General features: G+C 70.8%; 407 protein-coding genes, 3 tRNA genes, 9 pseudogenes and 1 riboswitch (1 of these 420 cut by a window edge). Of the genes and pseudogenes, 162 read left to right on the forward strand and 257 right to left on the reverse strand.

Annotation, left to right across the window (positions count from 1 at the left end):
• From ACGF5O_RS10810 to glgB, 4 genes and pseudogenes are all read left to right on the forward strand, one after another.
• Positions 1-531, forward strand: a pseudogene (locus ACGF5O_RS10810) (alpha-1,4-glucan--maltose-1-phosphate maltosyltransferase); the annotation flags it as partial.
• Positions 528-2,228, forward strand: coding sequence for a maltose alpha-D-glucosyltransferase (treS, locus tag ACGF5O_RS10815; RefSeq protein ID WP_393809583.1), 1,701 nt, complete (start codon positions 528-530; stop codon positions 2,226-2,228). The pseudogene ACGF5O_RS10810 and the gene treS, both read left to right, overlap by 4 nt.
• A gap of 186 nt (positions 2,229-2,414) precedes the next feature.
• The gene (locus tag ACGF5O_RS10820; protein ID WP_393809584.1) at positions 2,415-3,785 is read left to right on the forward strand and encodes a phosphotransferase; all 1,371 of its coding nucleotides are present in this window, start codon (positions 2,415-2,417) and stop codon (positions 3,783-3,785) included.
• A gap of 21 nt (positions 3,786-3,806) precedes the next feature.
• Positions 3,807-5,996, forward strand: a complete 2,190-nt coding sequence (gene glgB, locus ACGF5O_RS10825) for a 1,4-alpha-glucan branching enzyme (protein ID WP_393809585.1) — start codon at positions 3,807-3,809, stop codon at positions 5,994-5,996.
• Here the strand turns inward: glgB and ACGF5O_RS10830 are convergent.
• From ACGF5O_RS10830 to ACGF5O_RS10850, 5 genes are all read right to left on the reverse strand, one after another.
• Positions 5,971-8,229 (reverse strand): HelD family protein, encoded by a 2,259-nt coding sequence (locus ACGF5O_RS10830; protein ID WP_393809586.1) that lies wholly within the window; start codon positions 8,227-8,229, stop codon positions 5,971-5,973. The two genes, glgB and ACGF5O_RS10830, sit on opposite strands and share 26 nt — an antisense overlap.
• Positions 8,230-8,388: 159 nt before the next feature.
• Positions 8,389-8,736 carry a thioredoxin family protein gene (locus ACGF5O_RS10835; RefSeq protein ID WP_393809587.1) on the reverse strand — a complete coding sequence of 116 codons (348 nt, stop codon included), beginning with the start codon at positions 8,734-8,736 and terminating at the stop codon, positions 8,389-8,391.
• Positions 8,733-9,161, reverse strand: a complete 429-nt coding sequence (locus ACGF5O_RS10840; RefSeq protein ID WP_393809588.1) for a MerR family transcriptional regulator — start codon at positions 9,159-9,161, stop codon at positions 8,733-8,735. Before ACGF5O_RS10840 ends, ACGF5O_RS10835 begins: the two co-directional genes overlap by 4 nt.
• Before the next feature lie 29 nt (positions 9,162-9,190).
• Complete coding sequence (locus ACGF5O_RS10845; RefSeq protein WP_393809589.1) at positions 9,191-9,964, reverse strand: DUF2127 domain-containing protein; 774 nt, start codon at positions 9,962-9,964, stop codon at positions 9,191-9,193.
• Between the two features lie 277 nt (positions 9,965-10,241).
• Complete coding sequence (locus tag ACGF5O_RS10850; RefSeq protein WP_393809590.1) at positions 10,242-11,624, reverse strand: cation:dicarboxylate symporter family transporter; 1,383 nt, start codon at positions 11,622-11,624, stop codon at positions 10,242-10,244.
• A 151-nt stretch (positions 11,625-11,775) separates the two neighbouring features.
• On the opposite strand from ACGF5O_RS10850, the gene ACGF5O_RS10855 reads away from it, so the two are divergent.
• Complete coding sequence (locus tag ACGF5O_RS10855) at positions 11,776-13,398, forward strand: ATP-binding protein (RefSeq protein ID WP_393809591.1); 1,623 nt, start codon at positions 11,776-11,778, stop codon at positions 13,396-13,398.
• Positions 13,398-14,078, forward strand: a complete 681-nt coding sequence (locus ACGF5O_RS10860) for a response regulator (RefSeq protein WP_393809592.1) — start codon at positions 13,398-13,400, stop codon at positions 14,076-14,078. The genes ACGF5O_RS10855 and ACGF5O_RS10860 overlap by 1 nt, the downstream gene beginning before the upstream one ends.
• 118 nt (positions 14,079-14,196) lie before the next feature.
• On the opposite strand, the gene ACGF5O_RS10865 is transcribed toward ACGF5O_RS10860, so the two are convergent.
• Together ACGF5O_RS10865 and ACGF5O_RS10870 are read right to left on the reverse strand one after the other, a co-directional pair.
• A complete protein-coding gene (locus tag ACGF5O_RS10865) occupies positions 14,197-14,757 on the reverse strand; it encodes a hypothetical protein (protein ID WP_393809593.1) in 561 nt (186 codons plus the stop codon).
• Between the two features lie 110 nt (positions 14,758-14,867).
• Positions 14,868-15,748: pseudogene (locus ACGF5O_RS10870) on the reverse strand (alpha/beta fold hydrolase).
• A 226-nt stretch (positions 15,749-15,974) separates the two neighbouring features.
• Between ACGF5O_RS10870 and ACGF5O_RS10875 the strand changes: the two are divergent.
• The 4 genes from ACGF5O_RS10875 to ACGF5O_RS10890 all read left to right on the forward strand — a co-directional run bounded on the left by ACGF5O_RS10875 (position 15,975) and on the right by ACGF5O_RS10890 (position 19,854).
• Positions 15,975-17,342, forward strand: coding sequence for an extracellular solute-binding protein (locus tag ACGF5O_RS10875; protein ID WP_393809594.1), 1,368 nt, complete (start codon positions 15,975-15,977; stop codon positions 17,340-17,342).
• On the forward strand, positions 17,339-18,199 hold the full coding sequence (locus ACGF5O_RS10880) for a carbohydrate ABC transporter permease (RefSeq protein WP_393809595.1): 861 nt from the start codon (positions 17,339-17,341) through the stop codon (positions 18,197-18,199). Before ACGF5O_RS10875 ends, ACGF5O_RS10880 begins: the two co-directional genes overlap by 4 nt.
• Positions 18,200-18,206: 7 nt before the next feature.
• Positions 18,207-19,037, forward strand: a complete 831-nt coding sequence (locus ACGF5O_RS10885) for a carbohydrate ABC transporter permease (RefSeq protein ID WP_393809596.1) — start codon at positions 18,207-18,209, stop codon at positions 19,035-19,037.
• A gap of 100 nt (positions 19,038-19,137) precedes the next feature.
• Positions 19,138-19,854, forward strand: a complete 717-nt coding sequence (locus tag ACGF5O_RS10890; protein WP_393809597.1) for an XRE family transcriptional regulator — start codon at positions 19,138-19,140, stop codon at positions 19,852-19,854.
• Between the two features lie 115 nt (positions 19,855-19,969).
• On the opposite strand, the gene ACGF5O_RS10895 is transcribed toward ACGF5O_RS10890, so the two are convergent.
• Positions 19,970-20,995, reverse strand: a complete 1,026-nt coding sequence (locus ACGF5O_RS10895; protein ID WP_393809598.1) for an ATP-dependent 6-phosphofructokinase — start codon at positions 20,993-20,995, stop codon at positions 19,970-19,972.
• 215 nt (positions 20,996-21,210) lie between these two features.
• Between ACGF5O_RS10895 and pta the strand changes: the two genes are divergently transcribed.
• The 3 genes from pta to pyk all read left to right on the forward strand — a co-directional run bounded on the left by pta (position 21,211) and on the right by pyk (position 26,084).
• Positions 21,211-23,340, forward strand: a complete 2,130-nt coding sequence (gene pta / locus ACGF5O_RS10900) for a phosphate acetyltransferase (RefSeq protein ID WP_393809599.1) — start codon at positions 21,211-21,213, stop codon at positions 23,338-23,340.
• Positions 23,337-24,575, forward strand: a complete 1,239-nt coding sequence (locus ACGF5O_RS10905; RefSeq protein ID WP_393809600.1) for an acetate kinase — start codon at positions 23,337-23,339, stop codon at positions 24,573-24,575. The genes pta and ACGF5O_RS10905 overlap by 4 nt, the downstream gene beginning before the upstream one ends.
• A gap of 81 nt (positions 24,576-24,656) precedes the next feature.
• Positions 24,657-26,084 (forward strand): pyruvate kinase, encoded by a 1,428-nt coding sequence (pyk, locus tag ACGF5O_RS10910; RefSeq protein WP_393809601.1) that lies wholly within the window; start codon positions 24,657-24,659, stop codon positions 26,082-26,084.
• A 109-nt stretch (positions 26,085-26,193) separates the two neighbouring features.
• On the opposite strand, the gene ACGF5O_RS10915 is transcribed toward pyk, so the two are convergent.
• The 6 genes from ACGF5O_RS10915 to ACGF5O_RS10940 all read right to left on the reverse strand — a co-directional run bounded on the left by ACGF5O_RS10915 (position 26,194) and on the right by ACGF5O_RS10940 (position 35,490).
• The gene (locus tag ACGF5O_RS10915) at positions 26,194-26,658 is read right to left on the reverse strand and encodes a hypothetical protein (protein ID WP_393809602.1); all 465 of its coding nucleotides are present in this window, start codon (positions 26,656-26,658) and stop codon (positions 26,194-26,196) included.
• Positions 26,659-26,674: 16 nt separating this feature from the next.
• A complete protein-coding gene (locus ACGF5O_RS10920) occupies positions 26,675-30,856 on the reverse strand; it encodes a Hint domain-containing protein (protein WP_393809603.1) in 4,182 nt (1,393 codons plus the stop codon).
• A gap of 292 nt (positions 30,857-31,148) precedes the next feature.
• A complete protein-coding gene (locus ACGF5O_RS10925) occupies positions 31,149-32,507 on the reverse strand; it encodes a hypothetical protein (RefSeq protein WP_393809604.1) in 1,359 nt (452 codons plus the stop codon).
• Positions 32,497-33,084, reverse strand: a complete 588-nt coding sequence (locus tag ACGF5O_RS10930; protein WP_393809605.1) for a DUF6114 domain-containing protein — start codon at positions 33,082-33,084, stop codon at positions 32,497-32,499. Before ACGF5O_RS10930 ends, ACGF5O_RS10925 begins: the two co-directional genes overlap by 11 nt.
• A gap of 143 nt (positions 33,085-33,227) precedes the next feature.
• Positions 33,228-33,872 carry a DUF6230 family protein gene (locus ACGF5O_RS10935; protein WP_393809606.1) on the reverse strand — a complete coding sequence of 215 codons (645 nt, stop codon included), beginning with the start codon at positions 33,870-33,872 and terminating at the stop codon, positions 33,228-33,230.
• A 643-nt stretch (positions 33,873-34,515) separates the two neighbouring features.
• Positions 34,516-35,490, reverse strand: coding sequence for a tetratricopeptide repeat protein (locus ACGF5O_RS10940; protein WP_393809607.1), 975 nt, complete (start codon positions 35,488-35,490; stop codon positions 34,516-34,518).
• 232 nt (positions 35,491-35,722) lie between these two features.
• Here ACGF5O_RS10940 and ACGF5O_RS10945 point away from each other — a divergent pair, with 232 nt between their 5' ends.
• Complete coding sequence (locus tag ACGF5O_RS10945; RefSeq protein ID WP_393809608.1) at positions 35,723-36,352, forward strand: TetR/AcrR family transcriptional regulator; 630 nt, start codon at positions 35,723-35,725, stop codon at positions 36,350-36,352.
• 97 nt (positions 36,353-36,449) lie between these two features.
• On the opposite strand, the gene ACGF5O_RS10950 is transcribed toward ACGF5O_RS10945, so the two are convergent.
• The 4 genes from ACGF5O_RS10950 to ACGF5O_RS10965 all read right to left on the reverse strand — a co-directional run bounded on the left by ACGF5O_RS10950 (position 36,450) and on the right by ACGF5O_RS10965 (position 40,601).
• Positions 36,450-38,150, reverse strand: a complete 1,701-nt coding sequence (locus ACGF5O_RS10950) for a methylmalonyl-CoA mutase (protein ID WP_393809609.1) — start codon at positions 38,148-38,150, stop codon at positions 36,450-36,452.
• A gap of 100 nt (positions 38,151-38,250) precedes the next feature.
• Entirely contained in the window at positions 38,251-38,595 is a 345-nt protein-coding gene (locus ACGF5O_RS10955) for a DUF3817 domain-containing protein (protein WP_362601853.1), read from the reverse strand.
• A 66-nt stretch (positions 38,596-38,661) separates the two neighbouring features.
• Entirely contained in the window at positions 38,662-39,171 is a 510-nt protein-coding gene (locus tag ACGF5O_RS10960) for a MarR family winged helix-turn-helix transcriptional regulator (protein WP_393809610.1), read from the reverse strand.
• 218 nt (positions 39,172-39,389) lie between these two features.
• Positions 39,390-40,601 (reverse strand): MFS transporter, encoded by a 1,212-nt coding sequence (locus ACGF5O_RS10965; RefSeq protein WP_393809611.1) that lies wholly within the window; start codon positions 40,599-40,601, stop codon positions 39,390-39,392.
• Positions 40,602-40,677: 76 nt separating this feature from the next.
• Between ACGF5O_RS10965 and ACGF5O_RS10970 the strand changes: the two genes are divergently transcribed.
• Positions 40,678-41,682, forward strand: coding sequence for a DUF5937 family protein (locus tag ACGF5O_RS10970; protein WP_393809612.1), 1,005 nt, complete (start codon positions 40,678-40,680; stop codon positions 41,680-41,682).
• A gap of 5 nt (positions 41,683-41,687) precedes the next feature.
• Entirely contained in the window at positions 41,688-42,032 is a 345-nt protein-coding gene (locus ACGF5O_RS10975) for a DUF6193 family natural product biosynthesis protein (protein WP_393809613.1), read from the forward strand.
• A 28-nt stretch (positions 42,033-42,060) separates the two neighbouring features.
• Here the strand turns inward: ACGF5O_RS10975 and ACGF5O_RS10980 are convergent, their stop codons facing one another.
• From ACGF5O_RS10980 to ACGF5O_RS11000, 5 genes are all read right to left on the reverse strand, one after another.
• Positions 42,061-42,711, reverse strand: coding sequence for a TetR/AcrR family transcriptional regulator (locus ACGF5O_RS10980; protein WP_393809614.1), 651 nt, complete (start codon positions 42,709-42,711; stop codon positions 42,061-42,063).
• A complete protein-coding gene (locus ACGF5O_RS10985; protein ID WP_393809615.1) occupies positions 42,708-43,388 on the reverse strand; it encodes a DUF4166 domain-containing protein in 681 nt (226 codons plus the stop codon). The genes ACGF5O_RS10980 and ACGF5O_RS10985 overlap by 4 nt, the downstream gene beginning before the upstream one ends.
• Positions 43,385-44,128: a hypothetical protein gene (locus ACGF5O_RS10990; RefSeq protein ID WP_393809616.1), complete on the reverse strand. Its 744-nt coding sequence runs from the start codon at positions 44,126-44,128 to the stop codon at positions 43,385-43,387. The genes ACGF5O_RS10985 and ACGF5O_RS10990 overlap by 4 nt, the downstream gene beginning before the upstream one ends.
• Before the next feature lie 174 nt (positions 44,129-44,302).
• On the reverse strand, positions 44,303-44,596 hold the full coding sequence (locus ACGF5O_RS10995; RefSeq protein ID WP_393809617.1) for an MTH1187 family thiamine-binding protein: 294 nt from the start codon (positions 44,594-44,596) through the stop codon (positions 44,303-44,305).
• Positions 44,593-44,937 (reverse strand): DUF3817 domain-containing protein, encoded by a 345-nt coding sequence (locus ACGF5O_RS11000; protein ID WP_351962298.1) that lies wholly within the window; start codon positions 44,935-44,937, stop codon positions 44,593-44,595. The genes ACGF5O_RS10995 and ACGF5O_RS11000 overlap by 4 nt, the downstream gene beginning before the upstream one ends.
• Positions 44,938-45,069: 132 nt before the next feature.
• Here ACGF5O_RS11000 and ACGF5O_RS11005 point away from each other — a divergent pair, with 132 nt between their 5' ends.
• The 5 genes from ACGF5O_RS11005 (at position 45,070) to ACGF5O_RS11025 (ending at position 48,156) form a co-directional block, all read left to right on the forward strand.
• On the forward strand, positions 45,070-45,393 hold the full coding sequence (locus tag ACGF5O_RS11005) for a DUF6191 domain-containing protein (protein WP_393809618.1): 324 nt from the start codon (positions 45,070-45,072) through the stop codon (positions 45,391-45,393).
• A gap of 106 nt (positions 45,394-45,499) precedes the next feature.
• The gene (locus ACGF5O_RS11010; RefSeq protein WP_393810113.1) at positions 45,500-46,132 is read left to right on the forward strand and encodes an AIM24 family protein; all 633 of its coding nucleotides are present in this window, start codon (positions 45,500-45,502) and stop codon (positions 46,130-46,132) included.
• Position 46,133: 1 nt separating this feature from the next.
• The gene (locus ACGF5O_RS11015; protein WP_393809619.1) at positions 46,134-46,784 is read left to right on the forward strand and encodes an AIM24 family protein; all 651 of its coding nucleotides are present in this window, start codon (positions 46,134-46,136) and stop codon (positions 46,782-46,784) included.
• Positions 46,781-47,587, forward strand: a complete 807-nt coding sequence (locus ACGF5O_RS11020) for an AIM24 family protein (RefSeq protein WP_393809620.1) — start codon at positions 46,781-46,783, stop codon at positions 47,585-47,587. The genes ACGF5O_RS11015 and ACGF5O_RS11020 overlap by 4 nt, the downstream gene beginning before the upstream one ends.
• Before the next feature lie 92 nt (positions 47,588-47,679).
• Positions 47,680-48,156 (forward strand): MarR family winged helix-turn-helix transcriptional regulator, encoded by a 477-nt coding sequence (locus ACGF5O_RS11025; RefSeq protein ID WP_393809621.1) that lies wholly within the window; start codon positions 47,680-47,682, stop codon positions 48,154-48,156.
• Positions 48,157-48,243: 87 nt separating this feature from the next.
• Here the strand turns inward: ACGF5O_RS11025 and ACGF5O_RS11030 are convergent, their stop codons facing one another.
• From ACGF5O_RS11030 to ACGF5O_RS11045, 4 genes are all read right to left on the reverse strand, one after another.
• Positions 48,244-48,738 carry a cupin domain-containing protein gene (locus ACGF5O_RS11030; protein ID WP_393809622.1) on the reverse strand — a complete coding sequence of 165 codons (495 nt, stop codon included), beginning with the start codon at positions 48,736-48,738 and terminating at the stop codon, positions 48,244-48,246.
• Between the two features lie 126 nt (positions 48,739-48,864).
• Positions 48,865-50,073 carry an MFS transporter gene (locus tag ACGF5O_RS11035; RefSeq protein ID WP_393809623.1) on the reverse strand — a complete coding sequence of 403 codons (1,209 nt, stop codon included), beginning with the start codon at positions 50,071-50,073 and terminating at the stop codon, positions 48,865-48,867.
• A 343-nt stretch (positions 50,074-50,416) separates the two neighbouring features.
• On the reverse strand, positions 50,417-51,373 hold the full coding sequence (meaB, locus tag ACGF5O_RS11040) for a methylmalonyl Co-A mutase-associated GTPase MeaB (RefSeq protein ID WP_393809624.1): 957 nt from the start codon (positions 51,371-51,373) through the stop codon (positions 50,417-50,419).
• A gap of 39 nt (positions 51,374-51,412) precedes the next feature.
• A complete protein-coding gene (locus ACGF5O_RS11045) occupies positions 51,413-52,618 on the reverse strand; it encodes an acetyl-CoA C-acetyltransferase (protein WP_362658758.1) in 1,206 nt (401 codons plus the stop codon).
• 149 nt (positions 52,619-52,767) lie between these two features.
• Between ACGF5O_RS11045 and mce the strand changes: the two genes are divergently transcribed.
• The 7 genes from mce to ACGF5O_RS11080 all read left to right on the forward strand — a co-directional run bounded on the left by mce (position 52,768) and on the right by ACGF5O_RS11080 (position 62,540).
• Positions 52,768-53,208 (forward strand): methylmalonyl-CoA epimerase, encoded by a 441-nt coding sequence (gene mce / locus ACGF5O_RS11050; RefSeq protein WP_393809625.1) that lies wholly within the window; start codon positions 52,768-52,770, stop codon positions 53,206-53,208.
• A 222-nt stretch (positions 53,209-53,430) separates the two neighbouring features.
• Entirely contained in the window at positions 53,431-57,279 is a 3,849-nt protein-coding gene (gene scy / locus ACGF5O_RS11055; protein ID WP_393809626.1) for a polarized growth protein Scy, read from the forward strand.
• A gap of 195 nt (positions 57,280-57,474) precedes the next feature.
• A complete protein-coding gene (locus ACGF5O_RS11060) occupies positions 57,475-58,410 on the forward strand; it encodes a cellulose-binding protein (protein ID WP_393809627.1) in 936 nt (311 codons plus the stop codon).
• A 210-nt stretch (positions 58,411-58,620) separates the two neighbouring features.
• Complete coding sequence (locus ACGF5O_RS11065; protein ID WP_393809628.1) at positions 58,621-59,577, forward strand: ATP-binding cassette domain-containing protein; 957 nt, start codon at positions 58,621-58,623, stop codon at positions 59,575-59,577.
• Position 59,578: 1 nt separating this feature from the next.
• Positions 59,579-60,355, forward strand: a complete 777-nt coding sequence (locus ACGF5O_RS11070) for an ABC transporter permease (RefSeq protein WP_393809629.1) — start codon at positions 59,579-59,581, stop codon at positions 60,353-60,355.
• A 122-nt stretch (positions 60,356-60,477) separates the two neighbouring features.
• Entirely contained in the window at positions 60,478-61,662 is a 1,185-nt protein-coding gene (locus ACGF5O_RS11075) for an ABC transporter ATP-binding protein (protein ID WP_393809630.1), read from the forward strand.
• The gene (locus ACGF5O_RS11080; RefSeq protein ID WP_393809631.1) at positions 61,659-62,540 is read left to right on the forward strand and encodes an ABC transporter permease; all 882 of its coding nucleotides are present in this window, start codon (positions 61,659-61,661) and stop codon (positions 62,538-62,540) included. Before ACGF5O_RS11075 ends, ACGF5O_RS11080 begins: the two co-directional genes overlap by 4 nt.
• A gap of 20 nt (positions 62,541-62,560) precedes the next feature.
• Here ACGF5O_RS11080 and ACGF5O_RS11085 read toward each other — a convergent pair whose 3' ends face one another.
• Positions 62,561-62,902, reverse strand: coding sequence for an ATP/GTP-binding protein (locus tag ACGF5O_RS11085; RefSeq protein ID WP_393809632.1), 342 nt, complete (start codon positions 62,900-62,902; stop codon positions 62,561-62,563).
• A 223-nt stretch (positions 62,903-63,125) separates the two neighbouring features.
• Between ACGF5O_RS11085 and ACGF5O_RS11090 the strand changes: the two genes are divergently transcribed.
• A complete protein-coding gene (locus tag ACGF5O_RS11090; protein ID WP_362655950.1) occupies positions 63,126-64,154 on the forward strand; it encodes an LLM class flavin-dependent oxidoreductase in 1,029 nt (342 codons plus the stop codon).
• A 103-nt stretch (positions 64,155-64,257) separates the two neighbouring features.
• On the opposite strand, the gene ACGF5O_RS11095 is transcribed toward ACGF5O_RS11090, so the two are convergent.
• A complete protein-coding gene (locus ACGF5O_RS11095; RefSeq protein WP_093499046.1) occupies positions 64,258-64,650 on the reverse strand; it encodes an SCO5389 family protein in 393 nt (130 codons plus the stop codon).
• A 338-nt stretch (positions 64,651-64,988) separates the two neighbouring features.
• Between ACGF5O_RS11095 and nucS the strand changes: the two genes are divergently transcribed.
• The gene (gene nucS / locus ACGF5O_RS11100; RefSeq protein ID WP_393809633.1) at positions 64,989-65,660 is read left to right on the forward strand and encodes an endonuclease NucS; all 672 of its coding nucleotides are present in this window, start codon (positions 64,989-64,991) and stop codon (positions 65,658-65,660) included.
• Positions 65,661-66,234: 574 nt separating this feature from the next.
• Here nucS and ACGF5O_RS11105 read toward each other — a convergent pair.
• The 3 genes from ACGF5O_RS11105 to ACGF5O_RS11115 form a co-directional block, all read right to left on the reverse strand.
• Positions 66,235-68,769: an ATP-binding protein gene (locus ACGF5O_RS11105; protein WP_393809634.1), complete on the reverse strand. Its 2,535-nt coding sequence runs from the start codon at positions 68,767-68,769 to the stop codon at positions 66,235-66,237.
• A 341-nt stretch (positions 68,770-69,110) separates the two neighbouring features.
• Positions 69,111-69,434, reverse strand: coding sequence for an STAS domain-containing protein (locus ACGF5O_RS11110; protein ID WP_186284954.1), 324 nt, complete (start codon positions 69,432-69,434; stop codon positions 69,111-69,113).
• Positions 69,435-69,619: 185 nt separating this feature from the next.
• A complete protein-coding gene (locus tag ACGF5O_RS11115) occupies positions 69,620-70,468 on the reverse strand; it encodes a 3-hydroxyacyl-CoA dehydrogenase family protein (protein WP_393809635.1) in 849 nt (282 codons plus the stop codon).
• Between the two features lie 209 nt (positions 70,469-70,677).
• On the opposite strand from ACGF5O_RS11115, the gene ACGF5O_RS11120 reads away from it, so the two are divergent.
• Positions 70,678-71,250 carry a cob(I)yrinic acid a,c-diamide adenosyltransferase gene (locus ACGF5O_RS11120; RefSeq protein ID WP_393809636.1) on the forward strand — a complete coding sequence of 191 codons (573 nt, stop codon included), beginning with the start codon at positions 70,678-70,680 and terminating at the stop codon, positions 71,248-71,250.
• On the opposite strand, the gene ACGF5O_RS11125 is transcribed toward ACGF5O_RS11120, so the two are convergent.
• The gene (locus ACGF5O_RS11125) at positions 71,247-71,900 is read right to left on the reverse strand and encodes a hypothetical protein (RefSeq protein WP_393809637.1); all 654 of its coding nucleotides are present in this window, start codon (positions 71,898-71,900) and stop codon (positions 71,247-71,249) included. The genes ACGF5O_RS11120 and ACGF5O_RS11125 overlap by 4 nt on opposite strands.
• 169 nt (positions 71,901-72,069) lie before the next feature.
• Here ACGF5O_RS11125 and ACGF5O_RS11130 point away from each other — a divergent pair, with 169 nt between their 5' ends.
• The 3 genes from ACGF5O_RS11130 (at position 72,070) to ACGF5O_RS11140 (ending at position 75,832) form a co-directional block, all read left to right on the forward strand.
• Entirely contained in the window at positions 72,070-73,242 is a 1,173-nt protein-coding gene (locus ACGF5O_RS11130; RefSeq protein WP_393809638.1) for a sensor histidine kinase, read from the forward strand.
• Positions 73,239-73,880, forward strand: coding sequence for a response regulator (locus tag ACGF5O_RS11135; RefSeq protein ID WP_393809639.1), 642 nt, complete (start codon positions 73,239-73,241; stop codon positions 73,878-73,880). The genes ACGF5O_RS11130 and ACGF5O_RS11135 overlap by 4 nt, the downstream gene beginning before the upstream one ends.
• A gap of 125 nt (positions 73,881-74,005) precedes the next feature.
• The gene (locus ACGF5O_RS11140) at positions 74,006-75,832 is read left to right on the forward strand and encodes a glycosyl hydrolase family 18 protein (protein WP_393809640.1); all 1,827 of its coding nucleotides are present in this window, start codon (positions 74,006-74,008) and stop codon (positions 75,830-75,832) included.
• 21 nt (positions 75,833-75,853) lie between these two features.
• On the opposite strand, the gene ACGF5O_RS11145 is transcribed toward ACGF5O_RS11140, so the two are convergent.
• The 26 genes from ACGF5O_RS11145 to ACGF5O_RS11270 form a co-directional block, all read right to left on the reverse strand.
• Positions 75,854-76,300 carry a DUF2550 domain-containing protein gene (locus tag ACGF5O_RS11145; RefSeq protein ID WP_093499053.1) on the reverse strand — a complete coding sequence of 149 codons (447 nt, stop codon included), beginning with the start codon at positions 76,298-76,300 and terminating at the stop codon, positions 75,854-75,856.
• A 130-nt stretch (positions 76,301-76,430) separates the two neighbouring features.
• Positions 76,431-76,805 (reverse strand): F0F1 ATP synthase subunit epsilon, encoded by a 375-nt coding sequence (locus tag ACGF5O_RS11150; protein ID WP_189268499.1) that lies wholly within the window; start codon positions 76,803-76,805, stop codon positions 76,431-76,433.
• 134 nt (positions 76,806-76,939) lie between these two features.
• Positions 76,940-78,376, reverse strand: coding sequence for a F0F1 ATP synthase subunit beta (atpD, locus tag ACGF5O_RS11155; protein ID WP_189268500.1), 1,437 nt, complete (start codon positions 78,374-78,376; stop codon positions 76,940-76,942).
• A complete protein-coding gene (locus tag ACGF5O_RS11160; protein ID WP_189268501.1) occupies positions 78,376-79,296 on the reverse strand; it encodes a F0F1 ATP synthase subunit gamma in 921 nt (306 codons plus the stop codon). The genes atpD and ACGF5O_RS11160 overlap by 1 nt, the downstream gene beginning before the upstream one ends.
• A 21-nt stretch (positions 79,297-79,317) precedes the next feature.
• On the reverse strand, positions 79,318-80,907 hold the full coding sequence (gene atpA, locus ACGF5O_RS11165; RefSeq protein ID WP_189268502.1) for a F0F1 ATP synthase subunit alpha: 1,590 nt from the start codon (positions 80,905-80,907) through the stop codon (positions 79,318-79,320).
• 131 nt (positions 80,908-81,038) lie between these two features.
• Complete coding sequence (locus tag ACGF5O_RS11170; protein WP_393809641.1) at positions 81,039-81,854, reverse strand: F0F1 ATP synthase subunit delta; 816 nt, start codon at positions 81,852-81,854, stop codon at positions 81,039-81,041.
• Positions 81,851-82,396, reverse strand: a complete 546-nt coding sequence (locus ACGF5O_RS11175; protein ID WP_362596812.1) for a F0F1 ATP synthase subunit B — start codon at positions 82,394-82,396, stop codon at positions 81,851-81,853. Before ACGF5O_RS11175 ends, ACGF5O_RS11170 begins: the two co-directional genes overlap by 4 nt.
• Positions 82,397-82,433: 37 nt before the next feature.
• Complete coding sequence (locus ACGF5O_RS11180; protein WP_067003022.1) at positions 82,434-82,682, reverse strand: F0F1 ATP synthase subunit C; 249 nt, start codon at positions 82,680-82,682, stop codon at positions 82,434-82,436.
• A 76-nt stretch (positions 82,683-82,758) separates the two neighbouring features.
• A complete protein-coding gene (gene atpB, locus ACGF5O_RS11185; RefSeq protein WP_393809642.1) occupies positions 82,759-83,595 on the reverse strand; it encodes a F0F1 ATP synthase subunit A in 837 nt (278 codons plus the stop codon).
• 210 nt (positions 83,596-83,805) lie between these two features.
• Complete coding sequence (locus tag ACGF5O_RS11190) at positions 83,806-84,237, reverse strand: hypothetical protein (RefSeq protein ID WP_393809643.1); 432 nt, start codon at positions 84,235-84,237, stop codon at positions 83,806-83,808.
• Positions 84,238-84,539: 302 nt separating this feature from the next.
• Positions 84,540-85,913, reverse strand: a complete 1,374-nt coding sequence (locus ACGF5O_RS11195; RefSeq protein ID WP_393809644.1) for an MraY family glycosyltransferase — start codon at positions 85,911-85,913, stop codon at positions 84,540-84,542.
• A 150-nt stretch (positions 85,914-86,063) separates the two neighbouring features.
• Positions 86,064-87,308 carry a serine hydroxymethyltransferase gene (gene glyA / locus ACGF5O_RS11200; RefSeq protein WP_393809645.1) on the reverse strand — a complete coding sequence of 415 codons (1,245 nt, stop codon included), beginning with the start codon at positions 87,306-87,308 and terminating at the stop codon, positions 86,064-86,066.
• Positions 87,309-87,635: 327 nt separating this feature from the next.
• On the reverse strand, positions 87,636-88,319 hold the full coding sequence (locus ACGF5O_RS11205) for a protein-tyrosine-phosphatase (protein WP_393809646.1): 684 nt from the start codon (positions 88,317-88,319) through the stop codon (positions 87,636-87,638).
• Positions 88,316-88,963 carry an L-threonylcarbamoyladenylate synthase gene (locus ACGF5O_RS11210; RefSeq protein WP_189268510.1) on the reverse strand — a complete coding sequence of 216 codons (648 nt, stop codon included), beginning with the start codon at positions 88,961-88,963 and terminating at the stop codon, positions 88,316-88,318. The genes ACGF5O_RS11205 and ACGF5O_RS11210 overlap by 4 nt, the downstream gene beginning before the upstream one ends.
• 61 nt (positions 88,964-89,024) lie before the next feature.
• On the reverse strand, positions 89,025-89,870 hold the full coding sequence (prmC, locus tag ACGF5O_RS11215) for a peptide chain release factor N(5)-glutamine methyltransferase (RefSeq protein ID WP_393809647.1): 846 nt from the start codon (positions 89,868-89,870) through the stop codon (positions 89,025-89,027).
• Positions 89,871-89,909: 39 nt separating this feature from the next.
• Positions 89,910-90,986: a peptide chain release factor 1 gene (gene prfA / locus ACGF5O_RS11220; RefSeq protein WP_393809648.1), complete on the reverse strand. Its 1,077-nt coding sequence runs from the start codon at positions 90,984-90,986 to the stop codon at positions 89,910-89,912.
• 112 nt (positions 90,987-91,098) lie between these two features.
• Complete coding sequence (gene rpmE / locus ACGF5O_RS11225) at positions 91,099-91,323, reverse strand: 50S ribosomal protein L31 (RefSeq protein WP_062155333.1); 225 nt, start codon at positions 91,321-91,323, stop codon at positions 91,099-91,101.
• Positions 91,324-91,571: 248 nt separating this feature from the next.
• Positions 91,572-92,687, reverse strand: a complete 1,116-nt coding sequence (locus ACGF5O_RS11230) for an LCP family protein (protein ID WP_393809649.1) — start codon at positions 92,685-92,687, stop codon at positions 91,572-91,574.
• Between the two features lie 229 nt (positions 92,688-92,916).
• Positions 92,917-94,737, reverse strand: a complete 1,821-nt coding sequence (locus tag ACGF5O_RS11235) for a trypsin-like serine protease (protein WP_393809650.1) — start codon at positions 94,735-94,737, stop codon at positions 92,917-92,919.
• Positions 94,738-94,938: 201 nt separating this feature from the next.
• Positions 94,939-97,002, reverse strand: coding sequence for a transcription termination factor Rho (gene rho / locus ACGF5O_RS11240; protein WP_393809651.1), 2,064 nt, complete (start codon positions 97,000-97,002; stop codon positions 94,939-94,941).
• Between the two features lie 407 nt (positions 97,003-97,409).
• Positions 97,410-98,339 (reverse strand): homoserine kinase, encoded by a 930-nt coding sequence (gene thrB / locus ACGF5O_RS11245; protein ID WP_393809652.1) that lies wholly within the window; start codon positions 98,337-98,339, stop codon positions 97,410-97,412.
• A 287-nt stretch (positions 98,340-98,626) separates the two neighbouring features.
• Positions 98,627-99,685: a threonine synthase gene (thrC, locus tag ACGF5O_RS11250; RefSeq protein WP_393809653.1), complete on the reverse strand. Its 1,059-nt coding sequence runs from the start codon at positions 99,683-99,685 to the stop codon at positions 98,627-98,629.
• A gap of 6 nt (positions 99,686-99,691) precedes the next feature.
• On the reverse strand, positions 99,692-100,984 hold the full coding sequence (locus ACGF5O_RS11255; RefSeq protein WP_362596773.1) for a homoserine dehydrogenase: 1,293 nt from the start codon (positions 100,982-100,984) through the stop codon (positions 99,692-99,694).
• A 183-nt stretch (positions 100,985-101,167) separates the two neighbouring features.
• A complete protein-coding gene (gene lysA, locus ACGF5O_RS11260) occupies positions 101,168-102,559 on the reverse strand; it encodes a diaminopimelate decarboxylase (RefSeq protein WP_393809654.1) in 1,392 nt (463 codons plus the stop codon).
• A 16-nt stretch (positions 102,560-102,575) separates the two neighbouring features.
• The gene (gene nrtL / locus ACGF5O_RS11265) at positions 102,576-103,553 is read right to left on the reverse strand and encodes an ArgS-related anticodon-binding protein NrtL (RefSeq protein ID WP_393809655.1); all 978 of its coding nucleotides are present in this window, start codon (positions 103,551-103,553) and stop codon (positions 102,576-102,578) included.
• A 127-nt stretch (positions 103,554-103,680) separates the two neighbouring features.
• Positions 103,681-104,232, reverse strand: a complete 552-nt coding sequence (locus tag ACGF5O_RS11270) for a response regulator (protein ID WP_393810114.1) — start codon at positions 104,230-104,232, stop codon at positions 103,681-103,683.
• Positions 104,233-104,292: 60 nt separating this feature from the next.
• On the opposite strand from ACGF5O_RS11270, the gene ACGF5O_RS11275 reads away from it, so the two are divergent.
• Positions 104,293-104,364, forward strand: a tRNA-Arg gene (locus ACGF5O_RS11275).
• A 237-nt stretch (positions 104,365-104,601) separates the two neighbouring features.
• Positions 104,602-105,897, forward strand: a complete 1,296-nt coding sequence (locus ACGF5O_RS11280; RefSeq protein ID WP_393809656.1) for a serine/threonine-protein kinase — start codon at positions 104,602-104,604, stop codon at positions 105,895-105,897.
• Between the two features lie 48 nt (positions 105,898-105,945).
• Here the strand turns inward: ACGF5O_RS11280 and ACGF5O_RS11285 are convergent, their stop codons facing one another.
• From ACGF5O_RS11285 to ACGF5O_RS11375, 19 genes are all read right to left on the reverse strand, one after another.
• On the reverse strand, positions 105,946-107,415 hold the full coding sequence (locus ACGF5O_RS11285) for a tyrosine-type recombinase/integrase (protein ID WP_393809657.1): 1,470 nt from the start codon (positions 107,413-107,415) through the stop codon (positions 105,946-105,948).
• Positions 107,412-107,582: a helix-turn-helix transcriptional regulator gene (locus ACGF5O_RS11290; protein WP_393810115.1), complete on the reverse strand. Its 171-nt coding sequence runs from the start codon at positions 107,580-107,582 to the stop codon at positions 107,412-107,414. The genes ACGF5O_RS11285 and ACGF5O_RS11290 overlap by 4 nt, the downstream gene beginning before the upstream one ends.
• Before the next feature lie 4 nt (positions 107,583-107,586).
• Entirely contained in the window at positions 107,587-108,804 is a 1,218-nt protein-coding gene (locus ACGF5O_RS11295; protein ID WP_393809658.1) for an AAA family ATPase, read from the reverse strand.
• Entirely contained in the window at positions 108,801-109,700 is a 900-nt protein-coding gene (locus ACGF5O_RS11300) for a bifunctional DNA primase/polymerase (RefSeq protein ID WP_393809659.1), read from the reverse strand. Before ACGF5O_RS11300 ends, ACGF5O_RS11295 begins: the two co-directional genes overlap by 4 nt.
• Positions 109,701-109,788: 88 nt before the next feature.
• A complete protein-coding gene (locus ACGF5O_RS11305) occupies positions 109,789-110,265 on the reverse strand; it encodes a single-stranded DNA-binding protein (protein ID WP_393809660.1) in 477 nt (158 codons plus the stop codon).
• Positions 110,266-110,270: 5 nt separating this feature from the next.
• Positions 110,271-110,456: a hypothetical protein gene (locus tag ACGF5O_RS11310; protein WP_393809661.1), complete on the reverse strand. Its 186-nt coding sequence runs from the start codon at positions 110,454-110,456 to the stop codon at positions 110,271-110,273.
• A gap of 3 nt (positions 110,457-110,459) precedes the next feature.
• The gene (locus ACGF5O_RS11315) at positions 110,460-110,606 is read right to left on the reverse strand and encodes a hypothetical protein (RefSeq protein WP_393809662.1); all 147 of its coding nucleotides are present in this window, start codon (positions 110,604-110,606) and stop codon (positions 110,460-110,462) included.
• A gap of 1 nt (position 110,607) precedes the next feature.
• Positions 110,608-111,216 carry a hypothetical protein gene (locus ACGF5O_RS11320; RefSeq protein ID WP_393809663.1) on the reverse strand — a complete coding sequence of 203 codons (609 nt, stop codon included), beginning with the start codon at positions 111,214-111,216 and terminating at the stop codon, positions 110,608-110,610.
• 11 nt (positions 111,217-111,227) lie between these two features.
• Positions 111,228-111,416 carry a hypothetical protein gene (locus ACGF5O_RS11325; RefSeq protein WP_393809664.1) on the reverse strand — a complete coding sequence of 63 codons (189 nt, stop codon included), beginning with the start codon at positions 111,414-111,416 and terminating at the stop codon, positions 111,228-111,230.
• Between the two features lie 34 nt (positions 111,417-111,450).
• The gene (locus ACGF5O_RS11330) at positions 111,451-111,702 is read right to left on the reverse strand and encodes a hypothetical protein (RefSeq protein ID WP_393809665.1); all 252 of its coding nucleotides are present in this window, start codon (positions 111,700-111,702) and stop codon (positions 111,451-111,453) included.
• A 141-nt stretch (positions 111,703-111,843) separates the two neighbouring features.
• Positions 111,844-114,099 carry a cell division protein FtsK gene (locus tag ACGF5O_RS11335; RefSeq protein ID WP_393809666.1) on the reverse strand — a complete coding sequence of 752 codons (2,256 nt, stop codon included), beginning with the start codon at positions 114,097-114,099 and terminating at the stop codon, positions 111,844-111,846.
• Between the two features lie 85 nt (positions 114,100-114,184).
• Positions 114,185-115,006, reverse strand: coding sequence for a phosphoadenosine phosphosulfate reductase (locus ACGF5O_RS11340; protein ID WP_393809667.1), 822 nt, complete (start codon positions 115,004-115,006; stop codon positions 114,185-114,187).
• Positions 115,003-115,359 carry a hypothetical protein gene (locus tag ACGF5O_RS11345; protein ID WP_393809668.1) on the reverse strand — a complete coding sequence of 119 codons (357 nt, stop codon included), beginning with the start codon at positions 115,357-115,359 and terminating at the stop codon, positions 115,003-115,005. The genes ACGF5O_RS11340 and ACGF5O_RS11345 overlap by 4 nt, the downstream gene beginning before the upstream one ends.
• Positions 115,356-116,006: a GGDEF domain-containing protein gene (locus tag ACGF5O_RS11350; RefSeq protein ID WP_393809669.1), complete on the reverse strand. Its 651-nt coding sequence runs from the start codon at positions 116,004-116,006 to the stop codon at positions 115,356-115,358. Before ACGF5O_RS11350 ends, ACGF5O_RS11345 begins: the two co-directional genes overlap by 4 nt.
• Positions 116,003-116,995: a DUF2637 domain-containing protein gene (locus ACGF5O_RS11355; RefSeq protein ID WP_393809670.1), complete on the reverse strand. Its 993-nt coding sequence runs from the start codon at positions 116,993-116,995 to the stop codon at positions 116,003-116,005. The genes ACGF5O_RS11350 and ACGF5O_RS11355 overlap by 4 nt, the downstream gene beginning before the upstream one ends.
• Positions 116,992-117,315, reverse strand: coding sequence for a hypothetical protein (locus ACGF5O_RS11360; protein ID WP_393809671.1), 324 nt, complete (start codon positions 117,313-117,315; stop codon positions 116,992-116,994). Before ACGF5O_RS11360 ends, ACGF5O_RS11355 begins: the two co-directional genes overlap by 4 nt.
• Positions 117,312-117,608 carry a hypothetical protein gene (locus tag ACGF5O_RS11365; RefSeq protein ID WP_393809672.1) on the reverse strand — a complete coding sequence of 99 codons (297 nt, stop codon included), beginning with the start codon at positions 117,606-117,608 and terminating at the stop codon, positions 117,312-117,314. Before ACGF5O_RS11365 ends, ACGF5O_RS11360 begins: the two co-directional genes overlap by 4 nt.
• A gap of 168 nt (positions 117,609-117,776) precedes the next feature.
• Positions 117,777-118,226 (reverse strand): transcriptional regulator, encoded by a 450-nt coding sequence (locus ACGF5O_RS11370; RefSeq protein WP_393809673.1) that lies wholly within the window; start codon positions 118,224-118,226, stop codon positions 117,777-117,779.
• A 388-nt stretch (positions 118,227-118,614) separates the two neighbouring features.
• Positions 118,615-118,794: a hypothetical protein gene (locus tag ACGF5O_RS11375; protein ID WP_393809674.1), complete on the reverse strand. Its 180-nt coding sequence runs from the start codon at positions 118,792-118,794 to the stop codon at positions 118,615-118,617.
• 483 nt (positions 118,795-119,277) lie between these two features.
• On the opposite strand from ACGF5O_RS11375, the gene ACGF5O_RS11380 reads away from it, so the two are divergent.
• Positions 119,278-120,045 (forward strand): helix-turn-helix domain-containing protein, encoded by a 768-nt coding sequence (locus ACGF5O_RS11380; RefSeq protein WP_393809675.1) that lies wholly within the window; start codon positions 119,278-119,280, stop codon positions 120,043-120,045.
• On the forward strand, positions 120,045-120,518 hold the full coding sequence (locus ACGF5O_RS11385) for an NUDIX domain-containing protein (protein WP_393809676.1): 474 nt from the start codon (positions 120,045-120,047) through the stop codon (positions 120,516-120,518). Before ACGF5O_RS11380 ends, ACGF5O_RS11385 begins: the two co-directional genes overlap by 1 nt.
• On the opposite strand, the gene ACGF5O_RS11390 is transcribed toward ACGF5O_RS11385, so the two are convergent.
• On the reverse strand, positions 120,506-121,075 hold the full coding sequence (locus tag ACGF5O_RS11390) for an HD domain-containing protein (protein WP_393809677.1): 570 nt from the start codon (positions 121,073-121,075) through the stop codon (positions 120,506-120,508). The genes ACGF5O_RS11385 and ACGF5O_RS11390 overlap by 13 nt on opposite strands.
• Before the next feature lie 11 nt (positions 121,076-121,086).
• Entirely contained in the window at positions 121,087-121,533 is a 447-nt protein-coding gene (locus ACGF5O_RS11395) for a winged helix-turn-helix domain-containing protein (RefSeq protein ID WP_393809678.1), read from the reverse strand.
• 390 nt (positions 121,534-121,923) lie between these two features.
• Between ACGF5O_RS11395 and ACGF5O_RS11400 the strand changes: the two genes are divergently transcribed.
• Entirely contained in the window at positions 121,924-123,621 is a 1,698-nt protein-coding gene (locus tag ACGF5O_RS11400) for a DUF6119 family protein (RefSeq protein ID WP_393809679.1), read from the forward strand.
• Positions 123,622-124,025: 404 nt separating this feature from the next.
• Here ACGF5O_RS11400 and ACGF5O_RS11405 read toward each other — a convergent pair whose 3' ends face one another.
• A complete protein-coding gene (locus ACGF5O_RS11405) occupies positions 124,026-124,742 on the reverse strand; it encodes a TIGR02391 family protein (RefSeq protein ID WP_393809680.1) in 717 nt (238 codons plus the stop codon).
• A 439-nt stretch (positions 124,743-125,181) separates the two neighbouring features.
• Between ACGF5O_RS11405 and ACGF5O_RS11410 the strand changes: the two genes are divergently transcribed.
• The 3 genes and pseudogenes from ACGF5O_RS11410 to ACGF5O_RS11420 all read left to right on the forward strand — a co-directional run.
• A complete protein-coding gene (locus ACGF5O_RS11410) occupies positions 125,182-125,640 on the forward strand; it encodes a hypothetical protein (RefSeq protein ID WP_393809681.1) in 459 nt (152 codons plus the stop codon).
• Positions 125,641-125,669: 29 nt separating this feature from the next.
• Positions 125,670-126,314: a hypothetical protein gene (locus tag ACGF5O_RS11415; RefSeq protein ID WP_393809682.1), complete on the forward strand. Its 645-nt coding sequence runs from the start codon at positions 125,670-125,672 to the stop codon at positions 126,312-126,314.
• A 186-nt stretch (positions 126,315-126,500) separates the two neighbouring features.
• Positions 126,501-126,902 (forward strand): annotated as a pseudogene (locus ACGF5O_RS11420) (transposase family protein); the annotation flags it as partial.
• Between the two features lie 83 nt (positions 126,903-126,985).
• Here the strand turns inward: ACGF5O_RS11420 and ACGF5O_RS11425 are convergent.
• The 3 genes from ACGF5O_RS11425 to ACGF5O_RS11435 all read right to left on the reverse strand — a co-directional run bounded on the left by ACGF5O_RS11425 (position 126,986) and on the right by ACGF5O_RS11435 (position 129,114).
• Positions 126,986-127,645 (reverse strand): DUF6928 family protein, encoded by a 660-nt coding sequence (locus ACGF5O_RS11425; RefSeq protein ID WP_393809683.1) that lies wholly within the window; start codon positions 127,643-127,645, stop codon positions 126,986-126,988.
• A 289-nt stretch (positions 127,646-127,934) separates the two neighbouring features.
• Positions 127,935-128,258, reverse strand: coding sequence for a DUF6000 family protein (locus tag ACGF5O_RS11430; protein ID WP_393809684.1), 324 nt, complete (start codon positions 128,256-128,258; stop codon positions 127,935-127,937).
• 388 nt (positions 128,259-128,646) lie between these two features.
• Positions 128,647-129,114 carry a DUF4240 domain-containing protein gene (locus tag ACGF5O_RS11435; protein ID WP_393810116.1) on the reverse strand — a complete coding sequence of 156 codons (468 nt, stop codon included), beginning with the start codon at positions 129,112-129,114 and terminating at the stop codon, positions 128,647-128,649.
• A 357-nt stretch (positions 129,115-129,471) separates the two neighbouring features.
• On the opposite strand from ACGF5O_RS11435, the gene ACGF5O_RS11440 reads away from it, so the two are divergent.
• Both ACGF5O_RS11440 and ACGF5O_RS11445 read left to right on the forward strand, forming a co-directional pair.
• On the forward strand, positions 129,472-129,660 hold the full coding sequence (locus ACGF5O_RS11440) for a hypothetical protein (RefSeq protein WP_393810117.1): 189 nt from the start codon (positions 129,472-129,474) through the stop codon (positions 129,658-129,660).
• Between the two features lie 766 nt (positions 129,661-130,426).
• A complete protein-coding gene (locus ACGF5O_RS11445; protein ID WP_393809685.1) occupies positions 130,427-131,728 on the forward strand; it encodes a cytochrome P450 in 1,302 nt (433 codons plus the stop codon).
• A gap of 44 nt (positions 131,729-131,772) precedes the next feature.
• Here the strand turns inward: ACGF5O_RS11445 and ACGF5O_RS11450 are convergent, their stop codons facing one another.
• Positions 131,773-132,345, reverse strand: coding sequence for a GNAT family N-acetyltransferase (locus tag ACGF5O_RS11450; RefSeq protein WP_393809686.1), 573 nt, complete (start codon positions 132,343-132,345; stop codon positions 131,773-131,775).
• 625 nt (positions 132,346-132,970) lie between these two features.
• Here ACGF5O_RS11450 and ACGF5O_RS11455 point away from each other — a divergent pair.
• A pseudogene (locus ACGF5O_RS11455) lies at positions 132,971-133,366 on the forward strand (carbohydrate binding domain-containing protein); the annotation flags it as partial.
• A gap of 69 nt (positions 133,367-133,435) precedes the next feature.
• On the opposite strand, the gene ACGF5O_RS11460 reads toward ACGF5O_RS11455, so the two are convergent.
• The 5 genes from ACGF5O_RS11460 to ACGF5O_RS11480 all read right to left on the reverse strand — a co-directional run bounded on the left by ACGF5O_RS11460 (position 133,436) and on the right by ACGF5O_RS11480 (position 138,490).
• Positions 133,436-133,987 (reverse strand): hypothetical protein, encoded by a 552-nt coding sequence (locus tag ACGF5O_RS11460; RefSeq protein ID WP_393809687.1) that lies wholly within the window; start codon positions 133,985-133,987, stop codon positions 133,436-133,438.
• A 455-nt stretch (positions 133,988-134,442) separates the two neighbouring features.
• Positions 134,443-134,631: a hypothetical protein gene (locus ACGF5O_RS11465; RefSeq protein ID WP_393809688.1), complete on the reverse strand. Its 189-nt coding sequence runs from the start codon at positions 134,629-134,631 to the stop codon at positions 134,443-134,445.
• A gap of 15 nt (positions 134,632-134,646) precedes the next feature.
• Entirely contained in the window at positions 134,647-136,128 is a 1,482-nt protein-coding gene (locus ACGF5O_RS11470) for a multicopper oxidase family protein (RefSeq protein WP_393809689.1), read from the reverse strand.
• A 203-nt stretch (positions 136,129-136,331) separates the two neighbouring features.
• Positions 136,332-136,814: a DoxX family protein gene (locus tag ACGF5O_RS11475; protein WP_393810118.1), complete on the reverse strand. Its 483-nt coding sequence runs from the start codon at positions 136,812-136,814 to the stop codon at positions 136,332-136,334.
• A 563-nt stretch (positions 136,815-137,377) separates the two neighbouring features.
• Positions 137,378-138,490 (reverse strand): Ku protein, encoded by a 1,113-nt coding sequence (locus ACGF5O_RS11480; protein ID WP_393809690.1) that lies wholly within the window; start codon positions 138,488-138,490, stop codon positions 137,378-137,380.
• Positions 138,491-138,493: 3 nt separating this feature from the next.
• Here ACGF5O_RS11480 and ligD point away from each other — a divergent pair, with 3 nt between their 5' ends.
• The gene (ligD, locus tag ACGF5O_RS11485) at positions 138,494-139,375 is read left to right on the forward strand and encodes a non-homologous end-joining DNA ligase (protein ID WP_393809691.1); all 882 of its coding nucleotides are present in this window, start codon (positions 138,494-138,496) and stop codon (positions 139,373-139,375) included.
• Positions 139,376-139,502: 127 nt separating this feature from the next.
• Here the strand turns inward: ligD and ACGF5O_RS11490 are convergent, their stop codons facing one another.
• A complete protein-coding gene (locus tag ACGF5O_RS11490) occupies positions 139,503-140,306 on the reverse strand; it encodes a nuclease-related domain-containing protein (RefSeq protein ID WP_393809692.1) in 804 nt (267 codons plus the stop codon).
• Between the two features lie 100 nt (positions 140,307-140,406).
• On the opposite strand from ACGF5O_RS11490, the gene ACGF5O_RS11495 reads away from it, so the two are divergent.
• The 7 genes from ACGF5O_RS11495 (at position 140,407) to ACGF5O_RS11525 (ending at position 147,527) form a co-directional block, all read left to right on the forward strand.
• Positions 140,407-140,913 carry a protein phosphatase gene (locus ACGF5O_RS11495; protein WP_393809693.1) on the forward strand — a complete coding sequence of 169 codons (507 nt, stop codon included), beginning with the start codon at positions 140,407-140,409 and terminating at the stop codon, positions 140,911-140,913.
• Between the two features lie 141 nt (positions 140,914-141,054).
• The gene (locus ACGF5O_RS11500; protein WP_393809694.1) at positions 141,055-141,813 is read left to right on the forward strand and encodes a hypothetical protein; all 759 of its coding nucleotides are present in this window, start codon (positions 141,055-141,057) and stop codon (positions 141,811-141,813) included.
• Entirely contained in the window at positions 141,810-143,039 is a 1,230-nt protein-coding gene (locus tag ACGF5O_RS11505; RefSeq protein ID WP_393809695.1) for an ATP-binding protein, read from the forward strand. Before ACGF5O_RS11500 ends, ACGF5O_RS11505 begins: the two co-directional genes overlap by 4 nt.
• A 251-nt stretch (positions 143,040-143,290) precedes the next feature.
• Positions 143,291-143,548 (forward strand): hypothetical protein, encoded by a 258-nt coding sequence (locus tag ACGF5O_RS11510; RefSeq protein WP_393809696.1) that lies wholly within the window; start codon positions 143,291-143,293, stop codon positions 143,546-143,548.
• An 89-nt stretch (positions 143,549-143,637) separates the two neighbouring features.
• The gene (locus ACGF5O_RS11515) at positions 143,638-144,999 is read left to right on the forward strand and encodes an FtsW/RodA/SpoVE family cell cycle protein (RefSeq protein WP_393809697.1); all 1,362 of its coding nucleotides are present in this window, start codon (positions 143,638-143,640) and stop codon (positions 144,997-144,999) included.
• The gene (locus ACGF5O_RS11520) at positions 144,996-146,486 is read left to right on the forward strand and encodes a penicillin-binding transpeptidase domain-containing protein (RefSeq protein WP_393809698.1); all 1,491 of its coding nucleotides are present in this window, start codon (positions 144,996-144,998) and stop codon (positions 146,484-146,486) included. Before ACGF5O_RS11515 ends, ACGF5O_RS11520 begins: the two co-directional genes overlap by 4 nt.
• A gap of 102 nt (positions 146,487-146,588) precedes the next feature.
• On the forward strand, positions 146,589-147,527 hold the full coding sequence (locus ACGF5O_RS11525; RefSeq protein ID WP_393809699.1) for a diiron oxygenase: 939 nt from the start codon (positions 146,589-146,591) through the stop codon (positions 147,525-147,527).
• A 95-nt stretch (positions 147,528-147,622) separates the two neighbouring features.
• Here ACGF5O_RS11525 and ACGF5O_RS11530 read toward each other — a convergent pair whose 3' ends face one another.
• From ACGF5O_RS11530 to ACGF5O_RS11565, 8 genes are all read right to left on the reverse strand, one after another.
• Positions 147,623-148,765, reverse strand: a complete 1,143-nt coding sequence (locus tag ACGF5O_RS11530) for an NlpC/P60 family protein (RefSeq protein ID WP_393809700.1) — start codon at positions 148,763-148,765, stop codon at positions 147,623-147,625.
• A 114-nt stretch (positions 148,766-148,879) separates the two neighbouring features.
• Entirely contained in the window at positions 148,880-149,179 is a 300-nt protein-coding gene (locus ACGF5O_RS11535; protein ID WP_393809701.1) for a hypothetical protein, read from the reverse strand.
• 10 nt (positions 149,180-149,189) lie between these two features.
• Positions 149,190-149,843 carry a TetR/AcrR family transcriptional regulator gene (locus ACGF5O_RS11540; RefSeq protein WP_393809702.1) on the reverse strand — a complete coding sequence of 218 codons (654 nt, stop codon included), beginning with the start codon at positions 149,841-149,843 and terminating at the stop codon, positions 149,190-149,192.
• Positions 149,844-150,006: 163 nt separating this feature from the next.
• Positions 150,007-151,263, reverse strand: coding sequence for a styrene monooxygenase/indole monooxygenase family protein (locus ACGF5O_RS11545; protein WP_393809703.1), 1,257 nt, complete (start codon positions 151,261-151,263; stop codon positions 150,007-150,009).
• A 30-nt stretch (positions 151,264-151,293) separates the two neighbouring features.
• On the reverse strand, positions 151,294-151,938 hold the full coding sequence (locus ACGF5O_RS11550; RefSeq protein WP_393809704.1) for an ATP/GTP-binding protein: 645 nt from the start codon (positions 151,936-151,938) through the stop codon (positions 151,294-151,296).
• Positions 151,919-152,341 carry a DUF742 domain-containing protein gene (locus tag ACGF5O_RS11555; protein WP_351502609.1) on the reverse strand — a complete coding sequence of 141 codons (423 nt, stop codon included), beginning with the start codon at positions 152,339-152,341 and terminating at the stop codon, positions 151,919-151,921. Before ACGF5O_RS11555 ends, ACGF5O_RS11550 begins: the two co-directional genes overlap by 20 nt.
• Positions 152,338-152,841 carry a roadblock/LC7 domain-containing protein gene (locus ACGF5O_RS11560; RefSeq protein ID WP_362596693.1) on the reverse strand — a complete coding sequence of 168 codons (504 nt, stop codon included), beginning with the start codon at positions 152,839-152,841 and terminating at the stop codon, positions 152,338-152,340. Before ACGF5O_RS11560 ends, ACGF5O_RS11555 begins: the two co-directional genes overlap by 4 nt.
• Positions 152,838-155,981: a nitrate- and nitrite sensing domain-containing protein gene (locus tag ACGF5O_RS11565; protein WP_393809705.1), complete on the reverse strand. Its 3,144-nt coding sequence runs from the start codon at positions 155,979-155,981 to the stop codon at positions 152,838-152,840. The genes ACGF5O_RS11560 and ACGF5O_RS11565 overlap by 4 nt, the downstream gene beginning before the upstream one ends.
• Before the next feature lie 396 nt (positions 155,982-156,377).
• Here ACGF5O_RS11565 and ACGF5O_RS11570 point away from each other — a divergent pair, with 396 nt between their 5' ends.
• A complete protein-coding gene (locus ACGF5O_RS11570; protein WP_393809706.1) occupies positions 156,378-157,166 on the forward strand; it encodes a hypothetical protein in 789 nt (262 codons plus the stop codon).
• Between the two features lie 237 nt (positions 157,167-157,403).
• Here the strand turns inward: ACGF5O_RS11570 and ACGF5O_RS11575 are convergent, their stop codons facing one another.
• Entirely contained in the window at positions 157,404-157,895 is a 492-nt protein-coding gene (locus tag ACGF5O_RS11575) for a MarR family winged helix-turn-helix transcriptional regulator (RefSeq protein ID WP_393809707.1), read from the reverse strand.
• A 275-nt stretch (positions 157,896-158,170) separates the two neighbouring features.
• On the opposite strand from ACGF5O_RS11575, the gene ACGF5O_RS11580 reads away from it, so the two are divergent.
• Positions 158,171-158,995, forward strand: coding sequence for a lysozyme (locus tag ACGF5O_RS11580; RefSeq protein ID WP_393809708.1), 825 nt, complete (start codon positions 158,171-158,173; stop codon positions 158,993-158,995).
• Between the two features lie 170 nt (positions 158,996-159,165).
• Here the strand turns inward: ACGF5O_RS11580 and lon are convergent, their stop codons facing one another.
• Positions 159,166-161,586 (reverse strand): endopeptidase La, encoded by a 2,421-nt coding sequence (lon, locus tag ACGF5O_RS11585; protein ID WP_393809709.1) that lies wholly within the window; start codon positions 161,584-161,586, stop codon positions 159,166-159,168.
• Positions 161,587-161,758: 172 nt separating this feature from the next.
• Here lon and ACGF5O_RS11590 point away from each other — a divergent pair, with 172 nt between their 5' ends.
• Together ACGF5O_RS11590 and ACGF5O_RS11595 are read left to right on the forward strand one after the other, a co-directional pair.
• Positions 161,759-162,562, forward strand: a complete 804-nt coding sequence (locus ACGF5O_RS11590; RefSeq protein ID WP_393809710.1) for a GNAT family N-acetyltransferase — start codon at positions 161,759-161,761, stop codon at positions 162,560-162,562.
• Between the two features lie 359 nt (positions 162,563-162,921).
• On the forward strand, positions 162,922-164,415 hold the full coding sequence (locus ACGF5O_RS11595; RefSeq protein WP_393809711.1) for a sulfatase: 1,494 nt from the start codon (positions 162,922-162,924) through the stop codon (positions 164,413-164,415).
• Between the two features lie 4 nt (positions 164,416-164,419).
• Here ACGF5O_RS11595 and ACGF5O_RS11600 read toward each other — a convergent pair whose 3' ends face one another.
• Entirely contained in the window at positions 164,420-165,226 is an 807-nt protein-coding gene (locus tag ACGF5O_RS11600; RefSeq protein ID WP_393809712.1) for a rhomboid-like protein, read from the reverse strand.
• Between the two features lie 254 nt (positions 165,227-165,480).
• Between ACGF5O_RS11600 and ACGF5O_RS11605 the strand changes: the two genes are divergently transcribed.
• The 5 genes from ACGF5O_RS11605 (at position 165,481) to ACGF5O_RS11625 (ending at position 172,638) form a co-directional block, all read left to right on the forward strand.
• The gene (locus tag ACGF5O_RS11605) at positions 165,481-166,170 is read left to right on the forward strand and encodes a spermidine synthase (RefSeq protein WP_393809713.1); all 690 of its coding nucleotides are present in this window, start codon (positions 165,481-165,483) and stop codon (positions 166,168-166,170) included.
• A gap of 110 nt (positions 166,171-166,280) precedes the next feature.
• Positions 166,281-167,021 carry a response regulator transcription factor gene (locus ACGF5O_RS11610; protein ID WP_366358617.1) on the forward strand — a complete coding sequence of 247 codons (741 nt, stop codon included), beginning with the start codon at positions 166,281-166,283 and terminating at the stop codon, positions 167,019-167,021.
• Positions 167,018-168,154: an ATP-binding protein gene (locus ACGF5O_RS11615; protein WP_393809714.1), complete on the forward strand. Its 1,137-nt coding sequence runs from the start codon at positions 167,018-167,020 to the stop codon at positions 168,152-168,154. The genes ACGF5O_RS11610 and ACGF5O_RS11615 overlap by 4 nt, the downstream gene beginning before the upstream one ends.
• A gap of 327 nt (positions 168,155-168,481) precedes the next feature.
• Positions 168,482-172,327, forward strand: a complete 3,846-nt coding sequence (locus ACGF5O_RS11620; RefSeq protein WP_393809715.1) for a multifunctional oxoglutarate decarboxylase/oxoglutarate dehydrogenase thiamine pyrophosphate-binding subunit/dihydrolipoyllysine-residue succinyltransferase subunit — start codon at positions 168,482-168,484, stop codon at positions 172,325-172,327.
• A gap of 125 nt (positions 172,328-172,452) precedes the next feature.
• Positions 172,453-172,638, forward strand: coding sequence for a DUF6104 family protein (locus tag ACGF5O_RS11625; RefSeq protein WP_030190019.1), 186 nt, complete (start codon positions 172,453-172,455; stop codon positions 172,636-172,638).
• Between the two features lie 98 nt (positions 172,639-172,736).
• Here ACGF5O_RS11625 and ACGF5O_RS11630 read toward each other — a convergent pair whose 3' ends face one another.
• Positions 172,737-172,961 (reverse strand): hypothetical protein, encoded by a 225-nt coding sequence (locus tag ACGF5O_RS11630; RefSeq protein ID WP_393809716.1) that lies wholly within the window; start codon positions 172,959-172,961, stop codon positions 172,737-172,739.
• Positions 172,962-173,162: 201 nt separating this feature from the next.
• On the opposite strand from ACGF5O_RS11630, the gene ACGF5O_RS11635 reads away from it, so the two are divergent.
• Complete coding sequence (locus ACGF5O_RS11635) at positions 173,163-174,113, forward strand: DUF4097 domain-containing protein (protein ID WP_393809717.1); 951 nt, start codon at positions 173,163-173,165, stop codon at positions 174,111-174,113.
• A 1-nt stretch (position 174,114) separates the two neighbouring features.
• Entirely contained in the window at positions 174,115-175,188 is a 1,074-nt protein-coding gene (locus ACGF5O_RS11640) for a PadR family transcriptional regulator (protein WP_393809718.1), read from the forward strand.
• A gap of 30 nt (positions 175,189-175,218) precedes the next feature.
• Here ACGF5O_RS11640 and ACGF5O_RS11645 read toward each other — a convergent pair whose 3' ends face one another.
• Together ACGF5O_RS11645 and ACGF5O_RS11650 are read right to left on the reverse strand one after the other, a co-directional pair.
• On the reverse strand, positions 175,219-176,184 hold the full coding sequence (locus ACGF5O_RS11645) for a zinc-binding dehydrogenase (RefSeq protein ID WP_393809719.1): 966 nt from the start codon (positions 176,182-176,184) through the stop codon (positions 175,219-175,221).
• Between the two features lie 303 nt (positions 176,185-176,487).
• Positions 176,488-177,720 carry an NADP-dependent malic enzyme gene (locus tag ACGF5O_RS11650; RefSeq protein ID WP_393809720.1) on the reverse strand — a complete coding sequence of 411 codons (1,233 nt, stop codon included), beginning with the start codon at positions 177,718-177,720 and terminating at the stop codon, positions 176,488-176,490.
• A 583-nt stretch (positions 177,721-178,303) separates the two neighbouring features.
• Here ACGF5O_RS11650 and ACGF5O_RS11655 point away from each other — a divergent pair.
• Genes ACGF5O_RS11655 through ACGF5O_RS11665 form a run of 3 tightly spaced genes read left to right on the forward strand, consistent with a single transcriptional unit; the run spans position 178,304 to position 181,020 of the window.
• Complete coding sequence (locus ACGF5O_RS11655; RefSeq protein WP_393809721.1) at positions 178,304-179,263, forward strand: ABC transporter substrate-binding protein; 960 nt, start codon at positions 178,304-178,306, stop codon at positions 179,261-179,263.
• 30 nt (positions 179,264-179,293) lie between these two features.
• A complete protein-coding gene (locus ACGF5O_RS11660; protein WP_393809722.1) occupies positions 179,294-180,223 on the forward strand; it encodes an amino acid ABC transporter permease in 930 nt (309 codons plus the stop codon).
• Positions 180,220-181,020 (forward strand): amino acid ABC transporter ATP-binding protein, encoded by an 801-nt coding sequence (locus tag ACGF5O_RS11665; RefSeq protein ID WP_362596637.1) that lies wholly within the window; start codon positions 180,220-180,222, stop codon positions 181,018-181,020. Before ACGF5O_RS11660 ends, ACGF5O_RS11665 begins: the two co-directional genes overlap by 4 nt.
• A gap of 69 nt (positions 181,021-181,089) precedes the next feature.
• Here the strand turns inward: ACGF5O_RS11665 and ACGF5O_RS11670 are convergent, their stop codons facing one another.
• On the reverse strand, positions 181,090-181,854 hold the full coding sequence (locus tag ACGF5O_RS11670; protein ID WP_393809723.1) for a class I SAM-dependent methyltransferase: 765 nt from the start codon (positions 181,852-181,854) through the stop codon (positions 181,090-181,092).
• A 115-nt stretch (positions 181,855-181,969) separates the two neighbouring features.
• On the opposite strand from ACGF5O_RS11670, the gene ACGF5O_RS11675 reads away from it, so the two are divergent.
• On the forward strand, positions 181,970-182,626 hold the full coding sequence (locus ACGF5O_RS11675) for a CGNR zinc finger domain-containing protein (protein WP_393809724.1): 657 nt from the start codon (positions 181,970-181,972) through the stop codon (positions 182,624-182,626).
• Between the two features lie 38 nt (positions 182,627-182,664).
• On the opposite strand, the pseudogene sodX reads toward ACGF5O_RS11675, so the two are convergent.
• Positions 182,665-183,198, reverse strand: a pseudogene (gene sodX, locus ACGF5O_RS11680) (nickel-type superoxide dismutase maturation protease); the annotation flags it as partial.
• Here sodX and sodN point away from each other — a divergent pair.
• The gene (gene sodN, locus ACGF5O_RS11685) at positions 183,110-183,505 is read left to right on the forward strand and encodes a superoxide dismutase, Ni (RefSeq protein ID WP_351719271.1); all 396 of its coding nucleotides are present in this window, start codon (positions 183,110-183,112) and stop codon (positions 183,503-183,505) included. The pseudogene sodX and the gene sodN overlap by 89 nt on opposite strands.
• 110 nt (positions 183,506-183,615) lie before the next feature.
• Here the strand turns inward: sodN and ACGF5O_RS11690 are convergent, their stop codons facing one another.
• The 4 genes from ACGF5O_RS11690 to ACGF5O_RS11705 all read right to left on the reverse strand — a co-directional run bounded on the left by ACGF5O_RS11690 (position 183,616) and on the right by ACGF5O_RS11705 (position 186,617).
• Positions 183,616-184,095 (reverse strand): GNAT family N-acetyltransferase, encoded by a 480-nt coding sequence (locus ACGF5O_RS11690; RefSeq protein WP_393809725.1) that lies wholly within the window; start codon positions 184,093-184,095, stop codon positions 183,616-183,618.
• Between the two features lie 172 nt (positions 184,096-184,267).
• Positions 184,268-185,170, reverse strand: coding sequence for a polyphosphate kinase 2 (gene ppk2 / locus ACGF5O_RS11695; RefSeq protein WP_362596628.1), 903 nt, complete (start codon positions 185,168-185,170; stop codon positions 184,268-184,270).
• A 36-nt stretch (positions 185,171-185,206) separates the two neighbouring features.
• Positions 185,207-185,437, reverse strand: a complete 231-nt coding sequence (locus tag ACGF5O_RS11700) for a hypothetical protein (protein ID WP_393809726.1) — start codon at positions 185,435-185,437, stop codon at positions 185,207-185,209.
• A gap of 25 nt (positions 185,438-185,462) precedes the next feature.
• On the reverse strand, positions 185,463-186,617 hold the full coding sequence (locus ACGF5O_RS11705; protein ID WP_393809727.1) for an anion permease: 1,155 nt from the start codon (positions 186,615-186,617) through the stop codon (positions 185,463-185,465).
• A 154-nt stretch (positions 186,618-186,771) separates the two neighbouring features.
• Between ACGF5O_RS11705 and ACGF5O_RS11710 the strand changes: the two genes are divergently transcribed.
• Genes ACGF5O_RS11710 through ACGF5O_RS11720 form a run of 3 tightly spaced genes read left to right on the forward strand, consistent with a single transcriptional unit; the run spans position 186,772 to position 188,383 of the window.
• The gene (locus ACGF5O_RS11710) at positions 186,772-187,125 is read left to right on the forward strand and encodes a helix-turn-helix transcriptional regulator (protein WP_393810119.1); all 354 of its coding nucleotides are present in this window, start codon (positions 186,772-186,774) and stop codon (positions 187,123-187,125) included.
• A gap of 52 nt (positions 187,126-187,177) precedes the next feature.
• Positions 187,178-187,597, forward strand: a complete 420-nt coding sequence (locus tag ACGF5O_RS11715; RefSeq protein WP_393809728.1) for a VOC family protein — start codon at positions 187,178-187,180, stop codon at positions 187,595-187,597.
• A gap of 18 nt (positions 187,598-187,615) precedes the next feature.
• Positions 187,616-188,383 (forward strand): VOC family protein, encoded by a 768-nt coding sequence (locus tag ACGF5O_RS11720; protein ID WP_393809729.1) that lies wholly within the window; start codon positions 187,616-187,618, stop codon positions 188,381-188,383.
• Here ACGF5O_RS11720 and ACGF5O_RS11725 read toward each other — a convergent pair.
• From ACGF5O_RS11725 to ACGF5O_RS11740, 4 genes are all read right to left on the reverse strand, one after another.
• Positions 188,380-188,727 (reverse strand): DUF952 domain-containing protein, encoded by a 348-nt coding sequence (locus ACGF5O_RS11725; RefSeq protein WP_362596620.1) that lies wholly within the window; start codon positions 188,725-188,727, stop codon positions 188,380-188,382. The genes ACGF5O_RS11720 and ACGF5O_RS11725 overlap by 4 nt on opposite strands.
• A 9-nt stretch (positions 188,728-188,736) precedes the next feature.
• On the reverse strand, positions 188,737-188,946 hold the full coding sequence (locus tag ACGF5O_RS11730; protein ID WP_393809730.1) for a hypothetical protein: 210 nt from the start codon (positions 188,944-188,946) through the stop codon (positions 188,737-188,739).
• 156 nt (positions 188,947-189,102) lie between these two features.
• A complete protein-coding gene (locus tag ACGF5O_RS11735) occupies positions 189,103-190,215 on the reverse strand; it encodes a family 2 encapsulin nanocompartment cargo protein polyprenyl transferase (RefSeq protein ID WP_393809731.1) in 1,113 nt (370 codons plus the stop codon).
• Between the two features lie 113 nt (positions 190,216-190,328).
• Positions 190,329-191,735: a family 2B encapsulin nanocompartment shell protein gene (locus ACGF5O_RS11740; RefSeq protein WP_393809732.1), complete on the reverse strand. Its 1,407-nt coding sequence runs from the start codon at positions 191,733-191,735 to the stop codon at positions 190,329-190,331.
• 313 nt (positions 191,736-192,048) lie between these two features.
• Here ACGF5O_RS11740 and ACGF5O_RS11745 point away from each other — a divergent pair, with 313 nt between their 5' ends.
• From ACGF5O_RS11745 to ACGF5O_RS11755, 3 genes and pseudogenes are all read left to right on the forward strand, one after another.
• On the forward strand, positions 192,049-192,639 hold the full coding sequence (locus tag ACGF5O_RS11745) for an N-acetylmuramoyl-L-alanine amidase (protein ID WP_393809733.1): 591 nt from the start codon (positions 192,049-192,051) through the stop codon (positions 192,637-192,639).
• Positions 192,640-192,684: 45 nt separating this feature from the next.
• A pseudogene (locus ACGF5O_RS11750) lies at positions 192,685-192,822 on the forward strand (1-aminocyclopropane-1-carboxylate deaminase); the annotation flags it as partial.
• A gap of 80 nt (positions 192,823-192,902) precedes the next feature.
• A complete protein-coding gene (locus ACGF5O_RS11755; protein WP_393809734.1) occupies positions 192,903-194,534 on the forward strand; it encodes a recombinase family protein in 1,632 nt (543 codons plus the stop codon).
• 546 nt (positions 194,535-195,080) lie between these two features.
• Here ACGF5O_RS11755 and ACGF5O_RS11760 read toward each other — a convergent pair.
• Positions 195,081-195,716, reverse strand: coding sequence for a helix-turn-helix transcriptional regulator (locus ACGF5O_RS11760; RefSeq protein WP_393809735.1), 636 nt, complete (start codon positions 195,714-195,716; stop codon positions 195,081-195,083).
• An 87-nt stretch (positions 195,717-195,803) separates the two neighbouring features.
• Here ACGF5O_RS11760 and ACGF5O_RS11765 point away from each other — a divergent pair, with 87 nt between their 5' ends.
• The gene (locus tag ACGF5O_RS11765; protein ID WP_393809736.1) at positions 195,804-196,160 is read left to right on the forward strand and encodes a hypothetical protein; all 357 of its coding nucleotides are present in this window, start codon (positions 195,804-195,806) and stop codon (positions 196,158-196,160) included.
• Positions 196,161-196,421: 261 nt separating this feature from the next.
• Positions 196,422-197,192 (forward strand): 1-aminocyclopropane-1-carboxylate deaminase/D-cysteine desulfhydrase, encoded by a 771-nt coding sequence (locus ACGF5O_RS11770; protein ID WP_393809737.1) that lies wholly within the window; start codon positions 196,422-196,424, stop codon positions 197,190-197,192.
• Positions 197,193-197,258: 66 nt separating this feature from the next.
• Here ACGF5O_RS11770 and ACGF5O_RS11775 read toward each other — a convergent pair whose 3' ends face one another.
• Positions 197,259-198,854 (reverse strand): Na+/H+ antiporter, encoded by a 1,596-nt coding sequence (locus tag ACGF5O_RS11775; protein ID WP_393809738.1) that lies wholly within the window; start codon positions 198,852-198,854, stop codon positions 197,259-197,261.
• 61 nt (positions 198,855-198,915) lie between these two features.
• Here ACGF5O_RS11775 and ACGF5O_RS11780 point away from each other — a divergent pair, with 61 nt between their 5' ends.
• The 3 genes from ACGF5O_RS11780 to ACGF5O_RS11790 all read left to right on the forward strand — a co-directional run bounded on the left by ACGF5O_RS11780 (position 198,916) and on the right by ACGF5O_RS11790 (position 200,983).
• Positions 198,916-199,176 carry a UBP-type zinc finger domain-containing protein gene (locus ACGF5O_RS11780; protein WP_393810120.1) on the forward strand — a complete coding sequence of 87 codons (261 nt, stop codon included), beginning with the start codon at positions 198,916-198,918 and terminating at the stop codon, positions 199,174-199,176.
• Between the two features lie 272 nt (positions 199,177-199,448).
• Positions 199,449-199,862, forward strand: a complete 414-nt coding sequence (locus ACGF5O_RS11785) for an anti-sigma regulatory factor (RefSeq protein WP_004925829.1) — start codon at positions 199,449-199,451, stop codon at positions 199,860-199,862.
• Positions 199,859-200,983: an RNA polymerase sigma factor SigF gene (locus ACGF5O_RS11790; protein WP_393809739.1), complete on the forward strand. Its 1,125-nt coding sequence runs from the start codon at positions 199,859-199,861 to the stop codon at positions 200,981-200,983. The genes ACGF5O_RS11785 and ACGF5O_RS11790 overlap by 4 nt, the downstream gene beginning before the upstream one ends.
• Positions 200,984-201,059: 76 nt before the next feature.
• On the opposite strand, the gene ACGF5O_RS11795 is transcribed toward ACGF5O_RS11790, so the two are convergent.
• Positions 201,060-201,500: a hypothetical protein gene (locus tag ACGF5O_RS11795; RefSeq protein ID WP_393809740.1), complete on the reverse strand. Its 441-nt coding sequence runs from the start codon at positions 201,498-201,500 to the stop codon at positions 201,060-201,062.
• 116 nt (positions 201,501-201,616) lie between these two features.
• Between ACGF5O_RS11795 and ACGF5O_RS11800 the strand changes: the two genes are divergently transcribed.
• On the forward strand, positions 201,617-202,585 hold the full coding sequence (locus ACGF5O_RS11800) for a diacylglycerol/lipid kinase family protein (RefSeq protein WP_393809741.1): 969 nt from the start codon (positions 201,617-201,619) through the stop codon (positions 202,583-202,585).
• Positions 202,586-202,905: 320 nt separating this feature from the next.
• Positions 202,906-203,163, forward strand: coding sequence for a WhiB family transcriptional regulator (locus ACGF5O_RS11805; protein ID WP_010353616.1), 258 nt, complete (start codon positions 202,906-202,908; stop codon positions 203,161-203,163).
• 169 nt (positions 203,164-203,332) lie between these two features.
• Here ACGF5O_RS11805 and ACGF5O_RS11810 read toward each other — a convergent pair whose 3' ends face one another.
• Positions 203,333-204,799: a sensor histidine kinase gene (locus ACGF5O_RS11810; RefSeq protein WP_393810121.1), complete on the reverse strand. Its 1,467-nt coding sequence runs from the start codon at positions 204,797-204,799 to the stop codon at positions 203,333-203,335.
• Between the two features lie 630 nt (positions 204,800-205,429).
• Here ACGF5O_RS11810 and nagB point away from each other — a divergent pair.
• Both nagB and ACGF5O_RS11820 read left to right on the forward strand, forming a co-directional pair.
• Positions 205,430-206,215 carry a glucosamine-6-phosphate deaminase gene (nagB, locus tag ACGF5O_RS11815; RefSeq protein WP_393809742.1) on the forward strand — a complete coding sequence of 262 codons (786 nt, stop codon included), beginning with the start codon at positions 205,430-205,432 and terminating at the stop codon, positions 206,213-206,215.
• Positions 206,216-206,333: 118 nt separating this feature from the next.
• On the forward strand, positions 206,334-206,876 hold the full coding sequence (locus ACGF5O_RS11820) for a GNAT family N-acetyltransferase (RefSeq protein ID WP_393809743.1): 543 nt from the start codon (positions 206,334-206,336) through the stop codon (positions 206,874-206,876).
• Positions 206,877-206,912: 36 nt separating this feature from the next.
• Here the strand turns inward: ACGF5O_RS11820 and ACGF5O_RS11825 are convergent, their stop codons facing one another.
• The 4 genes from ACGF5O_RS11825 to ACGF5O_RS11840 all read right to left on the reverse strand — a co-directional run bounded on the left by ACGF5O_RS11825 (position 206,913) and on the right by ACGF5O_RS11840 (position 211,714).
• Positions 206,913-208,403, reverse strand: coding sequence for a glycoside hydrolase family 3 protein (locus tag ACGF5O_RS11825; protein WP_393809744.1), 1,491 nt, complete (start codon positions 208,401-208,403; stop codon positions 206,913-206,915).
• Positions 208,404-208,412: 9 nt separating this feature from the next.
• Entirely contained in the window at positions 208,413-209,255 is an 843-nt protein-coding gene (locus ACGF5O_RS11830) for a carbohydrate ABC transporter permease (protein ID WP_393809745.1), read from the reverse strand.
• Positions 209,252-210,226, reverse strand: a complete 975-nt coding sequence (locus ACGF5O_RS11835) for a carbohydrate ABC transporter permease (RefSeq protein WP_393809746.1) — start codon at positions 210,224-210,226, stop codon at positions 209,252-209,254. Before ACGF5O_RS11835 ends, ACGF5O_RS11830 begins: the two co-directional genes overlap by 4 nt.
• A 201-nt stretch (positions 210,227-210,427) precedes the next feature.
• Complete coding sequence (locus ACGF5O_RS11840; protein ID WP_393809747.1) at positions 210,428-211,714, reverse strand: extracellular solute-binding protein; 1,287 nt, start codon at positions 211,712-211,714, stop codon at positions 210,428-210,430.
• 359 nt (positions 211,715-212,073) lie between these two features.
• On the opposite strand from ACGF5O_RS11840, the gene ACGF5O_RS11845 reads away from it, so the two are divergent.
• From ACGF5O_RS11845 to ACGF5O_RS11870, 6 genes are all read left to right on the forward strand, one after another.
• Positions 212,074-212,838 carry a GntR family transcriptional regulator gene (locus ACGF5O_RS11845; RefSeq protein ID WP_393809748.1) on the forward strand — a complete coding sequence of 255 codons (765 nt, stop codon included), beginning with the start codon at positions 212,074-212,076 and terminating at the stop codon, positions 212,836-212,838.
• 174 nt (positions 212,839-213,012) lie between these two features.
• A complete protein-coding gene (locus tag ACGF5O_RS11850; RefSeq protein WP_393809749.1) occupies positions 213,013-213,285 on the forward strand; it encodes a DUF3311 domain-containing protein in 273 nt (90 codons plus the stop codon).
• Complete coding sequence (gene mctP / locus ACGF5O_RS11855) at positions 213,282-214,886, forward strand: monocarboxylate uptake permease MctP (RefSeq protein ID WP_393809750.1); 1,605 nt, start codon at positions 213,282-213,284, stop codon at positions 214,884-214,886. The genes ACGF5O_RS11850 and mctP overlap by 4 nt, the downstream gene beginning before the upstream one ends.
• 120 nt (positions 214,887-215,006) lie before the next feature.
• Positions 215,007-215,561 carry a GNAT family N-acetyltransferase gene (locus tag ACGF5O_RS11860; protein ID WP_393809751.1) on the forward strand — a complete coding sequence of 185 codons (555 nt, stop codon included), beginning with the start codon at positions 215,007-215,009 and terminating at the stop codon, positions 215,559-215,561.
• A 29-nt stretch (positions 215,562-215,590) separates the two neighbouring features.
• Positions 215,591-215,669, forward strand: a riboswitch (cobalamin riboswitch).
• Between the two features lie 144 nt (positions 215,670-215,813).
• A complete protein-coding gene (locus tag ACGF5O_RS11865) occupies positions 215,814-218,189 on the forward strand; it encodes a ribonucleoside-diphosphate reductase subunit alpha (protein ID WP_393809752.1) in 2,376 nt (791 codons plus the stop codon).
• On the forward strand, positions 218,189-219,196 hold the full coding sequence (locus tag ACGF5O_RS11870) for a ribonucleotide-diphosphate reductase subunit beta (RefSeq protein WP_393809753.1): 1,008 nt from the start codon (positions 218,189-218,191) through the stop codon (positions 219,194-219,196). The genes ACGF5O_RS11865 and ACGF5O_RS11870 overlap by 1 nt, the downstream gene beginning before the upstream one ends.
• On the opposite strand, the gene ACGF5O_RS11875 is transcribed toward ACGF5O_RS11870, so the two are convergent.
• Positions 219,109-219,360, reverse strand: coding sequence for a hypothetical protein (locus tag ACGF5O_RS11875; protein WP_393809754.1), 252 nt, complete (start codon positions 219,358-219,360; stop codon positions 219,109-219,111). The genes ACGF5O_RS11870 and ACGF5O_RS11875 overlap by 88 nt on opposite strands.
• 93 nt (positions 219,361-219,453) lie before the next feature.
• Here ACGF5O_RS11875 and ACGF5O_RS11880 point away from each other — a divergent pair, with 93 nt between their 5' ends.
• Positions 219,454-220,419, forward strand: a complete 966-nt coding sequence (locus ACGF5O_RS11880) for a helix-turn-helix domain-containing protein (protein ID WP_393809755.1) — start codon at positions 219,454-219,456, stop codon at positions 220,417-220,419.
• Between the two features lie 39 nt (positions 220,420-220,458).
• Here ACGF5O_RS11880 and ACGF5O_RS11885 read toward each other — a convergent pair whose 3' ends face one another.
• From ACGF5O_RS11885 to ACGF5O_RS11930, 10 genes are all read right to left on the reverse strand, one after another.
• Positions 220,459-221,838, reverse strand: a complete 1,380-nt coding sequence (locus ACGF5O_RS11885; protein WP_393809756.1) for a cytochrome P450 — start codon at positions 221,836-221,838, stop codon at positions 220,459-220,461.
• The gene (gene cyc1, locus ACGF5O_RS11890; RefSeq protein WP_393810122.1) at positions 221,835-222,920 is read right to left on the reverse strand and encodes an epi-isozizaene synthase; all 1,086 of its coding nucleotides are present in this window, start codon (positions 222,918-222,920) and stop codon (positions 221,835-221,837) included. The genes ACGF5O_RS11885 and cyc1 overlap by 4 nt, the downstream gene beginning before the upstream one ends.
• 295 nt (positions 222,921-223,215) lie before the next feature.
• Complete coding sequence (gene def / locus ACGF5O_RS11895) at positions 223,216-223,866, reverse strand: peptide deformylase (RefSeq protein ID WP_393809757.1); 651 nt, start codon at positions 223,864-223,866, stop codon at positions 223,216-223,218.
• A 142-nt stretch (positions 223,867-224,008) separates the two neighbouring features.
• Positions 224,009-224,989, reverse strand: coding sequence for a tetratricopeptide repeat protein (locus tag ACGF5O_RS11900; RefSeq protein ID WP_393809758.1), 981 nt, complete (start codon positions 224,987-224,989; stop codon positions 224,009-224,011).
• A 114-nt stretch (positions 224,990-225,103) separates the two neighbouring features.
• Entirely contained in the window at positions 225,104-226,459 is a 1,356-nt protein-coding gene (locus tag ACGF5O_RS11905; protein WP_393809759.1) for an HD-GYP domain-containing protein, read from the reverse strand.
• Positions 226,456-227,859 (reverse strand): HD-GYP domain-containing protein, encoded by a 1,404-nt coding sequence (locus ACGF5O_RS11910; RefSeq protein WP_393809760.1) that lies wholly within the window; start codon positions 227,857-227,859, stop codon positions 226,456-226,458. The genes ACGF5O_RS11905 and ACGF5O_RS11910 overlap by 4 nt, the downstream gene beginning before the upstream one ends.
• A gap of 134 nt (positions 227,860-227,993) precedes the next feature.
• Positions 227,994-228,320, reverse strand: coding sequence for a mycothiol system anti-sigma-R factor (rsrA, locus tag ACGF5O_RS11915; RefSeq protein WP_393809761.1), 327 nt, complete (start codon positions 228,318-228,320; stop codon positions 227,994-227,996).
• Positions 228,317-229,000: an RNA polymerase sigma factor SigR gene (gene sigR, locus ACGF5O_RS11920; protein WP_189267612.1), complete on the reverse strand. Its 684-nt coding sequence runs from the start codon at positions 228,998-229,000 to the stop codon at positions 228,317-228,319. Before sigR ends, rsrA begins: the two co-directional genes overlap by 4 nt.
• A gap of 256 nt (positions 229,001-229,256) precedes the next feature.
• Positions 229,257-229,889, reverse strand: a complete 633-nt coding sequence (locus tag ACGF5O_RS11925) for an alpha/beta family hydrolase (RefSeq protein WP_393809762.1) — start codon at positions 229,887-229,889, stop codon at positions 229,257-229,259.
• A 145-nt stretch (positions 229,890-230,034) separates the two neighbouring features.
• Positions 230,035-230,850, reverse strand: a complete 816-nt coding sequence (locus tag ACGF5O_RS11930; protein WP_393809763.1) for an SOS response-associated peptidase — start codon at positions 230,848-230,850, stop codon at positions 230,035-230,037.
• Between the two features lie 51 nt (positions 230,851-230,901).
• Between ACGF5O_RS11930 and ACGF5O_RS11935 the strand changes: the two genes are divergently transcribed.
• The 4 genes from ACGF5O_RS11935 to ACGF5O_RS11950 all read left to right on the forward strand — a co-directional run bounded on the left by ACGF5O_RS11935 (position 230,902) and on the right by ACGF5O_RS11950 (position 234,520).
• The gene (locus ACGF5O_RS11935) at positions 230,902-231,624 is read left to right on the forward strand and encodes a M50 family metallopeptidase (RefSeq protein ID WP_393809764.1); all 723 of its coding nucleotides are present in this window, start codon (positions 230,902-230,904) and stop codon (positions 231,622-231,624) included.
• A 145-nt stretch (positions 231,625-231,769) separates the two neighbouring features.
• Positions 231,770-233,098: a 3-phosphoshikimate 1-carboxyvinyltransferase gene (gene aroA / locus ACGF5O_RS11940; RefSeq protein WP_393809765.1), complete on the forward strand. Its 1,329-nt coding sequence runs from the start codon at positions 231,770-231,772 to the stop codon at positions 233,096-233,098.
• Between the two features lie 11 nt (positions 233,099-233,109).
• Positions 233,110-234,120, forward strand: a complete 1,011-nt coding sequence (gene rsgA / locus ACGF5O_RS11945) for a ribosome small subunit-dependent GTPase A (RefSeq protein WP_393809766.1) — start codon at positions 233,110-233,112, stop codon at positions 234,118-234,120.
• A 76-nt stretch (positions 234,121-234,196) separates the two neighbouring features.
• Entirely contained in the window at positions 234,197-234,520 is a 324-nt protein-coding gene (locus tag ACGF5O_RS11950; protein ID WP_093499187.1) for a multidrug efflux SMR transporter, read from the forward strand.
• A gap of 236 nt (positions 234,521-234,756) precedes the next feature.
• Here the strand turns inward: ACGF5O_RS11950 and ACGF5O_RS11955 are convergent, their stop codons facing one another.
• Positions 234,757-235,368 (reverse strand): TetR/AcrR family transcriptional regulator, encoded by a 612-nt coding sequence (locus ACGF5O_RS11955; RefSeq protein ID WP_393809767.1) that lies wholly within the window; start codon positions 235,366-235,368, stop codon positions 234,757-234,759.
• 217 nt (positions 235,369-235,585) lie between these two features.
• Here ACGF5O_RS11955 and hisN point away from each other — a divergent pair, with 217 nt between their 5' ends.
• From hisN to ACGF5O_RS11970, 3 genes are all read left to right on the forward strand, one after another.
• Positions 235,586-236,386, forward strand: coding sequence for a histidinol-phosphatase (hisN, locus tag ACGF5O_RS11960; RefSeq protein WP_393809768.1), 801 nt, complete (start codon positions 235,586-235,588; stop codon positions 236,384-236,386).
• A 192-nt stretch (positions 236,387-236,578) separates the two neighbouring features.
• Complete coding sequence (locus ACGF5O_RS11965; protein ID WP_089098874.1) at positions 236,579-236,971, forward strand: cyclic nucleotide-binding/CBS domain-containing protein; 393 nt, start codon at positions 236,579-236,581, stop codon at positions 236,969-236,971.
• 166 nt (positions 236,972-237,137) lie between these two features.
• Positions 237,138-237,557: a Fur family transcriptional regulator gene (locus tag ACGF5O_RS11970; RefSeq protein WP_393809769.1), complete on the forward strand. Its 420-nt coding sequence runs from the start codon at positions 237,138-237,140 to the stop codon at positions 237,555-237,557.
• Between the two features lie 126 nt (positions 237,558-237,683).
• On the opposite strand, the gene ACGF5O_RS11975 is transcribed toward ACGF5O_RS11970, so the two are convergent.
• The 4 genes from ACGF5O_RS11975 to ACGF5O_RS11990 all read right to left on the reverse strand — a co-directional run bounded on the left by ACGF5O_RS11975 (position 237,684) and on the right by ACGF5O_RS11990 (position 243,116).
• Positions 237,684-237,757: transfer RNA gene (locus ACGF5O_RS11975), tRNA-Met, on the reverse strand.
• Positions 237,758-237,854: 97 nt separating this feature from the next.
• The gene (locus ACGF5O_RS11980; RefSeq protein ID WP_393809770.1) at positions 237,855-239,732 is read right to left on the reverse strand and encodes a sel1 repeat family protein; all 1,878 of its coding nucleotides are present in this window, start codon (positions 239,730-239,732) and stop codon (positions 237,855-237,857) included.
• 264 nt (positions 239,733-239,996) lie between these two features.
• Positions 239,997-240,070, reverse strand: a tRNA-Met gene (locus ACGF5O_RS11985).
• 55 nt (positions 240,071-240,125) lie between these two features.
• Positions 240,126-243,116, reverse strand: a complete 2,991-nt coding sequence (locus ACGF5O_RS11990) for a UPF0182 family protein (RefSeq protein ID WP_393809771.1) — start codon at positions 243,114-243,116, stop codon at positions 240,126-240,128.
• A 166-nt stretch (positions 243,117-243,282) separates the two neighbouring features.
• On the opposite strand from ACGF5O_RS11990, the gene ACGF5O_RS11995 reads away from it, so the two are divergent.
• Positions 243,283-243,825, forward strand: a complete 543-nt coding sequence (locus ACGF5O_RS11995) for a PPA1309 family protein (protein WP_393809772.1) — start codon at positions 243,283-243,285, stop codon at positions 243,823-243,825.
• Positions 243,826-243,924: 99 nt separating this feature from the next.
• On the opposite strand, the gene ACGF5O_RS12000 is transcribed toward ACGF5O_RS11995, so the two are convergent.
• The 4 genes from ACGF5O_RS12000 to ACGF5O_RS12015 all read right to left on the reverse strand — a co-directional run bounded on the left by ACGF5O_RS12000 (position 243,925) and on the right by ACGF5O_RS12015 (position 247,229).
• Positions 243,925-245,022 carry a PDZ domain-containing protein gene (locus ACGF5O_RS12000; RefSeq protein ID WP_393809773.1) on the reverse strand — a complete coding sequence of 366 codons (1,098 nt, stop codon included), beginning with the start codon at positions 245,020-245,022 and terminating at the stop codon, positions 243,925-243,927.
• An 80-nt stretch (positions 245,023-245,102) separates the two neighbouring features.
• Complete coding sequence (locus ACGF5O_RS12005) at positions 245,103-245,267, reverse strand: hypothetical protein (RefSeq protein ID WP_177232951.1); 165 nt, start codon at positions 245,265-245,267, stop codon at positions 245,103-245,105.
• A 116-nt stretch (positions 245,268-245,383) separates the two neighbouring features.
• A complete protein-coding gene (locus tag ACGF5O_RS12010) occupies positions 245,384-245,845 on the reverse strand; it encodes a molybdenum cofactor biosynthesis protein MoaE (RefSeq protein ID WP_393809774.1) in 462 nt (153 codons plus the stop codon).
• A gap of 271 nt (positions 245,846-246,116) precedes the next feature.
• Positions 246,117-247,229 carry an SDR family oxidoreductase gene (locus tag ACGF5O_RS12015; protein WP_362595698.1) on the reverse strand — a complete coding sequence of 371 codons (1,113 nt, stop codon included), beginning with the start codon at positions 247,227-247,229 and terminating at the stop codon, positions 246,117-246,119.
• Between the two features lie 192 nt (positions 247,230-247,421).
• Here ACGF5O_RS12015 and ACGF5O_RS12020 point away from each other — a divergent pair, with 192 nt between their 5' ends.
• Positions 247,422-248,849 (forward strand): zinc-dependent metalloprotease, encoded by a 1,428-nt coding sequence (locus tag ACGF5O_RS12020; RefSeq protein ID WP_393809775.1) that lies wholly within the window; start codon positions 247,422-247,424, stop codon positions 248,847-248,849.
• A complete protein-coding gene (locus ACGF5O_RS12025) occupies positions 248,846-249,367 on the forward strand; it encodes an NUDIX hydrolase (RefSeq protein ID WP_393809776.1) in 522 nt (173 codons plus the stop codon). Before ACGF5O_RS12020 ends, ACGF5O_RS12025 begins: the two co-directional genes overlap by 4 nt.
• Before the next feature lie 55 nt (positions 249,368-249,422).
• Here the strand turns inward: ACGF5O_RS12025 and ACGF5O_RS12030 are convergent, their stop codons facing one another.
• The 4 genes from ACGF5O_RS12030 to ACGF5O_RS12045 form a co-directional block, all read right to left on the reverse strand.
• Positions 249,423-250,178, reverse strand: a complete 756-nt coding sequence (locus ACGF5O_RS12030) for an AIM24 family protein (RefSeq protein ID WP_384032525.1) — start codon at positions 250,176-250,178, stop codon at positions 249,423-249,425.
• 17 nt (positions 250,179-250,195) lie between these two features.
• A complete protein-coding gene (locus ACGF5O_RS12035) occupies positions 250,196-250,876 on the reverse strand; it encodes an AIM24 family protein (protein WP_089098886.1) in 681 nt (226 codons plus the stop codon).
• Between the two features lie 11 nt (positions 250,877-250,887).
• Positions 250,888-252,576 carry a TerD family protein gene (locus ACGF5O_RS12040; protein ID WP_393809777.1) on the reverse strand — a complete coding sequence of 563 codons (1,689 nt, stop codon included), beginning with the start codon at positions 252,574-252,576 and terminating at the stop codon, positions 250,888-250,890.
• 137 nt (positions 252,577-252,713) lie between these two features.
• Positions 252,714-253,310: a M48 family metallopeptidase gene (locus ACGF5O_RS12045; protein WP_393809778.1), complete on the reverse strand. Its 597-nt coding sequence runs from the start codon at positions 253,308-253,310 to the stop codon at positions 252,714-252,716.
• Between the two features lie 237 nt (positions 253,311-253,547).
• Between ACGF5O_RS12045 and ACGF5O_RS12050 the strand changes: the two genes are divergently transcribed.
• Entirely contained in the window at positions 253,548-254,753 is a 1,206-nt protein-coding gene (locus ACGF5O_RS12050) for a TOMM precursor leader peptide-binding protein (RefSeq protein ID WP_393809779.1), read from the forward strand.
• Positions 254,746-256,188: an ABC1 kinase family protein gene (locus ACGF5O_RS12055; RefSeq protein WP_393809780.1), complete on the forward strand. Its 1,443-nt coding sequence runs from the start codon at positions 254,746-254,748 to the stop codon at positions 256,186-256,188. Before ACGF5O_RS12050 ends, ACGF5O_RS12055 begins: the two co-directional genes overlap by 8 nt.
• Positions 256,189-256,200: 12 nt before the next feature.
• On the opposite strand, the gene ACGF5O_RS12060 is transcribed toward ACGF5O_RS12055, so the two are convergent.
• The 5 genes from ACGF5O_RS12060 to ACGF5O_RS12080 form a co-directional block, all read right to left on the reverse strand.
• On the reverse strand, positions 256,201-256,413 hold the full coding sequence (locus tag ACGF5O_RS12060) for a hypothetical protein (protein ID WP_393809781.1): 213 nt from the start codon (positions 256,411-256,413) through the stop codon (positions 256,201-256,203).
• A 136-nt stretch (positions 256,414-256,549) separates the two neighbouring features.
• A complete protein-coding gene (locus tag ACGF5O_RS12065; RefSeq protein ID WP_393809782.1) occupies positions 256,550-256,876 on the reverse strand; it encodes a hypothetical protein in 327 nt (108 codons plus the stop codon).
• Complete coding sequence (locus ACGF5O_RS12070; protein WP_010984500.1) at positions 256,873-257,241, reverse strand: WhiB family transcriptional regulator; 369 nt, start codon at positions 257,239-257,241, stop codon at positions 256,873-256,875. Before ACGF5O_RS12070 ends, ACGF5O_RS12065 begins: the two co-directional genes overlap by 4 nt.
• Positions 257,242-257,413: 172 nt before the next feature.
• Complete coding sequence (locus ACGF5O_RS12075; protein WP_393809783.1) at positions 257,414-257,731, reverse strand: hypothetical protein; 318 nt, start codon at positions 257,729-257,731, stop codon at positions 257,414-257,416.
• A 164-nt stretch (positions 257,732-257,895) separates the two neighbouring features.
• Positions 257,896-260,091, reverse strand: a complete 2,196-nt coding sequence (locus tag ACGF5O_RS12080; protein ID WP_393809784.1) for an ATP-dependent DNA helicase UvrD2 — start codon at positions 260,089-260,091, stop codon at positions 257,896-257,898.
• A 201-nt stretch (positions 260,092-260,292) separates the two neighbouring features.
• On the opposite strand from ACGF5O_RS12080, the gene ACGF5O_RS12085 reads away from it, so the two are divergent.
• Positions 260,293-260,550 (forward strand): mycoredoxin, encoded by a 258-nt coding sequence (locus tag ACGF5O_RS12085; RefSeq protein WP_086682403.1) that lies wholly within the window; start codon positions 260,293-260,295, stop codon positions 260,548-260,550.
• A gap of 135 nt (positions 260,551-260,685) precedes the next feature.
• Here ACGF5O_RS12085 and ACGF5O_RS12090 read toward each other — a convergent pair whose 3' ends face one another.
• From ACGF5O_RS12090 to ACGF5O_RS12115, 6 genes are all read right to left on the reverse strand, one after another.
• A complete protein-coding gene (locus tag ACGF5O_RS12090) occupies positions 260,686-261,309 on the reverse strand; it encodes a class I SAM-dependent methyltransferase (RefSeq protein WP_393809785.1) in 624 nt (207 codons plus the stop codon).
• 11 nt (positions 261,310-261,320) lie between these two features.
• Positions 261,321-262,265: an NAD(+) diphosphatase gene (gene nudC, locus ACGF5O_RS12095; RefSeq protein WP_393809786.1), complete on the reverse strand. Its 945-nt coding sequence runs from the start codon at positions 262,263-262,265 to the stop codon at positions 261,321-261,323.
• Positions 262,266-262,420: 155 nt separating this feature from the next.
• A complete protein-coding gene (locus ACGF5O_RS12100; RefSeq protein WP_393809787.1) occupies positions 262,421-263,824 on the reverse strand; it encodes a dipeptidase in 1,404 nt (467 codons plus the stop codon).
• 10 nt (positions 263,825-263,834) lie between these two features.
• On the reverse strand, positions 263,835-267,482 hold the full coding sequence (locus ACGF5O_RS12105; RefSeq protein ID WP_393809788.1) for a UvrD-helicase domain-containing protein: 3,648 nt from the start codon (positions 267,480-267,482) through the stop codon (positions 263,835-263,837).
• A gap of 130 nt (positions 267,483-267,612) precedes the next feature.
• Positions 267,613-270,906 (reverse strand): ATP-dependent helicase, encoded by a 3,294-nt coding sequence (locus tag ACGF5O_RS12110; RefSeq protein WP_393809789.1) that lies wholly within the window; start codon positions 270,904-270,906, stop codon positions 267,613-267,615.
• A gap of 266 nt (positions 270,907-271,172) precedes the next feature.
• Complete coding sequence (locus ACGF5O_RS12115) at positions 271,173-271,559, reverse strand: MGMT family protein (protein ID WP_393809790.1); 387 nt, start codon at positions 271,557-271,559, stop codon at positions 271,173-271,175.
• Positions 271,560-271,720: 161 nt separating this feature from the next.
• Here ACGF5O_RS12115 and ACGF5O_RS12120 point away from each other — a divergent pair, with 161 nt between their 5' ends.
• The 3 genes from ACGF5O_RS12120 to ACGF5O_RS12130 all read left to right on the forward strand — a co-directional run bounded on the left by ACGF5O_RS12120 (position 271,721) and on the right by ACGF5O_RS12130 (position 277,744).
• Complete coding sequence (locus ACGF5O_RS12120) at positions 271,721-274,462, forward strand: lysylphosphatidylglycerol synthase domain-containing protein (RefSeq protein ID WP_393809791.1); 2,742 nt, start codon at positions 271,721-271,723, stop codon at positions 274,460-274,462.
• A 62-nt stretch (positions 274,463-274,524) separates the two neighbouring features.
• Positions 274,525-276,066: an alpha/beta hydrolase gene (locus ACGF5O_RS12125; protein ID WP_393809792.1), complete on the forward strand. Its 1,542-nt coding sequence runs from the start codon at positions 274,525-274,527 to the stop codon at positions 276,064-276,066.
• A 121-nt stretch (positions 276,067-276,187) separates the two neighbouring features.
• Positions 276,188-277,744, forward strand: coding sequence for an alpha/beta hydrolase (locus tag ACGF5O_RS12130; RefSeq protein ID WP_393809793.1), 1,557 nt, complete (start codon positions 276,188-276,190; stop codon positions 277,742-277,744).
• A gap of 77 nt (positions 277,745-277,821) precedes the next feature.
• Here ACGF5O_RS12130 and moeZ read toward each other — a convergent pair whose 3' ends face one another.
• From moeZ to ACGF5O_RS12190, 12 genes are all read right to left on the reverse strand, one after another.
• Positions 277,822-279,000, reverse strand: a complete 1,179-nt coding sequence (gene moeZ, locus ACGF5O_RS12135; RefSeq protein WP_351489685.1) for an adenylyltransferase/sulfurtransferase MoeZ — start codon at positions 278,998-279,000, stop codon at positions 277,822-277,824.
• A gap of 63 nt (positions 279,001-279,063) precedes the next feature.
• Complete coding sequence (locus tag ACGF5O_RS12140) at positions 279,064-279,813, reverse strand: spherulation-specific family 4 protein (RefSeq protein ID WP_393809794.1); 750 nt, start codon at positions 279,811-279,813, stop codon at positions 279,064-279,066.
• The gene (locus tag ACGF5O_RS12145; RefSeq protein WP_393809795.1) at positions 279,801-280,760 is read right to left on the reverse strand and encodes an NAD-dependent epimerase/dehydratase family protein; all 960 of its coding nucleotides are present in this window, start codon (positions 280,758-280,760) and stop codon (positions 279,801-279,803) included. Before ACGF5O_RS12145 ends, ACGF5O_RS12140 begins: the two co-directional genes overlap by 13 nt.
• A gap of 199 nt (positions 280,761-280,959) precedes the next feature.
• A complete protein-coding gene (locus ACGF5O_RS12150) occupies positions 280,960-282,033 on the reverse strand; it encodes a hypothetical protein (protein WP_393810123.1) in 1,074 nt (357 codons plus the stop codon).
• 254 nt (positions 282,034-282,287) lie between these two features.
• Positions 282,288-284,042 carry a glycosyltransferase gene (locus ACGF5O_RS12155; protein WP_393809796.1) on the reverse strand — a complete coding sequence of 585 codons (1,755 nt, stop codon included), beginning with the start codon at positions 284,040-284,042 and terminating at the stop codon, positions 282,288-282,290.
• A 280-nt stretch (positions 284,043-284,322) separates the two neighbouring features.
• The gene (locus ACGF5O_RS12160) at positions 284,323-285,918 is read right to left on the reverse strand and encodes a dipeptide ABC transporter ATP-binding protein (RefSeq protein WP_393809797.1); all 1,596 of its coding nucleotides are present in this window, start codon (positions 285,916-285,918) and stop codon (positions 284,323-284,325) included.
• The gene (locus ACGF5O_RS12165) at positions 285,915-286,913 is read right to left on the reverse strand and encodes an ABC transporter permease (protein ID WP_393809798.1); all 999 of its coding nucleotides are present in this window, start codon (positions 286,911-286,913) and stop codon (positions 285,915-285,917) included. Before ACGF5O_RS12165 ends, ACGF5O_RS12160 begins: the two co-directional genes overlap by 4 nt.
• Entirely contained in the window at positions 286,910-287,959 is a 1,050-nt protein-coding gene (locus ACGF5O_RS12170) for an ABC transporter permease (protein WP_393809799.1), read from the reverse strand. Before ACGF5O_RS12170 ends, ACGF5O_RS12165 begins: the two co-directional genes overlap by 4 nt.
• Before the next feature lie 4 nt (positions 287,960-287,963).
• The gene (locus ACGF5O_RS12175) at positions 287,964-289,682 is read right to left on the reverse strand and encodes an ABC transporter substrate-binding protein (RefSeq protein ID WP_393809800.1); all 1,719 of its coding nucleotides are present in this window, start codon (positions 289,680-289,682) and stop codon (positions 287,964-287,966) included.
• A gap of 166 nt (positions 289,683-289,848) precedes the next feature.
• Complete coding sequence (locus tag ACGF5O_RS12180) at positions 289,849-289,941, reverse strand: Ms4533A family Cys-rich leader peptide (RefSeq protein WP_309500592.1); 93 nt, start codon at positions 289,939-289,941, stop codon at positions 289,849-289,851.
• Between the two features lie 56 nt (positions 289,942-289,997).
• Positions 289,998-291,515 (reverse strand): DUF3152 domain-containing protein, encoded by a 1,518-nt coding sequence (locus tag ACGF5O_RS12185; protein WP_393809801.1) that lies wholly within the window; start codon positions 291,513-291,515, stop codon positions 289,998-290,000.
• 7 nt (positions 291,516-291,522) lie between these two features.
• Complete coding sequence (locus tag ACGF5O_RS12190) at positions 291,523-292,542, reverse strand: alpha/beta fold hydrolase (RefSeq protein WP_393809802.1); 1,020 nt, start codon at positions 292,540-292,542, stop codon at positions 291,523-291,525.
• A 254-nt stretch (positions 292,543-292,796) separates the two neighbouring features.
• On the opposite strand from ACGF5O_RS12190, the gene ACGF5O_RS12195 reads away from it, so the two are divergent.
• The 4 genes from ACGF5O_RS12195 (at position 292,797) to ACGF5O_RS12210 (ending at position 294,696) form a co-directional block, all read left to right on the forward strand.
• Positions 292,797-293,021 carry a hypothetical protein gene (locus tag ACGF5O_RS12195; protein ID WP_393809803.1) on the forward strand — a complete coding sequence of 75 codons (225 nt, stop codon included), beginning with the start codon at positions 292,797-292,799 and terminating at the stop codon, positions 293,019-293,021.
• A gap of 200 nt (positions 293,022-293,221) precedes the next feature.
• The gene (locus ACGF5O_RS12200; protein WP_393809804.1) at positions 293,222-293,866 is read left to right on the forward strand and encodes a TetR/AcrR family transcriptional regulator; all 645 of its coding nucleotides are present in this window, start codon (positions 293,222-293,224) and stop codon (positions 293,864-293,866) included.
• A gap of 141 nt (positions 293,867-294,007) precedes the next feature.
• Complete coding sequence (locus ACGF5O_RS12205) at positions 294,008-294,235, forward strand: DUF3107 domain-containing protein (protein WP_046730492.1); 228 nt, start codon at positions 294,008-294,010, stop codon at positions 294,233-294,235.
• 188 nt (positions 294,236-294,423) lie between these two features.
• Entirely contained in the window at positions 294,424-294,696 is a 273-nt protein-coding gene (locus tag ACGF5O_RS12210) for a hypothetical protein (protein ID WP_294005637.1), read from the forward strand.
• Between the two features lie 129 nt (positions 294,697-294,825).
• Here the strand turns inward: ACGF5O_RS12210 and ACGF5O_RS12215 are convergent, their stop codons facing one another.
• Positions 294,826-295,572, reverse strand: a complete 747-nt coding sequence (locus ACGF5O_RS12215) for a ferritin-like fold-containing protein (protein WP_393809805.1) — start codon at positions 295,570-295,572, stop codon at positions 294,826-294,828.
• A 562-nt stretch (positions 295,573-296,134) separates the two neighbouring features.
• Between ACGF5O_RS12215 and ACGF5O_RS12220 the strand changes: the two genes are divergently transcribed.
• Both ACGF5O_RS12220 and ACGF5O_RS12225 read left to right on the forward strand, forming a co-directional pair.
• Complete coding sequence (locus tag ACGF5O_RS12220) at positions 296,135-298,813, forward strand: DEAD/DEAH box helicase (protein ID WP_393809806.1); 2,679 nt, start codon at positions 296,135-296,137, stop codon at positions 298,811-298,813.
• A gap of 147 nt (positions 298,814-298,960) precedes the next feature.
• Complete coding sequence (locus ACGF5O_RS12225) at positions 298,961-299,851, forward strand: alpha/beta fold hydrolase (RefSeq protein ID WP_393809807.1); 891 nt, start codon at positions 298,961-298,963, stop codon at positions 299,849-299,851.
• Positions 299,852-299,877: 26 nt separating this feature from the next.
• Here the strand turns inward: ACGF5O_RS12225 and ACGF5O_RS12230 are convergent, their stop codons facing one another.
• The gene (locus ACGF5O_RS12230) at positions 299,878-300,780 is read right to left on the reverse strand and encodes an NYN domain-containing protein (RefSeq protein ID WP_393810124.1); all 903 of its coding nucleotides are present in this window, start codon (positions 300,778-300,780) and stop codon (positions 299,878-299,880) included.
• A gap of 161 nt (positions 300,781-300,941) precedes the next feature.
• Here ACGF5O_RS12230 and ACGF5O_RS12235 point away from each other — a divergent pair, with 161 nt between their 5' ends.
• Positions 300,942-301,094, forward strand: a complete 153-nt coding sequence (locus tag ACGF5O_RS12235) for a hypothetical protein (protein WP_089098921.1) — start codon at positions 300,942-300,944, stop codon at positions 301,092-301,094.
• 146 nt (positions 301,095-301,240) lie between these two features.
• Here the strand turns inward: ACGF5O_RS12235 and ACGF5O_RS12240 are convergent, their stop codons facing one another.
• From ACGF5O_RS12240 to ACGF5O_RS12255, 4 genes are all read right to left on the reverse strand, one after another.
• Entirely contained in the window at positions 301,241-301,846 is a 606-nt protein-coding gene (locus ACGF5O_RS12240) for a MarC family protein (protein ID WP_362595616.1), read from the reverse strand.
• A gap of 54 nt (positions 301,847-301,900) precedes the next feature.
• Positions 301,901-302,758 (reverse strand): PHP domain-containing protein, encoded by an 858-nt coding sequence (locus tag ACGF5O_RS12245; RefSeq protein WP_393809808.1) that lies wholly within the window; start codon positions 302,756-302,758, stop codon positions 301,901-301,903.
• A 229-nt stretch (positions 302,759-302,987) separates the two neighbouring features.
• Positions 302,988-303,629 carry a DUF6758 family protein gene (locus ACGF5O_RS12250; protein WP_393809809.1) on the reverse strand — a complete coding sequence of 214 codons (642 nt, stop codon included), beginning with the start codon at positions 303,627-303,629 and terminating at the stop codon, positions 302,988-302,990.
• Between the two features lie 174 nt (positions 303,630-303,803).
• Positions 303,804-304,400 carry a suppressor of fused domain protein gene (locus tag ACGF5O_RS12255; protein WP_393809810.1) on the reverse strand — a complete coding sequence of 199 codons (597 nt, stop codon included), beginning with the start codon at positions 304,398-304,400 and terminating at the stop codon, positions 303,804-303,806.
• 487 nt (positions 304,401-304,887) lie between these two features.
• Between ACGF5O_RS12255 and ACGF5O_RS12260 the strand changes: the two genes are divergently transcribed.
• Positions 304,888-306,018 (forward strand): magnesium and cobalt transport protein CorA, encoded by a 1,131-nt coding sequence (locus tag ACGF5O_RS12260; RefSeq protein ID WP_393809811.1) that lies wholly within the window; start codon positions 304,888-304,890, stop codon positions 306,016-306,018.
• A gap of 24 nt (positions 306,019-306,042) precedes the next feature.
• Positions 306,043-306,555, forward strand: coding sequence for a hypothetical protein (locus ACGF5O_RS12265; protein WP_393809812.1), 513 nt, complete (start codon positions 306,043-306,045; stop codon positions 306,553-306,555).
• Between the two features lie 62 nt (positions 306,556-306,617).
• Here ACGF5O_RS12265 and ACGF5O_RS12270 read toward each other — a convergent pair whose 3' ends face one another.
• On the reverse strand, positions 306,618-307,343 hold the full coding sequence (locus tag ACGF5O_RS12270; protein WP_393809813.1) for a hypothetical protein: 726 nt from the start codon (positions 307,341-307,343) through the stop codon (positions 306,618-306,620).
• 199 nt (positions 307,344-307,542) lie between these two features.
• Here ACGF5O_RS12270 and ACGF5O_RS12275 point away from each other — a divergent pair, with 199 nt between their 5' ends.
• The 3 genes from ACGF5O_RS12275 to ACGF5O_RS12285 are packed head-to-tail and all read left to right on the forward strand — an operon-like array spanning position 307,543 to position 310,664.
• Positions 307,543-308,901 carry a magnesium transporter MgtE N-terminal domain-containing protein gene (locus tag ACGF5O_RS12275; protein ID WP_393809814.1) on the forward strand — a complete coding sequence of 453 codons (1,359 nt, stop codon included), beginning with the start codon at positions 307,543-307,545 and terminating at the stop codon, positions 308,899-308,901.
• Entirely contained in the window at positions 308,891-309,487 is a 597-nt protein-coding gene (locus ACGF5O_RS12280; RefSeq protein WP_393809815.1) for a DUF1003 domain-containing protein, read from the forward strand. The genes ACGF5O_RS12275 and ACGF5O_RS12280 overlap by 11 nt, the downstream gene beginning before the upstream one ends.
• Before the next feature lie 43 nt (positions 309,488-309,530).
• A complete protein-coding gene (locus tag ACGF5O_RS12285) occupies positions 309,531-310,664 on the forward strand; it encodes an Mrp/NBP35 family ATP-binding protein (protein WP_393809816.1) in 1,134 nt (377 codons plus the stop codon).
• Between the two features lie 122 nt (positions 310,665-310,786).
• On the opposite strand, the gene ACGF5O_RS12290 is transcribed toward ACGF5O_RS12285, so the two are convergent.
• The 5 genes from ACGF5O_RS12290 to sigE form a co-directional block, all read right to left on the reverse strand.
• Positions 310,787-311,458, reverse strand: coding sequence for a hypothetical protein (locus tag ACGF5O_RS12290; RefSeq protein ID WP_393809817.1), 672 nt, complete (start codon positions 311,456-311,458; stop codon positions 310,787-310,789).
• A 238-nt stretch (positions 311,459-311,696) separates the two neighbouring features.
• Positions 311,697-312,155 (reverse strand): sec-independent translocase, encoded by a 459-nt coding sequence (locus tag ACGF5O_RS12295; RefSeq protein WP_393809818.1) that lies wholly within the window; start codon positions 312,153-312,155, stop codon positions 311,697-311,699.
• Positions 312,156-312,356: 201 nt separating this feature from the next.
• On the reverse strand, positions 312,357-312,983 hold the full coding sequence (locus ACGF5O_RS12300) for a trypsin-like peptidase domain-containing protein (RefSeq protein ID WP_393809819.1): 627 nt from the start codon (positions 312,981-312,983) through the stop codon (positions 312,357-312,359).
• A gap of 174 nt (positions 312,984-313,157) precedes the next feature.
• Complete coding sequence (locus tag ACGF5O_RS12305) at positions 313,158-314,138, reverse strand: anti-sigma factor (RefSeq protein WP_393809820.1); 981 nt, start codon at positions 314,136-314,138, stop codon at positions 313,158-313,160.
• Positions 314,135-314,851: an RNA polymerase sigma factor SigE gene (gene sigE, locus ACGF5O_RS12310; protein ID WP_089098938.1), complete on the reverse strand. Its 717-nt coding sequence runs from the start codon at positions 314,849-314,851 to the stop codon at positions 314,135-314,137. The genes ACGF5O_RS12305 and sigE overlap by 4 nt, the downstream gene beginning before the upstream one ends.
• Positions 314,852-315,086: 235 nt before the next feature.
• Here sigE and ACGF5O_RS12315 point away from each other — a divergent pair, with 235 nt between their 5' ends.
• On the forward strand, positions 315,087-315,785 hold the full coding sequence (locus ACGF5O_RS12315) for an O-methyltransferase (protein WP_362595773.1): 699 nt from the start codon (positions 315,087-315,089) through the stop codon (positions 315,783-315,785).
• A gap of 118 nt (positions 315,786-315,903) precedes the next feature.
• On the opposite strand, the gene ACGF5O_RS12320 is transcribed toward ACGF5O_RS12315, so the two are convergent.
• Positions 315,904-316,071, reverse strand: a complete 168-nt coding sequence (locus ACGF5O_RS12320) for a DUF3117 domain-containing protein (protein ID WP_004950282.1) — start codon at positions 316,069-316,071, stop codon at positions 315,904-315,906.
• Positions 316,072-316,442: 371 nt separating this feature from the next.
• On the opposite strand from ACGF5O_RS12320, the gene ACGF5O_RS12325 reads away from it, so the two are divergent.
• Positions 316,443-317,246, forward strand: a complete 804-nt coding sequence (locus tag ACGF5O_RS12325; protein WP_390046690.1) for an enoyl-CoA hydratase/isomerase family protein — start codon at positions 316,443-316,445, stop codon at positions 317,244-317,246.
• Positions 317,247-317,300: 54 nt separating this feature from the next.
• Here the strand turns inward: ACGF5O_RS12325 and ACGF5O_RS12330 are convergent, their stop codons facing one another.
• Both ACGF5O_RS12330 and ACGF5O_RS12335 read right to left on the reverse strand, forming a co-directional pair.
• The gene (locus tag ACGF5O_RS12330) at positions 317,301-317,888 is read right to left on the reverse strand and encodes a DNA-3-methyladenine glycosylase I (protein WP_393810125.1); all 588 of its coding nucleotides are present in this window, start codon (positions 317,886-317,888) and stop codon (positions 317,301-317,303) included.
• Between the two features lie 14 nt (positions 317,889-317,902).
• On the reverse strand, positions 317,903-318,271 hold the full coding sequence (locus ACGF5O_RS12335) for a DivIVA domain-containing protein (RefSeq protein ID WP_393809821.1): 369 nt from the start codon (positions 318,269-318,271) through the stop codon (positions 317,903-317,905).
• A 169-nt stretch (positions 318,272-318,440) separates the two neighbouring features.
• Between ACGF5O_RS12335 and folP the strand changes: the two genes are divergently transcribed.
• Positions 318,441-319,301, forward strand: a complete 861-nt coding sequence (gene folP, locus ACGF5O_RS12340) for a dihydropteroate synthase (protein WP_393809822.1) — start codon at positions 318,441-318,443, stop codon at positions 319,299-319,301.
• A 645-nt stretch (positions 319,302-319,946) separates the two neighbouring features.
• Here folP and ACGF5O_RS12345 read toward each other — a convergent pair.
• Positions 319,947-320,705: a TIGR00730 family Rossman fold protein gene (locus ACGF5O_RS12345; RefSeq protein ID WP_393809823.1), complete on the reverse strand. Its 759-nt coding sequence runs from the start codon at positions 320,703-320,705 to the stop codon at positions 319,947-319,949.
• Between the two features lie 104 nt (positions 320,706-320,809).
• Positions 320,810-321,889 (reverse strand): succinyl-diaminopimelate desuccinylase, encoded by a 1,080-nt coding sequence (gene dapE / locus ACGF5O_RS12350; RefSeq protein ID WP_393809824.1) that lies wholly within the window; start codon positions 321,887-321,889, stop codon positions 320,810-320,812.
• A 93-nt stretch (positions 321,890-321,982) separates the two neighbouring features.
• Here dapE and ACGF5O_RS12355 point away from each other — a divergent pair, with 93 nt between their 5' ends.
• Positions 321,983-322,996, forward strand: a complete 1,014-nt coding sequence (locus tag ACGF5O_RS12355; protein WP_393809825.1) for a heavy metal transporter — start codon at positions 321,983-321,985, stop codon at positions 322,994-322,996.
• A 272-nt stretch (positions 322,997-323,268) separates the two neighbouring features.
• Positions 323,269-323,688 (forward strand): ATP-binding protein, encoded by a 420-nt coding sequence (locus ACGF5O_RS12360; protein ID WP_393809826.1) that lies wholly within the window; start codon positions 323,269-323,271, stop codon positions 323,686-323,688.
• Between the two features lie 155 nt (positions 323,689-323,843).
• Here ACGF5O_RS12360 and ACGF5O_RS12365 read toward each other — a convergent pair whose 3' ends face one another.
• Together ACGF5O_RS12365 and fdxA are read right to left on the reverse strand one after the other, a co-directional pair.
• Complete coding sequence (locus tag ACGF5O_RS12365) at positions 323,844-324,938, reverse strand: bifunctional succinyldiaminopimelate transaminase/glutamate-prephenate aminotransferase (protein ID WP_393809827.1); 1,095 nt, start codon at positions 324,936-324,938, stop codon at positions 323,844-323,846.
• Between the two features lie 148 nt (positions 324,939-325,086).
• Positions 325,087-325,413: a ferredoxin gene (gene fdxA / locus ACGF5O_RS12370; protein ID WP_046730523.1), complete on the reverse strand. Its 327-nt coding sequence runs from the start codon at positions 325,411-325,413 to the stop codon at positions 325,087-325,089.
• Between the two features lie 140 nt (positions 325,414-325,553).
• Between fdxA and ACGF5O_RS12375 the strand changes: the two genes are divergently transcribed.
• Both ACGF5O_RS12375 and ACGF5O_RS12380 read left to right on the forward strand, forming a co-directional pair.
• Entirely contained in the window at positions 325,554-326,564 is a 1,011-nt protein-coding gene (locus tag ACGF5O_RS12375; RefSeq protein ID WP_393809828.1) for a GNAT family N-acetyltransferase, read from the forward strand.
• 50 nt (positions 326,565-326,614) lie between these two features.
• Positions 326,615-327,484, forward strand: coding sequence for a transglutaminase-like domain-containing protein (locus ACGF5O_RS12380; protein WP_393809829.1), 870 nt, complete (start codon positions 326,615-326,617; stop codon positions 327,482-327,484).
• A gap of 299 nt (positions 327,485-327,783) precedes the next feature.
• Here ACGF5O_RS12380 and ACGF5O_RS12385 read toward each other — a convergent pair whose 3' ends face one another.
• The 11 genes from ACGF5O_RS12385 to ACGF5O_RS12435 form a co-directional block, all read right to left on the reverse strand.
• Complete coding sequence (locus ACGF5O_RS12385) at positions 327,784-328,398, reverse strand: response regulator transcription factor (protein WP_361292164.1); 615 nt, start codon at positions 328,396-328,398, stop codon at positions 327,784-327,786.
• A complete protein-coding gene (locus ACGF5O_RS12390; protein ID WP_393809830.1) occupies positions 328,395-329,603 on the reverse strand; it encodes a sensor histidine kinase in 1,209 nt (402 codons plus the stop codon). Before ACGF5O_RS12390 ends, ACGF5O_RS12385 begins: the two co-directional genes overlap by 4 nt.
• Positions 329,600-330,340, reverse strand: a complete 741-nt coding sequence (locus ACGF5O_RS12395; protein ID WP_393809831.1) for an ABC transporter permease — start codon at positions 330,338-330,340, stop codon at positions 329,600-329,602. The genes ACGF5O_RS12390 and ACGF5O_RS12395 overlap by 4 nt, the downstream gene beginning before the upstream one ends.
• A complete protein-coding gene (locus tag ACGF5O_RS12400; protein ID WP_393809832.1) occupies positions 330,337-331,305 on the reverse strand; it encodes an ABC transporter ATP-binding protein in 969 nt (322 codons plus the stop codon). Before ACGF5O_RS12400 ends, ACGF5O_RS12395 begins: the two co-directional genes overlap by 4 nt.
• 135 nt (positions 331,306-331,440) lie before the next feature.
• Positions 331,441-333,807: a hypothetical protein gene (locus ACGF5O_RS12405; RefSeq protein WP_393809833.1), complete on the reverse strand. Its 2,367-nt coding sequence runs from the start codon at positions 333,805-333,807 to the stop codon at positions 331,441-331,443.
• A gap of 156 nt (positions 333,808-333,963) precedes the next feature.
• Positions 333,964-334,380, reverse strand: a complete 417-nt coding sequence (locus ACGF5O_RS12410; RefSeq protein WP_393809834.1) for a DUF6113 family protein — start codon at positions 334,378-334,380, stop codon at positions 333,964-333,966.
• The gene (gene mshB / locus ACGF5O_RS12415; protein WP_393809835.1) at positions 334,377-335,243 is read right to left on the reverse strand and encodes an N-acetyl-1-D-myo-inositol-2-amino-2-deoxy-alpha-D-glucopyranoside deacetylase; all 867 of its coding nucleotides are present in this window, start codon (positions 335,241-335,243) and stop codon (positions 334,377-334,379) included. Before mshB ends, ACGF5O_RS12410 begins: the two co-directional genes overlap by 4 nt.
• Before the next feature lie 53 nt (positions 335,244-335,296).
• On the reverse strand, positions 335,297-335,962 hold the full coding sequence (locus ACGF5O_RS12420; RefSeq protein ID WP_393809836.1) for a hypothetical protein: 666 nt from the start codon (positions 335,960-335,962) through the stop codon (positions 335,297-335,299).
• Positions 335,963-336,117: 155 nt separating this feature from the next.
• On the reverse strand, positions 336,118-336,375 hold the full coding sequence (locus ACGF5O_RS12425) for a hypothetical protein (RefSeq protein ID WP_393809837.1): 258 nt from the start codon (positions 336,373-336,375) through the stop codon (positions 336,118-336,120).
• Complete coding sequence (locus tag ACGF5O_RS12430) at positions 336,372-336,719, reverse strand: hypothetical protein (RefSeq protein ID WP_393809838.1); 348 nt, start codon at positions 336,717-336,719, stop codon at positions 336,372-336,374. The genes ACGF5O_RS12425 and ACGF5O_RS12430 overlap by 4 nt, the downstream gene beginning before the upstream one ends.
• A gap of 67 nt (positions 336,720-336,786) precedes the next feature.
• Entirely contained in the window at positions 336,787-337,710 is a 924-nt protein-coding gene (locus ACGF5O_RS12435; protein ID WP_393809839.1) for a helix-turn-helix domain-containing protein, read from the reverse strand.
• A 323-nt stretch (positions 337,711-338,033) separates the two neighbouring features.
• On the opposite strand from ACGF5O_RS12435, the gene ACGF5O_RS12440 reads away from it, so the two are divergent.
• The gene (locus ACGF5O_RS12440) at positions 338,034-338,333 is read left to right on the forward strand and encodes an NIPSNAP family protein (RefSeq protein ID WP_393809840.1); all 300 of its coding nucleotides are present in this window, start codon (positions 338,034-338,036) and stop codon (positions 338,331-338,333) included.
• Between the two features lie 8 nt (positions 338,334-338,341).
• Here the strand turns inward: ACGF5O_RS12440 and ACGF5O_RS12445 are convergent, their stop codons facing one another.
• Positions 338,342-341,887: an AAA family ATPase gene (locus tag ACGF5O_RS12445; RefSeq protein WP_393809841.1), complete on the reverse strand. Its 3,546-nt coding sequence runs from the start codon at positions 341,885-341,887 to the stop codon at positions 338,342-338,344.
• Positions 341,888-342,020: 133 nt separating this feature from the next.
• A complete protein-coding gene (locus tag ACGF5O_RS12450; RefSeq protein WP_393809842.1) occupies positions 342,021-342,449 on the reverse strand; it encodes an ATP-binding protein in 429 nt (142 codons plus the stop codon).
• Between the two features lie 152 nt (positions 342,450-342,601).
• On the opposite strand from ACGF5O_RS12450, the gene ACGF5O_RS12455 reads away from it, so the two are divergent.
• Together ACGF5O_RS12455 and ACGF5O_RS12460 are read left to right on the forward strand one after the other, a co-directional pair.
• Complete coding sequence (locus ACGF5O_RS12455) at positions 342,602-343,468, forward strand: helix-turn-helix domain-containing protein (RefSeq protein WP_393809843.1); 867 nt, start codon at positions 342,602-342,604, stop codon at positions 343,466-343,468.
• Complete coding sequence (locus ACGF5O_RS12460; RefSeq protein WP_393809844.1) at positions 343,465-343,677, forward strand: DUF397 domain-containing protein; 213 nt, start codon at positions 343,465-343,467, stop codon at positions 343,675-343,677. The genes ACGF5O_RS12455 and ACGF5O_RS12460 overlap by 4 nt, the downstream gene beginning before the upstream one ends.
• 6 nt (positions 343,678-343,683) lie before the next feature.
• Here ACGF5O_RS12460 and ACGF5O_RS12465 read toward each other — a convergent pair whose 3' ends face one another.
• From ACGF5O_RS12465 to ACGF5O_RS12480, 4 genes are all read right to left on the reverse strand, one after another.
• On the reverse strand, positions 343,684-345,282 hold the full coding sequence (locus ACGF5O_RS12465) for an N-6 DNA methylase (protein ID WP_393809845.1): 1,599 nt from the start codon (positions 345,280-345,282) through the stop codon (positions 343,684-343,686).
• Positions 345,279-346,721, reverse strand: coding sequence for a hypothetical protein (locus ACGF5O_RS12470; protein WP_393809846.1), 1,443 nt, complete (start codon positions 346,719-346,721; stop codon positions 345,279-345,281). The genes ACGF5O_RS12465 and ACGF5O_RS12470 overlap by 4 nt, the downstream gene beginning before the upstream one ends.
• Positions 346,722-346,723: 2 nt before the next feature.
• A complete protein-coding gene (locus tag ACGF5O_RS12475) occupies positions 346,724-350,389 on the reverse strand; it encodes a DEAD/DEAH box helicase family protein (protein ID WP_393809847.1) in 3,666 nt (1,221 codons plus the stop codon).
• Positions 350,390-350,537: 148 nt separating this feature from the next.
• Positions 350,538-350,732 carry a hypothetical protein gene (locus tag ACGF5O_RS12480; protein WP_089098958.1) on the reverse strand — a complete coding sequence of 65 codons (195 nt, stop codon included), beginning with the start codon at positions 350,730-350,732 and terminating at the stop codon, positions 350,538-350,540.
• Between the two features lie 202 nt (positions 350,733-350,934).
• On the opposite strand from ACGF5O_RS12480, the gene ACGF5O_RS12485 reads away from it, so the two are divergent.
• Positions 350,935-353,055, forward strand: coding sequence for a prolyl oligopeptidase family serine peptidase (locus ACGF5O_RS12485; RefSeq protein ID WP_393809848.1), 2,121 nt, complete (start codon positions 350,935-350,937; stop codon positions 353,053-353,055).
• A gap of 245 nt (positions 353,056-353,300) precedes the next feature.
• Here ACGF5O_RS12485 and ACGF5O_RS12490 read toward each other — a convergent pair whose 3' ends face one another.
• Genes ACGF5O_RS12490 through ACGF5O_RS12510 form a run of 5 tightly spaced genes read right to left on the reverse strand, consistent with a single transcriptional unit; the run spans position 353,301 to position 358,872 of the window.
• Positions 353,301-354,362: an ABC transporter ATP-binding protein gene (locus ACGF5O_RS12490; RefSeq protein ID WP_393809849.1), complete on the reverse strand. Its 1,062-nt coding sequence runs from the start codon at positions 354,360-354,362 to the stop codon at positions 353,301-353,303.
• The gene (locus ACGF5O_RS12495; RefSeq protein WP_393810126.1) at positions 354,355-355,329 is read right to left on the reverse strand and encodes an ABC transporter ATP-binding protein; all 975 of its coding nucleotides are present in this window, start codon (positions 355,327-355,329) and stop codon (positions 354,355-354,357) included. Before ACGF5O_RS12495 ends, ACGF5O_RS12490 begins: the two co-directional genes overlap by 8 nt.
• 8 nt (positions 355,330-355,337) lie before the next feature.
• Positions 355,338-356,318, reverse strand: a complete 981-nt coding sequence (locus ACGF5O_RS12500; protein ID WP_393809850.1) for an ABC transporter permease — start codon at positions 356,316-356,318, stop codon at positions 355,338-355,340.
• Positions 356,311-357,234 carry an ABC transporter permease gene (locus tag ACGF5O_RS12505; RefSeq protein WP_362595550.1) on the reverse strand — a complete coding sequence of 308 codons (924 nt, stop codon included), beginning with the start codon at positions 357,232-357,234 and terminating at the stop codon, positions 356,311-356,313. Before ACGF5O_RS12505 ends, ACGF5O_RS12500 begins: the two co-directional genes overlap by 8 nt.
• Positions 357,235-357,240: 6 nt before the next feature.
• Entirely contained in the window at positions 357,241-358,872 is a 1,632-nt protein-coding gene (locus ACGF5O_RS12510; protein ID WP_393809851.1) for an ABC transporter substrate-binding protein, read from the reverse strand.
• Positions 358,873-359,447: 575 nt separating this feature from the next.
• On the opposite strand from ACGF5O_RS12510, the gene ACGF5O_RS12515 reads away from it, so the two are divergent.
• The 5 genes from ACGF5O_RS12515 (at position 359,448) to ACGF5O_RS12535 (ending at position 365,514) form a co-directional block, all read left to right on the forward strand.
• On the forward strand, positions 359,448-360,437 hold the full coding sequence (locus tag ACGF5O_RS12515; RefSeq protein ID WP_393809852.1) for an ABC transporter permease: 990 nt from the start codon (positions 359,448-359,450) through the stop codon (positions 360,435-360,437).
• Between the two features lie 81 nt (positions 360,438-360,518).
• Positions 360,519-362,276, forward strand: a complete 1,758-nt coding sequence (locus ACGF5O_RS12520) for an ABC transporter substrate-binding protein (RefSeq protein ID WP_393809853.1) — start codon at positions 360,519-360,521, stop codon at positions 362,274-362,276.
• A 101-nt stretch (positions 362,277-362,377) separates the two neighbouring features.
• Complete coding sequence (locus ACGF5O_RS12525; RefSeq protein WP_393809854.1) at positions 362,378-363,358, forward strand: ABC transporter permease; 981 nt, start codon at positions 362,378-362,380, stop codon at positions 363,356-363,358.
• A gap of 48 nt (positions 363,359-363,406) precedes the next feature.
• The gene (locus ACGF5O_RS12530; RefSeq protein ID WP_393809855.1) at positions 363,407-364,444 is read left to right on the forward strand and encodes an ABC transporter ATP-binding protein; all 1,038 of its coding nucleotides are present in this window, start codon (positions 363,407-363,409) and stop codon (positions 364,442-364,444) included.
• Between the two features lie 26 nt (positions 364,445-364,470).
• Entirely contained in the window at positions 364,471-365,514 is a 1,044-nt protein-coding gene (locus ACGF5O_RS12535) for an ABC transporter ATP-binding protein (RefSeq protein ID WP_393809856.1), read from the forward strand.
• Between the two features lie 142 nt (positions 365,515-365,656).
• Here ACGF5O_RS12535 and ACGF5O_RS12540 read toward each other — a convergent pair whose 3' ends face one another.
• The 3 genes from ACGF5O_RS12540 to ACGF5O_RS12550 all read right to left on the reverse strand — a co-directional run bounded on the left by ACGF5O_RS12540 (position 365,657) and on the right by ACGF5O_RS12550 (position 368,329).
• Positions 365,657-366,913: an MFS transporter gene (locus ACGF5O_RS12540; protein ID WP_393809857.1), complete on the reverse strand. Its 1,257-nt coding sequence runs from the start codon at positions 366,911-366,913 to the stop codon at positions 365,657-365,659.
• A gap of 112 nt (positions 366,914-367,025) precedes the next feature.
• The gene (locus ACGF5O_RS12545; RefSeq protein WP_393809858.1) at positions 367,026-367,922 is read right to left on the reverse strand and encodes a hypothetical protein; all 897 of its coding nucleotides are present in this window, start codon (positions 367,920-367,922) and stop codon (positions 367,026-367,028) included.
• A complete protein-coding gene (locus ACGF5O_RS12550) occupies positions 367,922-368,329 on the reverse strand; it encodes an ATP-binding protein (RefSeq protein ID WP_393809859.1) in 408 nt (135 codons plus the stop codon). Before ACGF5O_RS12550 ends, ACGF5O_RS12545 begins: the two co-directional genes overlap by 1 nt.
• Positions 368,330-368,527: 198 nt before the next feature.
• Between ACGF5O_RS12550 and ACGF5O_RS12555 the strand changes: the two genes are divergently transcribed.
• The gene (locus ACGF5O_RS12555; RefSeq protein ID WP_393809860.1) at positions 368,528-369,379 is read left to right on the forward strand and encodes a helix-turn-helix domain-containing protein; all 852 of its coding nucleotides are present in this window, start codon (positions 368,528-368,530) and stop codon (positions 369,377-369,379) included.
• A gap of 8 nt (positions 369,380-369,387) precedes the next feature.
• Complete coding sequence (locus ACGF5O_RS12560; protein ID WP_393810127.1) at positions 369,388-369,627, forward strand: DUF397 domain-containing protein; 240 nt, start codon at positions 369,388-369,390, stop codon at positions 369,625-369,627.
• On the opposite strand, the gene ACGF5O_RS12565 is transcribed toward ACGF5O_RS12560, so the two are convergent.
• Positions 369,567-369,956 (reverse strand): VOC family protein, encoded by a 390-nt coding sequence (locus ACGF5O_RS12565; protein ID WP_393809861.1) that lies wholly within the window; start codon positions 369,954-369,956, stop codon positions 369,567-369,569. The two genes, ACGF5O_RS12560 and ACGF5O_RS12565, sit on opposite strands and share 61 nt — an antisense overlap.
• 84 nt (positions 369,957-370,040) lie before the next feature.
• On the opposite strand from ACGF5O_RS12565, the gene ACGF5O_RS12570 reads away from it, so the two are divergent.
• Entirely contained in the window at positions 370,041-370,781 is a 741-nt protein-coding gene (locus tag ACGF5O_RS12570; protein WP_393809862.1) for a class I SAM-dependent methyltransferase, read from the forward strand.
• Positions 370,782-370,806: 25 nt separating this feature from the next.
• On the opposite strand, the pseudogene ACGF5O_RS12575 reads toward ACGF5O_RS12570, so the two are convergent.
• Positions 370,807-371,130: pseudogene (locus tag ACGF5O_RS12575) on the reverse strand (ArsR family transcriptional regulator); the annotation flags it as partial.
• 2 nt (positions 371,131-371,132) lie between these two features.
• On the opposite strand from ACGF5O_RS12575, the pseudogene ACGF5O_RS12580 reads away from it, so the two are divergent.
• A pseudogene (locus ACGF5O_RS12580) lies at positions 371,133-371,261 on the forward strand (alpha/beta hydrolase); the annotation flags it as partial.
• A gap of 150 nt (positions 371,262-371,411) precedes the next feature.
• Here the strand turns inward: ACGF5O_RS12580 and ACGF5O_RS12585 are convergent.
• The 7 genes from ACGF5O_RS12585 to ACGF5O_RS12615 all read right to left on the reverse strand — a co-directional run bounded on the left by ACGF5O_RS12585 (position 371,412) and on the right by ACGF5O_RS12615 (position 382,667).
• Entirely contained in the window at positions 371,412-372,521 is a 1,110-nt protein-coding gene (locus tag ACGF5O_RS12585) for an ABC transporter ATP-binding protein (RefSeq protein ID WP_393809863.1), read from the reverse strand.
• A gap of 13 nt (positions 372,522-372,534) precedes the next feature.
• The gene (locus ACGF5O_RS12590; protein WP_393809864.1) at positions 372,535-373,596 is read right to left on the reverse strand and encodes an ABC transporter ATP-binding protein; all 1,062 of its coding nucleotides are present in this window, start codon (positions 373,594-373,596) and stop codon (positions 372,535-372,537) included.
• 22 nt (positions 373,597-373,618) lie between these two features.
• The gene (locus ACGF5O_RS12595; RefSeq protein ID WP_393809865.1) at positions 373,619-374,599 is read right to left on the reverse strand and encodes an ABC transporter permease; all 981 of its coding nucleotides are present in this window, start codon (positions 374,597-374,599) and stop codon (positions 373,619-373,621) included.
• A gap of 94 nt (positions 374,600-374,693) precedes the next feature.
• Positions 374,694-376,505: an ABC transporter substrate-binding protein gene (locus ACGF5O_RS12600; protein ID WP_393810128.1), complete on the reverse strand. Its 1,812-nt coding sequence runs from the start codon at positions 376,503-376,505 to the stop codon at positions 374,694-374,696.
• An 87-nt stretch (positions 376,506-376,592) separates the two neighbouring features.
• Complete coding sequence (locus ACGF5O_RS12605) at positions 376,593-377,627, reverse strand: ABC transporter permease (RefSeq protein ID WP_393809866.1); 1,035 nt, start codon at positions 377,625-377,627, stop codon at positions 376,593-376,595.
• A 689-nt stretch (positions 377,628-378,316) separates the two neighbouring features.
• Positions 378,317-380,224 (reverse strand): translational GTPase TypA, encoded by a 1,908-nt coding sequence (typA, locus tag ACGF5O_RS12610; protein WP_393809867.1) that lies wholly within the window; start codon positions 380,222-380,224, stop codon positions 378,317-378,319.
• 223 nt (positions 380,225-380,447) lie between these two features.
• The gene (locus ACGF5O_RS12615; protein WP_393809868.1) at positions 380,448-382,667 is read right to left on the reverse strand and encodes an ABC transporter family substrate-binding protein; all 2,220 of its coding nucleotides are present in this window, start codon (positions 382,665-382,667) and stop codon (positions 380,448-380,450) included.
• A gap of 326 nt (positions 382,668-382,993) precedes the next feature.
• On the opposite strand from ACGF5O_RS12615, the gene ACGF5O_RS12620 reads away from it, so the two are divergent.
• The 4 genes from ACGF5O_RS12620 to ACGF5O_RS12635 are packed head-to-tail and all read left to right on the forward strand — an operon-like array spanning position 382,994 to position 386,875.
• Positions 382,994-383,284, forward strand: a complete 291-nt coding sequence (locus ACGF5O_RS12620) for a hypothetical protein (RefSeq protein WP_393809869.1) — start codon at positions 382,994-382,996, stop codon at positions 383,282-383,284.
• 49 nt (positions 383,285-383,333) lie between these two features.
• The gene (locus ACGF5O_RS12625) at positions 383,334-384,155 is read left to right on the forward strand and encodes a hypothetical protein (protein WP_393809870.1); all 822 of its coding nucleotides are present in this window, start codon (positions 383,334-383,336) and stop codon (positions 384,153-384,155) included.
• A 15-nt stretch (positions 384,156-384,170) separates the two neighbouring features.
• Positions 384,171-386,102, forward strand: coding sequence for a fumarate reductase/succinate dehydrogenase flavoprotein subunit (locus tag ACGF5O_RS12630; RefSeq protein WP_393809871.1), 1,932 nt, complete (start codon positions 384,171-384,173; stop codon positions 386,100-386,102).
• Entirely contained in the window at positions 386,099-386,875 is a 777-nt protein-coding gene (locus ACGF5O_RS12635) for a succinate dehydrogenase/fumarate reductase iron-sulfur subunit (protein WP_393809872.1), read from the forward strand. Before ACGF5O_RS12630 ends, ACGF5O_RS12635 begins: the two co-directional genes overlap by 4 nt.
• Here the strand turns inward: ACGF5O_RS12635 and ACGF5O_RS12640 are convergent.
• The 3 genes from ACGF5O_RS12640 to ACGF5O_RS12650 all read right to left on the reverse strand — a co-directional run bounded on the left by ACGF5O_RS12640 (position 386,850) and on the right by ACGF5O_RS12650 (position 389,358).
• Complete coding sequence (locus tag ACGF5O_RS12640; protein WP_393809873.1) at positions 386,850-387,839, reverse strand: phosphotransferase family protein; 990 nt, start codon at positions 387,837-387,839, stop codon at positions 386,850-386,852. The two genes, ACGF5O_RS12635 and ACGF5O_RS12640, sit on opposite strands and share 26 nt — an antisense overlap.
• Positions 387,836-388,006, reverse strand: a complete 171-nt coding sequence (locus ACGF5O_RS12645; protein ID WP_393809874.1) for a hypothetical protein — start codon at positions 388,004-388,006, stop codon at positions 387,836-387,838. Before ACGF5O_RS12645 ends, ACGF5O_RS12640 begins: the two co-directional genes overlap by 4 nt.
• Positions 388,007-388,137: 131 nt before the next feature.
• Complete coding sequence (locus ACGF5O_RS12650; RefSeq protein ID WP_393810129.1) at positions 388,138-389,358, reverse strand: RNA-guided endonuclease InsQ/TnpB family protein; 1,221 nt, start codon at positions 389,356-389,358, stop codon at positions 388,138-388,140.
• A 285-nt stretch (positions 389,359-389,643) separates the two neighbouring features.
• On the opposite strand from ACGF5O_RS12650, the gene ACGF5O_RS12655 reads away from it, so the two are divergent.
• Positions 389,644-391,131, forward strand: a complete 1,488-nt coding sequence (locus ACGF5O_RS12655; RefSeq protein WP_393809875.1) for a hypothetical protein — start codon at positions 389,644-389,646, stop codon at positions 391,129-391,131.
• 213 nt (positions 391,132-391,344) lie between these two features.
• On the opposite strand, the gene ACGF5O_RS12660 is transcribed toward ACGF5O_RS12655, so the two are convergent.
• The 6 genes from ACGF5O_RS12660 to ACGF5O_RS12685 form a co-directional block, all read right to left on the reverse strand.
• Positions 391,345-393,933, reverse strand: coding sequence for a SpoIIE family protein phosphatase (locus ACGF5O_RS12660; RefSeq protein WP_393809876.1), 2,589 nt, complete (start codon positions 393,931-393,933; stop codon positions 391,345-391,347).
• 250 nt (positions 393,934-394,183) lie between these two features.
• Positions 394,184-394,654, reverse strand: coding sequence for an ATP-binding protein (locus tag ACGF5O_RS12665; protein ID WP_393809877.1), 471 nt, complete (start codon positions 394,652-394,654; stop codon positions 394,184-394,186).
• A gap of 166 nt (positions 394,655-394,820) precedes the next feature.
• Positions 394,821-395,228, reverse strand: a complete 408-nt coding sequence (locus tag ACGF5O_RS12670) for a (deoxy)nucleoside triphosphate pyrophosphohydrolase (protein ID WP_393809878.1) — start codon at positions 395,226-395,228, stop codon at positions 394,821-394,823.
• Between the two features lie 21 nt (positions 395,229-395,249).
• A complete protein-coding gene (locus ACGF5O_RS12675; RefSeq protein WP_352365188.1) occupies positions 395,250-395,447 on the reverse strand; it encodes an SPOR domain-containing protein in 198 nt (65 codons plus the stop codon).
• Between the two features lie 328 nt (positions 395,448-395,775).
• Positions 395,776-396,528: a GntR family transcriptional regulator gene (locus ACGF5O_RS12680; RefSeq protein ID WP_393809879.1), complete on the reverse strand. Its 753-nt coding sequence runs from the start codon at positions 396,526-396,528 to the stop codon at positions 395,776-395,778.
• 147 nt (positions 396,529-396,675) lie between these two features.
• Positions 396,676-397,893, reverse strand: coding sequence for a DUF4190 domain-containing protein (locus tag ACGF5O_RS12685; RefSeq protein WP_393809880.1), 1,218 nt, complete (start codon positions 397,891-397,893; stop codon positions 396,676-396,678).
• 100 nt (positions 397,894-397,993) lie between these two features.
• Between ACGF5O_RS12685 and ACGF5O_RS12690 the strand changes: the two genes are divergently transcribed.
• The gene (locus tag ACGF5O_RS12690) at positions 397,994-399,217 is read left to right on the forward strand and encodes a serpin family protein (protein ID WP_393809881.1); all 1,224 of its coding nucleotides are present in this window, start codon (positions 397,994-397,996) and stop codon (positions 399,215-399,217) included.
• A complete protein-coding gene (locus ACGF5O_RS12695; protein WP_393809882.1) occupies positions 399,214-400,386 on the forward strand; it encodes a serpin family protein in 1,173 nt (390 codons plus the stop codon). The genes ACGF5O_RS12690 and ACGF5O_RS12695 overlap by 4 nt, the downstream gene beginning before the upstream one ends.
• A gap of 284 nt (positions 400,387-400,670) precedes the next feature.
• On the opposite strand, the gene ACGF5O_RS12700 is transcribed toward ACGF5O_RS12695, so the two are convergent.
• From ACGF5O_RS12700 to ACGF5O_RS12730, 7 genes are all read right to left on the reverse strand, one after another.
• The gene (locus tag ACGF5O_RS12700; protein WP_393809883.1) at positions 400,671-402,188 is read right to left on the reverse strand and encodes a sensor histidine kinase; all 1,518 of its coding nucleotides are present in this window, start codon (positions 402,186-402,188) and stop codon (positions 400,671-400,673) included.
• Entirely contained in the window at positions 402,185-402,892 is a 708-nt protein-coding gene (locus ACGF5O_RS12705; RefSeq protein ID WP_362597810.1) for a response regulator transcription factor, read from the reverse strand. The genes ACGF5O_RS12700 and ACGF5O_RS12705 overlap by 4 nt, the downstream gene beginning before the upstream one ends.
• 74 nt (positions 402,893-402,966) lie before the next feature.
• Positions 402,967-405,945 (reverse strand): glycoside hydrolase family 2 TIM barrel-domain containing protein, encoded by a 2,979-nt coding sequence (locus ACGF5O_RS12710; RefSeq protein ID WP_393809884.1) that lies wholly within the window; start codon positions 405,943-405,945, stop codon positions 402,967-402,969.
• Positions 405,946-406,063: 118 nt separating this feature from the next.
• Positions 406,064-408,790 carry an alpha-mannosidase gene (locus tag ACGF5O_RS12715; RefSeq protein ID WP_393809885.1) on the reverse strand — a complete coding sequence of 909 codons (2,727 nt, stop codon included), beginning with the start codon at positions 408,788-408,790 and terminating at the stop codon, positions 406,064-406,066.
• 29 nt (positions 408,791-408,819) lie between these two features.
• On the reverse strand, positions 408,820-409,662 hold the full coding sequence (locus ACGF5O_RS12720) for a carbohydrate ABC transporter permease (protein ID WP_393810130.1): 843 nt from the start codon (positions 409,660-409,662) through the stop codon (positions 408,820-408,822).
• A gap of 11 nt (positions 409,663-409,673) precedes the next feature.
• Positions 409,674-410,621, reverse strand: a complete 948-nt coding sequence (locus tag ACGF5O_RS12725; protein WP_393809886.1) for a carbohydrate ABC transporter permease — start codon at positions 410,619-410,621, stop codon at positions 409,674-409,676.
• Between the two features lie 7 nt (positions 410,622-410,628).
• Complete coding sequence (locus ACGF5O_RS12730; protein ID WP_393809887.1) at positions 410,629-411,963, reverse strand: ABC transporter substrate-binding protein; 1,335 nt, start codon at positions 411,961-411,963, stop codon at positions 410,629-410,631.
• 244 nt (positions 411,964-412,207) lie between these two features.
• Here ACGF5O_RS12730 and ACGF5O_RS12735 point away from each other — a divergent pair, with 244 nt between their 5' ends.
• A complete protein-coding gene (locus tag ACGF5O_RS12735; protein WP_393809888.1) occupies positions 412,208-413,209 on the forward strand; it encodes a LacI family DNA-binding transcriptional regulator in 1,002 nt (333 codons plus the stop codon).
• A 92-nt stretch (positions 413,210-413,301) separates the two neighbouring features.
• Here ACGF5O_RS12735 and ACGF5O_RS12740 read toward each other — a convergent pair whose 3' ends face one another.
• Positions 413,302-415,536 carry a DEAD/DEAH box helicase gene (locus ACGF5O_RS12740; RefSeq protein ID WP_393809889.1) on the reverse strand — a complete coding sequence of 745 codons (2,235 nt, stop codon included), beginning with the start codon at positions 415,534-415,536 and terminating at the stop codon, positions 413,302-413,304.
• A gap of 469 nt (positions 415,537-416,005) precedes the next feature.
• On the opposite strand from ACGF5O_RS12740, the gene ACGF5O_RS12745 reads away from it, so the two are divergent.
• Positions 416,006-419,323: a choice-of-anchor D domain-containing protein gene (locus tag ACGF5O_RS12745; protein WP_393809890.1), complete on the forward strand. Its 3,318-nt coding sequence runs from the start codon at positions 416,006-416,008 to the stop codon at positions 419,321-419,323.
• 206 nt (positions 419,324-419,529) lie between these two features.
• On the opposite strand, the gene ACGF5O_RS12750 is transcribed toward ACGF5O_RS12745, so the two are convergent.
• The 3 genes from ACGF5O_RS12750 to ychF all read right to left on the reverse strand — a co-directional run bounded on the left by ACGF5O_RS12750 (position 419,530) and on the right by ychF (position 426,686).
• The gene (locus tag ACGF5O_RS12750; RefSeq protein WP_393809891.1) at positions 419,530-420,948 is read right to left on the reverse strand and encodes an ATP-binding protein; all 1,419 of its coding nucleotides are present in this window, start codon (positions 420,946-420,948) and stop codon (positions 419,530-419,532) included.
• Positions 420,949-421,450: 502 nt separating this feature from the next.
• Positions 421,451-425,296 (reverse strand): AAA domain-containing protein, encoded by a 3,846-nt coding sequence (locus tag ACGF5O_RS12755; RefSeq protein ID WP_393809892.1) that lies wholly within the window; start codon positions 425,294-425,296, stop codon positions 421,451-421,453.
• Between the two features lie 301 nt (positions 425,297-425,597).
• On the reverse strand, positions 425,598-426,686 hold the full coding sequence (gene ychF / locus ACGF5O_RS12760) for a redox-regulated ATPase YchF (protein ID WP_393809893.1): 1,089 nt from the start codon (positions 426,684-426,686) through the stop codon (positions 425,598-425,600).
• A gap of 353 nt (positions 426,687-427,039) precedes the next feature.
• Here ychF and ACGF5O_RS12765 point away from each other — a divergent pair, with 353 nt between their 5' ends.
• A complete protein-coding gene (locus ACGF5O_RS12765) occupies positions 427,040-427,435 on the forward strand; it encodes a DUF6542 domain-containing protein (protein WP_393810131.1) in 396 nt (131 codons plus the stop codon).
• A 29-nt stretch (positions 427,436-427,464) separates the two neighbouring features.
• Here ACGF5O_RS12765 and ppgK read toward each other — a convergent pair whose 3' ends face one another.
• Together ppgK and ACGF5O_RS12775 are read right to left on the reverse strand one after the other, a co-directional pair.
• Positions 427,465-428,214 (reverse strand): polyphosphate--glucose phosphotransferase, encoded by a 750-nt coding sequence (gene ppgK, locus ACGF5O_RS12770; RefSeq protein ID WP_393809894.1) that lies wholly within the window; start codon positions 428,212-428,214, stop codon positions 427,465-427,467.
• Between the two features lie 76 nt (positions 428,215-428,290).
• Complete coding sequence (locus tag ACGF5O_RS12775; protein ID WP_393809895.1) at positions 428,291-429,304, reverse strand: 4-hydroxy-3-methylbut-2-enyl diphosphate reductase; 1,014 nt, start codon at positions 429,302-429,304, stop codon at positions 428,291-428,293.
• Positions 429,305-429,718: 414 nt separating this feature from the next.
• On the opposite strand from ACGF5O_RS12775, the gene xseA reads away from it, so the two are divergent.
• From xseA to ACGF5O_RS12790, 3 genes are all read left to right on the forward strand, one after another.
• Positions 429,719-430,927 (forward strand): exodeoxyribonuclease VII large subunit, encoded by a 1,209-nt coding sequence (gene xseA, locus ACGF5O_RS12780; protein ID WP_393809896.1) that lies wholly within the window; start codon positions 429,719-429,721, stop codon positions 430,925-430,927.
• Positions 430,928-430,958: 31 nt separating this feature from the next.
• Positions 430,959-431,195, forward strand: a complete 237-nt coding sequence (locus ACGF5O_RS12785) for an exodeoxyribonuclease VII small subunit (protein ID WP_393809897.1) — start codon at positions 430,959-430,961, stop codon at positions 431,193-431,195.
• Between the two features lie 141 nt (positions 431,196-431,336).
• The gene (locus ACGF5O_RS12790) at positions 431,337-431,927 is read left to right on the forward strand and encodes a malonic semialdehyde reductase (RefSeq protein ID WP_393809898.1); all 591 of its coding nucleotides are present in this window, start codon (positions 431,337-431,339) and stop codon (positions 431,925-431,927) included.
• A 69-nt stretch (positions 431,928-431,996) separates the two neighbouring features.
• Here ACGF5O_RS12790 and ACGF5O_RS12795 read toward each other — a convergent pair whose 3' ends face one another.
• Positions 431,997-432,521, reverse strand: coding sequence for a DUF4245 domain-containing protein (locus ACGF5O_RS12795; protein WP_393809899.1), 525 nt, complete (start codon positions 432,519-432,521; stop codon positions 431,997-431,999).
• Positions 432,522-432,647: 126 nt separating this feature from the next.
• On the opposite strand from ACGF5O_RS12795, the gene glpX reads away from it, so the two are divergent.
• A complete protein-coding gene (glpX, locus tag ACGF5O_RS12800; RefSeq protein ID WP_362597857.1) occupies positions 432,648-433,685 on the forward strand; it encodes a class II fructose-bisphosphatase in 1,038 nt (345 codons plus the stop codon).
• Positions 433,686-433,849: 164 nt separating this feature from the next.
• On the opposite strand, the gene ACGF5O_RS12805 is transcribed toward glpX, so the two are convergent.
• Positions 433,850-434,233 (reverse strand): WhiB family transcriptional regulator, encoded by a 384-nt coding sequence (locus ACGF5O_RS12805; RefSeq protein ID WP_393809900.1) that lies wholly within the window; start codon positions 434,231-434,233, stop codon positions 433,850-433,852.
• A 153-nt stretch (positions 434,234-434,386) separates the two neighbouring features.
• A complete protein-coding gene (locus tag ACGF5O_RS12810) occupies positions 434,387-435,088 on the reverse strand; it encodes a DUF1707 domain-containing protein (protein ID WP_393809901.1) in 702 nt (233 codons plus the stop codon).
• Between the two features lie 181 nt (positions 435,089-435,269).
• Here ACGF5O_RS12810 and ACGF5O_RS12815 point away from each other — a divergent pair, with 181 nt between their 5' ends.
• Positions 435,270-436,940, forward strand: coding sequence for a fumarate hydratase (locus ACGF5O_RS12815; protein ID WP_393809902.1), 1,671 nt, complete (start codon positions 435,270-435,272; stop codon positions 436,938-436,940).
• Positions 436,941-437,225: 285 nt separating this feature from the next.
• On the opposite strand, the gene ACGF5O_RS12820 is transcribed toward ACGF5O_RS12815, so the two are convergent.
• Positions 437,226-437,600 carry a hypothetical protein gene (locus ACGF5O_RS12820; protein ID WP_393809903.1) on the reverse strand — a complete coding sequence of 125 codons (375 nt, stop codon included), beginning with the start codon at positions 437,598-437,600 and terminating at the stop codon, positions 437,226-437,228.
• A gap of 186 nt (positions 437,601-437,786) precedes the next feature.
• On the opposite strand from ACGF5O_RS12820, the gene ACGF5O_RS12825 reads away from it, so the two are divergent.
• From ACGF5O_RS12825 to ACGF5O_RS12835, 3 genes are all read left to right on the forward strand, one after another.
• Positions 437,787-439,172 carry a class II fumarate hydratase gene (locus tag ACGF5O_RS12825; protein WP_393809904.1) on the forward strand — a complete coding sequence of 462 codons (1,386 nt, stop codon included), beginning with the start codon at positions 437,787-437,789 and terminating at the stop codon, positions 439,170-439,172.
• Between the two features lie 84 nt (positions 439,173-439,256).
• Positions 439,257-439,970: a DUF402 domain-containing protein gene (locus ACGF5O_RS12830; RefSeq protein WP_393809905.1), complete on the forward strand. Its 714-nt coding sequence runs from the start codon at positions 439,257-439,259 to the stop codon at positions 439,968-439,970.
• 304 nt (positions 439,971-440,274) lie between these two features.
• The gene (locus ACGF5O_RS12835; protein ID WP_393809906.1) at positions 440,275-442,371 is read left to right on the forward strand and encodes a SpoIIE family protein phosphatase; all 2,097 of its coding nucleotides are present in this window, start codon (positions 440,275-440,277) and stop codon (positions 442,369-442,371) included.
• Positions 442,372-442,444: 73 nt separating this feature from the next.
• Here the strand turns inward: ACGF5O_RS12835 and ACGF5O_RS12840 are convergent, their stop codons facing one another.
• The 5 genes and pseudogenes from ACGF5O_RS12840 to ACGF5O_RS12860 all read right to left on the reverse strand — a co-directional run bounded on the left by ACGF5O_RS12840 (position 442,445) and on the right by ACGF5O_RS12860 (position 447,386).
• Positions 442,445-442,879, reverse strand: a complete 435-nt coding sequence (locus ACGF5O_RS12840) for a hypothetical protein (protein ID WP_393809907.1) — start codon at positions 442,877-442,879, stop codon at positions 442,445-442,447.
• A 29-nt stretch (positions 442,880-442,908) separates the two neighbouring features.
• Complete coding sequence (locus ACGF5O_RS12845; RefSeq protein WP_393809908.1) at positions 442,909-443,040, reverse strand: hypothetical protein; 132 nt, start codon at positions 443,038-443,040, stop codon at positions 442,909-442,911.
• Positions 443,041-443,420: 380 nt separating this feature from the next.
• Positions 443,421-443,678: pseudogene (locus tag ACGF5O_RS12850) on the reverse strand (hypothetical protein); the annotation flags it as partial.
• A gap of 62 nt (positions 443,679-443,740) precedes the next feature.
• Positions 443,741-446,188, reverse strand: coding sequence for a transglycosylase domain-containing protein (locus ACGF5O_RS12855; RefSeq protein WP_393809909.1), 2,448 nt, complete (start codon positions 446,186-446,188; stop codon positions 443,741-443,743).
• A 244-nt stretch (positions 446,189-446,432) separates the two neighbouring features.
• Positions 446,433-447,386 carry an NAD-dependent epimerase/dehydratase family protein gene (locus ACGF5O_RS12860; RefSeq protein ID WP_393809910.1) on the reverse strand — a complete coding sequence of 318 codons (954 nt, stop codon included), beginning with the start codon at positions 447,384-447,386 and terminating at the stop codon, positions 446,433-446,435.
• Positions 447,387-447,605: 219 nt separating this feature from the next.
• On the opposite strand from ACGF5O_RS12860, the gene ACGF5O_RS12865 reads away from it, so the two are divergent.
• Genes ACGF5O_RS12865 through ACGF5O_RS12875 form a run of 3 tightly spaced genes read left to right on the forward strand, consistent with a single transcriptional unit; the run spans position 447,606 to position 451,161 of the window.
• Positions 447,606-448,130: a PadR family transcriptional regulator gene (locus ACGF5O_RS12865; RefSeq protein WP_351498703.1), complete on the forward strand. Its 525-nt coding sequence runs from the start codon at positions 447,606-447,608 to the stop codon at positions 448,128-448,130.
• Entirely contained in the window at positions 448,127-448,816 is a 690-nt protein-coding gene (locus ACGF5O_RS12870; RefSeq protein ID WP_393809911.1) for an ABC transporter ATP-binding protein, read from the forward strand. The genes ACGF5O_RS12865 and ACGF5O_RS12870 overlap by 4 nt, the downstream gene beginning before the upstream one ends.
• A complete protein-coding gene (locus ACGF5O_RS12875; RefSeq protein ID WP_393809912.1) occupies positions 448,813-451,161 on the forward strand; it encodes an ABC transporter permease in 2,349 nt (782 codons plus the stop codon). The genes ACGF5O_RS12870 and ACGF5O_RS12875 overlap by 4 nt, the downstream gene beginning before the upstream one ends.
• 6 nt (positions 451,162-451,167) lie before the next feature.
• Here the strand turns inward: ACGF5O_RS12875 and ACGF5O_RS12880 are convergent, their stop codons facing one another.
• A complete protein-coding gene (locus ACGF5O_RS12880; RefSeq protein ID WP_393809913.1) occupies positions 451,168-452,160 on the reverse strand; it encodes a LysR substrate-binding domain-containing protein in 993 nt (330 codons plus the stop codon).
• A 135-nt stretch (positions 452,161-452,295) separates the two neighbouring features.
• Between ACGF5O_RS12880 and ACGF5O_RS12885 the strand changes: the two genes are divergently transcribed.
• Complete coding sequence (locus ACGF5O_RS12885) at positions 452,296-452,847, forward strand: peroxiredoxin (protein WP_393809914.1); 552 nt, start codon at positions 452,296-452,298, stop codon at positions 452,845-452,847.
• 4 nt (positions 452,848-452,851) lie between these two features.
• The gene (locus ACGF5O_RS12890) at positions 452,852-453,391 is read left to right on the forward strand and encodes an alkyl hydroperoxide reductase (RefSeq protein ID WP_393809915.1); all 540 of its coding nucleotides are present in this window, start codon (positions 452,852-452,854) and stop codon (positions 453,389-453,391) included.
• Between the two features lie 23 nt (positions 453,392-453,414).
• Here ACGF5O_RS12890 and ACGF5O_RS12895 read toward each other — a convergent pair whose 3' ends face one another.
• Together ACGF5O_RS12895 and ACGF5O_RS12900 are read right to left on the reverse strand one after the other, a co-directional pair.
• Positions 453,415-455,070: an AI-2E family transporter gene (locus tag ACGF5O_RS12895; protein ID WP_393809916.1), complete on the reverse strand. Its 1,656-nt coding sequence runs from the start codon at positions 455,068-455,070 to the stop codon at positions 453,415-453,417.
• A 228-nt stretch (positions 455,071-455,298) separates the two neighbouring features.
• Positions 455,299-455,806, reverse strand: the 3' portion of a protein-coding gene (locus ACGF5O_RS12900) for a transglycosylase SLT domain-containing protein (RefSeq protein WP_393809917.1). 206 nt of this gene lie beyond the right edge of the window; the window shows 508 of its 714 coding nt (coding positions 207-714); the start codon falls outside the window, past its right edge — the gene reads right to left on this strand; its stop codon occupies positions 455,299-455,301.

Here is a 455,806-nt window from a genome sequence, read left to right on the forward strand (position 1 = left end):
CGGGCCGTGCTCGCCGCCACCCTCTCCCCGACCTGGGGCATCTACAGCGGCTACGAACTCTGCGAGAACACCCCGCTCAAGGAGGGCGGCGAGGAGTACCTCGACTCGGAGAAGTACCAGCTCAGGCCACGGGACTGGGACCTCGCCGACACCGACGGCATCGCCCCGCTCATCACCCGCCTCAACACCGCCCGGCGTGCGAACCCGGCCCTGCGGCAGCTGCGCGACCTCCACTTCCACCACGCCGACCAGGACGCGGTGATCGTCTACAGCAAGCGGAGCGGATCGAACACGGTTCTGGTGGTCGTCAACCTCGACCCCCACCACACCCAGGAGGCCACGGTCTCGTTGGACATGCCGCAACTCGGCCTGAACTGGCACGAGTCGGTGCCGGTGCGCGACGAGCTCACCGGCGAAACCTACAACTGGGGCAGGGCCAACTATGTGCGCCTGGAACCGGGGCACCGGGCCGCGCACATCCTCACCGTCCTGCGACCGTCCCCGCGGATCGGAGGGTCACCCACACAATGATCGTCAACGAACCCGTCCCGGACACCTTCGAGGACACACCTGCCAGGGACCGGGACCCGGACTGGTTCAAACGCGCCGTCTTCTACGAGGTCCTGGTCCGCTCGTTCCAGGACAGCGACGGCGACGGCATCGGCGACCTCAAGGGCCTGACCGCGAAACTCGACTACCTGCAGTGGCTCGGCGTGGACTGCCTCTGGCTGCCGCCCTTCTTCAAGTCCCCCCTGCGGGACGGCGGTTACGACGTCTCCGACTACACCGCCGTACTCCCCGAGTTCGGCGACCTCGCCGACTTCGTGGAGTTCGTCGACGCCGCCCACCAGCGCGGCATGCGCGTCATCATCGACTTCGTCATGAACCACACCAGCGACCAGCACCCGTGGTTCCAGGAGTCGAGGAGGGACCCCGAGGGCCCCTACGGCGACTACTACGTCTGGGCAGACGACGACAAGCAGTACCAGGGCGCGCGGATCATCTTCGTCGACACCGAGGTCTCCAACTGGACCTACGACCCGGTCCGCACGCAGTACTACTGGCACCGCTTCTTCTCGCACCAGCCGGACCTCAACTACGAGAACCCGGCCGTCCAGGAGGAGATCCTCTCCGCGCTGAAGTTCTGGCTGGACCTGGGCATCGACGGCTTCCGCCTGGACGCCGTGCCGTACCTCTACCAGCGCGAGGGCACCAACTGCGAGAACCTGCCCGCGACCCACGACTTCCTGAAGCGGGTGCGCAAGGAGATCGACACGCAGTATCCGGACACGGTGCTCCTCGCGGAGGCCAACCAGTGGCCGGAGGACGTGGTCGACTACTTCGGCGACTACCGCAGCGGCGGGGACGAGTGCCACATGGCGTTCCACTTCCCGGTGATGCCACGGATCTTCATGGCGGTGAGGCGGGAATCGCGGTATCCCGTCTCGGAGATCCTCGCGAAGACACCGGCCATTCCGTCCGGCTGCCAGTGGGGCATCTTCCTGCGCAACCACGACGAACTGACCCTGGAAATGGTCACCGACGAGGAACGCGACTACATGTGGGCCGAATACGCGAAGGACCCGCGTATGCGCGCCAACATCGGCATCCGCCGCCGCCTCGCCCCCCTCCTCGACAACGACCGCAACCAGATCGAGCTCTTCACCGCCCTGCTCCTCTCCCTGCCCGGCTCGCCGATCCTCTACTACGGCGACGAGATCGGCATGGGCGACAACATCTGGCTCGGCGACCGCGACGCCGTCCGCACCCCCATGCAGTGGACGCCGGACCGCAACGCGGGCTTCTCGTCGTCCGATCCGGGGCGGCTCTACCTGCCGACCATCATGGACCCGGTCTACGGCTACCAGGTCACCAACGTCGAGGCGTCCATGTCGTCGCCGTCCTCGCTGCTGCACTGGACCCGCCGCATGATCGAGATCCGCAAGCAGAATCCTGCCTTCGGACTGGGGTCCTATACCGAACTCCAGTCGTCGAACCCGGCGGTGATCGCGTTCCTGCGGGAGTACGAGGACGATCTCGTCCTCTGTGTGCACAACTTCTCCCGGTTCGCCCAGCCGACGGAGCTGGACCTCAGGCGGTTCGACGGCCGACACCCGGTGGAGCTGTTCGGCGGAGTGCGGTTCCCCGCGGTCGGCGAACTGCCGTACCTGCTCACCCTCGCCGGACACGGCTTCTACTGGTTCCGCCTGCGCGCGGAACCGGCCTAGGCAGCGTCCCCGTAAGGGGGCGCGGGGAACTGCGCGACCGGCCCCCACCGGCCGGCAGTCAAAGAAGCGCACACCCAGCGGAGCGCTTGGCACAGTCCACCCCGGGCGGCGACGGTTGGTTTCCTCCCGCCCGCCCGGGGCACGCATCACTAACGCCCCCGACGACCGGGGAAAGGACGTACCGCCATGGCGGAAACGGTCAGCCCCTCCACTCCCGCTCTCCTCGCCTCGCTCGACCCCCTGCTGCGCGAGTGGCTGCCCCGGCAGCGCTGGTTCGCCGGCAAGGGTTCACCGGTCACGGGTTTCTCCCCGGTGGCCGAGACCGAACTCCTGCCGTCGGACGGCCGGCTGGGCCTGCACCATCTGCTGGTCCGCGCCCACCAGCCGCCCGCCCCCGCCGAGGCCGGCGACTGCTACCAGCTCCTCATAGGCGTGCGCGAGGCGCTGCCGCCCCGGCTGGCGCCCGCGCTGATCGGACACCTGGCCGACGGCCCGCTGGCCGGGCACACGGTCTACGACGCCCTGTACGACCCGCGGCCCGCCGAGCTCCTCCTGGAGGCCCTGCGCACCCGGGCCCGCATCGGTGAGCTGCGCTTCGAGCGCGAGCCGGGCCGGGAGATACGCGACGGGCTGGTGGCCCGGCTGCTGACTGCCGAGCAGTCCAACTCCTCGGTCGTCTATGGAGATACGTTCATCCTGAAGCTGTTGCGCCGGGTCGTGCCCGGCGTCAACCCCGACCTGGAGATACCCCTGGCCCTGGCCCGCGAGGGCTGCGCCCGGGTGCCCGCCCCGACGGCCTGGCTGCGGGCGGAGCCGGGCGGGGAGTCCTGTGTCCTGGCCGTCCTGCAGCCCTTCGTGCGCGGCGCCACCGACGGCTGGGAGCTGGCGCTGCGCGAGCTGGCCAAGGGCGAGGACTTCACGGCCGAGGCGCGGACGCTGGGGCGGGCCACCGCCGAGGTGCACACGGCGCTGGCCCGGGCGCTGCCGACGGTCACCCTGGGCCGCGCCCAGCTGGAGCCGCTGGCCGAGGGCATGACCGACCGGCTGGCGGCGGCCGTGCGGGCGGTGCCGACGCTGCGGCCGTACGAGGACGGGCTGCGGTCCGCCTACACCGCGCTGGCCGACCTGGCCGCCGAGGGCCGCACCTGGACCGCCCAGCGCGTCCACGGCGACCTGCATCTGGGGCAGTGCCTGCGGGCGCCGTCCGGCGAGTGGTCGCTGATCGACTTCGAGGGGGAGCCGGCCCGTCCGCTGGCCGAGCGCCGGATGCCGCAGCCGCCGGTGCGGGACGTCGCCGGGATGCTGCGCTCCTTCGACTACGCCGCCCACTCGGTGACCCCGGCGGACCCGGAGTGGGCGCGGCGGTGCCGGGCTGCCTACTGTTCCGGCTACGCCGAGATCACCGGTGCCGACCCGCGCACCGATCCCGTCCTGCTGCGGGCCTTCGAGACCGACAAGGCCGTCTACGAGGTCGTCTACGAGGCGCGGCACCGCCCCGACTGGCTGCCCGTCCCGCTGTCGGCCGTTCACCGCCTGGCCACCCCAGACCCGACCTGATCATCCCCGGGAGACGCGTCCGTGACCTCCAAGAACCCCGTGTCCGTAGCCGTCGGCGACCGTGAACGGCTGCTGGGCGCCACCCACCACGACCCGCACTCGGTGCTGGGCGCGCATCCGGTCCCGGGCGGGATCGCCGTGCGTGCCTTCCGCCCGTACGCCCGCGCGGTGACGGCCGTCGCGGGCAGGGATCTGCGGGCCGAACTGCACGACGACGGCGACGGCTTCTTCTCCGCCCTGCTCCCCCTCTCCGAGGTGCCGGTCTACCGGCTGCTCGTGGAGTACGACGGGACGGCCCAGGAGACGGAGGACGCGTACCGCTTCCTGCCCACCCTCGGCGACCTGGACCTGCACCTGATCGGCGAGGGCCGGCACGAGCGGCTGTGGGAGGCGCTCGGCGCGCATCCGACGACCCACCAGGGCGTGCCGGGCACCCGGTTCGCGGTGTGGGCGCCGAACGCCCGGGGCGTGCGGGTGGCCGGCGGCTTCAACTTCTGGGACGGCACCGGGGCTCCGATGCGCTCGCTCGGCTCCTCGGGGATCTGGGAGCTGTTCCTGCCGGGCATCGGCGAGGGCGAGCTGTACAAGTTCGAGATAACCCGGCCGGACGGTTCCCGGACGCTGCGGGCGGACCCGATGGCCCGGCGTACCGAGGTGCCCCCGAGCACGTCGTCGATCGTCACCGGGTCCTGGTACGGGTGGGACGACGCGGAGTGGATGGCGCACCGCGGCGACACCCCCGTCCACGAGGCGCCGTTCTCGGTGTACGAGGTGCACCTGCCGTCCTGGCGGCCCGGCCTGACCTACCGGCAGCTGGCCGAGGAACTGCCCGCCTACGTCGGCGACCTCGGCTTCACGCACGTGGAGCTGATGCCGGTCGCCGAGCACCCCTTCGGCGGCTCCTGGGGCTACCAGGTCACCGGCTTCTACGCGCCGACCTCCCGGCTCGGCACCCCCGACGACTTCAGGTTCCTCGTCGACGCCCTGCACCGGGCGGGCATCGGGGTGATCATGGACTGGGTGCCGGCGCACTTCCCGCGGGACGACTGGGCACTGGCCGAGTTCGACGGGCGCCCGCTGTACGAGCACGAGGACCCGCTCCGTGCCGCCCACCCCGACTGGGGCACCCTGGAGTTCGACTTCGGCCGCCGCGAGGTGCGCAACTTCCTGGTCGCCAACGCGGTGTACTGGTGCGAGGAGTTCCACATCGACGGCCTGCGGGTCGACGCGGTCGCCTCCATGCTCTACCTCGACTACTCGCGCGAGCCGGGCCAGTGGACGCCGAACGAGCACGGCGGCCGGGAGAACCTGGACGCGGTGGCGTTCCTCCAGGAGATGAACGCGACCGTCTACCGCCATGCCCCCGGCGTGGTGACGATCGCCGAGGAGTCGACGGCCTGGGAGGGCGTGACCCGCCCCACCGACGGCGGCGGGCTGGGCTTCGGCCTGAAGTGGAACATGGGCTGGATGCACGACTCGCTGGAGTACATGTCCCACGAGCCGGTGCACCGCAAGTACCACCACCACGAGATGACCTTCTCGATGGTGTACGCGTACAGCGAGAACTACGTCCTGCCGATCTCCCACGACGAGGTCGTGCACGGCAAGCGCTCGCTCGTCTCCAAGATGCCCGGCGACTGGTGGCAGCAGCGCGCCAACGACCGCGCCTACCTGGCCTTCATGTGGGCGCACCCCGGCAAGCAGCTCCTCTTCATGGGGCAGGAGTTCGCGCAGGGCTCGGAGTGGTCGGAGGCGCACGGCCCGGACTGGTGGCTGCTCGACCCCCAGTACGGCGCGGCGGCCGACCACCGGGGCGTACGGGACCTGGTCCGCGACCTCAACGCGGTGTACCGGGCGACCCCGGCGCTGTGGCAGCGGGACACGGCGCCCGCCGGATTCCAGTGGATCGTGGGGAGCGCGGCGGAGGACGCGGACGACAACGTATTCGCCTTCCTCCGCCTGGACGCCGAGGGCACGCCGCTGCTCTCCGTCTCCAACCTCTCCCCCGTGGTCCGCGACTACCGCCTGGGCGTCCCGGACGAGATCCCCGCCTGGCACGAGACCCTCAACACCGACCTGGCCCGTTACGGCGGCAGCGACGTCACCAACCCCGACCCGGTCAAACCGGAGCCCCAGGGCAGCCACGGCCGCCCCGCGAGCATCCGCCTGACCCTGCCGCCGCTGGCTACGGTGTGGCTGCGGCCTGCCTGAGCCCGTCCGGCAGGCCGCCGGTGTACAGCACCCCCAGCCGCTGGGTGGCCCGGGTCAGGGCCACGTACAGGTCGCTGGTGCCGTAGCGGGCCGGTTCCACCACGAGGACGGAGTCGAATTCGAGGCCCTTGGCCTGGCGCGGGTCGAGCAGGACGACGGTCCGCGTCAGGTCGGGTTCGGCGCCGGCCGTGACGCCGTCCAGGCGGGCGGCGAGGGCGCGGTGCAGGTCGCGGGGGGCGATGACGGCCAGCCGGCCCTCGGCGGGGGCTAGTTCGGCGACCGCCTTCTGGACGGCGCCGGGCAGGTCGTCGGTCAGGCGCACCCACGGCCGTACGCCCGTCGAGCGGACCGAGCTCGGGGGCTCGAAGTCCGGGTGCTCGGCGCGGACCACGGCCGCCGCGAGGTCCATGATCTCGGCCGGGGTGCGGTAGTTGACGCCGAGGCGGGTGTGCTCCCAGCGGTCCTGCACATAGGGCTGGAGGATGTCCGCCCAGGAGCCGACGCCGGCCGCCTCCGCGGTCTGGACCGGGTCGCCGACCAGGGTCATGGAGCGGGTCGGGCTGCGCCGCATCAGCAGCCGCCAGGCCATCGGCGAGAGTTCCTGCGCCTCGTCCACGATGATGTGGCCGAACGCCCAGGTGCGGTCGCCCGCCGCCCGCTCGGCCGCGCTGCGGAAGTCCTCCTCCTCGTGGCGTTCGGCGAACCGCTCGGCGTCGATGATGTCGTGCGCGGACAGCACCTCGGAGGAGTCGGGGTCGCTGTCCTCCTTGTCGTCGAACTCGTAGGTGCGGGAGGCGTAGGAGACGTCGAGGACGCCCTGGGCGTAGGCGATCTGGGTCTCGCGCTCGCGTTCGGCGCGGGCCCGGGCGACCCGCTCGTCCACGCCGAGCAGCTCGGCCGCCTCGTCGAGGAGGGGCACGTCCGAGACCGTCCAGGTCCGGGTCACCGGGCGGCGGACCGCGGCCGCGTCGACGTCGCCCAGGTACCCCTCGGGGCCGGCCAGGAAGTCGGCGACCAGGCGCTGCGGGGTCAGCCGCGGCCAGAGCTGGTCGACGGCCGACCAGACCTCGGGGTTCTCGGCGAGTTCGTCGCGGATCTGGGTGACGTCGGAGGGGTCGAGCAGGCTGCTGCCGTCGAAGGGGTCGGTGCCCACGCGTTCGGCGTAGAGGTCGGTGAGGGTGTTGAGGATGTGGCCCTCGAAGTGCTCGCGGGCCACGTTGTGCGGGAGCCGGGCGGCGCGGGTGCGCTCGCGGGCCATGTTCACCAGGCCGTCGTCGAGCATCAGCACCTCGCGGTCGTGCTCGACGGTGATGACGGGGTCGGGCAGCGCCTGCCGGTCGCGTACGACGGCGGCCAGCACGTCGGCCATGTCGGCGCGGCCCTTCACGGCAGCCGCCTCGGGGGTGTCCGCGGCCGTCGCCTTCACGCCGGGGAACAGCTCGCCGACCGTCGCCAGCAGCACGCCCGTCTCGCCGAGCGAGGGCAGCACCTCTCCGATGTAGCCGAGGAAGGCGGGGTTCGGGCCGACGATCAGGACCGCGCGCTTGGCGAGCAGCTCCCGGTACTCGTAGAGGAGGAAGGCGGCGCGGTGCAGCGCGACCGCCGTCTTCCCGGTGCCCGGGCCGCCCTCGACCACCAGGACGCCGCGGTGGGGCGCCCGGATGATCTCGTCCTGCTCGGCCTGGATGGTCTGCACGATGTCGCTCATCCGGCCGGTGCGGGCCGAGTCGAGCGCGGCGAGCAGCACCGCGTCGCCGGACGGGTCCTCGTGGCCGGTGCGCTCGCGGTCGCCGAGGTCGAGGATCTCGTCGTGCAGGGAGGCGACCCGGCGGCCGTCGGTGGCGATGTGCCGGCGGCGGCGCAGCCCCATCGGGGTGTGGCCGGTGGCCAGGTAGAAGGGGCGGGCGACCTCGGCGCGCCAGTCGACGAGGACCGGGGTGCGCTCGGCGTCGTCCAGGCGCAGCCCGATCCGCCCGATGTGGTGCTTCGTGCCGGAGGTCAGGTCGATGCGGCCGAAGCACAGCGACCCGTCGACGGCGTTCAGCGCGGCGAGCAGCCCGGAGCGCTCCGCTACCAGGATGTCCCGCTCCAGGCGGGCCTGCATGGGCTTGTCGCCGAGGGCGAGGGCGTCCGCGACCGAGTCCTCGGTGTCGCCGCGCAGGGCGTCCACCCGTGCGTACAGTCCGTCGATGAATTCCTGCTCGTGGCGCAATTCATCGTCTGGAAATTCCATGTTTGACAATTCCGCTCCCGGCCGGATATACTGTGCCCACTGAACTTCTCCGCGACTTCACCGATTTCATCATCGAGTTGAAGTCGCGAACTCTTGAATATACGCAAAGAAATCCCCCGGACGCAATTGTCCGGGGGATTCTTCGTATTACCGGCCGGTTCAGTCCAGTACGTCGGGCAGCGCGTCGGCCAGCTCCTCGCGGAGCCGCCGCCCGGACCGGGCGCCCACCATCGAGCGCACCGGCTCACCGCCCCGGAACACCATGAACGTCGGCATCGACAGCACCCTGTACGCGTTCGTCGTCTCCGGATTGGTGTCCACGTCCAGCTGTACCACCTTCAGCCGCTCGCCCTCCTGCGCCGCGAGCGCCGTGAGCACCGGGCCCATCTGCCGGCACGGCGGACACCAGTCGGCGGTGAACTCCACCAGCACCGGCAGCTCAGCCCCGATCACCTCCGCCGCGAAGTCCGCGTCCGTCACCTCGGCCACACCCGCCGCCTTGATCATCGCCCGGTCCCTCCCAGTTCGCAGACCGGCTCCGGGCCCCCCGGAGCCAGCGCCTCGACGGCCAGCACGTCCCGGGCCCGCTCGGCCCGCTCCAGCTGGGCCCCGACCGTCGCCCGCACGGCCTGCAACTCGCCGATCAGCGAGTCCAGCTCCGCCAGCTTGCGCCGGTAGACCGCGAGCGACGCCGGGCAGGTGTCGCCTTCCGGGTGCCCGGCCCGCAGGCACTCCACGAACGGCCGGGTCTCCTCCAACTCGAACCCGACGTCCTGCAGCGTCCGGATCTGCGTGAGCAGCTTCAGATCGCTCTCGTCGTAGGTCCGGTGCCCGTTCCCGGCCCGCCGCGCGGGCAGCAGCCCGCGCGCCTCGTAGTACCGCAGGGCCCGCGTGGTGGTCCCGGCCCGTGCGGCCAGCTCGCCGATTCGCATGTCCACGACCGTAGGACCTGACGCCGACGTCAAGGCAAGCTCGGCTCGACCCCCGCGGACTCCTCGACCTCGAGGAGCGAGGCGCTCCGCCGTTCCTCGTCGAAGGCCTTGCGTCCGCCCCGCAGCCCGAACAGCCGCTTGGCCAGGGCGATGTAGAGAACGGCGAGGATGTTCAGCGCGAGGGTCGCGATCTTCAGGTAGCTGACCTTCTCGGTGAGTTCCCAGATCTCCAGCGGCAGGAAGGCTGCGGTGGCGACCACCGTCAGGTACTCCGCCCACCGCTTGGCGTACCAGAGCCCGACCGCCTCGACGAGTTCGATCAGCGCGTACGCCAGCAGCAGTCCGGCCACCAGCAGCAGCGTGGAGTGCTTGTAGCCGAAGGCCTTCTGGATGGAGCCGACGACCGGTGAGTGGTCGAGGTCGTAGTGGAAGTGCTTGAAGACCGGCCGGAACGTGTCCAGGTACTCGTTGAAGAGTCTGCGCACCGCGTCCTGGCTGTTGCTGAACTTCCACACGGCGACCGCGACCAGCACGATGAACACCCCGCGCACGGCCCGCTCGATCGCCAGGAAGCGCAGGATGAACAGGTCCCGCAGCACCTTCCCGCGCGGCACCAGCGGGGCGTCCGCGGCCGGCCCCGAGCCGTGCGGCTCGCCAAGCGCGAAGTCCCCGCAGCGCAGACACCGCCAGGCGTCCCCGACCGCGGTCTGCGCGTGCAGCCGCACCCGCAGCCGCGGATCGTCCGGGGCATAGGTCACATGCCCCTTGCGCGCGCAGTGCCGACGGTCCCAGTCGATCGCCATCCCCCGTGCCTCCACATACCGACGTGCCGTTCCCGTTGGACAGGAACGGCACGTTAGTGGATACGTCTGACAGGCGGTGCCGAGGGGGGGTGGACCGGGCGGCTGGACAACGGGGGGAGTTCCCAGCCGCCCGGAGTACGGTGACCGGACGCCCGGCCCGGGTTCAGGCCGGGCCGGACGTCCGGCGGCTTGCGTGGCGCCCCATAGGGGCGCGGGGAACTGCGCGACCAGCCACGACGGTGCCGCGGCCGCACGATCGCAGCAACCCACCTGCCGCTTAGGCCTTCGCCAGTTCCTGACGCTGCTCGGGAAGCTCCGGCGCAACCACAGTCTCCCCCTCGTCCAGCAGCGTCTTCTCGTCGAACGGCAGCTCACCCGCGAGCACCTGCTGCACCCGGTCCTTGTCGATCTCCTTGGTCCAGGTACCGATCAGGACCGTCGCGACCGCGTTGCCCGCGAAGTTGGTCAGCGCCCGGGCCTCGCTCATGAACCGGTCGATGCCGACGATCAGACCGACGCCGTCCACCAGCGCGGGCTTGTGCGACTGCAGGCCGCCGGCCAGCGTGGCGAGGCCGGCGCCGCTGACGCCCGCCGCACCCTTCGAGGCCAGCAGCAGGAACAGCAGCAGCGGGATCTGCTCGCCGACCGACATCGGCGTACCGAGCGCGTCCGCGATGTACAGCGACGCCATGGTCATGTAGATCATGGTGCCGTCGAGGTTGAAGGAGTACCCGGTCGGGACGGTGATGCCGACGACCGGCTTGCTGATGCCCAGGTGCTCCATCTTCGCGATGAGCCGCGGCAGCGCGGACTCGGAGGAGGAGGTGGAGAGGATCAGCAGGAACTCGCGGGCGAGGTACTTGAACAGCAGGAGGATGTTGAGCCCGGAGACGAGCCGCAGCACCGTGCCGAGCACCACGAAGACGAAGAGCAGGCAGGTGACGTAGAAGCCGAGCATCAGCACGGCGAGGCTCTTGAGCGCGTCGATGCCGGCGGAGCCGACGACGGCGGCGATGGCACCGAACGCACCGATCGGCGCGGCCCACATGATCATGCCGAGGATGCGGAAGACGAGCCGCTGGATGTGCTCGATGCCGCGCAGCACCGGCTGCCCGGCCGATCCCATGGCCTGCAGCGCGAACCCGGCGAGCAGCGCGATCAGCAGCGTCTGCAGCACCTGGCCCTCGGTGAAGGCGGAGACGAACGTGGTCGGGATGATCGACAGCACGAAGTCGACGCCGCCGAGCGCCTCGGAGTCCACCTGGGCGTGCCCGGTGGCCTTGAGGGCGTTGGTGATGTGCAGCCCGTCACCGGGGTGCAGGATGTTGCCGACCACCAGGCCGATGGTGAGCGCGACCAGCGACATCACCAGGAAGTAGCCGAGCGCGATGCCACCGACGGCACCGACCTTGGCGGCCTTCCGCACGGACCCGATCCCGAGCACGATCGTGCAGAAGATGATCGGCGAGATCATCATCTTGATCAGGTTGACGAAGCCGGTCCCGAGCGGCTTCAGCTCGACGCCGGCGTCGGGCCAGACGAGCCCCACGACGATGCCGAGGGCCACCGCGGCGATCACGGCGATGTACAGGTAATGGGTGCGGTCCCGCTTCACAGCGGGTGCGGCAGGTGCCGTATCGGGGGTGCTGGCTGCGGCCACGGCTGCCCTCCTTGACGTCTTCGTCGGTACCACCGGCGTGCGGCTCACGTCCGGGCGATGTGGGGGATGCCGTGACTATCTCCCGGTCTGTGAGGGCGGTCACCCTTCCGTTCATTGAGTTCATGCCCGACCCGGGAGGCACACTGCTGACATGCGTTTTCCGTCCGTCCCCCGCCCCCGCAGCCTGGCCGGCCAGCTCTTCGGCATGCAGGCCGTGCTGATAGCGGTCGTGGTCGCCGGTTACGCGCTGTTCACGTACGTCAGCGACCGCCACCAGGCGGAGGAGGCGGCGACCCGGCAGGCGACCGCGGTGGCCCGGTCGGTCGCGGACTCCCCGTCCGTCCGCGCGGCGATCCACACCACGGACCCCACGGCCGAGCTCCAGCCGTACGCCCTTCAGGTGATGCGCGACACCGAGGTCGACTTCATCACGATCATGACCCCGGACGGCATCCGCTGGACCCACCCCGACCGGACCCAGATCGGCAAGCACTACCTCGGCCATATCGAGGCGGCCCAGCAGGGCCACACCTACAGCGAGACCTACAAGGGCACCCTCGGTGCCTCCGTGCGCACGGTGACCCCGGTGGAGGAGAAGGGCCGGGTGATCGGCCTGGTGAGCGCCGGCATCAAGGTCGAGGCCATCAGCCAGCGGGTCCAGGAACAGGTGACGGCGCTGCTCGGGGTGGCGGCGAGCGCGCTGCTGCTGGGCGCGCTCGGCACGTACGTCATCAACGCGCGGCTGCGCCGCCACACCCACGGCATGAACGCCGCGGAGCTGAGCCACATGCACGACTACCACCAGGCGGCGCTGCACGCGGTGCGCGAGGGGCTGCTGATGCTGGACGGCCAGTACCGGGTGGCGTTGATCAACGACGGTGGGCGGGAGCTGCTGGGGGTGGCCGCCGAGCAGGACGTGATCGGGCGGTCGGTGGCCGAGCTGGGCCTGCCGGCGCCGCTGACCGGCGCGCTGCTGGCGTCCGAGCCCCGGGTGGACGAGGTGCACCTGACGGCGGACCGGGTCCTGGTGGTGAACACCTCGCCGGTCTCGGGCGGTGAGCGGCGCGGCACGGTGGCCACCCTCCGGGACGTCACCGAACTCCAGTCGCTGATGGGCGAGTTGGACTCGGAGCGGGGCTTCACGCAGGCGCTGCGCTCACAGGCGCACGAGGCGGCGAACCGCCTGCACACGGTGGTGTCGCTCATCGAACTGGGCCGGGCGGAGGAGGCGGTGGACTTCGCGACGGCGGAGCTGGAGCTGGCGCAGGCGCTGACCGACCAGGTGGTGGCGGCGGTCGCCGAACCGGTCCTCGCCGCCCTGCTGCTGGGCAAGACCGCGCAGGCGAACGAGCGGGGCGTGGAGCTGGTGGTCTCGGACGAGAGCCGGCTGGATGACGGTTTGCTACCGGAGAGCCTGTCGGCGCGCGATCTGGTCACCATCCTCGGCAACCTGATCGACAACGCGGTGGACGCGGCCCAGGGGACGGTCAGGGCGCGCGTGACGGTCACCGCGTACGCGGAGGACGCCGAGTTGGTGATGCGGGTGACGGACACGGGCGCGGGGGTCGACCCCGCCCACGCCGAGCTGGTCTTCCAGCGCGGCTTCTCGACGAAGCCGGCGGGACCGGGCGGGCGGGGGCTGGGCCTGGCGCTCGTCCGCCAGGCGGTGACACGGCTGGGCGGCACCCTGACCGTGGCGGAGGCGCCGGAGGGCGGAGCGGTGTTCGAGGTACGGCTGCCGTTGCGGGCGTCGGTGACGGGAGGCGGGGCGTGATGACCGGGGATCCGATCAGAGTCCTGGTGGTCGAGGACGACCCGGTGGCCGCGGACGCGCACGTCCTGTACGTCGGCCGGGTCCCGGGGTTCGTGGCGGTGGGCAAGGCGCACACGGGGGCGGAAGCCCGCCGGATCCTGGACCGCACACCCGTGGACCTGCTCCTGCTGGACCTCCACCTGCCCGACGTGCACGGCCTGCAGTTCGCTCGCTCGCTGCGGGCGGCCGGGCATCAGGCGGACGTCATAGCGGTCACGTCGGCCCGGGACCTGGCGGTGGTCCGGGAGGGCGTCTCGCTGGGCGTGGTCCAGTACGTCCTGAAGCCGTTCACCTTCGCGACCCTGCGCGACCGGCTGACCAGGTACGCCGAGTTCCGGGCGGCGGCGGGCGAGGCCAGCGGCCAGGACGAGGTGGACCGGGCCCTGGCGGCACTGCGGGCTCCGTCGCCCGCGGCCCTGCCGAAGGGGCTGAGCGCGCCGACCCTGGAGCGGGTGACGATCGCGCTGCGGGAGTCGGCGGAGGGCCTGACCGCAGCGGCGCTCGCGGAGAGCGTGGGGATCTCCCGGATCACGGCCCGGCGGTACCTGGAGCACCTGGTGGAGGCCGGACGGGCGGGCCGGAGTCCGCTGTACGGGCAGGTGGGGCGGCCGGAGCTGGTCTATCGGTGGGGGCGGCGGTGAGCCTCTCGGCCTGAGTACGGGCATGGGCACGGGCTCGGGCATCGGGCATCGGGCATCGGGCATCGGGCATCGGCAAGGTGCCCCCTGCCTCCCATGCGTGGGCATCGGCGGTACGGCGTCAGGCCGGGGTCCGTCCCGGTCCCGCCGGCCTCATGTACAGCAGCACCTGCACCCCGAGCCCCACCACCGCGAGCGCCTCCAGCACCGACAGCCCGACCAGCAGCCCGCCGCCGTCCCGACCCGCCCAGAACACCGCCAGCGCGGCCAGCGGCACCGCGCAGAACGCCGTCAGGTCGATCACGGCCTGGATCGTCTTGCGGGTCCGCCGCCGGACGTCGGTCCGGTGGTACGCCTCCCAGCCGAAGGTGGCGAACTCCGCCTCGGCCGAGGCCAGTCGGGCAAGCCGGGGCCCCAACTCGTCCCGCACGTAGAGCCCGATCGCCGAGATCTTCTCGTCGTTGACCAGGTACGTCCACCCGAGCACCACGCACACCGGCGGCAGCGCCAGCAGCATCGACGGCTGCTTCGCCTGGGCAGCCGCGGCAACGACGGCGGCGACGACCCCGAGCGTCACGTACAGCAGGTTGTCCCGGAACCCGATGCGCGCCTTCTGCTCGTCCTTGACCGTCTGGTACTCGGCGAGCAGCAACTGCCCGACGGTGACACCCTGTTCCGGCATGCGGCTCTCCCCCACCCGACGGGCCGACTCGCGCCGGACGACGATATCCCGCCCGGCCTGGGCATGGCCCATCCGCCACCGCACAGGCCGCGTCGGTGGCGGGTCCCGGCTCAGCCGGTGTGTTCCACCAGGGCGTCGATGAGCCGGGGCCACAGTTCGCGTGGGCGGTCGTGGCCCATGTCGGGGAGGAGCAGGAGCCGGGCTCCCGGCACCAGGTCCGCGGTGCGTTTCCCGCCGCTCGGGTCGATCAGCGTGTCGTCCAGGCCGTGGATCACCAGCGTCGGTGTCACGAGTGTGCGGAGTGCGTCCGCGCGTGACCCGCTGAGGATCATCGCGCCGAGCTGTCGGCCGATGCCCGCGGGGTAGTAGGCCCGGTCGAAGCTGTCGGCTGCCAGCTCGCGCAACGCCGCGGTGTCGCCGTATCGCCTGGAGGCCCACACCAGTTCGTTCTCCGCTGCCGCGATGTACCCCTCACGGTCCGCGGGCTTCGGACCGAACAGCACCGCCTGGGCCTCCGGGCTGGGCCGGCCGTACTCGCTCTCGCCGGTCGAGGACATCATCGACGTCAGGGTCAGCACCCGCTCCGGGGCGGAGATCGCCATCGTCTGGGCGATCATTCCCCCCATCGAGGCACCGACCACGTGGGCGCGTTCGACACCGAGCGCGGTGAGCAGGCCGAGGCCGTCGTCCGCCATGTCGGAGAGCCGGTAGGGGACCATCGCGAGGGCGGCCGGCAGGTCACCCGAGCTCACCGCGGCGATGAACTCGCCCATGTCGACGGGGTGGTCGTCGAACCTGGTGGACAGCCCGCAGTCACGGTTGTCGTACCGGATCACGTAAGGCCGCGGTCCGCCAGCTCCCGGCAGAAGTCCTCGTGCCAGGCGATCAGCTGCGCGCCGAACCCCATCACGAGCAGGACGGCGGGATCCCCGGGGTCGCCGAAGCTCTCGTACGCGAGGGACACCTGGGGAGACACGCCAACGACCGACATGCGGGGAGCCTGTCACGGCCGACCGGGGACCGCACCCGGAATACCGGCGCGACCTGCGCGTCCGCCCCGCATCCGCCCGTGGTCCGGCGGACGGATCCCGGCCGCTCCCCCGATCACCAATCCCCTGCACGCGCATTGACCTGACTAGACCACTCCACTTACCTTCACCGGGCAGACAGACGAACCCCCAGGCCACAGCGGAGTGGCCGCCGAGGAGGTCGTGCCCGTGCGCCCCACCGCCGTCAGCATCGTTGCCCTCGCCCTCGTCACCGCCGCCGCCTCGCTCACCGCGTGCGGCGGCGGATCCGGCAGCAGTCCCGACACCGTGAAGGTCTCCTTCAAGCAGTCGATGGACAACTCCGTCAAGGTGACGGACACCTATCTCGCGGACATCAAGAGGCAGTTCGAGAAGGAGTACCCGGGGAAGAAGGTCGAGCTCGTCCCCATCAAGGCCTCGGACGCGGACTACTACACCAAGCTCCAGCAGATGCTGAGGTCCCCGCGGACCGCTCCCGACCTCGTCTACGAGGACACCTTCCTCATCAACTCGGACATCACCAGCGGGTATCTGAAGCCCCTCGACTCCTACCTCGCCAAGTGGCAGGACTGGGGGCAGTTCATCGACACCGCGAAGTCGGCGGCCAGGGGCGAGGACGGGAAGACGTACGGCGTCCCGGACGGCACCGACACCCGCGGACTCTGGTTCGACAAGCGGGTGTTCGCGAAGGCCGGGCTGCCCACCGACTGGCAGCCGAAGAACTGGGACGACGTGCTGGCCGCCGCCCGGACGATCAAGAAGAAGGTCCCCGGCGTCACGCCCCTCAACGTCTACACCGGCAAGGCCGCCGGTGAGACCGCCAGCATGCAGGGGTTCGAGATGCTGCTGTACGGCACCAACGACGGGACCGACGACCCGCTCTACGACAAGGCGAGCAAGAAGTGGATCGCCGGGGGCCAGGGGTTCAAGGACGCGCTGTCGTTCGTCGAGACCGTGTACAAGGACAAGCTCGGGCCGGACGTCTCCGACGCGCTCGACCCCAACTACCGGAACACCGTCTGGGGCGAGCTGATGCCCCAGGGCAAGCTGGGCATCAACCTCGACGGGTCCTGGCTGCCGCAGTCGTGGGGCAAGGGCAGCGGGCACGAGTGGCCCGACTGGTCCACACAGCTCGGTCTCGCCTACATGCCGACCCAGCACGGCCAGGCCCCCGGCAAGGTGAGCATGTCCGGCGGCTGGACCTGGGCCGTCCCCGCCAAGGCCGGCAACCCCGACCTCGCCTTCGACTTCATCAAGACCATGCAGACCAAGGCGAACGCCGAGAAGTGGTACATCGCCAACTCGGGTATCGCGGTGCGCAAGGACGTCGCGAGCGACCCGTCGTACACGTCCGCCCAGCCCGGCATCAGGTTCTTCACCGGTCTCGTCGCCAGTACGCACTACCGGCCCGCCTACACGGCCTACCCGAAGGTCTCCACCGCCATCCAGGAGGCCATGGAGAGCGTGACCACCGGGGACGCGTCGGTCGACAAGGCGGCGAGCCAGTACGACTCGAACCTCAAGGACGTCACCGACGGCCAAGTGGTCACCCGGTGATCACCCGTCGTATCGCCCGCACCCTCCCGCTCACCCCCGCCCTGGTCCTGCTCCTCCTCTTCCTGGGCGGGCCGATCGTCTACTGCGCCTGGATCGCCTTCACCGACCTCCAGCTCACCGGGCAGGCGCACTCGTCCTTCGTCGGTTTCGCCAACTTCCGCAGGGCGTTCCGCGACGACGCCTTCCTGAACGCCGTCTGGCTGACCCTGGTCTTCACCGTGCTGTCCTCGCTCGTCGGGCAGAACACGCTGGGGCTCGCGCTCGCCGCGCTGATGCGGCGGGCGTCGAAGCCGGTGCGGACCGTCACCGGGGGGATCGTCGTGACGGCGTGGGTGCTGCCGGAGGTCGTCGCCGGGTTTCTTCTCTACGCCTTCTTCCGCAAGGAGGGCACGCTCAACGCCATCCTCGACCTCCTCCATCTGCCCTCGCAGAACTGGCTGTTCACGCTGCCGATCCTGGCCGTGTCGTTCGCCAACGTGTGGCGGGGCACGGCCTTCTCGATGCTGGTCTACTCCGCCGCCCTCGACGAGATACCCGACGAGATCGAGGAGTCGGCGGAGGTGGACGGCGCCGGCGGCTGGCGGCGGATGTGGCACATCACGCTCCCCATGATCCGGCGGTCCATCGGGACGAACCTGATGCTCAACACCCTCCAGACCCTCTCCGTCTTCGGGCTGATCTGGGTGATGACCCGGGGCGGCCCCGGCGACAAGAGCCAGACGCTTCCCCTCTTCATGTACGAACAGGCCTTCCAGAACAGCATGATCGGGTACGGAACCGCGGTCGCTCTGCTCCTTCTCCTGGTCGGTTCGCTCTTCTCCGTCGTCTACATGCGACTCCTGCGCACGGAGGTGTGACCCGGACATGTCCCGCCGCCAACGCCGTTCGCACCGGCTCGCCGCCGACCTCGGGCTGTTGATCGTGGCCGCCGCCTTCGTGCTGCCGCTCGCCTGGGTGGTCCTGTCCGCCGTCGATCCGCGCGCCGGTCTGCGGGTCAGGATTCCGGACGGGTTCACCTTCGGGAACTTCGACGCGATCCTCACCCCGGACATCACCTACACCCCGCTGCTCAACAGCCTGATCCTGTGCGGCGGCGCCACCGCGCTCACCGTCGCCTGCGCCGCCCTCGCCGCCTACCCGCTCTCCCGCTACCGCTCCCGGTTCAACCGGCCGTTCCTGCTGTCCATCCTCTTCGCCACGAGTCTGCCCATCACCGCGATCATGGTGCCGGTGTACGCGCTGTTCGTCCGGATCAACCTCATCGACACCATGCAGGGCACCATCCTGTTCTTCGCCGCCTCCCAACTCCCCTTCGCCATCTGGCTGATGAAAAACTTCATGGACGGCGTCCCGAAGGAACTGGAGGAGGCCGCCTGGACGGACGGCGCCAACCCGCTCCAGTCACTGGTCCGCATCGTGCTGCCGCTCATGGGACCCGGCCTCGCCGTCGTCACCGTCTTCGCCTTCGTGATGATGTGGGGCAACTTCTTCGTCCCCTTCATGCTGCTGCTCTCGCCGGACCAGATGCCCGCCTCGGTCAGCATCAACGACTTCTTCGGCAACCGGGGCATGGTGGCCTACGGCCAGCTCGCCGCCTTCTCCGTCATCTACTCGACGCCGGTGATCCTGCTGTACGTGCTGGTCGCGCGCCGGCTGGGAGGTGGGTTCGCCCTGGGCGGAGCCGTCAAGGGATGAACAGGTAAGGACCGCTTGTGAATCCGTACGTTCCCACAATCCGTGTTCCTGGCCGAGCGGACCGTAGTCAATGCCCCCACGCACCCCTACCTTGTCGGCTGTGCGCCGACCCCCAGCTCTGTCGAACCAGCCAGGTCCCCCCTTCAACGCCCCCGCCGCCCGCAGACTCCGGGCCGCGCTCGGTATGGGACCCGAGCACGTGGCGTACGACCTGCAAGCCTCGTACGGCATGCCGTACGCCACCCCGGATCTCGTACTCGCCTGGGAGGGCGGGGAGCTGGTCCCCACCAGTCCCGAACTGACCGCTCTTGCGGGAGTGTTGTGGTGCACCCCGGGCGAACTGATCGGCCGCCCGCGGACCTTGCGCGAACACCGGATCGCCCGCGGCCTGGCCCCGGAGGACGTGGCGGCGGCCCTCGGTCTCGGTCTCCTCCCGTACCTGCAGCTGGAGGAGGACAAGGAGTGGCGGGGCACCGACCGGCTGACCGCCGCCCTGGCCGGTTTCCTCCACCTCTCCCTGCCGGACGTCATCACGCTCACGGGGAGGGAGGAGCAGCTGGCGGAACTGCTGCGCAGCGCGGTCACCACCACCCGGCGGCAGCCCTACGTCCGCCAGGTCTGCAAGCTGATCCCTCTGGACAAGCGACTCATCGAACAGACACTCGGCGAGCTGCACGAGGCGTACCAGGCGCAACTGGCGACAACGCTGTCATGGGGCGACTTCACCACGACGAACCGGATACAGAAGCTGGGCGAGGACTTCCTGGCCCAGATCGTCGCCCACTTCTGGAACGCAGCGGAAAAGGGAACTTCTTGACCGCCCCTGACTGAAAGCGCCCCGCCAGGGGCGCGGGGCTGTGTTCGACATGCGGCTCCGCCGCGTGGGCGCGACCAGCCCCCACCCGCCCGCGGCCCGAGACCGAACCCAAGCCCTAGAAGACGGACTCGGCTTCGTCCATCCGATCCTTCGGCACCGTCTTCAGCTCGGTCACCGCCTCCGCGAGCGGCACCATCGCGATGTCCGTCCCCCGCAGCGCGGTCATCCTCCCGAAGTCGCCCCGGTGCGCCGCCTCCACCGCATGCCACCCGAACCGCGTCGCGAGGACGCGGTCGTAGGCCGTCGGCGTGCCGCCCCGCTGGACGTGGCCGAGGATGACCGGCTTGGCCTCCTTGCCGAGCCGCCGCTCCAGCTCGTAGGCCAGGGCCGTGCCGATGCCCTGGAAGCGCTCGTGGCCGTACTGGTCGATCTCGCCCTTGCCGTAGTCCATCGTGCCCTCGGCGGGATGGGCACCCTCCGCCACGCACACCACGGCGAACTTCTTGCCGCGGGCGAAGCGCTCCTCGACCATCTTGACCAGGTCGGCCGGGTCGAAGGGCCGCTCGGGCAGGCAGATGCCGTGGGCGCCGGCCGACATCCCGGACTCCAGGGCGATCCAGCCGGCGTGCCGGCCCATCACCTCGACGACCATCACCCGCTGGTGCGACTCGGCGGTCGTCTTCAGCCGGTCCATCGCCTCCGTGGCGACGCCCACCGCGGTGTCGAAGCCGAAGGTGCGGTCGGTGGAGGAGATGTCGTTGTCGATGGTCTTCGGGACGCCGACGACCGGCAGGCCCGCGTCGGACAGCATGCGCGCCGCGGTCAGCGTGCCCTCGCCGCCGATCGGGATCAGCGCGTCGATGCCGAACTCCTCGACCATGTCGGTGGCCCGGTCGCACGCCTCGCGCAGCCGGTCCCGCTCCAGCCGGGACGAGCCCAGGATGGTGCCGCCGAGGGCGAGAATGCCGCTCACCGCGTCCAGGTCGAGCGTGCGGTAGTGGCCGTCGAGCAGACCCCGGAAGCCGTCCTCGAAGCCGATGACCTCGTCGCCGTACTGGGCGACAGCCCGATGCACCACCGATCGGATGACGGCGTTCAGGCCGGGGCAGTCGCCGCCTGCGGTGAGAACTCCGATGCGCATGGTGGTGTGTCTCCTGCTCGCTGTCGTTACCGGTGAGCCGATCCGATTGTTTCATGCCGCGCGGGCGGGTGAAGTCCTGACGGGCGCCTTATCCGGCGCCGGGGGTACTGTCAAGAGGGTTCCGCTCACCCCGGTGGGCGATTTTTGTGCGGCTGCAGAATCGGCTGCCGCGGAGACGGCTGCTACAGAGACGGCTAGAGAGACGGAGTGCGCACGTGACGCGGAGCGTGTACGTGACCGGGATCGACCGCGGCGACGGCCGCCAGGTGGTCGAGCTGGGCGTGATGGAACTGCTGACCCGGCAGGTCGACCGGGTCGGTGTCTTCCGCCCCCTCGTCCACGACGGTCCCGACCGCCTGTTCGAGCTGCTGCGTGCGCGGTACCGCCTCTCCCAGGACCCGGCGACCGTCTACGGCATGGACTACCACGAGGCCTCCGCCCTCCAGGCCGAGCGCGGCGCCGACGAACTGGTCTCCACCCTCGTCGACCGCTTCCACCTGGTCGCCCGTGACTACGACGTCGTCCTCGTCCTCGGCACCGACTACGCCGACACCCAGTTCCCGGACGAGCTGTCCCTCAACGCCCGGCTCGCCAACGAGTTCGGCGCCTCGGTGATCCCGGTGGTCGGCGGCCGTGACCAGAACGCGGAGTCGGTGCTGGCGGAGACCCGCAACGCGTTCCGGGCGTACGACGGTCTCGGCTGCGACGTGCTGGCGATGATCGCCAACCGGGTGGTCCGCGAGGACCGGGACGAGATAGCCCGGCGGATCGACGGACGGCTGCCGGTGCCGGTGTACGTGCTGCCGGACGAGCCCGCGCTGTCCGCGCCGACGGTCGCCCAGATCGCCCACGCGCTCGACGCGAAGGTGCTGCTCGGCGACGACTCGGGGCTGGCCAGGGACGCCCTGGACTTCGTCTTCGGCGGGGCGATGCTGCCCAGCTTCCTGCCCGCCCTGACGCCTGGCTGCCTGGTGGTGACCCCGGGCGACCGCGCCGACCTGGTCGTCGGCTCGCTGGCCGCGCACAGCGCCGGCACCCCGCCGATAGCAGGCGTGCTGCTCACCCTCGGCGAGCGGCCCGCCGACGGGATCCTCACCCTCGCCGCCCGGCTCGCCCCGGGCACGCCGGTCATCTCGGTGCCCGGCAACAGCTTCCCGACCGCCGCCCAGCTGTTCTCCCTGGAGGGCAAGCTGAACGCGGCCACCCCGCGCAAGGCGGAGACCGCGCTCGGCCTGTTCGAGCGGTACGTCGACACCGCGGGCCTCAACAAGCGGGTCTCGGCGCCGAGTACCGGCCGGCTCACCCCGATGATGTTCGAGCACAAGCTGCTTGAGCAGGCGCGTTCCGACAAGCGGCGGGTGGTGCTGCCGGAGGGGACCGAGGCGCGGGTGCTGCACGCGGCGGAGGTGCTGCTGCGCCGGGGGGTATGTGACATCACACTGCTCGGGCCCGTCGACCAGATCCGCAAGAAGGCCGCCGACCTCGGCATCGACCTCGCCGACGCCCAGCTGATCGACCCGGCCACCTCCGAACTGCGCGACGCCTTCGCCGAGCAGTACGCGCTGCTCCGCGCCCACCGGGGCGTGACGGTGGAGCTGGCGTACGACGTGGTCGCCGACGTCAACTACTTCGGCACCCTGATGGTGCAGGAGGGCCTCGCGGACGGCATGGTCTCCGGGTCCGTGCACTCCACGGCGGCGACCATCCGCCCGGCCTTCGAGATCATCAAGACCAAGCCGGGTTCGTCGATCGTCTCGTCCGTCTTCTTCATGTGCCTCACCGACAAGGTGCTGGTCTACGGCGACTGCGCGGTGAACCCCGACCCGGACGCGGAGCAACTGGCCGACATCGCCGTCCAGTCGGCGGGTACGGCAGCCCAGTTCGGCGTGGAGCCGCGGATCGCGATGCTGTCGTACTCGACGGGCACGTCGGGTTCGGGGGCGGACGTGGACAAGGTGCGGGAGGCGACCGAGCTGGCGCGCTCGCGCAGGCCCGACCTGAAGATCGAGGGGCCGATCCAGTACGACGCGGCCGTGGAGCCGTCGGTCGCCGCCACCAAGCTGCCGGGCTCCGAGGTCGCCGGGCAGGCCAGCGTGCTGATCTTCCCGGACCTCAACACCGGCAACAACACCTACAAGGCCGTGCAGCGGTCGGCCGGCGCGATCGCCGTCGGGCCGGTGCTCCAGGGGCTGCGCAAGCCCGTCAACGACCTGTCCCGGGGCGCCCTCGTCCAGGACATCGTCAACACCGTCGCCATCACGGCGATCCAGGCCCAGACCCCGGCCCAGAATCCGGCCGCCGGCTTCCCGGCCGCGTCCCCGAGCGAGAAGGCAACCGCCCAGTGAGCGCCAGTCCGACCCGTGTCCTCGTCCTCAACTCCGGCTCCTCGTCGGTGAAGTACCAGTTGCTCGACATGCGGGACAGCAGCCGTCTTGCGGTCGGTCTCGTCGAGCGGATCGGCGAGCAGACCTCCCGGCTCAGGCACACCTGCCCGGACAGCGGTGACACCCGCGAGGCCGTCGCGCCGATCGCCGACCACGAGGCCGCCCTGAAGGCCGTGGCGGAGGAGCTGACGAGGGACGGGTTCGGGCTCGACTCGCCGGAACTGGCCGCGATCGGGCACCGGGTGGTGCACGGCGGGATGTTCTTCACCGAGCCGACGGTGATCGACGACGCGGTGCTCGCCGAGATCGAGCGACTGATCCCGGTCGCCCCGCTGCACAACCCGGCCAACCTGACCGGCATCCGCACCGCGCGGGCGCTGCGCCCGGACCTGCCGCAGGTCGCCGTCTTCGACACCGCGTTCCACACGACGATGCCGGAGTCCGCGGCGCGGTACGCGATCGACCCGAACCTCGCCGACCGGTACCGGATCCGCCGTTACGGCTTCCACGGCACCTCGCACGCGTACGTGTCCCGGGCGACCGCGCGGCTGCTCGGAAAGACCCCGGAAGAGGTGAACGTCATCGTGCTGCACCTCGGCAACGGGGCGTCCGCGTCGGCCGTCCGGGGCGGCCGGTGCGTGGACACCTCGATGGGCCTGACGCCCTTGGAGGGACTGGTGATGGGAACCCGTTCCGGCGATCTGGATCCGGCCGTCATTTTCCATTTGGCGCGAGTTGGCGGAATGTCCATGGACGAGATCGACACTCTTCTCAACAAGAGGAGTGGTTTGTTCGGTCTGTGCGGTGACAACGACATGCGGGAGATCCGGCGCCGGATCGACGAGGGCGACGCAGCGGCACAGCTCGCCTTCGACATCTACATTCACCGCCTGAAGAAGTACATCGGCGCGTACTGCGCCGTCCTCGGCCGGGTCGACGCGGTGGCCTTCACCGCGGGCGTCGGCGAGAACGCGGCCCCGGTGCGGGAGGCGGCCATGGCGGGCCTGGAGGGGCTGGGGCTCGCGGTCGACCCGGAGCTGAACGGCACCCGGGCGGACGAGCCGCGGCTGATATCGCCGGCGGCCGCGCGGGTCGCGGTCGCCGTGGTGCCGACCGACGAGGAGCTGGAGATCGCCACCCAGACGTACGCGCTGGTACACGCCGGCGGGCACCTGGTCGACGCCGGTCGGAAATAACAGCTGAGCACATTAGCGCCCATTTGTATCTTCCACCAGACGGAATATTCCGTAGCGAAACAAACCGATAGGATCGCCCCCATGCGCCGTTCGAAAATCGTCTGTACTCTCGGCCCCGCGGTCGACACCCACGAGAAGCTCGTCGCCATGATCGAGGCGGGCATGAACGTGGCCCGGTTCAATTTCAGCCACGGCTCCCACGCCGAGCACCAGGGGCGGTACGACCGCGTCCGGGCCGCCGCCAAGGAGACCGGCCGTGCCATCGGCGTCCTCGCCGACCTGCAGGGCCCGAAGATCCGCCTGGAGACCTTCGCCGAGGGACCGGTGGAGCTGGAGCGCGGTGACGAGTTCGTCATCACGACCGAGGACGTCCCGGGCGACAAGACCATCTGCGGTACGACCTACAAGGGCCTGCCGGGCGACGTCTCGCGCGGCGACCAGATCCTCATCAACGACGGCAACGTCGAGCTGAAGGTCCTGGACGTCGAGGGCCCGCGGGTGCGGACGATCGTCATCGAGGGCGGTGTCGTCTCCGACCACAAGGGCATCAACCTGCCCGGCGCGGCCGTCAACGTGCCGGCGCTCTCCGAGAAGGACGTCGAGGACCTCCGGTTCGCGCTGCGCATGGGCTGCGACATGGTCGCGCTGTCCTTCGTGCGGGACGCCAAGGACGTCGACGACGTCCACAAGGTGATGGACGAGGAGGGCCGCCGGGTCCCCGTCATCGCCAAGGTGGAGAAGCCGCAGGCGGTGGAGAACATGGAGGGCGTCGTGATGGCGTTCGACGCCGTCATGGTGGCCCGCGGCGACCTGGCCGTCGAGTACCCGCTCGAGAAGGTCCCCATGGTGCAGAAGCGCCTGATCGAGCTGTGCCGGCGCAACGCCAAGCCGGTGATCGTGGCGACCCAGATGATGGAGTCGATGATCACCAACTCCCGCCCGACCCGCGCCGAGGCCTCCGACGTCGCCAACGCGATCCTGGACGGCGCGGACGCGGTGATGCTCTCCGCGGAGTCCTCCGTCGGCGCGTACCCGGTCGAGACCGTGAAGACGATGTCGAAGATCGTCAAGGCGGCCGAGCAGGAGCTGCTCAGCAAGGGCCTGCAGCCGCTGGTGCCGGGCAAGAAGCCGCGCACGCAGGGTGGTTCGGTGGCCCGTGCGGCCTGCGAGATCGCCGACTTCCTCGGTGGCCGCGGTCTGGTCGCCTTCACCCAGTCCGGCGACACCGCCCGCCGCCTCTCGCGCTACCGCGCGCAGCAGCCGATCATCGCCTTCACCACCGACGAGAGCACCCGCAACCAGCTCACCCTCAGCTGGGGCGTGGAGTCGCACGTGGTGCCCCTGGTGAACAGCACGGACGCCATGGTGGACATGGTGGACATGGAGCTCGCCAAGATCAACCGCTTCAACGCGGGCGACACCGTCATCATCACGGCCGGTTCGCCCCCCGGCGTCTCCGGCACCACCAACATGCTCCGGGTCCACCACATCGGCGGCATCAACAAGTGACGTCCGCCTAGCGGGCCGCGTACGGCCTGGTACGACACCGAGGGCGCTCCCTGTGACAGGGGGCGCCCTCGGTGCGTCGAGGTCGTCGGCCGACCCCGACGCAACGGCCTCACACGGCCGGCGGTGCTCCGACCGTCTCCCGCAGCCAGGCGTTGCCGCCCAGTTCCGGATGGGCGGCGGTGATCAGCCGTACGGCCTCGGCCTTCGCCCGCTCGGCGAGCCCGCGCAGTTCCTCCCAGCTCAGCTCCGCCGTGGCCGGCGGCCAGTCCGTCGTGAGGGTGACGGCCGTCCCCTCCCGGTGGAAGGAGTAGACGTGCTGGGTGAGGGAGGCCTCGACCGCGACGTCGGCACCGGTCTCCAGCTCTCGCACCGCGTGATCCAGCAGCAGGGCGATGTCGACCACGGGCTCACCCCGCAGTCGCACGCCGAGATCCACGCCGTGGACAACGAGCCGCAGGTCGGCCTTGAAGTACCGCAGACTGAAATCCGAGGCGCTCAGGTCGGCGACCGGTGGCCGCCACTCCGGTGACCAGGAGTCGTCGTCGGCGCGCGGCTCGAAGGCGAAGTCAATCATGTGTCTTCCTTACCCCTCACCAGACGTTCTTGGGCATCGCGGTAACCAGGTTGCCGAACTCGTCGACGACGAGTCGGATGCCGTTCTGGCCGTTCGCCCCGGTCGTCACATTGTCGAAGGCGTAGTCGACGTAGTTGCCTCCCCGGGTGTCGGCCTTCGCCCGGGGCACCTCGTGCCCGAACTGCGCCGCCTCCTCGATCAGTTTCTTGAGCTTGCCGGCATCCATTCCCTGGGCGAAGACGTTCCCCATGTCGCCCGCGAGGTGGTAACTGCCACCCCACAAATGCTCGTTGCCGATGTGCTGCAGCGCCCCACTGGTGATCGTGCGGCAGCTGATGTTGTGGACCAGCACCGGGCTGTCCCCGGCCATCACGAAGTAGGAGTGGACGCCCTCGACCGTGAGGTCATAGGTGACCTGCGGTCTGGTGTACGAGGTGACGTCGACGACCTTGGCCATGCCGTGGTCCAGGGTCTGCAGCCGGTGACCCGCCGTGAGTCGCCCCGCGTCCGTCCAGGACCCCGTGGTGAGGTCGTAGAACGGGTGGTCGGACGTACCGGTGATGGTGCGCCGACCGCTCGGCGTGGCGACGGTCAGATCGGTGAACCGGCTGTCGGTGGTGGTGCGGTGCGCCATTACGACGTCGTGCCGCTCGGCGACCGTGCCACCCGGCCGCGCGTTGAGGACCCGGTCCCCCGCGGTGACCTTCTCGATGGCCCGGACACTGCCATCGGCCATCTTGACCTGTGTGCCTGCCACGAAGCTGTGCTTCACGCAGAACGACACGCCCTTGGCGAGCCGCGCGTCGATGATTACCTTCAGCGCCTTCATCGTCTTGCGTGCCTTGGTCGCCCCCTCGAAGAACTTCGCGATCCCGGTGCTGACCCGCACGATGGCCGTGGCCACGGCCGGTGCCTTGCCGATCAAGACGACCACACTGATGGCGTTGACGAGCGTCCAGAGGCAACTCTCCACATCGGGGTCGGAGAAGCACTTCTTCGCGTCCGTGACCCCGAGCAGGTCGAGCAGGATCGCGCCGCCGTTCGCCTTCACCCAGTCGAGGACGTCCTGGTTCGCCGCCGCCATGGCCTCGCGGTACTGATCGACGCAGGTCTGGCCGCACTCCGCGAGCAGGGCGGCCTCCTCGTCCTTGGTCAGGACGTACTCCGCGGTCGAACCGCCGGAGTTGACGACCTCCGCCCGCTCCTGCCTGGCCCGCTCCCGTTCCTCGGCCTCCGCCCGCGTGGCCGCCTTGTCCGCCTGGTCGGCGTAGGTACTGGCCTTGCCCGCCGCGCCCTCCGCGGCGGTGGCGTCGCTCTCCGCCTTGGTGGCGGTCCGGTCGGCCGCCGACGCGTCCTGTTCGGCGCTGTCGGCAGCGGAACGGGCGCTGGTGGCGTCCTTCTCGGCCTCTGTGGCATCACGGTCGGCCTGGGCGGCCGCCGATTCGGCCTCGGTCGCGGCGAAGTTGGCGTAGAAGGCGTCAGTGCCCGCCTGCTGGTCGTACTTCTGGGCGTTCGCGTCCGCCTTCTTCGCGGCTGCGGCGTCGACCGCCGCTGCGGCCGCCGAAGCGTTCGCCGCCGCAGCCGAGTTGACCGCCTGCACGGCGTAGTCCGCTGCGTCGGCCGCGGCCTGGAGGGCGGTCTTCGCGTCGCCGGCGGCCTTGTCGGCGAGCGCCTTGGCCTGGGCCGCAGCCTTCTTCGCCTCGTCCGACTTGGCCTTCGCCGCCGTCGCCTGCTGCTCGGCAAGCGTCCTCGCGGTCTGCCCGACCAGCACCGCGTACGCCGCCGAGGCGTCAGTCTCCTGGTAGGGAGTGCCAAGGCTGATCGCTTCGTCGGCCGCCTTGGTCGTCGCGGTCGCGGCGTCCCGAGCGGCCTGCGCGTACTGTGCCGTGGCGGTGGCGTATCCGGCGGTCTTCGCCGCCCACGCGGCCGTCTTCGCGGCCTCGGCCACCGCCGCAGTAGCCTCCTTGCGCGCGGTGGCAGCCGCGGTCTGGGCCTTCTTCGCCTCGGCATCGGCCTGCTTGGCCTTCTCCTTCGCCGATGCCGCCGCGTCGATCGCCTCGGCCGCCGCAGCATGCGCGGTGGCCGCCGCGGCCCGCGTCTTCGCGTATGCCGACTGGGCGGCGTCGGCGGCGGACCGGGAACGTTTTGCCGCGCCTTCCGCACGCGTTGCCGCCGCTCGTGCGTTCACTGCGGCGGTGGTCGCGTCGTCGGCCGCCGCCCGGGCCCGGGTCGCCGCGCCCGCTGCCGCGTTGGCCGCGGTACGTGCCTCCGTGGCCGCCTGCCGCGTCTCAGCCGCAGCCGAGGTGCCGTCGGCCGCGGCGGCCGCCGACTCCAGCGCGGCCGCCCGCGAGGCGGTGGCATCCTTCTCGTGCTCGGCCTTGGCCGCGGTGTTACGGGTCTGGTAAGCGCGCAGTTCGGCGTCCTCGGCTGCCGCCAGCTTCTCCGCCGCCGTGGCACCCGCCGACTCCGCGTCCGTACGGGCTTGACGGGCGTTGTCCTGCTCGCCCCGTGCCCGTTCCTCGGCCGCGTCGGCCTTCGCCCGCTCACTCGCCGCGTTGTCGCGCTCCCGCTCGGCGGTGGCCTTCTCAGCCTCCGCGACACCGCGCTGCCGCTTCGCCTCGGCCGCCTGGTCCCGGGCGGTCTGCTCCGCCTTCTCAGCCGTCGCCCGGGCGTTCTTCGCCGTGGTCGCGTCGGCCGCGGCCCCGGCCGCCAGCTTGGCGGCGGAGTCGGCGGCGGCCTTCGCCTGGGCCTTGGCCTCCAGTGCCGCCGCCTTGCGGAACTCGGTGTTCAGCGCGTGCGTCTGGGTCTTGGCCAGTGCCAGCAGCGTCTGGGAGTCGGCCACGGTGGCCTTCGCCGCGTTCGACGCGGTCAGCGTGGCTTTCGCGGCGGCCTGGGCGGCGGCGTACGAGGCCTTGGTGACCTGCACCGACTGCTGGGCGTACAGCAGGCCCCGGCCGCGGGGCTGCTGCGCCGCGTCGGCGATCTGCCAGGCCTTCTGCTGCTGGGAGGTCACGGTGTCGGCGGCCGTCCTGGCCCGTCCGACGGCCGCGTCCGCCACGGTCACCTGCTTGGCCGCCGCGGCCTTCGCCGCGTTCAGGTCGGCCGTCGCCTTCGTGAAGTCGGCAGCCTTCGGGTAGTTGATGGAGTCCTTGTGCGCGGCCCAGTACTTCTGCCAGTACAGGATCTGGTCCGCCAGCCACGCCTGCCGGACCGCCTCGGTCATCGCCTCCGTGGCGGCCCGCGTCTCCTTGGCCGCGGCGGCCTCGGCGGCGACGATCTGCTTGCGCGGGTCGGCCTGGCCGGCGTACTCCGTCTCCCACTCCGTGTAGGCCGCGGTGACGGCCCCGGTCAGCACCCGGTAGTGGTCGATGGGGTTGTCGCTGTCACAGGCCGCCCATGCCTGCTTCAGTGCCTCGACCTCCGTGCGGAACTCCAGCGAATCCGGCTCGGGGGCCTTGGTGGCGAAGCCGCCGAAGCGCAGGAAGGTGGCGAGGTCGTTGGCCGAGGAGTAGCCGAGGTTGCTCGTGTCCAGCAGTTCCCTGCCGGCGACGTCCTTGTAGGCGGACGCCCAGGCGTCGCCCCCGGTGTCGAACGTGTCGAGCACCTTCTTGGCCTGGTCCAGGGAGGCCTGACCGGGGTGCGGGGTGGGGTTTTCGACCGCCTTGTCGTACAGCTTCTGCTGCGTGCCGAGGGTGAAGGTGACGATGTCCGCGCCGAACTCGGGGGCCCAGAAGTCCCGCCCGTTCGAGGAGTTCACCGCGCGGTACGGCTTGTTGGTGTCGTCCAGTTTCGTCTGGCGGTCCCGGAACGCGTTCAGCGCGGCGACGCCCGCGTCCCGGTCACGGACGGCGGCCTGGCCCCACTCGCCGCCCAACGCGTCCGGTGTCACGAACGCGCGTAGGCCCGCGTCCGTACCGGTGAGCTTCGTCGCCGCGGCCGCCTTGAGGTCGGGGCCGCCGAAGTGCACGGCCTGGCCCGCCTGGCAGCGGTCCGCGCGGGCCTGGGCACCCAGGCTGATGCGCAGGGTGCGCTGGTAGGGGTTGGCCGGGTTGTCGCCCGGTTCGTCCGCGGCGGCCGGAACCGCGTACACGAGTCCGCCGAGCACCGCCGCGGCGGTGGCGAGCGCCGTGCCGGCAACGCCCCGCCGGAGCGTCCTTCCCCCGACGCGTCTGTGTTTCCGCACTGTTCGCACGTGCATGCCTTCCTCTGGATGGTCAGTCCGTCAGTCGGTCCGCGCGGGAAGCGGGCAGCGCAAAGCACGGCTCGTGGAGTGAGCCGAAATCCCCCTACGGGCGTGCGGTCGACACGCCCCTCCCCCCGGACTTGATCATCCTGTCAGGCAACTGGACTTTACGAAAGCCATATCAGCGCTTTAGTTCCTCATTGGATCCGGTGCGGATGACCGGCTCCGGGCAGAGCTGTGCCCCGCCGAGTCGGTACTCGGCGGGGCACAGTTTCTCTGCGGCTCCCGGAAGGGTCTGTGTCGACGGTCAGCTGGTGCCGTCGGTCGTGTACACGTGCATCCCGGGCACGTGCAGGGTGCCGCCGAACTGGCCCGCCTGGACGACCTTCACGTTGGTGAAGTAGATCAGCGGGATGTTCAACGGCGGCGGGTTGTCCGGGTCGAACGTGATCGGGATCAGGCCGAAGAGGTTGCCGGAGATCGACTCTGTGTACATCGTGGTGGCGCCGCCGGTGATCGTGGACTTCGAGCCGGACGCGGCCTGCACGTGGTACGTCTTGTCGATCTTGGTGTCCTTGACCGTCTGGTGCAGGTCACCGATGTCGGTGCCGCCCGAGATGACGTACTTCAGCACCTTCTTCGTCTTGCCGCTCGCCGTCTTCACCTCGACGATGCCCTGGTAGTCGGCGCTCTTCAGCGTCAGCGAGCTGGCGCTCAGGTACCAGGGGTCGTCCGCGACCAGGACCTTGTTGTCGACACCGCTCACGTCGTCGGTGGCGGCGTCGCAGCCGTCGGCCGACGTGGTGGAGCTCGCGGACGGGCTCGACGAGGCGCTGGCGGTGGCGTCCTCGGCCGCCTTGGTGGCGTCCTTGGTGACGTCGCCGGCCGCCTTGGTCGCCGTGTCGGTCGTGTCCTTGACGGTGTCCGTGACCTTCTTGACGGTCTTGGACACGGCGTCGGAGCCGCTGTCGTCGCCCGACGAGGACGAGGACGACGAGTCGGACGAGGCCGAGGCGGACGGCGACGGCGTGGCGCTCGCGGTGGAGTCCGACGAGGACGAGCTCGTCGTGCTGCCGCCGCTGAGGATGCTGCCGATCGCGTCCCCGATCGAGTCCAGCAGGCCACCGCCGCTGCTCGCGGAGGCGGACGGCGACGGGGTCGCCGTGCTGCCGGAGTCCGACGAACCCGACGAGTCCGAGGAACCCGAATCACCCGAGGACGAGGACGACTTGGAGGCGGACGGCGTCGGCGTGGCCGTGCCGTCGGAACCTGAATCCGACGAGGACGACTTGTCCGACGACGACGTCGAGTCCTTGGTGTCGTCCGACGCCGTGGCCGACGGCGTGGCCGAGTCCGTGGCCTTGTCGCTCGCGCTCGCCGAGGCGGAGGGCGACGCGGAGTCCAGGGCGGACACGCAGTCCTTGTAGTCCTCGGCAAGGCTCTTCGACGACGCCGACGACGTGCTGTTGGTGTCGGCGATCGCGAGCGAGGACGTGAACCCGAAGCCCATGAGCACGGCCGTCGGCATCGCCACGGAGGCTATCGCCTTGCCCGCCGGCATGTGGAACCTGGTGAACAGCGGCTTCTTGGGCGCCGCATGCCGCGGCCCGGTTCTCACACGGGACTCGTCCACATCAGTCCCGTGGGTCACCTCGTCAGCCGGCACTGTGCCTCCCGTTCGCCCCGTTCACCGGGCTCGTTCCTGACAGGTCGTTCTCCCCCAGTGCCTCGGGGGCCTGGAAGGTGCCCTCGTCGCCCACGCCGTCCGGACCCGGGTAGTAGGCGGCCTTCTCCGGGGCGTCGTCCCCGGCCGGCGGTACGTCGCCCTCCGGCTGCGGCTGCTTGGGCGCACCCGGCCCCCAGGCCACGGCCATCGCTCCGCCGATCAGGGCGAACAGGAAGCCCAGGATGAAGCCACCGAAGTTGGACACGGGGAGGGACACCAGCGCCAGCAGGATCGCGGCGACTCCCGCGAACGTGCGGATGTGCTTCTGGAACCAGAGGCTGATGCCCAGGACCACGAGCAGCACACCGATGATCAGGGATCCGGCGCCCGCGGTGGTCGACATCGCCACCGTCAGGCTGCCGAGCTGGAGATGCGCGTACGGGAAGTACATGATCGGAAAGCCGGCGAGCAGGATGTACAGACCGGCCCAGAACGGCCGCGTGCCCCGCCAGGCGCGGAACTGCAGCCTCCGGCGGGTGAACTGGCCGGGTGCGGCGGCAGGGGTCTCGGCGCTCATGGAAAACAGCTCCCTGGTGCGGCGTTGCTTAGGTGGTGTTGCTGTGGTGGTGCAGTGGCGGTGCGGTGCACCACGCGTGAAGACCGCGGGTTGAAGGTGAACGGGCGGGGGTGCCGTCGGCTCCCCCGCCCGTCATGGAGTGCTTAGTAGCACTCCGCGCCCGAAGTCGAGACCGACATGTGCAGGTTGCTCAGCTTGAAGGTTCCGGCAGTGGTGGCCCACGCCGTCTGCTTCACGCCGGTCAGCGAGGCGTGGTCCGCCTCCTGCCCGAACCCGTTCGGGTTGGCGAGCCCCTTGTTGACCTCGTCCTGCTTGATGCCAGGACCCTTGGTCATGCTTCCGGCGGCGACACCAATGTTGATGTTGGTGAACGTCGCGTCGGCAGTCAGGTCGTCGAGGTCGATGTACAGCTTGCTGGCCACGACAGGCTTCTGCGAGTCGGTGCCTGCGTGCAGGATCAGGCTGACGTTCCCGAAGAACGGCACGTTCGGCGTGACCACGGACTGACACAGGTTGGTGATGGTCGCGGTGTTGAACGCCGAGACCGCCACCGGGTGAGTGTTCGCCTTGGTGACGCTGCTGCCCATGTCGACAGCACCGTACTGTTCGAAGCCGTCACCCTCGAGCGAGTCGGCCGAGACCTTGAACTGCTGGCCCGACACGCTGAACGACGCGGCGAGAGCGCCCTGCGCGAGGGCGACACCTATACACGCCGTGGCGGCGACGCTGGGCACCATGACCACAGCGAACCGCTTCCATCTGGTCCCGCCACGCACCTGGGACTCCATATTTCCTCCTTCTCGGACGTACATCTCCTGGCCCGGATCGCCCCCAACGGCGGCTCGGCCGGGCAGGGATGGGAGAAGTGCTACGTCCTCGGAAGGGGAGCGCCCGTCCTCGGAGGTACGAACGCACCTCGATCACCGGCGATCACCCCCGAGCGACAACCACTGGTCGCGCCTGACACGCATCACGCACAACCTTGCTGGACAGGCTTCGCGGTGAGGCGAAGACCCCCCTGCCCAAGAGCCGGCGTCACTGCCGCCGACTCTGCTCGGTGGGGACCCACATGAACCCGCGGCCCGACCGGCTGTCGGGGTACGGGAATGGACCGAGCGTCGCCGATCGTGGTGCATTCTCGGCGCCCGCACAAGGGGCTTCGTTACTCGGTAGTAACGGGCGGATAACCGAAGGACGACCCACCGGTCTCGGAGAGCGACTCTGGGTGGCATCGAGGGGCAGAGCAAAGCAGTTGATCAGCGGACGAAACCAGACAGACCAACTGCCCTGATTTACTCCGAGTAACAGCGGCCGCGATTACCAAGATTTGGTAAAGAGCGACCGCCGTGGCCCCGCCTCGGCAAATCTTTCACTCCGGCATCACAGGACGTGACGTTTAGCGACTGGTCAGACCCGTGTTCAGATCGTTGCCTAGAACAGCGCGCGTGCCAGCGCCCTGCGCGCACCGACGACCCGCGGGTCGTCGGTGCCCACGACCTCGAAGAGCTCAAGAAGCCGCCGCCGTACGGCATCCCGGTCGTCCCCGGCCGTCCGCTGCACGGTCTCGATCAGCCGCCCGAAGGCGTCCTCGACATGCCCGCCCACCAGGTCCAGGTCGGCGGCCGCGATCTGCGCCCCGGCGTCGGCCGGCTTCTCGGCCGCGTCCGTGCGCACCTGCTGGGGGTCCATCCCCTGCACCCGCTGGAGCAACTCGGCCTGCGCGAGCCCCAGCTTGGCCTCGCTGTTGGCGGGGTCGTCGCTCAGTACGTTCTTGTAGGCCTGGACCGCACCGCCGAAGTCACCCGCGTCCAGCGCCTGGACGGCGGCCTCCAGGAGTGCGTCGTACGGGCCCGCGGGCACCGCCGCGGGCCCGGTCTGGGCACCCGGCTCGGCGTCGGGGTCGACGACGAGGCCGGTCAGCCCGAACCGCTCCTCGGCGACCTGGACCAGCTGATCCAGCGTCCCGCGGATCTGCTCCTCGCCTGCCGCGCCCTGGAAGAGGGGCAGCGCCTGCCCGGCGACGACGGCGAAGACCGCCGGGATCCCCTGGACCCCGAACTGCTGCATCAGCATCTGGTTGGCGTCGACGTCGATCTTCGCCAGCAGGAAGCGGCCGTTGTACTCGACGGCGAGGCGCTCAAGGACCGGGCTCAGCTGCTTGCAGGGCTGACACCACTCGGCCCAGAAGTCGATGACGACGGGGACTTCGGCGGACCGCTGGAGGACATCGCGCTCGAAGCCGGCTTCGTCGACGTCGATGACCAGGTCGGCCGGGGACACGGCACCGGCACCACCCTGCCGGGCCGCTTCGGCGCGCGTCTGCTCGGCCTTGGTCTTGGCCTCCTGGGCCGCCTTGACCGCGGCGAGGTCGACGACGCCGCTCATGGACATGTTCCGTGGCTGCATGCGTCTATCCTCCCCCGTTCCCGCGCGTGTGTGAAAAGCGTTGTGAAAGCCGGGCCGAACCTGTGCTCTTCAACGGCGCCGGGTCCCCACCCCACGCCATGGTCGTCGCCCGTGCGGTCAGCCACGAGCTTTCGCTACGACCCGTAGCGTAATGCCATCGGGGACCCGTGCGACACCACTTTCCGGTGATCTCCCTCACGGCATCACATGAACCGCCGGTTATGGTCGTGGGATGCAGAGCCGCACCCCCGCCGGACGTACCGGCCGCCCGCGCAGCGCCGCCGCCGACGCGGCGATCCTGGAGGCGACGCGGCAGGCACTGGTCGAACTGGGCTGGTCCAAGCTCACCCTGGGAGACGTCGCCACGCGGGCCGGGGTTGCAAAGACGACCCTCTACCGCCGCTGGGCGGGCAAGAACGAGCTCGTCGTCGACGCGGTCGCGGAGCTGTTCGACGAACTCGAACTCCCCGACCGCGGCAGCCTGGCGGACGACATCGAGGGCGTCGTGCTCCAGTTCGCGGCGATCCTCGACCGCCCGGAGGCCCGCAGCGGCCTGATGGCGGCGGTCGCCGAGTCGACCCGCGACGACGCGCTGCGGGAACGTATCCGCGCGTCCATCGTGGACCGGCAGAAACGGTTGGTCCTGGAGGGCCGGGAGCGCGCCCAGTGCCGGGGCGAACTCCCCTCCGAGCCGGACCCGGAGGAGGCCGCCCGCACGGTGGACCTGATCTTCGACATGGTGGCGGGCGCGGTGGTCCACCGCACCCTGATGAGCGGCAAGCCGGCGGACGAGGACTGGGTACGCGACTTCACCCGCGTCCTGCTGCTGGGCCTCGCCGCCCCCTCGACCGAGACGCCCTAGCCACGCCGGCCAGGGCGGCCACCTCTCGGCCGGCCGAGTCGGGTGGTGGCTGGACGCGGGCTCCGGGGGTCCAGGGGGCGGAGCCCCTGGTGCGTGACTAGAACCCCGCCGGCTCCGTGTACACCCCCCACTCGTCCCGCAGCACCCCGCAGATCTCGCCCAGGGTCGCCTCGGCCCGTACGGCGTCCAGCATCGGCTCGATCATGTTGGCGCCGGACCGCGCGGCGCCCAGCATCGCGTCCAGAGCCGCACGCACCGCGCCCTCGTCCCGCGCCGCCCGCCGTGCGCCCAGCACCCGCACCTGCTCCCGCTCGACCTCGTGCGAGACGCGGAGGATCTCCAGGTCCCCGGTGACGGACCCGGTGTGCACGTTGACGCCGACGACCCGCTTGTCGCCCTTCTCCAGCGACCGCTGGTACTGGAAGGCGGACTCGGCGATCTCGCCGGTGAACCAGCCGTCCTCGATCCCGCGCAGGATGCCCGAGGTGACCGGCCCGATCGGGTGCCGCCCGTCCGGATGGGCGCGCAGCCCCCGCTCCTTGATCTGGTCGAAGATCTTCTCGGCGTCGGCCTCGATCCGGTCGGTGAGCTGCTCGACGTACCAGGAACCGCCCAGCGGGTCCGCCACGTTGGCGACGCCGGTCTCCTCCATGAGCACCTGCTGCGTGCGCAGCGCGATCTCGGCGGCCTGCTCGCTCGGCAGGGCGAGGGTCTCGTCGAGGGCGTTGGTGTGCAGCGAGTTGGTCCCGCCGAGCACGGCCGCCAGCGCCTCCACCGCCGTACGCACCACGTTGTTGTACGGCTGCTGGGCGGTCAGCGAGACGCCGGCGGTCTGGGTGTGGAAGCGCAGCCACTGCGCCTTGTCGGACCGGGAGCCGTACACGTCCCGCATCCACCGCGCCCAGATCCGGCGCGCGGCACGGAACTTGGCGATCTCCTCGAAGAAATCGACGTGCGCGTCGAAGAAGAAGGAGAGGCCGGGCGCGAAGACGTCCACGTCGAGGCCGCGGGAGAGCCCCAGTTCGACGTAGCCGAAGCCGTCCGCGAGCGTGTAGGCCAGCTCCTGCGCGGCCGTCGAGCCCGCCTCGCGGATGTGGTAGCCGGAGACGGAGAGCGGCTTGTACGCGGGGATGCCGGCGGCGCAGTACTCCATCAGGTCGCCGATCAGCCGCAGATGGGGTTCGGGCTGGAACAGCCACTCCTTCTGGGCGATGTACTCCTTGAAGATGTCGGTCTGCAGCGTGCCGTTGAGGATCGACGGGTCGACGCCCTGCCGTTCGGCGGCGACGAGGTACATGCAGAAGACCGGCACGGCGGGCCCGCTGATGGTCATGGACGTCGTGACGTCGCCCAGCGGGATGTCCTTGAACAGGACCTCCATGTCGGCGGCGGAGTCGATGGCGACCCCGCAGTGCCCGACCTCGCCGAGCGAGCGGCCGTCGTCCGAGTCCCGCCCCATGAGCGTCGGCATGTCGAAGGCCACCGAGAGGCCGCCGCCGCCGTTGGCGAGGATCATCTTGTAGCGCTCGTTGGTCTGCTCGGCGTTGCCGAACCCGGCGAACTGGCGGATGGTCCAGGTCCGCCCCCGGTAGCCGGTCGGATACAGCCCGCGCGTGAAGGGGTACTCCCCCGGCCAGCCGATCCGCTCGAATCCCTCGTAGGTGTCCCCCGGTCGGGGCCCGTACACCGGCTCCACGGGGTCCCCGGAGAGCGTGGTGAAGTCTGCGTCCCGCTTGCGGGCCGCGTCGTAACGGGCCTGCCAGCGTCGGCGGCCCTCCTCGATGGCGTCAGCGTCCATGCTTCGAATTTACTAGGACGTCCTACTAAATGTCGATGGGAAACCGCCGCACGGGTGTCCGTACGGCGGTACGCCCCGAGGGCTCCCCGGGGGCTACGGCCTAGGCCTGGACCTTCGCGGCCACCGGAGAACCCTCGGTGACCTTGGCGTCCAGCTCGCGGGTGACCTTGCGCTCCACGAAGAACGCGGCGGTCGGGACAGTGCCCGCCAGCAGCACCCACAGCTGCTTGCCGACCGGCCACTTCGCCTTGGAGCCCAGGTCGAAGGCGAAGACCAGGTAGACGACGTAGAGCCAGCCGTGCGCGATGGCGACGACGCGCGTGACGTCGGCCGCACCGTCGATGTCCAGCCCGTACTTGGCGATCATGCTCAGGCACAGCAGCACCAGCAGCACACCGGTGACGTAGGCCAGGACGCGGTAGCGGGTCAGCACGCTCTTTTTCATGGGGACGAGCGTAACCACCCGTTCCGGGAGATCTTGTCCCGGGTCACTCCTGCGCAGGAGGCGCGTTCAGTCCTCGTCGAAGTCGTTCGCGTCGACCCGCAGCGGCCGCAGCATCGCGAAGATCTCCGCGCACTCCTCGGCGTCGTACACCCCGAGCCCGAAGTCCATCGCCATCAGGTCGCGGGTGGCCGCCTCGACGACCTGGCGGCCCTTCTCGGTGATGGTGGCGAGCGTGCCGCGCCCGTCGTTGGGGTTGGGCCGCTTGTCGACCAGACCGGACCTCACCAGCCGGTCGACGGTGTTCGTCACCGAGGTCGGGTGCACCATCAGCCGCTCGCCGATCTTCGACATCGGCAGCTCGCCGGCCTTGGAGAAGGTGAGCAGCACCAGCGCCTCGTAGCGCGCGAACGTCAGCCCGTACGGCTTGACCACCGCGTCGACCTCGGCCAGCAGGATCTGCTGGGCCCGCATGATCGACGTGATCGCGGCCATCGACGGGACGTTTCCCCAGCGCTGCTTCCAGAGGTCGTCGGCTCGGGCGATGGGGTCGAAGGGGAGACTGAGAGGCTTGGGCACGTCACCGACCCTACCGGCCGGTCATATAGGGGTCAGCCGTGTCTCGGCTTTCGGTCACCCACGCCGCGGCAGCGGCTGCGGCACCGGCACCGCACCCGTCCGGAGGGCCGCTACGGCACCGGCACCTCGCCCGTCCCGGACGGCCGCAACGGCACCGGCACCTCGCCCGTCCCGGACGGCCGCAACGGCACCGGCACCTCGCCCGTCCCGGACGGCCGCTACGGCACGACCGGCCGGGACGGCCGCCGGGCCGCCGCCGCCAGGCCGCAGCAGCAGACCGCCCCCACCACCCCCGCGCCGGCCACGGTCGCCCGCACGCCCACGGCCTCCGCCGCCAGCCCCGCCAGCGTCATGCCGACGCCCTGGAGGGTCATGAGCCCGGCACTGAGCACGGTCATGGCCCGGCCGCGCAGCTCCTCGGGCACGGCCCGCACGAACCACTGGTCCAGGCCCAGCGTGTACGCCGACCCGGCCCCCGCCGCCAGCAGGAGGAGCAGCGAGAGCGCGAGGGACGGGTGGAAGGCGTAGCCCAGGTACGGCAGCAGGGTGAGGCAGATGAGCGGGAGGGCGATCCGCTCCCGGGCGGCGGGGCCGAGCCGGGCGCCCGCGTACAGCTCACCGGCGACCGTGCCGACCGGCAGCGCGCACATCAGCAGGCCGAGCCCGGGGGACCCGGTGCCGAGCGCGTCGGCGTAGGGGGCCGCGAGGGCCTCGGGGACGACGGCGAACATCGCCGGGACCCAGAAGAGGAGGAGCAGGAGGCGGATACGGCGGTCGGCGAGCAGCTGCCGGGTGCCGCCGTGCTCCCGGTCCAGGGCCCGCGCGCGGGCGGGGCGGCGCCGGGTGCCGCGGCGGAGCAGCGCGGCGGAGGCGAGGAAGGTGGCGACGGTGATCAGCAGCGCGTGCCGTGGGGTGAGGACGGCGAGGAGCAGTCCGCCGAGGCCGTAGCCGACCAGCAGGGCGCTCTGCGCGACGATCCGCAGCAGGGAACGGCCGAGCACGAACAGGTCGCCGCCGCCGAGGATGTCGGAGAGGGTCGCCATCCGGGTGCCGGCGAACACCGGCGAGACGACGGCGAGGGCGCAGCGCAGCGCGAGCAGCACGCCGATGCCGGTGCCGGGGACCGCCATCACGGCGACGCAGCCCGCGCACACCAGGTCGCACACCACCAGCACCCGGCGGGCCGGAAACCGGTCGGCGACCGGGGCCAGGAGCGTGCCGCCGACCAGGTAGGGCAGGAACCCCAGCGCGAAGGTCAGGGCGCTGAGCAGCGGCGATCCCGTGAGGTCGTAGACCAGCACGGACAGCGCGATCTCACTGACGATCACGCCGAGCATGGACAGGACATGGGCGGCGAAGACGGCCCGGAACTCGGGCACGGCGAGGACCCGGCCGTAGCCGGCGGGTCGCTGGAGGGCAGGCGCGGACATGAACGGCAGCGTGCCCGCACCGCACCGCACGGCTTAGAGTTTCGGCACCAGCCGAATCTTCTGTCCAGGATCCGTGATGCCCTCCCACCTCCACTTCGACGAGGACGACTTCCTCCGGTGCCGGTTCGCCGTGTCACCGCTGTGGGAGACGCAGGAGGCGGTGCGCACCCTGCGGCGGCCGGACCGGCACGGCTATCACGCGCCCTGGCTGCGGCGGATCCGGGCGGTGGCCGCCGGTCTCGACCTGACCCCGCTGTGGCTGCTGATGCCCTGGCGCGGACACACCCCCGACTGGCTGATGCCGCCGCCGACCGGCCCGGCGGCCTCCGTCGAGGAGGAACTGGCGGCGCTGCGGGCGGTGGACCCGGAGACGGCCCGCGCCGACACCGCCCGCTCGCTCGCGGACACCCCGGGCGCGCCGAAGTCGGCGACGGCCCGCGCCTGGCTGGACGATCCGCCGCGCATGGTGCGGGAGTTGACGGACGCGCTGGAGGAGGCCTGGGAGGTCCTGGTGGCCCCGGACTGGCCCCGGCTGCGCGCCCTGCTGGAGGCGGACATCGCCTTCCACTCCCGGCGGCTCGCGGAGGTCGGCCTGGGCGGGCTGCTGCCGGAGCTGCACCCGCGGCTGGGCTGGCGGGCCGGGACGCTGACCGTGGAGTCGGCCGGTGTGTACGAGCGGCGGCTCGGCGGGCAGGGCCTGGTCCTGATGCCCAGCGTGTTCACCTGGCCGGACGTGATCAGCACCTTCGACCCGCCGGCGCGCCCGGCCCTGGTCTACCCGGCCCGGGGCATCGGCGGCCTGTGGACCGACCCGGCGGACAGCACGCCCGACGCCCTGGTACGGCTGCTGGGCCGGGGCCGCGCCGCGGTCCTGGCCGCCCTCGCCGAACCGGCCGCCACCACCGCCCTCGCCCACCGGCTGCGCCTCGCGCCCTCCTCGGTCTCCGCGCACCTGGCGGCCCTGCGCGACGCGGGCCTGCTCACCTCACGCCGCTACGGCCACCAGGTGCTGTACGAGCGGACCCCGCTGGGCATCGCGCTGGCGTCCGGAACCTCGGACGGCCGGCCCGTGCCACGATGAGGCCCATGTCCGAAGCACCCGACGCGGCCACCGCCTGGCAGTGGCTGCTCGAACGACGCCCGCACACCCGGAGCTGGACACACGACGAACTGGTGCCGGTCGCCCGGGCGGCCCACGCCGAGCCGCGGCTGCGGGAGCTGTACCCGTTCCCGAGCCACGGCGCCCTGCACTTCCTGCGCACCGGGCCCGGGGAGACACGGCCCGCCGGGAACCTGCCGTACGTCCTCTACGGCCCGCCGCCGTACAAGGTCTACGGCGCCGACCACGCCGAGCTGGGCGCGCCCGGCACGGCGGAGGAGGCCGTCGCGCTCGTGGTCCGGCATCTGCCGCCGGAGCCGGGGCAGCCCTGACCACGACCACGTCCTGACGGCCAGGCCCCTAGGGCCGGTTCGTGCGGCGCAGGTGGTGGCGGACCGCGCGCTGGGCGACCGGGCCGAGCTCGTCCAGCGCGGCGACCAGGGCGCCGAGTTGCTCCAGGGCGTCCAGGGCCGTGTGGGCGCCGGCCGGGTCGACGCCCTCGTACAGCTCGATGCCGACGAAGGACGCGGCGACCGCGCGGGCGAGCCCGGCCGGGTCGGCGAACTCCCCGAAGGGCGTGGCGGAGAGGACCCGGACCAGCACCGTCTGGATCTCGGCGATCCACAGGTCGAGCCCGGCGGCCGTGGCGGGCCCGAGCGACTCATGGGTCTGCGCGCCGGCCAGCAGCTGCCCGAGCAGGGCGACATGGCCGCCCGTGCGCGCCTCCTCGTGGATCTGTCGTCCCACAGTGAGCAGTTCGGAGAGCGATCCGACGGCGGCGAGCCGGGGACGGAAGCGGTCGACGGCCTGTTCGGCGCCGTACCGGCAGGCGGCGGCGAGGAGTTCGTCCACGGATCCGAAGTGGTAGAAGACGAGCGCCTGGTTGACCCCGGCGGCCGCCGCCACCGTACGGGCCGAGGTCTTGGCGATGCCCTGCTCGGTGAGCGTCCGCAGCGCGCCCTCCAGCAGCTTGTGCTTCGTCTCCAGGGACTTGGCGGTCTCCGGGCTCACGCGCGCGACTCCTCGCGGACGGGCCGCAGTCCGGGTCGCACCCCGCGGCCGCGGAGGTCGGTGTACGACGCCTCGAAGGAGCCCTGGTAGCCGAAGAGCGGCCCGAAGTACCGGTTCACGACCCGCACCCGGATGCGGAAACGGCCGGCCCGGTCGTCGTAGGACTCGCGCACCTCGGCGGTGGCGCCCACGAGTTCGGGGACGCGGACGTCCACCGGGCCCTCCCTGAACCGGTGTTCGCCGGAGCGGATCAGCAGGGAGCCGTCGGACTCGGCGTGCAGGTGCAGTTCGCTGGCGAGGTGCTGGTGGGTGCCGAGGTAGTCGAGGATGCGGTCGCCCTTGGGGCTGAGCACCATCTGGGCGTCGAAGCGGCGGGAGCGGCCGGGGAGGTCGAAGGTGCGCACGAAGCTCACCGTCTCACGGCCGTAGGTGTCGGCGTAGGGCACATTCTCGATCTTGAAGGGCACGTTCCGGGCGGCCTTCGGGACCAGGATGTTGCGGGTGGTGCCCAGCGCCAGGAACGGCTTCACGAAGGCCCCGCCGTGCCAGATCCGGTCCATCACGCCGTGGCCGGTGCAGGCCTCGCCGCTCGCCAGGCCGACCGAGAAACGGCGCTGGAGCTGGGGGTGCAGCCGGTCGAAGTCGGGGCCCATCACGGTGCGGAACATCGAGGTCACGGCTGCTTCTCCAGGGTGCGCAGGATGTGCGGGGCGGTCACTCGGACGGGTGGGGTGCGCAGGCAGCGGCGGGCGGCCGGGGTGGTGGCGAGGGGCGCTGTGCAGAGGGCCAGGAAGAGGGCGACGACGAGGAGGAGCGGGACCAGGAAGGCGACGGTGGGCGAGAGGACGGCGGGGACCGGGCCCCGGATCAGGGCGGTGCCGCAGCCGGCGACCGCCAGCGCCCGGGCCGCCATCTCGGCCAGCCAGTTCCACCGGGCCCGCTCCGGGGTGATCCCGCGTTCCAGCCACAGCCGCAGCCGGTCGAAGGACCAGGCGGTCGCCCAGCCCATCAGCGGGCGCAGGACCAGACGGTCGGCGAGCGCACCGAGGGCGCCCCAGCGGGGCCGGTAGTCGTAGCCGGTGAGGAAGCGGACGCCGTCGGCGACCGGGACGTACCGCCAGTAGCCGCTGCCCTCGGCGAGCAGCGAGAGCGGGTGCGGGGAGGCGAAGCGCAGGGCGGAGGTGCGGGTGCCGTCGGGACGCTCCTTCTCCCCCGCCGAGACACCGGTGCCGGCGATCGTCAGGAAGGGCAGCACCCGCGTGGCGTAACGGAAGCGCTGCGGCTCGCCTTCCTCCCGTGGGAGGTAGCCGATCTCGGTGAACCTCAGGTCCCAGCGCTGGTGCCGCCCCGGGTCCTGGGTGCGTGCCCAGAGTTCGTCGAGGTCGGCGTGGATGTGCGCCTCTATGTAGAGCCCCATGGTGTCGTACCCCCGTCACCTGGTCTTCCGAGCTCGTTTTGAGCGGTCGCTCAAATCCCTGGACATGACGGTACCCGCTTTTGAGCGTTCGCTCAATCACGGAGGAAAGGAAAACCCCGGCCCGCGCGGGCCGGGGTTTTCGGGAGGGCCGAGGGAGCACCCAGGGAAGGCCGGCTACTCGGCGAGGTGCCGCTCGACCGTCGCCACCTTGCTGGTGAGTCCGTCGGTGACGCCCGGCCGGATGTCCGCCTTGAGGACCAGGGAGACACGCGGGGCGCGCTCCTCGACGGCGGCGACGGCGCGCCTGACGACGTCCATCACCTCGTCCCAGTCGCCTTCGATCGAGGTGAACATGGCGTCGGTGCGGTTGGGCAGCCCGGACTCGCGGACCACCCGGACGGCGTCGGCGACGTACTCCCCGACGTCGTCGCCGACGCCCAGCGGCGTCACGGAGAAGGCGACGATCATGCGTTCACGACCCCTTCCTTGCGGGCGCGGGCGGCGATGACCTCGTCCTCGGCGGCGCGCTTGAGCCTGCGCTCGGCGAAGAAGCCGCCGGTCGGCAGGACGGAGAGGACGAAGTAGAAGAGGCCGGTCTTCAGGGACCACTTGGTGCGGTTCCAGGCGTCGGCCCAGAAGATCACGTAGAGGATGAACAGGACACCGTGGACCGCGCCCATCACGGGCACCGCGTTGAAGTCCGTGGTCCGCTTGAGCACCGAGCAGACGAGGAGGATCAGGAAGGAAACGGCCTCCGGGGCGGAGACCAGGCGGAGGCGGCGGATGGCGGTGGCGGTCTTGATGTCCACGAGTCACCTTCGGTGGGAGGACGTCCACTCTTTGTGAACGCGAGCACAAACGTTCAACCATTGTGGCAAAGGGGCGGTGCGGCCCCGGCGCGGGGGTGGCAGGGTGGGCCGGGCGACGAAGAGGGCGCGGGTATGCCGTTCGTGTTCTTCATGACCCTGCCGGGGCTGGTGCTGCTGCTCACCGTGCTGGCCTTCGTGGACCAGCTGCTGCTGCGGGCCGGCCGGGCCGGGGTGCTGCCGTGGCGGAACGCCGCCCGGCAGGGCCAGGTCTCCGCGACCGGCTTCGAGCAGCTGCACGCGGCGCTCTCCCCCGGCAAGCAGAACGAACTCAAGGAGCGGCAGAGCGCGCTGGTGCTGCGCGACGACGAGGAGGACGGCGCGCCGCCGAGGTCCGCGGTCGACCTGGCGGCCGGTACGGCGGTGATCCGCCTCCCCGGCGAGCGGGAGCACCCCTGACGGCCGCACCCCTGACCGCCGCACCCCTGAGGGACGGTTCGGGGGTGATGTCCACCCACGGGACCTGTCGCCGCCGTCTGCCTGCGGCTACCTTCGCAGCGTGGCGATGTTCCGACTTCAGGGAAGCAAGGTGCTCGCCGTCGAGATGACCGGGGACGCCGTGAAGGCGAAGAACGGCTCGATGGTCGCGTACGACGGGCAGATGGCGTTCAAGAAGCTGAGCGGCGGTGGCGAGGGGCTGCGCGGGATGGTGACCCGGCGGCTCACCGGCGAGCAGATGACGGTGATGGAGGTGAAGGGGCACGGGACGTGCTGGTTCGCGGACCGGGCGTCGGAGATCAACCTGGTCGGCCTCCGGGGCGACAAGCTGTACGTCGAGTCCAGCAACCTGCTCGCGACCGACGCGGGCCTGCGCACCGGCACGACGTTCACCGGCCTGCGCGGCGCCTCCCAGGGCAACGGCCTGTTCACCACCACGGTCGAGGGCCACGGCCAGGCGGCGATCATGTCGGACGGCCCGGCGGTGGTACTCAGGGTCAGTTCGCAGTACCCGCTGACCGTCGACCCGGGCGCCTACATCGCCCACCAGGGCAACCTCCGGCAGTCCTTCCAGTCGGGTGTGACCTTCCGCACGTTCTTCGGGGAGGGCGGCGGGGAGGCCTTCCAGATCCGGTTCGAGGGGGACGGCCTGGTGTACGTACAGCCGAGCGAGCGCAACACGATCGCGGGGGACGTCTGACATGGCCCTGCGCGAGGTGAACTCCAAGATGGTCGAGGCGACCGTCGTGCCCGGGCAGCGGCTGTTCAGCCAGCGCGGCGCGATGCTCGCCTACAAGGGCGAGGTGTCCTTCACGCCCAACATCCAGGGCGGCCAGGGCGGGCTGATGTCGATGCTCGGCCGCCGGGTCGCCGGCGAGGCGACCCCCCTCATGAGCGTCGAGGGCAGCGGCACGGTCTTCTTCGGGCACGGCGGCCACCACGTCCACGTCATCACCCTCACCGGCGACACCCTCTACGTCGAGGCGGACCGGCTGCTCGCCTTCGAGGGCACGCTGCAGCAGGGCACGATGTTCATGGGCTCCCAGGGCGGCGTGATGGGCATGGTGCGCGGCCAGGTCACCGGCCAGGGCCTGTTCACCACCACTCTCAAGGGCCACGGCGCGGTCGCCGTGATGGCCCACGGCGGGGTCTTCGAGATCCCGGTCACCCCGCAGCGCCCGGTCCATGTCGACCCGCAGGCCTACGTCGCCCACCACGGCGACGTCCGCAACAAGCTGTCGTCGGCGCTCGGCTGGCGGGAGATGGTGGGCCGCGGCTCCGGCGAGGCCTTCCAGCTGGAGCTCAGCGGCAACGGCACGGTGTACGTGCAGGCCTCGGAGGAGAAGCTGTGAGCGCATACGGAGCCGCCGGGCCGGCCGGGCCGGCCGTGTACGACCCGATGACCCTGCCCGTCGACGACAACGTCAACAAGTACACCTTCTGCGTGGAGCTCAAGAGCAGCCAGTGGTTCCTGCAGAAGGGGAAGATGATCGCCTACTACGGCTCGATCGACTTCAACGGCATCGGACACGGCCGTTTGGACCGACTTGTCCGGACGTCCTTCCATTCGCCTCTGCACGCGAGCGACTGGGTGGTGGCGGAGGGCTCGGGCCGGATGCTCCTCGCCGACCGGGCGTTCGATGTGAACTCGTACGACCTCGACGACGGCAACCTGACCATTCGCTCCGGCAACCTGCTCGCTTTTCAGCCAAGTCTCGCGCTGAAGCAATCCATCGTTCCCGGTTTTCTGACCCTTATCGGAACCGGAAAGTTTGTGGCCGCGTCCAACGGTCCGGTGGTGTTCATGGAACCCCCCATCCGGGTGGACCCGCAGGCACTGGTGGGATGGGCCGACTGCCCCTCCCCGTGCCACCACTACGACCATGGGTACATGACCGGCGTGATGGGCGGTCTACGTGCACTGACGGGCCTCGGCGGGGCCTCCGGAGAGGAGCATCAGTTCGAGTTCGTAGGGGCCGGCACGGTCCTGCTGCAGTCCACCGAGACCCTGATGGCCGAGCAGGCCGCGGGAGCGGTTCCGCACGAGCCCGGAGTGCCCGGTGGAGGCGCCCCCTCCACAGGACATTCACAGCAGGCGGGCGCACCGCGTCTTCCCGGACAGCTGGGGGACCTCCAGCGTCGCTTCGGGCTGTGAGCGGTAGTCTGCGGAGTGTGACATCGAACGCGTGCGCACAGTCACACCACCCTCACTAGTTCGCCTTTCAACATTTTAGGTAGACTTCATTCATGGAGACCGAGACGGCCACGCGCTGGCTGACCGATGCGGAGCAGTGCGCCTGGCGCACCCACCTGGAGGTCAACAGGCTGTTGACGTACCAGCTCGAAAAGGATCTGCAGCCGTTCGGCCTGACAATGAACGACTACGAGATCCTGGTGAACCTGTCCGAGTCGGACGACTACCGGATGCGGATGAGCGACCTCGCCTCCGCCACCCTCCAGTCCAAGAGCCGGCTTTCCCACCAGATCACCCGCATGGAGAACGCGAACCTGGTCCGCCGCGAGAACTGCGAGTCCGACCGCCGCGGGCTGTTCGCCGTCCTCACCGAGCACGGCATGGAGACGATGAAGAAGGTGGCGCCACATCATGTCGCCTCCGTGCGACGGCACTTCATCGACCTGCTGTCGCCGGAGGCACTCATGGAGCTGGACAAGGGCCTGAAGCCCATCGCCGAACACCTGCGGGGGCAGCGCGGGCGCCCGTGACCCCGAGCGGCACCGACGAGCGGCGGACGGGGGTTCAGGTCCCGTCCGCCGCTCCGCTGTGTGCGGCTCCGCCACCCGCCCGACCGGCTAGCCGTCGAGCATGTCACCGGTGTTGTACTGGTCGTGCCTGATCCGGAAGGCCTCCAGTTCCTCGCGGCTGCGCTCCGCGTACTCGCCGAGCTTCTCGAAGTACTCCTCCCTGGGCGCTCCCGGTGTGAAGAGCAGCAGAAACGACACCGGGTCGTCGCTGTCGTTCCGGAAGGCGTGCAGCCCGCCGGGCGGTACGTGGAGGAAGTCTCCCCGGCCTCCGGTGACCCAGCGTTCGCCGTCGTAGAGCCGGACCTCGCCGGACAGGACGTAGAACGACTCGGAGATCGTACGGTGGAAGTGCTCGGCGGCGCCCATGGCCTTCGGTCCCAGGTCGACCCGGTACAGGCCGAACTCCCCATGTGTGGTCTCCTGCCGGGCCACGTAGGTGATGGCGGTGGCGCCGGAGCCCGTGTCGGGCCGGGGCGAGGCGGGCCGGAACACCGCACTGGCCCGGCCCCTTTCGCCGGTGTAGCGGGGCTCTGGGTAGGACATTTCGGCTACCTGCGTTCCTGAGGGGGCGAGGTGGCCCGCACCGCTTCTCCACGACCGGACCGTCACTGAATCTGTCCGCGGTACGGGCCCCACGACGGACCGGCCGCCGAAATTCGACCGTCCGGGCTAGAGCGGCGGCCGGGAGACGGCCCGCACCGCCACGGCGGAGACCAGGGCGACGCCGCCGGCCAGGGCGAAGCAGGCTCCCACCGGCAACCGTCCGACCAGCAGACCGGCCACCATGGACCCTCCCGCGGTGCCGGCGTTCACCGCCGCGTTCACCCACGCCCCGGCCCGCGTCCGCTCCGCCGCCGCCGCCGTCTCGTCGGCCAGCAGATACGCCGTCGTCAGGGTCGGCGCCACGAACACCCCGGTCGCCGCCATGGCCGCGGCCAGCGTCCACATCCCCGGCGCGAACCCGGCGGCCACCAGGACCGTCCCCAGCCCCACCGACAGCCACGCCAGCCGCTCCCCCGCCGGACGGCGCCACTCCACCGCCCCGTTCAGCAGCCCGCCCACCGCGCTGCCCGCCGAGAGCGCGGCGAGCACCCAGGGGACGGCTCCTTCGCCGTACGACCGCTGCTGCGCGAACGCCATCACCAGCAGGTCCGCCGCGCTCAGCGCCAGACCGAGGCCGGCCGCCGCGAGGACCGGCGCCGCCGGGAAGCGTCCGGGCGTGCGGCCCCTCTCCCGCCTCGGCGGGACCGCTCCCCGCACCGCGGGCGACAGCACGAACGCACAGGTGCCGGCCAGCATCAGCACCGCGCTCAGCAGCAGCCCCGCCGGCGGCGGACCGAACCGCAGCAGCAGGCCCACCAGCGCGGGGCCCGACACGAACAGCAGCTCCTCGGCGACCCCGTCCAGGCTGTACGCCCGCCGCAACAGGGCGGGGTCGTCGACCAGGCGGCCCCACACCGCCCGCATCGTGGGGCCGAGCGGCGGCGCGAAGCAGCCGGTGAGCGCGGCGGCCGCGGCGAGGGCCGCCGGCGGCGCGCCCGGCCGCCAGGTCAGGGCGGCCAGCAGGCAGAGCAGAGCGCTGTAGAGGGCCGCCAGCGGAGGCAGGGCGCGCCGGGGGCCGTACCGGTCCACCAGACCCGCCCGGACGGGCAGCAGGACGACCACCGTGCCGCCGAAGAGCGCCATCACCAGACCGGAGACGGCATAGGAACCGGACGCCCTGGTCACGGAGAGCAGCACGGACAGCGAGACCGTGCCGTAGGAGAGACGGGCCGCGAGGGCGGCCAGAAAGGTGCGGCGCGCGTGCGGGACGCGCAGGACGGCGGCATAGGAAGGCCGCCGGACATGCGAAGGGCGCGACGAAGTCGACGCGGGCATGAGTGAGTTCCTCGGTCGGAGGCGGAAGAGGGGACACCTGGGCGCGCCACGGCACGGGGTACTCACGTGCCGGCGGCGACACCGGGTGCGGCTCTTACGCCAAGGAGAGGAACATGCCGGTCAAGGTAGCAGCACCGGTTGCCGCACGGGGGTGGGGACGCTTACCGGCGCCGGCCGGGTGCCGCCGCGCCCACCCGTGCCGCCCCAGCGGCACGACTGCCCGCAGCTGAGTCGTGCCCCGCAAGGGGCGCTGGGGGTCCCCCCGGCCGAAGGCTGGGGGAGGAACTGCGCGAGCAACCCCCGCCGGCCCGTGGGCGGGCGACGGCCCACGCCCCTACGGCGACTAGCCCTCCGTCAGGCCCGAGACCAGCTCGTCCGCCGCGCGGTAGGGATCCAGCTCGCCGGCCACGACGCGGTCCGCGAGCGCGTCGAGATCCCGGTCTCCGTGCAGGTCGGCGATCCGTGCCCGCAGGGCCGTGACCGCGATCGTCTCGACCTCGCGGGACGCGCGGGCGAGGCGGCGTTCCGCCAGGACGCCCCGTTCCTCCATCCAGGCGCGGTGCTTCTCCAGCGCTTCGACCAGTTCGTCGATGCCCTCCGACCGCGCGGCGACCGTCTTGACGATCGGGGGCCGCCAGTCGCCCGGGCCGCGGGACTCGCCGAGGCCCAGCATGTGGTTCAGCTCGCGGGCCGTGGCGTCGGCGCCGTCCCGGTCCGCCTTGTTGACGACGTAGACGTCGCCGATCTCCAGGATGCCGGCCTTGGCGGCCTGGATGCCGTCGCCCATCCCCGGGGCCAGCAGCACCACGCTGGTGTCCGCCTGGGAGGCGATCTCCACCTCCGACTGGCCCACCCCGACCGTCTCCACCAGGATCACCTCGCAGCCCGCCGCGTCCAGGACGCGGATGGCCTGGGGCGCCGACCAGGCGAGGCCGCCCAGGTGGCCCCGCGTCGCCATCGAGCGGATGTAGACGCCGGGGTCGGACGCGTGGTCGGACATCCGGACGCGGTCGCCGAGCAGGGCGCCCCCCGAGAAGGGGGACGACGGGTCGACGGCCAGCACACCGACCCGTTTGCCCTGTTTGCGATAGGCGGTCACAAGCGCCGACGTCGAGGTCGACTTGCCGACTCCCGGGGAGCCGGTCAGGCCCACGACGTAGGCGTTGCCCGTCAGCGGCGCGAGTGCCGCCATGACCTCCCTGAGCTGCGGGGACGCCCCCTCCACCAGGGAGATCAGGCGGGCCACCGCACGCGGTCGGCCCTCCCTGGCCTGGGCCACCAGCGAGGAGACGTCCTGCATCACAGCTCCGTTCGCTTTCGTTCGCTCGAAGAAACCGGCTCAGGCCTTCGGTACCCGCACGATCAGCGCGTCACCCTGGCCGCCGCCACCGCACAGCGCGGCCGCGCCGACCCCGCCGCCCCGGCGCTTGAGCTCCAGGGCCAGGTGCAGGACGAGCCGGGCGCCGGACATGCCGATGGGGTGGCCGAGGGCGATGGCTCCGCCGTTCACGTTCACCTTTTCGGTGGTCACCCCGAGGTCCTTCATTGACTGGACGGCGACGGCGGCGAAGGCCTCGTTGATCTCGATGAGGTCCAGGTCTCCGGCGTCCAGGCCCTCCTTCTTCAGGGCGTGGTTGATGGCGTTGGACGGCTGGGACTGGAGCGAGTTGTCCGGTCCGGCCACGTTGCCGTGGGCGCCGATCTCGGCGAGCCACTGAAGGCCCAGCTCCTCGGCCTTGGCCTTGCTCATCACGACCACGGCCGCGGCGCCGTCGGAGATCTGCGAGGAGGTGCCGGCGGTGATCGTGCCGTCCTTCGTGAACGCCGGGCGGAGCCTGCCCAGCGACTCCACCGTGGTGTCGCCGCGGATGCCCTCGTCCTTGCTGAAGACGACCGGCTCGCCCTTGCGCTGCGGGATCTCGACCGGGGTGATCTCGGCCTCGAAGACGCCGTTCTTCTGCGCGGCGGCGGCCCGCTGGTGGGACAGGGCGGCCACCGCGTCCTGCTCCTCGCGGCCGAGGCCGAGGCGGGTGTTGTGCTTCTCGGTCGACTCGCCCATCGGGATGTTCTCCCAGGCGTCGGTCAGGCCGTCGTAGGCCATCGCGTCGAGCATCTCGACGGCGCCGTACTTGAAGCCCTCGCGGGACTTCGGGAGCAGGTGCGGGGCGTTGGTCATGGACTCCTGGCCGCCCGCGACCACGATGTCGAACTCGCCGGCGCGGATCAGCTGGTCCGCGAGGGCGATGGCGTCGAGGCCGGAGAGGCAGACCTTGTTGATCGTGAGCGCCGGGACGCTCATCGGGATGCCTGCCTTGACGGCGGCCTGGCGGGCCGGGATCTGCCCGGCGCCGGCCTGGAGCACCTGCCCCATGATCACGTACTGCACCTGGTCGCCCCCGATCCCCGCACGGTCGAGGGCGGCCTTGATCGCGAAGCCGCCGAGGTCGGCTCCCGAGAAGGACTTCAGCGAGCCCAGCAGTCGTCCCATGGGCGTACGCGCGCCCGCGACGATCACCGAGGTGGTTCCAGAGGTTCCAGAAGTCATGAGCTGCGAATCCCCTTACCGGCTGCACTGCCGAGGAGTGAACGAGGGTTTACTTCGAATGTATTGCGTGGCACTCCGTGCCGTCATCGGGCCGTCAGTGTGATCGCTGGCACGTTGCGTAACCATCGCGGTGGCGCTGCACTGAATCCATGCTGACGCGAATCGACCACATCGGGATCGCCTGCCACGACCTCGACACGACCGTCGAGTTCTACCGGGCCACGTACGGCTTCGAGGTGTTCCACACCGAGGTCAACGAGGAACAGGGCGTGCGCGAGGCCATGCTCAAGATCAACGGGACGTCCGACGGCGGCGCCTCCTACCTGCAGCTTCTCGAACCGACCCGGGAGGACTCGGCGGTCGGCAAGTGGCTCGCGAAGAACGGCGAGGGGGTCCACCACATCGCCTTCGGTACGGCCGATGTCGACGGTGACGCCGCGGACATCCGTGACAAGGGCGTACGCGTTCTGTACGACGAGCCACGGATCGGCTCCATGGGGTCGCGGATCACCTTCCTGCACCCGAAGGATTGCCACGGCGTACTGACAGAACTGGTCACTTCGGCGGCTGTTGAGTCACCTGAGCACTGACCCTCGTACATATGGGCCGGTAGGGTTGGGGGCGGTCGTCCCTTCGCACGTTCGCAGGGCCGGGGCGGCCGCATGCCGGGGTCCGGGTTTCGGGGGACGAGCGTCGGGGCAGCAGCCCGTGCTCCGCCGTTGATCTGACACCATTCCCCGGGGGCCCCGTTCGGCGGATGGACGGAGCTCGTTCGGAGAAGGTTGCGACCAGGGGACGGATGGGACCGCGCAGTGCGGGGCTACGAGAGCCAGGAGCGGGAGCCGGCGGCTGACGTCGACCACCTCACTCGTTTCGAAGCCGAGATGAAACGGCTGAAGACCGAGCGGGAAAAGGCGATCCAGCATGCCGAGGACCTCGGCTACCAGGTCGAGGTGCTGCGCGCCAAGTTGCACGAGGCGCGCCGCACCATCATGTCCCGGCCCGCGTTCGACGGCGGTGACATCGGGTACCACGCCGAGCAGCTGCTTCGGAACGCCCAGGTGCAGGCCGACCAGATCCGCCAGGAGGCGGAGCGGGTGGCCGCGGAGGCGCGGGCGCAGACCCAGCGCATCCTCCAGGAGCACGCCGAGCAGGCGGCGCGGCTCCAGGCCGAGCTGCACCAGGAGGCGGTGACCCGCCGCCAGCAGCTGGACCAGGAGCTGGCCGAGCGCCGGCAGACCGTCGAGTCGCACGTCAACGAGAACGTGTCGTGGGCCGAGCAGCTGCGCGCCCGCACCGAGTCGCAGGCCCGGCGGCTGCTCGACGAGTCGCGGGCCGAGGCCGAGCAGGCCATGACCGCCGCCCGGGCCGAGGCCGAGCGGATCGCCACCGAGGCCCGCCAGCGGGTGACCAGCGACGCCGAGGCGGCCCGCGCAGAGGCCGAGCAGCTGCTGCTGCGCGCCCGCCGGGACGCCGAGCGGCTGCTGAACGCCGCGTCGACGCAGGCCCAGGAGGCCACCGACCACGCGGAGCAGCTGCGCAACTCCACCGCGACGGAGTCGGACAGCGCCCGTCGGCAGGCCGGTGAGCTGAGCCGGGCCGCCGAGCAGCGGATGACCGAGGCCGAGGAGGCGCTGCGCAAGGCGCAGTCCGAGGCCGAGAAACTGGTCACCGAGGCCGAGGCGAACGCCACCAAGGCCCTCTCCAGCGCCGAGGCCACCAACCAGCAGCGCACCCAGACGGCCAAGGAGCAGGTAGCCCGGCTGGTCAGCGAGGCCACCAAGGAGGCCGAGGCCACCAAGGCGAGCGCCGAGCAGGTCGTCGCGGACGCGCGCGCCGAGGCCGAGAAGATCATCGCGGAGGCCTCCGAGAAGGCCCGCACCCTGACCGCCGAGGAGAGCGCCTCCCAGCTTTCCAAGGCCGCCAAGACCGCCGAGGACGTCCTGAACCGGGCGTCCGAGGAGGCCAAGGGCACCACCAAGGCCGCCGCCGAGGAGGCCGAGCGGATCCGCACCGAGGCGGAGACCGAGGCGGACCGGCTGCGCGCCGAGGCGCACGACATCGCCGAGCAGCTGAAGGGCACGGCGAAGGACGACACCAAGGAGTACCGCGCCAAGACGGTCGAGCTGCAGGAGGAGGCCCGCCGGCTGCGCGGCGAGGCCGAGCAGCTGCGGTCCGACGCGGTCGCCGAGGGCGAGTCGATCCGCGCCGAGGCCCGGCGCGAGGCCGTGCAGCAGATCGAGGAGGGGGCCAGGTCCGCCGAGGAGCTGCTCGCCAAGGCCAAGGCCGACGCCGACGAGCTGCGGCAGACCGCGACCACGGACAGCGAGAAGGTCCGCACCGAGGCCATCGAGCGCGCCACCACGCTGCGCCGGCAGGCCGAGGAGACCCTGGAGCGCACCCGCCAGGAGGCCGAACGGCTCCGTGCGGAGGCCCAGGAGCAGTCCGAGACGATGCAGGCCGACGCCGAGCGGGCCGCGGCCGACATGCGCGCGGAGACCGAGCGGGGCGTCGAGGCCCGGCGCGCGGAGGCCGCCGACGAGCTGACCCGCCTGCACACCGAGGCCGAGGACCGGCTCACCGGCGCCGACCGGGCGCTGACCGAGGCGCGCGAGGAGTCCGGCCGGATCCGCCGGGAGGCCGCCGAGGAGACCGACCGGCTGCGCGGCGAGGCCGCCGAGCGGATCCGTACGCTCCAGCAGCAGGCCGAGACCGAGGCCGAGCGGCTGCGCGACGAGGCCGCCGCCGACGCCTCCGCGTCCCGCGCGGAGGGCGAGACCATCGCCGTGCGGCTGCGGTCCGAGGCCGCGGCCGAGGCGGAGCGGCTCAAGCAGGAGGCCCAGGACACCGCCGACCGGGTCCGTGCCGAGGCGCAGGCGGCGGCCGAGCGGCTGTCCACCGAGGCGTCCGAGACGCTGGCCGCCGCCCAGGAGGAGGCCGCCCGGCGGCGCCGGGAGGCCGAGGAGCTCCTCGGTTCCGCCCGCCAGGAGGCCGACCAGGAGCGCGAGCGGGCCCGCGAGCAGAGCGAGGACCTGCTGGCCCAGGCCCGCAACCGGGTCGAGGAGGCGCAGGCCGAGGCGGTACGGCTGGTCGAGGAGGCGGACCGGCGGGCCACCGAGATGGTGTCGGCCGCCGAACTCCACGCCCAGCAGGTGCGGGACTCGGTCTCCGGGCTGCACGAGCAGGCGCAGGAGGAGATCACCGGGCTGCGCTCGGCCGCCGAGCACGCCGCGGACCGCACCCGGCGGGAGGCCGAGGAGGAGTCCGACCGGGTCCGCGCCGACGCCTACTCCGAGCGGGAGCGGGCCAGCGAGGACGCGACCCGGATCCGGCGGGAGGCGGCCGAGGCCTCCGAGGCGGCGAAGTCGCTCGCCGAGCGGACCGTCGCCGACGCGATGACCGAGTCGGAGCGGCTGCGGTCCGAGGCGGCGGCGCACGCCCAGCGGGTGCGCACCGAGGCCTCCGACGCCGTCGCCCAGGCGGACCAGGACGCCACGCGCACGCGTGCCGAGGCGCGTGAGGACGCCAACCGGATGCGTTCGGACGCGGCGACCCAGGCCGACACCCTCATCACCGAGGCGCGCAACGAGGCCGAGCGGCTCCAGAACGAGACCATCACCGAGGCCGACCGGGTCCGCGCCGATGCCATCGCGAAGGCGGAGAAGCTGATCGCGGACGCCACCGGCGACGCGGAGCGGCTGCGGGCCGAGGCCGCCGAGACGGTCGGCTCCGCCCAGCTGCACGCCGACCGGACCCGCGCCGACGCCGAGCGGCTCAAGGGGGACGCGGAGGCGACGGTCGAGCGCCTGCTGAACTCCGCGCGCGAGGAGGCCGAGCGGACCCTCGACGAGTCCCGCAAGGACGCCAACAAGCGCCGCCAGGACGTGGCCGAGCAGGTCGACACGCTCATCAACGAGACGGCCGCGGAGGCCGACAAGCTGCTCACCGAGGCGCAGCAGCAGGCGATGAAGACCACCGCGGACGCCGAGTCGCAGGCCGACACCATGGTGGGCGCGGCCCGCAAGGAGGCCGACCGGCTGGTGTCCGAGGCCACGGTCGAGGGCAACGCGCGGGTGGAGAAGTCCCGTACGGACGCGGACGAGCTGCTCGTCGGTGCCCGCCGGGACGCCACCGCCATAAGGGAGCGGGCGGAGGAGCTGCACGAGCGCATCACCACCGAGATCGAGGAGTTGCACGAGCGGGCCCGCCGCGAGGCCGCCGAGACCATGAAGTCCACCGGCGACCGCTGTGACGCGCTCATCAAGGCAGCCGAGGAGCAGCTCGCCAAGGCCCAGGCCAAGGCGAAGGACCTGGTCTCGGAGGCCAACTCCGAGGCGGGCAAGGTCCGCATCGCCGCCGTCAAGAAGGCGGAGGGGCTGCTCAAGGAGGCCGAGCTGAAGAAGGCCACGCTGGTCCGGGAGGCCGAGGAGCTCAAGGCCGAGGCGATCCGCGAGGCCCGCCGCACGGTCGAGGAGGGAAAGCGCGAACTGGAGATCCTGGAGCGCCGGCGGGAGAACATCAACGGCGAGATCTCCCGTGTCCAGGACGTCCTGGAGGCGTTGGAATCCTTCGAGGCCCCGTCGGCCGGCAAGGACGGCGGGGTCAAGGCGGGCAGTACGGTGGGTGCGCCACGATCAGGTGGCAAGCCCTCAGAAGGCTAGAAGCCGGGGTCGGTTCTGTAGTGTTCTGAGGCTTTTGATTAAATCTGTGGCAGAGGCTTTGGCAAGCGATCTCACAGCTAGCCACTCAAAAGGGGTGTCATTCTCCAGATCAAACACGTATCCGCTCGATGACACACCGCTTCGGCCCCTAGGATTCCCCCTATCACCTCACCGGTCTCTTTCGACAGGAACCCCATGAGCGACACTTCCCCCTACGGCTTCGAGCTAGTGCGGCGTGGGTACGACCGCGCTCAGGTGGACGAACGGATCTCCAAGCTCGTCTCCGACCGTGACAGCGCTCTCGCCCGCATCACCGCTCTGGAAAAGCGCATCGAGGAGCTCCACCTCGAGACGCAGAACGCCCAGGCTCAGGTAACCGACGCGGAGCCGTCGTACGCCGGCCTCGGCGCGCGTGTCGAGAAGATCCTCCGCCTCGCCGAGGAGGAGGCGAAGGACCTGCGCGAGGAGGCCCGGCGCGCGGCCGAGCAGCACCGCGAGCTCGCCGAGTCGGCGGCCCAGCAGGTGCGCAACGACGCAGAATCGTTCGCTGCGGAGCGCAAGGCCAAGGCCGAGGACGAGGGCGTCCGGATCGTCGAGAAGGCCAAGAGCGACGCGTCGCAGCTGCGCTCCGAGGCTCAGAAGGACGCGCAGTCCAAGCGCGAGGAGGCGGACGCCCTCTTCGAGGAGACCCGTGCGAAGGCCGCGCAGGCCGCCGCCGACTTCGAGACGAACCTCGCCAAGCGCCGCGAGCAGTCCGAGCGTGACCTGGCGTCCCGCCAGCAGAAGGCGGAGAAGCGCCTCGCGGAGATCGAGCACCGCGCGGAGCAGCTGCGTCTCGAGGCCGAGAAGCTGCGCACCGACGCCGAGCGCCGCGCCCGCCAGACGGTCGAGACGGCTCAGCGCCAGGCCGAGGACATCGTCGCGGACGCGAACGCCAAGGCCGACCGGATCCGCTCGGAATCCGAGCGTGAGCTGGCCGCGCTGACCAACCGCCGCGACAGCATCAACGCCCAGCTGACCAACGTCCGCGAGATGCTGGCCACGCTGACAGGTGCGGCGGTGGCCGCCGCCAGCTCGCCGACCGAGGACGAGCCGATCTCCCGTGGGGTTCCGGCGCAGCAGTCCCGGTAAGCCGTAGCGACATCGCAGGGCCCGCACTCCCTTTTTCCGGGGGTGCGGGCCTTCGTCGTTCGGCCGCGGGCCGGTGGGGGTTGCTCGCGCAGTTCCCCGCGCCCCCAAAAGAAAAGGGGCGCGGGGAACTGCGCGACCCGCCCCCACCGGCCCGCACCCGGCCGACTGCCTCAGGTGGCACCCCCGGTGAGCCCGTCCTAGCGTGGCCGCATGATCGAGCTGGCGGGCCTGACCAAGCGCTACGGCGACAAGACGGCGGTCGACGACCTCACGTTCACCGTCAGACCCGGCATCGTCACCGGGTTCCTCGGGCCCAACGGTGCCGGGAAGTCCACGACCATGCGGATGATCCTCGGGCTCGACCACCCCACGGCGGGCCGCGTGCGGATCGACGGCAAGCGGTACGAGCAGCTCAAGGACCCGCTGACGTACATCGGGGCACTGCTCGACGCGAAGGCCGTGCACGGCGGGCGCAGCGCCTTCAACCACCTGCTCTGCCTCGCGCAGAGCAACGGGATCCCGCGGGCGCGGGTGGCCGAGGTGCTCGACACCGTCGGACTGACGGCCGTGGCACGGAAGAAGGCCAAGGGGTTCTCGCTCGGCATGGGGCAGCGGCTCGGGATCGCGGGCGCGCTGCTCGGCGATCCGCGGATCCTGATGTTCGACGAACCGGTCAACGGGCTCGACCCCGAGGGCATCCACTGGATCCGGACCCTGATGAAGACCCTGGCCGCGCAGGGCCGGACCGTGTTCGTCTCCTCGCACCTCATGAGCGAGATGGCGCTCACCGCCGAGCACCTGGTCGTCATCGGACAGGGCCGGCTGCTCGCCGACACCTCCATGGCGGACTTCATCCGGACGAACTCGCGGTCCTACGTCCGGGTCCGCTCCCCGCAGCGCGAGCGGCTGCTCGACGTGCTGCACGCGGCCGGGATCACCGTGGTCGAGACCGGCACCGGCACTCTTGAGGTGGAGGGCGGGAAGGCCGAGCCGATCGGGGAACTGGCCGCGCAGAACGGGATCGTGCTGCACGAGCTGAGCATCCAGCAGGCCTCGCTGGAGGAGGCCTTCATGCAACTGACGGCGGAGTCCGTGGAGTACCACGCACACGCCGACTCGCCCCCGGTGCCACAGGCCTGGGGCTCCGGCTGGGACAAGGGAGCGTGACATGGCCGTCGTCACCCAGGTCGTACGGTCCGAGTGGACCAAGATCCGGTCCGTCGCCTCGACGGTGTGGACGCTGTCTCTGGCCGTGGTGGTCACCGTGGCCCTCGGGACGCTGCTCTCCGCACTGGCGAACAGCCAGTTCTCCAACATGCCGGCCCGCGAGCGGCTCTCCTTCGACCCGACGAACATCAGCTTCGCCGGGATGACCCTCGGACAGCTGGCGATGATCGTGTTCGGGGTGCTCGTCGTCTCCAACGAGTACAGCACCGGGATGATCAGGGTCTCGCTGGCCGCCGTGCCTCAGCGGGCCACCTTCCTGTTCAGCAAGATCGCGGTGGCGGCCGGCCTGGTGCTGGTGGTCGGCATGGTGACCAGCTTCGCCGCCTTCTTCCTCGGCCAGGCCATGCTCGGCTCGCACCGGGCCCACCTCGGCGATCCCGGGGTGCTGCGCGCGGTCGTCGGCGGCGGGCTCTACATGACGCTCATCGCGATGTTCTCCATGGGCGTGGCCGCGATGCTGCGCTCGCCGATGCTGTCGCTGGGCATCCTGATGCCGTTCTTCTTCCTGATCTCCAACATCCTCGGCAACGTCGACGCGACCAAGAAGATCGGCCGGTTCCTGCCGGACCAGGCGGGCAGCCACATCATGCAGGTGGTGCCGAGGGTCGGCGACGACGTCCCCTACGGCCCCTGGGGCGGGCTCGGGATCATGGGCCTGTGGGTGATCGCCGCGCTGGCCGGCGGGTACGTCCTGCTGAAGCGGCGCGACGCCCAGTGACCGGCCCCGCGGGGCCGAGACTTTGCTTGCTCTTGGCCGGAACCGTCAGCTCCCCGATATCCTCCTAACCCTTACGGGGGGCGTCTGCCCCGCTGTCCTGATCCTTTCGATGGGTGCGGAGCATGATCGAGGCTGTCGGCCTGACCAAGCGCTACGGCGACAAGACCGCCGTCTACAACCTTTCCTTCCAGGTACGACCCGGAGCCGTGACCGGCTTCCTCGGGCCGAACGGCTCGGGCAAGTCGACGACCATGCGGATGATCCTGGGCCTGGACAACCCGACCGCCGGCTCGGTGACGATCGGCGGCTTCCCCTACCGCAAGCTCCCGAACGCCGCCCGCCAGGTCGGCGCGCTGCTCGACGCCAAGGCGGTGCACGGCGGCCGGTCCGCCCGCAACCACCTGCTGTCGCTGGCCCAGCTGTCCGCCATCCCGGCCCGCCGGGTCGACGAGGTGCTCGGCGTGGTGGGCCTCCAGGACGTGGCAGGAAAGCGCTCCAAGGGCTTCTCGCTCGGCATGGGCCAGCGCCTCGGCATCGCCGCCGCGCTGCTCGGCGACCCCCAGGTGCTGCTCTTCGACGAGCCGGTCAACGGCCTCGACCCCGAGGGCATCCTCTGGGTGCGCAACCTGATGAAGTCCCTCGCCGCGGAGGGCCGTACGGTCTTCGTCTCGTCCCACCTGATGAGCGAGATGGCGCTGACCGCCGACCACCTCATCGTCATCGGCCGGGGCCAGCTGCTCTCCGACATGAGCGTGACCGACTTCATTTCGGCCAACTCCGCGGACTTCGCGCGCGTGCGCACCCCGGACACCGAGCCGCAGCTGCGCGAGAAGCTCAGCTCGGCGCTGACCGAGGCCGGCGGCCATGTCCTGCCGGAGCAGGACGGGGCGCTCCGGGTGACCGGGCTGCCGCTGCCCCGGATCAGCGACCTCGCGCACGAGGCGGACGTACGGCTGTGGGAGCTGTCCCCGCACCAGGCCTCGCTGGAGGAGGCGTACATGCGGATGACGCAGGGCGCCGTCGACTACCGGTCCTCCATCGACCAGAGAGCCGGCCTCCAGCAGCCGCTGCCGCCGGGCGCCCAGCCGCCGATGCCGGTGCCCGGGCAGGGCCAGCCGGGCTGGTATGCCCCGCCGCCGCCCCAGCAGGGCGGCCAGCCGTTCACGGGACCGTACGGCGGCCCGCAGGGCCCGTACGGGGCGCCTCAGGCCGCTCCGAACCCCTATGCGCAGCCGATGTCCGCCCCGGCCGCCGCGCCCGCCGCAGCCGCACCCGCCGACCTGACCAAGCCCGAGGACGCCCGATGAGCACCCACCAGCCTCCGCTGCCGCAGGCCGCCCCGTCCGCACCCGAGTGGCAGGCGGCGCCCGGCGGTGCGTACCCCGGTTACGTCTCGCCGATCCCGGTGGTGCGCACCCACCTCGGGCACGCGATCGCCTCCGAGTGGACGAAGATCAGGTCGGTGCGTTCGACGATCTGGACGCTCGGCGTCTTCGTCCTGCTGGTGGTCGGCATCGGCCTGCTGGCCGGCGCGGTGGTCAGCGACTCCTCCTCGTCCGACGACCTGTCCAGCGAGAGCGCGCTCTCGCTCGGCTTCTTCGGACTGCTGCTCGGCAGCATGTGCATCATCACGCTCGGCGTGCTGACGACCGCCTCGGAGTACGGCACGGGCATGATCCGCACCACGACGGTGGCCTGTCCCTCCCGCGCGCGTGTGCTCGCGGCGAAGGCCATCGTCTTCTTCGCGGTCGCTTTCGTGTTCACCCTCGCGACCAGCGCGTTCGTGGCCATGACCCAGGTCTCGATGCTGGACGGCATCGCCCGGACGCCGACCGGCGGGGAATGGCTGAAGGGAACCGTCGGCGTCAGCCTCTACATCGCGCTGCTCGGACTGCTCTCGCTGATCATCGGCTCGATCATCCGGCACTCGGCGGGCGCCATCACCATCATGATCGGCGCGGTGCTCGCCCCGCTGGTGATCGCGCTGTTCATGTTCTCCCAGTCGCTGGAGAAGGTGCGCACGGCCCTGTTCGAGTACTCCATCCCGAACCAGTTGAGCATCTTCTACTCCAACTCCCTGAGCGACTCCGGCCCTTCGGGGTGGGACCCGCTGTGGATCATCCTGGGCGCGACGGCCGTCGCGTTCGCGGGCGCCTACGTGCTCCTGGAGAAGCGGGACGTCTGACGACGCTCGGAACTCCGGCTCTAGAACTTCGGCGCGTTACGGGACCGCTGCACCCGCGTGGTGCGGCGGTCCTTCGCGTTCCAGCAGGCCTTGTGCCAGTGCCGGCGCTCGTCCACGCCCGAGTGCTCGGGCCAGGCCACGACGTGCGGGACGCCGGAGGCGATCACCTGGTCGCAGCCCGGGCAGCGGTACGTCTTGCCGACCGAGCTGGCACCGGCCACGTGCCGGACGCTCCACTCCTCGCCCTGCCAGTTCTCCGTGGACTGCCAGCCGCCGTAGCGGTCCGCGCGGTCGTCCTCGGCGCTCCGGCCGGACGAGGCCGCTTCGTTCGGGCCCTTGGGTCGGTTGCGACGCGGGGACACGGGACACCTCTCGGGGCTATACAGGAAGCATGGGCTGTGTCCAGCCTACGACGCGCGCACGGGGGTACGCGTAGGGCACGAACCCGCACAAGTCCCCCTCCAGGGCGACCCATTCTCCAGACAATCCGCAAATCTCTCCGCCAGGCCGTGTCCTCGGCACGTGTCAGACGGTTATGCCCGGTGGGGGAGCTCCGGGTCGGAGCCAGGAAAGCAGGAAGAAACGATGCGCGTAGGTAGTTTTGTGCTGGCCGCCCAGTTCCCGGGCCAGGGCCAGGGGGAAGCCCTGCACCGGGCGGTACGCACGGCGGAGGTGGCCGAGGAGGCCGGTCTGGACGCGGTCTGGCTGGCCGAGCACCACTTCGTGCCGTACGGCACCTGCCCGTCGGCGGTCACCCTGGCGGCTCTGCTGCTGGGCCGTACCCGGCGGCTGCGGGTCGGTACGGCGGTGAGCGTGCTGCCCACCGTCCACCCGGTCGCCCTCGGCGAGCAGGCCGCGCTGCTGCACGTGACGAGCGGCGGCCGGTTCACGCTGGGCGTGGGGCGGGGCGGGCCCTGGGTGGACCTGGAGGTCTTCGGATCGGGCCTGGAGGCGTACGAACAGGGCTTCCCGGAATCACTCGATCTGCTGATGCGCTGGCTGCGCGAACCGGCCGTGTCGGCCTCCGGGCCGCGCTTCTCGTTCCGTGAAGTCCCCGTCGTACCACGCCCGTCGGAGGCGCTGACGGAGGCGCCGGGGCCGGAGGTGGTGGTCGCCTGCACCTCCGCGGCGAGCATCCGGCTGGCCGCGGAGCAGGGGCTGCCGATGCTGCTCGGGATGCACGTCGGCGACGAGGAGAAGGCCGAGATGGTCGCGTTGTGGCGGCAGCACGCGCGGGCGGCCGGGCGGCCGGGCGACGAGATCGCCGCGGCGGCCCATGTCTCGGCCGGCGTCTGCCAGATCGCGGACAGCCGCACCGACGCGGCCGAGACCCTGACCAAGGCGATGCCGGGCTGGCTGAAACAGGGCCTGGAGGCGCATGTGACGGTGGACGGCCGGTTCCGCTCCATGCGGGACCCGCTCGCGTACACCGAACTGCTCTGCGGACTCCACCCGGTGGGTACCCCGCGGCTGTGCGCCGACCGGCTCGCGGCGACCTCCGAGCGGACCGGCATCTCCCGTTTCGCCCTGCTGACCGAGGGCTCGGGGGATCTGGCGGCCACGGAGGAGAACGTACGACGGCTGGGTGCCGAGGTACTGCCGCACCTCCGGTGACCTCGCCGCCGCGGGGAGCTTGCCGCCCCAGTGACTGATGCACCTCCCGCGTGTGGAGCGGCAAGCAAGCGGCTCACTGCGTCAGCAGTAGCTGAGCACGGCGTCAGCAGTCCCGCAGTTCCGGGGACTGGTTCAGCAGTTGGTTGCGCACTGAGGTGAAGCGGGCCAGCGTCTCGTCGACCGAGGCGTCCAGCGGGAACACCGCCACACGGTGGCAGTTCTGGAAGGCCAGCCGCACACCGAAGTGCCGCTGCAGGGCGCCGCGTATGGCGTCACTCGCGAGCGCACGCAGCAGCTGGCCGCGTGCCTGCTCGTCCGGCGGAGGCGTCTGGTTGTCGGCGAACTCTCCGCCGTCCACCTTCAGCTGGGCCACCAGGGAGCTGATCATCTCCCACGCGTAGGGCAGGGAGGTCCGGACGCAGTCGACGAAATCTGCTTCGTCGACCTCGCCTCGCTCGGCCTGTTCGAGTAGGGCCGGTGAGACGTCGAGCGACATGGGTACTCCTCTCGCACCCCCGAACAGCAGGGGTTGGCGGACAGGTAAGGGAGTTCGCGATACCGAACACGCTGAGTACACACTTCGCGACCTCCCGTTTACTACGGTAGGCAACGCGCGGGGCCCCCACCAGGAGATTGCGTATATGCGACGGTCCCTTTAGGCACACAATCGGCCAGGTTTGAACAGGCGTGTGCAGGCGACCCTCCAGGACCGGTCGCGAGGGCGGCCCGGCGGCCGGTCGGACACCGCTGGGATGCCGCCCGGACACCGCTCGGATGCCGCTCGTATCCTGGCGAATCGCGTGGAGGGCGGCGCGTCGAGTAGCGTTGCCGACCATGCGTCTCGTCATCGCCCGGTGCTCCGTCGACTACGCCGGCCGGCTCACCGCCCACCTTCCCTCCGCTCCCCGCCTGATCCTCGTCAAGGCGGACGGCAGTGTCTCGATCCATGCGGACGACCGGGCCTACAAGCCCCTCAACTGGATGTCGCCGCCGTGCACCCTCAAGGAAGGGACGGGTGACGAGGCCGGCGTCTGGACCGTCATCAACAAGGCGGGCGAGAAGCTCATCATCACCATGGAGGAGGTCCTGCACGACTCCTCGCACGAGCTGGGCGTCGACCCTGGCCTCATCAAGGACGGCGTGGAAGCGCACCTGCAGGAGCTGCTGGCCGACCGGATCGAGACGCTCGGCGACGGCTACACGCTCATCCGGCGCGAGTACATGACGGCGATCGGCCCGGTGGACATCCTCTGCCGCGACGCCGAGGGCCAGACCGTGGCCATCGAGATCAAGCGCCGCGGCGAGATCGACGGCGTCGAACAGCTCACCCGCTACCTGGAACTCCTCAACCGCGACCCCCACCTCGCCCCCGTCCGGGGCATCTTCGCGGCCCAGGAGATCAAGCCCCAGGCAAAGGTCCTCGCCACCGACCGCGGCATCGGCTGCACCATCCTCGACTACAACGCCCTCCGCGGCATCGAGGACGACAAGCTGCGCCTCTTCTGACACCGGCTTCCGCCGCATTCGCCATCGCGGCGGGCGCCGGCGCAAGAACCAGGAGTGCGGCGGACAAGGCCTGATGCGAGCCTCGCGGAGCGAGACCGGCCTCGGCCTCGTCAGGTCCACGCCCGACAAGTGGCACCGCCCACCCCCGAACCCGCCGCAACGGCGCTCAGCCCATTCGACGGTGACCGGCGGTGCCGAGCCCGCCTCTGGCAAGTTCGGCACCACCGGTCCACGCCGTCGTGGCCGAGCGCCATCGCGGCGGGTTCAAGGTGAGCCGCGGCGCAAGGAGCAGGAGAGCGGCGGACGAGGCCTACGGTGCGAGACCCGCGGGGCGAGACCCGCGGGGCGAGACCGGCCTCAGGCGAGTTCGGCCCACGCCTGACAAGTGGCGCCGCGCACCACTGAACCCGCCGCAACGGCGCTCAACCCGTTCGGCGCTCACCGGCGGTGCCGGGCCGGTCTGAGGCGGGCTCGGCGCCGCCTGCTCGCGTCGTCGGGGTCGTGCGCCGTCGGGGTGGGTGCGGGGTGGGTGCGGGCGGGCGTCCCGCGCGTGGCGCGGGGGACGCCCGGCGACTCAGATCACGGTTCCGGTCGACGTACCCGTGCCGCTGCCCTCCGACGCCACCGAACTGGTCGACGCCGCCGGGGCACTGGACGCCGGTCCGCTCGCGCTGTCGGCGGTGGACGGCGTGTCGGACGGGGCCGACGACGAGACCGACGGCGACGCACTCGCCGACGGCGACTCCGACGACTTCGACGGGCTCGGGGATACCGACTTCGACGGTGACGCCGACTTCGAGGGCGACGCCGACGGTGAGTGGGTCGTGCCGCCCCCCGAGGACCCCTTCGTCCCCGTGGCCGAAGCCGAAGGCGTCTCCGTGTCGGACGGGGGTGTCGGGTCGTCCGAGGTGCCGAGGGTGCCGTCGGGGCCCGGGTCCGTCGGCTTGGTGGTGGCCGTGCCGGTGTCGCCCGCACCGGAGGTCTGGCCGGGGTCGGCGCCCAGGCCCCCGTCGCTCGTGTCCTCGCTCGCCGAGGGGTTGACGCTCACGTTGTTGGACGGGTTGTCGGCGTTGTTGTTGGAGGTCATGCCGAGGGTGACCACGGTGCCGAGGACGGCCGTCAGGAGCACGCCCGCGCCCACCGCCACCAGGTTGCGGCGGGCCATGCGGACCAGGCCGCCCCCGCCGTCCTGGGACGCCGTCGGCTGTCCCGGGACCCTGTGGGTCACCACCGTGTCCGAGACCGGCGAGTGGACCGCGGGGAAGGGCGTGGTGATCCCGCCGGCCGGGGATATGGACTCCTCGTGGCGGGCGTCGGGAATCTCGTCGCCCGCCATCGCGGCGACGGCCGGGATGACCTCGCCCGAGAGGTCGGCCACCAGGGCGAGGGCCCGTCGGCCGGCCGTCGTGCCCCGCTTGTCGGAGAGCGCCCCGCGCAGCCCGATCGAGGCCTCCAGCTCGGCCCGTGCCCGGTCCAGCCAGCCGCCGCAGAGCGCGAACACGCCGAGTTCGTGGTGGAAGTAGGCCTGCTCGCCGACCTCACCGGCGAGCCGGGAGGCCTCGGCGCCGGCCCGCAGGGCGCGTTCCCAGGCGCTCCAGTGCAGCCCCGCCGCGAACGCGGGCGCGGCCGTGCGGGCCAGTCGTACCGGCGTGCTCTCCTCGTCCTCGGCCGGCGGCACCGTCTCGGGGACGACCACCGTCAGGGCGGCGAGGATCGCGTCGGACTCGGCGCAGACCCGCTCCGGGGTGACCGAGGGGTGCCCGGCCCACCAGCCGTAGTGCTGGGCGGCGGTGAGGGCCTGGGCCGCCGCGTCGTCGGCGTATCCGGCGGCCTCCAGCTGCTGCAGGACGCCCGCGGCGAGCCGGTAGCGGGAGCCCACCGGGGAGACCAGTCCGCAGCCCGCCAGTTCGCCGAGGGCGGCGTCCGCGTGGGTGTCGCCCACGAGGGCCGGCAGATGCGCCTGGTGCGGCACCTCGCCGCCGAGGGCGACCGCGAAGCGCAGGGTGGCCCGGGCGGAGGCGCTGAGCCGGGAGGCGAGCAGTGGGGCGGGCGCGGCGGCCTCGCCGAGGGACGGGAGCGGGATCTCGTCGCCCGCCTCGTCGTCGAGGGCCGCCTCGACCGGCAGGTCGGAGATCCCCGGCAGGTCGGACAGGTCGGGCATGCCGGAGGCGAAGACGCCGAACTCGTCCACGGCGCCCGCGCTGGCCCGCAACTGGTCGCGCTGGCGCAGCAGCGCACCGGCCTGGACGAACCGCAGCGGCAGGCCCTCGGACTCGAACCAGAGGTCGCCGGCCCAGTTGGCCTCCTCCTCGGTGAGCACCCGGCCGACCGTGCGTTCCAGGATGTCGACGCCGCCGGCCCGGTCGAGGCCGTCGAGGAAGACCTCCTCGACGGCGGAGTCGGCGGAGGGCGCCGGCACGTCCGGGGTGGCGCCGATCAGGAAGGCGCACTCGGGGGTGGCGTCGATCAGCTCGTCGAGCCCGGTGCCGCCGAACTCGACGTCGTCGAGGACGACGACCGCGCCGATCTCCCGGACCAGTTCGAGGAGCTGCTCGTGGTCCGGGCGGTACGCGGGCATCTTGTAGACGGCGTGGAAGAGGTCGTGGAGCAGGTCCTCGTGCGTGCGGTGGAAGCCGTTGAGGCGGACCACGCCGTCCGGGGCGAGGTCGGAGCAGTCGTCGGCGACCAGGTCGAGGAGCGCGGTGCGGCCGGAGCCCGAGGGGCCGGTGAGGCGCACCGAGCGGCCGCGGGCGAGGAGCCGGACGAGCCGCTCGCGGTCGTCCTGGCGCTCCAGGAGCGGCAGCTCCGGCCGGGCGGGGCCGGGCGGCACCGGCGGCCGGGCGGCGCGCTCGTACTCGGCGCGCTCGGCGGCGCTGCGCTTCTCCGGCCCGGTGGGGCGTTCGGTCGGCGGGCAGGGTTCTATCTCACTGCCGTCGACGGGATTGACGGTCAGCAGGAAGTCGCCGGCGACCAGCCGCGTGGTGCGGGCCGTCGCCGGCGTGCTCTGACCGAAGTCGGTGGTGAGGGATTCCCTGGGCGGGCGCTGGCGCGACGTGCTGCCGTCGCCGTCCTGGCCGTACCCCTCGGGTCCCGGGCTGATCGGGTCCATAGGTTCCTAGCCCCCCAAAAGCGTCGTGTGCCGTGAAAACCGGCCCCTCCCGGCCTGTTGCACACCGCGCTGTCGCTTCTGGTCCGGGCCCGCGCTCGAAGGGTGGCAAGGGCGGCGGGCGACCGAACCTTAAACCTTCGCACAGTATCTACGACAGTCCGGGGTACCGCGCCGTCCGAGACATCACGGTCTCGTGAGGATTGCGTCTGACGTGCGCATGCGCGCCGTCCGACCGGGTCACCCCCGTCGCCCGGTTCACACCGGATCGTTGCGCCCCGACAGTTCGCCGCCGCACAGCCGGTCACCGCGGCAGAGCCCACGGCCGGCCACCGGTCCCGGCGTCAGACCCGGGGCAGTGACTCCACCCCGATACCCCCCTCGATCGCCAGGATCCGGTGCAGCCTGGTGGCCACCAGCAGGCGCTGCATCTGCGGCGGTACGCCGCGCAGCACCAGACGGCGGCCGCAGCGGCCGGCCCGCCGGTGGGCCCCCATGATCACCCCGAGTCCGGTGGCGTCCCAGGAGTCCAGCTCGGACAGGTCCAGCACCAGATCGCCGACTCCGTCGTCGACGGCCGAGTGCAGGACCGTACGGGCGTCCGCCGCGCTGCGTACGTCGAGGCGGCCCCCGACGACCAGCTCGGCGTGGTCGCCCCTGATGTGCATATGCGCTCCCCGAGAGTGCGTGTCCTACTCCGTGAAAGTGTTGTCCGGTATTGCAACGTCTGACTGCGTTCGCCGGTCAGAGGTTGCCATCTGTAAGCGAACCGATACCGAATTCACCCCAGAGGGTGAAACCTCTGCGGTTTGTGCGTTTTGACAGGCGATCAGAGGGTCTACGTACTGATGTTTCAGTACGTGTAGAAGCCCTGCCCGCTCTTGCGCCCGATGTCACCGGCGTCAACCATCCGGCGCATCAGCTCCGGCGGGGCGAACTTCTCGTCCTGCGACTCGGTGTAGATGTTGCCGGTGGCGTGCAGCAGGATGTCGACGCCGGTGAGGTCGGCCGTGGCCAGCGGGCCCATGGCGTGACCGAAGCCCAGCTTGCAGGCGAGGTCGATGTCCTCGGCGGTGGCGACGCCCGACTCGTACAGCTTGGTGGCCTCGACGACGAGCGCCGAGATCAGCCGGGTCGTCACGAAGCCGGCGACGTCCCGGTTGACGACGATGCAGGTCTTGCCGGTGGACTCCGCGAACTCCCGCGCGGTGGCGAGGGTTTCGTCGCTGGTCTTGTAGCCGCGGACCAGCTCGACGAGCTGCATCATCGGCACCGGCGAGAAGAAGTGGACGCCGACGACCCGTTCCGGGTGCTCGGTGGCGGCCGCGATCTTGGTGATCGGGATCGCGGAGGTGTTGGAGGCGAGCACGGCGTCCGGGCGCACGATCTTGTCGAGCGCGCGGAAGATCTCGTGCTTGACCTCCAGCTTCTCGAAGACGGCCTCGACCACGATGTCCGCGTCGGCGACCGCTTCGAGGTCGGTGGTCGTGGTGATGCGGGCCAGGGCGGCGTCGGCGTCGTGCGCCTCCAGCTTCCCCTTGCTCACGAACTTGCCGTACGAGGCCTGGATCCCGCCCACGGCACGGTCCAGTGCCTCGTCGGTGACGTCACGCAGGACCACGTCCCAGCCGGCCTGCGCGGCGACCTGGGCGATGCCGGACCCCATCAGGCCGGCCCCGATGACGGCAAGCTTCCGTGCCACTCCGCTCCCCTTACACGCTGTTGAGGTATGCCTCTTGGGCGGGACCCTAGCGCTCGTCGGGGGCCGGGCAACCCGGTAAGTAATGCGTGTCACGGTCTCAGGACGTGAGACAACCGTCACGTCCCGTCAGGCGGCCGCGGCGGCATCGCCCGTTTCCGGCCGGGTACGGCACGGTCCGCCGTCACCGGGGACACCCTTACGCTGGCCGCATGGTCAATCTGACGCGCATCTACACCAGGACCGGCGACCAGGGCACCACCGCCCTCGGGGACATGAGCCGGGTCGCCAAGACCGATCTGCGAATCTCGGCGTACGCCGACGCCAACGAGGCGAACGCGGTGATCGGGACGGCGATCGCGCTGGGCGGGCTGGAGGCGGAGGTCGTCGCGGTGCTCACCCGGGTGCAGAACGACCTGTTCGACGTGGGCGCCGACCTGTCGACGCCCGTGGTGGAGAAGCCGGAGTTCCCGCCGCTGCGGGTCGAGCAGTTCTACGTCGACAAGCTGGAGGCGGACTGCGACCGCTTCAACGAGCGGCTGGAGAAGCTCCGTTCCTTCATCCTCCCGGGCGGCACCCCGGGCGCGGCCCTGCTCCACCAGGCCTGCACGGTCGTGCGGCGGGCCGAGCGGTCTACGTGGGCCGCGCTCGAGGCGCACGGAGAGGTGATGAACCCGCTGACCGCGACCTACCTCAACCGCTTGTCGGACCTGTTGTTCATCCTGGCGAGGACGGCGAACAAGGACGTCGGGGATATCCTGTGGGTGCCAGGCGGCGAACGCTAGCGGCCGTGCCGCCCCGGCCGGGGGTCCGGGGGTTGTCCCCCAGGAGATGCAGCATCCTGGCCCGTACGGCCGACAAGGACGTCGGGGACGTGCTCTGGGACCCCGCCGGGGAGCGCCGACGCGGGCCGCTTCTTCGGCCACACGACGTAGGTCAGCGCGATCAGGCCGTGGATGCCGGCGGCCCTGAGCGCCACCCACTGGAAGGCCCGCAGCGACGAGGTGTCGCCGTCGCCGACGTACTGGATCGCGCCCTGGAGCAGGGCGCAGGCGACCGCCGCCATGAGGACGGTGCGCAGCCACAGGCGGCCCTCGTGGCGGGCGCGGGCCATGCCGTAGCGGGGCGGCTTCGGGGGGCGCGGGGCACCGGCCAGGCGGTGTGCGGCGTGACCGTCGAGCCAGTGGATCGTGGAGTGGCCGTAGGCGACGGTGAAGCCGATGTAGAGGGCCGCCAGGCCGTGCTCCCAGCCGGGGTGGGCGCCGTTCCTGAGGTCCACCGCCGTGACCGCGAACAGCACCAGTTCGAGGACGGGCTCGCACAGCAGCAGGACGACGCTCGTCCGGCGCCGCTTCAGCAGGTAGCGGGTGGCCAGGCCGAGGGCGAGCAGCACCCAGAAGCCCACTTCACAGGCGATGATCAACGCGACGACCACGGTTCGCTCCTCGGCGGGGGTCCTGGGACTCGGTCACCCCTCAAGGCTCCCGGCGGGCCCCGCCCGGTACGTCGTCGTCGGTGACGAACCCGCGGTACATCGAAGGATGCAGTGCCGGACCCTTCCGCGGGACCACGCGACGAGCACGTCCGCCCTGTTGGATGGAGACATGGCCGCCCCCGCACTCCCCCGCCCGCACCGAGACGACCTGCGCATCGCCCTCGCGGGGCTGCTCGGCGGACTGCTCGTGTGGGGCGTGGGGCTCGGGGTGCGGGGGCCGCACGACCCCCTCGTCCTCTGGCACGGACGCCCGCCGGTGCTGGCGCCGCTGGCCGTGATGGCGTGCTGCGAACTGCTGCGCCGCACCCGCCCGCGCACCGGCCTGGTGATCGGCGTCGCCGCGCTCACCGCCGACACCGTCACCCAGGGCAACCTGGCCACGATCGTGATGTTCACGGACCTGGTGTACGCGGCCGTCCTGTACACCCCGCCGGCGCCCGCCCGCCGGGTGCTGTGGATCTCCGGGCTGATGACGGTGGTCTGGACAGTCGTCCCGCTCGCCCTGCTACGCAGGCCGGAGGCGTTGCTGATCGGGGCGGCCGTCGGCCTGGTGGCGTTCACGCCGGCGGCCACCGGCTGGATCGTGCGCAACCACCGCGACGCCGCCGAGGCCGCCCGGCTGCGCGCCGAACAGACCGCGCTGCTCGCCGAGACCGACCGCGCCCAGGCCGTCACCGCCGAGCGCGCCCGGATGGCCCGCGAGCTGCACGACCTGGTGGCGGGCCGCCTCTCCGCGATCGCCATCCACGCCACGGCCGCGCTCTCCCTCGACTCGCCCGCGACCGGCCGGGACGCCCTCGCGGTGATCCGCGAGAACAGCGTCCAGGGGCTGGCGGAGATGCGCCGGCTGATCGGCATCCTGCGCGCCGACCACGAGGAGCCGAGCGCGACCCCGACCCTCGACGGCATCGGCACCCTGGTCGCCGGCGCCCGTGCCAACGGGCTCGACGTCACCCTCGACAGCGACCACGCCGAGCGGCTGCCCGCGCCGGTGGAGCTGGCCGCGTACCGGATCGTCCAGGAGTCCCTGACCAACGCCCTCAAGCACGCGGGGCGGGGACGCGTCGCGGTCGCGGTGGCGGAGCGGGACGGCTCCCTGGCCGTCACCGTGACCAGCCGGTACGACGCGGGCGACGGCCCCCGTGCGCCCGGCTCCGGCGCCGGTCTGGTCGGCATGCGGGAGCGGGCCGCGCTGCTCGGCGGCAGCTTCGAGGCCGGTCCCGAGGGCGCGCTCTGGGTCGTGCGTGCCGCCTTCCCGCTCGTCGAAGGAGTCGCCGCGTGATCCGTGTCCTGGTCGCCGAGGACCAGTCCGCCGTCCGGGCGGGGCTGGTCCTGATCCTGCGCAGCGCGCCCGACGTGGAGGTGGTCGGGGAGGCGGCGGACGGGGAGCGGGCGGTGGCGCTCGCCCGGGAGCTCCGGCCCGACCTGGTGCTGATGGACGTTCAGATGCCGCGGCTTGACGGGGTGTCGGCGACCCGGCAGGTGGTCGGGGAGGGGCTCGCGGACGTCCTGGTGCTGACCACCTTCGACCTCGACGAGTACGTGTTCGGGGCGTTGCGCGCGGGCGCGGCCGGTTTCCTGCTGAAGAACACCGAGGCCCGCGACCTGATCGCCGCGGTGCGCACGGTCGCGGGCGGCGAGGGGCTGATCGCGCCCGCCGTCACCCGGCGGCTGATCGCCGAGTTCGCGGCGAAGCCGGTGCGGGAGCCGAGGGCCGATCCGGCGGCGCTGGAGAGTCTGACCCGGCGCGAGCGCGAGGTGCTGTCCTGTCTCGGCGAGGGGATGTCCAACGCCGAGATCGCGGGCCGCCTGGACATGGCCGAGGCCACGGCGAAAACCCACGTCAGCCGGTTGCTGGCGAAGCTGGAGCTGCGCAGCCGGGTGCAAGCGGCGGTGCTGGCACAGGAGTTGGGGATCTGAGGGACCGTATACAAGAGTGGTCCAGACCTATTGACCGGTGGTCCAGACCTTTCTATTCTCGCGGCACCATGGGCATGAAGGCTCAGTCATGCCCACGTCACCCCCGATCGAGAGGGAGGCGCAGCATGCGCTTCAGACACAGAGTCGCGGCAGGGCTCGCGACGCTGGTGCTCCCCCTGGCCGGCCTGGTGGGCCTCGCGGGCCCCGCCCAGGCCGCGACGTCCGCCACGGCGACCTACACCAAGACCCAGGACTGGGGTACCGGCTTCGGCGGCCAGTGGACCGTCAAGAACACCGGCACCACGTCGATCAGCTCGTGGACCGTCGAGTGGGACTACCCCTCCGGAACCTCGGTCACCTCCGCGTGGGACGCGGACGTCACCTCCTCCGGCACCCACTGGACCGCCAAGAACAAGTCCTACAACGGCTCCATCGCCCCCGGCGCCTCCGTCTCCTTCGGCTTCAACGGCGCCGGTTCGGGATCGCCGAGCAACTGTCTGCTCAACGGGGCGAGTTGTGACGGCGGTACCACCACCCCCGGCGACTCGGCGCCCTCCGCGCCCGGCACCCCGGCCGCGTCGGGCATCACCGACACCTCGGTGAAGCTGACCTGGTCCGCCGCCACCGACGACAACGGCGTCAAGAACTACGACGTCCTGCGCGACGGCAAGGTGGTCTCCACGGTGACCACCACCTCGTACACCGACTCGGGTCTCACGGCCGGCACCAACTACTCGTACACGGTCCAGGCCCGCGACACCGCGAACCAGACGGGCCCGGTCAGCGGCGCGGTCGCCGTCCACACCACCGGCGGTACGACCACTCCCCCGACCACCGGCTCCAAGGTCAAGCTCGGCTACTTCACCGAGTGGGGCATCTACGGCCGCAACTACCAGGTCAAGAACCTGGTGACGTCCGGCTCCGCGGCGAAGATCACGCACATCAACTACGCCTTCGGCAACGTGACGAACGGCCAGTGCGCGATCGGCGACGCCTACGCCGACTACCAGAAGACGTTCACCGCCGACCAGTCGGTCAGCGGCGTCGCCGACACCTGGGACCAGCCGCTGGCCGGCAACTTCAACCAGCTGCGCGAGCTGAAGGCCAAGTACCCGAACATCAAGATCCTGTGGTCCTTCGGCGGCTGGACCTGGTCCGGCGGCTTCGCGCAGGCGGCGGCCAACCCGACCGCGTTCGCGAACTCCTGCTACAACCTGGTCGAGGACCCGCGCTGGGCCGATGTCTTCGACGGCATCGACATCGACTGGGAGTACCCGAACGCCTGCGGGCTGAGCTGCGACACCAGCGGCTCGGCGGCCTTCAAGAACCTGATGTCCGCGCTGCGCGCCAAGTTCGGCTCGAACAACCTGGTCACCGCGGCCACCACGGCCGACGGCTCGGCCGGCGGCAAGATCGACGCCACCGACTACGCGGGCGCCTCCCAGTACGTCGACTGGTACAACGTGATGTCGTACGACTTCTTCGGCGCCTGGGCCACCACCGGCCCGACCGCCCCGCACTCCCCGCTCACCTCGTACACGGGCATCCCGACCGCCGGCTTCGACACGGCCGACGCGATGGCCAAGTTCAAGGCGCAGGGCGTACCGGCGAGCAAGCTGCTGATCGGCATCGGCTTCTACGGCAGAGGCTGGACCGGCGTCACCCAGGACGCCCCGGGCGGCACGGCCACGGGCGCGGCGACCGGGACCTACGAGGCGGGCATCGAGGACTACAAGGTCCTCAAGACGTCCTGCCCGGTCACCGGCACCGTCGCGGGTACGGCGTACGCGCACTGCGGCACCAACTGGTGGTCCTACGACACCCCGTCGACGATCGCCGGGAAGATGAGCTGGGCCAAGACGCAGGGTCTCGGCGGCGCCTTCTTCTGGGAGTTCAGCGGCGACACCAGCAACGGCGAGCTGGTGAGCGCCATCAGCTCCGGGCTGTCGTAGCCCCCCTGAGAACCAGATGTCCTAGGCGACATTGACGCGCTGACCGGGCGGGGCTGCTTCCAGCCACGCGAGGAAACCGGTCAGCGCGTCTTCGCTCATCGCGAGTTCGAGGCGGGTGCCGCGGTGGGTGCAGGCGAGGATGACGGCGTCGGAGAGCAGGGCCAGTTCCTCCTCGCCCTCGGGGAGGCGGCGGCCGGCCACCTCGATCCGGTCGCGTTCCAGGACCCGGCGGGGCCGGTAGGCGTAGGAGAAGACGCGGTACCACTCGACGCTGTCGCCGTTGTAGCGGGCGACGCCGTAGCTCCAGCCCTTGCCGCTGGTGTCGGTCTTCTCGGGGACGTCCCAGCGCAGGGAACAGTCGAAGGTGCCGCCGGAGCGCTGGATCAGTCTGCGGCGCAGACCGAACAGGAAGAGTCCCACCACCACCAGCACGACCACGATTCCGGCCACAGTCAGAGCGAGGACCATCGGCACCGACCTCCCCGTCTCCTAGGTAATGGAACGTAAAAAGACCCAGATCTACCTCAGCCGCGGCTGGGTCCGGAATGGCTCCGGTCCCAGCCGCGGCTGAGTTGCGTCAACGCATACGTGCAGTGTGTCAGCGCGCGGTCGCCGCCCGCAGACGGACGTCGGCGCGTCGCTCGGCAGTGGCGTCGCCCGCCGCCTTCGCGCGCTCCAGCTCGCGCTCCTCGCGCTGGACGTCGATCTCGTCCGACAGCTCGGCGGTCTCGGCCAGCAGCGAGAGCTTGTTGTCCGCGAACGAGATGAAACCGCCGTGCACCGCGGCGACGACCGTTCCACCATCACTCGTACGGATGGTCACCGGGCCCGACTCCAGCACACCGAGCAGCGGCTGGTGACCGGGCATGACGCCGATGTCGCCGGACGTGGTACGCGCGACGACCAGGGTGGCCTCGCCGGACCAGACCTGGCGGTCCGCGGCGACGAGCTCGACGTGCAGCTCAGCAGCCAAGGGTGGCTCCTCGGGTCACCACCCGGCAGGGGTGCCGGGTGTTGGGGTCAATTCTAGTAGGCGTGCGTGAGGGGGCGGGACGCGCCCGCCCCCTCACACGAAGAACACAAGGAGTTCCGGGGAACTCGGGGTGTTCAGGAGACGCCCAGCTCCTTGGCGTTGGCCTTCAGGTCCTCGATGCCACCGCACAGGAAGAACGCCTGCTCCGGGAAGTGGTCGTACTCACCGTCGATGATCGCGTTGAAGGCCGCGATCGACTCGTCCAGCGGGACGTCCGACCCGTCGACGCCGGTGAACTGCTTGGCGACGTGGGTGTTCTGGGACAGGAAGCGCTCCACGCGACGGGCACGGTGGACGGTGAGCTTGTCCTCCTCGCCCAGCTCGTCGATACCGAGGATCGCGATGATGTCCTGGAGGTCCTTGTACTTCTGGAGGACCGTCTTCACGCGCATCGCGGTGTTGTAGTGGTCCGCCGCGATGTAGCGCGGGTCCAGGATCCGGGACGTGGAGTCCAGCGGGTCCACGGCCGGGTAGATGCCCTTCTCCGAGATCGGACGGGAGAGCACCGTCGTCGCGTCGAGGTGGGCGAAGGTGGTGGCCGGGGCCGGGTCGGTCAGGTCGTCCGCGGGGACGTAGATCGCCTGCATCGAGGTGATCGAGTGACCACGGGTCGAGGTGATGCGCTCCTGGAGGAGACCCATCTCGTCGGCCAGGTTCGGCTGGTAGCCCACCGCGGAGGGCATCCGGCCGAGCAGCGTGGAGACCTCGGAACCGGCCTGCGTGAAGCGGAAGATGTTGTCGATGAAGAACAGCACGTCCTGCTTCTGCACATCGCGGAAGTACTCCGCCATGGTCAGACCCGCGAGGGCCACGCGCAGACGGGTGCCCGGGGGCTCGTCCATCTGGCCGAAGACCAGGGCGGTCTTGTCGATGACGCCCGAGTCGGCCATCTCCTCGATGAGGTCGTTGCCCTCACGGGTGCGCTCACCGACACCGGCGAACACGGAGACACCGTCGTGGTTGTTGGCGACGCGGTAGATCATCTCCTGGATGAGCACCGTCTTGCCGACACCGGCACCGCCGAACAGACCGATCTTGCCACCCTTGACGTACGGGGTGAGCAGGTCGATGACCTTGACGCCGGTCTCGAACATCTCGGTCTTCGACTCGAGCTCGTCGAAGTTCGGGGCCTTGCGGTGGATGGACCAGCGCTCGCCCTCGTACTGCTCGTCGACGTTCAGCACCTCACCGAGGGTGTTGAACACCTTGCCCTTGGTGAAGTCGCCGACCGGGACGGTGATGCCGTCGCCGGTGTCGGTGACCGGGGCCTGGCGGACCAGACCGTCGGTGGGCTGCATGGAGATGGTGCGGACCAGGCCGTCACCCAGGTGCTGGGCGACCTCCAGGGTCAGCGTCTTCTTCTCGCCGGCGTTGGCCGGGTCGGCCACCTCGACGTGAAGGGCGTTGTAGATGTCCGGCATCGCGTCGACGGGGAACTCCACGTCGACGACCGGGCCGATGACCCGGGCGACGCGGCCCGTGGCCGTCGCGGTCTCAACAGTGGTGGTCATTAGCGGTCACTCCCCGCGGTCGCGTCGGCCAGGGCGCTGGCGCCACCGACGATCTCGCTGATTTCCTGGGTGATTTCGGCCTGGCGGGCCGCGTTGGCAAGACGGGAGAGCGTGTTGATCAGCTCGCCCGCGTTGTCGGTGGCCGACTTCATCGCGCGCCGCGTGGCAGCGTGCTTCGAAGCCGCCGACTGGAGCAGCGCGTTGTAGATGCGGCTCTCCACGTAGCGCGGCAGCAGGGCGTCGAGGACGTCCTCCGCCGAGGGCTCGAAGTCGTACAGCGGGAGGATCTCGTCGCCCTTGGCGGCGCCCTCCTCCGCGACCTCGTCGAGGCTGAGCGGCAGCAGCCGGTCGCCGAGCGCCGTCTGCGTCATCATCGACACGAACTCGGTGTAGACGATGTGGAGTTCGTCCACCCCGCCGTCCGCCGTCTCCGTCTCGATGGCCTCGATCAGCGGCGCCGCGACCTTCTTGGCGTCCGCGTACGAGGGCTCGTCGGTGAAGCCCGTCCACGACTCCACGACCTTGCGCTCGCGGAAGTGGTAGTGGGCCAGACCGCGGCGGCCGACGATGTAGGTGTCGACCTCCTTGCCCTCCGCCTCAAGGCGCGCCGTCAGCAGCTCGGCGGCCTTGATGGCGTTGGAGTTGAAGGCGCCGGCCAGACCGCGGTCGCTCGTGAGGAGCAGCACCGCGGAACGCGTCGGCGTCTCCGCCTCGGTGGTCAGCGGGTGCTTGGTGTTGGAGCCGGTACCGACCGCCGTGACCGCGCGGGTGAGCTCGGTCGCGTACGGCGCGGAGGCCCGCACCTTGCGCTGCGCCTTGACGACACGCGAGGCGGCGATCATCTCCATCGCCTTGGTGATCTTCTTGGTCGCGGTGACGGATCGGATGCGACGCTTGTAGACCCGGAGCTGGGCTCCCATGAGTCAGGTCCCTTCCTTACGTCACTTGGCCGCGGCCGGGACGTCCTCGCCGAGAAGCTTGCCGTCCGAGGTCTCGAACTGCTTCTTGAAGTCGGCGATGGCGTCGGCAACAGCGGTGAGGGTGTCGTCCGACATCTTGCCGCCCTCCTTGATGGAGGTCATGAGGCCCTGCTCCTTGCGGTGCAGGTACTCCAGGAGCTCCTTCTCGAAGCGGCGGATGTCGGTGACCGGGACGTCGTCCATCTTGCCGGTGGTACCGGCCCACACGGAGACGACCTGGTCCTCGGTGGACATCGGCTGGTACTGAGCCTGCTTGAGCAGCTCGACCAGTCGCTGGCCACGCTCCAGCTGCGACTTCGACGCGGCGTCCAGGTCGGAACCGAAGGCGGCGAACGCCTCCAGCTCGCGGTACTGGGCGAGGTCCAGACGCAGTCGGCCGGAGACCTGCTTCATCGCCTTGTGCTGCGCGGAACCGCCGACCCGGGAGACGGAGATACCGACGTTCAGCGCGGGGCGCTGACCGGCGTTGAACAGGTCCGACTCCAGGAAGCACTGGCCGTCGGTGATGGAGATGACGTTGGTCGGGATGAACGCCGAGACGTCGTTGGCCTTGGTCTCGACGATCGGCAGACCGGTCATCGAGCCGGCACCCATCTCGTCGGAGAGCTTGGCGCAGCGCTCCAGCAGGCGGGAGTGCAGGTAGAAGACGTCACCCGGGTAGGCCTCACGGCCCGGCGGGCGGCGCAGCAGCAGCGACACGGCGCGGTAGGCGTCGGCCTGCTTCGAGAGGTCGTCGAAGATGATGAGGACGTGCTTGCCGTCGTACATCCAGTGCTGGCCGATGGCCGAGCCGGTGTACGGCGCCAGGTACTTGAAGCCGGCCGGGTCGGACGCCGGGGCGGCGACGATGGTCGTGTACTCCAGCGCGCCGGCCTCTTCCAGGGCGCCACGCACGGAGGCGATGGTCGAGCCCTTCTGGCCGATGGCGACGTAGACGCAGCGGACCTGCTTCTTCGGGTCGCCCGAGCGCCAGTTGTCGCGCTGGTTGATGATCGTGTCGACGGCCAGGGCGGTCTTGCCGGTCTGGCGGTCGCCGATGATCAGCTGACGCTGGCCGCGGCCGACCGGGGTCATCGCGTCGACGGCCTTGTAGCCGGTCTCCATCGGCTCGTGGACCGACTTACGGGCCATGACGCCGGGAGCCTGCAGCTCCAGGGCGCGGCGGCCGGACGTCTCGATCTCGCCGAGGCCGTCGATCGGGTTGCCGAGCGGGTCGACGACGCGGCCGAGGTAGCCCTCGCCGACCGCGACGGAGAGGACCTCACCGGTGCGCTGCACCGGCTGACCCTCCTCGATGCCGCTGAACTCACCGAGGACGATGGCGCCGATCTCGCGCTCTTCCAGGTTCAGCGCGAGGCCGAGGGTGCCGTCCTCGAACTTCAGCAGTTCGTTGGCCATGGCCGAGGGAAGACCCTCGACCTTCGCGATGCCGTCGCCGGCAAGGGTGACCGTACCGACCTCCTCGCGCGAGGCCGCGTCCGGCTTGTACGACTGGACGAAGTTCTCCAGCGCGTCCCGGATCTCCTCCGGCCGGATCGTGAGCTCCGCCATCTGGGTTCCCTGCTCTCCTTGTTGGGCCCGAAGTTTCACTTGGGGGGTCTGGGGGCGACCCCCAGGATTCTTCTTGTACGGCCCAACCGGGCCGTCGTAAGTACGTACTGCTCTTCTCGTGTACCGGGGTGCTAGCTCGCCATGCGGCGGGCCGCGTCCTCCAGCCGGTCCGCGATGGAACCGTTGATGACCTCGTCACCGACCTGCACCCGGATCCCGCCGACGACCGCGGGGTCGACGTCGAGGTTGAGGTGCATCGTGCGGCCGTAGAGCTTCGCGAGGGCGGCGCCCAGGCGCTGCTTCTGCGGCTCGCTCAGCGGCACCGCCGAGGTGACGACGGCGACGACGCGGCTGCGGCGCTCCGCGGCGAGCTTGGACAGGGCCTCCAGGCCCGCTTCCAGGCTACGTCCCCGCGGCGCGGTCACAAGGCGCGTGACCAGACGCTCGGTGACCGGCTTGGCGCGACCGCCGAGCAGGCGGTGCAGCAGCTCCACCTTGGCGGCGGCGGTGGCCTTGCGGTCGGTGAGCGCGGCGCGCAGTCCGGTGCTGGAGGAGACGATCCGGCCGAACCGGAACAGCTCGTCCTCCACGTCGTCCAGCGTGTCCGACGTCTGTGCGGCGGTGAGGTCGGCGACGTCCGCCAGCTCCTCCAGCGCGTCCACCAGGTCGCGGGGCTGCGACCAGCGGGACCGGACCAGGCCGGTCACCACGTCGGCGGTGGTCTCGGTGACCTGGCCGCCGATCAGGCGCCGGACCAGCTCGGCCTTCGCCTCGCCGGACTGCGCCGGGTCGGTGAGGACCCGACGCAGGCCGCCCTCGCGGTCGAGCAGCGCGGTGACGGCCGCCAGCTCGTCGGCGAGCCGCGTCGCGTCGACGGACGTCGAGTCCGTCAGCGCGTCGAGACGCTCACGTGCGGCTGCCAGGGCCTCGCGGCTCGCTCCGTTCATCGAGCCGCCTCGGCCTTCTCCTCGAGCTCGTCGAGGAAGCGGTCGATCACGCGGCTCTGCCGGGCGTGGTCCTCCAGGGACTCACCGACGAGCTTGCCGGCCAGGTCGGTGGCCAGGTGGCCGACGTCCTGACGGAGCGCCTGCGCAGCGGACTTGCGGTCGGCGTCGATCTGCGCGTGACCGGCGGCGACGATCTCCTCACGCTGCCGCTGGCCCTCGGCGCGCATCTCGGCGATGAGCGCGGCGCCCTGCTCCTGAGCCTCCTGGCGCAGGCGCGCGGCCTCGTGCCGGGCCTCGGCCAGCTGCGCCTTGTACTGCTCAAGGACGCTCTGGGCCTCGGTCTGCGCGGCCTCGGCCTTCTCGATACCGCCCTCGATCGCCTCGCGGCGCTGCTCCAGAACCTTGTTGATGTTCGGAAGGAGCTTCTTGGCGAGGAAGCCGAAGACGATGACGAAGGCGATGAGGCCGATGACGAGCTCTGGGATCGGCGGGATGAGGGGGTTTTCGGCCTCCTCCGCCGCCAGCTGAACCAGGGGGCTCATATCAGTGCCTTTCGTCTAATGGTGCGCGACGGTCGGGTCAGGAGGCCGGGTAGACGAACGGCATGACCAGACCGATCAGGGCGAGCGCCTCACAGAAGGCGAAGCCGAGGATCTGGTTGGCACGGATCAGGCCGGCCGCCTCGGGCTGGCGGGCGAGGGCCTGCGTGCCGTTACCGAAGATGATGCCGACGCCGACGCCCGGGCCGATCGCGGCGAGGCCGTAACCGATGGAGCCGAGGTTGCCCTTGATCTGGACAGCGGCCAGGGTCTCGTGCAGAACGGACATGCCGGTTCTTCCTTCTCTTTCAATGACCGGTGGGGGTTGGCCACCGGATGCCATGGGTGGTGGGGCGGGCTGGCGCTCAGTGGGACTCGGCGAGCGCGCCCTGGATGAAGCTGCAGGTCAGCAGTACGAAGACGTAGGCCTGAACAGCCTGGATGAAGAGTTCGAAGGCGGTCATCACGATGACCATCACGAACGACACGGCGGAGTAGGCGATACCGATGCCGTTGAGCATGTACCAGCTGGCGATCGTGAAGAGCAGCAGCAGGGTGTGGCCGGCGAACATGTTCGCGAAGAGTCGGACGGCGTGGGTGAAGGGCCGCACGAGCAGGTTCGAGAAGAGCTCGATCGTCATCGACAGCGGGAGGACCGCGCCGAGCGACTTGTCGTAGCCGGTGAAGTTCTTGAAGGCACCGACGAAGCCGTGCCGCTTGAACGTCAGCGAGACCCAGGTGATGTAGACCAGGCCGGCCAGGACCGCGGGGTACGAGATGATCGCGGTGACCGGGAACTGGGCGAGCGGGATGATCGACCAGAGGTTCATCATCCAGACGAAGAAGAACAGCGAGACGACGAACGGAACGTACTTCTCGCCCTCCTTCTTGCCGATGGTCTCGTAGACCACGCCGCGCCGGACGAAGTCGTAGCCGGACTCGGCGATCATCTGGAGCTTGCCCGGGACGACCTTCGGGCGGGCGAACGCGGCCCAGAAGAAGCCCACGATGATGATCGACCCGAGCAGCGCCAGCAGCATCGTCTTGTTGAAGTACAGGTTGCTGTCCGCGTCGCCGAAGAGCGGCTTGAACAGGAACGAGTGCAGGCCCGGAGCCGGGAAGCCACACCCGTCGAACAGGTGACAGCTCGTGTCGAAAGCGAGCGTCTGCGTCGGGTCAGCACTCACCGCGGGCTCCTTCATCGTGGCGCATGGATACGGCAACCTCGTTGTGTCGGCGCGGCGCAGGGCCGCGGTTCGGCACGGGACTGGTGTTACGGATGTGGGGGCGGCTGAGGGGCATCTCGCCTCGCGATTGAGCAGGCGTCAGCTCAGATGCCCGCGCCCGCGATGCCGCAGTTGGCACCGGACGATAGCAGCATCTCTCGTGCGCCTTTATCCCGGCCCTACCTCTCACGAGGAATGCCCGGTCTTCTCGGCCTTGTCGGCCTTGTCGGGTTCGACGTAGAGGATCTTGGCCTTCATGTGGGCGCGGGTCTGGGCCGCGATCCACGTGAGTGTGGCGACCACGAGCGTGATGGCGAAGGCCCGGGGGTTGAACAGCGTCGTGTTCTTGAACGCGGCCATGAAGATGAACAGCAGCAGAAGCTGGGCCGCGTAGAGCATCAGGCCCATCATCTGGAACAGCTGGGGGAAAGACCTCGCGGTGCGCTGCAGGACGTAGAGACCGATCCCCATGAAGAGGATCACGATCACCGTCGCGACGAGCGCCCCGATCGCCCCCTTGCCACCCGAGACCACGCCGCTGACGACGGCGGCGAGCACGCCGGCGGCAGCCGTGGGTACGGCGGCCTGGGCCAGGTTCCGGGCGTCATTGGACGGCATGGCGGCAACTCCGCTTTCACAGGGGGGCAGGTGTCGTCATGGACGAGCGTAGTCCCGGTCGGAGGGTCGAAGACCTCACGCTGACGGACCGTCGCAGTCGGGTCCTTCGACTCTGTCCGGGGTTCTCGTGAACCGTATCACAAACTATTTGATGAGGTCTTTACCTGGTAGGTGTGCTCGCTGTCACACATGAGAGTGAACCTGCGCGCCTGAGCGAAAACCGGCCCGTTGTGTCTGGTATTGGGGGGCTTTACTCCCCCACGACTTGGCAATGCTCTAGTCAGATTCTTACCTTGGCGGGGTCAGCGGGAGGTCTCGGAAGCGCGCCGATCCAGGAACCGGGAACGGGGACCGACGGCTGTCGCGCCGTTGACCGGAGCCGCTCCGGCGGTCACCGGAGAGCGGTGCTCGTCGCTCGGCTTCTCCGGTTCTTCCGCTTCCTCCGGTTCGACGGACGCCGCGACCGGGACGGTTGCCGCCGCCGGCTCCTCGGCCGGCAGGACGGTCCCGCGGCGCCGGTAGCGGGGCGGCACGAAGGCCTGCGCCCACAGCGGGGCGCGCGGGGTGAACCGCGGCAGCAGGAGCAGCCCCAGGCCGACCGCGCTGAGGAACACCACACCGAGCACGATCCACATGGACGCGGAGTTCACCGAGTAGGCCAGCGCCCCGAAGGCGATCAGGGCCGCCCAGAAGTACATGATCAGCACGGCCCTGCTGTGCGAGTGGCCGACTTCCAGCAGGCGGTGGTGCAGGTGCCCCCGGTCCGCCGCGAACGGCGACTGGCCGCGCCAGGTGCGTCGCACGATCGCCAGCACCAGGTCGGCGGCCGGCACCGCGATGATGGTCAGCGGCAGCAGCAGCGGGATGTAGACCGGCACCATCTGGTGCACGGCGCTGCGCTCGGAACCGGCGTACAGGTTCATCGCGTCCGGGTCGACCTGGCCGGTGACCGAGATCGCGCCCGCGGCCAGCACCAGGCCGATCAGCATCGAGCCCGAGTCGCCCATGAAGATCCGCGCCGGGTGCATGTTGTGCGGCAGGAAGCCCAGGCACATGCCCATCAGGATCGCCGAGAACAGGGTGGCCGGGGCGGCGGCCTCGATGCCGTACGAGTACCAGATCCGGTAGGCGTACATGAAGAACGCCGCGGCGGCGATGCAGACCATGCCGGAGGCCAGGCCGTCCAGGCCGTCGACGAAGTTCACCGCGTTGATGGTGATGACCACCAGGGCCACCGTGAGCAGGGTGCCCTGCCACGGGGTCAGCGCCACCGTGCCGACGGTCGGGATGGGCAGCCAGAGGATCGTCAGACCCTGCATGACCATGACGCCCGCGGCGATCATCTGACCGCCCAGCTTGATCAGCGCGTCGATCTCGAACTTGTCGTCGAGGACGCCGATCAGCCAGATCAGGGCCGCGCCGGAGAGCAGCGCCCGCGGCTCGTTGGACTTCTCGAAGACCTCGCTGAGGTTGGACATGTGGTCGGCGACGAGCAGACCCGCGCACAGGCCGAAGAACATCGCGATCCCGCCGAGCCGCGGAGTGGGCTCCCGGTGCACGTCACGTGCCCGGATCTCCGGCATGGCCCCCGCCACGATCGCGAACTTCCGCACCGGCCCTGTCAGCAGGTACGTCACCGCGGCCGTGATGCAGAGCGTCAGCAGGTATTCACGCACAGGCTTCCCCACATGTCTCGCTGGCCATCACAGCCCCACACCCTAGCGAGGGACGCATATGTATGGGGACTTCCGGGTAGCGACGATGGTTGCACGCAAGGCTGTGAGCCGGGCGTACGACCGGGTGCACGACGCTGCGCCTACCCCGTCTCACCCGGGATACGGCGGAAATCTACCGGTGAGCTCACGCACCTCGTCACGCGCCCTCCCCGCGTCCGTGACACCGGTCACCACACCCGCCAGCAGCGCCGCGATCCGGGTCATCTCCGTCTCCCCCATGCCCTGCGTGGTGACGGCGGCGGTGCCGAGACGCAGCCCCCGCGCGTCGCCGTGCGGCAGGGCACAGCAGTCCAGCACGATCCCGGCGGCCGCGAGCCGCCCCCTGGCGGCCTTCCCCTCGACGCCGAGCGGTGCGGGGTCGACGGTGATCAGGTGCGTGTCCGTGCCCCCGGTGGTGACGGCCAGCCCCGCCTGCGCCAGCCCGGCCGCGAGCACCCTCGCGTTGGCGACCACCTGATGGGCGTACGCGGTGAACGCGGGTGTTGCGGCCTCGCCGAACGCGACCGCCTTCGCGGCGATGGCGTTCATCTGCGCGCCGCCCTGGGTGAACGGGAACACGGCCCGGTCGAGCCGCTCGGCCAGCTCCGGCGCACCGCACAGCAGCATCCCGCCGCGCGGCCCGCGCAGCACCTTGTGCGTGGTCGCGCACACGACGTCCGCGTACGGCACCGGGTTCGGCGCCGCTCCCCCGGCGACGAGCCCGATGGGGTGCGCGGCGTCGGCGATCAGATAGGCACCCACCTCGTCGGCGACCTCGCGGAAGAAGGCGTAGTCGATGTGCCGGGGGTAGGAGATGGACCCGCACACGATCGCCTTGGGCCGGTGGCCGCGGGCCAGCGTCCGCACCTGGTCGTGGTCGATGAGCCCGCTCTCGGCGTCCACGCCGTAGCCGACGAAGTCGAACCAGCGGCCGGAGAAGTTCGCCGGCGAGCCGTGCGTGAGGTGACCGCCGTCGGGCAGTCCGAGGGCCAGCACGGTGTCCCCGGGCCGGAGCAGGGCCGCGTACGCGGCGAGTACGGCCGACGAGCCCGAATGGGACTGCACGTTCGCGTGCGCGGCGCCGAACAGCGCCTTCGCCCGGTCGACGGCGAGCCGCTCGGCCACGTCCACGATCTCGCAGCCGCCGTGGTACCGGGTGCCCGGATACCCCTCGGCGTACTTGTTGGCGAGCGGCGACCCCAGCGCGGCCAACACGGCCGGCGAGGTGAAGTTCTCGGCGGCGATCAGCTGCAACGACGTCGACTGCCGGGCCAGCTCCCCCAGCAGGATCTCGGCCAGCTCCGGATCCTGCCGCCGCAACAGATCGCCCTCGACGAGGGCAGGGGTGACCGACATGAGGGGCTCCGGGCGGTCGGGGGTGAGGTATGTCCAATGTAGGCCCGGTGTGGTGCGGATGCGCGGTTTGTGCGTCCAGATGCGGTGCCGGGGTTGTCGCTCCCGGACGGGTGCTTGCGGGCGGTCGCGCGACCGCGGGTGCGCGGGAGCTGCCCGCGCAGTTCCCCGCGCCCCTGACGGGGCGCTTCGCCCCCGCCCCGCCATCGCCGCCACCGCCGTGGGCAGGCGTTCCGCAGGGCGATGGGGGTCCCCCCGCGCGAGCGAAGCCGAGCGTGGGGGAGGGTGGGCACGGCCGGCAGCGCCGGGTGCCTGGGTCAGGAACGTGGGCTACATCCGCGCCGGGACACCGGTGAGCGCCGTGACCACCGGGTCCAGGGCCTCGTGTATCTCGTCGCCGATGGACTGGAAGAACGGCAGCGGGGCGCCGTAGGGGTCGTAGACCTCGTCCGCCTCGGCCGTGGGTGCCAGGAGCCAGCCGCGGAGGGCCGCGGCCGCGCGGACCAGCGCGCGGGCGCGCACGACCACGCCTTCCGACGTCGGCGGCAGCGTCGCCGGATCGATCGCGCGGACCAGCCGGGTGAACTCCTTCAGCGTGAAGGTGCGCAGGCCCGCGGAGTGGCCCATGGAGATGACCTGCTGGCGGTGGTCGCGGGTCGCGGTCAGGACCAGGTCGGCCCGGATCACGTGCTCGTCGAGCAGCTCGCGGCCCACGAACCCGGAGGCGTCCGCCCCGTAGTCGGCGAGGACGGCCTCCGCGTTGGCCTCCATGGGCGCGCCCTCATGGCCCCAGGTACCCGCGCTCTCCACGACCAGCCCGCCGCCGAGGAAGGCGCCGAGCCGGTCCGTCACGAGATGACGGGTCAGCCGCTCGGTGATCGGCGAGCGGCACACGTTGCCGGTGCTGACGTGGAGGATGCGGAAGCTGTCGCGTGGCAGCCCCACGAACGTCGTCGTGATCTCCGCCGCGCTTTCCCCGTTGCCTATGCCACGCCCCGCGTCAGGGGCTGTCAATTCGCCACCTCAAGGTCGGGTACGACCTTCCGCAGCTCCTCCGCCGAGATCGCGCCCGCGCGCAGCAGCAACGGAACTTCGCGGGTGACGTCGACGATCGACGAGGGGACGTTGCCGGGGGTCGGACCGCCGTCGAGGTACACGGAGACGGAGTCGCCGAGCATCTCCTGGGCGGCGTCACAGGTCTCCGGGGACGGGTGTCCTGTGAGGTTGGCGGAGGAGACGGCCATCGGGCCGACCTCGGTGAGCAGCTCGATGGCGACCGGGTGCAGGGGCATCCGGACGGCCACCGTGCCCCTGGTGTCCCCCAGGTCCCACTGGAGGGACGGCTGGTGCCTGGCGACCAGGGTGAGCGCGCCCGGCCAGAACGCGTCGACCAGCTCCCAGGCCAGCTCGGAGAAGTCGGTGACGAGGCCGTGGAGCGTGTTCGGGGAGCCGATCAGCACGGGGGTGGGCATGTTGCGGCCCCGGCCCTTGGCGTCGAGGAGGTCGGCGACCGCCTCCGAGGTGAACGCGTCGGCGCCGATGCCGTAGACCGTGTCCGTCGGCAGCACCACCAGTTCGCCCCGGCGGACGGCGGACGCGGCCTCGCGCAGACCCGTCACGCGGTCGGTCGCGTCGTTGGTGTCGTATCGCCGTGCCATGTCTAGCGGGCCTCCTCGTACACGTACATCTGGACTTCGGAAAACACTGCCTGCGGGGTGCTCACGGCAGCGCCTTGCGGGCGGTCGCGAAGCGGGGGCGCCTGTTGAGGTCCGGGTGGTCGGCCGCGTCGGCCCAGCCCCGCTCCTCGGTGAAGATCCACGGCACCTGGCCGCCCTGGGTGTCGGCGTGCTCGATGACGACAACACCGCCGGGGCGCAGCAGCCGGTGCGCGGTGCGTTCGATGCCCCGGATCAGGTCCAGGCCGTCCTCGCCGGAGAACAGGGCCAGCTCCGGGTCGTAGTCGCGGGCCTCGGGGGCGACGTACTCCCACTCGGTGAGCGGGATGTACGGAGGGTTCGAGATGACCAGGTCGACATGGCCGTCGAGGTCGTGGAAGGCGTCCAGGGCGTCGCCCTGGCGCAGGTCGACCCTGGAGTCCGCCATGTTCTTGCGGGTCCACTGGAGCGCCTCCTCGGACAGCTCCACGGCGTGCACGCGCGAGCGCGGGACCTCCTGGGCGAGGGCGAGCGCGATGGCGCCGGAACCGGTGCACAGGTCGACGATGCGCGGCTCGACCACGTCCATCGCGCGCACCGCGTCTATGGCCCAGCCGACCACCGACTCGGTCTCGGGCCTCGGCACGAACACGCCCGGCCCCACCTGGAGTTCGAGGTACCGGAAGTACGCCCGCCCGGTGATGTGCTGGAGCGGCTCGCGCTGCTCCCGGCGGGCGATGACCTCCCAGTAGCGGGCGTCGAAGTCGGAGTCCTTGACGGAGTGCAGCGCGCCCCGCTTCACGCCGTGCACGAACGCGGCGAGCTCCTCCGCGTCGTTGCGCGGCGAGGGCACGCCGGCGTCGGCCAGCCGCTGGGTGGCCTGGGCCACCTCCGCGAGCAGCAGGTTCACGCTGGTCCTCCGTGTTGTAACTCGTACGTGCGTACGGTCTTACGCGGCCGCGAGCCTGGCGGCCGAGTCCGCGTCGACGCAGGCCTGGATCACCGCGTCGAGGTCGCCGTCCAGGACCTGGTCCAGGTTGTACGACTTGAAGCCCACGCGGTGGTCCGAGATGCGGTTCTCCGGGAAGTTGTACGTGCGGATCTTCTCGGAGCGGTCGACGGTGCGAACCTGGCTGCGACGGGCGTCGGCGGCCTCCTTCTCCGCCTCCTCCTGCGCCGCGGCGAGCAGCCTGGAGCGCAGGATACGCAAGGCCTGCTCCTTGTTCTGCAGCTGGCTCTTCTCGTTCTGGCAGGAGGCGACGACTCCGGTGGGGATGTGCGTGATGCGCACGGCGGAGTCGGTGGTGTTGACGGACTGCCCGCCGGGCCCGGAGGACCGGTAGACGTCGATGCGGAGGTCGTTCGGGTTGATCTCGACGTCGACCTCCTCGGCCTCCGGCGTGACGAGCACACCGGCGGCGGAGGTGTGGATCCGGCCCTGCGACTCGGTGGCCGGCACGCGCTGCACGCGGTGCACGCCGCCCTCGTACTTCAGCCGCGCCCAGACACCCTGGCCGGGCTCGGTGGCGCCCTGGCCGCCCTTGGTCTTCACGGCGACCTGGACGTCCTTGTAGCCGCCGAGCTCGGACTCGGTGGAGTCGATGATCTCGGTCTTCCAGCCGACGCGCTCCGCGTACCGCAGGTACATGCGCAGCAGGTCACCGGCGAACAGCGCCGACTCGTCACCACCCGCACCGGCCTTGATCTCCAGGATCACGTCCTTGTCGTCGGACGGGTCCCGGGGCACGAGGAGCAGGCGCAGCTTCTCGGTGAGCTCGTCGCGCTGCTTGTCCAGCTCCTTGACCTCGGCGGCGAAGTCGGGGTCGTCGGCGGCCAGTTCACGCGCGGTCTCGATGTCGTCGCCGGTCTGCTTCCAGGAGCGGAACGTGGCGACGATCGGGGTGAGCTCGGCGTAGCGCTTGTTCAGCTTGCGCGCGTTGGCCTGGTCGGCGTGGACCGACGGGTCGGCGAGCTTCTTCTCCAGGTCTGCGTGCTCGACGACGAGTTCCTCGACGGCCTCGAACATTTTTGGCTCCTGATACTGCTACGGCGTGGGAAGGGAAGGCGGGCGACCAAAAACGCCGGTCCCGGGCACGCCCTCGCAGGGGCGTGGCCGTGGACCGGCGAAAGAGGGCTCGCTACTTCTTGGAGCCGGCGGCAGCCTTGCCGAAGCGGGCCTCGAAGCGGGCCACGCGGCCACCGGTGTCGAGGATCTTCTGCTTGCCCGTGTAGAACGGGTGGCACTCGGAGCAGACCTCGGCACGGATGGTGCCGCTGGTGATGGTGCTACGAGTCGTGAACGACGCGCCACAGGTGCAGCTGACCTGCGTCTCGACGTACTCGGGGTGGATGTCGCGCTTCAAGGGATTCTCCTAGATTTCGGGAGGGCACCGGGTCGCCTTCGCGGGTTTGCGGGGCGTGAACCGGGACCGACGTACCAGTCTGCCAGGGCTGGGCGCATTGCCCAAAACCGGGGGCTCCGGTGATCTATTCCCCGCGGCCGCGTGGGGGCTGTTCGCGCAGTTCCCCGCGCCCCTGAGCAAGCCGTGCTGGTCCCACCTGAAGGGGCGCGGGGAACTGCGCGACAAGCCCCCACCGGCCCTCACCCGGACTACGACGTCACGACGCCCTTGGCCTGCCCGGTCGCCGTCCCCTTCGTGGCCGACGCCGGAATCGGCTTGTCGCTCTCCAGCGCCTTCCAGACCAGCTTGGCCTTCGCCTCGGCCACGATCACCCTGTTCGGGTTCGCCGGGTCGTACTCGACCGGCATCGTCACCATGCGCATGTTCTTCGCGCTGACGGACTTCAGCCCGTTCGCGAAGTCGATCAGGGAGTTCACCGAGCCGAGGTCGGAGTCGGTGGTGACCGTCTTCGTCGCGGTGTCGGCCAGGTCGTACAGCTTCGTGGGGCTGGTGAGGACGCCCACCTGCTTGATCTGGTTGACGAGGGCCTTGATGAACGCCTGCTGGAGCTGGATGCGGCCCAGGTCGGAGCCGTCGCCGACGCCGTGCCGGGTGCGGACGAGGCCCAGGGCCTGCTTGCCGTCGAGCGTGTGGGTGCCGGCCTTGAGGTCGAGGTGGCTCTCCGGGTCGTCGATGGCCTTCGTCGTGGTGACCTGGACGCCGCCGAGCTCGTCGATGAGCTTCTGGAAGCCGGAGAAGTCGACCTCCAGGTAGTGGTCCATCCGGATGCCGGTCATCGACTCGACGGTCTTGACCGCACAGGCCGCGCCGCCCGTGGAGTACGCGGAGTTGAACATCACGCCGGTCGCGGCGGCGTGGCTGGTGCCCTGCGCTTCGGTGCAGGCGGGGCGGTCGATCAGGGTGTCCCGGGGGACGGAGACCACGGCGGCCTTCCTGTGGCCCTTGTAGACGTGGACGATCATCGCCGTGTCGGAGCGGGCGCTGCCGTCGTCCGCGCCGCCGCCGAGCTTCCTGTTGGCGCCGGACCGCGTGTCGGAGCCGAGGACCAGGATGTTCTCGGAGCCGTTGTCGACCTTGGTGGGCCGGTCGCCGCCGAGCATCTGGTTGATGTCGACGGTCTTGAGGTTGCCGTTGAGCTTGAAGTACAGGTAGCCGACGCCGGCGCCGCCGAGGACGAGGATGCCGGCCGCCGTCCAGGCCGTGACGAGCAGCGCCCTGCGGCCCGCGCCGCGGCGCCTGCGGTGGCTGCCGGCCTTCGTACCGGGACCGGATATGTCGGGACCTGGCGTGCTCTCGGCGGACATGGGCTCCTCTGTTCTCGTACGACTGCTCGGTTACCCCCTGCTTTCAGGGTCAGGCCCGGCGTACCAGGACCATCGGCACGTATCCGGACCATCGTCGCTCCGCCTGGTCAGACGGCGAAACTCGGGAAAGGGTTGCACAACGCAGTGTGCCCACCGCGTGGAGCGATGGGCACACCGGGTGATCGGAAGTCACGGGGCAAGTGGGGCGAACCCCCGCCCACCAGCCATGTCAGCCGAAGATGTCGTACTGCTGGAAACCGGTACCGAGAGACTTCCTTGTGCCGAAGATCTCAGTGGTCGCCTTGCCGGTACCCGGGTACAGGTACAGCGTGCCGCCGGTGGTCCGGGCCAGGAAGTCGGCCTTGCCGTCGCCGGTCAGGTCGCCGACCGCGGCGAGGGTGTTGAAGCCGGTCCAGCCGGTGCGGACCTTCACGCGGGCCGAGAAGAGGCCGGTGCCGGACTTGCCGGTGCCCTTGTACAGGTACAGGTCGCCGCCGCTGCTCTTGCGGGCCAGCAGGTCGGCCTTGCCGTCGCCGTTGAAGTCGCCGACGCCGCGCAGCTGGTTGTACTGGCTCCAGCCGCCGCCGATCTTGACGCGGGCGGCGAAGGTGCCGTTGCCCTTGCCCGGGTACAGCCACAGCACGCCGCTGGAGTCCTCCGAGAGGACGTCCGGCAGGTAGTCGCCGGTGAGGTCACCGGGGATCACGACGGCCTTGCGGGTCTTCCAGTTGGTGAAGATCTTCTTCGTGGCCCAGGAACCGCTGGTCTGGTCGCTGTTCAGCACGAAGTGGTCCCAGTAGATGTCACCCGTGGAGGCCACCCGGTAGACGAGGTCCTGGAAGCCGTCCCGGTCGAGGTCGGCCTGGAGGATGACGTTGACGCCGCTCCAGTCGCCCCAGGAGAGCCGGGAGGCGAGCGAGGTGCCCTTGGAGTCCAGCTCGTAGCCGACCTTGCTCGACGACTTGCGGGCGAAGAGATCGGCCTTGCCGTCGGTGTAGCTCAGGTTCGTGTCGGCGATCTGCGCGTAGACGGCACCGACGTAGGTGCTGACCTTCGTGAAGACGCTGTAGGAGCCCTGCACGACACACTCGACGCCGTCCTGCGTGACGCCCCAGGAGACCACGCCGACGATCCGGCCGCCGACGACCAGCGGGCCGCCGGAGTCACCGTTGCAGGTGGCCGTGGAGCCGGTGTCGGAGCCGGTGGCGGGCTTGCCCGCGCAGACCATGTGGCCCTTGACGAACAGGCTGCCGAAGTAGCCCGAGCAGGTGCTGTCGGACTGCATCGGCAGGGTGGCCGTCTTCAGGGTCTCGGAGATGTCGTCCGAGGTGGAGCTGGTACGGCCCCAGCCGTAGACCTTGGCGCTGGTGCCGGCCTTGTAGGAGGTCGTGTCGGTGCTGGTCGTCAGCTTGATCGGCGTGGCCTTGACCGGCGCGGCCAGGGTCAGCACGGCGACGTCGTTGTTGATGGTCGACGGGCTGTACGACGGGTTGTTCCACTGGCGCAGGACGCCGCTGACGGTGCCGCCGTGCAGGTCGACGTCGGTGCCGTCGCTGTTGCTGGTGGGCAGCGAGGCGGTGCCGGTGACGACGACGCCGTAGGCCTTCCAGTTGTAGGCCTTGCCGTTCTCGTCCTTGACGCAGTGCGCGGCGGTGAGGATCTTCGTCGGCGAGACGACCGAACCGCCGCAGAAGAAGTTGATGTCGTCGGCCGTGTCCTGGTACCAGAGCTGGGCCATCCAGGGCGCCGTGGAGATGGTGGTCGTGCCACCACCGATGATCTTCGGCGAGACGGCGGTGCCGCTGGAGCCCGTCTTGGACGTCGTCTTCGGCGTCGCCCAGCTGCTGTCGGCGGCCACGGCACCGGCGAGGCGCTTGTTCAGCGTGGCCTGCGACGGCGCGCTGACGGACGGCTTGACCGTGGGCGTCGGCTGGGTGGCCGCGCTGGCGGAGGTCGAGATCAGTGCGGCGGCGACGGCCGCGGCGACACCGGCCGCCGCGACGGGCAGCGCGAGACGTATCCGACGTCTGTGACGACCGCTCCCGGACATGGGTGTACCCACCTAAGTCCCCCCTCGGGATCAGGAGTTCATGATTCGGTCAATTGACCGAAGGGCGCGATCGTACACCGGGGAGGAAAACGCAAGGAACCGCCCCCTGCGCATTGCAGGAGGCGGTTCCTGGACACGCCCCGAAGGGGCGCGGGGAACTGCGCGACCGGCCACGAACCACCCGCGGCCGAAGGACGACCGTCAGTCGCCGTTACCGGGCGTCGGCGTCGTCTTCTGAATCTGCATCAGGAACTCGACGTTCGACTTCGTCTGCTTCATCTTGTCGAGCAGCAGCTCGATCGCCTGCTGCTGGTCCAGCGCGTGCAGCACGCGCCGCAGCTTCCAGACGACCGCCAGCTCCTCGTTGCCGAGCAGGATCTCTTCCTTACGGGTGCCGGACGCGTCCACGTCCACCGCCGGGAAGATCCGCTTGTCGGCGAGCTTCCGGTCGAGCTTCAGCTCGGCGTTGCCGGTGCCCTTGAACTCCTCGAAGATGACCTCGTCCATGCGGGACCCGGTGTCCACCAGGGCGGTGGCGAGGATGGTCAGCGAGCCGCCGTCCTCGATGTTGCGGGCCGCACCGAAGAAGCGCTTCGGCGGGTACAGGGCGGTCGAGTCGACACCACCGGACAGGATGCGGCCGGAGGCCGGCGCCGCGAGGTTGTACGCACGGCCCAGACGCGTGATCGAGTCGAGCAGCACGACGACGTCGTGGCCCAGCTCCACCAGGCGCTTGGCACGCTCGATCGCCAGTTCGGCGACCGTGGTGTGGTCCTCGGCCGGGCGGTCGAAGGTCGAGGAGATGACCTCGCCCTTGACCGACCGCTGCATGTCGGTGACCTCTTCCGGACGCTCGTCGACCAGGACGACCATCAGGTGGCACTCGGGGTTGTTGTGCGTGATCGCGTTGGCGATCGCCTGCATGATCATGGTCTTGCCGGTCTTCGGCGGGGCCACGATCAGACCGCGCTGGCCCTTACCGATCGGCGCGACGAGGTCGATGATGCGGGTGGTGAGGATGCCCGGGTCCGTCTCCAGGCGGAGCCGGTCCTGCGGGTAGAGCGGGGTCAGCTTGTTGAACTCCGGGCGGCCACGGCCGTGTTCGGGTGCCATGCCGTTGACGGAGTCGAGGCGGACCAGCGCGTTGAACTTCTCGCGCCGCTCGCCCTCCTTGGGCTGGCGGACCGCGCCGGTGAGGTGGTCGCCCTTGCGCAGGCCGTTCTTGCGGACCTGGGCGAGGGAGACGTACACGTCGTTCGGACCGGGCAGGTAGCCGGAGGTCCGGATGAACGCGTAGTTGTCGAGGATGTCGAGGATGCCCGCGACGGGGATCAGGACGTCGTCGTCGGCGACCTGCGGCTCGGCGCCGCCGATCTCGTCACGCCCGCGGCGGCCACGGCGGTCGCGGTAGCGGCCACGACGGCCACGGCGTCCGTCACCGAACTCGTCGTCGTCCTGCGGGCCGATGTTGCGGTCCTGACGGCCGCCGCCCTGCTGCTGGGGCTGCTGCTGACGGTCCTGCCGGTCCTGCTGACGGTCCTGGCGGTCCTGCTGACGGTCCTGGCGGTCCTGGCGTCCGCCCTGGCCGCCGCCCTGCTGCTCGTCGCCCTTGTTGCGGCGGTCGCGGTCCCGGCCGCGGTCACGGCGGTCGCGGCGGCCACGGCCGTCGTCACCGGCGTCGGACCGGGCGTCGCCCTGCTGCTGCGCGGGCGTCTCGGCCTTCGGCTCGGTCCGCGCCTCGGCGGCGATGGTCTCGGCGCCGGTGGCGGTGGGGGTGCCGGCCTCGGCGGTGGCCCGGCGGCGGCGGCGCTCGGCCGGGGCGTCGTCCCCGTCGCGCTCGGCCTCGCCCGCGCGGCCGGCCGGCTGGCCGGGGATCTCGATCTGCTGCTGGGCCACGGCCTTCTCGGCGGGGGCCTCGGCGGCCTGCTCCGCCTTCTTCTCGGCGGCCTCGTCACCCGTACGGGCCTTGGAGGTGGCCCGGCGCTTCGGCTTGGTCTCGGTGGCGGTCTCGGCCTTGGCGGGGGCTCCGCCTCCGGCCTGCGCCTCCTTGATGACCTCGATCAGCTGGCTCTTGCGCATCCGCGCGGTGCCCCTGATGCCGAGGCCGGATGCGACCTGCTGAAGCTCGGCCAGCACCATGCCCTCGAGGCCGGTACCGCGGCGCCGCCGGGAGCCGGCACCGGAGGCAGGCGCGGAGGCGTCCGTGGCGGGCGCGGCAGCGGTCTCCTCGACACGTGCGCCCATCAGATCGGTGGTGTCGCTCACGAAGGGTCCTTCCCTGGAGCGGACGTCGGCCTGTCTGGCTCGGCGACCGGTTGTGCTGTCCGGCTTTCGGTCCTTGCTTGTGTGGACCGTGCCGGGGCGGTGGTCCGCCAATACGGCGGAAGAAATATCTGGTGACGGCGCTTCCGACGAGCCGTGGCACCCGGTGTCACGTGGCGTGGTAGCACCTGTTCCGGAGCGTGCCCAGCGGCCCTCTCAGTGCCCGGGTACGGCGTACTGCCCAGGTACGTCATACAGAACGCTGAATGGCTTGGGAGACTCCCGGAAGAATGTCTGTCCCGGACGGGGACACGAAGCACCTCGCCATGGTGGGGTCGGGTGCAGACTTGAGGTTAACACTACCGGATCCAACAAACATTCCCCCTCTCCAAATCCGGCAATCGTGCGCGTCACATGTCATTGGAGGGCGCGAGCGGCAGCACGCTCGCTCCCTGAAGGTCCAGGTCGAGCCGGTTGGCGGCCCAGTCCCTACCGGCCAGGGCCTGCACCTTTTCGGCGCTGCCGGCGTCGGCGAGCGCCATCACGGTGGGTCCGGCGCCGGAGATCACGGCCGGGATGCCGTCGGCGCGCAGCCGCTCCACCAGTGCCGCGCTCTCCGGCATCGCGGGGGCGCGGTACTCCTGGTGCAGACGGTCCTCGGTGGCCGGCAGCAGCAGCTCGGGGCGCCGGGTGAGGGCCTCGACGAGCAGCGCGGCACGGCCCGCGTTGGTGGCGGCGTCGACGTGCGGCACGGTGCGCGGGAGCAGTCCGCGCGCGGTCTCGGTCAGGACCGGCTTCCCGGGCACGAAAACCACCGGAACGATGGAATCACCGGGCTCCATCCTGATCGCCCGGGCGGCGCCGGACTCCATCCAGGAGAGCGTGAAGCCGCCGAGCAGGCAGGCCGCGACGTTGTCGGGGTGGCCCTCGATCTCGGTCGCGAGCTCGAGCAGCGCCGCGTCGTCGAGTCTGGCCTCGCCGCCTATGGTCACGGCACGCGCGGCGACGATGCCGGCGCAGATGGCGGCGGAGGAGGAGCCGAGGCCGCGGCCGTGCGGGATGCGGTTGGCGCACACGATCTCCAGGCCGCGGGGCTGTCCGCCCAGCAGGTCGAAGGCGGTGCGCAGGGAGCGTACGAGGAGATGACTCTCGTCACGCGGCAGCGTCTCGCTGCCCTCTCCCGCGATGTCGATGTGCAGCCCGGAGTCGGCCACCCGGACGACGACGTCGTCGTAGAGCCCCAGCGCGAGGCCCAGGGCGTCGAAGCCCGGGCCGATGTTGGCGCTGGTGGCGGGGACGCGCACCCTGACGGCGGCGGCGCGGAACGCTGGACCGGCCATCGCTCGATGACTCTCCTTGAGCTGCGTGATGGTCGAATGACATTCGATAGGTAATTGGGGGACCCTCGGGCCGTGGAGACGGCGCGGCACCGCGCCATATGCGGAGGCATATGCAGCGGGCGGGTTCGGTACAGCCTATCGAAGGAAGGTTCTGTGGCGACATAGGGCGCACAGGAGGCGCACGATGCGTGTCGTAAGCCCCCTGTGCCCCCTCGGTAGGGAGTTCCCTGCCCGGGACGCCCTCGGTGGTGCCCTGTTGTTCTCTGCTGCTGTTCTCTGCTGGTCTTCTAGGCGAGGCCGAGCCGCTCGGCCGCGGCGGCCGCGTCGACCGGCACGGTGACCGGCTGCGGGGCGCCGGCGACGGCCCAGTCGGGGTCCTTCAGGCCGTTTCCGGTGACCGTGCAGACGATGCGCTGGCCCGGATCGACCTTGCCCTGCTCGGCGGCCTTCAGCAGACCGGCGACCGAAGCAGCCGAGGCGGGCTCCACGAAGACACCCTCCTGCGCGGCCAACAGCCGGTAGGCGCGCAGGATCTCACGGTCCGTCACCTCGTCGATGAAGCCACCCGACTCGTCCCGGGCCGCGAGCGCGAACTGCCACGAGGCGGGGTTGCCGATGCGGATCGCGGTGGCGATGGTCGAGGGGTCCTTGACGATCTCGCCGCGCACGATCGGGGCGCTGCCGGAGGCCTGGAAACCCCACATGCGGGGCGTCCCGGTGGAGATGCCGTCGGCGGCGTACTCCTTGTACCCCTTCCAGTACGCGGTGATGTTGCCCGCGTTGCCGACCGGCAGGACGTGGATGTCGGGCGCGTCGCCGAGCATGTCCACGATCTCGAAGGAGGCCGTCTTCTGGCCCTCGATGCGCACCGGGTTGACCGAATTGACCAGCGCCACCGGATAGTTCTCGCTCAGCTTGCGGGCGAGGGTGAGGCAGTCGTCGAAGTTGCCGTCGACCTGGAGGATCTTCGCGCCGTGCACGAGGGCCTGGCCCATCTTGCCGAGCGCGATCTTGCCGCGGGGCACCAGCACGGCGGAGACCATCCCGGCGCGCACGGCGTAGGCGGCTGCGGAGGCGGACGTGTTGCCCGTGGAGGCGCAGATGACGGCCTGCGCGCCCTCCTCCTTGGCCTTGCTGATGGCCATGGTCATGCCGCGGTCCTTGAAGGACCCGGTCGGGTTCGCGCCCTCCACCTTCAGGTGGACCTCGCAGCCCGTGCGCTCGGAGAGCACCTGCGCGGGCACGAGGGGCGTGCCGCCCTCGCGGAGCGTCACGACCGGCGTGGTGTCGGAGACGGGCAGCCGGTCCCGGTACTCCTCGATGATTCCGCGCCACTGGTGGGTCATTGCTGGTTACTCTCCTTCAACCCGCATGATGCTGGCGACACCCCGCACGGTGTCGAGCTTGCGCAGCGCCTCGACGGTCCCGGAGAGGGAGGCGTCGGAGGCCCGGTGGGTGACGACGACGAGGGAGGCCTCGCCGTCCTTGCCGGTCTGCCGAACCGTATCGATGGAAACCCCGTGCTCCGCGAACACGGTGGCGACCTGGGCGAGAACACCCGGTTTGTCGGCGACGTCGAGGCTGATGTGGTAGCGCGTGACGACGTCGCCCATGGGCGACACGGGCAGACCGGCGTACGCCGACTCGCCGGGCCCCGTTGCCCCGCTGAGCCGGTTGCGGCAGACGGCGACGAGGTCACCGAGGACCGCGGAGGCGGTCGGGGCGCCGCCGGCGCCGGGACCGTAGAACATGAGCTGTCCGCTCGCGTCGGACTCCACGAACACGGCGTTGTACGCGCCGCGCACGGAGGCGAGCGGGTGGGTCAGCGGAATCATGGCGGGGTGCACGCGGGCCGTCACCGAGCCGCCGTCCTCGGCGCGCTCGCAGATGGCGAGCAGCTTGATGGTGCAGCCCATGTTCTTGGCGGAGGCGAAGTCGGCGGCGGTGACCTCGGTCATGCCCTCGCGGTAGACGTCGTCGAGCCGCACCCGGGAGTGGAAGGCGATGCCGGCGAGGATCGCGGCCTTGGCGGCGGCGTCGAAGCCCTCGACGTCGGCGGTCGGGTCGGCCTCCGCGTACCCGAGCGCGGTGGCCTCGTCGAGGGCCTCCTGGTACCCGGCGCCCGTGCTGTCCATCTTGTCGAGGATGAAGTTGGTGGTGCCGTTGACGATGCCGAGCACCCGGTTGACCTTGTCGCCGGCCAGGGACTCGCGCAGCGGCCGGATCAGCGGGATGGCACCGGCGACGGCGGCCTCGTAGTAGAGGTCCTTGCCGTGCTGCTCGGCGACCGCGTGCAGGGCGGCGCCGTCCTGGGCGAGCAGGGCCTTGTTGGCCGACACGACGGAGGCGCCGTGCTCGAAGGCGGTGGTGATGAGGGTGCGGGCGGGTTCGATCCCGCCGATGACCTCCACCACGACGTCGATGTCGTCGCGCTTGACGAGCGCGGTGGCGTCGGTGGTGACCAGCTCCGGGTCGATGCCCTCACGGACCTTGGAGGGCCGCCGTACGGCGACACCGGCCAGCTCGACCGGGGCGCCGATCCGCTGGGCGAGGTCGTCGGCGTGCGTCGTCATGATGCGTGCCACCTCTGAGCCGACGACCCCACAGCCCAGCAGCGCCACCTTCAGCGGACGCGTACGCATCATCCGACCTCGTTTCCTCATACCGTCTACGGTTGGACCAGTCTCACTCACCGGACGGGAGTTTCTACCCTTCGTCCGGATCGTGAGACATCTATTTCATTGTGTGGTGATCGCAGACAGGAGATCTTCCGCCTGCCCGATCTTCCTGCGCGATCCCCTGCTCGATGGCGCTGCCCGATGGCGCCGTCATCCGACGTCGAGCCGGAGCAGGTCCTCCTCGGTCTCCCGCCGGACGATCACCCGGGCCGCGCCGTCCCGCACCGCGACGACGGGCGGCCGGAGCACGTGGTTGTAGTTGCTGGCCATGGAGCGGCAGTAGGCGCCGGTGGCCGGTACGGCGATCAGGTCACCGGGTGCCAGGTCGCCCGGCAGGAACGCGTCCTTCACCACGATGTCCCCGCTCTCGCAGTGCTTGCCGACGACGCGGGCGAGCATCGGCTCGGCGTCGCTCGTCCGGGACACCAGGGCGACGCTGTACTCGGCGTCGTACAGCGCGGTGCGGATGTTGTCCGACATGCCGCCGTCGACCGAGACGTAGGTGCGGAGGTTGTCGAGCGGCTTGATGGTGCCGACCTCGTAGAGGGTGAAGGCGGTGGGGCCGACGATGGCCCGCCCCGGCTCCACGGAGATCCGCGGCGTCCGCAGCCTGGCGGCCTCGCACTCCCGGGTCACGATCTCGGTGAGCGCCTTGGCGATCTCGTGCGGCTCGCGCGGGTCGTCGTCGCTCGTGTACGCGATCCCGAGCCCGCCGCCGAGGTCGATCTCGGGCAGCTCCACGCCGTGCTCGTCGCGTACGTCCTTGAGCAGCCCCACCACGCGGTGCGCGGCGACCTCGAACCCCGACATGTCGAAGATCTGCGACCCGATGTGCGAGTGGATCCCGACGAGTTCGAGCCCGTCGAGCTGCAGCGCCCGCCGCACGGCCTCCGCGGCCTGTCCCCCGGCCAGCGGAATCCCGAACTTCTGGTCCTCGTGCGCCGTCGCGATGAACTCGTGCGTGTGGGCCTCGACGCCCACGGTGATACGGATCTGCACGCGCTGCCGCGTGCCGAGCTCCCGCGCGATGTGGGCGACCCGCACGATCTCCTGGAAGGAGTCGAGCACGATCCGCCCGACCCCGGCCTTGACGGCCCGGCGGATCTCCGCCACGGACTTGTTGTTGCCGTGGAAGGCGATCCGCTCGGCGGGCATGCCCGCCGACAGCGCGGTGGCCAGTTCCCCGCCGGAACACACGTCCAGGTTGAGCCCTTCCTCGTGCAGCCAGCGCACGACGGCCCGGGACAGGAACGCCTTGCCGGCGTAGAACACGTCGGCGTCCGGTCCGAACGCGGTGCGCCAGGCGCGGGCCCGGGCCCGGAAGTCGTCCTCGTCCAGGACGTAGGCGGGGGTGCCGAACTCCTCGGCGAGGGTCTTCACGTCGACGCCGCCGACGGTGACGGCCCCGTCGGCGTCGCGGCTGACGGTCTGCGCCCAGACCTTGGCGTCGAGGGCGTTGAGATCGGTGGGCGGGGCGGCGTAGTGCCCCTCGGGCAGGACATCGGCGTGCCGGGGCCCGGCGGGGTGCGCGGAACGGCTCATTGCTCTTCGGGCTCTCTCAGAGGTGATCGGGTGCGTCGATACCGAGCAGGGACAGGCCGCCGGCCAGCACCGTCCCGGCGGCTTCGGCGAGGGCGAGCCGGGCGCGGTGGGCGGCCGAGGGTTTCTCGTCGCCACGGGGCAGCACGGTCGGCAGGAACGGCAGCGCGGCATCGGCGACGGTGACGAGGTGCCTGGCGAGCCGGTCGGGGGCACGGTGGATGGCCGCGCCGGTGAGGATGCGGGGGTAGTCGGCGAGGGCGGTGACAAGAGCGTCCGGGGCGTCGGGAACGTCGCCGGGCACGGCATCGAACCCGAGCCGCCCCGCGCCCCGCCCGACGGCCCGCACCCGGGCGTGCGCGTACCGCACCCGGAACAGCGGATTGCTCTCCCGCTGCACCAGGTGGTCGGCGGTGATCCGGGGCCGGTCGTGGGCAGCGGGATGCAGCAGCGCCCACTGGGCGGCGTCGGGTCCGAGCGGCGCCGGGTCCTCCGGCGCCGGAACGGGCCGGAGACTGGCGGGCTCCCCGTGCTCGACCTCACCACGCCCGCCCTGACAGGCGACGATCCTGACCACCGCGTCGGCGACGACCTCGGCCCGCACGTCGTACGGCACCCGCAGCTCGACCACCTGTCCGGCGAGAGCGTCGCCGTGGCCGTAGGCGGCACCGAGACCGCGGATCTCCCCGACCAGGGTCGCCGTCGGCGAGGTACCGGAGGCGAGGGAGATGTTGAGGAACCCGGGCCCGGTGACGACGACGTCCTCGACGCCGGCGCACTCAGCGAGCCGGGGCACCAGGATCTCGGCGACCCGCAGCGGCGACTGCCCGGCCGGGCGGGCGAGCTGGAGCGCGACATTGGTGGCGTAGTCCCCGCACCCGCCCGGCCCCGGCGGCGTCACGACGACCCGCTCGGGCACGGTCACACTGAGCTCGCCCTCGTCCACGGCACGGCGTACCGCGCGCAGCACGGTACGGGAGAGCTCGACGGGGGTCACGGGACAAGCGTAGGGGAGGGAGGGGGTGGGTAGGCGAGCCGGTTTGGCCGGGGTTCCGCTATGTGGACGCCGCCCGGCGGTGATCCCTGTACGCCTCCCGGCCGGCCGGGGTCACGGACAGACGGGGTTACCCCCGGCCCGCTCCCCCCGAGAACTGGACTTCGTCGCCCACACCGCCGCTCTCCCCGTCCTCCCTGTCGCCCGCGCCTCGCCGCCGCTCGATCAGATCCCGCACCAGCTGGACGAGTTCGGCGGGCTCGAAGGGCTTGGCGAGGAACGCGTCGACGCCGACGTCGAGCCCGGTCTCGACCTCGTACTGCGTGCACGCGCTGACGATGGCGAGCGGAAGATCGTGGGTCCGGGGGTCGGCACGCAGCTGAGCGGCGGTCCGCAGCCCGTCGAGCCGCGGCATCACGACGTCCAGAGTGATCACGTCGGGACGCACCCGATGAACGACATCCAGACACTCGGCACCGTCGGCCGCGGTCACGACCTCGATACCCTCCAGTTCGAGATTGACCCTGATCAGCTGCCGGATGACCTTGTTGTCGTCCACAACAAGCACCCGGCCCGACGCCCCTGGCACAACTCGAGAGTAGGTCCGGACCGGCCACCGCGTCCGGGTTTTCCCGACTTCCGCCCCCTGCGGGCGAGCACCCCCGCGAAACCCGTTCCTGATCACCCCGACCAAGCTGGTAGTGTTCTACCCGTCGCCGCGAGCAACAGCTCAACGCCAGACGCCCCCGTAGCTCAGGGGATAGAGCAACGGCCTCCGGAGCCGTGTGCGCAGGTTCGAATCCTGCCGGGGGCACTCGCCGGTCAGAGACCCAAAACCACGGTCTGACCAGGGCGGATGCCGACAGAAAAGGGCGGGAGTCAGTCTCACTGACTCCCGCCCTTTCTCACTCTCTCTCACGGTTCGCGTGTGAGGAGCGTGTGGGCCGCCTCGGCATCTCGGTACACCCCCGCACCAACTGTCAGCAAGTGGCCCACTTACCGGCCTGCCGGCGTCCTACACTCCCGAGAGTCTTCAACGTGGGAGGGGCACGTGGCGGGTCGGGTCAGGTTTCAGAAGATCGAGCAGATGCCTGGCGGAGGGTATGGGGCCGTCTGGCGAGCTATCAACCTCGCGACTGATGATGAAGTCGTCATGAAGTTCCCGCTCGAAACTCTTGATATGACCCCCGGATCCGAGGATCGCAGGCGCTTCGAGCGAGAAGCTCGCTACCAATCCTCACTGAAGCACCCCGGCATTATGCCCATCATCGCTATGAACTTGAAGCGTGAGCTACCTTTCTTCGCTATGCCCCTAGCCGAGGGCGGCTCACTTCAGGATCGTCTGGACTGGGGTCCAATCCCCGAGGATGAAGCCATAAGCATCATCACAGACGTACTGTACGCCCTTGAGTACGCGCACGAGCAGGGTGTTCTGCACCGGGACTTGAAGCCAGCTAACCTGCTCCTTCTAGACGGACGCTGGGTAATTTCAGATTTCGGCTTGTGTCGAATTGTAAACTCTGAGAGCACGACCATTACTCAGGCGAAAATTGCTAGAGGCTCGGTCGCATACATGGCACCGGAACAGTACGATGACGCTCACGAGGTGACAGAAACTGCCGACATCTACTCGATGGGGCAGATTCTGTACCACTGCCTCACAGGTGAAATCCCCTTTCCACGGGCACGGATCGGCAAGCTCGACGTAAAGTTCCGCTACATAGTAAGCCGGTGCGTGGCCGAAGAGCCAGAGCAGCGATACCAGTCGGTAGCTGAGTTCCGACGCGAACTGGAACTCATCACGGCTCCACAAGCCGAGGTCGCTTCTCCTACTGTGCGAGCGAATGAACTGAAAGCGAGTGCGCTCGACGGTGACTCAGAGTCCGCCGGAGCTCTCCTCAGGCTGCTGCTCGATTCAGAGGATGACGAAATTTTCATCAAGGAATTCACGCCCTCCCTGCCCCAAGAGCTTCTCACGCACATGGCAGCGGAGCACCCCCTTGACTTCGAGCGCATGGTGCGCACCTTCGATGAATACTCGGAGGGGGGTCACCCGTTTTCCTACACCGACGACATTGCCGACTTCTTCGCACACGTCCTAAGGGCAGCCAAACACAGCCGACCAGTTCGACACCTTAGCTTGAATCGCATAATGATCGTCGGCGTCAGCCACAACCGATACTACGTGGCAGAGGTTTTTTCTCGCGAAGTCTCTCGCCTCACTGCGCCTGAAGATATCTCTTACGTGGCGGAGATGCTCCGCGATGACCCGGCATGTGCCAACTTCATGGCTCCATATCTGCGGAAATATTCATTGCCTCGATCGATTCTTCGGACATTGCCCTAAACCGTCGGGCTCAGGCACGGCCGGAGCCCGACGGCATGTACTGCGGGCTCAGGTACTTGCCCCGCTCCACCCCATGGTCTTTTCGATCTTCCTGTTGTTCTCTTCCTCGGTTTCGTCGATGACACCTGCGTAGCGGCGGTGGATGACCTCCGGGGAGTTGCCGGCGCGCCGGGCCACCTCAGCTACGGGAAGGCCAGCTCGGAGCCAGTTCGTTATGCACGTGGCCCGCAGGTCGTAAGGCTTCCGCGCCAGGGGGGAGAGCACCTTGTCCGGCGGGAGCGCTAGCGGTCTGGCTTCCTGCCACACCCTCCAGTAACTGGATGTGCCGAGAAGATCCCCCCGCTCGTTTGGGAAGAGCCGCCCGTCTTTGGCGGTACCGAACTCCTTCAGGTGTGCTCGGAGCATCGCCACCAGCACGGGCGGAATCGGCACCGGCCGGTCTGTGCCAGGCTCCCGTGACTTCAGCCCTCGCTTATCATGCCGCTCTCCCGAGTCGGTCCATTTCTTGCCGGAGATCGGGCGGGTCTCCCAGAGAGTGAGAGTCCCCCATCCCTTTTCCGGGAGATGGCAGTCAGAGAGCCTGAGCCCTACTACTTCCGCCGGGCGCATCGCTGCGTAGAGGATGCAGCCGAAGAACGCGACAAGTCGTCGCCCCCGGTTCCGATGCACCGAGCCGACATAAGAGACGGCCGTGAGGAGTTGCCTACCCTGCGACTCATTGACGAGCACACGCGGATCCACGGCATCGTTCCCGTTGGAGCTAGTCCGCTTGACTCCAGCCAGCGGATTCCGCTCTAGGTATCCCTCCTGAATGGCGTACTCCATGGCCGTGTTGAACCCGCGACGGCGCCGCTTGTAGGTGTCAGCTGCCGCCGGCTTGCCGTCCAGCTTGAATGACAGCCGGTAGTGGACGTCCCGCACGGCCTTGGAGTCATTCAGCGCCGACAGGGGCAGAGAGTGGCTCTCCAGCCATGCACATGCTTTCTCCAGTTCCGGCGGGGGCTCGTCGCCCTTGTGAGCCGGTACGACGGCCCACCGCACGGCGCGCCGCACATCTTCTGGATCCGGCGCACCGGGGCTTTCCTCCATCATGCCGAGTGCTGCCGTAGCAAGACTGTCCGCCAACCCTTCACGTGTCTTCGCTGCGGCAGTTCGCCAACGCATTGCCATGTACTCGCGTGAGAAGTCCCACCATGACGGGTCCGGCTTGGCACTCGCCCTTTCTGCGGCTGCCCGAAGCTCGGATTCGGGCAGCCCGGTTTCCATGTCGAAGGCTTCGCCCTTGCGCATGGCTCGCCACAGTTCCGAGCGGCGACTCTCGGCAAGCGCCGACGTCGTGAAAGTCGCGTGACGGACTTTCCCAGCAACCACCCAACGAAGCTGGTATGGCGCCGTCTTGCTGGAAATCTTGCTGACTTTCCAGACACGGACGTCAGTGGAAAGCGCGGATTCTTCAGATCCGGCCGGGCGCTCGCTCTCACGAGCGCCCGGAGTCACGCTGGCCTTGCGATCGTTCACGCGGCTTCCTCCAGAGCTGAAATCCAGCGGTCCAACTCGGAACGGCGAATGCGCACGGCACCGTTCGGGAGTTTGATTGCCTTCGGGCCTTTCCTCAGTTGTCGCCAGCGGTAGAAGGTCGAGAGAGGCACGCCGATTTCCTTGACAACTTCAGAGATCGTGAGCATTTCGTCACGCGCCACGATCGGCCTCCCCCGGGGTCTCGTTTGCGGGTTGGGAGTCGGACAGGTGGGACAGCTCCGATTGAGGCTGTCCCACCTGTTTGCGCAGGTCAGGTGACGGACTGGGACAGTCGGACACCTGGGACACCCCCGGCGTGCCCTCTGTCCGGGTTTCGGTGTCCGGGTAGTAGCGGCCGGTGCCGTCCTTGGTCAGCTGTCCGTCCGCGGCCATGCGCGAGCAGGTACGGCGGACGTTCTCGGCATCGAGCTGCGGCAGCGCGGCCACGATGTCCCGGGGGCGCGCGCCGGGGTTCTCCCGGACGTGCCTGAGGATTGCGGCGCGGGTGTCACCGATGGTGTGGTCGGTGACCGGTCCATCGAGCATCTGCCAGGCGCCGGAGGCGGCTTGGAACTGAAGCGCGTATTCGGCTTCGTCGACGTCGCGTCCGGTGACGTGCAGGATGCCGTCTGCCTGCCCGCGTGCCCGCTTGAGCACGAGGGTGGCGTCTGCAGCTCCGGCGATGCCGTTGGTGCCGGAGACCTCGGTCAGGAAGTCGTCGGAGCCTGCTTTGCGGACGTGGTGGACGAGCACCACGGCGATGCCGTAGTGGTCGGCGATCCGCTTGGCGTAGCCGACGGCCACGTAGTCCGCGTCGTAGGCGGACACGCCCTGTGGGGCAGGGCCGCGCATCTTGGCGAAGACGTCGATGACGACCATGCGGGCGTCCGGGTTGCGGTCCAGCCAGTTGGCGATGGCGTCGCTGCCGCCCTGGGGGAACGGCGGGCATTCGGTGACCAGGGTCAGGCCGGCCGGGGCCGGTTGCCCTCCGAGCATCTTGCCCATGCGGGTCTGGAGGCGGCGCGGGGTGTCCTCCAGGGCGAGGTAGAGCACCGGGCCGCCGTCGACAGGCAGGGAGTCGAACGCGTGGCCCCCGGCCGCGACGGCAAGGGCCAGCCCGAGGGACAGCCAGGACTTGCCTACCTTGGGCGGACCGGCGAGCAGGTTCACGCCCTCGGCGAGGATGCCGGGCACGGCCCACTTCGGCTCCGGGAAGTCTGCGGCCATGAGCTGATCCGCAGTCCACGCCGTGCGGGGGCGTTCCCGTTTCGGCGGCGCCTCACGCGCCGTCTGAGGGTCGGTGGGCACGGAGTAGAGGTGCAGCGGGGGGATGGGGTCGCGGCCCTTGTCGTGCTCGTCTGGGGGCGAGGGAACGGGGTTGCTGTTCATGCCGCGACCGTCCGGGGGCGATGGGCTCCGGCCCTCAGACCGGACGCGATGGTGCGCCGTGCCTCGCGCTCGCCCTGGCCGACGCTCAGCGCCGCCTCGGCAAGCTTCTCGGTCACCTCGTACGCCTCCAGCTCTCCCCCGGCGACCAACTGACCGAGGGCGACGGATGCGATGTAGAGCGCGGTGTTGTGCTGGTGCTCGCCGGAGCCCGTGACCCGCGCCAACTCGCCGTTGAGTGCGGCGTTCAGGAACTTGCCGCGCCGGTCGCGGGCCGTGAGCGGGACGGTGACCGGACGCTGCGGGGGTAGCGGCGCCGGACGCAGAAGAGCTGTCAGCCAGTCCGGCAGCGGGGCAACGGGCGCCTCGCTGACCGTGGTGTAGGGGCGCCGTTCCACGACGCTTCCCGCGCCGACGACGTAGCCCCCGCCCGCGCGGGTGTCGACCTTCCAGCCGAGCCCGCGGGCGCTGTCGCCGGCGGTGTTGCGCAGTTCCTCGCCGTCCGGCGCGGCGAAGTAGAGGTGCTGGCCGGCGCGGCCGGTACGGACCGTGTGGGTGTCGCGGGGGTAGGGCTGGCCGTGGCGCTCGCAGAGCACGCTGAGGACGTCGCTCCCGTCGGTGACGCCGGGCATGGCCCATGCGGGCGGCGGGGTGTCCTCGGGGGTCTTGGGGGTGTCCAGGTCGACGACGACCAGGCCGGAGGGGCCGGTGGCGATGCCGACGTTGTAGGGCGCGTGCGTCCAGCACCGGGTGATGCGTGCGCGGTCGGTGGTGGCGCGGGTCTCCCAGTCGCGGACGGCGGGGCGCTTGTTGCCGGGGATGAGGGGGAAGACGTGCCAGCCGCGCGACGCTGCGTCAAGGGCAGCGGTGAGCTGGGCAGAGTCGTCCAGTTGAGGCATGCTGGGGGTTCTCCTGGTTCCTTGGAGGGACAGGGAGGGACCGGGGTGGGTGCAGGCTTTGGCGAGACGGCACCCACCCCGGGCGTATCTAGAACGGGGGTTCGTCGCCGGTCGGCGCCGTGCCCCATCCGGCCGGGGCCGGGGTGCCGGCGGGGGTACCCCACCCGCCGTTGGACGGCCCGGAGCCGTTGCTGTTGCGCTGGACGCGGGTGACGTCGGCGGTGGCGAAGCGCAGCGAGGGGCCGATGTCGTCGACCTCCAGGGCGAGCATCGAGCGGTTCTCGCTCTCCGGGGTCTGCCAGTTGTGCTGACGCAGGCGGCCGGTGACGACGACGCGGGTGCCCTTGGCGAGGCTGTCGGCGATGTGCTGGGCGAGGTCGCGCCATGCGGTGCAGCGGATGAACATGGCCGTGCCGTCCTGCCACTGGCCGGAGGTCTTGTCGTAGCTGCGCGGGGTGGAGGCGACGGAGAACTTCGCCATGGCCGCGCCGCTGGGGGTGAAGCGGAGTTCGGGGTCGTCGGTGAGGTTGCCGACGAGGGTGAGCGGGGTTTCTCCCACGGACATGTGGATCACTCGCTTTCGGTGTGGGTGGGGGTGGTGCTGGAGTCGCGGTGGTCGGCGGTGAAGTACAGCCGCGTGCGCTTGCCGTCGCGGGTGGGGTACTGGCGTGCCGGGCCGGTGTTGAACGCGGCCGTCAGAGCGGCGCCGATCCGGTCGGCGTCGTCCGGTGGGCAGATGACGCGGATCTCGAACACGGCTCAGTCCGTCTGGGCGGCCATGTCGTCGATCTGCATGAGCAGGTCTCCGAGGTGGCGGCGGGTGATGTCGCGGCGGTAGGTCGTGGGCAACCCGTCGTTGTCCCAGTGCAGTTCGACGGTGACGATCTCGTCGGGGTCGATGTCCACGTCAGTGGTCCTTGCTCATGTCGAGGGCGGGTAGTTCGGGCAGTCCCGCACGTTCCAGGGCGGTGGGGTCGAAGCCGGGCAGTGCGGCGCGGGTGACGAGTGCCTGCGCGAGCTGTTCGGCGTAGGCGGCGCCGGTACGGGCCACCTCGATCTGTGCCGTGCCGCGGATGGTCTCGACACGCTCGATGTGGGCGCGTTCCTCGCGCCGGTCGCTCATGTGCCGCTCGTAGGCGACGCGCTCGCGCCGGTCGGTGCGCCAGTAGCGCGCGGCGAGCCCGTAGGCGACGGCGGTGGCCAGCGCCCACAGCAGCAGCGGCAGCGACCACCCGTCGGCGTATCCGGCGACCCCGGCGAGGGCGAGCCCGCCGGAGGCGGCGAACGCGGTCCCGGCGATGGTGCTGTCTCCGGCGCGGCCGATGCTCGCGCACGCCCCGGCCGCAGCAGCGCCGATAGACAGGGCGGTCATGAGCGCGGCGTTACCGACGGAGTGTTCGGCGCCGTTGGCGTTCCAGATCCTGGCCAGTGCGAGCACGGTCGTGGTGGCGATGGCGGGCGCGGCCTTGGGGGCGGCGAGGACGAGCCAGTGCCGGGCGACGATGGGTTCGTTCACGGCCGTTCTCCTCACAGGTTGGGGAGCGCGTTGACGACGGCGCTCATGAGCTGGTTGATCGTGTCGGCGGCTCCGGTGGAGGCGAGGTAGAAGCCGAACATCACGGCCACGAACGCGCTGCCGGGGCCGAGGGTCTTGGAGCGCAGCAGCATGAAGAGCACGAAGCCGAAGAGCAGGGCGAGGGAGATGGTCACGGCCACGCCGCAACCTCCTTTCCATGGGCCGGGGTTGGGGTCAGCGGGTGCCTTGGCGGTAGGTGTGGGCGGCGCGGTTGTAGAGCCAGCGGCCGGCGCGTATCCGCTTGCCGTGGCCCTTGCAGCGGCGGCAGGTCTTGCCGCGCTTGGGCCGTCCCTTGCGGTCGGTGGTCATGGCGAAGCCGAAGCCGTTGCACTTGCGGCAGGTGCCGAACGGGCTCGCCGCACACACAGAGGCGTAACTGAATGTGACGAACAGCAGGAGTGCGATAGCGAGCAGGATCGGGGTCACGAGAGCCCTCCCGGGGCGGTTTTCGGGGGTTTCCGCAGGTGGGGCCCTATCGCCTAGCGTGCTGATCAGGGCCCGTATGGGGTGCTAGCGGGACCTCTAGCGCTAGAGGGTTGGCCCCCTAGCGCTAGAGGTCCCTCGGTGTCAGCCCGCGTCCCGGTTTCGGTCACGCTCCGCAATTGCGGTGACGATGTGGGCGCGCTCGAAGCCGGTCCGGTTGACGGTCTTGCCGTTGATCCGCCGGGCCACCTGCCCGGTGCTCACGCCGTACGGCTTGAGCGCGGTGGTGAGCTGTCGCGCCTTGTCGGCCGGGGCCATCTCGGCCCACGGCCCGTACTTCTCCGGCCGCAGTTCGGCGAGCCGGTCGACGGTGACGTCGTTCCACGGTTTGGCCTCATCCGCCGCAACGACGGCGAGGATGTCCTCCAGCAGCGGATCGGCCGCCTCGCGCCGCTCCGGCGTCTGGCCGGCGGCGATGCCGCGCAGCGTGCCCGCATCCGCGCGGGCCTTGCGGGCGCGCTCGCAGATGGCTTCGGCTTCCTCGTTGTCCATGTAGTAGCCGCGGGTGATCTGCGGTTCGTCGGCGGCGCCGACCAGGTAGCCGATGCCCTTGTCGGAGCGGGTGAAGCTGGTGGCGCGGATGCCGTTCTTGTACATCGACGTGCCCAGGATCATGTCGTTCTCCAGCTGGCCCATGACCCGCAGGCAGAAGCGGGTGCCCACGTTCGCGCTGATGGCGGTGGGCAGCGACTCCTTGTCCGGGCGCTGGGTGGCCAGCAGGAGGATGACACCCAGGGCCCGGCCGCGCTTGATGATCCCGGTGCACAGCGTCCCGGCTTCCTTGCCGTACTTCTCGTGGCTGAACAGCTCCTGGCACTCGTCGATGGCGAGGACCAGCGGGTGCAGCCCGAGGGAGCGGTTCGCTGCCAGTTCCGGGGTGACCTTGTTCTCCGGGCACTTGTCCTTGGGCAGCGAGGCGATGACCTTGGCCCGGCGCTCCAGGTCCTTGTAGACGTAGCGGATGCACTCCAGCGTGGCCGCCGCGGTCTCGTCGTCGGCGCCGGAGCCGTAGTCGACGGCGACCCGCTTGAGCGGGTCCAGGTCGCCGGTGCCCTTCAGCTCCCACACCAGCAGCTCGCACAGCACGTCCAGGGCGGCGGCCAGCAGGGCGGTACGCAGCGAGAACGTCTTGCCCATGCCCGGCATGGCGCCGATCAGCAGGTTGTCGTACATCAGGTTGATGTCGACGTTGCGGCCGCGCTGGTCGGTGCCGAACGGCAGCGGCTTGAACAGCGACGCCGTGCCAGTCTTGGCCAGCGGCCAAGCGGGCTTGGGCACCTTGTTCAGCGGCCGGTCGCCCACCCACAGCAGCATCCGGCCGGCGTGCTCGTCGGCGACCGGCTCCGGCCACACGCACCCCAGCGGGCGGCGCAGGCCGGACGCGAGCTTCTCGCGCCGGTCCAGGATGTCCGGCACGGTCACGCCGTAGGGAAGGTCGACGTCGGCGCGCCAGCCGGGGCCGTCGCGGGTGATCGGGGCGGGGAACTTGATGCCCTCCCCACCCTTGGCGAGCGCCTTGTTGATCTCGGCTATGCCGAGTGCCCCCAGGGCGCGTTCGACGATGCCGGAGGTGAGGCGTTCCACCTCGGTCGTGACGACCGCGCGGGAGATGACCGGCTTGTCAGACGGCGCACCGAGGAACCCGAACCCGGCCGTCAGCAGGGCCAGCGCCAGCACTTCCAGCCAGGCGGGGGCGAGCACGAACAGCACCAGGGCGAGCGGCAGACCGACGACCAGGGCGAGCAGCATGAGGATGCTGCGCAGCTTGACCCGGTTGTCACGCTGCCGCGACAGCTTCAGGTACTCCTCGACGTTCTCGCGCCGCGCGGCCACCTGCCGCAGCGGCTCGCCCTCGGTGTCGGCGACCCAGCGCATCGCGCCACCGACGAACTTCGCGACCCCGGACGGGGCCTGGAAGGCCAGCCGGAGCGAGTACCAGGGCAAGCGCACCGCGTGGAAGGCGGCGGTGTGCCCGGCGTAGCCCCCGAGCCAGCCCAGCGCGGTGACGAACTCCGGCTTGGACTTCGCCCACCCGGGGATCACCTCGCGCCGCTGGCCCGACCGGAGTCGGTCCATCAGGCCCGGACCGGCCGGGGCCGGACCGTCGACCATCACGGTCGACCGGTCGTCGGTGTCGTCGTCGACCGAGTCGGCGCTCAGGTCGGCGCTCAGGTCGGCCGACTCGGTCGGCCGGGAGTCGGCAGCCGGGTCGGGGGCGGGGTCGGCCGACTCCCCGCGCGCCGATCGAGCCTTGTTCAGGTCGACTACCTCGGCCCCGGAGTCGGCAGCCATCTCAGCTTCGAGCCGGTTGAAGAGTTCGTTGTCGTCGGGGTGATTCACTGAGACTTCCTTCTCTAGTGGGAGGGATACCGGGCCCGGCCGCGTGCTGTGGAAGGTGGGCGGCCAGGCCCGGGAGGGGTGGTGCTCAGGTCATGCACCAGCCGGAGTCACAGCCGGTGTCGGTGTCGTCGAACGGCAACGTGTCGACCCCGTCCGGGATCGCCTCGGCCAGCGGCCTCAGCAGGCGGGTGAGGTACACGTGGTCCTTGCCGAGCGCGTCCCGGCGCCGGTTGAGCAGCGCTTCGAGGTCGCACGCCTTGGCGAACAGCTCCGGCTCGTCGCGGCGCATGTCGTGCCAGTTCTCCGGCCGGTGGAACGGGCAGAACCAGCACGCCGACTTGGGCGGTACCGGAAGGCCGACGCTGCGGATGATGCGCGGGCAGTCCGCCCGGCGCAGGCCGAGATCGAGCAGCGGGTATTCGATGCGCTCGTGCGGCTCGCAGCGCCGGGTATTGGCTCGGCTGATCTCGTCCAGGCTGATGCCGATGCCGACGGTGGCCGGGTTGTCGCGGGACGCGCCGCGCCGCTTCAGCTCCTTGCCGATGACCTTGATCTTGAAGTCACCGGTACAGGCGCGGGTGCCCGGCGCTCCGCTCGGGGACAGCCGCACCGGGATGGGCAGGGAGCGCGAGCCCTCCCGGGTGATCCGCCCGTACAGGGTCTCGCTGGTGCCGTCGCGGCGGACCCGACCGACCGTGACCAGCTCCAGACCGTGGGCCTCGGCGAACGGGCGCGCATACTGCTCGACATAGCGCAGGGTGGCGGGCTTCTCGGAGTCGTCACCGACGTTGGCGAAGATGAACGTCCGGTAGTCCAGCTCTCCGCGCGCGGCCAGCGCCAGGGCGGTTGTCGACTGCACCCCGCCGCCGAAGCTGAACGCCTTCACCGGCTCGGTTGTGGCCGTCATGCGTGGTCCTCTCCGGCGCTCAGGTCGAACAGCGCGCACTGATCCGCCAGGGCGGCGGGGAGTTGCTTCCTGGCCCGGCGGGCGGCGGCTTCGTGGCAGTCGGGGCACCATGCGCGCAGCTCGCTCGCCGGGAGACGGGCCGCGGCAACACCTGAGGCGAGCGGGTCGCCGGGGGCGGCCATCAGCCGCACCCGGCGCCCGTGCTTGCTGGTGTAGTGGTCGTGCTCGTGCAGGCACCGGCCGTCACCCTTGGCGTGCGGGTTGCCGCACTCGCCGCTGCACTGGCAGCGGAACCCGGCCGCCTCCATCACCGCGGTGAACACCGCGGCGCCGACGATGGGTTGTGACTTCATGCCGCCACCCCCACGACCGGTGCATCGGTGCGGGCGCCCGTCCGGCCGGCGCGGCGACCGGTGACGGTGGCGAACAGCCAGCCCAGACCCGCCCGCCGGGTTCCGGCGCGAGCTTGCTTGGCCGCATACATCGCCTCATCCGCCCGCCGCAGCAGCCCGGACAGGTCGTCGGCGGGGAAGTCCGCGGCGCTTACCCACCCGAGCGAGACCGTGGTGCGCACGTCGGGGTCCTGGCCGTCGACCGGCCGGGCGAGCACGCCGTGCAGCACGGCGAGCAGGTCCCCGGCCGTGCCCTGGTCGTCGATGAGGACGGCGGCGAACTCATCGCCCCCGAGCCGCCCGGCAACGCCGGAGCGGCCGACGTGGTGAGCGAGCCGGTCCGCGGTCGCCTTCAACAGCGCGTCGCCAGCCGCGTGCCCGTGGGTATCGTTGATCAGCTTGAACTTGTCGACGTCGGCGAGGACGACGACCGCCCGCGGGTCCTTGAGCAGGGCGGTAGCGCGGCGGGTGAAGCCGTCGCGGGTGCGTAACCCGGTAAGCGGGTCACGCCGGGCGGTGTTCAGGCAGCCATGCAGCCAGTGCACATGCGCTGCCCACCCGGCCGCCAACGGCAGCACGGACAGCAGGAGGGTGGCCAGGGTGTTCACGCGGCCACCCCCTCAGCGACGTCGCCGGAGCCGTCCACGGGGTGCAGGGCGCGGCCGTCGGCCCGCTCGGCGAGCAGAGCGTCACGCACCTGCCGTGCCGGGCCGGAGCCGCACCGCAGCGCCTTACGCAGCGACTCGGCGTTGACCGCGGCATCCGTCCACCCGGCGGTGACCGTGCGGGCCTCGGCGAGCAGGTCCGGAAGGGAGCGCGGTGGTGTCTTCGCCGCGGGCTTGGCCGGCCGCTTGCGCGGCGACTTGGGCGCCTCCGGCTTTGCTTCGTCCGGGGCCTGCTGCGGCTCCGGTGTCGGGTCCTCGGCGACGGTTGCGGCGGCTGGGGCGAGTTCTCCCAGGCGCAGCAGGACGCGTTCGCGGCGCGGGGTCTTGTGCCGCCAGCCGCGGCCGTACTGCTCGCGCAAGTCCGCGCGGGCGAGCAGCCGTTCACGCTCCAGCGCGAGCGCGTCCGTGTAGGAGGTGACCTCCCACAGCGTCATCCGCCGCCACAGCGCGAACGTCGACACGGGGGCGAGGAACCAGCGTGAGAACCGGATCTTCTCCATCCGGCGGCCGGTGACCGCTCCGATCCGCACGGCGTAGACGTGGGCGCCGATCTCGGAGAACACCACCCACAGCAGCGGCATCGTGCCGTGCGCCACCTTCGCAGACAGGACGTGCCCGGCCGCGACGTTGAGCCAGCACGTGACCAGGGTGAGCAGCCAGGGCACGAACCGGACCCACCCAAGTGCCATGTCCAGCCGGATCAGCATCAGGTTGGCCAGCGTGAACACCGGGATGGCCACGTCGATGGCGATGGGGAGGGTGTGCGGGTTGCTGAACCCCCAGCGCGCTGCGGCCAGCGACACCGCATCGAAAGAGGAGTACAACCCCAGCGCACCGACCGCAGCAGCGGCGAGCGCCCCGAGACCGGCAAGCCCCATCTCCGGGCGAGTCAGCGGCGGCACGGCCGGACGCTCGACGGTCTGTGTCGTCATGCCGCACCCCCGAGCATGGCGGGCACGTCGGCGTAGCCGTACAGGTGCACCTCCGCACCCGCGTAGTCGGTCGCCGCCTTCAGCACGCGCGTCGTGCCGTCACCCTGCACCCCGTGCGTCACCGTCTCCGGCGGAACGGCCAGGGCCTCCCGCCATGCCTCGAACGCGTGCAGACCCGCGTGAAAGCGCAGGGTCAGCCGGTCGGGGTAGATACGGGTCAAGTCGACGTCCGGGGCGGGCAGATGCCCGAAGTCAGCGGCCAGCAGCCGCAGCACACGCAGCGGCACGGCCAGCCCGTCCAGCGTCAGCAGCTCGCTCATGCCGCTGCCCCCTTCCGGGAGGCCCGACGGCGCCCAGTCGCCGGCCGGGCGAGCGGGACGACGTTGAACAGCTGCGGGACGTGCGCCTCGATCACCTCGGCGACCACGCGGGTCACGTCGTCCGGCAAGCCGGGGTTGTCGGCGAGGATGTCGCGGGCCGCGTCCAGCCGGGCCGCCCGCTCCACCTCGCTCTCGCCGTCCACCCCGAGCCACAGTTCAGCCGGGGTGCCCAGCGCCAGTTCGATGAAGTCGTTCACGGAAACGGCCTGATGAGGGCCAACGTAGGCGTGCATGAGGGGGCTCCTGAATCGGAGGGACAGGAAGCCGGAGCGGTCGCAGGCCTTTTGGCGAGACGGCGACCGCTCCGGGACCCCGGCCGCGAGTGCGGCGGGGGTGAGTGCCCCGGGCCGGATTCGATCCGGCACCCTCGCGGCAAGATGCCGGGGCGGTGGTGCGAGGGGTCAGACAGTGGCAATGATCAGCGCGGCGACCAGCAACCACAGATGGTGGAAGGACTGGTCAAGCGCGTAGGCGCCGGTACCGATGTGCGGGTTGTCGTCACGGCCGGGACGCGGGGCACCGAGCCGGTAGTACTCGCCCTTGCCGATCAGCGAGGCAAGCCGCGCGAGCGTGGTACGCCGGTCCGCCCACCAGTGCGAGACCGCATCCACCGCGAGACCGGCGACGGTGCCGGGCACCGACAGATGCAGTCCCAGCAGCGCGGTGGCCGGGATGAGCACGGCGAGCTTGGTGAGCGTCAGGGTGGCGACGTGCCGGGTGTCCGCGAGACGGCCGACCCAGCCGGGAAGGGCCTTGAGCGCGGATTGCCGGTGGGTCTGGACCCATTGGTCGCCCACACTGTGAGCGACGTACAGGGCGACGAACACGGCGGCGAACGTGGCAGCGACCATCGGCCAACTCCAGTTGGGATCGGAGGGACAGAGAAGCCGGAGCGGTCGCAGGCCTTGGCGAGACGGCGACCGCTCCGGGACCGGCCGCGAGAAACGCGGCGGGCGGTGGGTTCAGGGGCTGGTCACACCGCGTGCGGATGCGGGCGCGGCGGACGGACGGGAAGCGGTGGCTTCGTCCTCTCGTGCTCAGCGCCGGCCATCACCGGCCGCCGCGAGCACGGGCGTTGTCCTTGCTCTGCTTGTTCGCCTCGGCGTTCTTGCGCGACAACTCCTCGCGCTCCTCGGCTGTCAGACTGATGAACACAGGTGCCTCCAGACAGGTCCCTGTACGCGGCTCCCGGGTTGCCCCCCGGGAGCCGCACATGCTTGACGATGAACGGGCGGAGAGTCAGCGCCGGAAGGCCCAGCTGGTAAGCGCGCTGAGCTGGTCGGTCACGTCGGTGACGTTGCCGGACTCCAGTTCGTCCGCGCGGTCTTCCATGCGCTTGGCCTTGGCCTTGTTGCCGCGTGCACGCACCACGGCGGCAGCCTCGCGGTGGTCGGCAGCAGCCTTCTTCAGGCGGTCCATGAACAGTTCCTCTCAGCTGTGGTGAAGCCCTTCGCGGCTCCCTGCAACCCCGTCCGTACGGCCGCGCACCAAGTACGGGACCGGACGGACGGGAGAGGCAACCGGCCGCAGCGCGAGCGCTGCGAGACGGGTTTGGTTGCGCTGTTCTTCACACGGGCCAGGGCCCGTCTGGCCGCCTACTTGGCCGAGGAGAGGCGGCGTGATCCCCATTCAGTTGTCAAGGAACAGCGGCTTCCTTTGAGCCCGTTTCACAGGGCCCTCCGGGCCGTTCGAGAGGAACATGTATTACGTGTTCCTCATCTTGCAGAGGGGAGTTCAGTCCGTCAAGCCCTTCGGCTGTTTGGGTTCGCGAGCCCCTCGCGCTCGATGTACCTACAGATTGCTGCCGAGGCGGACGACGCTCGACTTCGCACCTGTACGGCTCAGGTCGTTCTTCGCTAGCGTGAAGTCCGACCAAGTCGTCCCAGGAAGCCGGAGGTTGGCGTGGCCAACGAACGACTGCGAGGCGCCATAGTGGACTTGGGCCTGACGCTCGACGAGGTTGCGCAGCGGCTCGGAGTCGCGGCCAAGACGGTCGAACGCTGGATCAACGAACCCGACCGCAAGCCGTACCGACGTTTCCAGTACGCGACAGCCTCGCTGTTGAAGTGCGAAGTGTCGTACCTGTGGCCCGACGAACGGACGTCGGCCGAGGTCACAGCCTCCGGCAACGCGGAGTTGGTGAGGCTCTATCCGCACCGCTCGGTGGTGATGCAGACCCTCTGGACGGACCTCTACTCCAAGGCGAGGCGCCAGTTCGATGTGCTGGTGTACTCCGGCTTCTGGCTGACCGAAGACGCGACGTTCCATCGCATTGTGAAAGAGAAGTCAGCCGAAGGGGTGTCCATCCGCTTCCTCATGGGGGAGCCAGCGTCGCAGGCCGTGGCCGTACGCGGGGACGACGAGGGAATCGGTCCGGCGATGGCAGCGAAGATCCGGAACGCCCTGGTCAACTACGGTCCGCTCTTCGGCCTTCCCGGTGTTGAGTTCCGGCTGCACAACACCACGCTCTACAACTCGATCTACCGAGCTGATGACGAGATGCTGGCCAACGGCCACATCTACGGTGTCGGCGCCTACATGGCCCCCGTGCTGCACCTTCGACGCGTTCCCGGTGGCGAACTGTTCGACGCCTACGCTGAGAGCGTGGAACGGGTCTGGGAATCGGCCCGCCCCATCTCCTCGCCGGCCAACTGGGAAGGCATGAACTGATGAGCCGTATTGACTACTTCCGCGACCCGAACGCCCCGAAGGCCAACTCAGTGGTGCCCTCGGTCACGGCGATCGTTCGGGACGATGCCGGACGACTTCTGCTCATCCACAAGACCGACAACGATCTGTGGGCACTGCCGGGTGGCGGCCACGACATCGGCGAGCGCATCGCCGACACAGTCGTCCGTGAGGTCTTGGAGGAGACCGGCATTGAGGTCGAGGTAGACAACATCGTGGGGCTCTACACCGACCCGGATCACGTGCTCGCGTACGACGACGGAGAGGTCCGTCAACAGTTTTCCATCTGCTTCCGAGCCCACCCTGTCGGCGGCTCCCTCCGAACTAGCAACGAATCGAAAGAGGTCCGTTGGGTTGCCCCAACGGACCTCGATGGACTGGAGATCCACCCGTCGATGATGCTGCGGATTAGGCACGGCCTCAACGAGTCGCAACGTGAGCCCTACATCGGCTGATCACCAACCGAGGCTTGCGCCAAGCGCCCTTCAACACGATCCGCAGCTGCGTGGATGTCCGGGGCCGCACGCTGAATGAACCGCCCGACGATCGTGTCCGGGCCGTATCGCCGCACGATTTCATCCAGCCGTTCTGCTGGCGTGGTCTGCGTCCCGTCCGGCGTGGTCGTCATGTCACAGAAGAGCAGAGCGTCAACGAGGTCCGGCCTCTCCAGCTCGAACTCGCTCTGTAGCTCTTGCCTCAGTCCACGTTCCTCGGCTTCCAGGAGCGCGCATGAGTGGTGGGCTACCAGACGAACGACCCGCTCGTCCGCGCCCTCCTGATCCCGGAGGAACCGCGCGCCGTCCAGCGGGTGAAAGCCCGTGACGGCGATAGCCGGCGAGTACCCGATGTCGTGCAACACGGCGGCGGCTTCCAAGAGTTCAGCGTCTTCGCCCAGGATCGGGCTCAGGGAGCGGGCACGCTTGGCGACCCCCAGGGAGTGCACCCACCGACGCGGGAGCGGATCGGACAGCAGCGATTCGGAGAGCGCGTACGCCCACTCAGTGAGTCCCATGGCGGACAAGACTACGGCCGGGTAGCGGGAGCCGGGAGAGCGCGCACCGTACGCCCCTTGCCGTGGACGGTGGCCAACAGACCGTTCCCCTCCATCTGCGCCAGGACGCGACGTACGGCCGTGCGGGAGGCGCCGAAGCGACTGCAGAGCTGCGACTCGGACGGGTACGGGTCGCCCACCAACAACGAGTCCTCGGCGATCAGGGCTGACATCCGATCCGCGAGGGGACGACGATCGCCATCCCGCACGATGCGCCACCCAATCCCGGGAGCGGACTCCAGGATGCCCTCAGCTTCGAGAACCTTGAGAGCCCGCCGGACCGTGTTCCGACCGACACCGTACTCACGCATCAGGTCAGCCTCTGACGGGAGCACTTCGGCGCTCTCGTCTGCCCCGATGCGCTCACGCAGCTTCTCCGAAATGACCAGGTAGGTTCCGCGCGGACTGGCCTCCGACACTCCGACTCCTCTCGCTGCCTCCATTGCCCGCTGCCAAGAGTGCCACGAGGTGCGCATGGCAGCGCCGGACAGATGGTGTCCCAACTGTCCGACTGTCCGGTTAGCGCACTGACCTGCACAAATAGATGGGACAGCGGGAAGCGCCCGTGTCCCACCTGTCCGACCTTGGTGAGGGGCTGCAACACCCCGGGGTGTTGCAGCCCCTCACCTACGACCGCCACCGTTGAGCTCAGCACCCCAAGTCGGCCGACAACACCGACGTCACTTAGATCAGAAGTTCGAATAGAGAGGGAAAGCGGATGTCGTCAGACATCTAGGACGACAGGGCAAGATATGCAAACATGTGCCCCCTGCACGCATGGGCGGAACCTTTGACTCTGGGGGTAGGTCATGGCTCGTCAGCAGGCACCGGCCAAGAAGGCGACGGTTTATCGACTTTCCCGCCCCGGCGATGAACCCATCGTTCTCTGCATACAGCAGAAGTATGCAGAGAACGAGGACGATTTCCAGATGCGCGAGGTCCCCATCAGCGGCACCCAATCACTCCTCATTACGGGAAAGATAAGCACAGATGAACCTCGATGGATGCCTCACCTCGTCTCACTGGTTGGCCACAATCCACAACTCAAGAACCTAACTTCAGCAGCAGCGCTGATAGTCCCACAAAGCGGATATGACTATGCACTAACATGGGGTTTCGGGCACATACTCCTAAATCCCATATTCCTTGACCCCGGCTTCGGTCTTCGCTTTGCCATACGCAAAGCGAGCGCAGACCAGGTGCGATCTCTTACGAGTCACACAATGGATACGCTGGCCAGAACCGCGCGCACTAGCGTTCCATCCGGTGCGCCATTGGACGCCTTCGGTGTTGAAGAAATCGGCGAGGTCATTAGCCGACTGGTCGGACGAATATCCATCTCCGGACTGACGGCGGCTGCCGGTAAGGCAGACAGCTACGCGACGGTCAGAGGAGCGGATGGGCTAAGCCTGCCGCTTGCCAAGAGTCCGCAGGACTTGCTCGCCGACCTGAACTACCTGCATGAAACCGTTGAGAATGAGCCGCCCGTTAAGGGACTCGAACACTTCGAGCACACGCGCCCGCTGCGCCCTGGGGCGCCCGAGACCACTGAGCTTCAGAGGTTGCTGTCCCAAGCTCTGGAGCCCGGGTCGCCACTCATCGCTCTTACGTGGCCGGCCGAGTGGCAGGAGAGCGACCACGGAGAAGCCGACAGCTACAAGATCCGTGGAGCTGGCGCAGGTCGAGAGGAACAACCCGAGGAGTTGGAGCTGTACCACCTCCTGCAACCACTGGCTCGCCGCGAGGCCTCGACTCGCTTTGACGCCCTGAAGCGAATCACCATACAGGGACTTAACAGTGATGGATTCCCCATCTCCAGAGCCATTCACGGGGATAAGTGGATCACGTTTCAAACCGATCACGAGGGAAAGAGGTATGTATTCCATCAAGGACGCTGGTTCGACATTGGTGGCGCATACCTAGACTTGCTGCGACAGCGAGTCGCTAAAATCTTGAGCAAGAGAAGCACACTTTCGGTCTCCGACTGGCCGCAAGAGGTAAAGAAAAACGGAAATATTGCAGCCGCCGTCGAGGGGAGATACAACCTCCTGGTCCAGCACGACGACTCGCGTTTCCTGCGCCTGGATACGAAGTTGCTGTACACCAGACAGCACCCTAAGGGTTTCGAGGTCTGCGATCTCCTAGGCCCAGATGATGAACTTATCCACGTAAAGCGCATGGGTGGCTCCGTTTCAGCGAGCCATCTTTTTAACCAAGCCCTCGTAGCCGCCGAAGCGCTACGTCGCCAGCCGGACACGGTGCCGAAGATGCAGGAAGTCGTCAGGCGAGAAAGTAAGGGGAAGCGTCAGATTCCCGACGACTTCCAACCATCAAAGATCGTTCTCGCCTTTGGAGGGCGCGCCGCCACGCCGGAAGCGCTCTTCACATTCTCTCAAGTGAGCCTCGCCCGATGCGCCCAGAGACTCGCCGAACTAGAGGTCGAGCTAGAGGTTCTGGAGATCAAGGACACCCCAAAGATCCTCAAGGATGACTACTCTCTGGAGTAGTCCAGGCTCCTTGACGCTGGCCGACGTGTGGGGAGCGTGTGAGTTCGCGGACAACAGGCGCGCCCCGGCGTCGCCACGCAGGTCAGAGCCACAATCCAGCATGTCAGGAGCGCGCTCTCCGGAGCCGTGTGCGCAGGTTCGAATCCTGCCGGGGGCACTCGCCAATCAGGTGGGTAAATTTACCCACTGACCAGGGCGGATGCCGACAGAAGAGGGCGGGAGTCAGTCTCACTGACTGCCGCCCTCTCTCGTTGTCTCTCAGTGGTTGCGACACACCTCCGACACACTCATTACTCAAAGCAGCACGGCACCGGAGCGCGCCGTTCATGCCTGACCGGCGCGCCTGCGTCGCACGTACGAAGTCGGTCAGGAAGCGTGATGATCTCCCTGACCTTCTACCCCCGTCAGGTTGCGCTTGTCTCGATCTTGTCGAGTAGCCGCATAAGCAGGTCGGCAAGAAGGACGACCTCAGCCGCCTCGGTGGGATCGCTGTAGTCGACTCTTCGATGGCTCGCCGGATTCTTGAAGAGACCAATAGCTCCCTTGAAGAGCTCCATGATGGCGACCGCCTCACCACCTTCAGCATCCTGATCAGAAAGCGGACCCCCCTCTTGGTCGCCTTTCCCAGGCCTGAAGGCGGCCTGCATCAGCGCGGTACCCACGAGACCGGCCGGGAGCTCCGACATCGCTCGGACGCGAACCTCGATCTCTTTCATCGCCATCAGGGCTGCGGCTTCGAAGTCACCGCGCAGATACTGCGGACGTGCCGCGCCTTCAAGAACAGGCACCATCTGGATGTCGAGCCTCTGGACAGCACGGATCCACGGAAGCCCTCGGGTCAGAGCTTCGTGTCCTTGTCGACTGATGAAGAAGGCCTCATTAGCGCTCTGATCAACGTCAGGTGCGACTAGCCCACGGTTGATGAGCCAGCCCCATGCTTCGCTGAGTGCCTGCACAGCATCCTGGCGACCGCGGTAACCATGCTGCTTAGCGCTGAGCAACCAATTTCGATAGTTCCACTCGTTGTTCTGTCGGGCGTCTCGCAGTACCCGAAGAGCAAGATCGTCGATGGGAAGGGCCACGACGTCGTCGGCCGTAAGTGTCCAGTCAGCGGTGGGCATGTTCCTCCAGTCGCACGCTTGTGAGCGGCAGAATAGGTGCTGCCGTACACGTGCATCACTCACAGAAAGAAACGGAGGGCGCCCCTGTCCCGGGCGGCCTCCATGCCTGCACGGTTTCGCCAAGCTACATCGCCGTCCTCCTCCAGGCTTTTCGCGATCTTCGCGTTGGCGGCTTCCTCGTGACCATCGAAACAGCCGTGATATCGGCGGTGGATCGCCTCCGGCGAGTCAAGGCACCTCAAGCCGGCCTCGTCCTGCGCATACGACTGTTCCCGTCCCACTAGGGGTGGGCCGAACCAGCTCGCCTCGGCAAAGCCTCACGGCACTGTGACCCGCCGGGGCCTTCTCGATGGAATGCGGAGGAAGCCCGCCAGAACGCGTCAGCCACCTCACTGAAATCGGGTGAGTCGGGCGGTAGTTGTGTGACATGGTCAGGTACTTGAAGAGGATCACGAAAGCGTCGCTCGTCACCCTCTCGGCCGCCATCGTGGCCTTGGGGCAGACGGGAGCCGCACACGCCGATGCCCCCCATTGGAACAAAACCAAGAAGTGCCACCAGAAGGACCTGGACGGGCGGAACATACCCACCCGTATCGGCAACAGCGAACTGGGCTGGGCGCACTTCTCCGGCAACCACAACATCCGCACCTGCCGCATCGTCAACGCCCCTCTGAACGGCAAGGCGGACAAGAACGACGGCAAGGGGGGCCTGGAATACTGGGGCTACGCCTTCGACGGCACGCACCCCCAGGTGAAGATCATCGTCAAGGCGCAGGTCACCCGCCGTACGCAGGACGATCGGTACGACGCCGGAAGCGGGCAGATGATCGGCGTCATCACCGCCTACTGCAAGGGCATGAGGAAGTGCCCCAACTGGATGAACCGGTCCGCCGCCTAGTTCAAGCGCTGAACAGGGAGACACCCGCAATGACGCCGTGGGAAGTGGCCGTGGCACAAGCCGACGTGACCGGTCACCTGATCCTCTACACGCAGGCACCGATCGTGAAGAAGATGCGCGTCCGCGGCGTCCTCCCGAGCCCCGGCGGGACGCCGGCCGTGCGGATCGCGCTCGGCCGGCGGAAGGCGACCGTCACCGATCTCCTCACCGTCTACGAGATCCCGCTCTTCCGGCAGGACGAGGTACTGCTCCCGTGGGAAGCGGTCAGCCGCGTACGCCACGAGGCGGGCGAGGTGCGCTTCTACTCCGGCGGTCAGGTGGACCACGTCTTCGACGCGCCGCTGATCAAGCTCGCGGAGGAGGTGCCCGCCGAGGAGCTGCCGGAGGACCGGGCACACACGCTGCTGACCGCGCTGAACTGCCCGGTTCCGGGCTATGAGGAGCGGGAGAAGGCCGAGTCACTGCTGGTCGGCTTCCTGTACCGGAGCGAGGGCCGGATGCGGCTGTACGTACGCCATCAGGGGGACTCCGGCGTCGTGGCCTGCGACGTCCGGCTCGCGGAGGCAGGGCCGGCCGTGATCGCGGAGGTGTTCTCCCGCTCGCAGGAGCGGGAGCTCTTCGAGGAGCCGGAGGACGATCCGCACTGCACGGCCGTGCTGGACCTGACGCACTGAGCAGATCAACATCGCGTGGGGATCAACGGGAATCCACCGGCCGAAGACCAAGCCGGTGGATTCCCGCGTGGCCCCAATCAATGCCAATTGAAGGCGGTTCGCAGCTCGGCACCGACACAAGAGAAACCGCATCGACCGAACTCTCCGTGGCGAGGATCATGGCGGGATGGCTGCGTACCTCTACGACCGGCTGGTGACCGAGGACGAATACCGCCAGCGCGTCCGGCGGCACCGTTCCAGCGCGCTGCTGCCCCTGATCGCCGCAGCGGCGGCCCGCTACGGCGCACCCGAGCGGCCGCAGCCCTGGCTGAAGAGCCCGTCTACGAACGCCAAGGCGTGCCCGTCCTGGCCGATCGCGCCTACATCGGCGCCGGCCCCTGGGTGACAACGCCGCTCCGCCGCCCACCGGGCCAGGCCCTCACGCCCACCCAGCAGGCCGTCAACCGCGCGCTGTCCGCCGCACGAGCGCCAGCCGAACGCGGCGTCGCGCGGCTGAAGTCCTGGCGGATCTTTCGCCATGCCCGTTGCAGCCCGAACCGCCTGACGTCAATCGACAAGGCCGTACTCACCCTCGCGCGCCATCGCTGAAGAGGCTCAATGAACCATCAGGGCCCAGTGTGTAGGCGCGGCGGGGCCATGGCTTCCGCGGCTCTGCGCAACTCCGCTTCCTGTTATGCGAGATCGGGCCCAAGGGGGTCCCGTGTATGGAATCCGTGCAGCTCGATGGCGTCTGCGTCGACGTCATCGGTCTCGGGGCGCCCCTCCAGGATGAAGCCGCAAAGTGCCCTCAACGCGTCCTCGCCCAGCTCCAAGGGGTGGAAAGGCAGGGGGTACGGCCGTTCGTCTTCGTCTGGCCAGGGCACGATGCCGGCCGGACGGTTCCCGGCCCAGTAGGGCAGTTCGAAGGGGAGCGGTTCGCCGATGTTCTCGACGACGCCGCTGTCCGGGGACAAGCTGAGCGAGCGGACCAGGCGCCCGTTTTCCCATACGGCGAACGCGAGCCAGTCGACGACGCTGTGCATGGCGTGCAGGACGAGCCGTCGGCCGGCGCTTGCCGCCACCAGGTGCTCCGGGAGCCGGGAGGGGAGTTCGATCATCACCCTCTGGTCACCGATGACCTCCACCCCGGGCCAGCTGGCCGCGTACGCCGTTCCCTTCGGGGGGTACACGCCGTCCCAGAGGGTCGAGCCTTCGCACTCCTCGATCTCCCGACCCGGATACAGCCGCCGCATCATGGCGGCCGTCCGGTCACGGTCCGCCGGCCCCACTCGTCGCAGCAGCCCCGGTATGTCGCCGTCGGCGTACACCAGCAGTCCCGTCTTGGCTCCCACAGCCCCTCCCAGAGCAACACCCATCCTGGCTGACGCAACATAGCCGCACGCACTGACAACAGGGCTGCCACAGCCCCGTGCCTGGCCGAGCCGTCCCCGGCCCCTCCCACGCCTCCCAACGACGACCAGACGCCTGGCCCGCGCGCCCGTGACCGCACCACATCCGCACCAGATCGAGCGGGGAATCACGGGGAGTGTTATCGAAGCCCGCTGGGATCCATCCGGCCCGTCCGTACAGGTCAGTGCACGGACTGGTGACGGACTGGTGGTGGCGATTCTCGGCGGGGACTCATGTCAGCCTGCCGGGACAGTGCTTGGCAGCCTCGTCAGCGGCGGCGCAGAGTTCGCCGAGACGATCGCGGAACTCGGATCTGCCGGCCACGGCGACGAGCCAGGCTGCCGTCTTACGCTCGCGCCACCCTCCGTCAAGCAGCGTGTCCAGTTCACGAGGACTGATCTCACCGGCAGCCTGGCCCAGCTTCCGGAGGAAGTTGGTTCGGTTGCGACCGCTCATCCCGAGAAGGGCGCCGCCAAGTTCGAGGTACCGCCGGTCGGGCGTGACGTAGCGGCGGATCAGCTTGATCGGCTCTTCCTCGTTGTCTGCGTGGTGCATGGCAGCATCGTCGTATGGACGAAGCTGCCAGACCAGCAAATTGGCCGGCCTGGCCCTTCAACCCTGCGTGGCCGTCCGTCTCGGCTTCCGTCTTGTTCAGCCCTGTTCACGATCGTGCGGACGAGACCGAAGGCAGAAGCCGCTCCTGGAAAAGCGGCGCCGGCCGCTTTCCTCCCGAAGGAGCGGAGGATGAGGGGGGTGGGGATCCACGGCCTGCAACATAGTCCCGAGGTGGCTCCCGGGGACCTTTGTGCCCACCCCCCTTGACCGCGGACCTCGAAGGTTCTCTGACCGGTCTCACTCCACTGGGCAAACTAGCAAGCAGCACTGACAACGACCGGCGCCAGGAGGACCGACCTACGAGGTCCCCATCAAGTAGTAGTGCACCTCAGCTCCCCAGGTTCGGCCATCCGTCCCTGTTGGAGTAGCTCTCGAAGCAGTACCGGGTCGAGTGGCCCCACACCTTCCCGGTAGCGAGTGCGTATGCCCGATCCGGCACATACAGCAGCCACTCCCCGTCGCACTCGGTGGAGGTGTACGGAGCGAACTTGTCGACGTCGAAGAAGACGCCTTCCCATACGGCCTGTCCTGCGGCGACGACAGCACAACGGGCGTACAGGAACCCATCGGCAGACTGCGGGAAAGGCCTGCCGTCCCGGCCCGTCATGTCGGCGACGGGAAGCCTCCCGAACTTCTCCTGGTCCAGCCGGTACAGGGCCTCGGCATGTCGTTCCGCGAAGCCGATGATGTCGGGGACGGAACGGCGGCTCAACTCGTCGGCCAGGCGCTGGCAACTCGCTTCCGTGGCTCTGCCGTTCAGGGTGGCTATCAGCGCCCAGAAGGCGGACCATGTCATTCTCACCGGCGCAGGATGCCAGAGCCGTCCGACAACCACCGCCGGGCCGGCCGTCGACGGCCCCCAGGGGCGAATGCAGATCGAACTCCTAAAGCAGTGGTCGCGTCAGGAGCGCCCTTTCTATCCTGTCGGCAAGTGCCGATACGCGACCCCACAAGCCGCGCTTTGTGGGTCTGGCCTGCCGGTCGTCGTTCAAGCACAGCTCACAGCCGCCACGAGCATCCGTGCCCGCGCTGTCACAACCCGATGATCAACGCGAGGTATGACCCCTGGGAACACCAGAGGGCCATCGGGTCGGGCAGGGACGACCCGCTGGTGGAGGCAGCACACACCGTGTCCGGAACAGGGGTGGAGATCGTGAGCAGGAGACGCTACGTCGCCCGAGGCGTCCCGGGTGGGTATCGGGTCTGGGACAACCGAGGACGTCGATGGTGGGGTGATCTCTACGAGTTGTGTCCCGACGATCTCGTGGCCGAACTCAACGGCCAGGCAGACCACGCGCGGATCACTGTGCTGATGAGGCGCTACAGGGCACAGAAGCGGTAAATGGCACCGGATAGTTGCTGATGAATGCGCACGCAGCACAGCCGCACCAGAACAAGGGGGAAACAGGGGAAGCCCGGGGAGTAAGTCACTGCATGCCAAGACTCCCCTGTCGACCATGCAGCGCCGGTCCCGACCGAACGGCAGACCGACAGCCGAGAGGCAGAGCACGTAGTGAGTGGCCCCGCACGTCCTCCGTCGGGGGAGACGGCGACGTAGGGGGCTATTCAGCCGGTCGCAGCTCGGCTCACGACCGGCAGCCTCTCCGTCGCAGGTCAGGGCATGGCACAAGTGCCCTCTCAGCCCCGTCTGGCCTCCGGAGCAGGTCCGCCCCCGTTGTCCCGTCTCGCCGGGGCAGGACACCCCGTAGACGGCCAGGGGAGACAGGACCGGTGAAAACTTCCGGCTTCCTCCCGTCCGCATGGCTGCGTGGTACGAGCTCCCCAGCGGGCCCGGACCCGCTCCCCCTGCTTGCGCCGGAAATCGGGGAATCGACTCCGCCAATACAGGGCATTTGTGGCAAAATGTGATATGTGGTTTGGGCGCTGAAGACAGGCGAGAGGAGTGCATCATGATCGCCAAATTGCTCGGCAAGCTGTCCTTCACCCGCCACTACGGTGCGTACGGGGCCCACGAGTGGAATGCGTACGCAGGCGACGACCAGGACTGACCGCAGTGTCGGCGGGCGCCCTCGGGTGCCCGCCGGTTTTCGTCCACGCCGCCGACGACGACGTCGGCCTGGACAGGTACGGGAGCCAGGGGCGATCTCATGGGCCGAAAGGACGAGCCGCCGCGGTTGGCCGGTGGAGGCTTCGCGGCCTGGAGCCGCGACCGGCTGGCGTTGGCGCGCCGAGGGGCCGAGGAGTGCGGGGACGTCTGGCAGCTGGAACCCGGTGTCTACGTGGCAGCCGCGGCCGGGCCGTGTGAATCCGTGCTGCGCCGTGCCCAGGATTTCCCGAAGGCGTCGTCACCCCTCTTCCCGCCGTTGAAGCGGGCGAGCGGGACACCGACGTCCGAGGAGCGTGCGTACGCTCACGCCGCGCGCATGCGCGGACTCCGTGCGCAGGCGGTGGCAGCCCGGATCGGCGAGATCGCGCCCCAGACCGCTCGATTCGCCGACCAGTGGCCCACGGACCGGGACGTCGAGGTGCTGCCCCCGGTTCGGCACACGCTGGCGGAGATCGGCGTGAGCTACCTCTTCTCCGAAGACGCTCCCACCCTGCTGGCCCCTGCCTCACAGCTCTTCCTGGCCCGGGAGGTGCTCGTACGCCCCTCGCGCTGGGTATGGCCGCGCTGGGTTCCCACACCGGCACGGCGGTTCCGCACACGGCAGCAAGTCGCCTTCACCGACGCGCTGCGGCCCATCGTCCGCCGACGCCGTTCATCGGGCCGGCTCGGCGAGGACATGCTGGGACAGATGCTCCGGCCCTCCCCCCACTACGGCCTGCTGCCGGAAGAGGCCGTCGTCGACACTCTCCCCGGAATCACCGTCGCCACCTTCGAGACGCCTTCCCGGGCAGCCGGATGGATCCTGCTCCACCTGGCCCGGCACCCCCGGGCAGCGAGCCGCGTCGCGGCCGAAGCCGCCGCGCTGCCCGCGGACCCTGCCGCGACGACGAGCGCCCATCTCGGCAACCTGCGATACACCCAGGCACTGGTGAGCGAGGTGCTCCGGCTGTATCCCCCGAGCTGGCTACTGACCCGGCAGGCTCCCCGACAGACCCAGCTCGCCGGCTACACCATCGACGCCGGGTCCACCGTGCTCGTCTGCCCCTACACCGCCCAGCGCGACGCACGCGAACACGCCGAGCCGGACCGGTTCCGGCCCGAGCGCTGGCTCGACGACGCGGGCTCGCCGGCGAAACCCGGGGCCTTCCTCGCGTTCGGTACCGGGCCGCACGGCTGCGAGGGAGCCGCTCTGGCCATGGCGATGCTGACGCTCCTGACCGCGCAGACCGCCCGCCGCTACCACCTGAGCGAGCCGACCGGGCCGGAACCCGGGTACCAGGTCACCACCCTCGAAGGTCTCGCACCTGTCGGCCTGCGCCTGCGCGCCACCTTGCGCGACTGACGGCAACACGGCAGTTCGGCAATCCGGCAGTTCGGCAGAACAGGTCATGCCTCGCCCGCTTCGCTCGTCGTGTGCCGCTGGTCGAACTCCTCGGCGAGCATGCCCATCATGACGAGGTCGTGGTGTCGGCCGGCGAAGAACACATGTTCCCGCAACCGCCCCTCCTCGGTGAAGCCGAGCCGACGGAACAGTGCCAACGACGCCTCGTTGTGCGCGAAGACCGCCGCCAGGCACTTGTGGTAGCGCCGCTCGGCGAACATGAAGCGAAGCAGGAGCATGACGGCTTCCGTCGCGTAACCCCTGCCCCGGTGGTCGGCGCCGATCATGACATCGCACTCGAACCAGCCCGAACGAGGGCCGGTGCGATGCGAGCCGACCGTGCCGACCAGTTCTCCCGTGGCCGTCGATTCGACCGCCAGTTGGAAGCGGTCGTCATCAGACGCGGCTACGGACTGCTCCTGCGTCCACGCACGGCAGCTCTCGGCGGATCGCGGCAGATCCAGCCGACTCCCTCCCCGCCCGTCGTCGGCGGCGACGGCGAAGCGCATGAACGCCGTCCAGTCCTCGGGTTCGACGGCGCGTAGGCGGACCCGGTGACCGGTCCAGGACGATGCCATGCCCCATTTGAGCACGTTGCTGTGCGCACGAGGCCGCGAGGCGCACCGAGGCGGGCGTGGCTCCTTCGGGCGAGGCCGGGCTGAACCTCCGGAGCGGGCGTTGCGTATGAGTCCGCAGGGACAGCTCTGGCTCTGTGCCACGGGACGGAAGGAGAGCACCGTGCCCACACCGGACGACCGCACCCCGCTGGAGCCCATCCGCGTGCAGCGCATGCGCAACACCGACGCGTTGGCCCAGTTGCTTGACGACATACGCGAGGACAAGGACTACCGCGGCCACGCGACCGTGACCGCAGCCGTCCCCCACGCCCCGGCCGACGGTGAGACCGAGCAGCTGCCGCCTGTCCCCGACGGCGGCGGGACGGAACAACTCCCCGGGCTCCCCGGGCGCCCTGTACTCGACGGCGACACCCGGCCGCCGCGCCTGGGGCCAGTTCAGCGCCGGGCGGCCGTGGTGATCGCGGTCGCCGCGGCGGCCGTCGTCGGCTTCGGCTGCTCTCTCCTGATCCCCGGAAGTACGAAGGCCACCCGGCCCGTTCCCGCGACGGGCGCGGCGAGCACGGCAAGCACGCAGCCGTCGACCGCTCCGACATCGACCGCCCCGGGCACGAGCGGGGTCTCCGACGTCCTGGCCAACCCCGGCTTCGAGTCGGGCGGTCTCTCGCCGTGGAACTGCGCCGGAAACCCGGGCTCGATCGTCTCCTCCCCCGTGCACGCGGGCTCGAAGGCCCTCCAGGGGAAGGTGAGTTCGCGCGACACCGGGCAGTGCGACCAGACCGTCGCGGTGCGGCCGGACACGGCCTACTCGCTCAGCGGCTGGGTCCGCGGCTCCAATGTCTACCTGGGCGTGAACGGCGGCGCCTCCACCTGGACCACCTCACCCTCCGGCTACAGCCGACTGACCGTCTCCTTCACCACGGGCAGCTCCCAGACCAGCGCGACGATCTACGTGCACGGCTGGTACGCGCAGGGCGACTACTACGCCGACGACATCGCCCTGAACGGGCCCGCCGGGGGCGGACACGCCTAGACGTTTCATCGGATCCCGACGGCCAGGGATTCACCGGGATACACCGGGATACACGAGGATTTACGCGGGCGGAGCGTACGGGTTCCCCTGGGACGCCGGTGGGCCGCCCCACCACACCCCTGGTGGCGGAACGGGAACCCAGTCCGGGCCGCGGTGGTCCAGCCACCACCTGCCGATGGTGTGGAACTTCCCCTCGAAGTCGCGGTCCCAGGTGAGGAACCCGGTCGTCGGCGCCCGCAGGCGGGTTTGACGGCCGCCCGCTTCGTAGATCACGACGGTCCGGCTGCCGAGGAGCGACTCGATCTGGATGGCCTGGACGTTCGCCCACGGGATGGTCCGGCGGCGGAAGTTGTGCACGACGGCCGCCGACGGCGTGAGGGTGACCCCGAACCCCCGCGTGGCGATCTGCACCAGAGGCAGCAGGACACCCCATACGAACAGCCCCGGGACGATCACGGGGTCGAACGATCCCCCCTCGAACCAGAACAGGCCCTGGGAAAGCATGACGACACCGAGTCCGGGCAGCATGGGCAGCAGTCGCTGACGGATCGTCAACCGGTAGCGGATGTTCTGTTGTTCCGACGACACAGCCGCGACCTGCGATTGCTCCACCAGTCCCCCGCCCCTCGCACCCTGCGGTCTGCGGCCGCCAGTCGGTGCCAGGACAGCATGGCTGATCAGGAACTGTGGACGCCAGGGGAATCATGGGCATGATGAGGCAATGACTTCCTGGCTGAGCAACCGGAGCACGTGGCTGCGCGTACTGCTCGTGTGGGCGATCACGCTGACCGCCGGCCTGCTCGGGACTGCCTTCGCCCGGACCTTCCTTGAGCACCCCCCTCTCCCGCCCTTCTCCTCCCACCTCCCGATGACGGTGGGCGGCTCCTTCCTCATCGCCGTCTCCAGCGCGAGGGGGTTGGGTCGGAGCCGACGCCGACGGGACCGGCGAGATGAAGCCGGTCGCCGGACAGCCGCACAGTAGAGCGATTCGAGCAGTGGAGCGATTCGGTACGACGACCCGGATACGCACTGCTCGGACGAGGGTGCCGTAGCGGGCGTGACAGGCGTCAGGCCGAGGTCGGGGCCTGTGCGGTGGGGGGCTTGCGGGCGGACCGTTGCCGGGTGCGGAGTGCCACCAGCGTGGCGCCGAGCAGCAGTTCCAGCGCGGCCGGGTCGGGAACATGCGGCTGAGCACCGTGCCGGCCCTCCCAGCCGCGAGCCAGGGCTGTCCCCGGCCAGCGTACGACCGCCGCCACGGTCGCCCCGGCCGGTCACTTGCCGGGCGAGTCCGCGCGGGGCGCGACGATGTCCAGGACGGCCATCATGCCCATGTCCTCGTGGTTGAGGATGTGGCAGTGGACCACGGTCCGCCCGGTGAAGTCGGTGTAGTGGATGCGGAGGACCGCCTTGCCGCGGACGGGCACGTCGATGGTGTCGTACCAGGCGTGGGACGGGTCGTGGGCCTTTCCGTCGATGCTCATGAGCTGGAAGTCGTTGGTGTGGATGTGGAAGGAGTGGGTCTCGTCCGTGTCGTTGCGGACGGTCCACTCCTCGACGGTGTCGAGGGTGCCCGTGAAGTCGGTCCGGTGCGGGTCGTACATCCGGCCGTTGATGTAGAAATTCGTGCCCGCCTTGTTCTCCGTGAGGACGACGGTCCTGCGGGCCGCGATCTTCGCGTGGCTCAGGTCCTCGTGCGGGGCGATGTCGGTCGGCAGGGCGGCCCGTTGCACGGGTGCGCCGCCGGTGACGACGGTGGCGAGGTCGGCCCGGGGGAACTTGTTCCCGGCCGGACCGGTGTCGTACGGCAGGGTCTCCAGCCGCGTGACGCCGGGCGGGCCGCCCTGGACCAGGACGTCGAAGCGCGCTCCGGCCGCGATCACGATCGTGTCCTGGTCGTACGCCTTGCGGACGGGGACGCCGTCCTGGGCGATCACGCGGAAGCGGGAGCCCTGGAGGTGGAGCTTGTAGTAGATGTTGGCCCCGATGTTGGCGAGCCGCCAGAGCTGGGTCTCCCCCGGCCGGATCCTGATCACCGGGTTCTGCTGGCCGTTGACCGTACGGTTCGTCGGCGACCCGATCTTGAGCGGGTGCGTCCTGATCGAGTCGCCCTCGACCTGGAAGTCCTTGAACGCGATCGTGTGCTCGGTGATGCCGCGCAGGGCCGGGGGCAGGTGCTGCTGGAGGCCGTCGACGATGACGACGCCCGACTCGCCGCCCGCGACCTGCGGGGCGGACGTCATGTCAGCGTGCGAGTGGTACCAGAACGTGCCGGTCGGGTGGGTGAACGGCAGCTGGTACCGGTAGTGGTACGACTGGTTGTACTTGATGGCGACGAAGACGTCGTCGGAGGGGCTGTGCGGCGAGACGTGCAGGCCGTGCGTGTGCAGGTTGGTGTCGGCGTCGACGCGGTTGGTCATGGTGAGGTCGATGCGGTCACCGGGCCGTACCCGCAGGGTGGGTGGCATGTACGCCCCGTTGTAGGTGGTGGCGTACAGCCGGCGGTCGCCGACCCGCACCTTCCGGCGTTCCACCACGATGGCCGCCTTCAGGAGGCCGTTGCGGCTGACCAGCTCCGGCGGGTCCTGCAGCCGCGGTCCGGCCGGGAGGTCGTGGCCGGCCTCGGGCGCGGGCTGCCGGGTGCCGGCGGGGTCTCCGGCCGGTGTCAGGTCCCCGCAGCCGGTCAGCCAGCCGGTGGCGAGGAGCAGGCCGGCGGCCGGCAGGGCCAGCGCGGAACGGATACGGGACCGGGTCACGTCTCTCCCAGGGATGCCGAGCTCAGCCGGAATGTAGGAGGAATGTAGGAGGGGTGACTCGGCCGCTCGGGGTGCCACGCGCACGGAGCCGCGACAAGGTCACTCCGGGCCGCGGGGCTTCCACACGGATGGCGGCAGCGGCCCCGCCGCCCGGACGCGGAGGCCGGCGAGTGCCGAGGTATGTCGACGGATGCCGACGGATGTCAGATGCTCAGCGCGATTGCGGCACCGATGCCGCCCAGACCGAGCGCGACGGCCGCCGGGAGCCAGCCGCCCGAGCGCCAGGGGAAGAACCGGTCGAGGGAGAGCCGGCCCGGGCCGATGGCGGTGAGGGCGAGGGCGACGATGCAGATGGCGACGCTGTACTCGACTCCGCCGTTCTGGATCCACAGGCCGTGGGCACCGCTCACGGTCGCCATCGCGTTGATCATCACGCCGATGACGGCGGCGGCTGCCAGCGGGGTGAGCAGGCCTACCGCGAGACCGAGGCCCCCGCAGATTTCGGAGAGGCTGCCGATCACGGCGAAGACCTTGCCCGGGTGGTAGCCGAGGGCGTCGAAGCTTCTGCCGGTGGCCGCCAGGCCCGGCCCTCCGAAGAGGCCGAAGAGCTTCTGCGCGCCGTGGCCCGCCAGCAGCAGTCCGAAGGTCAGCCTGATCAGCAGCAGTCCGCACTCCGCGGCGGACAGCCCCGGCAGCGCACCGGCGGCCCGCGTGTCGCCCGGCGGGCCCGAGGTGGTCCTTGCCGCCGTATCGGCGGGCCGGCCGGCCTCCGCCGCGGGGGTGCGTACCTGAGTGAGGGACAGGGCGCGGGTTCGGCCGAGGGGGTGGAAATGCAGTGCACGCATGACAATGCCTTCACGAACGGGGACAACCTGTCTGCCCGCCGTGCAGCGGGCCTCCCCCCTCATCCAGCATTGCGCGACGCATGCGGCATATCTACGGAATTGCCAGAATATGCACTATCGCGGATGGCGATAACCGGCCGGGCGACGGCCCGCGGCCGCACACCCTGCGGGTCTGGCACGCATCGGCGACCGCCGCGGGCCGGTGTGGGCCGGTCGCGCAGTTCCCCGCGCCCCTGAAGGGGCGCTTCGGACGGCGCTTCTTCGCAGGCGGCACCCCGCAAGCGCCGCAAGGACAGGCGGACGGGATCCGAACGGCACCGTGGAGACGCGCGGTGACGGCCCCTCAGGGGAGTCGAGGCGCTGAACGGACGCGACGCGGGCCCTTGGCACGCGCCGGCGCACTTTCATGCGGAGCGTCTGGGAGACGAAGCCGTCTTCTTGGCAGCAGCCTTCTTCGCCGGCGCCTTCCCGGCCACGGACTTGGCGGCCGTGGACTTCGCGGCCGCCGCCTTCTCCGCCCCCGCCCTGCCCTCCGCCGCCTTCTTCGTCACCGTCTTCTTCGGCGCGGGCTGCTTCGCCGCGGACTCCTTCGCCGCCGCCTGCTTCGCGGTCGTCCTCTTCGCCCCCGACGCGGACTTCTTGCCCGGCAGTGGCGTGACCTCCGCCTCCTCGGCCCCGGCCCCGGCCGCCTCCCCTCTCGACTCCTTCGCCGCCCGCACGCTCTTCTCCAGGGCCGCCATCAGGTCGAGGACCTTGCCGCCCTGCGCCGGTTCGGGGGTCTCCGGCGGGCTCTCGCCGGAGGCCTTCGCGGCGATGACCTCCTCCAGCGCCTCCCGGTACTCGTCGTGCAGGTCCTCCAGATCGACCTCGCCGAGGGTGTCCATCAGGGCGTCCGCGAGGTCGAGTTCCTTGTCGCGGACGGTGACGTCGACGTCGGGGGCGACGCCCTCGGGGGCGCGGACCTCGTCCGGCCAGAGCAGGCCGTGCATGGCGATGGCGTCGCCGACCACCCGGAGCATGCCGAGGCGCTCACGGCCGCGCAGCGCGTACTTCGCGATGGCCACCTTGTGGCTGCGCTTCAGGGCCTCGCGGAGGAGGGTGTACGGCTTCGCGGCCGGGGCACCGGAGGCCGCGAGGTAGTACGCCGCGTCCATCTGGAGCGGGTCGATCCGGTCGGCCGGGACGAACGCGACGATCTCGATCGTGCGGGCGGTGGGGATGGGCAGGTGGGACAGGTCCTCGTCGGTGATCGGGACGATCGTGCCGTCGGCGTCCTCGTACCCCTTGCCGATCTCCGACTGGGTGACCTCACGGTCCTCCAGCTCGCAGAACTTGCGGTACCGGATGCGGCCGTTGTCCTCGGTGTGGACCTGGCGGAAGGAGATCGAGTGGCTCTCCGTGGCGTTCACCAGCTTGATCGGGATGCTGACGAGCCCGAAGGAGATCGCGCCGTTCCAGATGGATCGCACGTGCGGTTTCCCTCCGTCCGAATACCAGGATTTGTATGAGATTGTCATCGTATGACGCCGATCACAGAGGTGGACGGGCGAAGGGTCGCGCTCAGCAATCTGGAGAAGGTGCTGTACCCGGCGACCGGGTTCACCAAGGGCGAGCTGCTGCACTACTACGCGACGACGTCCGGGGTCCTGCTGCCCCATCTGCGGGACCGTCCGGTGTCCTTCCTGCGCTATCCGGACGGCCCCGACGGCCAGGTGTTCTTCACCAAGAACGTGCCGCCGGGTACGCCCGAGTGGGTCACGACCGCCGAGGTGCGCCGGTCGGAGGGGGCGGCGCGGATGGTGCTGGTGCAGGACCTCGCGAGTCTGATGTGGGCGGCGAACCTGGTCGCCGAGTTCCACACGCACCAGTGGCCGGTGGGGACGCCGGACGAGGCCGACCGGATCGTCTTCGACCTGGACCCGGGCGCGCCGGCGACGGTGGTCCAGTGCTGTGCGGTGGCGCTGTGGCTGCGGGAGCGGCTGGCGGCGGACGGGATCGAGGCGTACGTCAAGACGGCCGGGTCGAAGGGGCTGCATCTGCTGGCGGCGGTGCGGGGCGCGTCCAGCGAGCGGGTGAGCGAGTACGCGAAGGGGCTGGCGGTGGAGGCGGAGCGGGCGCTGCCGCGGCTGGTGGTGCACCGGATGACGCGGAGTCTGCGGCCCGGGAAGGTGTTCGTGGACTGGAGCCAGAACGCGGGGCGGAAGACGACGGCCGCGCCGTACACGGTGCGGGCGCGGCGGGAGCCGACGGTGTCGGCGCCGGTCACCTGGGAGGAGGTCGCGCAGTGCCGGGCGGCGGGCCAGCTGGTGTTCCGGGCGGGGGACATCGCGCCGCGCGTCCAGGACCACGGGGACCTGCTGGCCCCGCTGCTGGACGCGGGGCGCGCCGCGGAACTGCCCTGAGCGGCCCTGCTCCGAGCCGGCCTGCTCCGAGCGGGCCTGCTCCGAGCGGGCCTGCCCTGAGAAGCCCCGCCCCCGGGAAGCCCCGCCCCGGGAAGCCCTGCCCCGGGAAGCTCTGCCCCGGGAAGCTCTAGACCCTCACCCACGTGTTCCGGTCCCGTGCCATCGCGTGCAGGGCCTCCACGTCCGCCGGCTTGAGGACGCCGCCCAGGCGGGACAGGGTGTCCAGGTCCCGGTCGCGGAGGATGTGGACCTCGCGCGGCGGGGCGGTCAGCATGACGTCCGCCGGTTCGGTCAGGGCCAGCACCGGACGGACCTCGGCGGTGAGGGCGTACGAGGCCCGGTCGGCGTCCGCCCGCAGGCGGCGCAGCAGCGGCCGGGGGTCACGGCGGCCCAGGGTGACCATCGGATCGGCGACCTGGACCTTCTGCTTGCGGGCGTAGAGGGAGTACACGCAGAACAGGCCGCCCGGCCCGATCAGCAGGTGGTGCAGGCGGTCGCCGCCGGGCAGCGGGACGGAGTGCAGGGCGTGCCAGCCGGCGCCGTCCAGGCGGTCCAGGGCGTCGCCGACGGCCTGTTCCGCGGCCAGGGCGCGGCGGCGCGGGTCGGGGCGCAGCCGGTGGGCCGGACCGGGGTCCCGGTCGAGGGCGACCAGCAGCGCCTCGCCGGGGCGGTTGGGTGCCAGGTCGTCGTCGGGATGCAGGCTCAGCCGGGCCAGTTCGGCGGGGGTGGGCACGGGTGGCGGGCCGATCGTGACCGGGCCGGTCAGGAACGGCCGCAGGGTCTCCAGCACATCGTCCCGCCGCTCCTCGCTGAGCAGGTTGACCCGGCCGGCCTCCCGGTCGTACCAGGCGATGTTCCTTCCGTCCGTGAGGCATACGTACAGTCGCTCCTGGCCGTGCCGCCAGGCCGGCACGACGCGCAGTCCGCTCATTGCGTCATCACCCCTCGACCATGGGAACAGGCGGGGTGCTCCAGGGGCAAGAACCCCGCTACCTTTGACAGGGGTTGGCGCGCGCAGCGGGGAGGCGCCGGTGCGGATCCGTGGGGAGCAGTACGACGTGCCGGCTCCGGACAGTCCCTGGAGCGAGGTGCTGCCCGGTCTGTGGATGGGCGGCCACGAGTTCCGGGCGCGTTCGGGGCGGCTGGAGGCTGCCGTGGTGCGGGACGAGTTCGATCTGGTGCAGAGTCTGCTGCGGCTGCCCGGGCACGGTCCGGCGGCCGGGGTCGAGCACCACGTGTGGCCGATACCGGACGGACCGCTGGACGGCACCCAGCTCGCGGGGGTGATGCGGCTCGCGCGGGCGGCCGGCGAGGCGCTGGACGCGGGGCGGTCGGTGCTGGTGCGCTGCTACAGCGGGTACAACCGGTCGGGGCTCGTGGTCGCGCAGACACTGGTGTACCAGGGGCGTACGGCCGAGGAGGCGATCCGGCTGGTGCGGGCCAGGCGCTCGCCCTGGGCGCTGCACAACGAGCTGTTCGTGGCCTACCTGCGGGCCGGCCTGTCCACCGCCCGTCTCCTGGAGGACCTCGCCGAGTAGCCTCTCCCGTGCGTCGGCGGCCCCAGGCGCAAAAAGGACTTCCCTACAAATCTGCGAATAAGGTGTACGGGGCCTGCCAGCCCACCGACCACCGACTACCGCCCCCGCCCCCGCCCCCGCCCCCGCCGAGCCAGGAGCAGCGTGCCAGCCCGTCGTCCCGTCCGCACCGCCGTGACCACGGCCGCCGTCGCCCTGCTGGCGCTGACCGCGGCCGGCTGCGGCGACTCCGGCGGGCTGCGCGGGGCCGGGGCGGCACCGACCGCGGTCAGCCCCGCGAAGCTCTGGCCCGACCTGCGGCCGGCGTCCAGCCCGGCCTGGCCCTACGACGAGGGCAGCACGGAGCCCGTGAAGGGGGTCACGGTGCCCGGCGACGACATCCGCCGGGTGGATCCGGTGGCGGTCGTACGGGCGGAGATCGCCTCGGACCCGGCGGACTACGGATCCAAGGGGGCGTACCACGAGACCGCGGAGCGGATGGAGGAGTGCACGGCGGGCGGCGGCGGGGCGCGCTGTCCGCTGCTGAAGCCGTACTACCGGGACCTCACCGGGGACGGGCGGGACGAGCTGACGCTCGGGTTCCGGCTGTATCCGACGAACCAGACCGCGCTGCGCGTGTACACCGTCGAGAAGGGCCGGCTGATGCAGGTCCTCGACGACGACGACGCGATCATCGGCGTCGAGCTGGCCGGACGGACGGTGATCGTACGGTCGCCGGCCGGGATCAGCGGGTACGAGTACCGGACGACCTGGGCGTGGGACCCGGAGCGGAAGGCGCTGGTGTTCTCCCGGGACGAGTTCCTGCGCACCGGCAAGGGGCACCACACCCGCACCCCGGTGCCGTCGGCATCGACATCGGCACCGGCACCGACCTCGGCTTCGGCTTCGGCGGGCGCGCGATGAGGCTGCCCCGCTGGGCCGGGACGCTGGCGGCGAAGTCGGCCGCGTTCATCACGGTGATGTGCTGCGCGCTGGCCGCGCTGCTCGGCGTCCTTGTGCATGTGTCGGTCACCGACCAGACCGTCGCCCAGGCCCGCGACCAGGCGCTGAGCCGGCTCGCGGAGGCGACGAGCGCGTACGAGGCGGGGGACGCGCTGCCGCGGGGCGCGCACCTCGACCCGCGGGGGCTGCCCGGGCAGCTGCGGGCGCTGGCGCTGGCAGGGGACCGCGGCACGATGGTCGCCCGGGACGACGGTCGCCCCACGATGTGGGCGGCGGGCCCGGCCGACCGGCACCGGGCGCTCGCGGTGGCCGTCGACTACTCCCAGCAGGCCCGCACCATCGCCGCCCTGGACAGCTCCATCCTCTGGTCGTCGGCGCTGGCCATCGGGGCGACGCTGCTGGTCGGCGCGTTCGCGGTGACCCGGGTGAGCCGGCGGCTGCACGGCACGGCGCAGGTGGCCCGGCGGATCAGCGCCGGCGACCTGGACGCCCGGGTGCACGACCCCCGTACCAAGGACCCGACCCGCCCGCAGGACGAGGTGGCCGCGGTCGCCGCCGCGCTGGACGGGATGGCCGCGTCGCTGCAGAGCAAGCTGCTGAGCGAGCAGCGGTTCACGGCCGACGTGGCGCACGAGCTGCGGACGCCGCTGACGGGGCTGCACGCGGCGGCGGAACTGCTGCCTCCGGGGCGGCCGACGGAACTGGTGCGGGACCGGGTGGCCGCGCTGCGCACGCTCACCGAGGACCTGCTGGAGATCTCCCGCCTCGACGCGGGCCGGGAGCGGCTGGAGACCGACGCGGAGGCCCTGGGCACGCTGGCCGAGCGGGTGGTGCGGGCGTCCGGGACGGAGACCGAGGTGAAGGTCGTCCGGGACGTCTGGGTCGAGACCGACCGGCGGCGGCTGGAACGGGTGCTGGGAAACCTGGTCGCCAACGCGCACCGGCACGGGCGGGGGCCCGTGGTGCTGACGGTGGAGGGGAAGGAGGTCACCGTGCGGGATCACGGGGACGGCTATCCCGACTACCTGGTGGCCCACGGCCCGCAGCGGTTCCGCACGGAGGGCGGGGCCAAGGGGCACGGGCTGGGGCTGACGATCGCGGTGGGGCAGGCGGAGGTGCTGGGCGCGCGGCTGTGTTTCGCGAACGCGATCGATGGTGGCGCGGTGGCCACGCTGACGCTCCCGTAGGGGGCGTGCGGTGGTGGACCGGCTGCGGGCCGGCGGGGGCTTGTCGCGCAGTTCCCCGCGCCCCTAAAGGAAGGGGCCGCTGCAGTGCGCCCCCTTTAGGGGCGCGGGGAACTGCGCGAGCAACCCCCACGCACCCGCACCCGGTCCACCACCGCCACCCCCCTTCGGCTCACCGCAGAGCGCGGCCCCCCGGCACCCCTCCTAGCGTGGCAACTAGCCAGCTCCCCACCGAACCGCCCGCCGGAGGCCCCATGCTCCCCCGCAGTTTCGCGATAGCCGTCGCCGCCGCCCTCGTCGCCCTCTGCGGCGCCGCCCCCGCCCTCGCCGACGACGGCTGGGACAGCGCCGGGACGGGGACCAGCCAGGTCGACGACCCCTCCGACGACGGCCGCCTCGACGGCGTCGGCAACACCGCCGGCGTCTCCGGCACCTCGGGCACCTCCGGCGGCATCGACGACTTCCTCGGCCCCGGCGGCCCGGACGACCCCGCCGACCCCGCCGGCTGGTGAGGCGTCGTCACCGCGGGCGCGGAGCTGTACGCCACGCTGGTGCCGACCCACAAGACACTCGACTCACACTATTTGGGTAAGTTCCGGACATGACCAAGGCCGGAACCACCCTGGCGGCGACCGCGACCCCCACCTCCGCCGTACGCCTCCCCCGGCGCCGTGGCATCGAACTCGCCCTGATCGTGCTGGCCGTCCTGCTCTGCGTGTACGGCTACTGCGCGGTCGGCCTGGCGAAGACCGGTACCGTTCCGCCCGGTGCCGCCGGTTACGGCGCCGGCCTAGGAGTCCTCGCGCTCGTCGCCCATCTCGCCGTACGCTTCCGCGCCCCGTACGCCGACCCGCTGCCGCTCCCGATCGGCGTGCTGCTCAACGGACTCGGCCTGGTCCTGATCTACCGCCTTGACCTTCAGACCCCCGGAGACCGGGCGGCCCCCGCCCAACTCGTCTGGTCCACCCTGGGCGTCGGCTTCTTCATCATGGTCGTGCTGATGCTCCGCGACCACCGCGTGCTACAGCGCTACGCGTACGTCTGCGTCGCCGCCGCGCTCGTCCTGCTGCTCCTGCCGATCCTCTTCCCGGCCGTCAACGGGGCCCGGATCTGGGTCAGGGTCGCCGGATTCTCCATCCAGCCCAGCGAGTTCGCGAAGGTGCTGCTCGCGGTGTTCTTCGCCGCGTACCTGGCGGCCAACCGCAGCGCGCTCGCGTACGCGGGCCGCCGGCTGTGGTTCATGCAGTTCCCGACCGGCCGGGTGCTCGGCCCGATCGTCACCATCTGGCTGGTGAGCGTCGGCGTCCTGATCCTCGAACGCGACCTCGGCACCTCGCTGCTCTTCTTCGGCCTGTTCGTCGTCATGCTGTACGTCGCCACCGGGCGGACCGGCTGGATCGCCGTCGGCCTGCTGCTCGCCGTGTTCGGCGCGGTCGCCGTAGGCCGTCTCGAGCCGCACGTGCACGGCCGCATCGAGGACTGGATGCACCCGTTCGCCTCGATCGACGCGGGGCAGGGGCCGAACCAACTCGCCCAGTCCCTCTTCGCGTTCGCGGCCGGCGGGGTCCTCGGCACCGGTCTGGGCCTCGGCCACTCCATCCTCATCGGCTTCGCCGCCAAGTCGGACTTCATCCTGGCCACCGCGGGCGAGGAACTCGGCCTCGCCGGACTCTCCGCGATCTTCCTCCTCTACGGCCTGCTGGTCGAGCGCGGCTACCGGGCCGGGCTCGCCCTGCGCGACCCCTTCGGCCGGCTGCTCGCGGTCGGGCTCGCCTCGATCGTCGCGCTCCAGGTGTTCGTGATCGCGGGCGGGGTGACCGGGCTGATCCCGCTGACCGGCATGGCGATGCCGTTCCTCGCCCAGGGCGGCTCCTCGGTCGTCACCAACTGGGCGATCGTGGCCCTGCTGATCCGGGTGAGCGACTCGGCCCGCCGCCACTACGACGGACAGGTCGCCCCATGAGCACCGAGTACGGCCGCCGCCGGGCCGGCACGGCCAGGTACATCCGGCGGGCCCGCGCCCTGTGCGCCCTGCTGCTGTTCGCCCTCCTCGTCAACGCGGCCCGCGTCCAGGTCGTCCTGTCCCGGCAGTACGACGACAACCCCGCCAACCGCCGCAACTCGATCGCCCGTTACGGCCTCCCCCGCGGCGACATCGTGGTCGGCGGCGCGCCGGTCACCGGCTCCCGGGACAGCGGGGAGCAGCTTCGCTACGAACGCACCTACCCGCAGGGCCCGTTGTACGCCCCGGTCACCGGCTTCGCCTCCCAGCTGTACGGCACCACGTTCCTGGAGCACGCCGAGGACGCGGTGCTCTCCGGGACCGACCCGCTGCTGTCGCCGCTCCCGCTGTGGAACGACACCGGCCGGGCGCTGAACCCGGGCGGGAACGTCGTCACGACCCTGAACCGGTACGCCCAGGAGGCCGCCTTCCGGGGGCTCGGCTCGCGCAAGGGCGCGGTCGCCGCGATCGAACCGTCGACCGGCCGGATCCTCGCCCTGGTCTCCACCCCGTCGTACGACCCCTCCGAACTGTCCGGCAACGGCAAGGCGGTGACCTCGGCCTGGGCGCGGCTGAACGACGACCCTGAGAAGCCGATGCTCAACCGGGCGGTACGGCAGACGTATCCGCCGGGCTCGACCTTCAAGGTGGTCACGGCAGCCGCCGCGCTCGACGCGGGCGTGGTCACCGACCTGGACGCGCCGACCGACTCCCCCGACCCCTACCGGCTGCCGGGCACCAGGACCCGGCTGACCAACGAGGGCGACGGCTGCGGGGACGCCTCGCTGCGGGCGGCCTTCGAGTGGTCCTGCAACACGGTCTTCGCGAAGCTCGGCGTGGACGTGGGCGCGGCGCAGATGACGGCGACGGCGCAGGCGTTCGGCTTCAACGACACCCGGGTGCGGATCCCGTTCACCGCCGCGCCGAGCACCTTCGACACGAGCGTGGACAAGGCGCAGCTGGCCCTGTCGTCGATCGGGCAGTACAACACCCGGGCCACGCCGCTGCAGATGGCGATGGTCGCGGCGGCGGTGGCGGACGGGGGGCTGGCCCGGCCGCCGTACCTGGTGGAGCGGACCGTGCGGCGGACCGGCGAGACGGTCGGCATGGGCGGGGCGGGTCCTGTACGGCAGGTGATGAGTGCCGCGACGGCCATGCGCATGAAGGAACTCATGGTCGGCGTGGTCGAGGAGGGCACCGGCACGAACGCGGCGATCCGCGGCGCCACGGTCGGCGGCAAGACCGGCACCGCGCAGCACGGCATCGGCAACTCCGGGGTGCCGTACGCCTGGTTCGTGTCCTGGGCGCAGGCGGACGACGACCTGGAGCCGAAGGTCGCGGTGGCGGTGGTGGTGGAGGACGCGGCGGCCGACCGTTCGGACATCAGCGGGGGCGGGGACGCGGCGCCGATCGCCCGGTCGGTGATGCGGGCGGTACTCGGGTTCTGAGACACGGAGTCAGCAAGTCGTGCGCGGGGGATTGACCGGCTTGCTGACAAGCGGTCTCATAAGAGTCGACGACGTACCCCCGGGTAACGAGGTGAGGGAGCCATGACGACCCTGACGGAAGCCGACGCGGTCGACGGACTGCGGGACGCGCTCGGCCTGCTCAAGGACCGCGAGCAGGTGGCCGAACGGCTGCTGGTCTCCTCCGCGAAGCACTCCTTCGACCCGGACAAGGAGCTGGACTGGGACGCGCCCTTCGAGGAGGGCAAGTGGTTCTGGCCGCCGGAGCTGGTGTCGCTGTACGGCACGCCGATGTGGCAGCGGATGAGCGAGGAGCAGCGGATCCTGCTCTCCCAGCACGAGGCCGCCGCGCTGGCCTCGCTGGGCATCTGGTTCGAGTTGATCCTGATGCAGCTGCTGGTCCGGCACATCTACGACAAGGCGGCGACGACCGCGCACGTGCGCTACGCGCTGACCGAGATCGAGGACGAGTGCCGGCACTCGAAGATGTTCGCGCGGCTGATAGAGCGCGGTGACGCGCCCTGGTACCCGGTGAGCCGGGCCCACCAGAACCTGGGCCGCCTCTTCAAGACGATCTCCACGACGCCCGGGTCCTTCACGGCCACCCTGCTCGGCGAGGAGGTGCTCGACTGGATGCAGCGGCTGACCTTCCCGGACGAGCGGGTCCAGCCGCTCGTCCGCGGGGTCACCCGGATCCACGTGGTCGAGGAGGCCCGGCACGTGCGGTACGCCCGCGAGGAGCTGCGCCGGCAGATGGTGACCGCGCCGCGGTGGTCGCAGGAGTTCACCCGGGTCACCTCCGGTGAGTTCGCGCGGGTGTTCTCGGTGGCCTTCGTGAATCCGGAGGTCTACACGAACGTGGGTCTTGACCGGCGGGAGGCCGTGGCGCAGGTGCGGGCGAGCGGGCATCGGCGGGAGGTCATGCAGACCGGCGCGAAGCGGCTGACCGACTTCCTGGACGACATCGGGGTGCTTCGGGGGGCCGGGCGGCGGTTGTGGAAGAGCTCGGGGCTGCTGGCTTGAGTTTCGGGTACGCGTGCGTGGGGGCTGGTAGCGCAGTTCCCCGCGCCCCTCAGGCGGGTGTCCGCAGCGCATGCCGAGACGGCCCCGCGCCTCGCCTAGGTAGAGGTCGGCACCGTCGGCGGCAATGTCCCGAAGCTTTCGTCCGGGCCCTCCGTCGCCGTCTTCGGGATCGCCGGGGGCGTGTAGCGGGCCAGGGAGGCGGCCGTCGGGTCGGGGCGGACCGCGCCCAGGATCGGGTTGGCGGCGATCGGGGAGACCTTGATCTTCGCGCCGGGGCGGGGGGCCTGGACGACCTTGCCGTCGCCCAGGTAGAGGGCCACGTGGGTGGCCTCGGGGAAGTAGACGACCAGGTCGCCGGGGCGCAGGTGGTTCAGGGGAACGTGCGGCAGGTCGGCCCACTGCTCCTGGCTGGTGCGCGGGATGGGGGTGCCTGCGTGGTCCCAGGCCTGCGAGGTCAGGCCCGAGCAGTCGTACGACACCGGCCCTGCCGCGCCCCACTGGTACGGCTTGCCCAGCTGCCGCACGGCGTAGCGCACCGCGCGGTCGCCGGCCGGGGAGGGGGGCGGCGTGGCGGTGCCCAGGGCGCCGGACGTCGTGAGCTTGCGCTGGGCGTCCGCCGTCTTCGACCGCTCCAGGTCGGCGAGCGCGGTGAGCTGGTCGGGGGTGAGGGACACCAGCATGCGCTCCACGTCGGAGAGGCGGGTGCGGACCTCGTCGCGCTGCTTCTTCTGCTGTTCGGCCAGGGCGAGTCGGCTGTCCAGCGCCGCGCGGGCCCGGCGGGCCAGACCGGCCTGGTTGCGCTCGTCGTCCGCCAGGCGGCCCACCGTCCTCGCCCGCTCGCGCGCCAGCTCGCCGATGACGTGGCCCTCGTCGAGCGCGTGCTGCGGGTCACGGGCGAGCAGCAGGCGGATGTACGGGGAGAGGCCGGTGGCGCTCTGGTACTGCTGCCGGGCCAGCCGGCCCGCCTCGGTCCTGCTGGTGTGCAGGGAGCGCCGGGCAAGGGCCAGCTCGTCGTCCAGCCGGGTCACCTCGGCGCGCTGCCGCTGCAGCCGTTCCGCCGTCGCGTTGTAGGTCTCGGTGGCCTGCTCGGTCTGCCGGTAGGCCTGCTGAAGGTCGGTCAGCAGCTCGGCGACCGGTTGCGCGGGGTCGGGCGCGGCGAGTGCGGGCAGGGGCGTGAGGACGGCCTGGGCCGCCGCCACCGCAGCCGTACAGGCCAGCCGCAGGAACCTTCCTGACACGTCATCACCTCCGATGCGGGACGGCCTCTCCGTTCCGTATCGCGATGATCACGTGATTATCGGATGTGTATGCGTGGTCCGCGCGGCACATGTGCGCCGTTCGGCGGACCCCTGTCACCCGTCGGTGTCGTCCGGCCCGCGGCCCGGGTCCTGCTTCGACCACGGCCACCTCGGCCCGCCGCCGGCTCCCCTGCCCGTCGGGTCGTACTCGTACTTCCAGCCCTGGGACAGGCCCAGGCGCCTGCTCTGCCCCCGGGACACGCGGCGGTAGACCAGGACGGTGGGCGGGCCGCCGGCCGGATCCGGGACCGGGATGCGGTACGTCTTCGGGGGGTGGCCGGTCATGCCGAGCAGCACGGGCAGCACCCGCCCGTCCATGGGGCCGCCCTCGAAGGGGGTGTCCTGACTCTTCACGGCACCAGTCTCAGCCATCCACCGCGAGGGCGTCGACGAGGGCCGCGGTCTGCGGGTCGCGGCGCGCGGTCACACTGAGCACGGCGACGAACTGGTCCACCAGCCAGTCCCGCAACTCCTCCACCGGCGGCTGCTTGTCCTCGTCGAGCCAGATCAGGGAGGCCGCCTCGACGGCGGTGATCCACATCCGGACGGTCATCCGCAGCCGGGGACCGGGGTCGGCGACCTCCAGGTGGCTGAGAATGTGCTGCGCGGCGGCCCGTCGTACGCCGTCCACGATCGCCGTCGTCCGCGAGGTCTCCACCACGCTGCCGCCCTGGAGCAGGGCGCTGAAGCCGGCGTCGTGCTGGTCGACGAAGGCGAGGTAGCGGTCGAGGGCGCGGCCCAGCCGGGGCACGAGGGGACCCTCACGCGGCTCGTCGAAGCAGTGTTCGAGTTCCTCGGCGGCGGACCTGAGGGCGGCCTCGTAGAGCTGCTGCTTGCCGCCGGGGAAGTACCGGTACACCAGGGGACGCGAGACCCCGGCCGCCTCCGCCACGTCGTCGAGCGACACCTCCTCGGGCGCGCGGTGCGCGAAGAGGGAGAGGGCCGCGTCGAGGAGCTGGCTGCGCCGCTCCTCGACGGAGAGCCTGCGGTAGGCGGGGGTGGCGGCCTGCGGGGTCATGCGATCAGCGTATGCGGTCCGCCGAGGGTGCGGCGCCGTCGTGGTCGCTCACGCAGTTCCCCGCGCCCCCAAAAGAAGGGGCGCTTCAGTGCGCCCCCTCAGGGGCGCGGGGAACTGCGCGACCAGCCCCCACGGACCCGCGGCCGAAATCGGGCCTGCCGGATCAGGCGGCGCCTGTCACCGAGGCCAGGAAGGCCTCCGTCTTCGCCGGCTCGTAGAAGAAGTTCTCGAAGTCGGCGGGGTCGTTGAAGCCGTTGGCGAAGCGGTCGGCGACCGGGGGGAGCTGGCCGGCCGCGCCGATGAGGTTGAGGATGTGCTCCGGCGGCGGCGCCAGCATGGCGTTCGTCCACTTGGTGACGTGCTGCGCCGTGTTCCAGTAGCGGTCGAACGTCTCCTGCATCCAGGTCTCGTCGAACTCCTTCTCGCCCTGTTCGAGGATCGAGGCGAGGTAGGAGGCGGCGCACTTGGCCGCGGAGTTGGAGCCCTGGCCGGTGATCGGGTCGTTGGCGACGACGACGTCCGCGACCCCGAGGACCAGGCCGCCGCCGGGGAGGCGGCCGATCGGGTTGCGGACGGTGGGGGCATAGCGGCCGGCGAGGGTGCCGCCGGCGTCGGTCAGTTCGACCTTGGTGGCCCGCGCGTGCTCCCAGGGCGTGTACCGCTCCATGAGTTCCAGGGTCAGGGAGAGGTGCTCCGAGGGGTCCTTGACGCCGTTGAAGACGTCCAGCGGGCCGCCGGGTATGCCCTCCCAGAAGAGGATGTCGGCGGGGCCGGAGGTCGTCAGCGTCGGCATGACGAAGAGTTCGCCGACGCCGGGGACCAGGTTGCAGCGGACCGCGTAGTAGTCCGGGTGCTCGGGGCGGGGGCCGAGCCCGTGCACGTAGGAGACGGCCAGCGCCCGCTGCGGCTCCGTGTAGGGGGACCGGGCGGCGTCGCGGCCGAACATCTGGACGAGCTCGCCCTTGCCGGCGGAGACCAGCACCAGGTCGTAGGTGCGGGCGAAGTAGTCGAGGTCGCCGACCGCCGCGCCGTGGATGACCAGCTGGCCGCCGCGCTGCGCGAACGTCTCCATCCAGCCGGCCATCTTCACCCGCTGGTCGACCGACTGCGCGTACCCGTCGAGCTTGCCCACCCAGTCGATGGCGCGGGCCGCGGGACCCTCGCCCCAGGAGCCGGGGGCGGCGACCGAGACGCCGAGTCCTTCGATCTTCGGGGCCTGGGACTCCCAGAAGTTCAGCTGGAGATCGCGCTCGTGCTGCAGTGCGGTGTCGAACATGCACTGCGTCGACATGACCCGGCCGGAGCGGATCTCGTCCGCGGTCCGGTTCGACATCAGGGTGACCTCGTAGCCGTGCGACTGGAGGCCGAGGGCGAGCTGGAGACCGGCCTGGCCGGCCCCCACGACGAGTATCTTCCGCATGCGGTGGTGGCTCCTAAGGGTTCAGAAGAACTACTCGGGGGTTTCGTCCAGCGCGTGGGCGACCAGGGACAGCAGCGTCTCGATGGCCGAGATCCGACGGCGGGCGTCCATGATCATTACAGGGACGCGCGGAGGGATCGTCAATGCCTCCCGCACGTCCTCCGGCTCGAAGCGCTCGCTGCCGTCGAAGTGGTTGACCGCGACGACGTACGGCAGCCCGCAGCTCTCGAAGTAGTCCAGGGCCGGGAAGCAGTCCTTCAGGCGCCGGGTGTCCGCGAGGACGACGGCGCCGATCGCGCCGCGCACCAGGTCGTCCCACATGAACCAGAACCGCTGCTGGCCCGGCGTGCCGAACAGGTAGAGCACCAGGTCGTCGTCGAGCGTGATGCGGCCGAAGTCCATGGCCACGGTGGTGGTCAGCTTGCCGGGCGTGGCGGTGAGGTCGTCGGTCTCCTCGCTCGCCTCGGTCATCAGCGCCTCGGTCTGCAGGGGCGTGATCTCCGAGACGGCGGTGACCAGCGTGGTCTTGCCGACACCGAAACCGCCCGCGACGACTATCTTCGTCGCGATGGGGGCCCGGCTGCGGTCCGTCTGCCAGGACCGCAGATGCTCCTGCTCCTCGTCGGCAGCGAGGAGCGGATTGACGCCGGTGGCGTCAGAGACGGCGAAGTCCACTCAGCACCCTTTCCAGCAGAGCGCGGTCCGGGCGGCCGACGCCGTGTCCGGTACCGGTTCCGTACACACGGATCTTTCCCTGGTCCGCGAGGTCGCTGAGCAGGACCCGGACCACACCGAGCGGCATCTTCAGCAGCGCGGCGATCTCGGCCACCGTGCGCATGCGGCGGCACAGTTCGACGATGGCCTGCATCTCGGGCATCACCCGGGTGCTGAGGGAACCATTCGTCAGTTCCTTGCGCTCCTCGGGGGCTTCGAGCGCCGCGACGAACGTCTCCACGAGGAGGACGTGGCCGAAGCGGGTACGGCCGCCGGTGAGCGAGTAGGGGCGGACGCGGGCGGGCTTGCGGTCGCCGCCGCGTACCGGGAGGTTCTGCCTGCGGTTCTTCGGCGCGCTGCTCATCGGCCGCTCCTCGTCGCGTCGGCCTCTAGGGACTTGCGTAGCTCGGTGCGGAGTTCGGGGGTGAGGACGTGGCCGGCGCGGCCGACGAACAGTGCCATGTGATATGCCACCACGCTCATGTCGCAGTCCGCGCTGCCGTGCACGCCCAGCAGCGAGCCGTCGCTGATCGACATCACGAAGAGGCTGCCCTCGTCCATCGCGACCATCGTGTGCTTGACCGGGCCGAAGTCCATCAGCCGGGCGGCGCCGACGGTGAGGCTGCCGATGCCGGAGACGATGGTGGCGAGGTCGGCGGCGGAGCCGCGGGGGCCGGTGCGCTTCTCGTTCCTGGTCTCGCGGGCCTCCTCGTTCCGGACGGGGTCCGAGGAGAGCAGGAGCAGTCCGTCGGAGGAGACCACGGCGACCGACTGGATCCCGGGCACCTCCTCGATGAGGTTGCTCAGCAGCCAGTGCAGATTGCGGGCCTCACTGCTCAGTCCGAAGGTACTGGGCGCGGTCAACTGCTTGCCTCCTCGACTGTGCCCCCCGTGGCTTCTTCGGATACGGCTGTTCCGGGTGCGGCTCGTACGGTGCTCGGCACCTGGTTCTGGCCGGTCTGCTCGGCGATCTCCGCCGCCACGTCACGGCGTCCGGCGTCGGCGCCCCGGCGGAAGCCGCCGAGCCGGCGGCGGAGGGCGTCCGCGTCGACGCCGGTGCCGCGCTGGCGGGGCGGTGGGGCGGGGGCGGTGATCCTGGGGGTGCGCTTGGGGAGGCCCTTGCTGGTGACCTCGTCCTCGTCCTCGTCGTCTTCGGTACCGGCGTCGGCTTCGGCTTCGGCGGTCGCGGGCGGGGGCAGCGTGCGGGAGTGCTCTTCGGCTGCGCCGAAGTCGTTCCCAACCGCAGCACCCGTGCGGGTTGCCGGGTCAGGTGCGGGTGGCCCCGGTGGGGCGTACTCGCCGTCGGCCGCCGCGGGCTGCGGACGCACGTGGTTACCGGCGTCCGCGGACTGCGCCCCGGGCCAGTCGTCGTCCTCGGCCCGTCGGCGCCGGGGCCGGTCCTCGGCACCCTGCGACCCAGGCCGGTCCTCGTCCTCGGCACCCTGCGACCCGGGCCAGTCGTCGTCCTCGGCCCGCCGGCGTCGCGGGCGGATCTCCGCGTCGGCGGGGTGGGCCCGCTCCTCGGCGGCACCGGCCTGCGTCAGCGGCTCGGGCTGCCCGGCCGGTTCGGGGTCCGGGTCCGTGAGGGGGACCAGCAGTTCCATCGTCGTCTCGGCGAACGTCTCCGCCGGAGCCTTCGGGCGGGCCGTCGGCTCGGGGTCCGCCGGCTTCGGCGGGGCCGCCTGCTCGTGTACCGCTTCCTCGTCGGCCCGCCGTACCGCCGCGGCCTCCTCGCCGGCCCCCTTCACGGCTCCGCCGTGCCCGTCGGCCTCCCGTACCGCCTGCTCCGCCAGCGTCACCAGCGGGTCGCCGGACGTCGAGCGGCCGTACAGGACGTTGGAGTTGACCTCGGCGTCCGCGCCGGGGAGGGAGTAGGCGTGGGCGCCGGCCGCGGTCGTCGTGGGTGCGGGGACCGAGGTCCGCGGGGCCTGGGCCAGCAGCGGCTGGGGCAGGACCACGACGGCCGCCACCCCGCCCTGCTTCTGCTCGCGGAGCTGGACGCGGACGCCGTGCCGGTGGGCCAGCCGGGCCACCACGTAGAGGCCGAGGCCGAGACCGTCCTCGCCCTCCTGGTCGTAGGGCGACTCGGGGTCGAACTCGGCGAGGCGGCCGTTGAGGCGGACCATGCGGTCGGCGGTCATGCCGATGCCCTCGTCCTGGACGGAGAGCATGACCTCACCGCTCTCGAGGAGCCAGCCGGAGATCTCGACGGGGACGTCGGGCGGGGAGGACGCGGTGGCGTTCTCCATGAGTTCGGCGAGCAGGTGGGACAGGTCGTCGGCCGCGAACCCGGCCACGTGCGCGTGCGGGGGCAGGGCCGCGATCCGGACCCGCTCGTAGCGCTCGATCTCGCTGACCGCCGCCCGGACGACGTCCACCAGCGGGATCGGGCCCGCGTGCTGCTGGACGTGTTCGGTGCCGGCGAGGACCAGGAGGTTCTCGCTGTGGCGGCGCATGACCGTGGCGAAGTGGTCGAGCTTGAAGAGGGTCGACAGGCGGTCGGGATCCTGCTCGCGCTCCTCCAGGGTCTCGATCACGGCGAGCTGACGCTCCACCAGGCCGAGCGTGCGCAGCGCGAGGTTGACGAACGTGCCGCCGATGCTGGTGCGCAGCCGCTCCAGCTGGGTGGCCGCGTCGGTGACCTCGGCGCGCAGCTCCTCGCGGGCGTCGGCCATCTTCTGGCGCTGGCCGACCAGGTGCTTGCGGTCGGTCTCCAGGGTGGCGATGCGGTCGTAGAGCTCGGCGGCGTGCGTGTGCAGGGCGTTGACGGAGCGGACGACCTGGGCGAACTCGTCGTTGCGGCCGGTGAAGGCGATCGCTTCCTCGGTGCGCGGGTCCTCGGCCCCGGCGAGGCGGGCCGAGCCCCGGCGGAGCACGGAGAGCGGGCGGGTGAGGGTGCGGGCCATGGCCGTGGCGATGCCGACCGCGACCAGCATCAGGGCGCCGACCACCGCGACCCGGATCTCCAGCGCGGTGACGTCGTCGTCGCGCAGCGCCGCGAGGTCCTTGGTGCGGCGGTCGTAGAGGGCGGACTCGACGCCCCGCATCAGGTCCACCCGGCCGGTCAGCGCCGCGTCCAGCTTCTTGGTGCCGGTGGCGAGGTCGTCGTCGGAGAAGGTCGGCTGGTCGGTGAGGGCGGCCAGGTACTTGTCCGCGTCGTTGACGTCGCCGCCGGTGACCGTGGAGTCGTACGAGTCGACCGCAGCCTTGGGCGCGGTGTCGCGGAAGTCGGCGAGGGCCGCGTCGGCGCGCAGCCGGGCCTGCTGGGCGGCGGCGGTGAGCGCGTCGCGCTGCTTCCGGTCCGCGTCGGAGGTGGTGGTGCTGGTGACGGGCAGGCCGGTGATCGGGTTGATCGTGGTCTGGGTGGTGCTGGGGATGCTCAGGGCGGCCAGCAGGAGGCCCCTGGCCGCCGCGGACTGCTGGACGGCGGAGTCCAGTTCCGCGAGCGCGTAGGCACCGGAGCCGGCCCTGGGGGGCATCTGCTCGGCCAGCTGCTCGGCGAGCCGGTGCAGCTCGGTGATGGTCGCCGAGTACGCCTGGTGCGCTTCGAGCGCCGTGCTCTTGCCGGTGAGGGCGGAGCGGCGGACGGTGGCGATGCCGTCGAGGTCGGTGCGCAGCCAGCCGGGGGCGTCGGTGTCCGCGCGCAGGTCCTCGACCTGGCGGTCGACGCGGGCGCTGCGGTCCTCGGCGGGCGCCTTGGACTTGGGGCGGCCGGCCGCTATGTAGGAGGTGACCTCGTCGCGTTCGTCGGCGAGCGAGTTGGCGAGGGCCAGCGCGTCCTCGGTACGGCCGGACAGGGTCACCAGGTCCTGGGAGTCGCTCAGCTGCCCGGAGGCGGTGAGCAGGGCGGGCGCTCCGGCGCCCGCGATCGCCGCGGCGACCACGGCCACGGCCACGATCAGCCGGGTGCGGACGTGCTTGGGGCGGCCGGTGCCGACGGGGGCCGCGGCGCCCGTTTCGGAGGCCGTCTTCTTGCCTGTGCGCCGAGGCCGCGTCTTCTGCACCGGTGCTCGCATTCCTGAACTCGTGTACCCAAGGGGTTGGGTGGCACCCCGTCATGATCCCCGGCATTTCGGTGCCAAGTGGTGCGTGCACCCGTCTTGTACGGTCCCCGACCCTCCCAGCGCCGGTGGGCGGTGGTCTCTCATCACCCGACCCGCCACCCGAAGGAGTGAACATCGGAGGGGAGTTGGCGGGCAAGTTCCGGCGGTCTGTGCGGGTGCCTTTTCCGGCTGGCCGGTTGGACGCGGACGGCAGGCTTTGACAGGATTCGCCACCGCACCTTCCCGGAGTGCGCCATTCCAGCCCAAAACAGGCGGCTGACCTGCGGGGCCGTATCAATTCCCGGTCCGTTGCCAGCCTTTGGTGAAGCCTGTGGAGGGGTCGTGCAGACTGGCCGAATGCGTACTGAAGTCGTTTCGGAGCCCGGCGCCCCCGACCGCCCCAACGAGGACTTCGCCGGTGTCGGACTTCCCGCCTCGGGGCAGGGGGGTTGCGTGATCGTCCTGGACGGGGTCACCCCGCCCCGGGACGGGACCGGGTGTCTGCATTCCGTCCACTGGTTCACGGCGCGGCTGGGCGGTGCACTGACCGAACTGACCGTTTCGCGAGGAGATCTGACACTGCGGGAGATCCTCGAACAGGCGATCGTTCGCACAGCCGCCGCACATGGTGACACCTGTGACCTTTCTCACCCGCGTACCCCGCAGGCGACGGTCGTGCTGAGCCGCTGGTCCGCGGAGACCGTGGAGTTCCTGGTCCTGTCCGACTCGGCGCTGCTCCTGAGGGCACCCGACGGCACGGTCACCCCGGTCCTGGACGACCGGCTCGACCGGGTGCCGCGCGCCTCGCTGGCCTCGGACGCGATCGCCGACGCCACGGTCCGCAACAAGGAGGGCGGCTTCTTCACGGCCGCCGCCGACCCCTCGGTGGCGGCCCGCGCGGTCACCGGGTCCGTGCCCCGCGCCGAGGTACACGCGCTGACCGCCCTCACGGACGGCGCGACCCGCTGGACGGAGAAGTTCCGCGAGGGCGACTGGACGGCCCTCCTGGACGTGGTGCGCAAGGAGGGCGCGCGGGCGCTGGTGGGCCGGGTGCGGGAGCTGGAGGCGGCCGACCGGGAGGAGCGGGTCTTCCTGCGGCGCAGCAAGACGCACGACGACGCGACGGTGGTGTACGCCGAGCTGTGACGCCCCCGGCGGCGGCTCGGGGGGGTCCCGCGACGGTCTCGGGACGGTCCGGGGCCGTCCGGTGAAAGCCCGGCGACGGCCCGACGGCGGCCCTGCGAGGACCGATGGCGGCCCAGCGAGGACCGGCAGCGGCCCTGCCAGGACCGACGGCGGCCCAGCGAGGACCGACGGCGGCCCTGCCAGGCCCGGCGGCGGCCCAGCGAGGACCGGCGGCGGCCCAGCGAGGACCGGCGGCGGCTACTTCTCCATGACGCCGTTCAACTGGTTCAGCAGCCGGGCCAGTTCCGCGACCTCGGTGCGGTCCCAGTGGGCGAGCTGGCTGACGTAGCGGCCCCGGCGGGCCTCGCGGACCGTGCCGACCCGGCGCCGGCCCTCGTCGGTGAGGGCGACCAGCCAGGCCCGTCCGTCGGCCGGGTCGGGCTCGCGGGCGATCAGGCCGAGCTCCTCCAGGGCGCGCAGCTGGCGGGACATGGTGGCCTTGCCGACGCCGACGTAGGCGGCCAGTTCGGTGGCGCGCTGGCCGCCGCATTCGTCGAGCCGTACGAGCAGTCCGTAGGCGGCGGACTCCAGGTCGGGGTGGACCTCCCGGGCCATCTCGCCCTGGCTGGCCCGGGCGCGGCGCAGCAGCACCGTCAACTCGCGTTCCAGGGCCAGGAACTCCTGGTCCGCGCCGCTCGGCGGCAACCCGGTGGCGGCGCGCCGTTCGCCGCCCTTTTCGTCCTCGTGCACGTCAGCACCCCTGATCGGTTTCGCAGTCCTGAAAGTTTCCGTCAAACCCCGTCATCGCCGCAGCTCGCCAAGTATTCCGCAGGCGTAGACCAACGGCAGCCTCCGGACCCCCTTCCCCGGGGTCCGGCCCGTGCGTAGCGTCCGGACCGAGCCAATTGCTGGCATGCCCACGCCATGTGGTGGGTCGTGCCGTGTGACACTGCGTCGTGTCGCGCCGCTCGGACCGACCGCCTCTGGCATACCTGGGACCTCACCTCACCCCACGGAGGCACGTCATGCCCGAGCACAGACCCGCCCCCACACTCCTGACCGGCCTGCTGGTGCTGCTGTTCGCGGCACTCGCCCCGATCCCCGCCCACGCCAACGCGTCCGGCCCGGCCGTCCCGGCCGTCCCGGCCCGCGGCTCGGCCTACATGGGTATGGGCGTCCTGGCCCACGACGGCCGCAGCGGCACACCCAAGACCGACCTCGCCACCCAGGCCGAAGGCGTCGACGTCGCCAGCTACCAGGGCGACGTCTCCTGGTCGACCCTGCTGGGCAGCGGGGTCAGATGGGCGTACTCCAAGGCGTCGGAAGGCACGTACTACACCAACCCCTACTTCGCCCAGCAGTACAACGGCTCCTACGACGTCGGCATGATCCGCGGCGCCTACCACTTCGCGACCCCGGACACCGCGGGCGGCGCCACCCAGGCCGACTACTTCGTCGACCACGGCGGCGGCTGGTCCAAGGACGGCCGGACCCTTCCCGGCGTCCTCGACATCGAGTGGAACCCGTACGGCGCGTCCTGCTACGGCAAGTCCAAGAGCGGGATGGTCACCTGGATCACCGACTTCCTGAACCGGTACAAGGCCCGCACCGGCCGCGCCGCCGTCATCTACACGGCGACCAGCTGGTGGACCGACTGCACCGGCAACTACAGCGGTTTCGGCTCCACCAACCCGCTGTGGATCGCCCGGTACGCCTCGGAGGTGGGCACGCTGCCGGCCGGCTGGTCGACGCACACGATGTGGCAGTACACCTCGACCGGGCCGACGGTCGGGGACCACGACAAGTTCAACGGGGCCGTCGACCGGGTGGTGGCGCTGGCCAACGGCTGAGCGCCGCCCGGTTGCGCGGTTCGTTCGCCGCGGGCCGGTGAGGGCTGGTCGCGCAGTTCCCCGCGCCCCTGACGGGGCGCGGATACGCAGCCGACTTCACCTGGCCGGCACCGGGCGAAGGCCCGGGCCCCCTCTCGGGGACCCGGGCCCTCCGCATCCGGCAGCGTCCGTCACGCCGCTACCGGAACCTCCGGCGCCGCGCCGCTCACGGCGGGCGCGAGCGCCAGTTCCAGGACCTGGCGGACGTCGGTCACGGCGTGGACGTCGAGCTTGTCCAGCACCTCGGCCGGGACGTCGTCCAGGTCGGCCTCGTTGCGCTTGGGGATGATGACGGTCGTCACCCCGGCGCGCTGGGCGGCGAGCAGCTTCTGCTTGACGCCGCCGATCGGCAGCACCCGGCCGGTCAGCGAGACCTCGCCGGTCATCGCCACGTCCGTGCGGACCAGCCGCCCGGAGAGCAGCGACGCGAGGGCCGTCGTCATCGTGACGCCGGCGCTCGGGCCGTCCTTCGGGACCGCGCCCGCCGGGAAGTGGATGTGCACGCCCCGGTCCTTCAGGTCGCCGACCGGGAGCTCCAGTTCGGCGCCGTGGGAGCGCAGGAAGGACAGCGCGATCTGCGCCGACTCCTTCATCACGTCACCCAGCTGACCGGTGAGGGTCAGACCCGCCGCGCCCGTCTCCGGGTCGGCGAGGGACGCCTCGACGAAGAGGACGTCACCACCGGCGCCGGTGACCGCGAGGCCCGTCGCCACGCCCGGGACCGCCGTGCGGCGCTCGGCCGGGTCCTGCGCGGACTCGGGCACGTGGTGCGGCCGGCCGATCAGGGCGCGCAGGTCTTCGTCCCTGATCGTGAACGGCAGCTCCCGCTGACCGAGTTCGTGCTGGGCCGCGACCTTGCGGAGCAGACGGGCGATCGACCGCTCCAGGGTGCGGACTCCCGCCTCACGCGTGTACTCGCCGGCCAGCTTGCGCAGCGCGCTCTCGTCGAGGACGACCTCGTCCTTGTCGATGCCGGCCCGCTCCAGCTGGCGCGGGAGCAGGTGGTCACGGGCGATGACGACCTTCTCGTCCTCGGTGTAGCCGTCCAGGCGGACCAGCTCCATGCGGTCGAGCAGGGCCTCCGGGATGGCTTCGAGCACGTTGGCCGTGGCGAGGAACACCACGTCGCTCAGGTCGAGCTCGACCTCCAGGTAGTGGTCGCGGAAGGTGTGGTTCTGCGCCGGGTCCAGGACTTCGAGCAGCGCCGCGGCCGGGTCGCCGCGGAAGTCGGAGCCCACCTTGTCGATCTCGTCGAGCAGGACGACCGGGTTCATCGAACCGGCCTCCTTGATCGCCCGCACGATCCGGCCGGGCAGCGCGCCGACGTACGTACGGCGGTGGCCGCGGATCTCCGCCTCGTCGCGGACGCCGCCGAGGGCGACCCGGACGAACTTCCGCCCCATGGCGTGGGCGACCGACTCCCCCAGGCTGGTCTTGCCGACACCGGGCGGCCCGACGAGCGCCAGCACGGCACCGCCACGGCGCCCGCCGATGACTCCGAGCCCCCGGTCGCTACGGCGCTTGCGTACCGCCAGGTACTCGGTGATCCGCTCCTTCACGTCCTCCAGGCCGGCGTGCTCGGCGTCCAGGACCGCCTTGGCGCCCTGGATGTCGTACTGGTCCTCGGTCCGCTCGTTCCACGGCAGTTCGAGGACGGTGTCCAGCCAGGTGCGGATCCAGGATCCCTCGGGCGACTGGTCGCTGGACCGCTCCAGCTTGTCGACCTCCTTGAGGGCGGCCTCGCGGACCTTCTCCGGCAGGTCGGCGGCCTCCACGCGGGCGCGGTAGTCGTCGGACTCCTCGCCGTCCTTGGCGGAGTCGCCGTTCAGCTCGCGCAGCTCCTTGCGGACCGCCTCCAGCTGGCGGCGGAGCAGGAACTCGCGCTGCTGCTTGTCGACGCCCTCCTGGACGTCCTTGGCGATGGTCTCCGCAACGTCCTGCTCGGCGAGGTGGTCGCGCAGCTGCTGGGTGGCCAGCTTCAGGCGGGCGACCGCGTCGACGGTCTCGAGCAGCTCGATCTTCTGCTCGGTGGTCAGGAAGGGCGAGTAACCGGAGTTGTCGGCGAGCTGGGAGACGTCGTCGATGGCCTGCACCCGGTCCACGACCTGCCAGGCGCCGCGCTTGCGCAGCCAGGCGGTGGCGAGGGCCTTGTACTCCTTGACCAGTTCGGTGACATGACCGGGCACCGGGTCCGGGACGTTCTCGTCGATGCGGGTGCCCTCCACCCACAGGGCGGCACCCGGGCCGGTCGTACCGGCGCCGATGCGCACCCGGTAGCGGCCGCGGATCAGCGCACCCGGGTCGCCGTCGGCCAGCCGGCCGACCTGCTCCACGGTGCCGAGCACACCGGTGCCCGGGTAGGTCCCGTCGACCCGCGGCACCAGCAGCACCTTGGGCTTGCCGGGCTCGTTACGGGCGGCGGCCTGCGCTGCCTCTACGGCGGCGCGTACATCAGGGTCCTTGAGGTCCAGCGGGACCACCATCCCGGGCAGCACGACCTCGCCGTCGAGCGGCAGCACAGGGAGGGTGAGTGATGCGGACGTCGAAGCCATGATCTCCCCTTCGGCAGTCAACTTGAGTTATGCCGACTCAATGTTTGCGAGCCCAGAAATGTTCCCATGCATATGTTCGCTCTGAGCGATCGAGTGCTGACCTGGCCGAACACGGTTCCGCGCCGGTAAAAACAGTTGCCCGGCGCGGGCTCATTCCCCGTACGGTCGGCCGATGACCGACACCGACCTCACCGCGACCCTGCTGGCGGCCTACGACGCCCAGATGCGCGCCGTCCAGCCGACCCCCGCTCCCGGCGTCAGCTACGAGCACGACGGTCCCGCCCTCCGGGTGGTGGGCCAGCACCGCGGCTTCGTGACCGGGCCGCGCGACTGGGGCGGTGTGCGCGGCGCCGGACTGGACTCGCTGATCGCCCGGCAGCGGGACTTCTTCGCGGCGCGCGGCGAGGCCGTGGAGTGGAAGACGCGCGGGCACGACGACCCGGCGGACCTCCCCGACCGGCTGCGCGCGGCGGGCTTCGTGCCCGAGCCGCGGGAGACGGTCGTGGCCACCCTGGTCGAGGACCTGGCCGTGGCCGCACCCGCCCTGCCCGCGGGCGTGACCCTGCGCCGGGTCACCGCCGACGCGGACCTGGACCGGATCGCCGCGCTGGAGACCGCGGTGTGGGGCCAGGACATGGCCTGGCTCGCCGAGTACCTGAGGGGCCGGCTCACGGTCACCCCGGACGACTACGAGATCTACGTCGCCGAGGCCGCCGGAGAGATCGTCTCGGCGGCCTGGGTGGCCTTCCGCCCCGGATCCGACTTCGCGATGCTGCTGGGCGGCTCCACCCTGACCGACTGGCGCGGCAAGGGCGTCTACCGCGCCCTCGTCGCCCTGCGGGCGACCCGCGCGGCGGCCCGCAACGCCCCCTACCTTCTCGTGGAGGCCTCGTCCGCCAGCGCCCCGATCCTCACCCGCCTCGGCTTCACCGCGATCACGACCACCACGCCGTACATCTGGACCCCGGCCACCTGACGGACGCCGCCCACATCAACGCCCCGCCGGGCAACGCCGCCCACATCAACGCCCCGCCGGGCAACTCCGCCCACATCAGCGCCCCGTCAGGGGCGCGGGGAACTGCGCGAGCAACCACGACGCGACCGCACCCGGCAACCGACGGCCACCGCAACGGCGCATCGCCCCGCCCGTCCGGCACCGCCGGACAACGCCCGCCCTCGGGGCCGAGCGCCGTTGCGGCGGGAAAAGAGAGTGCTCACCGCCACGACCCCGCAAGGCCGTCGCTACACCACCGCAACACAACCCACAGGAAAAGCCCTGAAACTGCCAGCGGACGCACAGCGAATGGCGGCACACGACGGGGCCCGGGGGGACACATGAGTGAGAAGCAACCGGCGCCCAAGCGGCCGGCACGGCGGACCGTGCTCACCGGCGCAGCCGTCGCCGCGGCCGCCGCCGTCCCGTTGACCCTGCGCGCCGTCGGCGACGACGGCGGCGCCATCCCGGCGCCCGCCCGCACCGCCCCCGCGGCCCCCGTCGCAAGCCGCCCGGCATCGACGCCCTCCCCCCTCCCCCGCACCGACCCGCGCCCGAACATCCTCCTCGTCCTCACCGACGACCAGCCCAAGGAGACGGACTGGGCGGTCCGCCGTACCGCCGACTGGCTGGGCGGGCAGGGCGTCACCTTCGCCCGGGCGCACGCCAACACCCCGCTGTGCGCGCCGTCCCGGGCCACGATCATGTCGGGGCGGTACGCGCACCACCACGGCGTCCTCGACACCCGCCACCCGTACCACCTCGACCAGCACACCACCGTGCAGCGCCGGCTGCACGAGGCCGGCTACCGCACCGGCCTGTTCGGCAAGTACCTCAACTACTGGCACACCGGCGACAACCCGCCGCACTTCGACGAGTGGCTCCTCCAGGAACCGGTGGCGTACTACGACGGCCACTACAACGACAACGGCACGGTCCGGAACATCCCCGGCTACAACACCCACGTCATCAGGGACCGCGCCCTCGCCTTCATCGACCGGTCGCGGACCGACACCCGGCCCTGGTTCGCGTACGTGGCCACCCGCAGCGCGCACGAACTCAACATCCCGGAGCGGAGGTACGCGCACGCGCGCGTGCCGGAGTGGCCGGGCCGGCCCTCCGTGTACGAGGGCGACAAGAGCGACAAGCCGCCGTTCCTGCGGAACGCGAAGCACACGTACGACCAGGGCAAGGCGCTGCGCGGGCGCCAGTTGCGCACCCTGCTGTCGGTGGACGACGCGATGCGGGACTTCCGGGACGAGCTGCGCGCGCTGGGCCAGCTGGAGAACACGCTGGTGCTGTTCACCAGCGACCACGGGCTGTGCTGGGCGGACCACGGCTGGCTGCGCAAGTCGGTGCCGTACCGGCCGAGCCTGGAGGTGCCGTTCTGGCTGTCCTGGCCCGCGCGGGGGCTCGGCGGGGGCACCGTCGACGACCGGCTCACCGGCCATGTCGACATCGCCCCGACCCTCCTGGACGCGGCCGGCCTCACCCCGGACACCCCGCACGACGGCCACTCGCTCCTGGACACCCGCAACGACCGCGACCGCCTCCTGGCCGAGTGGTGGTGGAACCGGCAGGACCAGGAGCCGATCCACACCTGGGCCACCCACATCGGCAGGTCCTCGCAGTACACGGAGTACTACCGCACCCGCCTCGACGGTCAGGGCCGGCCCACGCGGGGCGACGGCGCGGTCCTCTTCCGCGAGTTCTACGACCTGGCCGCCGACCCGTACCAGCTCAGCAACCGCCTGCACGGCGCCACGGTCGCGCAGGAAGCGGCCCTCGGCATCCCGGAGTTGGCGAAAGGGCTGGCGGCGGCGCGGCGCGGCTGAGGGCTCAGGGGGCGGCCGGGACCGCGACGGGCAGGGCCTGGAGGCGCTCCCGCCGCCAGCGTCGTACCAGCGGCCAGAGGCCGGTGCCGATGCCCAGCGAGATCAGGTGGCCCCAGTTGGTCATCGGGTCCTGGAAGGCGATGAGGTCGGTGACGAGGCTGTAGCCGACCAGGGCCAGCAGCGGCCAGCGCAGCCAGGGGGCGAGGAGACCGGAGAGCGCGCCGATGCTGGCGGCCACGCCGAAGCTGATGCCGTAGTCGAGGCGGTGCAGCGAGGTGTCGGGAAGGTGGCCGGCCAGGACCGCGAGGCCGACCGGGACCTCGGTCGCGAGGGTGGCCAGGACGTGGCCCGCCAGGAAGACGAGGATCGCGCGGGCACCGCCTATCCGCCGCTCCAGCGCGGTCAGGACGAGCACGAAGGCCAGCGCGTACGGCGACAGCAGCCCGCCCGCGATCCACAGCGCGCTGGCCAGCAGGACGAAGACCGGGGTGCGCAGCAGGTGGGCGACGTCGGTGCTGGAGTCCTGGTAGAGCGCGTAGCGGAGGCCGGGGCTGGCCCAGCTCGCGAAGAGCGAGGTGAGGGCCAGGATCGCCGTGTAGGTGAAGGTGACCGGGGTGCCGGTGGGGGTGGGGAGGAGCCGCCGGGGCAGCGGACGCGGCAGGCGCAGCTGGAGAACGGTGCGCGAGGTGTCCGGGGCGAGTGCCGCGACCGGGCCGCGCTGGCGGGGTACGCCGTCGAGGAGGGCGGCGACGTCCCCGGCGGGAAGGGGCTCGGGCGTGGGCGTCGATGCGGCCCTCGCGGTCCGTTCCACGGTGAGGCGCTCCTTCCGTTTCACCCCACCCTTCGCCGTCCCGGGAGCCGCTGTCTATGACCGACGCCACCCAGGGGACGATTCAAAGGATTTTCTGAAGAACCAAGAGGGGTCAGGAGGAACCATACGAGCCGCTTCCCGTCACCCGCGGGCGCGAAGCGCCGGGCGGCCCCTCGAACGGGTGACACCCGTGCGGCTGCCCGACACCCGTAATTCGGGTGGCCGCAAAGCCCTGTTGGGGCAGGATGGCCGCCATGACGACCTCGGCCCCCGCGCCCGACAGCCGCCCCGTGGTCCTGGACCGGCGCGACGGGCCCTACGGCGAGGTGGTGCTGCGCAGACACGGCACGCTCCTTCAGATCATCGCCAACGGCTGCTTCCTGATGGACACCTCCGACGGACGCTCGGAACGGTTACTGGTGGACGCCGCGTACCGGGCACTGGACGGACCGGGCGAGCCGGCGGTGCTGATCGGCGGGCTGGGCGTCGGCTTCTCGCTCGCCCATGCCGCACAGGACGCCCGCTGGGGGCGGATCACCGTGGTGGAGCGGGAGTCGGCGGTCGTCGACTGGCACCGGGAGGGTCCGCTCGCCGCGCTCTCCGCCCGCGCGTTCGCCGACCCGCGCACGGTGGTCGTGGAGAGCGATCTCGTCACTTACGTCAATGAGACATCGGACACGTTCGACGCCCTGTGCCTGGACATCGACAACGGCCCCGGCTGGACCGTCGACCAGGCCAACGAGGGGCTCTACTCGGCGGCCGGACTCGCAAGCTGCGCAAGGGTGTTGAGGCCCGGCGGGGTACTTGCCGTATGGTCGGCACAGCCCTCTGCGGAATTCGAGGGAACCTTGCGGAATGCCGGTTTCCAACGGGTGCGTACCGAAGAGATCCCGGTTGCCCGGGGCGTTCCGGACGTCGTTCACCTTGCCGTCCGCCCTGGATAGCGAGTGCGCCTCCTGTCCCCGTAATGTGCATCCCTGACGCGGATCATTCAAGCGTCAATCGCAGTCATGGGATCACCCCACTGGTTCCGGAAAGCACACAGGGGCGGGCGATGGAGCAGACACACACCTCCCACAACGGCGCGGCGACGGCGACCCAGGGCGCCCAGCGCCGGGTCCTGGTCGTCGAGGACGATCCCACGATCGTCGACGCCATCGCGGCCCGCCTGCGCGCCGAGGGATTTCTCGTGCAAACCGCGGGTGACGGTCCGGCGGCCGTCGACACCGCCGAGGCCTGGCAGCCCGACCTGCTGATCCTCGACATCATGCTGCCCGGCTTCGACGGCCTGGAGGTCTGCCGGCGCGTGCAGGCCGCCCGGCCGGTGCCGGTGCTGATGCTCACCGCGCGGGACGACGAGACCGACATGCTGGTCGGCCTCGGGGTCGGCGCCGACGACTACATGACGAAGCCGTTCTCCATGCGGGAGCTGGCGGCACGCGTGCACGTGCTGCTGCGGCGGGTGGAGCGGGCGGCCATCGCGGCCTCCACGCCCCGCTCCGGCATCCTGCGCCTCGGCGAGCTGGAGATCGACCACGCGCAGCGCCGGGTCCGGGTGCGCAGCGAGGACGTGCACCTGACGCCCACCGAGTTCGACCTCCTGGTGTGCCTGGCGAACACCCCGCGCGCGGTGCTCTCCCGTGAGCAGCTGCTCGCCGAGGTGTGGGACTGGGCGGACGCCTCCGGCACCCGCACGGTCGACAGCCACATCAAGGCGCTGCGCCGGAAGATCGGCGCCGAGCGGATCCGCACCGTGCACGGTGTCGGCTACGCGCTGGAGACACCGACGCCATGAGCGCCGGGCCGGCCGGACCAAGAGGCCCCGGTGGTCCCGGGGGCCCGGGGGGCTCCGGGGAGGAGCCCTGGGGCGGGGTACGCCCGTTCTCGATCAAGACCAAGCTGGGCGGGCTGGTCGTCGTCTCGGTCCTGATCACCACCGGTCTGTCGATCGTCGCGGTGCACACCAAGACGGAGCTGCGCTTCATCACGGTCTTCTCGATGATCGCCACACTCCTGATAACGCAGTTCGTGGCGCATTCGCTCACCGCGCCGCTGGACGACATGAACGCGGTGGCCCGGTCGATATCGCAGGGCGACTACACGCGCCGGGTGCGCGAGAACCGCCGGGACGAGCTGGGCGACCTGGCCGAGACGATCAACGTCATGGCCGACGAGCTGGAGGCCCAGGACCGCCAGCGCAAGGAGCTGGTCGCGAACGTCTCGCACGAGCTGCGCACGCCCATCGCGGGGCTGCGGGCCGTCCTGGAGAACGTCGTCGACGGGATCGCCGAGCCGGACACCGAGACGATGCGCACGGCCCTGAAGCAGACCGAGCGACTCGGCCGGCTGGTGGAGACCCTCCTGGACCTGTCCCGGCTCGACAACGGCGTAGTGCCGCTGCGCCAGCGCCGGTTCGAGGTGTGGCCGTACCTCTCGGGCGTGCTCAAGGAGGCCAACATGGTCGCCGGGGCGCGCGGGAGTCTCGCCTCGGGCTCCGGGAACCACACGCGGACGGACGTCCATCTGCACCTCGACGTCTCGCCGCCCGAGCTGACCGCGCACGCCGACCCGGAGCGCATCCACCAGGTGGTGGCGAACCTCATCGACAACGCGGTCAAGCACAGCCCGGCGCACGGCCGGGTGACCGTGAAGGCGCGGCGCGGGCCGCAGCCGGAGTCGCTGGAGCTGGAGGTCCTGGACGAGGGTCCCGGCATTCCGCGTTCGGAGTGGCACCGCGTCTTCGAGCGCTTCAACCGCGGCGCCGTACGACGGCCGCACGGTCCGGGCAGCGACGGCGGCACCGGGCTCGGTCTGGCGATCGCCCGCTGGGCGGTGGATCTGCACGGCGGCCGGATCGGCGTGGCCGAATCCGACCGGGGGTGCAGGATTATCGTCACTCTGCCGGGGCTTTCTTCCGTCCCAAGTTGACGTAAAGTTCGATCCGGAGCCTCAAGATCCACCTGTGGTCGGCACGGTCGTCCGCGCAGCCGGACACGTGTGATCAGGTGCGGCCCCCGCGCATGTCGCGCGGGGTGTTCGGCGTGAGGCGGTCGCCGGCGGGGCGGAGCCATGCCCGGTTGAGTCCGGTCACAGCGCAACCACGCTTGTTTCCCGCCATATCAAGCCCTGAAACACAGTTTTCGATGTGACTTACGCGACGATGAACCGGCCCGACCTGACCTTCGCGGTCTTGGAGGCGTAGCCTTTATTCCCGCTGTCCATAACCTTGTGAAGCGGAAGAGGGCGGTTGCCGCCGTGTCGCCACAGTCCCCCAGTAACTCGAGCTCCCCCACCCTTCGGGCGGGAGGTGCCCCCACGACCGACGCAGACCAAGCGGGCAAGAACCCCGCAGCCGCGTTCGGACCGAACGAGTGGCTCGTCGACGAGATCTATCAGCAGTACCTCCAGGACCCGAATTCGGTAGACCGAGCCTGGTGGGACTTCTTCGCCGACTACAAGCCGGGAGCGCCCGCCGCCTCGGCTCCGGCGGGTACCGCGGCCGCGGGGGCCGCGGGCACCACCTCCACGACACCCGCGCCGGCCCAGCCGGCGGCTCCGGCGCCCGCCCCGGCCGCTCCCGCCGCCCAGGCGCCCGCCGCGCCCGCTCCGGTCGCTCCGGCCGCGCCTGCCGCCCCCAAGGCCGCGGCGCCCGCCCCGGCGCCCGCGAAGCCCGCCGCCGCTCCGGCCCCGGCCGCCGCGAAGCCGGCCGCCGCGCCCGCCGCCGCTGCCCCGGAGGGCCCCGCGCTGGTCACGCTGCGTGGTCCGGCCGCCGCCGTCGCGAAGAACATGAGCGCCTCGCTGGAGGTGCCGACGGCCACCTCGGTCCGCGCGGTCCCGGTGAAGCTGCTGTTCGACAACCGCATCGTCATCAACAACCACCTCAAGCGCGCCCGGGGCGGGAAGATCTCCTTCACGCACCTGATCGGCTTCGCGATGGTGCAGGCCCTCAAGGCCATGCCGTCGATGAACTACTCGTTCGCGGAGAAGGACGGCAAGCCGACCCTGGTCAAGCCGCCGCACGTGAACTTCGGCCTGGCCATCGACCTGGTGAAGCCCAACGGCGACCGCCAGCTCGTCGTGGCCGGCATCAAGAAGGCCGAGACGCTGAACTTCTTCGAGTTCTGGCAGGCCTACGAGGACATCGTCCGCCGCGCCCGCGACAACAAGCTGACGATGGACGACTTCACCGGCGTCACGGTCTCCCTGACCAACCCCGGCGGCCTCGGCACCGTCCACTCGGTCCCGCGCCTGATGCCCGGCCAGTCGGTCATCATGGGCGTCGGCTCCATGGACTACCCGGCGGAGTTCCAGGGCACCAGCCAGGACACCCTGAACAAGCTCGGCATCTCGAAGGTCATGACGCTCACGTCGACCTACGACCACCGGGTCATCCAGGGCGCCGCCTCCGGCGAGTTCCTGCGCCAGGTCGCGAACCTCCTGCTCGGCGAGAGCGGCTTCTACGACGACATCTTCGAGGCCCTGCGCATCCCCTACGAGCCGGTCCGCTGGCTCCGGGACATCGACGCCAGCCACGACGACGACGTCACCAAGGCCGCCCGCGTCTTCGAGCTGATCCACTCCTACCGGGTCCGCGGCCACGTCATGGCCGACACCGACCCGCTGGAGTACAAGCAGCGCAAGCACCCCGACCTGGACATCACCGAGCACGGCCTCACCCTGTGGGACCTGGAGCGCGACTTCGCGGTCGGCGGCTTCGCCGGCAAGGCGATGATGAAGCTGCGCGACATCCTCGGCGTGCTGCGCGACTCGTACTGCCGCACCACCGGCATCGAGTTCATGCACATCCAGGACCCCAAGCAGCGCAAGTGGATCCAGGACCGCGTGGAGCGCCCGCACTCCAAGATGGAGCGCGAGGAGCAGCTGCGGATCCTGCGCCGGCTGAACGCGGCGGAGGCCTTCGAGACCTTCCTGCAGACCAAGTACGTCGGCCAGAAGCGCTTCTCCCTTGAGGGCGGCGAGTCCGTCATCCCGCTGCTCGACGCCGTCCTGGACTCGGCCGCCGAGTCCCGCCTGGACGAGGTCGTCATCGGCATGGCCCACCGCGGCCGGCTGAACGTCCTCGCCAACATCGTCGGCAAGTCGTACGCGCAGATCTTCCGCGAGTTCGAGGGCAACCTCGACCCGAAGTCGATGCACGGCTCCGGCGACGTGAAGTACCACCTGGGTGCCGAGGGCACCTTCACCGGCCTGGACGGTGAGCAGATCAAGGTCTCGCTGGCCGCCAACCCGTCCCACCTGGAGACGGTCGACCCGATCATCGAGGGCATCAGCCGCGCCAAGCAGGACATCATCAACAAGGGCGGCACGGACTTCACCGTCCTGCCGGTCGCGCTGCACGGCGACGCGGCCTTCGCGGGCCAGGGCGTGGTGGCCGAGACCCTGAACATGTCGCAGCTGCGCGGCTACCGCACCGGCGGCACGGTCCACATCGTCATCAACAACCAGGTCGGCTTCACGGCGGCGCCCGAGTCCTCGCGCTCCTCCATGTACGCCACCGACGTGGCCCGCATGATCGAGGCCCCGATCTTCCACGTGAACGGCGACGACCCGGAGGCGGTCGTGCGCGTCGCGCGCCTGGCCTTCGAGTTCCGCCAGGCGTTCAACAAGGACGTGGTGATCGACCTCATCTGCTACCGCCGCCGCGGTCACAACGAGTCGGACAACCCGGCCTTCACCCAGCCGCTGATGTACGACCTGATCGACAAGAAGCGCTCGGTGCGCAAGCTCTACACCGAGTCCCTGATCGGTCGCGGCGACATCACCCTGGAAGAGGCCGAGCAGGCCCTGCAGGACTACCAGGGCCAGCTGGAGAAGGTCTTCACGGAGGTCCGCGAGGCCACCGCGCAGCCGGCCGCCGCGCCCGCGCACGAGCCGCAGGACGGCTTCCCGGTCGCCGTGCCGACCGCGATCTCCTCGGAGGTCGTCAAGCGCATCGCCGAGTCCCAGGTCAACATCCCGGACTACTTCACCGTCCACCCGCGTCTGCTGCCGCAGCTGCAGCGCCGGGCGGCGATGATCGAGGACGGCACGATCGACTGGGGCATGGGCGAGACCCTGGCCATCGGCTCGCTGCTGATGGAGGGCACCCCGGTGCGCCTGTCCGGCCAGGACTCGCAGCGCGGCACCTTCGGCCAGCGCCACGCGGTCCTCATCGACCGGGAGACGGGCGCGGACTACACCCCGCTCCTCTACCTGTCCGAGGACCAGGCCCGCTACAACGTCTACAACTCACTGCTCTCCGAGTACGCGGTGATGGGCTTCGAGTACGGCTACTCGCTGGCCCGTCCGGACGCGCTGGTGATGTGGGAGGCGCAGTTCGGTGACTTCACCAACGGCGCCCAGTCGGTCATCGACGAGTACATCTCGGCGGCCGAGCAGAAGTGGGGCCAGACGTCCGGCGTCACGCTGCTGCTCCCGCACGGCTACGAGGGCCAGGGCCCGGACCACTCCTCGGCCCGCATCGAGCGCTTCCTCCAGCTCTGCGCCCAGAACAACATGACGGTCGCGATGCCGACCCTCCCGTCGAACTACTTCCACCTCCTGCGGTGGCAGGTGCACAACCCGCACCACAAGCCGCTGGTCGTCTTCACCCCGAAGTCGATGCTGCGCCTCAAGGCGGCGGCCTCGAAGGCGGAGGAGTTCACGAGCGGGCAGTTCCGCCCGGTCATCGGCGACGACTCGGTGGACCCGAACGCGGTCCGCAAGGTCGTCTTCTGCACCGGCAAGGTCTACTACGACCTGGAAGGCGAGCGGCAGAAGCGCGGCGTCACGGACACGGCGATCATCCGGCTCGAGCGCCTGTACCCGCTGCCGGGTGCGGAGCTCCAGGCCGAGGTCAACAAGTACCCGAACGCCGAGAAGTACCTGTGGACGCAGGAGGAGCCGGCGAACCAGGGTGCCTGGCCGTTCATCGCGCTCAACCTGATCGACCACCTGGACCTGGCGGTCGGCGCCGACGTCCCGGCCGGCGAGCGCCTGCGCCGCATCTCCCGCCCGCACTCCTCGTCCCCGGCGGTGGGTTCGGCCAAGCGCCACCAGGCCGAGCAGGAGCAGCTGGTGCGTGAGGTCTTCGAGGCGTAAGCCTGCGGAGCACTGCGAAGAAGGGTCCGGTCCCCGCCCGCGGGGCCGGACCCTTCGGCGTCCGCCTAGGCTGGTAGACGCCCACCACCGGGCACCCACACAGGCAGGCAGCAGGAGAGCAACCCATGTACTTCACCGACCGAGGCATCGAGGAACTGGAGAAGCGGCGCGGCGAGGAAGAGGTCACCTTCGAGTGGCTCGCGGAACAGCTCCGCACGTTCGTCGACCTGAACCCCGACTTCGAGGTCCCGGTGGAGCGCCTGGCGACCTGGCTGGCCCGACTGGACGACGAGGACGAGGACGAGGAGTAGGGCACCGCCCGGGGCGCGCCCCCTCCGCGGGGAACTGCGCGACAAGCCCCCACCGACCCGCAGCCGAAGTACGGCCCGCCGGTCCCCGGAAACCTCGCTCAGTCCCGCGGAAACACCGTCTCGTACGACAGCTCCAGCGCCCCGTGCACCATCAGCACCGCCCCCACCACGGCCCACCCCACACTGCGCCGCCGCATCCCCCACGCGGCGGCCGGCAGCCCCACCGCCACCTCGGCCAGGGCCAGCCGATGGGCCCTCGGCACGCCGTCCGCATCCTGCGCCCCCGACAGCCGGAGACCGGCCCTGGATTCATCCGTCGACATGTACACACGGTAAGCAATTCATCCACTTACCGCGCGATATGTGCCCCACCGGGACCCTGTCGACGTCAACACGGCCCCCAACCAACCACCCTCACGGGTGCCTTGACTTCCGACGTCCGCGATATATCGTGTTTCATGGAAGACGCGATATGGCGCGAGCCGTACCATCGCGTTCGCGTCCGGCCCGAGGAGGTCCGCACCATGCCCAAGTCCGAGTGGTCCGTCGCCGAGCCCGAGAAGCTCGACTTCGACACCCCCGTCAGCGACCTGCACGTCCGCATCGTCAACGGAACAGTCAACGTCGTGGGCACCGACGAGGGTTCCACCCGCCTGGAGGTCTCCCGGATCGAAGGCCCGCCCCTGATCGTCACGCACGAGGGCGGCACCCTCACCGTGGCCTACGAGGACCTGCCCTGGAAGGGCTTCCTCAAGTGGCTCGACCGCAAGGGCTGGCGGCGCAGCGCGGTGGTCTCCCTCGCCGTCCCGGCGGACACCCGCGTGGAGGTGGGCGTGGTGGGCGCGGCGGCCGTCGTCTCCGGGATCACCGGCACCTCGGTGGTCAAGGGCGTCACCGGCGACACCACCCTGGTCGGCCTCTCCGGCGAGGTCCGCGCGGACACGGTGTCCGGGAACCTGGAGGCCCAGGCGGTCACCGGCAACCTGCGCTTCAACTCCGTCTCCGGCGACCTGACCGTCGTCGACGGCTCGGGCTCCGCCGTGCGCGCGGACTCGGTCAGCGGCTCCATGATCATCGACCTGGACCCGGACGGCCCGACCGACGTCCGGCTGACCAGCGTCTCCGGCGAGATCGCCATCCGGCTGCCGCACCCGGCCGACGCCGAGGTCGAGGCCAACACCGCGAGCGGCACGATCTCCAACGCCTTCGACGGACTGCGGGTGCACGGCCAGTGGGGCGCCCACAAGATCACCGGCCGCCTCGGCGCGGGCACCGGCAAGCTCCGCGCCACCACGGTCTCCGGCTCCATCGCCCTGCTGCGCCGCCCGCCCAAGGAGGACGACGACGAGCAGGCGGCCTGGGCGGCCGAGTCACCCGCGGACCCGGCAGAACCGGCCGCCGGCACAACCGCCGGCACGACGGCCGACACGACCGACGGCACGACCGACGGCACGACCGACAAGAAGGTGCTCTGACATGCCTCCCGTCTTCGCCCACGGCCGTCTCCGCCTCTACCTGCTCAAGCTGCTGGACGAGGCCCCGCGCCACGGCTACGAGGTGATCAGGCTGCTGGAGGAGCGCTTCCAGGGCCTCTACGCCCCGTCGGCGGGCACCGTCTACCCCCGGCTCGCCAAGCTGGAGGCCGAGGGCCTGGTCACGCACACCACCGAGGGCGGCCGCAAGGTCTACGCCATCACCGACGCCGGCCGCACCGAACTGGCCGACCGCAGCGGCGAGTTGGCCGACCTGGAGCTGGAGATCCGGGAGTCGGTGGCGGAACTGGCCGCCGAGATAAGGGCGGACGTGCGCGGCGCGGCCGGTGACCTGCGCCGCGAGGTGCGCGAGGCCGCCTCCGAGGCCCGGCACGGCGCGGGCACCGGGACCGCGGAGTACGGCGACCTCGGCGACAAGGAGTCGTGGCGGGCCGCCAAGGAGGAGATGCGCCGGGTCAAGCAGGAGTGGAAGGAGCAGGCCCGCCGCGCCAAGGACGAGAGCCGCCGGGCCCGTGACGAGGCCCAGCGGGCCCGCCGGCAGGCCCAGGAGGCCCAGGCCCAGGCGAGGGCCCAGGCGCAGGAGGAGATGCAGCGCATCGCCCGCCGGGTGCAGGACCACGTCCAGGACCACTTCGCGCGCGGCGACTGGCCGACGGGGGTCCGCGAGGGCATCACCGAACTCGCCAAGGAGTTCGGCGACTTCGGAAAGGACTACGGCAAGAACTTCGGCAAGGGCTTCACCACCCGCACCGAGCCCGATCCCGGCACCGGCACCGGCACCGGCCCGAACCTGCGGAAGCCGGCGCAGGCCCCGGAGTACACGCAGACCCCGGAGGACTTCCCGGCGCAGTACGTCCCGGCGTGGGCGCACGGCGACGAGACCGGGACCGGCGACGCGGCCCGCGACCTGGACCGGCTCCTGGACCGCTTCCGCGACGACATCCGCGACGCGGCCCGCGACCACGGAGTCACCACGGAGCAGCTCCGCGAGGCCCGCCGCCACCTCTCGACGGCGGCGGCCCGCATAGGAGCGCTGCTGCGCACCCCGAAGCCCTGAGACCCGGCCCCACGGATCCGGGCCCGGCCCTCAGGAATTGGTCAGCACGATCTTCCCGAACTGGTCGCCGGACTCCAGCCGTTCGAAGCCCTCGCGGGCGCGGTCGAGCGGGAGCAGCTCGTCGATGACGGGGCGTACACCGGTGGCGGCGCAGAAGGCGAGCAGGTCCTCCAGCTCGTCCTTGGTGCCCATGGTCGAGCCCACGACCTTCAGCTCCAGGAAGAAGATCCGGGTCAGCTCGGCGTGCGAGGGGCGGTCGCCGCTGGTGGCGCCGGAGATGACGATGGTGCCGCCGGGCCGCAGCGACTTCACCGAGTGGGACCAGGTGGCGGCGCCGACGGTCTCGATGACGGCGTCCACGCGCTGCGGCAGCCGGGCCCCCGGCTCCACCGCCTCGACGGCACCGAGCTCCACGGCCCGCTTCCGCTTGGCCTCGTCGCGGCTGGTGGCGAAGACCCGCAGCCCCGCGGCCCTGCCGAGCACGATCGCGGCCGTGGCGACGCCGCCGCCCGCGCCCTGCACGAGGACCGAGTCGCCGGGCCGTACGCCCGCGTTGGTGAAGAGCATCCGGTAGGCCGTCAGCCAGGCGGTCGGCAGGCAGGCGGCCTCGGCGAACGACAGTTCCCTGGGCTTGGGCAGGATGTTCCAGGTGGGCACGGCGACCTGCTCGGCGAAGGTGCCCTGGTAGCGCTCGGTGAGGATGGACCGGGGCTCGTCCGGCCCGACCCCGTGCCCGCTCTGCCCGATCACGGAGTGCAGGACGACCTCGTTGCCGTCCTCGTCGACACCGGCGGCGTCACACCCGAGGATCATCGGCAGCCGGCCCTCGGGAAGACCGACGCCGCGCAGGGACCAGAGATCGTGATGGTTGAGGGAGGCGGCCCGCACCTCGACGGTACTCCAGCCGGCCCGGGCCTCGGGGGCGGGACGTTCCCCCAACTCAAGGCCGGAGAGCGGCTGGTCGCGGTCGATTCGGGCGGCGTAGACGGCGAACATGAAGCCGACGATAGGTTCCCGAAGCCGCGCGCGAAACCGGACCCCCCTGTGACACATCCCCTCTTGCGCCCAGCACCCCGAGCCTGGCGCCCCGCACAACCGCCCCACACGCGGCGCGCCGCATCAGCACCCCGCGCTTGGCGCCCCGCAAGGGGCGCGGGGAACTGCGCGCCCAGCCCCCACCCACCGGCACCCGACGACGACGCGAGCCACCCCAGCACGGCGGTCACCTCGTACGCACCCGATCGGGTGGGCGGGTGGGCAAAGAAATGGCCCCGCCCAGAGCGGACGGGGCCACGGAAGCTACCGCCGGGCAACCCCCTCGGCCCGCGCAGCCGCGGCCACCGCCGCAGTCACCGCAGGCGCAACCCGCTCGTCGAAGGGAGACGGAATGACATAGTCGGGGGCAAGATCATCGCCGACGACCGCCGCCAGCGCCTCCGCCGCCGCGATCTTCATCCCCTCGGTGATCCGGGAGGCCCGCACCTGAAGCGCACCCGCGAAGATGCCCGGGAACGCCAGCACGTTGTTGATCTGGTTCGGGAAGTCCGACCGCCCGGTGGCCACGACCGCCGCGTACTTGTGGGCGACGTCGGGGTGCACCTCGGGGTTCGGGTTGGCCATGGCGAACACGAACGCGCCCTCGGCCATCGAGGCGACGGCCTCCTCCGCGACCGTACCGCCGGAGACGCCGATGAAGACGTCGGCGCCGGCCAGCGCGTCCTCCAGGGTCCCCTTGAGCCCGGCCTTGTTGGTGAACCCGGCGACCTGCCGCTTGACCTCGGTGAGGTCGTCGCGGTCGGCGGAGATGATGCCCTTGCGGTCGGCGAGGGCGACGTCTCCGATGCCGGCCTCGACCAGCATCTTGGCGATGGCGACCCCGGCCGCTCCGGCGCCCGAGATGACCGCCCGGAGCTGCCCGATCTCCCGTCGGCTGAGCCGCGCGGCGTTCCGCAGGGCCGCCAGGGTGACGACGGCCGTGCCGTGCTGGTCGTCGTGGAAGACCGGGATGTCGACGCGCTCCTGGAGCTTGCGCTCGATCTCGAAGCACCGCGGTGCCGAGATGTCCTCCAGGTTGATCCCGCCGAAGGAGGGAGCCAGCCGGACGACGGTCTCCACGATCTCGTCGACTTCGGTGCAGGCGAGGGCGATGGGAACCGCGTCCACGCCGCCGAACTGCTTGAAGAGGATGGCCTTGCCCTCCATCACGGGGAGGGATGCCTCGGGACCGATGTCCCCGAGGCCGAGCACGGCCGTACCGTCGGTGACGACGGCCACGACGGACGACTTCCACGTGTAGTCGTTGACCAGCTCGGGCTGTTCCGCGATCGCGGTGCACACGCGCGCGACTCCGGGCGTGTACGCGAGGGAAAGGTCGTCCTTGTCACGGAGCGGCACGGTGGCCTGCACGGCCATCTTGCCGCCGCGGTGCAGCGCGAACACCGGATCGAAGGAATCGAGGGGCTCGGCCCCGCCGTCCTGGTCCGTACTGCCCGACGCGCTGTCGCTGCGAGGATTGACGATCTCCGCTGCCACTTGTCTTACCCCTTAGGTATGCATGGTTTGAGGGTCGGCCACTCCCGGTGAGGGAGTGGGCGGGCACCGCGCAGGGCCCGATCACTGATACGTACGAGTGGCACGTACGAGCACCTGCGCGACGGGCGCGCCGCACACGCGCCCTGAGCCCCGGATGAGGGGTGTAAAGAACCTTCTTACCGGACGGACAGCGCTCACGACGAGTCGAATAGGCGCAAGGTCACATCACGGATGTCGTAGAGAGCCGACAGATGAGCGGCTGGACGACCAGCGGAAGATCACGGGGTGCAGCCCGAGGTGAACCGGCGGTGAACCGAAGATCTTCCGGCCAGAAGGTCGGATTCCCGCAGATGTGCGGGGTGGCGGGTCGGCGAGGGACCGGCCTGACGCGTCACGGGGGTCACCCGTTATCCGATTTTGACATGGTGACACGTCTGCTTGGAGCAATCCCAATGGCAGGATGCCGTAAACCCGCGAGGTCGCGACACCCGAAGGTGTGTGTTTCCGTCGACCCATCGGCATATCGACATATCAGACACATCGGTATATCGGCTTGTCCTACCCACTGCCGGAGGAACCCACCATGACCGCAGGCTTCACCCGTCGTACCACCACCTCGCGCTCCCAGATTGCCGCGTTCGGTGCGATCGCGGTCGCAGGCGCCCTGATCCTCACCGGTTGCGGTGACCAGACGGACAAGGGCGGCGACAGCGGCTCCTCCTCGACGTCCTCGGCCCCACTGGCGAGCAAGCTGCCGGCCGACATCCGCAAGGCCGGCGTCGTCAAGGTCGGCTCCGACATCGCCTACCCGCCGGTCGAGTACATGGAGAACGGCAAGGCCGTCGGTGTCGACCCGGACATCGCGGACGCGCTGGGCAAGCAGCTGGGCGTGAAGTTCGAGTTCCAGAACGGCAAGTTCGACAACCTGATCGTGGGCCTCCAGGCCAACCGCTTCAACGTGATCATGTCGGCGATGAACGACACCAAGGACCGCCAGGACGGCATCGACTCCGACACCGGCAAGAAGGTCGGCAGCGGCGTCGACTTCGTCGACTACTTCACCGCCGGCACCTCGATCCTGGTCCAGAAGGGCAACCCGAAGGGCATAAAGTCCCTGGACGACCTGTGCGGCAAGGTCGTGGCCCTGCAGAAGGGCACCACGTCCGAGGGCATCGCCAAGGCGCAGAGCGAGAAGTGTACGAAGGACGGCGGCAAGGCCATCGACCTGCAGACCTTCGACACCGACCCCGAGGCTCTGCTCCGGCTGAAGCAGGGCGCCTCCGTCGCCGACCTGAACGACTTCCCGGTGGCCGCCTACAACGCCAAGACGTCCAACGGCGGCAAGGACTTCGAGGTCGTCGGCGAGCAGATCGAGGCCGGCCCGTACGGCATCGCGGTCAGCAAGGAGAACACCCAGCTGCGCGACGCGATCCAAGCCGCCATGGCCGCCATCATCAAGAGCGGCGACTACCAGAAGATCCTGGAGAAGTGGAACGTCACGCAGGGCGCGGTGACCGAGTCGAAGATCAACGGCGGCTCCTGAAGGCCCGGGCACGACTGAAGGGCCGTCACAGTGACTGACACGGTCGACAGAACTCCGGCGCCCTCCGTGCCGCCGGAGCAGATCAAGGCCATCCCGGTGCGCCACTACGGGCGCTGGGTGTCCGGCGTCGTGGTCATCGTCCTCCTGGTGCTGATCGGGATCGCCTTCTCCAACGCGAAGATCAACTACAGCGTCATCCCCGACTACCTCTTCGACCAGGGCATCGTCTCCGGCGCCTGGACCACGCTCTACATCTCGGTCCTCGCCATGGTGCTCGGCGTCGCGCTCGGCGTGGTCCTCGCGGTGATGCGGCTGTCGTCGAACCCGGTCACCAGCACGGTGTCCTGGTTCTACATCTGGTTCTTCCGGGGCACCCCGGTCCTGGTCCAGCTGCTGCTCTGGTACAACATCGCGCTCGTCTTCCCCATCCTGAACCTGGGGTTCTACAAGGACGAGATGAACCAGGTGATGACCCCGGTCCTCACCGCCCTGCTGGGCCTCGGCCTGAACGAGGCCGCGTACATGTCGGAGATCGTCCGCGCCGGCATCCAGTCGGTCGACGAGGGGCAGACCGAGGCCTCGCACGCACTCGGCATGACCCAGGGCCAGACGCTGCGCCGGGTGATCCTCCCGCAGGCGATGCGGGTGATCATCCCGCCGACCGGCAACGAGTTCATCAACATGCTGAAGACCTCGTCGCTGGCCTACGCGGTCCAGCTCCCCGAGCTGATCAAGAAGGCCACGGACATCTCCAGCACCTCGCTGGCGGTCGTCGAGATGTACTTCGTCGCCTGCATCTGGTACCTGTTCCTGACCACGATCTTCAGCATCGTCCAGTACTACATCGAGCGCCGTTACGCCCGCGGCTCCTCGCGCAACCTCCCGCCCACCCCGCTGCAGCGGCTGCGGAGGAATCTGTCCCAGTGGGGTTCGTTCCGTCGCCCGGAGGTGGCCCGATGACCTCTCTCGCCAAGGACATCACCCCGCCGAGCAGCGGCGCCCCGATGGTCAAGGCCGAGGGCGTGCACAAGTCGTTCGGGCTGTCGCACATCCTCAAGGGCATCGACCTGGAGGTGCTGCCGCGCGAGGTGTTCTGCCTGATCGGCCCGTCCGGTTCCGGCAAGTCCACGTTCCTGCGGTGCATCAACCACCTCGAGAAGATCAGCGCCGGCCGCCTCTACGTCGACGGCCACCTGGTCGGCTACCGCCAGCACGGCGACAAGCTCTACGAGCTGAAGGAGAAGGAGGTCGCGGCGCAGCGGCGGGACATCGGCATGGTGTTCCAGCGCTTCAACCTCTTCCCGCACATGACGGCCCTGGAGAACGTCATGGAGGCGCCGGTCCAGGTCAAGCGCGAGTCGAAGGCGTCGGCCCGGGAGCGGGCGCAGCGCCTGCTCGACCGGGTCGGCCTCGGCGACCGCACCGGCCACTACCCGGCGCAGCTCTCCGGCGGCCAGCAGCAGCGCGTCGCGATCGCCCGCGCGCTCGCCATGCAGCCGAAGCTGATGCTCTTCGACGAGCCGACCTCCGCGCTCGACCCGGAGCTGGTCGGCGAGGTCCTGGACGTGATGCGGGACCTGGCCGAGGACGGCATGACGATGATCGTCGTCACGCACGAGATGGGCTTCGCCCGCGAGGTCGGCGACAGCCTGGTCTTCATGGACGACGGCGTGGTGGTCGAGTCCGGCCACCCGCGCGACGTCCTGGGCAACCCCCAGCACGACCGGACGAAGTCGTTCCTGTCGAAGGTGCTGTAGCGGTACGCCGAGGGGCGGTACGAGCATCCTCGTACCGCCCCTTCGGTCTGCCCGGGCTCCGCCTTCGGTCTACCTGACGGCGAGCAGCAGCGTGTCCGACGGCGAGCACCAGACGGGCCGGGCCTCCCCGAACCCCTTCTCCCGCAGCACGCGCGCGTGCCACTCCGCCGACGGCATGTCGCCCTCCGCGTGCTCCCCGTAGATCTCGAAGCGGCGGGCGGTGGGCCCGGCGAGCACCGGGTCCTGGGCGGCCAGCTGCCACCACTCGGCCCAGTCCAGGGCCCCCGCCGCCTTGGCCTGATCCATACCCCGGTGCCGCTGCGCCCGTTCCGCGGCATTGATCCGGGGCGTGCTGTCGTCGATCATGTGGTCCGCGTTCATGAAGACACCGCCGTCGCGGACGAGTTCCGCGACCTGACCGTAGAGGGCCGCGAGGGGTTCGCTGTGCAGCCAGTGCAGGGCCGTGGCGGTCAGGACGGCGTCGTACGAGTCGTACGGCAGCCGCGCGGTCCACTCCGGGTCCTTGAGGTCGGCGGTGACGAGCGTGACCCGGTCGTCGCCCGCGAAGGTGCCCCCGGCGATGGCGAGGAGGGCCGGGTCGAGGTCGACCCCGGTGCTCACCGCGTCCGGGAAGCGGGCGAGCAGCCGGGCGGTGATGCTGCCGGTGCCGCACGCGAGGTCGAGGACCCGGGGTGCCGTACCGACCAGCGCCTCCACCATGTCGAGCATGACCCGGAACCGCTCCTCGCGGTCCGGCATGTACCACTCCTGCTGCCGGTCCCAGCTCTCCTGCCAGGCGCCCCAGTCGGCCCCGGTCGTGGATGTCGTGGTCATCGGCGCGTCCGTCATGGCAACCCTCCACCGCACAAGTCCCGTAATACCCTGGAAGCACGACCGCCTGTTACCCGACCGCACGACCGACCCTAGAGTGCCCGCGTAAGGACTACAAGTGGAACTGGCCTATTACTCGGATTACGCTGTCCGCCTCGTCAACAGCGAGGAACCGGCCCGGGGCAAGGACTCCCTGACCTCGGTCGAGGCCGTCCGTGATCTGTTCGGCGGCAACCAGCAGGCCGCCCGGCGCGCCACCGAGGCCGACCTCACCCGCTTCCGCTCGGTCCGGGCCCGGCTGCGCGCGGTCTTCGAGGCGGCCGACAAGGGCGAGGAGACCCTCGCGGTCGACCTGCTGAACTCACTCCTCCTGGAGTTCCCGGTGAGCCCGCAGATCTCCGGGCACGACTTCCGGGACGAGGACGGCCGCCCGCTGTGGCACATGCATCTGGCCGACCACCCCTCCAACGCCACCGCCGGCTACACGGCGATCGCGGCGATGGGCCTGGCCTTCCACCTCACCGAGTACGGCGTGGACCGGCTCGGCCTGTGCGAGGCGGCGCCGTGCCGCAACGCCTACCTCGACACCTCGACCAACCGTTCCCGGCGCTACTGCTCGGACCGCTGCGCGACCCGCGCCAACGTGGCCGCCTACCGGGCCCGCAAACGCCTGGAGGCGGAACGCCCCGACCGGCCGGACCGCCCCGAGCGCTCGGCCAGCACCGGCCTGGCGGCCGAGAGCGCCCAGCGGGCCACCGCCAGCGGCGAGCGCTGACCGGCCCGCAGCGGCCGCCAGCGGAACAGGGCCCGGCCGAGGATCAGCTCCTGCGGCACGGTCCCGTAGTCCGTGCTGTCCCCGCCCGCGTACGCGTTGTCCCCGAGCACCCACCAGCCGCCCTCGCGCGGCTCCACGGCCCGCTTGACGACCAGCAGGTCCTGCTGGAAGGGATGACGCAGGACGACGACGTCCCCGGCCCGCACCCTGGCCCCGTACCGCACCAGGAGCTGATCCCCCTGGTACAGCGTGGGCACCATGGACGGGCCGGTCACCTCGGCCAGTCCGAAGAGCGCGGCGCCCCTCCCCCGCTCGGTCTCCTGCGACAGCTCCGGCATCCCCGGCACCTCCCCGGTCCGTTCCTCCACCAGTCTCAGTCTGACCCTGGACTTTTGTCCTAAGCCCATGGGGGCACTCGCGAAATCGCGCTTCCCAGGGAGTAATGTCCCACCTGAGAAGACGATCACGAGGAAGGAATGCTCCATGCTTTCCCGCCTGTTTGCCCCCAAGGTCAAGGTCAGCGCGCACTGCGACCTGCCCTGCGGTGTGTACGACCCGGCCCAGGCCCGCATCGAGGCGGAGTCGGTGAAGGCCGTGCAGGAGAAGATGGCCGCCAACGACGACCCGCACTTCCAGGCGCGCGCCACCGTCATCAAGGAGCAGCGTGCCGAGCTCGCCAAGCACCACGTCTCGGTGCTCTGGAGCGACTACTTCAAGCCCCCGCACTTCGAGAAGTACCCCCAGCTGCACCAGCTGGTCAACGACACCCTGAAGGCCCTGTCGGCCGCCAAGGCGTCCACGGACCCGAAGACCGGCGAGAAGGCCCTGGAGCTCATCGCCGAGATCGACACGATCTTCTGGGAGACCAAGAAGGCCTGACCCGCACCCTTACCGGTTGCCAAGGCCTTGTTCGGCCGCACCCGGCCCGAAGGACCGCCGTTCACGGTGGTCCGGAGGGTTCGGGTGCGGTCTTTTTTTCCGGGTACGGCCTACGACCCGGCGGCCAGCTCCTTGAGCGGCCCGCCGGTCAGGCGGCAGATGCGCCACTCGTCCAGGAACTCGGCGCCGAGCGACCGGTAGAAGCCGATCGCCGGGTCGTTCCAGGCCAGTACCGACCACTCGAAGCGCTCGAAGCCGTTGCGCAGGCAGTGCGCGGCGAGGGCGGCGAGCAGGGCCCGGCCGTGGCCGCCGCCGCGGGCGTCGGGGCGCACGTAGAGGTCCTCCAGGTGCATGCCCCGGGTTCCGGTCCAGGTCGAGAAGCGCGGGAACCACAGGGCGTAGCCCACGGGTCCGCCCGTGGTCTCGTCCTCGGCGACCAGCGCGTAGGCCGCGGGTTGGGCGCCGAACAGCGCCTCGCGGAGCTGCTCCTCGGTGGCCCGGGCCTGCTCCACGGCCCGTTCGTACGCGGCGAGTTCGCGGATCATGGCGCGGATCTCGGGGACGTCGTTCTCGGTGGCGGCGCGGATCATGCAAGGGATCATCGGTCACCGGGGCGAACCGTGTCCATCCGGCCACGCCCGCTCCCCCGGCGGCTCGCCGGCCGCGCACGGGCGTTCACGGGAGCAACGCAGGGGTTGCGGGGCCGGGGGTACGGCGAAGGGCCGGCCGGATGTCCGGCCGGCCCCTGTCGGGTGACGGGTGCTAGTGCCCGCCGTGGTCGTCCTCGCCGGCCTCCAGCAGGCCGGCCGCCGCGCCCACGACCCGCGGGTCCGGGCTGCCGACGACCTCCTCGTCCTTGTCGGCGTAGTCGAAGCGGGCCAGCACGCTGCGCATGGCCTCGACCCGGGCCCGCTTCTTGTCGTTGCTCTTCACCACGGTCCAGGGCGCGTACTCGGTGTCCGTCTCGCGGAACATCGCGACCTTGGCGGCCGTGTAGTTGTCCCACAGGTCCAGCGAGGCCAGATCCATCGGGCTGAGCTTCCACTGCCGCACCGGGTCGACCTGGCGGATGGTGAAGCGGGTCCGCTGCTCGCCCTGCGAGACCGAGAACCAGAACTTCACCAGGTCCACCCCGTCGTCCACCAGCATCCGCTCGAACAACGGGGCCTGGCGCATGAAGCGCCGGTACTCGTCGTCCGAGCAGAAGCCCATGACCCGCTCGACGCCGGCCCGGTTGTACCAGGAGCGGTCGAACATCACGATCTCGCCGGCGGTCGGCAGGTGCTCGACGTAGCGCTGGAAGTACCACTGGCCGCTCTCGCGCTCCGTGGGCTTCTCCAGGGCCACCACGCGCGCGCCACGGGGGTTCAGGTGCTCCGTGAAGCGCTTGATGGTGCCGCCCTTGCCGGCCGCGTCCCGGCCCTCGAAGACGATGACGATCCGGCGTCCCGTCTCCTTGATCCAGGTCTGCAGCTTCAGCAGCTCGATCTGCTGGAGCCGCTTGTGCCACTCGTACTCCTTGCGCTCCATGCGCTGGGCGTACGGGTAGTTCTCCCGCCAGGTGTCGATCGGGGATCCGTCCGGGCGGATGAGTACGGGGTCGTCCGGGTCGCTGTAGTCGACCTTCAGGTCGGCCAGGTCGGACAGCAGGTCCGGCGTCGTCATCCAGTCCTCCTCAGCGGCTTGGTGGGTGTCTGCGGGTCAGTGGAACTGCGGCACGATCAGGTAGATGCCGTACGCCACCACCGCCACGCAGGCGAGGAAGCAGAGCCCCGCCTGGGCGGCGCCGACGGTGCTGGTGCCGCCCTGCTCCTTGGCACCCTCGTAGCGGGCGAGCCCGAGGACGCCGAAGGCGAAGACAACCACCACTGCGAATGTAACTCCGATGCTCACCGCGGTGACCTCGCCGAGTGCGGTCCAGTCGATGTTCATGGGAACTCCCTCACTCAGGCAGCGCTCAGGCGGCGGTGTCGACGTGGGACGGGGGCGTGGTGCGGATGGCGACCTCGTGGCCGTCGTTGACGTTCTTCGCGTCGATCGGGTTGCGCCGCGACAGGACGACGATGCCGGCCGCGAGCGCGGCGCCGACCAGCGCGACCACGACCGTGCCGAAGTTGCCGCCGTGCTTGACCGCGTACGCGGAGATGCCGCCGACCAGCGCGGCGCAGGGCAGCGTGATCACCCAGGCGGCCACCATGCGTCCTGCGACGCCCCAGCGGACCTCCGCGAGCCGGCGGCCGACACCCGCGCCGAGGATGGAACCGGAGGCGACCTGCGTGGTGGAGAGCGCGAAGCCCATGTGGGCGGAGGTCAGGATGACGGCCGTGGAGGCGGTCTCCGCCGCGAAGCCCTGCGGGGACTGGATCTCGGTCAGGCCCTTGCCCATGGTGCGGATGATCCGCCAGCCGCCGATGTACGTGCCGAGGGCGATGGCGAGACCGGCGCTGAAGATGACCCAGACCGGCGGCCCTGCGTCGCCCGGGAGGGCGCCGACGGAGATCAGGGTCAGGGTGATGATGCCCATGGTCTTCTGGGCGTCGTTGGTGCCGTGCGCGAGCGAGACCAGCGAGGCCGAGCCGATCTGCCCGAGCCGGAAGCCCCTGGTCACGGAGCCTTCACGGCCGCGTGCGGTGAGCTTGTAGGCGCAGTACGTCGCGATCAGCGCGGCGACGCCCGCCACCACCGGCGAGGCGAACGCCGGGATGATGATCTTCTCGACAACCTTGTCGAAGTTGACCGCGCCGGACCCCGCGCCGACCCACACGGCCCCGATCAGCCCGCCGAACAGGGCGTGCGAGGAACTGGACGGCAGCCCGACCAGCCAGGTCATCAGATTCCACAGGATCGCCCCGATGAGGCCGGCGAAGATCATCGCAGGCGTCACCTTGGCGTCGTTCACGATGCCGCCGGAGATCGTCTTGGCGACCTCCGTGGAGAGGAAGGCTCCGACCAGGTTGAGCACGCCGCTGATCAGAACCGCCGTCTTCGGTTTGAGCGCGCCGGTCGCGATGGACGTGGCCATCGCGTTCGCCGTGTCGTGAAACCCGTTGGTGAAGTCAAAGGCAAGTGCAGTGACGATCACGACCGCCACGAGGAACGTGATGTGGTCCATTCCTATATGCAAACAAGGGCGGGCCAATTGCGCGAGAACCCGAGGCAAACGCACGTCCAAAAACAAACCCCCGTCGTGTGCGTGATGTGCGTGCCATGCTGGGCGGGTGACCCCCCTGGAGGACCTGAGGCGGCTGCGCCGGGCGCGCGACCGCATGGACCGCGAGTACGCCGAGCCGCTCGACATGGCCGAACTCGCCCGTACCGCCCTCATGTCCCCCGGTCACTTCCAGCGCAGCTTCCGCAAGGCCTTCGGGGAGACGCCGTACAGCTATCTCATGACCCGGCGGGTCGAGCGGGCCAAGGCGCTGCTGCGCCGCGGCGACCGCACGGTGACCGAGGTGTGCATGGCGGTCGGCTGTACGTCGCTGGGGTCCTTCAGCTCGCGGTTCACCGAGCTGGTCGGGGAGACACCGAGCGCGTACCGGGCACGGGACCACGAGGAGAGCACGGTCATCCCGTCCTGCGTGGCCCGGACGTTCACGCGGCCTCGCCGCCGGCCGTACTGACCTCGCCGGACAACCGCACGCGCCTACGCACGTTTACTCCTAGCCTGGCCTCATGGACGTACAACTCGCGCAGTGTTTCATCGCCGTCGACGACCACGACAAGGCGCTCGCCTTCTACCGTGACGTCCTCGGCCTGGAGGTCCACAACGACGTGGCGTTCGAGGGGATGCGCTGGGTGACCGTCGGGTCGCCGCAGCAGCCGGGCGTGGAGATCGTGCTGGAGCCGCCGGGCGCCAACCCGGACGCCTCCCCCGCCGACCGGCAGGCCATGGCCGAACTGCTGGCCAAGGGCATGCTGCGCGGGGTGATCTTCTCCACCGCCGACTGCGACGCGCTGTACGAGCGGGTGCGGGAGCACGGCGGTGACGTGATCCAGGAGCCCATGGACCAGCACTGGGGCGTCCGGGACTGCGCGTTCCGGGACCCGGCGGGGAACCTGCTGCGCTTCACGGAACGCCGGGCGGCCGGATAGCACACTTACGATCACCGTATGACCATCCGCTGGACCTACGCCTTCGCCGACCGGCCCGCCGCGCATCTCGCCGCCGCCCAGGCGTTCTGGACCGCTGTCACCGGCACCTTCCTGTCCGCGCCCCGTGGCGAGGACGACGAGTTCGTGACGCTGCTGCCGGCCTCCGGCGTCGACGCCTGCGTCAAGCTCCAGGGCGTCGGGACGGGCCCCGGCGGAGCCCACCTGGACCTGTGCGTCGAGGACGTGCCGGGCCTGGTCAAGCGGGCCCGGGAACTCGGTGCGGGGACGGTCGCCGAGCACGACGGGTGGAGCGTTCTGCGGTCGCCGGCCGGGCAGTTGTGGTGCGCCGTGCCCTGGCAGGGAGAGTCGGTACGGCCGCCGGTCGTGGCGGGCAGCCGGCTGGACCAGGTCAGCCTCGACATCCCGCCGTCCGCCTACGAGGCGGAGACCGCGTTCTGGGCGCGGCTGACCGGCTGGGAGCCGCTGACCGGCGCGCTGCCGGAGTTCCGGGTGCTCAGGCAGCCGGCCGGCCTGCCCGTGCGGATCCTGCTCCAGCGGCTGGCCGGCGAACAGCCCGCCGCCGCCCACCTCGACCTCGCGTGCGCGGACATCCCGGCCACCCGCGCCCGGCACGAGGAACTCGGCGCCGTGCACGTGGCCGACGGCCGCCACTGGACGGTGATGCGCGACCCGGCGGGCGGCGTCTACTGCCTCACCGGCCGCGACCCCGAGACCGGGGGCCTGCCGAGCCGGGCCGACGACCAGGGGCGGGGAACTCGGGCCTAGGAACGGGGAGCCCGGCTCCAGGGCTCCACGTCCACCACGGCCGTCACCGGTATCGGTCCGTAGACGTGCGGGAACTCCTCACCGCCGGGATCCGGCGCCTCCCACTTCACCGGGGCGCCGACCCGGGCCGGGTCCACGACCAGCACCACCAGTTCGTCCGGGCCGTCGTAGGCGCCGTAGAGGAACGCCGCGATGCGCGGGAGCTGGTCGCGGGTGGAGCAGTGGATGAAACCCTCCTCCTGGAGGGTGCGGCCCCGGGTGGACAGCTCGTAGCGGCCCCGCGCGCGGGCCTCCTCCCACAGGGAGCGCTCGGTGATGTGCAGGATGTTCGGGAGTGCGGTCATGCGCTCACGCTACGGTCCCCGCTCGGCGGCCCCGGGCGGCGGGGGCCTCGGCGGTGACGCCTCCTGCGGGCCCGGCGGCCCGGTGCGCTCGCCGCAGTGGGGGTTGCGGCAGGGACCGGGGCCCCAGACCGGAACCCAGGCTCCGAGCGTCTTGTGCCGTCGCACCACTCGTTCGACGGGCTGTCCGCAGACCGGACAGACCTGGTCCTGGCTGTCCATTCCCCCAGCCTAGGCCGGGTCCGGCGGCCGTGCCCGCCGCCGGCCGGGAATCGGCGGGCCCCGCGCACCGTGGGGATGCGCGGGACCCGTCGGGCCGGAGCCCCCGGAGAGCCGCGCGGGGTCAGGAGCCGCGCGGCGCCGGGGGCTCCGGGGTCTTCACCTGCTGCGCCGGGTCACGAACTCGGCGAGCGCGAGCAGGCCGCCGGCCGACTCCGGGCCGGGCACGGCACGGGCGAGCTCCTGCATCGCCCGTGCCATCCGGTCGGCCGCCTCGGACTGGGCCCAGTCCCTGCCGCCCGCCCGCTCCACCGCCAGTGCGGTCCGCGCGATGTCGTCGGCGTCGGCCCGCGCGTCCGCCCGCAGATGCGGCTCGGCGTACAGCGCGGCGAGGTCGGCGGCGGCCGGGGTGCCGGAGGTGAGGGCCGCGACGACCGGCAGGGACTTCTTGCGGGCCGCCAGGTCCGCGCCGGCCGGCTTGCCGGTGCGGACGGGGTCACCCCATATCCCGATGACGTCGTCGATCAGCTGGAACGCCAGCCCGGCCTGGCGGCCGAAGCCGTCGAGCGCCGCCACCTCCGCCGCTCCCGCCCCCGCGTACAGCGCGCCCAGGGCACAGGCACAGCCGAGCAGCGCCCCGGTCTTGGCCTCGGCCATGGCGAGCACCTCGTCGAGGGTGACCTCGTCGGGCGCCCGGTCCTCCATGGCCGTGTCCGTGTGTTGTCCCGCGCACAGTTCGAGGACGCAGTCCGCGAGCCGGACGGCGGCCGCCGCGGACGCCGGGTGCGGGTCCTCGGCGAGCAGCCTGAGGGCCAGCGCCTGGAGGGCGTCCCCGGCGAGGATCGCGTCCGCGTCGCCGAACACGGTCCATGCGGTGGGCCGGTGCCTGCGGGAGGTGTCCCGGTCCATGACGTCGTCGTGGAGCAGGGTGAAGTTGTGCACCAGCTCCACGGCCGCCGCGGCCCGTACTGCTGCCGTGCGGGCCGCCGGGCCGCCGAGCGCGTCGGCGGCGGCGAGGACCAGCGCGGGCCGGATGGCCTTGCCCGCGTCGCCGTCCGCCGGGGTGCCGTCCGCGTGCTCCCAGCCGAAGTGGTAGCGCGCGATCCGCCGCATCGGACCGGGCAACGACGCGACGGCGGCGCGCAGTTCGGGATCGACGGACGCCCGTACCCGCTCCAGTATCACCGCCGCCTCGGCCCCGTCGGGCGACTCCGGCCTCCCCTGCGGCAGCTGCGTGGCATGCTGCTGCCGCTCCGTCACGAACTCGGCCATGGCCTCCCCTTCGCGGAGTGCGCGTACGGTGGCGTGGCCGCCACGGCTCGGCACGTACCCCGAGGGTGTACCCGCCCCGGAGGGCGGGGACACGGCCACCAAGTGCGGAAACGTCACCTCCAGCGGCCGATCTCGACGTTCTCCAGCACGCCGAGGGCGTCCGGGACCAGTACGGCGGCCGAGTAGTACGCCGTGACCAGGTAACTGATGATGGCCTGCTCGTTGATGCCCATGAAGCGGACCGAGAGGCTCGGCTCGATCTCGTCCGGCAGACCGGACTGCCGCAGTCCGACCACGCCCTGGTTGTCCTCGCCGGTACGCATGGCGATGATCGAGGTGGTCCTGGCCTCGGTGACCGGGATCTTGTTGCACGGGTAGATCGGGACTCCGCGCCAGGTCGGGATGCGGTTGCCGCCGATCTCGACGGTCTCCGGGACCAGTCCGCGCTTGTTGAGCTCGCGACCGAAGGCGGCGATGGCGCGCGGGTGGGCGAGGAAGAGCTTGGTGCCGCGCCGGCGGCTGAGCAGCTCGTCCATGTCGTCCGGGCTGGGCACGCCGTCGTGCGGCTGCAGCCGCTGGTCGTACTGGCAGTTGCTGAGCAGTCCGAACTCCCGGTTGTTGATGAGCTCGTGCTCCTGGCGCTCCTTCAACGCCTCCACGGTGAGCCGCAACTGGTGCTCGGTCTGGTTCATCGGCTGGTTGTAGAGGTCGGCCACGCGGGTGTGGATGCGCAGCACCGTCTGGGCGATGCTCAGCTCGTACTCACGCGGCCGGGCCTCGTAGTCGACGAAGGTGTGCGGGATGTCGGGCTCGCCGCTGTGGCCGGCCGCGAGGGCGACCTCCTTCTCGCCGTACTTGTTGGTGCGCTGCTCGGGGATCGCGCGCAGCTGCTGAAGATGCTCGCGCAGCGAGTCGGCGCGCTCGGCGACCTGCTCGAAGTCCTGCCGGGACAGGGTCAGCACGGTGCAGGCCGTGTCCGCGCGGGCGGTGTACTCCCAGATGGCGTCCGGGTCGATCAGGCCCTGCTCGCCGAAGTACGAGCCGTCGGCGAGGACCCCGAGCACCGCGTCGTCGCCGTAGGGGCCGGTGCCGATCTTCTCGACGCGGCCGTGGGCCAGCAGGTGGACCTCGTCCGTGCCGTTGCCGAACGAGGCGATGACCTCGCCCGCGGCGAAGTCGCGCTGCCGGCAGCGCTGGGCCAGCTCGGCCAGCACCTCCTCGTCGTCGTACGAGCGCAGAACGGGCAGCTCGCCCAGCTCCGCGGGGATGACCTCGACACGGTCGCCGGTCTTCAGGAACGTGATACGGCCGTCGCCGACCGTGTAGGTGAGCCGCCGGTTCACCCGGTACGTGCCGCCCTGTACGTCGACCCAGGGCAGCGTCCGCAGCAGCCAGCGGGAGCTGATCTCCTGCATCTGGGGTGCGGACTTGGTCGTGGTGGCCAGGTTCCGCGCTGCCGCCGTGTCCAGAGACTGCTGCGGCTTGCCCTGATCCGTGCGGACCTCTTCGCCTACCGACATAAGGAAATGCCCTCCCATACCTGCGCGGGCGCCGAACTGCCCACGCATCGGTCTCACGGGCCACCCTGTCATCACGGAACGTGCTGGGACCATTACCCGAAAGAGCGGGAATAGATCATCGCACTACTGGGCATGCCGACATATCACCTCACCCCTCACCCCTCGACCGCCCCTCAATCGCCCCTCGATATGCCGACTTGTCTGGATCGACTCGCACGGGATCCGAACACCGCCAAACGGGGCTGGCCCGGTACGCCCGACTTCTGTAGAAAGCGAAGAAGATCCAGACACTTCGGACACGAAGGAGGCGGTCATGGCCCCACCCATGTCCGCGGGCGCTTTCCTCGACGCGTTGCGGGACGAGGGCGTCACAGTCGTCGAGGTCGGCGACTGGAGGGACCACAACCGGAACCACAAGGGCCCCTGGGGCCCCGTCCACGGCGTGATGATCCACCACACGGTGACCCACGGCACCGAACCCACGGTCCGGATCTGCCGCGACGGCCACCCCGGCCTCCCCGGCCCGCTCTGCCACGGTGTCATCACCAAGGACGGCACGGTCCACCTCGTCGGCTACGGCCGCGCCAACCACGCGGGGCTGGGCGACGACGACGTGCTGCGCGCGGTGATCGCCGAGAAGGCGCTGCCCCCGGACAACGAGGCGAACACCGACGGCAACCGGCACTTCTACGGCTTCGAGTGCGAGAACCTGGGCGACGGCGAGGACCCCTGGCCCGAGGCCCAGCTGGAGGCGGTCGAGAAGGTGGCCGCGGCGGTGTGCCGGCGGCACGGCTGGTCGGCACGGTCGGTGATCGGGCACCTGGAGTGGCAGCCGGGGAAGGTGGACCCGCGCGGCTTCCCGATGTCCTGGCTGCGCGAGCGCGTCGCCGAGCGGCTGAAGTGAGCCCGCGCCGACGCCCTGTGCCGCACCCCGGGCGACAATGACGACGTGACCAGCGCCGACATACTCGCTCCCCGGCTCCCCTCCCCGCTGCAGGCGGTGGCCGACGACCGTTTCGCCGGGCACGGCGTCCGCCTCCTCCTCAAGCGGGACGACCTGATCCACCCGGAGCTGATCGAGAACAGACCGACTGGCGTAGGTGGGTACTGACCAGGAAGTTAATCGCTGGACAGACCCATCCGCCTTCACGGAAGGTGGTTCTCGATATGGGTGCGATTACAGATCCGGCCAAGCTGTGCGATCTGTACCTTCGGCGCAGCAATTGGCAAGACGACAAAACAACTCTGAAGAAGCATGAGCGGGACCTTCGGGAACGTGCGGCGCGCGAAGGGCTGACGGTCCGTAAGGTCTGGCTCGAAGAGATCTCGGCGTTCAAAGCGGGACTCACCCGGGAAGAGTTCGACAAAGCCATTGCTGCCGTGGCGGCCGATGAGGTGCGCCACTTGCTGGTGTGGAAGCTCGACCGACTCAGCCGTCAGGGCATGGGACAGGTCGGCAATGTCCTCGATCAGTTCGAGAGGATCGGCGCTCGCCTCATCGCGCACATTGACGGCCTGGACAGCAGTGTCCCCCAACACCGTGGGCTGTTCGCCTGGCTGGCGGAACAGGCGCGCTCCGAGTCGTACAACACGTCGACTCGTACCCGCAGTACGAAGGCTGAGAAGAAACTCACCGGGGCATGGCCGGGCGGCCAGCCTCCCTACGGGCTGCGCGTGCGAAAGAAGAGGACGCAGCGCAACCCGAAGGAATTCGAGACTGCGCGCCGCATCGCTGACGCTTTGCTGAACAACGATTCGGCGCAATCAATCGCGGATGAACTGAACGCCGACGGCCTCAGGACACGGCGCGGCGGCATGTGGCGGTCGTCCACCATCACGCAACTCACTCACTCTCCGGCGTGGGCGGGCCTCATGCCGGTGCATGAGCGCTACGTGGATGACGCGGGGCGGGAGCGCTGGCGCCTGACTGGTGAGCCGTTGATGGGAGAGGACGGAAAGCCGATCCGAATCGGTGAAGGCGTCGTCACCGTCGGGGAACGGGCTCGGATTCTCGCGGGTCTGCGATCTCGCACGTCCGAGTCCTTCGCAACTGGTAGGCGCGGAAAGCCTGGCGCAAACTCTCTGTTGTCGAGTTTCGCCAAGTGCGGTCGCTGCGGTGGAAACATGACCAAGAGCGGGCAACAGTACCGCTGTTATCGGCGGGTGAATCTCGGTAAGTCGGCTTGCAAGGGCATGACTGTTCTCGTGAAAGACCTGGACCGTGCCATATCTGCGGCGTTCATGGCGCGCGTAAGGTCCCTCGATGGTGAACACGAACTCTTCAAGGAATTGGCTACCCGCTGGCTGGCCTACGATGATCCGGAGACGGAAGCGCGGCGGGTCGAGCTAATCGCGACCGTGGCAGACGCTCAATCGCGTTTGGATAAGCTCGATGACGCCTACTACGTGCAGGGCCGTTTCAAGGGCGCCGAGGGTGAACATCGCTACCTGAAAATGCGGGAAGCGATTGAAGGCCAGTTGAGATCCGCAAGTACCGAGCTGGCGGAAATCAAGGCAGCCATTGACCTTTCGATCCTGCAAGACGCTGAGCGTCTGCGTTCAGCCTGGATTGCGGCCGATCAGGAGAAAGCTCGAATGCTGCTCCGGGTCGTGCTGCACTCCTTCACGGTCCTGCCTCCTCGTGGCCAAGGCTGCAAGCGGAGTTGGCTGAAGCTGCTGGCTGACTGCTGCTTCCACTGGGTCGGCGAGAAGCAACAGCCGCTCATGCGGGACGCCGGGCGGCTCAACGGCGTGATCGTCTTCGAGGAAGAACAGGACCTGGTGGGCCTGGCTGCCTAGACCTCGGGCCCCCTGATCTGCACCTTTGGCACGCGGCCGGCCGTAGAGGCTTGGGACGGGAGCTGCCATGGGGCGAGAGAACAGGGGGCCTTACGCTTGCCCGGCGGATCGGGCAGTCCTTGGGACCTGCCCGCAATAGCCCGATCGGCCCCCCTGTTCTTCGAGGCTCGCCCCATGGTGGCTGTCTCAAGCCTCGTAGGCCGTCCGCCCCCAGCCACGACGTCTCCGGCCACGGCGGCGCGCCATATAGATCTAGTGAAGAAGAGTTACGCCGATTGGGTCGCAGGACGCTCCGACGCTCAAGGCTCGCCCGGTGTCGGGCGGTGGCCGACCGGACCGGACCGGCCGAAGGCCGCACGCCGGGCCGAGGCGGCCGGACCGCCCGGCGCGCCGAAGGCGCGCCCTTGAGTAAGTAGAGAAAAGTTCATCCGATTCCATGATCGGCGGATCGCTCGCCTTCACGACGGGACTATCTGGCGCTCCGGTCGGGGTCGGGCAGGCGGCTGGCTGCGGGCGTACGGCTCCGTAGAGGGGCGAGAGCTGCCCTTACCTGGCGGGCGGCCGATTGAAGCGCGTGAGTGCCCGTCGGGAGGTGTCTGCGGTCTCGTACGTCAGGGACCACGGGCCGCTGTTGACCTTGAACGACTTGTCGAAGCCAACCCACATGCCGTCCATGCTCCGCCCTGTCATCTCGACCAAGAGCTGTACCGCTCCGTGGTAGACCGCGCCCTTGTAGTACCCCTCAGCCGCTGTGCGCTCGGTCCAGGTGCCGGTGAGTGCCGGGCCGTCCTTGGTGAGTTCCACGAAGATCGGGGAGTCGTTCGAGCCTGGGAGGCTCTCGCCATGTAGCCGGTTGCCCACCTGACGTATGATCACGTAGTGGTGCCGCGTCACCTGGCCTCGGCTCGTGCTCTCGTAGGTGTACCGGCTGTGCCAGATGCCGGAGAGGGAGTCTGCGTCAGGCTGGTCTCCGCTCAGCACATGCGCGGACAACCCCAGAGCCTGAGCGATCGGGGCCAGCCAGTCACGCGGGGTGCGCTTGCCTGTCTCGTAGCGGTAGATCTCTTGCCTGCCTAGTTTCTCGGGGCCCACGCCTGCGACGCGGCATGCTTCCCTCGCCAATCGCGATTGGGACCAACCGAGTTGTTCCCGCCGCTCACGAATCCGTTCCCCGATATTCATACCCGCCATTGTGGCCTACAGCGGGCCTACAGGTGGGCCCACATGAGGCAGCTAGTTGCGGCCACACGGGCATTACAGGATCGACTCATGACGACGACTGAGGTTGAAAGGGGCGGCGCACCGAGGCTGTTGCCGTGGTCCACCCCGGAGGGCAAGCCGTGCTTTCTGATCTCCGACAACCCGAAGGGATTCCTGTCTCGGAGAGCCGATGACCTCGAACAGGTCCAACTCGCTCTGGGGGCTGAGCTCCTGGAGCGGGTCGGGGAACTGGTTGACGATCCTGCGGCAACGGATCGGGAACTCCGATTCGCCCTTCGGACGCTGTCCAACGGGATGGTCGACGCGCTCAGAGTTGCGGAGAGCCGAGGTGCGCGGCTGTGTCTCGTGGCCGACATGGACGACACCGGCGACACAGACGACAGCGAGGCGGTGACCGACGAGTGACGAGAATCGGCAGCAAGATTGCGGCTCTGGCTGGTCCTCTGCTGATCATCACGATTTCGGCATCGTGCGGCCTGGTGGTGGGCGTCGCCCTCGCCGGTTCGCGCTGAGAATTCCGGCTCTTCCCAAGCTCCCCGTTCCAACCGCCCCAACCCTGGACAGGTCGAGCCGGTTGGGATGGGGACCCCGGCCCCCGACAGGCCTCCCCCGTCCTGTCGGGGGCTCTTTCATGCCATCTGACCTGCACCCTTGCCACTTACGCCAGTGGCCGTACACTCGATCGGCAACAAGTGGCGCAAGCTGGTCCCGAACATCGAGGCGGCGGCCGGCCGGCCCGTCCTCACCTTCGGCGGGGCGTACTCCAACCACCTGCGCGCGACGGCCGCCGCGGGCCGCCTCCTGGGCTTTGCGACGGTGGGCGTGGTGCGGGGCGAGGAACTGGCCGCCCGGCCGCTCAATCCGTCGCTGGCGCGGTGTGCGGCCGACGGGATGCGGCTGCACTTCGTCGACAGGTCGACGTATCGGCGCAAGGCCGAGCCGGGGGTGCTGGCCGGCCTGCTGCGGGCGGTGGGGACCGAGGACGCCTACGTGGTGCCGGAGGGCGGCAGCAACGCGGCCGCGGTACGCGGCTGCCGCGCCCTCGGCGCGGAGCTGCGGGGGCGGGCCGACGTGGTGGCGATCGCCTGCGGGACCGGAGGCACGCTGGCCGGACTGGCCGCCGGACTGGGGGCGGAGCAGCGGGCGCTGGGGGTACCGGTGCTGCGGGGCGGGTTCCTGGCGGGCGAGATAGGGCGGTTGCAGGCGGAGGCGTTCGGCGAGCGGCGCGGGCGGTGGTCGCTCGACGAGCGGTTCCACTTCGGCGGGTACGGGCGTACGACACCCGAACTCGATGCCTTCGCCGAGGACTTCGAGGAGCGGCACGGGGTGCGGGTGGAGCGCCTGTATGTCGCCAAGTTGCTGTACGGACTTGTCGAGCTGGCGCGGGAGGGCGGCCTGGGGCGGGACGTGTCCGTGGCGGCGGTGCTGACGGCCTGACCGGCAGGGGCGCGGACGGCCTGGACGGCCTGGTCGTCGTACGGCCCCGGGGCCGCGCGCCGGATGTCACTCGGCCTCCCGGTACGCGGCGGCCTCCTCCAGGTCCAGCCGGCGCAGCAGGGTGCGCAGCATCTCGTCGTCGATGTAGCGGTGGTCGCGGAGCCGGACGAAGACCGAGCGCTCGGCGCTGATCATCTCCCGGGAGAGGCGGCGGTAGGTGTCGTCGACCGACTCGCCGGTGATCGGGTTGGTCTGGCCGAGGCGCTCCCAGACGGCGTTGCGGCGGCGCTCCAGGACCGTGCGCAGGCGGTCGGCGAGCGGCGGGGGGAGGTCGTTGCGGTCGTCCGAGAGGAGTTCGTCGAGGCGGGTCTCGGCCGCGCGGGAGGCCTGGGCCTGGGCGTTCGCCTCGGCGAGCGTCTCGGCCTGGGCGTCCCGGGCCGGGAACTTCATCAGGCGGATCAGCGGGGCCAGGGTGAAGCCCTGCACCACGAGGGTGCCGATGACCGTCGTGAAGGTCAGGAACAGGATCAGGTTGCGCTGCGGGAAGGGGGCGCCGCCGTGCACGGTGAGCGGGATCGAGAAGGCGATGGCCAGCGAGACCACGCCCCGCATGGCCGCCCAGGCGGTGACCGCCGGACTTCTCCAGGTGGGGTTGCCCTCCCGTTCGCGGATCCGCCGGAACAGCAGCCGCGGCAGGAAGGCCGCCGGGTACATCCAGACGAACCGGGCCGCCACCACGACCAGGAAGAGGGCGAACGCGTACCAGGCGGCGTCGATGCCCTCGTAGGCGCCGAGGCCCTTGAGGACGACCGGCAGCTGCAGTCCGATCAGCGCGAAGACCGCCGACTCCAGCACGAACGCCACCATGCGCCACACCGCCTCCTCCTGGAGGCGAGTCGCGAAGTCGACCTCCCAGGCGCGGTGGCCGAGGTAGAGGGCGACCACGACGACCGCCAGCACGCCGGAGGCGTGGAACTGTTCGGCGACGCTGTAGGCGACGAACGGGATCAGCAGCGACAGCGTGTTCTGGAGCAGCGGCTCCTTCAGGTGCGTGCGCAGCCAGTGGATCGGCACCATCAGCACCACGCCGACGATCACGCCGCCGAACGCGGCCAGGAGGAACTCCCCGATCCCGGCGGCCCAGGAGGCGCCCTCGCCGACGGCCGCCGCGACGGCCACGCGGTAGGCGGTGATCGCCGTGGCGTCGTTCAGCAGGGACTCGCCCTGCAGGATCGTGGTGAGCCGGGACGGCAGCCCGACCCGCCGGGCGATCGCGGCGGCGGCGACCGCGTCCGTGGGCGCCACGACCGCGCCCAGCGCGAGCGCCGCGGGCAGCGGCAGCCCGGGCACGATCAGGTAGGCGGCCCAGCCGACGACGAAGGTCGCGAAGAGCACGTACCCCACCGACAGCAGCGCCACCGGCCGCATGTTCGCCCGCAGGTCGAGATAGGAGCTCTCGGTGCCCTCCTTGTACAGCAGCGGGGGCAGCACCAGCGGCAGCACGATCTCCGGGTCGAGGGTGTAGTCGGGGACCCCGGGGACGTAGGACACCATGAGGCCGACCGCGACCAGCAGCAGCGGCGCCGGCACCGGAGTGCGCCGGGCCGCACCCGCGATCGCGGCGCTCCCCGCCACCAGCAACAGCAGTGGCATCACGTCCATGGTCCTCGCCCGCCCTCGTTTTTCGCGCGGCCACCCGCACACCCGTCGTAATCTGGCAATCATGAAACAGTGCACGCACCGCGACGCGCTGCCGCTCCCGGAACCCGAGCCACAGAACGAGACCTGCCCGGAGTGTCTCGCCAAGGGCTGGCACCCGGTACAGCTGCGGCTCTGTCTGACCTGTGGCCATGTCGCCTGCTGCGACTCGTCGCCCGGAAGACATGCGACAGGCCACCACGAATCGTCCGGTCACCCGATAATGCGGACCTTCGAACCCGGCGAGGAATGGCGCTGGTGCTTCGTCGACCACGTGCTCGTGTGACACTGCACTACGGCTGCTGAAGACCACAGCACCGACGGTTCGACGGTTCGACGCCGGGGTACGTCAACCCGGCGCGCGCTCTTCCCAATTGGGCAAGGCAGACCTCTAGACACGGAGCGTATCCACAGGTTTACTGTGAGTGACGCCAGGGGGTTGGGGTCCCGGGGACAGAAAAGTTCGGAGCGCGGTAGCGTCACCGCTGAACCACGTAGTGCGTTACCCCGGGGGGCGACCCTCGGCCCCGAAAAGCTTGTACCACCATGGAGGTGAGGGTGTCCCAGATCGCAGGCGAGCCCGCGACCCAGGACTTCGTGGAAGTCCGGCTGCCGGCTGCGGGTGCCTACCTGTCGGTGCTGCGCACGGCCACGGCCGGTCTCGCCGCCCGCTTGGACTTCACCCTGGACGAGATCGAGGATCTGCGCATCGCTGTCGACGAGGCGTGCGCGATCCTGCTCCAGCAGGCCGTTCCCGGCTCGGTGCTCAGCTGTGTCTTCCGCCTCGTCGACGACTCGCTGGAGGTCACGGTCTCCGCTCCGACCACGGACGGCCACGCCCCCTCGCGCGACACTTTCGCCTGGACCGTGCTCTCGGCCCTGGCGGGCAAGGTCTCGTCGGCCGTCGACGAGGACAAGACCGTGTCGATCAGCCTCTACAAACAGCGCGGCGCGGGACCCGGGCCGGCGTGAGGAACGGGGACGGGCCGGTGCGGGACGAAGAACGCGGCACACGGGAGCTGCCGACCGGGGGCGAAGGCCCCGGGGCCGGCTCCCGCCGCATGGCTGACGGCATCGACGGCATCCCGGAACAGGCCAGGCCGCACCCGGAGGACCCCTCCGCGCAGGCCGGTCTGGAGGGTGCCGCGCAGAGCGCGCCCCCGGAAGGGCGGAACGGGGTCGCGGCCCCGCTCCGAGCCGGGGCGAAGGCTCGCGGAAGGGCGACGGGCGGGACGATGAGCGAGCACGAGCGATACGCCGAGGACGAGGCGCTGGCCGCGGAGGTAGTGCAGGCGACCCAGCACGAACCTCAGGATCGCAGCGCTCAGGACCGCAGCGCTCAGGACCGCAGCGGCGCGCGCGCCCTGTTCATCGAGCTGCGCGGGCTCAAGGAGGGCAGCGCCGAGTACGCGGAGCTGCGCAATCGGCTGGTCCGGATGCATCTGCCGCTCGTGGAGCACCTCGCGCGCCGGTTCCGCAACCGCGGCGAGCCGCTGGACGACCTCACCCAGGTCGCCACGATCGGCCTGATCAAGTCGGTCGACCGGTTCGACCCGGACCGGGGCGTGGAGTTCTCGACGTACGCCACCCCGACCGTGGTCGGCGAGATCAAGCGCCACTTCCGCGACAAGGGCTGGGCCGTCCGCGTCCCGCGCCGTCTCCAGGAGCTGCGGCTCGCGCTCACCACCGCCACGGCGGAGCTGTCCCAGCAGCACGGCCGCTCCCCCACGGTGCACGAGCTGGCCGAGAAGCTGGCGATCTCGGAGGAGGAGGTCCTGGAGGGCCTGGAGTCGGCCAACGCCTACTCCACGCTGTCCCTGGACGTCCCCGACACCGACGACGAGTCGCCCGCGGTCGCCGACACCCTCGGCGCCGAGGACGAGGCTCTGGAGGGCGTCGAGTACCGGGAGTCCCTCAAGCCCCTCCTGGAGGACCTCCCGCCCCGCGAGAAGCGGATCCTCCTCCTCCGCTTCTTCGGCAACATGACCCAGTCCCAGATCGCCCAGGAGGTCGGCATCAGCCAGATGCACGTCTCCCGCCTGCTGGCGAGGACTCTGGCCCAGCTGCGGGAAAAGCTGCTGGTCGAGGAGTAGTCCTCAGCGCCCTGAGGCTCAGCGCGCCCCAAAGGGCCGCGGGGAACTGCGCGACCGGCCCCCACCGCCCCGCAGATCAGCTACTACGCCCGGGGCCCTTGATCCCAAGGGCCTGGGTCGTAGCGGAGTTCACCAGCAGCACCAGCGAAGCAATCGCCACCACCGCCAGCACGATCCCCACCGGAATCGCCACACTGTCGGCCTGCAGCAGGTTGTACGCCACCGGCAACGCCATGATCTGCGTGATCACCGCCGGCCCCCGGCTCCAGCTCTTCCGCCGCAGCAGCCCCCGCGCAGCGACCAGCGGCAGCAGCGCCAGCACGACCACGGTGACGCCCCCGGTGATCGCCTGCCCCCGGTCGTCCGGATCCCCGGCGACCCCGAGCACGGCCAGCCACACCCCGCCGGCCAACAGGGCGAGCCCTTCCAGCCCGACCAGCGCGGCGGCATACGTCAGCCGCGGCGGACGGGGCGCCTCGATTCCGTCGGTCTTCTCAGCCGCAGGTGCTTCACTCACCCCAGCAGGGTAGCCCTCGGCCGGGACCCCCAAGTGTCGAGGCTCACGCCCCTATCTCTTACCGGATCCCTAACTCGGTCTGGGATCGGTACTTTCCAGTAGGTACGCTGCAATCCATGCGTGCACTTCTCGTGGTCAATCCGGCGGCAACCACCACAAGCGCACGTAGGCGCGACGTCCTCATCCACGCGCTCGCGAGCGAAGTGAAGCTGGAGGCGGTCACCACCGAGTACCGCGGCCACGCCCGCGACCTGGCCCGGCTCGCGGCGGAGAGCGACGACATCGACCTCGTCGTGGCGCTCGGCGGCGACGGCACGGTCAACGAAGTGGTCAACGGCCTCCTGCACAACGGTCCCGACCCGGACCGGCTGCCCGGCCTCGCCGTCGTCCCCGGCGGCTCCACCAACGTCTTCGCCCGCGCCCTCGGCCTGCCCAACGACCCGGTCGAGGCCACCGGCGACCTGCTGGACGCGCTGCGCGAGAAACGCGAGCGCTTCGTCGGGCTCGGCCTGACCGCCGGCACTCCCGGCACCGAGGACGAGGCGGTCCCGGCCCGCTGGTTCACCTTCAACGCGGGACTCGGCTTCGACGCCGGCGTCGTGGGGCGGGTCGAGCAGCAGCGCGAGCTCGGTAAGAAATCCACGCACGCGCTGTACGTTCGTCAGGTCGTCCGGCAATTCCTCGGCGAGCAGCACCGCCGGCACGGGACGATCACCCTGGATCGGGCCGGCGCCGACCCGATCACGGATCTCGTCGTGGCGATAGTCTGCAATACCTCGCCCTGGACGTATCTCGGCAATCGTCCGATGTACACGTCGCCTAAGGCCTCGTTCGATAAGGGCATCGACGTACTCGGTCTCAGCCGCCTGTCGACGGCCGCGGCTGCCCGGTATGGCACGCAGTTGCTCACTTCGTCCCCCGACAAGGGACCCCACGGCAAGCACGCGGTGTCCCTGCACGATCTGGACCAGTTCACCTTGCATTCGAAGGTGCCCCTGCCCCTCCAGATGGACGGCGACCACCTAGGACTGCGTACGAGCGTGACGTTCACAGGCGTACGCCGCGCACTGCGTGTGATTGTGTGAGCGGAACGGGCCAAAGTCCTTTCACTCGAACGTTTAGGCCAGGATCCACCCCATGGAAGTACGGCTGTGACCCAGTCGACACCGAGGAATCAAAAAAAACTTTCCGGAAGGGGTTGTATCCGTCGCTGAGGTTTGCGAGGCTCTACGTGGCGGTCGGGACAGCCCGCAACACCGGCGTCCACTGATCACCGGAATCCCCCTTCAACTCACAGGACCCCTGCCAGGGAACCTGGCGGTCGGCCCTTCACTTGTTGAGGGATTCGTGAAAGCGTTCACATTCACAAGCAACGTGCATGTAATACCAAGGAGAGGTAGCAGCCATGGACTGGCGTCACAACGCCGTTTGCCGCGAGGAAGACCCCGAGCTCTTCTTCCCCATCGGCAACACTGGTCCTGCGCTGCTGCAGATCGAGGAAGCCAAGGCCGTCTGCCGTCGCTGTCCCGTTATGGACCAGTGTCTGCAGTGGGCGCTCGAGTCCGGCCAGGACTCCGGCGTCTGGGGTGGTCTCAGCGAGGACGAGCGTCGCGCGATGAAGCGCCGTGCCGCCCGCAACCGGGCCCGTCAGGCCACCGCCTGACAGTCCCACCCCTGGTGACAGCCTGAGCTTGGCGGCGCGTACAGCGAGTACGCATCTCCCGCCCCCGAGCCGCAGCGCGCAGTACCCCCGATGCGCTTAGCAGTTGGAGCAGCAACGAGCGAGCAGCCCCGGACCCACCAGGTCCGGGGCTCTTTGCTGCCCGGAAGCTTCACTTCTGCGGGCGCACCGGCAGATCCAGGATCACCCGGGTGCCCCGCTCCGGTGCCGGCACCATGTCGAACGTGCCGCCCAACTCGCCCTCCACCAGCGTCCGTACGATCTGCAGACCGAGGTTGCCCGAGCGGTGCGGGTCGAAGCCCTCGGGCAGGCCGACGCCGTCGTCCTGGACGGTGACGAGCAGCCGGGCCTCCTTGGTGGTGCCGCCGCGGACCGCCGTGACCTCGACGGTGCCGGTCTCGCCTTCGCGGAAGCCGTGTTCCAGTGCGTTCTGCAGGACTTCGGTGAGCACCATCGACAGCGGGGTGGCCACCTCGGCGTCGAGTATCCCGAAGCGGCCGGTGCGCCGGCCCGTGACCTTGCCCGGCGAGATCTCGGCGACCATCGCGAGGACCCGGTCGGCGATCTCGTCGAACTCGACGCGCTCGTCCAGGTTCTGAGACAGCGTCTCATGCACGATCGCGATCGAGCCGACCCGCCGTACGGCCTCCTCCAGGGCCTCCCGGCCGCGCTCCGACTCGATGCGCCGGGCCTGCAGGCGCAACAGCGCGGCGACCGTCTGGAGGTTGTTCTTCACCCGGTGGTGGATCTCCCGGATGGTCGCGTCCTTCGTGATCAACTCCCGCTCGCGGCGCCGCAGTTCGGTGACGTCCCGGAGCAGCACCAGGGAACCGATGCGGGTGCCCTTGGGCTTGAGCGGGATCGCCCGGAACTGGATGACGCCGTCCTCGGACTCGATCTCGAACTCGCGCGGCGCCCAGCCGCTGGCGAGCTTGGCGAGCGCCTCGTCCACGGGCCCCTTGCTCGGGGCGAGTTCGGCCGTGGTCTGGCCGAGGTGGTGGCCGAGCAGGTCGGCGGCGAGGCCGAGCCGGTGGTAGGCCGAGAGGGCGTTCGGGGAGGCGTACTGGACGATGCCGTCGCCGTCCACCCGGATCAGGCCGTCGCCGACGCGCGGCGAGGCGTCCATGTCGACCTGCTGGTTCGGGAAGGGAAACGATCCGGCAGCGATCATCTGCGCGAGGTCGGAGGCGCTCTGGAGGTAGGTGAGCTCCAGGCGGCTCGGGGTGCGCACGGTCAGCAGGTTGGTGTTGCGGGCGATGACCCCGAGGACCCGGCCCTCGCGCCGTACCGGGATGGACTCGACCCGTACAGGGACCTCTTCGCGCCACTCCGGGTCGCCCTCGCGGACGATCCGGCCCTCGTCCAGGGCGATGTCCAGCATGGGCCGGCGGCCGCGCGGGACCAGGTGGCCGACCATGTCGTCCTGGTAGGAGGTGGGGCCGGTGTTGGGGCGCATCTGCGCCACCGAGACGTACCGGGTGCCGTCCCGGGTGGGGACCCACAGGACCAGGTCGGCGAAGGAGAGGTCGGAGAGCAGCTGCCACTCCGAGACCAGCAGATGGAGCCACTCGAGGTCGGAGTCGTCGAGGGCGGTGTGCTGGCGGACCAGTTCGTTCATGGAGGGCACGTCTGTGAGCGTACCTGGGGGTATGTGGATGGCCGAAAAGCGGCGGGAAGGCGGGGAAGGGCGGGCCCGGAGACACCCGCGGGCCGCGGCGCCTGGGAGGGACCCTCAACCCTCCCGGCACCGCAGCCCGGAGCAGCAACGGCCACGGGGTGTGCGGTCCCGATCGGCCGAAGGTGAGGATCCGGGGCAGTCAGGGCAGAGAGCTCCGGTTCCTCGGTCCGCCTTCCTGTGCGGGGAAGACGGAAGAGTGCGACTGTGCCGTACGGCTGATGCCGTACGCGTTCAGCCCTCGTATGCAATTGTGGACTAGACCACGGTGTGTGTCCATGCGTTGGAGACTGTTCACAGTTGATGCGATCGCAGCGTAGCCCGCCGGGGACGGCCGTGGGGCCGGATGTCCGGGGCAATTTCCCGCAGCCCGGCAGGGGGACGGCCCCCTCCGCGGAAATTTTCCTCAATTCACCCTATCTGACGCATTCACGTAACCTCGCACTTATCCCCTTTTCCTGCACCCGACCCGGGGCGACAGGGGTCGGTTCTGTTAGATTGGCCCCATCAGATTGGTCTAAACCACATAGACCTTCCAGACCCTCCAGCCCTCTTCAGAACGGCAGGCCCAGCGTGGAAGTTGTGATCGTTCCGGACGGCGCCGCGGGTGGCGAGCTGATCGCCGAGGCCATGGCTCAGCTGCTCCGGCACAAGCCGGCCGCGCTGCTCGGGGTGGCCACGGGCTCGACCCCGCTCCCCATCTACCAGGCGCTCACCGCCAAGGTCCGCGCCGGCGCGGTGGACGCCTCGCGGGCGCGCATAGCCCAGCTCGACGAGTACGTGGGGCTGCCGGCCGACCATCCGGAGTCGTACCGGTCGGTGCTGCGGCGCGAGGTGCTGGAGCCGCTCGGGATCGGGATGGACGCGTTCCTCGGCCCCGACGGCGCGGCCGAGGACGTACAGGCCGCCTGCGAGGCGTACGACGCGGAGCTGGCGATGGCGGGCGGCGTGGACCTGCAGCTGCTCGGGATCGGGACCGACGGGCACATCGGGTTCAACGAGCCGTGCTCGTCGCTGGCCTCGCGGACCCGGATCAAGACGCTGACCGAGCAGACCCGGGTCGACAACGCGCGGTTCTTCGACGGGGACATCACGCAGGTGCCGCACCACGTCATCACCCAGGGGATCGGGACGATCCTGGAGGCCCGGCACCTGGTGCTGCTGGCCACGGGCGAGGGGAAGGCGGACGCGGTCGCGGCGACGGTGGAGGGGCCGGTCGCGGCGGTGTGCCCGGCGTCGGCGCTGCAGTTGCACCGGCATGCGACGGTGGTGGTCGACGAGGCCGCCGCGTCCAAGCTGAAGTTCGCGGACTACTTCCGGTACACCTTTGTCAACAAGCCGGAGTGGCAGGGGATTTAGCGGATTCGTCTGCCGGGTTCGGTTCGATTCGGACTGCCGGCGTGTGGTGGGTTGCTCGCGCAGTTCCCCGCGCCCCTGAAGGGCGCGGGGCGCCGGGGCGTCGGATAGGTTGCCCGGCATGACTGTATTAGGAACCGATGTCTGGCCGCCTGCCCCGATCAGGACCGAGCGGCTCGTGCTGCGTGAGTCCGAGGCGCGGGACCGGGCGGCGGTCATCGAGATCTGCGCCTCGCCCGAGGTGAACGCCTATGTCGGCGGCCCCCGACCGCGTGCCGAGCTGGAACGGACGGTGTCCGAGGTGCCCGGGCGGCAACCCGGCTGGTTCGTGGTCGAGCTCGACGGAGCGATGATCGGCACCGTTCAGCTCAAACCGCACGCCCCCGAGGCGCCGGGCAGCGAACACCGCCGGGAGGCCGGCGGGACGGACCTCGGCTACCTGTTCCTGCCCGAGGCGTGGGGGCACGGGTACGCCGCCGAGGCGTGCGCGGCGGCGCTCGACTGGTTCTCCGGCGTACGGCCCGGTGAGCCGGTGGTGCTCTACACCCAGACCGCCAACGCCCGCTCGATGCGCCTCGCGGCGAAGCTCGGCTTCACCGAGCTGGAGCGGTTCGAGGCGTGGGACGCCGAGCAGTGGTTCGCGGTGCGGTCCCCGGCCCGCTGACACCGCCGGGGCCGAGGACCGCCCGGAGGGGCCGCGCTAGCCGGCCACGCCCGCGATGACCTCGGCCGCCGCCACTCCGCACACCCGCGCCGCACCGTGCGTCGCGAGGTACAGGGCGCCCCGGGGCGTGGCCTGCGGTACGCCCATCTCCACCACGATCGTGTCGGGGCGGGCCTTGAGCAGGGTGTCCAGGGCCCCGGCCATCCAGGGGTGCCGGTGTTCGTCCCGGACCACCGCGACGATCCGGCGCTCCCCCGCCGCCACGATCGCCGCGTGGCCCGCGTCCTCGCCCGCGAAGCTGCCGGTCTCGGTGCCGGGCACGAGCCGGGTCAGTTCGGCGGCGACGCCCCACGGGGTCTCCGTGCCCACGGCGATGTTGGTCTCGGGGGTGAGGGAGGCGACGAAGAGCGGTTCGGCCGGGGGCGTGTAGGGGTCGACGCGCGTCACATGAAGCGCGCGGCGGGCGGCGACGAGGCCGATGTCCGTGCGGGTCGGGTCCGGCTGGGCCACCTCCGTGGTGGCCGTCCAGGTCGCCAGGGCCCGTACCCGCTGCGCCGCGTCCGCCAGGCGTTCCTCGGGGAGCTCGCCGGAGCGGACCGCCTCGACCAGGGCGTCGCGCAGCCGTCGTACCGTCTCGTCGTCCGAGAGGCCGCCGCCCACGCAGATCGCGTCGGCTCCGGCGGCGAGCGCCAGGACGGTGCCGTGTTCGATGCCGTAGGTGCCGGCGATGGCCTGCATCTCGATGCCGTCGGTGACGATCAGGCCGTCGTAGCCGAGTTCGCCGCGCAGCAGCTCGGTGAGCACGCGGTGGGAGAGCGTGCCGGGCCGGGTCGGGTCCAGGGCGGGGACCAGGATGTGCGCGCTCATCACGGCGCGGCTGCCGGCGGCGATGGCGGCGCGGAACGGCACCAGCTCGCGGGCGTGCAGGACCTCGGTGCTCGCGTCGATGCGGGGCATGGCGAGGTGGGAGTCGACGGCGGTGTCGCCGTGGCCCGGGAAGTGCTTGGTGCAGGCCGCCACCCCGGCCGCCTGGAGCCCGGTGACGTAGGCCGCCGTGTGCCGGGCGACCAGGTCCTGGTCGGCGCCGAAGGAGCGGACGCCGATGACCGGGTTGGCGGAGTTGGAGTTCACGTCGGCGACCGGGGCCCAGCTGAAGTTGACCCCGCACGCGGCGAGGCGGCGGCCCAGTTCGAGGGCGACCTGCCGGGTCAGCTCCGGGTCGTCGACGGCGCCGAGGGCGTGGTTGCCGGGGAAGGAGGAACCGGTGCGCACCTCCAGGCGGGTGACGTCACCGCCCTCCTCGTCGATCGCCACCAGGACGTCGTCCCGCTCGGCGCGGAGCTGGGCGGTGAGGGCCGAGAGCTGCTCGGCCGAGATGATGTTGCGGCCGAACACGCCCACCGAGGCGAGGCCCTCGCCGAGCCGGCGCAGCAGCCAGTCGGGGGCGGTGGTGCCGGTGAAGCCCGGCTGGAGGACCGTCAGCGCGTCGCGCGTGAGTGTGTCCGTACCGCTGGCGAATGTCGTCATCGGATGGGGTTATCCCTTCACGGCGCCCGCGGTGAGGCCCGCGGCCATCTTGCGCTGGACGAGGAGGAACAGGACGACGATCGGCACGGCGAGCATGGTGGCGCCGGCCATCATCGGGGCGTATTCGGTGCCGTGCTGCGTGGTGAAGTTGGCCAGCCAGACGGTGGCCGTCTGGTGGTCCTGGCTGAGCAGCATCAGGGCGTAGAGGTACTCGTTCCAGGCCTGGATGAAGCCGTAGACCGAGGTGGCGACGAGGCCGGGGGCGAGCAGCGGGAAGACCACGCGGACGAAGGCGCCGGTGCGGGAGCAGCCGTCGACCATGGCGGCCTCCTCCAGCTCCTTCGGGATGTTGACGATGAACCCGCGCAGGGTCCAGACCGTGAACGGCAGGATGAAGGTCAGGTACGTGATGATCAGGCCGCTGAGCTTGTCGTACTGGTCCAGGTCGTTGAGGAGCAGGAAGACCGGGATGATCATGGCGACCAGCGGGATCATCTGGACCGCGAGGATGCCGACGATCACGATCTTGCGGCCGCGGAAGGCGAACCGGGAGATGGCCAGGGCGGCCAGCAGTCCGACGACCATGCCGATCACCACGACGGAGAGGGACACGATCAGGCTGCGGCCGACGGGGCCCCAGAAGTCGGCGATGTCCAGCGCGCGGCTGAAGTTGGAGAGGGTGATGCCGGTGGGCAGCAGGCTCGGGTCCGGGTCGATGGCGTCCTTCGCCGGCTTGAACGCCGTGTTCAGCATCCAGTAGACGGGGAAGCCCGAGACGACGAAGACGAGGAGGCCGAGGAGGTTCCAGCCGGCCTTCGACTTCCGGTGGCCGGGGGTGGCGACGGTACTCATTCGACCTCTCCGATCTTCAGCATCTGGCGCATGTACACGGCGACGACGCCGAGCAGGAGGAGCACGGTGAGCAGGGCGATGGCGGAGCCCTGCCCGTAGTCGTTGACCACGAAGGCGCGGTCGTAGGACCACGTGGTCAGCAGCTGGAACTCGGCCTCGGGGTGGCCGCCGCGCATCACGAAGACCTGCGGGAAGACGCCCATGTCCCAGATGACCGAGAGGGTCGTGAGCATCACGATGACCGGCTTGAGGATGGGCAGCGTGACGTACCGGAAGACGCCCCAGGGACCGGCGCCGTCCAGCCGGGCGGCCTCCTCCAGCTCCTGGGGGACCTGGGTGAGTCCGGCGCTGAGCGTGATGACCACGAAGGGGACCGCGCCCCAGACCACCAGGAGCATGATCACCGCGAGCCCCTCGGGTCCGCTGGCGAACCAGTTGTGGCCGACCATGTCGACCCCGGGGAGCTTGCTGAGCAGGGCGTTGAGGATGCCGTAGTCGGAGTCGAAGAGCCACTTGAAGACCGTGGTGGCGACGATGACCGGCATGCCCCAGCTGGCCACCAGCGCGATGTTGACCAGCGTCTTCACCCAGCCGGAGACGCGCTGCAGCAGCAGGGCGACCAGCATGCCGACGACCATGGTGAAGATGACGCAGCCGGCCGCGAAGAAGATCGTGCGCAGCACGACCTGCCAGAACTCGCTGTCGCCCAGCACCTTGGAGAAGTTCCCGAACCCGACCCACTCGGCCGGCTTGAACCCCCACAGCTGGGTCTGCCCGAACTGCTGGAAGGAGAGGGTGACCAGCCGGTAGAGCGGATAGCCGAGGACGAGCGCCAGGACCAGCAGGCAGGGGGCGAGCAGCAGCCAGGGCACGGCGGGCCCGCCCGAGCGCCGGTTCGCACGTGGTCTCTTCGGGGAGTCCGGTGGGGGTGCCGGCACCTTCGCGGGTGTGGTCGTATCAACGGCACTCATCGTGCGCTCCTAAGCAGCTCAAGAAACGTCAGGTGCCGCGCCCTGAAAGCGGCGCGGGGCGGCATCCATATGCGGCTACCGCCGCGTGTGCGCGACCAGCCACGACGCACCCGCAGTGGCCCCACAACCCGACGCGGCACCCTCTTTTGAAACCGACCGGCCGGACCTGACCCCCCGTCGGCCAGGCCCGGCCGCAGGCCGTTACGGGGTGTTGATGACCTTGTCGATCGCCGCGTCGGCCTCCTTGGCCGCCGCCTCGACGCTCTCCTTGCCGGTGCCGATGTTCTGCAGCATCGTCTGGAGCACCTGGGCCTTCTCCACCTGGCCCCAGCCCGGCGCCATCGGCACGAACCAGTTGGACTCGGCCGCCTCGGCCGGCACCGCGGTCGCCGGGTCGTTCTTCAGCGTGGCGAGGTCGGTCTTGTTGTTCGGCAGGTTGCCCTTGGCCATCAGGCCCTTCTGGCCGGAGGGGCCGGTGAACGCGTTGATCCACTCGGCGGCGACGCCCTGCGCCTTCGACTTCACCGGGATGGCGAGGTCGGAGCCGCCCAGAAAGACCGGCATGTTCTTGCCGGACGGGCCGGGCATCACGAAGTTGACCAGGTTGTCCTTCAGCTTGCCGCCGGTCTTGTCGTTCTTCGGGTCGGCCGCGGTCGCGCCCTCCCAGGCGGCACCGAAGATCATGGCCGACTTGCCCTGGCCGTAGACGATGTAGCGGTCCGACTCGTCCTTGGTCTTGTCACCGTGCATGTACTTGTCGATGACGCTCTTGAACTCGGTGAGGCCCTTGATGGACTCGGCCGAGGAGAGGTTGCCCTGCCACTTGCCGCCGTTCTCCACGGCGATGGAGCCACCGGCGTCGTAGACGAAGGACATGGCCGCGTACCAGTCACGGGTGGGCTGGTACCAGGCGCTGAACTTGTCGCCTTCCTTCTTCTGGATCTTGTCCAGGTCGGCGGTCAGCTCGGTGTAGGTCTTCGGCGTGGTCTTGATGCCGGCCGAGGCGGCGATGTCCTTGCGCCAGTTGGCGACGCGGCCACCGGCGTAGTACGGCACGCCGTAGGTCTTGCCCTGGTAGGTGACGGAGGCCTTGAGGCCGTCGAGCCACTGGTCGGAGCTGCTGAACTGGGAGGCGTCGACGGGCGCGAAGGCGCCCTTGACCATGTAGCCCAGCATCTCGGTGTTGCCCATCTCGACCACGTCGGGGGCCTTGTCCGTGGCGAGGACGGCGTCCAGTTTGGTGTTCTTGTCCGGCCAGCCGTAGTACTCGTGCTTGATCTTGATGCCGGGGTGCTTCTTCTGCACGGCGGCGTCGGCGGCCTTGACCAGGTCGGGCCAGTTGTTCTGGGCGTCGACCGTGAGCCAGACGGTCAGTTCCTTGGCGTCCGAGCCCTGGGACTTGTTGTCGTCCTTGTTGTCACTGCCACACGCCGCGACCGAGAAGACCATGCCCGCGATACCAATCGCGGCTATCAGCTTGCGCTTCACGCCACCCTCCTCAGGGATGCCACAAACCCCCCTGCCTCCCCGCACGAGCGTTGGGCCGGGACCTGGACCAATGGTGTAGACCAGTGCGGGAAGCTTGGCCCAGACCACCAGGCCTGTCAAGGGTGGCCGAATAGGCTCCGACCAGCCGTTATGCGACCTACATATGCAGGAACCTTTAAGTAAGAACCCCTCGAAATCCCGGGGCGCGGACGAGACAATTCCGGTAGACCACTCGCTCGGTGGACTAGACCAACGGCGTCCGCGACGGTATACAGAGGGGATCACGCAGGGTGCAGGGCGAATCCCGTACGCTGCCGTGCCACGAGGCGAGCCGCATCAATAAGCCGGGAAGGCGGAGCATGAGCACCGACGTCAGCAGTGCGGAGAACGAGAGCGGGACAGCCGTCCGTACCGCGCGCGTGCCCAAGTACTACCGCCTGAAGAAGCACCTGCTCGAAATGACCGAGACACAGGCCCCCGGCACCCCGGTCCCGCCCGAGCGCACCCTGGCCGCCGAGTTCGACACCTCCCGCACCACCGTCCGCCAGGCCCTCCAGGAGCTGGTCGTCGAGGGCCGGCTCGAACGGATCCAGGGCAAGGGCACCTTCGTCGCCAAGCCCAAGGTCTCCCAGGCGCTCCAGCTCACCTCCTACACGGAGGACATGCGGGCCCAGGGCCTGGAGCCGACCTCGCAGCTGCTGGACATCGGCTACATCACCGCCGACGACCGGCTCGCCGCACTGCTCGACATAAGCGCGGGCGGCCGCGTGCTGCGCATCGAGCGGCTGCGCATGGCCAACGCCGAGCCGATGGCGATCGAGACCACCCACCTGAGCGCGAAGCGCTTCCCGGCCCTGCGCCGCTCCCTCGTCAAGTACACGTCCCTGTACACCGCCCTCGCCGAGGTGTACGACGTCCATCTCGCCGAGGCCGAGGAGACCATCGAGACCTCGCTGGCGACCCCGCGCGAGGCCGGCCTGCTCGGCACCGACGTGGGCCTGCCGATGCTGATGCTCTCCCGGCACTCCCTGGACCGCGACGGCCAGCCGGTGGAATGGGTGCGCTCGGTGTACCGCGGCGACCGCTACAAGTTCGTCGCCCGGCTCAAGAGGCCCCAGGACTGAGCACGTTCACACCCCGCCCCGCCTGACGGCACGTCACCCTTCTCCACCGAATCGACATACCGATATGCGGAGGAGGTCTTCCGCTGACCTTTCGCTTTCGCCATGATTGCCTGCGCATTACACAGGTGAACAACGGTGATCGCCGTGCGGTCAGTGAGGGGACGGAGCCGCGAGATGTCAGATGCGTCCGATGTGACCAAAGCGGCGGTGGTGACGCCCATCCGCGTCGCCATCGCCCTCTGCCTGATAGCCCCCTTCGTGGCGCTGCTGTGGGTGGGCTCGTACGCCAAGACGGACCCGGTGTTCATCGGGATCCCGTTCTTCTACTGGTACCAGATGCTGTGGGTGCTGCTCTCCACGGTGCTCACGATGACCGCCTACCAGCTGTGGCAGCGTGACCAGCGCAGCCGCAAGGCCACGGGCACGAGCGGGGGTGCGCAGCGGTGAAGGACGGTGTGAACGGCGTCGCGCTCGGCGTCTTCATCTTCTTCTTCCTGGCCGTCACGGTCATGGGCTTCCTGGCCGCGCGCTGGCGCAAGGCCGAGAACGAGCACTCGCTCGACGAATGGGGGCTCGGCGGCCGGTCGTTCGGCACCTGGGTCACCTGGTTCCTGCTCGGCGGCGACCTGTACACGGCGTACACCTTCGTCGCCGTCCCGGCGGCGATCTACGCGGCGGGCGCGGCCGGTTTCTTCGCGGTGCCGTACACGATCCTGGTCTACCCGCTGATCTTCACGTTCCTGCCGCGCCTGTGGTCGGTCTCGCACAAGCACGGCTACGTGACGACCTCCGACTTCGTGCGCGGCCGGTTCGGCTCCAAGGGCCTCTCGCTGGCCGTCGCCCTCACCGGCATCCTGGCGACGATGCCGTACATCGCGCTCCAGCTCGTCGGCATCCAGGCGGTGCTCGACGTGATGGGCGTCGGCGGCGGCGACAACACCAACTGGTTCGTGAAGGACCTTCCGCTGCTCATCGCCTTCAGCGTGCTGGCGGCCTACACCTACTCCTCCGGCCTGCGGGCCCCCGCCCTGATCGCGTTCGTGAAGGACGGGCTGATCTACCTCGTCATCGCGGTGGCGATCATCTACATCCCGATCAAGCTGGGCGGCTTCGACGACATCTTCGCCAAGGCCGGCGACAAGTTCACGGCAGCGGGCGCGGGCGGCCTCGTCCCGCCCGCGGCCGGCCAGTGGACGTACGCCACCCTGGCACTGGGCTCCGCGCTGGCCCTGTTCATGTACCCGCACTCGATCACCGCGACGCTCTCCTCCCGGAGCCGTGACGTGATCCGCCGCAACACCACGATCCTGCCGCTGTACTCCCTGATGCTGGGCCTGCTCGCCCTGCTGGGCTTCATGGCCATCGCGGCCGGCGTCAAGGTCACCAACGGCCAGCTGGCCATCCCCCAGCTGTTCGAGAACATGTTCCCGGACTGGTTCGCGGGCGTCGCCTTCGCGGCGATCGGCATCGGCGCCCTGGTCCCCGCGGCCATCATGTCCATCGCTGCCGCGAACCTCTTCACCCGCAACATCTACCGGGACTTCATCAAGCCGGACGCCACGCCGAAGCAGGAGGCCCAGGTCTCCAAGCTGGTCTCCCTGCTGGTGAAGGTGGGCGCGCTGGTCTTCGTGCTCACCATGGACAAGACGGTCGCCATCAACTTCCAGCTCCTCGGCGGCATCTGGATCCTGCAGACCTTCCCGGCCCTGGTCGGCGGCCTGTTCACCCGCTGGTTCCACCGCTGGGCCCTGCTGGCCGGCTGGGCGGTCGGCATGGTCTACGGCACGGCCGCCGCGTACGGCGTGGCCTCCCCGGCCCAGGCGCACTTCGGCGGCTCCTCCAAGGAGATCCCCGGCCTCGGCCAGATCGGCTACATCGGCCTCACCGCCTTCGTGATGAACGTGGTGGTCACGGTGGTCCTGACCTTCGCCCTGAAGGCCCTCAAGGCCCCCGAGGGGATCGACGAGACCAACCCGCAGGACTACACGGCGGACGCGGGCGACCCGGACGTGGAGGTGGAGCTCCCGCCGGCTGTAGCGCCCCTTTAGGGGCGCGGGGCTGTATCGATTTACGGCTCCGCCACGTGGGCGCGACCAGCCACACACACCCCGCAGCGGGCCGCCGAATTCAGACACAACGGGGGCCCGCTGTCGTACACACTCACCCGCATGACGATCCTGATCCGCGAAGCGCAACCCGCCGAGTACGAGGCCCTCGGCGGCATCACCGCCCAGGCCTACCTCCACGACGGCCTCCTCGACTTCGGCGAGAGCGACTCGTATCTCACCGAACTCGAGAACGTCGCGAAACGGGCGGCCGCGGCCACCGTCCTGGTCGCCGTGGACGGCGACACCCTCCTCGGCGGTGTCACCTTCGCCCCCGGCCCCGGCCCGATGGCCGACATCGCCGCCCCCGCGCAGGCCGAGATCAGGATGCTGGCCGTCGCCCGGGCCGCCCGTGGCCGCGGGGCCGGCGAGGCCCTCGTACGGGCCTGCGTCGACCGCGCACGGGCCGTGGCGGGCTGCACGGCCGTCGTGCTGTCGACCCAGCGGACCATGCACGCCGCCCACCGGATCTACGAACGCCTGGGCTTCGTCCGTACACCCGACCGGGACTGGAGCCCCCTGCCCGAGCATGCGGACGTCACCCTCCTCACCTACGAGCTGACGCTCCGACACCTCCACGACACAACATCTGGGGGTGACGTGACAGCCCGGCACTAGATGTATGCTCATGCTCGCTGTCGCCGCAGGGGAATCCGGTGCGAATCCGGAACTGTCCCGCAACGGTGTACTTGTGCATGTTCGTGCACAGGAATCAGTCCGAGGACCTGTCGACAGCACGCCCAGCCACCCGGTTCGGGCGTTCTGACGTCCGGGCCTCGTGGAGTGGGCCGGGGTCTCGACGCGTGCCCGCGCGCTCGTGCTGCCCGCTGCCCTCCGCCAGGCCCTGTGCCCAGCGAGGGAGAGTCCCACGTGACCATCGCGCCAGCCGACCCGGCCTCAGCGACCAGCTCTGTGGAATCCATGGTGGACGACGGTCCCGGAACCGCGTTGCTGCGGACCCTGACCGAGCTGACCGCCGACCTCCCCGACGCCGACCCCGGCCGGGTCGCCGCCGCCGCGTTGCGCGGGCGGTCCGCCCGGGCCGACGAGGCGGAGTTGCGCGAGCTGGCCACCGAGGCCGCCGCCGGGCTGATCTCGGAGGACCCCGCCTACTCGCGGCTGGCCGCACGTCTGCTCACCGTCTCCATCCGCGCCGAGGCCGCCTCGCAGGGCGTGACGTCCTTCACGGAGTCCGTGGCGGTGGGGCACCGCGAGGGTCTCGTCGCGGACCGGACCGCCGAGTTCGCCCGGCTGCACGCGGCCCGCCTCGACGCGCTCGTCGACCCCGCCGCCGACGACCGGTTCGGCTACTTCGGCCTCCGTACGCTGCACAGCCGCTACCTGCTGCGGCACCCGATCACCCGCCGCGTGATCGAGACGCCCCAGCACTTCATGCTCCGGGTCGCCGCCGGTCTCGCCGAGGACGACACCGTCAGGTCGGTGGCCGAAGTCGCCGCGCTCTACGGGCTCATGAGCCGCCTCGACTACCTCCCGTCCTCCCCCACCCTCTTCAACTCCGGCACCCGGCACCCCCAGATGTCGTCCTGCTACCTCCTCGACTCCCCCAAGGACGAGCTGGACTCCATCTACGACCGCTACCACCAGGTCGCCCGCCTCTCGAAGCACGCCGGCGGCATCGGCCTGTCGTACTCCCGCATCCGCAGCCGGGGTTCGCTGATCCGCGGCACCAACGGGCACTCCAACGGCATCGTGCCGTTCCTGAAGACGCTGGACGCCTCGGTGGCCGCCGTGAACCAGGGCGGCCGGCGCAAGGGCGCCGCCGCGGTCTACCTGGAGACCTGGCACTCCGACATCGAGGAGTTCCTGGAACTGCGCGACAACACCGGCGAGGACGCCCGCCGCACTCACAACCTCAACCTGGCGCACTGGATCCCGGACGAGTTCATGCGCCGGGTCAACGCCGACGAGCCGTGGTCGCTGTTCTCCCCCGCCGACGTGCCGGAGCTGGTGGACCTGTGGGGCGAGGAGTTCGACGCGGCCTACCGCAAGGCCGAGGCGGCGGGGCTCGCGCGCAAGACCATCCCGGCCCGTGACCTGTACGGCCGGATGATGCGGACCCTCGCGCAGACCGGCAACGGCTGGATGACCTTCAAGGACGCGGCCAACCGGACCGCCAACCAGACGGCCACGCCCGGCCATGTCATCCACTCCTCCAACCTCTGCACGGAGATCCTGGAGGTCACGGACGACGGCGAGACGGCCGTCTGCAACCTGGGGTCGGTGAACCTCGGCGCGTTCGTCGACACGGCGACCGGTGACATCGACTGGGACCGCCTCGACGAGACCGTCCGCACCGCCGTGACCTTCCTCGACCGGGTCGTCGACATCAACTTCTACCCGACCGAGCAGGCGGGCCGGTCGAACGCGAAGTGGCGGCCGGTCGGGCTCGGCGCGATGGGCCTCCAGGACGTCTTCTTCAAGCTGCGGCTGCCGTTCGACTCCGCCGAGGCGAAGGCGCTGTCCACCCGGATCGCCGAGCGGATCATGCTCGCCGCGTACGAGGCCTCCGCCGACCTCGCCGAGCGCGGCGGCCCGCTGCCGGCCTGGGAGAAGACCCGTACCGCGCAGGGTGTGCTGCACCCCGACCACTACGGCGTCGAGTTCACCTGGCCCGAGCGCTGGGCGGCGCTGCGGGAACGCGTCGCCACCGTCGGCCTGCGCAACAGCCTGCTGCTCGCCATCGCGCCCACCGCCACCATCGCCTCCATCGCGGGCGTCTACGAGTGCATCGAGCCGCAGGTCTCGAACCTCTTCAAGCGCGAGACGCTGTCCGGTGAGTTCCTCCAGGTCAACTCCTACCTGGTGAAGGACCTCAAGGGCCTCGGCGTCTGGGACGCCCGCACCCGCGAGGCGCTGCGCGAGGCCAACGGCTCGGTGCAGGACTTCGTCTGGATCCCGCAGGACGTGCGCGACCTCTACCGCACCGCCTGGGAGATCCCGCAGCGCGGCCTGATCGACATGGCCGCCGCCCGCACCCCGTACCTGGACCAGGCCCAGTCCCTGAACCTGTTCCTGGAGACGCCGACCATCGGCAAGCTCTCCTCGATGTACGCGTACGCCTGGAAGTCCGGCCTGAAGACGACGTACTACCTGCGCTCGCGCCCGGCGACCCGGATCGCCCGCGCCGCCCAGGCACAAGCCACCATCCCCGTCCAGCAGGCGGCCCCCGAAGACGCCGTCGCCTGCTCCCTGGAAAACCCCGAGTCCTGCGAGGCCTGCCAGTAATGTCCAGCAAGAACCTTCTCGACCCCGGCTTCGAGCTCACGCTCCGCCCGATGCGCTACCCGGACTTCTACGAGCGCTACCGGGACGCGATCAAGAACACCTGGACCGTGGAGGAGGTCGACCTCCACTCGGACGTCGCCGACCTCGCGAAGCTGTCCCCGATGGAGCAGCACCTGATCGGCCGGCTGGTGGCGTTCTTCGCGACCGGCGACTCGATCGTGGCGAACAACCTGGTGCTCACGCTGTACAAGCACATCAACTCCCCCGAGGCGCGGCTCTACCTGAGCCGGCAGCTGTTCGAGGAGGCCGTGCACGTCCAGTTCTACCTGACGCTGCTCGACACCTACCTCCCCGACCCGGAGGACCGCGCCGCGGCGTTCGCGGCGGTCGAGAGCATCCCCTCCATCCGCGAGAAGGCCGAGTTCTGCTTCAAGTGGATGGACTCGGTGGAGAACCTGGACCGCCTGGAGTCCGTGGCCGACCGCCGCCGCTTCCTGCTCAACCTCATCTGCTTCGCCGCGTGCATCGAGGGCCTGTTCTTCTACGGCGCCTTCGCGTACGTCTACTGGTTCCGCAGCCGGGGTCTGCTGCACGGGCTCGCCACGGGCACCAACTGGGTGTTCCGTGACGAGACGATGCACATGAGCTTCGCGTTCGACGTGGTCGACACGGTCCGCAAGGAGGAGCCGGAGCTCTTCGACGACGAGCTCCGGCAGCAGGTCACCGACATGCTCCGGGAGGCCGTCGAGGCGGAGCTGCAGTTCGCCCGTGACCTGTGCGGTGACGGTCTGCCCGGCATGAACACCGACTCGATGCGCCAGTACCTGGAGTGCGTCGCCGACCAGCGGCTGGGCCGCCTGGGCTTCGCCCCGGTGTACGGCTCGGAGAACCCGTTCTCCTTCATGGAGCTGCAGGGAGTTCAGGAGCTGACGAACTTCTTCGAGCGGCGTCCGTCCGCGTACCAGGTGGCGGTGGAGGGCACCGTCGACCTGGACGAGGACTTCTGAGCCTGCCGGGTCTCCCACTCTCCGCGGTCCTCGTGGGCCTCCCTGATCTGCCGGTCGATGCGCCTGTCGCGCAGGACGCCGAGCACGGACGGGAGGGCCATGAGGACCAGGATGCCGAGGACCAGGACCATTCCGACGAGACCTTCGATCTGGTTTCCGTTCATGGACACCACTGTCGCGCCGCAGACTCCTTACCGTCAGTGGCAGCACTGCCACACACCCTCGAATTACTGCCAGCAGCGAGGCACACTGGCAGCATGCTGAAGAACGTGGCGACGGTGCTCCTCGACGGTGTGCACCCCTTCGAGCTCGGGGTGGTCTGCGAGGTCTTCGGACTCGACCGCTCCGACGAGGGGCTGCCGGTGTACGACTTCGCGGTGGTCTCGGCGGAGGGGCCCGCGCTCGGCACCCATGTGCCCGGCCTCACCGTCTCCACCCCGTACGGCCTGGACCGCCTCGACGAGGCCGACCTGATCGCGGTGCCGGCCTCGGACTCCAACGCCGTGCGGGACTACCCGCCCGAGCTGCTGGACGCGCTGCGCCGGGCGGTGGACCGGGGCGCCAGGGTGCTCAGCGTCTGCTCCGGCGTCTTCGTGCTCGGCGCGGCCGGGCTGCTGGACGGGCGCCGGTGCGCGGTGCACTGGCGGCACGCGGAGCTGCTGGCCCGCCGGTATCCGCGCACCAGGGTCGAGCCGGACGTGCTGTACGTCGACGAGGACCCGGTGTTCACCTCGGCGGGCACCGCGGCCGGGATCGACGCCTGCCTGCACATCGTGCGCAAGGAGCAGGGCCCGGAGGTCGCGAGGAAGATCGCCCGGCGGATGGTGGTGCCCCCGCACCGGGACGGCGGCCAGGCCCAGTACATCGAACGGCCGCTGCCGGAGGGGCCCTGCGACACGGTCGGCGGGGTGCTGGCCTGGATGACGGAACATCTCGACGAGGAGGTCACCGTCGAGCAGCTGGCCGCCCGCGCCCTGATGGCCCCGCGGACCTTCGCCCGCCGCTTCCAGCAGGAGACCGGGACCACGCCGTACCGCTGGATCCTGCGGCAACGGGTGCTGCTGGCGCAGGAGTTGCTGGAGGGGACGGACGAGACGATGGATGCCATCGCGGGCCGGACCGGGTTCGGGACGGCGGCCGCGCTGCGGCACCAGTTCGTGAAGTCGCTGGGGACGACGCCGAACGCCTACCGGCGCGCGTTCCGGGGCCCGGAGGCCGCCTGAGCGCGCGCCGGTATCAGGCGTGATCCGCCGGTCGGCGGGTCACCAGGGCACGGGTGCGAGCAGCAGCCGGTGCGGGCGCAGGGTGATGCCCACCCGGGTGGCGTCGTTCGACCCGGCGACCTGTTCGAAGCGGTACCTGGCGCACAGGGCCGCCGTGATCAGGCTGAGCTGGGTCATGGAGAAGTGGTCGCTGGGGCACTTGCGGTTGCCGACGCTGAAGGGGCTCATGGCGTACTTGGGCACGTCCCCCGCCCGCTCCGGCAGCCAGCGGTCCGGGTCGAAGTCGAGGTGCCCGGGGTAGGAGTGCGGGTCGCGCTGGATGGCGTACGGGCTGTAGACGATGTCGGCCCCGGCCGGAATGAGATAGCCGCCCAGCTCGGTGTCGGCCTTGGCCCGCCGCGTCAATATCCATACGGCCGGCCGCAAACGCATCGCCTCGACGACGACATTGTTGGTGTGCGTGAGCCGGCGCACGTGCTCAAAGCCGACCGGCTGACCGCCCGTCACGGATTGGACCTCGGTCCGTACCTTCTCGGCGTGTTCCGGGTGTTCGGCGAGGACCTGGAGCAGCCACATGATCGTGGAGGCGACCGTTTCGCTTCCGGGGGTGAGTATCGCGACCACCTGGTCGTGGATCTCCTGTTCCCCGATGGGCTCGCCATTCTCGTCCTTCGCCGCGAGCAATGCCGTCAGCAAATCGTCCGGCTTTTGACCAGATGCCCGGCGCTCGGCGACGATCTCGTCGACGAGGAGATGCAAATCGGCCAGCGCCCGGTTGAATTCGCGGTTGGCCGGCAACGGCAGCCGGTACAGCGGGCCGAGTGGTACGACCATCCGCCGGTACATACCGCGGAAGACGCTCGCGAGATCGACGCTGAGCCGCTCCGCGCGCTCGTCCATGTACTCGCCGCGCAGCAGGCAGCGGGCGGCGATGCGGACGGCGACCCGGAAGGACTCCGAGGTGCAGTCGACGGTCGAGCCGGGCTGCCAGCGCTCGGTCAGCGCATGCGCCTCCTCCTCCATGACCGGCCCGTAGGAGGGGATCGCGGAGAGGTTGAACGCGGGCTGGATGGTGCGGCGTTGGCGCCGATGGCGGGGGCCGTTGGCGGTGGCGACGCCCTCCTTGCCGAGCAGTCCCTCCAGGGACTCCCACAGCGGTCCCGCGATGATGAAGTCGGGGTTCAGGGCGAGGGCGCCGGTGAGCTCCGGGGTGGTGACGGCGTACACCTCCTTGGGGCCGAGCCGCAGGCGCACCATGTCGCCGTGGGCGCGCAGCCGCGCCATGAAGGCCAGCGGGTCGCGGACCAGCCGCCAGCCGTGCCCGAGTACCGGCACACCGCCGCCGGCCAGGGGCGGTTCGCGCAGTTCGGTCTGTTCGGAAGCCTCTGCGGTCGCGGGCTTCACGGACTCGACGGTCATTTCTCACCTGCCGCTTCGTTGTTGACGTACGGGGGCGTGGACCGGTCGTCCCAGCTGTCGACCATGTAACGGCCGGATTCGTGGTGGAACCAGTAGACGGAACTGAACCAGTTCCGCATGTTGCCGACACAAGCCGTGACGGCGGAGCCGATTTCCTTTCCGCGCACGGTGCCGTCGTCCAGCCGCTCGGCGAACCGCAGTGCGGTGCGCTCGGCGACCAGGAATTCGCTGATGCATTCCTCGACGCGCCGCCTGAGTTCCTCGACCGCCTGCTCCAGACTCATTCCCTCGTGGGTGACGAGACTGATTCCGAGATTGTGCACCTCGTCGCCCGCTATTTCCTTCGGCAGCGAGCAGAGGTCGTTGTACCAGGCGGCGAATTCCTGGCTGAGGAGCGCCGGCCTGCGGTATGCCGGGTTTTTTCTTACGGCGTCGGGGAGTTCGGTCCCCGCGCTCGGCTCCAGCAGGTCGGTCCATATCCAGTGGGCGAAGGTGAGGCGCCGCAGGGCCAGGTATTCCTCCACCTCGGGAACGTATCCCGAGGTGCGGTTGCGGAACTCGCGGTCGTACGCCTCGATCACCTCGTGGAAGTGCCGGGCGAAGCGCTGGTTCCAGGTCCCCGGCAGGAACGTGTACAGCCGCGCGATGCTGTCGGCGAAACCCGCGACCAGGGTGTCCGGGTGGTGCAGATGGTGCAGGGGCGCGTCGAGGGCCGCGTGCAGCCGGAACCGCAGCCGGCGCCAGTCGGCCGGCCTGCCGTGCACGACGTCACGGTCGTGCCGGTCGTCCCAGACGAAGAACCAGGCGCTGTAGTCGCATATCGCCTGGACGACCTCGTCGGACGCACCCAGGTAGTACCCCGCCATGAGGTCGGTGTAGCAAAGACCGTCGGCATATTCCTGTACCTTGTCCGCCGGCATCAACCGCTTTTCCAGCAGCCAGAGGCGGGTCTTCTCCTGTAGCTGCGGCCAATACGGATGAAGTTGCCGGGGAAACTCGGCCTCGATCACCGGGAGGGCGAGTTGTGGTGGAACCGCGACCGCCGTCGGCGTCGATGTGGTGCTGTGTGGGAAAGCATGCACGAACAAACCCCTCTCAGCCGAGCCAGGTACGCACGCCCCTCCCGCTGTGCCGGGCGTGCGCCGTTGCGTATCCCCGCAGTTCCCATTCAGCACCACAAGTGACCGGTCTGGGAACGGATTTGCTTCACTCACTACCCCACAGTGCCGAGAATCTCCCCTTGTGTGACTGATTAGGGTTAGCTAGGGGTGCACAAAGGATCGAATGTGCGACGCACAGGCGAGCGAGTCTGACCGAACATGACGAACGCCTGGTCGGAACGGGTCCGACCAGGCGTCACAACTGTCCTTCTGGGTCTCAGTCGTTGGCGACCACGGGGTAGCGAGGCTCGTTCTCGGCCATCTGCCGCAGCGCCTCCTTGCGCTCGCGCTTGGAGAGCCGGTCGATGTACAGGTAGCCGTACAGGTGGTCGGTCTCGTGCTGCAAACACCGAGCGAAGTAGCCGGTGCCGCGGACCTTGATCGGGTTGCCCTTCTCGTCCTGCCCGGTGACCTCGGCGTAGTCGGGGCGGGCGAGCGGGGCGTAGGCGGTGGGCACCGACAGGCATCCCTCGTTGCTGTCGTCCAGCCGCCGCTTCTCTGCGGGCAGGTCGACCAGCTTCGGGTTGCACACCACACCGACGTGCCGGGCGCCCTCGTCGTCCTGGCAGTCGTAGACGAAGACCTTCAGGTCGACACCGATCTGGTTGGCGGCGAGGCCGACGCCCTCGGCGGTCCGCTGGCTCGCGAACATGTCGGCGACGAGCTGGTCCAGCTCCGCCCCGAAGTCGGTGACGTCCTTGCACTCCTTGTGCAGCACCGGGTTCCCGACGACGGTGATGGGCCGCGACGTCCCCCGCTCACGCCAGGCGTTCTCGCGCTCCTCGGTCCCCTCGGTGTCGACGACGAACCCCTCGTCGTCCACGGGGAGCACGCCCGCGTGCTGCTGATCGGTGTCCTGCTGCGCCATGACCGACGATGCCTTCCTCAAACAAACCGGGGGTGATATTGCGAATACAGGGTACGTGGCAGCCTGCGCCCAGGGACGCGCCCCAAAGGGGCGCGGGGAACTGTGCGACCAGCCACAACGAGGCGGCGGCTGAACGACGGCCTCAGCAAACCTCTTCCAAATCCCGCCAATCCCTGGAATCGGGGCTGTCCGCAACCCACCCGTCCAGCAACCCCCTCACCAGCGCGGCCGGCGCGGCGATCCCGCACTCCCGCTCCGGCACCCACAGCTGCCCGTCCGTCCGATGCCCCAACGGCCCCGGATGCCCCGGCTCACTGTGGTCGTGGGGATCGAGATGCACCCCGTCCCCCTCGTCCGACGGCATCCGCGACTCCGAACACATCCGGCACAGCAACCGCACCGACGACGACCAGTCCTCCGCCGCGAACCCGGCGTCCCCCGCCAGCTGCTCCAGCGCGTCCCGGTCCGCCTCCGTCGCCGCCTCCAGCAGCACCACCCAGGTCGGCACCGGCGACGGCGCCCACAGCTCGATCTCGTCGAAGACGGGGTACGCGTGCCCGGTCACCGTGGTCCGCTCGCCGTGCGGCACCCCGTCGTGCAGGACGACCTCGCCCCAGCGCCGCCCGGACGAGGGCAGCGGGATGGACTGCACCTCGATGCGGGCGGGGTCGAGCCGCCGCCCCCACACCACTTCGGCCTCCCCCTCCGGGGACAGCCGTACCGCTGCACTGCCCAGGTCCATGCCGTCCGGCTCACCGGAGACGGTGGCGCCGCCCGGCACCCGCAGCCCGTACGCCTGCCAGGCCCGCCGGGCCAGCGGCCAGTCCTGCAGCGCGGTCGCCGCGATGCCCACGTTCCACCAGTCCGGCGCGCCGGTCTCCCGGTCGAGGAGGGCCACCGCCCGCAGGCCGGCCGCGCGTGCCTGCTCCCAGTCGTGCCGGAACTTGTGCAGCAGGGCGAGGTTGAACCAGGACTCCGACAGCCAGGGTTCCAGGTCGGCGGCGCGCGTCAGCAGCTCGCCCGCGTCCTCGTACCGGCCGTCGCCGATCAGCGTGAACGCGCGGTCGGTGGCCTGCCGCCAGGAGGCGGAGGGCCGGTGCCGTCCCTTGCCGAAGATCCTCACGATTCCCGCCTGCCAGTTCCATTTCCGCACAGTGGGCTGGCTTGTGCCCCCGGACATCACCCTCTCCCTCGCATCCAACCACGTACGGCGGGAGGGCCGCTCATTACCCATGGGTTACCCAGCCGCGCGCAAGGTCAGACAGTCTCCGGAGAGCACGCGGGCCAGGGCTTCCACGACCTCCGGAGCGTAGTCCCCGGCGGTCGCCAGCCGTAACTCCTCCAGTGCCGTGAGCGGCCCGCCGGGCCCGGAATCCCGGGCCTTCTCCTCGTACGCGTTGACGGCCCGCACGATCCGCGCGGCGACCGGCTGCTCCCGGTACGGGTCGGCCTGCCGCTCCACGACCACGGCGACCGCCGCGGCCACCCCGGTCTGCCGTACGACGGCCCCGCCGAGCAGGGCTATCCGCCGCTGCTCCGCCGCCGGCAGCCCGGCGGTGGCGCCGGCGGGCACCGGGTCGACGAGGCTGAGCTGGCCGATGTCGTGCATGAGCGCCGCGTACTCCAGCACGGTGAGCTCCGCCCCGGACAGCCCCAGGTCCCGCCCGACGGCCCGGCTCAGGGTGGCGACCCGGCGGGCGTGCCCGGCCGGGGTGTACCCCGCTATCTCGGTGGCGCGGGCGAGCGAGGCGATGGTCTGCCGGTAGGTGGCGCGGACGGCCGCGTACCGGCGCAGGGAGAGCTGGGTGAGGAGCAGGGGCAGGCAGAACACGGGCAGTGCCCACAGCCCGACGACGGCGACGGCCAGCGCCATCACCGCGCCGGTGGCGCAGACGGCGGACCCGATGCCGAGCAGCCCGCGCAGCTCGTCCCGGAGCAGCGGTCCGAACGGCCAGCCCGTGCGCGCGTGGGCCTGCGCGGCGGCGAGCACGGCGTCGCACAGCGCGGTGAGCACGAGGAGCGCGACCAGCAGCAGGGCGTACGCCGGTCCGCTCCAGTGCTCCAACGCGCCCCTGCTGTAGAGGGGTTGGAAGCAGACGGCGGCGAAGCCGACGGTGAGGACGCGGCGCGTGAGGTGGTCGAGGGTGGGCCGCCGCCCGTCGGCTATGTGCGGGACGTTGCCGAGCAGCGAGGCCGCGCAGACGACGGTGACGACCTGGAAGGCCCCGTCGTGGGTAGCGGCCCCGGCGTCGGCGCCGAGCAGCGCGTAGGCGAGCCCGCCGGCGGCCCCGAGCGGGGCGGCCTCCCGTACCTCGGCGCCGGTCCACCGGGCCCACTCGCCGATGCCGACGAGGACGCCGAAGGCGAGGGCGATGCCGCGGTCGTCGAGGCCTTCCCAGAGGGTGCCGGCGAGACAGCCGAGGGCGAGGAGCAGGGCGGCGAGGCGGATGCAGCCGAGCGCGGCGGGGCGGCGGGAGCGAGGGGCTGCCGCGGCCGGACCGGCGAAGCCGTCGCCGGCGCGGGCACTGCCAGTGCCACTGCCACTACCACTGCCCGCCGGTCCCGGGGCGAAGGCCGGGGCTCCGGACGTCATGGGGCACCTCGCCCGACGCTCTCGCGGTCACCGCCGGGCGGACCGGAGCGGGCCGGGCCCGGCGGTTCGGGCGGTTCGGGCGGCTCGGCCGGGGAGGCGGAGGCGGAGGCGGAGATGGAGGGAATGGTCGGCGCGGCGGGATCCGGTGGGCGGACGTCGGCGGTGACCGCCGGGTGCCAGCCGTGTCGGGCCAGCGCTCGCGCCAGCGCGTCGACGATCCCGGCGTCGAAGTGCCGCCCCGCGCACCGCCGTAACTCCGCCACGGCGGCCTCGACCGGCCGGGCCCTGCTGTAGGAGCGCGTCGACGTCATCGCGTCGAAGGCGTCGGCGACGGCCACCACGCGGGCCGACTCCGGGATCTGGCCGCCCGCCAGTCCGTAGGGGTAGCCGCTGCCGTCGATGCGCTCGTGGTGGTGGAGGATCGCCGCGCGGGCCTCGCCTAGGAAGGAGATCCCGCGCACCATCTCGTGGCCGTACTCGGGGTGCAGTTCGATGATCCGCCGTTCCTCCGGGGTGAGCGGCCCGTTCTTGCGGAGCAGCCGGGTGGGGACGCCCAGCTTTCCCACGTCGTGGAGGATGCCGGCGAAGCGGAGCACCTCCACCCGGTCGTCGTCCATGGCCAGTTCGCGCGCGATCATCACGGAGGCCTGTCCGACCCGCTCGCTGTGCCCGCGGGTGTACCCGTCCTTGATGTCGACGGCCTGGACGAGCGCGCGGATGGTGGCCTGGTGGGCGGCGCGCTCCCGGTGGTACTGGGCGAACACCCACCAGGACACGCACATCGGCAGCAGGACGAGCAGTGCCGCGACGGGACCGTAGGGGCTGCGCCAGAGCACGGCCATCATCAGCCCGGCCAGCCCGTGCACCCCGACCGGGGCGAGGGAGCGGGAGAGCAGACCACGCCAGGCCCGGCGGACCGGAACCCGCTCGGTGACCGCGAGGATCCCGCCGTCCAGCACCGCGAGAACGACGCAGAAGGCGAGGACGGCTGCCGCGCAGGGCAGCAGCGCGTAGGGGAAGTCGCAGCCGACCACCGAGTCCCGCCCGCCCAGCGCCCAGTGCACGCGCCCCGCGCCCCACACGGCGAGTCCCAGCTCGGCGGCCCGCCAGATCCGGCGCAGCGCCTGCGGCCGTTGCTCGGCCCGGGAGAGCAGCGCGCCCGGCAGCGGTACCAGCGCGGCGGCCGGCGGCGGCAGCAGGAAGGCACCGGCGAGCAGCACCGGGTAGAAGGTGCCGCCGAGACGGCGCCGTACGACGTGCTCGCAGGCCGCGTACAGCGCGGCGAGGAGGGCTACGGCCCACCAGGGCGTACGCAGGCCGGGCAGCGGCAGCAGGCAGAGCAGGGCGGCGAGGGCGACGCAGGTCACGTACGCGCGCACCCGAACCGGGACCGCCTCCATCTCGCCCCTCCCCCGACCATGCCTGTCCAGGCTCCGGAGCCTAGGGCGGGAGCCGGAGGGTCCGGGGGCTTATGACCGGAGGATTAGCACGTTCGGGTGACAGGACACCGGGGCGGGAACCGCTCGGCGCGCGGTCAGCTCTCCGGCGTGACCGGTGCGGGCTGGGCGGCCCGGGCAGCGGCGACGTCGTGTTCCGGGACGGGCTGGCCGGAGCGGATCAGGTCCAGCCGCCCCAGCACCTTGGCCCGCAGGTCGGTGGGCACGTCGTCATGCCCGCAGCACCGCTTGACCAGCTTCTTCACGGCCTCCTCCAGCCCGTACTTCTCCAGGCAGGGGGAGCACTCGTCGAAGTGCTGCTTGAACTTGACGCGATCGACGTCCGGCATCTCACTGTCGAGGAACTCGTAGAGATGATCGAGTACCTCACTGCAGTCCGTCTCGTGCGGCTCTCCGCAGCTCATGAGCCCGAGCCTTTCGCTTCGTTCGACTCTCCGGCGCCGGCCGGGACGAGCCCGCGCTCACGCGCGTAGTCCTCCAGCATGCCGCGCAGTTGACGGCGGCCCCGGTGCAGCCGGGACATCACCGTACCGATGGGTGTCCCCATGATGTCCGCGATCTCCTTGTAGGCAAAGCCCTCTACGTCGGCAAGGTAGACGGCGATGCGGAATTCCTCGGGGATCGCCTGCAGCGCTTCCTTCACGTCCGAGTCGGGCAGATGGTCGAGCGCCTGCGACTCCGCGGAGCGCAAGCCGGTCGACATGTGCGACTCGGCGCGGGCGAGCTGCCAGTCCTCGATCTCCTCGGCCGCGGAGCGCTGGGGTTCGCGCTGCTTCTTGCGGTACGAGTTGATGAAGGTGTTCGTGAGAATGCGGTACAGCCAGGCCTTGAGGTTGGTGCCCTCACGGAACTGGTGGAAGGACGCGTACGCCTTGGCGTAGGTCTCCTGCACCAGGTCCTCGGCGTCGGCCGGGTTACGCGTCATGCGCAGCGCGGCCGAATACATCTGGTCGAGGAATTCGAGCGCGTCCCGCTCGAAGCGCGCGGTGCGCTCCGAGGTCGACTCCGCGCTGACGCCCTGGCCCTCGGGCAGCTCCGCCTGGCCGTTGTCGGTCCCTGCGTCGGTACCGGTGACCGGACCCACCTCCTCAAGATCCCGGGCAGGACCAGAACCGATCCCACTCGTCTCGGAGGATAGAACACGACCCGTGCCTGCCGCCGCTCGAATAGGAGCGGTCTTGGCCGCGTGCAGCACCGTCCAGTCCAGGTCAGCGCTGCTGCTACGGCTCGGGCAGATGGTCGAACCCATGCGGCGGACTTCCTCTCCTTCGGCGTCGGCGCTGGTGTCCCAGCACTTCTGTCCGCCTCAACAGTGTTCCGTCGCGCAACATTCCCGGGCGTCACCCGAGGGACGCGGTCCATGCGACGACCGCGTCCGTGATGAGAGTCACTGCCTGTTCCGGACCGATCTCGGCCTTTTTGGGCACCGCGAACCCGTGATCCGCGTGGGGCACCTCGACGAGTTCGTACTCGCCCGCCGGGAATTCGGCCGGCTTCCCGAACGGGTCGTTCCCGCCCTGCACGACGAGCGTCGGCACCCCGGCCCCGAGCAGCTCCCCGGCCCGCGACTTCTCCGGCTTCCCCGGCGGGTGCAGCGGAAAGCCGAGGGCGAGCACGCCGGCCGCCGCCAGCTCCGTCGCCGTACGGCAGGCGACCCGGGCCCCGGCGCTGCGCCCGCCCGACACGACCGGCAGCCCCGGCGCGGCGAGCGCGGGCCACACCCCGCGCCAGCCGACGTCGAGCGTCTTCGGCGCCGGCGCGAGCTTCTTCCCGGCGACCCGCCAGGGCTGCTCGACGAGCGCGACGGTCACGCCGTGCCCGGGCAGCACCGCGGCGACGGCCTGCAGGTCCCGCGCCTCGACGCCCCCGCCCGCCCCATGCCCGACGGCCAGCACCAGCCGCGCCCGCTCCGCCTCGTACCAGGTGATGCGGGCGTCCCCCGCCTCCGTACCGACGATCTTCGACGTAGTCACGGCAGAAGGCTAGAGGGCAGCGTCCCGAAGGGGGCGCGGGGAACTGCGCGACCAGCCACGACGGCGCCGCGGCCGCCAGACGCCAGACGGCAGACGGCAGACGCCAGAGGCCAGACGGCAGATCGCGGCCCGTCCGGCGGAGCGCTCAGAAGAGCGTGCCCTCCTCGGGCCCCTCCAGCTCCTTCAGCAGCTCCGGGCTGTTGTTGCGGACGTTGCTGACCGCCGTGGAGACCGGGTAGGCCCGCATCAGGCCCTCCGGCGGCGGGGCGAGCAGCGCGCGCAGGTCCCCGACGTCGGTGCGGGCCGGGTCGAGCCAGGCGTCCCAGCGGTCCGGGGTCAGCATCAGCGGCATCCGGGGGTGGATGTCGTGCAGCGACCGCGGCCCCTCCGCGGGCGCCACGGCCAGCGGCGAGGTCTCCGCCTCCGTGGTGATCACCGAGCACGTCACCCACCAGGCCAGCGGGTGCTCGTCGGGCAGCGTCCGGTCCCGCCAGAACTCGTACAGCCCGGCCATCGCGAACACCGAGCCGTCGGCCGGCAGCACGAAGTACGGCTGCTTGCGGGGCCGCTTCTTCTTCCCCTCGACCTCCAGGTCCCGCTCCTCCGGGGCGGTGACCCATTCGTAGTAGCCGTCGGCGGGCAGGATGCAGCGGCGGGTGGCGAAGGCGCGGCGGTACGACGGCTTCTCGTGCACGGTCTCCGCGCGCGCGTTGATCATCCGGGCGCCGCCCTCGGGCGTCTTGGCCCAGGAGGGCACCAGCCCCCACTTCAGTCTGCGCAGCTGGCGAACCGGACGGCGGTCCTCGGCGTCTTTCACCGGACGGTCGAGGACGGCGTAGACCTCCTTGGTCGGAGCCACGTTGTAGTCGGGCTCCAGGGTCTCCTCGGGCTCCCACTTCTCTATTTCAAAGACTCCTGCGAGATCCTCGGGCCCACGACTGGATGCATACCGTCCGCACATACGTGCAACACTGCCAGACTCCGCCTGACCAGAGGGAGCAACCGCCGCACCATGGACAGCCTCGCCGCCCTCGCGCTGCCCGACCTCTGGGACCGTCTGACGGGTACCCAGTCCGATCCCGACCTGTGGGTGGTGCTCGCGACCCTGGCCGCCGCGGTCGCGGTGGTCGTCCCGCACAACCTGTGGCGGATATCCCGCAACGCCATCACGATCGCGCACGAGGGCGGCCACGGCCTGACCGCCCTGCTCACCGGCCGCCAGCTGACCGGCATCCGGCTGCACTCCGACACCAGCGGCCTCACGCTCAGCCGGGGCAAGCCGCACGGCATCGGCATGATCCTCACGGCGGCGGCCGGCTACACGGCTCCCCCGCTGCTCGGCCTCGGCGGCGCGGCCCTCCTCGGCGCCGGCCGCATCACCCTGCTGCTCTGGCTCGCCACGGTCCTGCTGGTCGTGATGCTGGTGATGATCCGCAACGCGTACGGCGTCCTCACGGTCTTCCTGACGGGCGGCACCTTCCTGCTGGTCTCCTGGCTGGCCGGACCGCAGGTGCAGGCGGCGTTCGCGTACGCGGTGGTCTGGTTCCTGCTGCTCGGCGGCGTCCGCCCGGCCTTCGAACTCCAGGCGAAGCGCTCCCGCGGCGGCGCGGGCGACTCGGACGCCGACCAACTGTCGAGGCTCACCCATCTCCCGGCAGGCGTATGGCTGTTCCTCTTCCACACGGTGTCCCTGTGCTCGCTGATCGGCGGGGGACGCTGGCTGCTCGGGATGTGACAAGCCCCGAAGGGGTGACGTCACAGGGGCGCGGGGAACTGCGCGACCAGCCCCGACGGCGCAGCACTCACCCACCGGCCTGCCCGCGAAGCGGCGCCGCAGCCGCCCACCGGCTGATGGCTCCCCCTGGCACTAAAGTGACCCCATGGCCGCAAACCCCACCGCACCAACCGCCCTCTGGCCCGCCCCCCACGCGCGCGGAGCCGTCGACGCGACGGTTCACGTGCCGGGGTCCAAGTCGGTCACCAACCGCGCCCTCGTCCTCGCCGCCCTCGCCTCCGAACCCGGCTGGCTGCGCCGCCCCCTCCGCTCCCGCGACACCCTGCTGATGGCCGGCGCCCTGCGCGCGATGGGCGTCGGCATCGACGAGGGCGTGGGCCCCGACGGCTCCGGCGAGGCCTGGCGCGTGCTCCCCGCGGGCCTCCGCGGCCCCGCCACCGTCGACGTCGGCAACGCCGGCACGGTGATGCGCTTCCTCCCGCCCGTCGCCACCCTCGCCTCGGGCGACATCCGCTTCGACGGCGACCCCCGTTCGTACGAGCGCCCCCTGCACGGCGTGATCGACGCCCTGCGCGTCCTCGGCGCCCGCATCGACGACGACGGCCGCGGCGCGCTCCCCCTCACCGTGCACGGCAGCGGCGCCCTGGACGGCGGCCCGGTGTCCATCGACGCCTCGTCCTCGTCCCAGTTCGTGTCGGCCCTCCTGCTCTCCGGCCCGCGCTTCAACCAGGGGGTCGAGGTCCGCCACACCGGCCGCAGCCTCCCCTCCCTCCCGCACATCCGGATGACCGTCGACATGCTGCGCGCGGTGGGCGCCCAGGTGGACACCCCCGAGTCGGGCGGCGAGCCGAACGTCTGGCGGGTCACGCCCGGCGCCCTGCTCGGCCGCGACCTGACCGTCGAGCCGGACCTCTCCAACGCCCAGCCCTTCCTGGCCGCGGCCCTGGTGACGGGCGGCAGGGTCGTGATCCCGGACTGGCCGTCCCGGACCACCCAGCCGGGCGACCGGCTGCGCGAGATCTTCACCGAGATGGGCGGTTCCTGCGAACTGACCGAGTACGGCCTGGAGTTCACCGGCTCGGGCCGGATCCACGGCATCGATGTCGACCTGGGTGACGTCGGCGAGCTGACCCCCGGCATCGCGGCGGTCGCCGCCCTCGCGGACACCCCCTCCACCCTGCGCGGGGTCGCCCACCTGCGGCTGCACGAGACGGACCGGCTGGCCGCGCTCACCAAGGAGATCAACGAACTCGGCGGCGACGTCACCGAGACCGCCGACGGCCTGCGCATCCACCCGCGCCGGCTGCACGGCGGCGTCTTCCACACCTACGAGGACCACCGCATGGCGACGGCCGGTGCGATCATCGGCCTGGCCGTGGCCGACGTGCAGATCGAGAACGTGGCGACGACGGCGAAGACCCTGCCGGACTTCCCCGACCTGTGGACCGGGATGCTCGGGAGCGACGGGGCATAGGGGCGTACGACATGCGCCGCTACGGCAAGCACACCGACGAGGACGACATCCGCGCCCGCCCCAACCGCAAGGGCAACCGGCCGCGGACCAACATCCGCCCCAAGCACGAGGACGCGGCCGAGGGAATGGTCCTCACCGTCGACCGGGGCCGGCTGACCTGTCTGGTCGAGGACAGGACGATCCTCGCGATGAAGGCCCGCGAGCTGGGCCGCAAGGCCGCGGTGGTGGGCGACCGGGTGGCCCTGGTCGGCGACCTGTCCGGCAAGAAGGACACCCTGGCCCGGATCGTGCGCATCGAGGACCGCTCGTCCGTGCTGCGGCGGACCGCCGACGACGACGACCCGTTCGAGCGGGTGGTCGTCGCCAACGCCGACCAGCTGGCGATCGTCACCGCCCTGGCCGACCCCGAGCCCCGCCCCCGCCTGATCGACCGCTGCCTGGTGGCGGCCTACGACGGCGGGCTCACCCCCCTGCTGGTCATGACCAAGTCGGACCTGGCCCCGCCGGACAAGCTCCTGGAGCTCTACGGCGACCTGGAGATCCCGTACGTGGTCACGAGCCGTGAGGAGCTGGCGGCGGGGGAGGCCGCCCGCCGGGTCCAGGACCTTCTCGGCGGCAAGATCACGGCGTTCGTCGGCCACTCGGGCGTCGGCAAGACGACCCTGGTGAACGCGCTGGTCCCGGAGGACCGGCGGCGGACGACCGGTCACGTCAACGCGGTGACCGGCCGGGGCCGCCACACCACGACCTCCGCGCTGGCGCTCCCGCTGGCCGACGACGGGGGCTGGGTCGTGGACACCCCCGGTGTCCGCTCCTTCGGCCTGGCCCACATCGACCCGTCCCGGGTGATCCACGCCTTCCCCGACCTGGAGCCCGGCACCGAGAACTGCCCGCGCGCGTGCAGCCACGACGAGCCGGACTGCGCGCTGGACCAGTGGGTCGCCGAGGGTCACGCGGACCCGGCCCGCCTCTACTCGCTGCGGCGGCTGCTGGCCACCAGGGACCGCAAGGAAGGCGACTGACCACCGGGGTGTTTGTCTTGACCGGAGTTCGGTAAGTGCATAATCGCACCGAGCTGGACATACGGGAGGACAGCACATGGCGTGGCTGCTGGTGATCGTGGCCGGGATCCTGGAGACCGGCTTCGCCGTGTGTCTCAAACTCTCCCACGGCTTCACCCGACTATGGCCGACGATAGCCTTCGCCTCCTTCGCCCTGGGCAGCTTCGGCCTGCTGACCCTGTCCCTGAAGAAACTCGACGTGGGCCCGGCCTACGCGGTCTGGACCGGCATCGGCGCGGCGGGCACGGCCATCTACGGCATGGTCTTCCTGGGCGACCTCGTCTCCACCCTCAAGATCATCTCCATCAGCCTGGTCATCGCGGGCGTGATCGGCCTCCAGCTGTCCGGCTCCGCTCACTGAAGCGCCCCGTCAGGGGCGCTCCGCCGCGCAGACGCGACCAGCACTACACAGCCCACAGCACAACAGCTCACCCAAGGGGCGCGGGGCCGTATCCGATACACGACTCCGCCGCGCGGGCGCGACCAGCACCACACAGCCCACAGCACAACGGCTCACCCAAGGGGCGCGGGGAACTGCGCGACAAGCCCCCACCCAGCCGCGGATACGCACGGCCCGCACCACCCCTCCCGCCGCCCTCACACCGGCTGCCGGTAAAGCGCCCCGCGCACCAACTCCGCCACCCCACCCGCCCCCTCCCCCGGCGGCGCCGCGACACAGGACAACGCCAGCCGCACCACCAACTCGCACGACCGGGCCAGCTCACCGTTCCCCTTCCCGGCCCCCGCCCCGGACAGCGCCGCCACCGCCCGGTCCCGCACGATCTCCACGAAGTCCCCGGGAGAAGGCAACGGCCCGTCCGCCCTCCGCTGCGCCGGCACCGCCGAGGACGACAGCACCGCGGACAGCGTCGGCGACGGCAACCGCTCGCTCCAGCACCCCGTGAGCATCGCCCGTACCAGCACGTTCTCCCGTGCGGCCACCGCCATCCACTCGGCCGTCGCCGTAAGGCGCTCCCGCACCTCGGTATGGCTCCCCAACGCCCTTTCCACCCCGGCGAGATACCCGTCGGCCTCCCTGCGCACCAGCGCCCTCGCCAGGCCTTCCTTGCTGCCGAACTCGTTGTACAGCGTCTGCCGGGACACCCCGGCAGCCGCCGCCACGTCGACCATCCGCACGGCCGCCCACGGCCGGCGCGCAAGTGCCGCGTACGCGGCGTCCAGAAGGGATTCCCGGGCTGCAGGCATCATCGCCTCCCTGGGGCGAGCGACTCTGCGCCCAGATTTGACGCGCACGAATCGACTGTCAAGGGTTCGCGAAGGCACCGGGGGGCGCCCTTCGGCCAACACGCGCGGGCGCGCCGCAGGTCTGCCGGAGGTCAACGGAGGTCACCGCCCGATCACTTGCCCGCATCACCCGGCGTCCCCTTGTAGCCCCGCGCCCACCCCGGCAGATACCGTTCGTCACATGCCGGACTACCTTGATGACCTGCGTCTCGCCCACGTACTCGCGGACGCGGCCGACGCCGTGACCATGGAACGCTTCAAGGCGCTCGACCTCAAGGTCGAGACCAAGCCGGACATGACCCCGGTGAGCGAGGCGGACAAGGCCGCCGAGGAACTGATCCGCAGCCAGTTGCAGCGCGCCCGGCCACGGGACGCGATCCTCGGCGAGGAGTACGGCATCGAGGGCACAGGACCGCGCCGCTGGGTGGTCGACCCGATCGACGGCACCAAGAACTACGTACGCGGCGTCCCGGTCTGGGCGACCCTGATCTCCCTGACGGAGGCGGCCGAGGGCGGCTATCAGCCGGTCGTCGGCCTGGTCTCCGCCCCCGCGCTCGGCCGCCGCTGGTGGGCCGCGAAGGGTCACGGCGCCTTCGCCGGCCGCAGCCTGTCCTCGGCGTCCCGCCTGCGCGTCTCCAATGTCTCGAAGCTGGCCGACGCCTCCTTCGCGTACTCCTCGCTCGGCGGCTGGGAGGAGCGCGGACAACTGAACAGCTTCCTGGACCTCACCCGCGAGGTGTGGCGCACGCGCGCGTACGGCGACTTCTGGCCGTACATGATGGTCGCCGAGGGATCCGTGGACATCTGCGCCGAGCCGGAGCTGTCCCTGTGGGACATGGCGGCCAACGCGATCGTGGTGACGGAGGCCGGCGGCACCTTCACCGGCCTCGACGGCCGTCCGGGCCCGCACAGCGGCAACGCGGCGGCGTCCAACGGCCACCTCCACGACGAGCTGCTGTCGTACCTCACCCAGCGTTACTGAAACGGTCTTCTGAGGCACAACGGGCCCAAACGGGCGCACCGCTCCCCTCACATATGAGCGCGTGCGCCCTCAATTGGCTGCACGCACCCCCTTGTTGACCCGTGCTTTACCTGCCACCCTGAGAGAACCCTCACTTGTGCATTTGTGAATCGCTGAACTATCCCGGCGATTTCCCTAGGAGGTGGCACTTTCATGCTCGTCCGTGACGCCATGAGCACGGTGGTCCTCACCGTCGGCCCCGCCCACACCCTCCGCCAGGCAGCCGCCCTGATGTCCGCGCGCCGCGTGGGCGCGGCGATCGTCCACGACCCGGACGCAGGCGGCATCGGAATCCTGACCGAACGCGACATCCTCAACTCCGTGGGCCTCGGCCAGAACCCCGACACGGAGCCCATCCACGCCCACACCACCAACGACGTCGTGTTCGCCACCCCGACCTGGACACTGGAGGAGGCGGCCCGGGCGATGGCGCACGGCGGCTTCCGCCATCTGATCGTCCTGGACGGCGGCGAGCCCGCCGGCATCGTCTCGGTCCGCGACATCATCCGGTGCTGGGCCCCGGCCCGCGCGCCGCAACCCGTCTAGCGCCTCCCGGCACGCCGACCGGGCCGGACCCCGGCCTCCCGGGGATCCGGCCCGCCCCGCTTCGCCGACCCGAACCCCGCTCCGCCTTGGACTTAGTCCAAGTCAAGCAGAGTTCCAAAGTCACACCTGTTCGGAAAAAGGAGCCCCTGCTGTTAGGCTGAATGCCATGAGTGACCTTCTGGAACGGCTGCGTGGACGCGGATGGCGGATGACCGCGCAGCGACGCGTCGTGGCCGAGGTACTCGACGGCGAGCACGTCCATCTGACGGCCGACGAGGTGCACTCCAGGGCGGTGGCCAAGCTGCCCGAGATCTCCCGGGCGACCGTCTACAACACGCTGGGTGAGCTGGTCTCGCTCGGCGAGGTCATCGAGGTCTCGACGGACAAGCGCGCCAAGCGGTACGACCCGAACGCGCACCGGCCGCACCATCACCTGGTCTGCGCCCGCTGCGGCTCGATCCGCGACGTCCACCCGACCGGCAACCCGATGGCCGACCTCCCCGCCTCGGAGCGGTTCGGCTTCACGGTCTCCGACGTCGAGGTGACCTACCGCGGCCTGTGCCCGGACTGCGCGACGGCCGTCTGACTCCGACGAACGAACTTTCCCGAAGGCCCCGGCGCTCGCGATGAGCACCGGGGCCTTTGTCGTGCGCCGGGCCGCAAAAAGCCGAGGGCCGGAATCCGTTTCCGGATTCCGGCCCTCGGCCTTCAGTAGCGGGGACAGGATTTGAACCTGCGACCTCTGGGTTATGAGCCCAGCGAGCTACCGAGCTGCTCCACCCCGCGTCGATGAATGCAACACTACGTGAGGGACGCGGGCGGAGGCAAATCAATACCGGTCTACCGCCCTGACCTGCGAGAACGACCTGCGAGAACGCCCGGCCTACGCCGACAGCTCCTCCCGCAGGGCGTCCCGGAGCCGCCCCGCCCGTTCGGTCACCTCCGCGGGACCCAGCGCCACCGCCCGGTCGGCCCACCGCTGTCCCACCGCGAGCTCGCCACGACGCGCGTAGACCAGGGCGAGCCGCAACGCCGCCCGCCCGTGCCCCGCGTCGGCGGCCCGCTCCCACCACACGGCCGCCTCCGGCTCGCTGCCCTCCCGGGCCAGCAGCAGCCCGAGGTTGAACGCGCCGTTGCGCGACCCGGCCTCTGCCGCCGTCCGGTACCAGCGCGCCGCCTCCACGACGTCCCCGCGCGCGGCGGCCAGCATCCCGACCCGCACCTGGGCCCGCCGGTGCCCCTGCGTGGCGGCCCGCTCGTACCACTCCTCGCACTCGGTCTTCACGTTCAGGGACGACTCCCCGAGCTCGTGCTCGGAGACCGCGGGACGGCGTGCGTCGAGGACCGCGGCGAGCCGGTAGGCGGCCTCGGCGCTGCCGCCGCCCGCCGCGCACCGCAGATGGCGCTCGGCCGTCGCCTCGTCGCCCTCGCGGAGCCGGGCGATGCCGACCTGGAGGGCCGCCTCCGTGTGCCCGGCGGCGGCCGCCCGCTCGTAGCAGCGCAGGGCCACCCGGTCCTCGCCGCGCCCGGCGTAGAGGATCCCGAGGTTGAACGCGGCGTCCACGCTGCCCGCCTCGGCGGCCTTGGAGAACCACGGCTCGGCGCCGCTCGTGTCGCCGACCTGGAGCAGCAGGACGGCGAGCGCGTTGGCGGCCTCGCGGTGTCCGGCGTACGCGGCCCGCCGGTACCACTGCTCGGCCTGCGCGGTCCGTCCCTGCTCGACGCAGAGCAGGGCGAGGTTGTACGCCCCGTTGTCGTCGCCTGCGTCCATCGCCGCCCGGTACCAGCGCTCGGCGGTCTGCGTCTCGCCGCGTTCGGCGTGCAGCGCGCCGAGCGCGTTCGCCGCGTTGCCGTCGCCGTCCTGCGCGGCGCGCAGCCACCACACGGCGGCGCTCTCGGTGTCCCCGGCGTCACGCAGCAGGAAGCCGAGCGCGCAGGCGGCCCTGGCCTCGCCGTCCTTGGCGGAGGTCAGGTACCAGCGCCCGGCCTCCTTGAGCCGGCCGCGCCTCTCCAGGATCGCGCCGAGGTGCAGCGCGGCCCGCCGGTGGCCGCGGGCGGCGGCCTGCCGGTACCACTGCTCGGCCTCGGCGGCCTCCGCGGCCCCTGCGACGGTCCCGGCGGTCCCAGCGACCCCGACGTTCGCGGCGGGCGCGGCGGGCTCCGTGTCGACACCGTTGTCGGCCCCGGTCTCGCCCTCGTTCACGGCCGTCTTGCGGTCGAGTGCGCGCGCCAGCCGGTAGGCCGCCTCCCGGTGCCCGCGCTCGGCGGCGGCCCGCATCCACTGTCCGGCGTCCGTGTCCCCACGGTGCTCCAGCAGGTCGGCCAGCGCGTACGCGCCGAGCGCGTGGCCCTGTTCGGCGGACTGGCGCAGCCAGTACTCGGCGGCGGGTTCGTCGCCGCGTTCGCGGTGGTGGCGGCCCAGCGCGTGGGCGGCGGCGGCCGATCCGGCGACGGCGGCGATCCGCCACCAGCCGGCGGCCTCCTCGGGGTAGCCGCGCTGGTGCAGCAGCACACCGAGGTTGTTGGCGGCGGCCCGGTCGCCGGCGGCGGTGGCCGCGCGCAGCCGGGGCTCGGCTCCGTCGAGGTCGCCACGGCGCAGCAGCATGGCGCCGAGCACACTCATCGACTCGACGTCACCGGCCTCGGCCTGGATGAGGTGACGTGCCTCCTCAGCGGCCTCGTCGCGGGTCGGCTCCTCGCCCGAAGGCTGCACAAATCGCCCTGTCTCGAACAGAGTTGCCTTGTCCCCCATAACGTTCATCGTCGCACCACCTGCAACCTGGGTACACCACGTATACCGCAGACCGTGAGGTCACTTCAGCGTTTTGTCGACATGCCCACAGAACGACAAGTCAAACACATCTCCGCCAACTCCCCACAGCGGCACGGCGACCCGGCCGTCGGTACATGCGTTCGCCGCCCGTCCGGACACCGGGAGCCGTTCGGCCGGACATCGGGGGAGGTCCGACTGTCCGCGCACGCGCGAAGGCCCGGATCCCAAGAGGATCCGGGCCTTCGACTTCAGTAGCGGGGACAGGATTTGAACCTGCGACCTCTGGGTTATGAGCCCAGCGAGCTACCGAGCTGCTCCACCCCGCGCCGTTGTGGTTCAACCGTATCACGGCGCGGGCCGGGCTTGATCACCTGCCGGAGGTCAGCCGCTCGGACTGGCGCTCGCGCCGGGACTCGGACTGCTGCCGGCGCCCGCACTCGCGCTTGCGCTCGGGCTGGGGCTGCTGCTCGCCGTCGCACCGCCGTCGGCCTTGTCGGCCTTCGACTGCGCCTCCTCGGCCCGCTTCAGCGCGTCCCGCAGCTCGTCCTGCGCCTTGCCGTACGCCGTCCAGTCGCCCTTCTTCAGGGCCTCCTGGCCCGCCTCGAAGGCCTTCTGGGCGTCGTCCAATGCCGCCTGGACCGTGGGGTTGCCGGACGAGGTCGGCGGCGAGGTCGTCCCGGTGTCCGAGGACCCCGTATCGGAACCGTCCGTGCCGAACACCTTGTTGAGCGCCTCGTCGAGTGTGTTCTCGAAGACGGTCTTGCCCTCGTAGGTGACCAACACCTTGCGCAGCAGTGGGTACTTGACCCCGGCACCGCGGACGTAGACCGGCTCCGCGTACAGCAGGCCGCCGTCCAGTGGCACGGTCAGCAGATTGCCGTACTCGACCTCGGAGTCGCCGCCCTTGAGGAGCTTGATGGCGGCCGCGATCTCCTGTTCGGAGTTGAACTTGCTCTGGACCTGTTTGGGTCCGTCGACGGTCGTACTGGTCGGCAGTTTCAGGATTCTGATCTTGCCGTAGTCCTTCGAACCGGCCTCGGAGTCGACCGACATGAACGCGCTGAGGTTGTCCCGGCCGTTGGGCGTGAACGTCGTCGACAGCGAGAACGTCTGGGCGCTCTGGTCCGGCATCTTCATGCTCAGGTAGTACGGCGGCACCGCGTCGCCCGACTTGTTGGTCGGGTCGTCGGGCACCTGCCACACCTCGCTGCCGGTCAGGAACGTCTGGGCGTCCGTCACGTGGTAGCGGGTGAGCAGTTCGCGCTGCACCTTGAACAGGTCCTGCGGATACCGGAGATGGTCCATCAGGTCCTGCGAGATGGCGCTCTTGGGCTGCACCGTGCCCGGGAAGGCCTTCATCCAGGTCTTCAGCACCGGGTCCTCGGTGTCCCACTGGTAGAGCTTGACCTCGCCGGTGTACGCGTCGACGGTCGCCTTGACCGAGTTGCGGATGTAGTTGACCTGGTTCTGCTGGGCCACCACCGCGCGCGAGTTGTTGGTCGCGGTCAGCGAGTCGGCGGTGGTGTCACCGAGGGTCGTACGGGAGGCGTAGGGATAGCCGTTCGACGTCGTGTAGGCGTCGACGACCCACTGGATATGGCCGTCCACGACCGCCGGGTACGCGTCACCGTCGATGGTCAGCCAGGGGGCGACCGCCTCGACCCGTTCCTTGGGCGTGCGGTTGTACAGGATCCGCGAGCCCTTGCCGATCGCGCCCGAGTACAGGATCTGCGGCTCGTTGAACGCCACCGCGTACGCGGCGCGGTTGATCGGGCTGGAGAGGCTGACCCCGCTCTTGCCCGCGTAGCTGGTGAGCTTCTCACCGTCGTCGTCGGAGTAGTCGATCTCCTTCTGGGGACCGCCGACGATCGAGTACGTGTTCGTCTTCTCGCCGTAGTAGATGCGCTGCTGGTACGTGCCCAGGTCGCCCGTGGACGGCAGGTCGGACTCGGTGAAGACCGGCTGGCCCTGGTCGTCGGCCTCGGTGCCCTTGGCGGCGACCACGCCGTAGCCGTGGGTGTAGCGGAAGTGGTCGTTGATCCAGTTGTTCTTCGGGATGCCGGCCAGGTTCAGCTCGCGCAGCCCGATGACGGTGTCCTGGACCTTGCCGTCCTTGGAGTAGCGGTCCACGTCCAGGTTGGTCGGGAACGCGTAGTAGTTCCGCATCTGCTGGAGCTGCTGGAACGTGGGCGAGACGATGTTCGGGTCCATGATCCGGATGCTCGCCGTGGCGTCGACGTCGTCCCGGAGCTTGGTCTTGTCCGTGGTCGTGCTCGTGCCCTTGTACTCGGTGACCTTGGTGTCGTCGATGCCGTACGCCTCGCGGGTCGCCTTGAGGTTCTTCTGGACGTACGGGGCTTCCTTGGCCTGCTCGTTGGGCTGGACCTGGAACTTCTGGACGATCGCCGGGTAGAGGCCGCCGATGAGGATCGCGGACAGGACCATCAGGCCGAAGCCGATCACGGGCAGCTGCCAGGTGCGCCGCCACAGGGTGGCGAAGAACAGCAGCGCGCAGATGACGGCGATGCAGAACAGGATCGTCTTGGCGGGCAGATAGGCGTTCGCGTCGACGTACCTCAGGCCGGTCCAGTTTCCGGTGGCCTTGAAGTCGCTGGACTTCACCGCCAGTCCGTAGCGGTCGAGCCAGTAGGCGACCGCCTTGAGGGCGACGAAGAGGCCGAGCAGCACCGAGAGGTGGCCGGTCGCGGCACCGGTGGCGCGCGCGCCGGGGCTGGTGACGCGCAGCCCGCCGTACAGGTAGTGGGTGAGCGCGGCGGCGATCAGGGAGAGGATCGCGGTGGCGAAGCCGAAGCCCAGCAGGAAGCGGTACCAGGGCAGGTCGAAGGCGTAGAAGGAGACGTCGAGGTGGAACTGCGGGTCCTTCTGGTGGAAGGGCACGCCGTTGACCCACATCAGCCAGGTGCGCCACTGGCCGGCCGCGGACGCGCCGGCGATCAGCCCGACCAGCGCGGTGACCGCGAGCAGCAGCCACTTCTTGTACGGCGCGATGCCCATCCGGTAGCGGTCGAGGCTCTGCTGCTCCATGGACATGGCGCTCAGCGGGGGGCGCAGCCGGTGTGCCAGCCAGATGTTGAAGCCCACCGCGGCCGCCATCAGCAGGCCGAAGACGGAGAACAGCCCGATCTTGGTCCACAGGGTGGTGGTGAACACCGAGGAGTAGTGCACCGACCGGTACCAGAGCCAGTCCGTCCAGAAGCCCGCGAACATGGTGAACGCCATGCCGAGCGCGGCAAGGACGCCCAGTGTCAGGAGCAGGGTCCGGACCCGCCGGGACGGACGTCCGGTCGCTCTGATCCGTGGCCCCGTCGGGCCTCCGCCGCGGTCCGGCATCTGGAAAGCCAAGGTGCGCACCTCGAAGTTCGCTGTTTGATCCGCTGTTGATCCGCTGTTGTTGCGTCAGGCCCTCTTGTTCACGGGCCGGACGTGGCCCCCTGTGATCGCGGGGCCACACCTATGCAACTTACTCACGGCTTACTCGGTTCCCGATTCCGGCCATGAACGAGGCAGGATTGTGACCATGTCCAACACTCCCATGGCAGCGAACCCGCTCACCCGGGCCGTACTCGAGATCGACGAGTACGCCTCCGGCCTCGGCTGGGACCAGCCCGCTCGCCTCTTCGCCCTCGTCGACACCGTACGGCTGCGCGCCCAGGAACCGGCTCTCGCCGCCCAGCTCGGTCTGGAGGACGAGTCCGCGACCACCGGCCTCACCCCGATCGAGCAGGACGAAGTGCCAACGGACAAGGCGCTGGACGAGTTCCTGGGCACCATCGCCTGGCCGGACCCGGTGGTCGGCTGCGCCCTCACGGTGGAGCGGCTGATGCTGCCGCCGTCCGCCGAGTCCCAGGTCCCCGAGGGCCTGAGCGAGGCGAAGCTGGCCAAGTGGGTGGCGAGCCACCCCGAGCGCCAGGAGGTCCGGATGACGGTCGCGGTGCTGCGCGACGGCAGCCGCGACTCGGCGGTCCGGCTGCGCGAGAAGGACTCGCCGACGGAGGTGCTCACCGGCCCCGACCTGGTCCCGGGCCTGGCGGACGCGCTGAGGGCGACCTTCGAGGACTGAGGCCGTCGCCGGACGGCCGCAGACGGCTGCAGACGGCCTGCGCACGGTGCCGGGGCGCCCCTCGTCAGGAGGGGCGCCCCCGGCTGCCGGTGGGCCCGCTCAGCCCTTGGCGGTGCACTTCGGCAGGGCGCCGGTGTCCCCGCTGCGGATGTCCTTGAGGGCGCCGAGGGCATCGCCGATGGTCTTCACCTTGACGAGGGTGAGCCCGCTCGGGGTGCCCTTGGCCGCCTCGGCGCAGTTGTCGGCCGGGGTCAGGAAGTACTGGGCGCCCTTGCTGCGCGCGCCGATGGTCTTCATCGAGATGCCGCCGATCGGACCGACCGTGCCGTCGTCGTCGATGGTGCCGGTGCCGGCGACGAACTTGCCGCCGGTGAGGCTGCCCGGGGTGAGCTTGTCGTAGATCCCGAGCGAGAACATCAGCCCCGCGCTCGGTCCGCCGACGTCGGCGAGCTTGATGTCGATGGAGAACGGGAACGTGTGATCGGTCCCGGCGGAGATCCCGACGATGGCGCGCTTCTCGCCGCTGTCGTCCGAGGTGGTCGTGGTGACCGTGACCTTCTGGGTCTCGGTGGCCGTCTTGTTCGCCTTCTCGGCGGCGGCCTGCGCCTTGACCGGCACGACGGTGAAGACCACGTCCTGGCCGGGCTTGTGCTTGGTCACCAGGGTGGCGACGTCGGCCGGCTGCTTGACCGCGGTGCCGTCGACGGCCTTGATCACGTCACCGGCGTGCAGCTTGCCCTCGGCCGGCGAGCCCTTGAGGACCGTGGAGACAATCACCCAGGACTTCACCGGGACGCCCAGCTCCTTCAGCGCGGCGACCTTGGCGCTCTCCTGGGACTCGCTGAATTCCTCGGCGTTCTCCTGGGTGGACTGCTGCTCCGTCTTGCCGTCCGGGTAGAGCGTGTCGTGCGGCACGACCTTGTTGTCGTGCGAGAGCCACCCGTAGACGGCCTCGACGAGGTTCATCTTGTAGTCGGCGCTGGTGACCCTCACCGTGGTCATGTTCAGATGCCCGGAGGTCGCGTAGGTCTTGTGACCGGAGATCTGCAGCACCGGCTCGCCGTCGTGGTCCCCGAGCGTGTTCACGGTCGGGCCGGGAGACATCTCCGAGTACGGCACGTTGATGAGCACTCCGGCGCACAGGAGCGCGATCAGCATCAGGGTGGAGGCGAGCATCGTCGCGGTGCGGCGTGGCATGCGAAGACAGTACGGGACGGGTCTGTCAGCGCACCGTCAGGGCCACCGGTCACACGCGCCCCGGCCGCCCTCGGCCGCTCTCAGCCGCCGGAGCGGGACTTCTCCATGGCCTCGCGGAAGCGCGCGTACCCGTCGAGTTCCGGCCCGTCGCTGCGCGCCCTCCTGGTCCGGTTGGCCCAGCTGCCCCACACACCGGCACCGACCGCCGCCACAAGCGGAATCAGCAACCAGACGAGCGCCGCCATGCCGACCTCCCAACCCCATGAGCGTCCGCGACTGACTGATCAGCAGATTAATCATCCGCACTGACAACGCTCACGCGAGGGGTACGGTTACGCAAGCGGAGGCCGGACAGGGTCCTTCAGCAGGCCCCGACCCATTCCTCCGTCCCATCCGAGAACTTCTGGTGCTTCCAGATGGGCACCTCGTGCTTGAGGTCGTCGATCAGCTTTCGACAAGCTTCGAAGGCGTCCCCCCGATGCGGACACGACACACCGACGACCACGGCGAGATCACCCACCCGCAGGTCCCCCACCCGATGCACGGCGGCCAGCGCCCGTACCGGGTACTCGGCGACGACCTTCTCGGCGATCCGCCGCATCTCGTCCTCGGCACTGGGGTGACACGAATACCCGAGCGCGTCCACGTCGGCGCCCCCGTCGTGATTCCGCACGGTCCCCACGAACAGCGCGATCCCACCGGCCGCGTCGTCCCCCACCGCCGCGAACACCTCGTCCACGGAGAGCGCACTCTCCCGAATCCCGATCAGCTTCACGGGATCGTCGGCACCGCGCTCCCCAGGATGATCACTCACACCAGTCATACCCCCATCGTGCCGCAAGCCCACGACCACACGGAATACGACCAACACCAGGCACACGCGCGTGCAGGTTTGGAGACTCCTACAGCCCTGTCCGACACACTGTTTTCGACAGCCCGTCCGCACCCCCTCCAGCCCGTCCGGCGTTCGCGGACGAGGCCGGAGGCCGATGCGGGGGTCCGGGGGCGGCAGCCCCCGAACCGGGCGGTCGCAGGGGGCCCACCCCCTGGAGGGACGGGACGGGTAGGGGCGGCGGGGGCGGAGAACCCCGCCCTCAGATCCGCCGCCGAGCCTTCCGCGCCCGCCGCACCACGGCCGCCGCCCCGAGCAGCGCCACCGTCGCCCCCGCGGCCCCCGCCGCCGTCGCGTCCTTGCGCCCCAGCCGCCGCCCCACCACCGTGTGCCGCCCGGCCACCTCCTCCAGCAACTCGGCCAGCACCTCCTCGTTCGTCCACCCCGGCCGCCACCCGGCGTCGTGCAGCCGGCTCCCGCTCACCACCCACGGATACATCGTGTACGCGAGATCCCCGGCCGGCGACGGCGTGAGACCGATCCGGTGCAGCCGGGCCGCCGCCCCCAGCGCCACCGCCGACGGAAGTTCCATCCGCCGGGTCCCGCTGAGCTCCTCGACCTCCTCCTGCTCCAGCCACCCGTCGCACCCGACGGCGAGTTCCCCCTCGACCTTCTCCAGGACGGCGTACTCCAGCGCACTGCACAGGTCCTCGACGTGACAGAACTGCCAGGCGGGCCGCGACCCGGCCACGACAAGCAGCCGAGGCGACTCGAAGTACCTGGTCAGCGCGGTATCGGTGCCCCCGACCAGCACCGCGGGGCGCACGACCGTGACGTTGAGCCCCGGATGCGCGCGGGGCGCCCGGCGCGCGAGCCGCTCGATCTCCAGCAGGTCGCCCACGCCGGTGGCCTCCGCGGTGGCACGCAACTCAGCGTCCTCCGACAGCGGCAGTTCGTTGTCCGGCAGCGCGCCGTAGACCATCGCGGAGGTGCACAGCACCACGCGGTGCACCCCGGCCGCGGCCGCCGCGGTCAGCACGGTCTGCGTCCCGCGCACGTTGTAGGCGGTGCGTGCCGCCGGATCGGTCTCCAGGTCCAGGTCGAGCGCGAGGTGCACCACCACGTCGGCCCCGCGCAGCTTGTCCGCGATGGCCGGATCCCGCACGTCGAGGATGTGCCACTGGGCGTCAGCGCACTCCCCGCGCCGCTCGTCGATGGCGATGACCTGCCTGACCTCCCCGGACGCGGCCAGCCGCTCGGTGAGCAGCGCGCCGACCCCGGTCGCGGCGCCGGTCACGGCGACGACGGGCCCGCGCACCGCGGGAGGGGTTGAGTGGTTTCGCGCTGCGCGAACCTGCGGATCTGGGGAACTCACCGGGCGTCTCCAGCGGTTGTCTTCAGTACGAGCGTGAGTGACGCGTACGTACCAGGTGGCATCCATCCTGCCGCAGGCCGACTGTCGGCGAAGCACCGAGGCCCGATCGGGTCGGGGTGTCTACGCTGGGTGGTGTTGTCGGGCAGCCGCGCCGCCGGAGAGAACCGGTGGCCTTACCAGCCGAGGATTCCCGTGAGTGACACCCCATTCGGTTTCGGCCTTCCGCCGGAGGAGCCGGAAGACGGCGACGAGGGCAAGAAGAGGGACCAGCAGAGCGGTGGTGGGCAGGGACCGGCCAACCCGTTCGGTTTCGGCACACCCGGAGCCGGCGGCTTCGGCAGCCCCGGCGCCGACAATCCGTTCGCTGCCATGTTCGGTTCGCTGAACCCCACCGACCTGGGCGCGGCCTTCCAGCAGCTGGGCCAGATGCTCTCGTACGAGGGCGGTCCGGTGAACTGGGACATGGCCAAGCAGATCGCCCGCCAGACGGTCTCCCAGGGCACCTCGGACGGCGTAAAGGACGCGAGCGTCGGCCCCGCCGAGCGCACCGCGGTCCAGGAGGCCGTCCGGCTGGCCGACCTGTGGCTCGACGACGCGACGTCGCTGCCGTCGGGTTCCGGTTCGGCCGTGGCGTGGTCGCGTGCGGAGTGGGTCGAGGCGACGCTGCCCGCCTGGCAGGAGCTGGTCGACCCGGTCGCCGAGCGGGTCGGCGCCGCCATGGGCGACGTCCTCCCGGAGGAGATGCAGGCCATGGCGGGCCCGCTGATCGGGATGATGCGCTCGATGGGCGGCGCCATGTTCGGCACCCAGATCGGGCAGGCCGTGGGCGTGCTCGCGGGCGAGGTCGTCGGTTCGACCGACATCGGCCTGCCGCTGACCCCGGCCGGCAAGGCCGCGCTGCTGCCGGTGAACATCGAGGCGTTCGGCAAGGACCTCGGCGTGCCCAAGGAGGAGGTGCGGCTCTACCTCGCGCTGCGCGAGGCGGCCCACCAGCGCCTGTTCGCGCACGTGCCGTGGCTGCGCTCGCACCTGTTCGGGGCGGTCGACGGGTACGCCCGCGGCATCAAGGTCGACACGGCCAAGCTGGAGGACGTGGTCGGCCAGTTCGACCCGCAGAACCCCGAGCAGCTCCAGGACGCGCTCCAGCAGGGCATGTTCCAGCCGGAGGACACGCCCGAGCAGAAGGCCGCCCTGGCCCGTCTGGAGACGGCTCTGGCGCTCGTCGAGGGCTGGGTCGACGCGGTGGTCCACGCGGCCGCGAAACCGCGTCTGTCGTCCGCCGACGCGCTGCGCGAGACCCTGCGCCGCCGCCGTGCCACGGGCGGCCCCGCCGAGCAGACCTTCGCCACCCTGATCGGCCTGGAGCTGCGTCCGCGCAGGCTGCGCGACGCCTCCCGGCTGTGGGCCTCGCTCACCGACGCGCGCGGTGTCGACGGCCGTGACGCCCTCTGGGCCCACCCGGACATGCTGCCAACGGCGTCCGACCTGGACGACCCGGACGGCTTCGTGCACCGCGAGCAGCTGGACTTCTCCGAGCTGGACAAGATGCTCGGCGAGGCCGCGGAGAAGCCCGACCTGCGCAAGAAGGACGACCAGGACAAGGGCGACGACACCGAGTGAGCCTGCACGACGACGCGGCCCTCGTTCTCAAGGGGTACGAGGGCCAGGACGAGCTGCGCCAGGCCTACCTGGACCACCTCGCGGCACACCCGGACGGCATGTGGAAGGCCTGTCACGCCGGCCATGTCACGGCGAGCGCGCTGGTCGTCGACCCCGAGCACGGCCGGGTGCTGCTGACCCTGCACAGGAAGCTGCGGATGTGGTTGCAGATGGGCGGCCACTGCGAGCCGGGCGACGCCACGCTGGCGGCGGCGGCCCTGCGGGAGGCGACCGAGGAGTCCGGCATCCCGGGGCTGACACTACTGCCGGGCGGCCCGGTGCGCCTGGACCGGCACCCGATCCCGGCGCCGTGCCACTGGCACTTCGACGTCCAGTACACGGCCCTCGCCCCGCGCGGCGCCGCCCACGCGATCAGCGACGAGTCCCTCGACCTGCGCTGGTTCGCCTACGACGAGGTACGGGAAGTCGCCGACGATTCGGTCGTACGGCTGCTGGAAGGGACCCGCGCGCGGCTCTGATCCGAACGCGGGTAAGGGGCGCCGGCCAGTGCGGGCGCCCCTTACATTTTGACGGTCAGCTCCAGGCGTTGCCCTGGTTCATCCCGCGCGCTCCCTGCTGGCCCATCCCGAACTGGGCGGCGACGCCCTGACCGATCTGGGCGTGCTGCGGCGGCAGCAGTTCACTCGGTTGGACCAACGCGAAGCCACTTCCCATGAAGCTCAGCTCCCAGCCCTCCCCGGTGCTGCCGCGGCGCCGCCACACGCCCGAGGAATGGGTCTGGGCCTGCATCTGGACGCGCAGCCCGGTGGACCAGGCGACGATCGCGTCGGCGTCGCAGTTCACGTACTTGTCGGGCGTGACCTGCATCAGCAGCGGCGCGCCCGAGGTCATCAGGGCGACCTGACCGCGTCCGGTGATGTTGAGCTGGTACTTCCCGGACCCGGAGATGCCGTAGAGGCTGTCGACGGCGACGACCTCGTAGTGCAGCGAGGAGTCCATGGCGAGGACGTAGCCGCTGTCCACGGTGAGGCCGTCCTGCTCGACGTCCAGGACGTGGATGTGCTGGGCCAGGTTGGCGAAGTAGACCGTGCCCTGCCCGTGGCAGCGCATCAGGTCCAGGCCCTCGCCGGTGTACGCACGCGCGCGTGCCTGGTTGTGGCCCTGGTACTCGGCGTCGAACTCGACGAGCCCCTGGTAGGCGACCATGGTGCCCTTGCGGGCGAGGATGTCGTCGTGGCCCTCCAGGACGACCCGCAGCATCTGCTTGTTCTGCAGGCTGTAGCGATCCCTGGCCTGGGAGTCGTTGAAGGCGAAAAGCGGGCTCTGCATGGTTTCCTGACTCCCCCTCAGCCCCGGAACCGGAGGCGGTCGGTGCTGTCCTCGCTGGGCTGGACGACGACGATGCCCTGGCCGGAGAAGGCCATCTGGTAGGCCTCGCCGCTGCCGCGGCCGATCAGCGACTGCGCCTTGAAGCTGCGCTTGCCCTTGACCTTCAGGTTCGGGGACCAGGCGACCAGCGCGTCCGGGTCGACGTACGTCTCGTCCTCGCCGCCGCCGCAGTCCACGACGATCGGCTTGCCCCGGGAGGTCAGCGCGACCCAGCCCTGCCCGGAGATCTTGGTGTTCCACAGCCCCTGCCCGGCGAACTTCGCGAGCCCCTTGACCCGCTCCACGCCCCACGTCAGGTGCGCGTCGAAGGCGAGCAGGTTGGTGGCGTTGACGGAGATGCCGTCGCCGTTGAGGTTGATGACGACGACGTTCGCGCCGTAGTCGGCGAGGTAGAGCAGACCGTCGCCGGAGCACTTCATCAGGGGCGCGCCTTCGCCGGTCATCCAGTCCCGGGCGATCTGGCGCACGGCCGGCGGGTTGGGCTCGTACTGCACGAAGCCCTCGTAGGCGACCATCGACCCCACGCGCGCGAGGAGGTCGTTCCCGGTCTGCATGGCGACCTTCAGCATGTGGTCGCCATGGTTGTCCATGCGGGCGGTGACGGGTGCGGGGGCGTAGCCCGCGAGCGGCTGGTTCATGACGGGCTCCCTCAGACCTCGTACGGCTGGACGACGATGAAGTTGCCGGGAGCGCCCCGGAACTGCAGGTTGACGCTCTCGCCGGTGTCGCCCGGGTAGGCGTTGCGGCGCATCCGCACCTGGCTGGAGACGATCACCTGGGAGGCGGCCGACCATGCGACGATCGCGTTGCAGTCGGCGAACGTCGTCGGCGTCACCGGCAGCACGACGGGCGTGCCGTGCGTCTTGACGACGATCGTGCCGGTGCCCTGGAACTGCATCGTGAACAGCGCGCCGCCGGGGATGCCGTGCCCCTCGATGCGGCGGACCTCGTACTGGAGGCCCTCGTCGAAGGCGAGGACGCTCTCGGCGGAGACGCAGATCGCGTCGCCCTGGAGCTCGATCGGGTGCAGGTTGGCGGAGTTCTCGGCGAAGAACACCTGGCCCTGGCCGGTGCAGCGCATCAGCTGCATCTCCTGGCCGGTGGCGTTGCCGACGATCCGGCCGGCGAACCCGGCGCCCTTGTAGCCGAAGTCGACCTTGCCCTGGTAGAGCACCATGCTGCCCTGCCGGGCCAGCACCGGCTGGCCGCCCATGCCCAGGTCGACGCGGATGAGCTTGCTGTTCTGCGGGGTCCAGCGCTGCCCGGTGGGCGTCTCCTTGAACTTCTGGAGCGCCGCCCCGACACCGGCACCGCCCTGGGGGGCGCCCTGCGGGACCGCGTAGCTCTGCTGCCCCTGCCCGGGGACCTGTCCCGGGACCTGGCCGAACGGCGGCTGCTGACCGTAGCCCGGGGGCGGGGTCGGGGCCTGGGGCGCCTGCGGGTATCCGGGCGGCGGGCCCGGAGCCTGCGGGGGCGCCGGGGGCCGGCCGTAGCCGGGCGGCGGCGCGGGCGCACCGGGCGCGGGCGGCTGGCCGTAAGGCGCGGGTGCCGGGGCCGGGGGCGGCACGGTGCCGCCGACGGGCGGGGTCATCGGGGCGATGACGGTGGGCGCGCCGTGCATGTTCGGGGCCGGCACGGGGCCGGGGGCCGGAGGCGGGGTGAAGCCCTGGGGGGCGGGTGGGGCGGCGGGCGCGGGCGCCGGGGCGGGAACCGGCGCGGGGCCGGCCGGGGCGGCGAACGCGGGCGGCGCGAATCCGGGCGCGGCCCCGGCCTGCGACGGCTGCGGTTCGGGCGCGGCGGGCGGCTCCTCCTCCATCACCTCGCCGCCGAAGTTCTTCAGCAGCGCCTCCAGACCGCCGTCGAAGCCCTGGCCGACGGCGGCGAAGCGCCACACGTCCTTCAGGTAGAAGTCGCCGAGCATCACGGCGCGCTCGGTGGAGAACTCCGAGCCGTTGAAGGAGTACCGGGCCACCTCCTCGCCGCCCGCGACGATCCGGAGGTATCCGGGCGCGACCTGCGACATCTGCCCGGCGCCGTCGAGGGTCGCCGTGAACGCCAGCTTCTGGATCTGCGACGGGATCCGGTCCAGCGTGATCCGGAAGGACTCCGTGTCGCCCGCCTGCGCACCCAGCAGCTGGATGGACTCCTCGGGCGACTTCGGCTGGTTGAAGAAGACGAAGTAGCGGTCGTCCGACAGCCGTTCGTCCGCGTCGAGACCGAAGCAGCTGATGTCGAAGGTCAGCCCGGGGCCGGCGATCTGCACGCCTACGTACAGATCCGTGCCGGCCGTGAGGTCACTGATCCTGGCCTTGTGGCCGCGTTGGAATTCCCTGGCCATGCGTTACGACCGTCCCCCATCCCGAATACGAGTGCGTCGCGCCAGGCTAACGGCTAACTCGGACATCGGAAGAAGTCGGTACAGACCCGGTACACAACCGCGCTCAGCGACCCCGGAGGGAGCGTTGCCGTGGTGTGTCACTCATCGCGCGCGCCGGGCACGTGGGGCAGCCGGTCGGCCGCGACCACCCCTTCGAGGTAGCCGCGGGCGCGCTCGGTCCGCGGATACGCCTCCAGCAGCCGCCAGAAACGGGGGCCGTGCCCCGGCACCAGCAGATGCGCGAGCTCGTGGCAGAGCACGTAGTCGACGACGTACTCGGGCATGCCCTGCAGCCGGTGCGAGAGACGGATGCTGCCCTCGGAGGGGGTGCACGAGCCCCAGCGGGTGTTCTGGTTGGTGACCCAGCGCACCGAGGCGGGCCTGGCCCGGCCGCCGAAGTACTGGCCCGACAGCCGCTCGGCACGCTCGGCCAGTTCGGCGTCGCCCAGCACTCGCTTGCTCTCCTGGGCGGCGAGTTTGTTGAGCATGACGGTCACCCAGCGTTTCTCCTCCGCCTCGGACATCCGGGCGGGGATCAGCACGACGGTGCGATCGCCCTCGCGGTACGCGGAAACGGTCCGGCGGCGCCGGGCGCTCCTGCGAACCTCGATCGCGCTCGCCCCCAAGCCGCTGGGCGGCTGGCTCGTCGTGCTGCGCTGTGGCTTTCCGGCGCGGTGCAGTGGGTCGGCGGGCACGCCCCGACGTTACCCGCTGCACACGGGGGAAGTCCCGGGTCCGGGACGGTTCGGTGCCGATCCCCCACCATGCGTCTGATTTGTACGACGAATACTCACTGCCTGTGGACAACTTTCGGCGCCCGCCTGGCGGCCCCGGCATGCTGGCACTCGTCGGCGGAGCGGGACCGGAGCGGGACCGGCTCCACCGGCACACGGGGACGTTCTGTGACCTTTCGACGGCTACGGGGGCCTGTCATGCATCCGTTGGTGAAGCCCGCGCTGCGGCGCGGCTGGCGCGACCTCAACACCGTGCAGTTCGGGATGACTCCCGCGCACGCGATGACACTGGGGCCGATGGACACGGCGACCGGGAGCTTCCTGGACCTGCTCGACGGCGCCCGCGGGCTTGCACTGCTGCGCGAGGAGGGGCGGCGCATGGACCTGCCGGACGGTCATGTCGACGCGCTGGTGGAGCGGCTGTCCCGGGCCGGGCTGGTGGACGACGCGCGGGGCGGCGGGCCCGCCGCGGAGACCCTGCGCGAGAAGGAGGAGGTGCTGGAGCGGCTGCGTCCCGATCTCGCCGCGCTCTCCCTGATCACTCCGGAGCCGGGCGGTGCGATCGACCGGCTGGCGGCCCGGCGGGCGCTGCGGGTGCGGGTGCAGGGCGCGGGCCGGGTCGGGGTCACGCTGGCCGCGCTGCTGTCGGGCGCCGGCGTCGGCGAGGTCGACGTGCGGGACGTGGGCCGCGTCCAGCCCTGGGACGTCGCGCCGGGCGGGCTGCCGGCCGAGGCGGTCGGCGAGACCCGTGCCGAGGCCGCGCGCAAAGTCGTCCGCCGGGCGGCCCCGGACCGCCCGCCCCGCCGCCCGGACCCGGCCGTGGCGGAGCCCGGCCTGGCACTCGTGGTCATCGCCCCGCGCGACGACGTCCTGGTGCACGCCCCGGACGCGCGCGCCGCCGAGCCGCTCATGGCCTCGGGGACCCCTCATCTGTACACGGGCGTCGTGGAGGGCACCGGCGTGGTCGGCCCACTCGTCCTGCCCGGCGGGACGGGCTGTGCCCGCTGTCTGCACGAGCACCGCACGGACCGGGATCCGGCCTGGCCGCGCCTGATCGCCCAGTGGCGGTCCGGGCAGGCGCGCCGGGTGGGCGCCTGCGACCAGACGCTGGCGGCGGCCGTGGCCGGGCTGGCCGCCGCGCACGCCCTGGCCTTCCTCGACGGGGAGTCGCCGGCCGTCACGGGGGCGCGCTGGGAGGCGTCCGTGCCGGTTCTGCACTGGCACGCGCGGCCGGTCTGGCCGCACCCCGCATGCCCGTGCGGAGCGGCGGAGAAAGCCAAGGGGGAACACTCCTCAACCAACGGGGATCCACACGCGACAATGGTGGTGCAACGGCCGTCGGCGGAGCGACGAGAGCACGCGGACGCGGCGCGGCCGACTGGGACTTGGAGGGCTCATGTCTGATCTTCCCCGGAAGGCGGTCACCCGGACCGCCAAGCTCGCCGCGCTCCCGCTCGGCTTCGCCGGCCGGGCGACCTGGGGTCTGGGCAAGCGCATCGTGGGCGAGTCCGCGGAGATCGTCGGGCGCGAGCTCCAACAGCGCACGGCGGAGCAGCTGTTCAAGGTCCTGGGCGAGCTGAAGGGAGGGGCGATGAAGTTCGGGCAGGCGCTGTCCGTCTTCGAGTCGGCCCTCCCGGAGGAGGTCGCCGGCCCCTACCGGGCGGCCCTCACCAAACTCCAGGACGCCGCGCCGCCGATGCCGACCCGCACCGTGCACGCGGTCCTCACCGAGCGCCTCGGGAAGGACTGGCGTGAGCTGTTCCTGGAGTTCGAGGACAAGCCCTCGGCGGCGGCCTCGATCGGTCAGGTGCACCGTGCGGTGTGGCAGGACGGCCGGGCGGTGGCGGTCAAGGTGCAGTACCCGGGGGCCGGCGAGGCCCTGCTCTCCGACCTGGGCCAACTGAGCCGTTTCGCACGCCTGTTGGGGCCGCTGATCCCCGGTATGGACATCAAGCCGCTGATCGCGGAGCTGCGCGACCGGGTCTCCGAGGAACTGGACTACGCGCTGGAGGCGCAGGCCCAGGCGGCGCACGCGGCGGAGTTCGCGGGCGACCCCGATGTGGTGGTGCCGGCGGTGGTGCACCAGTGCGACCAGGTCCTGGTCACGGAGTGGATCGACGGAATACCGCTCTCCGAGATCATCTCGGCGGGTACCCAGGAGCAGCGCGACCGAGCCGGTCAGCTGCTGGCCCGCTTCCTGTTCTCGGGCCCGGCCCGCACCGGCCTCCTGCACGCCGACCCGCACCCCGGCAATTTCCGCCTGCTGCCCGGTGGGCCGGAGGACGAGGAGCAGTGGCGTCTCGGCGTGCTGGACTTCGGCACCGTCGACCGTCTCTCCGGCGGCCTGCCCAGCCCGATCGGCGACTCACTGCGGATGACGCTGGACAGTGACGCCGAGGCGGTCTACGAGCTGCTGTGCGCGGAGGGGTTCGTCAAGGAGTCCATAGAGCTGGACCCCGACGCCGTCCTGGACTACCTGCTGCCGATCATCGAACCGGCACAGGTCGACGAGTTCACCTTCACCCGCAACTGGATGCGCAGCCAGGCGGCCCGTATCGCGGACCCCCGCAACCCCGCCCACCAGCTGGGCAAGCAGCTCAACCTGCCGCCGGCCTACCTCCTGATACACCGGGTGACCCTGAGCACCATCGGCGTGCTCTGCCAGCTGGGCGCGACGGTACGGCTGCGGGAGGAACTGGAGGCATGGCTGCCGGGGTTCGTGCCCGAGGAACTCGAAGAGCTCGCAGAAGGCGAAGAGGCCGAAGAGGTCACGGAGGGCGTGGCGGGCGGAGCCGCGGGGGAAGTGGAAGCGGCCGAGGCAGCCGTGGAGGCGCAGTAGCGGGCGCCGGGCTCACCACCAGGACGAGTCGAGCCGGCCCTCGATCGCTCTGAGGTTGTCCCTGGAACAGGCCTCGCAGAAGAACTGGCGGACGCCGTTCTCCACCGAGCAGGTCCAGGTCACGGGCGGGGGGCCGTCGGCCGGGGTGCCGCAGCGGGCGCACGCGAGCGAGTGGGGCTCCGTGGCGGAGCCGCCGTGATCACTGCCTCCGGGAAGACTCGTCACCTGGTGACGATAACTCCGCCGCGGGTGGATCAGCGGGCACAACGCACCGCGGGGGCCGGTCCGTTCGGCCGGACCGGCCCCCGCGGGGAGCTTTCGCCTCCCGAGGCCGGGAGGCCACCGCTTCAGGTGTACTGGGTTACTGCATCACGGCGATGGCGAGCGCACGGCGGGCACGCATCGAGGCGCGCTCGGCCCGGCGCTGCATCCGGCGAGCGGTCGCCAGGCGCACGGCCCGGCGTTCCCGCTCGGCCTCGTGCAGTCGCTCGTGCATATGCGCACGAGCCAGGGCTTCTGGGATGAGTTGCATCTCTCGGGTCCTGTTCTGACGCGAGCCGGTGTCGGTACCGGCAGTGGTGAAGTCTGGGATCGCGGAGCCTGCGGGCTCGCTGGTGGACGGCTTCATCGGGGCCTGCTTCTTGGGATCGTGCGTGAGGGGGCGGTCGATCGTTCCGAGGATGTTCATGCCGTGACCGGGTTCTTGCGCGGGCGGCCACGCGGCCGCTTCCGGGCGACGACGACGCCCTGGACGAACAGCTCGCCACCCCAGACGCCCCAGGGCTCACGCCGCTCCTTGGCCCCGGCGAGGCAGGCCTCGATCAGCGGGCAGGTCCGGCAGAGGGACTTGGCGTACTCGACGTCCGCCGGCGACTCGGCGAAGAAGACCTCCGGGTCGTAGGAACGGCAGGGGACGGGTACGCCGAGGTTCTCGATGGCGTCGTCGAGCGCGGTGAGCGCGGTGAGCGGGATCAAGGTGGAGTCCTCCGTGAGGCCGGGCGGGGGGATCGTTTCGGAAGGCGGTACGGACGGGGCGTGCGCTTCGAGTTGCACGGCTGTTGTTCCTCGTCTGGTCGTGCCGGTCGGGTTGGACCGGTTGGCGGCTGGTACCGGGTTCTGCTCTTGCCCCGAGGCCCCTTCGCTCCGCTCTCCCTGTTCAGGGAAAACAGAAGGGCCGCGGATCCCGGATGGGGTTCCGCGGCCCTGAAGGCGCCGGCCTGATCGATCAGGCTGGATCACTCCAGGGTTCTGGCCCACGGAAGGCCCACATCAGGTGGTGCTGCGTCGTCTGCTTCCGGCTACCGGCACCGGCTGCCGTAAAGGCATAGGCCTTGGCCTGTGCCGCTACTGCTTCCAGTGCCTTGGTCGGTCGCTCATTGCGCTCACGGACGGGAAGACCCGCGAGAGAAACGGAGGACGCCGGACGCACGGCAGGAATGCCGGACAGACCGGTGCCCAGGTTGGAGACGCCGAGCATGCACACGGAGACGGCCGAGAGATCGGTCATTTTGGCCGCGCTGATGTTGGTCTCGATGCTGATCACTGGACTCGCCTCCTCTCGGCGTCTAGGGGACCGGTGTTGAGCCGATCCACTCGGATATGCAAGTACAACACGGAACTGGGCCTTCGAGAAGGCCGCCGCTTCCGTGCCTAGAACCTATGGGGATTGCTGGGGCATGCGCAAACTATTTTTTCGACGAGTTCTCATCAGTCCCCCGCTTCTCCTCCCTCGGGCTCCTGGCCTGCGCATATGGCCAGAACATCGGCGCCGTAACGGTTGAGCTTGCGCATGCCGACGCCGGGGATGCGGGCCAGCTCGCGGTCGTCGTCCGGAGCGCTCTCGGCGATGGCCATCAGCGTCCTGTCGGTGAAGACGCAGAAGGCCGGCTGGCCGCTGAGCCGGGCCTGGTCGGCACGCCATTCGCGCAGCCGCTCGTAGAGGCCCTCGTCCATGTCGGACGGGCAGCCGTCGCAGCGCATCAGCTTCATCTCGCCGGCGTCGGTCAGCGTGCGTCCGCAGACCCGGCACCGGGCGGGGCTGCGCTGGGTGCGCCGGGGCGCGGTCACGGGGCCGCCCGTGAAGCCGCGTTCGACACCTCCGCCACCGGCGCCGCCAGCACGGCCGACGGTGCCGGTGGAGCCGGGACGCAGACCGTCCAGGAAGTGACTGGGCCTGCGGCCGGGTCTGCCGCCGGGGGTGCGGGAGAGGGACCAGGAGACGTGGAGCCGTTCCCTGACGCGGGTCACGCCGACGTAGAGGAGACGGCGTTCCTCCTCGATCTGTTCGTCGGTCTTCGCGTAGCTGATCGGCATCATGCCCTCGGCGACGCCGACCAGGAAGACGACGTCCCACTCCAGGCCCTTCGCCGAGTGCAGGGAGGCGAGGGTGACGCCCTGGACGGTCGGGGCGTGCTGGGCGCCCGCACGCTCGTCGAGTTCGGCGACGAAGTCGGCGAGGGTGGCGGCGGGCCGGGCGGCGGCGACGTCGTGGGCGAGGTTGACCAGGGCGGCCAGCGACTCCCAGCGTTCCCGGACGGCACCGGAGCCGGCCGGCGGCTCGGTCGTCCAGCCCTCTCCGGAGAGCACGGCACGCACCTGGGAGGGCAGGTCCACGGTGTCGTCGAGCAGCGCGTCGTTGCCGCCGAAGCGGGCCGCCGCGCGCAGGGCCACGCCCGCCTTGCGCACCTCGGGCCGGTCGAAGAACCGCTCGGCGCCGCGCAGCTGGTAGGGCACACCTGCGTCGGCGAGGGCCTGCTCGTAGGTCTCGGACTGGGAGTTCGTACGGAAGAGGATGGCGATCTCGGCGGCCGGGACTCCCGCGTCGACGAGTTCACGGATACGGCGGGCGGCGCCCTCGGCCTCGGCGGGCTCGTCGGTGTACTCGGTGTAGACGGGCTCGGGTCCGGCGGGGCGCTGGGAGATCAGCTCCAGGCGGTGGTCGGCGGCCCGGCCGCGTGCCTGGGCGAGCAGCCCGTTGGCGAGGTGGACGACCTGGGGTGTGGAGCGGTAGTCGCGGACCAGCTTGACCACGGTCGCCCCGGGGTGGCGGGTGCGGAAGTCGAGCAGGTGGTCGGGTGTTGCTCCGGTGAACGAGTAGATGGTCTGGCTGGCGTCGCCGACGACGCACAGGCTGTCGCGGTCGCCGAGCCACAGCTCCAGCAGCCGCTGCTGGAGCGGGCTGACGTCCTGGTACTCGTCGACGACGAAGTGCTGGTACTGGGCGCGGACCTGGTCGGCGATGTCGTGCCGGTCCTGCAGGATGCCCACGGTCAGCAGCAGGACGTCCTCGAAGTCGATGACCGTGCGGTCACGCTTGAGGTCCTCGTACGCCGAGTAGAGCTGGGCGATCTCGGCGGGGTCGCGGGGGACCTCCCGGCCTGCCTTCACAGCTGCAATGGGGTAGTCGGCGGGGACCGTCTGGGTGACCTTGGACCACTCGATCTCGGCGGTGACGTCCCGCAGCTCGCCCCGGTCGAGGCGGATACGGCAGGCGGCGGCCGCGTCGGCGACGAGCTGGATCTTGCGGTCGACGAGCCGGGGCAGGGAGCCGCCGATCGCTTTCGGCCAGAAGAACTGGAGCTGGCGCAGCGCGGCCGAGTGGAAGGTGCGGGCCTGCACCCCCTGGGCACCGAGCTGGCGCAGCCGGCCGCGCATCTCCCCGGCGGCGCGGTTGGTGAAGGTGACGGCGAGCACGCTGGACGGGTAGAGGATGCCGGCCCGCACCCCGTAGGCGATCCGGTGGGTGATCGCCCGGGTCTTGCCGGTACCCGCTCCGGCCAGCACGCACACCGGACCGTGCAGGGCGGTCGCCACCGCGCGCTGCTCGGGGTCGAGCCCTTCGAGCACCGCGTCGGCAGAGTCCGGTACCGGCGGGAAGAGGGAGGAGTGCGTTGCTGCTGTCACATGGCCATGCTGCCAGGTCGCCGGAGACGGCTGTGCCGGTTGTCCACAGGCAGCCCCATGCGGTCGTACCAATGCGACAGGCGTCACTCGCGCCCGTGCGGCAGCCGTCGCTCGCGGCCCGTGCTGCGGGAATGGCGGGCGGGTCGCGTACGTTGCCTCCCCGGAGGACCTTCCCCGACCTGCCGAAGGAGTGCGAGCGAGATGCAGGGCACTGTGACGATGTACAGCACCACGTGGTGCGGCTACTGCCGCCGGCTGAAGAGCCAGCTGGACCGCGAGGGCATCGCGTACACCGAGATCAACATCGAGCAGGACCCGGAGTCGGCCGCATTCGTGGAGAAGGCGAATGGCGGAAACCAGACGGTCCCGACCGTTCAGGTGGTCCCCTCCAGTGGTGGCACCGAGGTCGTGATGACGAACCCGAGCCTTGCCCAGGTGAAGCAGGCACTCGGCGTCTGACCCGCATGACGCACACGACCCCCGACCGGCCCGGCGCCGGATCGGGGGTTCTGTATACCCGGCCCCTGTACCGCGACTCCGTGCGTTCCGCATCCGCACCACTGCCCCGGCCGTAAGAGCCTCGTTCCGTATCGGTCAGGGGCCGCCTTCGCGCGTTGCGCCCGGCTTGTCCCAGACCAGCGTGTAGCGCCACAGCAACCGGCGCCGGAACCGGCGCCCTGGGAGCAGGTGCGCGGTGGCCCGCCGGGCCTCTCTCCAGGTCATGATCGGGTCCTCGACGGGCATGTCGGCGGGGACCCGATTGCCGCCGTGCCGGCGCGCGGTCAGGAGGCTCGCGGGGACCCCGCAGCCGCTGACGACCCGGTCCAGCAGGGTGTGGTCGTGCGCCAGGCCGACGACGACCAGCCGGCCACCGGGCGCGAGCAGCCCCACCAGCCGTTCGATCGCGTCGTCGAAGGGGACGTGGTGGATGACGGCGACCGCGCTGACGAAGTCGTAGCCCTCCTCGTCGAGGACGGCGGCGTCGAGGTAGTCGCCCTCCAGGAAGGTGACGTTCCCGGCCTCCCGCTTGCGGGCCAGCCTGATCATCTCCGCCGACCGGTCCACGCCGGTCACCGACTCCGCCCTGGTCGCGAGCCTGGCGGCGAGCAGGCCGTCGCCGCAGCCGACGTCCAGGGCGGCGCGGCAGCCGTCCGGTACCGCGTCCAGCACCATGGGGTGGTAGTGGACGTTGTGGTTCCAGTACTCCTCTGCGGTCATGCCGGCCCGTCTCAGACGAAGCTCCTCGTGGGCAGGGGCTTGCCATACCACATCTCGATCAGGCGGGCCGCGATCGAGATGCCGTACGGCGGCAGGACGTCGCCGGAGTCGAAGGCCGCGCGGAGTTCGTCGCGGGAGAACCAGCGGGCCTCGTGGATCTCGTCGCCGTCGACGGTCACCTCGGTCGTGGTGGCGCGGGCCATGAAGCCGAGCATCAGGCTGGACGGGAACGGCCAGGGCTGGCTGGCGACGTACTCGACGGGGCCGACGGTGATCCCGGCCTCCTCGAAGACCTCGCGGCGCACCGCCTGCTCGATGGACTCGCCGGGCTCCACGAAACCGGCGAGCGTGGAGAAGCGGCCCTCGGGCCAGTGGACCTGGCGGCCGAGCAGGATGCGGTCGTCCTCGTCGGTGACGGCCATGATCACGGCGGGGTCGGTACGCGGGTAGTGCTCGGCGCCGCAAGCCGGGCAGCGGCGGATGTGACCGGCCGCGGCGATCACCGTGCGCTCGCCGCAGCGGGAGCAGAAGCGGTGGGTGCGCTGCCAGTTCTCCAGACCGACCGCGTGCACCATCAGGCCGGTGTCCCGCGGGGACAGCAGCAGTCCGGCCTCGCGCAGGCCGGCCGGGCGTGCGGACTGGTCGATGCGGCCGGGCAGGGCGTCCTTCTGGAGGGCGAAATAGCTGACACCGTCCTCGTCGGTGCCCAGGAAGTAGCGGTGCGCCTCGGTGAGGGGAGCCTCGAAGGAGGGCGTCATGACGAGTTCGGTGCGGCCGTCGGGTGTCTCGTCGATGAGGACCTGACCGCCGGAGACCACGAAACAGCGGGTGTCGGGGTGGCTCCACGCCGCGGCGAGCCAGGCTTCGTCGAGCCGGTGGTGGGCGGCGCGGTCGATGCCGCTCGGGGCGGTGAGCGAGATGGGTCGGTCGGCGGTGTGGTCGGTCCAGGTGGTCACGGGTGCTTCCAACTCCCCCAGTGCAACGGATGTTTCAGCGGGCGGTTCAGCGGGACGAAGGGCGGGAGGGGAACAGGTGGGGCGGGGGCGGGGCGGGCGGGGCGGCCCTTCCAGTGTGCCCCGCCCGGAGTGCCGCTCCGGACGGCGTCGGTGACTCAGGGGGCATGGCGCCAGTTCTCGGCCAGGTCGCCCCACAGGTAGGCGCTGGTCTCGACGCCCTTGAGGAGAAGGTCCAGGTCGACCTTCTCGTTCGGGGCGTGCCAGCCGTCGGAGGGGACGGAGATGCCCAGGAACAGGACGGGTGCGCCGAGGACGTCCTGGAGGTCCGCGGCCGGCCCCGAGCCACCCGATCGGGTGAACCGGATCGGAGTCTCGAAGGCCCGGCCCATGGCGCGGACGAGCGACTGGAGGCCGGGGTGGTCGAGCGGGGTCAGGCACGGGCGTGTGGCCGGCAGGAAGGTGATCTCCGCGCGGATGCCGGCGGGGATCCGGGCGTCGGCCCAGGCGCGGACGATCTTCTCGATGTGCTCGGGCTCCTGACCGGCGACGAGCCGGAACGACAGCTTCAGCAGCGCCGAGGACGGGATGATCGTCTTGCTGCCGGGGCCCTGGTAGCCGCCGCCGATGCCGTTGACCTCGGCGGTGGGGCGGGCCCAGACGCGCTCCAGGGTGGTGTGCCCGGCCTCGCCCTCGGTGGCATACGAATGCGCTTCGCGCAGCCAGCCCTCCTCGTCGAACGGCAGCTCGGCCCAGAGCTGCCGCTCGCGGTCGCCGAGCTCGACGATGCCGTCGTAGAAGCCGGGGATCGCCACCCGCGCGTGCTCGTCGTGCAGGGCCGCGACCAGGCGGGCCGCGACGGTGGCGGGGTTGGGGACGGCGCCGCCGAAGACGCCGGAGTGGATGTCCTGGTCGGGGCCGTGCAGGACGATCTGGCACTCGGCGAGCCCGCGCATGCCCGTGCACACCGTGGGGGTGTCCTCGGACCACATGCCGGTGTCGGAGACGATCACCGCGTCGGCGGCGAGCCGCCCGGCGCGCTGCTCGACCAGGGCCCGGAAGTGCGGCGAGCCGGACTCCTCCTCGCCCTCGATCAGCAGCTTGAGGTTGACGGCGGGCGCGGTGCGGCCGGTGGCGGCGAGGTGGGCGCGGACGCCGAGTGTGTGGAAGAACACCTGGCCCTTGTCGTCGGCCGCCCCGCGCGCGTAGAGCCGGTCGTCCCGGACGACCGGCTCGAAGGGCTCGCTGTCCCAGCCGTCCTCGCGGGCGGCGGGCTGGACGTCGTGATGGCCGTAGACCAGCACCGTGGGCGCGGCCGGGTCGCCCGCGGGCCACTCGGCGAAGACGGCCGGGGCGCCCGGTGTCTCCCAGACCTCGGCGGTCGGGAAGCCGGTCTCCGCCAGTTTCGCGGCGAGCCAGTCGGCGCTGCGGCGTACATCGGGGGCGTGGTCGGGCTGGGCCGACACGGAGGGGATGCGCAGCCATTCGGCGAGGTCGGCGAGGAAGGCGGCGCGGTGCTCCTCGATGTACGTACGGACGGCGCTGTCCGGGGTCTGGCTCATGGTCACGAGCCTATCGGCCCGGACCGACATCCTCGGCGGGCGGTTCGTCACACTCGGCTTGTCCGACAGCCAGTCCACCGGTTCGTCCGACAGTCAGTCCACCGGCTTCTCCGACAACCTGTTCGACGGCTTGTCCGACGATCAGGCTTTCCAGGGCGGCCCGGTCCGGCAGTCCGTCCGGTCGTTCGACCTCGCCGGTGCGTACGTGCACGAACGCGGCCGTGACCGACTCGGGCGGCACACCCTGCTGCTCGGCCCAGCCGATCCGGTAGATCGCCAGCTGGAGCGGGTCGGCGGGGCGGGTGCGGCTGGTCTTCCAGTCGACGATCTCGTACGTCGTCCCGTACGTCGCGCCGGCGCCGTGGTCCGTCCGGTAGACGGCGTCGATCCGGCCTCTGACGACCCGGCCCGCGAGGGAGAGCTGGAAGGGTGCCTCGACGCGGTACGGCGTGCGGTGCGCGTACTCGGTGCGTTCGAAGGCCTCCTTGAGGGCTTCGAGGTCGCGTTCGTCGGCGATCTCGGCGTCGCTGCCGGGCAGCTCGTCGGGCTCCAGCATGGGCAGCGTGAGCTCCTCGAAGCGTGCCTCGACCCAGGCGTGGAACCGGGTGCCCCGGCGCGCGGCCGGCTGCGGGGGGCGTGGCATGGGGCGCGCGAGTTCCTGTGCGAGCCCGTCCGGGTCCTCGGCCAGCCGCATCAGCTGGGTCGCGGACAGCGTGGCGGGGAGGGGGACGTCGGTGGTGTTCCGGCGGGCGCGCAGCAGCTCTCCGCTGAGCGCGTCGAGGTCGCGGTCCCAGGAGGCGATGGTGCGGGCTTCCTCGGGGGTGAGGAGGGCTTCTTCGGGGACGAGGGGGGCTTCCTCGGGAGCGGGGAGGCTGCGCTCGGGTTCCTGGGCTCTGTCGGCGCTGTCGCGCTCCGGCGTGCGCGGGGGCGTGCGCTGGGCGGGCACGGCTTCGGGCGCCGCCTCGGGTGCCGCCTGGTGCGGGACGGCCGGGCGGTCGGTGCTCCAGGAGTCCCAGTCGGCGGAGTCCGCGTCCGGGAGGTCGTCCTCGTAGGGGGCGGGTTCCTCGTCCTCGGGCGGCGGTGGCCAGTCCGGGTCCTCGACGGCGGCGGCGTCGTGGTCCGCGGGGGCGCCTGCGTCGGTGCCGGCCGTGAGGGCGTCCAGGTGGGCGAGGACGGTCTCGGCGGCCGCGCGGCGGCGGGCCAGGGCGGCCTCGTCCAGGGGCAGCGGCCACACCTGGTCCGCGCTCACCGCGTGCAGGACCGGGTTCTCCTCGTCCTCCTCCGGTTCGTCCGCCCAGGCCTCGATCTCGCCGTACCCGGCGGCGCAGTGGTCGTACAGGGCCCGGAGGAAGTCGGAGGGGCCGCGCGGCTTCTTCTGGCTGGGGCCCCACCAGTGGCCGGAGCCGAGGAGCAGGGAGCGGGGGCGGGTGAAGGTGACGTAGCCGAGGCGGAGTTCCTCGGTGTGCTGGTGGTCCTTCATGGCCTCGTGGAAGGCCTTCATGCCCCGCGAGTCCCAGGCCCCGACGTCGGGCAGGGTGGCGGTGTCGCCGCGCAGGGCGTGCGGGAGCACCTTGGCCTGGGCGGTCCACTTCTCGCGGCCCTGGCTGCTCGGGAAGGTGCCCTTGACCAGTCCGGGGACGGCGACGACGTCCCACTCCAGGCCCTTGGACTTGTGCGCGGTGAGCACCTTGACGGTGTTCTCGCCGCCGGGCAGGGCGTTGTCGAGGCCCTTCTCGTACTGGGCGGCGGTGCGCAGGAAGCCGAGGAAGGCGAGCAGGGTCGCCTCCTGGTCGCCGGCCGCGAAGGAGGCGGCGACGTCCAGGAAGTTGGAGAGCGTCTCGCGGCGGCGGGCGGCCAGCGCGTGCGGGGACGCGGACAGCTCCACCTCCAGGCCGGTGACGGCGAGGACGCGGTGCAGGACGTCCATCAGCGGGTCCGACAGGGAGCGGCGCAGCTCGCGCAGTTCGGTGGCGAGGCGGGCGAAGCGCACGCGCGCGTCCGGCGAGAACGGCAGCCCGTCGTCGCCCTGTCCGGGCCGGTCTCCGTCGAACGGCAGCTCCAGGAACGTGTCCAGGGCGTCCGCGAGGGATATCACCTCGGCGGGGTCCACCCCCTCGACGGCCTCGGCGAGCCTGCGGTCCGGGTCGTCGGGGTCGCCCACGCGCGTGTGGGACACCAGCAGCCGGGCGCGGCGGCCGAGGAGGGCGAGGTCGCGGGGGCCGATGCGCCAGCGCGGGCCGGTCAGCAGCCGGACCAGGGAGGCGTTGGCGCCCGGGTCCTGGAGCACCTCGCAGACGGCGACGAGGTCGGCGACCTCGGGCAGGTGCAGCAGCCCGGAGAGGCCGACCACCTCGACCGGGACGTCACGGGCGACGAGGGCGCCCTGGATCTCCGCGAAGTCGGTCGCCGTACGGCACAGGACCGCGATCTCGCCGGGGGCCGTGCCGGTGCGGACGAGGTGGGCGACCGAGTCGGCGATCCAGTCCATCTCCTCGGCGTGGGTGCGCAGCAGGGCGCAGCGGACCGTGCCGTCGCGCTCGGCGCCCGGGGCGGGGCGGAGGGCTTCCACGCCCGCGTGCAGGGCGCGCAGCGGCTCGGCGAGGCCGTTGGCGAGGTCGAGGAGACGGCCGCCGCTGCGGCGGTTCTCGCTGAGCGCCTGGCGGGTGGCGGGGCGGCCGTCGGCGTGCGCGAAGTGCCCGGGGAAGTCGTCCAGGTTGGCGACGGAGGCGCCGCGCCAGCCGTAGATGGCCTGGCAGGGGTCGCCGACCGCGGTCACGGGGTGCCCGGTGCCGGCGCCGAACAGGCCGGCCAGGAGGACGCGTTGGGCGACCGAGGTGTCCTGGTACTCGTCGAGGAGGACGACCCGGAACTCGTCGCGCAGCAGTCTGCCCACCTCGGCGACGCCGGCCAGCGCCGCGGACAGCGCGATCTGGTCGCCGAAGTCGAGCAGGTCCCGCTCCCGCTTGGCGGCCCGGTAGCGGACGACCAGCTCGGTCAGTTCACGGCGCGCGGCGGCCGTCTCGGGGACCTTGCGCAGGTCGGCGTTGCCCAGCTTCACGCCTGCCAGGGTGTTCAGCAGTCCGGCGTCCCAGGCCCGCAGGTCCTCGGGGCGCACCAGGTGTTCGGCGAGCTCGGAGTCGAGGGTGAGCAGGTCGCTGACCAGGTCGGCGAAGGACCGGGTGAGGGCCGGGTAGGGGCCGGGGGCCTCGCGCAGCACGCGCGCGGCCAGCTGGAAGCGGGTGGCGTCGGCGAGCAGCCGGGAGGCCGGCTCCAGGCCGATGCGCAGGCCGTGGTCGGTCAGCAGGCGCCCCGCGAAGGCGTGGTACGTGGAGATGACCGGCTCGCCCGGCGGGTGGTCGGGGTCGATGACGTCGGGGTCGGTGACGCCGGCCCTGACGAGTGCCTTGCGGACGCGTTCGGCGAGCTCGCCGGCCGCCTTGTTGGTGAAGGTCAGGCCCAGGACCTGCTCCGGGGCCACCTGCCCGGTGCCGACCAGCCAGACCACGCGGGCCGCCATCACCGTCGTCTTGCCCGACCCGGCTCCGGCCACGATCACCTGCGGGGCGGGCGGCGCGGTGATGCAGGCCGTCTGCTCCGGGGTGAACGGGATGCCGAGGAGCTCCTTGAGCTGCTCGGGGTCGGTGATACGGGCGGGCATGAGGAAAGAGGCTAGCGGCGAGCACTGACAATCGATAAAACAGCGCAATCGATGACACAGCGCCCACTGCCGCTGCGCTCACTCCACGCGCCCGCTCCACGCGCCCGCTCAACTCGTTCACTCAGCTCGTTCACTCCACCACGTGCCGCCCCTCCGGTCGCGCGCTGCACGAGGCGCGGAAGGCGCAGTGGGTGCAGTGCTGCCCGGTGGTCGGCGCGAACCTCTCGTCGAGGACCTTGCCGGCGGCGGTGGCCAGCAGTTCGCCGACCCACTCCCCCTCCAGCGGCTCCTGCGCCTGCACCTTGGGCAGGGTCTCGCCGCCGTCCCGCTGGGCTGCGCCCTGTCTGAGGTGGACCAGTTCCGCGCCGCCGGGCTCGGGCCGGACGCCGTCGAAGGCGTCGTCGACGGCGCCCTCGCGGACCGCGAGCTGGTAGACGGCGAGCTGCGGGTGCCGGGCCACCTCGGCCGCGCTGGGCGCCTGTTTGCCGGTCTTGAAGTCGACGACGTACGCGCGGCCCTCGGCGTCCGCCTCCACCCGGTCCATCTGGCCGCGGATGCGTACCTCGTAGTCGCCGGCCCCGAGGGTGACGTCGAAGTCCTGCTCGCTGGCGACCGGGGTGCGTGCGGTGCGGTCCAGGACGTGCCACTTCAGGAAGCGTTCGAGCGCCACGCGCGCGTTGTCCTTCTCCTGCGCCGACTTCCAGGGCGCGTCGAAGGCGAGCGCGTTCCACACCGAGTCCAGTCGCTCCATGAGGACGGCGAGGTCGGCGGGGGTGCGCCCGGAGGCGACCTCGTCGGCGAGGACGTGCACGACGTTGCCGAAGCCCTGGGCGGTGGTGGCGGGCGCGTCGGCCTTCACCTCACGGCCCAGGAACCACTGCAGGCTGCAGGTGTTGGCGAGCTGGTCGAGGGCGCTGCCGGAGAGCACCACGGGCTGGTCGCGGTCGCGCAGCGGCACCTTGCTCTCGGTCGGCTCGAACATGCCCCACCAGCGGTAGGGGTGCGCGGACGGCACCAGGGGGCGGCCGTCCTCGTCGGCGAGGGCGGCCAGCCGGGCCAGGCGGCGGGCGGCGGCCTCCCGCAGGGCGTCGGACGCGCGCGGGTCGACGGTGGTGGCGCGCAGCTCGGCGACCAGGGCGGCGACGGCGAGCGGACGGCGGGGCCGGCCCGTGACGTCCTGGGGTTCGACGCCCAGTTCGGTGAGGAAGCGGGAGGGCTGGTCGCCGTCGTCCGCGGGGGCCTTCACGGCGGTGACGACGAGGCGCTCACGCGCGCGCGTGGCGGCGACGTAGAACAGGCGGCGTTCCTCGGCGAGCAGCGCGCCCGGCGTGAGCGGCTCGGCGAGTCCGTCACGGCCGATACGGTCGGCCTCCAGGAGGGAGCCGCGGCGGCGCAGGTCCGGCCACAGGCCCTCCTGGACGCCGGCCACGACGACCAGGCGCCACTCCAGGCCCTTGGCGCGGTGCGCGGTCATCAGGCGCACGGCGTCCGGGCGTACCGCGCGGCCGGCGAGGGTGTCGGCGGCGATGTCCTCGGCCTCGGTCTCCGCGAGGAAGTTCAGGGCGCCCCGGCCGCCGCTGCGCTCCTCCGCGCGGGCGGCGGTGGCGAACAGGGCGCACACGGCGTCCAGGTCACGGTCGGCGTTGCGGCCGGCCGCGCCGCCGCGCCGGGCGGAGCGCTCCAGGCGGGAGGGCCAGGGTGTGCCGTTCCACAGGACCCACAGCGCGTCCTCGGCCGTACCGCCGCCCGCGAGCCGCTCCCGGGCCCGGCCGAGCAGCGCGCCGAGCCGCTGCGCCCCGCGCGCGTACCCGGGGTCGTGCACGGCCAGGCGCTCGGGCTCGGCGAGCGCCCGCGCCAGCAGTTCGTCCGACGGGGGCGGGAACGCGTTGCCGGCCGCCCGCTCCTCGTCGCGCAGGGCACGGCCGAGGCGGCGCAGGTCGGCGGCGTCCATGCCGGCGAGGGGCGAGGTGAGCAGGGTGAGCGCGGTCTCGGTGTCGAGCCAGGCGGCGCCCCCTTCCGCGTCGTGCGCCGCCTCCGCCTCCGCCACCGCCCGCAGCGCCGTCAGCAGGGGCGCCACCGCCGGTTCGTGGCGCAGCGGCGCGTCGTCGCCGTCGATGTCCAGGGGCACGCCGGCCGCGGTGAGCGCGCGCCGGACCGTCGGGATGGTGTGGGAGCCGGCGCGCACCAGGACGGCCATGTCGCTCCAGCGGACGCCGTCCTCCAGGTGGGCCCGGCGCAGGATGTCGGCGATGTTCTCAAGCTCGGTGCCGGACGTCGGGTACGTGTAGACCTCCACGCGGCCGTCGTCCCGCGCGGCGGTCAGCTCGCGGTGGGCGCGCACCTTGTCGGCGGGCAGCCGGGTCAGCGGCATCCGCCGGGTCAGCAGCCGGGTCGCGGTCAGCAGGCCGGCCCCGGACCTGCGGGACGTGCGCAGCACCTCCACCGGTGCCGGGCGGCCGTCCACGCGCGCGAAGGCCGACGGGAAGTCCAGGATGCCGTTCACGTCGGCGCCGCGGAACGTGTAGATCGACTGGTCCGGGTCGCCGAACGCGACCAGCGTGCGGCCCCCGCCGGCCAGGGCGTGCAGCAGGCGCACCTGGGCCGGGTCGGTGTCCTGGTACTCGTCGACGTACACGGCGTCGTAGCGCCCCGCGAGGTCCAGGGCGACCTCGGGGCGGTGGGCGAGCAGCACCGCGCGGTGGACGAGTTCGGCGTAGTCGAGGACGCCCTGGAGGTCGAGGACGTCGAGGTACTCGGCGAGGAAGGCGGCCGCGGCCCCCCAGTCGGGGCGCCCGATGCGGCGGGCGAAGGCGTCCAGGGCGGCCGGGTCCAGGCCCAGTTCGCGGCTGCGGGCGAGGACCGCGCGGACCTCGTCGGCGAAGCCGCGGGTGGTGAGGCAGGCGCGCAGCTCGTCGGGCCAGCGCACGTGGTCCAGCCCGAGCCGCTCCAGGTCGGGCTGGCCGGCCAGCAGCTCGCGGACGGCGACGTCCTGCTCGGGTCCGGACAGCAGCCGCAACGGGTCCACGAACAGACCGCTGTCCTGGTGGGCGCGGACCAGGGCGTAGCAGTAGGAGTGGAAGGTGGTCGCCCGGGGCGCGCCGGCCGCGCCCACCCTGAGGGCCATGCGGTCGCGCAGTTCGACGGCGGCCTTGCGGCTGAACGTCAGCACCAGGATCCGCTCGGGGTCCGCGCCGCGGGCGATCCGCGCGGCCACGGACTCCACCAGGGTGGTGGTCTTGCCGGTGCCGGGGCCCGCGAGGACGAGGAGCGGGCCGGGCCCGTGGTCAACCACGGCGCGCTGTGCGGCGTCCAGACGAGGGGGATCCACGTCGGCCGACGGGGTACGGACCAGTCGGTAAGCGCCACGGTTCCCCTGCCGCCCCTGTTGGTGCGGCAGGCGCCTGGTGGAGGAAGAGGAGCTCACGTGGTTCGCCGGTCCTGGTGGGTGTGCTGGTCGGTGCGCGGTCGCGCGTGCGCAGGGGTGGCCGCGGGATGAGCGGGACACGCGCAGCCGACGCTACGCCGACGAACCGGACGGAAGCAGGGCTTCCGATTCTTCCCGCCCGCCCCGTGCGGCGCCCGCGGCACGTGCGCCGCACATCTCACGAACGTACGCCATGCCACGGACGTCCCCGGTGTCCCTCGTACGGGCCACAGGTTCCCCCCGCGGGCCTCCGATGGCGGAAGCTGTCAGGTGTGAGCCCCCGCGTCCGCGCCGCCGTCCCACCGCGCCCGCCTCATGTCGAGCCGCGGCAGATGGCCCTCCGCGGCCCTGCTCGCCTCCTTCAGCGGCGTGCCCTCCGCGCGGTAGTGATCCAGCGCACTCAGCTCGTGCCCCGGGAGCAGGACGCCGTCGGCGCGCACCACCCGCCACCACGGGACGGCACCGCCGTACAGGGACATCACCCGCCCGACCTGGCGCGGGCCGCCCTCGTCCAGCCATTCCGCGACGTCGCCGTACGTCATCACGCGCCCGGGCGGGATCCGCTCGGCGACCTCCAGGACCCGCTCGGCGTACTCGGGCAGCTCGTCCGCGTACCCCTCTCGGGTGTCCTCGGGAAGGCTCTGCTCGCTCATTCGCCCCATCCTGCCGCACCCCACCGACAACCGGCGCGGTCCGCGGCGGGCCTCCGCCTCGCCCTCTCGCGGCGCTTGGGGCAGACTGTGCGCCCCCGCATCTGCACCCTGATGCCCCCGGGTGTCGGTGGAGCATGCCACCATCGTGCGGGCGGTGACTGGTGATACGAGATCAAGAAGAGACGACCGAGCAGCAGGGCGTGCACCCCGAGGGCGGGGCCGGCACCTCTGACGCCGCCGCACGCCCGGACGCGCCGGAGTCCGGCCCCGTCGAAGCGGAATCCGAGGCCGAAACCGAAGCGGAAGCCGAGGCGGAACACGGGTGCGACGAGACGCACGCCGACGAGGTCGAGGGCGACGAACCGCTGCTCCCCGCGCGCGTGCACCGCCCCTCCGACCTCATGCGGCTCCTGGTCGGCGTGCTCGCCGTCGCCGTGCTGCTCGGCATCGCCGCCTTCGCGCACGGCACCACCTCCGGACTCGAACAGGACATCAACAAGGGCACCGGCCAGGCCCCCGACCTGCTGATCAGGTTCGCGGGACTGGCCTCCAGCATCGCGATCCTGCTGGTCCCGGTGGCCTTCGCGATCGAGCGGCTGATCAAGCGGGACGGACTGCGCATCGCCGACGGCGTGCTCGCGGCCGTCCTCGCGCACGGCGTGACCCTCGCCACCGACCTGTGGGTGGCCAGAGCCGCCCCGGGCTCCATCCAGGAGGCGCTGACCCAGCCCTCCCCCGGCGACATCCACGCCCTCACCGACCCGGTGCACGGCTATCTCGCTCCCGTCATCGCCTACATGACGGCCGTCGGCATGTCCCGGCGGCCGAGATGGCGCTCGGTGCTGTGGATCGTGCTGCTGCTCGACGCGTTCTCCATGCTGGTCACCGGCTACACCACACCGTTCTCGATCATCCTCACGGTGCTGATCGGCTGGACCGTCGCCTACGGCACGCTGTACGCCGTCGGCTCCCCGAACGTCCGCCCCACCGGACGGACCCTGCTGGCGGGCCTCCGGCACGTCGGCTTCCACCCGGTCGGCGCGGCCCGCGAGGAGGCCCTGGACACCGAGAACGGCGACCGGGGCCGGCGCTACTTCGTCACCCTGGAGGACGGCCCGCCGCTGGACGTCACGGTCGTCGACCGGGAACAGCAGGCCCAGGGCTTCTTCTACCGGGCGTGGCGCAACCTGACCCTGCGCGGCTTCGCCACCCGCTCCAGCCTCCAGTCCCTGCGCCAGGCCCTGGAACAGGAGGCCCTGCTGGCGTACGCGGCGATCGCGGCCGGTGCCAACGCGCCCAAGCTGATCGCCACCTCCGAGCTAGGCCCCGACGCCGTGATGCTCGTCTACGAGCACACCGGTGGCCGCACGCTGGACTCGCTGGCCGACGAGGAGATCACCGACGAACTGCTGCGCAACACCTGGCACCAGGTGCAGGCGTTGCAGTCGCGCCGCATCGCGCACCGCAGGCTCGCGGGCGACGCCATCCTGGTGGATCGTTCCGGCACGGTGATCCTCACCGACCTGCGCGGCGGCGAGATCGCCGCGGGTGAACTGCTGCTGCGCATGGACATCGCGCAGCTGGTCACCACGCTCGGGCTGCGGGTGGGCGCCGAGCGGGCGGTGGCCTCGGCGGTCGGCGTGCTCGGCCCCGACGCCTTCGCCGACTGCCTGCCGATGCTCCAGCCGATCGCGCTCACCCGCTCCACGCGCGCGACGCTGCGCAGACTGGCCAGGGAGCGCGCCCAGCGCGAGCGGGACGCGGTCCTGGAGGCGTCCCGGCAGGCCAAGCAGGCCCGCGCCGAGGAGGCCGAGAAGCCCGACAAGAAGACGGTGCGCGCCGAGCAGCGGGCCGAGAAGCGCGCCCTGGACGACGCGCTGGAAGAGGCCCGCGAGGAGGACCTGCTCACCCAGATCCGGCACCAGGTGCTGCGGATCAGACCGCAGGCGCCCGTCGAGCCGGCCCGCCTGGAGCGGGTGCGACCGCGCACGCTGATCAGCGTCTTCGCCGGCGCGATCGGCGGGTACTACCTGCTGACCCAGCTCACCCACATCGAGTTCGGCCCCCTGGTCGCGAACGCCCAGTGGGGCTGGGTGATCGCCGCGGTGCTGTTCTCGGCGATCAGCTACGTCGCCGCCGCGATGGCGCTGCTCGGGTTCGTGCCCGAGCGGGTGCCCTTCGTACGGACCGTGGCGGCGCAGGTCGCCGGGTCGTTCGTGAAGATCGTGGCACCCGCCGCGGTCGGCGGTGTGGCCCTCAACACGCGTTTCCTGCAACGCGCGGGCGTGCGCCCCGGACTCGCGGTGGCGAGCGTCGGCGCCTCACAGCTGTTCGGGCTGGGCTGTCACATCCTCATGCTGCTGTCGTTCGGCTATCTGACGGGCACCGAGAAGACCCCGTCGCTGTCGCCGTCCCGCACGGTCATCGCGGGTCTGCTGACCGTCGCGGTGCTGGTCCTCGTGGTGACCTCGGTGCCGTTCCTGCGGAAGTTCGTCAGCACGCGCGTGCGGTCACTCTTCGCGGGTGTCGTGCCGCGCATGCTGGACGTGCTCCAGCGTCCGCAGAAGCTCGTCACCGGCATCGGCGGCATGCTGCTGCTGACCGCCTGCTTCGTGATGTGCCTGGACGCCTCCATCCGCGCGTTCGGCGACCAGTCGACCTCGCTGAGCATCGCCAGCGTCGCCGTCGTCTTCCTCGCCGGCAACGCGCTCGGCTCCGCGGCGCCGACCCCGGGCGGTGTCGGCGCGGTCGAGGCGACCCTGACCGTCGGCCTGATCGCCGTCGGCCTGCCCAAGGAGGTCGCCGCGCCCGCCGTCCTGCTGTACCGGCTGCTGACCCTGTGGCTGCCGGTCCTGCCCGGCTGGCTGGCCTTCAACCACCTCTCCCGCAAGGGCGCGCTCTAGGGCCGTACCTCGGACGGCTCGCGCCCCGCGCGCGTGGCCGGGCGGGACCCCAGGATGGGAGCATGCCGAACCCCTTCCGGATCCGTGTCGCCGCCCTGACCGCCGCCCTGGTGCTGGTTTCCCTGCCGACCGGGTGCAGCGACGGTTCCACGGGCGGGGATCTGGCGGCGCAGAAGCTGGACTGGAAGAGCTGCCCGGCGCCCGACGAGGCCGAGGGCGGCGGCGACGCGCCGTCACCGCTGCCCAGCGGCGGCACCTGGCAGTGCGCCACCATGAAGGCGCCCCTGGACTGGTCGAAACCGAAGGGCGCCACCATCGGCCTCGCGCTGATCCGGGCCAAGGCCAGCGGCGACCCGAGCAAGCGGATCGGCTCCCTGATCTTCAACTTCGGCGGGCCCGGCGGCAGCGGCGTCACCACGCTCCCCGCGTTCGGCTCGGACTACGCGGCCCTGCGCACCCGCTACGACCTCGTCAGCTTCGACCCGCGCGGCGTCGGCCGCAGCGACCCCGTCGAGTGCGAGAACGACGCCCAGCTCGACAACTACTTCCAGCAGGACGCGACGCCCGACACCAGCGCCGAGCGCACCCAGCTGATCAACCGCACCAAGCAGTTCAACTCCGCCTGCGAGAAGAACTCCAAGGCGATCCTGCCGCACGTCCGCACCACCGACGCGGCCCGCGACATGGACCTGATGCGCCAGGTCCTCGGCGACACGAAGATGCACTACTTCGGCATCTCCTACGGCACCGAACTCGGCGGCGTCTACGCCCATCTGTTCCCGAAGAACGTGGGCCGGGCCGTCTTCGACGGCGTCGTCGACCCCACCCAGGACCCGGAGCAGAGCTCGCTCGGGCAGGCGAAGGGCTTCCAGCTCGCGCTCGACAACTTCGCCGAGGACTGCACGTCGAAGACGACGGAGTGCCCGATCGGCGACACCCCGCAGGACGTGAAGGACCGTATCGCCAAGCTCCTCGCGGACCTCGACAGGAAGCCGATCCCGGGCATCCTGCCCCGCCAGCTCACCCAGTCCGCCGCCACCAACGGCATCGCGCAGTCCCTGTACTCCAAGGACTTCTGGGAGTACCTCGCCGAAGGGCTCGAAGAGGCGTACGACGGCGACGGGAAGATCCTGATGCTGCTGTCCGACTCGATGAACGGCCGCAGCGAGAACGGCGAGTACAGCAACATCACGGCCGCGAACATCGCCATCAACTGCGCCGACGAGAAGCCGCGGTACACCGCCGACTACGTCCAGCAGAAGCTGCCCGAGTTCCGCGCCGCCTCCCCGCTGTTCGGTGACTACCTCGCCTGGTCCATGGTCAGCTGCACCGACTGGGCGGTGCCGGGCGCCGCCGACCACCCCGACGTCAGCGCGCCCGGGGCGGCGCCGATCCTGGTCGTGGGCAACACGGGGGATCCGGCGACGCCGTACGAGGGCGCGAAGAAGATGGTGGACGCGCTCGGGACGGGCGTCGGGGTCGAGCTGACCTACAAGGGACAGGGGCACGGGGCGTACGACAGCAAGAACAAGTGCGTGCAGGGTGCTGTGAACGGCTATCTGCTGGAGGGGACGGTACCGAGGGCGGGGACGGTCTGCACGTAGCAGAACCGCAGGTCAAAGGGTTATCCACAGGCTGAAACGGCCTCGGCTCGATCCGCCTACTATGGCCTGACCGCTCTCCCGCAACGAATGCGCGGAGAGCCTGTGTGGGGGGTGTGCGCGCATGTTGCGATATGTACGGTGGGCGGCGGCTGTTGCCGCGGGGCTGCTCGTGGCCGGGTGCAGCGGCGGGTCGTCCGGTGGGGGCGAGGACGAGGGGAAGGCGTCGTCAGGGCAGCCGTCGGCGGCCACGTCCACCGCCACGGGCTCGGCGGACTTGCCGGCTTCCCTCACCTCCCAGAAACTCGACTGGAGCCGCTGCAAGGCCACTTCGGACTCGGCCGCGCCCGGCGACGAATGGCGGTGCGCGACGCTGAAGGTGCCGCTGGACTGGGCGAAGCCGGACGGGGAGACGATCGGGCTGGCGCTGATCCGGGAGCAGGCGAGCGGGGGTTCGGGCAAGCGGATCGGCTCGCTGCTGTTCAACTTCGGCGGACCGGGCGGCTCCGGCGTCTCGACGATGCCCTACTTCGCCACCACCGTCTCCGCGCTGCGCGCACGGTACGACCTGGTCAGCTGGGATCCGCGCGGGGTGGGGGCCAGCGAGGGGATCCGCTGCCGCAGCGACAAGGACATCCAGCGCGCTGAGTCGATCGACGCCACCCCGGACACCGCGGCGGAGGAGACGGCGTACTTCCAGGACGCCGCGGACTTCGGCAAGGGCTGCGAGAAGGCCGCCGGCAAGCTGATCGCGCATGTCTCGACGACCGACACGGCCCGCGACATGGACCTGATGCGCCAGGTCCTCGGCGACACGAAGATGCACTACTTCGGCATCTCCTACGGCACCGAACTCGGCGGCGTCTACGCCCACCTGTTCCCGAAGAACGTGGGGCGGCTGATCCTGGACGCGGTGGTGGACCCGACGGCCGACTCGGTGGGCCAGGAGAAGAACCAGGCCGCCGGCTTCCAGCGGGCCCTTGACGACTACCTCAAGTCCACCGGCCAGGACCCGGACCAGGGTTCCCAGAAGATCGCCGACCTGCTGAAGAGGCTGGACGCCACACCGCTGCCCACGTCCTCCGGGCGGAAGCTGACCCAGAGCCTCGCGGTCACCGGCATCGTGCTGCCGCTGTACAGCCAGGACAGCTGGCCGACGCTGACCAGCGCGCTCAAGGCGGCCGAGGAGGGCGACGGCTCGGAGCTGCTGTCGCTGGCGGACCAGTACAACGAGCGGGACTCCTCGGGGCACTACGGCACGACCACGCACTCCCAACGGGTCATATCGTGCCTGGACGACAAGGAGCGGCCGACGCTCGCCGAGACGAAGAAGCGGCTGGCGGAGTTCGAGAAGGTCTCGCCCGTCTTCGGGGACTTCCTGGGCTGGGACTCGGCCGGCTGGTGCCACGACTGGCCGGTGGCGGGGCAGTGGGACACACCGGAGGTGAGCGCACCGGGCGCGGCACCGGTCCTGCTGGTCGGCAACACCGGCGACCCGGCGACCCCGTACGAGGGCGCCCGGAGGATGGCCGACGAACTGGGCAAGGGGGTCGGCGTCGAACTGACCTGGAAGGGCGAGGGCCACGGCGCGTACGGCAGCGGGAACGACTGCGTCGACTCGGCGGTGAACGCCTATCTGGTCGACGGCACGGTCCCGAAGGACGGCACGGTCTGCTCATGACGAAGGCGGGGGCTCCGGGCGCCTGTCGTGCCGCCCGGAACCCCCGCCCTTCGCGGAGCCTGTGTTCAGCCGGAAGCTCAGTAGACCGGCTTCGAGGGCTCGATCTGGTTGACCCAGCCGATCACGCCGCCGCCCACGTGGACGGCGTCCGCGAAGCCCGCGGACTTCAGGACCGCGAGGACCTCCGCACTGCGGACACCCGTCTTGCAGTGCAGGACGATCTTCTTGTCCTGGGGCAGGCCCTCCAGGGCGGTGCCGAGGAGGAACTCGTTCTTCGGGATCAGCTTGGCGCCCGGGATGGAGACGATCTCGTACTCGTTCGGCTCGCGGACGTCGATGATCTCGATGTTCTCGCCGTCGTCGATCCACTCCTTGAGCTGCTTGGGAGTGATCGTCGAGCCGGCGGCCGCCTGCTGGGCCTCCTCGGAGACGACGCCGCAGAAGGCCTCGTAGTCGATGAGCTCGGTGACGGTCGGGTTCTCGCCGCAGACCGCGCAGTTCGGGTCCTTGCGGACCTTGACCTGGCGGTACTGCATCTCCAGGGCGTCGTAGATCATCAGGCGGCCGACGAGGGGCTCACCGGTGCCGGTGAGGACCTTGATGGCCTCGGTGACCTGGATGGAGCCGATGGACGCGCACAGCACGCCCAGGACGCCGCCCTCGGCGCAGGAGGGGACCATGCCCGGCGGCGGGGGCTCCGGGTAGAGGCAGCGGTAGCAGGGGCCGTACTCGGACCAGAAGACCGACGCCTGGCCGTCGAAGCGGTAGATGGATCCCCAGACGTACGGCTTGTTCAGCAGCACGCAGGCGTCGTTCACCAGGTAGCGGGTGGCGAAGTTGTCCGTGCCGTCGACGATCAGGTCGTACTGGCTGAAGATGTCCATCACGTTCTCGGCCTCGAGCCGCTCTTCGTGAAGGATCACGTCCACGTAGGGGTTGATGCCCTTGACCGTGTCACGGGCGGACTCGGCCTTGGAGCGGCCGATGTCGGCCTGGCTGTGGATGATCTGGCGCTGCAGGTTCGACTCGTCGACCTCGTCGAACTCCACGATGCCCAGGGTGCCGACGCCCGCGGCGGCCAGGTACATCAGCGCCGGCGAGCCCAGGCCGCCTGCGCCCACACAGAGCACCTTGGCGTTCTTCAGCCGCTTCTGCCCGTCCATCCCGACGTCCGGGATGATCAGGTGGCGGGAGTACCTGCGGACCTCGTCTACGGTGAGCTCAGAGGCTGGCTCGACCAGGGGTGGCAGCGACACGGGGACTCCGTTGATCGGTCAATCACTACGTTTGTTCTCCCTGTAACACTGCCACGGGCTTCTTCATTCCGAGACACCTGTTCCGATCCGCGAGACGAACTCGTCCCAGTAGCCGGGCATGGCCTCCCAGGGATCGGCCCGGCCCCAGCGGTCGGTCCGGTCGGTGAAGTAGATCGTGGCGGCTCCCTGCCAGCGGGCGATGCGCAGCGCCTCGTCGAGGTGGCCGAGGGGTACGCCGTGCACGAGGTGGCAGAAGCGGTCGGGCGGGTAGTCCGCGGTCCACTCGGCGACCTGGGACCAGCGGTAGTCGCTCCAGGGACCGGCGAAGATCACCAGCTGGTCGGCGTTCTCGGCGTAGCCCGGATGGGGGTGGGTGCCGTGCCCGAGGACTATGTGGGTGCCGTCGCCCATGGCGCGGAGCGCGGCGACCGCGCGGCGGATCTCGGGGAGAGCGGTGCGCTCGGTGGGGCAGCGGTCCAGCAGGAAGCCGTCGACGCGGTACCAGTCGTGGAAGTGGCGGGCGTCGGCGAGCAGGTCGCCGTGGGAGCGGGCGCCGTAGGTGGTGTCGAGGTGGCCGAGGACGCGGACGCCCGCGTTGCGGAGCCGGCCGACCGCCTCCAGGCAGTGCGGGTCGGGGAGGCTGCCGGGGCCGTTCGCCACGTCGAGGACGACCCAGTTCAGGGGTGTGCCCGGGCGGGTGAGTTCGGCCCACTGGGCGGGGGCGAGGAGGGGGTGGGCGTAGCCGGGGACGCCGACGGCGGTGCGGACGCCGGTGGTCGCGGCGCCCGCCCTGGTGCTGGTCAGATGCGGCACGCCGCCTCCATCCAGATGTCCGCGAGGGACTCCTCGAGGTTGATGCGGGGGCGCCAGCCGAGCCGGTCGCGGGCGCAGCGCACGTCGGCCTGCTGCCAGCTGCCGCAGCCGTCCGGGTACGGGTACGCGACCGGGCCGGTGTGCTCGCCGTCCGTCCGGGGGTGGCCGATGGCGCCGCGCAGCGGGCCGGGCGGGCCGTCCAGTTCGTGCAGGGCGCCGCCGTATCCGGCGACCCGGGCGAGGACGCCGGCGGCGTCGCGGAGCCGGACGGCGCGGCCGGAGCCGATGTTGATGACGCCCTGGGCTGCGGAGAGCGAGGCCGCGTGGACGGCGCGGGCGACGTCGCGTACGTCGACGAAGTCGCGCTGGGCGCCGAGGCCGCCGAGTTTGAGCTCGCCGTCGCCTGACTGCATGGCGCGGCGCATCGCCTCGGCGAGGCGGCCGAGCGGTGAGCCGGCCGGGGTGCCCGGTCCTGCGGGCGAGAAGACGCGCAGGACGACGGCGTCGAGGCCGGAGCCGAGGACGAGTTCGGTGGCGGCGAGCTTGCTGACGCCGTACGGGCCGCCGGGGCGGGGCACGGCGTCCTCGGCGGTGGAGGAGCCGGGCTGGCTGGGGCCGTACTCGGAGCTGCAGCCGACCTGCACCAGGCGGGCGCCGCAGCCGCTGCGGCGCAAGGCCTCGCAGACGGTGGCGACGGCGACGGTGTTGTGCCGGGTGAGTTCCCGGGCACCGCCGCGGGTGGCACCGGCGCAGTTCACGATGACGCCCGGGTGGACCGCGTCGAGGAAGCGGGTGAGCGCGCCGGGGCTGCCGGTGGCGAGGTCGAAGCGGACGTCGGCGTCGTCGCCCCGGCCGAGCGCGGTGAGCTGGACGGCCGGGTCGGCGAGCAGGCGGTCGGCGACGAAGCGGCCGAGGTAGCCGTTGGCTCCGATCAGCAGAACCCTCATCGCGCGGCTCCCGGGGTGTGCGCTCCGGCGACTCCGGTGGTTCCGGCGCTTCCGGTGGTTCCGGACGCTCCGGGTCCGGGTCGGGAGGTGGTCATCTGGTGGTCTCCTTCAAGGGGTGGTGCGGTTGCCTCAGGCGGGGTGCCGGGGGCCCGCCGCCGGGACGGCTCGGCGCGGCGTGCGTGGTCGTCGGCGGCTCTGCTCATGCCGGGTCTCCCGTCGGCGCGTGGGCCGGGGCCCGGGTGAGGGTGCGGGTCGCCCGGAGCAGCAGTGCGAGGGCGGCGGCGCCGCAGCCGAGGGCCGGGACGGCGCCCGTCCCCCAGGCGTCGGCCAGGGCGTCGACGGGGGCGGCCAGGAAGGCGCAGCCGGGCAGCCGGCCGGCCAGGACGAGGGCCGGTGCCGCCGCTTCCGTGGCGGCGGCGACGGCGAGGGCGGGCCCCTGCGGGACGTTGTGGACGGCGAGGAGGCGGGCGAGCAGCAGGAGGGCGCCGAGGGTGAGGCCCGCCGGGTAGCCGGCGGGTTCGCCGAGGGCTGCGCCGCACAGGGCGAGCAGGGCGGTGAGGGCGCCGAGGAAGAGCGCGAACGTGCCGAGCAGCAAAGGCTGTACGGCTCCGGTGAACTCCTCCAGGCCCCGGCTGGCCGCGAGCCTGCGGCGGGCGCCCGCGGTGAAGAGGTGGGTGCTCCAGGCGGCCGGGGCGCAGGCCAGGGTGAGCGCGAGGACCGGGGCCGCGGCCACCGGCCAGGGGCCGCCGGCGGCACCCGTCGGAAGGCCGTCGGGGCCGCCGTCCACGACGGCCCGCAGCAGGCCGTCGCCGAGCAGGACGTAGGCGAGGAGCCAGCAGGTACACGCGCGGGTGCAGGTGGCGGCGCGCCAGGCGGGTGTCCGGGCCGGTGCGGCCAGGGGGCCGCGACGCAGGACCGGGCGTACGGCCAGGGCGACGGCGAGCACGCCGACGGCTGCCGCGAGGAGGCGGGGGCGGCCCTCGGTGAGCCGTACGGCGGTCACGGCGGCCGCGCACACGGCGCCGGGGAGGAGCGTGAGCAGGACCCGGTCGGCGCGCACGGGGGGCGCGGGCTCCGGTTCGGGGGGTGGGCGTCGGTCGCCGTCGCGGGGCACGCGTGCGTAGAGCTCTTCGGCGAGGGAGAAGACGTCGCGGTGCCGGAAGCGGGCGGCGGTGCGGTCGGTGACGCCGTGCGCCTCGAGGCCGGCGGCGATCTCCAGCGGGTCCACGGCCCGCTCGCAGAGCGCGCGGTGCCGGTGCATCAGCGCCTTCACGGGGTCGGCGGCACCGCCTCGACGGGGTGTGGTCCTGCGGCTGCCGACGGTGTCCCTGGCCGCCACCGGGCCGCCCGCGGGGACCGCGCCGGGCGCCGGCGTCCGGCGCGTGGGGATGGCGTTCCCCGGGCCGGCCTCGTCCGCTTCCAGGAGCCACCCCTGGGACCGTGTGTCCCAGGCGTCGGCCGCGCCGGGCCGTCCGGGCCGGTCCAGCTCGCCCGGGCCGCCGTTCAGCGTGCTGCCCTCGTCGCCGTTCACAGTGCCCCCTCGGTGGCCGTGAGCGGGGTGGCCCGTACGGGGCCGGGCTTCATGGCGGTAGCCGTGGCCCAGCCGGGGACCGTGCGATGCGTGACGCGGGCCGTGGGGCCGGTCCAGCGGCCCGGTACGTGGGCCTCGGCCGGGACGGCGAACGGCAGGGGCTCGCCCGCCTGGTCGAGCACGACCCGGCGTACCGGGCAGTGCGAGACGATCTCCAGGTAAATGCTGTGAAATGCCGCGATGTTCTGCTCGACGGTGAAGAGTTCGAGCGCCCGGGCGCGCGCGGCGGCTCCGAGGCGCTCACGGCGCTCGGGGTCGCGCAGCAGCGCCACGCACGCCTCCGCGAGCGCCCGCGGATTGCGCGGGGGTACGACGAGCCCGGTGCCGCCGATGGCCTCCACCACGGCGCCGACGTCCGTGGAGACGGTCGCCCGGCCGCAGAACATCGCTTCGACGAGTCCCACCGGGAACCCCTCGACGACGCTGGACAGGACGACGACCGCGCCGGACGCGTAGGCGTCGGCGAGGGTCGGCGCCTCCGGGCCGCCTATCTCCTCGAAGGAGACCGGGTTGTCGCCCACGGCGTGCACGCCCTCGGCCTCGTCGGGGAAGAGCTGTGCGGCGAGCGCCCTGCAGTGCCCCAGATAAGCCGCGCCGTCCGGCCCCGCCGGGGCGCCCACGACCCGCAGTCGCGCCTTGGGCTCCGCCCTGCGGACCTCGGCGAAGGCGTGCAGCAGTGACACCAGGTCCTTGGCCGGCTCGATCCGGCCGACCCACACGAGCGTGTCCGGATCGGCGCGGTCCGGGGCCTCGCCCACCTCGGTGAAGCGGGCGGCCTCCATGCCGGGATGCACGGTACGGATGCGGGCCCGGTCGGCGCCGCAGCGCTCCTGCCAGCGACGGGCGTGCGCGTTGGCCGGGGTGATGATCGCGGCGCGGCGGTAGACCTCGGCGGCGAGCCGGCCGTGGAAGGCGGCGAGCAGCGCGCGTACGGCGGGGGCGGCCGCGTCGGGGCCGGCGGCGAGGTAGTGCGCGCGCAGTTGCACGCCGTACTCGGTGACCAGCAGCGGCACGCCGGAGAAGTGCCCGGCGAGCAGGCCGGCCAGGGCGGCCGGGCCGCCGGCGGTGGCGTGGCAGAGATCGGCCGCGCCGAGGCCGTCGTCGCCGTACCAGTCCAGGGAGAGGGGGCGCAGAGCGCGTTCGAGGTGGGCGGCGACGGCGAGCAGATCGGGCACGCGCGCCTCGCGCGCCGTACCGAGGGAGCCGGGCGTACGACAGGCGCGTTCCAGTGCGCGTACGGCGGTGTCGGAGCGGAGCGCGCCGGCCAGGCCGCCCTCGTCACGGGCGAGTTCGGCGAGTCCGCGGAGCGCGTTGCCGAAACGGTCCGTCAGAGAATCGGGCACGGCCCGGGAGCCGCCCGCACCGACCGGCCCGCCCGTGCCGTTCGAGTCGCCCGCGCTGTTCGGGTCGCCCGCGCCCTCCGTGCCGTCCGCGGCCGGACCGGCGCACAGCACCCCCACGAGCTCGCCGTAGCTCTCGGCGAAGCGCCGGCGCGCGCGCCGTCCGTACGTGCCGCCGTCCTCGTCGGCGGTCCACAGGGGAGCCGTCCGGACCCGGCTGACGTGCGGGGGCAGCGGCAGCCAGCCCTGGTCCTCCTGGCGCCGGGTGCGGCTGAGCGCGTAGAGGTCGAACTCGTGCCGCCCGAGCCCGCGCACGAGCCGGTCGCACCAGAGTCCGGCGTCACCGCTCACATACGGATAACCACCCTCCGTAACGAGTCCGATGCGCACGTGTGCACCCCCGATCGATCTCCCGTATGGGGAGCCACCGTGGCTCGGTGGCTCGCAGCGGGACGAACGGTATGCGGACAAGACGGTGGCGCGACGGACGGTTGTCCATCGCGCCACCAAAAGGGGTGAACGGTCGTAACTTTCCCGTACGGATCGCGTTCGGTCGCGCTAGGCAACCGATCGGCGCCGGAACGTCACGTCCGGATCGGCCTCCGCTTGTGCGTGCGGATCTGCGGAAACGTCACGCCGACGCCAGTTCCCGGCGTGCCGCCCGCCGCCGGGCCGCGGCCTCGGGGTCGAGGGCGGGTACGGCGGCCAGGAGTTGTCTGGTGTACGGGTCCTGGGGGTTGTCGTAGACCTCGTCGGCCGGCCCGGTCTCGACGATCCGGCCGCGCCGCATAACCGCCACCCGGTCGCTCACCTGCCGCACGACGGCGAGGTCGTGGGCGACGAAGACGAGCGCGAGCCCGAGTTCCCGCTGGAGTTCGCCGAGCAGCGCGACGACCTGGGCCTGCGTGGTGACGTCCAGCGCGGAGACCGGCTCGTCGCAGACGATGACGCGCGGGTCGGCCGCGAGCGCCCGCGCGATGCCCACGCGCTGGCGCTGGCCGCCGCTGAACTCGTGCGGATAACGGTGGTAGTGCGCCCCTTCGAGCCCCACGCGCTCCAGCAGTTCGATCACGCGCCCCCGGATGCGCCCCTCGTCCTTCTCCATGCCCCGCGCCCGCAACGGGTCGGCGATCGACTCGCCCACGCTGCGCCGCGGGTTGAGGGAGGACACCGGGTCCTGGAAGACCATCTGGACGGCCGGGTTCACGCCCACGCGCGCGTGGCCGTCGTAACGGACCTCCCCCGCCGTCGGCTCCAGCAGCCCGACCAGCATCCGGCCGAGGGTGGTCTTGCCGCTGCCGCTCTCGCCGACGACGCCGAGGGTCTCGCCCCGGTGCACGGTCAGCGTCACGTCGTCCACGGCCGCGAACGCCCGCCTCCCGCGCCCGAACTCGCGGCGCAGGCCCTTCGCCTCCAGGACGACCTCCTCCGAGGCCTCTGAGGGCGCGCGCACCGCGTCCACGCGCGGCACGGCGGAGAGCAGTTCCCGGGTGTACGGCTCGGCGGGCGCGCCGAGCACGGCGGCGACCGGCCCCTGTTCGACCACGCGCCCGTGCCGCATGACGAGCACCCGGTCGACGCTCTCGGCGGCGACGCCCACGTCGTGCGTGACGAGCAGGAGCCCCATGCCGGTCTCCTCGCGCAGGGTGTGCAGCAGGTCGAGGATCTGGGCCTGGACGGTCACGTCGAGGGCGGTGGTGGGCTCGTCCGCGATGAGCAGCTCGGGCTCGCAGGCGAGCGCCATGGCGATCAGCGCGCGCTGCCGCATGCCGCCGCTGAACTCGTGCGGGCGGGACCGGGACCGGCGCGTGGCGTCCGGGATGCCGACCCGGTCGAGCACCTCCACGGCACGCGTGCGTGCGGCGCGTCGGGACGCGCGCGTGTGCACGCGGTACACCTCGGCGATCTGGTCGCCGATCGCGTAGTACGGGTCGAGGGACGACAGCGGGTCCTGGAAGACCATCGCCGCCTTCGCCCCGCGCAGCTTCCGCAGCTCGGCGTCGGAGGCGGCCTGTACGTCGGTGCCGGCGACCTCGATCGAGCCGCCGAGCCGCGCCCCCGTGCCGTGGTGCAGGCCCAGCAGGGCCGAGGCGACCGTGGACTTGCCGGAGCCGGACTCGCCGACCAGGGCGAGCGCGGCGCCGCGTTCCAGGCTGAACGACAGCCCGTCAACGGCCCGTAGGTCGCCGAAGTCGACGGTCAGATCAGTGACTTGGACGAGACTCACGTCAGTACCACCCGTCGGTCGGCCACCGCGTACAGCACGTCCGCGACGGCGTTGGCGAGGACCACGAAGAAGCCGACGACGAGGACCATGCCGACGACGACGGGCAGGTCGACCACGCTGACGGCGTGCACGAGTTCCTGGCCGAGGCCGGGCAGCCCGAACAGCGACTCGGTGAGCACGGCGCCGCCGACGGCCGAGCCGAAGTTGTTGGCGTTCAGCGCGATGACCGGCGCGAGCGCCCCGCGCAGGGCGTGCCGCCCGACGATCGAACGCTCGCCGACGCCGTACGCGCGGAAGGTGCGGATGTGGTCCTCGGCCAGGGTCTCCAGCATCGACGCCCGGGTCATCCGGGCGAACGCGGCGGACTCGATGAGGGCGAGGGAGAGCCAGGGCAGCAGCAGGTTCCACGCCCACTGTTCGGGGTCGTCGGTGAACTTCACGTACTGCGGGAAGGGCAGGAGTTGCAGTTCGCCGCAGACGACGATCATCAGGACCAGGCCGATGACGAAGACCGGCGTGGCCCAGCCCGCCAGCGTGAGGCCGGTCAGCACCCGCTCGGTGAGCCGGCCGCGCCGCCAGACGGAGAGCACGCCCGTGCCGACGCCCAGGACCAGCCACAGCACCATCGCGCCGAACACCAGCGAGAGGCTGACCGGAAGCCTGGTCAGGATGATGCTCAGGACCTGCTGGTCGGTCTGGTAGGACAGGCCGAGGCAGGGCGCCGAGCAGTGTTCCACGGAGGTGCCGGTGGAGTAGTCCTGGCCGACGACCAGGCCCTCCAGGAAGTGCCAGTAGCGCACGTACAGGGGGTCGTCGAGGTGCAGTTGCTGGGCCACCTGGTGCACCTGCTCCGGGGAGCAGCGCGGGCCGCAGGTGATCTGGGCGACGTTGCCCGGGGTGACGTAGAAGACGACGTAGACGATCACCGAGATGGCGAGCAGGGTCGCCAGGGCGCCGATGACGCGGCGCAGCAGGAAGCCTCCGAAGCCGTTCACGCGGATTCCTCCTTCGCCGGGGCTGTCGTCTTCGCGGTCACGGTCGCGCTCGCGGTCGCCGTCGGCTTGGCCGCCCGCCTGCGACCGGTGCCGACGCCGAGCCGGGAGGCGGCGCGCGGGTCCAGGGCGGTGCGGACGCCGTCGCCGAGGACGGTCAGCGCGAGGACGGTCACGAACAGCGCGCCGGCCGGCAGCAGCAGGTACTGCGGGGCCGCCTGGTACCAGACGTCGGCGGCGGTGAGCATCTGGCCCCACGAGGGCGTCGGCGGCTTCACCCCGACGCCGAGGAAGGACAGGGCCGCCTCGACGCTGATGTTGACCGGGATGAGGATCGAGGCGTACGTGATGACCGGCGCGGCCAGGCCGGGCAGCAGTTCGCGGCGGGCGACGCGCCAGGCGCCCCAGCCGCTGAGCCGTGCGGCGGCGACGTAGTCGAGCCCCTTCAGGGTGAGCGTCTGGGCGCGCACGATCTTCGCGATGGTGCCCCAGGAGATGAACCCGATGACGAGGGTGACCAGGACCGGCCGCGGGAAGCTCTGCGGCACGATCGCGAGCAGGGCCAGCGACATGATCATCAATGGCAGCGCGACGAAGATGTCCGTGATCCGGCTCAACAGTTGATCGATCCACCTGCCGCCGAGCGCGGCCGTCACGCCGACGACCAGCCCGAGGAGGACCTGGATCACGGTCGCCGCGAACGCGACGCCCAGGGACACCCGCGCCCCGTACACCAGCCGTGCGAACAGGTCCCGTCCGGTCTGCGGCTCCACGCCCAGCCAGTGGTCGGCGGAGATGCCGCCGAGGGAGCCGGTCGGCACGCCGCCGCGCGCGGAGTCGATGAGGGCGGGGTGGTAGGTGGTCGGGTCCTGGCCCTCCAGGGCGGTGAGCAGCGGCGCGGCGAGCGCGACCAGGACGAGCAGCGCGACGACGCCGGCCGCGACCGCGGCGGCCCGCTGCACACGCAGCCGCCGCCAGAACTGACGAGCCCCCGAAGCCCCCGAGGCGAGCGCCTCGGGGGCCTGGGTGGCGACAAGTGCCTCGCTCACGGCGCTACTTCACCGCGACCTGGGAGATGTCCAGGACACCGGTCCAGTCGCTGATCACGACGTTCTTGATGTCCTTGCCGACGAGCCGCTTGTAGACCGGGTGGAACAGCGGCACGGTCAGGGCCTGCGCGCCGATCTTCTTGTCCAGTGCCCCCCACCGCTTGGCGGCCGCGTCAAGATCGGTCAACTTGTTGATCGCGTCAATCTCGGCGTTGACCGAAGCATCGTTGAGCTGGGAGGCGTTGAAGTTCGCGCCGTCCTTGACGATCTGCCGGCCGTCGAAGATCGGGGCGAGGAAGGGACCGCCGGAGGGCCAGTCGGCACCCCACGCGGCGAGGAAGAGGCCCGGCTCGGTCTTCACGCTGTGGACCGTGTCGGAGTAGTTGTTGTCCTCCAGGCCCTGGAGCTTGACCGTGATGCCGGCCTTCTTGAGGGCGTCCTGGATCGCGGTCGCGATCTCGGGGCTCGTCTTGAAGTTGTCGGCGTTGTCGTGGGTCAGCGTGACGGTGAGCCCGTTCGGGTAACCGGCCTCCTTCAGCAGCTCCTTGGCCTTGGCCGCGTTGCCGGTGTCACCCGCCGGGAAGAGGTCGTACGGCGTGTAGCCGAAGGACTTCTGGTTCGGCAGGAAGGTGGTCGCGGGCTCGGCGAGGGCACTGCCGCCCGCCGCGTTGATCACGGACGACCGGTCGACGGCGTACGAGATCGCCTGGCGCACCTTCGGGTTGTCGAACGGCTTGACCTTCGGGTTGAACGCTATGTAGTTCGTGTAGCCGAAGTGGCCGGTGCCGACGCGCGCGGCGAGTTCCTTGTCGCCGGTCACCTTGGCGAGTTCGGCCGGACCGAGGTTGGTGTCCGTCGTCACGGCGGCCGCGTCCGTCCCCTGGGACGCCGACAGCCGCTGGTTGATCACGGACGAGTCGAGACCGGACTGCACGTCGATCTTGTCCGGGTACGCCTTGCGCTGGTCGTCGACGGACGCGGACCAGTACTTGTTGCGCTCCAGGACCAGGTGCTCACCGTCGTTCTCGTTCTTCACGACCTTGTAGGGGCCGGACGAGACCGGGTGCTCCTCGTACTTGGTGCCGGTGTCCTTGGCCTTCGGGACGGGCGTGAACTGCGTCTGCGTGGCCAGGAACGGGAACTCGCCCTCGGGCTTGTTGAGGTGGAAGACGATCGTGCGGTCGTCCGGCGTCTCGATCGCCGAGAGCCCCTTCTTGTCCTTGTACGGCCCCTGGTAGTCGGCCGCGCCGGCCAGCCAGTCCCGCAGGTAGGGGGCGCCGCCGGAGAGCTCGGGGGCGAAGGAGCGCTCGATGCCGTACTTGATGTCGGCGGACGTGATCGGGGTGCCGTCCTCGTACTTGAGGCCCGCCTTCAGCGTGTACGTCCACACGGTCGCGTTCTTGCTGGGGCGACCGGTGTCGGTGGCCAGGTCGGGGACGACCTTGGTGCCGGCTGCGCCGTCCGCGCGGTTGCGGGTGGTGAGCGTACGGAAGACCAGGGAGGGCACGTTGCCGCCGCCGGAGGTGTACAGGCGGGCCGGGTCGAAGTCCGACTGCGGGTCGGAGTTCAGGACGGTGAGCGTGCCGCCCTTGTGCGGCGTGGAGTCGCCACTTGAGCCGTTGGCATCGTTGTCCTTCGGCCCGCAGGCGGCGGCGCCCGCCGCCACGACCAGGGCGAGCGAAACGTACGCCGCGCGGGCGCTGTTCACGGACGGGTGACGCATCGGAATGACGACCTCTCGGAAGGCGAGTCTCGATTGGCGAGACGGATTGACGAGGAGTGAGACGAAAGTGAACAGACGTCTGCCCGGGCGTCAGGTCGTCGAAAGAGCCGTGACCCAGGTCACGGCGGGAGAGAGAGATCGCGACGCGAACGCCTGAAGGCGGGCGTCAGCGACAGTCGATGTCGGCCACGCAGAGCGCGGTCACGCCGATGAGCGCCAGCTCGATGGCGGCGCGCGCGGAGGCGTGAAGGGACGACATGCCCAGAAATATGTACGAACTTTCTGCGCATGTCAATGTGATGTATGAGCCACCTGTCAACTCTTGGGATACGGCCAGGGGTTGGGCAGACAGTGGATTCCGTCGTGGTCCAGGAACTTGGTCTGCTGCTGCATGACCGGCGCGAGCTCACCGTCCTTGTCGCAGGTCACATGGCCGTAGCCGAGCCGGTGGCCGACCTCGTGGTTGATCAGCATCTGCCGGTAGGCGTGGATCTTGTCGCCGTACGTCGTGCTGCCCTGGGCCCACCTGTACGCGTTGATCATGACGCGTTCGGTGGACGCCGAGTCGCAGGACACGTTGTCCTCGGTCGTGTCGAGGCCGGACTTGGCACACCACTCGGCGGTGGTGCCGGGGCTGGCGAGCGTGATCACGAAGTCGGGCTTGCCGGTGGACACGCGCGCGAAGGTACGGGCGCCGTCGTGGGCCCAGCTGCGGTCGTCGTTGAGCGTCTTCTGGACAGCCTCGGCGAAGAGCTTCCCGTCCAGCCCCAGCCCCTGCTCCACGTCGACGCGGTAGGTGTACTTCCGCCCCTTGCCCGGCGCCTTCGCGCTCCCCGGCACGGTGCTGAACTTCCCGGACCCGGCCAGCTTGGCGCTCAGCGGGTACTTCTCGCCCATCGCCTGCTCGTACGACAGCGTCACCACGCCCGACGGGACGGAGGCCGACGCGGACGGCGTCGTACGGCCGTCCCCGCGCGAGGCGGCGCCGTCGGTGGCCCGCGTCCCGCCCGCGGCCGACTGCGACCGTACGGCGCCGCCGTCCCGGCCGTCGATCATCTGCCCGGCGACGATCACCGCGAGCACGGTCGTGACCGCGGCGGCCGCGACCCCCGCGAAGGCCCGGCTCTTGCCGCCCTTGGGCTGCGCGGGCTCGCCGGTGGGCGGCGCGTCGTCGGCCTCGCCGGCACCCCCGTCGACGCCGGACGGGAGCGGGGAGGTGTGCGGACCCGAGCCGGGCGGATACGTTTCCGCGCGCTGGGCGCCGATGCCGGGGCGGGGCGCGAAGACGTCGACGTCCTCGTCGAAGGCGTCGACGTAGTCCTGCCGCGGCCCGCCGGGCCCGCCCCGCCGCTGCCGCGGTATCGACACACCGGTCGCCCCGGAAGCGGTGCCCGCGGGCCCGCCGGGAGCACCGTCCGCCCCGCCCAGCCGGCCCCAGCCGCCGCCCGCCTCTCGCTGCTGCGGGTGCCCGCCACGGACCCGTGGGACACCGTGCGCCGGGGTCCCGTCCGGGAAACGCGGGACGCCGTGCGCCGGGGTTCCGTCGGGGTGGCGAGGCACGCCACCGGCCGGCATCCCGCCGGTGAACCCCGGGACCCCCCGAGCGGGCGTGCCGTCGGGCGGCCGTGGAACGCCCTGCGCAGGCGTGCCGTCCGTGAAGCGCGGTGCCCCGCCCGCGGGTGTCCCGTCGGCCGGGCGCGGTACCGCAGGCCGCGCAGGCCCCGCGGAACCCCGCTCACCGTCCCCCGGGCCCTGCTTCCGGGCCGCGCGCGCGTTCCCTATGTCCGCCGCATCACCCTTGGCTGCCGGCCCGCGGCGGCTGTGGCGTCCCACTCGTCCCTCAGCTCCCCGCGCCCGGCGCGACCGGGCCGCCGCCGACGGTCCCGGCAGCCGGTCCGCCGCCCAACCTGTCGGCGGAAGCCATGAGTTCACGGAACGCCCCGGCGACCGCCGCCGGGTACTCCATCATCGCCACATGCCCGGCGTCCGGCATGGAGAGCAGCCGGGAGTAGCGGAAGCTGCGCGCGGCCTTCTGGGCCATGCGGTAGCCGACGAGCTGGTCGCGGCCGCCGTAGATCAGCAGGGTCGGGGCGAGGACGCGCTCGGCCTGGCGCCAGAGCCCGTGCTGGCCGCCCAGTGTGTACGCGTTGACGATCCCGCGCGCGGACCGCGCCATCGCGTCCCAGAAGTACGGCAGCCGCAGCCGCCGCTCCAGCTCCTGCACCGCGTGCTCGAACGCCTCGGGCGTCACCCGGCTGGGATCGCCGTAGCAGAGGGCCAGCACCCCCCGTACCCGCTGTTCGGCGGTCCACTTGCCGGTCGTACGGGTGAGGAGCCCGGCGACGCCGGGGAGGCCGAGCAGGACCGTCGGCACGGCGGTGCGCTGTACGCGCAGTTCGGGCAGGGCCGGCGAGATGAGCGTGAGGGTGCGTACGAGGTCAGGTCGGACGGCGGCGACCCGGGTGGCGACCGCGCCGCCGAGGGAGTTGCCGAAGAGATGGACCGGACCGCGGCCGACCGCGTCGAGATAGCGGATGACCGCGCGCGCGTGGCCGGTGACGGAGTAGTCGCCGTCGTCCGGCGGCGGCGAGTCGCCGAACCCCGGCAGGTCGATCGCCTCGCCGTCCACGACGCCTTCGAGCTGCTCCATCAGCTCCGACCAGTTCTGCGAGGAGCCGCCGAGCCCGTGGATGTAGAGCGCCGGCGGCAGGCCCTCACGCGCGGGCGGGCGCGAACGCACCGAGAGGGTCACGCCGGGCAGTCCCACCGACCGCAGCCGTTCGCCCTCCGCGACTCTGACTGCCGCCGCCTCGGGGAGCACGCTGGTGGGCGGCACGAAGGGCAGTTCGGTCGAAGACATGCGCCAATGTTACGAGACGATCACACCGTGATTCATGTGTTCGCCGTCACAGAACCACCCGGGCGAGCCGCGCGCGAGCCGTGCCCGGCCCCGGCCGCGCGAGCCGCGAACGGCCCTGGACGGCGCGGCGACGGCACGGCGAAGACACGGCGACGGCATAGCGTCCGCATCCGGTGTCTCCTACGCTCGTAGACAGGGCACCCGTTTGTGGCCCCCTGGTTCCGCCAGGGATCTTCCGAGGAAGGGAGCCCACCATGGCCCATGACCCCACCGACCCCGACGTACTCGGCGATCTGGAGGCGCTGGACCCCCTGGAGATCGACGTCGAGGCCCCTGAGGGCGACGCAGCCGAGCAGCACACGGACGTCACGCCGTCCCACGACGACCCGCTCACGGGTGTCGATCCGGCCCGCGCGAACGAGGCCGATCTGATCGAGCAGGCACGCGTGGTCGCCCTGGACGAGGACGACTACCGCTGACCGCGACCGGCCGACCGGCCTCCGGCTTGCCCACCTGGCCTGTTCGTATGTCCCGGTAATTTCCCGGTGCGGCTTTCGCCGTCGTCCGGTACGTGAAATTCTGCGCTCGCACCGCGCACAGCACGGTTACCGAAAAGTACGATGGCCGCGCGGAGCGATCCGCATGTGGACGACTCATGTGGACGACTTTGGGAGGCGGCGTGACAGCCATCGAGCAGACAGAGGCGGCACGCCCGCGGGGCACCCGCCTGCCGCGCCGTGCCCGACGGAACCAGCTGCTGGGCGCCGCCCAGGAGGTTTTCGTCGCGCAGGGGTACCACGCGGCCGCCATGGACGACATCGCCGAACGCGCGGGCGTCAGCAAGCCTGTGCTCTACCAGCACTTCCCGGGCAAGCTCGACCTCTACCTGGCCCTGCTGGACCAGCACTGCGAGGCCTTGATCGGGGCGGTGCGCGGCGCGCTCGCGTCGACGACCGACAACAAGCAGCGGGTCCGGGCGACCATGGACGCGTACTTCGCGTACGTCGAGGACGACGGCGGGGCCTTCCGCCTGGTCTTCGAGTCCGACCTGACGAACGAGCCCGCGGTACGCGAACGCGTCGACAAGGTCACCACCGAGTGTGCCGAGGCGATCTGCGAGGTCATCGCCGAGGACACCGGTCTGCCGAGCGCCGAGTCGATGCTGCTCGCCTCCGGCCTCGGCGGTCTCGCCCAGGTGGTGGCCCGTTCCTGGCTGCACAGCGACCGCTCGGTCCCGCGCGACCAGGCGGTCCAGCTGCTGACCTCACTGGCCTGGCGGGGCATCGCGGGATTCCCGCTGCACGGCCTCGACGCCCACCACTGACACCGCCTGACAACGAATTCCCGTTCGCTGTTCGCTCCTGGCGTGCACGTGCGCAGCGTGTAGCTCCCCTCACCGGGCTAATGTGTGCTGCGTACGGCGCGGAAGGTCGCGCACTTCACTGACCGTCGGAGGGACATAGCCGTGGAGGTCAAGATCGGCGTGCAGCACGCGCCTCGCGAGATCGTTCTGGAGAGCGGTCTGAACGCCGAGGAGGTCGAGCGCCTCGTCGCCGACGCGCTGGCCGGCAAGTCACAGGTGCTGTCCCTGGAGGACGAGCGCGGCCGCAAGGTCCTGGTCCCGACGGACCGCCTGGCGTACATCGAGCTCGGTGAGCCGACGGTGCGCAAGGTCGGCTTCAGCGCGGTCTGACCACAGCAGCACGGAGGGGCCGGGCGGACGTGTGTCCACCCGGCCCCTCGGCATGTCGCCTCTCGCCGTGTCGCCCCTCCACATGTGGCCCACAAGTCGTCCACAGAGGAGGATTGCATTCCGCTGGTCACGGGTATGACGGGCTACGACCGTGAAGCACGGGCCGGCCGTGGGAGGGACCCCTCGTGATGCTCCTGGAAGTCCTTGGATCCGCCCTGCTCGGCCTGGCCCTGTCGTGGGCCGCCGCCAGCCGCCTGTCCCACCGACTCCCGGCGCGTCCCCTGGTGTTCTGCACGGGCGTCGCGGGAGCCCTCTTCGGCGACTTCGTCACCCACAGCGCGCTCGGTCCCGGCACGGTCCTGGTCACTCTTCTGGGCGCGGCGATCGTCTCGGCGGCGTCCCTGTCCCTGCTGCTCCGCCCGGCGGGCCGCCACCTGCGCCGACGATCGATCCCGGCGTAGCGTCCACACGCACGCCGAGCACTTTCCGAGCGACCGAGCCGAAGCGCCCCGAGAGGGGCGCGGGGAACTGCGCGAACAGCCCCCACCGGCCTCAGGCCGCGCAACCCCCGCAACCGCCCCCACAGAGCGCTACGCCGCCAGCCCCAGCGCAGCCATCCGCTTCGTGTGCGCCTCGGTGATCCGCGAGAACATCCGCCCCACCTCGGCGAGGTCGAACCCGTCGGCCACGCCCCCGACCAGCATGGTCGACAGCGCGTCCCGGTCGGCGACCACCCGCTGGGACTGCGACAGCGCCTCCCCCATCAACCGCCGCGCCCACAGGGCCAGTCGGCCGCCCACCCGCGGGTCGGCGTCGATGGCCGCGCGCACCTTCTCCACCGCGAACCCGGCGTGCCCGGTGTCGTCGAGGACGGCCAGCACGAGTTCGCGGGTGTCGGCGTCGAGGCGGGCCGCGACCTCCCGGTAGAAGTCACTGGCGATCGAGTCGCCGACGTAGGCCTTGACCAGGCCCTCCAGCCAGTCGGACGGCGCCGTCTGCCGGTGGAAGCCGTCGAGGGCGGCGACGAACGGCTCCATCGCCTGCGTGGCGTCCTCGCCGATCTCCGTGAGCCGGTTCCGCAGCCGCTCGAAGTGGTGGAACTCGGCCGACGCCATCTTCGCCAGCTCGGCCTTGTCCACCAGCGAGGGCGCCAGCTTGGCGTCCTCCGCGAGCCGCTCGAACGCCGCGAGCTCGCCGTACGCGAGGGCGCCGAGCAGATCCACGACCGCGGCACGGTAGTGCGGGTCGGCGGCCGCCTGCGCCCAGTCCTGGGCGGCGACACCGGTCGGTTCGGCGGAGGCGGTCTCAGGCTTGTCAGAGCTCGTCATGAAGGGCACAATAGCCCGCCCGCCGCCTCGCGGAAGCCCCGGGAAGCCACGAGAAGACCCCGGGAAAACCTCAGGGAGACCCGGAGAAGTCCCGGGGAAGCCCCTGGTCAACCACTGTGACTACCACGACGTGACCAAATCGGCCATCGCATGTGCACGATTCCGGGGTATGGTGGTAATGCGCCTGCTGGTACGCCGTCGAATTCCGACGTACCTCGACAGGCCGCACGTATGAGGATGCCCGGTCGGTGGCCCGATCGGCTCCGACCCGACAGCCCTCCCGGCTCGTACGGCACTGTGCGTACGACGACCGGAGGGACACACCCTCAGCGGTACGAGCGCTAGAGCGTCGGCAGAGGTCCCGTGCACTACGGCGTGCCCCCCACGGCCCGCCCGTAAGGCAGCCGACGTCCCCGGCACGGTCCGTCAAAGACCCCCGCGCTCGCCTCGCGCCGCGCCACACAGAAGAGGCAAAACCCTGACTACGACGTTTCGTGAACTCGGAATCCTTCCCGAGACCGCCGAGGCCCTGGAAGCCGTCGGCATCATCAACCCCTTCCCCATCCAGGAGATGACGCTCCCGGTCGCCCTGTCCGGCACCGACGTCATCGGCCAGGCCAAGACCGGCACGGGCAAGACCCTCGGCTTCGGTCTGCCGCTCCTGGAGCGCGTGACCGTCCCCGCCGACGTGGAGGCCGGGCGCGCCGCCCCCGAGGCCCTCACCAACGCCCCGCAGGCGCTCGTCGTCGTCCCCACGCGCGAGCTCTGCACCCAGGTCACCAACGACCTCCTGACGGCCGGCAAGGTCCGCAACGTACGCGTTCTCGCCATCTACGGCGGTCGTGCCTACGAGCCGCAGGTCGAGGCCCTGAAGAAGGGCGTCGACGTCGTCGTCGGCACCCCGGGCCGCCTGCTCGACCTCGCGGGCCAGAAGAAGCTCGACCTCAAGCACATCAAGTCGCTCGTCCTCGACGAGGCCGACGAGATGCTCGACCTGGGCTTCCTGCCCGACGTCGAGAAGATCATCGCCATGCTGCCGGCCAAGCGCCAGACCATGCTGTTCTCGGCGACCATGCCGGGCGCGGTCATCGGCCTCGCGCGCCGGTACATGAGCCAGCCCACCCACATCCGCGCCACCGCGCCGGACGACGAGGGCGCGACCGTCGCGAACATCGCGCAGTTCGTCTACCGCGCGCACTCCATGGACAAGCCGGAGATGATCGCGCGCATACTGCAGGCCGACGGCCGCGGGCTCGCGATGATCTTCTGCCGCACCAAGCGCACCGCCGCCGACATCGCCGAGCAGCTCGAGCGCCGCGGCTTCGCCTCCGGCGCCGTCCACGGCGACCTCGGCCAGGGCGCCCGCGAGCAGGCGCTGCGCGCGTTCCGCAACGGCAAGGTGGACGTCCTCGTCTGCACCGACGTCGCCGCGCGCGGCATCGACGTCGAGGGCGTCACCCACGTCATCAACTACCAGTCCCCCGAGGACGAGAAGACGTACCTGCACCGGGTCGGCCGTACCGGCCGCGCGGGCGCTTCGGGTACGGCGATCACGTTCGTCGACTGGGACGACATCCCGCGCTGGCAGCTCATCAACAAGGCGCTGGACCTCAAGTTCCCCGACCCGGTGGAGACGTACTCCACCTCCCCGCACTTCTTCGAGGACCTCAAGATCCCCGCGGGCACCAAGGGTGTCCTGCCGCGCTCGGAGCGCACCCGCGCCGGGCTCGACGCGGAGGAGGTGGAGGACCTGGGCGAGACCGGTGGCCGCGGTGCCCGCGGTCGCGGTGGCCGGGGCGGTCGCAACGACGCCCGCCAGGAGGCCCGTACCGAGGAGCGCGAGCGTCCGGCCCGCACCCCGCGCCGCCGCCGTCGCACGCGCAACGGTACGGCCCTGGACCAGGCCTCCGGTACGACGTCCACGGCGCCTGCCGCCGAGGCCGCGTCGCCCGCCGCCGACGACGCCCTCGCGGCGTCGGAGCCGACGGCCGCCCGGACCCCGCGCCGCCGTCGCCGCACCCGCAACGGGGCGTCGCAGGAGCCGGTGACGGCCGCCGCCCCGGTGACCGTGACGCCGGAGGCCGTCGTCGAGACGGTCGAGGCCGTCGTGGAACCGGCCGAGGCGGAGAAGCCGCGTCGCCGCCGCACCCGCAGGTCCGCGGAGGCCACGCCGGTCGCGGAGGCGACGGCACCGGTGGTGACCGAGGCTCCGGTGGTGACCGAGGCTCCGGTGGCCGAAGAGGCGCCGGCGGCCCCCGTCCGTCGCCGCACCCGCAAGACGGCCGAGGCACCCGAGGCGGTCGCCCCCGTGGCAGCCGTCGAGGCGGTCGAGACCGTGGCGGAGCCGAAGCCGCGCCGCACGCGGAAGACGGCCGCAGCCGCCGCCGAGGCCGCGGTGGACACCGCCGAGGCCGTCGAGGCCAAGCCGCGCCGCCGTGTCCGTAAGGCCGCCGAGCCCGTGACCGAGGTCGCGCAGGCTCCGGCGGAGACCGTCGAGGCCCCGGTTGCCCCGGCCCGTCGCCGCACCCGCAAGGCCGCGGAGCCGGCCGAGCCGGTGGCGACCGAGCCGCAGCCGGTCACCGCCGAGGCGGAGGCCGAGGCCGCGGCCAAGCCGCGCCGGACCCGGAAGACGGCCGCAGCCGCCGAAGCCGCTGTCGACACCGCCGAAGCCACCGAGGCCAAGCCCCGCCGCACCCGCAAGACGGCAGCCGCCGTCCCGGAGGCCGGCGAGGCCGAAGCGGCGGCCAAGCCGCGCCGCACGCGGAAGACGGCCGCGGCGGCCGAAGCCTCGGTGGACACCGCCGAGGGCACGGAGGCCAAGCCCCGCCGCACCCGCAAGGCGGCGGCGACCGTCGCCGAGGCGGAGCCGGCCGAGGCGGTCACCGAGGCGAAGCCCCGTCGGACCCGGAAGACGGCAGCCGCCGTCACCGAGACCGCCGAGGCGGAAGCCGAGGTCGCGCCCAAGCCGCGCCGGACCCGGAAGACGGCCGCAGCCGCCGCCGAGACCGCCGTCGACACCGCCGAAGCCACCGAGGCCAAGCCCCGCCGCACCCGCAAGACGGCAGCCGCCGCCACCGCGGAGATCCCGGCGCAGGCGACCGAGGAGCCGGCGGCGAAGCCGAGGCGCCGCACCACCCGCAAGGCGGCCGAGGCCGTGGAGACCGCCGGATCCGCCGAGGCGGCCGACGCGGAGGCGAAGCCGAAGGCCCGCCGGACGCGGAAGGCGACCGCCGCGGCCCCGGAGGCCTGAGCACGCGCGTGACGACGGCCCGGACCACCCCGTGTGGTCCGGGCCGTCCGCGTGTCCGCACCGCCCGCACCCGCACCGCCCGGACCGGCACCGGGATTCACCCACCGGCTCCCGGTCGGTCACCCCGCTGCGGATACCCTCTCCCCCATGAGCAGGCCTCGCACCTTCGTCCCGCCCGCCGGAGCCCGCGCGTACGCGCTCACCACCGACCGGGGTGAGTTCGCCGTCGTCGACGCGCCCGTGGCCGCCGGGGTCGAGCCCAGGGGGGTCGCGCTGTTGCTGCCCGGGTTCACCGGGAGCAAGGAGGACTTCAACCGGCTGCTCGTGCCGCTGGGCCGGCGCGGGTACCGGACGGTCGCCGTGGACGGGCGCGGGCAGTTCGAGTCGGACGGGCCGGCGGACGACGAATCGGCCTACGCCCAGGAGGAGTTGGCGCGGGACGTGCTCGCGCAGGCGGCGGCGGTCGGTGCGGGCGGGCCGGTGCATCTGCTGGGACACTCCCTCGGCGGCCAGATCGCCCGCGCGGCCGTGCTCCTCGACCGCACGCCGTTCCGCTCGCTGACCCTGATGGCGTCGGGCCCCGCGCAGATCTCCTCCTCCCAGCAGCAGCGCGTGAAGCTGCTGCGGGACGCGCTCGCCGTGATGTCGATGGCCGAGGTGTGGGACGCCATGCAGGCCATGGAGGCACCGGAGGAGCTGGAGGAACCGGACGGCGCGGCGGAGGGCCTGGAGGACGGCGAGGACCTGCGGCGCCGCTGGCTGGGCAACAAGCCGGCCCAACTCATCGCCACCGGCCGCCAGTTGTGCACCGAACCGGACCGCGTCACGGAGCTCGCCGCGGTCCCGCTGCCCTTCCACGTCCTGTCGGGCGCGCGGGACGACACCTGGCCGGTACCGCTTCTGGACGACATGGCGCTGCGGCTGCGCGCGCACCGGACGGTCGTCGAGGGGGCCGAGCACTCACCCAACACCGACCGCCCCGCCGCCACCGCCGAGGCCGTCGCCGGCTTCTGGGACAGCACCCAGGACGAGGCCTAGTACTGCCTGGTACTGCCTGGTACTGCCTAGTACTGCGTCTGGAGGTGCTCCCAGAAGCCGTCCCGCAGGGCGCGGCGCAGGTCGGCCTGGCCGCGCAGGGAGTACTGGAGCATCCCCTCGGCCTCGACGAGGAGGTCCTGGTCGACGGGGCCGGGCAGGTAGGGGTGGCCGGGCAGCAGCTCGACGAGCGCCTCGCGGCCCCGCGAGGAGAGCCACTTCGCGGCGATCTGCGCGCCGACGAAACGGACGTCCTCGCGGGTGGGTCTGGTGGCGCCGGCCTCGTAGGCGGGGGCGGCGCGTCTGGAGACGTACGGCTTGAAGAACTCGAGGTCGAGGGTGCGCTGGCTGTCGACCTCCCAGAGCAGCGGCTCGGCCTGGTTGCGGCCCTCGGGGGCCTCGATGCCCCACAGGTGGACGCGGGCGCCGTAGCCCTGGGCGGCCTCGACCGCCGAGACCAGGTCCTCGTCGCCGCCGAGCAGGGCCGCGTCGCTGATGGCGCGGTGCCGGGCGAGTGACTCCAGGTCCGTGCGGATCAGGGAGTCGACGCCCTTCTGCTGGTTGTTGGCGTTGAGGTTGCCGAGGCGGACCTTGACGTCGGGGAGTTCGGCGATGGCCTGCTGCTCGGCGGTGTGGATGCGGCGGCGGGCGCCGTCGTACCAGTAGACGCGCAGCAGCCGGCTGTCGGCGAAGATCTGGCGCGCCTTGTCGATGAGCGCCTCGATCAGGCCTTCGGCGTCGAGGTCGAAGGCGCGGCGGTCCTCCGTCCCGGCGACGAGCCGGCCCGTGGCCGCGTAGAGGTAGCCCGCGTCCACGAAGATGGCGTGCGTCGAGGGCGTCTTGGCCACTTCGGCGAGCATGCGGGTGAGCAGCTCGTTCGTGCGGTCGATACGGGCCTGGAGGGCGGCGAGGTCGTCGTTCATCGCCTCCATTGTCCCGGCGGTCACGCTGCGAACACAACCGGTCCCGGTCAGTCTCCTGCAGACTCTTACCGGTCGGTAATTAGACGTTCGAAAAATTTCTTTAGCGTAGGGAATGTTTGTAACACGCAAGCCGTTGACTCCTACGGAACAGGACGACGAAGGGAGAGGCCATGCGCTTCGAAATCATGCGACTCGACGAGGTCGACGGCACCACCGTGGACAGCACTGTCGTGGACGCCGCCTCCGTCAGCAGGATCGTGCAGCAGGCCGCCGCCGTGGGGCAGCGCCTGTGGATCCGACCGGCCGAGACCCAGGCTTCGTAACAGGACGACGCGACAACGACAGACGCGACAACGACAGACGAGAACAGCCACACCGACGACGCGCGGCGCACCGCACAGTCTTCAGGACCCCCGTACGGCATCGATGCCGTACGGGGGTTCTGCGTTTGCGGGCCTGGCGCGCCGCGCTACGCGCCCTTGATCACCTGGGTGACGCCGTTGATGATCTGCTGCACGGCGATGGCGGAGAGCATCATGCCCGCGAGCCGCGTCACCAGGACGACCCCGCCGTCCTTGATGACCCGGATGATCAGCAGCGAGTAGCGCATCACCAGCCACAGCACGACGTGGATCGCGAGGATGGCGGTCCACACGGACACCTGCATGGCCACGCTGTCGGCCTTCTGGACGGCCAGGATGACCGACACGATCGCACCGGGGCCGGCCAGCAGCGGCATGCCCAGCGGCACCAGCGCCACGTTGACGTCCTTGGTCTGCTTCGGCTCGTCGTTCTTGCCGGTGAGCAGGTCCAGGGCGATGAGCAGGAGCAGCAGTCCGCCCGCGATCATCAGCGCGGGCACGGAGACGTGCAGGTAGTCAAGGATCTGGTGCCCCAGCAGTCCGAAGACCGTGATGACACCGCCCGCCACGCACACGGCCTGGAAGGCCATCCGCTTCTGCACCTTGCCGGGCCGGCCGGCGGTGAGGGCGAGGAAGATCGGGGTGATCCCCGGGGGATCCATGATGACGAAGAGGGTCAGGAAGAGGGAACCGAAGACGGCGAGGTCGAACATGGGGGTGCTACAGGCCTTGCGGGAGAAGGGATTCGGGCGGGCGAGGACCGGGCCTCAGGCTCCGCCGGTCCCCGGCACCGGGAACGCCCCGGTCGCCCGGCGCGTGATCTCGCCGTACACCTCGGGGTGGGTGGTGTACTCGCCCAGCGTCACCGTCTTGCGGCTGCCGTGGTAGTCCGAGGACCCCGTGACCAGCAGCCCCAGCTCCCCGGCGAGCCCCCGCAGCCGTGCGCGGGTGTCCTCGTCGTGGTCCATGTGGTCGACCTCGATGCCGTCGAGACCGGCCGCGGCCAGCTCGGCGATCACCGGCTCGGGCACCGTGCGCCCGCGCTTCGCGGCCCCGGGATGCGCGAAGACGCACACCCCGCCGGCGCCCTTGACCAGCCGGATCGCCTCGAAGGGGTCGGTCTCGTGCTTCTCCACGAAGGCCCGGCCGCCGTCGGCCAGCCACTCCTCGGTGAAGGCGTCGCTCACGGTCGGTACGACACCGAGCTCCACGAGGGCAGAGGCGACGTGCGGCCGCCCCACCGAACCGTCCCCGGCGATCCGCAGCACCTGCTCCCAGGTGACCGGCACCCCCAGCGCGTTCAGCCTGGCGACCATGCCCTGGGCGCGCGGCACCCGGTCGTCCCTGACCAGCTCGCGCTCGGCGAGCAGGGCGGGCTCCTCGGGGTCGAAGAGGTAGGCCAGCATGTGCATGGAGACGCCGTCGACACGGCAGGACAGCTCGGCCCCGGTGACCAGGGTGAGCCCCTCGGGCAGCGCGGCGACGGCCTCGGCGTGCCCGCGGGTGGTGTCGTGGTCGGTCAGCGCGACGACGTCGAGACCGGCAGCGGCGGCATTGCGCACCAGCTCGGCCGGGGTGTCCGTACCGTCGGAGGCGGTGGAGTGGCAGTGCAGATCGATACGCACGATGCGGACTCCAGCGGGACGACACGGAAGGGACGCGTCAAGGATAACGGCCGGCGCAGGGTGCCCCTGTCACACCCGAAAGCCGGGGGCACCCCGTACAGCCGACGCACAGGACAACGCGCCCCAAAGGGCACGGGGCTGTATCGACATGCGGCTCCGCCGCGTGGGCGCGACCAGTCCCCACCGGCCTGCGGACGACAATCGCACCGGCTCTACGGCGCCTACGGCGCTACGGCTCCAGCAACCGAGGCGACAACGCCCCGCACGGCACCAGGTCCACCTCGGCCCCCGCATCGCGCAGATCGGTCAGCACCAGCTCGTCGTACATCAGCAGCCCCGTCTGCTCGGGCCACACCACGGTCCAGAGCCACAGCCCCCGCGCCTCGCCCGCGAAGACGGCCCGGTCGTCGGGGGCCCCGGAGACGTGCCACAGCGGCGTGGGCCGCCCCGCCGCCAGCACCTTCGCCTGGGGCGGCTTCTCCACGTTCATGTACGGCCCGGGATCCGGCCCGTCGATCCCCGCGTACCGGGCGCCGAGGCCGACCCCCAGCTCCTCGGCGACCAGGATCATCTCCCCTATGCCGCCGAGCGGCGCGGGTCCGGAGCAGGCGACGGCGGTCGCGCGGCCCCCGCTGCGGTCGTCACCGGCACAGGCCACGCCCGTGAACAGCCAGCCGACCGGCAGCGGCCAGGGCATCCACACCGGAACCTGGGTGCGGTGCACCACCACACCGAGGGCCTCGACGCTGGGCGGGATCACGGGCTGTACCGGATGCACGGTCCCGTGGACATCGCACTGCCAGGTGTCGGCGAAGAGTCCGGGAGCCCTGACCCGGCCACCACACTTCGGGCAACTGGGTTCGCCCCTCATAGAGCCCCACGGTCCTACCCCGGGTGCCCCACGTCAAGGACGATCACCCGTCCAGCGCACGCGGTCGCGTGGGCGGACGGTTCCCGCCGCGCGGCACGCCGGCGGCGACGGCGTCACCCGCTCTGCCAACTGACCGGCGGCGAACGCCGCTTGGTGAGCTTGCTCACCCCCGGGTCAGTCCAGCGGGACGGATTTCCGGTGCGGGTCCCGGAGATCGGCCCCGTTCGCGAGCCAGCGCTCATGGAGGGCGCCGGCGCCGTGCACGCGCTTCCAGGCGGCCTCGTTCGGCGTCATCGGCAGCAGCGGCAGGAACCGTACGGGGTCGAGCGGCCCGTCCAGCTCCAGATCCTCGACGAGACCGCCCGGTTCGCCGACCAGGACGGAGGTGAAGGGCGCGCCAGGCCACAGCGGGTCGCCCACGTCCAGGGACGCGCCCGGCGTCACGACCAGGCCCTCCACCTGCGGGGACGCGGCGAGTACGGCGAGCGCGCGGAGCACCTTGTCGGTCTCGGCGAGCCCGGCGCGGACCGAGAGGACCAGCTCGGCGCGCGGCCCTTTGACGGGGTCCGCGACCACCGCGGTGGGGTCGGCCATGGGGTGCGCGGACATGCCGAGGGTGGCGTAGCGGACGACGTTCTCGCCCTGGAGATCCTCGTGGAAACGGAGCACCTCGATGCGGTCCGTACCGAGGAAGGTGACCGCCGCGCGCGCGTCCGGTTCGCCCAGTGCGGTGGTCAACCGGGCCTCTACCAGAGGAAGAACTTCAGCCATGTCGTGAGCATAGAACTCGTCAGTACCGGGCAAAGCGGCGCCTTGACACTGAGGGCTGCTGCTACTCTGACCGCGGTGGTTCGGGGCAGCACGCAGTGCGTCGCCGTCAGTCCCCGACACCGACAGGACTCCCTTACGAGGGACCGGCTGGAGGAGGTGGGGCTGTCATGGATCGAAGTCACCCGTGCAGTACCACTCGCTCTTCCGGCCTCTGAATCTCTTTCTCTGGCTGGCTGCCGCCTTTTCGTGCGCGTTGTCGTTCGGAAGAGCACTTCGTCTCGCTTGCCTGATCCCTCTGACCGGTCCGTTCCGGATCTGTCTGGATCCGTTCGTCTGATCTGAATCAGTAGCGAAGTCGCCACCGCAACGGTGCGGTGCTCCCCGCTTTGTGGACGTGCCAAACATCCGAAGCCAGGACGTCCTCATTCCGGGTAGTTCCACCCGTTCCTCGGCGGTCTTCCGCTGCCTGTCGCGAAGGAGCCTGCCCATGTCGATGATCCGCGACCTCCGTGCCGTGGTCCGCCCTTCCCGCCCCTCGCTGCGCAAGAGCCTGCGGCCGGAGAACGGCGCGTACGACACGACCCGCGACCCCGGCACCCCCTCGGCCGTCGTCGACTGCGCCGTCTACCGTGACGGCGCCCGCGTCGAGACCGGCAAGCCGCTGACCCCGCACGAGGCGATGCGGCTGGTACGCCGCGACGGCGGGTTCGTGTGGATCGGCCTGCACGAGCCGACCGAGGCCGAATTCGCCGGTATCGCAGGCGAGTTCGGGCTCCACCCGCTGGCCGTGGAGGACGCCGTGCAGGCCCACCAGCGGCCGAAGCTGGAGCGGTACGACGACTCCCTGTTCACCGTCTTCAAGACCATCCACTACGTCGAGCACGACCAGCTCACCGCCAACAGCGAGGTCGTGGAGACCGGCGAGGTCATGTGCTTCACCGGCCGGGACTTCTTCATCACCGTCCGGCACGGCGGGCAGGGCTCGCTGCGGGCGCTGCGGCACCGGCTCCAGGACGACCCCGAGCTGCTCGCCAAGGGCCCCTCGGCCGTGCTGCACGCCATCGCCGACCACGTCGTGGACGGATACGTGGCGGTCGCCGACGCCGTGCAGGACGACATCGACGAGGTGGAGACCGAGGTCTTCACGCCGGGCCGCCGGGGCGGCGTCTCCCGCGGTGTCGACTCGGCACGGATCTACCAGCTCAAGCGCGAGGTACTGGAGTTCAAGCGCGCGGTGTCGCCCCTGCTGCGCCCGATGCAGCTGCTGAGCGAGCGGCCGATGCGACTCGTCGACCCCGACATCCAGAAGTACTTCCGGGACGTCGCCGACCACCTCGCCCGCGTCCAGGAGCAGGTCGTCGGCTTCGACGAACTCCTCAACTCGATCCTCCAGGCCAACCTCGCGCAGGCGTCCGTCGCGCAGAACGAGGACATGCGCAAGATCACGTCCTGGGCCGCGATCATCGCCGTACCGACGATGGTGTGCGGGGTGTACGGCATGAACTTCAAGTACATGCCGGAGCTGCACTGGCGGTACGGCTACCCGGTGATCATGGCCATCACCGGGGTGATCTGCCTCGGCATCCACCGCACGCTGAAGCGCAACGGCTGGCTGTGACCCGGCCTGGATAGGGTGGGCGCCATGACAAGCGAGCTGCTCGGCCAGGCCCTCGTCGAGGAGGCCACGAAGAAGTCCGGCCTCGTCTGGGTGCGGGCCGCCGGGGCGCCGACGGCGCGTGCGGTGTGGCACGCGTGGGCCGACGGCGGCGTGTGCCTGGTCGGCGACGGAGCCGAGCAGCCGCTGGGCGAGCTGGCCGACGGAGGGTCGGCGGAGGTGACCGTCCGCAGCAAGGACAAGGGCGGCCGGCTGGTCACCTGGACGGCGACGGTCGCGGAGCTGCCCGCCGGCTCCCCGGAGTGGGACGCGGCGGTGGCGGAGCTGAAGGGCAAGCGCCTCAACGCCCCCGACGGCGAGGCGATGACCGGCCGCTGGGCGAGGGAGTGCAGGGTGCTGCGCCTGACCCCGACGGGGACGGCATCGCCCCTGCCGGAGGGGAACCTGGCAGCGCCCCCGCTCGCCTCCCCCGCCACCACCCGGCGCCCGGTCCCGGCCGCCCTGCCGCGGCTGCTCTCGCGGCGCCGGAAACCCAAGTAGCGGACGACCGGGCCGAGTTCGGCACCGCCGGACAGGCCCGCGTGCGTGCTCGGGATGACCCGCTACGACGCCGGGAGCTGCTTCCCGTAGTCGACCGTCTCACCCTTCTCCGGTTCGACCACGCTGAAGTCCTTACCCCAGTCGGAGAAGGTGAGGGTGCCGGCGCCGCCGCCGCGTTCCAGCCGGAGGGGGTACGGCTTGCCCTCCAGGGAGACGTCGAGGGTGCCGCCGGAGCCGCCGTCGCCGGTGATGCGGATCGTGCGGGTGCCCGACTGCTCGTGGTGACCGGCCGTGGCGAGCGAGCCGTGCAGGGTCAGCAGGCCCGAGAGGAGGACGTCCTTGTCCGTGAAGCCGCTGAACTTCTTGTACGCGGGATCCGTCCGCGGCACCTTGACGTACTTGCCGTCGAGCTTGGTCGCCGCGGTCGTGTCACTGCCGTCCGCGTGGTTCCAGAACCCCGCGTCGGCCTGCAGATACAACGTGCCGCCGACCCGGAGGAGCTGGAACGTGGATCCCTTCGACGTGACCGACCCGGTCCCGCCCTCCTTGTTCAGGCGCATGTCCAGCTCGTACGTACGACCGCTGGTGACCACCGTGCCCGCCATCCGCACCGTCGCCACCGACGACGCCGCCGTCCGCGTTCTCGACTGGATCAGGTCCGGCGACAGCTTGCCCACCCCGTTCGTGCCCGCGTCCGGATCCCCGCCGCATCCGGTGAGGACGGCCAGAGCGCACACCGCGCTGACCAGTGCGGCGCGGCGAGTACGGCCCGGAGCGAGAGCGGTCACAGACAGGGCCACCTTTCTGAGCGGTCCGGCAGGGCGTACCGCAGCGTACCGGTGCCCCACCCGCCCGCCGGAGCCGGTCCGTCCGGACCGCTCACCAGGGCGTATCCGATCGGTACGGGCTAGCCTGAAGCCCATCGAGCGGGCAGAAGGAACCGAAAACCACGCAAGCGGTACTCCGGTAGGTAAAGGAAGCAACACCATGGCAGCCGGCGCTCCCCGCATCTTCGTCTCGCACCTCGCCGGTGTCCCCGCCTTCGATCCCACCGGCGACCAGGTGGGCCGCGTCCGGGACCTCGTCGTCATGCTGCGCGTCGGCCGCCGCCCGCCCCGGCTGCTCGGCCTGGTCGTCGAACTGTCCACCCGGCGCCGTATCTTCCTGCCCATGACCCGGGTGACCGGCGTCGAGTCCGGCCAGGTCATCACCACCGGCGTGCTGAACGTCCGCCGCTTCGAGCAGCGCCCCACCGAACGCCTGGTCTTCGGCGAACTCCTCGACCGCCGGGTCCAGCTGGCCGAGACCGGCGAGGAGGTCACCGTCCTCGACCTGGCCGTACAGCAGCTGCCGGCCCGCCGGGACTGGGAGGTGGACCGGGTCTTCGTCCGCAAGGGGAAGAAGGGTGCCCTCCGGCGGGCCAGGGGGGAGACGCTCACCGTCGAGTGGTCTCAGGTCACCGGGTTCTCCCTGGAGGAGCACGGCCAGGGCGCCGAGAGCCTGCTCGCCACCTTCGAGCAGCTGCGCCCCGCCGACCTCGCCAACGTGCTGCACCACCTCTCCGCCAAGCGCCGCACCGAGGTCGCCGCGGCCCTCGACGACGACCGCCTCGCCGACGTGCTCGAAGAGCTCCCCGAGGACGACCAGATCGAGATCCTCGGCAAGCTGAAGGAGGAGCGGGCGGCGGACATCCTGGAGGCCATGGACCCGGACGACGCGGCCGACCTGCTCGCCGAACTCCCCGAACAGGACAAGGAACGGCTGCTGAGCCTGATGCAGCCGGCGGACGCGGCCGAGATGCGGCGGCTGATGTCGTACGAGGAGCACACGGCGGGCGGTCTGATGACCACCGAGCCGATCGTCCTGCGGCCCGACGCGACCGTCGCGGACGCCCTCGCCCGGGTCCGCAACCCCGACCTCTCCCCGGCCCTCGCCGCCCAGGTCTACGTCTGCCGGCCGCCCGACGAGACCCCGACCGGCAAGTACCTGGGCACCGTGCACTTCCAGCGGCTGCTGCGCGACCCCCCGTACACCCTGGTCAGTTCGCTGGTCGGCGACGACGACCTGCAACCCCTCGACCCCGACGCCACGCTCCCGGTCATCGCCGGGTTCTTCGCCACGTACGACATGGTCGCGGCGCCCGTGGTGGACGAAGCGGGGTCGCTGCTCGGCGCGGTGACCGTGGACGACGTCCTCGACCACATGCTGCCGGAGGACTGGCGGGAGACCGAGTTCCACCTGGACGAGGGGGACCAGAAGGAGCAGACGAAGCAGACGGACCAGAAGCAGCAGAAGGAGCAGCGGGAGCGGACTGCGGGGAAGGGGGCGGGGACCCATGGCGCCTGAGCGCGAGAGCAACCGTGAGCGGACGCCGGCCGGCGCCACCGCGGCCGGCCGGTCGCGCGGTCACCGCCTGGACCAGCCGCGCGCCCCGCGGCGCAGGCTGCTGCCCGAGTGGGACCCGGAGGCCTTCGGACGGCTCTCCGAACGCATCGCCCGCTTCCTGGGCACCGGGCGGTTCATCGTCTGGATGACGTTCGTGATCATCCTCTGGGTGCTGTGGAACATCGCGGCACCCGGAGGGCTCCGCTTCGACGAGTACCCGTTCATCTTCCTGACCCTGGCCCTGTCGCTGCAGGCCTCCTACGCGGCCCCGCTGATCCTGCTCGCGCAGAACAGGCAGGACGACCGGGACCGGGTCAACCTCGAACAGGACCGCAAGCAGAACGAGCGGTCCATCGCCGACACCGAGTACCTCACCCGGGAGATCGCCGCCCTGCGCATGGGCCTGGGCGAGGTGGCGACCCGGGACTGGATCCGCTCCGAGCTCCAGGACCTGCTGAAGGAGATGGACGAACGGCGGGACGGTCATCACGAACATGCCGTATTCCCGGCAGAACGGTCGTCCGGGCGTGACGTAGACGACCGCTGAGGGGCGTTATAGGGGCCGCGCGCCGCGCCGTACCATCGGGGGTATGGCTAGCGAAGACGCGGTGCGCGAGGCACTGGCGACGGTGAACGACCCCGAGATCAACCGACCCATCACCGAACTGGGGATGGTCAAATCGGTGGAGATCGGGGAGGACGGCGCGGTCGCGGTCACCGTGTACCTGACGGTCTCGGGCTGCCCCATGCGGGACACGATCACCCAACGCGTCACCGACGCGGTCTCCCGCGTCGAGGGCGTGACCCGCGTCGACGTCACCCTGGACGTGATGAGCGACGAGCAGCGCAAGGAGCTGGCGACCGCCCTGCGCGGCGGCCAGGCCGAGCGCGAGGTCCCCTTCGCCAAGCCCGGCAGCCTCACCCGGGTCTACGCGGTCGCCTCCGGCAAGGGCGGCGTCGGCAAGTCGTCGGTCACGGTCAACCTCGCCGCCGCGATGGCCGCCGACGGCCTCAAGGTGGGCGTGGTCGACGCGGACATCTACGGCCACTCGGTCCCGCGCATGCTCGGCGCGGACGGCCGCCCGACCCAGGTCGAGAACATGATCATGCCGCCGTCGGCCAACGGCGTGAAGGTCATCTCCATCGGCATGTTCACCCCGGGCAACGCCCCGGTCGTCTGGCGCGGCCCGATGCTGCACCGCGCCCTCCAGCAGTTCCTCGCGGACGTCTACTGGGGCGACCTCGACGTCCTCCTCCTCGACCTCCCGCCCGGCACCGGCGACATCGCCATCTCGGTCGCCCAGCTGGTCCCGAACGCGGAGATCCTGGTCGTGACGACGCCTCAGCAGGCGGCGGCCGAGGTCGCCGAGCGGGCCGGCTCGATCGCGGTCCAGACCCACCAGAAGATCGTCGGCGTGGTCGAGAACATGTCCGGCCTGCCCTGCCCGCACTGCGGCGAGATGGTCGACGTCTTCGGCACGGGCGGCGGTCAGACCGTCGCCGACGGCCTGACCCGCACGACGGGCGCGACGGTCCCGGTCCTGGGTTCGATCCCGATCGACGTCCGCCTCCGCGAGGGCGGCGACGAGGGCAAGCCGGTGGTCCTCACCGACCCCGACTCCCCGGCGGGCGCGGCCCTGCGCGGCATCGCCGGCAAGCTGGGCGGCAGGCAGCGAGGCCTCTCGGGCATGTCCCTGGGCATCACGCCGCGCAACAAGTTCTGAGCAGCACCTGTAGCGCCCCGTCAGGGGCGCGGGGAACTGCGCGATCAACCACCACGCACCCGCGGTCGCGAACTCACCCCCCCCCCGGCGAAGGGGCGCCAAAACCACCGGCGCCCCTTTTCTCATGCGTACGCGGCAACGTCCTTGATCACCGCGAACCCCAGCCCATAGGCCGACATCCCCCGCCCGTACGCCCCGAGGTGCACCCCCTCCTCCGTGGACCCGGCGAGCACCCAGCCGAACTCCGACTCCCGGTAGTGGAACGGCGTAGCCACCCCGTCCACCGGTAGCGACAGCGTCGACCACTCCGGCCCGGCCAGCTCGTCCGCCAGCTCCCACGCCGTCTCGGTCTGCTGCTCCAGCCAGTCGTCCCGCAGGCTGTGGTCCATCTGCCCCGGCCAGGTGAAGGACAGCAGCCCGACCCCGGCCAGCCACGCCGCGGACGACACCGACGTGGCCTCCAGCAGCCCCGTCCCGTCGGCGCTCCGCCGGGACGGACTCGCCGCGACGGTCACGACGACCGCGAACTTCTCCCGCGGCTCACCGACGGCCGAGGCAAGATGCTCGTTCCGCACCGACGGCTCGTCGCCGTGCCCGATCGACCCGTGCTCCACCGCACCGTCGGCCGCCACACCCACCTGCATCAGCCAGCGCGGCCCCGTGAACGCCTCGTCGAGGCCGTACCAGGGGAAGGGCGCCTCCAGGTAGCCGTCGACCGTGCGGCGGGCGGAGGGGGCCTGCTGCACGCCCTCCACGACCGGCGCCTGTCCGTCCACCCGACTTGTCGTCTCCATCTGCCCGGACGCCTCCTAGCTCTCGTCGGTCCGGGGCGGCCCGCCCCCCTTCGGGCGCACTCGTCCGGTCCGCACAACAACTCGGCAGCATATCGACCCCGCTGGGACCAGCCGCGAAACCGCCCGGTGCGTGGGTCGCACGGGCGGCTGGTTCGGGCCGTAAGAGACGAATGAGCGGCGCACACGCGGTATGAAACGCGTCACGTGCGCCGCTCATGCGCGGGTCGGTGATCCGGACTCAGGTGGCGTCCGCGTCGTACGGCGGACGCTCGTCCGTGCCCGGATCCTCCGGCTTCTTGGTCATGTCGATCCGGCCGCCCGAAGAACCGCTCCCCGACGAACCGCTCCCGGAGGACGACGCCGAGGCATCGGTCTCGCGGCTGTGCACCGCGTCCGTGACCTCGGCCATCTCCTTCTTCAGGTCGAAGCCGTTGCGGATCTCCTTCAACCCCAGCTCGTCGCTGTCCAGGTGCTTGCGGATGAAGGTCTTCGGGTTGAGGTCCTCCAGCTCGAAGTCCTTGAACTCCGGGCCGAGTTCCTGCCGGATGTCTTCCTTGGCGCTCTCCGAGAACTCCCGGATCTTGCGGATGGTCCGCATGACGTCCTGGATGACCTTCGGGAGCTTGTCCGGACCGAAGACGAGCACGGCGAGCACGACGATCGTCACCAGCTCGAGTGGTCCTATGTCATTGAACACCTGAAGCTCCTTGCGATGTCCTCGGTCCTCGGCCCTCCGGTCGCTGTTGCGGGTGTTCCGTGGTCCGGGCCGGGTCCACGGTACCCGCCGGACCTGTCCGACCGGTACTGCCCCGAGGTGTCCGGCCGCGTGTGTACGACGGGTTTTCCGGGTTGTTTGCCTAGTCGGGGCACGAGTGGGGCCCTGCCTGTGACGTTTCTGTCAGTTCCTGTCCGAGGAGCCGGAGCGGTCGCCGGGCCGGTCGAACGGCAGCGGGGTGAGGTCCTGCACGCCGTTCACCTGGACGACGGCGAGGTCGTAGCCGGTGTCCCGGCGGACGACGGTCGCCCGGGCGGTGGCGCCGCTGCTGAACGTCACGGTGATCCGGCCGCCCGCGGCGGTCGCGGGGGCGACGACGTGGCTGTCGGTGAGGATGTGCCCGCGGGTGTCGATGACGAAGCCGGTGCCGGTGGCCTGCTCGCCGGTTCCGGTGCCGGTGACCCGCAGGGTGACGACGCCGGCCAGCGCCCGCGCGTCGATCCCGGCGGCGCCGCCGGGCGGCGGTCCGGGCGGCGGCGGGCCCGGCTGGGACGCACCGTGCGGGGGCGGTCCGGGCTGGGGCAGCTGTACGGACTCCAGGCCGCCGGTGCGCTGCAGGTAGCCGCCGACCAGCCCGCCGGCCGCGGCGGAGAGCAGGGAGAGCGCCAGCGCCCCCGCGGCGAACGTCCGCCGGCTCCGCGACCGCCGCCGCTGTACCGCGGCCCCTGCCGCGTCCTCCCGTGGGAGGGACGCGGCGCTGCCGGTGGTGTCGCCGGACGTCGCCGGTGCCGTCGGTATCCCCTCGTCCATGGTCTCCTCGCGGGCTCACGCGGCCCTGCGCTCGGGCGGGCTCGCGGAAGGTCGGCTCCGTGCCCGCACGGGTGCGACGGACATGGCTGACTCACAGGATTCAACCAGGTTCGCGAGTCGCCGCGCAGGGGCGTTCAGCAGGTGGGCAGCGACCGGCCGGCGGGCCGCGACCGGTCAGCGGGCCGCGCGGGAGGAGCGGGACGGGGACGCGGAGGGGACGGAGGGAGCCGAGGTGGTGTCGGGGACGGGTGCGGCGAGCAGGCTGGTGCCGGTCGCCTCGGGGACGGTGGTCCAGGAGGTGAGGGCGAACGGCGGGTTGGTGCTCAGCGGTCGTATCAGCGGGGAGACCGCCGCCGCGCCGGCCATCACCGGTGCGGTCAGCTCCCGCAGCCTCTGCTGTGCGACGGCCGGGGAGGGCACTCCGGGCAGCAGCGGTGCGGAGACCGAGGTGGGCATGGCGGGGGTGCCGCCGAGCATGGTGCCGGACGACAGCAGCGGGGTGAGCAGGCGGCGGCGCTGCGTGTCGGCGGTACCCGCGGTGCCCGAGCCCGCCGTGCCGGCCGGGGCGACGCTGCCGCCGCCGGTGCCGTTGCGGGCGTCTGCGGCCGGGGTGCCGGGGAGGCCCGCGGTGACGCCGCCGAGGGCGACGGCGGCGAGCGAGACCGCGCCGGCGGCGACGAACGCGAACCGCATGCCCCGCGAGGCGGAGCGGTCGCCGTCCGGGCGGCCGACGGGATGGATGCGGAAGCCCCGGCCGGCCGCCGCGGCCGGGTCGTGCGGGCGGGCGGGGACGTAACCGAACTCGAAGCGGTCGTCCCGGCTCAGGCCGAAGACCCCGCTGTCGGATCCGCGTCCCGAGGGGTCTCCCCCGCCGAACGGCGAACCGCCGCCGTCCGGGTCGCCGCCCGCGGGCAGCCCCTGGAGCCGGGCGAGGAAGCTCTCGGAGGGCGCGGGCGGGGCGGTCGCCGCGAAGACGCTCTTCAGGGCGCGCTGGGCGTCCGCCTCGGCCTTGCACCGGGCGCAGGTCGCCAGGTGGGCCAGGACGCGCTCACGCGTCTCGTGGCCGAGCTCTCCGTCCACCAGGGCGGAGAGTCGGTCTCCCAGGTGCTGTTCGGCGAGCTGTCGCTCGGCCGGTTTCGGTCGTGATCCACTCACGCGGTCGCGCCCCCTCCTCCCAGTGCGGGAACACGGGGCACGAAGGAGCGGCGCTCGGCCTTGCGGGCCTCCGGGGAGCGGTGCGCGAGGGCCTTGCGCAGCTGGGAACGGCCGCGGTGGATACGGGAGCGGACCGTGCCGAGCTTGACGCCGAGGGTCGCGGCGATCTCCTCGTACGACAGCCCCTCGATGTCGCAGAGCACGACGGCGGCGCGGAACTCGGGCGCGAGGGTGTCCAGGGCCTGCTGGACGTCGGCGTCGAAGTGCGCGTCGTTGAAGGCCTGCGAGGGGGTGGGCTCGCGGCTGGGCAGGCGCTCGGCCGCGTCCTCGCCGAGGGCGTCGAAGCGGATGCGCTGCTTGCGGCGGACCATGTCGAGGAACAGGTTGGTGGTGATGCGGTGCAGCCAGCCCTCGAAGGTGCCCGGGGAGTAGGTCGACAGGGAGCGGAAGACGCGGACGAAGACCTCCTGGGTGAGGTCCTCGGCGTCGTGCTGGTTGCCGGTCAGACGGTAGGCCAGGCGGTAGACGCGGCCACTGTGCGTGCTGACGATCTCCTCCCACGTGGGCGGAGTCCATGCCTGCCCGTCCGCGTCGGTGGAGAAGGTCGCGGTCCGGTCCTCGCCCATGGCGAGCGCGGCGGCGTGGCTGGGGTCAGCAGCGGTGTCGTTCACGGATTTCGGCCTGCCTGCCGATCCGAGGAAGCGCCGCAGCACTCCTCCCCGATCCCCAGGCGCGGCCGCACCTCCCCTGTCGGCTCTGGTGGTGTCCAGTGGAGCCCCTACCATAGCCACCTCGCCCGTTAGCACCGGATAAGCGGTTTTACAAGAATTTGATCTCTGCTGGTACGGCTCATCCAGCTGCGACAGCGGGTGGTCGGCCGCCGTCTCGTAACCGTGATCCATTCGTGTCCCCCCGCCTTGTCTTCCACCCCTCTAAACGCCCGGTCCCATCTGCGGGTTCCCGACACCAACGGATACAGTCACGCCCAGGCAACCACGGGGACAGGAGAGGGTCATTACCGGCAACCGGCAGACGAGCTGGGCGTTCGCCGACGCCTTTGTCGCCGAGGACGAAGCACTGCGGTGGGCCCGTGACCGGGCCCGCGAGGCAGGGCTGCGCTCGGTGTCGCCCGGCACGGGCGCCGCGCTGCGCATGCTCGCCGCCTCCGTGGACGCCAAGGCGGTCGCCGAGATCGGCACCGGGTGCGGGGTCTCCGGGATGTACCTGCTGCACGGCATGCGTCCGGACGGCGTGCTGACCACCGTGGATCCGGAGCCGGAGCACCAGCAGTTCGCGCGGCAGGCCTTCCGCGCCTGCGGCTTCGCCAGCAACCGGGCCCGCTTCATCCCCGGCCGGGCCACCGACGTGCTGCCCCGCCTCGCGGACGCCGGCTACGACCTCGTCTTCTGCGACGGCGACCGCCAGGAGTACTCCGACTACCTCGCTGAATCGTTGCGCCTGCTGCGCCCGGGTGGCCTGGTGGTCTTCGAGGGCGTCTTCGCCAACGGCCGCACCGTCGACTCGGGGCCGCAGCCGACCGAGGTACTGCGGCTGCGCGAGCTGCTGCGCACGGTCCGGGAGAGCCCGGAGCTGGTGCCGTCGCTGCTGCCGGTGGGCGACGGGCTGCTGTGCGCGGTCAAGCGCTAGAGCCCTCGCGGGCAGGGAACGAACGGACCCGGGGCCGACACGGCGGCCCGGGAACACGGCAACGCCCCGGCACCGCTTAGGATGCCGGGGCGGCCGAAAGGGTGTGGTCGCTGACGCCTCAGACGACGACGTTCTTGAGGGCGTCGGCAAGCGCCGCGGCCTCGTCAGGGGTCAGCTCGACGACGAGCCGACCGCCGCCTTCGAGCGGAACGCGCATGACGATGCCCCGCCCCTCCTTGGTCACCTCGAGCGGGCCATCACCCGTCCGCGGCTTCATGGCCGCCATGCTGGTTCCCCTTCCTGAAAACAGCTCATCGTCTGCCGACGGCCCCCGAGGGCACGCGCGGTCTCTGGCGGGACACGCGACTCCGGCATCGAACACATTGCTTCCAAGCCATTATCCCGCATCTCAGGACCCGATGACCAACATCAGTCGGCATCGCTTGGGCAACGCACGCGAGCAAAACCACCCAATTCGGCGATGTGACTGCGATACTTCGCCACCTCGTGTCCTTACGCCGACCGAGTCGGCTCCGGAATTCTTTGACGCAGGTCACACGCCCGCTCCGGTCCCCCGCCGACGATCTCCGCCATGCTGTCCTTCGGACACGGACGTACTGAGCGGTACGTCAGCCGCGACGACGGAGGGGACGCTCCATGACCGACACCGTGCTCTACGAGGTGGGCGACGGGCTCGCGACGATCACGCTGAACCGCCCCGAGGCGATGAACGCGCTGAACATCGCGACGAAGGTGGCCCTTCGGGAGGCCGCACAGGAAGCGGCGGCCGACACGGCCGTCCGGGCGATCCTGCTGACCGCCGCCGGGGACCGGGCGTTCTGCGTGGGCCAGGACCTCAAGGAACACATCACGCTGCTCGCGTCCGACCGGGAGACCGGGGCGGGGCAGACGATGACGACGGTACGGGAGCACTACAACCCGATCGTCCGGGCGCTGGTGTCGGCGCCGAAGCCGGTCGTCGCCGCCGTGAACGGGGTGGCCGCCGGCGCCGGCTTCGGGTTCGCCCTCGCGGCGGACTACCGGGTGGTCGCCGACACGGCCGCGTTCAACACGTCGTTCGCCGGGGTGGCGCTGACCGCGGACTCCGGCGTCTCGTGGACGCTGCCGCGGGTCGTGGGGCCGGGCCGCGCCGCCGACCTGCTGCTCTTTCCGCGGAGCATCAGTGCGCAGGACGCGTACGAGCTGGGCATCGCGAACAAGGTGGTGCCTTCGGCCGAGCTGCGGGCCGAGGCCGAGAAGGCGGCCCGGAAACTGGCCGAAGGGCCGACCGTGGCGTACGCGGCGCTGAAGGAGGCCGTCGCCTACGGGCTCACGCACTCCCTCGACGAGACGCTCGACAAGGAGGACGAGCTGCAGGCCCGGGCCGGGGCGTCCGAGGATCACGGCATCGCCGTGCAGGCCTTTGTGAACAAGGAGAAGCCCAAGTATTTGGGGCGGTGACGGTTGGGGGGAACTGCGGGCAGGCGGGGGTTGATCGCGCAGTTCCCCGCGCCCCTAAGAGGCGCTCCTCGCGACGCAGGTTTCCAGGTGGTCGTTGACCAGGCCGCAGGCCTGCATGAGGGCGTATGCCGTCGTCGGGCCGATGAAGCGCAGGCCGCGCTTCTTGAGGGCCTTGGACAGGGCCGTCGACTCGGGGGTCACCGGCGGGACGTCGGCGATGGTCCTCGGAGCCGGGTAGGTGCCCGGCTCCGGGGCGTGCGACCAGATCAGCTCGTCCAGCTCGCCCTGCCGCCACTCCGCCAGGACCTTCGCGTTGGCCATCGTCGCGTCGATCTTCGCCCTGTTGCGGATGATGCCCGGGTCGGCCAGCAGGCGCTCGCGGTCCTCGTCGGTGAACGCGGCCACCTTGTCGATGTGGAAGTCGGCGAAGGCGGCCCGGAAGCCGGGGCGGCGGCGCAGGATCGTGATCCAGGAGAGGCCGGACTGGAAGGCCTCCAGGCTGAGGCGTTCGTAGAGGGCGCCGTCGCCGTGGACCGGGCGGCCCCACTCCTCGTCGTGGTACGCCACGTAGTCCTCGGTGGACAGCGCCCAGGGGCAGCGCAGCCTGCCGTCCGGCCCGGGAACCGCCGCTCCTTCGATCATGCCGGGCGTCTCGCTCACGGCCGGTCCTCCGGCTCGGGCTTGTCCAGCGACATGTGCGAGCTGTGCGGTCCGCGCGGCCCGGCCTGGGCGCCGGCCAGCGCGGACTCCAGGTCGGCGATCCGGGCGTCGCGCTCCGCGAGCTCGGCGCCGAGGCGGCTGAGCGCGTCGTCGACGTCCGCCATGCGGTAGCCGCGCGGGACGAGCGGGAAGCGGATGCTCTCCACGTCCGCGCGGTTCACCGGGCGGTCCGGGGGCAGCGGGTCCTCGAAGCGCTCGGGGGCCACCTCGGGCAGCGGTCCGCTCTCTCCGCCGCTCACCACGGAGAGGGTGACCGCGGCGACCACGACCGCCAGCGCGACGACGAGGAACAGGAACATAACCATCGCGGTGGGCCCCCAGGCTCGGTGGAGCTCGGTGCAGCAGCACTCGTGTGCTCAGTGTGCTCAGCGTGCTCGGTGACGAATGTGTCTGTGTCCGATCGTGCCATGCGAGTCTGACAGTTAGGGTCGCAGGCGGTCGTACCGAGGGAATTACTACGGGAGGTCACAGGCGATGCTCAGGCTGGGCAGGCGGGAATTCGGGCCGAACGAACCGGTGGTCATGGCCATCGTGAACCGGACGCCGGACTCCTTCTACGACCAGGGGGCGACCTTCCGCGACGAGCCGGCCCTCGCGCGCGTGGAGCAGGCGGTCGCCGAGGGGGCCGCGATCATCGACATCGGCGGGGTGAAGGCCGGGCCGGGCGAGGAGGTCACCGCCGAGGAGGAGGCACGGCGCATCGTCGGGTTCGTCGCGGAGGTGCGCGGCAGCTTCCCGGACGTCGTGATCAGCGTGGACACCTGGCGGGCGTCGGTCGGCGAGGCCGCCTGCGCGGCCGGGGCGGATCTGCTGAACGACGCGTGGGGCGGGGTCGACCCGGGGCTGGCCGAGGTCGCGGCGCGGTACCGGGTGGGGCTGGTGTGCACGCACGCGGGCGGAGCCGAACCGCGGACGCGGCCGCACCGGGTGACGTACGACGACGTCGTGGCCGACATCCTGCGGGTGACCCTGGGTCTGGCCGAGCGGGCCGTGGCACTGGGGGTGCCGCGGGAGTCGGTGCTGATCGATCCCGGGCACGACTTCGGCAAGAACACCCGGCACAGCCTGGAGGCGACGCGGCGGCTGGGCGAGATGGTGGAGACGGGGTGGCCGGTGCTGGTCTCCCTGTCCAACAAGGACTTCGTGGGCGAGACGCTGGACCGGCCGGTAAAGGAGCGGGTGATCGGGACGCTGGCGACGACGGCGGTGTCGGCGTGGCTGGGGGCGCAGGTGTACCGGGTCCACGAGGTGGCCGAGACGCGCCAGGTGCTGGACATGGTGGCGTCGATCGCCGGCCACCGGCCTCCGGCGGTGGCCCGGCGGGGGCTGGCCTAGCCGCCGGCCGCCCCGCCGCACCCTGGAGGCTCCGCCCCCGGACCCCCAAGCCCTTCGCCCACCCACCACCCGACTCGGTCGGCCGAGAAGTGCACCACCGCACCCGAGCCGGTCGGTGGAGAGGTGCACCACCACACCCGACCCGGTCGGTCGAAAAGTGCACCACGCACCAGACTCGGCCGGTCACAAGGTGCACCACCGCACCAGACTCCGTCGGTCGAGAGGTGCACCACCACACCCGACCCGGCCGGTCGCAAGGCGCACCACGCACCAGACTCGGCCGGTGAAGAGGTACACCACCACACCCGACCCGGCCGGTCGCAAGGCGCACCACGCACCAGACTCGGCCGGTGAAGAGGTACACCACCACACCCGACCCGGTCGGTCGCAAGGTGCGCCACGCACCAGACTCGGCCGGTGAAGAGGTACACCACCACACCCGACCCGGTCGGTCGCAAGGTGCGCCACGCGCCAGACTCCGTCGGTCGAGAGGTGCACCACCGCGTCCGGCTCGGCGGGGCGCAAGGTGCGTCGGTCGGCTCGGGGGTCCGAGAGGGGCGCGATGCGGTGCTGTCGGACGGTGTGGGGGCAAGTCCCCTCGGTGTCGGCTTCTCAGCGGAGCCGGTCGGGTGGGTGGGCGGCGTTCTAGCGGGCCGCCTCCTTCGAGACCAGGCCTACCGCCTCGTCCACGTCGTCCGTGACGTGGAAGAGCAGGAGGTCCTTCTCCGCCGCCTTGCCCTGGGCCACCAGCGTGTTCTGCAGCCAGTCGACGAGGCCGCCCCAGTACGCGCTGCCGAACAGGACGATCGGGAAGCGGGTGACCTTCTGGGTCTGGACGAGGGTGAGGGCCTCGAAGAGCTCGTCGAGGGTGCCGAGGCCGCCGGGCAGGACCACGAAGCCCTGTGCGTACTTGACGAACATCATCTTCCGCACGAAGAAGTAGCGGAAGTTGAGGCCGATGTCGACGTACGGGTTGAGGCCCTGTTCGAAGGGGAGCTCGATGCCGAGGCCGACCGAGACGCCGCTCGCCTCGAGGGCACCCTTGTTCGCCGCCTCCATGGCGCCGGGCCCGCCGCCCGTGATGACGGCCCAGCCCGCCTCGACCAGCCCGCGGCCCAGCTTCACGCCCGCCTCGTACTCGGGCGAGTCGACCGGCGTCCGAGCGGAGCCGAACACGCTGATCGCGGGCGGGAGTTCGGCGAGCGTGCCGAAGCCCTCGATGAACTCCGACTGGATGCGCAGCACCCGCCAGGGGTCCGTGTGGACCCAGTCGGAGGGACCGCCCGCGTCCAGCAGGCGCTGGTCCGTCGTGCTCGCGGTCACCTGACCGCGCCGTCGGAGGACCGGTCCCAGGCGCTGCTCGTCCGGCGGCACCTTTTTCCCCTCGGGGTTCCCGGTAGGCATATGCGCGCTCCCTCCGCTTGCAGGTGTTTCCACCTCAGCGTAGATCCGCGCGGGTTACAGGCGCGGGACGTCGGCGTGTCCGGTGCGCAGCGGCACCGTGTGACTCAGCTGGTCAGCCACGCACGCAGCCGCTCCTCACCCGCCAGGATCTTGGCGGTTTCCACCCTTTCATCCCTTTTGTGCGCCAAGTGCGGGTTGCCGGGACCGTAGTTGACCGCGGGAACGCCGAGGGACGAGAAGCGGGAGACGTCGGTCCAGCCGTACTTGGGCATCGGCGTACCGCCGACCGCCTCGATGAAGGCCGCGGCGGCCGGGTGGGAGAGGCCGGGCAGCGCGCCGGGGCTGTGGTCGTCGACCACGAACTCCTCGACCCCGCAGTCGGCGAAGACCTCGCGGACGTGGGCGACGGCCTCGGCCTCGGAACGGTCGGGGGCGTACCGGAAGTTGACGGTGACCACGCAGGCGTCGGGGATGACGTTGCCGGCGACCCCGCCGGAGATGCCGACCGCGTTGAGGCCCTCGCGGTACTCCAGGCCGTCGATGACCGGGTAGCGCGGCTCGTAGGCGGCCAGGCGGGCCAGGATCGGGGCCGCAGCGTGGATCGCGTTGGAGCCCATCCAGGAGCGCGCCGAGTGGGCCCGCTCGCCCGAGGTCTTCAGCAGGACGCGCAGGGTGCCCTGGCAGCCGCCCTCGACCTCGCCGTCCGAGGGTTCGAGCAGCACCGCGAAGTCGCCCGCCAGCCACTCGGGACGGGCCTCGGCGACGTGCTTGAGCCCGTTGAGGTCGGCGGCGACCTCCTCGTTGTCGTAGAAGACGAAGGTCAGGTCGCGGTTGGGGGCCGGGACGGTGGCCGCGATGCGCAGCTGGACCGCGACACCCGACTTCATGTCGCAGGTGCCGCAGCCCCACAGCACGCCGTCCGCGTCGAGGCGGGAGGGCACGTTCTCCGCGATGGGGACGGTGTCGATGTGGCCGGCCAGGATCACGCGCTCGGGGCGGCCGAGGCTCGTCCGGGCGATCACGTTGTTGCCGAACCTGTCGACCGTCAGATGCGGCAGGGCGCGCAGCGCGCTCTCGATCGCGTCCGCGAGCGGCTTCTCGGTGCCGCTCTCGGAGGGGAGGTCGACGAGCCGCGCGGTGAGCGCGGCGGCGTCCAGCGAGAGGTCAAGGGAGGTGTCGGCCATGACCTCGACCCTAGCGCCCGCGATTCCGTAAGCGGGTTCACAGGCTTCCGGACCCGGGGGTGAGCAGCTCGTACCCTCCAGTATGTTGTACGGGTGCCAGAGCCGTCCCCCATCCGCCCCAAGCGTCGCGGCCGTGTCCTGCGTTTCGTGTCGGGCTTGCTCATCCTGTCCGCCGTCGCGGCCTACCTGGTCGTCCAGTACGTCACCGGCGGCGGTGGCGCCGAGGGCTGCAAGGTCGTCTCGGGCCGAAGCGACGACGAGTCGTACCAGTTCACGCCCGAGCAGGCGGTGAACGCGGCGACGATCGCCGCCGTCGGCACCGGCCGCGGCATGCCCGAGCGGGCCGTGGCGATCGCCCTGGCGACCGCGATCCAGGAGTCGGGGCTGCTCAACATCGAGCACGGCGACCGGGATTCGCTCGGCCTGTTCCAGCAGCGGCCCTCGCAGGGCTGGGGCACCGAGAAGCAGATCCTGGACCCGGCGTACGCGGCGGGCATGTTCTACGCCCACCTCGCCAAGGTGCGCGACTACGAGACCCTGCCGCTGACGGTGGCCGCGCAGCGCGTGCAGCGCAGCGGCTACCCGGAGGCGTACGCCAAGCACGAGACCGACGCCACACTGCTCGCGGCGGCCCTGACCGGGCAGGCCGCGGCCACCCTGACCTGCGACGGGCGCCCGGCGGCCAGGACCGCGACGGCGGCCACGGCGACGGGTCCGGACGCGGTGCGGACCGCGCTCGTGCGGGACTTCGGGCGGGACGCGGTCGAGGAGGCCGGCGCCGAGGTGAGCGGGTCGACCACGCCGCCCCCGACCCCCACCCCCACCCCCAGCGTGACCGCCACGGCGCACGGGCGGACCGTGACCGTGCCGGTGCCGGAGGGGAAGAAGACCGACAAGTCGGGGCGCACCGAGAGCGAGCGGGGCTGGCAGCTGGCGCACTGGGCGGTGGCCAATGCGTCGGCGCTGCACATCGAGCGGGTGTCGTACGCGGGCCGGGAGTGGACCGCGGGGAGCACGGACAGCCAGTGGCAGGCGCCGTCCGGTACGCAGAGCACGGGCGGAGCGGAGAAGTCCGCGGGCTCGGTGCGGATCGTGACCGGGCAGTAGTTCGGGGGGTCCCTCCGGCGGGTCAGCCGGGACACGCCGGTCGTGTGGTGTGCTCACGTTTTCGCACGGTCACTCGCGCACGCGCGAAATCCCTTGGGAGCGTTGGGCGGTAAGGATTCTGCGGGAGCGCCTGCAGTGCGCCGTTTGCCCGTTTTTCTCCACACCCGATAATGCGATGCGTTATCAACTCTTTACCTTGGGCCTCCGCAACCTTCGCGGGCTTCGCGTCGGTAGTCACGGCGATCACGTTCCCTCCCGTCGAATGGAGCACCATGTCCCTCCCCCTGACCCGCCGGATCGCCCGTGCCGCGCTGCTCGTCGCAGCGGGAGCGGCAGCCGGGGTCGGTGCGGCCGGCTCCGCCGGCGCGGCCCCGAGCCTGCCGGCGGCCACCCCGAGCCTCGGCGGCCTGACCGCCCTGGACGGGGCGAGCGTCGGCAACACCGCCGACGCGGCGGCGCAGACCGTCACCGGGACCGTCGGCCGCACCGGCGGCGCGGCGATCGAGTCGGCGGTGCCCGCCGCGGGCCAGACCGGCGGCAAGGCCGTCAAGAAGGCGGCGCCGGTGGTGCAGCACACCGCGGGCGACGCGGCAGGCTCCGCCGGGGGGCTGCTGGGTGAGACGGCGGCCACCGCGACGAAGGGTGGGCTGCCGACGGGTGGGCTGCCGGTGAAGGGGCTGCCGATCGGCTGAGTGGCTCAGCCGCCTCTCGCGAAGGGGCCCGGGGATTTCCCCGGGCCCCTTCGCGTTGCGCTTCGGCTGCGGGCCGGTGGGGGTTGTTCGCGCAGTTCCCCGCGCCCCCGAAGGGGCGCTCCAGCCGGGGCGGGCTTCAGAGAAGCCGCGCCCGGTCAGGCCAGTCGTGCCACCGCTGCCCGTACGCGTTCGTCCGTTGCCGTCAGGGCCACGCGGACGAACTTGTCGCCCGCCTCGCCGTAGAAGTCGCCGGGTGCGACCAGGATGCCCAGGTCGGCCAGGTGGGACACCGTCTCCCAGCAGGACTCCTCGCGGGTCGCCCACAGGTAGAGGCTCGCCTCGCTGTGTTCGATGCGGAAGCCGTGGGACACGAGGGCCTCGCGCAGGGCGGTGCGGCGGGCCGCGTACCGCTCCCGCTGCTCCTGGACGTGGGTGTCGTCGGAGAGGGCCGCCACCACCGCCGCCTGCGTCGGGGCCGATGTCATCATGCCGCCGTGCTTGCGGATCTCCAGGAGGGGCCCGAGGACCGCCGGGTCGCCGGCCAGGAAGGCCGCGCGGTAGCCGGCGAGGTTGGAGCGCTTGGAGAGCGAGTGGACGGCCACGATGCCGTCGTACGAGCCGCCGTTGACGTCCGGGTGCAGGACCGAGACCGGGTCGGCCTCCCAGCCCAGTTCGAGGTAGCACTCGTCGGAGAAGAGCAGGATGCCGTGGGCGCGGGCCCAGGCGACGATCTCCGTGAGTTCCTGCTTCGGGAGGACCTTGCCGGTCGGGTTGGACGGGGAGTTCAGCCAGAGGAGCCTCAGGCCGGCCGGGTCCAGGTCGCGCGGGTCGTCGTAGACCTCGTGATCGGCGCGGGCGAGGCGGGCGCCGACCTCGTAGGTGGGGTACGCGAGGCGCGGGTACGCCACCCGGTCGCCGGGGCCGAGGCCCAGCTGGGTGGGGAGCCAGGCGACCAGTTCCTTGGAGCCGACGATCGGCAGGACGTGGCGGTGCGTGACGTCCCGGGCGCCGAGGCGGCGGGTGACCCACGCGGTGATCGCGTCGCGCAGCGCCGGAGTGCCCCAGACCGTGGGGTAGCCGGGCGAGTCGGCCGCGTCGATCAGGGCCTTCTGGATCAGGTCGGGCACCGGGTCCACCGGGGTGCCGACCGACAGGTCGACGATGCCGTCCGGGTGCGCCGCCGCCGTCTTCTTGTACGGTTCCAGCTTGTCCCAGGGGAAGGCGGGCAGACGGTCGGAGACTGCGGACACGGTGACTGACTCACTTTCTTCGGTACGACCGGTAAAGCCGACGGCGGCCGGTACGACAAACGCCTCGGCCCCGTACGGCGCCGATCGGGCGTGATCAGGCCGTACGGGACCGAGGCGGCACGGTGTTGCGGCGGGCCGCCGGTGCGGGTTACTCGGCCTCGGCCTGCGGGGGCAGCGCGGCGATGAAGGGGTGGTCGCGCTCGATCAGGCCCAGCTTGCTGGCGCCGCCCGGGGAACCGAGGTCGTCGAAGAACTCGACGTTGGCCTTGTAGTAGTCCTTCCACTCCTCCGGAGTGTCGTCCTCGTAGAAGATCGCCTCGACCGGGCAGACCGGCTCACAGGCACCACAGTCGACGCATTCGTCCGGGTGGATGTACAAGGACCGCTGGCCCTCGTAGATGCAGTCGACCGGGCACTCCTCGATGCACGCCTTGTCCTTCACGTCGACACAAGGCTGCGCGATGACGTAGGTCACGCTGTCGTTCCTCCTCGAATGGGCGCTGGCGGGCCTCCGTAGGCTCCGCCGCCTGGCGCGCGGGAGCGCGGCGTCGTCGATGCCCGCCCCTAGTATCTCCGTTCCTGGGCATGATCCGAACAGGAGGGGTGAACTGACCAGTGGAAATCTCTGCCGCAGGACGCTTCGAGGTCCGTATCACCGCTGCTGACGTGGGCAAACGGGTGTCTGTGCGCCGTTTGGCCGGAAATGGTGTCGCCGGGGAGAAGTTCACCGACACGGTGGGTGTTCTCACATCATGGGACGACGACGGCATGCTGACGATCACACGGCGGGACGGCGGAATCGTCCGGATACCGGAGTCCGCGCTGGTGGCGGCGAAGGTGGTACCGGCCGCTCCGGCGCGCCGGAGGGGGCCCGCCGCGACCTATCGGGAGCTCGCGCGTGTCGCCGCCCGCGGCTGGCGGCCGGTGGAGAGCGAGCGGCTCGGCGAGTGGGAGCTGCGGGCCGCCGGGGGGTTCACCCGGCGGGCCAACAGCGTGCTGCCGCTCGGTGATCCCGGGCTGCCGCCGGACGCGGCGCTGGCGGCCGTACGGCGGTGGTACGAGGAGCGGGGGCTGCCCGCGTACGTGCAGACCGCGACCGGCGCCGAGGGCACCCAGGAGCTGCTCTGCGCGGAGCTGGAGCGGCGCGGGTGGCTGCGTGAGGTGAGTGCCGAGCTGTGGGTCGGGGGGCTGGCGCCGGTAGCGGACCGGGCGGAGGGGGCCGGGGTGCTGCTCTCCCGGGAGGCCGGCGAGGACTGGCTGGCGCGGTACCAGCGCAAGGGGATGAGCGAGGTCGCGCTGAAGGTGCTGGGGAGCGGTCCTTCGGTGTGGTTCGCCACCGTGCCGGGGGCCGAGGGGGATGCCCCGGCGGCGATCGGGCGGCTGGTGGTGGACGGCCGGTGGGCCGGGTTCGCCGCCGTCGAGGTGGATCCGGGGCTGCGGCGGCGGGGGCTGGCCACCGAGGTCATGGCCGCGCTCGCCCGGCGGGCGCTGGCGGAGGGCGCGTCGGCGGCCTGGTTGCAGGTGGAGACGGACAACCCGGGGGCGCTGGCGCTGTACGGGCGGCTGGGCTTCGCGGCGCACCACGCGTACCACCACTACCGGGCGCCGGAGGCGGACGGCTCCTGAATCCGGGCGCCGAGGCGGTACCGATCATTCCGAAGGGGCACGAGACAGCTATGGCTTCCGGTCAGCCGCATCCACATCCACGTCCGCCGTCGTCGGAGCGGGCCGCCGAGGTACGGCGGCGGTTCGCCGAGGAGGCGCGGTCCGAGCGGCCCGATCTGGCGGCGCTGTGCCTGCTGGCGGGCGCGGCGGGCGACGGCTCGCTGGACGAGGCAGGGATCGACGCGGCGCAGATGGAACTGGACCGGCTGGCCGGGCAGCTGCCGTACCGGCCGGGCGGGCCGCACGCGTGGGCCGCGGCGGCGCACCGGGTGCTGGGCGAACGGTTCGGTTTCCGGGGCACCGCCGGGGACTACCAGCGGCTGGAGTCCTCGCTGCTGCACGAGGTGCTGCGGCGGCGGCGCGGGCTGCCGATCCTGCTCTCCGTGGTGTGGCTGGAGGTCACGCGGCGGGCCGGGGCGCCGGTGTACGGGGTCGCGCTGCCGGGGCACTTCGTGGTCGGGTTCGGGCCGGCCGAGGAGCAGGTGCTGGCCGATCCGTTCGATGGGGGGCGGGTGCTGACCGGGTCGGACGCGGAGCTGCTGGTGGTCGGGGCGGCGGGGGTGCCGCTGGAGCCGGCGATGCTGGAGCCGGCCGATCCCCTGGACGTCGTCCGGCGGATCCTGAACAACGTACGGGCGTGGGCGGCGGCCCGCCCCGAGCGGTCGGACGTGGGGCTGTGGGCGGTCGACCTGTCGCTGCTGCTGCCGTCGCATCCGGCGCGACTGCGGTACGAGCGGGCGCGGTTGCTGGTGGAGCGGGGCGAGTTCACCGACGGCGCGGAGGAGTTGGAGAAGTACGCGGGGCTGATCGACGTGGTCGACGAGGGGGCGGCGGAGAAGGTGCGGGGGGAGGCACGGGCGGCTCGGGCTCGTCTCAACTGAGCTGCTTTACCGAACCGTTCGCCGTAGGGGTGCGTTCCGCGCGTGCGGGTGCATGTGGTGTGGCGCGTGCGGGTGCGTCGTGGCTGGTCGCGCGGTTCCCCGCGCCCCTCGGTCAGCTGCGCTGCCGGCGCCGACACGTCACCGTCGCCGCCACTCACACCAACTCCCGTCGCCACCACTCGCCAACCCCCACTCCCCCGCCGGCTCCCCTCCACCGGTCTCTTCGATCCGCCGCAACGGCGCTCGGCCGAGACGGCGTGATTCGGCGGTGCCCGGTCGGCCGCAACCCCTGAACCGGCCTACAGCCAGCCCTTCTCCCGCGCGATGCGGACCGCTTCCGCTCTGTTCCGGACCGCCAGTTTCTGAATGGCCGTCGAGAGGTAGTTGCGTACCGTCCCCTGGGAAAGGTGCAGGGCCGCCGCCAGTTCCGCGTTCGTGGAGCCGTCGGCCGCCGCGCGCAGGACCTCGCGTTCGCGGTCGGTGAGGGGGTTGGCGCCCTCGGCGAGGGCCGCTGCCGCGAGGGTGGGGTCGATGACGCGTTCGCCGGCGAGGACCTTGCGGACGGCCTCGGCGAGCTGGGCGGCGGGGGCGTCCTTGACGAGGAACGCGTCGGCGCCCGCCTCCATCGCGCTGCGGAGGTAGCCGGGGCGGCCGAAGGTGGTGAGGACGACCAGCTTCACCGCGGGCAGCGCCTTGTGCAGCCGGGCCGCCGCCTCGATGCCCGTGCAGCCCGGCATCTCGATGTCGAGCAGGGCCACGTCGATGTCGTTCGCCTGCGCCGCGGCCAGCACCTCGTCGCCGCGGGCGACCTGAGCGACGACCTCGATGTCGTCCTCCAGGCCCAGCAGGGCCGCCAGCGCCTCGCGGACCATCGACTGGTCCTCGGCGAGGAGGACCTTGATCGTACTGCTCATGCCCCGGATCCTACGGCCCCGCCGGAGTCGAGCGGGACCCGGGCGACCAGCCGGAAACCGCGCTTCAGACGGCCCGCCTCCAGCGTGCCGCCCGCCTTCTCAAGGCGCTCGGTGAGCCCGGTGAGCCCGTTGCCGGGGCCCTTGCCCGAGCCGCCCGTACCGTTGTCCTCGACGGCGAGTTCGAGGACCGGGCCGTCCAGGGTCTGGCGGCGCAGCAGCTCCACCGTGCAGGCGCTCGCGCCGCTGTGCCGTACGACGTTGGTGATCGCCTCCCGCAGCGTCCACGCGAGGGCCGCCTCGCCTTCGTCGGGTACGCCGGCCAGGTCGGGGTCGGCCGGGACCTCGGCGGTGACGGCGGCGGCGGTCAGGGCGACCTGGGCGCCGGCCAGTTCGGCGGCGAGCCGGGGCCGCCGGTAGCCGGTGACCGCCTCGCGGACGTCCACCAGGGCCTGGCGGCTCACCTGTTCGATGTCGGTGACCTGCTGGGCCGCCTTGTCGGGGTGGTCGGGGAGCATCCGGCCGGCCAGCTCGCTCTTCAGGGTGATCAGGGAGAGCGAGTGGCCCAGCAGGTCGTGCAGGTCGCGGGCGAGGCGCAACCGCTCCTCGTTGGCGGCGAGTTGGGCGACGGTGGCGCGGGCCTTGCGCAACTCGATCGTGGTGGCGACGAGTTGCCGTATGCCGGTCATGGAGAAGCCGACCAGGAGCACCACGAGGAACAGGCCCCAGGCCTCGTCCATGTCGTGGACGTACCAGCCCGCCAGCATCATGGCGGCGGTGGTCAGCGGGATCGTCCAGTAGGCGATCCGCAGCGGGAAGGTCACCCCGCACATCACGGAGACGTACACGAACAGGCCGAACCAGGAGCCGCCGAGGCTGAAGGCCAGGGTGACCGCGAGTGTCGCCTCCACGGCGACCGCGGCGCCGACCGCCCAGCCGCGGAAGGGCCGGCCCATCTGGCGGAAGACGACGGCCAGGTAGATCCCGACGAAGGCCGTCAGGCCCGCCCAGCCGGCCGCCGTGATCCCGGTGGTGTGGTGGCCGGAGGCCAGGTCCTGCGCCGGGGAGGCCAGGAAGACCAGCCAGGGCAGGACCCACACCAGCTTGCGGATCGCCTCGCTCCGGCTGCGCGGCGGCCGGCCGATCCGTACCAGCCGGTCCGCCCGTGCCTCGTCCTGCGACCGCAGGTCGTCCGTCATCGTGCTCACGCCTTCAGCGTGTCCTTCCGGTACAGCCAGGCCGCGCCGCCGACGAAGAGGGCGAAGAAGACGACGAGGATGGCGATGTCCTGGGCGTGCGGGGCCCGGCTCTGCTCGATGGCCCGTCCCAGTGCAGCGTACGCGTGCGTGGGCAGCCACTTCGCGATGTCCTGGAGCCAGGTCGGGAAGGAGGAGGAGGGCCACCACAGGCCGCCGAGGATCGACAGGCCGAAGTAGGTGATCATCGTGATCGGGCGGACCGCGTCGCCGCTCGCCAGGTACCCGATGGCGACGCCGAGCGCGGCGAAGACCAGGCTGCCGGCCCAGATCGCGCCGGTGAGGGCGAACCACTGCCAGGCGTCGAGGCGTACGTGCTTCACGGAGGCGGCGATCAGGAAGACGACCACGATGGACGGCAGGCTGACCACGGCGGCGCTGGCGGTCTTGGCGAGGACGTAGCCGCGGCCGGGCAGCGTGGTCAGCCGCAGCTGCCGTACCCAGCCGCTCTCGCGCTCCTTGGCGATGCGTTCGCTGTTGCCCATCAGGACGGCGGTGAGGGCGCCGAAGGAGGCCATGGAGACCATGACGTAGGCGGCGACGGACAGGCCGGAGTTGTCGACGGTCTCGCCGGTGCCGCCCTGGCTGGCGACCAGCAGGAAGATGATCGAGGGGTAGATCACCGAGAAGAACAGGAACTTGCGGTTGCGCAGGGCGCGGGCGAGTTCCAGCTTGATCAGGGCGTTCACGACTGCGTGGCCTCCTTGGCCTCTTCGGCCTCCGTGATGGCGACGAAGGCCTGCTCCAGGCCGAGCCCGGCGACTTCGAGGTTGCGGGGGTAGACGCCCAGGCCGTACAGGGCGTGGACGGTGGCGTCGGCGTCGGACGACTGCATGCGGATGGTCTGGCCGCTCCCCGCGGCGGAGCCGCTTTTTGACACAGTGACGGCGGTGAGGAAGGGCAGCGCCCGCAGCGGGGCCTCGTCGATCTCGCCCTCCAGGTCGAAGGAGATCCGCCGGGCGCCGGCCTTCGCCTTGATCTCGGCGGCCGTGCCGTCGGCGAGCAGCCGCCCCCGGTGCAGCACCAGCACCCGGTCGGCGATGGCGTCGGCCTCTTCGAGGTAGTGGGTGGCGAACAGGACCGTCCGCCCCTGGTCGGCCTGTTCGCGCATGGTGGCCCAGAACGCCTGGCGGGCGGAGACGTCCATGCCGGTGGTCGGCTCGTCCAGGACGATCAGGTCGCTGTCGCCCGCGGTGGCGAGGGCGAAGCGGACGCGCTGGGACTGGCCGCCGGAGAGCTTGTTGACCTTGCGGTCGGCGATCTGCGAGATGCCCGCGCGGGCGAGGACGTCGGTGACCTTGTAGGGCTTGGGGTGCAGCTGGCAGGCGAGCTTGACGAGCTCGGCCACCGTGACCTCGTCCATCAGGCCGCCGCTCTGCAGCATCGCGCCCACGCGTCCGGCGACGATGGCCTCACGCGGGCTCAGGCCGAACACGCTCACCGTGCCGGCGTCGGCCTGCTTGAGGCCGAGCAGCAGGTCGAGCGTGGTGGACTTGCCCGCGCCGTTCGGCCCGAGCAGGGCCACGGTCTCCCCCGGGTGCAGCCGCAGCGACAGCCCGTCGACGGCCCGCACGTTCCCGTAGGTCTTGCTCACTTGGTCGAACCCGACCACCACCGGGGTCCCGGTGGCCGTCGTCGCCGCTGTCGTTGTCATGCCTCCATGCTGACGGCGAGCCCCTGTCCGGGGGCAGTGCCGACCGTCCGGAGAGCCGCATGACAGATGTCATGAGCAGCGCCTGACATGCGCGAAGGGGCGCCCGGTGAGCACCGGGCGCCCCTTCGTCGGGCGTCAGCTCGGGTTCGTCTGGATGACGCCCACCCGGTTGGTCTTGCTCAGCAGGGCCTGGCGCAGGGCGACATAGACGTCCTGCGGGGTGACGGCCGTCTTGCCGCCGGTGGCGCGGGTGATCTTGACGCTGTCGAAGGTGTTGCCGTACAGCCCCTTGAGCGCGTTCAGGTCGGGGCTGTCGACGAGTTTGCCGTCGACGACCTTGACCCGGAGGAACTTCCACAGGGAGTTCTGGGGGCTGAACTGCAGCTGGACGCCGGTGTCCGTCTTCACCGTGACAAACGCCGACATCGCCGGCTCGGCGAACGCCTTCATCTCGCGGTCGACCTCGGCGTTGGTGACCGTCGGCTGCTGGGTGGTCGTCGGCACGCTCACCGGGGAGGCGGTGCCGGTCTCGACCATCGTCTTGTACGCCTGCTCGATCTCCTTCGTGGAGCCGGCCGCGTCGATGCCCTTGCCCGCCTTGCCGTAGACCGCGACGGCCTTGCCGGAGGTGAACTTGATCGTGCCCTCGGTGACCGAGCCCGAGCTGCCGCCGAGGTCCTTGAGGGCGGCCTGGAGCTTCTCCTCGTCGACCGGCATGACGGGGTCGACGACCCGCTTCTGGCCGAACAGGGAGCCGATCACGGAGACCGGGTTGTAGTCGCTCTTGGCCGCCGCCTCGACGGTGTTCTGCATGTCGAACTGGAGGCCCGCCTGGTCCGGCGGCAGCGAGACGGTCTTGCCGTCGACGGACAGCTTCAGCGGCTTGTTCACCCATTTCCCGAAGGCGCCGTCGAGCTTCTTGACGGCGTCGTCGCGGGTGCCGCCGCCGATGTCGACGCCGAGCACGGTGGTGCCCTTGGGGACGTCGGAGTGGTTCATGAGCAGCCCGGCGCCGTAGACGCCGACGCCCGCGACCACCACGACGCCGCCGAGCAGCGGCAGCTTGCCGCGCTTCTTCTTGGCCTTCGCCTTGCCCTTGCCCTTGGCCTCGGCCGGAGGCGGCGAGACCGGCTCGGGCAGCTTCGGGGGCGTGTGCGGCAGCGGCCCGTCGGCGGGCGCGCCCGGCGCGAACGGGGAGCCCGTGCCCGGCGGTACGACCGGGATGCCGCTGGTGACGGTGTGCCCGGAGACGTTGTCTGCCGGGGAACCCGCCGGGAAGCCGTAGCCGGGCATGCCCGGTTCGGGGGCGGGCTTCTGCGGGGTGAGGATCGCGGTGTCGTCGCTCAGACCACCGCCGGGCATGCCGGGGCCGCCGGGCGCGGTGCGGGCGCCGGGCCCGGCCTGGGCGCCACGGGCGCGGGGGCCGCCGGGGCCCGCGGGACCGCTCGGGGCGCCGAAGGGCTCACCGCCGCCGAAGGCTCCGCCTGCCGCGCCGTTGGGACCACCCGGACCGCCCGGGCCGGTCTGGCCTGCGAAGGGCTCGCCGCCGTTGACCGGCGGGACGAACGGGCCGTCGCCGGTGACCGGGCCGCCGGTGGGGCCCGCCGGGCCCTGCGGGCCGCCGAGGCCGCCGGGTCCCCCGGGTCCGCTGAAGCCGCTGGGGCCGCCGGGACCGGCCGGGCCGCCGCCGGGCATGCCGGGGCCGCTCTGGCCGCCGTTGTCGGAGAAGTAGGGCAGGTCGTCGCGGCGGGCGTCGCCGCCGTTCGCCGGGCCGCCGCGGGAGCCGCCGAGCGGGCCCGCGGCGAGCGCCTCGGTCACGTCGAAGGAGCCGGTGCCACCGCCGTGGCCGGGGGCCACCGGGCCGCCGGTCGCGCCCGCGGGCAGCCCCGCGCCGTTGGTCGCGCCGGGCCGGGACGCGCCCGGCACGCTCATGGAGCCGACGACACCGCCGGGACGGCCGCCGTTCGCGGCGCCGGAGCGGGGGGCGCCGCCGCCGTTCGGACGCGCCGCACCCGAAGGGTTCGGTGAGGCAGCGGGCGAACCGCCGGGTGCACCCGCCCCGTTGGTGGCGCCGGCGCGCTGTCCGCCCTTGGCGGGGCCGGACTTGCGTGGCGCGAACCAGTCGGTGGTGGGCGCGGGCGCCGGTTCGGCGGCGGGCGGCTCGGCGTTGCCGGTGGGCGTGGCGGCGCCCGCCGGCCGCGCGTGCGTGCCCGTCTCCTCGGCCGTACCGCTCATGCCCGGGGCGGCCGTGCCGCCCTCGACGTCCGCGACCGGGGTGCGGACGACCACGGGCGGAATCGGCCGGGAACCGGGGATGTTGATCCGGATCCGGGTCGTCAGCGTGGTCTCGGTCTTGCGTTCCTCCGGCCGCGCGGCCGAACGGGCCGCGTCGGTACCGTCGTCGGAAGCCATCGGGGTCCCGTACGGCGGCGTGCCCGAGGGGTACGCGGATCCGCCGCGCCCGTCGGGCCCGGAGGACGGAGTGTCAGTTTCACGACTCAAGGCAGGTTCTCCCGGTTGGCTCCACCGCCCGTGACGACCTTGCTGGGGCGGCTCGGCGGCGCGCACCACCATACTGGCCACTTCTGACGCTTATCCCATGACCGCTGGGGAAACCCACACCGGACTCGCACGGGCGCCCCACGGCGAAGTAGTACGTCACTTGCCAAGTCGGGCGTCGCCCGCTTCAGGTTGCCGCCCCAAACCTATTGTGGCGCAGATCACAGCCAACGCCATGCCGCCGAGCAGGAAGAGGTACGAGCCGCCTCCCGCGCCGAACAGGAAGTCTCCCTCCGGTCTGCTGGCGGTGAGGAAGATGACGGCGACGACCCAGCCGAACGCGGGCGCGACGGCCCCGGAGCGGCTCGCCACGGCCCGGGCCCCGCCGAGGAAGACCCCGGCGGCGCCGGCCAGGGCGAGCAGCAGCCCGCCCGGGAACCAGCCGGCCTGCACGAGGGCGCCCGCGGCGCCGACCACGGCCCCGAGCACGACCAGCCCGACGAGGGCCGCGACGCGCCCCGCGGAGGGCGCCTGCAGCGGCTGCGCGAGCATCGACCCGCGTCCACCGGAACTCATGACGCCTCCCCGAGGCCGGCGAAGAGATCGGTCTCGCGCGCCGCGCCCGGCTCGCCGCCCGCCAACTCGTAGAACTCCGTGGTGAACAGGGGCTGGGCCAGCTCGTTGGAGAGCGCGAAGTAGCAGGCGCCGTGCGGTGCCACCTCGACCTGGGTGGCGTGGGCGGCCATCGCGGCGGCCTTCGCGGCGGCGTACGGGGTGCCGTCGATCTCGGCGGTGATCCGGCGGTCGTCGACCACGCCCGGTACGTCGTCGACGGCGGCGGACTTGGCGAAGGGCAGCTCCGGCAGGTCGTCCCGGAGTCCGGCGAAGGCGGCCTCGGCGACGGTGCGCGGCACGCGGTTCCAGTAGACCTTGGGGATGCGGTGGCCGGCCTCGGCGGCCAGTTCGACGGCTCTCATGGCGACGCGGTGGGCCTGGATGTGGTCCGGATGGCCGTACCCGCCGTTGTCGTCGTAGGTGACGAGGACCTGGGGGCGGATCTCCAGGATCACCTCGGCCAGGTGTCCGGCGGCCTCGTCGAGGTCCGCCTGCCAGAAGCAGTCGGGCGCGTCGTTGTCGGGCACGCCCATCATGCCGGAGTCGCGGTAGCGGCCGGGGCCGCCGAGCAGCCGGAAGTCGCCGACGCCGAGCTCGCGCATGGCGGCGCCGAGCTCGCCCAGCCGGTACTCGCCCAGGGCGGGGCCGGTGAGATGCCGCAGCTCGGGCGGGATGACCTCGCCGCCCTCGCCGAGCGTGCAGGTGACCAGCGTCACATGGGCACCGTGGGCCGCATAGCGGGCCATGGTGGCTCCGTTGTTGATCGACTCGTCGTCCGGGTGCGCGTGCACGAGCAACAGACGCCGGGAGGGCAGTTCCGTCATGTGCCCACCCTACGAAACGACACCGACAGCCGTGCCACCTCCCCGCCCGGCCGTCACTCTCCCTCGTCGTCGATCACATGCGCTATGGCCAGCGCGATGCGCTCGATCCAGTCGATGGCGTCGTTCACGGACGCCTCGTCGATGGGACGGCGCTGCTTCAAGTCCCCGTCGATCAGGTCGGCGTCGTGCGCGATCTTGTTGCGGCGTTGCGTGATCTCCAGATAACGGCCGCGAAGCGTCTTCTCGTTGAGCGAGGTGCGTCCCTGGAAGAAGGTCTGGTTGATCCATCCGGCGGACAGGTACCAGACCTTCTTCTCCGTGACGAGCTTGAGCACTTCCGAGATCTTTCCGGGGTGCTGGAGAGACTGGGCGGCGAGTTTGTCCCGCAGATGTTCGACAACGGCATCGGAAAGAGTCACATCACCCTTCCGTACCGCCTCGACCCTGTGCAGTGGCAATTCGTACACACGCAGTTGATGCGGCATGTCGGGGCTGTCCTTGGCTGCCAGCTCGGCGACCCTGCGCAGTACCTCCTCGTGCAGCCAGTGGTCGATGGCGGCGACCGCCTGCACCCAGGCCGCGCGGTAGAAGTCGTCGATATCGATCGTCGGGGAATCGAAGGGGGTGAGTATCCGGCCCGCCTCGACCATGCGCCGGGCGTACGACAGGTTCGTCATGAACGCCTCGAACTGATGTGTCTGCGGTCTGGGAACGGCCATGGACAACCCCCGTTGAACTCTCTGTCGCGATCTCAAGGATCACGTTTCCCAAGCCCGGCAGGAGCGAGTCAAGCCGAACCGGATCTGCCGCACACAAGGTGACCGGTTCCGGCCCCTCCGTTTCCGGATCGCGCCCCTCGGCCCTTCCTCTCATGTCAGTAACCCAGCCAAGTGATCTGGACGACATAGACGCGTTCGCTGCGTACGACGACCTGGTAGGTGAACATGCCCCCAGCGACGTCCACATCGCCACCCTTCGGGTCGACCCCCTCGTGGGCCCGGCCATGGACATGGAGAGCTTCTGCCGCCCTGACCAGTTCATCGGCCTTGCGTGCCACGGCGGCGAGGAAGTCTGCGGGAGCGGTACGGGCAGCTTCTTCGGCGCCGAAGGCGTACTCCCACTTCCAACTCACCCGTGAACTGCCTTCATCGCCTCGTCGAGTACCGCACTCAACTCGCGAAGCGCTTCCCACGCGAGGCCCGGGTCCTCGTGTTCCAGGTGACCCTGCGCCCAGGCGTAACGGGCGGACAGGTCCGGCCGACGGGCGATCTCGATGTCCCTGGCCCAGATCAGAACCCAGCTCTGCACCGGGCTGAGGGACTGCCACTCGACGGCCTTGGCGAAGGCCTCGTCCTTCCTGGCCTGCATCTCGTCGAGACGCCCTGGAGCGACGACCGCGAGAGCCTCACGCAGGGCATCCGGCGTCAGCTCGGGGCGGGGAACCAGCTCGTTTCCGTGCTCGGCCTGAGAGCTCATGACGTCCTCCAGAGAGTGCCCTGGCCAGAGTATCCGGACCGGGGCCGAGGAGCCGGACAGAGCGATCTCACGCAGAGATGGCGACGGGAGTGCGGCAGTCATGGCAACGTCCTGGCGTCGGAGAGCGGAAGGCGCGGTCACAGCCGTCGCAGTTCTGAAGGGGGTGACGGCTGGTCGACGGCGGTGCCGTCTGTGCCCAGAACGGCGGTGGAGGGGGCAGCTGGGCGGCGAGCCTGTGCGCCAGGAGAGCCGCCGGGCGGCACAGCGGTTCGTCCGGCAGGTGCGCGGTCAGCACATGCCTCACGACCGTGGGGCTCACGTCGCGCTCCAGCCAGGCGGCGATGCCGGGGGCGAGATGGACGGTGTCGTAGGCGGAGAGCAGGAGGCGGGGATCGTAGCGGCGGAGGCCGGCGAGAAGGTCCGTGGCCTGCCGCAGGAGGCCGGGGGCGTGGCAGGCAGGCTGAGGTACCTCGGGGAGCGACTTCTTACGGGATGCCTTCCGCTTTTCGAAGGCGGCGCCCGCTCCGGTTGCCGATGCCGGGCCGGTTCCTGACTCTGGTCCTGGATGCGCCGGTCGTGCGGGTGCGTGGCCGGCCGACCGACGCCTCCCCGGCTGGTTGCACGAGACAGTGCGGGTGACGATACGGCCACTGGGGACGCGTTCGCGTTCACGGCGCAGGTACCCATAGACCTCCAACTCGCGCAGGCCAGCGGCGATCCGGGTTGCGCCCTCCTGGAATCGGGCGGTGAGGGACTTGATGTCGACGCGGGCGCCCTTGGGCAACGACTGGATGTGACAGCCAAGGCCGATTGCGAGCAGCGACAGGTCCGGGTGCTGGGTGAGGTGGTTGCCAACCACCGTGAAGCGTTCGGTGTGCCGGGTGTTCTCGTGGATCAGCCCGCCGCCGGTGCGAGGCCGCCGATTCGGGTGGTTGTCGGCAGCAAGCCGGGACTGGGCGCGCGGGGGCGCGCTAGGGTGCTGCGTATCCATCGGGAAGTCCTCCAACTTCCTCGGTGGTCAGGCCCTCGCACTGGGATTGCCGTCCCGGCGGGGGCCGTCGCATGTCTGCGGTTGTGTTGCGCCGAGCGTAGGGCAGGCGAGGGGCAGCGGATCCAGCCGATTCGACGATGTTCACCCGCTCGGGTGAGAGTGCGCGGCGGGAGGGAGGGGCGGGGCTTGGCAGGGTCCTTTCACCATCGTGGTCCTTGGGAAAGACCGCCCCTTTCACCGGAGCACGGACAATCGCGTTCCGGTGCCGGATGGACTGGCGGAATCCGGCCCCCTGCGACCACCGGGGCATAGAGGATGGCCGCATGCCGAAAACCACACAGTTGCGCACGTACACCGTTCGGGACGGCCTGCTCGACGAATGGGTCCAGCGGTGGCGCGAGGAGATCGTGCCGTTGCGACTGGAGTTGGGATTCACGATCGGAGGCGCCTGGTCGGACCCGGAGCACAACCAGTTCATCTGGCTGATCTCGTACGACGGCCCGGAGACGTTCGGCGAGCGCAACGCGTTGTACTGGTCGTCGCCCGAGCGCAAGGCGATCGGTCTCAACCCGGACGACTACCTCGTCCGCACCGAAGAGCGCACAGTCGAAACGGTCTACTGACGACACCGTCAAGCGGGGCCCGGCGGCAGCATCTGCTGCCGCCGTTCCTCGCGGGTCAGGGTACGGAAGACCCTTCCTCGGGCGGCCGCTTCCAGCCGGTCGTAGTCCGGCTCTGCCTGCCACACGCGCGCTGTCCCATCGGTCGAGCCCGTAAGCAATCGTGCGCCGTCCGGGGACCAAGCCACAGAGGTCACCTTGTCCTGGTGCACGCCGACGACGGCGATCTCCTCAAGGGTGGCGGCGGACCAGACCCGCACGGTGCGGTCGTCAGCGCCCGTGGCGATGTGCCGGCCATCGGGTGACCAGGCGACGGCGCGCAGCCGCCCCTCGTGCCCCTTCAGTACCTCGATGCGCCGTCCCGTGGCGACGTCCCAAACGACGGCCGTCCAGTCACCGGAAGCGGTGGCGATCCGCGTCTCGTCCGGCGACCAGGACGCGTCCTCCACATAGCTTTCGTGTCCACGCAGCACGGTGAGCTGCTGCGCCTCCACGATGTCCCAGAGTCGGCACGTACGGTCGTCCGAGCAACTGGCGAGCAGTCGTCCGCTCGGTGACCAGGCCACGCGCCCCACCCAGTCCTGATGCCCTGCCAGTTTGATCAGATCGGCTCCGTCCGGCGCGGACAGAACAGTCACGGCGCCGTCGTGACCGCCAGTTGCGATCCGCCCACCGTTCGGCGCCCACGCACACCCCTCCGAGACCTCACCCTGCTTTTCGAACAGCGTGCCTCCGCGACCGTCGACGACGCGGAACAGACCGTCGTTCGTACCAAATGCGAGCCGTTCTCCCTGCGGAGCCCAAGCCACGGTCCAGACCCGGTCCGTCGCCTCGGCCACCGGCCCGACGGACACGCCAGTGGCCGCGTCCCACACCCGTACAGTGCCGTCGTCCGAGGCCGTGGCGAAGCGGCTGCCGTCGCCGGACCAGGCGGCCTGGTTCACCGGGCCTCGGTGTCCGTCTGCCAAGACGACCTCGGCGCCACGGGGACGCAGGTCCCACACCCGGCCCGTGCCGTCGGTGGAGCTGCTGGCGAGCATCGTTCCGCAAGGTGCCCATGCAACTCCCCACACGGTGTCCGCATGGCCGCGCAGCACGGCCAGGACCTCGGCGTTCGTGGTGTCGACGATCCGGACAGTGCGGTCGGACGAAGCGCTGGCCAGCATCCGCCCGTCCGGCGACCAGGCCAGGTTCCACACGTAGTCGGTGTGCCCTCTCAGCAACAGACGCAGGTCGCCGGTCCTGGAGTCCCAGATACGGGCGGTGCGGTCTCCCGACCCGGTGGCGATCCGACGTCCGTCCGGCGACCAGGCGATGCCTTCGACGAAGTCGGAGTGGCCGACGAGCCTGGTGGCCGCCGTCCCCGTCGTCAGATCCCACACGATCGCCGTCTGATCGTGGGAAGCGGATGCGAGGCGGTCACCGTCCGGCGCCCAGGCGACACCCCACACATCCTCGTCGTGCCCGCGTAGTTCGTGCACGAGCGCTCCGGTGCCGGCCTCCCACACCCGCACGATCCGGTCTTTCGAGCTTGCCGCAACGTGCCGACCGTCCGGGGACCAAGCCACCTGTCTGTTGATGTCGTCCGCTCCACTCAGCAGCCGGGTCGGCTCCCCCGAGGCCGCGTTCCAGATCCGTACGACACGGTCACGACCGGTGGTCGCGAGCCGGGCCGAGTCCGGCGACCAGGCGACGGACTCGACCATGACGCCATCGCACGGCAACACCAGCAGTGGGCGTCCGGACCGCGCGTCGTACACCCGGCTCGTACCGTCCCTGGACGCCGTGGCCAGCATGCGCCCATCCGGGGACCATGCGATGTGCCGGACCGTGTCCGTGTGCCCGTCGAGTCGTGAGCGGAGGTGACTCGCCGCCAACGCGGCCATCAGCCCGTGGCGGGCCGAGGCCGTGGGCGAGCACTCGCCCAGCGCGGCGAGCGAAAGCAGAAGGGAGCGTTCGGGTTCGCTCTCCGCGCTCCCGAGAACCTGTCGGCCGATGCTGTCGGAAACCTGGCGCAGGAAGGTCAGGTCCCGGCGTTGCGACGATTCGACGAGCGCGCGAGCAATCTCGGACGCCTGGCCCGTCTCCTCCAGCGCTTCGAGCCAGCGCCGGGCCGCGGTGAGGCGTTCTCCGGTGAGAAGATAGTCGTCGCTGCGTCCGGCCCGCTCCCAGTCAGCAGCCCAGCGCTCCAGTTCGGCACGCTCGCGAAGCCGCTCAGCACGGGCCTCGACCTCCTGCCGCAACGGGGCCCACTGGCGGAAGAGCGCCTCATGGGTCACCTGCGCACAGGGCTCCCCTCCGTCCGCCGCCAGTCCGCCGCCCGTGACATCGGTACGCAGCAGCCGCGCCTCGACGAAGGCGTCGACGACGTGGCGGTCCCGTTCGTCGAGTTCGGACAGCGGCACCCGACGGCGAGCCACCTCCTGCCCCTCGACAGTGACGAACCTGAGCAGAACACGAAGGACGAAATCGATCCCCACACCCACGCCGAGCGCGGTCACGGTGTTGTCGGCCTGGCGCGCCAGCGCACCCGGGACACCGCCGAGCCGCCGGTACAGCTCCTCCGTCACCGTACCGCCGGGACCGGAGGCGAAGTACAGCTCCTGGAGGAGATAAGCGAGCAGCGGCAAGGCGTCGTCCGCGCCGGTCTCGCTCACGACGGAGTCCACGACTCCGGGCTCGAAACGAAGGCCGACAAGGGCGCCCGGACGCTCTACGACTTCGACGAGCTGGGCCCTGCTCAATGTGCCGAGGGCCACAGGATGTTGGAGAAGGTCCGCATGCCCAGTGACGAGCAGCCTGCCGAACAGGTCGACCCGGAGTGTGACCAATACACGGACCGCCGGGTCCTGTTCCACGCAGGTACGCAACGCATCGAGGAACTGGGCGCGTTCCCGCTCCCCCGCCAGAGTGACGATCTCCTCGAACTGGTCAACGACGAGCAGTAATCGCCGGAACCGCCCCCCTCGCAACTTCGACAGCTCGGCTCGCAGTGCGCCCGATCCCTGGCGCAGCCTGCGCAGTAGGGCGCTCGCGGGCTCCTGCCCTCCGCCGGCGGCCACCAGCGCACCCGCGAGCGCGCCCATCGGACTTGCGCCCGGAGCGAAGGCCGGAACGACGGTCCAACGACGCTCCCGGAGCCGGGGCATAACACCAGCCCTGACCAGGGAGGACTTACCGCTCCCCGAGGCCCCGACCAGGACGAGGAATCGCTCTGCCGGTCGGGGGGCGCTCGTGTGCAGCCTGCGGGTCAGCTCGGCTGCCTGCGCCTCCCTGCCGAAGTACACGGCTGCCTCGTCCTCGCCGAAGGCATCGAGACCCGGGTACGGCACGCGATCCCGCGGCCACTGGATCCGGGGCGGTGCGGGATTCTCCAGCCGGTAGACGACGACCTGCCCGACCACGAGGGCCACGATCAGCACGGCGATGGCCGGAACGGAGAAACGGCGAATCATCTCAAGCGCCCAGGGAGCCCTGTCGGTGCTGGTCGCGTAATTGGTGGCGATCCCGAGTAGGCAGGCGACCAGTGCCAGCAGGATCTGGAGCACAACCTGCACACGGTTCCTCATCGAGTACCGCCCACCCCCGTCGCCCCGGACTCGTCCATGACCATCTTCCGGGGGTTGGCAGGAGCGTTCAACGGTGCGTACAAATTTCAGCCATACGTGGCAGGTCGGGCATGCCCCCGAATCACGGTGCCATCTTCACTTCGGACCATACGGTCTTACGCGGGTACGGGCCGTGAGCAACGCCCCAGCGGTCGGCGAGCGCGTCGACCAGGATGAGACCTCGGCCGGATTCGGTGTCGGGGTCTGGATGCTGGACATGGGGAAGCCGGTCACCGCACGTGTCGGTGACCTCGATGCGGAGGGTGCCGCCGACGACGTAGAGGGTGAGCCGGAAGTCTCGTCCCGCTACGCGACCGTGGTTCGCCGCGTTGGCCGCGAGTTCGCCCACGAGGTGCGCCGCCGGATCCAAGGGGAGTCCCCAGGAGCGGAGTTGCTCGGTCGCGAGCAGCCTGGCGAGACGGGCGCCGCGGGGTGTGGGTGACAGCAGCACGCTGAAGTTGCGGACGGGGGTGGCGGGGTGGGCCTCGGAGGGGGCGGATTCTCGAATCACGTCACTCAGCGTGGCGGCACTCGCCTACCGTGAACAGTGACGACGCTGTTGCGTAGGGTCACTGTCCAAGGGTTGTCCAGTGGTGTCCACGCTGTCGACCGGGGCCGTACGGGTAAGGCGTCGCCGCAAGGTCGTACGACGGAGGATGCGTGATGGCGACGGACGTCGAGGTGGTGAGCGAGGCAGACGAACCCGGGTGGGAGGTGGACCCGGACGACGACTGGGGACTCGCGGTCATCGCAACGGTGGGACGGCAGTTGAGGCTGCGGCGTGAGGCAAAGGGGATGCGAGTCCCCGACTTCGCCAAGGCGATCGGCTACGGCGAGGATCTCATCTACAAAATCGAAGCGGGGAAGCGCATCCCCAGGCCGGAGTTCCTGGACAAGGCCGACCAGGTTTTGGGGGCGGACGGGTTGATCTCGGCGATGAGGGAGGATGTGGAGAAGGTCCGGTACCCCAAGAAGGTGCGGGATCTTGCGAAGCTGGAAGGGCAGGCGGTTGAGATCGGGGTCTACGTAGGCCTCAGTGTCCACGGGCTCTTGCAGACAGGGGAACATGCATGCGCCCTGTTCGAGGCGCGCCAGCCGCCCTACTCGCAGGAGGAGGTGGAACGCCTTGTAGCGGCCAGGATGGCTCGCAAGGCGATCTTCCAGAAGTCACCCGCCGTCGCGCTCAGTTTTGTCCAGGAGGAGGCATCTCTACGCCGCCGAGTCGGAGGCACAATGGTTCGGCGCCGACAACTGGAGCACCTTCTGGGCGTGGCAGAGCTGCGCAATGTGACGTTCCAGGTGATGCCCACAGACGCAGTGGCTCATCCCGGCGTCGATGGCAAGATCGAGTTACTGAAGTTCGCGGACGGCACGGCAGTGGGACGGTCAGACGGCGCGTTCAACGGCCGTCCGACCTCGGACCCGAGGGAACTTCGCATCCTCGAACTGCGGTATGGGACCATCCGGGCCCAGGCTCTCACTCCGGGAGAGTCGGTTGCCTTCATCGAGCAGGTGCTGGGAGAAACATGATCCGCAAGAGGTCGGTTGGGGATGCGCACGAACTCACCTGGTTCAAAAGCAGCTACAGCGACGGCACCGAGGGCGACTCCTGCGTAGAGATCGCCGTAGCCCCCACCACCATCCACGTCCGCGACTCCAAGCACGCCGAAGCCAGTCCCCGCCTCGCACTCTCGCCCAAGGCCTGGGCCGACTTCGTGCCGTACGCATCCGGAAACTGACGGCCGCTACTCGACCTCGGCCTCCGGTACGTCGACCTCGCCACCCAATGAGCGCGCGATGGCGGTGAACTCATTCAGCGCGGCCTGGAGGTCACGGACGATCTCTTCGGCGATGACCTCGGGCGGCAGACCGCTGTCCGCGTCATCGAGGGCGGGGTCCTTCATCCACGTGATGTCGAGGTTGACCTTGTCGCGGGCGATCAGGTCGTCGTAACTGAACTTCTTGAAGGGCCCGTTGTCGTCCTCGGACTCGACGCGGGCAGAGCGGGGCTCGCCGGGCCGGTAAGTCGTGACGAAGTCGTCGAGGTGGGCTCGGGTCAGCGGCCGTTGCTTGAGGGTGAAGTGCTGGCCGGTCCGGAAGTCGTAGACCCAGGTCTCGGTGGTGTGGGGCTTGCCGTCGGCGCGCGGCGCCTTCTTGTCGAAGAAGAGGACATTGGCCTTGACGCCGCCTGCGTAGAAGATGCCGGTGGGCAGCCGCAGGATGGTGTGCAGGTCGAACTCGTCCAACAGCTTGCGTCGTACCTTCTCGCCGGCGCCGCCCTCGAAGAGGACGTTGTCGGGAAGGACGACGGCCGCACGGCCGCCAACTGCCGTGAGCGACATGATGTGTTGCAGGAAGTTCAGCTGCTTGTTGGTGGTCGTGGCGGTGAAGTCGTCACGGTCGTACTGAATGTCCTCCTTCTCGACCTCGCCGTCCTGGCCGATGACCGTGATGGCGGACTTACGGCCGAAGGGCGGGTTCGCGAGGACGAGCGTGGCGTGCTTGCCGCTGGGCTTGTCGGCGAGGGCGTCACCGACGTCGATGAGGCTGGGCCCGTCGCTCTTGCCGATGCCGTGGAGGAGCATGTTCATGGCGGCGAGGCGGGCGGTGCCGGTGACGAGTTCGTTGCCCCAGATCTTGCGACCCTCGTCGTAGGCCTTCCGCTCGTCCAGCGACATCTTCTTCATGTGATGGTCGCGGACGTAAGCGTAGGCGGCGATGAGAAAACCGCCAGTGCCGCAGGCCGGGTCGGTGATGGTGTCGTCGGGGCCGGGGCGGGTGACGTCGACCATGGCGTCGATGAGGGCGCGGGGGGTGAAGTACTGGCCGGCGCCGGTCTTCGTGTCGGAGGCACCCTTGTTCAGCAGCCCCTCGTAGGCGTCGCCCTTGAGGTCTGTGCCGGTCATGTTCCAGTCTTGGCGGCCAATCAGTTCGACGACCAGCTTCTCCAGGAGGGCTGGTTTGGTGATCCGGTTCTGGGCATCGGCGAAGATGGTGCCGATGGTGGTTTTGGGGTGCTGGCCGAGGTGTTCGAGGATGTCGCGGTAGTGCGACTCCAGAGGGGCACCTCGCTTACCGACGAGCGACTTCCAGTTGTAGTCGGCGGGCACGATGGCGCTGAGGTCCTGCCCGCCCCAGGGGTCACTCTCGATCTCGTCGACCATCTTGAGAAAGAGCAGGTAGGAAAGCTGCTCGACGTACTCGATGGTGGACATGCCGTTGTCGCGGAGAACGTTGCAGTAGTTCCAGAGCTTGGAGACGAGCGTGTTCGTCTGCGCGACGGCCTTGGCGGTCTTCTCGGCTGACTCGTTCACGGGCTGCTGGGCATCTGTGGGGGCGGTCACAGGGCAAACTCCTGCTGTACGGCTCGGGCTGGGGCGGCGGTTGGTTCGGGAGCGCGACCGTCAGGCGCGGCGACTCGGGGCACGGCGGGCTTCTTGGCGGTGGCCTTGCGCGTGCGCTTTGCTCCTCGCTGCCCAGCACGCTCGGTGGCAATACGGGTCAATGCGAGCTGAGCGGGCTCATCGTCCGGGTTCTGCGGTACCAGCTGGCCGATGAAAGCTTTTCGCAGTAGGGCGTTGCGAAGGCCAATCGCCCGCTTTCGGGCACGGTCGAGCTCGACGGAAACCCGGGAAACCCGATCCAACTCATCACGCAGCTCAGCGACGATCCGCTCCTGAACTTCAACGTCCGGCACCGGAATCGTGAAGTCCTCAATCGTGGCCTGATCGATTTTCGGCATTGATCCCGCAAGGCCTTTGGCACGCGATTTGAAGTACTCACGACCCCGGCGACTCTGCAACACCAGAGTTACGAATTCGGGGAGCACCTCGTTGTTCACCCGAACGCGAATCAGCAGGTCCGGGAAGATAGCCCAGTCGTCCGGCCCCTCGTACATCGCAGTCGTACCCACGAGTTCCGGAGTGTTGGACCGCTGAACGAGAATATCCCCCTGAGTCAGCCACAAACCTTGCACCCGACACGGATCGGCAACGGTCAACTTGGTGTTCTTGTCACTGAATTCCCCCTGCGTGACAGCGGTCAGATTGAGTGTTCGAATTCCGGTCAGATCCGTGGTCGCCTTAGCGGAATGCCCATTTCGCAACGGCTCACTCAAGAGATCGACGAGGGGTTTCACTGGAGCGTCGTCAAGCTTTCCCAGTACAGCAGTCAAAGTCGCGGAACCAAGCCCTCGGGCCCTCCGCTGCCCGGCCTCCAGACTTCCGACAGCGGCATCAAGGCGTGACAGTTGCTCTTCGAGGGCCTCGACGATACGGCGCTGCTCAGCCAACGGCGGCAAGGGCAGACGTACCTTTTTCAAGGAACCGCCCGCGATACCAACCTGTCCAGCCGACGTCTTCACGTACTGACGCACTTGCTGTCGAATAAGCTCCGAGCCCCATGCGTAACAAACAAAGCGACTATCGAACACCTCAGGAACGAGCCGCACACGAATCAGCTTGTCTGGATAAGACAAATCTCCCGCAGTTTCGGGCACCCTCGCGCAAGCCCCTACGAACTCCGGGTTTCCATTATAACGAGTGACCAACAGGTCACCCGCCCTGAGCATCCCATCACGTTCGACAACATCCGCAGCACCCATGCCCGTATAGCGCAAATCCGAGAGATCCAGACGCATAGGTCGAACTGCACCAATGCGTAGAATCGGGACACCGTCGGGGGTGGCGCCGGGTCGCGACACATACATACCGTTACGAACAGACTCCGCCACCTCCCCCAGTTCCACCCATGCCCAGTTCGACGGAATCTGTTCGCCGTCCACGCTCAACCCAGTTCCCGATTCAGCTCATCCAGCAATTCCAGCGCCTTGTCCTTGCCCTCAAACACCTGCATGAAGCCCCGGCCGCCGCCGCGCTCGGTGAACGGCGCGACTCCGAAGTCTCCCGGCTCTATGCCGACGTCGACGGCGATGGCGTCCTTTATCCGCTCCAGCCACCACAGCTGGTCGTCGGTGAACTCCACGCCTGCCTGCTCCTGCCGAAGCAGCCAGCCCTCGAAGCGCTCCTCGACCACCGTACGGTACGGACGCAGCTCGTCGTCGGCGCCGAGCTCGAAGCGGATGAGTCGGACGAGGTCGCCGAGGCCCGCCTCCTTGCCGGGGCCGGACGCGGCCCGGCCCAGTTGCTCGTAGTGGTCCCAGAGGACGCCCGTCGTCCAGGCCCGGTTCGTCGCGCGGATCCGGCCCGCCAGCTCCCGCAACGCGTCACGCGCCTCGCGCGGGCTGACCCTCGCCCCGCTCCCCAGCGCCACGCGGATCGCGACGTTCTCGTCCCTCTGCTCCTTCGTGAGGAGGGAGTTCCACTCGGCCAGTTCCTTGGCCGCCCGTTCCGTGCGCGGTATCTCGCGGATGTCGGTGACGCGGACCTCGGTCGTCTCGTCGTACGTCAGGTCCTGCTGGTGTCTGATCTCCAGGATCAGCTTTCGCAGCTCGGGCTGTGTGGTCAGCGGTGCCACCGCGTCCTGGACCAGCTTCTTCGCCAGGTCGGGGCCGCCGTCGTGCCGGGCCTGGTCCTGGGTGTCGACGTCCACCGCGTCCGTGATCCGGCGGGCGATGTCCGCCAGGCTCATGCCCCCGGACGTCTGGGTCAGCAGCTTTCGGTCCTCCGCGTCCAGCTGCCGGTTGATACGGGCCAGCCGGCGTGCAAGCGTCTCCGCCTCGTCGGCCGTGAGTGACTGCGTGCCTACCTTGTCCATCAGCTTCGCCAGCGAGATGCCCTTCTCCCCCGCCGGGATCAGCGGGCGGGCGTCCACCAGAGGCGAGTCGGTCACCCCCACCGCATCGATCATGACGAAGTGGTCCTTCGCCAGGTCGGGCGCCGCTTCCGGAGTGACCGCCTTCAGTTCGTCCGCGTCGATGGAACGGGCGCCACGCCCCTTCATCTGCTCGAAGAGCACCGGGCTCTTGATCGACCGCAGGAAGATCACGCACTCCAGTGCCTTCACGTCCGTACCCGTGGCGATCATGTCGACCGTGACCGCCACCCTCAGCCTGTGGGAGTTACGGAGGTCGTTGATCAGTTCGTCGGGGTCGTCGCCGTTCTGGCGTGAGCGGTAGGTGATCTTCTTCGCGAACTCGTCGCCGCGGCCGAAGACCTCCTTGACCTGCTTCAGCACTTCCTCGGCGTGGTCGTCGCCCGCCGCGAAGACCAGGGTCTTCGGCAGCTCCGCACGGCCCGGGAACCAGCGCTTCCAGTTGTTGCGGTACGTCGTCAGGACCGCACGGATCTCGTCCGCGGCGATCACCGAGCGGCCGAGTTGCGCGACGGTGTACTCGAAGTCCTCATCCAGTTGCTCGTAGCGCTGGGCGCGTGTCTGGCGGTCGCGGATACGGACGGTCGTACCCTTCTCGATCTTCGCGCCGCCGTCCTCGCGGATCGTGGTGTCGAGGCGCACGATGTCGAAGTCGACGTTGACGCCGTCGGCCACGGCCTGTTCGAACGTGTACTGGGCCACCATGTTGTGGTCGAAGAAGCCCTGGGTCTGGCGGGTGGGTGTGGCCGTCAGGCCGACCAGGTGGGCGTCGAAGTAGTCCAGGACGCCGCGCCAGAGACCGTAGATGGAGCGGTGGCACTCGTCGATCACGATCACGTCGAACGACTCGATCGGGACGTCCGCGTTGTACTCGACCGTGATCGGCTCGTCCGCCGTGTAGGTCTCGTCCAGGTTCGAGGCGTTCGGAGGGATTTCACCTTCCTGCGCGGCTGCCTCCGCGGGCGCCTCCCCGGGCGTCTCCTTCGGCTCCGGTTCGTCCCCGTCCTGGCCGTCCTGGAGTTCCTCGCCCTTGAGGAGGGCGTACATCCGCTGGATCGTGGAGATCACGACCGCCGAGGTGTCCTGGAGCCCGCTGCGGCCCAGCATGTCGACGTTGTAGAGGTCGGTGAGCTTCCGGTTCTCGTCGGGGGTGCGGTACTTGTCGAACTCGGCGTGGGCCTGGCGGCCGAGGTTGTTGCGGTCGACGAGGAAGAGGACCCGGCGGGCGCCCGCGTGGCGGAGGAGGCGGTAGGTCTCCGTGACGGCTGTGAAGGTCTTTCCAGCGCCCGTGGCCATCTGGATGAGGGCGCGGGGCCGGTCGGTCGCCAGGGAGCCTTCCAAGCCTGTGATGGCGTCCACCTGGGCCATGCGCAGGCCGTGGGTCTCCAGAAGCGGCATGCTCGTACGGAGGGCCGCGCGGAAGGTGGGTGTGCCGGGTTCCTCGTCGGCGCGCTTCATCCAGGCGGCGATGGTCTCGGGACGGTGGAAGGTGAAGACCTCGCGGGAGCGGGCGTGGGGGTCGACGCGGTTGAGGAAGTACGTTTCGGCGCCGGTGCTGACGTAGCGGAACGCGAAGGGCTCGTCGCGGCGCCATACCGCCATCGCGTGTTCCTTGAGGACGCCGGCCGCGTACCGCTCGTTCTGGGCGAGGGCGCCGGAGAGCGGGGTGCCCTCGCGTTTGGCCTCGATGACTCCGACGATCTTTCCATCGACGTAGAGGACGTAGTCGGCCCGGCCTGTTGCGAGTGTGAACTCCTCGATGGCGACGCCCTGGCCCGCGCGGGGGTTCGCTTCCGCCTTGCTCTGGATCAGCCAGCCCGACTTCCTCAGCATCGCGTCGATCCTCTTGCGTGCCTGCACCTCGTTGAGCGGTGCGGGGCTCTGCGCGCGCTCGACGATCGCCTCGCGGGCCGCGGAGGCGATCCTGCGGGGCTGGACACGCTCACGGTCGTACCGCTGCTGGTGGGCCGCGCGCAGTTCGGTGACCTGGGCCGTCAGGTCCTCGATCTGGGCGGCGTACACCGCCTTCGCTCGCTGGGCGCTGGCGATGAGTTCCTCGGCCTCTGTGCGGGCGCGGCGCTCGGCCTCAAGGCGGTCGCTGGTCTCGGACAGCTTGACGCGTGACTCCGCGAGCGCGCGGCGATGTCCCTCCAGCGCCTCCTGGAGTTCCGAGATCTCCTCGGGGTCGGCGGGTTGTACGTCCGCCGGAAGCGTCGGCGGTACGAACGCGGAAACGGTCCGCTTGCCGCCCATCGCTCGGTCGAAGAGGTCGCCGAGCTGCCAGCACAGCTCCAGCGCTTCGAGCGCCAGCGTCGTGTCGAAGAGGTGGTTGTGGGCGGCGTGGTTGCGGCCTCGGCGGAGTCTCTCGAAGGCATCGCGGCTCCAGCCGACGAGGACGCCCGCGCGTGTGAGCGCGTTGAGGCGGTCGAACTGCGTCGTGCCCTGGACGCGTGTCCCGGTACGGGTCACGAACTCCTCCGCGAGCACCTCGCCGAACTGCCCGGCGCTGACGTAGGCGGCGTTGGGGTTGGTGAAGACGGTCAGCTCCGCCTGCGAGCCGTAGATGGCGAGCAGAGGCTGGTAGACGTACAGGCGCCCGAAGTTCGGGGATGCCTTCGCCAGCTCCCGAAGCCGGTCGTCCGGGTCCTGTCCGCCGCCGCCCATGCCCTGCACGTCCACGCGCCCCCGCCTCAGCCGTCGCTTGTCCCACGTTTGGTCAAGCTTACGGAGGAAGGCGGGGCGGAGACAGGAGAAAGCAGCAGAAGCGCACAGCACAACGGGCGTCTCCGGTCGCCTGTGCGCGCCGGAGACGCCGTCACGGCACCCGTCAGAACTTGATGCTGCCGATCATGCTGGCGACGTTCGTCGTCAGATCGCTGATCGTCGGCGCGATGGTCGAGGAGGCGAGATAGAAACCGAGCAGCATGCAGACGACCGCATGACCGCCTTTCAGACCTGACTTCTTGATCAGCAAGAAGACGATGATCGCCAGCAGCACCACCGCCGAAATCGAGAGTGCCACGGCGGCTCACCTCCAAAGATCCCAGGGACGCGGGGGGTTCGGACTATGGGGGTTGTAGATCAGGTTGTAGATCGGTACAGCAAATCCATGCGCATGCCAGCAGGTTCATACCCACTCAGCGGTAGTGATCATAACTATGCGTGCTCGCGCATCGCTCGGCGCACGGCCGCACAAGGGGGCGCATGGCCAATATGGTCGGGGGATGACGACCGAGGCTGTCTCATTCCCCCGCCGGCACGCCCGCACCCAGCGTTTCACGCTCGGCGCGCCGCGCGCGTTCACCGTGGCCCCCGACGGCTCCCGCGTGGCGTTTCTGCGCTCCGGTTCCGGCACCGACCGCGCCAACTCCCTCTGGATCCTCGACGTACCGAGCGGCGAGGAGCGCCTGGCGGCGGACCCGCGCACCCTGCTCGGCGGTGCCGAGGAGCACCTCTCGGCCCAGGAGCGGGCCCGTCGCGAACGCAGCCGGGAGGGCGGTGCCGGCATCGTCGGCTACGCCACCGACGCGACTGTGGAGTTGGCGTCTTTCGCCTTGTCAGGACGGCTTTTCACGGCCGAGCTCAGGGCCGGCACGGCACGCGAACTCACCGTCCCCGGGCCGGTGATCGACCCGCGCCCGTCCCCCGACGGCCGCCATGTCGCGTACGTCGCGGCGGGCGCCCTGCGCGTGGTCGGCGCCGAGGGCGAGGGCGACCGGGTGCTCGCGGAGCCGGAGTCGGAACAGGTCACCTACGGATTGGCCGAGTTCATCGCGGCCGAGGAGATGGGGCGTTCGCGCGGCTTCTGGTGGGCGCCGGAGTCCGACCGGCTGCTCGTGGCGCGCGTGGACGACACGCCGGTGCAGCGGTGGTGGATCGCCGACCCGGCCCACCCGGGGCGTGAGCCACATCATGTCGCCTACCCGGCGGCGGGCACCGAGAACGCGGACGTGCGCCTCTTCGTCCAGGGCCTCGACGGGGAGCGCACGGAGGTCTCCTGGGACCGGGCACGCTATCCGTACGTGGCGCATGTGCACTGGTCAGAGGCGGGTGCGCCGCTGCTGCTCGTACAGGCGCGCGACCAGCGCAGTCAGCTGTTCCTGGCCGTCGACCCGGGGTCGGGGGCGACCCGGATGGTGCACGCCGACGAAGATCCAACATGGCTTGAACTGTTCGGTGGAGTGCCCTGCTGGAGCCCCTCAGGACAGCTGGTCCGGATCGCCGACGAGGGCGGCGCCCGGGTGCTCGCGGTGGGTGAACGGCCGCTCACGGGACCCCAGTTGCACGTCCGTGCGGTTCTCGACGTGACCGCCGACGACGTGCTGGTCTCCGCGTCCGCCGGCGAGGAGGCCGAGTCCCCCGAGATCGGCGAGATCCACGTCTACCGCGTGAACGAGCTCGGCCTGGAGCGCGTGTCGCAGGAGCCCGGCGTGCATTCGGCGGTGCGCGCCGGGGGCGTGACCGTACTGGTCTCCGCCACTCTGGAGCGCCCGGGCAGCCGCGCCCAGGTGCTGCATGACGGAAAGCCCCTGGCGACTGTCACGTCATACGCCGAAGACCCCGGTTTGTCCCCGCGCGTGACGCTCACCGAGGGGGGCGCACGCCGAATTCCGTGCGCCGTGCTTATGCCACGGGACTACCACGGGGACACTCCCCTTCCGGTTTTGCTGGACCCGTACGGGGGTCCGCACGGCCAGCGGGTGGTCGCGGCACACAACGCCCACCTGACCTCCCAGTGGTTCGCCGACCAGGGGTTCGCGGTGATCGTCGCCGACGGCCGGGGCACCCCGGGCCGCTCCCCCGCCTGGGAGAAGTCCCTCAAGGACGACGTCGCGGCGATCGTCCTCCAGGACCAGGTCGACGCCCTCCAGGCGCTCGCCGCCGACTTCCCCCTGGACCTGACCAAGGTGGCGATCCGCGGCTGGTCCTTCGGCGGCTACCTCGCCGCCCTCGCGGCCCTGCGCCGTCCCGACGTCTTCCACGCGGCGGTGGTGGGCGCCCCGGTGACCGACCTGCGCCTGTACGACACCCACTACCAGGAGCGCTACCTCGGCCACCCCGGCGAGCAGCCCGAGGTCTACCGCCGCAACTCCGTCATCGACGACGCCGGCCTGGTCGACGCCGTCGAACCGCACCGCCCGATGATGGTCGTCCACGGCCTGGCGGACGACAACGTGGTCGTGGCCCACTCCCTGCGCCTCTCCAGCGCCCTGCTGGCCGCGGGCCGCCCGCACGAGGTCCTCCCCCTGTCGGGCGTCACGCACATGACCCCGCAGGAACAGGTGGCAGAGAACCTGCTGCTGCTCCAGCTGGACTTCCTCCGGCGGGCCCTCGGACTGGGCTGAGCGGCAACGCTCCACAGAGCACCGCAACCAATAATTGAGGAACCACGACGAAGCACCAGCCAGGTCCGCGAGAGCGGCGCCGGTTTAGGCGCAAAAAGGGGCAACGGGCCGGAGCGACATGGCGCGCTCCGGCCCGTTTACGGCACCCGCACGGCCGTACGCTCATTAGAGTGGCCCGTCCGTATATCGAGACCGGGTCGGCGAAGTTGCCTGCGTGTTAACGCGATTGACCCGCATACGCCCCGTTATGCACCCCGGTTTCCAAGATCGTCCGGCGGCACCACCCGCTTCTCCTCCGCGAAGTGGCAGGCGGAGTCATGCGCCGCCGGCCCCGGCACCAGCCGGAAGGCCGCGGGTACCGCGAGCGCCGGCACCTCGACCGCGCACCGCTCCTCGGCCTTCCAGCACCTCGTGCGGAACCGGCACCCCGAGGGGATGTTCGTCGGCGACGGCACGTCCCCGCTCAGGATGATCCGCTCCCGGTGCTCCCGCGCCTCCGGGTCCGGTACCGGCACCGCGGAGAGCAGGGCCTGGGTGTAGGGATGCGTCGGGTGGTCGTAGATCTCCTCGTCCTTGCCGATCTCCACGATCCGCCCGAGGTACATCACCCCGACCCGGTCCGAGATGTGCCGCACGATCGACAGGTCGTGGGCGATGAAGACGTACGACAGGTCGAAGTCGTTCTGGAGCCGGTCGAGCAGGTTGATCACCTGGGCCTGCACGGAGACGTCGAGCGCGGAGACCGGTTCGTCGGCGACGATCACCTCGGGGCGCAGCGCCAGCCCGCGCGCGATGCCGATGCGCTGCCGCTGGCCGCCGGAGAACTGGTGCGGATAGCGGTTGATGTACTCGGGGTTGAGCCCCACGACGTCCAGCAGCTCCTGCACCCGCCTGCGCCGGTCGCCCTTGGGGGCCGCCTCCGGATGGATCTCGTACGGCTCCCCGATGATGTCGCCGACGGTCATCCTGGGGTTGAGCGAGGTGTACGGATCCTGGAAGACCATCTGGATGTTGCGGCGGACGGTTTTGAGTGCCCGCCCGCTCAACCTGGTGATGTCGTCGCCCTTGTACTTGATCGACCCCGCCGTCGGCCGCTCGAGGTTGACGAGCATCTTGGCGACCGTCGACTTGCCGCAGCCGGACTCCCCGACGATGCCGAGCGTCTCGCCCTTGTTGAGCGTGAAGTCGACACCGTCAACGGCCTTGACGGCACCGATGTGCTTCTTGATCAAGATGCCCTGGGTCAAGGGGTAGTACTTGACCAGTCCACTCACTTCCAGGATCGGCTCAACCACCCGCTCAACCATTGAGGCACTCCCTCCAGAAGTGACAGGCGCTGCCCCGGTGCTGGTCCACCTCGTACAGCGGCGGCTCGTCGGTACGGCAGACGTCCTGGGCCATCGGGCAGCGGGGGTTGAAGGCGCACCCCGGAGGGATGTTCATCAGGTTGGGCGGCAGGCCCTTGATGGCGTAGAGCTCCTGCCCCTTCTGGTCGAGGCGCGGGATCGAGTCGAGGAGCCCGCGCGTGTAGGGGTGGGCGGGCGCCTTGTAGATGGCGTGCACGGGCGCGGACTCGACGATCCGCCCCGCGTACATCACGGCGATCCGGTCGGCGACGTCCGCGACCACCCCCAGGTCGTGGGTGATGAGGATCAGCCCCATGTGGTACTCGCGCTGCAACTCCGCGAGCAGGTCCATGACCTGGGCCTGCACGGTCACGTCGAGGGCGGTCGTCGGCTCGTCGGCGATGATGAGCGCCGGTTCCAGGGCGAGCGCCATGGCGATCATGATGCGCTGGCGCATGCCCCCGGAGAACTGGTGCGGATAGTCCCGCACCCGCTGGGCGGCGGCCGGGATCCGCACCCGGTCCATCAGCTCGACGGCCCTGGCCCGCGCGTCCTTCCTGGACATCCCTCGGTGCACGACGAACATCTCGCCGAGCTGGTCGCCCACGCTCAGCACCGGGTTGAGCGCCGACAACGCGTCCTGGAAGATCATCGCCATCTCGGCGCCCCGGATCTTCCGCCTCTCCTCCTCCTTCAGCTTCAGCAGGTCGCGGCCCCGGAAGAGGATCTCGCCCCCGCCGATCCGCCCGGGTGGCGTGTCCAGGATCCCCATCACGGCCTGGGCGGTGACCGACTTACCGGATCCCGACTCGCCCAGCACGGCGAGCGTCTCCCCCTCGCCGACGGCGTAGGAGACTCCGTTGACCGCCTTGGCGACCCCGTCCCTGGTCCGGAACTCCACGTGCAGATCGCGCACTTCGAGCAGCACGGCGGCGCTCACCTCAGCTTCGGGTCGAGGGCGTCGCGCACCGCGTCGCCGAGCATGATGAAGGCCAGGACGGTGAGCGCGAGGGCCCCGGACGGCCACAGCAGCGCGTGCGGGGCGTTGCGGATGTAGGGCGAGGCGGCGGAGATGTCGATGCCCCAGGAGACGCTGGGCGGCTTCAGGCCGACGCCGAGGTACGACAGGGTCGCCTCCAGGGCGATGTAGGTGCCGAGGGCGATGGTCGCGACGACGATCACGGGGGCCACCGCGTTGGGTGCGATGTGCCGCAGCAGGATCCGGGAGTCGGAGGCGCCGAGGGCGCGGGCGGCCTGGACGTAGTCGTTCTGTTTGGCGGTGATCACCGAACCGCGGGCGATCCGGGAGATCTGGGGCCAGCCGAGCAGCACCATGAACCCGATGACCGGCCAGACCGTATTGCTCGTCACCACCGAGAGGAGGACGAGACCGCCGAGGACGACCGGGATCGCGAAGAAGACGTCGGTGATCCGGGACAGCACCGAGTCCCAGACGCCGCCGTAGAACCCGGCGAGCCCGCCGAGCACCGACCCGAGCAGCGCGACCCCGAGCGTGGCGCAGACGCCCACCGTGACGGACGTACGGGCGCCGTAGACGGTCCGCGTGTAGACGTTGCAGCCCTGCCCGTCGTAGCCGAAGGGGGCGCCCGGCTGGGAGCCCTCCTGGGCCTTGGCGAGGTCGCACTTGAGGGGGGAGCCGGAGGCGATCAGGGACGGCCACAGGGAGATGACGACGAGGAAGAGGATGACGAGGGCGGAGACGAGGAAGACCGGGTTGCGCCGCAGGTCCCGCCAGGCGTCGGACCAGAGGGAGCGCGGCCTGCCGGCCGGGCCGGTGCCGAGCGGTCCCCCCGGCGTCCGTTCCAGCGTCTGCGCCTCGCTCGCCGCCAGGTCCATCGCCCCGCCCGCCCCGGTCCCCGCGATGGCCCGGTCCTGTTCGAACGGCTGCTCAGGCATAGCGGATCCTCGGGTCGAGTACGGCGTAGAGCAGGTCCACCAGGAGGTTGGCCACCAGGAACACCAGGACCAGCACGGTCACGAACCCCACCACCGTCTGGGTGTTCTGCCGCAGGATGCCCTGGTAGAGCTGGTAGCCGACGCCGTGGATGTTGAAGATCCGCTCGGTGACGATCGCGCCGCCCATCAGCGCGCCGATGTCGGTGCCGATGAAGGTGACGACGGGGATGAGCGAGTTGCGCAGCAGGTGCCTGGTGACGACCCGGCGACGGGGCAGGCCTTTGGCGACGGCCGTACGGACGTAGTCGCTCCGCTTGTTCTCGGCGATGGAGGTCCGGGTCAGCCGGGTGACATAGGCGAGCGACACGGAGGCGAGCACCAGTCCCGGCACGATCAGCTCGCCGAAGGTGGCCTCCGGGGAGACGGAGGGTTTGATCCATCCCCACTCCACGCCCAGCAGCAGCTGGAGCAGCAGACCGGTGACGAAGGTCGGTACGGAGATGACGACCAGGGTGGCCAGCAGCACTCCGGTGTCGACGGGGCGTCCGCGCCGCAGCCCGGTCACCACACCCAGCGTGATGCCGATGACGATCTCGAGGACGATCGCCACGATCGTCAGCCGGATGGTGACGGGGAACGCGGTGGACATCAGCTCGGTGACCGGCTGCCCGTTGAACGCCGTACCGAAGTCGCCGGTGAAGACGTTCCCCATATAGGTGAGGTATTGCTGCCACACCGGCTTGTCGAGCCCGAACTCCTTCTTCAACTGGGCGGCCGTCGCCGGGTCGCAGGCGCGCTCACCGCACAGCCCGGCGATCGGATCGCCCATCACGTTGACCATGAGGAAGATCAGCAGCGTGGCCCCGACGAACACCGGGATCATCTGGAGCAGCCGCCGGACGACGTAGCGTCCCATGCCGGTTCAGCTGACCTTGATCTCGTTGTAGACGGGGACGCTGAACGGGTTGAGGGCGACGTTCGACAGCCGCTCGGAGTAGCCGGCGCTGCCGTTCTGGTACCAGAGCGGAATGGCCGCCATGTTGTCGCGGACGACCCCCTCGGCCTGCTGGAACGTGGACACGGCCTTGGCGGTGTCGGTCTCGGCGTTGGCCTGGTCGACGAGCTTGTCGAAGTCCTTGTTGGACCACTTGCCGTCGTTGGAGGAGGCGTTGGTGTAGTAGAGCGGCTGGAGGAAGTTCTGGATGAGCGGGTAGTCCATCTGCCAGCCCGCGCGGAACGGCCCGGTCATCTTGTGCTGCCCGATCTGGTTGCGGAAGTCGGCGAAGGTGCCCACCGGATTCCCGACGCACGCCTTGTCGTTGCCGAGTGCGTTGTTGATGGAGTTGCACACGGCGTCCACCCACATCCTGTGCGAGCCGGTGTCGGCGTTGTACGTGATCTTGAGCTGGCCGCCGGGCAGCCCCCCGCCCTCCTGGATGAGCTTCTTGGCCTGCTCCGGGTCGTAGTCGCAGGCGCTCCCGCACAGCCCTTCCTTGAAGCCGCCCTCCGTGCCGAGCACCGGCGAGGTCCAGTCGGTGGCCGGGGTGCGGGTGTTCTGGAAGATGGTGTCGGTGATCTGCTTCCGGTTGATCGCCATGGAGAGGCCGGTGCGGACCTTCTCCGCGCCGCTCCTGCTCCAGGCGCTGTCGTAGTAGGGGAAGGCGAGCGTCTGGATGATGCCGGCCGGAGTGTTGATGTAACGGCTGCCGAGATCGTTCTTGACGTTCTTCAGCTGCGACGCGGGAACGTCGTCGACGAGGTCGAGGTTGCCGGCGATGAGGTCGGTGTAGGCGGTGTCGCTGTCCGTGTAGACCTTGAGGGTCACTCCGTCGTTCTGTGCCTTGTCGGCGCCGGGATAGCCGTCCCACTTCTTCAGGGACATCTGCGAGCCCTTGGTGTAGGACTCGATGCGGTACGGCCCGTTGCCGACCGGCTGCGCCAGCCAGCCGGCGTGGTCGGTGAAGAAGGACTGCGGCAGCGGGGCGAAGGCCGCGTAGCCGAGGGTGTCGGGGAAGCTGGAGAACTTCTGGTTGAGCGCGACGGTGAAGGTCTTGCCGTCGACGACCTTGAGTCCGCTCAAGGTGTCGGCGGTCTGGGAGCCGGTGTCCGGGTGGACCTTGTCGTAGCCCTGGATGTAGCCGAAGAAGTAGGCGTTCTTCTGGTTGTTCTTGAGGCTCGCCCCGTAGTTCCACGCGTCGACGAACGACTTGGCGGTGACCTTCTCGCCGTTGCTGAACGTCCAGCCGTCCTTCAGCGTGACCGTGAAGTTCTGCGAGTCGCTCGTGTCGATCTTCTGGGCGAGCATGTCCTCGGCCTTGCCGGTCTTCGGGTCGTACTTCTTCAGACCCCGGAAGATCATGTCCAGGACCTTGCCGCCCTGGACCTCGTTGGTGTTGGCCGGCTCCAAGGGGTTCTGCGGGTCGCCCCAGGAGGAGCTGAGCACGCCGCTCCCGCCTCCGCCGCCCCCGCTGCCGCCACCGCCCCCGCAGGCCGTGGCGGCGAGCGCCACCACCACCGCGCAGGCCGCCCCTCGGGCGTGCGTGGCTGAACGCATGGCGTGCCTCCTCCGTGAACGGTGAACAGTGATCGTTGATCGGTGCACCGGCGGATCCACAGATGCCCCACTATCGGTCAATATCGACCAAACAGGTCGATACCGCTCACCCACTGCCCCGAACGGCGGCCCCCGAGAGCCCCATGACGACCTTTAGAGGGACACGTCACCCGATTGCAGGCGACCCTCCCGGACCCTCTTGAGGATCTTGCGACGGCGGCGCAATGGATCTCCGCACAACGATGCCGAAACGTTGGATTGCGACCTGCCCATGTACGCATTTCGGCACCCTGGCGTCCGCATAACGAACTCATTGCCCGTTTCGCGCTTTTTGCCCGAACTAAAGCACGGTGCGATTACGAGGCGCTACCCGCGTAGCTACGGAACGGTCAAGGCCAGGCAAAGAAGGTAAATAGAAACCCAAGCCGCCCGAGAATTTATTGACCTTGAATGAATTGCGTTGAAAAAGTCCGGCGTAGCCCGTAGGGGAGAGTGCCCTGCGGAGTCATCAGACCCTCCCTTGGGCCAGGAGCACCATGACCCCCCCAACTCCATCCGCGGCTGCCCCGCTTGAGGTGACCGACGAGACCACGAAGAAGTCGACCACTTCGGACGGCTCGAAGGGCAGCGAGAGCAGGTCGCCGGGCCGCCTGGCCTGGAAGCGCTTCAAGCGCGACCGTACGGGCGTTATATCCGCTTACGTCGTGATCTTCTTCTTCGTGATCGCGATCGCGGCCCCGCTCATAGCGAAGCTGTACGGGAAGAACCCGTACACGACGTACGCGAGCGACCGCCCCGAGCTGCTCGACGCCTTCTCCTATCCGGCAGGGCCCAACGGCGGCATGAGCTCGGAGTTCTGGTTCGGCATCGAGCCGCAGCTGGGGCGGGACGTCTTCACGTTCCTGATCTACGGCATCCGGACCTCGCTCGGCATCGCGGTCGCCGCGACGATCCTGACCTGTGTCGTGGGTGTCATCGTCGGCATCACGGCGGGTTACCTGGGCGGCAGGACGGACTACTTCGTCGGCCGTGTCATCGACATCCTGCTGTCGTTCCCGTCGACGCTCTTCTTCATCGCCTTCATGCCGGTTGTCTACGGCATCTTCGTGGCCCCCGACGACGACATCCCGACCTGGCTCCGGGCCACCTCACTGATCCTGGTGCTCTCCGCCTTCGGCTGGGCTTCCATCGCCCGCCTGCTGCGCGGTCAGGTGCTCGGTCTGCGGGAGCGCGAGTTCGTCGAAGCCGCCAAGGTCACGGGCGCGTCTCCGATGCGCATCGTGTTCAAGGAACTTCTGCCCAACCTGTGGACGCCGATCATCATCCAGTCCACGCTCATGCTGCCGGCCTACGTGACCGCCGAGGCCGGCCTGGCGTTCCTCGGCGTCGGCATCATCGACCCGACCCCGGACTGGGGCGTGATGATCCAGCGAGGCGCCCAGTTCTACAGCGAGGACTTCACCTTCATGCTCTTCCCGGGCCTCTCGATGGTGATCTTCGTCCTCGCGTTCAACCTGCTCGGTGACTCCGTGCGCGACGCACTCGACCCGAAGTCCAAGCGGTAGCACTCAGTTCCATCCGGCCCGGTTCAACGACGTCCGGCTGGTCCCGACCGTTCCGAATTGACCCCTACAGGCAGGCTCGACATGTCTTTTTCTCGCAGAAACTTCCTCATCGCGACCGGTGTGGCCGCGGCTTCCACCACCGTGTTGAGCGCCTGCAGCAGCGGTGACGACAGCAAGAGCGCGTCCAAGATCCCGTCGGTCTCCGACGCGAAGACCATGAACATCCCGGTCGGCACCAAGGCCGACTCGACCGGTCCGGCCGCCGAGGTCGCCGGCGCGGTCAAGGGCGGGACGATCTACTCGCTCGACCAGTTCGACATGGACCACCTGGACCCGGCGCAGATCTACGTGTCGACCGAGGGTGCCATCACGCGTCCGATCCTGCGCGGTCTGACCGGCTACAAGGTCGACGACAAGGGCGGCGCCACCCTGGTCGGCGACGTCGCGACCGACGCCGGCACCATGAAGGACGGCGGCAAGACCTGGTCGTTCACGATCAAGGACGGCATCAAGTGGGAGGACGGCGCCGAGCTGTCCATGGACGACGTCCGCCACTCCTTCGAGCGTCTCTTCGCCGACTTCGTCACCGAGGGTCCCCGCTACGTCCAGCAGTGGCTGGTCGGCGGCGACAAGTACAAGGGCCCCTACAGCGGCAAGAGCCTCGCCTCCATCGAGGTCTCGGGCAAGACGATCACCTTCACCCTGACCGAGGCCCGCACCGACTTCAACTACACCCTGGCCATGCCGGGTTACGGCCTGGTGCCGAAGAAGCACGACACCAAGGAGGCGTACGACAAGCGTCCGTACGCCCTCGGTCCCTACAAGATCGAGAGCCGTAGCGTCGGCAAGTCGCTGACCTTCTCGCGCAACGAGCACTGGGACGCGGCCACGGACCCGATCCGCAACGCCTACCCGGACAAGTTCGTCTTCCAGTTCGGCTTCCAGCCGGTCGCCTCCACCGACCGCTACATCGCCGACAAGGGCAACGACCAGTACGCGATGTCGATCTTCAACGAGGTCGCCGCCGAGCGCATCGCCCAGGTCCTCACCAACGCCACGCTGAAGAAGCGCGTCCTCACCCAGGTCGACACGGTCACCTACTACTGGCCGATCAACATGACCCGGGTCAAGGACGTCAAGGTCCGCCAGGCGATCAACTGGGCGTGGCCGCACCAGCAGCTGCAGACCATCCGCGGTGGCCGCTCCACCAGCGAGCTGGCGACCACGATCCTCAGCCCGGTGACCCCCGGCTACACCAAGTTCGACCTGTACGGCGTGGACAAGAAGCCGGGCGGCGACGCGGCCAAGGCCAAGGCCCTGCTGAAGGAAGCCGGCCAGGAGGGCTACAAGCTGGTCATCGCGTACCAGCAGTCCGACAACGCCGTGAAGCAGGCCGTCGCGATCAAGAACGCTCTGGAGGCGGCCGGCTTCACGGTCGTCAACAAGCAGATCGACAAGACGACCTTCTACACCCAGATCGGCAAGATCGACAACGGCTACGACCTGTTCGCGGCCGGCTGGAGCCCGGACTGGCCGAACGGCTACTCGGTCTTCTACCCCTGCTGGAGCGGCGAGAACATCGGCGACGGCCGGAGCAACTACGCCCAGCTGAACGACCCGAGCGTCAACAAGGCGATCAACGCCGCTGCCAAGATCGCCGACACCGCCGCGGCCAACAAGGCCTGGGGTGCCGTCGACAAGCAGATCATGGAGCTCTCCGCGGTGGTCCCGGACTACCACTCCATCCGCAACTGGATGTACGGATCCAAGATCGGCAACGTCGTGTACGACGCCGGCAACACCTGCATCGCGCTCACCAAGCTGTACGCCAAGAAGTAAGCGTCTGCCCCCCGGGGGACGGCCACGACCCGGCCGTCCCCCTACGGCCCACCCCCCTCTTGCCCCCGGCGACGGCGCCCCGTCCGGAAAGTCACGGCCCCATGTTCCGCTTCCTTGTCCGCCGAGTTCTCGGCGCGCTGGTCATCCTGTTGATCATCAGCGCCGTCACCTTCTGGCTCTTCTACGCCATCCCGCGTGACCCCGCCACCATGTCCTGCGGCAAGAACTGCACGCCCGACATGCTGGCTCAGATCCGGAAGAACCTGGGCATCGACCACCCGGTTCCGGTGCAGTACTGGGAGTGGCTCAAGGGTGTCTTCGTCGGCCGCGACTACGCCGGCTTCGGGCACTGCGACGCCCCCTGCCTCGGTTACTCGTTCGCCAACCGCGAGCCTGTCCTCGGCACGATCATGGACCGGCTGCCGCTGACCCTCTCGCTCGCCTTCGGCGCGGCCGTCGTCTTCCTCGTCTTCGGTGTCGGCGCGGGCATGCTGGCCGCCGTCAAGCAGGGCAAGTGGCAGGACAAGGTGGCCAGCTCGGCATCTCTGCTGGGTTCCTCGCTCCAGATCTACTTCGTCGGCTACCTGGCGATGTACCTGTTCGTCGCCAAGCTCGGCATCCTCGACAACCCGTCCTACACCCCGCTCACCCAGGATCCCGCCGCCTGGGCTTCCGGGCTGCTGCTGCCCTGGCTGGTCCTCGCGATCATCTTCACCGCGAACTACACCCGCATGGCCCGCTCGCAACTCGTGGAGCAGTTGAGCGAGGACTACGTGCGGACGGCCCGTGCGAAGGGCCTGTCCTCGCGCAACGTGTTCTTCCGGTTCGCCTGGCGCGGCGCGATGGGCCCCATCGTCACCGTCTTCGGCATCGACCTGGGCACGCTCATCGGCGGCGCGATCATCACCGAGTACACCTTCAGCCTCCAGGGCATCGGCCGGCTCGCGGTGGACTCGGTGGACAAGAGCGACCTGCCCATGGTCCTGGGCGTCACCCTGTTGTCCGCCGGTGCGATCGTGTTCTTCAACATCATCGTCGACGCCGTCTACGCCCTCATCGACCCGCGGATCCGGCTCGCCTGACCTCCGCCCCACCCCCGACCTCTCGCATCACCCCCCAGGAGCGTCACCGTGACGAGCACCGATCAGCAGCCGTTCCTCTCCGTCAAAGACCTCAAAGTGCACTTCTCCACCGAGGACGGCATCGTCAAGGCCGTCGACGGGCTCAGTTTCGACCTCGTCAAGGGCCAGACGCTCGGCATCGTGGGCGAGTCGGGCTCCGGCAAGTCCGTCACCAACCTGACGATCCTGGGTCTGCACGACCCCGCCCGCACGCAGATCGACGGTGAGATCCTGCTCGACAGCAAGGAGCTGCTCACGGCCTCCGAGCGAGAGCTGGAGAAGCTGCGCGGCAACAAGATGTCGATGATCTTCCAGGACGCGCTGGCGTCGTTGTCGCCGTACCACACCATCGGCACCCAGATCGCCGAGACCTACCGCAAGCACACCGGCGCCTCCAAGAAGGAGTCCCGGGCGCGGGCGATCGAGATGCTGAAGCGGGTCGGGATCCCGCAGCCGGACGTCCGGGTCGACGACTACCCGCACCAGTTCTCCGGCGGTATGCGCCAGCGCGCGATGATCGCGATGGCCCTGGTCTGCGACCCGGAGCTGCTGATCGCCGACGAGCCGACCACCGCGCTCGACGTGACGGTCCAGGCCCAGATCATGGACCTCCTCAAGGACCTCCAGCAGGAGTTCGGCACCGCGATCATCTTCATCACCCACGACCTCGGAGTCATCGCCGACATCGCGGACGACGTCCTGGTGATGTACGGCGGCCGGTGCGTGGAGCGCGGTACCAAGAAGCAGGTGCTGGGTACGCCGCAGCACCCGTACACGCTGGGCCTGCTCAACTCGATGCCGACCCTCGAAGGACCGGTCGACGTCCCGCTGTCGCCGATTCCCGGTTCGCCGCCGTCGCTGCTCAACCCGCCCTCCGGCTGCCGTTTCCACCCGCGCTGCGCGTTCGCGGACAAGGTTTCGGGCGGGCGGTGCTCCAGCGAGCGCCCGGTGCTCGACGTGGTCGAGGGCCGTGGGTCGGCCTGCCACCTGGAGCTGAGCCAGCGCGACGAACTCTTCGCCGACTACGCCGCCACCGGCCACAAGTGACGGACACGAGACGGGATTTCACGACCATGAGCAACACCACCCCCCTCCTGGACGTCTCCGGGCTGACCAAACACTTCCCGATCAAGGGCGGCTTCCCGATCAAGCGCACGATCGGCGCGGTGCAGGCCGTGGACGGCCTGGACTTCCAGGTCGCCGAGGGCGAGAGCCTGGGCCTGGTCGGCGAGTCCGGCTGCGGAAAGTCGACGACCGGGCGGCTGATCACCCGGCTGCTGGAGCCGACGGGCGGCAAGGTCTCCTACCGCGGCCAGGACATCACCCACGCCAACCGCAGGCAGCTGGCGCCGATCCGGTCCGAGATCCAGATGATCTTCCAGGACCCGTACGCGTCCCTCAACCCGAGGCAGACGGTCGGCAAGATCATCGCGGGTCCGATGGAGATCAACGACATCAACCCGCCCGGCGGCCGCGAGGCCCGGGTCCGCGAGCTCCTGGAGATCGTCGGCCTGAACCCCGAGCACTTCAACCGCTTCCCGCACGAGTTCTCCGGCGGCCAGCGCCAGCGCATCGGCGTGGCCCGCGCGCTCGCCCTGGAACCGAAGCTGATCGTCGCCGACGAGCCGGTCTCCGCCCTGGACGTCTCCATCCAGGCGCAGGTCGTGAACCTTCTCCAGAAGGTCCAGCGGGAACTGGGCATCGCCTTCGTCTTCATCGCCCACGACCTGGCGATCGTGCGGCACTTCTCGCAGCGCGTCGCGGTCATGTACCTCGGTAAGATCGTGGAGATCGCCGACCGCGAGGACCTGTACGACAACCCGCGCCACCCCTACACGCGGGCCCTGCTGTCCGCCGTGCCCGAGGCGACGGTGGACGTGGAGCCGCGCGAGCGGATCCGCCTGGTCGGTGACGTCCCGTCCCCGATCAACCCGCCGTCCGGCTGCCGCTTCCGCACCCGCTGCTGGAAGGCGACGGAGAAGTGCGCGACGGAGGCCCCGCCGCTGGTCCAGGCCGACGGCAACAAGCCCGGCCACCTCACCGCGTGCCACTATCCTGAGGTGCAGGGCACGATTCCCGCCCCGCGTTTCTCCAAGGACCCCGAGGCCGCGGCCTGACACACCCCTTTTCCGTCAGCCGCCGCCTGCGGAACGGACTTTCATTGGCCCATTGACCCGAGCCCTGAACGTCCGCTCCAGGGGAGCAGGGGCCCGCACCTCCCCAGGTGCGGGCCCTTCTCGTTGCCGGTCGGCGGCGCCCTCAGGAAGCGGTACCGGCTTCGAGGCGCTCGGGCTCGGCCGTGTCAGCTGTCCGCAGCGACCGCACCCCGGGCGACAGGAGCGCGGCCAGGGTGGCCGTGATGATCAGGGCGGCGCAGACGACGAGCATCCGGTCGGTGCCGAAGGTGTCGGCGGCGGGGCCTGCCAGCGCGAGGCCGAGTGGCGCGAGGGCGAGCGAGCCGAACCAGTCGTAGGAGCTGACCCGGGACAGGGCCTCCTCGGGGACTTCGCGCTGCACGGTGGTGGACCACAGCACGCCGAAGAAGTCCAGGCTGACGCCGGCGGCGAAGGCGCCCGCGGCGACGGCCCACAGCGGTGCGCCGGCCCCGAGGAGGGCCGGTGGCAGGGCGGACGGGAGGGTGAACAGGACCGCCGCCAGGATCGGCCGGGTCACGCGCGCACGGGCCGCGATCCCGGCGCCCGCCACGGCCCCCAGCGCCTGCGCGGCCACCACCAGCGACCATGCGCGGGCCCCGCCGAAGTGAGCGCTCGCGGCCAGCGGACCCAGCACGCCGGCATTGGCGTTCATGGCGGCCACCACCAGGGAGAACTGGACGACGACCACCCACAGCCACTGCCGGGAGGCGAACTCCCGCCAGCCCTCGCGCAGGTCGGCCCAGCCCGAGGCGGACTTCCGCTGCCGACGCGGCAGCCGCAGAGACGACGTGAGTGCGGCGCTGACCACGAACGAAAGACCGTTGACGAGCAGCGCCCAGCCCGCGCCGACCCATGCGACGGTCACGCCGGACAGGGCCAGCCCCAGCAGGAGGGAGGTGTTGGTGCCGACCCGCAGCAGGCCGTTGGCCCGCTGGAGGATCCCGGACGGCACCAGCTGCGGGACGACCCCGTCCATCGCGGGCCCGAAGAGAGCGGTCGCGGTGCCGGCCGTGACGGCGAGTGCGCAGAGCGCGGCGACGGGGGCGTGGCCGCTGAGCACCATGGCCGCGAGTCCGCCGTAGGAAAGGGCGCCCAGCACGTCCGACACGGCCATCAACGCGGAGCGGGACACCCGGTCCGCGATCACCCCGCCCACCAGGACCAGCGCGAGCTGCGGGACCGCCTGGCAGGCGACGACGAGCGAGAGGTCGCCCGGGGTCGCGCCGGGCAGCGAGAGCACCGCGAAGGCCAGCGCGATCCGGGCGAACCCGTTGCCGAGAACGGAGATGATCCGGGCGAGCGCGAGGCGCACGAAACCGGCGTTGCGCAGCAGGGAAGGGGGGTGCTCAGCGGCAGACATGGACGGGCACCCTACGCCTCCGCCGCCGCACGCAAGCCGCCGTCACGCACGCTTCCCGCCACGTACGGATCACGGGCCGGGCTTCCCCGACCCGCGCCCAGACCTCCGCCGTTCAGGACTCGGCGAACAGCTCGGCAACATCCGTGACGTGCACCGCCCGCTGGGCCCAGGTTTCGAGCTGGTCCAGATCGGTGCAGGCATCCACCCGCTCACGGACCGCATCACTCACCGGGATGCCGCGCCACTCCAGGACCCGCAGGACCATCTCAGCGCACTGCTGAACACGCCCCTCCTCCCGCCCCTCCTCGCGCCCTTCCTCCCGCACCTGCTCCGCCAGCGGGTGCCGCCAGAAGTACTGCATCGCCGTCATCAGGTCCCTCCACATCTGCTTCGCCCGGGGATCGACCAGGCACGAATCGACGAACTGCACGAACACCGCGGCACTGTCACGGTCGATGGTCTTCAGGGCGGCTGCCAGCGATTCCAGTATGGCCGCAGCATTCCGGCCCCGCCCGTGTGTCATGGCCGAAAGCACCGCGAGAGGTACGTCCCGCACCGCCTCCCGCTCATCCGCGATCACCGGTACATTCTCCGGCCCCAGCACCAACGGGCGCACGATCAACGACTCCCACCCCGGAAAGCCGAGCTGGATCGGTTGCGCCGCCCACCGCGCCGTCGCCCTGCTCTGCGTGGTCACGATCAGCACCGGCTCACACCGGTACTTCTCATACAGATACGACAGGTAGTACGGCCAACTGCCACGCTTCCTCTCGTCCGGCTGCCCCTGCGACTCCACGACCAGGAGATACGTCCCCGTATCCGTCTCCGCCCGCAGCAACGTGTCCACCCGACGCTCGACCGGCTCGATCTCCGTCAGGTCCACGTTCATCGCCGCGATCTCCCGCGGCTGCGGGAACGGCACCCCCAGCACCCGCTGCAACGCATGCGTCAGCAACCCAGGATCCTTCTGGAAGATCCGGTGCAACGCCTCATGCGTCGACCCCACCATCACGCCACCCCCAACTCGCACCACACGTACTTGCCCCGGTCGCCGAAGCGGGACGAGGGCTGCCAGCCCCAGCAGTCGGCACACGCCACCACCAGACCCAGCCCCCGCCCCGCCTCATCAAGGTCCGTCACCGCCTCCAACGACCCCGGCGGCTCCGGAGGCACGGGATCCGCATCCCACGCCCCGATCCACACAACGCCCTCCGGGGAGCGCCGGACCCTGAGCGCCGCCGGCCCCTTCGTGTGCCGTACGGCGTTCGAGACCAGCTCCGCCGCCAGCAGTTCTGCCGTTTCCGCGAGTCCGATCAACCCGTGCATGGTCAGGATCAGGCGCAGGGTGCGGCGGCAGATGGTGACCGCTCTGAGGTCGTTGGGGACGTAGAGCGTGTAGTCCCAGGTCTCGGGCATGCGTCATCAACTCCGTTGCAGGGGAAGGGGTTTCACGCACGGTGGCATCGCCGCACGGCAGGGGTGCGGTGCACTTCCACAGCGTGACCGTTACATCACCGACGGTAGAGTCATAATTTGGGACGACGCAAGTCGCTGCCGTAATCTTCCCCTCGAACGAGGTCCCGCTTCACGGCAGTTCCTGGCGAGGAGGAAGAGATGACGCGCAGGAAACAACCCACTGCACGCCAGGCGCGTCTGGGTTCCGAGCTGCGCAAACTCCGCGAGGCCGCCGGACTCAAAGGGCTGGAGGCCGCCGCGCTGCTCGGGACGGACTCGGCGCAGATCAGCCAGATCGAATTCGGTACGGCAGGCGTGAGCGAGGACCGGGTGCGGCGGCTCGCCGCCCATTACTCCTGCACGGACGCGGAGTTGATCGAGGCGTTGGTGGCGGTGGCGACGGACCGGACCCGGGGGTGGTGGGAGGAGTACCGGAGGCTGCTGCCGACCTCGTTCCTGGATCTCGCCGAGCTGGAGTACCACTCCTCGTACCGGCTCGACGTGGAGTTCCTGCACATCCCCGGCCTGTTCCAGACAGAGGACTACGCCCGCGCCATCTTCTCCTACCGGGTGCCCGAACTCCCGACGGGCGATCTTGAGCTGCGCGTACGCCACCGCATGGCACGCAAGGCGGTCTTGGAGAAGCCGACCCGGGTTCCTTACGAGGCCGTGATCCACGAGGGGGCTCTGCGCATCAGGGTGTGCGACCGCGCCGCCGCACGTGCTCAGCTCGGCCGTCTCCTGGATTTCTCCGAGGCGGAGCACATCACCCTACGGATCATCCCGTTCGACCTGGACGGCTTCGCCGGAGCGACGAACGCCATGATGTACGCGGGCGGTGCCGTGCCCAAGCTGGACACGGCGGTACGCGATGCTCCGCAGGGCGCGGGGTTCATCGACTCCGAGGCCCAACTCGGCGCATTTCGAACGCTCTTCCGTAAGGTGGAGTCCGCGTCCCTCGACCCCGAGCGGTCGCGCGACTTCATCCACAACCTGACGAAAGAGCTGTGAGGCACACCGTGGCCCCTGACACCTGGCGCAGGTCGTCCTACTCGGGAAGCGGCGACGGCAACAACTGCGTCGAGGTAGCCCCCTGCCCCACCCACATATTCATCCGCGACTCGAAAGACCCCACCAGAGCCCCCCTCGCCTTCCGCCCCCACACCTTCGCCGTCTTCCTCGACGCCTTGCAGACCGCTCAGCCCCGAGCCACCAGCTCCGCCTCGAACCCGTCCTCGTTCTCCAGGTACGCCGCGTAGTGGTCCGGGCCGCCGGCGTGTGGGTGGCGGGCCGGGAACAGGAGTGTCCACCCGTGTTCCGGAGCCGCCTGCGCCAGCGCGTCGACCGTCGTCCGGTCCGGTGCGCGGAACGCCAGGTGGTTCAGGCCCGGCCGCATACGGTCGTACCCGGCGTCACCGTCCCGCATCGCCGGTGATCGCTCGACCACCACATACGTCTCCCCCAGCCGCCAGCTCCGCCCGTCCGGCCAGTTCTGGTACGGCGTCCAGCCCAGGTTTCCCAGCAGCCAGCCCCAGGACTCCGTCGCCCGGTCCAGGTCAGGCACCCACAGCTCTACGTGATGAAGCACCCTCAGCTCCAGGGAAGTTGATAGAAGCTCAAGAAGAAAGCCGTTCCTGACCCTTCGTTCAACATCATGTGGCACACTGCCGCGGTGGTCGATCATTCGTACGCGGATATCTCACTCGCCGCGCTCTACGACAGCCTCAACCCGTGGGGGCCGGGTGACGACTTCTACCTGGATCAGGTGATGGCCGCCGGGTCCGTGCTCGATGTCGGCTGCGGTACCGGGCGGTTGCTGCGCGGGGCGCGGGCCGAAGGGCACGCGGGGCGGCTGATGGGGCTTGAGCCGGCCGCGGCGATGCTCGTGCAGGCGCGTCGGGCCGAACCCGGTGTCGAGTGGGTGCTCGGGGATCTGCGGGCCCGCCGGTGGGAGGGGCACGGCTTCGAGCTGGCCGTGATGACCGGGCACGCCTTTCAGGAGCTGGTCGGCGACGAGGAGCTGCGGGTCGCGCTGGCCGCCGTACGTGCCGCCCTCTCCCCCGCCGGCCGGTTCGTGTTCGAGACCCGTAATCCCGCCGCGCGGGCCTGGGAGAGCTGGACTCCGGACCGCGTGCACCACGCCACCGACACGGACGGCCGTCGGGTCCGGGTCTGGCACGAGGTCCAGGGTCTGCCGAGCGGGGACCGGGTGACCTTCACGGAGACGTACGAGGGGGGAGCCTTCGCGCACCCGCGGGTGAACCGCTCCACCCTCCGCTTCCTGGCCCCCGACGCCCTCGCCGGCTTCCTGGACGCCGCCGGTCTGGAGGTCGTCGAACAGTACGGCGACTGGGCACGCGGGCCGGTCACCTTTACGAGCCCGGAGATCATCACCGTCGCGCGGCAGCGGTAGGCGGCGGTCGGAAGGGGCAGGACGGTCACGGCGGTCCCGCGGCCTCGGCGGCCGCCGCGGTGAAGCGGGCCCCGAGTGCCGCGACCGCGGTGCGCAGTTCCTCCCCGCCCTCGACGCGGAAGGCGAACGGCACCCTCGCCAGCCACTCCTGTGCGTACATGTCGGGGTTGCGGGTGCTGCCCACCAGCACGCACCGGTCCTCCCCGAGGGGCTCGATCCTGCCCATGGGCGGCCGGATCCACCGGGCCACCTCGGCCAGGGGTGCGTCGAAGACCACCCGGGTGGCGAGCTCCCAGCCGAGGCCGAGGTTCTCCTCCAGCACCGCGACCGGGTCGAGGCCCTCGGAAGGATGGCGACGTCCCGGAGCCGGCCCGCGCCAAGCACCTCGGCTTCGCCGACATCGACTCCGGTCACTGGCCCGTGATCACCCGACCCGCCGAGCTGGCCCGGATCCTGGCCACGGCGGCGGACACGGCCTGACCACCCCGCCACCGCCTCACCACCCCGCCACCGCCCGGCCTCACGGGACCACCCGGCTCACGGGACCACCCCCGCCTCACCGTACGGACCACCCGGCCTCACGGGACCGGCCGCTCACGGGACTGCCCGGCCTCACCGGGCTGCGGGCGCTCAGCCCTCCTCCTCCAGCGCCGCCAGCGCCGGGTCCAGCACGATGTCCTCGTCGCGGGCCTCCGTCGTCGGGTCCTCCGGGAAGTGGCAGGCCGTGAGGTGGCCGTCGTGGTTGCCGGAGAGCTGGATCAGCGGGGGTTCCTCCGTCGCGCACTTGTCCTGGGCCTTCCAGCAGCGGGTGCGGAAACGGCAGCCGGAGGGCGGGGAGATCGGGGACGGGACGTCGCCGGCCAGGCGGATGCGTTCGCGGCCGACCGAGTCGCCGTCGTCCGTGAGGCTGACCTCGGGTACCGCCGAGAGCAGGGCGTGGGTGTAGGGGTGGCGGGGGCGGCTGTAGATGGCCTCCCGGTCGCCCACCTCGATGATCTTGCCGAGGTACATGACCGCGACGCGCTGCGAGAAGTGCCGCACGATCGCCAGGTCGTGGGCGATGAAGAGGAACGCGATGCCCAGTTCCTTCTGCACCTGCTGGAGGAGGTTGACCACCTGGGCCTGGATGGAGACGTCCAGGGCGGAGACCGGTTCGTCGGCGACGATCAGCTTCGGTTCCAGGGCCAGGGCGCGGGCCACGCCGATGCGCTGGCGCTGGCCGCCGGAGAACTCGTGCGGGAAGCGGTTGAAGTGCTCGGGGTTCAGGCCGACGATCTCCAGGAGCTCCCGGACGCGCTTCTCCCGGCCGCCCTCCGGTTCTATCCCGTTGATCTCCATCGGACCCGAGATGATCTTGCCGACCGTCTGGCGCGGGTTCAGCGACGAGTACGGGTCCTGGAAGATCATCTGGATCTCGGACCGGATCGGCGCCAGCTGCCTGCGGGAGGCGTGGCCGATCTCCTGGCCGCGGTAGGTGATCGTGCCGTTCGTCGGTTCCAGCAGACGGGTGATGAGGCGGCCCGTCGTGGACTTTCCGCAGCCGGACTCGCCGACCAGGCCGAAGCTCTCCCCCACCCGTACGGTCAGGTCGATGCCGTCGACGGCCTGGACCTGACCGACCGTGCGTCGGATCGGGAAGCCGCCCTTGACCGGGAAGTACTTGGTGAGGCCGGAGACTTCGAGGAGTGGTTCTCCGGCGGTCGCCTCGCGGGGGGCGGGAAGGACCGTGTCCTGGGTCATGACGTGTCGTCTCCTAGCCCAGACGGGGCTTGATCTCTTCGAGGAAGATGGTGCGTTTCTGGTCCGCCGTGAGGTGGCACGCCGAGGCGCGGTCGGGGGCCAGCAGGGGGCGTTCGGTGACACAGCGGGCGCCGCCGACCCGGTCCTGGAAGGTGCAGCGGGGGTGGAAGCGGCAGCCGGAGGGCGGGCTCAGCAGGGAGGGCGGGGTGCCGGGGATCGGGTTCAGCGGCATGCCCAGGTCGGAGTCGAGGCGTGGCATCGAGTTCAGCAGGCCCCAGGTGTACGGGTGCTGGGGCGCGCGCAGGACCTCGTCCGTCGTGCCGCGCTCCACCGCGCTGCCCGCGTACATCACCATGATGTCGTCGGCCATGTCGGCGATCACCCCCAGGTCGTGGGTGATGAAGATGATGCCTGATCCGAACTCCTGTTGCAGGTCCTTGAGCAGGTCGAGGATCTGCGCCTGGACGGTGACGTCCAGGGCGGTGGTGGGTTCGTCGGCGATGAGCAGGTCGGGGTCGCAGATCAGGGCCATGGCGATCATCGCGCGCTGGCGCATACCGCCGGAGAACTGGTGCGGGTAGTCCTTCGCCCGCTCCTTCGGGTTGGGGATGCCGACCTTGGCGAGCATCTCCACGGCCCGGTCCCAGGCCGCCTTCTTCGACGCGCCCTTGTGCTTCATGAACGGTTCGGCGATCTGCCGGCCGACCGTGTAGTAGGGCGACAGCGCGGTGAGCGGGTCCTGGAAGATCATGGCGGCCTTGTTGCCGCGCACCTTCTCCAGTTCGGACTCGCGGGCGGTGATCAACTCCTGGCCGTCCAGGAGGATCTCGCCCTCGACCGTGGTGAACTGGGGGTTGTGCAGGCCGAGGATGGTCAGGTTGGTGACCGACTTCCCGGAACCCGACTCGCCGACGATGCCGAGTGTCCTGCCTCGCGCCACGTCGAACGACAGCCCGTCCACGGCCCGTACCACGCCGTCCTCGGTCCTGAAGCTGACGTGCAGGTCCCGCACCGAGAGGAAGGCACCCGCGTCGGCCGGTGCGGGGGTGCCGGCGCCCTTGGTCAGAGTGGTCACGACGGTTCTCCTCCTGGCCGGCCTAGGACAGCCGGACGCGCGGGTCGATGAACGCGTAGGTCGCGTCGACGATGATGTTGAACAGCAGGATCATGGAGGCGGAGAACAGCATGACGCCGAGCAGCAGCGGCAGATCGCTGAACTGCACGGATTCCACCGCGAGGCGCCCGAGGCCGGGCAGTCCGAAGGTGTACTCCGTGATGATGGCACCGCCGAGCAGCGCGCCGAGGTCGATGCCGAAGATGGTGACGATCGGGATGAGCGAGCCGCGCCAGGCGTAGCGGAAGAAGACGTACCGCCGGGACATGCCCTTGGCGCGGGCGGTGCGTACGTGTTCCTCCTGGAGCTGCTCGATCATCGACGAGCGCGCCATACGGGTGTACTGCGAGGCGAAGATCGTGGACAGCACCACCCACGGGATGATCAGCCCGGTGAACCAGGTGACCGGGTTCGCGGTGAAGTCGTTGTAGGCGGGCTTGTCGAAGATGTGGGACTGGTAGACCAGGGCGGCCAGCGCCAGTGGCCCCAGGAAGTAGATCTGCATCGAACTGAGCACCATCGAGCCGGCGGTGACCGTCTTGTCGAGCAGGGTGCCGCGCTTCCACGCGGCGAGCATGCCGGTGCCGAGACCCACGATCAGGAAGACCACCGCGGCACCGGCGGTCAGCGAGAGCGTGGTGGGCAGGCGGTCCATCATGGTCGCCCAGACCTGGTCGTTGGTGTGGTACGAGTACCCGAAGCAGGGGGCGGGGCAGGGGCCCTGGGCGAACTTGTCGCTGCCCAAGATCAGGTTGTGCAGGAAGATCCAGTACTGCTCGGGGATGGACTTGTCGAGGCCGAGCACGTGGTGGATGTTGGCCAGGCTGGTCGGATTGCACGTCTTGCCGCACATCAGCAGGGCCGGGTCGCGCGGCATCCCGAAGAACAGCAGGAACGTCACGATGCTCAACAGGAAGAGGATGACCACGGCACCGAGGATCCGGCGGACGAGGAAGCGCAGCATGCGAGGGGCTCTCTGACGTCGGCGGGCCGGGCGGTACCCGGTGCGGTGTCGCCCCGAGGGGCGCACCGCACCGGGTACCGGCGGGCGGGCGGGGTTACTTGATGTAGAGACGACGCGGGTCGAGGCCGCCGATCACGTTGTCGTAGACGAGGCCCCCGACCTTGGAACCGGCGATCTGGACCTGCTTGTAGTCGATGGTGGGAACGGCGTTGATGACGTCCGTGACCAGGTACTGGTCGATCTTCTCCCAGGCGGCGGCCGACTTGACCGGGTCGCTGATCGCGTTGGCCGCGTCGATGTCGGCGTTGACCTTGGAGTCGTTGACGTGCGAGTAGTTCGGCGAGCCGTCGGCGATCGCGCGGCCGTCGAACAGCGGCGGGATCACGGTCGAGGCGGACGGCCAGTCGGCGCCCCAGGCGGAGGCGTAGATGTCGTAGTTGTTGTCGACCTTGCCGACCTGGTCGTAGTAGGTCTCGGCGGGGATGTCCTGCCGCTGCACGTTGAAGCCGGCCTTCTCCAGGGCCGCCGCGATGGCGGTGGAGTACTGCTGGCCCTCCGGCGTGTTCTGGTAGCCGTAGGTCAGCTTCAGACCGACCTTGCCGGCCTTCTTCAGCAGCGCCTTGGCCTTGGCCGCGTCACCGCCCGGGTTCTTCTTCTTGCCCCACGGGTCGAAGGAGGCGTCGTAGCCGCTGACCGTCGGGCTGATGTAGCCGCCGGCCACCTCCGCGGCGGAACTGCCGCCGAAGGCGCGGATGATCGGGGTGATCGGCAGGGCGTAGGCGATGGCCTGGCGGACCGTCTTGTCCTGCAGCGCCGAGTGCTTCATGTTGATGTTGATCTGGCCGACGTAGGGCTGGTAGCCGGCGACCGTGCGCGCCTTGACGGCCGCGTCGCCGCCGAGGACCTGGGAGATGTTGCCCGCGTCCACCGAGTTGTTGAAGCTGATGCCGGTCTGGTCGGCGCCGCTGTCCGCGAGCAGCGCCTTCGTGGAGTCCTCGTACTGGACGTTGAACTGGAAGTTCATCTGGTTCACGTACTGGTTGCGGATCGGGTCCGTCTTCGGGTCCCAGTTGGGGTTCTTGACCAGCACCATCGACTTGCCGGACTTGAACGACTGGATCTTGTACGGGCCGGTCGTCAGCGGGGCCTTGTCGTACTTCTCCTTCGTGTCGCCCTTCTTGGAGACGACCGCGTAGCCCGCCATGGCAAGCGCGTAAGGCAGGTCCGGGTGCGCGGTCTTGAAGTGGAAGATGACGGTCTTGCTGTCCGGGGTCTCCAGGATGCTGTCCGGCAGGTGCTTGCCCTTGTAGGGGCCGTCCGGGAGCAGCTTGCGGTAGTCGGCGCCGTTGGTGTCGGCCAGCCACTGCTGGAGGTACGTGGGGCCCTGGTTGATGAAGGACGCGAAGAGCCGCTCGTAGGTCTGGCGGAAGTCCGCGGACGTGATCGGCGTCCCGTCGGAGAACTTGATGCCGTCCTTGAGCGTGTACTTCCAGGTCTTGCCGCCGTCCGTGGTGGTACCGGAGTCGGTGGCCAGGTCGCCGACGACCTCGTGGCCGACGCCCTTGTTGTCGGTCGACTTGTAGCCGGTGAGGCCTCTGTGGATCAGCGTGGCGAGGGAGCCCTCGTCGGAGACGTAGATCTGCCCCGGGTCGAGGTGCGCGTACGAGTCGCGCTGCAGCACTTCCAGAGTGCCGCCGGTCTTCGCGCCCGGCACGGCGGCCGCGGGTCCGGTCGAGTCGGCCGCGTCGCCGAACTTGATCGAGGCCTGCTGCTGCTTGGCGTTCTGCTGGTCCTTCTTGTTGTTGTCGCTGGCGCTGCTGCCGCCTTTGCTGCAGCCGCTGAGCACGAGTGCCCCGGCCGCAAATATCGACAAAGTGGCGTATGCATGGCGTCCGCCCCTACTCATCACTGAAGTCTCCACCCATCTGTGTGTACGCCGGTGCGAAGGAAATGGCCGTGCGGTATCCGGGCGAGGACGCCCACAAGCTCCCGGTCAGCGCGCCGTCTTGGGATCGAAGGCGTCCCGGACCGAGTCCCCGAGCAGGTTGAAGGCGACGACGAAGACGACCATCGAGACGCCGGGGAAGAACATGTACGTGATGTCGTTCTGCAGGACGAGCTCGGTCGAGGCCTTGGAGAACATCTGGCCCCAGTCGGGGGTGGGCTCGACGATGCCGACGCCGAGGAACGAGAGACCCGCCTCGATCGTCACGAAGCTGGGGAGGATGTACGTGGCCTGCACCAGCAGCGGTGTCACCACGTTCGGCAGGATCTCCCTGCGGATGATCCGCCAGGGCGACGCGCCGCTCACCTTGGCCGCTTCGATGAACTCCCGTTCCCGCAGGGCGAGTGTGGTGCCGCGCAGGATGCGGGCGAGGCTCATCCAGCCGAGCACCCACTGGACGACGATCAGCGCGACGACCCGCACATAGGTCGGCGTCTGGTCGCGCGGACTCACGAACAGCGAGACCACGACCGGCATGCTGGCGATGAAGAACAGCTGCGAGGGGAAGGCGAGCAGGAAGTCGATGATCCGGCCGATGAAGAAGTCGGCCTTGCCGCCGAGGTAGCCCGCGGTGACACCGAGGAGGATGCCGGTGAGGACGACCGCGACGGTGACCGCCAGGGAGATCAGCAGCGAGGTCCGGATGCCGTAGATCAGCTTGGTGAACACGTCGTAGCCGTTGCCCGGCTCCAGGCCGAACCAGAACTCGCTGCTGATGCCGCCGTTGGGCTGCACCGGCACACCCGCGCTGTCGAAGAGTTCCGGCCGTTCGTCGGCGTAGATGGTGTACGGGTTCTTGCCGTACAGCTTCGAGATCAGCGGGGCCGCCGCCGCGACGAGGAAGAAGAAGGCCACGACGAACGCCGAGATGACGCCGGTGCGGTCACGCTTGAAACGTATCCACATCAGCTGGCCCGGCGACCGGCCTTCGACCGTCACCGTTCCGGTCTTCGTGTCGGGCTCCGGTCCGCCGTCCACGACGGCCGACCTTCCGCCACCCTCAAGGTCCGTAGGACTTGTCACAGTTCGTCCAATTCACAGGTGTGGGTGTGCCGAACCGGCCGCCGGCCCGCAGGGGGCACGGCCGCCGAGGCATGATCCGATGAGGCGTCAGGGCACCCCGCGGCGAGCGGGAATGCCGCAGCCGGACGCGCGTAGGAGAGCGGCGGCGCTAGCCGGCCGGCCGCTGCCTCAGGACCAACCGCCGGACGAACACGGACAGTCGGACGCAACGGCCAAAGCGGGCGCCGGAACCAGAACCCACCTGGTGCCTGTGACACTGCACATGGGACTTCTCCTCATGACTTCACGTGTTCACCGACAGGAGGTTTCCGTCCATACCCTCCGACACCCCTGACGGAGGGTCAGACACCCCCTGGTGCTCGTGAGTCGGGCGCTGTCCCCACAGCGCGAGACCCATTGACCCGAGCGCTACGCGGCTAACTATCTGCCATGAGCCAGGTGCCGACCACTGTCTTTAAATCTCAATTCAGTCACAGCTGACGCGTAGTTCTTCCGAAAAATGGACAAAGCGTTCGACGGGAGAAGGCCGCGAAACGGACTTGTTACATGGCTATCGGGCGCGGATCTCCGCATTTCGGACACTGATCCAAGATTGGCCGAGTCCCGCCCACGCGAAAACGGGTTGCAAAAAACCCGGGTACCCCCATCATGGGGGCACCCGGGCTCAGGTGTCCGGCGATCAGGTGCGATCAGCCGTGCTTGGCGCGGCTCGCGGCGCGGGCCCGCTCGCGGGCGTCCAGGTTCACCTTGCGGATGCGAACGGCCTCCGGGGTGACCTCGACGCACTCGTCGTCGCGGCAGAACTCCAGCGACTGCTCCAGGGAGAGCTTGCGCGGCGGGACGATCGCCTCGAACGAGTCGGCCGAGGACGACCGCATGTTCGTGAGCTTCTTCTCCTTGGTGATGTTGACGTCCATGTCGTCGGAGCGGGAGTTCTCGCCGACGATCATGCCCTCGTACACCTCGGTGCCCGGGTCGGTGAACAGCACACCGCGCTCCTGGAGGTTCGTCATCGCGAACGCGGTGACGGCACCGGAGCGGTCGGCGACGAGCGAGCCGTTGTTACGGGTCGTCAGGGTGCCGAACCAGGGCTCGTGGCCCTCGTGGATGGAGTGCCCGATACCCGTGCCGCGCGTCTGCGTCAGGAACTCGGTACGGAAGCCGATGAGACCGCGGGACGGCACCACGAACTCCATGCGGACCCAGCCGGAGCCGTGGTTGGACATGTTGTCCATCCGGCCCTTGCGGACGCCCATGAGCTGCGTGACCGCGCCCATGTGCTCCTCGGGCACGTCGATCGTCATGCGCTCGACCGGCTCGTAGGTCTTGCCGTCGACCTGCTTCGTGACGACCTGCGGCTTGCCGATGGTCAGCTCGAAGCCCTCGCGGCGCATCTGCTCGACCAGGATGGCGAGCGCCAGCTCACCACGGCCCTGGACCTCCCAGGCGTCCGGGCGCTCGGTGTCGAGCACGCGGAGGGAGACGTTACCGACCAGCTCGCGGTCGAGACGGTCCTTGACCTGGCGGGCGGTGACCTTGCGGTCCTTGACCGCGGCCTTGTTGTCGGCGCCCTTGCCGGTACCGCCACGGCCGACCAGCGGCGAGGTGTTGGTGCCGATGGTCATCGAGATCGCCGGCTCGTCGACCGTGATCAGCGGCAGCGGGATCGGGTTCTCGGTGTCGGCGAGGGTCTCGCCGATCATGATGTCCGCGATGCCGGCGACGGCACAGATGTCACCCGGTCCGGCCATCTCGGCGGGCTTGCGGGTGAGCGCCTCGGTCATCAGCAGCTCGGTGATGCGCACGTTGGACATCGTGCCGTCGCGCTTGATCCACGTGACGGTCTGGCCCTTGCGCAGCTCGCCCTGCTCGACCCGGAGCAGCGCGATACGGCCGAGGAAGTTGTCGGCGTCCAGGTTGGTGACGTGCGCCTGGAGGGGGGCCTCCGCGTCGTACTCCGGAGCCGGGACGTGGGCCAGGATCGTGGAGAAGAACGGCTCCAGGCTGTCGCTGTCGGCCGGGACGGTGCCGTCCTCCGGCTTGGTCAGCGAAGCCACGCCGTCACGCGCACACGCGTAGACGATCGGGAACTCGATCTGGTCCTCGTCGGCGTCCAGGTCGAGGAAGAGGTCGTAGGTCTCGTTGACCACCTCGTCGATCCGGGAGTCCGGGCGGTCCGTCTTGTTGATGCACAGGATGACGGGCAGGCGCTGCTGGAGGGCCTTGCGCAGCACGAAACGGGTCTGCGGCAGCGGGCCCTCGGAGGCGTCGACCAGCAGGACCACCGCGTCCACCATCGACAGACCGCGCTCGACCTCGCCACCGAAGTCGGCGTGGCCCGGGGTGTCGATGATGTTGATGGTGATGACGTCGCCGCCATCCTTGGGGTGGTACTTCACGGCCGTGTTCTTGGCCAGGATCGTGATGCCCTTCTCACGTTCCAGGTCGTTCGAGTCCATCATTCGGTCGTCGAGCGACTCGGCGGCGTGCGCAGCGAAGGCACCGGCCTGCTTCAGCATGGCGTCGACGAGGGTCGTCTTGCCGTGGTCGACGTGGGCGACGATGGCGACGTTGCGGATGTCGTGGCGCGTGGCCATGGTGCGGCGTACTCCCGGGGTATTGAGAAGGCCCTGTGCGTACGTCCGTGTGACGCGGGCCTGCCGGGCTTGACACGCCACGGCCTCACCCCATGTTACGTGCCCTTTGTAACTGAGGCTCGCCGGGCCGACCCCAAGGGGTACGGGCGGTATCGATATGCGGCTCCGCCGCGGGGCGCGACCAGCCACAATCCACCCGCACCCGACCACGAAACCGTGCCCTCTACCCCTTGCTGGGGCTCGGCGACACCACCGCCCCCTTCTTCAGGAAGCCCATGTCCTGGTACACCGGCGTCTGGAAGCCGAAGGCGCCCACGTTCACCAGATCCTTCCGCGCACCCACCAGCTGCGGCCGCTGGTACAGCGGCAGCGACCCCGCCGACGCCCAGATCCTGGAGTCCGCCTTGCGCAGCAGCCCGTCCGCCTCGTCCTCGTCCAGCGTGCCCAGCGCCTGGTCGAAGAGCTGGTCCACCTGGTCGGTGCCGACCCGCGTGTAGTTCTGCTCGACGTTCAGCGAGCCGTCGGCCGCCACCACCGGCTTCGCGTAGATCGGCCGGGCGTCCGTCGCCGGGAACGCGGACGACGGCCACGAGTACAGCGCGAGGTCGTACTGCCCGGCCGCGATGTGGTCCTTGAAGTAGCTGTCGTCCGAGACCTTCTGGATCTCGGTCGCGATGCCCACCCGGTCCAGCATCTGGGAGATCTGGGCGGCGACCGCCTGGAGGGTCTCCGAGCCCGGCCCCGAGGGCAGCACGAACCGCAGGGAGAGCGCCTTGCCGTCCTTGGCCAGCGGCCCGGCCGGCGCCCCGCCCCTGGGTGCCGCCGTGCCCTTCGGCGCGTACGCCCCCGGCGCGCCGTGGGCGTGGTCCTTCTGGTGGTCGCGGGTGTCCTTGTCGTAGGCCTTGTCGTCCTCGCCGACGATGTACTGCCCGTCGTGCCCGCCGTCCGACTCGTCGCCCTGCTCGCCGTCGTCCTTCTTCTTGTCGTCCTTCTTCTCGTCCTCGGCGCCGGCCGCCTTGCCGCCGGCCTTGACCGGTCCGCCGGCCACCCAGCCCGCGTCGGCGAGCAGCGCCTGGGCCTCGTGGGTGTCGAGGCCGCCGAGCGCCCCGCTGCCGTCCGTGTAGGCGGCCTGCCCGGACAGGGCGACGTGGCTGCCGACCGGCACCGCGGGCAGCCCCAGCGGGGTGAGGACCACCTTGGCGAGCGCCTGGCGGTCGAGGGCGCGGGCGACGGCCCGGCGGACCCGCTCGTCGGCGAGCGGGCCCTCGGAGCCGTTGAGGGCGAGCTGGGTGTAGGCGGGCTCCAGCGACTTGCGGACGCCGAAGTCGCGCAGCTCGTGCTGCTGCTCCAGCCACTTGGCGATGCTCCTGCGGAGCTTCTTCGGCCCCTTCGGCAGCTTCTCCTCGTTCATGCCGAGGGTCAGCGCCCAGGACCGCAGCTTCTTGGCGGAGGTCTTCCCGCTGCCCTGCAACGGCAGGCCGGTGCCCTTCTCGCGGCCGGCGACGGTGATCCGGTCGGCGTCGGCGGAGTCGATGTCGGCGACGTCGACGGTGCCGTCGGCGAGCGCGGCGGCCCGCTTCGTGCGGTCCACGGCGTGCAGGTCGATCTCGTCGAGCTTGGCCGGACGTCCCCACCAGCGCGGGTTTCGGGTGAGGACCACGTCCTTCCTGGCGGTGTCGACCTTGTCGACCCGGAAGGGGCCCGCGGTGACCGTGAGCTTGCGGCGGGCGCCGTCGTTGAAGGCGTCCGGGGTGCCCATGACGTCCTTCGGGTACAGCGGCGAGAACAGCGACCGCCAGTCGGCGTAGGGCCGGTCGAAGGTGACCCGGACCTCCAGGTCGTTGGCGCCGCGCTCGATCTGCGCGATGCGGTCGTAGCCGGCGTTGCGGGCGGTCCAGTAGGCGGAGTCCTTGCCGGACAGGGCGCGCCACTGGGCGGCGAAGTCGGCGGCGCCGATCTCCCGGCCGTCGCTCCAGACGGCCTGCTGGTCGAGCTTGTAGAGGACGACCTGGCGGGGCTCGGTCTCGATGACCTTCGCGGACTCCAGGTAGTCCGGGTTGCGGACCGGCTTCCCGGTGCCGTCGATGGTGAACATCGACGGCAGGACGGCCTGGGCGACCCGGGTGGTGCCCGCGTCGGCGTCGGCCTGGAAGGTGTTGAAGGTCTCCGGTACGGCGTCCACGGCCATCTTCAGGGTGCCGCCCTCGGCGACCGCGTCCCGGGCGACCGGCACGATGTCCTGGCCGGCCAGCGGCTTGCTCGCCTCGTCGTCGGAGCCGCAGCCGGCGAGGAGGGGCACGGCCAGCGCGCCTGCGGCGAGGAAGGCGAGGCTTCGCTGGTAGCGCCGGGAGGTGCCGTCGTTCGGCTGCGGCACCGTCGTGGCTGGTCGCGCAGTTCCCCGCGCCCCTGACGGGGCGCTACGGCTGACGCCCTGGTGAGACATCTCTGCTTACCTCCGGGAAGCCCCTTGGGTGCGGCTTGTTCGCATTTGGGGGTATTTTGGAGTTGATCACATGTACTCAGAAGTACGGACCCCACTGAAATGGACGGGGTCCGTCGGCCGGGGACGACACGGCGGCGGGGGCCGTCAAACCCCACCCGTGCGGCGCAATCCCGGCGCACACAGAGCGCGTGCGGGCGTGCGACGGAGGCACGCAATCCGCCAATCGCTGCACATGGCTTCACATCGGCAGGTGTGACGCGCAACACTCGCAGGCGCATGAACGTTGCCGCCTTGGACCACGAAGTCCGCGGAAGTGAGGTCACGTCATGTCCGTGCACGACGACCTGACGTCAGTCCAGCGTTGCCTAGAGGACCTGAACCGGTCCGTCGGCCGCCTGGAGCAGCAGCTCGGGAGCGGCGGACTGGAGATGCGCCGCGTCCGCGCCGACGCCGATCACCTGCGCGAGAGCGTGGCACTGCTGCGGGAGGCGGCCCACACGGGCGCCCCGAGCAAGCGCCCCGAGCTCGTGACCATCTCCGACGACCCGTACGACATCAACCTGTGGACGGACACGGACGACGAGGGTCTCGGCGCCCGCGACCGGCACGCCCCCTAGGAGCGCGCGCCCGCAGGCCCCGACCCCCGAACCGACCGGAGTCATCCCCTTGGCCACTGGTACGGAACCACATCCGAACAGCGGCGGCGTACGCACCGGTACGCGCGCCGCGATCTCCGCCCCGCACCTGCGGACCGACCGCTGGTGGCTGGCGCCCGCCGTCACCGCGGCCGGTCTGTTCGCGTTCGTCGTCTACTCGACGTGGCGGGCCTTCTCGAACGCGCACTACTACTCGGCGCCGTACGTCTCGCCGTTCTACTCGCCGTGTCTGGCGGAGAACTGCAAGACCATGCCGTCCGGCCCGAACGCCGACCTCTTCGGCAGCTGGTGGGCGATCTCCCCGGCGATCATCATCCTGATCTTCCCGCTGGGCTTCCGCCTGACCTGCTACTACTACCGCAAGGCGTACTACCGCAGCTTCTGGGCGTCCCCGCCCGCCTGCGCGGTCGCCGAGCCGCACGCGAAGTACACCGGTGAGACCCGCTTCCCGCTGATCCTGCAGAACGTCCACCGGTACTTCTTCTACTTCGCGCTGCTGGTCGCCTGCGTGCTGACCTACGACACGGTGCTCTCGTTCCGGGACACGGACGAGAACTGGGGCCACATGGGCCTCGGCACCCTGGTCTTCCTGGTCAACATCGTGCTGATCTGGGCGTACACGCTGTCCTGCCACTCCTGCCGGCACATCGTCGGCGGCAAGCTCAAGCACTTCTCCAAACACCCCGTGCGCTACAAGGCGTGGCAGTTCGTCGGCAAGCTCAACAACCGGCACATGCAGCTCGCCTGGGCGTCGTTGGTGAGCGTGGCGCTCGCCGACTTCTACGTCTACCTGCTCGCGTCCGGTGTCTTCGACGATCCGCGATTCTTTTAGGGACTGGGGCATCTGATGGCAGCGGTGGAGCGGCAGCAGTGGGACGTCGTGGTCGTCGGCGCCGGCGGGGCCGGACTGCGCGCCGCGATCGAGGCGCGCGAGCGGGGCGCCCGTACGGCGGTGATCTGCAAGTCGCTGTTCGGCAAGGCGCACACGGTGATGGCCGAGGGCGGCATCGCGGCGGCCATGGCCAACGTCAACGAGCACGACAACTGGCAGGTGCACTTCCGCGACACCCTGCGCGGCGGCAAGTTCCTCAACCAGTGGCGGATGGCCGAACTGCACGCCAAGGAGGCCCCGGACCGGGTCTGGGAGCTGGAGACCTGGGGCGCCCTGTTCGACCGCACGAAGGACGGGAAGATCTCCCAGCGCAACTTCGGCGGCCACGAGTACCCGCGCCTCGCCCATGTCGGCGACCGCACGGGGCTCGAACTGATCCGCACCCTCCAGCAGAAGATCGTCTCCCTCCAGCAGGAGGACGAGAAGGAGACCGGTGACTACGAGTCCCGGCTCAAGGTCTTCCAGGAGTGCACGGTCACCCGGATCCTCAAGGACGGCACACGCGTCTCCGGGGTCTTCGCGTACGAGCGGGAGACCGGCCGTTTCTTCGTCCTCGAAGCCCCCTCCGTGGTCGTCGCGACCGGGGGCATCGGCAAGTCCTTCAAGGTGACGTCGAACTCCTGGGAGTACACCGGCGACGGGCACGCGCTCGCCCTGCTGGCCGGGGCGCCGCTGCTCAACATGGAGTTCGTGCAGTTCCACCCGACCGGCATGGTCTGGCCGCCGTCGGTGAAGGGGATCCTGGTCACCGAGTCGGTGCGCGGCGACGGCGGGGTGCTGCGCAACTCCGAGGGCAAGCGGTTCATGTTCGACTACGTCCCGGACGTCTTCAAGGAGAAGTACGCCGAGTCCGAGGAGGAGGGCGACCGCTGGTACGAGGACCCGGACCACAACCGGCGTCCCCCGGAGCTGCTCCCCCGCGACGAGGTGGCCCGCGCCATCAACTCCGAGGTGAAGGCGGGCCGCGGCTCCCCGCACGGCGGGGTCTTCCTGGACGTGTCGACGCGGATGCCGGCCGAGGTGATCCGGCGCCGGCTGCCGTCCATGTACCACCAGTTCAAGGAGCTCGCGGACGTCGACATCACGGCGGAGGCGATGGAGGTCGGACCGACCTGCCACTACGTGATGGGCGGGGTCGCGGTGGACTCCGACACCGCCGCCGCCCGCGGCGTGCCGGGGCTGTTCGCGGCCGGCGAGGTGGCCGGCGGGATGCACGGCTCCAACCGGCTCGGCGGCAACTCGCTCTCCGACCTGCTGGTGTTCGGGCGCCGGGCGGGCTGGCACGCGGCCGACCACGCGGCGGACCTCGACGAGCGGCCGGCGGTGGACGACGAGCAGATCGACGCGGCGGCCGCCGAGGCGCTGCGGCCCTTCTCCGCCGAGGGCCAGGAACCGGACTCCGGCCCGCCGGAGAACCCGTACACCCTCCACCAGGCGCTCCAGCAGTCCATGAACGACCTGGTCGGCATCATCCGCCGGGAGGGCGAGATGGAGCAGGCCCTGGAGCGGCTCGCGGAGCTGCGGGTGCGGGCGCGCCGGGCCGGGGTGGAGGGGCACCGCCAGTTCAACCCCGGCTGGCACCTCGCCCTGGACCTCAGGAACATGCTGCTGGTCAGCGAGTGCGTGGCCCGGGCGGCGCTCGAGCGCACCGAGTCGCGCGGCGGGCACACCCGCGAGGACCATCCGACGATGGACCGGCGCTGGCGCCCCGTCAACCTGCTCTGCCGGCTCGCGGACCCCACCGGCGGGCTCGCCGCCACCGACCCGGAGCGCGGCCAGATCGACCTCACCCGTGAGAACACCGACCCCATCCGAGCCGACCTGCTCGCCCTCTTCGAGAAGGAGGAGCTGGTCAAGTACCTCGCCGAAGAGGAGCTGTACGAATGAGCGGCTACACGGCCCACTTCCGGGTGTGGCGGGGCGACGTCGAGGGCGGCGGCCTGGAGGACTTCAAGGTCGAGGTGAACGACGGCGAGGTGGTCCTCGACATCATCCACCGCATCCAGGCCACCCAGGCCGCCGACCTGGCCGTCCGCTGGAACTGCAAGGCGGGCAAGTGCGGTTCGTGCTCGGCGGAGATCAACGGCCGCCCGCGCCTGATGTGCATGACCCGGATGTCCGTCTTCGAGCCGGCGGAGACCATCACGGTCACCCCGCTGCGCGCCTTCCCGGTCATCCGCGACCTGGTCACGGACGTCGGCTTCAACTACCAGAAGGCCAGGGAGGTCCCGTCGTTCGTGCCGCCCGCCGGGGTCGCCCCCGGCGAGTACCGGATGTTCCAGGAGGACGTGGACCGCTCGCAGGAGTTCCGCAAGTGCATCGAGTGCTTCCTGTGCCAGGACACCTGTCACGTCGTGCGCGACCACGAGGAGAACAAGACGGCCTTCGCCGGGCCGCGTTTCCTCATGCGGGTCGCCGAACTGGACATGCACCCGCTGGACGCGGCGGACGCCTCCGGCCTGGACCGCAAGCGCACGGCCCAGGACGAACACGGCCTCGGCTACTGCAACATCACCAAGTGCTGCACGGAGGTGTGCCCGGAGGGCATCCACATCACCGACAACGCGCTGATCCCCCTGAAGGAGCGGGCCGTGGACCGCAAGTACGACCCGCTGGTGTGGCTCGGCTCGAAGATCAGGAGGCGCCCCGCAGGAGGCTGAGCACCTGCCGCAGGTTGGACTCGGCGATGTCCCGCATCGGTTCGCGCTCCGGGAAGTCGCCGTCCAGCAGCCGGAGCGGCCCGGCGACGAGGTTGAGGTGCATCGCGAGCCGGTACAGGGCCATCCGGTCCTCGTCGAGGTCGGCGGTGCGCAGCACGTCGTAGGCGGGTCCGAAGCGGAGCTGCAGGAAGACGTGCTCCCATTCGGCATCGAAGTACATCAGGCCTTCGACGTCGATGAGCGCGGGATCGCCCTCCTCGGTCACCAGGACGTGGTCCGGGCCGAGTTCGCCGTGCACGAGGGAGGCGTGGTCGCGTGGTTCGACCGCGTCGTAGAGATCGTGCACGCGCTCGGTCAGCGCCTGCCGCACCTCGCGCAGCCGGGGGTCCCGCTCGGCCACCTCCGCGATGTCGCGCATCGCGCGGTCCGCGACGACCTGTTCGCAGGAACTGCCGAGCGGCTTGCCGCCCTCCTCCACCAGGGCGGCCTTCCCGTACCCGGCGGAGACGTGCTCGCGGAGCACGCCGAGGGTCCCCGCCAGCCGGGCCAGCGGCACCCGGGCGGCGCCCGGGTCGCTGCGCAGCAGCACCTCCAGGCTGCCGCCGCGGACGTCCTCGACGACCGCGGCGTAGGCGGGCAGGTGTTCGGCTTCCTCGTCGGCGAAGAGCAGGCGCGGGGTGCGCACGCCGAGTTCGGTCAGCAGGTCGTGGGCGGACAGGAACAGGCCGAGGCCGGAGGCGTGCGCGAACGGGTCGCGGATGTCGGCGTCGACGGGCCCCCAGTAGTCCTCCTCCGGGGACCAGACGTACGCGACAGCGCTCCGGCCGTTGTCGAGGGCGAGCCGGTAGACGCCTTTCTTGCTCCCGCCGCGCAGCCGGGTGACGGCTGCGGGAGCACGGCCGAGGGCCTCGCGGGAGAGCGACGCGAGGTCGTCACGGGTGAGGTGGGCACGAGCGGTTGTCATGACGTACGAACCCAGTCCTTCCGATAAGAGGTCCAGTCATCCTCGGTGGCGGCGAAGTCGACGTACAGGGCGACGCCGAAGGTAGCGCGATCCGGGTCCGGGCTCGTCCACTGGGCGCCGCGCGCGCCGTGCGGGTTCTGCGCGGTCCGCACGACGTCGTACGACATCACATCAATCTGATCCACCGAGCGGGCGCCCCGGCTCGCCCCTCCTTCAACCACAATTGGGGGATGACCAGCGGCGTGACAGTACCCCAGAAGGATTGAATCCTCCCCTCCTGACGGCAGGGATTCCTGGCTCAGGCCGCCTCCTGGAGCAGCGCTCCAGGAGGTCTTCTGCCATCGGCACCAGCCGGGTTGAGACCAGCCCGGACGAGCATCACGTGTGCGGAATTCTTGTCCCGTGGGGACACGTTCTTACACACGGTGCAGGTGTAGGTGCGCTCTCCCAGCGGCAGTGCGTGCTTGGCTCTCGCTCCGCAGTGCGCGCAGTCCATCGTGGTGTGCGCGGGGTGGACGAGGCGGATGTCCCGCCCGTGCTTGCGGCCTATCTCGATCAGAGCGGCCTTGGTGGCGCCGATGGCGGCGTCAGCAGCCTTGCGGGCCATGGTGGTCCTGGTCAGGAACTTCGGGCGGAAGTCCTCGACCGCGACCGCGTCATGGTCGCGGACAACCTTCTTGGCCCACTTGCGGCCGGTGTCCTCACGCTTCCTGGCGACCTTCTTGTATGTCTTCGCCCGCAGTCTCCTCGCCTCGCGGTGGCCATTCGAGGCAGGTTGGCCCTTCTTCGGCCTGCGGCGGGCCACCATACGGTCATACCGGGTCAGCTTCGTCTGAGCCTTCTTGCCGTGCTCGGAGTGCGGCAGGTCGTGGTCGTCGGACGTGGTGGTGGCGATCTCCTTCACGCCCCAGTCGACGCCGACCACGCGCCCCGTCTCCGCCAACGGCTGCACCTGTGCACTGACGACGAACGAGGCATTCCAGTATCCGAGGCTGTCCTGGTACAAGCGCACAGAGGAAGGCTCAGTCGGCAGCTCCCGCGACCACACCACCGTCAGGGCGATGCCGCCCGCCAGGTGCAGACAGCCATCCTTCAGACGGAAGCCCCGCTTGGTGTAGTTCAGGCTCGGCAGCGCCTCACGCTTCTTCTTGTGCTTCGGCATCCCGGCCCTCCGCGCCAGGGGCAGGCGCTCCCGAATATCCCTGTGCGCCTTGGCGCGGAAGTGGCCGAAGTCTCGGATGATCTGCTGCTGGGGAACCGACGAGCCCTCACGGAGCCACGGCGTACGAGCGCGGGCTTCGGTCAACATCTTGTCCAACTGCGCCGGGCCGCACGTGGCTTTTTGTCCGGTGGCCTTGTTATGCACGTGTACGGCCCTGGACTTGGCGACACATTCGTTCCACACCCAGCGGCACCGGTCCCACTCCGCCACCAGGGCGGCACGGGTGGTCGAGGAGACGCGCAGTCGATAGGTGAACCGGGCGTGTCCCCTGCCGTCGTCACCTGCCACTCCAGTCATGCCGGCACCCCCGCTTTCGCTCTGGTCACTCCCCCCGCTACCGCAGGACCATACGAGCGAAATTCGCACACCCACCCCTGACTCCTACCATCATCACCCCCATCAGTGAGCCAAGGGACACACGTTCGACTCCTGCCGAATTGTCGCCCGCGAGCCCGGTGCGCCGGGTCCATCCGGCCTGAACCCTTCCATCACTCTGTCGTCTCCTGCTCCCGTGATCCCGTCGCCCCTCGCGTGTCCCGGCCCCGGTCGCGAAGCCGACGAGTTACCCATACGCTCCGAAATGTGACGTCATCCTTGATCCGGGGTCGGCCGAGGCATGCCACGGGGCACATAGCCGTGCGGGTGGGGCATGCGGTGCTGGGCGGGGTGGCCGGGGCGGTCTGGCTGGTGTTGCCGGTGATGACGAGCGTCACTCAAGATCCGGTTCCCGCGACGGGCGGCCGAACGGTCTCCGCGGCCCAGGCGGCCGACGGGGCGTCGGCGACCGACTACGTCCTGCCGCTCGTCGCCGTGGCGGCGGCCGGCGCGCTGGGCGGCTACGGCTACGTCCGCCGGACCCGGCGGGCCCGCTCGCGCACCACACCGGGGATCCTCTCCTCCGCCCCGCCGTCGCCGTCGCCCGCCGATGCCGAGCGGCAGGCGCGGGCCTCCCTGGTCCTCGCCGACGACTGCGTCCGCACCAGCCGGGAGGCCCTCGGGTACGTCGACGGCGCCACGTCCGCCGAGCGGGCGCTGCGGGCGGCCGAGACCGAGCTGACGGCCGCGTTCGCGATATGGCGGCGGTACGAGGAGGGGGTGCCGGAGGGCGACGCCGGCCGGCGTCAGGCGCTGGTGGGCGTGGCCGGGCGGTGCGCGGAGGCGGGGCGGCAACTGGACGCGGCGGCGGCCGGGTTCGACGCCGAGTGGGACGCGGGGGACGCGCTGGCCGCGGCCGAGGGGCGGTTCCGGCAGCTGGCGGGGCGGACCGGCGGGGTGGCGGCGGCGCTGGCCGGGGCGGGTGAGCGGTACGGTGCGGCCGCGGTCGCCTCCGTCGTCGGCTACGTCGAACAGGCCAAGGACCGGCTGGTGTTCGCGACCTCACGGCTCAACCAGGCCCGCCAGGCAGCCGATTCGGGCGACGGCGACGGTTTCCGGCGGGGGGTGCGGGCCGCCGAGGGGGCCGTGGCGCAGGCCGGGGTGCTGCTGGGCGGGGTGGAACGGCTGGCGGAGGAGCTGCGGACGGCGGCGGGACTGGTGCCGGCCGCCCTCACGGGCGCCGAGGCCGAGCTGGCCGCTCTGCGGGGGACGGCGTTGCCGCCGCGGCTGGCGCATGCGGACGCCGTGCTGGCCGGCGTACGGGGGGAGGTGACCGGCGGGCCGTACGACGCCCTGGACGCCCTGCGCCGGGTCGTGCGGGCGGTGGAGGGGACGGGGGGCGGGCGGTCCGGGGTGATCGCGGCGGGGGCGGAGCTGGTGGCGCGCAGTGCGGTGGGGGCGGCGGACGACTTCGTGGGGACGCATCGGGCGGCGGTGGGGGCGGAGGCGCGGGCGCTGCTGGCGGCGGCGGGGCGGTCGGCGCCCGCGGACGCCGACCGGCTGGCGCGGCGGGCGCGGGAGTTGGCGGAGCGGGATGTGCGGGCGCACGGGAATCCGTTCGCCGGGGAGGCCGCGCTTGCGCGTGGGAGCGGGGTGGCGGGGGTGGTGCTCGGGGGTGTGCTGCTGGGCGAGGAGGGGGACGGGGGGCCGGTGGTGGCCTTCGGGGGGCCGGAGAGCCGGGGTCGGTTGGGCTGAAGCCCACGGGGGTACCACGACCGGCCGTCGGGCGGCCGCGGGCGCGTGGGGGCTTGTCGCGCAGTTCCCCGCGCCCCTGAAGACAGGGGGTTGCGCTGGCGCCCCTGCTTCAGGGGCGCGGGGCTGTATCGGTATGCGCTCACCAGAGCGCCCCAAAGGGGCGCGGGGAACTGCGCGACAAGCCCCTGCGGCGCCGCGCCGTACAACGGTCCCTCAGAACAGGCTGAGCAACGCCTCCGCGGGGTCGGTGAGGCCCGTCTCGCCGTCCGGGAGCGGGAGTTCGAACCACACGGTCTTGCCGCGCGGCGTCCGGCGTGAGCCCCACGCCGCGCTGAGGAGGCCGACCAGCTGGAGGCCCCGGCCGCCCTCGTCGGTGTCCCGCGCCCTACGGCGCCTCGGCTGGACCAGGCCGGAGTCCCAGACCTCGCAGACCAGGGTCCGGTCGAGCAGGAGGCGGAGCCTTATCTCGCCCTCGCCGTACCGCAGCGCGTTGGTGACGAGTTCGCTGACGAGCAGCTCCGTCGTGTCGACCAACGGCTCCAGGTCCCAGGTGAGGAGCTGCCCGCGGGCGTACTCGCGGGCGCGGCCGACGCTGCGGGGCTCGCGTGGGAGCGTCCAGTCGCCGACGGAGTCGGCCGGCAGCCCCTGTACACGTGCCATCAGCAGCGCGATGTCGTCCTCGCCGTGGTGTGTGTCCAGGGTGTTGAGGACGTGGTCGCAGACGTCCTCCAGGGGCTGGGAGGGGTCCGTGAGGGCCCCCACGAAGGCCTGGAGGCCCTCGTCGAGGGGGTGGTCGCGGGATTCGACCAGGCCGTCGGTGTAGAGCGCGAGCAGGGCACCCTCGGGGAGTTCGACCTCGACCTCCTCGAAGGGCTCGCCGCCGACGCCGAGCGGCATGCCGGGCGGCACGTCGAGCATCAGGGCGGCCTCGCCGGGTTCCACGAGGACGGGCGGCAGGTGGCCGGCGTTGGCGAAGGTGCAGCGCCTGGTGACGGAGTCGTAGACGGCGTACACGCACGTGGCGAGGTAGACCTCGGAGAGGTCGGCGTCGCGGGGCTGGCGGGCCGTGCGGGTGGCCTGCTGGACCCCGCCGGGGGTGCCGAGGCCGCGGGCGATCTCGTCCAGCGCGGAGAGCACCTCGGCCGGTTCGAGGTCGAGCAGGGCCAGCGTGCGGACCGCGGTGCGGAGTTCGCCCATCGCGACCGCCGCGCGTAGACCCCGGCCCATCACGTCGCCCACGACCAGCGCCGTGCGGTGGCCGGGCAGTTCTATGACGTCGAACCAGTCGCCGCCGACCTCGGTGGCCGCGTTGCCGGGCAGGTAGCGGCAGGCGATGTCCAGGCCGGAGGCCTCCGGGTCGCCGGGCGGGAGCAGGGACCGTTGCAGTATCAACGCGCGTTCGTGCTCGCGCCGGTAGAGGCGGGCGTTGTCGATGCAGACGGCGGCACGGGCGGCCAGCTCCACGGCGAGCTCCCGGTCGCGGTCGCCGAACGGCTCGCTGCCCTTGGTGCGGGCGAACTGGGCGAGGCCGACGACCGTGTCGTGGGCGACCATCGGGACGGCGAGGGTGGACTGGACGAGGCCGCCGTCCACCGCCGGCACGTGCTGCGGGCGGGCCGTGCGCAGGGCGTCCGCGCACGGGGAGTTGAAGGGGTAGTGGTGGACCGCGCCGACGGCGACCGGGGCGCCGCCGCCCACGAAGGGCGCGTCGGAGACCGCGCTGGCGAAGGCGACCCGGCGCAGTTCGGCGCTGCCGTCGGCGAGTCCGGGCGGGGTCTCGTCGCCGGCCAGCAGCCCCTGGTAGAGGTCGACGGTGGCGAGGTCGCAGAAGCCGGGCACGACCACGTCGAGGAGTTCGCGGGCGGTGGTCTCCAGGTCGAGGGAGTTGCCGATGCGGGCGCCTGCCTCGTTGAGGAGGGCGAGATTCCGCCGGGCGGCGGCGGCCTCGCGGGCGGCGGCGCGGCGGGCGGTGATGTCCAGGCCGAGCCAGGCGATGCCGATGGGGCGGCCGGTGCCGCTGTGCACCCGGTAGAGGTTGATGGACCAGTGCCGGCGCTCCTCGGAGCCCGGCACGAAGCCCGTGACGTGCATGTCGGTGATGGAGTTGCCGGTCTCCAGGACCCGGCGCATGGTGGCCGCGACCCGCTCGGCCTCGGAGCGCGGCAGGTAGTCGTGGACGCCCTTGCCGCGGTGGTCGTCGGGGGTGCCGCCGAAGATGGAGGAGAACCGCACGTTGGCGCGGCGGATCCGCAGCTCGGGGTCGATCAGCAGGAAGCCGAAGGGAGATTGACCGAATATCGACTGCGAGGCCGCGAGGTCGGTCTCGATGCTGCGCAGGGTGCGGACGTCGACCACGATGCACACGGCCGCGTTCTCGCCCTCGGCGGTGCGGGTGGGCATGACGTAGACCTCGGCGAGGCCCTCCTCGCCGCGCTCGCCGTCCGCCGTGTCGGGCATCCGGAACGGGACCACGCCGGTCCACTCCCGCCCGTCCAGGATCTCGGCCATCTTCCGCTGGCCGCGCTCGCGCAGGTCCGGGTCGACGAACGCCTCTATGGGGTCCATGCCGACGGCCCGCTCCGCGGGGATGCCGAAGATCTGCTCGGCGCGCAGGCTCCACTGGTCGACCAGGCCGCCGGCACCGATGGAGAACGAGGCGACCTTGATGTAGTCGTAGATCGAGCCGGGCGGACTGCTCTGCCACATGGCGTCGCCAGGGGCCGCGGCTGTCTCCGCGGTCCCCGCCCTCGCGCCGTCCGACGGGTCCGAGGACTCCGTGGCCTTAGCTGGTATCTCGCTCACGCGAACCGTCCCCTCCAGCTCACCGCGTCCGGCACCGGTCACCGGGTGCGGCTGCCCGCAGTATCCAGCACTACGGTGCCGCCTGACACGGTGTTCACGATCACAGCACGGTCCCGACGATTTCCGGACCGGACCGTGACAACACTTCCAGTCTTCTAACCAGGGAACACGCCGTCGAATCACGTACTCCGGCACGTGTTGATCGGCCACTCGCGCGGGTGGACGCCGTAGCACTGCGTGTACACCCCGTTCACCCGGGTACGGCCAGCTCGAACCAGACCGTCTTGCCGTTGTCCCCCGGGCGGGTTCCCCAGCTGCGCGAGGAGCCCGCGACGAGCTGGAGGCCGCGGCCGCTCTCGTCGTCGGGGCTGGCGGCGCGCTCGCGCGGCGGGTCCGGGAGCGGGTCGGAGACCTCGACGCGCAGGGTGTCGCCGAGGCCCGGGGGGCGGACGAGGCGGACGCCGATGGGGCCGGTGGCGTGCCGCAGCGAGTTGGTGACCAACTCGCTGACCAGCAGGGCGGCGAGGTCGGCGAGGCCGTCGAGGCCCCAGCCGCGTAGTTGGTCTCGGACCGCGGTACGGGCGGTGCGCACGGCGCCCGGTTCCGCGGGAAAGGTCCACTCGACGGTGTCACCTTCGGTGTCGATCACACCGATCACTTCCCAGTCGCTTCCCCTGGCTGCGAGCCCGGCACTGTCCGGTTTCGTGGGGTTAATGGGCACATACCCGATTACGCGGGGGCAGTACCGCGTGGGAGGGCGCACTGTGGCACGAACGGCTTACGGCGGGAGGGCCGAGCGCCTACCGAGCCCGGGGGCGCGGATGCCGGGCGGGTGCGGCGCCGTGGGGGCTTGTCGCGCAGTTCCCCGCGCCCCGGTGGAACCGGGGCTACGCCCCGTGTCCCACCATCGCGGCCACCTCGTGTACCGCCGGCACGTCCTGGTCCAGCCAGTTCACGGTCCAGATGTCGGGCGGGGTGAGCCAGCGGAGTTCGTCGTGGTCCTGGAGGGGCTCGGGCCGGGGGGAGCCGGGGTGGAGGCGGGCGGTCCATACCTGGAGGACGTACGGGGAGCGCAGGGGCCACTCGCCGGGTACGCGTGTCAGGGGCTCCGCGTCGATGCCCAACTCCTCGTGGAGTTCGCGGGCGAGGGCGTGCTCGGGGGTCTCGCCGGGCTCGACCTTGCCGCCGGGCAGCTCCCAGCGGCCGGCCAGCTCGGGGGGTGCGCTGCGGCGGGCCGCGAGGAGGCGGCCGCCGTCGAGCAGGGCGGCACCGACCACCACGATCCGTTCACTCATGGGCCGGAGCCTACGGGAGGGTCAGTTCCGGGTGGCCCCGTCCCCGTTGCTGTGGCCGATGCGCTCGACCCAGTAGAGCTGCTTGTGTCCGCGGTCGTCGAGACTGTCGGCGATCTTCTGCGCCTCGGCACGGGTCGCGTACCGGCCGACGCGGTAGCGATTGCCGTTGTCGTCCTGCCGTATGACGAGCCAGGGGAGAGAGACCGTGCCTTCCGTCATCGCGCCCCTCCGCATCTCCCGGCTCCCGTCCATCCCCGCCCCGCTAAGGAAACCGCACTCCGCATATGCCCGAGCGTACGCCTAACCTTTACGCAGCGAATACGCCTTTTCACAAAGAGGTACGCAACCAGCCAGAACGGTGGGGGCGCACGACGACGAATGCGCCGTTCGCGCGCCCCGCGCTTCGGGTCGAGGGCATGCCGAGGACGGGCGGGCCACCTGGGAGAACGGCTGGATTACGGCGGCGGCCACCGGTCCGGACCCGAGTCGTGAAGGCGTCAACCATCGCAAGGGTGTGCGCTACTTCACGGAGAGGTGGTACTCCCGCCTACCTCACCGGCAGATGGTAGGAGGCCCGGTAGCGGTCGGCCGGGATGACGACGTCCGCGGTCTCCACCGGGCGGCCGGAGGCGTAGTACGTCCGCTGGATCACCAGCACGACATGGCCGGGGACCCCGCCCAGGGTGAGCAACTCCTCGGCGAGGCCGGGGCGGGCGCCGACCTCCTCGGTGACGTTGTCCACGACGACGTCGATGGCGCGCATCCGCTCGACGACCCCCATGCCGCCGAGCGGGCCCTCCTCGGGCAGCATCACGGGGGTGCGGCCGGTGACGGCGAGCGGCTCCCAGGAGGTGGAGAGCATCATCGGCTCGCCCGCGTCCCGGAAGAGGTACCGCGTGCGCATCACGCGGTCGCCCAGGTGGATGCCGAGCCGCTCCGCGATCACGGCGCCCGCCCCGGTCTGTTCGCTGCTTGACTCCCAGGTGCCGCGCGCCGCCGCGTCGGACTGCTCCTGCCGGAACGGGGTGGCGCCGCCCGCCGGCCGGTACCCGGAGCGGGCCACCCGCCGGGGCACCGGCCGCTCGCGCACATAGGTCCCGGAGCCGGACCGGCCCTCGACCAGCCCCTCCGCCATCAGCACCTTGCGGGCCTCCAGAGCCACCGTGTCCGAGACGCCGTACTCCTCGCGGATGCGGGCCTGCGAGGGCAGCCGGGTGTGGGGAGGCAGCGAACCGTCGACGATCTTCTTGCGGAGATCACCCGCGACACGCAGATACGCCGGCTGCTCACCGAAAGTCACTGGCCGCTCCCATCAGGTTGTACAGACAGCAACAGCGTGGCAACCGTGGGTTGAGCGGTGCAAGCAAAGGCCAGAGAATCACTCGATGTGATGACATGTGGCCCGGGGAGGCTTTACGCAGGCACTTTCTCCCCGTTATAGCCGCGATCACACCTCCATGCCGGAGCCACTTCCTCCGCTGCCGGCACCGGAGCCCCCGTCGTCGTACGAGGGCGGGGTCGTGGCGAGGCCCAGAGCCTTGCGGGCGGTGACGGTCCGCTTCGGGTCGAGGAGCGCCGAACCCTTGTCGTAATGGGCGTAGTAGGCGTCCGCGTCGGTGGCCTTCGCGGCCTTCGCCCACTCCGCCCTCGCCTTGTCGAGGTCCGCGACCAGGTCGTTCACCGGCTTCTTCCGGTCCGGGCCCCAGTCGTGCGCGCGCAGCGTCGCGGTCTGCTTGCCGAGGGCCGTGGTCACCCGGTCCGCCCACTGCCGGTAGCCGGGCAGGTCGTCCTCGACGTACTCGGCCTCGGGGACGGTGTCGAGGGCGGTGTTGAGGACGTGCGCGGCGTGCAGGTAGGCGATCTGGTCGTTGTCCAGCACGCTCTCGTCGTTGCGCAGCGAGCCGGAGAGGGTGCGGCCCTCGGTGGTGTTGCCGAAGACGCAGGCCACCTCCCGGTCGCCGTAGTCCCAGCTGTCCGAGCTGGGCGTGAAGTAGTACACGTCGACGTCGCCGGGGATCGCCCAGCCGTCCATCGCGTAGCCGTCCTCCAGGGCGTAGCAGCGCCGGTCGGCGGAGTCGCCGACGCTGTCGTCGCCCGGGTAGTCCGAGCCCTTGAGCCGGTAGGTGGCGAACACCTCGCCGTCGTGGGCCTTCGCGCAGTCCACGACGTCGACGTCGGAGACCAGGTCGCCGGTGAGCGTGCCGTCGGCGGTGTCGAAGCAGTCGCCGGTGGACAGGGAGAGGCTGGAGCTGTCGTTCGCGCCCTCCTTGACGCCCTCCCAGAAGTCCGCCGCCCCGCCGGTGGCCAGCACCAGCACCCACAGGGCCAGCCCGAGCGCGGAGAGCACCGACCCGATGACCGCCATCGCCTTGCCGCGCTCACCCCGCTTGCGGATCTGCCCCAGCCCGATCAGCCCCAGCACCAGCCCCACCCCCGGCAGGCAGCACAGCAGCCCGAGCACGAGGGAGGCGATGGCGAGCCCGTTGACGGGCTGCGGCGGGGGGTAGGGCCCGTAGCCCTGCCCCCAGGGCTGGTACGGCCCCGGGTACGGCTGCTGCTGCCCGTACGGCGCCTGCGGGTACTGCGGGTACTGCGGCGGGCCCGACTGGGGCGGCGGGTAAGGCCCTTGTGGCTGGTGGGGGCCGGGGGGCGGAGGTATGGACACCGGTACCGTGCTCCTGAGGGGGCGTCGGGCCGCGCGGAAACGGACGGCTGGACTGACGTACGACTGCGCGCATCGTAAGCGCGCCGTGAACGGGGGCGGAATGAGGGTGGGGAAGGCGACCGCGCGCGCGGTGAACGGGCTGACCGCCCGGTGGGCGGCCGTGGCGGAGGGCGGCACGGTGTTCTCCGCGGCCGGGGTGTGGCCGCTGCTGGCCTTCCTCGCGGACGGCGCGGACGGCGCGGACGGTGAGAACGGCGGGGCGCGCGGCGAGCTGGCGGACGCGCTCGGCCTGCCGGCGGACGAAGCGGCGGGGGCGGCACGGGAGTTGCTCGGCGGGATGGCGGCCATGCGCGGCCTGGACACCGCGGTGGGCGTGTGGACCAGGCGGACCCTGGAGCTGCGGGAGGCCTGGGCGGCGGGGCTGCCCGCCGGCACGCGCGGGGTGCTGACCGGGGACGCGGCGGCGGACCGCGCGGCACTGGACGCCTGGGCCGTGGACCGCACCGGCGGGCTGATCGAGCGGATGCCGGTCGGCCTGGACAGGGACCCGGAGCTGGTCCTGGCCGGCGCGCTGGCGATGCGCACGCGCTGGCTCGCGCCCTTCGAGGAGTCGCCGCTGGAGACGGCGTACGCGCCCTGGGCGGCCGTCGAACGGCTCGGACTGCGCCGCTCCGGCGCGCAGCCGGACCGGATAGGCCTGGCGGACACCCCGGACGGCTTCGTCACCGAGCTGAAGGTGCTGGGTGACAACGCCCTGGACGTCCATCTGCTGCTGGGCGAGGAGCGGATGACACCGGGGCAGGTGCTGGCGGCCGGTGTCGGCATCCTGGACGGCGTGCACCGGGTGGTGCAGGGCGGGCTGCTCCCCTGCGGCGAGCCCGGACCGGGGCTGAGCGTGGCCAAGGTACGGTGCGAGACACCGCAGCCGCCGCGGCTCGACGTGACGACCGCGGCCTACGACGTGACGGCGAGCCACGACCTGCTGGAACTGCACCGGCTGTTCGGGCTCACCACGGCGATGGACGTCGGCCGGGGCCACTTCCCCGGGATCAGCGCCTTCCCGCTGGCCGTCGGGTCCGCCGGGCAGACCACCATGGCGAAGTTCGGCGCACTGGGCTTCGAGGCCGCGGCGGTGACCGCGTTCGGGATGGCCGCGGCCGGCCCCCCGCCCGAGCTGCGGCACGTCACCACCGTGATCGACGCCGCCTTCGACCGCCCCTTCGGCTTCCTCGCCCTGCACCGGCACTCCCGGCTCGTCCTCGCGGCGGGCTGGGTCACGGATCCCCTGCCCTTCCCCGAGTACCCCTGGGAGGACGACGAATGAACGAGACCGTCAGCGCCGTCAACGCGCTCACCGCACGCTGGGCGCGGCAGACCAGACAGGGCACGGTCTTCTCGGCCGCCGGTGTCTGGCCGCTGCTGGCCTTCCTCGCCGACGGCGCCGCCGGCCCGGCCCGGGACGAACTGGCCCGGGCCGTGGGCAGGCAGGCCGATCAAGCCGCCGCCGGTGCGCGGGAGTTACTCGGCGGGCTCGACTCGATACCGGGCGTCGGGTCGGCTCTGGGACTGTGGACCGACCGGGCGCTGGAGCTGCGCGAGCCGTGGGCGGCGGGGCTGCCGGCCGACGCGCACGGGGTGCTCGGCGCCGATCCCGCGGCCTCCCGGGCGGCGCTGGACGCGTGGGCGGCGAAGCGCACCGAGGGGCTGGTCGAGCGGCTGCCGGTGCGGCTCGCCGAGGACGCCCGGCTGGTGCTGGCGACCGCGCTGGCGCTGCGCACGGACTGGCAGCACCCGTTCCGGGAGACGGTGCTGCGGCCCGGCTCCGGGCCCTGGCAGGGGCGGGACCTGGCCGGTCTGCACCGCAGCAGTGTCCGGCCCGACCGGATCGGGGTGGCCGCCGGTCCGGACGGGCCCGTCACCACGGTGAAGGTCCTCGGCGGCAACGGCCTCGACGTGCACCTGGTGCTCGGCGCGGAGGGGATGGCCCCGGGGCAGGTGCTGCACACCGGCATCGGCGTCCTGGAGCGGGCCCTGCCGGTGACGACCGGCGGACAGCTCCCCTACGGGCCCGCGGGGCCGGGCGTGGTCGTGGAACGGCAGCCGTCCGTCGCCCCGGACCCGATCCGGCTCGACGTGACCACCCCCGCCTTCACCGTCCGAGCCGACCACGATCTGCTCCAGCTGCACGGGCTGTTCGGGCTCAGCACGGCCGCGGACGCCCGCGAGGGGCACTTCCCCGGGATCAGTGCCGCGCCGCTGGCCATCGGGGCGGCCGGGCAGTCCGCGGTCGCGGAGTTCGGGCCGCTGGGCTTCCGGGCCGCGGCGGTCACCGCCGTGGTGGCGGCGCGGGGCGGCGGGGCGCCGCGGTACCCGTACGAGTCGACGGTGGTACGGGCCGTCTTCGACCGGCCGTTCGGGTTCCTCGCCGCGCACCGGGAGAGCCGGCTGGTGCTGGTCGGGGGGTGGGTGACGGAGCCTGCGGTGGCCGGGTAGCCGGAGGGGCGCGATGCGTTGTCGTTCGGCTCCGGCGCCGTGGGGGCCGGTCGCGCCCACGGCGCGGCTGCCGCACATGCGGTACAGCCCCGCGCCCCTTACGGGGCGCACCGGTGGCCGCATGTCGATACAGCCCGGCCCCCTGTAAGGGGCGCTGAAGCCCAGTCGGAATCAATAGCCCGCGTGCGCTTCTCCCACGCGGCGATGTCTCCTCGTCGGTGTCCAGGGCGGCCAGGATCGGGGCGGCGGCCCTGGCTCTCCGCCGCCGGTGCAGCCGACCGGCCTCACCCGTAGGGGAGTTCGCGTCCGATGGGTTTCCGGGGCGGGTTCACCTCACCGGCGTACGCCGGGCACAGCGGCAGCCGTACGGTGAAGACCGTGCGGCCCGGTTCGCTGCCGGCCTCGGCGGATCCGCCGTGGGCGGCGGAGACGGCGGCGACGATGGCGAGGCCGAGGCCGCTGCTGCCGGTGGCCCGGGAGCGGGAGGCGTCGCCGCGGGCGAAGCGTTCGAAGATGCGGGGCAGCAGGTCGGGCGGGATGCCGGGGCCGTCGTCGGCGACGCGGATCAGTGCCTGGTCGTCGGTGGTCCGGACGGTGACGGTGACCTTGGTGCCGGGCGGGGTGTGGGTGCGGGCGTTGGCGAGGAGGTTGGCGACGACCTGGTGGAGGCGGTCCGGGTCGCCCTCGACCAGGACCAGGTTGCCGGGCATGAGGAACTCCCAGCGGTGGCCGGGTCCTGCCGCGCGGGCGTCGGCCACGGCCTCGGCGAGCAGCGGGCCGAGCCCGACCTCCTCACGGGCCAGCGGGCGCCCGGTGTCCAGGCGGGCGAGGAGGAGCAGGTCCTCGACGAGGGTGCGCATCCGGCCGATGCCGGACTCCATGCGGCCCAGCGCGTACGCGGCCTGCGGGGCGGCCGGTTCCGGGGCGCGGCGCACCAGCTGGAGGTGGCCGGCGACGGAGGCGAGCGGGGTGCGCAGTTCGTGGCCGGCGTCGGCGAGGAAGTCCCGCATGCGCAGTTCGGTGGCGTAGCGGTCGGCGAGGGCGTTCTCGACGTGGCCGAGCAGCCGGTTGACGGCTTCGGCGAGCCGGCCGGTCTCGGTGCCGCAGTCGGTCTCCGGGACGCGTTCCAGGGCGCGGACCGCGCCGTGCCCGAGGGGTTCGCGGGAGATCCGGGTGGCGGTGGCGGCGACGCGCCGCAGGGGCCGTAGCTGACGGCCGATCACGGTGGCCCCGATCAGCGCGGCCACGAGCAGGGCGGCGGCCGCGCTGGCCGACTCGACGGCCAGCAGGCGGCCGAGCATCCGGTCCACCGGCCGCACCGACACGGCGGTGACGATGGTGATCTCGGTGTTCCGGGAGTCGGCGCGCACGGCCTTGACCCGGTAGGTGCCGCGGCCGGGCAGGTCCAGGGTGTGGCGATGGCCGTCGGCCTCGACCCCGGCGAGGATCCGGCGCTGGCCCGCGGTCGGGGCGGCCAGCCTCCCGGTGCCGTCCACGACCGCCGCGTGGCGGACGGTGGCCGTGGCGTGCCGGCCGGCCACGGAGACGCCGATGGTGCCGGCCGGGACGCCGAACGCCCTGAGGTAGGGCAGGCCCGCGGTCGGGGCGCCGATCTGGCCGCGGGCGGCCGAGGAGTGCTCGGCGAGGGCGTCGAGGCGCTGGTCCAGGCCGGTCATCAGGTAGGTGCGCAGGGCCAGTCCGGAGATCGCGATGATCACGACGGACAGCGCGGCCAGCAGCAGGCTGCTGGAGAGGATCATCCGGGAGCGCAGGCTGCGCGGCCGGTGCGGGCGGCGTCTCATCGCTTCGCCGCGGCGGGCTTCATCAGGTAGCCGACGCCGCGCACGGTGTGGATGAGGACGGGACGGCCGCGTTCGATCTTGCGGCGCAGGTAGCTGACGTAGCTCTCGACGATGCTCAGGTGCCGGTCGGCCTCCTCCGCCCAGACGTTGTGCAGGAGTTCCGCCCGGCCGAGAACCCGGCCGGTGTGCCGCATCAGGTAGCGCAGCAGCTCGAACTCCCGGGCGGTGAGCCGGACCGGGGTGCCGGCCCGGTGCACCTGCCGGGTCTCCTCGTCGAGGGTCAGGTCGTCGACGACGAGCAGCGAGGCGTCCGGCCGCAACGCGTCGCAGCGGCGCAGCAGGGCGCGCAGCCGGACCACGACCTCGTCGAGGTCGAACGGCTTGGGCACGTAGTCGTCGGCGCCCGCGCACAGGCCGGCGACCCGGTCCTCGACGCTCTCCCGGGCGGTGAGGAACAGCACGGGCAGGTCCGGCCGCCAGGCCCGGAGGCGCCGCAGCACCTCCAGGCCCTCCAGGTCGGGCAGCCCGCGGTCCAGGACGACCGCGTCGGGCCGGAAGCCGCGGGCCGCCCGCAGGGCCGTCGTGCCGTCCGGCGCCGGCTCGGTCCGCCAGCCCTCGGCCCGCAACACCGTCACCAGCAGGTCGGTGAGGTCCTTCTCGTCGTCCACGACCAGGATCCGTGGGGTACCGGTGGATAACTTCATGGCCGGTGACCGTCCACCGCCGGGCCGTGAGGCGCGTGGGTGCGGGCTGTGAAAGAGCTGTCGGGTCCTGTTGTTCAGGCGCCTGCCGTGATCCGCAGCCTGATCGTGCGGGCCTCGGGGCGCAGTGCGAACTCCGGCCACACGTCCGGTCCGCAGGCGCGGGAGCCGAGGCCGTGCTGGGCCGCGTCGACGATGAGGTGGCTGGTGGCGGACTCCGGGAGTTCGTAGGGGTGGGCGGCCCGGTCGATCTGCTGCGGGGTGTGGCGGGCGAGGGTGAAGCCGGGGCGCCGCCCGCGGGTGTCGGGGAGGGCCGCGAGGCGCAGTACCTCGGTGTCGCCGCTGGTCAGCGTGAGCGTGCGCAGCTGCGAGCGGTGGCCGGTCTCCTGGGGGCGGGCGTAGTCGACGGACAGGTCCCCGACGGTGGCCGAGAACCGGCCGGTGCGGGCCGCGCGGAGGCTGTCGGGGTAGGACTCCAGCGGGCCGAGGCCGAACCACTCGGCGCCGTCCACGGGGGCGGTGCCGTCGGGCAGTTCGAAGCGGATCCCGATCCGCGGCCACACCGTCGTCCAGCCGCGCGAGGGCTCGATCTCGACGCGCAGTTCCAGTTCGCCGTCCTCGACCGACCAGACCGACTCGACCGTCACCCACAGTGCGGAGTCGGCGGCGGAGACCCGGTCGACGGTGCGCAGGGCGTCGGTGGTCTGCTCCACGCCGATCCGGCGGGTGGTGAGGCGGTCGAGGCCGTCGCGGCGCCACAGTTCGGCGCTGGACACCCCGGCCTCGCTGGCGTCGCTGCCCTCCAGCCGGTCGGCGGTGCCCTCGTCGTTGTCGGTCGGGGCACGGAACAGTTCCAGCCGCGGCCCGGTCACGGCCCGCCCGGCGAGCCGGGTGAGGGTGCCGCCGGTGAACCCGGCGATGCCGAGCGTGCGGGTCCCCTCGCCGGGCCGCCAGCCGGACCGGGGCCGGACGGCGGGCACAGGGCGCCGTGCCGAGCAGTCCAGCTGGGCGGTGGCGACCTGGTGCCCCGCGGGGGCCCAGGCCGTGTCCGTCGCCAGTACCGCCTCGACGGTCAGCCAGGTCTCGGCGTCGGCGGCCACCACGATCGCGGGCAGCGGCACCCGGCCCGACTCGCCGGCCGCGAGCAGCGGGGTCTCCAGCTCGCCCGCCTCGACGGGGATGCCGTCGAACTCCGCACGCCAGCGGAACCGCAGGTCGGAGGTGTCGGCCGAGTGCCGCAGGTTGGTGATGGCGAGCTTGTCGCCGTCGAAGGCGAACCGGACCGGCTGGACGACCGCCTTGAACTCGTGGAGGCCGGGCGTCGGCACGTCGTCGCTGAGCACCATGCCGTCCATCACGAAGTTGCCGTCGTGCACGACCTCGCCGAAGTCGCCGCCGTAGGCGTAGTACGGCGTTCCGTCGGGGGCGGTGGCCAGGATGCCGTGGTCGCGCCACTCCCAGACGAAGCCGCCGTGCAGCCGCGGGTGGCGGTGGACCAGTTCCTCGTACTGGTCGAGGGCGCCCGGCCCGTTGCCCATCGCGTGGGCGTACTCGCAGAGCAGGAACGGCTTGGTGCGCTGCCGGGCGCCCTGGGCGGGGGTGCAGCCCAGCAGCGGGGCGGTGGAGCCGTCGGTGCCGATCTGCTCGGTCTCCGGCACCGTCGAGTACATCCGGGAGTACACGTCGGTGTAGTCGCCCGTGTAGTCGCCCTCGTAGTGGACGGGGCGCTCGGGGTCGCGGGCGTGCACCCAGGCGGACATGGCGGCGAGGTTGGACCCGGTGCCGGCCTCGTTGCCGAGGGACCAGATCACGACGCCGGGGTGGTTCTTGTCCCGCTCGACGGTGCGCTCGATGCGGTCCAGGCAGGCGGCGCGCCAGGCCGGGTCGTCGGTCGGGTTGCCGGTCCAGCCGACCTTGTCGAAGCCGTGGGTCTCCAGGTCGCACTCCAGGACGACCCAGAAGCCGAGTTCGTCGGCGAGGTCGAGCAGCCGGGGGTGCGGCGGGTAGTGGCTGGTGCGGATGGCGTTCACGTTGAACCGCTTCATCCGGGCCAGGTCGGCGCGGGCGTGCGCCTCGTCGAAGACCCGGCCGCGCTCGGGGTGGGCCTCGTGCCGGTTCATGCCGTGGAAGACGACCTTGCGGCCGTTGACCAGGAACTGGTCGCCGCGGATCTCGACCGTGCGGAAGCCGATGCGCAGGGCGATGCTCTCGGCGGCCGAGGACACGGTCGCGTCGTACAGCCGCGGCAGCTCGGCCGACCACGGCTCCACCTCCGGGACGTCGACGGGCGCCACGTCGGCGGCCGTCTCCCAGACCCGCTCCACGCCCAGTTCGGGGATGCGCAGGGTGACCGGGAACGCGGAGGCCTCCGCGCTGACCTCCGGCTCGACCCGCCCGCGCCCGTCGTCGTACCCGGTGCGCAGCCAGACGTCCTCGATGCCACCGGCCGGGCGGGTGAGCAGGGTGACGTCCCGGAAGATGCCCGGCAGCCACCACTGGTCCTGGTCCTCCAGGTAGCTGGCCGCCGACCACTGGTGCACGCGGACGGCGACGACGTTGTCCCCGGGGCGCACGGCGGAGGTCACGTCGAACTCGTGGGCGAGCCTGCTGCCGCTCGCGGTGCCGATCGCGACGCCGTTGACCCACACCTTGAACAGCGACTCGACGCCGTCGAAGCGCAGGACGATCCGCTCGGCGTCCGTCCGTCCGGCGGGCAGGTCGAAGTGGCGGCGGTAGTCGCCGGTGGGGTTCTCGTCCGGGACGTGCGGCGGGTCGATCGGGAACGGGAACTGGATGTTCGTGTACGCCGGCCGGCCGTGGGCGCCGTCGCCCTCCAGTACCCAGTGCGCGGGCACCGGGATGCTGTCCCACCCCCGGTCGTCGAAGTCCTCGGCGGCGAAGTCCGGCGCCACCGCCGCCGTGGGCGACAGCCTGAACCGCCAGTCGCCGTTCAGCGACAGGGCCGGTGCGTCCGAGTGCAGCCAGGACCGGGCCGGACGCAGGGCACCGTGCCAGGGGGTGGGGTCGGATACGTAGGCGGTGAGGTCAGAGGTCAAGGCGTCACAACTTTCTTGAAGACGGGGGGATGGCAGCGCCCCGTCAGGGGCGCGGGGAACTGCGCGACCAGCCACAACGGCGCCGCAGCCGACAGACGGCGGACGTGACATCGCGGCCCTACCGACGGAGGACGACCGTGCGGATCTCCCAGGGGCCGAGGCCGAGTTCGAGCCCGTCCCGGACCGGCTCGGGGGCGAGCGGCCGGCCGAGCAGGTCTACGGTGGTCGCCTCGGTGAACGCGCCGGTCACGCGGACGGTCGTCGCGGTGTCCCGCATCGCGGCCAGCCGGAGCTCGGTGCCGGGTCCGTGCTCGGGGTCGGTGATCCGGCGGATGCTCGACACGTGCACGTCCCGGCCGTCGACCTGCACGCCGGACGCGTCCGGGGGCAGCGGGCCGCCGCTAGGCGCGGTGCCCCGGGTGACCAGGGCGTCGCCCCGGAACTCCTCGGCGAGGGCGACCGCGTTGGCGCCCTGCCAGCCGGATGCCCAGGGCAGCACGGCGAACCGGTTCCCGATGCGCATGCCCAGGTCCTGGGCGCCCGGTGCCGGGATCTCGCTCGCGGCGGGTTCGTCGCGCAGGGGGTGGATGTTGACGCTGATGGAGCCGATGGCGCGGAGCAGGGTGAGGGCGAGTGCGGAGCCGTCGTCGACGAGTTCGTACTCGGCAGAGTGGTCGAGCAGGACGGTGGCCGGGCCCGCCGCCACGAAGGTGCTCGCCGGGAAGGTCGGCAGGGGGTACTCGCCCCAGCCGCCCTCGGCGGTCAGGCCGCGCTCGGTGACGGCGAACTGCCCGGCCGACGCCGAGGTGGTGACGGGCAGCGGCAGCGGGACGTGCAGGCGCAGCCGGTGGTCGGCGGACCGGTTCAGGAACGACGTGGAGATCCGGACGAAGGGTTCGCCCGCGCGGACCTCCACCAGCATGTCCACGGGGGTCGGGACGGTGCGCCCGCCGCGCCGGTCGCGGTCGCCCTCGGCGAGCGCCTCCGGCCACTCGTAGACGCGGGTGACGCGCAACCGGGCCCGCAGCGGGCCGCTTTCGAGGAGTTCGACGCCGACCCGGACCGGCTCGGACACCAGGACGTCGTGGGCCGGCGGCGCGTAGTTGTAGCTGTCGCCTCGGTCGCCGCCGTCCACCAGGCGGCCGACGCCCGACAGCACGGTGCCGTCGACGCCGGTCACGTCCAGGGTGCCGTCGGCGGCGACGGCGACCTCGACCAGGCCGTTGGAGAGGCGGTCCGCCGTCGCCGTCGCGCCCTGCATCGCGGGGGCTGCGGGCAGGTCGCCCGGCCCGACCCGGAAGGCGGCGAGTCCGGCGGCCGGGACGGGGACGGCCACCAGCGCGGTGGCCCGGGCCTGGGCGAGGGTCCGTACCCGCCACTCCCCCGGGTGCGCCACGGCCGCGGCGGCGACCTCGCCGCGCAGGGTCATCAGGTCGAAGGGGCCCTCCGGGACCTCGGCGAGGTGGAAGACCAGGGAGTTCGGGGTGAGTTCGTACCCGTTGATCAGCAGGCCGAACAGCTCGCGGCGGTGGATGCGGCGCAGCACGCGCTCCAGCTGGGCGGCGTCGAGCCGCTCGTCGCTGAGGACGGTGGGGGCCTGGGCGACCTGCTGTACGGGGTGCACGGTGCCGTCGGCGGTGGTCGCGACCAGCGTGCTCCCCTCGGGGGCGGCCACCACGTCGACCTCGACCAGTGCGGTGCGGGGCGCCGGGAGCGGGTTGGCGACCAGGTAGGCGTCGCCGGGCACCCCGGCGGCGGGCTCGGCGAGGGCCGCGTCCCGGACCGCGCGGGCGGTCTGCGCGGCCTCGGCGAGGCGGGCCGCGACCTGGTCGCAGGTCTCGTCGGTGCCGGAGCCGACCACGGAGTCGTGCGCGGTGGACTCGATGATCTTGTGCCAGGCGAGGGCGAGGAAGGCGGAGTCGTCGCGGCCGGACCACAGGGCGTTCATCCGCTCGGCGTGGTCGACCGTCCGCTCGGCGGCGGCCATCCGCTGCTTGAGCCCGAGCCGCACGGACAGCACGCCGGGGAGGATGTTGCCCCGTACGTGACTGCGCAGCTCACCGGTGACGACGGCGGTCGCCTCGTCCCGTACATGCCCCCGGACGTACTCGTCGAGGGTGGCGACGGTGATCGGCCGTTCCTCGCCCGAGGCCGTGCGGAGCCAGTCCGCGAGCCGCGGGTCGGGCGCGTTGTGGTCGGTGCCGGCCATCGCGAGCACCGGGTCGCCGCCCCACCGCTCGGCCGTCATCCCGGCGTACTCGGCGAGCGCGGACTGGATCCGGTCCGGTACCAGCAGGACGTCGAGACCGTTGTCGTACCCGTCGAAGAGGAACTCGGTGCGTACCTCGGAGCCGTCGGGTGCGCGCCAGCGGAAGGCGTGGCCGTCGACCGTGCCGGGCACCCCGCGCCACAGCGCCGCGTGTTCGAGGCCGGCGCGGGCCAGGATCTGCGGCATCTGCGCGATGTGGCCGAACATGTCCGGCAGGTAGCCGACCGGCATGGCGCCGCCGAGCCGCTCGGCCGCCGCCCACCCCATCTGGAGGTTGCGGACGATGGTCTCGCCGGAGCAGAGGAACTCGTCGAGCAGGATCAGCCACGGCCCGACGGCCAGCCGGCCCTCGCGGACCAGGGCGGCGACCCGCTCGCGGTTCTCGGGCCGCATCTCCAGGTAGTCCTCGACGGCGGCCATCTGCCCGTCGACGGTGAACCGGAAGTCCGGGTCGGCCTCGGCCGTCTCCAGCACGGTGTCCAGGGCGATGACGAGCCGGTGCCGGAACACCTGGAACGGCTCATACCACTCCCGGTCCCAGTGGAAGTGGGGCACGAAGACAGCCGGGTTGGGCATGGTGGGGAACACCTTCTGTGCGTGGGGGGTCACTTGAGCGAGCCGGCGGCCAGGCCGGTCCGCCAGAACCGCTGGAGGAGGATGAAGACGACGATCACCGGCAGGATCGACACCAGTGAGCCGGTGATGATGGACTGCTGGAGCAGCGGGGCGCGGGCGGTCTGGCCGTTCCACTCGTACAGGCCGAGGGTGATCGGGAAGAGGGACTCCTTCTGGAGCATCACCATCGGCAGGAAGAAGTTGTTCCAGATGGCCACGAACTGGAACAGGAAGATGGTCACCAGGGCCGGTGTCATCAGCCGGAAGCCCACCGAGAAGAAGATCCGGAACTCGCCCGCCCCGTCCAGCCGCGCCGACTCGATCAGCTCCTGCGGCACCGAGGCGTTGGCGAAGATCCGCGCGAGGTAGACGCCGAACGGGCTGACGATGCTGGGCAGGAACACCGCGAGGTAGGTGTTGACCAGGCCGGTCGCCGAGAACAGCAGGAACAGCGGCAGGGCGAGCGCGGTGGTGGGCACCAGGACGCCGCCGAGGATGACGGAGAACAGGAACTCCCGGCCGCGGAACCGGAACTTGGCGAGGGCGTAGCCGCACAGCGCGGAGATCAGGGTGCCCACGGCCGCGCCCAGCACCGCGTAGAGGACGGTGTTGAGGGCCCAGCGGCCGAAGACGCCGTCGCTGCGGGTGAACAGGGTGTGCAGGTTGCCGAACAGGTTGAAGTGCGAGAACGCCAGCCCGTTGGTGGCGGCGAGGTCGCCCTGCGGCTTGGTCGACGCGACGACCAGGAAGTACACCGGCAGCAGGAAGTAGACGGCCAGGAGCACCATCAGCCCCATGGCGGCGGTACGGCTGACCCGGCTCTCGCGTTGCATGCGCGTGTTGCTCACAGTCCGGCCTTCTTCGAGGTCAGTCGCATGAACCCGAAGCTCAAGACGAAGGTGATGACGGCGATGACCACCGAGATGGCCGCGGCCTGCTGGTAGTTGTTCCCGGAGGCCACCGTGTAGGCGAGCATGTTCGGCGTGAACGTGCTGGAGATGTTCGACGAGATCTGCCGCAGCACGGCCGGCTCGGCGTACAGCTGGAGCGTGCCGATGATCGAGAAGACGGTGGTCAGCACGATCGACGGGGCGATGATCGGCACCTTGACCCGCCAGGCGATGGTCCAGTTGGAGGCGCCGTCGAGCTTCGCGGCCTCGTAGAGCTCCTGCGGGATCGACTGCAGTGCCGAGAACATGATCAGCATGTTGTAGCCGGTCCACAGCCAGGTGGAGACGTTCGCGGCCGACCAGAGCACGGCGCCCGGGCCGAGGAAGTCGGGGTGCAGCCCGATGCCGTTCAGCAGGTCGACGACCGGGCTGAGCTGGGGCGAGTACAGGTACGACCACATGATCGCGGCGATCACGCCGGGTACCGCGTACGGCATGAACGCGACGGTGCGGAAGAACCCCTTGCCCTTCAGCAGGGGCGTGTCGAGGAGCAGCGCGATGATCAGGGCCACGAACAGCATGACCGGCACCTGCACGACGCCGAACAGCCCGATGCGGCCGATGCTGGACCAGAACTCGGCGTTCTGGAAGACCTGCGTGTACTGCTCGAAGCCGCCGAAGGTCGTGTACGAGGTGCCGTACTGGCCGCCGGAGCGGCGCACGACGCGGAAACTCTGCCAGAGGGCGTAGCCGACCGGCACCAGGTAGAACAGCAGGAACGGCAGGAAGAACGGGGTCACGAAGGCGGCGACGGTGGCCGCCCGGGGGCCGCCGCCGTTCGGGCGACGGCGGCCTCCGGGCGTGGTTCGCACGCCGGCCGAGCGGGTTGCGAGGTCGGTCATCGAACGGTCACTTGCCCGCCGTCGCCGGGATCGCCTGGTCCTTCATCGACTTCAGCGCGGCGGCCTGGGCGGTCTCGAGCGCATCGGTGAGGGTGCCGCCGCCGGCGGCGGACTTGGCCAGGGCGTCCTGGAGTGCCAGGTTCACCGTCTTCTGCGTGGGGCCCCAGGCGAAGCTGGTGTCGATCTTCCGGGAGGCGTCGGCGAAGACGTCGAAGATCTTCTCGTTGTTGTAATAGGGCACGCCCTGCTTGAGCGCGGGCAGGTCCAGGCCGGCGGTGGCCGCCGGGTAGAGGCCGCCGAGCTTGTTCTCCAGCGCGAGCGCGTCCGGGTCGGTGTTCAGCCAGGTGTTGAACTCGACCGACTCGTAGAGGTGCTTGCCGCCCTTCATGAACGCGACGGTCGAGCCGCCCCAGTCACCGGAGGAGCCGTTCGCGCCCCACGTCGGCATCGGGACGATCGACCACTTCCCGGCCTGCTTGGGCAGGTTGTCGCGGAACATGCTGTAGCCCCAGGCCGCACCGACGTAGGTGGCGATCTGGTCCTTCTGGTACGCCGCGTACATCTGGGTCGAGCCGTGGGCGAGGTCGGTGCGCACGACCTTCTCGGAGACCAGCTTCTGCCAGTAGTCCGCGACCTGCCTGCTCTGCGCCGAGTCGACGCTGACCTGCCACTTGTCGCCGGAGTAGCCGTACATCTTCGCGTCGTTCTGCCAGAGGAGACCGTTGAACCACTCGGCGTTGTTCGGGTCGAAGAACGTGATGTCGAGGTTCGGGTCCGCCTTGTGCAGCTTCTCGGCGGCCGTCGCGTACTCGTCCCAGGTCGTGGGAACGGCGACGCCGTACTTCTTGAAGAGGTCGCTGCGGACGTAGAGCGCCATCGGGCCGGTGTCCTGCGGGATCGCGAAGACGCCGGTGCCGCCGAAGCTGGTCTGCGACCAGGTCCACGGCACGAACTTCGACTCGGCCGCGGTGGCCGCCTTGCAGGCGGAGGCGTCCACGAAGGCGCTCTGGGTGCGCAGGTTGGGCAGTTCGTCGTAGCCGACCTGGGCGAGGTCAGGGGCCTTGTCCGCCTTGAGGGCGTTGCCGAGGGTGCCGTACTGGTCGTTGGAGATGTTCTTCGTCTCGACCTGGATGTTCGGGTGCTGCTTGTTCCACAGGTCGACGACCTTGTCCATGCCCGGAACGGTGTTCCAGTACTGGAGGGTCACCTTGCCCTTCGCGGGCTCGCACGAGGACGCGGACGCGTTGTCCGACGAACCGGACGAGGAACACCCGGCGAGTACGACGATGCCTGCGGTCGCGGCTGCGGCGGCGAGGCGGGTGCGCATGGCTGTGCTTCTCATGTCTTCCGTTCCAGAGAACGCCTGGCGACGGGGCCCAGGCGGGTCGACGTTGACACCTGGAGGCGGATGCCTTCTGGTTGGAATTGGGTTCCGTGAGCGGTACCGTGAGCGCTCACGGGAGCGGTAACGGGAAGTGATTGGGAGTGTGGGCTTCCGACCGCCGGAGTGTCAAGGTTTCAACGCGCCGGGGCATACTCGGTGTCCCTGCGACGCTGGCGCGTCGGCAATTACGCGGAGGTGAGAGATGGCGTCGTCGGGGACCGGACCCCGCAGGGTCACGATCGACGATGTGGCCCAGGCCGCGGGCGTGTCCCGGCAGACCGTGTCACGTGCGCTCAACGACAAGGGCGAGATCGGCGTCTCCACCAAGCAGCGTGTTCTCGACACCGCCCTGGCACTCGGCTACCGGCCGAGCCGGTTCGCCCGGGGGCTGGTCCGGCAGGACACCATAAGTGTCGGCCTCGTCATCCCCGACCTGCTCAACCCGTTCTTCACCGAGGTCGCCGCGGCGGCCCTGGAGGCGGCCCGGGACCGCGGCTGGCACGTCGTCGTGTACGACACCGGCGACCGGACCGAGGAGGAGCGGGGCACGCTGGAGGTGATCGCCTCCCAGGTGGACGCCGTCGTGGGCTATCTCAGCCTGCCCGAGGACGAGATCGACAGGCTGACCCGGGGGCTCCCCGTGGTGCTCATCGACCGCGAGCACCGCACCCAGCGGTTCAGCTCGATCCGGATCGACGGCGAGAGCGGCGTGCACGCGGCGATCAGCCATCTGACCGCTGGGGGACACCGGCACATCGGCATGCTCGAACACGCCGAACGGTCCGAACCGAGCATCCGGCACAGGTGGTTCGACGCCGCGATGTCCGCGTGCGGGCTGGACTCGGGCTCCGTGGCCCGCGCCGACCAGAGCGTCGAGGGCGGGGAGAGCGCGCTCCAGGAACTCCTCGCCGGGCACCCGGAACTGACCGCCGTGTTCACCTTCAACGACATCATCGCCATAGGCGCGCTGCGCGCCGCGCGCCGGCTCGGTCTGCAGGTCCCCCGGGACCTGGCGGTGGTCGGCTTCGACGGCCTCCAACTGGGCACGCTCGTCGACCCCCCGCTCACCACGGTCGCCCTGGACACTCGCCGCCTCGGCGCCCTCGCGGTCGAACAGGCGGCCCGCCTGCTGACCGACGGCGACCCACTGCCGGCCGAGCAGCTGAAGGTGGGGGCGGAGCTGCGGGTGCGGGAGTCGGCGTAGAAGAACAGGGGAGACCGGGGCGACAGGGGGCCAGGACTGAGGGTCCGCTGGTCGCGCACGGAGCCGGAGCAGCACGTTCTCCGGTCCGGGTGTCAGGCGTCCGCTCTCTCGTCGTGGTTCCCGTCGGGCCGCTGGGCTCCCTGGGCTCCCTGGGCTCCCTGGGCTCTCCGGGCGTGGTCCCCGTCCGTCATGCCCAGACGGGCCTGCTCCTCCTCGACGATCCGGCGGGCCAGTTCGGTGTCCGACACGTCGACCGCGTCGGGGGTGGCCTCGGCCACCGCGCTGCGGCGGGCGTAGGCGTCGAACAGGCGGGTCTTCCGCTCCAGCATCTCCACCAGGCGTTCGTCCACTCCCCCGGTGGCGAGGAGGCGGTGCACGCGGACCGGTCTGACCTGGCCCATGCGGTGGGCCCGGGCCACCGCCTGGTGTTCGACGGTCGGTTTGATCTGGGGTTCGCAGATGACGACGACGGAGGCGGCCTGCATGTTGAGGCCGACGCCCGCCGCCTGGATCTGCGCCAGGAGCACCGCGGCGCCCGGGGCGGCGGCGAAGTCGTCGACGAGCCGCTGCCGGCGTGCGGCCGGGACATCGCCGGTGAGCGGGCCGAAGACCGTGGCGCCCTCGGCGAGCGCTTTCTCGACCACGCGCAGGACGTCCTTGAAGTAGGAGAAGACCACCGTCTTCTGCCCGTTCTCGCCGGCCTCCTCGACGATCTCCCGGAGCCGCTCCAGTTTGGCCGACTTCTCGGGGCGCAGGTAGGCGGCCCTGCGCATCGCCATGAAGTTGCCGGCGCGTACGGCGTCGCGGTACGCCTCCGCGTCGGACGCGCTCAGCTCCTCCCACTCGTCGGTGTGCTGGAGACTGGGGAGTTCCGTCAGCACGTCCTGCTGGTTGCGCCGCAGGTAGACGGGGGCGACGGCCTTGCGGAAGGCGACCGATCCGGCCAGGGCGTCACCGTCGTCCAGGGACTCCGCGACGCCGCGGTCGAGCATCCCGACCAGGCTGCGGAACTCCGCGACCCGGTTCTCCATCGGGGTGCCGGTCATGAAGAGGGTGCGCTCGCAGCGCTCCGCCCACAGGGCGACCGCCTGGGACCGCTTGGCCTTCGGGTTCTTCACCGAGTGCGCCTCGTCGACCACGAAGAGTCCGACCTCGCCGCCGCCCGGTGCGGGAAACCCGCGCAGGGCGTCGAACGTGGTCACCCCGACCCCGCCCCGCCCCTTCCAGTCGGCGAACGCGTCGCGCCGGTCGGGGCCGTGCAGCAGCAGCACCCGCAGGGCGCTGCGGGCCTCGATCTCCCGCGTCCAGTTCACGAGGACGCTCGCCGGGCACACCACCATGAAGTGGCTCTGCCCCTCGGCGGCCAGGTGTGCCAGCACGGCGATCGCCTGGATGGTCTTCCCCAGTCCCATCTCGTCGCCGAGGATCACGTTGCGCTGCGCGAGGGCGAACCGCGCGCCGAACGCCTGGTAGCCGCGCAGGGAGACCCGCCGGTGCGAGTCGTCGAGGTGCTGGGCCCGGACCCGCTCGGCGATCTCGTCGGGCAGGAAGCCCTCGGCGGCGGCCACGTCGGGCGCCGCGCCGGAGATCTCGGCGAGCAGGCTGTAGTAGTCGGCGGAGCGGAGTTCGAAGTCCGCCCAGGCGGCGAGGTCGGACGACGGCCCCCGGAGCAGGTCGACGGAGGCCTGGGCGAAGAGTTCGAGCAGCCGCCCCCGGTCCGCCTCGTCGACCAGCGGCCGGAGTTCGGCCACCGCGGCCAGCGCGCGGGCCTTCCGCTCCCGGCCGGCCAGGAGCATCCGGAACCGCCCGGCGGCGGGGCGGGCGTCGGCCAGCAGCGGCTCCAGCCGTTGCGACAGGGCGTCGGCCCGGTCGACGGCGCGCCGTGCCTCCGGGCCCGCCTCCACCAGCACCTGGAGGGCCACGACGAGCGCGGTGGTGCTCGGCTCCGGCCGGTCCACGTCGATATGGACCGCCACGGTCTCGTGCACGGCTTCGGAGAGTCTGCGGGCCGCGGCGAGCATCTGGTCGACGGTGCGGCGTCCGACCCCGGGTATCTGCAGCAGGCGGTACGCGCCCGCCTCCAGCACGGCGCCCACCGTCCGCAGCCCGCTCTGCTCGACGCCGCCCAGCCGCAGCCGGCCCTCGGTGACGTCCTGGAGCCGCGCGACCGGGATGGCGTCGAGCTCCCGCCGTACGGCCGCGTCGTGGATCGGCGTGAGTGCCGCCCGTACGGCCTCGACGGCCCTGCCGTGATCACCGGCCACGTTCCGGGCCGCCTCGGCCAGCCGCGCTCCCCGCGCGACCACGCCCCGCTCTTCCCGCCCCACGCGCCCCGCCCCTCACTCCTCGCCGGCCGTTCCGGCATCTTCCCACCCCACGCCGACATCACCGGCAGGGCCGGGGAATCGGCCGCCGGAGCACGGCGGTGGAACTCAGGCCCGGTGACGCTCAGGTCCGGTGACGCTCAGGTCCGGTGACGCTCGTGACGACCCGTGGCGGAATCCGTCCCTCGGACCGCCCGCCGCCCGCCGCCCGCCGCCCGAAGGTGAACCACGGATGGCTGTGCACGGTACGGGAGGCGTCCGAGCGCGCGTCACGCGATGCCGTGCGAGAGAGAAGGGGCAACCAGGTCACGTGGGGTGGATTGTGTGGTTTGATGCGCGGGCTGTGACCGCGCGCCGCGTCCCCTCTTCATGAGGAGGCCGCCTGAGGCGCCGTCCGGCTCGGGGAAGGGCGGTCGCGCGGGGAGCGCGGTCGCGGGGGCTTCAGGGACCGGCATCGGAGGGGGTTTTCGTCGTGGGTGCTGACAGACGCGGCGGCATACGGAAGAGAGGCGCCGGGTGGCGCGGGCTGGTGCTCGCGGTGACGGGCGCGCTGGCGGCGGGGCTGCTCGGCGTGGGGGTCCCGCAGGCGCGCGCCAGCGAGACCACCGGGTCGGTGGACTCGCTGCGGACCGGCTGGGACCAGGGTGAGGCAGGCCTGAGCGCGGCGGACGTGCAGTCGTCGTCGTTCGGGCAGTTGTGGAAGACCCCGGCCCAGCTGGACGGGCAGATCTACGCGCAGCCGATCGTGGTCGGCGCCACGGTGGTGGCGGTCACCGAGAACAACATGGCCTACGGCCTGGACCGGACCACCGGCGCCGTGCTGTGGCAGCGGAACTTCGGGCCCGCGTGGCCGGCCGCGACGCTCAGCTGCGGCGACCTGGCGCCGAACGTCGGCAGCACCGGCACACCGGTGTACGACCCGGCGACCGGCGCGGTCTACCTGACGACCAAGGTCGACGACGGCCCCAACGCGCTCAACCCGCACTGGTACATGCACGCGCTCGACCCGGTCACCGGCGCGGAGAAGCAGGGCTTCCCCGTGACGATCCAGGGCTCGGCGTCCAACGACCCGAGCCAGTCGTTCCTGCCCGCGTACGAGATGCAGCGGCCGGGTCTGCTGCTGCTCGACGGGGTCGTGTACGCGGGCTTCGGCGGGCACTGCGACGCCAAGCCGTACCGCGGCTACGTGGTCGGCGTCAGCACCACGTCGCCCTCGGTGACGTCGATGTGGGCGGCGGAGACCGGCGCAAGCAACAGCGGCGCCGGCATCTGGCACTCCGGCGGCGGGCTGGTCTCCGACGGTCCCGGCCGGATCTTCGTGGCCACCGGCAACGGCGTCAGCCCGGCGCCCGGCCCGGGCACCTCGCCACCCGGCACGCTCGCGGAGTCCGTGGTCCGGCTCCAGGTGCAGCCCGACCAGAGCCTGAAGGCCGCGGACTTCTTCAGCCCGTCCAACGCGCCGACGCTCGACCAGCAGGACACCGACCTGGCCTCCGGCGGCCCGGTGGGCCTCCCGGACAGCTTCGGCACCGCCTCCCACCCGCACCTGATGGTGCAGCAGGGCAAGGACGGCCGGGTGTTCCTGCTGGACCGCGACCACCTCGGCGGACGCTCCCAGGGCCCCGGCGCGACGGACGCGGTCGTCGGCGTCACCGGACCGCTGAAGGGCCAGTGGGGCCACCCCGCGGTCTGGGGCGGTGACGGCGGCTACGTGTACGTCGTCGGCAACGGCGGCTCGCTGACGGCACTGCACCGCGGCGTGACCACCAAGGGCGACCCGGCGCTGAGCGTCGCGGGCGCGAGCCAGGACTCCTTCCCCTACACCAGCGGCTCGCCGGTGGTCACCTCGGACGGGACACGCTCGGGCAGCGCCCTGGTGTGGGTCGTGTGGTCGGGCGGCCCCACGGGAGTCAACGCCCAACTGCGCGCCTACAACCCGGTGCCGGACGCGAACGGCGTCCTCAAGCTGGTGTGGTCCGCGCCGATCGGCACCGCGCCGAAGTTCGCCGTCCCCGCGACCGACGGCAACCAGGTCTTCGTCGGGACACGGGACGGCAAGGTCTACGCGTACGGCAACCCGGTGGGCAGCCCGCTCAAGGGCGGACCGGTCGACTTCGGGACGGCAGAGGTCGGCGCGACGGCGAGCACCGACGTCGTCCTGACGGAGAACCAGAACCCGTCCAAGGAGCTGGCGATCAGGTCGGTGAGCGTCGAGGGCCCGTTCACCGCGGACACCTCGTCGCTGCCGGCCTCGATCCCGGCCGGCGGGCAGCTCACCGTGCCGGTCACGTTCAGGCCGACCGCGGTCCTGGGCGCGAGCGGCACGCTCAGCGTCGTCACGGGTGCGGGCACGTTCGCGCTGAGCCTGCACGGTGTCGGGACCAGGGCAGGGCTGGCCGCGTTCCCGGGCACGGTGTCCTTCGACAACCAGCCGACGGGGACCCCGGCCACCGCGAACGTCCAGGTGACCAACACCGGCACCGAGCCGGAGACCATCACCTCCGTCACCCCGCCCACCGGGCCGTTCAGCGCGGACAACCTGCCGAGCGCCGACCCGGCGGACCCGACGGTCGTCCCGGCCCAGGGCTCGGTCGTGCTCCGCGTCGGCTACGCGCCCACGGCCACCGGCCTGCACTCCTCGTCCATCACGCTGACGAGCACCAGCGGCACGCTGACCATCCCGGTCGAGGGCAACGCGATCAGCGGCAAGGGGCATCTGCTGCTCACTCCCCCGTCGCTGGCGTTCGGCGGGGTCACCCGCGGCACGTCGGTCACCAAGTCGTTCACCATCACCAACTCCGGGAACGTCCCGGTCACGATCACCAAGGCGAAGGCGCCGGCGGGCGTGTTCAGCAGCGCCGACCCGCTGCCCGAGGGCCTGGTCATCGGCCCCGAGCAGAGCGTCCGGCAGACCGTCACCTTCTCGCCGACCACCGTCGGCGCCCGGTCGGCGTCCTACGAGATCACCGGCGACGCCGGGCAGGGCGCGATGCTGGAGGCGGTCAGCGGCACGGGTACCCCGCCGCCGGCCCAGCTCGGCACCCTGCTGGCGCGGGACACCTCCGGCACGCTGTGGCAGTACCACGGCACGGGCGTGCCGGCGGCGCCACTCGCGAAGCGCCTCGGTGTCGGCCCCGGCTGGAACACGTACAACCTGATCACCAGCGTCTCGCGGGTGATGTCCGACGGCAGCGGCTCGGTCGTGGCCCGCGACGCCTCGGGCACCCTGTGGCTGTACCAGGGGACCGGAAAGGCGTCGGCTCCGCTCGCGGCCCGAAAGAAGGTCGGGCCGGGCTGGGGCGGTTACACCTCACTGACCGGCACGGGCGACCTCACCGGCGACGGCAGGGCCGACCTGGTGGCCCGCGACACCACGGGCAGGCTCTGGCTCTACCGCGGCACCGGCAACGCCACCGCCCCCTTCGCCGCCCGCACCCTGATCGGCGGAGGCTGGAAGACCTACTCCACGCTGACCGGCGCGGGCGACGTCACGGGGGACGGCAGGGCCGACCTGCTCGCCCGCGACACCGGGGGCGGCCTGTGGCTGTTCCGTGGCACCGGCAAGGCCGCCGCCCCGTTCGCCGCCCGCACCCGGATCGGCACGGGCTGGAACACCTACAACGCGTTCGCCGGCCCCCGCGACGTCACCGGCGACGGCAGAGCCGACCTGCTGGCCCGCGACACCACGGGCACGCTGTGGCTCTACCGCGGCACCGGCAAGGCCACGGCACCCTACGCGGCGCGCGTCAGCGTCGGCCCGGGCTGGAAGATCTACAACTCCCTGATCTGAGCCCAGGTCCCCGGAAAACAACGGGCGGCGCGACACCCGCGAAGGGTGCCGCGCCGCCCGTGCCACCGCACTCACTCACACGTTGAACCGGAACTCCACCACAAGGCTTGACCTGTGGAAATGTTGGCGCGTCCCAGCACCATCCCAGCACGGGATTCGCGCTGATCGCCCTCAGGGACTCCCGTGTCTCGCCCGCCGTCCGCCGCTCACAGCGGCCAAGCGGTCAGCAATTCGCCGGGGCCATAGGCGGCATCGAGCCCCGGACAGTCGACTCCGGCGCGCGAGACCGCCACGACTGGCACAGGTTCGCCCGTGAGGGCGGCCCTGTGTCGATGGAGAACTGCCAGGTCGTGCCGGTCGAAGGGCGACTGCTCCAGCCACTTGATGGAGCCGACGAAAAGCAGCTCCTTGGCAACGGGAGCGCGGTCCGCCCCGACGATGTCGATCTCGACATCGTCGGTGCGGGTCCAGTACCCGCCCACCGCGGGAGCCGCGGGGAGCCAGTCGTCGGGCAGTATCCGCGCCAGGGCCTCGCGGACAAGGGGCTCGACGGCCCGGCCGCGCCAGCTGGTCCAGTTCTCCCGGATCCGCGCCAAGGTCAGATCGCCCCGCCCCCGCTCGATCTCCTCCATGGACGGGCCTAGCAGGTGTAGCCAGAACCGCAGGTAGGGATCTGTCACCCGGTAGCGGCGATCCTTCGACGGACGCAGCGACACGGGCAACTCTGCGGCAACGATCCGCTTGTCCGTGAGCAGCTCCAGCGCTCGCTGCAGCGGCGTGGCCCCGATTCCGCCGGCCGCACGAGCGATGTTGGTGAACGTCCGCTCGCCACTGCCGATAGCCGCCAGCACCGTACGCGCCTGAGCCTGCGGGGGGAATTCGGCCGCCAGCGAGCGCTCGGCTGACACCAGCAGGGCCGAGACCGGATCACTCAACGCCTCACCGAGGAAGTCCCACAGCCCTGCGCCGCACGGCCACTCCGCACAGATCAGCGGCAGCCCGCCGGTGACGAGCGCGGCGTCGAAGGCTTCCGCCGGATCCAGACCAAGCATCTGCCCCACCTCGGCGGGGTTGAGCGGTCCCAGCACCATCTCCCGGCCACGCTGGTGGAAGGGGCGTCCGTAGCTGTTCAAAGCCTCCATCATCGACAGATCGGAGCCGATGAGGACCAGCAGCACCGGCTTGGTCTCCAGCACCCGGTCCCAGGCCCGCTGCAGCATCCCTTCAAAGGCACCATCGGCGTCCATCAGGTACGGCACCTCGTCGATGACCAGCACACTCGCCCGGTCGGCGGGCAGTGCCGCGGCCAGCACATCGAACGCGGCGTCCCAGCTCTCCGGCCGTGCGGCAGCCACGAGCTGCGCCAGCGGTAGCGTCGATGACCGGGCGTCCCGGGCCAGCCGCGCCAGATCGTCCCTAGGAGACGCACCGGTCGCCGCGTAGAACAAGAACGGGGCTCCGGAGCTCTCCGCGAACCGCTCGACCAGTCGCGACTTGCCCACCCGGCGTCGCCCGCGCAACATCACGCACCGCCCGGGCCTCTCCCCGCCAACCCCTGTCGCCACCCTCTGGAACTCTCGCTCCAACGTCGCCAGTTCCTGCCGACGGCCCACAAAGTCCACCATGCCTACCGACCCCCAATCACGATACTAACGTCAACGTTAGCAACATCTACGTTAGTGTGATGTCTTGCCGGGTGTCGCTCCCGGTCAAGAGTCGTGGACCGACGTGTCCCTCTGACCGTGCGGCACCGGGCCGGTCGATCCGCGCAGGGGCCAAGGGCGGCATCACGGTGCCCGTCCGAACTGGCCGTTCCCGATGATCAGCGAGGTGCGGACGACGGCCGCATCCGGATACAGGAGCCGTACGGCCGTCTCGGCGGCGGCCTTCACGGCCCCGTACGGCGTGATCGGGTCCGAGGCGCAGGTCTCGTCCTAGTGGGCCCGGGTTGCCGGAGAAGACGGTGTCGCTTCCAGTCCGCCCCGCCGCTGGTCACGTTGATCACCGCCTGCGGAGCCACCACGGTCAGCACCGTCGTGCCGCAGACCCGCAGCCAGCCTCAAGCGGGATGGGTCCACCGACTTGGGGACCGTGCCGGCCGCGCTGCGTGGAAAGGAAGGCGTCAGCTCAGCGCTCCGGGGTCCACCTGTGGATCAGCTCGTGCTGCGCCAGGTCCTTGAAGTAGCGGTGCCGCGACCAGGCGTCGAAGTCGCCGATGACGATGAGGCGCCGCCGGGCGCGGGTGACCGCAACGTTGAGGAGGTTGGGCTTTTGAGCGGCCCAGTTCCGAGACCCCACCTGGCCGGCGCCGGTACCCAGGACCAGGATCACGATGTCCGCTTCCTTGCCTTGCGTGGTGTGCACCGTGCCGTAGCGCTGGGAGGTGAGAGTCCCGCCCACAACCTCGCCGAGGCCGTGGACGACATCGCGGAACGGGCTGATGACAAAGACGGAATCGTTCAAACGGCGCTTTCGCGCTGCGGCGTGGTCGCCTCCCTGCGCGGCGCCGTGGAACGCCTCGCCGGTGTGCAGGCCCTCCTGCCGGATCGCCTCGTCAATGCGGGTGCGGATCCGGTCAAGGGTGGCTTCCAGGGCACTTCCTTCCTCGGGATTCCACTTCTCCTCGCCCGGCAGGGCTCGGACGTCCCACCACACACTGCGCTGTGCCAGCGGGAAGTCGTCCTGGTCCCGATGAACTCCGTAGACCATCATCCCGTCGTAGGCGATCTTGTTGCTGATGTCGAACATCAGGCGATCGCAGCGGCGGTGTACCCGCAGGGGCGAGCCGAGCCAGATGTCCTCGCCGTCCTGGTCCTTCAGCCACGTGCCGTATGGGTTGAGGCGGTCGGCGAGGGCCTGAACGGAAGCGGCGGCCGGGGCCCACTGGCGGTCCACAGCAAAGTGTCCGGCCAGGCGCTGCTGGCCGGTCCAGGGGAGGGTGACCACAGGTTCGAGCTGCAGCGGGTCACCGACGACGACGGCGCGGCGGGCTCGCCACAGGGCGCCGACCACCTCCTGCGGGGCGGCTTGGCCAGCCTCGTCGACGAACAGCCAGCCCAGGGCCTCGCTGCCCAGCTGAGCGAACATACGGCCCATCGACGCGAAGGTCGTCGAGACCACAGGGACAACCAGGAACAGCAACTGCCAGGCGGCCAGCACTGTTTCAGCGTCCAGGTCCGCCGGCGCCTGGCCTTTGACCACCTCCATCACGGCCTGCAGATTTCTGCGCATGCGCTCGGGCGCGGTAGCCAGCAGCGCGCGGTGCAGATCCAGGGCCGCGAGGAAGAGTTCCGAGCGTGCCTCGGCGAATACGGCGTCCATCCAGGGCGCTGACTGCTCGCGCGCCTCCATCGCCTGGCGGTCGTCGAGGGCCGCCTGCCATTCGGCTCCCGGCACCCGGTCACCCCACCGCTCCTTGGCCGTGGCCAGCCGGCGTTGCTCGGCTTCCCGCTCGCGGCGCCGTCGGGCCACCTGCTGTCCGGCCTCGGTGGTTGTCGTGACCTGCCGCGCGCGAGCCTGCTCGCACGCGGTCAGCCGGGCCTGGGCGCGCACAATGGCGGCCAGTACCTGGTCCAGTTCTCCCTGGGCGGTGCGCAAAGCGGCGTGCCGTGCGGCACGTACGGATTGCAGCTCAGAGAGACGGACGTCTGCGGCGTCCACATCCGCCTGGCGGGGGAGGCGCCCGGCCTCCCAGCGCCGCATGGGCTCGCGGGTGACCAGCCTCCTGATCAGGCCGGGTTTGCCCGCGTCGTAGGCGTGGAGTGCCGACTCCGCTGTCCTGACGCCTGCCTCGCCGTGGCGGACCGCGGCTTCGGCAAGGTCGAGCCGCGTTCGCTCGGCGGACATCGCTTCCCGGCACCGGGCATGCTCCTCCCGGTGGCCGGCAAGTTCGACGTCGACGCGCTGCTGCTCCCGTCGCAAGAGCAGCAGCGCGTCACGGGCTCCGGACTCCCGGGCCACCAGTTCATCCAGGAGGGCATCGGGGCCGGCGAGCCGAGTGAGCAGATCCGCGATCTCCTGCCGCTCTGCGCCCAGCGCGCGCACGCGGCTGCGGGCCTGGGTGAAGCGCCGGACTGCCTGTGCCCAGGTCTCCTGCCCCAACGGCGGCGCCGCGTCGGCTCCAGGGCTCGTGCTCTGGGCGTTCCGTGAGGACGCAGAAGGATGACTGCCCTGCAGCTGCAGCATCTTGTGGAGGCCCAGGAGCGGTCGGTCCTCGCTCGCTTCCGGCCTTGGCCGGCTGTTGCCCTTGGGCTGCTCGCCCCACCAGAAGCGCTGGACGAAGTCTGAGCGATTGCTGCGCCGTCCCAGGCGCGCGGCGATCGCACCCCAGGCGTCTTCCTCCAGTGCCAGGCTGGCTGGGCCGGCCAGGTAGTCGGCGCGTCCTTGCCATGCGCCGCTGATCGCGCGTGCTCCGGGAACTTCCAGGGTGACGTTCTCCACCGCTCCGTTGTTGGACGAGGCGATCACGATCTCGAAGCCGGTGAGTTCGGGGATCAGAGGATGGATGGTGCGCGGGTAGGTCTTGCCGGCGGTCTCCTCCGTGCGCCAGGCGCGCGGCTTTCGGACGAAGGCGTCCTCCGGCCGCTCCAGGGCCGCCAACCGTTCGGCCCGCTGGACCACCAGGGCCGCGATCAGGTCGCGCAGCATGGTCGTCTTGCCGGTCCCGGGTGGTCCGTTGACCGCGTAAAGACCGCGGCCGTCATCCTGCCCGAGAGTCGCCAGGATGCGGTTGACCGCAAACTGCTGGCTGAGCACCAGCGGCTTGTCGGTATCCGCCAGCCATCGGCCCAAGGGCATGCTCGACGGCTGCACGCTCTCCAGCACGATCTCGGGCAGACGTCGCACGTCAAAGCGGTTCATCGCATCCAAATCCGCCTCAGCCCGCAGGTAGTCCAGCAGGGCGGTGCCGGCCCGGCCGGCCTCGAGGACACCGGCGACCCGTTCCAGATCGTCGGCGTAGAAGCTGTTGAGGAAGACATCACCGCCCGCCTCATCCGCATGCCGGGCCGCAACCTGATAGCTCTTGATACGGATCGCGTTGGGTGCGAGGGCCTCGGCGACGCCGAGCTGCTCGGCCACCCACCGGGTGATGGCCGCCAGGTCAAACACATCCAGGACCTTTGCGCCCACCTCGGGCGGAGGTCCCTCCGGCTCCGCCTCGTGCTGCTCCGCTTCCTCCACGTCATCGCTGCCCAGTCCTTGGCCGGACACTGCGCTGTCGCCCGGGGTGTGGTCCGTGAGCCGAGCAGCAGCGGAATCGATCAAGTCACCGCCGACCTGCTCGATCACCTTCGCGGCCACCGCCCCCGCCACGGAGCCCAGCCCGGCACCCACCGCACCGGCCGCCACTCCCAGCCCGCCCTTCGCCGCACTGACGACGAGGCGGGACATCAGCCCCGCGACCGGGCCGAGCCCCATCTGCGGCGACTCAGGGCCCGCCACGGGCCGGCGATCGACTTCGATCCTCCCGTCGCCAAGGTCCAGCAGCCGCTGCAGCAGAAACGTGCTGTGCTCGTCGAAGCCGGTCAGCCACTGGTCGCTGTGCGGCCCGGGGTCCAGGGTCTGCCCGACTGCCCAGGCGCACGAGGACAAGGTGACACTGTCCTTGATCAGCAACCCGTCTTGGTTCACGGTGAAACACAGCACAGCGCTGTCCCCGCCGATCCGGCCATCGAAGTCCCGTTCGGACTCCGGAGCACGGAACGCCTGTAGCAAGACGTCACGCACCTTGTCGACCGCGAAGATCCCGGCGTAAACCGTGTGCTGCCACGCGAGGCCCGGTCGGGACCGACTCCGGCTGATCACGGAGTCGGGTTCCCAGGGCAGTGGACGATTCGGCCCCACAGCGAAGAGGTTCTTACGCGGATTTACCGGGTCGACCTTCGGCGGGCTGAAGTACTCCACGGCGCGCCAAAAGCGCAGGATCTGCGCTTGACGCTGCCGCTCAGCCTTCGCCCGATTGACCGCCCCCATCCGCCCCCCTGTGATCGTCGATCACAGGGCACCGTAACAGAGGCCGGAGAAGGCAATCGCGGTTGCCCACATGCCCGTTGTGACACGTCCACCGGGGCACCGGTCGAGGCACGCCGCCGCTGCGAAAGCCATGGCGCGGCAACTGGAGTTGAACTACAACCTGCTCCTGCCCTCCCGGGTGACGGGCTGAACGCGTCCTCCGTCAAATACCACGGCAAAAACAAAGGGCCCGACCCTGAAGAGTCGGACCCCTTCCGACCTGCACGTTTACCAGATCAGCGACGTGGTGATTGAGAACCCGTTACACGTTGAACCGGAACTCCACCACGTCCCCGTCCTGCATGACGTAGTCCTTGCCCTCCATGCGGGCCTTGCCCTTGGCGCGGGCCTCGGTGACCGAGCCGGTCTCGACCAGGTCGGCGAAGGAGATGACCTCGGCCTTGATGAAGCCCTTCTGGAAGTCGGTGTGGATCACGCCGGCCGCCTCGGGGGCCGTGGCGCCCTTCTTGATGGTCCAGGCGCGGGATTCCTTGGGGCCGGCCGTGAGGTAGGTCTGGAGGCCGAGGGTGTCGAAGCCGACGCGGGCGAGGGTGGCCAGGCCGGGTTCCTCGGCGCCCACCGACTCCAGGAGCTCCATGGCGTCCTCCTCGTCGAGTTCGGCGAGGTCCTGCTCCAGCTTGGCGTTGAGGAAGATCGCCTCGGCGGGGGCGACCAGGGCGCGCTGCTCGGTCTTGAAGTCCTCGTCGAGCAGCTCGTCCTCGTCGACGTTGAAGACGTAGAGGAACGGCTTGGTGGTGAGGAGGTGCAGGTCGTGCAGGAGCTCGGCGCGCTCCGAGCCCTGGACGATGCCGTGGGCGAAGAGCGTGTCGCCCTTCTCCAGGATCTCCTTGGCCTCCTCGACCGCCTTGACCTTGGGCGCCACGTCCTTCTTGATGCGCGACTCCTTCTGGAGACGCGGCAGGACCTTCTCGATGGTCTGGAGGTCGGCGAGGATCAGCTCGGTGTTGATCGTCTCGATGTCGTCCTTCGGCGAGACCTTGCCGTCGACGTGCACGACGTTCTCGTCCTTGAAGGCCCGGATGACCTGGCAGATCGCGTCGGACTCACGGATGTTCGCGAGGAACTTGTTGCCCAGGCCCTCGCCCTCGGAGGCGCCGCGCACGATGCCCGCGATGTCGACGAAGTCGACCGTGGCCGGCAGGATGCGCTCCGACTTGAAGATCGACGCCAGCTTGGCCAGGCGGGCGTCGGGGACGCCGACGACACCCACGTTGGGCTCGATCGTGGCGAACGGGTAGTTGGCCGCGAGCACGTCGTTCTTGGTCAGGGCGTTGAACAGGGTCGACTTGCCGACATTCGGCAGGCCGACGATTCCGATCGTGAGCGACACGTTGCGACTTCCCGTAGTGAGTGGGTGAGTGAGCCGGGGGGCTGCCAGTGCCGGCGGGCCGGCCGATCCCCCAGTTTACGGGGTTCGGGGCACCCGGCCGGCGACAGTGTCGAACACCTGGCCAACGTCCGCTCTTCGGCTTGGTTTCGGCGTGTCCGGGGTGCGATCGGGCCCATGAACCGACCTAGGTTGGTCCGGTGGAGCATCACAGGACCCGACCCCGACAGCCCGGACCGCGTCGAGGCGGCCCCCGTGCGCCGCTGCCCCCGCAGGCGAGACCGCGGCCGGAGACGGCCCGGCGCCGGCCCGCTCCCGGAAGGCCGCGGCCGACTCCGGCGGCGGGGCCCGCGCGGCTGCCGAACCCACGGCTCACGGGGCTCGGCTGCGGCCTCTTCTGCATGGCCGCGATGCTCACGCTCGGCTTCCTGGACGACCTGCTCTTCGGGGCGTCCCTGACCGTGTACGGCGTGCTGTCCCTGCCGGTGTCCGCGCTGACCGCGCTGTGGGTGCGCGGGGGCGATCTGCTGACCGCCCCCGTCGTCATCCCGATCGCCTTCGCCGTCGGCCTGTCGACGGTCGCCGACGACGGCGGCGGCGGTTTCCTGGGCGGGGTGATGGGCCTGGTGACGGCCCTGTCCACGCAGGCCGGCTGGCTCTACCTCGGGACGCTGGTCGCCGGGGTGATCGTCATCGTCCGCCGGATCCGGATGATCAGGACGGTCCGGATGCTCCGGCGCCGCCGGGCCTGACCCCGGGTGCCGGGACCCCGGGTGCGCGGCTACTTGGCGTGGTGTGCGGCGCGCATCGCCGCGCCCACGATCCCCGCGTTGTTCTGCAGCTGGGCCGGGACGATCTCGGCCTTGATGTCCTGGATGTACGGCAGGAACTTGTCGGCCTTGCGGCTCACCCCGCCGCCGATGATGAACAGGTTCGGGCTGAAGAGCATCTCGACGTGCGCCAGGTACTTGTTGACCCGGTGCGCCCAGTGCTCCCAGCTCAGCTCCTGGTCCTCCTTGGCCTTGCTGGACGCCTTCTTCTCCGCGTCGTGGCCGTCCAGCTCCAGGTGGCCCAGCTCGGTGTTGGGGACCAGCTCGCCGTCGACGAACAGGGCGCTGCCGATGCCGGTGCCGAAGGTGAGCAGGAGGACGACGCCCTTGCGGTCCCGGCCGGCGCCGAACTCCATCTCGGCCACGCCCGCCGCGTCCGCGTCGTTGACCACGGTCACCGGGAGACCGCCGAGCCGCTCGCTGAACAGCGAGCGCGCGTCGGTGTCGATCCAGCTCTTGTCGACGTTCGCCGCCGTACGGATGTGAGTGCCGTCGGTGATCACCCCGGGGAAGGTGAGCCCGACCGGGCCGTTCCACCCGAAGTGGTCGACGACCTGCTTGACCCCGTCGGCGACGCCGTCGGGCGTCGCCGGGTGCGGGGTGAGCACCTTGCACCGCTCCTGGGCCAGGTCGCCCTTGTCCAGGTCCACGGGAGCGCCCTTGATCCCGGAACCACCGATGTCCACACCGAAGATCTGCATGGCTCCACGTTACGTCGTACGACTGACAGTCACGACGTCGGGCGAGCCCGCGGTCACACAGTTGTACGGACGGTGATCACGCGCCGGCGCCGGTGCCGCCGCGCTCGGCGACCAGGGTGGCCGCCTCTTCGCGCAGGTCGCGGCGGAGTTCCTTGGGCAGCGAGAAGGTGATGGACTCCTCGGCGGCCTTGACGATCTCGACGTCCCCGTAGCCGCGCTCGGCGAGCCACTCCAGGACCTCCTCGACCAGGACCTCCGGGACGGAGGCGCCCGAGGTGACACCGACCGTGGTGACGCCCTCCACCCAGGCCTCGTCGATCTCGCCGGCGAAGTCGACCAGGTAGGCCGCGCGGGAGCCGGCCAGCTTGGCGACCTCGACGAGCCGCTTGGAGTTGGAGGAGTTGCGGGAGCCGACCACGATGACGAGTTCGGCCTCGGCGCCCATCTGCTTCACGGCGAGCTGACGGTTCTGCGTGGCGTAGCAGATGTCGTCGCTGGGCGGGGAGATGAGCTGCGGGAACTTCTCCTTGAGGGCGTCGACCGTCTCCATCGTCTCGTCCACGGAGAGGGTGGTCTGGGAGAGCCAGACGACCTTGGACTCGTCGCGGACCTCGACCTTGGCGACGTCCGCGGGGCCGTCGACCAGCTGGATGTGGTCGGGGGCCTCGCCGGAGGTGCCGATGACCTCCTCGTGGCCCTCGTGCCCGATCAGGAGGATGTCGTAGTCCTCGTTGGCGAATCGGACGGCTTCCTTGTGGACCTTGGTGACCAGCGGGCAGGTCGCGTCGATGGTGGCGAGACGGCCGCGCTCGGCCTCCTCGTGGACGACGGGGGCGACGCCGTGCGCGGAGAACATCACGATGTTCCCCGGCGGGACCTCCTCGGTCCGCTCGACGAAGATCGCGCCCTTCTTCTCCAGGGTCTGCACGACGTACTTGTTGTGCACGATCTCGTGCCGGACATAGATCGGGGCCCCGTACTGCTCCAGGGCCTTCTCGACGGCGATCACGGCGCGGTCCACACCCGCGCAGTAGCCACGGGGGGCGGCGAGCAGGACACGGCGGCCAGACGAAGCAGTCATGGCACCCATCGTAAGGCCGCGCCGTGTCGCCCCCGCCGCCCCTACCCGTCCCGTCCTCCAGGGGGTGGACCCCCTTCGACCGCCCGCTCCGGGGGCCGCCGCCCCCGCACCCCCGCATCGGCCTGAACGGCCTCGTCCTCAAACGCCGGACGGGCTGGAAGGCGGGGGGCGAACCGGCCTTCGTCGCCGAACGCCCGACAGAGGAGACGGTGGAGGTGCGGACCGTTTTCGTCCTCGGACGCCGGACCGGCTGGAGGGTGACGGTGCGGGGCGGGGCCCGTCGAACACCGGACCGGCTTGAGAGTGACGGTGCGGGGCCGGGGCTCGTCGGGCGTCGAAGCGGCTGGAGGGTGGGGGTTCGGGCCTGGGCTTGTTCGTGCAGGTCTGGCTGGGACTGTCGGTGTGCGCCGTTACGCTCGCCGCATGGCTTTGAACACGTCCGCCGAGACCCCCGTCCCCGTCGGTGAGATCTCCCGGCTGATCGGCGGGTGGATCGACCGGCTCGGGGCCGTCTGGGTCGAGGGGCAGATCACCCAGCTGTCGCGGCGGCCGGGTGCCGGGGTGGTGTTCCTGACCCTGCGGGATCCGTCGCACGACATCTCGATCGGCGTCACCTGTTTCCGGCAGGTGTTCGACACCGTGGCCGACGTGGTCGGGGAGGGCGCCCGGGTCGTCGTACACGCGAAGCCGGAGTGGTACGCGCCGCGTGGGCAGCTGTCGTTGCGGGCGGTGGAGATACGGCCCGTCGGGGTCGGGGAGCTGCTGGCGCGGCTGGAGCAGCTGAAAAAGGCGCTGGCCGCGGAGGGACTGTTCGCGGCCGGGCGGAAGAAGCCGTTGCCGTTCCTGCCGCAACTGATCGGGCTGGTGTGCGGGCGGGCTTCGGCCGCCGAGCGGGACGTGCTGGAGAACGCCCGGCACCGGTGGCCCGCGGTGCGGTTCGAGGTGCGGAACGTGCCGGTGCAGGGCGTGCACGCGGTGCCGCAGGTCGTGCAGGCCGTGAAGGAGCTCGACGCGATCGACGAGGTGGATGTGATCATCGTCGCGCGCGGCGGCGGCAGCGTGGAGGATCTGCTGCCGTTCTCGGACGAGCAGTTGGTGCGGACGGTCGCCGAGTGCCGTACGCCCGTGGTGTCCGCCATCGGGCACGAGCCGGACAACCCGCTGCTCGACTACGTCGCCGACCTGCGGGCCTCCACCCCCACCGACGCCGCCAAGAAGGTCGTCCCGGACGTCGGGGAGGAGCTGGAGCGGGTGCGGATGCTGCGGGACCGGGCCCGGCGGTGTGTCGACGGGCTGGTGGCGCGGGAGGAGCGGGGGCTGGCGCATGCGCTCGCGCGGCCGGCCATGGAGGACCCGCACCGGATGGTCGACGAACGGGCCGATCACATCGCCTCGCTGGTCGACCGTTCGCGGCGCACCGTCGGGCATCTGCTCGACCGCGCCGACTCCGAGCTGACGCACACGCACGCGCGCGTGGTGGCCCTCTCCCCCGCGGCCACCCTGAAGCGCGGGTACGCCGTGCTGCAGAAGGACGACGGTCAGGTGGTGCGCGACCCGGGCGACGTCGGGCCGGGTGAGGCCTTGCGGGCACGGGTCGCCGAGGGTGGGTTCACGGTGCGGGTCGACGGCTGACACCGCGCGAGCAGACGAGAAAGGTGTGCGGATGAGCAGCAGGACGGAAGAGGCCGGTCTCTCCTATGAGCAGGCACGGGACGAGCTGATCGAGACCGTGCGGCGGCTGGAGGCCGGCGGGACGAGCCTGGAGGAGTCGCTGGCGCTCTGGGAGCGGGGCGAGGAGCTGGCCAAGGTGTGCCGGCGGTGGCTGGAGGGGGCGCGGGCCCGGCTGGACGCGGCGCTGGCCGAGGAGGACGGGGAGGAGGAGACCGCGGAGCAGGAGTGAACGAGCGGGCGAATGTGAAGCGGATCACCACGCCCCGCTTTTTGTTGAAGCTTGAACCTTCCTCGCGTACGGTGATGCCGTCAGCCTATCCGGACCGCGGTCCGGTACGGATCGGACGTCACCCCCCGAGGAAGTTCCGCAATGTCTCTCGTTCTTGACCCCTCCGCTCAGGACCTGCTGTTCCGCGAGGCCCGCACCGCCAACACCTTCACCGACGAGCCGGTGACCGACGAGCAGGTACAGGCGATCTACGACCTGGTCAAGTTCGGCCCGACCTCCATGAACCAGTCGCCGTTGCGCGTGGTCCTGGTCCGCTCCCCCGAGGCCCGCGAGCGCCTGGTGCAGCACATGGCCGAGGGCAACCAGAAGAAGACCGCCACCGCCCCGCTGGTCGCGATCCTCGCCGCGGACAACGAGTTCCACGAGGAGCTGCCGGAGCTCTTCCCGCACTTCCCGCAGGCCAAGGACGCCGTCTTCGCCGACCGCGGGGTGCGCGAGGGCAGCGCCGCCCTGAACGCCACCCTGCAGGCCGCCTACTTCATCATCGGCGTCCGCGCCGCCGGTCTCGCCGCCGGCCCGATGACCGGCCTCGACCTCGCGGGCGTCCAGAAGGAGTTCCTGGACGACGACCACACCCCGCTGATGGTCGTCAACATCGGCAAGCCGGGCGCGGACGCCTGCTTCCCGCGCTCCCCGCGCCTGGCCTACGACGACGTCATCACGACCGTCTGAGTCACCCCGCAGCACCGAGAGAGGCCCCCGGCAACGGCGCCGGGGGCCTCTGGCGTCAGGTCAGGGGCATCAGGACATCTCCAGCGCCGTCGCCATCTTCGTCAGCTCGGTGAAGGAGGCCGTGCCGGCCACCACCGTGGTGGAGCCGGTGGTGCCGTCCAGCACCAGCGCGTCGTAGCGACCGCCGGTGTAGTGCGTCCAGGTGCGCTCGCCGATCTTCTCGGTCGTCTTCGTGGCCGACGCGCCCTGGCTGGCGTCGTCGATGAAGTCCGCGGGCTTCTGAGTGGACTGCTCGATCTGGACGTACTGACCGTCGGGGGTCTGGTAGCCGAGGTGCCAGCGGTCGCCGTTCTCGCCCTGGAAACGGACCGAGGTCGCCTTCCAGGTGCTGGGCAGGCCCTCCGGCGCGGCCACCTGGTAACTCGCCGCGCGCCGTGCCGTCAGCAGCTCGACCCGGTAGTCGACCCGCTGGATGTCGGGAGCGTGATCGTCGTGCGGGACGAGCAGGTAGATGAAGCCCGCCGCGAGGCCGATCAGGGCCAGGGAGAGAATCATGTCCCGGACCGTCTTCTGCTTGCCGTTCGTGCCTGCCACGCCCCCTATCGTCGCAGGTGCCCTTTGCGCTCATCCGTGGGGTCCCCTGCTCATTTTGTCAGCCTGGCGATAGAGTCGACGGGAAACCCTCATCCGGCCGTCGTCGTATCAGAAAGGTGCGCTCCGATGACCGAGAATCATCATCACCTGCCGTCCGAACTCGATGTTCCCTCCGAAGCCCCCGACCGGAACCTCGCCCTGGAGCTCGTCCGGGTCACCGAGGCCGCCGCGATGGCCGCGGGACGCTGGGTCGGCCGCGGCGACAAGAACGGCGCCGACGGCGCCGCGGTCCGCGCGATGCGGACCCTCGTCTCCACCGTGTCGATGAACGGCGTGGTCGTCATCGGCGAGGGCGAGAAGGACGAGGCCCCGATGCTCTTCAACGGAGAGCGCATCGGCGACGGCACCGGGCCCGAGGTCGACATCGCCGTCGACCCCATCGACGGGACCACGCTGACCGCGAAGGGCATGCCCAACGCGATCGCCGTGCTGGCCGCGGCCGAGCGCGGTGCCATGTTCGACCCGTCCGCCGTCTTCTACATGGACAAGCTGGTCACGGGCCCGGAGGCGGCGGACTTCGTCGACATCGACGCGCCCGTCTCCGTCAACATCCGGCGGGTCGCCAAGGCGAAGCGGGCCACCCCGGAGGACGTGACCGTCGTCATCCTCGACCGGCCGCGGCACGAAGGGATCATCAAGGAGATCCGGGAGGCCGGCGCGCGCATCAAGCTGATCTCCGACGGTGACGTCGCCGGGTCGATCTACGCGCTGCGCGAGGGCACGGGCGTCGACATGCTGCTCGGGATCGGCGGCACGCCGGAGGGCATCATCTCGGCGTGCGCGGTGAAGTGCCTGGGCGGCACCATCCAGGGCAAGTTGTGGCCCAAGGACGACGCGGAGCGGCAGCGGGCGATCGACGCCGGGCACGACCTGGACCGGGTGCTGACCACCGAGGACCTGGTGACCGGGGAGAACGTGTTCTTCGTGGCGACCGGGATCACCGACGGTGAGCTGCTGCGCGGGGTGCGGTACCGGTCGGAGACCGCGCTGACCGAGTCCATCGTGATGCGGTCGAAGTCGGGGACGGTGCGGCGGATCGACTCCGAGCATCGGCTGCGCAAGCTGCGGGCGTACAGCACGGTGGATTTCGACCGGGCGAAGTAGCGCCTTCGGGGGAGGGGCTGCGGGCGCGTCGGTGACTGCGGGCGCGTAGTGGCTGGTCGCGCCCACGCGGCGGCAGCCGCACATCAGCACAGCCCCGCGCCCCTGACGGCGCCTGCCCTCAGGCACGTCAAAAGGCGCCCTCTGTGCGGAGAGGGCGCCTTTTGTCAGCCTGCTTGTGCTATGCGGTTCGCCGCTGCCGTCCTCGCCGCCTTCTTCAGTTCCATGTCGCGGCGCCGGCGGCGGGCCAGGACCACGCGGCGCTCGGCCGCGGTGAGGCCGCCCCAGACGCCGTAGGGCTCGGGCTGGAGCAGCGCGTGTTCGCGGCACTCGACCATCACCGGGCAGCGGGCACAGACCCGCTTGGCCGCCTCCTCCCGGGACAGCCGGGCGGCGGTGGGTTCCTTGGAAGGTGCGAAGAACAGGCCTGCCTCGTCGCGCCGGCACACCGCCTCGGTGTGCCAGGGTGCGTCTTGGTCCCTGTCCCGCACTGGCACCCGCTGGGCCGGAACGGCAGCTACCTGCAGGGACGAATGCGGCGGTTGCAGCACGGGTCTACTCCTGACGACGGCTTCGCGAGCGAGAGACGATGCAGCAAGGCCTACCCGCTGTGCGCGGGCCTATGCACAGCGTCCTCAACAGCCGTACCCCGGCGGCTTGTTCACGACCCCTGAGGCCGCTGGGCAAGGAGTGATTCGCGACCGTCAACGGTCCAGGTGTTTGCGCAACTTCCTGTCGACCTTGTCCTGGACCCGGTCCAGGATGTCCGCGATGAGCTTTCCGCGCTTCGGCCGCGCCTCCACGTTGCCGAGGACTGCCCAGCCGTCGACGTAGACGACCGGCGCGTCGGAGTCGACCGAATCCAGCGTGTCCGCCTCGAAGTTGCCGAGCACACCGCCGCCGGTGCCGCGCAGCGACACGTTCTCCGGGACGCGGATCTGGATGTCGCCGAAGACCGAGACCGCCTTGATGACGACCTGCTGGTACTCGAAGATCGCCTCGGTGAGGTCCAGCTCGATGGAGCCGAAGACCGCGTAGGCGTGCAGCCGGCGGCCGGCCCGCCAGCGGCCTCGGCGGCGGGCGCTGCTGAAGACCGCCACCACGTTGCCGTCCGCCTCGACGGGGATCGCGCCGGGCGTCGGCCGCGGCGGCACCGGCGTGTAGCCCGGGGCGGCCGGGCCGGCGTGGGCCGCGGGCAGGTCCCGTATGAAGACCTCCAGCTCGCCCACCGTCTTGGCGTTCAGCACCCCCTCCACGCGCTCGGCGTGCTCGTCGGCGGTCAGGCGCCCCTCGGCGAGGGCCTCCCGCAGGATGTCGGCGATGCGGTCGCGGTCGGCGTCCGAGGCGCGCAGCTCGGCCACCGGCGCTCCGGCACGCTCCTGAGGGGTCTGCTTCTGAAGGTCCACGGCAGCAGCGTACCGAAACGCGATAGATCGCGACTACCCCTCGTCGCGGCCTGTGGAAAACCCGTGCCATTCTCGAACTGAGCCTTACCTCACAGGCTCTCCGTCAGCGGCAGGTTCTACGCTGGTGAGCGCCCGCCAGCGTCGGCGGGCGGCCGTCCGTCAGAGTGAGGAATGGGCTGAGATGCCTGAGTTCGCGTATACCGATCTGCTCCCCCAGGGCGAGGACACCACCCCGTACCGGCTGGTGACCTCGGAGGGTGTGTCCACCGTCGAGGGACCGGACGGGCGGACGTTCCTCAAGGTGGAGCCGGAGGCGCTGCGCAAGCTGGCCGCGGAGGCCATCCACGACATCCAGCACTACCTGCGGCCCGCGCACCTGGCGCAGCTCCGGCGGATCATCGACGACCCCGAGGCGTCGAACAACGACAAGTTCGTCGCGCTCGACCTGCTGAAGAACGCGAACATCGCGGCGGCGGGTGTGCTGCCGATGTGCCAGGACACCGGTACCGCGATCGTCATGGGCAAGCGCGGGCAGAACGTGCTGACCGAGGGCGGCGACGAGGCGGCGCTGAGCCGCGGCATCTACGACGCGTACCTGAACCTCAACCTGCGCTACTCGCAGATGGCCCCGCTCACCATGTGGGACGAGAAGAACACCGGGTCGAACCTGCCGGCCCAGATCGAGCTGTACGCCACCGACGGCGGCGCCTACAAGTTCCTCTTCATGGCGAAGGGCGGCGGCTCCGCCAACAAGTCGTTCCTCTACCAGGAGACGAAGGCGGTCCTCAACGAGGCCTCCATGATGAAGTTCCTGGAGGAGAAGATCCGTTCGCTCGGCACGGCCGCGTGCCCGCCGTACCACCTGGCGATCGTCGTGGGCGGCACGAGCGCCGAGTTCGCGCTGAAGACCGCGAAGTACGCCTCCGCGCACTACCTGGACGAGATCCCGGCCGAGGGCTCGGAGCTCGGGCACGGCTTCCGGGACAAGGACCTGGAGCAGAAGGTCTTCGAGCTGACCCAGAAGATCGGCATCGGCGCTCAGTTCGGCGGCAAGTACTTCTGCCACGACGTGCGCGTGGTGCGGCTGCCGCGGCACGGCGCGTCCTGCCCGGTCGCCATCGCGGTCTCCTGCTCCGCGGACCGGCAGGCGGTCGCGAAGATCACCGCCGAGGGCGTCTTCCTGGAGCAGCTGGAGACGGACCCGGCGCGGTTCCTGCCGGAGACGACGGACGAGCACCTGGACGAGTCCTCGGACGTCGTGAAGATCGACCTGAACCAGCCGATGGACACGATCCTGGCGGAGCTGACCAAGTTCCCGGTCAAGACCCGGCTCTCGCTCACCGGGCCGCTGGTCGTGGCGCGCGACATCGCGCACGCCAAGATCAAGGAGCGGCTCGACGCGGGTGAGGAGATGCCGCAGTACCTGAAGGACCACCCGGTGTACTACGCGGGTCCGGCCAAGACGCCCGAGGGGTACGCGTCCGGGTCCTTCGGGCCCACGACCGCCGGGCGCATGGACTCCTACGTGGAGCAGTTCCAGGCCGCCGGGGGGTCCAAGGTGATGCTCGCCAAGGGCAACCGCAGCAGGCAGGTGACCGACGCGTGCGAGGCGCACGGCGGGTTCTACCTGGGCTCCATCGGGGGGCCCGCGGCGCGGCTCGCCCAGGACTGCATCAAGAAGGTCGAGGTCGTCGAGTACGAGGAGCTCGGCATGGAGGCCGTCTGGAAGATCGAGGTCGAGGACTTCCCGGCGTTCGTCGTCGTGGACGACAAGGGCAACGACTTCTTCCAGGATCCGGCGCCGCAGCCGACGTTCACCAGCATTCCGGTGCGGGGGCCCGGGCTGGCGTAGCGCGTTCGGTGCGGCGGGGGGTGTCGCCCCCGCCGCCCCTACCCGTCCCGTCCCTCCAGGGGGTGGGCCCCCTGCGACCGCCCGCTCCGGGGGCCGCCGCCCCCGCACCCCCGCATCGGCCTCCGGCCTCGTCCTCAAACGCCGGACGGGCTGGAGCGGATGCGGACCGGCTTGCTTCCTCAAACGCCGGACGGGCTGAGAGGTGGTGCCGACCGGCCTTCGCCCTCAAACGCCGGACGGGCTGGAGAGTGGGGGTGCGGGCGCCGGGCGGGCTGGTTGGTGGGGTCAGTCCGGTACGCAGCCGAACCAGTTCACGGTGTCGCCGTCCTTGAGGTAGCCCATGCACCTGACGGTTTCGTCGTGCAGTTTCTCGGTGTGGTCGACCGGGCCGTTCGTGTAGTCCGTGGTGTGGTGGGGCTGGGCCAGGGTGTCGATGGCGACGCGGTACCAGGGGCGCTGGGCGGACGGCAGGGTGCAGCCGTGGCTGGTCATGTTGCGGCTGGGGTCGCCGCTCCAGACGGGGCGTTCGGCGCGGGCGCAGTGCGCGCGGTGGGCGCCGCCTCCGGCGGCGGCGGTACCGGCCGTCGCGCCCAGCAGGGTCGCCGCGCCTATGGACACCGCCGCGAGGGCGCCGAGCAGACCCTTGGGAGTGAAGTTCATCGAGTGGTCCTCCTGCCAGCGGTGGTGACGGCGGGGAGTCGCCCTGTCACCTTGGGGTGATCGTCACACTTGTTCGTGATGTCCCGCCCGGTGGGCGGAGGAGCAGTCCCCCGACCCGGTGACTTCGGTGGTGCCAATGCAGCAGGCGTCCGGAACAACCGCCGCGTCCCGTTCGCTGACAAAGGCATGAGCGACTACCGCATCGAACACGACTCCATGGGCGAGGTCCGGGTCCCCGCCCACGCCAAGTGGCGGGCCCAGACACAACGGGCCGTCGAGAACTTCCCCGTCTCCGGGCAGCGGATCGAGCGCGCGCACATCGAGGCGCTGGCCCGCATCAAGGGGGCGGCGGCCAAGGTCAACGCCGAGCTGGGGGTGGTCGACGAGGACATCGCGCGGGCGATCCAGGAGGCGGCCGAGGAGGTCGCCGAGGGGAAGTGGGACGAGCACTTCCCGGTGGACGTGTTCCAGACCGGGTCGGGCACCTCGTCGAACATGAACACCAACGAGGTGCTCGCGACGCTGGCGACCGAGCGGCTCGGGCGCGACGTCCATCCCAACGACCACGTGAACGCCTCCCAGTCGTCCAACGACGTGTTCCCGTCGTCCATCCACATCGCCGCCACCGCCGCCGTCACCCGTGACCTGATCCCGGCGCTCGACCATCTCGCCGACGCGCTCGCCGGGAAGTCCGAGGAGTTCGCCGATGCGGTGAAGTCGGGGCGGACCCATCTGATGGACGCGACGCCGGTGACGCTCGGGCAGGAGTTCGGGGGGTACGCGGCCCAGGTGCGGTACGGCGTCGAGCGGCTGCGGGCCGCGCTGCCCCGGCTCGCGGAGCTGCCGCTCGGCGGGACGGCGGTGGGCACCGGGATCAACACGCCGCCCGGGTTCTCCGCCGCGGTGATCGAGGAGGTCGCGCGGGTCACCGGGCTGCCGTTCACGGAGGCCCGGAACCACTTCGAGGCGCAGGGCGCGCGGGACGGGATCGTGGAGACCAGCGGGCAGCTGCGGACCGTGGCGGTCGGGCTGACGAAGATCGCCAACGACCTGCGGTGGATGGCCTCGGGGCCGCGGACCGGGCTCGCCGAGATCTCGCTGCCGGACCTGCAGCCGGGGTCCTCCATCATGCCGGGGAAGGTCAACCCGGTCATTCCGGAGGCCGTGTTGATGGTGGCCGCGCAGGTGATCGGGAACGACCAGACCATCGCCGTGGCCGGCGCCGCCGGGAACTTCGAGCTCAACGTGATGCTGCCGGTCATCGGCAAGAACGTGCTGGAGTCCGTACGGCTGCTCGCCAACGTCTCGCGGCTGCTCGCCGACCGGACCGTGGACGGGATCACCGCGCACCGCGAGCGGGCCCGGGAGTACGCCGAGTCGTCGCCGTCCGTGGTCACCCCGCTCAACAAGTACATCGGGTACGAGGAGGCCGCCAAGGTGGCCAAGAAGGCGCTCGCGGAACGTAAGACGATCCGCCAGGTGGTCATCGAGGGCGGGTACGTCGAGCGGGGCGACCTGACCGTCGGGCAGCTGGACGAGGCGCTGGATGTCCTGCGGATGACACGGCCGTAACCACGTGCGAACGTTTCGCGCCGCCCGGCCAGAACCGTGACGTCCGCCGCAGCGTCGTATGCCTACGGCACCTAATATCTGTGCATGGCAGACGGTGGAGCGGTGAGACGCGTGAGGCGCGGGGAAACGGGCGGTGCGACCGGCGACGGGACCGGTTTCTGGACACCCGGGAGCCAGATCCTGTGGCGGTACCGGGAGAACGCCGGGCACGGCTTCCACATCGCGCGCCCGGTCACCGTCGTCCGGGACGACGAGGAACTGCTCGCCGTCTGGCTGGCCCCCGGCACCGAGTGCGTCCGGCCCGTGCTCGCCGACGGTTCGTCGGTCGGCGAGGAGCCGCTGGAGTCCCGCTACACCAAACCCCGGTCCGTCACGCACGGCCACTGGCGCGGCACGGGCGTGCTGAAGCTGGCCCGGCCCGGCGAGCCCTGGTCGGTGTGGCTGTTCTGGGAGCCGGGCTGGGAGTTCAAGAACTGGTACGTCAACCTTGAGCAGCCGCTGGTCCGCTGGGGCGGCGGAGTGGACTCGGAGGACTACTTTCTGGACATCTCCGTGCACCCGGACCGCAGTTGGCAGTGGCTCGACGAGGACGAGTTCGCGCAGGCCCAGCGGGACGGGCTGATGGACGCGGAGACGGCCGTGGCGGTGCGGACGGCGGGCCTGGCCGCGGTGGCCGCCGTCGAGGCCTGGCAGGCGCCGTTCTCGGCCGGCTGGCAGCACTGGCGCCCGGACCCGTCCTGGGCTGTACCGTCACTGCCGGAGGACTGGGACCGTACGCCCGCGCACGTGTCCTCATGAGACCCTTGATGCGCCCCCGGTCCACAACCGTAGGATCGTCCTCCGCAAGGAAGCGTACGCACAACTCCCGGACCATGTGCCGGGCTTGACCGAACGTCACCGAGGGGCGGCAGGACGTGAGCGAGGGGTACGAGGGCAACACCGGCGAGCGGTGCGCGGGCCGCAGATCGTTCGCCGGTGGCACAGGAACAGCCTCCAGCCACGCCGAAATTCCGTTCCTGGGACACGTAATCCGGGTATCGGCACTTCGGCGGGACCACCTGCGCGCCCGGCGCGCAGCCCCGGACGGACGGATTCGACACGAGTGACGGAGCACCCCACCTCCTACGAGCGCCCACAGCCGGGCGCCGACCCCGCGGAGGCCCGCGGGGCGCTCCTGCGTACCCCGCAGCCGCAGCCTCAGCTACAGACGCAGGGACAACCCCAGCCCTGTCCGCGCGGCGGCACCGCCTTACCGGCACAGGCCCGCGCGGGCGAGACGCCCTCCGGTCCCGGTACCAGCACGTCCAAGGAGCACTCCGTCAACGGCCCCGAACACGCCCAGCCCACCAGCGCTGAGCCCGATCCGCACCGGCCGCGCCCCGCTCCTGAGGGCATCCCGCCGCAGCCCGGCGCCGAGGCGGAGCGGCTGGCGGCGGCCGCGCAGGAGCGCCGTACCGGACGCGGGCTGCCGCCGGGCCGGCCGATGCCGATGCGGCGGGACGGCGACCGGCTGCGCTTCGTGGGCGCCGCGACCCGGCGGATCGCCCGGGGCATCGACCTGGACGAGATCGTGATGGGGCTGTGCAGGGCGACCGTGCCGACCTTCTCGGACGCGATCCTGGTCTATCTGCGCGACCCGCTGCCGGTCGGCGACGAGCGGCCGGTCGGCCCGGTGGTGCTGCGGCTGCGCCGCACCGACCGGATCCCGGAGGAACGGGACACCGACGGCGGCTTCCTGCCGGTCCCGGAACCGGATCCGGCCGACCTCGGCCTGGCCGCGCTCACCGCCGACCTGTGCGAGGTACGGCCGGGCGGTGCGCTGAACGAGGTACTGCGGGGCGTACGACCGGTTTTCGCCGACTCCCCGGCGGCGCGCGCCGCGCTGCCGGAACTCCTCGGCGAGGGCAACGAGTCGCTCGTCCCCGGTGCCCAGCACGCGATCCTCGCCCCGCTGCGCGGCCGGCGCCGGGTGATCGGCGCGGCCCTGTTCCTGCGCCGCCCGGAGCGCCTCGCGTTCGAGGCCGACGACCTGCTGGTCGCCGCCCAGCTGGCCACGCACAGCGCGCTCGGCATCGACAAGGCGGTGCTGTACGGCCGGGAGGCCTACATCGCCGACGAGTTGCAGCGGACCATGCTGCCGGAGAACCTGCCGAGCGCCACGGGCGTACGGCTGGCGTCCCGCTACCTGCCGGCGGCCGAGACGGCCCGGGTGGGCGGCGACTGGTACGACGCGATCCCGCTGCCCGGCAGCCGGGTGGCGCTGGTCGTGGGTGACGTCATGGGCCACTCGATGACGTCGGCGGCGATCATGGGCCAGTTGCGGACGACCGCGCAGACCCTCGCCGGGCTCGACCTGCCGCCGCAGGAGGTCCTGCACCACCTGGACGAGCAGGCCCAGCGGCTCGGCTCCGACCGGATGGCGACCTGCCTGTACGCCGTCTACGACCCGGTGTCGCACCGCATCACCATCGCCAACGCCGGTCATCCGCCGCCGGTGCTGCTGCACCTGGGCGGCCACGCCGAGGTGCTGCGGGTGCCGGCCGGGGCGCCGATCGGCGTCGGCGGGGTCGACTTCGAGGCGGTCGAGCTGGACGCGCCGGCCGGGGCGACGCTGCTGCTGTACACCGACGGTCTGGTGGAGTCCCGGCTGCGGGACGTGTGGACCGGCATAGAGCAGTTGCGCGAGAAGCTCGCCGCGACGGCGCAGCTGACGGGGCCGGACCATCCGCCGCCGCTGGAAGCGCTGTGCGACGAGGTGCTCGACATGCTCGGGCCGGGTGACCGCGACGACGACATCGCGCTGCTCGCGGCCCGGTTCGACGGGATCGCGCCGAGCGACGTCGCGTACTGGTTCCTGGAGCCGGAGGACGCGGCGCCCGGGCGCGCCCGGCGGCTGGCGCGGCGGGCCCTGGCCCGCTGGGGCCTCGAAGAGCTGACCGACTCCGTCGAGCTGCTGGTCAGCGAGGTGGTCACGAACGCCGTGCGGTACGCGTCGCGGCCGGTGACGCTGCGGCTGCTGCGGACGGACGTGCTGCGCTGCGAGGTCGGGGACGACGTCCCCCAGCTCCCGCGCCTGCGGCAGGCCCGGGCCACGGACGAGGGCGGCCGGGGCCTGTACCTGGTCAACCGGCTGGCCCGGCGGTGGGGGGCGACCCGGCTCAGCACCGGCAAGGTCGTCTGGTTCGAGCTGAACCGCTGAGAAGCGCCGAACGGCCCTGCCCCGCACGCGAGTGCGGGGCAGGGCCGTTCACGTGCCGGACCTCAGGTCCCCGTCACGCGTAGCGCTCGGCGCGGCGCTTTCGGGACGGCTGGGTCATGTCGACCAGGACGCCCGCTCCCCGACCGGGGATCTCCTCCCGGGAACGGATCTCGGCCGCGACCCGGGCCGGACGTGGATCTCGCGGGCGGACCGCCACGTAGAACAGGCCCTCGCTGGGACTACGGTCGTCGCCGCCCCAGCGGACGACGCCCTCGGTGTCGGCGATGATGTCGCGGATGATCAGTTGCCGGCCGGCCGTGAAGGCGCCCCGGGCACCCGGCGGGTAGGAGCCCGGCCGGATCGCCACGGCGGTGCCGGATGCCCGGTTCGACTCGGGAAGCCGGCTGCCGCGGATGTCCGTGGGCGGTACCCAGCCCTCGACCGGCCGGGGTTCGCCCTGGATGCCGTAGGTCCAGATCGAGCCGTGCGCGTCGGTCTCGTTCTCCATCTCCCATCCGTTCGCGGACGGGCGGCTCGTCAGGAGACGGCGGCCTGGGGTACGGCGGCTGCCGGGGCGGCGGTCAGTCCGGTCGCGGCCAGGCTCGCGGCGGCGGTGACACCGGCCGCTGCGGTGAGGGCGTGTCTGCGGGTTCGGACGGTATGACTCAAAGGGTCGGCCTTTCTTCCGTCCTGGCCGTTCGCTGCTTGCGGTGGAGCACGGCGGCGGTGATCGCGCAGGCCAGGGCCGGCAGCAGCAGAACGGCGAGGGAGGGATTGAGGCAGCCGGGGACCACGACGGTGTAGCTGCGGTCGGCGTCCGTGCGGCAGACGAGCCGCAGGGGCACGAAGTCGCCGTGGAACGCGGCCACCCGAATCCCGTCGGCCTTCTTCGCGCACTCGTTGCCGATCTCCTGCCGTTCCAGGAAGACGAGATGCAGGCACCCCCAGAGATAGAGGGTGAGCGCCCCGGTCACCGCCGTCAGGGACAGGTCGCGCCACACGGTGGGCGGGGTGCGGGAACCGGGGTTCTGTCTCGTCAGCCGGGAGGTGCCGGTGGTGCCCACGGTGACGGTGTGGGACCTCAGGCCGGTCTGGGTGGCGGGACCGAAGACGCCGTTGGCGGTGCCGTCGGCCATACCGAGCTCGTACTGGATGGCGTACAGCAGGGATTCGGCGACGTCGCGGGAGTGGTCGCCGTCGCAGGGGATGATGAAGAAGTCCTGCCGGTTGACGTAACGGCCGTTCATCCACTGCTGGATGCCGCGGATCGTGTCGGAGCCGCTGTTGACGGTGACACAGGCGTCCATGCGGCAGGGCGCCCAGCCGGTGCTGGGCGCCCTTTCCGTCGTGCTCGGTGCCTGTCCGCCGCCTACGGGTCGAGTTGGTCGAGCGGCTGGTCCGTGTTCTCGCCGCCCGGGGTCGTCGGCGTGTCCGTCGGCGTCTGCGAGGGCGTCTGGGACGGAGTCTGGGACGGGGTCTGCGACGGCGTCTGGGACGGGGTCTGCGACGGGGTCGCGGACTTCGTCGGGGTCGAGCTCGGGGTCTGCGAGGGAGTCTCGGACGGGCTCTCGCTGTAGCTCGGCGTGTCCGTCGGCTTGACGGCCGCGCCCAACTCGGTGTTCAGGTCGAACTTGGTCTTCGTCGTGACGCCGAAGGTGTACGCCGCCCAGATCTGCGCCGGGTAACCACCGCCGTTGATGCGGCCGGTGCCGGGGATCAGACCCGTGGCGCCGGTCAGCGGGACCTGGTTGTGGGTCTTGGCGTCCTCGCCGAACAGCCCGACCGAGGTGACCAGGTCCGGCGTGTAGCCGGTGAACCAGGCCGACCTGTTGTAGTCCGACGTACCCGTCTTGCCCGCCACCTGCTGGCCCTTGCGCAGCGGGTTCTGGGCCACCGACACCTTGGCCGTACCGTCGTCGACCACACCGGTCAGCACCGACGTCACCTGGTCCGCCGCCTCACGGCTGATCACCTGCTCGCCGATCGGGTCGGGCAGGTCGACCTTGCGGCCGGTCTTCTCCGCCGACGCGAGGACCGACGGGGTGACCTTCTGCCCGTGGTTGTCGAGGGTGGCGTACACCGAGGCCATCTCCAGCGGGCTCGCGCCCATGGTGCCCAGGGTCATCGCGGGCACCGCCTGGAGCTTCTCGGTGTCCAGGCCGAGGTCGTCGGCGGTCTTCAGCACGTTCTTCATGCCGACGTCCACGCCCATCTGCGCGAACACCGAGTTGACGGACTTGTTCATCGCCGTCTGCACGGTGATCTTGCCGTAGTCGGCGTCGTCCTCGTTCGGCGGCGCGAAGGCGATGTCGCTGCCCTTGACCGGGCGGCGGCTGGTGCCGTCGTAGATCGTGTTGGCGTTGATGTCCTTGCTGTCCTGCGTCTTGGCGTCCTGGTCGAGCGCGGCGGCGAGGATGATCGGCTTGAAGGTGGACGCCGGCTGGTAGTCGGCGCGGGTGGCGTTGTTCGTGTAGTGCTTGTAGTAGTCCACGCCGCCGTACAGGGCGAGGATCTTGCCCGTCTTGGGGTCGACGGAGACGGCACCGGCCTGGACGTTCTTGTCGACCTTGCGCTTCTTGCCGTCGAGCTTGCTGGTGAGCTGGCCCTTGACGGCCGCCTCCAGCTTGGCCTGCTTCTTCGGGTCGATGTTCAGGGTGATCGTCCAGCCCTGGTCGACGACCTGGGCCTCGGCCTCGGACCGGGTGAGGTTCTGGGTCTTCATCAGCTGGTTCTCCAGCTGGGTGTTGGCCAGGTCGACCAGGTAGCCCTTCTGGCCCTCCAGACCGGACGCGGCCTTCGGCTCCTTGGGGATCGGGAACTTCATGGCGTCACGCTCGGACTTGTCCAGCCACTTCTGGCCGACCATGTTGTCCAGGACGTAGTTCCACCGTTCCTGCACCAGCTTCTTGCCGATGGGACCCGCCACCGCCCAGTCGTACTGGCTGGGCGCCTGCAGCAGCGCGGCCAGGTAGGCGCCCTGCTGGACGGTGAGCTTGTCGGCGTCGACGCGGTAGTAGGCCTGGGCGGCGGCCTGGATGCCGTAGGCGCCGCGGCCGTAGTAGCTGGTGTTGATGTAGCCGGCGAGGATGTCGTCCTTGGACTTCTCGCGGTCCACCTTCAGCGAGATGACCAGTTCCTTCAGCTTCCGGGTGACGGTCTGGTCCTGGTCGAGGTAGTAGTTCTTGACGTACTGCTGGGTGATCGTCGACCCGCCCTGGGTGCCGCGGCCCCGCGCGGTGTTGTAGAGGCCGCGGGCCATGCCCCTGAGGTCGATGCCGTTGTCGTTGTAGAAGGTCTTGTTCTCCGCGGCGACGAAGGTGTGCTGGACGTCCTTCGGGACCTTGGAGAGGTCGACTATCTCGCGGTTGACGGTGCCCTTGCGGGCCAGGACGGAGCCGTCGCTGTACTTGTAGACGTTGCTCTGCGTCTGCGCGAGCGCGTTGCCCTCGGGGACGCTCACCATCATGTACAGCGCGATGAAGGAGCCGATGCCCAGCAGGCAGACGGTGAAGAACGCGCCGAGCATCTTCTTCCACGTGAACAGCCGGCGTATGCGGCCCTTGGCGGGCTTGCCGTCCTTGCCGTCCTTGGCGTCCTTGCCCGGCCGCGTCTTCCCCGCGGCGGCCTTGCGGCGCTCCGCGCGGGTGGCGCCCTCGGCCGCCGCGGCGGCCGGCGCGGCCGGCGACTCGACCGCGGTCGTGGTCCCGCCCTCCGCCGTCACCGACGTCTCGGGCCCGGTCTGCTGGGACGTGCGGTTCCGCGGCGCGGCGCGGCGGCCGCCACGCTGTCGCGCTCTTCTCTCGTCCGCTCGTCCCATGAGTCCGTCTGCTCCGCTTCGTCTCGGCTGTCACACGTGTGTACGGGTGTCACACAGGTACGTGGCTCAGGTCAGTCCAGAAAACTAACACCGCTCTCTATGACAGAGGACGCACGATCTGCCCTTTTTCGGACGTGACAATCAGCACCCCCACCCAACGGAACCGACGAGCGGAGAGGGCCGAGGGTTGCCCGCTGAGGGCAAGTGATACCAACGAGACGGAAAAGAGCAGGCCAGAGCGGGCTCAGGCCGGCTCCTGCGCCAGCTCCTCCTTGAACCCCTGCCGCCAGGAGGGGTACCGCGGCTCCCAGCCCAGCTCCCGCCTGGCCTTGGCGTTGGAGAAGCCGCGGCCCTGGGTCATGATGACGACCGCCTGTTCGCCGGCCACGAGGCGGGCCAGCCACACCGGCAGCCGCAGCGGCCGCTTCGCCCCGGCGCACTCGGCCAGGTAGGGCAGCCACTCGGCGGCCGGCGCCGGTTCGTCGTCGACGACGTTGAACACGCCCCGCGCCCGCTGCTCCACCGCGAGGACGGTCGCGCTCGCCGCGTCGTCGAGGTGGATCCAGCTGCTGTACCCGGTGGCGCGGCCGACCAGCGGGTACTGGCGCCTGCGGACCAGCTCCACCTGATCGTCGATGGCGCCGGGGCCGTAGAAGGCGCCGTAGCGCAGGGCGGCGCCGCCGGCCCGCAGGACCGCGTCCTCCAGGTGGCGCAGCGCGAGCATCCCGCCGTACGCGGGGGTCCCCGCCAGCAGGTCCAGCGGGTCCTCCTCCGTCTTCACCCAGCCGCCCTCGCGGATGCCGTTCCAGCTGGCGTGGCTCTGCGCGACGACGTGCCGCACGCCGGTCGCCTCGGCGGCGGCCAGCAGGTGGTCCGTGCCCTCGGTGCGCAGCCGGTTGGTGAGGGCGAACCAGCGGTCGGGATGCTTGATGTCGGGCTTGCCGGCGTGCGCCATGGAGATGGCGGTCAGCTGGTGGACGATCACGTCCGGGCGGGCCGCGGCCACCGCCGCGCCGACCGACAGCGCGTCCAGGCCGTCCATCACGACCCCGTCCGCGCCCAGCTTCTCCAGCAGCCCGAGCCGGGCCGCGCCGGTCGTGGTGGCCGTCACCTGATGCCCCCGCGCCACCAGTTGCGGCACCAGCCGCCGCCCCAGGACCCCGCTGCCCCCTGCCACGAACACCCGCACGGTGATCACCTTCCTGTTCCGACCCGATCCGGTCCGACGTGGGAGACCCGCTCCCGGACCGGAGACGAGACGCCCCCCGCCGCTGTGACATCGCGCCCGCGCCGCCCTGTCGCAGAACCGTGACAATCAGCTCCCGCCCGCGCCCCACCTGCGGGTCCGTACAGCGGGCCATGATCTACACACGGCGCGTATACACGCGGCGTATACACCGTGTGTAGAGTCCTCCCCATGTCCATCGGTCACACCCTCCTGGGGCTCCTGGAGTCCGGCCCGCGCCACGGTTACGACCTGAAGCGGGCCTTCGACGAGAAGTTCGGTCACGACCGGCCGCTCCACTACGGCCAGGTCTATTCGACGATGTCCCGGCTGCTGAAGAACGGGCTCGTGGAAGTCGACGGCATCGAGGCCGGCGGCGGACCCGAGCGGAAGCGGTACGCCATCACCGACGCCGGGGTCACCGACGTCGAGCAGTGGCTGGCGACACCCGAGAAGCCGGCGGAGTACCTCCAGTCGACCCTGTACACCAAGGTCGTGCTCGCGCTGCTGACGCACCGGAACGCCGGCGACATCCTCGACAGCCAGCGCTCCGAGCACCTGCGCAGCATGCGCATCCTCACCGACCGCAAGCGCCACGGCGACCTCGCGGACCAGCTCGTCTGCGACCACGCCCTGTTCCACCTGGAGGCCGACCTGCGCTGGCTGGAACTGACCGCGGCCCGGCTCGACAAACTCCGCGCGGAGGTGGCCAAGTGAACGCTCCCGCCGGTTCGCTGCTCACGGCCGAGAACCTCCGCAAGGCGTACGGCCCGACCGTCGCCCTCGACGGGGCCGAGTTCTCCATACACCCGGGCGAGGTCGTCGCCGTGATGGGGCCGTCCGGCTCCGGCAAGTCGACGCTGCTGCACTGCCTCGCCGGGATCGTGCCGCCGGACTCGGGCTCGATCGTCTACGCCGGGCGCGAGATGGCCACCATGAGCGACACCGAACGCAGCGCGCTGCGGCGCAGCGAGTTCGGGTTCGTCTTCCAGTTCGGCCAGCTGGTGCCCGAGCTGACCTGCGTGGAGAACGTCGCGCTGCCGCTGCGGCTGAACGGCACCTCCCGCAAGGAGGCCCAGCGGGCCGCGCTGGGCTGGATGGAGAAGCTGGAGGTCGACGACCTCGCGAAGAAGCGGCCCGGCGAGGTCTCCGGCGGCCAGGGTCAGCGGGTCGCGGTGGCCCGCTCACTGGTCACCGGCCCCCGGGTGCTGTTCGCGGACGAGCCGACCGGCGCGCTCGACTCGCTCAACGGCGAGCGGGTGATGGAGCTGCTGACCGACGCCGCCCGCTCCACCAACGCGGCCGTCGTCCTCGTCACCCACGAGGCACGGGTGGCCGCCTACTCCGACCGCGAGATCGTCGTACGGGACGGGAAGTCCCGGGACATGGAGCGGGCGGTATGAACGTTCGGCAGTGGTCCAGGGATCTGGCCATGGGGGTCCGGTTCGCCTTCGGGGGCGGCCGCGAGGGCTGGTTCCGGGCCGCGATGACGGCGGTGGGCGTGGGCCTCGGGGTGGCGCTGCTGCTGCTCACCACGGCCATCCCGAACGCGCTCGCCGTGCGCCACCAGCGCGACGTGGCACGGGCGGACTACACGTACGTCTTCGGCCACCCGATGAAGGCCGGCGAGAAGACGTTCGTCATCGCGGACATCGAGACCCCCTACCGGGGCAGCGACATCCGCGGCCGGATGATCCAGCGGGAGGGCGCGAAGGCGCCGGTGCCGCCCGGGCTCACCGCGTACCCGGCGCCCGGCGAGATGGCCGTCTCGCCCGCGCTGAAGCGGCTGCTCGACTCCCCCGACGGGGCCCTCCTGCGGGCCCGGCTGCCGTACCGGGTCACCGCCACCATCGCGGAGAGCGGGCTGACCGGCTCGCAGGAGCTCGCCTACTACGCGGGCTCCGACGACCTCGCCGCCCACATCCACCCGCCGGACGTGGCCCGGATCGACCACTTCGGCAGCCCCCGGTCCCCGGACGCGGAGTCCGACCCGGTCCTCACCCTGCTCGTGCTCCTGGTGTTCGTGGTGCTGCTGATGCCGGTCGCCGTGTTCGTCGCGGCGGCCGTCCGCTTCGGCGGCGAGCGCCGCGACCGGCGGCTGGCCGCGCTGCGCCTGGTCGGCTCCGACGGCCGGATGGTACGGCGGATCGCGGGCGGCGAGGCGATGGCGGGCGCCCTGCTCGGACTCGTCCTCGGCGCCGGCTTCTTCCTCGTCGGCCGCCACCTCGCCGGAAACGTCGACGTCTTCGGCACCAGCGTGTTCCCGAGCTATCTCAACCCCTCCCCCGTGCTGGCCCTGCTGGTGGCGGTCGCCGTCCCGGCGGCGGCCGTCCTGGTGACCCTGTTCGCCCTGCGCGGGGTGGTCATCGAGCCGCTCGGCGTGGTGCGTACGGCGAAGCCCGCGCGCCGCAGGCTGTGGTGGCGGCTGCTGCTCCCGGTGGCCGGTCTGGCGGCGCTCTACCCGATGATCGGGCAGGGCCGCGGCGACGGCGACTTCAACCAGTACCTGGTGACCGGCGGCGTCCTGCTGCTCCTGGTCGGCATCACGGCGCTGCTGCCGTGGGTCGTGGAGACGGTCGTCGGCCGCCTCGGCCAGGGCGCGGTGGCCTGGCAACTGGCGGTACGGCGGCTGCAGTTGAGCAGTGGCACGGCGGCCCGCATGGTCAACGGCATCGCGGTGGCGGTGGCCGGTGCGATCGCGCTCCAGATGGTCTTCGCCGGCGTCGAGGCCGACTACACCAAGCAGACCGGCAACGACCTCACCCGCGCGCAGATGTCGGTCCAGGTGCCGGACGGCGTCCAGGTGCCCGAGGTGGCCCGGGCCATGGCCGCCACCAAGGGCGTACGGAAGGTGGTCTCGATCGCCGACGGCGAGGTGGGCGACCGGAAGAAGGACCCGAACCAGACCGCCCAGGTGAGCGTGGGCAGTTGCGCCTCGCTGCGGGAGGTCGCCACCCTGCCGTCCTGCCACGACGGCGACGCCTTCGCGGTGAAGGGGTCCGACAGCGACTCCGAGACGGCGAAGCTGCTGGCGGCGGGGGCGAAGCAGGGCCGGACGCTGTACCTCGACCCCTCCTACTCCGGCGACGACGAGGGATCCCCGAGCCGCTGGACGGTACCGGCGGGGCTGAAGCAGGCGACGACCCGCCAGGACCCCACCGGCTACGACCGCGGCGGCCTCCTGCTCACCCCGGGCGCGCTGCCGGCCGGCGCCAGTACGGCGGTGCAGGGCGTGGTCTATCTGTCCATCGACTCCGCGGTCCGCGACGTGCACGAGTACGTGATCAACACGGCGGTCCGGATCGACCCGCTGATGCACGCTGAGACGCTGACCTCGGTCGAGCGGGACGGCCAGTTCAATTCCATCCGCAACGGACTGCTCGTCGGCGCGGCCGCCGTACTGGCGCTGATCGGCGCGAGTCTGCTGGTCGGCCAGCTGGAGCAGCTGCGCGAGCGCAAGAAGCTGCTGGCGGCCCTGGTCGCCTTCGGCACCCGGCGCCGCACGCTGAGCCTGTCGGTGCTGTGGCAGACGGCGATCCCGGTCGGGCTCGGCCTGCTGCTGGCCGGCGTGGTGGGACTGACGCTCGGCACGGTGCTGCTGAAGATGGTCGGCTCCACGGTGCGCGTGGACTGGCCGGGCGTGCTGGCGATGACCGGCTTCGGCGCGGCGGTCGTCCTGGCGGTGACCCTGCTGAGCCTGCCGCCGCTGCTGCGGCTGATGCGCCCCGAGGGCCTGCGCACCGAGTAGCAGGTGTCAGGAACCGGCGCCGAGGACCCGGACGGGCAGCGGCCGCAGCGCCTCGCGCAACGCGGCCGCCAGCTCCCGGTACTCGGCGCCGCGCGCCGCTCCGGCGCGCATCGCGAGGGCGACCCGGCGGCTCGGCGCGGGCTCCGCGAAGGAACCGGTGAGCAACTGCTCGCTGCGGCTGGTCTCGACCCTGACGGCGGTGTGCGGCAGCAGGGTGCAGCCGAGCCCGCCGGCGACCAGCTGGACGAGGGTGGCGAGCCCGGCGGCCGTGGTGGTCACCGCGACGTCCTCCCGCCCCGCCTCCCGGCAGATGTCCAGGGCCTGGTCGCGCAGGCAGTGCCCCTCGTCCAGGAGCAGCAGGTTCAGTTCCTTGAGCGCCTCGCGGGCGATGCCGATACGACCGCCGAGCGGATGCCCGAGCGGCGTGACGAGCACGAAGTCCTCGTCGAACAGCGGGAGTTCGACCACCCCGGGGATGCCCAGGGGGACCGCGAGCAGCAGCAGGTCGAGCCGGCCGGCGGCGAGCCCGTCCAGGAGGCTGGCGGTCTGCTCCTCGTGGACCTGGAGGTCGAGGTCCGGATAGCGGTCGTGGACCAGTCCGAGGACCGTGGGCAGCAGATACGGCGCGACGGTGGGGATCACGCCGAGCCGCAGCGCGCCGGTGAACGGTGCCCGCACCGCCTCGGCCTCCGCCAGCAGCGCCTGCACCTCCGCCAGTACCGCCTTCGCCCGTACGGCGAGCCGGGCGCCGGCGGGCGACAGCAGCACCTTGCGGGTGGTCCGCTCCAGCAGGGTGACGCCGAGCGTCTCCTCCAGGGCCGCGACCGCCCCCGACAGCGCGGGCTGGCTCATGCCTATCGCGGCCGCCGCGTCCCGGAAGTGCAGGTGCTCGGCGACCGCGCAGAAGGCGCGCAGCTGCGCCAGACTCGGCTGCCGCCGCCTGCCGCCGGTCCCGACCCCGCCCCCGGTACCGTTCCCCAGGGGATTACCCAAAGCCACTAATAGCCACCTCCGATCAACTCGACCGATTGTAGCTATTTCAGGAATCAATGCACCTCGTGCCACGATCGGCGGCGTCCAACCCATCGGAGCCGGCCCCGCGATCCGGGGCGCTCCGCGCTGCAAGGAGAGCGTGTGCTCACTGTCGGTGACAAGTTCCCCGAGTTCGAACTGAAGGCCTGCGTCTCGCTGGAGAAGGGCCGGGAGTTCGAGACGATCACCCACAAGACCTACCAGGGTTGGAAGGTGGTCTTCGCGTGGCCCAAGGACTTCACCTTCGTGTGCCCCACCGAGATCGCCGCGTTCGGCAAGCTGAACGAGGAGTTCGCCGACCGCGACGCGCAGATCCTCGGCTTCTCCGGTGACTCCGAGTTCGTCCACCACGCCTGGCGCAAGGACCACGACGACCTGCGCGAGCTGCCGTTCCCGATGATGGCCGACTCGAAGCACGAGCTGATGCGCGACCTCGGCATCGAGGGCGAGGACGGCTTCGCCAAGCGGGCGGTGTTCATCGTCGACCAGAACGACGAGATCCAGTTCTCCATGGTGACGGCGGGCTCGGTGGGCCGTAACCCCAAGGAGGTCCTGCGGGTCCTGGACGCCCTCCAGACCGACGAGCTCTGCCCGTGCAACTGGTCCAAGGGCGAGGACACCCTCGACCCGGTCGCGCTGCTGGCGGGTGAGTGACCCCGTGTCCCTCGACGCCCTCAAGTCCCGTCTCCCGGAGTACGCCAAGGACCTGAAGCTCAACCTGGGCTCGGTCATCGGCAACTCGGAGCTGCCGGCGCAGCAGCTGTGGGGCACGGTCCTGGCGACCGCCATCGCCGCCCGCTCCCCGATCGTGCTGCGCGAGCTGGCACCGGAGGCGAAGGCGAACCTCACGCCCGAGGCGTACACGGCGGCGAAGGCCGCGGCCGCGGTGATGGCGATGAACAACGTCTTCTACCGCACCCGGCACCTGCTGTCCGACCACGAGTACGGCGCCCTGCGCGCGGGTCTGCGGATGAACGTCATCGGCAACCCCGGGGTCGACAAGGTCGACTTCGAGCTGTGGTCGTTCGCGGTGTCCGCGGTCAACGGCTGCGGGATGTGCCTGGACTCCCACGAGCAGGTGCTCCGCAAGGCGGGGGTCGGCCGTGAGGTGGTCCAGGAGGCGTTCAAGATCGCCTCGGTGGTCCAGGCGGTTGGCTCCGCCCTGGAGGCCGAGGCCGTGCTGGCCGAGTTCGAGTAGCGCCGCTGCTCCGGGGACCCCGTTCACCGCTGGTGGGCGGGGTCTTCCGCATCCCTGGGGGCTGCGCCCCCAGACCCCCCTTCGGCCTGAACGGCCTCGTCCTCAAACGCCGGACGGGCTGAGGTTTGCGGCTGAGCACCGTCGTCGGGCTCAGGACGGGCCGAGGTTTGCGGCTGAGCACCGTCGTCGGACTCGGGACGGACTGAAGTTTGTGGTTGGGCGCCGTCGTCGGACTCGGGACGGGCCGAAGTTTGTGGTTGGGCGCCGTCGTCGGGCTCAGGACGGGCCGAAGTTTGCGGCTGAGCACCGTCGTCGGACTCGGGACGGGCCGAAGTTTGTGGTTGGGCGCCGTCGTCGGGCTCAGGACGGGCCGGTGTGGGCGGCTGGTCGGCGTCCGCGTCTGCGTCTGCGGGCTCGGTGCCCTCGTATCGTTCGCGTGAGTAGTGGTGGAGGTAGCTGACCACCGTGTTCGTCACCGCCACCAGGGGTACGGCCACCACCGCGCCGCCCAGGCCCGCCACCAGGCTGCCGGCCGTGACCGAGAGGACCACGGCGAGGGGGTGGACGCGGACCGCCCGGCCCAGGATGAACGGCTGCAGGATGTGGCCCTCGATCTGCTGGACCGCGAGGACGACGGCCAGGGTCATGACCGCGGTGAAGACGCCCTGGGTGACCAGTGCCACGATCACCGCCAGCGCGCCGGAGGCGACGGCGCCCACCAGTGGGATGAACGAGAACAGGAAGATGAACACGGCCAGCGGCACGGCCATCGGGACATCCAGGAAGTAGATGCCGATGCCGATGAAGATGGCGTCGATGAGGGCGACCAGGACCGTGCCCCGGACGTAGGCGGTGAGCGTGCGCCAGGCGCGCGGGCCGGCGCCGGCCACTCCCTCGCGGGCGGCGGCGGGGACCAGCTTGAGGATCCACTTCCAGATGCGGTCGCCGTCGTAGAGCAGGAAGAGCGTGGAGAAGAAGACCAGCAGCAGGCCGGTCAGCGCCTCCACGACGACCTGGACGCCCTCCAGGCCGAACGACGTGATCTGGTCGGTGTTGGCGCCGATCGCCTCGCGGAGGTTCTTGGCGATCTGGTTGATCTGTTTGTCGGTGACGTGGAACGGGCTCTTCAGCAGCCAGTTGCGCAGGTCGTCGATGCCGTTCTGGATCTGGTCGGAGAGCGTGTCGATGTTCTCCATGACCTGCCAGGTCACGAACCAGCCCATCAGGCCGATCACCACGAAGCCGGAGATGGCGGTGAGCGCGGTGGCGGGACCGCGCGGCACGCCGTAGCGGCGCAGCCGGGCGACGGTGGGCTGGAGCAGGGCGGTGATGAGCATGGCGACGACGAAGGCGAACACGACCAGTTGCACGGAGCTGATGACCCGCATCAGGATCCAGACCGCGCCGGCCAGCACCAGCAGCCGCCAGCCGGCCTCGGCGGCGACCCGCACACCCCACGGGATGGCGGTCACCGGGTCGGGACGCGGCACCGGCTTCCGGACGGGCGCGGGGGCCGGCGGCTCCGGGGCCGGGGCGGGTGCCGGAACGGGTACGGCCGGAACGGGCGGCTCCGGCGCGGCGTGCTCCCGCTCCACCTCGGCCCGCCGCTCGTCCAACCGCTCGCCCATCTCGGTCAGTCCGGCCCCGACACGGCCGAGCCACTCAGGCACGCGCGACATGATCCGCCCTCTCCCCACCACTCCCCCCTGGAGTCGTCCGCAACGACCGTACAGGGCAACAGCCCCTCCCCCTAGGACGGGGAGGGGCTGCCGAAGGTTGAGAAAGGCTCACTGGAACGCGCCCTGTTTTGTCTCTTGGGGGCGCGGGGAACTGCGCGACAAGCCCCCACCGGCCGGCAGACACCCACGAACCGCAAGACAGCTTGTCGGCCGAACCCGGCGGAACGCCTAATACCAGTGGTTCGCCTGCCAGAACGACCACGCCTCACACGGGCTGCCGTACCGGGAGTTCATGTAGTTCAGGCCCCACTTGATCTGCGTGGCCGGGTTGGTCTGCCAGTCGGCGCCCACCGAGGACATCTTGGAGCCGGGCAGTGCCTGGAAGAGACCGTAGGCGCCGGAGGAGGCGTTGACCGCCTGGTAGTTCCAGCTGGACTCGTGGTCCACGATGTTGCTGAAGCACTGGTACTGGCCGCTGGCCACCATCTGCTGCGCCATCGCCTGGATCTGCGCCACGGTGTACGAGCTCTGGACCGGGAAGCTGGCCGACGACACGGAGGACCGGCTGGCCGCTTCCTTCGCCTCGGCGCGCTCCTTGGCCTCCTTGGCCGCCTTCTCCGCCTCGGCCTTCTTGGCCTCCGCGGTCTTGGCTGCCGCCACCCGCGCGGCCTGCTCGGCGTCCTTCTTGGCGGACACGTCCGCCTGGATCGCCACGGCGTCGGCCTGCTGCGTCAGG

The organism is Streptomyces sp. NPDC048291 (genome assembly GCF_043201715.1).
Lineage (GTDB): Bacteria > Actinomycetota > Actinomycetes > Streptomycetales > Streptomycetaceae > Streptomyces.

Bases quoted from the DNA above. Each gene is read 5' to 3' on its own strand.
- treS (WP_393809583.1), top strand. From the start codon at position 528: ATGATCGTCAACGAACCCGTCCCGGACACCTTCGAGGACACACCTGCC.
- ACGF5O_RS10820 (WP_393809584.1), top strand. From the start codon at position 2,415: ATGGCGGAAACGGTCAGCCCCTCCACTCCCGCTCTCCTCGCCTCGCTC.
- ACGF5O_RS10830 (WP_393809586.1), bottom strand. From the start codon at position 8,229: ATGGAATTTCCAGACGATGAATTGCGCCACGAGCAGGAATTCATCGAC.
- ACGF5O_RS10835 (WP_393809587.1), bottom strand. From the start codon at position 8,736: ATGATCAAGGCGGCGGGTGTGGCCGAGGTGACGGACGCGGACTTCGCG.
- ACGF5O_RS10840 (WP_393809588.1), bottom strand. From the start codon at position 9,161: ATGCGAATCGGCGAGCTGGCCGCACGGGCCGGGACCACCACGCGGGCC.
- ACGF5O_RS10845 (WP_393809589.1), bottom strand. From the start codon at position 9,964: ATGGCGATCGACTGGGACCGTCGGCACTGCGCGCGCAAGGGGCATGTG.
- ACGF5O_RS10855 (WP_393809591.1), top strand. From the start codon at position 11,776: ATGCGTTTTCCGTCCGTCCCCCGCCCCCGCAGCCTGGCCGGCCAGCTC.
- ACGF5O_RS10860 (WP_393809592.1), top strand. From the start codon at position 13,398: ATGACCGGGGATCCGATCAGAGTCCTGGTGGTCGAGGACGACCCGGTG.
- ACGF5O_RS10865 (WP_393809593.1), bottom strand. From the start codon at position 14,757: ATGCCGGAACAGGGTGTCACCGTCGGGCAGTTGCTGCTCGCCGAGTAC.
- ACGF5O_RS10885 (WP_393809596.1), top strand. From the start codon at position 18,207: ATGTCCCGCCGCCAACGCCGTTCGCACCGGCTCGCCGCCGACCTCGGG.
- ACGF5O_RS10895 (WP_393809598.1), bottom strand. From the start codon at position 20,995: ATGCGCATCGGAGTTCTCACCGCAGGCGGCGACTGCCCCGGCCTGAAC.
- pyk (WP_393809601.1), top strand. From the start codon at position 24,657: ATGCGCCGTTCGAAAATCGTCTGTACTCTCGGCCCCGCGGTCGACACC.
- ACGF5O_RS10915 (WP_393809602.1), bottom strand. From the start codon at position 26,658: ATGATTGACTTCGCCTTCGAGCCGCGCGCCGACGACGACTCCTGGTCA.
- ACGF5O_RS10920 (WP_393809603.1), bottom strand. From the start codon at position 30,856: ATGCACGTGCGAACAGTGCGGAAACACAGACGCGTCGGGGGAAGGACG.
- ACGF5O_RS10930 (WP_393809605.1), bottom strand. From the start codon at position 33,084: ATGAGCGCCGAGACCCCTGCCGCCGCACCCGGCCAGTTCACCCGCCGG.
- ACGF5O_RS10935 (WP_393809606.1), bottom strand. From the start codon at position 33,872: ATGGAGTCCCAGGTGCGTGGCGGGACCAGATGGAAGCGGTTCGCTGTG.
- ACGF5O_RS10940 (WP_393809607.1), bottom strand. From the start codon at position 35,490: ATGCAGCCACGGAACATGTCCATGAGCGGCGTCGTCGACCTCGCCGCG.
- ACGF5O_RS10945 (WP_393809608.1), top strand. From the start codon at position 35,723: ATGCAGAGCCGCACCCCCGCCGGACGTACCGGCCGCCCGCGCAGCGCC.
- ACGF5O_RS10950 (WP_393809609.1), bottom strand. From the start codon at position 38,150: ATGGACGCTGACGCCATCGAGGAGGGCCGCCGACGCTGGCAGGCCCGT.
- ACGF5O_RS10955 (WP_362601853.1), bottom strand. From the start codon at position 38,595: ATGAAAAAGAGCGTGCTGACCCGCTACCGCGTCCTGGCCTACGTCACC.
- ACGF5O_RS10965 (WP_393809611.1), bottom strand. From the start codon at position 40,601: ATGTCCGCGCCTGCCCTCCAGCGACCCGCCGGCTACGGCCGGGTCCTC.
- ACGF5O_RS10970 (WP_393809612.1), top strand. From the start codon at position 40,678: ATGCCCTCCCACCTCCACTTCGACGAGGACGACTTCCTCCGGTGCCGG.
- ACGF5O_RS10975 (WP_393809613.1), top strand. From the start codon at position 41,688: ATGTCCGAAGCACCCGACGCGGCCACCGCCTGGCAGTGGCTGCTCGAA.
- ACGF5O_RS10990 (WP_393809616.1), bottom strand. From the start codon at position 44,128: ATGGGGCTCTACATAGAGGCGCACATCCACGCCGACCTCGACGAACTC.
- ACGF5O_RS10995 (WP_393809617.1), bottom strand. From the start codon at position 44,596: ATGATCGTCGCCTTCTCCGTGACGCCGCTGGGCGTCGGCGACGACGTC.
- ACGF5O_RS11005 (WP_393809618.1), top strand. From the start codon at position 45,070: ATGCCGTTCGTGTTCTTCATGACCCTGCCGGGGCTGGTGCTGCTGCTC.
- ACGF5O_RS11010 (WP_393810113.1), top strand. From the start codon at position 45,500: ATGTTCCGACTTCAGGGAAGCAAGGTGCTCGCCGTCGAGATGACCGGG.
- ACGF5O_RS11015 (WP_393809619.1), top strand. From the start codon at position 46,134: ATGGCCCTGCGCGAGGTGAACTCCAAGATGGTCGAGGCGACCGTCGTG.
- ACGF5O_RS11025 (WP_393809621.1), top strand. From the start codon at position 47,680: ATGGAGACCGAGACGGCCACGCGCTGGCTGACCGATGCGGAGCAGTGC.
- ACGF5O_RS11030 (WP_393809622.1), bottom strand. From the start codon at position 48,738: ATGTCCTACCCAGAGCCCCGCTACACCGGCGAAAGGGGCCGGGCCAGT.
- ACGF5O_RS11035 (WP_393809623.1), bottom strand. From the start codon at position 50,073: ATGCCCGCGTCGACTTCGTCGCGCCCTTCGCATGTCCGGCGGCCTTCC.
- meaB (WP_393809624.1), bottom strand. From the start codon at position 51,373: ATGCAGGACGTCTCCTCGCTGGTGGCCCAGGCCAGGGAGGGCCGACCG.
- ACGF5O_RS11045 (WP_362658758.1), bottom strand. From the start codon at position 52,618: ATGACTTCTGGAACCTCTGGAACCACCTCGGTGATCGTCGCGGGCGCG.
- mce (WP_393809625.1), top strand. From the start codon at position 52,768: ATGCTGACGCGAATCGACCACATCGGGATCGCCTGCCACGACCTCGAC.
- ACGF5O_RS11060 (WP_393809627.1), top strand. From the start codon at position 57,475: ATGAGCGACACTTCCCCCTACGGCTTCGAGCTAGTGCGGCGTGGGTAC.
- ACGF5O_RS11065 (WP_393809628.1), top strand. From the start codon at position 58,621: ATGATCGAGCTGGCGGGCCTGACCAAGCGCTACGGCGACAAGACGGCG.
- ACGF5O_RS11070 (WP_393809629.1), top strand. From the start codon at position 59,579: ATGGCCGTCGTCACCCAGGTCGTACGGTCCGAGTGGACCAAGATCCGG.
- ACGF5O_RS11075 (WP_393809630.1), top strand. From the start codon at position 60,478: ATGATCGAGGCTGTCGGCCTGACCAAGCGCTACGGCGACAAGACCGCC.
- ACGF5O_RS11080 (WP_393809631.1), top strand. From the start codon at position 61,659: ATGAGCACCCACCAGCCTCCGCTGCCGCAGGCCGCCCCGTCCGCACCC.
- ACGF5O_RS11090 (WP_362655950.1), top strand. From the start codon at position 63,126: ATGCGCGTAGGTAGTTTTGTGCTGGCCGCCCAGTTCCCGGGCCAGGGC.
- ACGF5O_RS11095 (WP_093499046.1), bottom strand. From the start codon at position 64,650: ATGTCGCTCGACGTCTCACCGGCCCTACTCGAACAGGCCGAGCGAGGC.
- nucS (WP_393809633.1), top strand. From the start codon at position 64,989: ATGCGTCTCGTCATCGCCCGGTGCTCCGTCGACTACGCCGGCCGGCTC.
- ACGF5O_RS11105 (WP_393809634.1), bottom strand. From the start codon at position 68,769: ATGGACCCGATCAGCCCGGGACCCGAGGGGTACGGCCAGGACGGCGAC.
- ACGF5O_RS11110 (WP_186284954.1), bottom strand. From the start codon at position 69,434: ATGCACATCAGGGGCGACCACGCCGAGCTGGTCGTCGGGGGCCGCCTC.
- ACGF5O_RS11120 (WP_393809636.1), top strand. From the start codon at position 70,678: ATGGTCAATCTGACGCGCATCTACACCAGGACCGGCGACCAGGGCACC.
- ACGF5O_RS11130 (WP_393809638.1), top strand. From the start codon at position 72,070: ATGGCCGCCCCCGCACTCCCCCGCCCGCACCGAGACGACCTGCGCATC.
- ACGF5O_RS11140 (WP_393809640.1), top strand. From the start codon at position 74,006: ATGCGCTTCAGACACAGAGTCGCGGCAGGGCTCGCGACGCTGGTGCTC.
- ACGF5O_RS11145 (WP_093499053.1), bottom strand. From the start codon at position 76,300: ATGGTCCTCGCTCTGACTGTGGCCGGAATCGTGGTCGTGCTGGTGGTG.
- atpD (WP_189268500.1), bottom strand. From the start codon at position 78,376: ATGACCACCACTGTTGAGACCGCGACGGCCACGGGCCGCGTCGCCCGG.
- ACGF5O_RS11160 (WP_189268501.1), bottom strand. From the start codon at position 79,296: ATGGGAGCCCAGCTCCGGGTCTACAAGCGTCGCATCCGATCCGTCACC.
- atpA (WP_189268502.1), bottom strand. From the start codon at position 80,907: ATGGCGGAGCTCACGATCCGGCCGGAGGAGATCCGGGACGCGCTGGAG.
- ACGF5O_RS11170 (WP_393809641.1), bottom strand. From the start codon at position 81,854: ATGAACGGAGCGAGCCGCGAGGCCCTGGCAGCCGCACGTGAGCGTCTC.
- ACGF5O_RS11175 (WP_362596812.1), bottom strand. From the start codon at position 82,396: ATGAGCCCCCTGGTTCAGCTGGCGGCGGAGGAGGCCGAAAACCCCCTC.
- ACGF5O_RS11180 (WP_067003022.1), bottom strand. From the start codon at position 82,682: ATGTCCGTTCTGCACGAGACCCTGGCCGCTGTCCAGATCAAGGGCAAC.
- atpB (WP_393809642.1), bottom strand. From the start codon at position 83,595: ATGAAGGAGCCCGCGGTGAGTGCTGACCCGACGCAGACGCTCGCTTTC.
- ACGF5O_RS11190 (WP_393809643.1), bottom strand. From the start codon at position 84,237: ATGCCGTCCAATGACGCCCGGAACCTGGCCCAGGCCGCCGTACCCACG.
- glyA (WP_393809645.1), bottom strand. From the start codon at position 87,308: ATGTCGGTCACCCCTGCCCTCGTCGAGGGCGATCTGTTGCGGCGGCAG.
- ACGF5O_RS11210 (WP_189268510.1), bottom strand. From the start codon at position 88,963: ATGGCACGGCGATACGACACCAACGACGCGACCGACCGCGTGACGGGT.
- prfA (WP_393809648.1), bottom strand. From the start codon at position 90,986: ATGTTCGAGGCCGTCGAGGAACTCGTCGTCGAGCACGCAGACCTGGAG.
- ACGF5O_RS11230 (WP_393809649.1), bottom strand. From the start codon at position 92,687: ATGTCCGCCGAGAGCACGCCAGGTCCCGACATATCCGGTCCCGGTACG.
- ACGF5O_RS11235 (WP_393809650.1), bottom strand. From the start codon at position 94,737: ATGTCCGGGAGCGGTCGTCACAGACGTCGGATACGTCTCGCGCTGCCC.
- thrB (WP_393809652.1), bottom strand. From the start codon at position 98,339: ATGGCCGGTCCAGCGTTCCGCGCCGCCGCCGTCAGGGTGCGCGTCCCC.
- thrC (WP_393809653.1), bottom strand. From the start codon at position 99,685: ATGACCCACCAGTGGCGCGGAATCATCGAGGAGTACCGGGACCGGCTG.
- ACGF5O_RS11255 (WP_362596773.1), bottom strand. From the start codon at position 100,984: ATGATGCGTACGCGTCCGCTGAAGGTGGCGCTGCTGGGCTGTGGGGTC.
- lysA (WP_393809654.1), bottom strand. From the start codon at position 102,559: ATGAGCCGTTCCGCGCACCCCGCCGGGCCCCGGCACGCCGATGTCCTG.
- ACGF5O_RS11290 (WP_393810115.1), bottom strand. From the start codon at position 107,582: ATGCTCACGATCTCTGAAGTTGTCAAGGAAATCGGCGTGCCTCTCTCG.
- ACGF5O_RS11295 (WP_393809658.1), bottom strand. From the start codon at position 108,804: ATGAACAGCAACCCCGTTCCCTCGCCCCCAGACGAGCACGACAAGGGC.
- ACGF5O_RS11300 (WP_393809659.1), bottom strand. From the start codon at position 109,700: ATGCCTCAACTGGACGACTCTGCCCAGCTCACCGCTGCCCTTGACGCA.
- ACGF5O_RS11305 (WP_393809660.1), bottom strand. From the start codon at position 110,265: ATGTCCGTGGGAGAAACCCCGCTCACCCTCGTCGGCAACCTCACCGAC.
- ACGF5O_RS11340 (WP_393809667.1), bottom strand. From the start codon at position 115,006: ATGACGGCCACAACCGAGCCGGTGAAGGCGTTCAGCTTCGGCGGCGGG.
- ACGF5O_RS11345 (WP_393809668.1), bottom strand. From the start codon at position 115,359: ATGAAGTCACAACCCATCGTCGGCGCCGCGGTGTTCACCGCGGTGATG.
- ACGF5O_RS11355 (WP_393809670.1), bottom strand. From the start codon at position 116,995: ATGACGACACAGACCGTCGAGCGTCCGGCCGTGCCGCCGCTGACTCGC.
- ACGF5O_RS11360 (WP_393809671.1), bottom strand. From the start codon at position 117,315: ATGAGCGAGCTGCTGACGCTGGACGGGCTGGCCGTGCCGCTGCGTGTG.
- ACGF5O_RS11365 (WP_393809672.1), bottom strand. From the start codon at position 117,608: ATGCACGCCTACGTTGGCCCTCATCAGGCCGTTTCCGTGAACGACTTC.
- ACGF5O_RS11370 (WP_393809673.1), bottom strand. From the start codon at position 118,226: ATGGTCGCTGCCACGTTCGCCGCCGTGTTCGTCGCCCTGTACGTCGCT.
- ACGF5O_RS11375 (WP_393809674.1), bottom strand. From the start codon at position 118,794: ATGGACCGCCTGAAGAAGGCTGCTGCCGACCACCGCGAGGCTGCCGCC.
- ACGF5O_RS11385 (WP_393809676.1), top strand. From the start codon at position 120,045: ATGAGCCGTATTGACTACTTCCGCGACCCGAACGCCCCGAAGGCCAAC.
- ACGF5O_RS11390 (WP_393809677.1), bottom strand. From the start codon at position 121,075: ATGGGACTCACTGAGTGGGCGTACGCGCTCTCCGAATCGCTGCTGTCC.
- ACGF5O_RS11400 (WP_393809679.1), top strand. From the start codon at position 121,924: ATGGCTCGTCAGCAGGCACCGGCCAAGAAGGCGACGGTTTATCGACTT.
- ACGF5O_RS11405 (WP_393809680.1), bottom strand. From the start codon at position 124,742: ATGCCCACCGCTGACTGGACACTTACGGCCGACGACGTCGTGGCCCTT.
- ACGF5O_RS11415 (WP_393809682.1), top strand. From the start codon at position 125,670: ATGACGCCGTGGGAAGTGGCCGTGGCACAAGCCGACGTGACCGGTCAC.
- ACGF5O_RS11430 (WP_393809684.1), bottom strand. From the start codon at position 128,258: ATGCACCACGCAGACAACGAGGAAGAGCCGATCAAGCTGATCCGCCGC.
- ACGF5O_RS11435 (WP_393810116.1), bottom strand. From the start codon at position 129,114: ATGACATGGTCCGCCTTCTGGGCGCTGATAGCCACCCTGAACGGCAGA.
- ACGF5O_RS11445 (WP_393809685.1), top strand. From the start codon at position 130,427: ATGGGCCGAAAGGACGAGCCGCCGCGGTTGGCCGGTGGAGGCTTCGCG.
- ACGF5O_RS11450 (WP_393809686.1), bottom strand. From the start codon at position 132,345: ATGGCATCGTCCTGGACCGGTCACCGGGTCCGCCTACGCGCCGTCGAA.
- ACGF5O_RS11480 (WP_393809690.1), bottom strand. From the start codon at position 138,490: ATGACAATCTCATACAAATCCTGGTATTCGGACGGAGGGAAACCGCAC.
- ligD (WP_393809691.1), top strand. From the start codon at position 138,494: ATGACGCCGATCACAGAGGTGGACGGGCGAAGGGTCGCGCTCAGCAAT.
- ACGF5O_RS11490 (WP_393809692.1), bottom strand. From the start codon at position 140,306: ATGAGCGGACTGCGCGTCGTGCCGGCCTGGCGGCACGGCCAGGAGCGA.
- ACGF5O_RS11505 (WP_393809695.1), top strand. From the start codon at position 141,810: ATGAGGCTGCCCCGCTGGGCCGGGACGCTGGCGGCGAAGTCGGCCGCG.
- ACGF5O_RS11510 (WP_393809696.1), top strand. From the start codon at position 143,291: ATGCTCCCCCGCAGTTTCGCGATAGCCGTCGCCGCCGCCCTCGTCGCC.
- ACGF5O_RS11515 (WP_393809697.1), top strand. From the start codon at position 143,638: ATGACCAAGGCCGGAACCACCCTGGCGGCGACCGCGACCCCCACCTCC.
- ACGF5O_RS11520 (WP_393809698.1), top strand. From the start codon at position 144,996: ATGAGCACCGAGTACGGCCGCCGCCGGGCCGGCACGGCCAGGTACATC.
- ACGF5O_RS11525 (WP_393809699.1), top strand. From the start codon at position 146,589: ATGACGACCCTGACGGAAGCCGACGCGGTCGACGGACTGCGGGACGCG.
- ACGF5O_RS11540 (WP_393809702.1), bottom strand. From the start codon at position 149,843: ATGACCCCGCAGGCCGCCACCCCCGCCTACCGCAGGCTCTCCGTCGAG.
- ACGF5O_RS11545 (WP_393809703.1), bottom strand. From the start codon at position 151,263: ATGCGGAAGATACTCGTCGTGGGGGCCGGCCAGGCCGGTCTCCAGCTC.
- ACGF5O_RS11555 (WP_351502609.1), bottom strand. From the start codon at position 152,341: ATGAGCAGCGCGCCGAAGAACCGCAGGCAGAACCTCCCGGTACGCGGC.
- ACGF5O_RS11570 (WP_393809706.1), top strand. From the start codon at position 156,378: ATGCGTACTGAAGTCGTTTCGGAGCCCGGCGCCCCCGACCGCCCCAAC.
- ACGF5O_RS11580 (WP_393809708.1), top strand. From the start codon at position 158,171: ATGCCCGAGCACAGACCCGCCCCCACACTCCTGACCGGCCTGCTGGTG.
- lon (WP_393809709.1), bottom strand. From the start codon at position 161,586: ATGGCTTCGACGTCCGCATCACTCACCCTCCCTGTGCTGCCGCTCGAC.
- ACGF5O_RS11590 (WP_393809710.1), top strand. From the start codon at position 161,759: ATGACCGACACCGACCTCACCGCGACCCTGCTGGCGGCCTACGACGCC.
- ACGF5O_RS11595 (WP_393809711.1), top strand. From the start codon at position 162,922: ATGAGTGAGAAGCAACCGGCGCCCAAGCGGCCGGCACGGCGGACCGTG.
- ACGF5O_RS11605 (WP_393809713.1), top strand. From the start codon at position 165,481: ATGACGACCTCGGCCCCCGCGCCCGACAGCCGCCCCGTGGTCCTGGAC.
- ACGF5O_RS11610 (WP_366358617.1), top strand. From the start codon at position 166,281: ATGGAGCAGACACACACCTCCCACAACGGCGCGGCGACGGCGACCCAG.
- ACGF5O_RS11615 (WP_393809714.1), top strand. From the start codon at position 167,018: ATGAGCGCCGGGCCGGCCGGACCAAGAGGCCCCGGTGGTCCCGGGGGC.
- ACGF5O_RS11625 (WP_030190019.1), top strand. From the start codon at position 172,453: ATGTACTTCACCGACCGAGGCATCGAGGAACTGGAGAAGCGGCGCGGC.
- ACGF5O_RS11630 (WP_393809716.1), bottom strand. From the start codon at position 172,961: ATGTCGACGGATGAATCCAGGGCCGGTCTCCGGCTGTCGGGGGCGCAG.
- ACGF5O_RS11635 (WP_393809717.1), top strand. From the start codon at position 173,163: ATGCCCAAGTCCGAGTGGTCCGTCGCCGAGCCCGAGAAGCTCGACTTC.
- ACGF5O_RS11640 (WP_393809718.1), top strand. From the start codon at position 174,115: ATGCCTCCCGTCTTCGCCCACGGCCGTCTCCGCCTCTACCTGCTCAAG.
- ACGF5O_RS11645 (WP_393809719.1), bottom strand. From the start codon at position 176,184: ATGTTCGCCGTCTACGCCGCCCGAATCGACCGCGACCAGCCGCTCTCC.
- ACGF5O_RS11655 (WP_393809721.1), top strand. From the start codon at position 178,304: ATGACCGCAGGCTTCACCCGTCGTACCACCACCTCGCGCTCCCAGATT.
- ACGF5O_RS11665 (WP_362596637.1), top strand. From the start codon at position 180,220: ATGACCTCTCTCGCCAAGGACATCACCCCGCCGAGCAGCGGCGCCCCG.
- ACGF5O_RS11670 (WP_393809723.1), bottom strand. From the start codon at position 181,854: ATGACCACGACATCCACGACCGGGGCCGACTGGGGCGCCTGGCAGGAG.
- sodN (WP_351719271.1), top strand. From the start codon at position 183,110: ATGCTTTCCCGCCTGTTTGCCCCCAAGGTCAAGGTCAGCGCGCACTGC.
- ACGF5O_RS11690 (WP_393809725.1), bottom strand. From the start codon at position 184,095: ATGATCCGCGCCGCCACCGAGAACGACGTCCCCGAGATCCGCGCCATG.
- ppk2 (WP_362596628.1), bottom strand. From the start codon at position 185,170: ATGACGACGCCGGACCTGCTGTCCGACCTGGCCGACCTGAAGGTCGAC.
- ACGF5O_RS11700 (WP_393809726.1), bottom strand. From the start codon at position 185,437: ATGAACATCGACTGGACCGCACTCGGCGAGGTCACCGCGGTGAGCATC.
- ACGF5O_RS11705 (WP_393809727.1), bottom strand. From the start codon at position 186,617: ATGGACCACATCACGTTCCTCGTGGCGGTCGTGATCGTCACTGCACTT.
- ACGF5O_RS11710 (WP_393810119.1), top strand. From the start codon at position 186,772: ATGGACCGCGAGTACGCCGAGCCGCTCGACATGGCCGAACTCGCCCGT.
- ACGF5O_RS11715 (WP_393809728.1), top strand. From the start codon at position 187,178: ATGGACGTACAACTCGCGCAGTGTTTCATCGCCGTCGACGACCACGAC.
- ACGF5O_RS11720 (WP_393809729.1), top strand. From the start codon at position 187,616: ATGACCATCCGCTGGACCTACGCCTTCGCCGACCGGCCCGCCGCGCAT.
- ACGF5O_RS11725 (WP_362596620.1), bottom strand. From the start codon at position 188,727: ATGACCGCACTCCCGAACATCCTGCACATCACCGAGCGCTCCCTGTGG.
- ACGF5O_RS11730 (WP_393809730.1), bottom strand. From the start codon at position 188,946: ATGGACAGCCAGGACCAGGTCTGTCCGGTCTGCGGACAGCCCGTCGAA.
- ACGF5O_RS11735 (WP_393809731.1), bottom strand. From the start codon at position 190,215: ATGGCCGAGTTCGTGACGGAGCGGCAGCAGCATGCCACGCAGCTGCCG.
- ACGF5O_RS11740 (WP_393809732.1), bottom strand. From the start codon at position 191,735: ATGTCGGTAGGCGAAGAGGTCCGCACGGATCAGGGCAAGCCGCAGCAG.
- ACGF5O_RS11745 (WP_393809733.1), top strand. From the start codon at position 192,049: ATGGCCCCACCCATGTCCGCGGGCGCTTTCCTCGACGCGTTGCGGGAC.
- ACGF5O_RS11755 (WP_393809734.1), top strand. From the start codon at position 192,903: ATGGGTGCGATTACAGATCCGGCCAAGCTGTGCGATCTGTACCTTCGG.
- ACGF5O_RS11760 (WP_393809735.1), bottom strand. From the start codon at position 195,716: ATGAATATCGGGGAACGGATTCGTGAGCGGCGGGAACAACTCGGTTGG.
- ACGF5O_RS11765 (WP_393809736.1), top strand. From the start codon at position 195,804: ATGACGACGACTGAGGTTGAAAGGGGCGGCGCACCGAGGCTGTTGCCG.
- ACGF5O_RS11775 (WP_393809738.1), bottom strand. From the start codon at position 198,854: ATGGACGTGATGCCACTGCTGTTGCTGGTGGCGGGGAGCGCCGCGATC.
- ACGF5O_RS11780 (WP_393810120.1), top strand. From the start codon at position 198,916: ATGAAACAGTGCACGCACCGCGACGCGCTGCCGCTCCCGGAACCCGAG.
- ACGF5O_RS11800 (WP_393809741.1), top strand. From the start codon at position 201,617: ATGCGTGCACTTCTCGTGGTCAATCCGGCGGCAACCACCACAAGCGCA.
- ACGF5O_RS11805 (WP_010353616.1), top strand. From the start codon at position 202,906: ATGGACTGGCGTCACAACGCCGTTTGCCGCGAGGAAGACCCCGAGCTC.
- ACGF5O_RS11810 (WP_393810121.1), bottom strand. From the start codon at position 204,799: ATGAACGAACTGGTCCGCCAGCACACCGCCCTCGACGACTCCGACCTC.
- ACGF5O_RS11820 (WP_393809743.1), top strand. From the start codon at position 206,334: ATGACTGTATTAGGAACCGATGTCTGGCCGCCTGCCCCGATCAGGACC.
- ACGF5O_RS11825 (WP_393809744.1), bottom strand. From the start codon at position 208,403: ATGACGACATTCGCCAGCGGTACGGACACACTCACGCGCGACGCGCTG.
- ACGF5O_RS11830 (WP_393809745.1), bottom strand. From the start codon at position 209,255: ATGAGTACCGTCGCCACCCCCGGCCACCGGAAGTCGAAGGCCGGCTGG.
- ACGF5O_RS11835 (WP_393809746.1), bottom strand. From the start codon at position 210,226: ATGAGTGCCGTTGATACGACCACACCCGCGAAGGTGCCGGCACCCCCA.
- ACGF5O_RS11845 (WP_393809748.1), top strand. From the start codon at position 212,074: ATGAGCACCGACGTCAGCAGTGCGGAGAACGAGAGCGGGACAGCCGTC.
- ACGF5O_RS11850 (WP_393809749.1), top strand. From the start codon at position 213,013: ATGTCAGATGCGTCCGATGTGACCAAAGCGGCGGTGGTGACGCCCATC.
- ACGF5O_RS11860 (WP_393809751.1), top strand. From the start codon at position 215,007: ATGACGATCCTGATCCGCGAAGCGCAACCCGCCGAGTACGAGGCCCTC.
- ACGF5O_RS11870 (WP_393809753.1), top strand. From the start codon at position 218,189: ATGTCCAGCAAGAACCTTCTCGACCCCGGCTTCGAGCTCACGCTCCGC.
- ACGF5O_RS11875 (WP_393809754.1), bottom strand. From the start codon at position 219,360: ATGAACGGAAACCAGATCGAAGGTCTCGTCGGAATGGTCCTGGTCCTC.
- ACGF5O_RS11880 (WP_393809755.1), top strand. From the start codon at position 219,454: ATGCTGAAGAACGTGGCGACGGTGCTCCTCGACGGTGTGCACCCCTTC.
- ACGF5O_RS11885 (WP_393809756.1), bottom strand. From the start codon at position 221,838: ATGACCGTCGAGTCCGTGAAGCCCGCGACCGCAGAGGCTTCCGAACAG.
- def (WP_393809757.1), bottom strand. From the start codon at position 223,866: ATGGCGCAGCAGGACACCGATCAGCAGCACGCGGGCGTGCTCCCCGTG.
- ACGF5O_RS11905 (WP_393809759.1), bottom strand. From the start codon at position 226,459: ATGACGTCCGGAGCCCCGGCCTTCGCCCCGGGACCGGCGGGCAGTGGT.
- ACGF5O_RS11910 (WP_393809760.1), bottom strand. From the start codon at position 227,859: ATGGAGGCGGTCCCGGTTCGGGTGCGCGCGTACGTGACCTGCGTCGCC.
- rsrA (WP_393809761.1), bottom strand. From the start codon at position 228,320: ATGAGCTGCGGAGAGCCGCACGAGACGGACTGCAGTGAGGTACTCGAT.
- ACGF5O_RS11930 (WP_393809763.1), bottom strand. From the start codon at position 230,850: ATGTGCGGACGGTATGCATCCAGTCGTGGGCCCGAGGATCTCGCAGGA.
- ACGF5O_RS11935 (WP_393809764.1), top strand. From the start codon at position 230,902: ATGGACAGCCTCGCCGCCCTCGCGCTGCCCGACCTCTGGGACCGTCTG.
- aroA (WP_393809765.1), top strand. From the start codon at position 231,770: ATGGCCGCAAACCCCACCGCACCAACCGCCCTCTGGCCCGCCCCCCAC.
- rsgA (WP_393809766.1), top strand. From the start codon at position 233,110: ATGCGCCGCTACGGCAAGCACACCGACGAGGACGACATCCGCGCCCGC.
- ACGF5O_RS11950 (WP_093499187.1), top strand. From the start codon at position 234,197: ATGGCGTGGCTGCTGGTGATCGTGGCCGGGATCCTGGAGACCGGCTTC.
- ACGF5O_RS11955 (WP_393809767.1), bottom strand. From the start codon at position 235,368: ATGATGCCTGCAGCCCGGGAATCCCTTCTGGACGCCGCGTACGCGGCA.
- hisN (WP_393809768.1), top strand. From the start codon at position 235,586: ATGCCGGACTACCTTGATGACCTGCGTCTCGCCCACGTACTCGCGGAC.
- ACGF5O_RS11965 (WP_089098874.1), top strand. From the start codon at position 236,579: ATGCTCGTCCGTGACGCCATGAGCACGGTGGTCCTCACCGTCGGCCCC.
- ACGF5O_RS11970 (WP_393809769.1), top strand. From the start codon at position 237,138: ATGAGTGACCTTCTGGAACGGCTGCGTGGACGCGGATGGCGGATGACC.
- ACGF5O_RS11980 (WP_393809770.1), bottom strand. From the start codon at position 239,732: ATGAACGTTATGGGGGACAAGGCAACTCTGTTCGAGACAGGGCGATTT.
- ACGF5O_RS11995 (WP_393809772.1), top strand. From the start codon at position 243,283: ATGTCCAACACTCCCATGGCAGCGAACCCGCTCACCCGGGCCGTACTC.
- ACGF5O_RS12000 (WP_393809773.1), bottom strand. From the start codon at position 245,022: ATGCCACGCCGCACCGCGACGATGCTCGCCTCCACCCTGATGCTGATC.
- ACGF5O_RS12005 (WP_177232951.1), bottom strand. From the start codon at position 245,267: ATGGCGGCGCTCGTCTGGTTGCTGATTCCGCTTGTGGCGGCGGTCGGT.
- ACGF5O_RS12010 (WP_393809774.1), bottom strand. From the start codon at position 245,845: ATGACTGGTGTGAGTGATCATCCTGGGGAGCGCGGTGCCGACGATCCC.
- ACGF5O_RS12030 (WP_384032525.1), bottom strand. From the start codon at position 250,178: ATGCAGAGCCCGCTTTTCGCCTTCAACGACTCCCAGGCCAGGGATCGC.
- ACGF5O_RS12035 (WP_089098886.1), bottom strand. From the start codon at position 250,876: ATGAACCAGCCGCTCGCGGGCTACGCCCCCGCACCCGTCACCGCCCGC.
- ACGF5O_RS12040 (WP_393809777.1), bottom strand. From the start codon at position 252,576: ATGGCCAGGGAATTCCAACGCGGCCACAAGGCCAGGATCAGTGACCTC.
- ACGF5O_RS12050 (WP_393809779.1), top strand. From the start codon at position 253,548: ATGCATCCGTTGGTGAAGCCCGCGCTGCGGCGCGGCTGGCGCGACCTC.
- ACGF5O_RS12055 (WP_393809780.1), top strand. From the start codon at position 254,746: ATGTCTGATCTTCCCCGGAAGGCGGTCACCCGGACCGCCAAGCTCGCC.
- ACGF5O_RS12065 (WP_393809782.1), bottom strand. From the start codon at position 256,876: ATGAACATCCTCGGAACGATCGACCGCCCCCTCACGCACGATCCCAAG.
- ACGF5O_RS12085 (WP_086682403.1), top strand. From the start codon at position 260,293: ATGCAGGGCACTGTGACGATGTACAGCACCACGTGGTGCGGCTACTGC.
- ACGF5O_RS12090 (WP_393809785.1), bottom strand. From the start codon at position 261,309: ATGACCGCAGAGGAGTACTGGAACCACAACGTCCACTACCACCCCATG.
- ACGF5O_RS12100 (WP_393809787.1), bottom strand. From the start codon at position 263,824: ATGAGCCAGACCCCGGACAGCGCCGTCCGTACGTACATCGAGGAGCAC.
- ACGF5O_RS12105 (WP_393809788.1), bottom strand. From the start codon at position 267,482: ATGCCCGCCCGTATCACCGACCCCGAGCAGCTCAAGGAGCTCCTCGGC.
- ACGF5O_RS12115 (WP_393809790.1), bottom strand. From the start codon at position 271,559: ATGAGCGAGCAGAGCCTTCCCGAGGACACCCGAGAGGGGTACGCGGAC.
- ACGF5O_RS12125 (WP_393809792.1), top strand. From the start codon at position 274,525: ATGCCGAACCCCTTCCGGATCCGTGTCGCCGCCCTGACCGCCGCCCTG.
- ACGF5O_RS12130 (WP_393809793.1), top strand. From the start codon at position 276,188: ATGTTGCGATATGTACGGTGGGCGGCGGCTGTTGCCGCGGGGCTGCTC.
- ACGF5O_RS12145 (WP_393809795.1), bottom strand. From the start codon at position 280,760: ATGAGGGTTCTGCTGATCGGAGCCAACGGCTACCTCGGCCGCTTCGTC.
- ACGF5O_RS12175 (WP_393809800.1), bottom strand. From the start codon at position 289,682: ATGCGTCACCCGTCCGTGAACAGCGCCCGCGCGGCGTACGTTTCGCTC.
- ACGF5O_RS12180 (WP_309500592.1), bottom strand. From the start codon at position 289,941: ATGTCGTCCCTTCACGCCTCCGCGCGCGCCGCCATCGAGCTGGCGCTC.
- ACGF5O_RS12190 (WP_393809802.1), bottom strand. From the start codon at position 292,542: ATGTCTTCGACCGAACTGCCCTTCGTGCCGCCCACCAGCGTGCTCCCC.
- ACGF5O_RS12195 (WP_393809803.1), top strand. From the start codon at position 292,797: ATGGCCCATGACCCCACCGACCCCGACGTACTCGGCGATCTGGAGGCG.
- ACGF5O_RS12210 (WP_294005637.1), top strand. From the start codon at position 294,424: ATGCTCCTGGAAGTCCTTGGATCCGCCCTGCTCGGCCTGGCCCTGTCG.
- ACGF5O_RS12220 (WP_393809806.1), top strand. From the start codon at position 296,135: ATGACGCTCCCGGTCGCCCTGTCCGGCACCGACGTCATCGGCCAGGCC.
- ACGF5O_RS12225 (WP_393809807.1), top strand. From the start codon at position 298,961: ATGAGCAGGCCTCGCACCTTCGTCCCGCCCGCCGGAGCCCGCGCGTAC.
- ACGF5O_RS12230 (WP_393810124.1), bottom strand. From the start codon at position 300,780: ATGGAGGCGATGAACGACGACCTCGCCGCCCTCCAGGCCCGTATCGAC.
- ACGF5O_RS12235 (WP_089098921.1), top strand. From the start codon at position 300,942: ATGCGCTTCGAAATCATGCGACTCGACGAGGTCGACGGCACCACCGTG.
- ACGF5O_RS12240 (WP_362595616.1), bottom strand. From the start codon at position 301,846: ATGTTCGACCTCGCCGTCTTCGGTTCCCTCTTCCTGACCCTCTTCGTC.
- ACGF5O_RS12250 (WP_393809809.1), bottom strand. From the start codon at position 303,629: ATGAGGGGCGAACCCAGTTGCCCGAAGTGTGGTGGCCGGGTCAGGGCT.
- ACGF5O_RS12255 (WP_393809810.1), bottom strand. From the start codon at position 304,400: ATGGCTGAAGTTCTTCCTCTGGTAGAGGCCCGGTTGACCACCGCACTG.
- ACGF5O_RS12260 (WP_393809811.1), top strand. From the start codon at position 304,888: ATGTCGATGATCCGCGACCTCCGTGCCGTGGTCCGCCCTTCCCGCCCC.
- ACGF5O_RS12265 (WP_393809812.1), top strand. From the start codon at position 306,043: ATGACAAGCGAGCTGCTCGGCCAGGCCCTCGTCGAGGAGGCCACGAAG.
- ACGF5O_RS12275 (WP_393809814.1), top strand. From the start codon at position 307,543: ATGGCAGCCGGCGCTCCCCGCATCTTCGTCTCGCACCTCGCCGGTGTC.
- ACGF5O_RS12280 (WP_393809815.1), top strand. From the start codon at position 308,891: ATGGCGCCTGAGCGCGAGAGCAACCGTGAGCGGACGCCGGCCGGCGCC.
- ACGF5O_RS12285 (WP_393809816.1), top strand. From the start codon at position 309,531: ATGGCTAGCGAAGACGCGGTGCGCGAGGCACTGGCGACGGTGAACGAC.
- ACGF5O_RS12290 (WP_393809817.1), bottom strand. From the start codon at position 311,458: ATGGAGACGACAAGTCGGGTGGACGGACAGGCGCCGGTCGTGGAGGGC.
- ACGF5O_RS12300 (WP_393809819.1), bottom strand. From the start codon at position 312,983: ATGGACGAGGGGATACCGACGGCACCGGCGACGTCCGGCGACACCACC.
- ACGF5O_RS12320 (WP_004950282.1), bottom strand. From the start codon at position 316,071: ATGGCGGCCATGAAGCCGCGGACGGGTGATGGCCCGCTCGAGGTGACC.
- ACGF5O_RS12325 (WP_390046690.1), top strand. From the start codon at position 316,443: ATGACCGACACCGTGCTCTACGAGGTGGGCGACGGGCTCGCGACGATC.
- ACGF5O_RS12330 (WP_393810125.1), bottom strand. From the start codon at position 317,888: ATGATCGAAGGAGCGGCGGTTCCCGGGCCGGACGGCAGGCTGCGCTGC.
- ACGF5O_RS12335 (WP_393809821.1), bottom strand. From the start codon at position 318,271: ATGGTTATGTTCCTGTTCCTCGTCGTCGCGCTGGCGGTCGTGGTCGCC.
- folP (WP_393809822.1), top strand. From the start codon at position 318,441: ATGCTCAGGCTGGGCAGGCGGGAATTCGGGCCGAACGAACCGGTGGTC.
- ACGF5O_RS12345 (WP_393809823.1), bottom strand. From the start codon at position 320,705: ATGCCTACCGGGAACCCCGAGGGGAAAAAGGTGCCGCCGGACGAGCAG.
- dapE (WP_393809824.1), bottom strand. From the start codon at position 321,889: ATGGCCGACACCTCCCTTGACCTCTCGCTGGACGCCGCCGCGCTCACC.
- ACGF5O_RS12360 (WP_393809826.1), top strand. From the start codon at position 323,269: ATGTCCCTCCCCCTGACCCGCCGGATCGCCCGTGCCGCGCTGCTCGTC.
- ACGF5O_RS12380 (WP_393809829.1), top strand. From the start codon at position 326,615: ATGGCTTCCGGTCAGCCGCATCCACATCCACGTCCGCCGTCGTCGGAG.
- ACGF5O_RS12385 (WP_361292164.1), bottom strand. From the start codon at position 328,398: ATGAGCAGTACGATCAAGGTCCTCCTCGCCGAGGACCAGTCGATGGTC.
- ACGF5O_RS12400 (WP_393809832.1), bottom strand. From the start codon at position 331,305: ATGACAACGACAGCGGCGACGACGGCCACCGGGACCCCGGTGGTGGTC.
- ACGF5O_RS12410 (WP_393809834.1), bottom strand. From the start codon at position 334,380: ATGAGTTCCGGTGGACGCGGGTCGATGCTCGCGCAGCCGCTGCAGGCG.
- mshB (WP_393809835.1), bottom strand. From the start codon at position 335,243: ATGACGGAACTGCCCTCCCGGCGTCTGTTGCTCGTGCACGCGCACCCG.
- ACGF5O_RS12420 (WP_393809836.1), bottom strand. From the start codon at position 335,962: ATGGCCGTTCCCAGACCGCAGACACATCAGTTCGAGGCGTTCATGACG.
- ACGF5O_RS12430 (WP_393809838.1), bottom strand. From the start codon at position 336,719: ATGAGCTCTCAGGCCGAGCACGGAAACGAGCTGGTTCCCCGCCCCGAG.
- ACGF5O_RS12435 (WP_393809839.1), bottom strand. From the start codon at position 337,710: ATGGATACGCAGCACCCTAGCGCGCCCCCGCGCGCCCAGTCCCGGCTT.
- ACGF5O_RS12440 (WP_393809840.1), top strand. From the start codon at position 338,034: ATGCCGAAAACCACACAGTTGCGCACGTACACCGTTCGGGACGGCCTG.
- ACGF5O_RS12455 (WP_393809843.1), top strand. From the start codon at position 342,602: ATGGCGACGGACGTCGAGGTGGTGAGCGAGGCAGACGAACCCGGGTGG.
- ACGF5O_RS12460 (WP_393809844.1), top strand. From the start codon at position 343,465: ATGATCCGCAAGAGGTCGGTTGGGGATGCGCACGAACTCACCTGGTTC.
- ACGF5O_RS12485 (WP_393809848.1), top strand. From the start codon at position 350,935: ATGACGACCGAGGCTGTCTCATTCCCCCGCCGGCACGCCCGCACCCAG.
- ACGF5O_RS12490 (WP_393809849.1), bottom strand. From the start codon at position 354,362: ATGGTTGAGCGGGTGGTTGAGCCGATCCTGGAAGTGAGTGGACTGGTC.
- ACGF5O_RS12500 (WP_393809850.1), bottom strand. From the start codon at position 356,318: ATGCCTGAGCAGCCGTTCGAACAGGACCGGGCCATCGCGGGGACCGGG.
- ACGF5O_RS12505 (WP_362595550.1), bottom strand. From the start codon at position 357,234: ATGGGACGCTACGTCGTCCGGCGGCTGCTCCAGATGATCCCGGTGTTC.
- ACGF5O_RS12510 (WP_393809851.1), bottom strand. From the start codon at position 358,872: ATGCGTTCAGCCACGCACGCCCGAGGGGCGGCCTGCGCGGTGGTGGTG.
- ACGF5O_RS12520 (WP_393809853.1), top strand. From the start codon at position 360,519: ATGTCTTTTTCTCGCAGAAACTTCCTCATCGCGACCGGTGTGGCCGCG.
- ACGF5O_RS12525 (WP_393809854.1), top strand. From the start codon at position 362,378: ATGTTCCGCTTCCTTGTCCGCCGAGTTCTCGGCGCGCTGGTCATCCTG.
- ACGF5O_RS12535 (WP_393809856.1), top strand. From the start codon at position 364,471: ATGAGCAACACCACCCCCCTCCTGGACGTCTCCGGGCTGACCAAACAC.
- ACGF5O_RS12540 (WP_393809857.1), bottom strand. From the start codon at position 366,913: ATGTCTGCCGCTGAGCACCCCCCTTCCCTGCTGCGCAACGCCGGTTTC.
- ACGF5O_RS12545 (WP_393809858.1), bottom strand. From the start codon at position 367,922: ATGGTGGGGTCGACGCATGAGGCGTTGCACCGGATCTTCCAGAAGGAT.
- ACGF5O_RS12550 (WP_393809859.1), bottom strand. From the start codon at position 368,329: ATGCCCGAGACCTGGGACTACACGCTCTACGTCCCCAACGACCTCAGA.
- ACGF5O_RS12555 (WP_393809860.1), top strand. From the start codon at position 368,528: ATGACGCGCAGGAAACAACCCACTGCACGCCAGGCGCGTCTGGGTTCC.
- ACGF5O_RS12585 (WP_393809863.1), bottom strand. From the start codon at position 372,521: ATGACCCAGGACACGGTCCTTCCCGCCCCCCGCGAGGCGACCGCCGGA.
- ACGF5O_RS12595 (WP_393809865.1), bottom strand. From the start codon at position 374,599: ATGCTGCGCTTCCTCGTCCGCCGGATCCTCGGTGCCGTGGTCATCCTC.
- ACGF5O_RS12600 (WP_393810128.1), bottom strand. From the start codon at position 376,505: ATGAGTAGGGGCGGACGCCATGCATACGCCACTTTGTCGATATTTGCG.
- typA (WP_393809867.1), bottom strand. From the start codon at position 380,224: ATGGCCACGCGCCACGACATCCGCAACGTCGCCATCGTCGCCCACGTC.
- ACGF5O_RS12615 (WP_393809868.1), bottom strand. From the start codon at position 382,667: ATGTCTCACCAGGGCGTCAGCCGTAGCGCCCCGTCAGGGGCGCGGGGA.
- ACGF5O_RS12620 (WP_393809869.1), top strand. From the start codon at position 382,994: ATGTCCGTGCACGACGACCTGACGTCAGTCCAGCGTTGCCTAGAGGAC.
- ACGF5O_RS12630 (WP_393809871.1), top strand. From the start codon at position 384,171: ATGGCAGCGGTGGAGCGGCAGCAGTGGGACGTCGTGGTCGTCGGCGCC.
- ACGF5O_RS12635 (WP_393809872.1), top strand. From the start codon at position 386,099: ATGAGCGGCTACACGGCCCACTTCCGGGTGTGGCGGGGCGACGTCGAG.
- ACGF5O_RS12640 (WP_393809873.1), bottom strand. From the start codon at position 387,839: ATGACAACCGCTCGTGCCCACCTCACCCGTGACGACCTCGCGTCGCTC.
- ACGF5O_RS12645 (WP_393809874.1), bottom strand. From the start codon at position 388,006: ATGTCGTACGACGTCGTGCGGACCGCGCAGAACCCGCACGGCGCGCGC.
- ACGF5O_RS12650 (WP_393810129.1), bottom strand. From the start codon at position 389,358: ATGACTGGAGTGGCAGGTGACGACGGCAGGGGACACGCCCGGTTCACC.
- ACGF5O_RS12670 (WP_393809878.1), bottom strand. From the start codon at position 395,228: ATGAGTGAACGGATCGTGGTGGTCGGTGCCGCCCTGCTCGACGGCGGC.
- ACGF5O_RS12675 (WP_352365188.1), bottom strand. From the start codon at position 395,447: ATGACGGAAGGCACGGTCTCTCTCCCCTGGCTCGTCATACGGCAGGAC.
- ACGF5O_RS12690 (WP_393809881.1), top strand. From the start codon at position 397,994: ATGAGGGTGGGGAAGGCGACCGCGCGCGCGGTGAACGGGCTGACCGCC.
- ACGF5O_RS12695 (WP_393809882.1), top strand. From the start codon at position 399,214: ATGAACGAGACCGTCAGCGCCGTCAACGCGCTCACCGCACGCTGGGCG.
- ACGF5O_RS12700 (WP_393809883.1), bottom strand. From the start codon at position 402,188: ATGAGACGCCGCCCGCACCGGCCGCGCAGCCTGCGCTCCCGGATGATC.
- ACGF5O_RS12705 (WP_362597810.1), bottom strand. From the start codon at position 402,892: ATGAAGTTATCCACCGGTACCCCACGGATCCTGGTCGTGGACGACGAG.
- ACGF5O_RS12715 (WP_393809885.1), bottom strand. From the start codon at position 408,790: ATGCCCAACCCGGCTGTCTTCGTGCCCCACTTCCACTGGGACCGGGAG.
- ACGF5O_RS12720 (WP_393810130.1), bottom strand. From the start codon at position 409,662: ATGCAACGCGAGAGCCGGGTCAGCCGTACCGCCGCCATGGGGCTGATG.
- ACGF5O_RS12725 (WP_393809886.1), bottom strand. From the start codon at position 410,621: ATGACCGACCTCGCAACCCGCTCGGCCGGCGTGCGAACCACGCCCGGA.
- ACGF5O_RS12730 (WP_393809887.1), bottom strand. From the start codon at position 411,963: ATGAGAAGCACAGCCATGCGCACCCGCCTCGCCGCCGCAGCCGCGACC.
- ACGF5O_RS12735 (WP_393809888.1), top strand. From the start codon at position 412,208: ATGGCGTCGTCGGGGACCGGACCCCGCAGGGTCACGATCGACGATGTG.
- ACGF5O_RS12750 (WP_393809891.1), bottom strand. From the start codon at position 420,948: ATGGTGGACTTTGTGGGCCGTCGGCAGGAACTGGCGACGTTGGAGCGA.
- ACGF5O_RS12755 (WP_393809892.1), bottom strand. From the start codon at position 425,296: ATGGGGGCGGTCAATCGGGCGAAGGCTGAGCGGCAGCGTCAAGCGCAG.
- ppgK (WP_393809894.1), bottom strand. From the start codon at position 428,214: ATGCAGATCTTCGGTGTGGACATCGGTGGTTCCGGGATCAAGGGCGCT.
- ACGF5O_RS12775 (WP_393809895.1), bottom strand. From the start codon at position 429,304: ATGGGTGCCATGACTGCTTCGTCTGGCCGCCGTGTCCTGCTCGCCGCC.
- xseA (WP_393809896.1), top strand. From the start codon at position 429,719: ATGGCTTTGAACACGTCCGCCGAGACCCCCGTCCCCGTCGGTGAGATC.
- ACGF5O_RS12785 (WP_393809897.1), top strand. From the start codon at position 430,959: ATGAGCAGCAGGACGGAAGAGGCCGGTCTCTCCTATGAGCAGGCACGG.
- ACGF5O_RS12790 (WP_393809898.1), top strand. From the start codon at position 431,337: ATGTCTCTCGTTCTTGACCCCTCCGCTCAGGACCTGCTGTTCCGCGAG.
- glpX (WP_362597857.1), top strand. From the start codon at position 432,648: ATGACCGAGAATCATCATCACCTGCCGTCCGAACTCGATGTTCCCTCC.
- ACGF5O_RS12815 (WP_393809902.1), top strand. From the start codon at position 435,270: ATGCCTGAGTTCGCGTATACCGATCTGCTCCCCCAGGGCGAGGACACC.
- ACGF5O_RS12820 (WP_393809903.1), bottom strand. From the start codon at position 437,600: ATGAACTTCACTCCCAAGGGTCTGCTCGGCGCCCTCGCGGCGGTGTCC.
- ACGF5O_RS12825 (WP_393809904.1), top strand. From the start codon at position 437,787: ATGAGCGACTACCGCATCGAACACGACTCCATGGGCGAGGTCCGGGTC.
- ACGF5O_RS12830 (WP_393809905.1), top strand. From the start codon at position 439,257: ATGGCAGACGGTGGAGCGGTGAGACGCGTGAGGCGCGGGGAAACGGGC.
- ACGF5O_RS12840 (WP_393809907.1), bottom strand. From the start codon at position 442,879: ATGGAGAACGAGACCGACGCGCACGGCTCGATCTGGACCTACGGCATC.
- ACGF5O_RS12855 (WP_393809909.1), bottom strand. From the start codon at position 446,188: ATGGGACGAGCGGACGAGAGAAGAGCGCGACAGCGTGGCGGCCGCCGC.
- ACGF5O_RS12865 (WP_351498703.1), top strand. From the start codon at position 447,606: ATGTCCATCGGTCACACCCTCCTGGGGCTCCTGGAGTCCGGCCCGCGC.
- ACGF5O_RS12875 (WP_393809912.1), top strand. From the start codon at position 448,813: ATGAACGTTCGGCAGTGGTCCAGGGATCTGGCCATGGGGGTCCGGTTC.
- ACGF5O_RS12895 (WP_393809916.1), bottom strand. From the start codon at position 455,070: ATGTCGCGCGTGCCTGAGTGGCTCGGCCGTGTCGGGGCCGGACTGACC.